General features: G+C 71.4%; 327 protein-coding genes, 7 tRNA genes, 2 rRNA genes, 1 other RNA gene, 1 pseudogene and 2 riboswitches (2 of these 340 only partly in view). Of the genes and pseudogenes, 162 read left to right on the forward strand and 176 right to left on the reverse strand.

The annotated features are described in order from the left end of the window. The 10 genes from ACZ4Z4_RS02905 to ACZ4Z4_RS02950 all read left to right on the forward strand — a co-directional run. Nucleotides 1-349 carry the 3' portion of an RRQRL motif-containing zinc-binding protein gene (locus ACZ4Z4_RS02905; RefSeq protein WP_468321237.1) on the forward strand. Its footprint begins 47 nt before the window's first position, so 349 of the gene's 396 nt are visible here — the last part of the coding sequence; its start codon lies beyond the left edge, outside the window; the stop codon is at nucleotides 347-349. Nucleotide 350: 1 nt separating this feature from the next. After that, a complete protein-coding gene (locus tag ACZ4Z4_RS02910) occupies nucleotides 351-677 on the forward strand; it encodes a hypothetical protein (protein ID WP_468321240.1) in 327 nt (108 codons plus the stop codon). Nucleotides 678-679: 2 nt separating this feature from the next. After that, nucleotides 680-850, forward strand: coding sequence for a pRL2-8 (locus tag ACZ4Z4_RS02915; RefSeq protein ID WP_468321243.1), 171 nt, complete (start codon nucleotides 680-682; stop codon nucleotides 848-850). A 143-nt stretch (nucleotides 851-993) separates the two neighbouring features. Next, complete coding sequence (locus tag ACZ4Z4_RS02920) at nucleotides 994-3,126, forward strand: ATP-binding protein (protein WP_468321246.1); 2,133 nt, start codon at nucleotides 994-996, stop codon at nucleotides 3,124-3,126. 203 nt (nucleotides 3,127-3,329) lie between these two features. Beyond that, complete coding sequence (locus tag ACZ4Z4_RS02925) at nucleotides 3,330-3,764, forward strand: hypothetical protein (RefSeq protein ID WP_468321247.1); 435 nt, start codon at nucleotides 3,330-3,332, stop codon at nucleotides 3,762-3,764. Between the two features lie 22 nt (nucleotides 3,765-3,786). Then, nucleotides 3,787-4,068 carry a hypothetical protein gene (locus ACZ4Z4_RS02930; RefSeq protein WP_468321250.1) on the forward strand — a complete coding sequence of 94 codons (282 nt, stop codon included), beginning with the start codon at nucleotides 3,787-3,789 and terminating at the stop codon, nucleotides 4,066-4,068. Nucleotides 4,069-4,152: 84 nt separating this feature from the next. After that, nucleotides 4,153-5,013 carry a bifunctional DNA primase/polymerase gene (locus tag ACZ4Z4_RS02935; RefSeq protein ID WP_468321253.1) on the forward strand — a complete coding sequence of 287 codons (861 nt, stop codon included), beginning with the start codon at nucleotides 4,153-4,155 and terminating at the stop codon, nucleotides 5,011-5,013. Between the two features lie 2 nt (nucleotides 5,014-5,015). Further along, entirely contained in the window at nucleotides 5,016-6,491 is a 1,476-nt protein-coding gene (locus ACZ4Z4_RS02940; RefSeq protein WP_468321255.1) for an ATP-binding protein, read from the forward strand. Between the two features lie 472 nt (nucleotides 6,492-6,963). Beyond that, on the forward strand, nucleotides 6,964-7,209 hold the full coding sequence (locus ACZ4Z4_RS02945; protein ID WP_468321258.1) for a helix-turn-helix transcriptional regulator: 246 nt from the start codon (nucleotides 6,964-6,966) through the stop codon (nucleotides 7,207-7,209). 95 nt (nucleotides 7,210-7,304) lie between these two features. Beyond that, complete coding sequence (locus ACZ4Z4_RS02950; protein ID WP_468321259.1) at nucleotides 7,305-8,561, forward strand: tyrosine-type recombinase/integrase; 1,257 nt, start codon at nucleotides 7,305-7,307, stop codon at nucleotides 8,559-8,561. Between the two features lie 206 nt (nucleotides 8,562-8,767). Here the strand turns inward: ACZ4Z4_RS02950 and ACZ4Z4_RS02955 are convergent, their stop codons facing one another. The 4 genes from ACZ4Z4_RS02955 to ACZ4Z4_RS02970 all read right to left on the reverse strand — a co-directional run bounded on the left by ACZ4Z4_RS02955 (nucleotide 8,768) and on the right by ACZ4Z4_RS02970 (nucleotide 14,771). After that, on the reverse strand, nucleotides 8,768-10,159 hold the full coding sequence (locus ACZ4Z4_RS02955) for a Cys-Gln thioester bond-forming surface protein (RefSeq protein ID WP_468321262.1): 1,392 nt from the start codon (nucleotides 10,157-10,159) through the stop codon (nucleotides 8,768-8,770). Between the two features lie 347 nt (nucleotides 10,160-10,506). Next, nucleotides 10,507-10,962 carry a single-stranded DNA-binding protein gene (locus ACZ4Z4_RS02960; protein ID WP_468321263.1) on the reverse strand — a complete coding sequence of 152 codons (456 nt, stop codon included), beginning with the start codon at nucleotides 10,960-10,962 and terminating at the stop codon, nucleotides 10,507-10,509. A 177-nt stretch (nucleotides 10,963-11,139) separates the two neighbouring features. Next, entirely contained in the window at nucleotides 11,140-13,083 is a 1,944-nt protein-coding gene (locus tag ACZ4Z4_RS02965; protein ID WP_468321265.1) for a YfjP family GTPase, read from the reverse strand. After that, nucleotides 13,080-14,771 (reverse strand): dynamin family protein, encoded by a 1,692-nt coding sequence (locus ACZ4Z4_RS02970; protein WP_468321268.1) that lies wholly within the window; start codon nucleotides 14,769-14,771, stop codon nucleotides 13,080-13,082. The genes ACZ4Z4_RS02965 and ACZ4Z4_RS02970 overlap by 4 nt, the downstream gene beginning before the upstream one ends. A 270-nt stretch (nucleotides 14,772-15,041) precedes the next feature. Here ACZ4Z4_RS02970 and ACZ4Z4_RS02975 point away from each other — a divergent pair. Continuing rightward, a tRNA-Arg gene (locus ACZ4Z4_RS02975) sits at nucleotides 15,042-15,114 on the forward strand. 163 nt (nucleotides 15,115-15,277) lie between these two features. Then, complete coding sequence (locus ACZ4Z4_RS02980; protein WP_468321270.1) at nucleotides 15,278-15,460, forward strand: hypothetical protein; 183 nt, start codon at nucleotides 15,278-15,280, stop codon at nucleotides 15,458-15,460. Nucleotides 15,461-15,638: 178 nt separating this feature from the next. Here the strand turns inward: ACZ4Z4_RS02980 and ACZ4Z4_RS02985 are convergent, their stop codons facing one another. After that, nucleotides 15,639-17,579 carry an AMP-dependent synthetase/ligase gene (locus ACZ4Z4_RS02985; protein ID WP_468321272.1) on the reverse strand — a complete coding sequence of 647 codons (1,941 nt, stop codon included), beginning with the start codon at nucleotides 17,577-17,579 and terminating at the stop codon, nucleotides 15,639-15,641. A gap of 171 nt (nucleotides 17,580-17,750) precedes the next feature. On the opposite strand from ACZ4Z4_RS02985, the gene ACZ4Z4_RS02990 reads away from it, so the two are divergent. Further along, nucleotides 17,751-19,565, forward strand: a complete 1,815-nt coding sequence (locus ACZ4Z4_RS02990) for an arabinofuranosyltransferase AftB family protein (RefSeq protein WP_468321274.1) — start codon at nucleotides 17,751-17,753, stop codon at nucleotides 19,563-19,565. A gap of 15 nt (nucleotides 19,566-19,580) precedes the next feature. Here the strand turns inward: ACZ4Z4_RS02990 and ACZ4Z4_RS02995 are convergent, their stop codons facing one another. The 3 genes from ACZ4Z4_RS02995 to ACZ4Z4_RS03005 all read right to left on the reverse strand — a co-directional run bounded on the left by ACZ4Z4_RS02995 (nucleotide 19,581) and on the right by ACZ4Z4_RS03005 (nucleotide 24,962). Then, nucleotides 19,581-21,290: a vWA domain-containing protein gene (locus ACZ4Z4_RS02995; RefSeq protein ID WP_468321277.1), complete on the reverse strand. Its 1,710-nt coding sequence runs from the start codon at nucleotides 21,288-21,290 to the stop codon at nucleotides 19,581-19,583. Between the two features lie 145 nt (nucleotides 21,291-21,435). Continuing rightward, complete coding sequence (locus ACZ4Z4_RS03000; protein WP_468321280.1) at nucleotides 21,436-22,302, reverse strand: ABC transporter permease; 867 nt, start codon at nucleotides 22,300-22,302, stop codon at nucleotides 21,436-21,438. Next, nucleotides 22,299-24,962, reverse strand: a complete 2,664-nt coding sequence (locus ACZ4Z4_RS03005; protein WP_468321283.1) for an alpha/beta fold hydrolase — start codon at nucleotides 24,960-24,962, stop codon at nucleotides 22,299-22,301. Before ACZ4Z4_RS03005 ends, ACZ4Z4_RS03000 begins: the two co-directional genes overlap by 4 nt. A gap of 189 nt (nucleotides 24,963-25,151) precedes the next feature. On the opposite strand from ACZ4Z4_RS03005, the gene ACZ4Z4_RS03010 reads away from it, so the two are divergent. After that, nucleotides 25,152-26,369, forward strand: a complete 1,218-nt coding sequence (locus ACZ4Z4_RS03010) for a threonine synthase (RefSeq protein ID WP_468321286.1) — start codon at nucleotides 25,152-25,154, stop codon at nucleotides 26,367-26,369. A gap of 110 nt (nucleotides 26,370-26,479) precedes the next feature. Here the strand turns inward: ACZ4Z4_RS03010 and ACZ4Z4_RS03015 are convergent, their stop codons facing one another. From ACZ4Z4_RS03015 to iolC, 7 genes are all read right to left on the reverse strand, one after another. Then, nucleotides 26,480-27,907, reverse strand: coding sequence for an APC family permease (locus ACZ4Z4_RS03015; RefSeq protein ID WP_468321289.1), 1,428 nt, complete (start codon nucleotides 27,905-27,907; stop codon nucleotides 26,480-26,482). A gap of 397 nt (nucleotides 27,908-28,304) precedes the next feature. Beyond that, nucleotides 28,305-28,649: a tautomerase family protein gene (locus ACZ4Z4_RS03020; RefSeq protein ID WP_468321292.1), complete on the reverse strand. Its 345-nt coding sequence runs from the start codon at nucleotides 28,647-28,649 to the stop codon at nucleotides 28,305-28,307. A 119-nt stretch (nucleotides 28,650-28,768) separates the two neighbouring features. Beyond that, nucleotides 28,769-30,271 (reverse strand): CoA-acylating methylmalonate-semialdehyde dehydrogenase, encoded by a 1,503-nt coding sequence (gene mmsA, locus ACZ4Z4_RS03025; protein ID WP_468321295.1) that lies wholly within the window; start codon nucleotides 30,269-30,271, stop codon nucleotides 28,769-28,771. A gap of 17 nt (nucleotides 30,272-30,288) precedes the next feature. After that, nucleotides 30,289-32,157, reverse strand: coding sequence for a 3D-(3,5/4)-trihydroxycyclohexane-1,2-dione acylhydrolase (decyclizing) (iolD, locus tag ACZ4Z4_RS03030; protein ID WP_468321298.1), 1,869 nt, complete (start codon nucleotides 32,155-32,157; stop codon nucleotides 30,289-30,291). Further along, nucleotides 32,154-32,966, reverse strand: coding sequence for a 5-deoxy-glucuronate isomerase (gene iolB, locus ACZ4Z4_RS03035; protein ID WP_468321301.1), 813 nt, complete (start codon nucleotides 32,964-32,966; stop codon nucleotides 32,154-32,156). The genes iolD and iolB overlap by 4 nt, the downstream gene beginning before the upstream one ends. Before the next feature lie 27 nt (nucleotides 32,967-32,993). Further along, nucleotides 32,994-33,875: a Cgl0159 family (beta/alpha)8-fold protein gene (locus ACZ4Z4_RS03040; RefSeq protein ID WP_468322095.1), complete on the reverse strand. Its 882-nt coding sequence runs from the start codon at nucleotides 33,873-33,875 to the stop codon at nucleotides 32,994-32,996. Between the two features lie 80 nt (nucleotides 33,876-33,955). After that, the gene (gene iolC / locus ACZ4Z4_RS03045) at nucleotides 33,956-34,912 is read right to left on the reverse strand and encodes a 5-dehydro-2-deoxygluconokinase (protein WP_468321304.1); all 957 of its coding nucleotides are present in this window, start codon (nucleotides 34,910-34,912) and stop codon (nucleotides 33,956-33,958) included. 137 nt (nucleotides 34,913-35,049) lie between these two features. Here iolC and ACZ4Z4_RS03050 point away from each other — a divergent pair, with 137 nt between their 5' ends. From ACZ4Z4_RS03050 to ACZ4Z4_RS03065, 4 genes are all read left to right on the forward strand, one after another. Beyond that, nucleotides 35,050-35,949 (forward strand): sugar phosphate isomerase/epimerase family protein, encoded by a 900-nt coding sequence (locus ACZ4Z4_RS03050; protein ID WP_468321306.1) that lies wholly within the window; start codon nucleotides 35,050-35,052, stop codon nucleotides 35,947-35,949. A gap of 217 nt (nucleotides 35,950-36,166) precedes the next feature. Next, on the forward strand, nucleotides 36,167-36,364 hold the full coding sequence (locus tag ACZ4Z4_RS03055) for a MerR family transcriptional regulator (RefSeq protein ID WP_055564500.1): 198 nt from the start codon (nucleotides 36,167-36,169) through the stop codon (nucleotides 36,362-36,364). A gap of 174 nt (nucleotides 36,365-36,538) precedes the next feature. Beyond that, nucleotides 36,539-36,859, forward strand: coding sequence for a heavy-metal-associated domain-containing protein (locus ACZ4Z4_RS03060; RefSeq protein WP_468321308.1), 321 nt, complete (start codon nucleotides 36,539-36,541; stop codon nucleotides 36,857-36,859). A gap of 118 nt (nucleotides 36,860-36,977) precedes the next feature. Next, nucleotides 36,978-39,242, forward strand: a complete 2,265-nt coding sequence (locus tag ACZ4Z4_RS03065; protein ID WP_468321311.1) for a heavy metal translocating P-type ATPase — start codon at nucleotides 36,978-36,980, stop codon at nucleotides 39,240-39,242. Nucleotides 39,243-39,654: 412 nt separating this feature from the next. Here ACZ4Z4_RS03065 and ACZ4Z4_RS03070 read toward each other — a convergent pair whose 3' ends face one another. The 5 genes from ACZ4Z4_RS03070 to ACZ4Z4_RS03090 form a co-directional block, all read right to left on the reverse strand. Further along, nucleotides 39,655-40,953 carry a citrate synthase gene (locus ACZ4Z4_RS03070; protein ID WP_190415400.1) on the reverse strand — a complete coding sequence of 433 codons (1,299 nt, stop codon included), beginning with the start codon at nucleotides 40,951-40,953 and terminating at the stop codon, nucleotides 39,655-39,657. A 197-nt stretch (nucleotides 40,954-41,150) separates the two neighbouring features. Continuing rightward, nucleotides 41,151-43,382 (reverse strand): SF1B family DNA helicase RecD2, encoded by a 2,232-nt coding sequence (gene recD2, locus ACZ4Z4_RS03075; RefSeq protein WP_468322097.1) that lies wholly within the window; start codon nucleotides 43,380-43,382, stop codon nucleotides 41,151-41,153. Between the two features lie 321 nt (nucleotides 43,383-43,703). Then, nucleotides 43,704-44,573, reverse strand: coding sequence for a sugar phosphate isomerase/epimerase family protein (locus ACZ4Z4_RS03080; RefSeq protein ID WP_468321314.1), 870 nt, complete (start codon nucleotides 44,571-44,573; stop codon nucleotides 43,704-43,706). Beyond that, entirely contained in the window at nucleotides 44,570-45,748 is a 1,179-nt protein-coding gene (locus ACZ4Z4_RS03085) for a dihydrodipicolinate synthase family protein (RefSeq protein WP_468321317.1), read from the reverse strand. Before ACZ4Z4_RS03085 ends, ACZ4Z4_RS03080 begins: the two co-directional genes overlap by 4 nt. After that, the gene (locus ACZ4Z4_RS03090) at nucleotides 45,745-46,902 is read right to left on the reverse strand and encodes a Gfo/Idh/MocA family protein (protein WP_468321319.1); all 1,158 of its coding nucleotides are present in this window, start codon (nucleotides 46,900-46,902) and stop codon (nucleotides 45,745-45,747) included. Before ACZ4Z4_RS03090 ends, ACZ4Z4_RS03085 begins: the two co-directional genes overlap by 4 nt. A 187-nt stretch (nucleotides 46,903-47,089) precedes the next feature. On the opposite strand from ACZ4Z4_RS03090, the gene ACZ4Z4_RS03095 reads away from it, so the two are divergent. Then, nucleotides 47,090-48,133, forward strand: coding sequence for a LacI family DNA-binding transcriptional regulator (locus tag ACZ4Z4_RS03095; RefSeq protein ID WP_468321321.1), 1,044 nt, complete (start codon nucleotides 47,090-47,092; stop codon nucleotides 48,131-48,133). Nucleotides 48,134-48,180: 47 nt separating this feature from the next. On the opposite strand, the gene pdxR is transcribed toward ACZ4Z4_RS03095, so the two are convergent. After that, on the reverse strand, nucleotides 48,181-49,785 hold the full coding sequence (gene pdxR / locus ACZ4Z4_RS03100) for a MocR-like pyridoxine biosynthesis transcription factor PdxR (RefSeq protein ID WP_468321324.1): 1,605 nt from the start codon (nucleotides 49,783-49,785) through the stop codon (nucleotides 48,181-48,183). A gap of 28 nt (nucleotides 49,786-49,813) precedes the next feature. Between pdxR and ACZ4Z4_RS03105 the strand changes: the two genes are divergently transcribed. From ACZ4Z4_RS03105 to ACZ4Z4_RS03115, 3 genes and pseudogenes are all read left to right on the forward strand, one after another. Beyond that, nucleotides 49,814-50,413, forward strand: a complete 600-nt coding sequence (locus ACZ4Z4_RS03105; protein WP_468321326.1) for a LysE family translocator — start codon at nucleotides 49,814-49,816, stop codon at nucleotides 50,411-50,413. A 152-nt stretch (nucleotides 50,414-50,565) separates the two neighbouring features. Next, nucleotides 50,566-51,498, forward strand: a complete 933-nt coding sequence (locus ACZ4Z4_RS03110) for a bifunctional helix-turn-helix transcriptional regulator/GNAT family N-acetyltransferase (RefSeq protein WP_468321329.1) — start codon at nucleotides 50,566-50,568, stop codon at nucleotides 51,496-51,498. 54 nt (nucleotides 51,499-51,552) lie between these two features. Further along, nucleotides 51,553-52,236, forward strand: a pseudogene (locus ACZ4Z4_RS03115) (sugar phosphate isomerase/epimerase family protein); the annotation flags it as partial. On the opposite strand, the gene ACZ4Z4_RS03120 reads toward ACZ4Z4_RS03115, so the two are convergent. Further along, a complete protein-coding gene (locus ACZ4Z4_RS03120) occupies nucleotides 52,220-53,239 on the reverse strand; it encodes an EamA family transporter (protein WP_468321331.1) in 1,020 nt (339 codons plus the stop codon). The pseudogene ACZ4Z4_RS03115 and the gene ACZ4Z4_RS03120 overlap by 17 nt on opposite strands. Before the next feature lie 114 nt (nucleotides 53,240-53,353). Between ACZ4Z4_RS03120 and ACZ4Z4_RS03125 the strand changes: the two genes are divergently transcribed. The 3 genes from ACZ4Z4_RS03125 (at nucleotide 53,354) to ACZ4Z4_RS03135 (ending at nucleotide 57,188) form a co-directional block, all read left to right on the forward strand. Then, nucleotides 53,354-54,250 (forward strand): LysR family transcriptional regulator, encoded by an 897-nt coding sequence (locus ACZ4Z4_RS03125; protein WP_468321333.1) that lies wholly within the window; start codon nucleotides 53,354-53,356, stop codon nucleotides 54,248-54,250. A gap of 385 nt (nucleotides 54,251-54,635) precedes the next feature. After that, nucleotides 54,636-56,429, forward strand: a complete 1,794-nt coding sequence (locus tag ACZ4Z4_RS03130) for a glycoside hydrolase family 3 protein (RefSeq protein ID WP_468322100.1) — start codon at nucleotides 54,636-54,638, stop codon at nucleotides 56,427-56,429. Between the two features lie 114 nt (nucleotides 56,430-56,543). Continuing rightward, a complete protein-coding gene (locus ACZ4Z4_RS03135) occupies nucleotides 56,544-57,188 on the forward strand; it encodes a hypothetical protein (RefSeq protein ID WP_468322102.1) in 645 nt (214 codons plus the stop codon). 50 nt (nucleotides 57,189-57,238) lie between these two features. Here the strand turns inward: ACZ4Z4_RS03135 and ACZ4Z4_RS03140 are convergent, their stop codons facing one another. The 7 genes from ACZ4Z4_RS03140 to ACZ4Z4_RS03170 form a co-directional block, all read right to left on the reverse strand. Beyond that, nucleotides 57,239-58,684, reverse strand: coding sequence for an aminopeptidase (locus tag ACZ4Z4_RS03140; RefSeq protein ID WP_468321336.1), 1,446 nt, complete (start codon nucleotides 58,682-58,684; stop codon nucleotides 57,239-57,241). Between the two features lie 89 nt (nucleotides 58,685-58,773). Beyond that, nucleotides 58,774-59,181, reverse strand: a complete 408-nt coding sequence (locus tag ACZ4Z4_RS03145; protein WP_468321338.1) for a hypothetical protein — start codon at nucleotides 59,179-59,181, stop codon at nucleotides 58,774-58,776. A gap of 115 nt (nucleotides 59,182-59,296) precedes the next feature. Beyond that, a complete protein-coding gene (locus ACZ4Z4_RS03150) occupies nucleotides 59,297-63,049 on the reverse strand; it encodes an ABC transporter ATP-binding protein (protein WP_468321341.1) in 3,753 nt (1,250 codons plus the stop codon). Nucleotides 63,050-63,188: 139 nt separating this feature from the next. After that, nucleotides 63,189-64,088: a serine hydrolase gene (locus ACZ4Z4_RS03155; protein WP_468322105.1), complete on the reverse strand. Its 900-nt coding sequence runs from the start codon at nucleotides 64,086-64,088 to the stop codon at nucleotides 63,189-63,191. Between the two features lie 197 nt (nucleotides 64,089-64,285). Further along, nucleotides 64,286-65,974, reverse strand: a complete 1,689-nt coding sequence (locus tag ACZ4Z4_RS03160) for a thiamine pyrophosphate-binding protein (RefSeq protein WP_468321344.1) — start codon at nucleotides 65,972-65,974, stop codon at nucleotides 64,286-64,288. Further along, nucleotides 65,971-66,963 (reverse strand): agmatinase, encoded by a 993-nt coding sequence (gene speB, locus ACZ4Z4_RS03165; RefSeq protein ID WP_468321347.1) that lies wholly within the window; start codon nucleotides 66,961-66,963, stop codon nucleotides 65,971-65,973. The genes ACZ4Z4_RS03160 and speB overlap by 4 nt, the downstream gene beginning before the upstream one ends. A gap of 56 nt (nucleotides 66,964-67,019) precedes the next feature. Continuing rightward, nucleotides 67,020-68,495, reverse strand: a complete 1,476-nt coding sequence (locus tag ACZ4Z4_RS03170) for a sodium:solute symporter family protein (protein WP_468321350.1) — start codon at nucleotides 68,493-68,495, stop codon at nucleotides 67,020-67,022. 178 nt (nucleotides 68,496-68,673) lie between these two features. Here ACZ4Z4_RS03170 and ACZ4Z4_RS03175 point away from each other — a divergent pair, with 178 nt between their 5' ends. Further along, nucleotides 68,674-70,131, forward strand: a complete 1,458-nt coding sequence (locus ACZ4Z4_RS03175; protein WP_468321353.1) for a PucR family transcriptional regulator — start codon at nucleotides 68,674-68,676, stop codon at nucleotides 70,129-70,131. A gap of 84 nt (nucleotides 70,132-70,215) precedes the next feature. Then, nucleotides 70,216-71,004: a phosphatase gene (locus ACZ4Z4_RS03180; protein ID WP_468321355.1), complete on the forward strand. Its 789-nt coding sequence runs from the start codon at nucleotides 70,216-70,218 to the stop codon at nucleotides 71,002-71,004. Here ACZ4Z4_RS03180 and ACZ4Z4_RS03185 read toward each other — a convergent pair. The 4 genes from ACZ4Z4_RS03185 to ACZ4Z4_RS03200 form a co-directional block, all read right to left on the reverse strand. After that, on the reverse strand, nucleotides 70,965-71,957 hold the full coding sequence (locus tag ACZ4Z4_RS03185) for a cation diffusion facilitator family transporter (protein WP_468321358.1): 993 nt from the start codon (nucleotides 71,955-71,957) through the stop codon (nucleotides 70,965-70,967). The genes ACZ4Z4_RS03180 and ACZ4Z4_RS03185 overlap by 40 nt on opposite strands. A gap of 20 nt (nucleotides 71,958-71,977) precedes the next feature. Beyond that, nucleotides 71,978-72,838 carry an acyl-CoA thioesterase gene (locus ACZ4Z4_RS03190; RefSeq protein WP_468321360.1) on the reverse strand — a complete coding sequence of 287 codons (861 nt, stop codon included), beginning with the start codon at nucleotides 72,836-72,838 and terminating at the stop codon, nucleotides 71,978-71,980. Nucleotides 72,839-72,870: 32 nt separating this feature from the next. Then, entirely contained in the window at nucleotides 72,871-74,028 is a 1,158-nt protein-coding gene (locus tag ACZ4Z4_RS03195) for an acyl-CoA dehydrogenase family protein (RefSeq protein WP_468321363.1), read from the reverse strand. Between the two features lie 93 nt (nucleotides 74,029-74,121). Next, the gene (locus ACZ4Z4_RS03200) at nucleotides 74,122-74,712 is read right to left on the reverse strand and encodes an SACE_7040 family transcriptional regulator (RefSeq protein ID WP_468321365.1); all 591 of its coding nucleotides are present in this window, start codon (nucleotides 74,710-74,712) and stop codon (nucleotides 74,122-74,124) included. A 120-nt stretch (nucleotides 74,713-74,832) separates the two neighbouring features. Between ACZ4Z4_RS03200 and ACZ4Z4_RS03205 the strand changes: the two genes are divergently transcribed. The 6 genes from ACZ4Z4_RS03205 (at nucleotide 74,833) to ACZ4Z4_RS03230 (ending at nucleotide 82,941) form a co-directional block, all read left to right on the forward strand. After that, on the forward strand, nucleotides 74,833-76,464 hold the full coding sequence (locus tag ACZ4Z4_RS03205; RefSeq protein WP_468321367.1) for a carboxyl transferase domain-containing protein: 1,632 nt from the start codon (nucleotides 74,833-74,835) through the stop codon (nucleotides 76,462-76,464). Between the two features lie 13 nt (nucleotides 76,465-76,477). Then, nucleotides 76,478-78,415, forward strand: coding sequence for an acetyl/propionyl/methylcrotonyl-CoA carboxylase subunit alpha (locus ACZ4Z4_RS03210; RefSeq protein ID WP_468322108.1), 1,938 nt, complete (start codon nucleotides 76,478-76,480; stop codon nucleotides 78,413-78,415). Continuing rightward, the gene (locus ACZ4Z4_RS03215) at nucleotides 78,412-79,434 is read left to right on the forward strand and encodes a hydroxymethylglutaryl-CoA lyase (RefSeq protein ID WP_468321369.1); all 1,023 of its coding nucleotides are present in this window, start codon (nucleotides 78,412-78,414) and stop codon (nucleotides 79,432-79,434) included. The genes ACZ4Z4_RS03210 and ACZ4Z4_RS03215 overlap by 4 nt, the downstream gene beginning before the upstream one ends. A 6-nt stretch (nucleotides 79,435-79,440) precedes the next feature. Further along, a complete protein-coding gene (locus ACZ4Z4_RS03220) occupies nucleotides 79,441-80,595 on the forward strand; it encodes an acyl-CoA dehydrogenase family protein (RefSeq protein WP_468321372.1) in 1,155 nt (384 codons plus the stop codon). A gap of 143 nt (nucleotides 80,596-80,738) precedes the next feature. Further along, nucleotides 80,739-81,785: an ABC transporter substrate-binding protein gene (locus ACZ4Z4_RS03225; protein WP_468321375.1), complete on the forward strand. Its 1,047-nt coding sequence runs from the start codon at nucleotides 80,739-80,741 to the stop codon at nucleotides 81,783-81,785. Between the two features lie 67 nt (nucleotides 81,786-81,852). Beyond that, complete coding sequence (locus ACZ4Z4_RS03230) at nucleotides 81,853-82,941, forward strand: pyridoxal phosphate-dependent decarboxylase family protein (RefSeq protein ID WP_468321377.1); 1,089 nt, start codon at nucleotides 81,853-81,855, stop codon at nucleotides 82,939-82,941. Nucleotides 82,942-82,959: 18 nt separating this feature from the next. On the opposite strand, the gene ACZ4Z4_RS03235 is transcribed toward ACZ4Z4_RS03230, so the two are convergent. Next, complete coding sequence (locus ACZ4Z4_RS03235) at nucleotides 82,960-84,585, reverse strand: beta-N-acetylhexosaminidase (RefSeq protein WP_468321378.1); 1,626 nt, start codon at nucleotides 84,583-84,585, stop codon at nucleotides 82,960-82,962. A gap of 128 nt (nucleotides 84,586-84,713) precedes the next feature. Here ACZ4Z4_RS03235 and ACZ4Z4_RS03240 point away from each other — a divergent pair, with 128 nt between their 5' ends. The 3 genes from ACZ4Z4_RS03240 to glmS all read left to right on the forward strand — a co-directional run bounded on the left by ACZ4Z4_RS03240 (nucleotide 84,714) and on the right by glmS (nucleotide 87,782). Then, entirely contained in the window at nucleotides 84,714-85,598 is an 885-nt protein-coding gene (locus ACZ4Z4_RS03240; RefSeq protein ID WP_468321381.1) for a DUF4429 domain-containing protein, read from the forward strand. A gap of 98 nt (nucleotides 85,599-85,696) precedes the next feature. Then, nucleotides 85,697-85,954 carry a hypothetical protein gene (locus ACZ4Z4_RS03245; protein WP_468321384.1) on the forward strand — a complete coding sequence of 86 codons (258 nt, stop codon included), beginning with the start codon at nucleotides 85,697-85,699 and terminating at the stop codon, nucleotides 85,952-85,954. A 10-nt stretch (nucleotides 85,955-85,964) separates the two neighbouring features. Beyond that, complete coding sequence (gene glmS, locus ACZ4Z4_RS03250) at nucleotides 85,965-87,782, forward strand: glutamine--fructose-6-phosphate transaminase (isomerizing) (protein ID WP_468321386.1); 1,818 nt, start codon at nucleotides 85,965-85,967, stop codon at nucleotides 87,780-87,782. Between the two features lie 251 nt (nucleotides 87,783-88,033). On the opposite strand, the gene ACZ4Z4_RS03255 is transcribed toward glmS, so the two are convergent. Further along, nucleotides 88,034-88,558: a universal stress protein gene (locus ACZ4Z4_RS03255; protein ID WP_398298007.1), complete on the reverse strand. Its 525-nt coding sequence runs from the start codon at nucleotides 88,556-88,558 to the stop codon at nucleotides 88,034-88,036. Nucleotides 88,559-88,972: 414 nt separating this feature from the next. Here ACZ4Z4_RS03255 and ACZ4Z4_RS03260 point away from each other — a divergent pair, with 414 nt between their 5' ends. The 4 genes from ACZ4Z4_RS03260 to ACZ4Z4_RS03275 all read left to right on the forward strand — a co-directional run bounded on the left by ACZ4Z4_RS03260 (nucleotide 88,973) and on the right by ACZ4Z4_RS03275 (nucleotide 91,842). Then, nucleotides 88,973-89,401 carry a hypothetical protein gene (locus tag ACZ4Z4_RS03260; protein ID WP_468321389.1) on the forward strand — a complete coding sequence of 143 codons (429 nt, stop codon included), beginning with the start codon at nucleotides 88,973-88,975 and terminating at the stop codon, nucleotides 89,399-89,401. Between the two features lie 414 nt (nucleotides 89,402-89,815). Next, a complete protein-coding gene (locus ACZ4Z4_RS03265; RefSeq protein WP_468321392.1) occupies nucleotides 89,816-91,045 on the forward strand; it encodes a helix-turn-helix domain-containing protein in 1,230 nt (409 codons plus the stop codon). 10 nt (nucleotides 91,046-91,055) lie between these two features. Then, a complete protein-coding gene (orn, locus tag ACZ4Z4_RS03270) occupies nucleotides 91,056-91,658 on the forward strand; it encodes an oligoribonuclease (RefSeq protein WP_468321393.1) in 603 nt (200 codons plus the stop codon). 111 nt (nucleotides 91,659-91,769) lie between these two features. After that, nucleotides 91,770-91,842: transfer RNA gene (locus ACZ4Z4_RS03275), tRNA-His, on the forward strand. Between the two features lie 76 nt (nucleotides 91,843-91,918). Here the strand turns inward: ACZ4Z4_RS03275 and ACZ4Z4_RS03280 are convergent. Beyond that, on the reverse strand, nucleotides 91,919-92,974 hold the full coding sequence (locus ACZ4Z4_RS03280; RefSeq protein ID WP_468321394.1) for a LacI family DNA-binding transcriptional regulator: 1,056 nt from the start codon (nucleotides 92,972-92,974) through the stop codon (nucleotides 91,919-91,921). Between the two features lie 300 nt (nucleotides 92,975-93,274). Between ACZ4Z4_RS03280 and ACZ4Z4_RS03285 the strand changes: the two genes are divergently transcribed. From ACZ4Z4_RS03285 to ACZ4Z4_RS03315, 7 genes are all read left to right on the forward strand, one after another. Further along, nucleotides 93,275-94,588: an ABC transporter substrate-binding protein gene (locus ACZ4Z4_RS03285; RefSeq protein WP_468321397.1), complete on the forward strand. Its 1,314-nt coding sequence runs from the start codon at nucleotides 93,275-93,277 to the stop codon at nucleotides 94,586-94,588. A gap of 5 nt (nucleotides 94,589-94,593) precedes the next feature. Then, nucleotides 94,594-95,598, forward strand: a complete 1,005-nt coding sequence (locus ACZ4Z4_RS03290) for a carbohydrate ABC transporter permease (protein WP_404750523.1) — start codon at nucleotides 94,594-94,596, stop codon at nucleotides 95,596-95,598. After that, a complete protein-coding gene (locus ACZ4Z4_RS03295) occupies nucleotides 95,595-96,455 on the forward strand; it encodes a carbohydrate ABC transporter permease (RefSeq protein WP_468321399.1) in 861 nt (286 codons plus the stop codon). Before ACZ4Z4_RS03290 ends, ACZ4Z4_RS03295 begins: the two co-directional genes overlap by 4 nt. 89 nt (nucleotides 96,456-96,544) lie before the next feature. Further along, a complete protein-coding gene (locus tag ACZ4Z4_RS03300; protein WP_468321402.1) occupies nucleotides 96,545-97,966 on the forward strand; it encodes a GH1 family beta-glucosidase in 1,422 nt (473 codons plus the stop codon). A gap of 213 nt (nucleotides 97,967-98,179) precedes the next feature. Further along, on the forward strand, nucleotides 98,180-99,223 hold the full coding sequence (locus ACZ4Z4_RS03305; protein WP_468321404.1) for a polyprenyl synthetase family protein: 1,044 nt from the start codon (nucleotides 98,180-98,182) through the stop codon (nucleotides 99,221-99,223). Nucleotides 99,224-99,385: 162 nt separating this feature from the next. Next, complete coding sequence (locus tag ACZ4Z4_RS03310) at nucleotides 99,386-100,309, forward strand: ABC transporter ATP-binding protein (protein WP_468321407.1); 924 nt, start codon at nucleotides 99,386-99,388, stop codon at nucleotides 100,307-100,309. After that, complete coding sequence (locus ACZ4Z4_RS03315) at nucleotides 100,306-101,067, forward strand: ABC transporter permease (protein ID WP_468321409.1); 762 nt, start codon at nucleotides 100,306-100,308, stop codon at nucleotides 101,065-101,067. Before ACZ4Z4_RS03310 ends, ACZ4Z4_RS03315 begins: the two co-directional genes overlap by 4 nt. A gap of 60 nt (nucleotides 101,068-101,127) precedes the next feature. Here ACZ4Z4_RS03315 and ACZ4Z4_RS03320 read toward each other — a convergent pair whose 3' ends face one another. After that, complete coding sequence (locus ACZ4Z4_RS03320) at nucleotides 101,128-101,409, reverse strand: hypothetical protein (protein WP_468321410.1); 282 nt, start codon at nucleotides 101,407-101,409, stop codon at nucleotides 101,128-101,130. 147 nt (nucleotides 101,410-101,556) lie between these two features. Here ACZ4Z4_RS03320 and ACZ4Z4_RS03325 point away from each other — a divergent pair, with 147 nt between their 5' ends. Next, the gene (locus tag ACZ4Z4_RS03325; protein WP_468321412.1) at nucleotides 101,557-102,027 is read left to right on the forward strand and encodes a CAP domain-containing protein; all 471 of its coding nucleotides are present in this window, start codon (nucleotides 101,557-101,559) and stop codon (nucleotides 102,025-102,027) included. A gap of 2 nt (nucleotides 102,028-102,029) precedes the next feature. Here ACZ4Z4_RS03325 and ACZ4Z4_RS03330 read toward each other — a convergent pair whose 3' ends face one another. Beyond that, on the reverse strand, nucleotides 102,030-103,103 hold the full coding sequence (locus tag ACZ4Z4_RS03330) for a terpene synthase family protein (RefSeq protein ID WP_468321415.1): 1,074 nt from the start codon (nucleotides 103,101-103,103) through the stop codon (nucleotides 102,030-102,032). A 173-nt stretch (nucleotides 103,104-103,276) separates the two neighbouring features. On the opposite strand from ACZ4Z4_RS03330, the gene ACZ4Z4_RS03335 reads away from it, so the two are divergent. Then, nucleotides 103,277-103,492 carry a hypothetical protein gene (locus tag ACZ4Z4_RS03335; protein WP_468321419.1) on the forward strand — a complete coding sequence of 72 codons (216 nt, stop codon included), beginning with the start codon at nucleotides 103,277-103,279 and terminating at the stop codon, nucleotides 103,490-103,492. Nucleotides 103,493-103,508: 16 nt separating this feature from the next. On the opposite strand, the gene ACZ4Z4_RS03340 is transcribed toward ACZ4Z4_RS03335, so the two are convergent. Further along, nucleotides 103,509-104,906 carry a sensor histidine kinase gene (locus ACZ4Z4_RS03340; protein WP_468321421.1) on the reverse strand — a complete coding sequence of 466 codons (1,398 nt, stop codon included), beginning with the start codon at nucleotides 104,904-104,906 and terminating at the stop codon, nucleotides 103,509-103,511. Further along, a complete protein-coding gene (locus ACZ4Z4_RS03345; protein ID WP_468321424.1) occupies nucleotides 104,903-105,607 on the reverse strand; it encodes a response regulator transcription factor in 705 nt (234 codons plus the stop codon). The genes ACZ4Z4_RS03340 and ACZ4Z4_RS03345 overlap by 4 nt, the downstream gene beginning before the upstream one ends. Before the next feature lie 99 nt (nucleotides 105,608-105,706). Between ACZ4Z4_RS03345 and ACZ4Z4_RS03350 the strand changes: the two genes are divergently transcribed. Continuing rightward, on the forward strand, nucleotides 105,707-106,276 hold the full coding sequence (locus ACZ4Z4_RS03350) for a hypothetical protein (RefSeq protein WP_468321426.1): 570 nt from the start codon (nucleotides 105,707-105,709) through the stop codon (nucleotides 106,274-106,276). A 21-nt stretch (nucleotides 106,277-106,297) separates the two neighbouring features. Here the strand turns inward: ACZ4Z4_RS03350 and ACZ4Z4_RS03355 are convergent, their stop codons facing one another. After that, nucleotides 106,298-107,158 (reverse strand): spermidine synthase, encoded by an 861-nt coding sequence (locus tag ACZ4Z4_RS03355; RefSeq protein WP_468321428.1) that lies wholly within the window; start codon nucleotides 107,156-107,158, stop codon nucleotides 106,298-106,300. Nucleotides 107,159-107,225: 67 nt separating this feature from the next. Continuing rightward, complete coding sequence (locus ACZ4Z4_RS03360; protein WP_468322111.1) at nucleotides 107,226-107,768, reverse strand: hypothetical protein; 543 nt, start codon at nucleotides 107,766-107,768, stop codon at nucleotides 107,226-107,228. 295 nt (nucleotides 107,769-108,063) lie between these two features. On the opposite strand from ACZ4Z4_RS03360, the gene ACZ4Z4_RS03365 reads away from it, so the two are divergent. Beyond that, nucleotides 108,064-109,488, forward strand: a complete 1,425-nt coding sequence (locus ACZ4Z4_RS03365; protein WP_468321431.1) for a tetratricopeptide repeat protein — start codon at nucleotides 108,064-108,066, stop codon at nucleotides 109,486-109,488. Between the two features lie 55 nt (nucleotides 109,489-109,543). On the opposite strand, the gene ACZ4Z4_RS03370 is transcribed toward ACZ4Z4_RS03365, so the two are convergent. Further along, nucleotides 109,544-110,137 (reverse strand): histidine phosphatase family protein, encoded by a 594-nt coding sequence (locus ACZ4Z4_RS03370; protein ID WP_468321434.1) that lies wholly within the window; start codon nucleotides 110,135-110,137, stop codon nucleotides 109,544-109,546. A gap of 254 nt (nucleotides 110,138-110,391) precedes the next feature. Between ACZ4Z4_RS03370 and ACZ4Z4_RS03375 the strand changes: the two genes are divergently transcribed. The 7 genes from ACZ4Z4_RS03375 to ACZ4Z4_RS03405 all read left to right on the forward strand — a co-directional run bounded on the left by ACZ4Z4_RS03375 (nucleotide 110,392) and on the right by ACZ4Z4_RS03405 (nucleotide 117,163). Beyond that, nucleotides 110,392-111,363 carry a phosphatase PAP2 family protein gene (locus ACZ4Z4_RS03375; protein WP_468321437.1) on the forward strand — a complete coding sequence of 324 codons (972 nt, stop codon included), beginning with the start codon at nucleotides 110,392-110,394 and terminating at the stop codon, nucleotides 111,361-111,363. Continuing rightward, nucleotides 111,296-112,471, forward strand: coding sequence for a hypothetical protein (locus ACZ4Z4_RS03380; protein ID WP_468321440.1), 1,176 nt, complete (start codon nucleotides 111,296-111,298; stop codon nucleotides 112,469-112,471). Before ACZ4Z4_RS03375 ends, ACZ4Z4_RS03380 begins: the two co-directional genes overlap by 68 nt. Nucleotides 112,472-112,598: 127 nt before the next feature. Further along, on the forward strand, nucleotides 112,599-114,200 hold the full coding sequence (locus tag ACZ4Z4_RS03385; RefSeq protein WP_468321442.1) for a hypothetical protein: 1,602 nt from the start codon (nucleotides 112,599-112,601) through the stop codon (nucleotides 114,198-114,200). Further along, a complete protein-coding gene (locus tag ACZ4Z4_RS03390) occupies nucleotides 114,200-115,564 on the forward strand; it encodes an AAA domain-containing protein (RefSeq protein ID WP_468321444.1) in 1,365 nt (454 codons plus the stop codon). Before ACZ4Z4_RS03385 ends, ACZ4Z4_RS03390 begins: the two co-directional genes overlap by 1 nt. A gap of 427 nt (nucleotides 115,565-115,991) precedes the next feature. Beyond that, nucleotides 115,992-116,354 carry a hypothetical protein gene (locus ACZ4Z4_RS03395; RefSeq protein ID WP_468321447.1) on the forward strand — a complete coding sequence of 121 codons (363 nt, stop codon included), beginning with the start codon at nucleotides 115,992-115,994 and terminating at the stop codon, nucleotides 116,352-116,354. Between the two features lie 157 nt (nucleotides 116,355-116,511). Beyond that, nucleotides 116,512-117,099, forward strand: a complete 588-nt coding sequence (locus ACZ4Z4_RS03400) for a bifunctional DNA primase/polymerase (protein WP_468321449.1) — start codon at nucleotides 116,512-116,514, stop codon at nucleotides 117,097-117,099. Next, nucleotides 117,090-117,163: transfer RNA gene (locus ACZ4Z4_RS03405), tRNA-Lys, on the forward strand. The genes ACZ4Z4_RS03400 and ACZ4Z4_RS03405 overlap by 10 nt, the downstream gene beginning before the upstream one ends. 77 nt (nucleotides 117,164-117,240) lie before the next feature. Here ACZ4Z4_RS03405 and ACZ4Z4_RS03410 read toward each other — a convergent pair. Further along, nucleotides 117,241-118,521: a M6 family metalloprotease domain-containing protein gene (locus tag ACZ4Z4_RS03410; RefSeq protein WP_468321452.1), complete on the reverse strand. Its 1,281-nt coding sequence runs from the start codon at nucleotides 118,519-118,521 to the stop codon at nucleotides 117,241-117,243. Nucleotides 118,522-118,849: 328 nt separating this feature from the next. On the opposite strand from ACZ4Z4_RS03410, the gene ACZ4Z4_RS03415 reads away from it, so the two are divergent. From ACZ4Z4_RS03415 to ACZ4Z4_RS03430, 4 genes are all read left to right on the forward strand, one after another. Beyond that, a complete protein-coding gene (locus tag ACZ4Z4_RS03415) occupies nucleotides 118,850-120,664 on the forward strand; it encodes a putative bifunctional diguanylate cyclase/phosphodiesterase (RefSeq protein WP_468321455.1) in 1,815 nt (604 codons plus the stop codon). A 173-nt stretch (nucleotides 120,665-120,837) separates the two neighbouring features. Beyond that, a complete protein-coding gene (locus ACZ4Z4_RS03420; protein ID WP_468321457.1) occupies nucleotides 120,838-122,304 on the forward strand; it encodes an aldehyde dehydrogenase family protein in 1,467 nt (488 codons plus the stop codon). A 38-nt stretch (nucleotides 122,305-122,342) separates the two neighbouring features. Next, nucleotides 122,343-123,911, forward strand: a complete 1,569-nt coding sequence (locus tag ACZ4Z4_RS03425; RefSeq protein ID WP_468321459.1) for a GMC family oxidoreductase — start codon at nucleotides 122,343-122,345, stop codon at nucleotides 123,909-123,911. After that, on the forward strand, nucleotides 123,908-125,359 hold the full coding sequence (locus ACZ4Z4_RS03430) for an APC family permease (protein WP_468321461.1): 1,452 nt from the start codon (nucleotides 123,908-123,910) through the stop codon (nucleotides 125,357-125,359). The genes ACZ4Z4_RS03425 and ACZ4Z4_RS03430 overlap by 4 nt, the downstream gene beginning before the upstream one ends. Nucleotides 125,360-125,393: 34 nt before the next feature. Here ACZ4Z4_RS03430 and ACZ4Z4_RS03435 read toward each other — a convergent pair whose 3' ends face one another. Further along, the gene (locus tag ACZ4Z4_RS03435) at nucleotides 125,394-126,509 is read right to left on the reverse strand and encodes an LLM class flavin-dependent oxidoreductase (protein ID WP_468321464.1); all 1,116 of its coding nucleotides are present in this window, start codon (nucleotides 126,507-126,509) and stop codon (nucleotides 125,394-125,396) included. A gap of 95 nt (nucleotides 126,510-126,604) precedes the next feature. Here ACZ4Z4_RS03435 and ACZ4Z4_RS03440 point away from each other — a divergent pair, with 95 nt between their 5' ends. Then, nucleotides 126,605-126,853, forward strand: a complete 249-nt coding sequence (locus tag ACZ4Z4_RS03440; protein WP_468321466.1) for a hypothetical protein — start codon at nucleotides 126,605-126,607, stop codon at nucleotides 126,851-126,853. Nucleotides 126,854-126,918: 65 nt separating this feature from the next. After that, nucleotides 126,919-127,110, forward strand: a complete 192-nt coding sequence (locus ACZ4Z4_RS03445; protein WP_362987714.1) for a hypothetical protein — start codon at nucleotides 126,919-126,921, stop codon at nucleotides 127,108-127,110. On the opposite strand, the gene ACZ4Z4_RS03450 is transcribed toward ACZ4Z4_RS03445, so the two are convergent. Both ACZ4Z4_RS03450 and ACZ4Z4_RS03455 read right to left on the reverse strand, forming a co-directional pair. Then, nucleotides 127,100-127,843: a maleate cis-trans isomerase family protein gene (locus ACZ4Z4_RS03450; protein WP_468321469.1), complete on the reverse strand. Its 744-nt coding sequence runs from the start codon at nucleotides 127,841-127,843 to the stop codon at nucleotides 127,100-127,102. The genes ACZ4Z4_RS03445 and ACZ4Z4_RS03450 overlap by 11 nt on opposite strands. Continuing rightward, the gene (locus ACZ4Z4_RS03455) at nucleotides 127,840-128,673 is read right to left on the reverse strand and encodes a maleate cis-trans isomerase family protein (protein ID WP_468321470.1); all 834 of its coding nucleotides are present in this window, start codon (nucleotides 128,671-128,673) and stop codon (nucleotides 127,840-127,842) included. The genes ACZ4Z4_RS03450 and ACZ4Z4_RS03455 overlap by 4 nt, the downstream gene beginning before the upstream one ends. Before the next feature lie 286 nt (nucleotides 128,674-128,959). On the opposite strand from ACZ4Z4_RS03455, the gene ACZ4Z4_RS03460 reads away from it, so the two are divergent. Then, nucleotides 128,960-129,937, forward strand: a complete 978-nt coding sequence (locus tag ACZ4Z4_RS03460; protein WP_468321472.1) for a D-2-hydroxyacid dehydrogenase — start codon at nucleotides 128,960-128,962, stop codon at nucleotides 129,935-129,937. Between the two features lie 63 nt (nucleotides 129,938-130,000). Further along, nucleotides 130,001-131,419 carry an amidase gene (locus ACZ4Z4_RS03465; protein ID WP_468321475.1) on the forward strand — a complete coding sequence of 473 codons (1,419 nt, stop codon included), beginning with the start codon at nucleotides 130,001-130,003 and terminating at the stop codon, nucleotides 131,417-131,419. On the opposite strand, the gene ACZ4Z4_RS03470 is transcribed toward ACZ4Z4_RS03465, so the two are convergent. After that, the gene (locus tag ACZ4Z4_RS03470; RefSeq protein WP_468321478.1) at nucleotides 131,406-131,906 is read right to left on the reverse strand and encodes a DUF3830 family protein; all 501 of its coding nucleotides are present in this window, start codon (nucleotides 131,904-131,906) and stop codon (nucleotides 131,406-131,408) included. The two genes, ACZ4Z4_RS03465 and ACZ4Z4_RS03470, sit on opposite strands and share 14 nt — an antisense overlap. A 109-nt stretch (nucleotides 131,907-132,015) precedes the next feature. Here ACZ4Z4_RS03470 and ehuB point away from each other — a divergent pair, with 109 nt between their 5' ends. The 9 genes from ehuB to ACZ4Z4_RS03515 all read left to right on the forward strand — a co-directional run bounded on the left by ehuB (nucleotide 132,016) and on the right by ACZ4Z4_RS03515 (nucleotide 138,861). Continuing rightward, nucleotides 132,016-132,948, forward strand: coding sequence for an ectoine/hydroxyectoine ABC transporter substrate-binding protein EhuB (gene ehuB, locus ACZ4Z4_RS03475; protein WP_468321480.1), 933 nt, complete (start codon nucleotides 132,016-132,018; stop codon nucleotides 132,946-132,948). Beyond that, a complete protein-coding gene (ehuC, locus tag ACZ4Z4_RS03480) occupies nucleotides 132,948-133,679 on the forward strand; it encodes an ectoine/hydroxyectoine ABC transporter permease subunit EhuC (RefSeq protein ID WP_468322114.1) in 732 nt (243 codons plus the stop codon). The genes ehuB and ehuC overlap by 1 nt, the downstream gene beginning before the upstream one ends. Then, nucleotides 133,676-134,323: an ectoine/hydroxyectoine ABC transporter permease subunit EhuD gene (gene ehuD / locus ACZ4Z4_RS03485; RefSeq protein ID WP_468321483.1), complete on the forward strand. Its 648-nt coding sequence runs from the start codon at nucleotides 133,676-133,678 to the stop codon at nucleotides 134,321-134,323. Before ehuC ends, ehuD begins: the two co-directional genes overlap by 4 nt. Beyond that, nucleotides 134,313-135,128 (forward strand): ectoine/hydroxyectoine ABC transporter ATP-binding protein EhuA, encoded by an 816-nt coding sequence (ehuA, locus tag ACZ4Z4_RS03490; protein WP_468321486.1) that lies wholly within the window; start codon nucleotides 134,313-134,315, stop codon nucleotides 135,126-135,128. The genes ehuD and ehuA overlap by 11 nt, the downstream gene beginning before the upstream one ends. A gap of 147 nt (nucleotides 135,129-135,275) precedes the next feature. Beyond that, nucleotides 135,276-136,043: an IclR family transcriptional regulator gene (locus ACZ4Z4_RS03495; RefSeq protein WP_468321488.1), complete on the forward strand. Its 768-nt coding sequence runs from the start codon at nucleotides 135,276-135,278 to the stop codon at nucleotides 136,041-136,043. 114 nt (nucleotides 136,044-136,157) lie between these two features. Beyond that, nucleotides 136,158-136,231, forward strand: a tRNA-Lys gene (locus tag ACZ4Z4_RS03500). 149 nt (nucleotides 136,232-136,380) lie between these two features. Continuing rightward, nucleotides 136,381-137,061: a DedA family protein gene (locus ACZ4Z4_RS03505; RefSeq protein ID WP_468321490.1), complete on the forward strand. Its 681-nt coding sequence runs from the start codon at nucleotides 136,381-136,383 to the stop codon at nucleotides 137,059-137,061. A 52-nt stretch (nucleotides 137,062-137,113) separates the two neighbouring features. Next, nucleotides 137,114-138,226 carry a sensor histidine kinase gene (locus ACZ4Z4_RS03510; protein ID WP_468322116.1) on the forward strand — a complete coding sequence of 371 codons (1,113 nt, stop codon included), beginning with the start codon at nucleotides 137,114-137,116 and terminating at the stop codon, nucleotides 138,224-138,226. Further along, a complete protein-coding gene (locus ACZ4Z4_RS03515; RefSeq protein ID WP_468321493.1) occupies nucleotides 138,217-138,861 on the forward strand; it encodes a response regulator transcription factor in 645 nt (214 codons plus the stop codon). Before ACZ4Z4_RS03510 ends, ACZ4Z4_RS03515 begins: the two co-directional genes overlap by 10 nt. Before the next feature lie 31 nt (nucleotides 138,862-138,892). Here ACZ4Z4_RS03515 and ACZ4Z4_RS03520 read toward each other — a convergent pair whose 3' ends face one another. The 8 genes from ACZ4Z4_RS03520 to ACZ4Z4_RS03555 form a co-directional block, all read right to left on the reverse strand. Beyond that, a complete protein-coding gene (locus ACZ4Z4_RS03520) occupies nucleotides 138,893-139,195 on the reverse strand; it encodes a hypothetical protein (protein WP_468321495.1) in 303 nt (100 codons plus the stop codon). 84 nt (nucleotides 139,196-139,279) lie between these two features. After that, the gene (locus ACZ4Z4_RS03525) at nucleotides 139,280-139,954 is read right to left on the reverse strand and encodes a response regulator transcription factor (RefSeq protein ID WP_468321498.1); all 675 of its coding nucleotides are present in this window, start codon (nucleotides 139,952-139,954) and stop codon (nucleotides 139,280-139,282) included. Further along, nucleotides 139,918-141,240 (reverse strand): sensor histidine kinase, encoded by a 1,323-nt coding sequence (locus ACZ4Z4_RS03530; RefSeq protein ID WP_468321501.1) that lies wholly within the window; start codon nucleotides 141,238-141,240, stop codon nucleotides 139,918-139,920. Before ACZ4Z4_RS03530 ends, ACZ4Z4_RS03525 begins: the two co-directional genes overlap by 37 nt. Nucleotides 141,241-141,244: 4 nt before the next feature. Next, a complete protein-coding gene (locus ACZ4Z4_RS03535) occupies nucleotides 141,245-142,915 on the reverse strand; it encodes an AMP-binding protein (protein ID WP_468321503.1) in 1,671 nt (556 codons plus the stop codon). 114 nt (nucleotides 142,916-143,029) lie between these two features. Next, nucleotides 143,030-143,632 (reverse strand): lytic polysaccharide monooxygenase auxiliary activity family 9 protein, encoded by a 603-nt coding sequence (locus ACZ4Z4_RS03540; protein ID WP_468321505.1) that lies wholly within the window; start codon nucleotides 143,630-143,632, stop codon nucleotides 143,030-143,032. A 78-nt stretch (nucleotides 143,633-143,710) separates the two neighbouring features. Beyond that, a complete protein-coding gene (locus tag ACZ4Z4_RS03545; protein ID WP_468321508.1) occupies nucleotides 143,711-144,355 on the reverse strand; it encodes an AAA family ATPase in 645 nt (214 codons plus the stop codon). Then, nucleotides 144,339-145,511 (reverse strand): SPFH domain-containing protein, encoded by a 1,173-nt coding sequence (locus ACZ4Z4_RS03550; RefSeq protein ID WP_468322119.1) that lies wholly within the window; start codon nucleotides 145,509-145,511, stop codon nucleotides 144,339-144,341. Before ACZ4Z4_RS03550 ends, ACZ4Z4_RS03545 begins: the two co-directional genes overlap by 17 nt. A gap of 89 nt (nucleotides 145,512-145,600) precedes the next feature. Then, nucleotides 145,601-146,683, reverse strand: coding sequence for a peptidoglycan-binding protein (locus tag ACZ4Z4_RS03555; protein WP_468321511.1), 1,083 nt, complete (start codon nucleotides 146,681-146,683; stop codon nucleotides 145,601-145,603). Between the two features lie 206 nt (nucleotides 146,684-146,889). On the opposite strand from ACZ4Z4_RS03555, the gene ACZ4Z4_RS03560 reads away from it, so the two are divergent. The 4 genes from ACZ4Z4_RS03560 to glxA all read left to right on the forward strand — a co-directional run bounded on the left by ACZ4Z4_RS03560 (nucleotide 146,890) and on the right by glxA (nucleotide 151,789). Then, a tRNA-Lys gene (locus ACZ4Z4_RS03560) sits at nucleotides 146,890-146,963 on the forward strand. 89 nt (nucleotides 146,964-147,052) lie between these two features. Further along, nucleotides 147,053-147,766, forward strand: a complete 714-nt coding sequence (locus tag ACZ4Z4_RS03565) for a FadR/GntR family transcriptional regulator (RefSeq protein WP_468321514.1) — start codon at nucleotides 147,053-147,055, stop codon at nucleotides 147,764-147,766. Between the two features lie 199 nt (nucleotides 147,767-147,965). Further along, on the forward strand, nucleotides 147,966-149,855 hold the full coding sequence (locus ACZ4Z4_RS03570) for a glycosyltransferase family 2 protein (RefSeq protein ID WP_468321516.1): 1,890 nt from the start codon (nucleotides 147,966-147,968) through the stop codon (nucleotides 149,853-149,855). After that, on the forward strand, nucleotides 149,852-151,789 hold the full coding sequence (glxA, locus tag ACZ4Z4_RS03575) for a radical copper oxidase GlxA (protein WP_468321519.1): 1,938 nt from the start codon (nucleotides 149,852-149,854) through the stop codon (nucleotides 151,787-151,789). Before ACZ4Z4_RS03570 ends, glxA begins: the two co-directional genes overlap by 4 nt. A gap of 137 nt (nucleotides 151,790-151,926) precedes the next feature. Here the strand turns inward: glxA and ACZ4Z4_RS03580 are convergent, their stop codons facing one another. Next, nucleotides 151,927-152,958, reverse strand: coding sequence for a glycoside hydrolase family 6 protein (locus ACZ4Z4_RS03580; RefSeq protein ID WP_468321522.1), 1,032 nt, complete (start codon nucleotides 152,956-152,958; stop codon nucleotides 151,927-151,929). Nucleotides 152,959-153,116: 158 nt separating this feature from the next. Between ACZ4Z4_RS03580 and ACZ4Z4_RS03585 the strand changes: the two genes are divergently transcribed. Beyond that, nucleotides 153,117-153,890 (forward strand): GAF and ANTAR domain-containing protein, encoded by a 774-nt coding sequence (locus ACZ4Z4_RS03585; RefSeq protein ID WP_468321524.1) that lies wholly within the window; start codon nucleotides 153,117-153,119, stop codon nucleotides 153,888-153,890. A 295-nt stretch (nucleotides 153,891-154,185) separates the two neighbouring features. Here ACZ4Z4_RS03585 and ACZ4Z4_RS03590 read toward each other — a convergent pair whose 3' ends face one another. From ACZ4Z4_RS03590 to ACZ4Z4_RS03645, 12 genes are all read right to left on the reverse strand, one after another. Continuing rightward, complete coding sequence (locus tag ACZ4Z4_RS03590) at nucleotides 154,186-154,851, reverse strand: class F sortase (RefSeq protein ID WP_468321527.1); 666 nt, start codon at nucleotides 154,849-154,851, stop codon at nucleotides 154,186-154,188. 15 nt (nucleotides 154,852-154,866) lie between these two features. After that, on the reverse strand, nucleotides 154,867-155,412 hold the full coding sequence (locus tag ACZ4Z4_RS03595; RefSeq protein ID WP_468321529.1) for a hypothetical protein: 546 nt from the start codon (nucleotides 155,410-155,412) through the stop codon (nucleotides 154,867-154,869). 86 nt (nucleotides 155,413-155,498) lie between these two features. Then, nucleotides 155,499-156,278, reverse strand: coding sequence for an HAD-IIA family hydrolase (locus tag ACZ4Z4_RS03600; protein ID WP_468321532.1), 780 nt, complete (start codon nucleotides 156,276-156,278; stop codon nucleotides 155,499-155,501). Between the two features lie 74 nt (nucleotides 156,279-156,352). After that, on the reverse strand, nucleotides 156,353-157,429 hold the full coding sequence (locus ACZ4Z4_RS03605) for a 2-aminoethylphosphonate ABC transporter substrate-binding protein (protein ID WP_468321534.1): 1,077 nt from the start codon (nucleotides 157,427-157,429) through the stop codon (nucleotides 156,353-156,355). A 33-nt stretch (nucleotides 157,430-157,462) separates the two neighbouring features. After that, entirely contained in the window at nucleotides 157,463-158,260 is a 798-nt protein-coding gene (locus tag ACZ4Z4_RS03610) for an ABC transporter permease (RefSeq protein ID WP_468321536.1), read from the reverse strand. Then, a complete protein-coding gene (locus ACZ4Z4_RS03615; protein WP_468321539.1) occupies nucleotides 158,247-159,110 on the reverse strand; it encodes a 2-aminoethylphosphonate ABC transporter permease subunit in 864 nt (287 codons plus the stop codon). The genes ACZ4Z4_RS03610 and ACZ4Z4_RS03615 overlap by 14 nt, the downstream gene beginning before the upstream one ends. A 43-nt stretch (nucleotides 159,111-159,153) precedes the next feature. Beyond that, the gene (locus tag ACZ4Z4_RS03620; RefSeq protein WP_468321542.1) at nucleotides 159,154-160,206 is read right to left on the reverse strand and encodes an ABC transporter ATP-binding protein; all 1,053 of its coding nucleotides are present in this window, start codon (nucleotides 160,204-160,206) and stop codon (nucleotides 159,154-159,156) included. Next, nucleotides 160,206-160,919, reverse strand: a complete 714-nt coding sequence (locus ACZ4Z4_RS03625) for an HAD family hydrolase (protein ID WP_468321543.1) — start codon at nucleotides 160,917-160,919, stop codon at nucleotides 160,206-160,208. The genes ACZ4Z4_RS03620 and ACZ4Z4_RS03625 overlap by 1 nt, the downstream gene beginning before the upstream one ends. A gap of 5 nt (nucleotides 160,920-160,924) precedes the next feature. Next, the gene (locus tag ACZ4Z4_RS03630) at nucleotides 160,925-162,049 is read right to left on the reverse strand and encodes a TIGR03364 family FAD-dependent oxidoreductase (protein WP_468321546.1); all 1,125 of its coding nucleotides are present in this window, start codon (nucleotides 162,047-162,049) and stop codon (nucleotides 160,925-160,927) included. Between the two features lie 134 nt (nucleotides 162,050-162,183). Then, on the reverse strand, nucleotides 162,184-162,981 hold the full coding sequence (locus tag ACZ4Z4_RS03635; RefSeq protein ID WP_468321549.1) for a GntR family transcriptional regulator: 798 nt from the start codon (nucleotides 162,979-162,981) through the stop codon (nucleotides 162,184-162,186). Nucleotides 162,982-163,043: 62 nt separating this feature from the next. Then, nucleotides 163,044-163,706, reverse strand: a complete 663-nt coding sequence (locus ACZ4Z4_RS03640) for a hypothetical protein (protein ID WP_468321551.1) — start codon at nucleotides 163,704-163,706, stop codon at nucleotides 163,044-163,046. A gap of 966 nt (nucleotides 163,707-164,672) precedes the next feature. After that, entirely contained in the window at nucleotides 164,673-165,959 is a 1,287-nt protein-coding gene (locus tag ACZ4Z4_RS03645; RefSeq protein ID WP_468321553.1) for an ROK family transcriptional regulator, read from the reverse strand. Between the two features lie 56 nt (nucleotides 165,960-166,015). Between ACZ4Z4_RS03645 and ACZ4Z4_RS03650 the strand changes: the two genes are divergently transcribed. The 4 genes from ACZ4Z4_RS03650 (at nucleotide 166,016) to ACZ4Z4_RS03665 (ending at nucleotide 169,143) form a co-directional block, all read left to right on the forward strand. Next, nucleotides 166,016-167,206 (forward strand): Gfo/Idh/MocA family protein, encoded by a 1,191-nt coding sequence (locus tag ACZ4Z4_RS03650; protein ID WP_468321555.1) that lies wholly within the window; start codon nucleotides 166,016-166,018, stop codon nucleotides 167,204-167,206. After that, nucleotides 167,203-167,682, forward strand: coding sequence for a heme-degrading domain-containing protein (locus ACZ4Z4_RS03655; protein ID WP_468321557.1), 480 nt, complete (start codon nucleotides 167,203-167,205; stop codon nucleotides 167,680-167,682). The genes ACZ4Z4_RS03650 and ACZ4Z4_RS03655 overlap by 4 nt, the downstream gene beginning before the upstream one ends. Nucleotides 167,683-167,831: 149 nt before the next feature. Next, nucleotides 167,832-168,722: a radical SAM protein gene (locus tag ACZ4Z4_RS03660; protein ID WP_468321559.1), complete on the forward strand. Its 891-nt coding sequence runs from the start codon at nucleotides 167,832-167,834 to the stop codon at nucleotides 168,720-168,722. A gap of 10 nt (nucleotides 168,723-168,732) precedes the next feature. Beyond that, nucleotides 168,733-169,143 carry a nucleotide triphosphate diphosphatase NUDT15 gene (locus ACZ4Z4_RS03665; RefSeq protein ID WP_468321562.1) on the forward strand — a complete coding sequence of 137 codons (411 nt, stop codon included), beginning with the start codon at nucleotides 168,733-168,735 and terminating at the stop codon, nucleotides 169,141-169,143. A 16-nt stretch (nucleotides 169,144-169,159) separates the two neighbouring features. On the opposite strand, the gene ACZ4Z4_RS03670 is transcribed toward ACZ4Z4_RS03665, so the two are convergent. The 7 genes from ACZ4Z4_RS03670 to ACZ4Z4_RS03700 all read right to left on the reverse strand — a co-directional run bounded on the left by ACZ4Z4_RS03670 (nucleotide 169,160) and on the right by ACZ4Z4_RS03700 (nucleotide 175,327). Further along, nucleotides 169,160-170,854, reverse strand: coding sequence for a hypothetical protein (locus tag ACZ4Z4_RS03670; protein WP_468321565.1), 1,695 nt, complete (start codon nucleotides 170,852-170,854; stop codon nucleotides 169,160-169,162). A 44-nt stretch (nucleotides 170,855-170,898) separates the two neighbouring features. Further along, nucleotides 170,899-171,729: a serine protease family protein gene (locus tag ACZ4Z4_RS03675; RefSeq protein ID WP_468321568.1), complete on the reverse strand. Its 831-nt coding sequence runs from the start codon at nucleotides 171,727-171,729 to the stop codon at nucleotides 170,899-170,901. A 97-nt stretch (nucleotides 171,730-171,826) separates the two neighbouring features. Next, nucleotides 171,827-172,411: a hypothetical protein gene (locus ACZ4Z4_RS03680; protein WP_468321571.1), complete on the reverse strand. Its 585-nt coding sequence runs from the start codon at nucleotides 172,409-172,411 to the stop codon at nucleotides 171,827-171,829. An 85-nt stretch (nucleotides 172,412-172,496) separates the two neighbouring features. Beyond that, entirely contained in the window at nucleotides 172,497-173,354 is an 858-nt protein-coding gene (locus tag ACZ4Z4_RS03685) for a fumarylacetoacetate hydrolase family protein (protein WP_468321574.1), read from the reverse strand. A gap of 115 nt (nucleotides 173,355-173,469) precedes the next feature. Further along, nucleotides 173,470-174,246, reverse strand: coding sequence for a YidC/Oxa1 family membrane protein insertase (locus tag ACZ4Z4_RS03690; protein ID WP_468322122.1), 777 nt, complete (start codon nucleotides 174,244-174,246; stop codon nucleotides 173,470-173,472). 141 nt (nucleotides 174,247-174,387) lie between these two features. Then, a complete protein-coding gene (locus ACZ4Z4_RS03695) occupies nucleotides 174,388-174,729 on the reverse strand; it encodes a DUF6412 domain-containing protein (RefSeq protein ID WP_468322124.1) in 342 nt (113 codons plus the stop codon). Between the two features lie 67 nt (nucleotides 174,730-174,796). Further along, a complete protein-coding gene (locus tag ACZ4Z4_RS03700) occupies nucleotides 174,797-175,327 on the reverse strand; it encodes a winged helix-turn-helix transcriptional regulator (protein WP_468321577.1) in 531 nt (176 codons plus the stop codon). 204 nt (nucleotides 175,328-175,531) lie between these two features. Between ACZ4Z4_RS03700 and ACZ4Z4_RS03705 the strand changes: the two genes are divergently transcribed. After that, nucleotides 175,532-176,929 (forward strand): MFS transporter, encoded by a 1,398-nt coding sequence (locus tag ACZ4Z4_RS03705; RefSeq protein WP_468322127.1) that lies wholly within the window; start codon nucleotides 175,532-175,534, stop codon nucleotides 176,927-176,929. Here the strand turns inward: ACZ4Z4_RS03705 and ACZ4Z4_RS03710 are convergent. From ACZ4Z4_RS03710 to ACZ4Z4_RS03720, 3 genes are read right to left on the reverse strand one after another with little or no spacing between them, the layout of a single operon-like run. Next, the gene (locus ACZ4Z4_RS03710; protein ID WP_468321580.1) at nucleotides 176,883-178,445 is read right to left on the reverse strand and encodes a sodium:solute symporter family protein; all 1,563 of its coding nucleotides are present in this window, start codon (nucleotides 178,443-178,445) and stop codon (nucleotides 176,883-176,885) included. The genes ACZ4Z4_RS03705 and ACZ4Z4_RS03710 overlap by 47 nt on opposite strands. After that, nucleotides 178,442-178,678: a DUF3311 domain-containing protein gene (locus ACZ4Z4_RS03715; protein WP_468321583.1), complete on the reverse strand. Its 237-nt coding sequence runs from the start codon at nucleotides 178,676-178,678 to the stop codon at nucleotides 178,442-178,444. The genes ACZ4Z4_RS03710 and ACZ4Z4_RS03715 overlap by 4 nt, the downstream gene beginning before the upstream one ends. 11 nt (nucleotides 178,679-178,689) lie before the next feature. After that, nucleotides 178,690-179,496, reverse strand: a complete 807-nt coding sequence (locus tag ACZ4Z4_RS03720) for a class E sortase (protein ID WP_468321586.1) — start codon at nucleotides 179,494-179,496, stop codon at nucleotides 178,690-178,692. A 212-nt stretch (nucleotides 179,497-179,708) separates the two neighbouring features. Between ACZ4Z4_RS03720 and ACZ4Z4_RS03725 the strand changes: the two genes are divergently transcribed. Then, on the forward strand, nucleotides 179,709-180,755 hold the full coding sequence (locus ACZ4Z4_RS03725) for an SEC-C metal-binding domain-containing protein (protein WP_468321589.1): 1,047 nt from the start codon (nucleotides 179,709-179,711) through the stop codon (nucleotides 180,753-180,755). Nucleotides 180,756-180,788: 33 nt separating this feature from the next. Here ACZ4Z4_RS03725 and ACZ4Z4_RS03730 read toward each other — a convergent pair whose 3' ends face one another. Beyond that, nucleotides 180,789-181,751 carry an SRA domain-containing endonuclease gene (locus ACZ4Z4_RS03730; protein WP_468321592.1) on the reverse strand — a complete coding sequence of 321 codons (963 nt, stop codon included), beginning with the start codon at nucleotides 181,749-181,751 and terminating at the stop codon, nucleotides 180,789-180,791. A 183-nt stretch (nucleotides 181,752-181,934) separates the two neighbouring features. Here ACZ4Z4_RS03730 and ACZ4Z4_RS03735 point away from each other — a divergent pair, with 183 nt between their 5' ends. Next, nucleotides 181,935-185,078, forward strand: a complete 3,144-nt coding sequence (locus ACZ4Z4_RS03735) for a DEAD/DEAH box helicase (RefSeq protein WP_468321595.1) — start codon at nucleotides 181,935-181,937, stop codon at nucleotides 185,076-185,078. A 41-nt stretch (nucleotides 185,079-185,119) separates the two neighbouring features. Here the strand turns inward: ACZ4Z4_RS03735 and ACZ4Z4_RS03740 are convergent, their stop codons facing one another. Continuing rightward, nucleotides 185,120-185,788, reverse strand: a complete 669-nt coding sequence (locus tag ACZ4Z4_RS03740; RefSeq protein WP_468322130.1) for an ATP-binding protein — start codon at nucleotides 185,786-185,788, stop codon at nucleotides 185,120-185,122. A gap of 235 nt (nucleotides 185,789-186,023) precedes the next feature. Between ACZ4Z4_RS03740 and ACZ4Z4_RS03745 the strand changes: the two genes are divergently transcribed. The 4 genes from ACZ4Z4_RS03745 (at nucleotide 186,024) to ACZ4Z4_RS03760 (ending at nucleotide 188,406) form a co-directional block, all read left to right on the forward strand. After that, nucleotides 186,024-186,872: a helix-turn-helix domain-containing protein gene (locus tag ACZ4Z4_RS03745; RefSeq protein ID WP_468321598.1), complete on the forward strand. Its 849-nt coding sequence runs from the start codon at nucleotides 186,024-186,026 to the stop codon at nucleotides 186,870-186,872. Next, on the forward strand, nucleotides 186,869-187,084 hold the full coding sequence (locus ACZ4Z4_RS03750; protein ID WP_468321600.1) for a DUF397 domain-containing protein: 216 nt from the start codon (nucleotides 186,869-186,871) through the stop codon (nucleotides 187,082-187,084). Before ACZ4Z4_RS03745 ends, ACZ4Z4_RS03750 begins: the two co-directional genes overlap by 4 nt. Before the next feature lie 424 nt (nucleotides 187,085-187,508). Then, nucleotides 187,509-188,021 carry a nucleoside deaminase gene (locus ACZ4Z4_RS03755; protein ID WP_468321603.1) on the forward strand — a complete coding sequence of 171 codons (513 nt, stop codon included), beginning with the start codon at nucleotides 187,509-187,511 and terminating at the stop codon, nucleotides 188,019-188,021. A gap of 82 nt (nucleotides 188,022-188,103) precedes the next feature. Then, nucleotides 188,104-188,406: a hypothetical protein gene (locus tag ACZ4Z4_RS03760; protein ID WP_468321606.1), complete on the forward strand. Its 303-nt coding sequence runs from the start codon at nucleotides 188,104-188,106 to the stop codon at nucleotides 188,404-188,406. Between the two features lie 69 nt (nucleotides 188,407-188,475). On the opposite strand, the gene ACZ4Z4_RS03765 is transcribed toward ACZ4Z4_RS03760, so the two are convergent. The 4 genes from ACZ4Z4_RS03765 to ACZ4Z4_RS03780 all read right to left on the reverse strand — a co-directional run bounded on the left by ACZ4Z4_RS03765 (nucleotide 188,476) and on the right by ACZ4Z4_RS03780 (nucleotide 192,911). Next, nucleotides 188,476-188,898, reverse strand: coding sequence for a hypothetical protein (locus tag ACZ4Z4_RS03765; RefSeq protein ID WP_468321609.1), 423 nt, complete (start codon nucleotides 188,896-188,898; stop codon nucleotides 188,476-188,478). Nucleotides 188,899-188,947: 49 nt separating this feature from the next. Further along, the gene (locus ACZ4Z4_RS03770; protein ID WP_468321612.1) at nucleotides 188,948-189,946 is read right to left on the reverse strand and encodes a GlxA family transcriptional regulator; all 999 of its coding nucleotides are present in this window, start codon (nucleotides 189,944-189,946) and stop codon (nucleotides 188,948-188,950) included. Between the two features lie 20 nt (nucleotides 189,947-189,966). Beyond that, nucleotides 189,967-191,466, reverse strand: coding sequence for an MFS transporter (locus ACZ4Z4_RS03775; protein WP_468321615.1), 1,500 nt, complete (start codon nucleotides 191,464-191,466; stop codon nucleotides 189,967-189,969). 173 nt (nucleotides 191,467-191,639) lie between these two features. After that, nucleotides 191,640-192,911 (reverse strand): DUF445 domain-containing protein, encoded by a 1,272-nt coding sequence (locus tag ACZ4Z4_RS03780; RefSeq protein WP_468321617.1) that lies wholly within the window; start codon nucleotides 192,909-192,911, stop codon nucleotides 191,640-191,642. Between the two features lie 377 nt (nucleotides 192,912-193,288). On the opposite strand from ACZ4Z4_RS03780, the gene ACZ4Z4_RS03785 reads away from it, so the two are divergent. Beyond that, nucleotides 193,289-194,611, forward strand: a complete 1,323-nt coding sequence (locus ACZ4Z4_RS03785) for an SGNH/GDSL hydrolase family protein (protein ID WP_468321619.1) — start codon at nucleotides 193,289-193,291, stop codon at nucleotides 194,609-194,611. A 155-nt stretch (nucleotides 194,612-194,766) separates the two neighbouring features. On the opposite strand, the gene ACZ4Z4_RS03790 is transcribed toward ACZ4Z4_RS03785, so the two are convergent. The 4 genes from ACZ4Z4_RS03790 to ACZ4Z4_RS03805 are packed head-to-tail and all read right to left on the reverse strand — an operon-like array spanning nucleotide 194,767 to nucleotide 198,150. Next, nucleotides 194,767-195,504, reverse strand: coding sequence for a DUF1707 SHOCT-like domain-containing protein (locus ACZ4Z4_RS03790; RefSeq protein ID WP_468321622.1), 738 nt, complete (start codon nucleotides 195,502-195,504; stop codon nucleotides 194,767-194,769). A gap of 11 nt (nucleotides 195,505-195,515) precedes the next feature. After that, nucleotides 195,516-196,487, reverse strand: a complete 972-nt coding sequence (locus ACZ4Z4_RS03795) for an ABC transporter ATP-binding protein (protein ID WP_468321624.1) — start codon at nucleotides 196,485-196,487, stop codon at nucleotides 195,516-195,518. Between the two features lie 6 nt (nucleotides 196,488-196,493). Then, on the reverse strand, nucleotides 196,494-197,336 hold the full coding sequence (locus ACZ4Z4_RS03800; RefSeq protein ID WP_468321626.1) for an ABC transporter permease: 843 nt from the start codon (nucleotides 197,334-197,336) through the stop codon (nucleotides 196,494-196,496). Continuing rightward, nucleotides 197,329-198,150: an ABC transporter permease gene (locus tag ACZ4Z4_RS03805; RefSeq protein ID WP_468321629.1), complete on the reverse strand. Its 822-nt coding sequence runs from the start codon at nucleotides 198,148-198,150 to the stop codon at nucleotides 197,329-197,331. The genes ACZ4Z4_RS03800 and ACZ4Z4_RS03805 overlap by 8 nt, the downstream gene beginning before the upstream one ends. 210 nt (nucleotides 198,151-198,360) lie before the next feature. Between ACZ4Z4_RS03805 and ACZ4Z4_RS03810 the strand changes: the two genes are divergently transcribed. Further along, on the forward strand, nucleotides 198,361-200,940 hold the full coding sequence (locus ACZ4Z4_RS03810; protein ID WP_468321631.1) for a transglycosylase domain-containing protein: 2,580 nt from the start codon (nucleotides 198,361-198,363) through the stop codon (nucleotides 200,938-200,940). A 45-nt stretch (nucleotides 200,941-200,985) separates the two neighbouring features. Here ACZ4Z4_RS03810 and ACZ4Z4_RS03815 read toward each other — a convergent pair whose 3' ends face one another. The 3 genes from ACZ4Z4_RS03815 to ACZ4Z4_RS03825 form a co-directional block, all read right to left on the reverse strand. After that, the gene (locus ACZ4Z4_RS03815; protein WP_361166116.1) at nucleotides 200,986-201,306 is read right to left on the reverse strand and encodes a DMT family transporter; all 321 of its coding nucleotides are present in this window, start codon (nucleotides 201,304-201,306) and stop codon (nucleotides 200,986-200,988) included. Nucleotides 201,307-201,353: 47 nt separating this feature from the next. After that, nucleotides 201,354-201,419: riboswitch (guanidine-III (ykkC-III) riboswitch) on the reverse strand. Between the two features lie 60 nt (nucleotides 201,420-201,479). After that, the gene (locus ACZ4Z4_RS03820) at nucleotides 201,480-201,782 is read right to left on the reverse strand and encodes a GroES family chaperonin (protein WP_055568690.1); all 303 of its coding nucleotides are present in this window, start codon (nucleotides 201,780-201,782) and stop codon (nucleotides 201,480-201,482) included. A 102-nt stretch (nucleotides 201,783-201,884) separates the two neighbouring features. Then, nucleotides 201,885-202,202: a DUF3618 domain-containing protein gene (locus ACZ4Z4_RS03825; protein WP_468321633.1), complete on the reverse strand. Its 318-nt coding sequence runs from the start codon at nucleotides 202,200-202,202 to the stop codon at nucleotides 201,885-201,887. 149 nt (nucleotides 202,203-202,351) lie between these two features. On the opposite strand from ACZ4Z4_RS03825, the gene bcp reads away from it, so the two are divergent. From bcp to ACZ4Z4_RS03840, 3 genes are all read left to right on the forward strand, one after another. Continuing rightward, the gene (gene bcp / locus ACZ4Z4_RS03830) at nucleotides 202,352-202,819 is read left to right on the forward strand and encodes a thioredoxin-dependent thiol peroxidase (protein ID WP_468321636.1); all 468 of its coding nucleotides are present in this window, start codon (nucleotides 202,352-202,354) and stop codon (nucleotides 202,817-202,819) included. A gap of 125 nt (nucleotides 202,820-202,944) precedes the next feature. After that, nucleotides 202,945-204,447, forward strand: a complete 1,503-nt coding sequence (gene proP / locus ACZ4Z4_RS03835; protein WP_468321638.1) for a glycine betaine/L-proline transporter ProP — start codon at nucleotides 202,945-202,947, stop codon at nucleotides 204,445-204,447. 56 nt (nucleotides 204,448-204,503) lie between these two features. Continuing rightward, nucleotides 204,504-204,587, forward strand: a tRNA-Leu gene (locus tag ACZ4Z4_RS03840). Between the two features lie 68 nt (nucleotides 204,588-204,655). Here the strand turns inward: ACZ4Z4_RS03840 and rdgB are convergent. The 4 genes from rdgB to ACZ4Z4_RS03860 all read right to left on the reverse strand — a co-directional run bounded on the left by rdgB (nucleotide 204,656) and on the right by ACZ4Z4_RS03860 (nucleotide 206,925). Beyond that, nucleotides 204,656-205,258: an RdgB/HAM1 family non-canonical purine NTP pyrophosphatase gene (gene rdgB, locus ACZ4Z4_RS03845; RefSeq protein ID WP_468321641.1), complete on the reverse strand. Its 603-nt coding sequence runs from the start codon at nucleotides 205,256-205,258 to the stop codon at nucleotides 204,656-204,658. Between the two features lie 49 nt (nucleotides 205,259-205,307). Beyond that, nucleotides 205,308-205,703 carry a hypothetical protein gene (locus ACZ4Z4_RS03850; RefSeq protein WP_468321644.1) on the reverse strand — a complete coding sequence of 132 codons (396 nt, stop codon included), beginning with the start codon at nucleotides 205,701-205,703 and terminating at the stop codon, nucleotides 205,308-205,310. 108 nt (nucleotides 205,704-205,811) lie between these two features. Next, nucleotides 205,812-206,543: a ribonuclease PH gene (gene rph, locus ACZ4Z4_RS03855; RefSeq protein ID WP_468321646.1), complete on the reverse strand. Its 732-nt coding sequence runs from the start codon at nucleotides 206,541-206,543 to the stop codon at nucleotides 205,812-205,814. An 82-nt stretch (nucleotides 206,544-206,625) separates the two neighbouring features. After that, nucleotides 206,626-206,925 (reverse strand): PTS sugar transporter subunit IIB, encoded by a 300-nt coding sequence (locus ACZ4Z4_RS03860; RefSeq protein ID WP_468321649.1) that lies wholly within the window; start codon nucleotides 206,923-206,925, stop codon nucleotides 206,626-206,628. 144 nt (nucleotides 206,926-207,069) lie between these two features. Between ACZ4Z4_RS03860 and ACZ4Z4_RS03865 the strand changes: the two genes are divergently transcribed. Next, entirely contained in the window at nucleotides 207,070-208,383 is a 1,314-nt protein-coding gene (locus ACZ4Z4_RS03865) for a PTS transporter subunit EIIC (RefSeq protein WP_468321652.1), read from the forward strand. Between the two features lie 210 nt (nucleotides 208,384-208,593). Continuing rightward, on the forward strand, nucleotides 208,594-209,859 hold the full coding sequence (locus ACZ4Z4_RS03870; protein WP_468321655.1) for a PTS transporter subunit EIIC: 1,266 nt from the start codon (nucleotides 208,594-208,596) through the stop codon (nucleotides 209,857-209,859). A 74-nt stretch (nucleotides 209,860-209,933) separates the two neighbouring features. On the opposite strand, the gene ACZ4Z4_RS03875 is transcribed toward ACZ4Z4_RS03870, so the two are convergent. After that, nucleotides 209,934-210,686 (reverse strand): MBL fold metallo-hydrolase, encoded by a 753-nt coding sequence (locus ACZ4Z4_RS03875; protein WP_468321658.1) that lies wholly within the window; start codon nucleotides 210,684-210,686, stop codon nucleotides 209,934-209,936. A 196-nt stretch (nucleotides 210,687-210,882) separates the two neighbouring features. On the opposite strand from ACZ4Z4_RS03875, the gene ACZ4Z4_RS03880 reads away from it, so the two are divergent. After that, complete coding sequence (locus tag ACZ4Z4_RS03880; RefSeq protein WP_468321660.1) at nucleotides 210,883-211,344, forward strand: type II toxin-antitoxin system PemK/MazF family toxin; 462 nt, start codon at nucleotides 210,883-210,885, stop codon at nucleotides 211,342-211,344. 96 nt (nucleotides 211,345-211,440) lie between these two features. On the opposite strand, the gene ACZ4Z4_RS03885 is transcribed toward ACZ4Z4_RS03880, so the two are convergent. From ACZ4Z4_RS03885 to clpS, 10 genes are all read right to left on the reverse strand, one after another. Next, nucleotides 211,441-212,394, reverse strand: a complete 954-nt coding sequence (locus tag ACZ4Z4_RS03885) for a PLP-dependent cysteine synthase family protein (RefSeq protein ID WP_468321663.1) — start codon at nucleotides 212,392-212,394, stop codon at nucleotides 211,441-211,443. 12 nt (nucleotides 212,395-212,406) lie between these two features. Continuing rightward, nucleotides 212,407-212,685, reverse strand: a complete 279-nt coding sequence (locus ACZ4Z4_RS03890; protein ID WP_365367026.1) for a MoaD/ThiS family protein — start codon at nucleotides 212,683-212,685, stop codon at nucleotides 212,407-212,409. Nucleotides 212,686-212,830: 145 nt separating this feature from the next. Further along, a complete protein-coding gene (locus ACZ4Z4_RS03895) occupies nucleotides 212,831-212,938 on the reverse strand; it encodes a putative leader peptide (protein WP_398298238.1) in 108 nt (35 codons plus the stop codon). 66 nt (nucleotides 212,939-213,004) lie between these two features. Next, nucleotides 213,005-213,784 (reverse strand): ABC transporter ATP-binding protein, encoded by a 780-nt coding sequence (locus ACZ4Z4_RS03900; RefSeq protein WP_468321667.1) that lies wholly within the window; start codon nucleotides 213,782-213,784, stop codon nucleotides 213,005-213,007. Continuing rightward, nucleotides 213,781-214,749, reverse strand: coding sequence for a FecCD family ABC transporter permease (locus ACZ4Z4_RS03905; RefSeq protein ID WP_468322133.1), 969 nt, complete (start codon nucleotides 214,747-214,749; stop codon nucleotides 213,781-213,783). Before ACZ4Z4_RS03905 ends, ACZ4Z4_RS03900 begins: the two co-directional genes overlap by 4 nt. A 143-nt stretch (nucleotides 214,750-214,892) precedes the next feature. Further along, nucleotides 214,893-215,876, reverse strand: coding sequence for an ABC transporter substrate-binding protein (locus tag ACZ4Z4_RS03910; protein WP_468321669.1), 984 nt, complete (start codon nucleotides 215,874-215,876; stop codon nucleotides 214,893-214,895). Between the two features lie 44 nt (nucleotides 215,877-215,920). Then, nucleotides 215,921-216,040: riboswitch (cobalamin riboswitch) on the reverse strand. 3 nt (nucleotides 216,041-216,043) lie between these two features. Continuing rightward, entirely contained in the window at nucleotides 216,044-216,466 is a 423-nt protein-coding gene (locus ACZ4Z4_RS03915) for a M67 family metallopeptidase (protein ID WP_468321672.1), read from the reverse strand. Nucleotides 216,467-216,565: 99 nt separating this feature from the next. Then, entirely contained in the window at nucleotides 216,566-218,059 is a 1,494-nt protein-coding gene (locus tag ACZ4Z4_RS03920; protein ID WP_468321675.1) for an amino acid permease, read from the reverse strand. A 380-nt stretch (nucleotides 218,060-218,439) separates the two neighbouring features. Further along, entirely contained in the window at nucleotides 218,440-219,042 is a 603-nt protein-coding gene (locus ACZ4Z4_RS03925) for a DUF2017 domain-containing protein (protein WP_468321677.1), read from the reverse strand. A gap of 44 nt (nucleotides 219,043-219,086) precedes the next feature. Then, on the reverse strand, nucleotides 219,087-219,401 hold the full coding sequence (gene clpS / locus ACZ4Z4_RS03930; protein ID WP_468321680.1) for an ATP-dependent Clp protease adapter ClpS: 315 nt from the start codon (nucleotides 219,399-219,401) through the stop codon (nucleotides 219,087-219,089). Nucleotides 219,402-219,492: 91 nt separating this feature from the next. On the opposite strand from clpS, the gene ACZ4Z4_RS03935 reads away from it, so the two are divergent. From ACZ4Z4_RS03935 to ACZ4Z4_RS03945, 3 genes are all read left to right on the forward strand, one after another. After that, nucleotides 219,493-220,821 carry a nicotinate phosphoribosyltransferase gene (locus tag ACZ4Z4_RS03935; RefSeq protein WP_468321682.1) on the forward strand — a complete coding sequence of 443 codons (1,329 nt, stop codon included), beginning with the start codon at nucleotides 219,493-219,495 and terminating at the stop codon, nucleotides 220,819-220,821. 132 nt (nucleotides 220,822-220,953) lie between these two features. Further along, nucleotides 220,954-221,538: an isochorismatase family protein gene (locus tag ACZ4Z4_RS03940; protein WP_468321685.1), complete on the forward strand. Its 585-nt coding sequence runs from the start codon at nucleotides 220,954-220,956 to the stop codon at nucleotides 221,536-221,538. 173 nt (nucleotides 221,539-221,711) lie between these two features. Beyond that, the gene (locus ACZ4Z4_RS03945) at nucleotides 221,712-222,749 is read left to right on the forward strand and encodes a YVTN family beta-propeller repeat protein (protein ID WP_468321688.1); all 1,038 of its coding nucleotides are present in this window, start codon (nucleotides 221,712-221,714) and stop codon (nucleotides 222,747-222,749) included. Between the two features lie 31 nt (nucleotides 222,750-222,780). Here the strand turns inward: ACZ4Z4_RS03945 and ACZ4Z4_RS03950 are convergent, their stop codons facing one another. Continuing rightward, the gene (locus ACZ4Z4_RS03950; protein ID WP_468321691.1) at nucleotides 222,781-223,095 is read right to left on the reverse strand and encodes a hypothetical protein; all 315 of its coding nucleotides are present in this window, start codon (nucleotides 223,093-223,095) and stop codon (nucleotides 222,781-222,783) included. A gap of 122 nt (nucleotides 223,096-223,217) precedes the next feature. After that, complete coding sequence (locus tag ACZ4Z4_RS03955; protein ID WP_468322136.1) at nucleotides 223,218-225,593, reverse strand: immune inhibitor A domain-containing protein; 2,376 nt, start codon at nucleotides 225,591-225,593, stop codon at nucleotides 223,218-223,220. A 540-nt stretch (nucleotides 225,594-226,133) separates the two neighbouring features. Between ACZ4Z4_RS03955 and ACZ4Z4_RS03960 the strand changes: the two genes are divergently transcribed. Beyond that, nucleotides 226,134-226,430: a hypothetical protein gene (locus tag ACZ4Z4_RS03960; protein ID WP_468321693.1), complete on the forward strand. Its 297-nt coding sequence runs from the start codon at nucleotides 226,134-226,136 to the stop codon at nucleotides 226,428-226,430. Here the strand turns inward: ACZ4Z4_RS03960 and ACZ4Z4_RS03965 are convergent. Both ACZ4Z4_RS03965 and ACZ4Z4_RS03970 read right to left on the reverse strand, forming a co-directional pair. Beyond that, nucleotides 226,420-227,073, reverse strand: coding sequence for an RDD family protein (locus ACZ4Z4_RS03965; protein ID WP_468321696.1), 654 nt, complete (start codon nucleotides 227,071-227,073; stop codon nucleotides 226,420-226,422). The two genes, ACZ4Z4_RS03960 and ACZ4Z4_RS03965, sit on opposite strands and share 11 nt — an antisense overlap. A gap of 104 nt (nucleotides 227,074-227,177) precedes the next feature. After that, nucleotides 227,178-228,923, reverse strand: coding sequence for an RDD family protein (locus tag ACZ4Z4_RS03970; protein WP_468321698.1), 1,746 nt, complete (start codon nucleotides 228,921-228,923; stop codon nucleotides 227,178-227,180). A gap of 268 nt (nucleotides 228,924-229,191) precedes the next feature. On the opposite strand from ACZ4Z4_RS03970, the gene ACZ4Z4_RS03975 reads away from it, so the two are divergent. Beyond that, nucleotides 229,192-229,677, forward strand: coding sequence for an SsgA family sporulation/cell division regulator (locus tag ACZ4Z4_RS03975; RefSeq protein WP_468321701.1), 486 nt, complete (start codon nucleotides 229,192-229,194; stop codon nucleotides 229,675-229,677). A 76-nt stretch (nucleotides 229,678-229,753) separates the two neighbouring features. Here ACZ4Z4_RS03975 and ACZ4Z4_RS03980 read toward each other — a convergent pair whose 3' ends face one another. Beyond that, a complete protein-coding gene (locus tag ACZ4Z4_RS03980) occupies nucleotides 229,754-231,124 on the reverse strand; it encodes an FAD-binding oxidoreductase (RefSeq protein ID WP_468321704.1) in 1,371 nt (456 codons plus the stop codon). A 108-nt stretch (nucleotides 231,125-231,232) separates the two neighbouring features. On the opposite strand from ACZ4Z4_RS03980, the gene ACZ4Z4_RS03985 reads away from it, so the two are divergent. Further along, nucleotides 231,233-232,690: a tetratricopeptide repeat protein gene (locus tag ACZ4Z4_RS03985; protein ID WP_468321707.1), complete on the forward strand. Its 1,458-nt coding sequence runs from the start codon at nucleotides 231,233-231,235 to the stop codon at nucleotides 232,688-232,690. Here ACZ4Z4_RS03985 and ACZ4Z4_RS03990 read toward each other — a convergent pair. Then, nucleotides 232,676-233,131: a MarR family winged helix-turn-helix transcriptional regulator gene (locus ACZ4Z4_RS03990; protein WP_468321709.1), complete on the reverse strand. Its 456-nt coding sequence runs from the start codon at nucleotides 233,129-233,131 to the stop codon at nucleotides 232,676-232,678. The two genes, ACZ4Z4_RS03985 and ACZ4Z4_RS03990, sit on opposite strands and share 15 nt — an antisense overlap. A gap of 51 nt (nucleotides 233,132-233,182) precedes the next feature. On the opposite strand from ACZ4Z4_RS03990, the gene ACZ4Z4_RS03995 reads away from it, so the two are divergent. Then, nucleotides 233,183-233,746, forward strand: coding sequence for a quercetin 2,3-dioxygenase (locus tag ACZ4Z4_RS03995; RefSeq protein ID WP_468321712.1), 564 nt, complete (start codon nucleotides 233,183-233,185; stop codon nucleotides 233,744-233,746). On the opposite strand, the gene hppD is transcribed toward ACZ4Z4_RS03995, so the two are convergent. Then, the gene (gene hppD, locus ACZ4Z4_RS04000) at nucleotides 233,743-234,891 is read right to left on the reverse strand and encodes a 4-hydroxyphenylpyruvate dioxygenase (protein ID WP_468321715.1); all 1,149 of its coding nucleotides are present in this window, start codon (nucleotides 234,889-234,891) and stop codon (nucleotides 233,743-233,745) included. The two genes, ACZ4Z4_RS03995 and hppD, sit on opposite strands and share 4 nt — an antisense overlap. A 121-nt stretch (nucleotides 234,892-235,012) precedes the next feature. On the opposite strand from hppD, the gene ACZ4Z4_RS04005 reads away from it, so the two are divergent. The 6 genes from ACZ4Z4_RS04005 (at nucleotide 235,013) to ACZ4Z4_RS04030 (ending at nucleotide 239,884) form a co-directional block, all read left to right on the forward strand. Further along, nucleotides 235,013-235,483 carry an Lrp/AsnC family transcriptional regulator gene (locus ACZ4Z4_RS04005; protein WP_468321718.1) on the forward strand — a complete coding sequence of 157 codons (471 nt, stop codon included), beginning with the start codon at nucleotides 235,013-235,015 and terminating at the stop codon, nucleotides 235,481-235,483. Nucleotides 235,484-235,528: 45 nt separating this feature from the next. After that, a complete protein-coding gene (locus ACZ4Z4_RS04010; protein ID WP_468322138.1) occupies nucleotides 235,529-236,176 on the forward strand; it encodes an ABC transporter permease in 648 nt (215 codons plus the stop codon). Further along, complete coding sequence (locus tag ACZ4Z4_RS04015; RefSeq protein ID WP_468321721.1) at nucleotides 236,169-237,410, forward strand: betaine/proline/choline family ABC transporter ATP-binding protein; 1,242 nt, start codon at nucleotides 236,169-236,171, stop codon at nucleotides 237,408-237,410. Before ACZ4Z4_RS04010 ends, ACZ4Z4_RS04015 begins: the two co-directional genes overlap by 8 nt. Then, complete coding sequence (locus tag ACZ4Z4_RS04020; RefSeq protein ID WP_468321724.1) at nucleotides 237,407-238,237, forward strand: ABC transporter permease; 831 nt, start codon at nucleotides 237,407-237,409, stop codon at nucleotides 238,235-238,237. Before ACZ4Z4_RS04015 ends, ACZ4Z4_RS04020 begins: the two co-directional genes overlap by 4 nt. After that, entirely contained in the window at nucleotides 238,234-239,202 is a 969-nt protein-coding gene (locus ACZ4Z4_RS04025; protein ID WP_468321727.1) for a glycine betaine ABC transporter substrate-binding protein, read from the forward strand. The genes ACZ4Z4_RS04020 and ACZ4Z4_RS04025 overlap by 4 nt, the downstream gene beginning before the upstream one ends. Before the next feature lie 76 nt (nucleotides 239,203-239,278). Further along, complete coding sequence (locus tag ACZ4Z4_RS04030; RefSeq protein WP_468321730.1) at nucleotides 239,279-239,884, forward strand: ArsR/SmtB family transcription factor; 606 nt, start codon at nucleotides 239,279-239,281, stop codon at nucleotides 239,882-239,884. A gap of 151 nt (nucleotides 239,885-240,035) precedes the next feature. On the opposite strand, the gene ACZ4Z4_RS04035 is transcribed toward ACZ4Z4_RS04030, so the two are convergent. The 6 genes from ACZ4Z4_RS04035 to ACZ4Z4_RS04060 all read right to left on the reverse strand — a co-directional run bounded on the left by ACZ4Z4_RS04035 (nucleotide 240,036) and on the right by ACZ4Z4_RS04060 (nucleotide 246,667). Further along, entirely contained in the window at nucleotides 240,036-240,842 is an 807-nt protein-coding gene (locus ACZ4Z4_RS04035; protein WP_468321732.1) for a S16 family serine protease, read from the reverse strand. A gap of 128 nt (nucleotides 240,843-240,970) precedes the next feature. Further along, a complete protein-coding gene (locus ACZ4Z4_RS04040; protein ID WP_362987159.1) occupies nucleotides 240,971-241,612 on the reverse strand; it encodes an IclR family transcriptional regulator in 642 nt (213 codons plus the stop codon). A gap of 331 nt (nucleotides 241,613-241,943) precedes the next feature. After that, nucleotides 241,944-243,743 carry a DEAD/DEAH box helicase gene (locus ACZ4Z4_RS04045; RefSeq protein ID WP_468321735.1) on the reverse strand — a complete coding sequence of 600 codons (1,800 nt, stop codon included), beginning with the start codon at nucleotides 243,741-243,743 and terminating at the stop codon, nucleotides 241,944-241,946. A gap of 184 nt (nucleotides 243,744-243,927) precedes the next feature. Next, nucleotides 243,928-245,463 carry an MFS transporter gene (locus tag ACZ4Z4_RS04050; protein ID WP_468321738.1) on the reverse strand — a complete coding sequence of 512 codons (1,536 nt, stop codon included), beginning with the start codon at nucleotides 245,461-245,463 and terminating at the stop codon, nucleotides 243,928-243,930. An 80-nt stretch (nucleotides 245,464-245,543) separates the two neighbouring features. Further along, a complete protein-coding gene (locus ACZ4Z4_RS04055) occupies nucleotides 245,544-245,816 on the reverse strand; it encodes a DUF397 domain-containing protein (protein ID WP_468321740.1) in 273 nt (90 codons plus the stop codon). Next, nucleotides 245,813-246,667, reverse strand: coding sequence for a helix-turn-helix domain-containing protein (locus tag ACZ4Z4_RS04060; protein ID WP_468321743.1), 855 nt, complete (start codon nucleotides 246,665-246,667; stop codon nucleotides 245,813-245,815). The genes ACZ4Z4_RS04055 and ACZ4Z4_RS04060 overlap by 4 nt, the downstream gene beginning before the upstream one ends. A 157-nt stretch (nucleotides 246,668-246,824) precedes the next feature. Here ACZ4Z4_RS04060 and ACZ4Z4_RS04065 point away from each other — a divergent pair, with 157 nt between their 5' ends. Then, entirely contained in the window at nucleotides 246,825-247,274 is a 450-nt protein-coding gene (locus ACZ4Z4_RS04065) for an ATP-binding protein (protein WP_468321746.1), read from the forward strand. A gap of 3 nt (nucleotides 247,275-247,277) precedes the next feature. Here the strand turns inward: ACZ4Z4_RS04065 and ACZ4Z4_RS04070 are convergent, their stop codons facing one another. Beyond that, entirely contained in the window at nucleotides 247,278-247,814 is a 537-nt protein-coding gene (locus ACZ4Z4_RS04070) for a DinB family protein (RefSeq protein ID WP_468321749.1), read from the reverse strand. A gap of 1,509 nt (nucleotides 247,815-249,323) precedes the next feature. Between ACZ4Z4_RS04070 and ACZ4Z4_RS04075 the strand changes: the two genes are divergently transcribed. Further along, nucleotides 249,324-249,395: transfer RNA gene (locus ACZ4Z4_RS04075), tRNA-Cys, on the forward strand. A gap of 31 nt (nucleotides 249,396-249,426) precedes the next feature. Here the strand turns inward: ACZ4Z4_RS04075 and ACZ4Z4_RS04080 are convergent. The 7 genes from ACZ4Z4_RS04080 to ACZ4Z4_RS04110 all read right to left on the reverse strand — a co-directional run bounded on the left by ACZ4Z4_RS04080 (nucleotide 249,427) and on the right by ACZ4Z4_RS04110 (nucleotide 258,933). Continuing rightward, nucleotides 249,427-249,972, reverse strand: coding sequence for an AAA family ATPase (locus ACZ4Z4_RS04080; protein ID WP_468321751.1), 546 nt, complete (start codon nucleotides 249,970-249,972; stop codon nucleotides 249,427-249,429). Continuing rightward, nucleotides 249,969-252,272 carry a xanthine dehydrogenase family protein molybdopterin-binding subunit gene (locus tag ACZ4Z4_RS04085; protein ID WP_468321754.1) on the reverse strand — a complete coding sequence of 768 codons (2,304 nt, stop codon included), beginning with the start codon at nucleotides 252,270-252,272 and terminating at the stop codon, nucleotides 249,969-249,971. The genes ACZ4Z4_RS04080 and ACZ4Z4_RS04085 overlap by 4 nt, the downstream gene beginning before the upstream one ends. Beyond that, nucleotides 252,269-254,308 (reverse strand): (2Fe-2S)-binding protein, encoded by a 2,040-nt coding sequence (locus ACZ4Z4_RS04090; protein WP_468321757.1) that lies wholly within the window; start codon nucleotides 254,306-254,308, stop codon nucleotides 252,269-252,271. Before ACZ4Z4_RS04090 ends, ACZ4Z4_RS04085 begins: the two co-directional genes overlap by 4 nt. Continuing rightward, complete coding sequence (locus ACZ4Z4_RS04095; RefSeq protein WP_468321758.1) at nucleotides 254,305-255,210, reverse strand: FAD binding domain-containing protein; 906 nt, start codon at nucleotides 255,208-255,210, stop codon at nucleotides 254,305-254,307. Before ACZ4Z4_RS04095 ends, ACZ4Z4_RS04090 begins: the two co-directional genes overlap by 4 nt. A gap of 285 nt (nucleotides 255,211-255,495) precedes the next feature. Next, a complete protein-coding gene (locus ACZ4Z4_RS04100) occupies nucleotides 255,496-257,121 on the reverse strand; it encodes a beta-N-acetylhexosaminidase (protein WP_468321761.1) in 1,626 nt (541 codons plus the stop codon). Nucleotides 257,122-257,223: 102 nt separating this feature from the next. Next, complete coding sequence (locus tag ACZ4Z4_RS04105) at nucleotides 257,224-257,523, reverse strand: DUF3039 domain-containing protein (RefSeq protein WP_079036916.1); 300 nt, start codon at nucleotides 257,521-257,523, stop codon at nucleotides 257,224-257,226. Nucleotides 257,524-257,712: 189 nt separating this feature from the next. Then, complete coding sequence (locus ACZ4Z4_RS04110; protein ID WP_468321764.1) at nucleotides 257,713-258,933, reverse strand: MFS transporter; 1,221 nt, start codon at nucleotides 258,931-258,933, stop codon at nucleotides 257,713-257,715. Nucleotides 258,934-259,051: 118 nt separating this feature from the next. On the opposite strand from ACZ4Z4_RS04110, the gene ACZ4Z4_RS04115 reads away from it, so the two are divergent. Then, entirely contained in the window at nucleotides 259,052-259,990 is a 939-nt protein-coding gene (locus tag ACZ4Z4_RS04115; RefSeq protein ID WP_468321767.1) for a LysR family transcriptional regulator, read from the forward strand. Here the strand turns inward: ACZ4Z4_RS04115 and ACZ4Z4_RS04120 are convergent. Beyond that, nucleotides 259,963-260,571 carry a YqgE/AlgH family protein gene (locus ACZ4Z4_RS04120; protein WP_468321770.1) on the reverse strand — a complete coding sequence of 203 codons (609 nt, stop codon included), beginning with the start codon at nucleotides 260,569-260,571 and terminating at the stop codon, nucleotides 259,963-259,965. The genes ACZ4Z4_RS04115 and ACZ4Z4_RS04120 overlap by 28 nt on opposite strands. A 244-nt stretch (nucleotides 260,572-260,815) precedes the next feature. On the opposite strand from ACZ4Z4_RS04120, the gene murA reads away from it, so the two are divergent. Then, nucleotides 260,816-262,159, forward strand: a complete 1,344-nt coding sequence (gene murA / locus ACZ4Z4_RS04125; protein WP_468321773.1) for a UDP-N-acetylglucosamine 1-carboxyvinyltransferase — start codon at nucleotides 260,816-260,818, stop codon at nucleotides 262,157-262,159. A gap of 65 nt (nucleotides 262,160-262,224) precedes the next feature. Here the strand turns inward: murA and ACZ4Z4_RS04130 are convergent, their stop codons facing one another. From ACZ4Z4_RS04130 to ACZ4Z4_RS04180, 11 genes are all read right to left on the reverse strand, one after another. Continuing rightward, nucleotides 262,225-262,506 carry an HU family DNA-binding protein gene (locus tag ACZ4Z4_RS04130; RefSeq protein WP_016645140.1) on the reverse strand — a complete coding sequence of 94 codons (282 nt, stop codon included), beginning with the start codon at nucleotides 262,504-262,506 and terminating at the stop codon, nucleotides 262,225-262,227. Nucleotides 262,507-262,808: 302 nt separating this feature from the next. Continuing rightward, nucleotides 262,809-264,239, reverse strand: a complete 1,431-nt coding sequence (locus ACZ4Z4_RS04135; RefSeq protein WP_468321776.1) for an NAD-dependent malic enzyme — start codon at nucleotides 264,237-264,239, stop codon at nucleotides 262,809-262,811. A 408-nt stretch (nucleotides 264,240-264,647) separates the two neighbouring features. Further along, a complete protein-coding gene (locus ACZ4Z4_RS04140) occupies nucleotides 264,648-267,026 on the reverse strand; it encodes a HelD family protein (RefSeq protein WP_468321779.1) in 2,379 nt (792 codons plus the stop codon). A 107-nt stretch (nucleotides 267,027-267,133) separates the two neighbouring features. Further along, nucleotides 267,134-267,931 carry a zf-HC2 domain-containing protein gene (locus tag ACZ4Z4_RS04145; RefSeq protein WP_468321782.1) on the reverse strand — a complete coding sequence of 266 codons (798 nt, stop codon included), beginning with the start codon at nucleotides 267,929-267,931 and terminating at the stop codon, nucleotides 267,134-267,136. Next, complete coding sequence (locus tag ACZ4Z4_RS04150; RefSeq protein ID WP_398298322.1) at nucleotides 267,928-268,503, reverse strand: sigma-70 family RNA polymerase sigma factor; 576 nt, start codon at nucleotides 268,501-268,503, stop codon at nucleotides 267,928-267,930. The genes ACZ4Z4_RS04145 and ACZ4Z4_RS04150 overlap by 4 nt, the downstream gene beginning before the upstream one ends. Nucleotides 268,504-268,699: 196 nt before the next feature. Next, on the reverse strand, nucleotides 268,700-269,302 hold the full coding sequence (locus tag ACZ4Z4_RS04155) for a CGNR zinc finger domain-containing protein (RefSeq protein WP_468321785.1): 603 nt from the start codon (nucleotides 269,300-269,302) through the stop codon (nucleotides 268,700-268,702). A gap of 146 nt (nucleotides 269,303-269,448) precedes the next feature. After that, nucleotides 269,449-270,762 (reverse strand): uroporphyrinogen-III synthase, encoded by a 1,314-nt coding sequence (locus ACZ4Z4_RS04160; protein WP_468321788.1) that lies wholly within the window; start codon nucleotides 270,760-270,762, stop codon nucleotides 269,449-269,451. Between the two features lie 142 nt (nucleotides 270,763-270,904). Further along, a complete protein-coding gene (locus ACZ4Z4_RS04165; RefSeq protein ID WP_468321791.1) occupies nucleotides 270,905-272,245 on the reverse strand; it encodes an MFS transporter in 1,341 nt (446 codons plus the stop codon). Between the two features lie 163 nt (nucleotides 272,246-272,408). Further along, nucleotides 272,409-273,455, reverse strand: a complete 1,047-nt coding sequence (locus ACZ4Z4_RS04170; RefSeq protein WP_468322140.1) for a hypothetical protein — start codon at nucleotides 273,453-273,455, stop codon at nucleotides 272,409-272,411. After that, nucleotides 273,443-274,069, reverse strand: a complete 627-nt coding sequence (locus ACZ4Z4_RS04175; protein ID WP_468321794.1) for a hypothetical protein — start codon at nucleotides 274,067-274,069, stop codon at nucleotides 273,443-273,445. The genes ACZ4Z4_RS04170 and ACZ4Z4_RS04175 overlap by 13 nt, the downstream gene beginning before the upstream one ends. A 120-nt stretch (nucleotides 274,070-274,189) precedes the next feature. Beyond that, on the reverse strand, nucleotides 274,190-274,720 hold the full coding sequence (locus ACZ4Z4_RS04180; protein ID WP_468321797.1) for a MarR family winged helix-turn-helix transcriptional regulator: 531 nt from the start codon (nucleotides 274,718-274,720) through the stop codon (nucleotides 274,190-274,192). Nucleotides 274,721-274,889: 169 nt separating this feature from the next. On the opposite strand from ACZ4Z4_RS04180, the gene ACZ4Z4_RS04185 reads away from it, so the two are divergent. Then, nucleotides 274,890-275,909 (forward strand): EamA family transporter, encoded by a 1,020-nt coding sequence (locus ACZ4Z4_RS04185; protein ID WP_468321800.1) that lies wholly within the window; start codon nucleotides 274,890-274,892, stop codon nucleotides 275,907-275,909. Between the two features lie 49 nt (nucleotides 275,910-275,958). Further along, nucleotides 275,959-276,606: an NAD(P)-dependent oxidoreductase gene (locus tag ACZ4Z4_RS04190; RefSeq protein ID WP_468321803.1), complete on the forward strand. Its 648-nt coding sequence runs from the start codon at nucleotides 275,959-275,961 to the stop codon at nucleotides 276,604-276,606. Between the two features lie 14 nt (nucleotides 276,607-276,620). On the opposite strand, the gene ACZ4Z4_RS04195 is transcribed toward ACZ4Z4_RS04190, so the two are convergent. The 3 genes from ACZ4Z4_RS04195 to ACZ4Z4_RS04205 all read right to left on the reverse strand — a co-directional run bounded on the left by ACZ4Z4_RS04195 (nucleotide 276,621) and on the right by ACZ4Z4_RS04205 (nucleotide 278,980). Further along, nucleotides 276,621-276,998: an Imm50 family immunity protein gene (locus ACZ4Z4_RS04195; RefSeq protein ID WP_468321806.1), complete on the reverse strand. Its 378-nt coding sequence runs from the start codon at nucleotides 276,996-276,998 to the stop codon at nucleotides 276,621-276,623. A gap of 55 nt (nucleotides 276,999-277,053) precedes the next feature. Further along, a complete protein-coding gene (locus tag ACZ4Z4_RS04200; RefSeq protein ID WP_468321809.1) occupies nucleotides 277,054-277,653 on the reverse strand; it encodes a hypothetical protein in 600 nt (199 codons plus the stop codon). Nucleotides 277,654-278,020: 367 nt separating this feature from the next. Then, nucleotides 278,021-278,980, reverse strand: a complete 960-nt coding sequence (locus tag ACZ4Z4_RS04205) for a LysR family transcriptional regulator (RefSeq protein WP_468321812.1) — start codon at nucleotides 278,978-278,980, stop codon at nucleotides 278,021-278,023. A gap of 215 nt (nucleotides 278,981-279,195) precedes the next feature. On the opposite strand from ACZ4Z4_RS04205, the gene ACZ4Z4_RS04210 reads away from it, so the two are divergent. After that, complete coding sequence (locus tag ACZ4Z4_RS04210; protein ID WP_468321815.1) at nucleotides 279,196-280,440, forward strand: MFS transporter; 1,245 nt, start codon at nucleotides 279,196-279,198, stop codon at nucleotides 280,438-280,440. Here the strand turns inward: ACZ4Z4_RS04210 and dacB are convergent. The 6 genes from dacB to ftsE form a co-directional block, all read right to left on the reverse strand. After that, nucleotides 280,361-281,956 carry a D-alanyl-D-alanine carboxypeptidase/D-alanyl-D-alanine endopeptidase gene (gene dacB / locus ACZ4Z4_RS04215; protein WP_468321818.1) on the reverse strand — a complete coding sequence of 532 codons (1,596 nt, stop codon included), beginning with the start codon at nucleotides 281,954-281,956 and terminating at the stop codon, nucleotides 280,361-280,363. The genes ACZ4Z4_RS04210 and dacB overlap by 80 nt on opposite strands. Before the next feature lie 81 nt (nucleotides 281,957-282,037). Then, nucleotides 282,038-282,407: a transfer-messenger RNA gene (ssrA, locus tag ACZ4Z4_RS04220) on the reverse strand. Nucleotides 282,408-282,551: 144 nt separating this feature from the next. Then, nucleotides 282,552-283,073, reverse strand: a complete 522-nt coding sequence (smpB, locus tag ACZ4Z4_RS04225; RefSeq protein WP_468321820.1) for an SsrA-binding protein SmpB — start codon at nucleotides 283,071-283,073, stop codon at nucleotides 282,552-282,554. An 18-nt stretch (nucleotides 283,074-283,091) separates the two neighbouring features. Then, on the reverse strand, nucleotides 283,092-284,306 hold the full coding sequence (locus ACZ4Z4_RS04230) for a S41 family peptidase (RefSeq protein WP_468321823.1): 1,215 nt from the start codon (nucleotides 284,304-284,306) through the stop codon (nucleotides 283,092-283,094). 78 nt (nucleotides 284,307-284,384) lie between these two features. Next, nucleotides 284,385-285,302: a permease-like cell division protein FtsX gene (ftsX, locus tag ACZ4Z4_RS04235; protein ID WP_362987091.1), complete on the reverse strand. Its 918-nt coding sequence runs from the start codon at nucleotides 285,300-285,302 to the stop codon at nucleotides 284,385-284,387. 52 nt (nucleotides 285,303-285,354) lie between these two features. After that, entirely contained in the window at nucleotides 285,355-286,044 is a 690-nt protein-coding gene (gene ftsE, locus ACZ4Z4_RS04240; RefSeq protein WP_055569411.1) for a cell division ATP-binding protein FtsE, read from the reverse strand. 228 nt (nucleotides 286,045-286,272) lie between these two features. Between ftsE and ACZ4Z4_RS04245 the strand changes: the two genes are divergently transcribed. Beyond that, nucleotides 286,273-286,464 (forward strand): hypothetical protein, encoded by a 192-nt coding sequence (locus ACZ4Z4_RS04245; RefSeq protein WP_468321827.1) that lies wholly within the window; start codon nucleotides 286,273-286,275, stop codon nucleotides 286,462-286,464. Nucleotides 286,465-286,604: 140 nt separating this feature from the next. On the opposite strand, the gene ACZ4Z4_RS04250 is transcribed toward ACZ4Z4_RS04245, so the two are convergent. The 4 genes from ACZ4Z4_RS04250 to ACZ4Z4_RS04265 form a co-directional block, all read right to left on the reverse strand. Next, nucleotides 286,605-287,267: an LPXTG cell wall anchor domain-containing protein gene (locus ACZ4Z4_RS04250; protein WP_468321830.1), complete on the reverse strand. Its 663-nt coding sequence runs from the start codon at nucleotides 287,265-287,267 to the stop codon at nucleotides 286,605-286,607. A gap of 300 nt (nucleotides 287,268-287,567) precedes the next feature. Beyond that, entirely contained in the window at nucleotides 287,568-288,674 is a 1,107-nt protein-coding gene (gene prfB, locus ACZ4Z4_RS04255; RefSeq protein WP_468321833.1) for a peptide chain release factor 2, read from the reverse strand. Nucleotides 288,675-289,127: 453 nt separating this feature from the next. Beyond that, the gene (locus ACZ4Z4_RS04260; RefSeq protein WP_468321835.1) at nucleotides 289,128-290,381 is read right to left on the reverse strand and encodes a serine/threonine-protein kinase; all 1,254 of its coding nucleotides are present in this window, start codon (nucleotides 290,379-290,381) and stop codon (nucleotides 289,128-289,130) included. A 120-nt stretch (nucleotides 290,382-290,501) separates the two neighbouring features. Further along, entirely contained in the window at nucleotides 290,502-292,214 is a 1,713-nt protein-coding gene (locus ACZ4Z4_RS04265; RefSeq protein ID WP_468321838.1) for a serine/threonine-protein kinase, read from the reverse strand. Nucleotides 292,215-292,651: 437 nt separating this feature from the next. Between ACZ4Z4_RS04265 and ACZ4Z4_RS04270 the strand changes: the two genes are divergently transcribed. The 6 genes from ACZ4Z4_RS04270 (at nucleotide 292,652) to ACZ4Z4_RS04295 (ending at nucleotide 304,190) form a co-directional block, all read left to right on the forward strand. Further along, the gene (locus tag ACZ4Z4_RS04270; RefSeq protein WP_468321840.1) at nucleotides 292,652-296,122 is read left to right on the forward strand and encodes an FHA domain-containing protein; all 3,471 of its coding nucleotides are present in this window, start codon (nucleotides 292,652-292,654) and stop codon (nucleotides 296,120-296,122) included. Between the two features lie 268 nt (nucleotides 296,123-296,390). Continuing rightward, the gene (locus ACZ4Z4_RS04275) at nucleotides 296,391-297,782 is read left to right on the forward strand and encodes an ABC transporter substrate-binding protein (protein ID WP_468321843.1); all 1,392 of its coding nucleotides are present in this window, start codon (nucleotides 296,391-296,393) and stop codon (nucleotides 297,780-297,782) included. A gap of 4 nt (nucleotides 297,783-297,786) precedes the next feature. Continuing rightward, nucleotides 297,787-299,133: a carbohydrate ABC transporter permease gene (locus ACZ4Z4_RS04280; RefSeq protein ID WP_468321845.1), complete on the forward strand. Its 1,347-nt coding sequence runs from the start codon at nucleotides 297,787-297,789 to the stop codon at nucleotides 299,131-299,133. Continuing rightward, a complete protein-coding gene (locus ACZ4Z4_RS04285; protein WP_468321848.1) occupies nucleotides 299,130-300,017 on the forward strand; it encodes a carbohydrate ABC transporter permease in 888 nt (295 codons plus the stop codon). The genes ACZ4Z4_RS04280 and ACZ4Z4_RS04285 overlap by 4 nt, the downstream gene beginning before the upstream one ends. 121 nt (nucleotides 300,018-300,138) lie before the next feature. Continuing rightward, nucleotides 300,139-301,377: a collagen-like triple helix repeat-containing protein gene (locus tag ACZ4Z4_RS04290; protein ID WP_468321851.1), complete on the forward strand. Its 1,239-nt coding sequence runs from the start codon at nucleotides 300,139-300,141 to the stop codon at nucleotides 301,375-301,377. Further along, on the forward strand, nucleotides 301,374-304,190 hold the full coding sequence (locus ACZ4Z4_RS04295) for a stealth conserved region 3 domain-containing protein (protein WP_468321852.1): 2,817 nt from the start codon (nucleotides 301,374-301,376) through the stop codon (nucleotides 304,188-304,190). The genes ACZ4Z4_RS04290 and ACZ4Z4_RS04295 overlap by 4 nt, the downstream gene beginning before the upstream one ends. Here ACZ4Z4_RS04295 and ACZ4Z4_RS04300 read toward each other — a convergent pair. After that, nucleotides 304,178-306,277, reverse strand: a complete 2,100-nt coding sequence (locus tag ACZ4Z4_RS04300; RefSeq protein WP_468321855.1) for a CDP-glycerol glycerophosphotransferase family protein — start codon at nucleotides 306,275-306,277, stop codon at nucleotides 304,178-304,180. The genes ACZ4Z4_RS04295 and ACZ4Z4_RS04300 overlap by 13 nt on opposite strands. A 149-nt stretch (nucleotides 306,278-306,426) precedes the next feature. Between ACZ4Z4_RS04300 and ACZ4Z4_RS04305 the strand changes: the two genes are divergently transcribed. The 4 genes from ACZ4Z4_RS04305 (at nucleotide 306,427) to galE (ending at nucleotide 314,299) form a co-directional block, all read left to right on the forward strand. Then, a complete protein-coding gene (locus ACZ4Z4_RS04305; protein ID WP_468321857.1) occupies nucleotides 306,427-309,927 on the forward strand; it encodes a bifunctional glycosyltransferase/CDP-glycerol:glycerophosphate glycerophosphotransferase in 3,501 nt (1,166 codons plus the stop codon). Further along, nucleotides 309,924-311,522 carry a hypothetical protein gene (locus ACZ4Z4_RS04310; protein ID WP_468321860.1) on the forward strand — a complete coding sequence of 533 codons (1,599 nt, stop codon included), beginning with the start codon at nucleotides 309,924-309,926 and terminating at the stop codon, nucleotides 311,520-311,522. The genes ACZ4Z4_RS04305 and ACZ4Z4_RS04310 overlap by 4 nt, the downstream gene beginning before the upstream one ends. A 114-nt stretch (nucleotides 311,523-311,636) precedes the next feature. Then, nucleotides 311,637-313,229 carry a glycosyltransferase family 2 protein gene (locus ACZ4Z4_RS04315; protein ID WP_468322142.1) on the forward strand — a complete coding sequence of 531 codons (1,593 nt, stop codon included), beginning with the start codon at nucleotides 311,637-311,639 and terminating at the stop codon, nucleotides 313,227-313,229. Between the two features lie 74 nt (nucleotides 313,230-313,303). Further along, the gene (galE, locus tag ACZ4Z4_RS04320; RefSeq protein WP_468321863.1) at nucleotides 313,304-314,299 is read left to right on the forward strand and encodes a UDP-glucose 4-epimerase GalE; all 996 of its coding nucleotides are present in this window, start codon (nucleotides 313,304-313,306) and stop codon (nucleotides 314,297-314,299) included. A 68-nt stretch (nucleotides 314,300-314,367) separates the two neighbouring features. Here galE and ACZ4Z4_RS04325 read toward each other — a convergent pair whose 3' ends face one another. Beyond that, nucleotides 314,368-314,988, reverse strand: coding sequence for a TetR/AcrR family transcriptional regulator (locus tag ACZ4Z4_RS04325; RefSeq protein WP_468321866.1), 621 nt, complete (start codon nucleotides 314,986-314,988; stop codon nucleotides 314,368-314,370). A gap of 199 nt (nucleotides 314,989-315,187) precedes the next feature. Here ACZ4Z4_RS04325 and ACZ4Z4_RS04330 point away from each other — a divergent pair, with 199 nt between their 5' ends. The 7 genes from ACZ4Z4_RS04330 (at nucleotide 315,188) to ACZ4Z4_RS04360 (ending at nucleotide 325,461) form a co-directional block, all read left to right on the forward strand. Beyond that, on the forward strand, nucleotides 315,188-316,102 hold the full coding sequence (locus ACZ4Z4_RS04330) for an ABC transporter permease (protein WP_468321870.1): 915 nt from the start codon (nucleotides 315,188-315,190) through the stop codon (nucleotides 316,100-316,102). Next, nucleotides 316,095-316,868 carry an ABC transporter ATP-binding protein gene (locus ACZ4Z4_RS04335; RefSeq protein WP_468321872.1) on the forward strand — a complete coding sequence of 258 codons (774 nt, stop codon included), beginning with the start codon at nucleotides 316,095-316,097 and terminating at the stop codon, nucleotides 316,866-316,868. Before ACZ4Z4_RS04330 ends, ACZ4Z4_RS04335 begins: the two co-directional genes overlap by 8 nt. Before the next feature lie 108 nt (nucleotides 316,869-316,976). Beyond that, complete coding sequence (locus ACZ4Z4_RS04340) at nucleotides 316,977-320,705, forward strand: bifunctional glycosyltransferase/CDP-glycerol:glycerophosphate glycerophosphotransferase (protein WP_468321874.1); 3,729 nt, start codon at nucleotides 316,977-316,979, stop codon at nucleotides 320,703-320,705. Further along, on the forward strand, nucleotides 320,702-322,969 hold the full coding sequence (locus ACZ4Z4_RS04345) for a CDP-glycerol glycerophosphotransferase family protein (RefSeq protein WP_468321877.1): 2,268 nt from the start codon (nucleotides 320,702-320,704) through the stop codon (nucleotides 322,967-322,969). Before ACZ4Z4_RS04340 ends, ACZ4Z4_RS04345 begins: the two co-directional genes overlap by 4 nt. Then, nucleotides 322,966-324,645, forward strand: coding sequence for a glycosyltransferase family 2 protein (locus tag ACZ4Z4_RS04350; protein ID WP_468321880.1), 1,680 nt, complete (start codon nucleotides 322,966-322,968; stop codon nucleotides 324,643-324,645). The genes ACZ4Z4_RS04345 and ACZ4Z4_RS04350 overlap by 4 nt, the downstream gene beginning before the upstream one ends. Before the next feature lie 45 nt (nucleotides 324,646-324,690). After that, nucleotides 324,691-325,116, forward strand: a complete 426-nt coding sequence (locus tag ACZ4Z4_RS04355) for a hypothetical protein (RefSeq protein WP_468321882.1) — start codon at nucleotides 324,691-324,693, stop codon at nucleotides 325,114-325,116. Between the two features lie 3 nt (nucleotides 325,117-325,119). Continuing rightward, nucleotides 325,120-325,461, forward strand: coding sequence for a transcriptional regulator (locus ACZ4Z4_RS04360; protein WP_468321884.1), 342 nt, complete (start codon nucleotides 325,120-325,122; stop codon nucleotides 325,459-325,461). A 193-nt stretch (nucleotides 325,462-325,654) separates the two neighbouring features. On the opposite strand, the gene ACZ4Z4_RS04365 is transcribed toward ACZ4Z4_RS04360, so the two are convergent. Further along, nucleotides 325,655-326,053 carry an ATP-binding protein gene (locus ACZ4Z4_RS04365; RefSeq protein ID WP_468321887.1) on the reverse strand — a complete coding sequence of 133 codons (399 nt, stop codon included), beginning with the start codon at nucleotides 326,051-326,053 and terminating at the stop codon, nucleotides 325,655-325,657. Between the two features lie 154 nt (nucleotides 326,054-326,207). Here ACZ4Z4_RS04365 and ACZ4Z4_RS04370 point away from each other — a divergent pair, with 154 nt between their 5' ends. Together ACZ4Z4_RS04370 and ACZ4Z4_RS04375 are read left to right on the forward strand one after the other, a co-directional pair. Further along, nucleotides 326,208-326,750, forward strand: a complete 543-nt coding sequence (locus ACZ4Z4_RS04370; protein ID WP_468321890.1) for a GntR family transcriptional regulator — start codon at nucleotides 326,208-326,210, stop codon at nucleotides 326,748-326,750. Next, a complete protein-coding gene (locus ACZ4Z4_RS04375; protein ID WP_468321894.1) occupies nucleotides 326,747-327,526 on the forward strand; it encodes a GntR family transcriptional regulator in 780 nt (259 codons plus the stop codon). Before ACZ4Z4_RS04370 ends, ACZ4Z4_RS04375 begins: the two co-directional genes overlap by 4 nt. Here ACZ4Z4_RS04375 and ACZ4Z4_RS04380 read toward each other — a convergent pair. The 4 genes from ACZ4Z4_RS04380 to ACZ4Z4_RS04395 form a co-directional block, all read right to left on the reverse strand. Continuing rightward, nucleotides 327,513-329,027, reverse strand: a complete 1,515-nt coding sequence (locus tag ACZ4Z4_RS04380; RefSeq protein WP_468321896.1) for a hypothetical protein — start codon at nucleotides 329,025-329,027, stop codon at nucleotides 327,513-327,515. The genes ACZ4Z4_RS04375 and ACZ4Z4_RS04380 overlap by 14 nt on opposite strands. Further along, on the reverse strand, nucleotides 329,011-329,478 hold the full coding sequence (locus ACZ4Z4_RS04385) for a GtrA family protein (RefSeq protein ID WP_468321898.1): 468 nt from the start codon (nucleotides 329,476-329,478) through the stop codon (nucleotides 329,011-329,013). Before ACZ4Z4_RS04385 ends, ACZ4Z4_RS04380 begins: the two co-directional genes overlap by 17 nt. A 116-nt stretch (nucleotides 329,479-329,594) precedes the next feature. Continuing rightward, on the reverse strand, nucleotides 329,595-330,422 hold the full coding sequence (locus tag ACZ4Z4_RS04390; RefSeq protein WP_468321901.1) for a polyprenol monophosphomannose synthase: 828 nt from the start codon (nucleotides 330,420-330,422) through the stop codon (nucleotides 329,595-329,597). A 240-nt stretch (nucleotides 330,423-330,662) separates the two neighbouring features. After that, on the reverse strand, nucleotides 330,663-335,609 hold the full coding sequence (locus ACZ4Z4_RS04395; RefSeq protein ID WP_468321904.1) for an NAD-glutamate dehydrogenase: 4,947 nt from the start codon (nucleotides 335,607-335,609) through the stop codon (nucleotides 330,663-330,665). 473 nt (nucleotides 335,610-336,082) lie between these two features. Between ACZ4Z4_RS04395 and ACZ4Z4_RS04400 the strand changes: the two genes are divergently transcribed. Further along, a complete protein-coding gene (locus ACZ4Z4_RS04400) occupies nucleotides 336,083-336,649 on the forward strand; it encodes a DJ-1/PfpI family protein (protein WP_468321907.1) in 567 nt (188 codons plus the stop codon). A gap of 282 nt (nucleotides 336,650-336,931) precedes the next feature. On the opposite strand, the gene ACZ4Z4_RS04405 is transcribed toward ACZ4Z4_RS04400, so the two are convergent. From ACZ4Z4_RS04405 to ACZ4Z4_RS04415, 3 genes are all read right to left on the reverse strand, one after another. Beyond that, nucleotides 336,932-339,220 carry a LuxR C-terminal-related transcriptional regulator gene (locus ACZ4Z4_RS04405; protein WP_468321910.1) on the reverse strand — a complete coding sequence of 763 codons (2,289 nt, stop codon included), beginning with the start codon at nucleotides 339,218-339,220 and terminating at the stop codon, nucleotides 336,932-336,934. 92 nt (nucleotides 339,221-339,312) lie between these two features. Next, nucleotides 339,313-339,984: an HAD family hydrolase gene (locus ACZ4Z4_RS04410; RefSeq protein ID WP_468321913.1), complete on the reverse strand. Its 672-nt coding sequence runs from the start codon at nucleotides 339,982-339,984 to the stop codon at nucleotides 339,313-339,315. A gap of 251 nt (nucleotides 339,985-340,235) precedes the next feature. Then, on the reverse strand, nucleotides 340,236-340,742 hold the full coding sequence (locus ACZ4Z4_RS04415; protein ID WP_468322145.1) for a DUF6912 family protein: 507 nt from the start codon (nucleotides 340,740-340,742) through the stop codon (nucleotides 340,236-340,238). Nucleotides 340,743-341,096: 354 nt separating this feature from the next. On the opposite strand from ACZ4Z4_RS04415, the gene ACZ4Z4_RS04420 reads away from it, so the two are divergent. Beyond that, on the forward strand, nucleotides 341,097-341,567 hold the full coding sequence (locus ACZ4Z4_RS04420; RefSeq protein ID WP_468321916.1) for an Rv3235 family protein: 471 nt from the start codon (nucleotides 341,097-341,099) through the stop codon (nucleotides 341,565-341,567). A 76-nt stretch (nucleotides 341,568-341,643) separates the two neighbouring features. On the opposite strand, the gene secA is transcribed toward ACZ4Z4_RS04420, so the two are convergent. Beyond that, nucleotides 341,644-344,481 carry a preprotein translocase subunit SecA gene (gene secA, locus ACZ4Z4_RS04425; protein WP_468321919.1) on the reverse strand — a complete coding sequence of 946 codons (2,838 nt, stop codon included), beginning with the start codon at nucleotides 344,479-344,481 and terminating at the stop codon, nucleotides 341,644-341,646. A 212-nt stretch (nucleotides 344,482-344,693) separates the two neighbouring features. Between secA and ACZ4Z4_RS04430 the strand changes: the two genes are divergently transcribed. Together ACZ4Z4_RS04430 and ACZ4Z4_RS04435 are read left to right on the forward strand one after the other, a co-directional pair. After that, nucleotides 344,694-345,266 (forward strand): GNAT family N-acetyltransferase, encoded by a 573-nt coding sequence (locus tag ACZ4Z4_RS04430; protein ID WP_468321923.1) that lies wholly within the window; start codon nucleotides 344,694-344,696, stop codon nucleotides 345,264-345,266. A 50-nt stretch (nucleotides 345,267-345,316) separates the two neighbouring features. Continuing rightward, complete coding sequence (locus tag ACZ4Z4_RS04435) at nucleotides 345,317-346,480, forward strand: winged helix-turn-helix domain-containing protein (RefSeq protein WP_468321926.1); 1,164 nt, start codon at nucleotides 345,317-345,319, stop codon at nucleotides 346,478-346,480. Between the two features lie 13 nt (nucleotides 346,481-346,493). On the opposite strand, the gene ACZ4Z4_RS04440 is transcribed toward ACZ4Z4_RS04435, so the two are convergent. The 7 genes from ACZ4Z4_RS04440 to ACZ4Z4_RS04470 all read right to left on the reverse strand — a co-directional run bounded on the left by ACZ4Z4_RS04440 (nucleotide 346,494) and on the right by ACZ4Z4_RS04470 (nucleotide 355,011). Then, a complete protein-coding gene (locus tag ACZ4Z4_RS04440) occupies nucleotides 346,494-347,237 on the reverse strand; it encodes a response regulator (protein ID WP_468321929.1) in 744 nt (247 codons plus the stop codon). Between the two features lie 194 nt (nucleotides 347,238-347,431). Further along, the gene (gene hpf / locus ACZ4Z4_RS04445; RefSeq protein WP_468321932.1) at nucleotides 347,432-348,124 is read right to left on the reverse strand and encodes a ribosome hibernation-promoting factor, HPF/YfiA family; all 693 of its coding nucleotides are present in this window, start codon (nucleotides 348,122-348,124) and stop codon (nucleotides 347,432-347,434) included. A 324-nt stretch (nucleotides 348,125-348,448) separates the two neighbouring features. After that, a complete protein-coding gene (locus ACZ4Z4_RS04450) occupies nucleotides 348,449-349,516 on the reverse strand; it encodes a ComF family protein (protein WP_468321935.1) in 1,068 nt (355 codons plus the stop codon). Between the two features lie 100 nt (nucleotides 349,517-349,616). Further along, nucleotides 349,617-351,479 carry an LpqB family beta-propeller domain-containing protein gene (locus ACZ4Z4_RS04455; protein ID WP_468321938.1) on the reverse strand — a complete coding sequence of 621 codons (1,863 nt, stop codon included), beginning with the start codon at nucleotides 351,477-351,479 and terminating at the stop codon, nucleotides 349,617-349,619. Next, on the reverse strand, nucleotides 351,469-353,595 hold the full coding sequence (mtrB, locus tag ACZ4Z4_RS04460) for an MtrAB system histidine kinase MtrB (protein ID WP_468321941.1): 2,127 nt from the start codon (nucleotides 353,593-353,595) through the stop codon (nucleotides 351,469-351,471). The genes ACZ4Z4_RS04455 and mtrB overlap by 11 nt, the downstream gene beginning before the upstream one ends. A gap of 1 nt (nucleotide 353,596) precedes the next feature. Continuing rightward, nucleotides 353,597-354,286, reverse strand: a complete 690-nt coding sequence (mtrA, locus tag ACZ4Z4_RS04465; RefSeq protein WP_189176211.1) for a two-component system response regulator MtrA — start codon at nucleotides 354,284-354,286, stop codon at nucleotides 353,597-353,599. A 587-nt stretch (nucleotides 354,287-354,873) separates the two neighbouring features. Continuing rightward, nucleotides 354,874-355,011, reverse strand: coding sequence for a hypothetical protein (locus ACZ4Z4_RS04470; RefSeq protein ID WP_468321944.1), 138 nt, complete (start codon nucleotides 355,009-355,011; stop codon nucleotides 354,874-354,876). A gap of 1,234 nt (nucleotides 355,012-356,245) precedes the next feature. Here ACZ4Z4_RS04470 and ACZ4Z4_RS04475 point away from each other — a divergent pair. Then, complete coding sequence (locus tag ACZ4Z4_RS04475; RefSeq protein WP_468321947.1) at nucleotides 356,246-356,806, forward strand: HD domain-containing protein; 561 nt, start codon at nucleotides 356,246-356,248, stop codon at nucleotides 356,804-356,806. On the opposite strand, the gene ACZ4Z4_RS04480 is transcribed toward ACZ4Z4_RS04475, so the two are convergent. After that, complete coding sequence (locus ACZ4Z4_RS04480; RefSeq protein WP_468321950.1) at nucleotides 356,794-357,264, reverse strand: NUDIX hydrolase; 471 nt, start codon at nucleotides 357,262-357,264, stop codon at nucleotides 356,794-356,796. The genes ACZ4Z4_RS04475 and ACZ4Z4_RS04480 overlap by 13 nt on opposite strands. Nucleotides 357,265-357,290: 26 nt before the next feature. Next, nucleotides 357,291-358,028: an XRE family transcriptional regulator gene (locus ACZ4Z4_RS04485; RefSeq protein WP_468321952.1), complete on the reverse strand. Its 738-nt coding sequence runs from the start codon at nucleotides 358,026-358,028 to the stop codon at nucleotides 357,291-357,293. A 160-nt stretch (nucleotides 358,029-358,188) separates the two neighbouring features. Here ACZ4Z4_RS04485 and ACZ4Z4_RS04490 point away from each other — a divergent pair, with 160 nt between their 5' ends. The 13 genes from ACZ4Z4_RS04490 to ACZ4Z4_RS04550 all read left to right on the forward strand — a co-directional run bounded on the left by ACZ4Z4_RS04490 (nucleotide 358,189) and on the right by ACZ4Z4_RS04550 (nucleotide 365,536). Next, nucleotides 358,189-358,542: an SCO3933 family regulatory protein gene (locus ACZ4Z4_RS04490; RefSeq protein WP_468321955.1), complete on the forward strand. Its 354-nt coding sequence runs from the start codon at nucleotides 358,189-358,191 to the stop codon at nucleotides 358,540-358,542. 2 nt (nucleotides 358,543-358,544) lie between these two features. Further along, nucleotides 358,545-359,882 (forward strand): FtsK/SpoIIIE domain-containing protein, encoded by a 1,338-nt coding sequence (locus ACZ4Z4_RS04495; protein ID WP_468321958.1) that lies wholly within the window; start codon nucleotides 358,545-358,547, stop codon nucleotides 359,880-359,882. Between the two features lie 86 nt (nucleotides 359,883-359,968). Continuing rightward, a complete protein-coding gene (locus ACZ4Z4_RS04500; RefSeq protein WP_468321961.1) occupies nucleotides 359,969-360,151 on the forward strand; it encodes a hypothetical protein in 183 nt (60 codons plus the stop codon). A gap of 75 nt (nucleotides 360,152-360,226) precedes the next feature. After that, nucleotides 360,227-360,895, forward strand: coding sequence for a DUF2637 domain-containing protein (locus tag ACZ4Z4_RS04505; protein ID WP_468321964.1), 669 nt, complete (start codon nucleotides 360,227-360,229; stop codon nucleotides 360,893-360,895). Between the two features lie 17 nt (nucleotides 360,896-360,912). Continuing rightward, entirely contained in the window at nucleotides 360,913-361,104 is a 192-nt protein-coding gene (locus ACZ4Z4_RS04510; RefSeq protein ID WP_468321967.1) for a mobile element transfer protein, read from the forward strand. Nucleotides 361,105-361,125: 21 nt separating this feature from the next. After that, nucleotides 361,126-361,287 carry a hypothetical protein gene (locus ACZ4Z4_RS04515; RefSeq protein ID WP_468321970.1) on the forward strand — a complete coding sequence of 54 codons (162 nt, stop codon included), beginning with the start codon at nucleotides 361,126-361,128 and terminating at the stop codon, nucleotides 361,285-361,287. Nucleotides 361,288-361,301: 14 nt separating this feature from the next. Beyond that, a complete protein-coding gene (locus tag ACZ4Z4_RS04520) occupies nucleotides 361,302-361,634 on the forward strand; it encodes a SpdD-like protein (RefSeq protein WP_468321973.1) in 333 nt (110 codons plus the stop codon). Between the two features lie 88 nt (nucleotides 361,635-361,722). Continuing rightward, on the forward strand, nucleotides 361,723-361,914 hold the full coding sequence (locus ACZ4Z4_RS04525) for a hypothetical protein (RefSeq protein WP_468321976.1): 192 nt from the start codon (nucleotides 361,723-361,725) through the stop codon (nucleotides 361,912-361,914). Beyond that, complete coding sequence (locus ACZ4Z4_RS04530; protein WP_468321979.1) at nucleotides 361,911-362,276, forward strand: hypothetical protein; 366 nt, start codon at nucleotides 361,911-361,913, stop codon at nucleotides 362,274-362,276. The genes ACZ4Z4_RS04525 and ACZ4Z4_RS04530 overlap by 4 nt, the downstream gene beginning before the upstream one ends. After that, entirely contained in the window at nucleotides 362,273-362,725 is a 453-nt protein-coding gene (locus ACZ4Z4_RS04535) for a Pycsar system effector family protein (RefSeq protein WP_468321982.1), read from the forward strand. Before ACZ4Z4_RS04530 ends, ACZ4Z4_RS04535 begins: the two co-directional genes overlap by 4 nt. Then, nucleotides 362,722-364,143, forward strand: coding sequence for a replication initiator protein RepSA (gene repSA / locus ACZ4Z4_RS04540; protein WP_468321984.1), 1,422 nt, complete (start codon nucleotides 362,722-362,724; stop codon nucleotides 364,141-364,143). Before ACZ4Z4_RS04535 ends, repSA begins: the two co-directional genes overlap by 4 nt. After that, nucleotides 364,140-364,328 carry a helix-turn-helix domain-containing protein gene (locus ACZ4Z4_RS04545; protein WP_468321987.1) on the forward strand — a complete coding sequence of 63 codons (189 nt, stop codon included), beginning with the start codon at nucleotides 364,140-364,142 and terminating at the stop codon, nucleotides 364,326-364,328. The genes repSA and ACZ4Z4_RS04545 overlap by 4 nt, the downstream gene beginning before the upstream one ends. Continuing rightward, entirely contained in the window at nucleotides 364,328-365,536 is a 1,209-nt protein-coding gene (locus ACZ4Z4_RS04550; protein WP_468321990.1) for a tyrosine-type recombinase/integrase, read from the forward strand. Before ACZ4Z4_RS04545 ends, ACZ4Z4_RS04550 begins: the two co-directional genes overlap by 1 nt. 87 nt (nucleotides 365,537-365,623) lie before the next feature. Here the strand turns inward: ACZ4Z4_RS04550 and mtnA are convergent, their stop codons facing one another. Beyond that, nucleotides 365,624-366,781 (reverse strand): S-methyl-5-thioribose-1-phosphate isomerase, encoded by a 1,158-nt coding sequence (gene mtnA, locus ACZ4Z4_RS04555; protein WP_468321992.1) that lies wholly within the window; start codon nucleotides 366,779-366,781, stop codon nucleotides 365,624-365,626. Nucleotides 366,782-366,921: 140 nt separating this feature from the next. Here mtnA and ACZ4Z4_RS04560 point away from each other — a divergent pair, with 140 nt between their 5' ends. Genes ACZ4Z4_RS04560 through ACZ4Z4_RS04580 form a run of 5 tightly spaced genes read left to right on the forward strand, consistent with a single transcriptional unit; the run spans nucleotide 366,922 to nucleotide 372,535 of the window. Then, nucleotides 366,922-368,220 (forward strand): DUF7847 domain-containing protein, encoded by a 1,299-nt coding sequence (locus ACZ4Z4_RS04560; protein WP_468321995.1) that lies wholly within the window; start codon nucleotides 366,922-366,924, stop codon nucleotides 368,218-368,220. 37 nt (nucleotides 368,221-368,257) lie between these two features. Continuing rightward, on the forward strand, nucleotides 368,258-368,956 hold the full coding sequence (locus ACZ4Z4_RS04565) for a DUF4129 domain-containing protein (protein WP_468322147.1): 699 nt from the start codon (nucleotides 368,258-368,260) through the stop codon (nucleotides 368,954-368,956). Beyond that, a complete protein-coding gene (locus ACZ4Z4_RS04570; protein ID WP_468321998.1) occupies nucleotides 368,953-370,221 on the forward strand; it encodes a DUF4350 domain-containing protein in 1,269 nt (422 codons plus the stop codon). Before ACZ4Z4_RS04565 ends, ACZ4Z4_RS04570 begins: the two co-directional genes overlap by 4 nt. After that, nucleotides 370,218-371,225, forward strand: a complete 1,008-nt coding sequence (locus ACZ4Z4_RS04575) for an AAA family ATPase (protein ID WP_468322000.1) — start codon at nucleotides 370,218-370,220, stop codon at nucleotides 371,223-371,225. The genes ACZ4Z4_RS04570 and ACZ4Z4_RS04575 overlap by 4 nt, the downstream gene beginning before the upstream one ends. Then, nucleotides 371,225-372,535: a DUF58 domain-containing protein gene (locus ACZ4Z4_RS04580; RefSeq protein ID WP_468322003.1), complete on the forward strand. Its 1,311-nt coding sequence runs from the start codon at nucleotides 371,225-371,227 to the stop codon at nucleotides 372,533-372,535. Before ACZ4Z4_RS04575 ends, ACZ4Z4_RS04580 begins: the two co-directional genes overlap by 1 nt. An 84-nt stretch (nucleotides 372,536-372,619) precedes the next feature. Here ACZ4Z4_RS04580 and rrf read toward each other — a convergent pair. Beyond that, nucleotides 372,620-372,736 (reverse strand): 5S ribosomal RNA (rrf, locus tag ACZ4Z4_RS04585). Between the two features lie 86 nt (nucleotides 372,737-372,822). Beyond that, a 23S ribosomal RNA gene (locus ACZ4Z4_RS04590) occupies nucleotides 372,823-373,997 on the reverse strand (it continues 1,644 nt past the right edge of the window).

Below are 373,997 nucleotides of genomic sequence, written 5' to 3' on the forward strand. Positions count from 1 at the left end.
CGGCCTGCCCACCTACCCGTGGAAGTTCGCCCCCGATGGTTTGGCCACGCGCCGACAGCTCCGGGCGCAGGGGCTACGTCCGGGCGGCCAGCCCATCGCCGCCCAGCTCATGCGCCGCTCGCGACGCCGCAAGTCCGGCGCCGCGATCGCCTACCTGTACCGCGTCGACCGCGCGCTTCCGGTACGGCCGATGACGTCGCGGCGGTGTGGGGCGCTCGCGCTGGCGATGCTCGCCCGGCGCACCTGCCCCGTCTGCGGCGTGATCTACAGCTACTGCCTGCCGACCTCACTCGGCATGTGCCTGCTCTGCGCCTACCCCGAACCCTCTCCCGTCGTGAGGAGTGCCTGACATGGGCAAGCCCGACACACGCCAGCTCGACCGCGACATTCAAAAGACGACCCGCGCACTCGAAGCCGTTCAGCAACGGCAGTTGTGGCCGACGAACGGACGCGAGCGACGCGCCATCCTCGCCGCCGCCACGAGCGGTTCGGTCAAGGTGGTGCGGCACAAGAGCACCACCCGCGCCGACAACAAGGCAGACACCGCCTGGCAGGCGGCCGAGACCCGGCTCACCGCGGAACTCGCCGCCCTCAAGACGGAACGGCAGAACGTCGTGAACCAGGCCGCCGCCGACAAGGCCGCCAAGCGGGCCAAGAAGTCCTCGGGATGGTGGTGACCATGGCCTCCAAACCGGTAGGCCCCGGCGAGTGCCCGCAGTGCTGGCAGCACGCCTACGACAAGAGCATCCACCGCCGCCTCAAGCCCGGCGAGGACTGCCCGCAGTGCGTGTCCCACATGGTCAGCGGCTGCCCCACCCGCACACCCAAGAAGCCGTCCCGCTGGTGGTGACCACGCCCGCCCGCGCCCTTCCCACCGCCTGACGCGCACTCGTACCTCTCGCTGCCCTGGGGTGGCCGTGCTCACCGACCGGCCCCCCCGGGGGCGCCCCTTGTCTTCCCGCCCCTGTGTGGGGCAGTCAGGAGCCCTTTCTCATGAGCGGCAACGTCGTTCCCCTGCACAAGAACCCCGACCCGCCCACCACCGCCGACCCCGGCCCGAACCTCACCGTCGTCCCCGAACCCCCCGCCGCACCGGCCGTGCCGCTGTGGGTGCGCTCCGGGCGCGCAGTGCGCCGGATCGCCACCGACGAGTGCACCCGTGAGGCGGGCAGGGTGGCGGTCCGTCACAGCATGTACGTGGTCGGCGGGACGCGCATCGTGGCCCGCCGCACCTGGGACGGGCGCACCGGCTCCCGCTACGAGCGCATGCTCCGCGCCGCCGAAGCGGCCGGCAACTACGAGGTGGCCCAGGAGTGGGAGGAGCGGTTGCAGCGCTTCCGCGAGGCGCGCCACCGCCGCCGCATGGACCTCCTGCACTCCCCCGTGGATGCCGCCAAGGGCGCCTTGGTGGGCACCGGTATGGGCATCGGCGCTCTGGTCGCGCTCGGCATCGTGATGGCCGTCAGCAACAGCGACGTCAAAGACGTCATCACCCCGCTCGCCGCCACGGTCGACTTCATCGCCCTGCTCATCCGCATCGTGCAAGTCGTGTGGGGTCCCGCGCTCACGGTCGGCCCGTTTCTGGCCCTTCTCGCGCTGTGGTCGGTTGGCCGCAAGCAGCAAGCCGCACCCAACTGGGCCCTGCCCGCCACCGTGCGTTCCGGCGAGGGCGAGCCCATCACACCCTCGATCGTGGTCAAGGCCCTGCGCGACCTCGGGGTGCCCGCCCTGCGCAACGCCATCAAGGAGATGGGCGACGCGGGGGCCGCGATGCTGGGCCCGATCCGGATCGCCGGATGCGGGGTGGAAGTCGATGTGATCCTGCCCTCTGGGGTGTCGACGAACGAAGTGCAGGCCAAGCGGCGCAAGCTTGCCGAGAACCTGACCCGGCACGAGCACGAAGTCTTCATCACCATCCCCGAAGCCGCCCGCACGGTGCGGCTGTGGATCGCCGACTCCGGCGCGCTGGATGAGCCGATCGGCCCGTCCCCGCTGGTCACCGACGACAGCATGACCGCCGACTACGCGAAGGGCCGCGCCCCCTGGGGGCAGGACTTGCGCGGCGACGCGGCCGCCCTGAGCCTCTACCAGCGCCACCTCCTCATCACCGGCCTGTCCAACCAGGGCAAGACCGCCGCGCTGCGCTCGCTGGCGCTGTGGGCGTCGCTGGACAGGCGGGTTGAGTTCCGGATCGCCGACCTCAAGGGCGCCGGTGACTGGGCCATGTTCGATGGTCTGGCCACGGTGCTGATCCAGGGGCCGACCGATGAGCACGTCATCGAGGCGACCGAGATGGTTGAGGGTCTGGTCGAGGAGATGAACCGCCGTATCGCGGAGCGTCAGGCTGACCCCACGGTGGTGTTCGACCCGCTGATCGGCATCGTGGACGAAGCGCAGGTGGCGTTCATGTGCCCGGCCATCGGCGACGACAAGCGGCCCTACGGTGGCTCGAAGGCCACCAGCCGCTACTTCATGGCCGTGCGCAAGGTCCACAACCAGGGCCGTGTGGTCGACGTGCTCATGTACGAGGGGACGCAGGACCCCACCGACCAGAACCTTCCCAAGCTCGTGCGGGAGGGTGCGCACACCCGTGCCGCGCTCGCGCTGGGCACCGAGGCGCAAGCCGTCATGGCTCTCGGTGAGAAGGCTGTCAACGGCGGGGCCGCCCCTCACCTGCTGCGCCAGGGCCTGGACAAGGGAACTCTGGTCGTCGCCTCCGACGGCATCGACATCCCCAAGGGCCAGTCGTCCATCACCGTGCGCACGCACTTCATCGACGACGACGCGGCCAAGGCCATCACCGACCGTGCCAAAGCCCTGCGCAACGGGGCCATCGCCACCCTGCACGCCATCGACCGGGGCGAGCAGCGCGATGCGCTCGCCGACATCGCCTCAGTGGTCGGTGACGCGGCGCGGATGCGCACCAATGAGGTGCTGAAGCGGCTGCACGCGCTGGACCCGCAGGTCTACGGCGAGCAGTGGACTAACGACCGGCTGAAGCAGGAGCTGGAGGAGCACGGCGAGGAGCCGAAGAAGTCCCACGGGGTCATGGTCGTCCACCGCGATCACGTCCTGCGGGCCCTCGCCAACCGCGACAGCAACGGTTCCGCTTCCACCGCCGGATAGCGGGGAGCGAACACTCTCCGGTCCGGGGAGGCGGGGAGAACTCCCCAAGCGCCTCCCCGGACCGCCTCCCCCGCTCTGATCAGCGAAAACACCACTTGGGGGAGGCGGGGAGGCGCGCAGGTCAGCGCCCCTGAAACCCCCTCTACAGCGCCCCGACAGGGGGTGCCCCTGGCTCCCCCACCACCGTCGTGAAGGGATTCCGCATGCACCCCGACACCACCCACCAGACCGCCGCCACGGGCGCTGGACTGAGCGAGGCGCAGGCCGAAACGGAGGCGCGGCGGATCATCGCTGACGCCTACCGCGACACCACCCCCGTCGCGCAACCCGGACGGCCCCCGATGAGTCAGGGCGCCACCGACGCCAGCGTGCTCATGCTCACCGGTGGCGCCACCACCGTCATGGTCGGCGGTACGGCGGGCGTGCTCATGTACGTCTCGCAGTTCGCCGACCCGCTCGTCTGCGGCCTCGTCTTCGGCGCCCCCACCGCCCTCCTGCTCGCCCTCGCCCGACTCGTCCGACGGGCGAAGCCCGACCCCGAGATCCACCACCACTACGAGGGCACCGTTCACCAGGATCAGCGCACCGTCCACAGCCGCACGAACGGCGTGTGGGCCAAGACCCACAACCAGCCGTGACCTGGAAGGAGACCCACCAGCCATGCTCCGCCTGCGCATTCAGCGCGCCACCTGGCCGCGACCGGCCCTGATCCTGACCGACACGCCTCGCCCCGACTGCCCGCAGTGTGGCGGGGACGGCGGCATCGAGGAGGACTACGGCGACCACGAGACCGGCGAGTACGCGGGCACCCACTGGTACCCGTGCACTTGCTGGAACGAGTCCCGCCGCTGGCCCTTGATGCCCCTGCCGCGCCGCCGCCTGTGGCCGCGCCACCCCGACACCGTCCGCGACCCGTGGGCCACCGACGAACCCCCGTTCTAGCTAGGCCAAGGGCGGCCCCCGTCTCGCCAAAGCCTGGGGCCGCCCTTGTCACCAGCACTCATCACAGAACTGGAGACACCCAGCATGACCCAACTGACTGACATTCGGACAGAGCACCTGCACACCGCTCTCTCCCTCGCACGCTCTGATGTGCCGGTGCTGCCGTTGCGCGCCGGGAAAGTCCCCTTCGGCAACTGCCGCCGCTGCACCAACAACGCCTGCGGCGGACGACCGAACATGAAGACCCCCGGCCCCTGCACCTGCCCCGCGCCCTGCCACGGCTGGGCCGCCGCCACCACCGACCCTGACATCATCAACTCCGGCATCTGGCGGCGTGCGTGGCTGCGGGCGAGTGCGGTCGCCTACCACCCCGGCGGGGCAGGCCTGACGGTCGTGGACCTGGATGACGCCGACGCGATCACGTGGGCCCGTAAGAACCTGCCGACCACGCAGACCGTGCCCACCAACCGTGGTGAGCACTGGCTCTACCTGGGGGCGATGCCGTCGGCCAACGCGGTGCGCCCCGGCGTCGACATCAAGTCGACCATGGCCTACGCCCGTTGGCTCGGACCCGGCACCGGCACCATGGCCGCGCTACCGGACGCCGTGCGGACGCTGGCCGTGAAGGAACCCGCCCCGGCCCGCCCCGTACCGCAAGCCCTCGCCGTGCCCGCTCCGGTCGAGGGCGGGGCGTGCCCGCACCGCACGCCCGCCTATCTGGCCCGCGGCCTGGCCATGGCTGAGCAGCGCATCGCCAAGGCCACCAGCGGCGTGCACGCCACCGTCTACCAAACGTTCCTGGCCGTGCTCTCCACCCACGGCCGCTGCGGCTGCCTCACCGACACCCACGTCGGACAGCTCTTCGCCGCCGCGCAGGCCAAGGGCGAAACCGCCCGGCACTGCACCGACGCGTGGGCCAACGCCCGTACCCGGTTGGGGCTGTGACCATGTCCGACGACGACAAGAACCCCGCCCGCGAAGTCATCACCGACTACGCGCAATCGCACTTCCGGTACTTCCGCACCACCGACGGCACCGTCTACGCGCAGAAGAACGGCCACCCCGTGGCCCGCCCGATCCGCTCCCAGGGCACCACCGGAAGCCACCGCCAAGAACTCATGGTCGGCCTCTACCGCGACGGGCGGGGCGTGTTCAACGGGACCGCGCTGAAGGAGGCGTTGGACTTGATCGAAGCCCTCGCGCTCACCGAGGACGTGCAGCCCGTGCATATCCGCGTCGCGCCCGGATATGACGGGGCGACGTGGCTGGACCTGGGCCGCGATGACGGGCAGTCCGTGCGCATCCACCCCACCGGCTGGGACATCACGGTGCCCGACCCGCGGGAAGTGTGCTGGCGGCGCACCCAGCTCACCGGGGAACTGCCCCTGCCGGCCAAAGACACCAACGGCAAAGGCATCGACCTGTTGATGCGGCTGTGCAACTTCGCCACCGCCGAAACCGAATGCCTGGCCATCGCCTGGCTGATCGGCTGCCTGGGCCCCCACGTGCCCGTGCCCGCACCGTTCCTCACCGGCCCGCAGGGCGCGGGCAAGTCCACCGGGGGCCGCATGCTCGTGCGGATCGTCGAGGGCATGAGCGGTGACCTGCGCCGCGCTCCGAAGGATGAGGAGAACCTGATCGCGGCGGTGGCGGCCGGATGGGTCACCGCCCTGGACAACCTCTCCCACATGACCCCGGACCTGTCCGACGCGATGTGCTGCATCGTCACCGGCGCCGAGAACGTCAAACGGGCCCTGTTCACCGACGGGGACGTCTTCCGCGTTGGCTACCGCCGCCCCCTGCTCCTCACCGGTATCGACGTCGGCGTCATCCGGCCCGACCTTGCTGAACGGCTCCTGCCCCTGCGGCTGGAGCGGCCCAGGGTGCGGCGCACCGAGGCGGAACTGTGGGCGGAGTACGCCGAAGTGCTGCCCGTCGTCCTCGGCTCGCTCCTCGACCTGACAGTCAAGGTCCGCGCGGCCGAGGCGGAGACGCCGACGGATCTGCGGATGGCGGACTTCGCGCACCTGTGCGCGCAGCTCGATGCGGCGACCGGTCTGGGGGCGCTTCCTGCCTACCGGGCCAGCCTGGACGACCTGAATGACGACGTCATCGAGGGTGACTTGCTCGCGCAGACCGTCCTGAAGCATGCCGACAGCCTCGAGCCGGGGGCGGCGCAGCGCATGACGTCCACGGAGTGGCTGCACTGCCTCAGTAGCCTCTACAGCGGCGAGGAGTTCCGTCCCCTGCCCAAAGGGTGGCCGACCACCGGCAAGGTGCTCTCCGACCGCCTCAAGCGCCTCCAGCCGACGCTGGCAGCCCGTGGCGTCCTCATCGACTCCGGGCGCACCAGCGAAGGCCGCTACCTCGAAATGACCCGCGCGGCCGCCCCACAGCCGCACGAGCAGAAGCGGGCGTTCTGACCCGCCACCGCGGCTCGCCTGGACAAGCAAGAAGAGCACCCGGCCCCCGAGGGGGTGCTCTTCTTGCTGTTCGGCGGCTTGCCGCCGCTGAAAGGTCGTGCCGCTATGCGGCTCCTTCTTCACGCTTGAAGCGGCACCGCACCACAAACAGCACCCCCTCTCTTTGTCCTAAGAGGGAAGACGCTGCGTCATCTGCGTCATACGGACGGAAAAACGGCCCCTGAGCTGCGGTTACGGCCATGACGCAGACGGCCGCGCCTGCGTCATCCTGCGTCATCTGCGTCATGGGCCGCGTCATGGATGACGCAGCCCATGACGCGCCGATGACGCACGCCCGCACCACTGCGTCACACAAAACCGCAGGTCAGACACCGCGGATGACGCTGATGACGCAATGACGCAGAAATCCGCACCTCGGACAGACACGGCTTCCCGAGACCCACAGCGACGTGACTCAACTCCCGAGGACCCCATGAGCCGAACCAGATCCGCTCGACCCGACCCCCGCGACGCTCTCCGTGGCGGCCTGCCCGACCGCTACCTCACCCCCGACGACATCGCCGAAATCTTCGAGGTACCCAAAGAGACCGTCTACCAGTGGCGCAAGAAGCGCACCGGCCCACCCGGCTTCCGCATCGGCAAGTACGTCCGCTACGACCCCGCCGCCGTAATGGCCTACGTCGCCGAACGCCAGCTTGCTGACGTCGGTGCCGCCTGACAGCAATCCGCAATCACAGAGCACCATGCCATTCCCAGGGAGGGCTGCGATGCAGCCCTCCCTCCTTCATGCCGAGAAGGGACCACCACCACCTCATGGCTGGTTACGTCCAAGACCGTTGGTACAAGGAAGAGCAGACCCCGGACGGCAAGACGGTCCGCGTCAGGACCGAGCGGTACGGCGTCGGTATGCGCTATCGGGCCCGGTACTTCGGGCCCGACGGCTCCGAGAAGTCCCAGAGCTTCCCGGACCGACAGAAAGGCCGGGCCGACAAGTGGTTGACCCGCATCGAGGGCGACATGGACACGGGCAACTACATCGACCCGAAAGCCGGGGAGATCACGTTCGGGGCCTACGCCGACAAGTATCTCGGGGGCCTGACAGGGGACCTGGTGAGCCAAGAGGTCGTGAAAAGGCGCATTCGTCTGCACGCAGTCCCCTACCTGCGGACGCGTCCGATGGGATCGTTCCAAGCCGAGCACGTGCGTGCCTGGCTGAACAAGCTTCAGTTGGCGGTGCCCAACGGGACGTATCGCCGGGCCATCTACGACTCGGTGTCGTCGCTCTTCAACGCCGCAGTGGACGACAAGGTCATCAGGTCGAACCCCTGCCATGCCCAGTCGGTCAAGGCACCAGTTCCCGAGGACCGGTTGATCGTGCCATGGTCCGAAGAGCGCGTGCTGGCCGTGCGCTCGGGGATGCCCGCCCGGTACGCCGCCACCGTCGACGCCGGCGGGGGCTGCGGGCTCCGCCAAGGCGAAGTGTTCGGCCTCGCCGTACCCAACTTGGACTTCGACACGGGCTGGGTGCACGTCCGCCAGCAGATCAAGCGCGTGCACGGCACACTCGTCTTCGCCCCGCCCAAGCGCGGCAAGCTCCGGGATGCACCGCTCAGCCCTGTGGTGGCGGCAGGCCTGCGCGAGCACATGGAACTTGTCCCGCCGACCAAGGTGACGTTGCCGTGGAAAACACCGGACGGCCCGTTGGTGACGCTGGAACTGATCTTCACCAGCGGCGCGGGCAAGGCCATCTGGCGAAGCTACTTCGACGACCACGTATGGAAGCCCGCACTTGCGCATGCGGGCGTCATTCCGCCCCGGGAACGAGGACAGAAGCGCTACGCGGCCGCCCCGGACGACGGGATGCATGCGCTGCGGCACTTCTACGCCTCGGTGGTCCTGGAAGCCGGGGGTAGCATCAAGGCTCTGAGCACCTACCTGGGGCACTCCGACCCCGGGTTCACGCTGAAGATCTACACCCACCTCCTGCCGAGCAGCGAGGAAAAGGCGCGGGCCGCAGTCTCGTCGGTGTTCCAGCGCATCCACCCGGTGGAGGTCGCAGCGGCGGCCTGACAGATCCGCTACCGGCCCACAACCGGCCCACGGCCCCTAAATGGCCCCTGCCTGACGGTTCCGCCGCGGGTCAGGGGTCATTTTGCACCTTGGGGCCGGGAGATACACCCCATCTTGCCTGACGGCTACCCCCCGGCGGAAACCGGATGGTTGTCCGCCGGGGCCGCGGAGGGGGCCGTCGGGCTCATGGGGGGGCTGTCGGCGCCTCACTCCTCCGGCGAGGTGGCGGCGTCCGTCGTCTGGGCCGGGTCGTCCTTCCTGCGCAGGAAGAAGACCGCGGAGCCGCCGACCACGACGAGCGTCACGGCGATGCCGAGGATCACCGGGGTGTTGCTGGAGGTGCCGGTCTCGGCCAGGTCGCCGCCGCCAAAGGTGCCTCCCGCCGTCGCGGGGCTCGGCTCGGAGACGGGCTGGGCCTTGCTGCCTGTCGTGTCGCCGGCCGTCCGGCAGTCGAGCACGCCCTTGAAGCGGCTCTCGACGCCGTTCGGCCCCTTGATCGTGAAGTCGTAAGGCTGGTCCTCCTGGAGCGGAATCGTCACGGTCTGTGAGGATTTCGCCTTGATCGTGTGCTTGAAGCCCATCAGGCGGAAGGTGAAGGGCTTGTCGCCCTTGTTGACCGCGGTGATGTCGATGCCGCTCTCGGCGCAGTTCTTCTCCGCCGAGAGTGCGGGCAGCGCCCCCTCGGCGGCCCAGTCCGCGGTCGCCGTCGCGGACACGGTCGACTCGCTGGAGCCCGCGAGTATCTGCGTCTGGCTCCTGGTCTCGGAGGCGAAGGCCCGGCCGACAGGGACGGTGGTCGACGCCTGCACGGAGAGCGCGGCCGAACCGTCCGGCGCGTCCTTCGGCACGTCGAAGTAGAGCCGGCTGCCATTACGGGCGGACTGCACGGCCTTGCCGTTCTCCGCGACGACCTTCACGCCGCTCGCCGCGGAGTCCGCGGGCTGCGTCACCGTCACCGACTCGGCGTCGGTCCGCACGGTGACCGGGCCGAGCCGCTCTCCCGCGCGGCCCGACACGGCGGGCGGCTCCAGCGTCAGCGACGCCTTGGGCTCCGCACTGCCGCGCGCGCTCTTGTACAGGTAGTCGGCGAGTTTCTCGGCCTTCGGATCGAGGGCGTCGACGTCGGCGCCGTCGGAGTACCGCCAGATCGCCACCTGGGTGCCGGCCGCGGCGGTCTGCTCGGTAAGGGAGCTCACGCCCGCCTTGCGGGCCAGCGCCGCGAGGTCGTTCACCTGCGGGTAGGAGTGCTGGAGGATCCAGCGGATCTTGCCCGCGTCACGGTTGCCGCTCAGCGAGGTGCCGCTCCAGGGGGTCTCCTGGTACTTGGCATCCTTCTGCGTGGGATTCAGGACGTCGACGCAGTACGTCTGGAGGGTGCCGCCGCCCTCCACGGACATCTCGAAGAGTCCGGCGGGCACCTGCTGCGAGCTGCCGTTGTCACGGACGACCGCCTGGTCGTACGTCTGTAGTCCGCCCAGCGTCGCGATCGCGCCGCCCCGGTGCTGCGGCACCTCTTCGGCCGCGGCCGGGGCCGCGAGGGCGACTCCGCCCGCCACGGCCAGGCCCGCCGACACGGTCACCGCGGCGAACCGAGCCACGCGTCGGCTACGTATGGACAACGCAGAAAACACTGAATTCCCCTCCGGGCGGGACCCGTTCACAACGTGGGGGGTGGTCCCGCCAGCAGACTGAAAGGGGCAGGAACGCCTGCCACCTGCGTGGCATCTCCTGCCGACTGCCCCGTGAGCTACGTCCGGCATCCTAAGGAAGCTGTGGATCACGAGCCCCACGCATCCCATCGGACAGCGGATCCGACTCGGAATCGTTATCCCCAACAGCCGCTGCGAGCTGGGCTTATCGACAAATCAACGGCTTTGATCCGCTGATGTGCCGCACTCCGGTCCACGGCCCGCGCTCATTCCCGCTCGGTTCGGCTGACGGGCCGTCACCCCGCATGCGCCGGCTCTTTCTCCCTCCCCCCGGCGGTTGACCCGACGGCGCTTTCCTCCCGCCCGGTCGCCGGCTCCGTCAGCGTCGGGTTGGCCCTGCCCACCCGGCGGAACGCGGCGGTGCCGCGCGACAGATCGTGTCCGACGGCCACCGCCTCGATGTCCGCCGACGTCCAGTGCTGCCCGCCCCGCTCCTCGTCGCGGACCTTCAACCGGCCCTGCACGATGACCGGTTCGCCCACGGACACCGAACCCTGCACGTTCGTCCCGAGGGCTCGCCAGGCCCAGACCGTGAAGAAATTGGTGTGTCCGTCGTTCCACGTGTTCTTCGCGGCGTCGAAGTACCGCGACGTCACCGCGAGCCGGAACCGCGCCACCGGTCCCGACGGCAGCTCCCGGTACACCGGAGTCGTCGCCACATTGCCCACTACCGTCACCAAGGTCTCGTTCATCGTCGAACCTCTCCCCCGCTCGTCCGTGTCCGCCGCCGCGCTCTCACGGCCGCGATCTCAGACTGCACCGGTCGCGCCGATCCCGCTGAGCCCTGTGGGTGACCACCAGGTTGTGGAAAACTCCGTCAGTCGATGGGGTGACGCACCCCCATCACCCCGTCGCGGAACACGTCCCCATCACCCCATCGCGGCACGCGCCCCCGTCACCCGCACGTACTGCTCCCTGACCTCGCGGTACCGCAGCAGCTCCGCCGCCACCGGGTCGAGGACCTTCGCCCGCCCGCACCCGGCGGCCGCGTCCCGCAGCCGCCGTTCCGCCTCGTAGCCGTACCGGCGCGCGGGCCCCCGCGCCGCCATCCGGCTCAGCCACTCCACGCACGGGCCGCCCACGATCCCCGCCAGCATCAGCAGCACCGGCACACCAAGGTTCGGCTCGGCGATCCCGATGATCTGACCCACCAGCCAGAGCCCGCCCACGATCTGAAGCAGCGTCATGGCCACCTGGGCGAGGACCGCGACCGGCCACCAGCCGGGCCGCGGCGGCCGCCCGGTCGGCACACCCGCCGTCACCGCCAGCTCGTCGAGCGCCTCCGGCAGCCCCACGGCACCGCGCACCGCCGCCTCCCGCACCGCCTGACCCCAGGGCGCGGGCAGCCCCGTCGCCGCCTGATCGGCGACCGTGCGCACGGCCTGCTCCACGCGCTGCCGCGCCGTCGCCTCCTCGTCGGTGGGCACGTAAGCGGTCGGCGTCGGGGCGCCCTGCGGGGAGCGCCGGGCCTCGTAGAGGCGCCACAGCCGCAGCCAGGGGTCGCCGCACGCCTTGCCCGCGTGCCTGCGCCAGGCGCGCTCCGCCGCGTCCCCGGCGACGGTCGCGCCGACCGCTTCCGCGAGCTGGTCGGTGAACTCCTCGCGCGCCTCCTCGCTGAGCCCGATCCGCCCGCGGTTGCGGCCGCCCCGCGCCTCCGAGACGTACACCGGACGCAGCCGTTCCGCGGCGGCGTCCAGGTCCGCGGCGATGCGGCGGGCCGCCGCGCCGCGCTCCTGCGTGAACTGGCCGAGCATCTCGCGCAGTTCACCCATGCCCGCGCCGGTCAACGCGGAGACCGCGAGCACCGTCGCGCCCGGTTCGCCGTGCTCGCCGAGCGCGACACCGTCCTCGTCGAGGAGCCGCCGCAGGTCGTCGAGGACCTGGTCGGCGGCGTCCCCGGGGAGCCGGTCGATCTGGTTGAGCACCACGAAGGTGACTTCGGCGTGCCCGGCCATGGGCCGCAGATAGCGCTCGTGGAGCATCGCGTCGGCGTACTTCTCGGGGTCGACGACCCAGATGACGGCGTCGACGAGGGCCAGGATGCGGTCGACCTGCTCGCGGTGCTCGCCGACCGCCGAGTCGTGGTCGGGCAGGTCGATGAGGACGAGGCCCTGGAGCTCGTCGGCGCCGGGCCCCTGGAGCGGCCTGCGGCGCAGCCGTCCGGGGATCCCGAGCCGGTCGAGGAGGCCTGCCGCACCGTCCGTCCAGCTGCACCCGATGGGTGCGGCCGTGGTGGGCCTGCGCACGCCGGTGTCGGAGATCATCACACCGGCGAGTGAGTTGAAGAGCGTGGACTTGCCGCTTCCGGTGGCGCCCGCGATGGCGACGACTGTGTGCCGGTCGGAGAGCCTGCGCCGGGCGGCCGCCTCGTCCAGGATCCGGCCGGCCTCGGCGAGCGTGCCGCTGTCGAGGCGGGTGCGGGAGAGCCCGACGAGTTCGCGGAGCGCGTCGAGGCGGGCGCGCAGGGGCCCTTCGTAAGAAGTGGGGCTGCCGGAGGGGGCGTACGAGCGGATTCCCGTGTCGGCGCGAGAGCCGGTGCTGGTGCTGGTGCCGGTGCGGGTGCCGGTGCTGGTACCGGCACCGACGCCCGTACTCGCCCCCGCCTTCGTACCCGCGCCCGTGCCCGCACGCGAACCCCGTGGGCCACCCGCGACGCGCCGTGCGATCAGCCCGTCGTCCCAGGCCCCCTCGCCCCCGCTGCTCCTGCCCGGGGGCTCCTCGCGCCTTTCGTGGTCGGTCCGGTCGCTGCCGTCGGGACGGTCGGGGTGATCGGCGCGATCGGCGTGATCAGTGACGGCGGTCACCGCGGTCACCTCTCCTTCTGGAGTACGGACAGGGCGGCAATGAGCTCGGCCTGGGGTTCGGGGTGCACTTCGAGGGCGTCGAGAGGGGCGAGACGCCGCTCCCGTTCGGCGGCGAGGACGTTCTCCAGGTACTCGGTCAGCAGGCGCCCGCCCCGGTCGAGGAGGCGGACCGCGCCCTGGGCACCGATCCGCTCGGCGAGCACCTCGCCGGCCGAACGCGCCCGGCGCCCGCCGAGCAGCGCCGTGGCGAGCAGCGCGGCGACGACCTCGGGGTCGGGAAGGGGGGTCTTGTCGACCCTTTCCACGCCGCGCACCTCGTCCTCGGCGTACTCCTCCAGGACGCGCCGCCATCTGCGGACGGCCATCCCGATGCGGTGCTCGGCGCTCTCCGCCCCCGGGTCGCGGTCGGCGAGGCCCGGGGCGCCCGCGGCGGGTTCGCGGCGCCAGGCCTCGTCGATGCGCTCGTCGGCGGCGGTGACGGCGCACAGCAGCAGCGCCTCCAGGCTCTCGGCGATGGCGTCGAGCAGTTCCCCGGCCCCGCAGTCGAGCGGGTAGCTGCGCCACCGCTTCAGGGCGCCGCCCGCGAGTACACCGCCCGCCTGCAAACGTCGGTGCACGCGCGCGTGCTCGTTCTCGTACGCGTCGTCGACGGCGGAGGTGAGCCGCAGCGCGGCGGCGTGCTGGGCGGCGACGGCGCTCGCCAGCTCCGGCAGCCGGGAGTCGAGGGACCGCAGGACGCCCCGCGCGGTGCGTGCGACGGCCTGGGCGCGGACCGCGGGCTCCTGAACGCGGTGGGTGAGCCAGGCGCGCAGGGGCGCGACGGCGGTGGCGGGGAGCAGCCCGCCACCGCCCGCCGACTCGGGCAGCTCGGGCACGGTGAAGCGCGGCACGTCACCGAGGCCCGCCTTGGTGAGCAGCGCCCCGTACTGCCGTGACACCTCGGTCACCACTTGGTGCGGCACGCGGTCGAGGACCGTGACGAGGGTGGCGTCGTGCTCCTTGGCGGTGCGCAGCAGATGCCAGGGCACGGCGTCGGCGTACCGCGAGGCGGTGGTGACCATGACCCACACGTCGGCCGCGGAGATCAGTTCGGCGGCCAGGAGGCGGTGGTCGGCGGCGAGCGCGTCGATGTCGGGGGCGTCGAGGAGGGCGAGTCCGCACGGCAGGCTGCGCGCGGTCTCGATCCGCAGGGCCCGCTCGTCCTCGCCGACGAGGGCCTGTACGTCCTCTTCGCCGTCGCCCTCGTCATCCGCCTCGCCCCCCTCTGCGGGGTCCTGCCGGGGCACCCACACGCGCGTGAGGTCGGGCAGGATTCTCATCCCCGAGAACCAGTGGTGATCGTCCGGGTGGCAGACGAGCACCGGCGTACGCGTGGTGGGCCGCAGCACACCCGCCTCGCTGACCTGCCGTCCCACCAGGGAGTTCACGAGGGTGGACTTGCCGGCGCCGGTGGATCCGCCGATGACGGCGAGCAGGGGCGCTTCGGGTGCCCTGAGCCGGGGCACCAGATAGTCGTCGAGCTGTGCCAGCAACTCGTCCCGGTTGGCACGCGCGCGTGGCGCCCCTGGCAGGGGGAGCGGAAAGCGTGCGGCGGCTACACGCTCGCGCAGGGCGGAGAGTGCGTCAAGCAATTGAGGCCGTACGTCCAAGGTCACCACATGCGAAGAATGCCCAATTTTGGCGGCTTTCTGAAGCATATGACCGTCCCTGCGCGCCGATCGGACACAGGGGATGGAAGGGGCGACTGGGGCGCAGGCATAACGAGTGCACAACACCCGGGGCGCGAGACGCCAAAAGCGATGCGCGATTCGCACCTGCCTGCGATTATCAGGATCGCTTCACCGAACCTCCACATCACGGCGCGGAGGCGAAGCACCAGGGACAGGGCGCCGGGAGCCCTATCCTTGTCCCCGGCAAGGTCACGGATCACCCCCACATCCGAGCCCCCTGCCACCCGGCCACACCCGGCCCCCGTAGCTCAGTGGATAGAGCAGGCGCCTTCTAAGCGCTTGGCCGCAGGTTCGAGTCCTGCCGGGGGCGCTTCTGTCCTTGCGGTGTTCCGCCCTTCCTCAGGGAGGGCGTTCTTGCTGTTCGAGGCTCGTGCATGGCGATGCCTGATCGCCGTGCGGCGGGGTACGCGGCAGCCACCGGTGCGGCCGCGGGGGTGGCCCGTGGCTCGCCGTTCATCGGCAGGAGGAGACAGATGCTGGCTCTCGCGGCGGCCGTGCTGTTCGTCATCGCCTTCGTCATCCACGCGGCCGAGACATCGACGGAGGCGGTTTTCAGCCCGACGAGTCTCATGCTGGTCGGGCTCGCGCTCCTCGCCGTGCACTCGGCCGGTGTGGGGAGCGGATGGTCCGGCCGCGGGGGCGGTCGCCGACGCTGAGGGAGGGCCGCGCGCTCAGGCCGCCGAGTGCGGAGGAGCGCCTTCAGGGCGTACAGGCGCCTCCCGTGCGGGAACTCCGGTCGACCGGCCGGGCGTTGCCCCTGTGAGGCCGGCGGCGCCGCCGGCCTCACCAACTCGCCGTGTGTCTCAGCGGCCGTAGAGCGCCTCGCCGTGTGTCTCAGCGCCCGTAAAGCGCCTCGATCTCTGCCGCGTACGCCGCCGTCACCGCGTGGCGTTTGATCTTCAGGGATGGGGTGAGCAGGCCGTTTTCCTCCGTGAAATCGCCCTCCACGATCGCGAACCTGCGGATTGATTCGGCGCGGGAGACCGCCGCGTTCGCGTGGTCCACCGCCTTCTGGATCTCCGCGAGCATCTGCGGGTCGTGGGCGAGCTCCGTGAGCGGTGTGCCCGTCGGGCGTTTGCGGACGGTGAGCCAGTGTCGCACCGCCTCGGGGTCGAGGGTGACGAGTGCGGCGACGTACGAGCGGTTGTCGCCGACGACGATGCACTGGCCGACCGGGGAACGGCTGCGCAGGCGGTCCTCCAGGACGGCGGGTGAGACGTTCTTGCCGCCGGAGGTGACGATGATGTCCTTCTTGCGGCCGGTGATCGTGAGGTAGCCGTGGTCGTCCAGCGCGCCGAGGTCTCCGGTGGCGAGCCACTCGTCCGCGAGGACGGCGTCCGTCGCGGCCGGGTTGTTCCAGTACGCGCCGAAGACGATGCCGCCCTTGATCAGCACCTCCCCGTCGTCCGCGATGCGCACCGCCGTGCCGGGGACGGGCAGTCCGACCGTGCCGGGGCGGGGCCTGAGCGGTGGGGTGATGGTGGCGGCGGCCGTGGTCTCCGTCAGGCCGTACCCCTCGTAGATGATGATTCCGGCGGCGTAGAAGAAGAGGTTGAGGTCGCGGTCCAGGGGTGAGCCGCCGCTGATCGCGTAGCGCAGCCGGCCGCCGACCTCTTTGCGGATGCGCCGGTAGACGAGGAGTTCGTACAGCGCCCAGGCGGCGTAGAGGGCCGGGGACGGGCCCTGGCCCTTCTTGTCCAGGGACAGGAACTTGTTCAGGTATGCCTCTCCGAAGCGCACCGCGACCCGCTCCGCGCGGTCGAAGGACGAGGCGCGGCCCATCTTCTCCGCGGTGGCCCGGCCGGTCTCGTGGATCTTCTCGAAGAGGTACGGGACGCCGACGATGAAGGTCGGCCTGAACGCCCGCAGCTCCGGGCGGAGTTCGTCCGGCTTGATGCTGGGGCAGTGGCCGAGCTCGATGCGGGCGAGCATGCAGGCGATCTGGATGCTGCGGCCGAGGATGTGCGCGAGCGGCAGGAAGAGGAGCGTGGCGGCGACCTGCCCCGTGATCTCCTTGAAGACGGGGTGGAGGAGGTCGACGGTGTTCGCCGCCTCCGCGTGCAGGTTGCCGTGCGTGAGGACGCAGCCCTTGGGGCGGCCCGTGGTGCCCGAGGTGTAGACGAGCGTCGCTATGGAGTCCGGAGTCAGCGCCGACCTGCGCTTGGCCACTTCTTCGTCAGGTAATTCCCTGCCCAGGGCTGTCAGTTCGGCCATCGCGCCGCCGTCGAGGTGGCGGATGCGTGGCGGGTCGGCGGCGTCGGTGGCGTCGGCGGCCAGTGCTTGCTCGGCCGTCGCCGCGTTCTCCGCCGTCTCGGCGATGAGGAAGCGGGCGCCCGAGTCCCGCATGATCCACTCGATCTGTTCCGTGGAGGACGTGGCGTAGATGGGAACGCTCTGGCCTCCCGCCGCCCAGATCGCGAAGTCGAGCACCGCCCACTCGTAACGGGTGCGGGACATCAGCGCCACGCGGCCGCCCGGTTCGAGGCCGTCCGCGATCAACCCCTTGGCCGCGTCGGTGACTTCGCGCGCGAAGGCCGCCGCCGTCACGGGGCGCCACTGGCCGCCCTCCTTGCGGCGCAGGACGACGGCGTCGGGGGCCTCGACGGCGTTGGTGAAGGGGATGTCGGCGGTGCTGCCCGTGGTGGCGGGCGCCACGAGCGGGGCGGTGCGGGCCTCCCGCACGGTGCCGTGTTCGTCCCTGACGAGTTCGACTTCGGCACGGTCCGCCAGGTCGCTGCGGCGCTGTGCCCTTCTCAGGTCCTTGCGTACGCCCATGACGGCTCCCCGGCTTCCGGTTCCAAGGGCTTACTCATCGGTCAACTAAGGACTTACTCAGCGGTCAACTTACTGACACGTAAGAAAAATTCAACGGGGTGGACGCGTTCCGCTTCAGCGGACGGGGGTGCGTGGCTCAAGCCCTCGCTGACCTGCGCCGATGTAGCGGGCATGACGACCTCTGCGTATTCGTCCGTCCGTGGGTCCGAAACCGTGGCCGGGCCGTCGCCCGGAGCGGCTCCCGGGGCGGCCCCCGAGCGGTGGCGGGGCCGCGTACGGCTCGCCGTCTGTCTGCTGCCGGCCCTCGCCATCGGCGTCGCCGGGTTCCAGCGGCGGTGGATGTCCGACGACGGGCACATCTACGTCCGTACGGTCCGGCAGGTGCTCGCGGGCAACGGGCCCGTCTTCAACCCCGGGGAGCGCGCCGAATCGTCCACCGGCACCCTGTGGCAGTGGCTGCTCGTCGCCGGTGGGGCGACGGGGGCCGACATCGCGACCGTGGCGATGTACGGGGGGCTGCTGCTCACCGTCGCCGGGTTCGCGCTGGCCTCGCTCGCGGTCCTCCGGCTCCGCGGGGCCCTGCCCCTCGGCAGCGGGAACGGCTTCCTGCTGCCTTGCGGCGCCCTCGTACTGCTCGCGCTGCCGCCCGTCTGGGACTTCGCCACCTCCGGCCTGGAGACCGGCCTCGCCACCTGCTGGATCGCGGGCTCCTGGCTCGCCCTCTGCGCGCGCCCGCGCTCGCTGGTGACCTGTGCGGTCCTGGGTCTCGGCCCCCTCGTACGCCCCGATCTCGCACTGGTGTCGGCCGTCTTCCTCGCCGCCCAGTGGCTGACCGCGCGGCCCACGTGGCGCGGGGTGCTCGCGGGGGCCGGGGCCGCGGGGGCGCTGCCCGTCGCGTACGAGATCTTCCGCATGGGCTACTACGGACATCTGATGCCGCTGCCCGGCGTCACCAAGGAGGCCTCGCGGAGTCTGTGGGGGCGGGGTTTCGACTACCTCTCGGACTTCGCCGGGCCGTACGTGCTGTGGGTGCCGCTGGTGGCCATCGGCGGGGGCGCCGTGTACGCCGCCGTGCTCGCCGGACGGCGCGGCAAGACACTCCTCCCTCCGGGCACTGTCGTTCCTCCGGGCACTGTCGTTCCTCCGGGCGCTGTCGTTCCTCCGGGCACTGTCGTTCTCGCCGCGCCTCTCGTCGCCGGGGCCCTCTGCTGGGCGTACGTCATCAGGGTGGGCGGCGACTTCATGCACGGGCGGATGTTCCTGCCGGGACTGCTGCTCATGCTGCTGCCCGTCTTCCTCGTGCCCGTCACGCGCGCGTGGAGCGTCGTCGCGGTGGTGGTCGGCGTGTGGGCCGCCGTGTGCGCGGGCGGCCTGCGGGTGCCCTACGAGGGATACATCGGGCGGAGCGGTATCGCGGACGAGCGCGGGGTGTACGTACGGCAGAACGCCGCGCCGCACCCCCTGCACCACGACTTCGCGGGGCACCCGGGCAACAAGTCGTACGGCGAACTCGTACGGGACCGGGCGCGGGCCGGCGCGCCCACGCTGCTCCTCGCCCAGACTCCGGTCACCGCCCGGCGGCCCGGTGTGACCGGCCTCTACAACACGCTCGGCTTCAGTGGTTCCGTCATCCCGCTGTCCGGCGCCGCCCTCGACCCGATCGGGCTCGCCTACCCGCTGGCCGCCCACTCCGAGGGCTTCGTCGGCCGCGTCGGCCACGACAAGCGGCTCCCCGACGAGTGGATCGTCGCCGAGCGCGGCGTCCGTGGCGACCTGCCCGCGGGGCTCGACCCCGCCCGCGTCGACGCCGCACGGCGCGCCCTGCGCTGCGCTCCTTTCGCGGAGCTGCGCGCGGCCACGCGCGCGCCGCTGACGGTGGGCCGGTTCTGGCGGAACCTGACGGGCGCCGCCGAGCTCACCTCCTTCCGCTTCCCGAACGACCCGGTACGGGCCGAGCGGGAGCTGTGCGGCGGCCGGGAGCGGTGAGGCGGTCCTGACCGGCTAACCGGGGCGGAGTTCGCCCGTGGTGGCGTCCCCGTCCCCGGCCGTTCCGTCGCCGTCCCCGGCCGTTCCGTCCCCGCCGCTGAGGCGCGCCGCCCGGTCGATGGCCTCCGTCAGGTCACGCACCTGCTTGTCGCGGCCGCGGGAGGGCAGCGCGTGGGCCCACTCGGAGAGTTCACGCAGGGAAGGGGCGGCGGGGAGGGCCGCCCCGCGCCGCGGACCGGAGTGACCGCCGACACCGCCGGCCGGGGACGCGGCGCGCAGGGCGTCCGCGAAGTAGGCGGCGGTGGCGGCGACCTGGAGCCCTTCGTCCGCCTCGCGCAGTGAGCCGTCGAGGTCGGCGGCCTCGATGCGGCCCGACTCCTCGTGCGGCGCCCGGCTGTCCGGGTCGAGCCAGCGCACGCTCGCCGTGGCGAGCTGCCCGTCCGCGCCCGGCTTGGCCCGCACCGCGTACAGCGCCGTCACCGTGTGGCCCGGCCCGATCTCGCCGCCGTCCACGGAGTCGTCGCGGAAGTCCTCGTCGGCGACCTCACGGTTCTCGTACCCGATGAGCCGGAACTGCTCGACGGTCTCCGGATCGAACGCGACCTGCGCCTTCGCCTCGCGGGCCCGCAGTTCGACGTGGGCGGGCAGCTGCTCGCAGAAGACCTCGCGGGCGTCCTCCTCGTCCGAGACGTACGAGGTGTGGCCGTCGCCCTTGTCGGCGAGCCGCTCCATGAGGGCGTCGCCGTAGTCGCTGCCGACACCGACGCCGAAGAGGGTGATGCCGTGCTCGCGGCGGGCCTCGGAGATCCGCTCCAGGATGCCGTCGGCGCTGGTGTCGCCCGTGTTGGCGAGGGCGTCGGAGAGCAGCACGACACGGTTGGTGGCGCCTGCCCGCCTGCCGCGCACGGCGGTGTCGTAGCCGGTGGTGACGCCCGCTTCGAGGTTGGTGGACTCGGTGGGCTCCAGACCGTCGATGGCGTCGTGCACGCGGTCGCGGCCGTCACCGCCGCCATCGCCGGTGCCGGTGCCGGTGCCGCCGAGGCGCGTCATCGGCAGGACGGTCTCCGCCGTGTCGCTGAAGGTGACGAGCGCGATCGAGTCGTCGGGGCGCAGCCGGTCGGTCATGATGCCGAGGGACTTCTTGGCGAGGTCGAGGCGGCCCGGCTCCGCCATGGAGCCCGACACGTCGATGACGAAGGTGAGGGCGGCGGGCGGCCGTTCGCTCCCGTCCGGCTCGCCACGGGTGGCGAGACCGACCCGCACCAGCGACCAGTCGCCGTCACCCGTGCGGGCCCCGTCCACGCTCACCGAGAAGCCGTCGCCGTCGGGCCGCGGATACTCCTGCCGGAAACTGTTGACGAACTCCTCGGGCCGGACGGTCGCCGGATCGGGCAGCCGCCCCTCGGCGAGAGTGCGTCGCGCGTAGCCGTACGAGGCGGTGTCGACGTCCAGGGCGAACGTGGAGAGGTGGTCGGGCGGGGGCGCGGCGTCCCGGTGGCTGCCCTCGTCCTCCCCGCCGGGCGCGGCGGGCGCGGCGGGCGCGGGCGCGGGGAACGACCCGGGGCCGTCGCCCCTGGCCCTGCCCTCCGCGGTGGCGCGATTGCCGCTGCTGCCGCCGGTACAGCCAGTGCAGCCGGTGAGCAGCAGCCCGCCCACGACGGCCGCGGCGAGCAGCCCCTCTCGCCTCTTCCGGGCCCGTGTCGCTCCCCGCTTCTCTCCCAGCATCGCTCCTCCTCGGGTCGTCGTCGGCTTTCCCGCCTGTGACGCGGAGGGAGCGTCGAACGATCGCCCCGGGATGTTGCGGAAGGGTTGCGATGCGGCCACGGAGCCCCAGGACAGCCCGGCGGCCGCCCGGCCGCCCCACCTCAGCTCAGCTCACCACGTCCTTCCGCGCGAACCCCCTGAACGCCAACGCGAACAGCACCAGCGCGTACGACACCGAGATCGCCGAGCCCTGGATCATGCCGCCCCACTCCAGGCGGGGCTGGATCGCGTCGGCCCAGGCGAACTGCCAGTGGGCGGGGAGGAAGTCGCGCCAGTCGCCGAGGGCGGTGACCGCGTCCAGGACGTTGCCCACGATCGTCAGGCCGACCGCGCCGCCCACCGCGCCGAGCGGGGCGTCGGTCTTCGTCGACAGCCAGAAGGCGAGGGCGGCGGTGACCAGTTGGGAGACGAAGACGTACGCGACGACGATGACGAGGCGTCGGATCGCCGTGCCGGCGGGGAGTGTGCCGCCCGTGGGGATCTCCAGGGGGCCCCAGCCGTACGCCACCGCGCCGACCGCCAGGGCGACGAGGGGCAGCAGCACCATCGCGGCGGCGCTCATGCCGAGGGCGACGGCCATCTTGGACCAGAGGAGGCGGGCGCGCGGCACGGGCGCGGCGAGCAGATAGCGCAGGGAGGACCAGCTCGCCTCGGAGGCGACCGTGTCGCCGCAGAACAGCGCGACGGGGATGACGAGCAGGAAGCCCGCCGACACGAACAGGCATGTCGCGGCGAAGTTCGTGGCGGACGCCGTCGCCGTGTCCATCAGTGTCACCTCGCCGCTGCGGGAGCCCGGTGAGCCGCCCGCGACGGCGAACGCGATGACCAGCACGACGGGGAGGAGCGCCATGATGCCGCCCATCACGAGCGTGCGGCGGCGCTTCAGCTGGCGGACCGCCTCGACCCGCAGGGGCAGGGTGCGGCCCGCGCGGTAGCCGGGCGCGGTCGGGCGCTCCGCGGTGGGGGCGCTCATGCGGTGCCTCCGATCAGGGTCAGGAACGCGTCTTCGAGGCGGCGGTGCGGGCCCATGGACTCCACGGGCACGTCCAGGCGCACCAGTTCGGGCAGGAGCCGGACGGCGCTGGCGTGCTCCGTGCCGTCGAGGCGCAGCAGGATGCCGTCGTCGGCACGGACCGCCGAGGCGACGCCGGGCAGCGCGGCGACCTTCTCGACGAGCGGGTCGGGGATGTCCGTCGCGAGGCCGACGAGGAGCGTGTCTTCGGAGCCCACGATGTCGGCGACCGGGCCCGCCTGGACGAGGCGGCCGCGGTCCATGACGACGAGGTGCGTGCAGGACTGCTCGACCTCGGCGAGGAGGTGGCTGGAGACGATGACGGTGCGGCCGCCGCGTGCGTACCGGATCATGACCTCGCGCATCTCGCGGATCTGCGGCGGGTCGAGGCCGTTGGTCGGTTCGTCGAGGATCAGCAGGTCCGGGAGGCCGAGCATGGCCTGCGCGATGGCGAGGCGCTGCCGCATGCCCTGGGAGTACGTCCGCACGGCGCGGGCGAGCGCGTCGCCGAGGCCGGCGATCTCCAGCGCCTCGGTGAGGTGGGCGTCCTCGGCGGGGCGGCCGGTGGCCTTCCAGTACAGCTCCAGGTTCTCCCGGCCGGAGAGGTGGGGCAGGAATCCGGCGCCCTCGACGAACGCGCCGACGCGGGAGAGGACGGGCGCCCCCGGCCTGATGGCGTGGCCGAAGACGCGGATCTCGCCCGCGTCGGGCTGGATGAGGCCCATGAGCATGCGCAGGGTGGTGGTCTTGCCCGCGCCGTTCGGCCCCAGGAGGCCGAGGACCTGGCCTTTCTCCACGGTGAAGGAGACGTCGCGGACCGCGTACCGGTCGGTGGACTTCGCGTACCGCTTGCTCAAGTCGGTGATCCGGAGGGGCACTTCGGCGAGCTCCGGGTCGGGGGCGGGGGCCGTGGCGCGCCTGCGCGCGGTGACGAGCAGGCCGAGGGCGAGGACGGCCGCGGCGGCGGGGAGCCACCACACCCAGGAGGGCAGCGGCGCGGCGGCGGTCTCCACGCCGGGCGCGGTCGGCACCTTCAGGTCGCCCTTGAGGGAGACGGTGTACTTGGCGGGCTCGACGGGTGACGCGTAGCCGAGGTCGGTCGAGGAGAGGGCGAGGCGGAGGCGGTGGCCCTTCTGCACCTCGTGGTCGACGGCGGGCAGGGTCAGCTCGACGTCCTTGCCGTCCTTCGCGCCCGTCACCCGGATGGGAGCGACGAGCTGGGAGGGCAGGACCTGCTGCTTGCCGTCGGGCCCCACGTCGTACACCTTCCCGAACAGCACCGCGTCGCCGCTGGAGGACCGCACGTGGGCGCGGACCGTCGGGGACCCGGTGATGCGGAGGTCGTGGCCGAGGGGCTTCGAGTCGAACTTGGCGAACTGGCCGGGGAAGTCCAGGGAGACGCCGACGCCCAGGGAGGAGAGCCGGGAGAGCGAGCCGCCGCCGGCCCCGGGGAGTCCGGAGATCGCGGGCGGGCTCGCGCCCGCGGGGTTGTCGAAGGTCTGCTCGCGCCCGCCGAGCGGGACCGCGCGCGGCCCGCTGCGGAGACCTGGATAGCGGTCGTCGCTCGCGCCCCGCTGCCGCGCGGCACCGTCGGTGGAATCCATCCCTCCGGTGCGGGTGACGCGGAACGCCGGGCCCGTGTCCACGCCCTTGTCGCCCTTGAGATAGCGGTCGAACCACGTGCCGACGCGCTGCTCGACGCGGTCGCGCTCGCGGTCGCGCTCGCCGCCGTCGTGGCCGCCGGCGATCCAGTCGACGGTCACGGGCGCGTGGTTGGCGCGGACGGCCTTGGCGATGGCGTCGCCCTGGCCGAGGGGGAAGAGGGAGTCGGTCTGTCCCTGGGCGAGGAACGTGGGCACCTTGATGCGGTCGCCGACGGCGGCCGGGCTGCGCTCGGCGAGCAGCTCGCGCGCCGCCGCGTCGGGCTTGCCGGCCACGGCGACCCTCTCGTACATCGCGCACAGCCGCTTCTCGAACTTCTCGCAGCCGCCGCCGGTGTTGACGAACATGCCGGCCCAGAGCTTCTTGAGGACGCCGTCGGGGAACAGGGCGTCCGCGAGGTTCCAGTACGTGATCTGGGGGGCGATCGCGTCCACCCGCTTGTCGTGTCCTGCGGCGAGCAGGGACACCGCCCCTCCGTACGACGAGCCGGTGACGCCCACGCGCGGGTCGCCGTCCTTGTCGAGCCGCACCTCGGGGCGGGTCGCGAGCCAGTCGATCAGCTTCGAGACGTCGGCGACCTCGCCCTTGGGGTCATTGAGCCCGATCTTGCCGGTGGACCGGCCGAAGCCGCGGGCGGACCACGTCAGGACCGCGTAACCGTCCTTGGCGAGGTCTTCCGCCTGCTCGCGCACGTCGCTCTTGCTGCCGCCGAAGCCGTGGCCGATGAGGACGGCGGGGCGCTTCTCGTCCGGGTCGCCCGCCGTGAAGTACGAGGTGTCGATCCGGGCGCCGCCGGTGTCGACCACGCGGTCCGCCCTGCGCACGGCGGGGCCGTCGTCCGAGGCGACCGCCGACCATGTGCCCACGCCTGCGAGGACCGCGACGGCGGCCGCGGCGGCGAGCAGCCTGCGCGGACCGCGCGGCACGGGGAACCTGGGCCTGGGCAGTCGTAGATCCATGCCGTCAAAGGTACGGGCGCCCACCGACAACGGCGGCAGCCACCGGTCTGAACCCCGCGGCCTCCCCGGGGAGTAGACTCCGCGCCCCGCATACCGCGGTGGTGGTAGGCACGGGCGACGACTCGGTACCGGTCAGGCCGGTCAGTACCGCTCAGCGCCGGTCGGCGCCGGTCAATAGAGTCTCCCCCCATGACGCCTCTCGGTTCCCTCGCCACCGGCCAGCGTTCGCTGGGCGATCCGTCCGTCCGCTTCCCGCTGTGGCCGCCGCTCACGGCCGGTTGTCCGGTCACCAGTACGGACACCGTGTCGTACCCGGTCGAGGTCGACTACGCCTACGACAAGGTGCCCGCCGGCCTCTTCACCACCGCGCCCGGCCACCCGCGGGGCCACGAGCACGGCCACGACCGGTGGGCCCCCCTCCTGCCGCCGCTGCACGCCCCCGGGCTCGGCGAGGGCGGCACGCCCCTCGTGCCCTTCGACGACGGCCTCTGGATCAAGGACGAGTCCCGCAATCCGACCTGGAGCCACAAGGACCGCATCAACCGCGTCACCGTCAGCGCGGCGGTCGGCGCGGGCGCGGAGGGCGTCGTCGTCGCCTCGTCCGGCAACCACGGGGCCTCGGCGGCGGCGTACGCGGCGCGGGCCGGGCTGCGCTGCGCCGTGCTCACGTCGGCGGACACGCCGCCCGCGGTCGACGCGTTCCTGCGGGCGTACGGCGCCGTGGTGCTGCCCGTGCCCGTGGACGCGCGGTGGCCGCTGCTGCGGCGGATCGTGGAGCGGTTCGGCTACCACCCCGTCAGCAATGTGACGCCGACGCACACCGGGCACGCGTTCGGGCCCGAGGGTTACAAGACCCTCGCGTACGAGATCCACGCCGAAGTCGGCGTGCCGGGCGCCGTCTTCCTGCCCACCGGGTACGGCGAGCTCCTCTTCGGCGTCTGGAAGGGCTTCGCGGAGCTGGTGCGGCTCGGCGTGACCGACCGGGTGCCGCGCCTGTACTCGTGCGAGCCCGCGGCCGGGGGGCCGCTCGCCGCGGCGCTGCGGGACGGGGTGGACGCGACGCAGGTGCCGGTCGGCGAGACGGCCGCGTACGCGATCGGCTCGTCGGTGGGCGGGTACCGCGGGGTCGTCGCCGTGCGGGAGAGCGGGGGCGCGGCGCTGCTCGTCACGGACGCGGAGATGGTGGCCGCGCGGGACGAGCTGGCGCGGGGCGGGCTGTGGCCGGAGCTGTCCGCCGCGGCGGGGCTCGCGGGGTACCGGCAGCTGGGCGCCGCCGCGGTGGAGGGGCCCGTGGTGTGCGTCTCCACGTCCAGCGGGTTCAAGGACCGTGACCTGCTCGGCGGTACGGGCTCCGTCGAGCTGGACCCGGAGGACTGGGCGGAGGTGGAGCGGCGGGTGGGAGGGTGAGCGGGTGAGCTCACCGCGGGCGCGTCAGCCCCGCCCGTCCTCCGGCGCGCTCGCCACGTCGGCGTGAGCCCCGCCCGTCCCCCGGCCCGCTCACCACGTCCGCGGGCGCGTCAGCCCTGCCCGTCCTCCGGCACGCTCACCAGCCACCGCGTGTCCCGGCGCGGCCGCAGGTACAGCGCCCAGTACAGGGTGGCGGCCACCACGATCCCGCCGGTCCAGGCGAGGTACGCCATCTCCTGCTGGCTCAGCACGTACGCGAGCACCGCGATCAGCACCACCGGCACCGCGGGCCACAGCGGCATCCGCCAGGCCGCCGCGTGGCCGTGCGAGCCGCGGCGGGCCAGCAGCGCGGCGACGGCCACCAGGAGGTACATGCCGGTCACGGAGACGCCGGTCACGCCGTACAGCGTGTCCAGGTTGACGAAGCAGAGGAGCGCGCCGGGGACGCCCACGAGCAGCGTGGCGATCCAGGGCGCGCCGGACGCGCCGAGCTTGGACAGGGCCTTGTTGACCGGCGAGGGCCACGCCTTGTCCCGGGCCGACGCGAACAGGACGCGGGAGTTCTGGATGACCATGACGATGCCCGCGTTGATGATCGCGAGGGCCACGCAGAGGCTGACGAACGTGCCGACGGCCGAGTTGGACCAGGCGGCCACCATGGCGCTGATGTCGCCCTCGGTCAGCGCGGTGAGGCTCTCCGCGCCCATGGTGATGGCGATGACCGGCACCAGGATGATCACGGCGGAGATGGCGAGGGTGGCGAGGACGGTGCGCGCGACGTTGCGGCGGGGGTTCTCCATCTCCTCGGAGAGGTAGACGGCGGTGGAGAAGCCCTGCGTGACGAAGAGGGCGATGGCGAGCCCGGAGACGATGAGCATGGCCGTGACGGTGTCGACGCCGCCGGAGCCGCCCGAGCCGGAGGCCACGGTCAGGTCGACCAGGCTGCCGGGGCCGCGCTCGGCGTGCGCGAAGCCGAGGACGGCGACGACGCCCGCCGCGACGACTTCGAGGACGAGGAAGATGCCGGTGATCCACGCGTTGGCGCGCAGGTCGAGCAGGCCGGCGAGGGTCGCGCAGATCATGACGCCCGCGCCCGCGTAGGACGGGTCGAGGTGGACGACCGGCGCCAGGTAGTCGGCCGTGCCCATGGCGATGACGGGCGGCACGATCATCACGACCAGCAGGGAGAGGACGAAGACCAGCCAGCCGGCGAGGCGGCCCGCCATCGTGGAGACCATCGCGTACTCGCCGCCCGCGCTGGGGATGAGGGTGCCCAGCTCGGAGTAGCAGAACGCGACGCCCACGCAGAGCAGTGAGCCGATCGCGATGGTGAGCGCGGTGGCGGTGCCGAGCGAGGAGAAGAGGTCGGGGACGACGACGAAGAGCGTGGAGGCGGGCGTCACGCACGACAGCGTGAGGAGGGTGCCGCCGACGACGCCGATGGAACGCTTGAGCTTCTGGGGATCGCCCGGGACGGCCACCGGCACCGGAGGGGCTTCGGTGGTGGCGGACTGGGGCGGGCGAAGCGTATCGGTCATGGAGCGCGGTTCCGATCGACTCGTACGGCAGGAGATGCGTGGGGTGCGGCGGGAGCGCTATCGCCTCCGAAGGCTGTTGAGCTGCGTGTTTCTGTGGCTCCCGGCGCGTCATCGAACCCCGGCGACAACCGGAACGTCAACGGTCACTTACCTACGGAATCCGCAGCACGGCCGCCTCCCAAGTCGCCTCGCATTCCCAAGAGTTTGCCGAGGCGGGCCTCAATGAACATGCCGCCACCGAAGATGACCTTCATATTGCAGGTGTATGAACACGAGGGCTTTAGCTGCCCGAATTGCACCCTGTGCACGGGAACCGCAAGGGGAGCGTCAAAAAAGAATCAGGGCCGTCCGGAATCCGGACGACCCTGCTCCACACTCGGTCACCGAGCGGCTCCGGTCAGTGCGTCGGGTGGAGCCGGTAGGACGGGTCGAGGTCACGGACCTCCGCCGAGTACGTCGCGCCCGCCACCCCCGACAGATGCTTGCCGAGCAGCGCGAGGACGTCGTCGGAGAGCCCCGCCTTCACGGCGGGCCCGCGCCCCGGCAGCAGGCCCACGGTGACGTGCACGAAGGGCGCCTCGGGCCTGCCGTCCACGAAGGCCGCCGAGGAGCGGCAGAACGTCTTGCCGACCCCGACCGAGTCCACCCGCTCCACGACCAGGGGATGCAGCTCCGCCACCAGGGACGGCAGATCCAGGACGCCGGACAGGGTGTCGGCGTAGTCGATGTCGATGTGCGGCATGGCTCACGGCCTTTCATGTAGTGCGCACACATCGTAGAACGGTGAACCAATGGCGAAGCCCCCGGCCAGGGGGAGTGGGCCGGGGGCTTCGGGAGCCGGGGGCGGCTCGGCGGGACGGCTCAGTGGTTGCGCGGGAAGCCCAGGTCCACCCCGGCCGGCGCGTCCGACGGGTCCGGCCAGCGCGTGGTGACGACCTTGCCGCGCGTGTAGAAGTGCGTGCCGTCGTTGCCGTAGATGTGGTGGTCGCCGAAGAGCGAGTCCTTCCAGCCGCCGAAGGAGTGGTAGCCCACCGGCACCGGGATCGGCACGTTGACGCCGACCATGCCCGCCTCGATCTCCAGCTGGAAGCGGCGGGCCGCGCCGCCGTCCCGGGTGAAGATCGCGGTGCCGTTGCCGAACGGCGAGGCGTTCATGAGGGCCACGCCCTCCTCGTACGTGTCGACGCGCAGCACGCACAGGACCGGGCCGAAGATCTCGTCCTGGTAGGCCTTGGCGGTCGTCGGCACGCGGTCGAGCAGCGAGAGCCCGATCCAGTGCCCGTTCTCGTGGCCCTCGACCGTGTAGCCGGTGCCGTCGAGAACGACCTCGCAGCCCTCGGCCGCCGCGCCCGTGACGTACGAGGCGACCTTGTCGCGGTGGGCGGCCGTGATGAGCGGGCCCATCTCCGAGGTCGGGTCGTTGCCCGGACCGATCTTGATCTTCTCGGCGCGCTCCTTGATCTTGCCGACCAGCTCGTCGGCGATCGAACCGACCGCGACGACCGCCGAGATGGCCATGCAGCGCTCGCCGGCCGAGCCGTAGGCCGCGGAGACGGCGGCGTCGGCGGCCGCGTCGAGGTCGGCGTCCGGCAGGACCAGCATGTGGTTCTTGGCGCCGCCGAGGGCCTGCACGCGCTTGCCGTTGGCGGAGGCGGCGGTGTGGATGTGGCGGGCGATCGGCGTGGAGCCGACGAAGGAGACGGCCGCGACGTCCGGGTGCTCCAGGAGACGGTCCACGGCAACCTTGTCGCCGTGCACGACGTTGAAGACGCCGTCCGGCAGACCGGCCTCGCTCAGCAGCTCCGCGATCTTCATCGACGCGGACGGGTCCTTCTCGCTCGGCTTGAGCACGAAGGTGTTGCCGCACGCGATGGCCAGCGGGAACATCCACATCGGGACCATGGCGGGGAAGTTGAAGGGCGTGATGCCCGCGACGACGCCCAGCGGCTGGCGGATCGACGAGACGTCCACGCGGGACGCCACCTCCGTCGACAGCTCGCCCTTCAGCTGCACCGTGATGCCGCAGGCCAGGTCGACGATCTCCAGGCCGCGGGCGACCTCGCCGAGCGCGTCCGAGTGCACCTTGCCGTGCTCGGCGACGATCAGCTCGGCGATCGCGTCGCGGTTGGCGTCGAGCAGCGCGCGGAACTTGAAGAGGATCGCGGTGCGCTTGGCGAGCGAGGAGGTGCCCCAGGTCGCGAAGGCCTCGCGGGCGGCGGCGACGGCCGCGTCCACCTCGTCCACGTCCGCGAACGCGACCTGCGTCGTGACGGCGCCGGTCGCCGGGTCGGTGACCGGGCCGTACGTACCGGACGCGCCCTCGACGGCCTTCCCACCGATCCAGTGGTTCACGGTCTTCGTCATGACAAGCATCCCTCTTCTCACAGGTGGCGGCGTCGGGCAGTGACGTGCCGGTCGTACTCTTCCCTGGCCTTGACCGCGGACACCCGGGTCGCCGTCTCGGCCACGGGCACATCCCACCACGCCTGTGCCGGGGGCGGCCCCGACACTGTGTCTGCCGTTTCCGTCTCCACATAGACACATGTGGGACGGTCTGCCCGGCGCGCCTCGCGCAGCGCCTCGCGCAGGTCACCGACGGTCCCGGCGCGCAGGACCCGCATGCCGAGCGAGGCCGCGTTGGCCGCCAGATCGACGGGCAGCGGGCCCTCGGTGTACGAGCCGTCCGGCGCCCGGAAGCGGTAGGCGGTGCCGAACCGCTCGCCGCCCACGGACTCCGAGAGCCCGCCGATGGAGGCGTAGCCGTGGTTCTGGAGGATGACGACCTTGATCGGCAGGTTCTCCTGGACGGCCGTGACGATCTCGGTCGGGTTCATCAGGTACGTGCCGTCGCCGACCAGCGCCCACACGGGCCGCTCCGGCGCGGCGAGCGCGACACCGATGGCCGCCGGGATCTCGTATCCCATGCAGGAGTAGCCGTACTCGACGTGGTACTGCCGCGGCGAGCGGGCCCGCCACAGCTTGTGCAGGTCGCCGGGGAGCGATCCGGCGGCGTTGATGACCACGTCCTCGTCCGTCACCAGGGCGTCGAGCAACCCGACGACCTGGGCCTGGGTCGGACGCACGTCCGGCTCGTCCGCCCGGAACGCGGCGTCGACGCGCCGCTCCCAGCGCTCCTTGCCGTCCGTGTACTCGGCGGCGTACGCGGGCTCGACGCGGTGGCCGTGCAGCGCCCCGGTGAGCGCTTCGAGCCCGGCGCGGGCGTCGGCGATCAGGGTGTCGCCGGCCATCTTGTGGCCGTCGAAGGGTGCGATGTTGAGGTTGAGGAAGCGCACGTCGGGCGCCTCGAAGAGCGTGCCGGACGCGGTGGTGAAGTCGCTGTAGCGGGTGCCGACGCCGATCACGAGGTCGGCGGTGCGGGCCAGTCCGTCGGCGGTGGCCGTGCCGGTGTGCCCGATGCCGCCGACGTCCGCCGGATGGTCGTGGCGCAGGGAGCCCTTGCCCGCCTGGGTGGAGGCGACGGGAATCCCGGTGGCGTCGGCGAACTCCCGCAGGGCGTCCTCGGCGGCGCTGTGGTGGACGCCGCCGCCCGCGACGACCAGGGGGCGGCGGGCCGTGCGCACCAGCGCGGCGGCGGTGGCCAGTTCGCGCGGATCGGGGGCCGGCCGCCGGACGGCCCAGATCCGCTCGGTGAAGAACTCGTCCGGCCAGTCGTACGCCTCGGCCTGCACGTCCTGCGGCAGGGCGAGCGTGACGGCGCCGGTCTCCGCGGGGTCGGTGAGCACCCGCATCGCGGCGAGCGCGGCGGGGATCAGCGCCTCGGGGCGGGTGACGCGGTCGAAGTACCTGGACACCGGGCGCAGGCAGTCGTTGACCGACACGTCTCCGGCGTACGGGACTTCGAGCTGCTGGAGGACGGGGTCGGCGGGCCGGGCCGCGAAGGTGTCGCCGGGCAGCAGGAGGACGGGCAGCCGGTTGACGGTGGCGAGGGCGGCGCCGGTGACGAGGTTGGTGGCGCCGGGGCCGATGGAGGTGGTGACGGCGTGGGTGGCGAGGCGGCCGCACTGCCGGGCGTAACCGACGGCGGCGTGCACCATGGCCTGTTCGTTGCGTCCCTGGTGGAAGGGCATCTCGTCGGCGTACTCCACGAGTGCCTGCCCGACCCCGGCGACATTGCCGTGTCCGAAGATGCCCCAGGTCGCTCCGATGAGCCGCTGCCGCGCGCCGTCCCGCTCGGTGTACTGCCGGGACAGGAAACGGACCAGGGCCTGGGCCGTGGTGAGCCGGATCATCGGTATCCCTCCGTGTGGTCGGGGTGGAAGCAGATCCGCCACTCCCGCTCCTGGCCGGGTCCCGCCATCACGTTCAGGTAGTACATCGCGTGCCCCGGCTGGGCGACGGACGGGCCGTGCCAGCCGTCCGGCACCAGCACGGCGTCCCCGGTGCGGACCTCGGCGAGGACGTCGGTGCCGCCCTGTCTGGACGGGAAGACGCGCTGGTAGCCGAAGCCCTCGCGGCCGTCGTGCGCCTCGATCTCGAAGTAGTAGATCTCCTCCAGCTCCGCCTCGACGCCGGGGCGGTGCTCGTCGTGCTTGTGCGGCGGGTACGAGGACCAGTTGCCGCCGGGCGTGATCACCTCGACGGCGATGAGCCGGTCGCAGTCGAAGGCGTCCGCCGAGGCGAAGTTGCGGACCTCGCGGGCGCAGCCGCCACTTCCCCGCTGCTCGACGGGTACCTCCGGCGCGGAGCCGTAGCGGGCGGGGAGTCGACGCTCGCACTTCGCTCCTGCCAGGGCGAAGCGGCCTCCCGCGCCGGAGGCGATCGTGATCCGGGCGTCGCGCGGCACGTAAGCGAAGTCGGAGACTCCGCTGAACACGCTGTCGCGGCCCAGCAGTTCGATGATCCCGTCTGCTGTCTGCACCGTACAGCCGCCGGTCAGCGGGAGCACGATCCATTCACTCTCGCCGGTGGCGAAGGAGTGCAGTCCGCCCGGTCCGAGCTCGACGACGCGCAGGTGGGAGTAGGTCCAACCGGCTCTTTTCGGATCGATGTCCAAGGTGTACGGGCCGTCGGCCGTACTGCCTTTCGGTACGTACGTCATATGGGCCTCCTCGACCTGTCCGCCCTGCTACAGCAGTCCTACAGCGGTGTCGACCGCCTGCGCCACGTCGCCGTCGGGCGGATAGAGCAGCGCCCTGCCGACGACGAGCCCCTGCACGGTGGGCAGTTGCAGGGCGCCGCGCCACTTCTCGTACGCCGCCTCCTGATCGCCTCCGGTGTCGCCGCCCAGCAGGACGGCGGGGAGCGTCGAGGTCTCCATGACGCGGGCCATGTCGTCGGGGTTCTCGGTGACGGGCACCTTCAGCCAGGTGTACGCGGAGGTGCCGCCGAGGCCGGAGGCGATGGCGATGGACCGCGTGACGGCCTCGGCGCTCAGGTCGTTGCGGGGCGGGCCGGTGCCGTCGCGCCCGGTGAGGAACGGCTCGACGAAGACGGGCAGCCGGCGCTCGGCCATGGCGTCGACGGCACGGGCGGCGGAGTGCAGGGTCCGCAGCGACCCCGGGTCGTCGTGGTCGACGCGCAGCAGCAGCTTGCCCGCGTCGAAGCCGAGCCGATCGATGTCCTCGGGCCGGTACCCGGTGAACCGGTCGTCCAGCTCGAAGGCGGCACCCGCGAGCCCGCCGCGGTTCATCGACCCCATGACGACCTTGCCGTCGAGGGCGCCGAGGAGCAGCAGGTCGTCGAGGACGTCGGCGCTGGCGAGCACGCCGTCGACGCCGGGCCGCGACAGGGCGAGACAGAGCCGTTCGAGGAGGTCGGCCCGGTTGGCCATGGCGAGCGGGTCCCGCCCCACGCCGAGGGACCCCCGGGCAGGGTGATCAGCGGCGACGATCATGAGCCGCCCACTCTCCCCGACCAACTCCCGCCGCACCCGCCGTGAGGCGGCTTCGGCGACGGCTTCGGGGTGCCGGGCGCGGGTGCGGACGAGTTCGCCGACGTCTACGGAGATGGGTTTCAGCCCCTCCGGCGTTTGAGGAGCGGGGTCCGGGGCGGAGCCCCGTGCGCGGCCACCCCGGGCGGCGCCCGGACTCATGTGACGGCCCCCGCATCCACCGCCGAGGCGACCTCGCCGGCAAACGGCATGGCGGACGAACACTCAAGGCGGGAGGCGACGATCGCCCCCGCCGCATTGGCGTACCGCATGATCCGTTCGAGGTCCCAGCCCGCGAGCAGCCCGTGGCACAGCGCCCCGCCGAACGCGTCCCCCGCGCCGAGTCCGTTGAGGACCTTCACCGGGAGCGGTGGCACCTGCGCCGCCTCGCCCGCGCGGTTCATCGCGAGCACTCCGGCGGGGCCCTGTTTGACGACGGCCAGTTGGACGCCGGCGTCGAGCAACGCCCCGGCGGCGGCGAGCGGTTCGCGCTCCCCCGTGGCGATCTCCACCTCGTCGAGGTTGCCGACGGCGACGGTGGCGTGGGCGAGGGCGGCGGCGTAGTGCGGCCGCGCTTCGGCCGGGTCGCTCCAGAACATGGGCCGCCAGTCGAGGTCGAACACGGTGATCCCCGCGCGCGCCCGGTGGGCGAGCGCCGCAAGCGTCGCCGACCGGCTCGGCTGCGCGCACAGTCCCGTCCCCGTCATCCAGAAGATCCGCGCCGCGGCGATCGCGTCGAGGTCGAGCTCGGCCTCGTGGATCTCCAGGTCGGGCGCCTTCGGCAGCCGGTAGAAGTACAGCGGGAAGTCGTCCGGCGGGAAGATCTCGCAGAACGTCACCGGCGTCGGCAGGTCCGCGACCGGGGTCACCCAGCGGTCGTCGACGCCGAACTCCCGCAGCGCGCCGTGCAGATAGTCGCCGAAGGGGTCCTCACCGGTGCGGGTGATGACGGCGGTGCGGCGGCCGAGGCGGGCCGCGGCCACCGCGACGTTGCTCGCCGAGCCGCCGAGGAACTTCCCGAACGCGGTCACCTCGGCGAGGGGCACCCCGCTCTGGAGGGGATACAGGTCCACCCCGATCCGGCCCATCGTGATGACGTCGTACGGATCACTCACCCTGTGCGTCCCTTCGACGGACCCGACGATCGTGTGCCCCCAGGTCTAATCCCGCCCCGGGAACCCTGTCAACATTTTGTCCTTACATTCGGACCACTGCTTGACACCCTTCCGGGACGGCCTGGAGTCTGACCGGCATGACGACGCTGTCCCGCATCCGGATCGGTTCGGCGCCCGACTCGTGGGGCGTCTGGTTTCCCGAGGACCCCCGGCAGGTCCCCTGGCGGCGCTTCCTCGACGAGGTCGCGGAGTCCGGGTACGAGTGGATCGAGCTCGGTCCGTACGGCTATCTGCCCACCGACCCGGCCGTCCTGACCGCCGAGACGGCCCGCCGCGGCCTCAAGGTGTCCGCGGGCACGGTCTTCACGGGGCTGCACCACGGGCCCGCCGTCTGGGAGAAGACCTGGGCCCACGTCGCGGACAACGCCGCGCTCGCGCAGGCCATGGGCGCCGAGCACCTCGTCGTCATCCCGTCCTTCTGGCGCGACGACAAGACCGGCGAGGTCCTGGAGGACCGCGTCCTCACGCCCGCACAATGGCGCGAACTGACCACCCAGACCGAGCGCCTGGCCCACGAGGTCCGCGAGCGGTACGGCCTGCGCGTCGTGGTCCACCCGCACGCCGACACCCACATCGACAGCGAGGAGAACGTCACCCGTTTCCTCGACGCCACCGACCCGGACCTCGTCTCGCTCTGCCTGGACACCGGGCACTACGCCTACTGCGGCGGCGACAGCGTCAAACTCATCGAGACGTACGGCGAACGCATCGGCTATCTGCACCTCAAGCAGGTCGACCCGGAGATCCTCGCGGAGGTGCGGGCCCAGGAGGTGCCGTTCGGGCCCGCGGTGGCGCGCGGCGTGATGTGCGAGCCGCCCGCCGGGGTGCCCGCACTCGGGCCCGTCCTCGACGCCGCCGGGAAGCTGGGCGTGGAGCTGTTCGCCATCGTGGAGCAGGACATGTACCCGTGCGACCCGGACAGGCCGCTGCCGGTCGCCCGCCGCACCCGCTCCTACCTGCGGTCGTGCGGCGCGTAGCAGCAGCCGCATTGCGTCTCTTCTGTCACAAACACTCCCGTCCTGTCACACATGTCTCGCGTACGCGGGGCTTGCGTCACAGGCGGTCGACAGTCAACCCCCGACGGTCACCCTGCGTCGTTGCACCGGGCACAGGCTGAGTGATCGCCAAGCGTCGCACCCAGTTCCCCCGTCGGCCTCTCCGGTCGCCCTGGGCGCGCGCAGGGAGGTGCCACCGATGACCGACCGCAGGCTCTGGTCGTACAAGGAGATCGCCGCGCACATTCGTGTGCAACCCGACACCGTCCGCTCCTACCGCAAGCACGGACTGCTGCCGGACCCCGACCACGTCGAGGGCGGCAAGCCCTACTGGTACGCGGACACCGTCCGGGCCTGGGTGGCCGCCCGGCCCGGCAACCGCGGCCGCAGAGACTGATCCCCCGACCGATCCCCCCGGGGCCGCGTCCGTCCGGCGCGGCCCCCCTCGTTGATTTCATACCCCCTAGGGGTATAGTCTCGGAGTGTGGAGGGAGGAGGTCACCGGGGCTCCCGGGACCGCCTCCAGCACGCTACGCCGCATTCGTACACATCCCTCCCCGAGGAGAACGACATGAGCGCCCAGACCGAGCTGCCGCAGGCCGGGTCCGAGACGACCGGGTCCTGCTGCTCCCCCAGCGGTTCCTGCCACTCCGACGCCGCCGAGGCGCCGCGGGGCGCCGTCACCACCGAGTACCAGGTGACGGGGATGACCTGCGGGCACTGCGAGGGCGCGGTGTCCGAGGAGATCTCGGCGATCCCGGGCGTCACCTCCGTCAAGGCCGTCGCCGCCACGGGCCGGGTCACCGTGGTCTCCGAAGCACCGCTCGACGAGGCCGCCGTGCGCGCCGCCGTCGACGAGGCGGGTTACGAGCTCGTCTCCACCGAGGCCTGAGCGGCCCGCCCGCGACGTCTGCCCGGCCCCGCGCCGGGTACCCCGGGCCCTGTGGTGTCGGCACCGACACCACAGGGCCCGCAGCCGTACCCCCACCCGGAAGCTGTACGAAAGAGTCATGACCGAAGTCGAACTCGCCGTCGGCGGGATGACCTGCGCCTCCTGCTCCTCGCGCATCGAGAAGAAGCTGAACCGCATGGAGGGCGTGACCGCCACGGTCAACCTCGCCACGGAGAAGGCGAAGGTCTCGTACGACGAGGGCGAAGGGGTCGCGGTCGACCAGCTGATCGCCCTGGTCGAGAAGCTGGGCTACACGGCCGAGGAGATCGTGCCGCCCCCGCCGGAGCCCGTCCCGCCCACCGGTGACGGTGCCCCGGCCCCCACCACCGCCGACATCACCGAGCCCGACACTCTGCGGCAGCGGCTGATCGTCTCCGCCGTCCTGTCCCTGCCCGTCGTCCTGCTCGCGATGGTGCCCGCCCTCCAGTTCGACCACTGGCAGTGGCTCTCGCTGACACTGGCGGCGCCCGTCGTCGTCTGGGGCGGCCTGCCCTTCCACCGGGCGGCGTTCACCAACCTGCGGCACGCGGCCGCGACCATGGACACCCTCGTCTCCGTCGGCACGCTCGCCGCCTTCGGCTGGTCGCTGTGGGCGCTGTTCGTCGGGGACGCCGGGATGCCAGGGATGCGGCACGGCTTCGACTTCACCGCCTCGCCCGGTGACGGCGCCTCCACGATCTACCTCGAAGTCGCCGCCGGGGTCGTCACGTTCATCCTGCTCGGCCGCTGGCTGGAGGCCCGCTCCAAGCGGAAGGCCGGCTCGGCGCTGCGGGCCCTGCTGGAGCTGGGCGCCAAGGACGTGGCGGTCCTTCGGGACGGCACGGAGGAGCGGGTGCCGGTCGGGCGCCTGGCCGTCGGTGACCACTTCGTCGTACGCCCCGGGGAGACCGTCGCCTCCGACGGCACCGTCGTCGAGGGCGCGTCCGCGATCGACGCCTCCCTGCTCACCGGCGAGTCGGTGCCGGTGGACGTGGGCGCGGGCGCCGCCGTGACCGGGGGCACCGTGAACGTCTCCGGGCGCCTCGTGGTGCGGGCGACGCGCGTCGGCTCGGACACCTCGCTCGCGCGGATGGCGCGGCTCGTCGAGGACGCGCAGACCGGCAAGGCCCGGGTGCAGCGGCTCGCCGACCGGATCGCCGGGATCTTCGTGCCGGCGGTGCTGCTCATCGCGATCGGCACGCTCGGCGGCTGGCTCGGCGCCACCGGCGACGTGACCGCCGCGTTCACCGCCGCCGTCGCCGTCCTGATCATCGCCTGCCCCTGCGCGCTCGGCCTCGCCACGCCGACGGCCCTGATGGTCGGCACCGGGCGCGGCGCCCAGCTCGGCATCCTCATCAAGGGCCCCGAGGTCCTGGAGTCCACCCGCCGCGTCGACACCGTGGTCCTCGACAAGACCGGCACGGTGACGACGGGCCGCATGGAGCTGACCGACGTGCACCTCGCCGGGGACACCCAGGAGCAGCTGCTGCTCCGGCTCGCGGGGGCTTTGGAGCACGCCTCGGAGCACCCGGTGGCCCGTGCCGTCGCGGCGGGCGCCGCCGACCGCCTGGGGGTCGCGGCCGGGGAGCTGCCGGCGCCGGAGCGGTTCGAGAACGTCGCCGGGTCCGGGGTGCGCGGCACGGTGGACGGGCACGAGGTGCTCGTCGGGCGGGAGCGGCTCCTCGCGGACGCGGGCGTGACGGGCCTGGAGGCGGTGGCCAAGCTGCGGGACGACGCGGAGGCCGCCGGGCGCACGGCGGTCCTGGTCGCCTGGGACGGGATGGCGCGCGGGGTCCTCGCGGTCGCGGACGCCCTGAAGGAGACCAGCCCGGAAGCGGTCCGCGAGCTGCGCGCGCTCGGTCTGAGGCCGGTGCTGCTGACCGGCGACAACAAGGCCGTCGCCGACACGGTCGCCCGCGCGGTGGGCATCGCGCCGGACGACGTCCACGCGGAGGTCCTGCCGCGGGAGAAGGTCGATGTCGTACGACGGCTACAGGGTGAGGGCAAGGTCGTGGCGATGGTCGGGGACGGCGTGAACGACGCGGCCGCGCTCGCCACCGCCGATCTGGGGCTCGCGATGGGCACCGGCACGGACGCGGCCATCGAGGCGAGCGACCTGACATTGGTGCGCGGGGACTTGCGGGTCGCGGCCGACGCCATCAGGCTCTCCCGAAAAACCCTCGCCACCATCAAGGGCAACCTCTTCTGGGCCTTCGGCTACAACGTGGCCGCGCTGCCGCTCGCGGCGGCCGGTCTGCTGAACCCGATGATCGCGGGCGCCGCGATGGCGTTCTCCTCGGTCTTCGTGGTCACCAACAGTCTCCGTCTGAGGACGTTCACATAACCCCTTCACAAGGTCGTTTCAGCATCCTCACGCCAGTCCCGAAATCCCCATATCTGGGTTCTTGCGCATGTACGGGACATATGCAAGAGACGCAGATCACAGTGATCCGAACGTAACCATTGAGGGGGGACGAGAGTCTAATGGGGCGATGCAGGAAGATGTCTTGGGGGACGTCTTCTGACATCAGGGGACATCTTGGGGGATGTTCCTGGATATTGCGTTGCCGGGGCACGTGCACCGGGGAGCTTTGAGCGGCCCTCCCGTACGTACGCGTCCCGGCAGACCGCAGGGCAGCCACAGACGCCCGGCCGGATCCCGTGGGGGGAATCCGCACCGGGAAAAAGGGAAGCGCCCCGACCGTCGACCCGTGGGGGGATCGGCGGCGGGGCGCTTTCCGCTTGTTCGCCCGGGGTCAGCGACCCTCGACCGGCACGAAGTCGCGCAGGACCTCGCCCGTGTAGATCTGGCGCGGGCGGCCGATGCGGGAACCCGGCTCCTTGATCATCTCGTGCCACTGGGCGATCCAGCCCGGCAGGCGGCCGAGGGCGAACAGGACCGTGAACATCTCGGTCGGGAAGCCCATCGCGCGGTAGATGAGGCCCGTGTAGAAGTCCACGTTCGGGTAGAGCTTGCGCTCGACGAAGTAGTCGTCGGCCAGCGCGTGCTCCTCCAGCTTCAGCGCGATGTCGAGCAGTTCGTCGGACTTGCCGAGCGCCGAGAGGACGTCGTGCGCCGCCGCCTTGATGATCTTCGCCCGGGGGTCGAAGTTCTTGTAGACGCGGTGCCCGAAGCCCATGAGCTTCACGCCGTCTTCCTTGTTCTTCACCTTGCGGATGAAGGTGTCGACGTCGCCGCCGGAGGCCTGGATGCCTTCCAGCATCTCCAGGACCGACTGGTTGGCGCCGCCGTGCAGCGGGCCCCACAGGGCCGAGATGCCGGCGGAGATCGAGGCGAACATGTTCGCCTGCGAGGAGCCGACCAGACGCACGGTGGACGTCGAACAGTTCTGCTCGTGGTCCGCGTGCAGGATCAGGAGCTTGTCGAGCGCGTTGACCACGACCGGGTCCAGCTCGTACTCGGCGGCGGGCACCGAGAAGGTCATGCGCAGGAAGTTCTCGACGTAGCCGAGGTCGTTGCGCGGGTAGACGACCGGGTGGCCCTGCGACTTCTTGTACGCGTAGGCCGCGATCGTCGGGAGCTTGGCGAGCAGGCGGATCGTCGAGAGGTGGCGCTGCTTCTCGTCGAAGGGGTTGTGGCTGTCCTGGTAGAACGTCGACAGCGCGCTGACCACGGACGACAGCATCGCCATCGGGTGGGCGTCGCGCGGGAAGCCGTCGTAGAACCGCTTGACGTCCTCGTGCAGCAGGGTGTGCTGCGTGATCTCGTTCTTGAAGGTGGCCAGCTCGTCGACCTTCGGCAGTTCGCCGTTGATCAGGAGGTACGCCACCTCGGTGAAGGTGGAGCGCTCGGCCAGCTGCTCGATCGGGTAGCCGCGGTACCGGAGGATGCCCTGTTCACCGTCGAGATAGGTGATGGCGGATTTATAGGCGGCGGTGTTGCCGTAGCCGCTGTCCAGGGTCACCAGACCGGTCTGGGCGCGGAGCTTCCCGATGTCGAAGCCCTTGTCGCCGACGGTCGACTCGATCACCGGGTAGGTGTATTCGTCGTCGCCGTACCGCAGTACTACACCGTTGTTAGCGTTCTCGCTCACGTCATCCCTCACCGACGTTGTGCCTCTTCTTCGAGGTGCCCTGACTGTCTCTACCATCCCCCATTTGGCCCTGGAGAGTGCACTCGGGGTCGACCATTGGGCCTATTGGCGGCACTCAGTGCCGCCAACCTGCTCATCCTGCCCCCTTCGCCCCGGTTCCGGAAGTGCTGTGTGAGGTTTCCTACTCGTTTGATCGATCAAAACTCTCCAGGGCCCGCTCCGCGACGGCCGGTGGGCCCCGAAAGCCTGAAATCCAGGGCCGTACAGCGCCTTCCCGCGGAGACCGTGCGCACTGCCTGTCCCAGAGCCTTGCGCGAACCGACGAGGACGACCAGCCTCTTGGCGCGTGTCACGGCGGTGTAGAGCAGATTCCGCTGAAGCATCATCCAGGCGCCGGTGGTGACCGGGATCACCACGGCCGGATACTCGCTGCCCTGGGAGCGGTGGATCGTCACGGCGTAGGCATGGGCGAGCTCGTCCAGTTCGTCGAAGTCGTACGGGACTTCCTCGTCCTCGTCGGTGCGGACGGTGAGCCGCTGCTCGTCGGTGTCGAGGGCGGTGACGACGCCCACCGTGCCGTTGAAGACGCCGTTCTGGCCCTTCTCGTAGTTGTTGCGGATCTGGGTGACCTTGTCGCCGACGCGGAAGACCCGGCCGCCGAACCGCTTCTCCGGCAGGTCGGGCCGGGCGGGGGTGATGGCCTGCTGGAGGAGGCCGTTCAGATTTCCCGCGCCGGCCGGGCCGCGGTGCATGGGGGCGAGCACCTGCACGTCGCGGCGCGGGTCCAGGCCGAACTTCTTCGGGATGCGGTGCGCGGCGACGTCCACCGTGACGCGGCCCGCGTCCTCGGTCTCCTCCTCGACGAAGAGGAAGAAGTCCTTCATGCCCTGGGTGATGGGCGGGACGCCGGAGTTGATCCGGTGGGCGTTGGTGACGACGCCCGACTCCTGGGCCTGCCGGAAGATGCGGGTGAGGCGGACGGCGGGGATCGGGCTCTCCGCACTGAGCATGTCCCGCAGCACCTCGCCCGCGCCGACGCTCGGCAACTGGTCCACGTCGCCCACGAAGAGCAGGTGGGCGCCGGGCGGCACGGCCTTCACCAGCTTGTTGGCGAGCAGCAGGTCGAGCATCGAGGCTTCGTCGACGACGACCAGATCGGCGTCGAGCGGCCGGTCCTTGTCGTACGCCGCGTCGCCGCCGGGCCGCAGTTCCAGCAGGCGGTGCACGGTGGACGCCTCGGCTCCGGTGAGCTCGGCGAGGCGCTTGGCGGCGCGGCCGGTGGGGGCGGCGAGGACGACCTTGGCCTTCTTGGCGCGGGCCAGCTCGACGACGGAGCGGACCGTGAAGGACTTGCCGCAGCCGGGGCCGCCGGTCAGGACGGCGACCTTATGGGTCAGCGCGAGCCGGACCGCCTCCTCCTGCTCGGGCGCGAGCTCGGCGCCGGTGCGGTCCGAGAGCCAGGCGAGGGCCTTGTCCCAGGCGACGTCCCGGAAGGCCGGCATGCGGTCGTCGGCGGTCTTCAGGAGCCGCAACAGCTGGCCTGCGAGGGAGAGTTCGGCACGGTGGAAGGGGACCAGGTAGACGGCGGCGATGTCGTCGCCCCCGTCCGGGTCGGGCAGGGACTCGCGGACGACGCCCTCCTCCTCCCCGGCCAGCTCGGCCAGGCAGTCGATGACGAGGCCCGTGTCGACCTGGAGCAGCTTCACCGCGTCCGCGATGAGGCGCTCCTCGGGCAGATAGCAGTTCCCCTGGTCGGTGGATTGCGAGAGCGCGTACTGAAGGCCGGCTTTGACGCGCTCCGGGCTGTCGTGCGGGATGCCGACGGACTGGGCGATGCGGTCGGCGGTGAGGAAACCGATGCCCCAGACGTCGGCGGCGAGGCGATAGGGCTCGTTCTTCACGACGGAGATCGACGCGTCGCCGTACTTCTTGTAGATGCGGACGGCGATGGAGGTGGAGACCCCGACGCCCTGGAGGAAGACCATGACCTCCTTGATGGCCTTCTGCTCCTCCCAGGCGGCGGCGATCATCTTCGTCCGCTTGGGTCCGAGCCCCGGCACCTCCACGAGCCGCTTCGGCTCCGACTCGATGATGTCGAGGGTGTCGACGCCGAAGTGGGTGGTGATCCGGTCGGCCATCACGGGTCCGATGCCCTTGATGAGGCCGGAGCCGAGATAGCGGCGGATGCCCTGGACGGTGGCGGGCAGCACCGTCGTGTAGTTCTCCACCGTGAACTGTTTTCCGTACTGCGGGTGGGAGCTCCAGCGGCCGTGCATCCGCAGCGACTCGCCGACCTGCGCGCCGAGCAGCGCGCCGACGACGGTGAGCAGGTCACCGGCGCCGCGGCCGGTGTCGACACGCGCGACCGTGTACCCGGTCTCCTCATTGGCGTACGTGATGCGCTCGAGGACCCCCTCGAGCACCGCCATCGCTGTAGCTGGACTCGACATGATCCGACGCTACCGCCCGGCACCGACAACGCGGCGCGCCTGTGGACAACTTCGAACCTGTGGACAACTTTGAAGGGGTCTGGCCCGAGGACCAGACCCCTTCGGTTTCCCCTCCCCTGTCAGAACCGTGCGATCCCCCCGGATCCCCCGGATCCCCCCAGATCCTGGAACCCCCCTCAGAGGTCCTGACTCCAAGTACGACACGCCTGGTGCCCGAAGGGTTGCACGGAGTGGCCCAGAAGTTTTTTTACGGGTTTCGTGCTGGGTTCCCAGGTGCTGCGGCAGGCCCTCGCTCACGGCTCACGCGTACGCGCGAAAGCGCTCCGCCGTCTCCCTCAGCACCTCGCTCCCGTCGCGCGCCCACAGTCCCTCGTTGAAGATCTCCACCTCGATCGGGCCGCGGTATCCGGCGGCGTCGACGAGGCCGCGGACGGCGCGGAAGTCGATGCTGCCGTCGCCCAGTTGCCCCCGGCCGAGCAGGACGCCCGCGGGCAACGGCGTGATCCAGTCCGCCAGCTGGAAGGCGTGCAGCCGGCCGCTCTCCCCCGCCCGCGCGATCTGCTCGGGCGCCCGGTCGTCCCACCACACGTGGTACGTGTCGACGACGACGCCCACCTGGTGCGCGGGGAAGCGTTCCGCGATGTCGAGTGCCTGGCCGAGGGTGGAGACCACGCAGCGGTCCGACGCGAACATCGGGTGCAGCGGCTCGATCGCGAGGCGCACGCCGCGCTCCTCGGCGTAGGGAGCGAGGACGGCGAGCGCGTCCGCGACCCGCTCGCGCGCGCCGGACAGGTCCTTGTCGCCGGGCGGCAGGCCGCCCGAGACCAGGACCAGCGTGTCCGTGCCGAGGGCCGCCGCCTCGTCGACGGCCGCGCGGTTGTCGTCGAGGGCACGCGCGCGTGCCACCTCTTCGACGTCCGTGAGGAAGCCGCCCCTGCACAGGCTCGTCACCGTCAGACCGGCGTCCCGCATGAGGCGGGCGGCGCGCTCGACCCCGTACTCCTGGACGGGCGCCCGCCACAGGCCGACCGCCCCGATGCCCTCTTTGCCGCAGCCCTCGGCGAGTTCGGGGAGCGACCACTGCTTGATGGTCTCCTGGTTCACGCTCAGCCGCGACAGCGGCACGGGGGCAGCGGCGGGGGCAGGGACAGGGGCGGGCTCGGGGGTCATTGTGGGACTCCGTGGACGGTGAGCAAGGAGCGCATGCGGGCGGCCGCGAGGGCCGGGTCGGGGAACAGGCCGAGGCCGTCGGCGAGTTCGTAGGCGCGGGCGAGGTGGGGCAGCGAGCGGGCCGACTGGAGGCCGCCGACCATGGTGAAGTGCGTCTGGTGTCCGGCCAGCCAGGCCAGCAGGACGACACCGGTCTTGTAGTAGCGGGTGGGGGCCTGGAAGAGGTGGCGGGACAGCTCGACGGTGGGGTCGAGGAGGGCGCGGAAGCGCTGCGCGTCGCCGGTGTCGAGGGCGCGCACGGCCTCCGCGGCGACCGGGCCCAGCGGGTCGAAGATGCCGAGCAGGGCGTGGCTGAAGCCGTGGTCGTCGCCCGCGATCAGCTCGGGGAAGTGGAAGTCGTCGCCGGTGTAGCAGCGGACGCCGTCGGGCAGGCGGCGGCGCAGGGCGATCTCGCGGTCGGCGTCCAGGAGGGAGACCTTGATGCCGTCGACCTTGCCGGGGTGGGCGGCGATCACCTCCAGGAAGGTGTCCGTGGCCGTGTCGAGGTCGGCCGATCCCCAGTAGCCCGCAAGAGCGGGGTCGAACATGGGGCCGAGCCAGTGCAGGATCACCGGCTCGCCGGCCTGGCGCAGGAGATGGCCGTACGTCTCCAGATAGTCGTCCGGTGACGTGGCCGCGGCGGCGAGGGCGCGGGACGCCATGAGGATCGGCTGGGCGCCGACCGACTCGACGAGGGCGAGCTGTTCCTCGTACGCGTCCCTGACCTGGGGAAGGCTTGCGAGGTGCGTGGGCAGGGCGAGTTGGTCGGTGCCCGCTCCGCACGCGATCCGCCCGCCGACCGCCTTGGCCTCGGCGGCCGAGCGGCGGATCAGCTCGGCCGCGCCCGCCCAGTCCAGGCCCATGCCGCGCTGGGCGGTGTCCATGGCCTCGGCGACGCCCAGGCCGTGCGCCCACAGGTGGCGGCGGAAGGCGAGGGTGGCGTCCCAGTCGACGGCGGCGGGGCCCTCGGGCGGCACGTCCGCCAAGGGGTCGGCGACCACGTGGGCGGCCGAGAAGACGGTGCGGGAGGTGAGCGGGGGCCCGCCGGTCGCCCAGCGCGGCGGCGCCTCGCGCGGGGTGTACGCGCGCGTGCCGCCTCCCGCGGCCGGCAGCAGCACCTGGAGGGGCCGGGTCACAGCGCGATCTCCGGGACGTCGACGCGGCGGCCCTCGGCGGCGGACTTCAGGCCCAGTTCGGCGAGTTGCACGCCGCGCGCGCCCGCGAGGAGGTCCCAGTGGTAGGGCGCGTCGGCGTAGACGTGCCTGAGGAAGAGCTCCCACTGCGCCTTGAAGCCGTTGTCGAACCCGTCGGGCTGGTTGTCCGGCACCTCCTGCCACTGGTCGCGGAAGGAGTGGGTGGCGGGCAGGTCCGGGTTCCAGACGGGCTTCGGCGTCGCACTGCGGTGCTGTACGCGGCAGTTGCGCAGCCCGGCGACCGCCGACCCCTCCGTCCCGTCGACCTGGAACTCGACGAGCTCGTCGCGGTTGACGCGCACCGCCCAGGAGGAGTTGATCTGCGCGACGGTGCCGCCGTCCAGCTCGAAGATGCCGTACGCGGCGTCGTCGGCGGTGGCGTCGTAGGGCTTGTCGCGCTCGTCCCAGCGCTGCGGGATGTGCGTGGCGGTGAGCGCCTGGACGGTGCGTACGCGGCCGAACAGCTCGTGCAGGACGTACTCCCAGTGCGGGAACATGTCGACGACGATGCCGCCGCCGTCCTCGGCGCGGTAGTTCCAGGAGGGGCGCTGGGCGGGCTGCCAGTCCCCTTCGAAGACCCAGTACCCGAACTCGCCCCGCACGGACAGGATCCGGCCGAAGAAGCCCCCGTCGACGAGCCGCTTCAGCTTCAGCAGACCCGGCAGAAAGAGCTTGTCCTGGACGACGCCGTGCTTGATGCCGGCGCCCTCGGCGAGCCGGGCGAGCCCGAGGGCGGCGTCGAGCCCGGTGGCGGTCGGCTTCTCGGTGTAGATGTGCTTGCCTGCGGCGATGGCCCGCTTGATGGCGTCCTCGCGCGCGGAGGTGACCTGCGCGTCGAAGTAGATGTCGACGGTCGGGTCGGCGAGGACGGCGTCCAGGTCGGTCGAGCAGTGCTCCAGGCCGTGCCGGTCGGCGAGGGCGCGCAGCGCGTGCTCCCTGCGGCCGACGAGGACGGGCTCGGGCCACAGCACGGTGCCGTCGCCCAGGTCGAGGCCGCCCTGTTCGCGGAGGGCGAGGATCGAACGGACCAGGTGCTGGCGGTGGCCCATGCGTCCGGTGACGCCGTTCATGGCGATGCGCACCGTCTTGCGTGTCACGGGAGTCCCTCCATGGGAGCGAGCGTAGCAAGCGCTTTCTATCCGGGGGCAAGCTAGCCTGCCGGACAAGCTTCGGACAAGGGGTCCGGTCGGGAGCAGCGACCGGGCGAGGACAAACGGGTGACCTGGGGCGGGTGCGGGCCGGGTGACCGGAGAGGTACGTGATGGGCAACCGGAGGAGTACGACGTGACCGTGACCCTGGCGGACGTGGCGGCCCGCGCGCAGGTGTCGCCCGCCACCGTCTCCCGCGTGCTGAACGGCAACTATCCCGTGGCGGCCGCCACCCGCGAACGCGTCCTGCGCGCCGTGGACGACCTCGACTACGTCCTGAACGGTCCCGCGAGCGCGCTCGCCGCGGCCACCTCCGACCTGGTCGGCATCCTCGTCAACGACATCGCCGACCCCTTCTTCGGGATCATGGCGAGCGCGGTGCAGTCCGAGATCGGCGGGCCCGGCGGCCGTGCGGGCGGGGAGCGCATGGCCGTCGTCTGCAACACCGGCGGCTCTCCGGAGCGCGAACTCACCTACCTCACACTCCTTCAGCGCCAGCGCGCCGCCGCGGTGATCCTCACGGGTGGGGCGATCGAGGACGCCGAGCACGCCGCCGCGACCGCCGGGAAGCTGCGGCGCCTCGCGGAGGCGGGCACGCGGGTGGTGCTGTGCGGCCGGCCGCCGTCGCCGGAGGCCGACGCGGTGGCGCTCACCTTCGACAACCGGGGCGGGGCCCAGCAGCTGACGGAGCATCTGCTGAGCCTCGGGCACCGCCGTATCGGGTACATCGCGGGTCCGGAGGAGCGCACGACCACCCGGCACCGCCTGGAGGGCCACCGCGCCGCCCTCGCCGCGCGCGGCATCGCGGACGACCCGGCGCTGACGGTCCACGGCCCGTACGACCGCCGCTCCGGCTACGACGCCACCGACGAACTCCTGCGCCGCGCCCCCGACCTGACGGCCGTCGTCGCCGCCAACGACACGGTGGCGCTCGGCGCGTGCGCGGCCCTGCGCGACAAGGGTCTGCGCATCCCGGACGACGTGTCGGTGGCGGGCTTCGACGACCTCCCCTTCAGCATCGACGCCGTCCCCGCCCTGACGACGGTCCGCCTCCCCCTCCACGAGGCGGGCGCCCGCGCCGGCCGCATCGCCATGAGCAAGGAGAAGCCCCCGCCGGGCGGGGTGGCGACGGTGCACGGGGAGCTGATGGTGCGGGGGTCCACGGCGGGGCCGCGGTAGGGGGCGGGGCGTGGCCTGGGAGCGACGGGGCGGTACGCCGGGGTCGCTCAGACCAGTCGTCCCAGCACCGCCACCCCCTCCGTGATCTCCGCGGTGCCTGTTGCCGCGTAGCCGAGGACCAGGCCGGGGGGCTGAGGGCGTTGGGTGTGCCAGGACAAGGGGTGGACCTTGACTCCGTGGGTGAGGGCCGCCGTGGCCAGCTCCGTGTCGGAGAGCTTGCCGTGGGGGCCGCCGCGCGCCTCCGCGCCGAACGTGATCATCAGGTGCAGGCCCGCCGCGGCGCCGTGCACCACCGCCCCCGGCAGGTGTTCCCGGATCGCCGCGATCATCGCGTCCCTGCGCCTGCGGTGGTGTCTGCGGATGAGGCGCAGGTGGCGTTCGAGGTCGCCGGAGTCCATGAGGTGGGCGAGAACCAGTTGGGGCAGTGCCGGGCTGCCGAGGTCGATGAGGCGTTTGGCGTCCACGAGCGCCTCCCGGTACGCGGACGGGGCCAGCAGCCAGCCCAGGCGCAGGGCGGGCGCGAGGAGCTTGGAGACGCTGCCCGCGTAGCAGACGTGCCCGGGGAGCAGGGCGCGCAGGGCGGGGACGGCGGGCCGGTCGTAGCGGTGCTCGGCGTCGTAGTCGTCCTCGATGACGAGGCCGCCGGCGCGGGCCCAGTCCATCAGCTCGCGCCGCCGTTCACCGCCGAGGACGACTCCGGTGGGGAACTGGTGGGCGGGCGTGAGCAGTACGGCAGGGGCCCCCGTGGCGCGCAGCGCGTCGACGCGGATGCCGTGGGCGTCGACCGGGACGGGCGGGGTGTCGAGCGGCCGCAGGTGCTGGCGTACGCCGAGTGAACCCGGCTCCTCCACGGCCACACCGGTGATCCCGTCGGCGCGCAGGACGTCGACGAGCAGCCGCAGCGCCTGGGCCGTGCCGTTGACGATCAGCACGTCGTCCGGGTCGGCGAGGATTCCGCGGTTGCGGGAGAACCAGTGCGCGACGGCGCCGCGCAGGGCGGGGGTGCCGCGCGGGTCGCCGCATCCGAAGTCCGCGGGCGAGAGCCCGGCGAGCACGCGGCGCTCGGCGCGCAGCCAGGCCGCGCGCGGGAAGGCGGCGAGGTCGGGGAGGCCGGGTGACAGGTCGATGCGGGCGGGCGCGGAGCGGATGGCGTCGAAGACGCCGAGGTCGGGCGGGGCCGTGAAGAGGGTCCCGGCCGGGTCGCCGACCGCTTTCCGCCCGGGAGCGGCCGGTCGTGCCGGTGCGGGCGATCGTCCCGGTGTGGGCGGTCGTCCCGGTGCGGGTGGTCGTCCCGGTGCGGGCGGTCGTCCGAGTGCGGGCGGTCGTCCGAGTGCCGTCCCCGACGGGTGCGGTACGGCGACGACCACCGTGCCGCCCCGGCCGCGCCCGGCGACGTGGCCGTCCTCGGTGAGGCGCCGGTAGGCCTCGGTGACGACGCCGCGGGACACGCGCAGGTCGGCGGCGAGGGTGCGGGTGGCGGGGAGCCTGCTGCCGACGGCGAGGCGGCCGTCGGCGATCGCGCTCCTGATCTGCCGCGCCAGCCAGTCGGAGAGCCCGCCCCTGGGGGCGTCGCCGGTGTCGAGCTGGAGGAAGTCGACGGCTCCGGTCGCACTTATGGACCTGTGAGAAGGAGATCCAATGGACCTGTTCATGGAGCCATTGTGGCGGGAGGGTCGGGGCATGGAATTTCTGCTCACCTCCCTGGTCGTCTGCGTGACGCCGGGCACCGGCGTCCTGTTCACCGTCGCGGCCGGTCTCTCGCGCGGCACCCGCGCCGCGGTGGTCGCGGCCGTCGGCTGCACGCTGGGGGTCGTCCCGCACATGGTGGCGGCGATCACCGGCCTCGCGGCGCTCATGAACACCAGCGCCGTCGCCTTCCAGACGCTCAAGTACCTCGGTGTGGCCTATCTGCTGTACATGGCGTGGAGCACGCTGCGGGACAAGAGCGAGCTCACCGCGGAGCGGGAGAGCGAGCCGCGCTCGGCGGGCCGCACGATCCTGACGGGCGTACTGATCAACATCCTCAACCCGAAGCTGACGCTGTTCTTCTTCGCGTTCCTGCCCCAGTTCGTGAGCACCGACGAGCCGCACGCCGCCCTGCGCATGACGGAGCTCAGCGCCTACTTCATGCTGATCACGTTCCTCGTCTTCGCGGCATACGGCCGCTTCGCCGCCGCCATGCGCAACCACGTCATCTCCCGCCCCCACGTGGTGACCTGGCTCCGCCGCACCTTCGCCGCGGCGTTCGCGGCGCTGGGGGCACGGTTGGCGTTCCTGTGAGGCGGCCCCACACATTCGGCCGAGCCGGGGTTCCCAGCCGCGGCACTCCGGCGTACCGTTGACTCAGTCAAAGGTGACCCGGAGTGATCCGTATGACGAAGCCTCCTCAAGTAGCCCCGGTGCGCGCGGTGGCGCGTGCTCCCATTCATGAGATGCGTGCCTTCAACCGGTTCTATACGAACCTCATCGGCGCGCTGGACTACAGCCGCCATCTGTACGTCCCGTACACCCTCACCGAGTCCCGTGTCCTGTACGAGCTGGCGCACGCGACGCGTACCGACGCGGCCGATCTGCGGGCCGAACTCTCCCTCGACGCCGGGTACTTGAGTCGGCTCCTGGCCAAGTTCGAGCGGGACGGTCTCGTCGAGCGGGCGCCCTCGGCGGCCGATCCGCGGCGGCAGCGCATCACGCTCACCGCCCGTGGGCGCGACGCCGCCGAGCTGCTCGACGAGCGGTCGCGGGAATCGGTCGGCTCGCTGCTCGCCGAGGTGCCCGCCGCGGACCGGGTCCGGCTCGCGGCGGCCATGCGCACGGTGCGGGAGATCCTCGGGGGCGGCCGCGGGCGGCCCCGCCGCCGCGGGCAGCGGGCGGACGTCGTACTCAGGCAGCCGGGGCCCGGCGACCTCGGGTGGATCGTGCAGCGCAACGCCACGGTGTACGCGGCGGAGTTCGGTTGGAACGCGGAGTACGAAGGCCTCGTCGCCCGCATCGTCGCCGACTTCGCCGAGGACCACGACCCCCACTTGGAGCGCGTGTGGATCGCCGAGCTCGACGGGCGGCCCGTGGGGTGCGTGATGTGCGTACGGGACGAGGCGCCGGGGACGGCCCGGCTGCGTCTCCTGCTCGTCGAGCCCGACGCGCGGGGCCTCGGCATCGGGGATCAACTCGTCGCGGCTTGCGTCGAGTTCGCGCGTGAGGCCGGGTATCGCGAGCTGACCCTGTGGACCAACGATGTGCTCGCGGCGGCCCGCGGGATCTATCAGCGCCACGGCTTCGTCCTCGTGTCCGAGAAGCCGCACCGCTCCTTCGGCGTCGACCTCGTGGGACAGGACTGGCGGCTTCCGCTGCACGGAGGGCCCGCGTGAGCGCCGCGCCGCGGCGGGGTTGACCACACCCGTACGCCGCCTACTGTCAGGACCATGAAATTCGCCTTCTCCACCCTCGGCGTCCCGGGCCTGCCCGTCCCCGACGTGCTGCGGCTCGCCACGGACCACGGCTACCAGGGCGTCGAGCTCCGCGCACACCCCGAGGAACCGGTGCACCCGGGGCTCGGCCTCGTCGAACGGGCCGACGTGGCCGCCGAGTTCAAGGCGGCCGGCGTCGAGATCCTCGGCATCGCCGGGTACGCGCGCGTGGCGGCGCCCGGCGAGGACGGCCCCGTCCTCGACGAGATACGGTCCCTCGTCGACCTCGCCCGCGACCTGGGCGCCCCCTTCATCCGCGTCTTCCCCGGCGGCGGCACCGAACAGAGCGCGGCGGAGGCCGACGCGACGGCCGCGCGGCGGCTCGGCACCGCCGCCCGGCACGCCGCCGACGCGGGCGTGCGCATCCTCATGGAGACCCACGACTCGCACCGCACCGGCGCCGACGCCACCCGTGTCCTCGGCACCGTCGGGCACCGCCAGGTCGGCGCCCTGTGGGACGTGATGCACACCTGGCTCGGCGGCGAGTCCGTCACCGACACCTTCGCCGCGCTCTCCCCCTACCTCGGCTACGTCCAGGTGAAGGACATCGCGTCCGCGGAGGACAAGACGCCACTGGCGCTCGGCGCCGGCACGCTGCCGATCGCCGAGTGCGTGGAGACGCTCACCGCGGAGAACTGGGAGGGGTGGCTGTGCTGGGAGTACGAGAAGCGCTGGTACGAAGCGGCGGCACCGCTGCCGCAGTTGCTCGGTCCGGGCCGTGAGCTCCTGTCACGGCTGGTGTCCCGGTCCGCCTGACCACACCGGCACCGGCACCGCCCCCGCCCCCGCCCGCCCCCGCGAACGAGGTGAGCGCGACCCCGCCCACCAGCAGCGCCGCCGCGCACCACCGCAGACCGCTCACCGACTCGCCCAGGACCAGGGCGGCCGACGACATCCCGAAGACCGGCACGAGCAGGGAGAACGGGGCGACCGTGGAGGCGGGGTGGCGCCGCAGCAGGTACCCCCAGGCGCCGAAGCCGAAGACCGTGGTGACCCAGGCGACGTAGACGATGATGCCCGCGCCCGACCAGTCGAGGGAACGCAGCGCGTCGAGGTCCCTGGACGGCCCCTCGAAGAGCAGGGAGAGCGCGAGCAGCGGCAGCACCGGAACCGTGCTCACCCACACCATGAAGTTCAGGGCGTCCGGCGGGGCCGCCCTGCGGGTGAGGATGTTGGAGACGCCCCAGCAGGCCGCGGCGCCCACCAGCAGCGCGAAGGCGGTGAGCGGACCGGTCCCGCCCTCGTCGACGCCCGCGACCGCGATCCCCGCGAGGGCGACGGCCATGCCCACCACCCGTACCCTGCCGGGCCGTTCGCCCAGCAGCACGAAGGCGAACAGGGCGGTGAACACGGCCTGGACCTGGAGCACCAGCGAGGAGAGACCGGCGGGCATCCCGGCGTCCATCCCGATGAAGAGCAGCCCGAACTTGGCCACGCCGAGCACGAGGCCCACCCCGATCACCTGCTTCCACGCCACCTTCGGCCACCCCACGAAGAAGACGGCGGGCAGCGCCGCCACGAGGAAGCGCAGGGCGGAGAAGAGCAGCGGCGGGAAGTGGCCGAGCCCCACCTCGATCACCACGAAGTTGACGCCCCAGACGGCGGCAACGAGGACAGCCAGACAGACATGTGCAGGTCGCATGCGTCGAGGATCACCGCTCCGACCGTGTAGGACCAGCGCGGATCTCTGCATGATTGGATGAAGCAACGCTTACGAATCGCCGCTTATGAATTGCCGCTGACGAATGGGGACCCCGTGCTCGATCTCGCCCGGCTCCGCGCGCTGCACGCCGTCTCCGTGCACGGCACGGTGGGTGCGGCCGCGACCGCGCTCGGCTATACGCCGTCCGCGGTCTCCCAGCAGATAGCCAAGCTGGAGCGGGAGACCCGCACGACGCTCCTGGAGCGCCGCGGCAGAGGCGTCGCCCTCACCGAGGAAGCGCTGCATCTCGCCGAGACGGCGCGCCAGTTGATGGCCATCGTCGAACGCGCCGAGACCGAGCTGGAGGAGCGGCGCGGGGTGCCCGCGGGGCGCCTCACCATCGCCGCGTTCGCCTCGGCGGCGCGGGGGCTCCTGCCGTCCGTCCTCGCCGACCTGGCGCGCAGGCACCCCGCCCTGGACGCCCGTATGACGGAGATCGACCCGCACCTGTCCGTCGACCTCGTCGCCAAGGGCGCCATCGACGTGGCCGTCGTCCACGACTGGGACATCGCGCCGCTGCCGACGCCGCCCGGTGTCGAACAGGCGGTCATCGGCGACGACTTCTGCGACCTCGTGGTCCCCGAGGGGCACCGGCTCGCGGGCCGCGCGTCCGTACGCCGCACGGAGCTGAAGGCGGAACGCTGGATCACGCAGCCTCCGGGGCTCGTCTGCCACGAGTGGCTGATCCGCACGCTCCGCGAGGCCGGGTGCGAGCCCGACATCGCCCACCAGGCCGAGGAGAACCCGACGCTGGTCGCGCTCGTCGCCGCGGGGCTCGGCATCGCGCTCATCCCGCGCCTCGGCCGCGGCCCCGTCCCGCCCGGCGCGGTCACGGTCTCCCTCGACCCGGTCCCCGTCCGCCGCCTCTACGCCCTGTGGCGCACGGGAGCCTCCCGCCGCCCCGCCATAGCCGAGACAGTCCAGGCCCTCCAGTCCCACTGGCCGTCCTGACCCGCCCCGCGCTCCCCTCCGGCCCCAACTTCCGTAATTACCACGCCGATTGGGAACCCTCCGCGTGTCCCGCCCGTCCAACCGGCACGCTGCCGGTGAGTCTCCGCGAGGCGGTGTCGGCATCGCTGCTGGCTGCGAACGCTGACCACCCTCTCCGCCGCCCGCGGCCGGCAGCTCGCCGTCACCGGTGCGCCCCCCTTCACAGCGCCGGTGACGGCCCCGTGCTCCTCCCGCGCTCCTCCCTTGACCGGCAGAAATCTTCGGGATATCCGTAGCTCCTGAAAGTTTCCTCCGAACCGCAGGAGCCCACGTGCAGCAGCCCGACGGCAGCGACAGCCACAGCGACGGCCACAGCGACCGCGGGCTCCGCGCACTCGTCGGCTCCATGTCCCTGGAGGACAAGGTCGGCCAGCTCTTCGTGATGCACGTGTACGGCCACAGCGCGACCGACCCCGACCGGGCCGACGTCGACACGAACCTCCGGGAGCTCGGCGTGCGCGACGCCGCCGAGCTGATCGCCCGCTACCGCCTCGGCGGCATCATCTACTTCGGCTGGGCCAACAACACCCGCGACCCCCACCAGATCGCCGAGCTCTCCCGGGGGATCCAGCGGGCCTCACCCGCCGTCCCCGTCCTCATCTCCGTCGACCAGGAGCACGGTGTCGTCGCCCGCGTCGGCGCCCCCGCCACCCTGCTCCCCGGCGCCATGGCCCTCGGCGCGTCCGGCTCCCACGAGCACGCCCGCGAGGCCGCCCGCATCGCCGGCGCCGAGCTGCGCGCCCTCGGCATCCGCCAGGACCACGCCCCGGACGCCGACGTGAACGTGAACCCCGCCAACCCGGTCATCGGCGTCCGCTCCTTCGGCGCCGACCCCGACGCCGTCGCCGGCTTCGTGACCGCGCAGATCGAGGGCTATCAGAGCGCCGGCATCGCCACCGCCGCCAAGCACTTCCCCGGGCACGGCGACACGACGGACGACAGCCACACCGAGCTCCCGCACATCCACCACACCCGCGAGGAGTGGGAACGCCACGACGCGCCGCCCTTCCGCGCCGCGATCGCCGCGGGCGTCGACTCCGTCATGACCGCGCACATCGTGGTGCCCGCCCTCGACCCGTCGGGCGACCCGGCGACGCTCTCCCACCCGATCCTGACCGGCGTCCTGCGTGAGGAGCTCGGCTTCGACGGCGTCATCGCCACGGACTCGCTCGCGATGCGCGGCGTCCGTACGAAGTACGGCGACGACCGCGTGGCCGTCCTCGCCCTCAAGGCGGGCGCCGACCAGCTCCTGAACCCGCCGCGCCCGGACGTCGCGTGGCACGCCGTCATCGACGCGGTCAGGAGCGGCGAGCTCACGGAGGACCGCATCGACGAATCGGTCCTGCGCGTCCTGCGCATGAAGGCGAAAGTGGGCCTCCTGAGCGACGAGGACCCCGCTCCCGCGCCCGTCACCGTCGCGCCCCCCGCCGTCGGCACCCCCGCCCACCTCGCCGCGGCCGACCGCATCGCCGAAGCCACCACGACCCTCCTGGTCAACACCGACGGGCTCCTCCCCCTGTCCCCCGCCACCCACCCCAACATCCTGGTGGTCGGCGCCGACCCCCGTTCCCCGTCCGGGACCACGGGCCCGCCGACCGCGGTCCTCGCGGACACCCTCGACGCCCTGGGCTTCCGGGCCACGGCCCTGCCCACCGGCACCGCCCCCGACGAGGCAACGATCGAGAAGGCCGTGGCGGCGGCGCAGGGAGGCCAGGACACCGTCCTCGTGACGACGTACAACATCACCACGCACGCCACCACGAGGGACAACACCCAGGCGGCGAACACCACCCTGAACACCACCCACGCCCAAGCCCAGGCCCAAGGCCAGCCCCAGGCTCACGTCCACCGGGCCACCGACCACCCCGACGACACGAGCCAGGCCACCCTCGTCGCGGCGCTCAAGGCCACCGGCCTCCCCGTCATCACCCTCGCGATCCGCAACCCGTACGACATCGCCCACCTGCCCCCCGTCGACGCCGCCCTCGCCTCGTACTCCTGGACCGACGTCGAACTGCGCGCCGCCGCACGCGTCATCGCGGGCCGGGTCGCGCCCCGGGGCCGGCTGCCCGTGCCGGTGCGGCGGGCGGACGACCCGGCGCAGGTGCTGTACCCGATCGGGTACGGCCTGACGTACTGAGCCGTACGCCGCTCCGCCCGCGCGCCACCCCCAAGCGGCCGAAAGCCGCCCGCGTGCCTGGTGTGCGCCCGCTCCGGCGGGCCACGCTGAGGTGCGCGCACCGGGGGGATGGCCATGGTTGCCTGCGTCCGCACACTGCTGCCCGCCGTCACGGCGGCGCTGACCGCGCTGGCCGTCCTGACCGCGCCGGCCGTCCTGACCGGCTGCCAGAAACCGGGCGGCTCCGCCCCGGACGCCACCACCTCCCGCCCCGCCGGCCCCACCCCCACCGACACCGTGTTCCTCGCCATGGACGAGTGCAGTTCACGGTCACGGGGCCGCGAGGCGTCCACGGAGGTCCCGTGCGGCAGTGAACGGGCGGTCGCGCGGGTCGTCGCGCGCTACGACGGCACGGTCCGGCAGGGCCCCGCGTGCCCGCCGCACACGGACTTCGTGCTGCACATCAGCGAGAGCAGGCCCGCCGTCGACGAGGACGGCGACGGCGAGATCCCGCAGGGCTACGCCTGCATGCGGAACCTGGAGCCACCGCATCCCGGCGACCCCGGTGGCGGCGGAGGACCGCGGACCGTCGTCGGGGACTGCGTGTACGGCGCGGGGCGCGGGGAGGTGCGCGAGACGGCCTGCGACGGCTCGGGCGAGCGGCACCCGGAGTACCGCGTGACGGCGGCGGTGAGGGACCGCGCCGCGTGCCCCGCCGCCACCCGGCTCTACGTGACCCTGGACGGGAAGCGGCCCGTGGGCTGCGCGGTACGGCTGTAGGGGCCGACGCACCGCGTCGGCCCCCGGAAAGCGCGAAAGCGCCGGCCGTCCTACGGCCGCAGCGTCCGCTCCTCCCGCACGTCGCGCCGGTCGAGCTTCTTGTCGTACGCGGCGAGCGGCTTGCCGGAGTCGGACGGCACCCCGGCCCACGTCTGGATCCGCTGCGTGGCCTTCGCCTTCTCGTCGGCGACCAGCTGCGCCACGGTCGCCCCGTGGTTGGCGCCGGGCGCCGTGAAGACGTGACTGTCGTGCTCGGCGCCGCGCGCGGGACGGAACTGCTCGGCGCCGTACGGGTCGTACTCGCCGTAGACGTACATCATCCGGTGCGCGTTGTGCCGCACCCAGCGGTCGATGTCCCGCATCGCGTGCGGCTTGAACTTCATCGGGATCTCGCGCGGCACGAAGTTCCGCGGCGGCTGGTAGCCGTACCGGCTCAGGTCGCCGAGCCAGGGCTGCTTGATGGTGGGGGCGCCGAGCTCGGTGCCCGCCTGGTAGTAGTACGGCGTGTAGGGGGCGAGGCCCTGGTCGGTGTAGGAGGACCAGCCGCCCACCGAGTCGACGTAGTCGAAGAGGGCCTGGTCGGTCATGGTGGCCGCGTCCGGGATCCTGCCGCAGGCGGTGGCGGCGGGCTGGTACTGCCAGAAGCCCCAGACGAGGTCCATGACGACGGCTTCGAAGGCCTTGTCCAGCGTGCCGACGGTCTTGAAGGTGTAGCCCTCCGCCCCGGCGTAGGCCGCGAGCTTCGCCGAGAGCGGTTCCCTGCGCACCAGCGCCTCGCGCTGCACGGCCTGGATCCGGTCGCGGCACTCCTTGGTGCCGACGCCCGCGAGGAACTCGTCGTAGGCCGAGTCCTCCTTGTCGACGACGTCATTGGGGGCCACGTAGGAGACGATGCCCGCCATGTCGCGCGGATAGAAGCGCTCGTAGTACGTGGCGGTCATGCCGCCCTTGGAGACGCCGGTGGCCAGCCACTTCTTGCCGTAGATCGGCTTGAGCGCCCGGTAGATGCGGTGCTGGTCGGTGGCGGCCTGCCAGATGTCGAGCTTGGACCAGTCGGCGGGGTCGGGGCGCGACGGCGTGAAGAATCGATACTCCATGGAGACCTGGTTGCCGTCGACGATCTGCGTCGGCTCGCGGCGGCCGGGGTTCGTGGAGACGCTGTAGCCGCTGGTGTAGTAGACCGTGGGGCGGCTGGTGTCCTTGTGCAGCACGGTGAGGCGCTGCTTGAAGGTGCCCTTGGAGGGGTGCCGGTGGTCGACCGGCTGGGTGTAGTTGAGGACGAAGAAGCGGTAGCCGGGATACGGCTTCTCCTCGATCAGGCTCATGCCGGGTATGGCGAGCAGCCTGTCCTTGATGTCCGTGGCATCTGTAGCGTCTGTGGTGTCGGTGGTGACCGTTTCCGCGGCTGTGGCCGCCCCGGTCGTCGTCGCTCCGGCCGCGCCCGCCGTGCCTATCAGCACCACGAGCGACAGCACCCATCTGAGCGTCTTGCGCATGCACCCTCCCCTGTCGACACAGCGATGCCCCGGAACCTAACGAAGCAACTGGGTCCACACCAGAGGGAGTTGCACTCCGTCCAAGGGGATCAGCAGAGAATCCAGCCCGAACTGACCCCGTGCCCGCCGATCTTCCCCTTCACCCACACGCAGCGGTGACCCGCGTGGACCGTCACCGGGCCCGCGTGGTGGGAGTAGCGGCCCTTGTCGCGGGCGGGCCTGCTGCCGCGGGCCTGGACGCTGACGGACATCGTCTTGCGGGCGCCCGTGTGCTTGGCGAAGGCCACGGCGCAGACGTAGCCGCGGGTCTTGAAGACGTCGACCCGGCCGGTGCTGAAGGGGAGCGTGCGCACCTTGCGTCCCGCGCAGAGACCGGTGACGGCCTGTGCGGAGGCGGTGCCGGGGCCCGCGAGGGCGAGCAGGACGGCGGCGGCGAGCACGGCGGTGCCGAGCGTCAGCCGCCGTCGTATCCGGCCACTGCTCCGCTCACTGCTCACGGTTGCCCCTCCCGCCACTCCTGCCTCAGCGTACTGGTGTACGGACGCACCCCGGGCCCCTCGCGGTTGCGGGGGAACCGCACCTTTTCCCGCGCTGCCGCGTGCGCCGCCCGTCTCAGGCCGCTTCGACCGGCTCCCCCACGAACGTCCGCCACAGCCGCGCGTACCGCCCGTCCAGCGCGAGGAGCTCCTCGTGCGTGCCGTCCTCCGCGACCCGGCCGTGGTCCATGACGACGACCCGGTCGGCGCGGGCCGCCGTGGTCAGCCGGTGGGCGACGACGAGTGTCGTGCGCCTTCCGGCGATGCGGTCCGTGGCCTGGTTGACCTGCGCCTCCGTGACGAGGTCGAGGGCGGCCGTCGCCTCGTCGAGGAGCAGGATGTCGGGGTCGACCAGTTCGGCGCGGGCCAGCGCGATGAGCTGGCGCTGCCCCGCGGAGAGGTTGCGGCCCCGCTCGTTCACCTCGTGCAGGTAGCCGCCCTCCAGGGTGGCGATCATGTCGTGCGCGCCGACCGCGCGGGCGGCCGCCTCGACCTCGGCGTCGGTGGCGTCCGGGCGGCCGTAGGCGATGGCGTCGCGGACCGTCCCGGCGAAGAGGTACGCCTCCTGCGGCACGACACCGAGGCGGTGGCGGTACGAGGTGAGGTCGAGGGAGCGCAGGTCCGTGCCGTCGACCGTGACGCGCCCGCCGGTGGGGTCGTAGAAGCGGGCGACGAGCTTCACGAGCGTCGACTTGCCCGCGCCGGTCTCGCCGACGAAGGCGACGGTCTGGCCCGCGGGGATGCGCAGGCGTACGCCGCTGAGCGCCTCCTCGGGGTCGCCGTCGCCGGTGGCCGCGTACGCGAAGTCGACGTCCTCGAAGGCGATCTCGCCGCGCAGCGACAGCACCTCCATCGGCTCCCGCGCGGCCTTCGTCGACGTCGGCTCCTGGAGCAGTTCCTGGATGCGGCCCAGCGAGACGGACGCCTGCTGGTAGCCGTCGAAGACCTGCGACAGCTGCTGCACGGGGGCGAAGAACAGGTCGATGTAGAGGAGGTACGCGACGAGCGCGCCGGTCGTGAGCGTGCCCGCCTCGACGCGGCCCGCGCCGACGATCAGGACGGCGACGACGGCGACGGACGACAGGAACTGCACGAAGGGGAAGTACACGGAGATCAGCCACTGGCCGCGGATGCGGGCCTTGCGGTAGCTGTCGCTGTTCTCCGCGAACCGCTCGGCGCCCGCGCGCTCGCGCCGGAAGGCCTGCACGATGCGCAGTCCGGCGACGGACTCCTGGAGGTCGGCGTTGACGACGGAGACGCGCTCGCGCGCCAGTTCGTACGCCTTCACGCTGGCCTTGCGGAAGAAGTACGTGCCGACGACCAGGAGCGGCAGTGTCGCGAAGACGACGAGGGCGAGCTCCACGTCGATGACGAGCAGCGCGGCCATGATGCCGAAGAAGGTGACGACGGAGACGAACGCGGTGACGAGTCCGGTCTGGAGGAACGTGGAGAGCGCGTCCACGTCGGTCGTCATCCGGGTCATGATGCGCCCGGTCAGCTCGCGTTCGTAGTAGTCGAGTCCGAGCCGCTGGAGCTGCGAGAAGATCTTCAGCCGGAGCGAGTAGAGGACCCGCTCGCCGGTCCTTCCGGTCATCCGCATCTCGCCGGTCTGCGCCACCCACTGCACGACGACGGCGGCGAGCGCGAGGCCGGCCGCGGCCCAGACGGCGCCGAGCGCGAGCTCGTTGACGCCCTCGTCGATGCCGTGCCGGATCAGGACGGGCAGCAGCAGCCCCATGCCCGCGTCGACGGCGACGAGCAGCAGGCTGAACAGGAGCGGCACCCCGAAGCCGGCGAGCAGTCTGCGCAGCCCGTACGACTCCTCGGGCGTGACGGCCCGCGCCTCGTCGATGCCGGGGGTGTCGGTGGCCGGGGGCAGCGCCTCGACCTGGGCGAGCAGTTCGGGGGTGGACGGCATCCCGGCGAGGGTGGTGTCCTTCGGCTCCCGGTCGCCGGTCCACAGGGCGGGCGTGATGCCGCGCTCCGCGTCGAACTCGGCGTCGAGCTCGTCGCGTACGGAGGTGTCCTCGGGCCGGTCGGCCGGGAGGGCGTGGCCGGGCGAGACGCCGCCGAGCTCGTCGGGGTCGGTGAGCAGCCGCCGGTAGAGGGCGGAGCGCTCCTCCAGCTCGTCGTGCGTGCCGAGGTCGGCGAGGCGTCCTTCGTCGAGGACGGCGATGCGGTCGGCGAGGCCGAGGGTGGAGCGCCGGTGGGCGATGAGCAGGGTGGTCCGCCCCGCCATCACACCCCGCAGGGCCTCGTGGATCTCGTGCTCCACGCGCGCGTCGACCGCCGATGTGGCGTCGTCGAGGACGAGGAGGCGGGGGTCGGTGAGGATGGCGCGGGCGAGCGCGATGCGCTGGCGCTGGCCGCCGGAGAGGGTGAGGCCCTGCTCGCCGACCTTGGTGTCGTACCCCTCGGGCAGGTCGGATATGAATCCGTGGGCCTGGGCGGCGCGGGCGGCGGTCTCGATCTCCTCGCGGGTGGCGTCCGGGTGGCCGTAGGCGATGTTGGCGCCCACGGTGTCGGAGAAGAGGAAGGAGTCCTCGGGGACGAGCCCGATGGCGGAGCGCAGGGAGTCGAGGGTCAGCTCGCGCACGTCGTGGCCGCCGATGAGGACGGCGCCGTGCGTCACGTCGTAGAAGCGCGGCAGGAGCAGCGAGACGGTGGACTTGCCGCTGCCGGAGGAGCCGACGACGGCGAGGGTCTCGCCGGGCCGGATCTCGAAGGAGAGGCCGCTGAGGACAGGGCGGTCGTCTTCGTATCCGAAGCCGACGTCGTCGAACTCGACGGTGGCGGGGGCGTCGGCGGGCAGCTCCTTCGTCCCGTCCTGCATGCTCGGCTCGGTGTCGATGAGTTCGAGGACGCGCTCGACGCCCGCGCGGGCCTGCTGTCCGACGGTGAGGACCATGGCGAGCATGCGCACGGGTCCGACGAGCTGGGCGAGGTAGGTGGAGAAGGCGACGAACGTGCCGAGGGTGATCTCCCCCTCGACCGCGAGCCAGCCGCCGACGGCGAGCATGGCGACCTGGCCGAGCATGGGGACGGCCTGGAGGGCGGGGGTGTAGCGGGCGTTGAGGCGGATGGTCCGCAGCCGCCCGGCGAAGAGCCTGCGCCCCACCTCGCGGAGCTTCCCGGTCTCCTGCTCCTCCTGCCCGAAGCCCTTCACCACGCGTACGCCGCTGACGGCGCCGTCGACCACTCCGGCGACGGCGGCGGCCTGGGCCTGCGCGTACCAGGTCGCGGGGTGCAGCCGGGAGCGGGAGCGGCGGGCGATGAACCAGAGGGCGGGGGCGACGGCGAGGGCGACGAGGGTGAGCGGCAGGGAGAGCCACGCCATGATCACGAGGGAGATCACGAAGAGCAGGATGTTGCCGATGGTCATCGGCAGCATGAAGAGCAGGCCCTGGATGAGCTGGAGGTCGCTGGTGGCGCGTCCGACGACCTGCCCGGTGGACAGCTCGTCCTGACGCCGCCCGTCGAGCCTCGTGATCGTCCCGTACATCTCGGTCCGCAGGTCGTGCTGGACGTCGAGGGCGAGGCGGCCGCCGTAGTAGCGGCGGATGTAGGTGAGGACGTAGACGACGAGGGCGGCGCCGATCAGGGCCCCTGCCCAGGGGCCCATGGACCGGTCGCCGCCCTGTCCGTCCTGGCCTATGACGTCGTCGATGATCACCTTGGTGATCAGCGGCACGAGGGCCATGACGGCCATGCCGCCGAGCGAGGAGCCGAGCGCGAGCACGACGTCCTTCGGATACCGCCACGCGTACCCGGTCAGCCGCTTGGCCCAGCCGGATTTCTCCCGCTCGGCCCCACCCCGTTGCTCCGCCACTCGGTGCCTCCTGGTCGTCTGCTCTGCCGGAAGGCACCAACACCGTGACGGGCGGATTTCATCCCACGGCAACAAACCGCGCCCCCTAAGGGGCGCGGGGAACTGCGCGACAAGCCACGACGAAGCCGCAGCGAAGCACTCAGCTGCTGGGCACCGCCACGAACGCCTCCTTCGGCGTGGTGGTCGGGGTGTACCTGCCCGCCGCCGAGGCCCTGGGCGCCAGGTCCTTGTGGATCGCCTTGGCGACCCCCTGGATCGTGGCGACGCCGTAGTTCATCGTGCTGTTCCCGTGCGTGAGCACGGAGATCGTGTAGTCGTGGCCGCCGCCCTTGAACGCGCCGATGCTGTGCACCCGCCAGCCGTGGGTCGACCGCTGGAGCCAGCCGTTCTTGACGTGGATCTTGACGCCGGAGGGGGCGCCCGCCGGGGTGCCCCAGCGCTGCGAGGAGACGACCTTGCCCATCAGCTTGAGGATGTAGGCGCGCGCGTTGTCGCTCAGGACGGAGTTCTTGGCGGTGATCAGCGCGAGCAGCTTCTGCTCGTCCGTCGCGTTGATCCTGGTCAGGCCCCAGTAGCCGTCGGCCCCGGGCGTGGTCTTCGTCATCTTCGCGGCCTTGAGGAAGCCCTTGATCTTCCCCGTGCCGAGCTGCCGCCAGAGCGTGCTGGTCGCCGCGTTGTCCGACTTGGTGATCATGGCGTACGCGAGGTCCGACTCGCGCTCGGTCAGCTTCCGGTCGGTCTTCTTCGCGTCCCACAGGAGCGCCGCGAGGACCGTCGTCTTGACGATGCTCGCCGAGTCGAACGAGGTGCCCGCGCGCAGGGTGCAGGTGGTGTCGGTGGTGCGGTCGTGGAGGCCGACCGCGACGGTGCCCTTGCGGTTCTTCAGGGCGGCGGTGATGTCCTTGGTGAGCTTGGCGGCCAGGCCGGCCTGTGCGGAGGTGCAGGTGACCGTGGGTGCCGGCGCCGCGGCGGCGGGCGTCGCGGTGGCTGCGGTGCCGAGCGGCACGAGCACTCCGGCGGCGAGTCCCGCCGAGAGCATGCGGGCGCGCCGGGATATCCCGGATACCGGGTGAGTCATGGAGTTCTTCCCATCCCCTTGGGTCCGTACAAGACCCAGGGGGCCCGTACAAGCGCGTCCCCCGACGCGCTCGCTTCACATGACTCACCGGCACCGGTGAAGGGTTGTATGACTTGTATGAGAAATCTCGGCCGGTCAGGCCGTCCAGGCCGGGCCGGTCAGCCCAGATGCGTCGGCGCGAACATCCTCAGCAGCGCCGGAAGCACCACCACCGAAGGACCCGGTTCGGCCAGCGCCTTCGCCAGGTCGTCCCGGAGCGTCTCCGGCGACGACAGCACGCCCGGCACCCCGAAGGACTCCGCGAGCCGCACGAAGTCGGGCCGCGCCAGTTCCGTCGCCGTCGCCTCGCCGAAGGCGTCGGACATGTACTCGCGCAGGATGCCGTAGCCGCCGTCGTCGACGATCAGCCAGGTCACCGGCAGGTCGTACTGCCGCGCCGTGGCCAGCTCCGCGATCGAGTACATCGCGCCGCCGTCGCCGGAGACGGCGAGCACCGGGTGGGAGGGGTCCGCGACGGCCGCGCCGAGCGCCGCGGGGAAGCCGTAGCCGAGGCCGCCCGCGCCCTGCGCCGAGTGCATGGTGTTCGGGCGCCGCGCGTCGAACGCCGACCACGCCCAGTACGCGAGGATCGTCATGTCCCAGAAGGACGGTGACGCGTCGGGGAGGGCGTCGCGGACGGCGGCGAGCACCTGCTGCTCCAGGGCGAGGTCCTGCGCGGCGATCCGCTCGCGGACCTTCCCCAGCACGGCGGCGACCCGCTCGGGCGCCGACGGGTCCTCGCGGGGCGCGTCGATGGTCTCCAGGAGCGCCGACAGGGCGATCCGCGCGTCCGCGTGGATGCCGAGCCCGGGGTGGTTGGACTCCAGCTTCCCGGCGTCCGCCTCGATCTGGATGACCCGGCCGCGGGGCTTGAACGTGTGGTAGTTCGAGGAGAGTTCGCCGAGCCCGGAGCCCACCACCAGCAGGACGTCGGCGTCCTCCAGGAAGTCCGTGGTGTGCCGGTCCTCCAGCCACGACTGGAGCGAGAGCGGGTGCTCCCAGGGGAAGGCGCCCTTGCCGCCGAAGGTCGTGACGACCGGGGCGTTCACCAGCTCGGCGAGCGCGCGGAGCTTGCCGGAGGCGTCCGCGCGCACGACACCGCCACCCGCGATGATCGCGGGCCGCTCGGCGCGCGACAGGAGGTCGGCGGCCACGGCGGTGAGCTCGGGGCGCGGCACGACCTCGTCCGGCGTCGCGTCCATCGCCGTCACGACCGGCAGCGTCGTCCCGGCGAGCAGCACGTCCTGCGGGATCTCCACCCAGACGGGGCCGTGCGGCGCGGTGAGCGCCGACTCCCAGGCCGCGGCGATCGCGGAGGGGATCTGCGAGGCCGTGCGGACCGTGTGCACGGACTTGACCACGTCGCGGAACGAGGCCTGCTGGTCGCGGAGCTCGTGCAGGTAGCCGTGGCGCCCGCCGCCGAGCCCCGCCACCGGCACCTGACTGCCGATCGCGAGGACCGGCGAGGAGCCCGCCGCCGCCTCCTGGAGCGCGGCGAGCGAGGTCAGCGCGCCGGGCCCGGTGGAGAGCAGCAGCGGGGCGACCTCGCCGGTGATCCGGCCGTACGCGTCCGCCGCGAACCCGGTGTTGTTCTCGACGCGGAGTCCGACGTACGAGAGCGAGGAGCGCCGCAGCGCGTCGAACATGCCGAGCGCGTGCTGGCCGGGCAGGCCGAAGACGGTGGTCGCGCCGAGCCCCGCGAGGGTCTCCATGACGAGGTCGCCGCCGTTGCGCCCGGCGGGCGGGTGCAGGGCGGCCTCGGTCTGCGCGGCGGTGGGCCGCAGGACGATGTCGTGGTCGTGGCTCACCGCTCGCTCACCGCCTGGCGGGGCAGGCGCGCCTCGGCGATCTGGCGGGACATGATCGTCGTCAGTTCGTACGCCGTGTGGGAGGCGGCGACGGCCGTGATCTCGGCGTGGTCGTACGCGGGGGCGACCTCCACGACGTCGGCGGAGACGAGGTTGCAGGAGGCGAGGCCCCGCAGGATTTCGAGCAGCTCACGCGAGGTCATGCCGCCGGCCTCCGGCGTGCCGGTGCCCGGGGCGTGGGCCGGGTCGAGGCAGTCGATGTCGATGGAGATGTAGAGGGGGCGGTCGCCGATGCGCTGGCGGAGCTGGTCGGCGACCTCGTCGGCGCCGCGGCGGTAGATGTCCGCGGAGGTGACGATGCCGAAGCCCATCTTCTCGTCGTCGGTGAGGTCCTTCTTGCCGTACAGCGGGCCGCGCGTGCCGACGTGGGAGAGCGCCTCGGTGTCGAGGATGCCCTCCTCGACGGCCCGGCGGAACGGCGTGCCGTGCGTGTACTCGGCGCCGAAGTAGGTGTCCCAGGTGTCCAGGTGCGCGTCGAAGTGGAGCAGCGCGACCGGGCCGTGCTTCTTGGCGACGGAGCGGAGCAGCGGCAGCGCGATGGTGTGGTCGCCGCCGAGGGTCATCATGCGGGCGCCGGAGCCGAGGAGGTCGTCGGCGGCGGCCTCGATGGTCTCCACGGCCTCGTTGATGTTGAACGGGTTGGCCGCTATGTCGCCCGCGTCGGCGACCTGCGCGAGCGCGAAGGGCGAGGCGTCCTGCGCCGGGTTGTAGGGGCGCAGGAGGCGGGAGGCCTCGCGGATCGCGTTGCCGCCGAAGCGGGCGCCGGGGCGGTACGAGACGCCGGAGTCGAAGGGCACGCCGACCACCGCGACGTCCGCCTTGCCGCCGACCTCGTCGAGGCGGGGCAGCCGGGCGTACGTCGCCGGGCCCGCGTACCGGGGGATGCGGGAGGAGTCGACGGGGCCGCGGGGCGTCTCGATGCTGCTCATGGTGGGGAGTGCCTTCCTTTTTACGCTTCGATGCGCTTTGTGGGCGCTTTCTGACTTTACTGAGGTACGGGGGTCGGTTCGGTCTCGGGCTCGGGCTCGGGGTCGGCGCCGCGCCCGGCGAGGCGCTCGCGCCAGGCGGCGAGGACCGCGGCGTCGGTGGGCTTCGTCGCGAAGGAGACCACCACGTAGACGACGAGTGAGGTCAGCAGGCCGTAGTAGACAGGTTCGTTGGCGAGGATCCCGTACCCCCACATGAGCCCGATGACCGAGAGGCCGCCGGCGGCGACCGCGGCGAGCGCGCCGGCCGCGGTGCCGCGGCGCCACAGCAGACCGCCGAGGATCGGCACGAGCAGGCCGCCGACGAGGAGGTTGTACGCGACGGTCAGGGCCTCGACGACGTCGTTGAGCGCGATGGCGATGCCGATCACGCCGACGCCCATGACGAGGATGAAGGCGCGGTTGCCCTTGACCTCGTCGTGCGGCTCGTCGCCGCCCTTGGCGACCACGCCCCGCAGCCGCGACCAGATGTCGTTGTTGGCGACGGTCGCGCAGGCGATGAGCGCCCCGGAGGACGTCGACATGACGGCGGCGAGCGCGGCGGCGAGGACCAGTCCTCGTACGCCCATGGGGAGTTCGTCCTTGACGATGGTCGCGAAGGCCGCGTCGGCGCTGGGCAGCTTCGGGTACATGACCTTGGCGGCGGTGCCGATGACGGCGCCCGCGATCGCGTAGACCAGGCAGTACGTGCCGGCGACGGTGCCTCCATAGCGGGCGACCTTGTCGCTGCGGGCGGTGAAGACGCGCTGCCAGATGTCCTGGCCGATGAGCATGCCGAACGTATAGATCAGCACGTACGTGAAGATCGTCTCGCCGCCGACGCCGAGCGGGTCGAAGTACTCGGTGGGCAGCTTGGCCTTCATCTCACTGAACCCGCCCGCCTTGACGACGGCGATGGGCAGCAGGAGCAGCAGCACGCCGACCGTCTTCACCACGAACTGCACCATGTCGGTGAGCGTGATGGACCACATGCCGCCAAGCGTGGAGTAGGCGACGACGATCGAGCCGCCGAGGACGATCGCCACGGTGCGGTTCAGGTCGAAGAGGACGTCGAAGATCGTGGCGTACGCGATGGTCGAGGTGACCGCGAGCATCAGCGTGTACGCCCACATGACCACTCCGGAGATGACGCCCGCGCGCCCTCCGTAGCGCAGGTCGAGCATCTCGGAGACGGTGTACACCTTCAGGCGCGCGATGCGGGCGGAGAAGAACACGCTCAGCGCGAGCAGCCCGAGGCCGATGGTGAAGACCATCCAGGCGCCGGAGAGCCCGTACTGGTAGCCGAGGCCGACACCGCCGATGGTGGAGGCACCGCCGAGGACGATCGCCGCCATGGTCCCGGAGTACATCCACGGCCCGAGGCGGCGCCCTGCGACCAGGAACTCGGCCTTGGACCTGGCGCGGCGCATGCCCCACCAGCCCATGGCCAGCATCCCGGCGAGATAGACGACGATCACTGTGTAGTCGACGGCCATATGGGGGCCTCCTTCGCGCACCTCGGTGGCGTGTCGTGCAGATGGGGTGAGGACCGGCCGCGGGGACATCCGCCCGTACCCGAGGCCTGCGGTCGGCACGACCCTAAGTGGCCGGAAAGCGGCGCTGAAGTGTACGTTTCCTCCACTCTCCGCGCCCCAGACGGATGGAACGTCCACCATGGCCGACCCCACGGCTCCCCCCACCCCGCCCGTCCCGCTCGCCGCGCTGCTCGCCCGCGAGGACCTCGGCCTGCGCCAGATCGCAGGACCCGACGCGCGGGCGGCCGGCACGGCCGTGCAGTGGGTGCACACCTCGGAGATGGCCGACCCGTACCCGTACCTGCTCGGCGGCGAGCTGCTCCTCACCGCGGGCGTGCACATCACGGACCCGGCGGGCTCGGCCGCGTACCTCGACGGCTACGTGGCCCGGATCCTCGCGGCGGGCGGCGCGGCCCTCGGCTTCGGCGTCGCGCCCCTGCACGACACGGTGCCGCGCGCCCTGGCCGAGGCCTGCGATCGGTACGGCCTGCCGCTCGTCGAGGTCCCGCCGCGGACCACCTTCAGCGGGGTCGCGCGCGCCGTGTGGCGGCTGATGGCCGAGGCGCGCCACGCGGAGCTGCGCCGGGTCACGCAGGCGCAGCAGGGCCTCGCCACGGCCGCGGCGCGGCCCGACCCGGTCCCCGCCGTGCTGCGTCAGCTGGCGGCCAGGCTCGGCGGCGCCGCGGTGCTGTACGGGCCGGACGGGACGGAGCTCCAGGCGGCGGGGCAGGCGCGGGACGCCGCACGCGCCGCGCTGCGGGAGCTGACCGGGGTCGTGCGCCGCCCCGCGCCCGCCGCCCCCGCCTCCGCCGCCGACACGGTGGACGCCACCCACCTGGCCGCCTACGCCCTGGGCGGCGGCCGCGGCTTCGTGCTCGGAATCGCCACGGAGCGCCGCGAACCGGGCGACCACACCATCGCCGGGGCGGCGGTCGTCCTGCTGTCGCTGCTCACCGGCGAACACCAGGGCGCCTCCGAGGCGGCCCGCTCGGCGGCGCTGGTACGGCTGCTCCTCGGGGCGCCCCCGGAGGAGATCGGCCCGCTCCTGGGGAGCGACCTGTGGACCGTGGTCCACGCGCGCGGGGAGCGCAACCCGCTGGCCGCGGCCGCCCTCGGCGCGGCGCTGGGCACCGGCCTCGTCGATCCCCAGGACGACGTCGTACGCCTCCTCGTCCCCGCGGGCCACGAGGTCACCGCGACGGACGGCTGGGCCCTCGGCGTCGCCGCCCCCGCCGCCCCCGGCGACCTGCCCGCGGCCGACCCCCGCGCGGCCCGCGCCCTGCGCCGCGCGGAGGCCACCCGACAGCCCCTCGTACGCCACCACGAGAACGGTCTCGCCGCCCTGCTCGCCCCCGAGGAGGCCGACGCCCACGCGCGCGTGCTGCTCGCCCCACTGGCCGGGAACGACGCACTGACCGCCACCCTGTGCACCTGGCTCTCCCTGCACGGCAGCTGGGACCGCACGGCGGTGGCGCTCGGGGTGCACCGCAACACGGTGCGCCAGCGGATCGCGCGGTGCGCGGCGCTGCTCGGCGCGGACCTGGACGACCCGGACGTACGCATGGAGCTGTGGTTCGCGCTGAGCCGCGCGTCCTGACCGGGGGCCGAAGGGGCACAGGTCACAGGTCCGGGGTTCGGGACGGCCCACCGCGGGACCGTCACCGACGGCAGAATGGGACGCATGCCGATACCCAGCCGTGCCGCGCTCGTCGACCATCTCGTCCGCACCCGCATCGCGGGTGACGTCGCCACGCCCCGCGACAACAACCTGAGCCACTACAGGAAGCTCGCGAACGGCGACCGCCACTACTGGCTCGGTCTGGAGCTCGGCGACCGGTGGACCGACGAGCAGGACGTCCTCGCGGTGATGGCGGAGCGCTGCGGCGTCATCGACGACCCGCAGTACCGGCACGGCCAGGACACCATCGACCCGGAGCTGACGGTCGACGCCCTGGAGCGGATGGCGGCGCGCCTGCGCAAGGCCGCGGCCGGCCGGGAGAGCGTGCTCTTCGCGACCGGCCACCCCGGAGGGCTGCTCGACGTGCACCGGGCGACGGCGGCGGCCCTGCGCGCGGCGGGCTGCGAGATCGTGGTGATCCCGGAGGGCCTGACGGCCGACGAGGGCATGGTCTTCCAATTCGCGGACGTGGCGGTCCTGGAGCGCGGCGCGACGCTGTGGCACACGCACTCCCCCGAGCCGATGAACGCCATCCTGGACGGCCTGGAGCGCGAGGGCCGCCCGCAGCCCGACCTCGTCGTCGCCGACCACGGCTGGGCGGGGCGCGCGGGCCAGCGCGGCCTGGACTCCGTGGGGTACGCGGACTGCAACGACCCGGCGCTGTTCATCGGCGAGGCCGAGGGCACCGTGCAGGTGACCGTGCCCCTCGACGACCACGTCACGAGCCCGCGCCACTACGACCCGCTGACCGCCTATCTGCTGGACGCGGCGGGGCTGACGCCCGCGTCCTGAGCCGGACCCGGCGTCGGATCCAGATAGACCCGCCGGACGGCGGGGAAGCGCTCCTGAAGGCGTCGCGCCATCCGGTCGCAGGCCCGCTCGATGTCCGCGGCCGTCGACACGTCACGGAAGTCGACCTTCGCGGCGACCAGGGCCTCCTCGGGCCCCTGGAGGAGCGTGGTCAGTTCCAGTACGTCCACGACGTACGGGTCGGCGAGCAGTTCGGCACGGACCGCGGCCCGCATCTCCGGCGGCAGCGGACGCCCGATGAGCAGCTCGGAGTTGGCGTGCCCGAGGACCCAGGCGACGTACACGAGCAGCACGCCGATGCAGAGCGAGGCGACGCCGTCCCACACGCCGGACCCGGTGAGCTGCCCGCCGAGCAGTCCGGCCGCGGCGAGCACGAGGCCCGCGAGCGCCGCCGAGTCCTCCATCACGACGGCCTTGACCGCGGTGTCGGGGGTGTGGCGCAGATAGCGCTTGAGGTGCACTCCGAAGCGGGCGGCCTCGCCGCGCGCCTGCTTCAGGCCGGTGCGCAGCGAGTAGCCCTCCAGGAGGAAGGCGATGGCGAGCACGATGTAGGAGATGAGCGGGTCGCCCGGCTCCTCCCCGTGGGTGAGGGTGTGGATGCCGTCGTAGACGGCGAAGACACCGCCGCCGACGAAGGTCGCGACGGAGGCGAGCAGCGCCCAGATGTAGCGGGCGCCTCCGTAGCCGAGCGGGTGCTCCTCGTCGGCGGGTCTGTCACTGGCCTTCAGGGAGACGAGGAGCATCAGCTCGGTGACGGTGTCGGCCACCGAGTGCGCCGCTTCGGAGAGCATGGCGCTGGAGCCGCTGATGACGCCCGCGACGGCCTTGGCCAGCGCGATCCCGAGGTTGGCGACGGCGGCCACGATGACGGTGAAGGTGCTCTCGCCACTCCCGTCACTCGCGCCGTTGTCCTGCTGTTCCACTTGCTCCGACATGTATCGGACGGTATGTCCGATCAGCGGGGAACGCGAACGACACCCTCCTGGATGACCGTGACCGCGAGCTGGCCGTCCTGCGTCCAGATGCGCGCCTGGCCGAGCCCGCGCCCGCCGGAGGACGACGGCGACTCCTGGTCGTACAGCAGCCATTCGTCGGCGCGGAAGGGCCGGTGGAACCACATGGCGTGGTCGAGGGAGGCGCCGACGACGTCGCCGACGGCCCAGCCGCCGCGCCCGTGCGCGAGCAGCACGGAGTCGAGCAGGGTCATGTCGGAGACGTACGTGGCGAGGCAGACGTGCAGCAGGGAGTCGTCCGCGAGCTTGCCGTCGGTGCGGAACCACACCTGGGAGCGGGGTCGGCGCGGCCGGCCGACGGTGGCCCAGGGCGGCTCGTCCGCGTAGCGCAGGTCGACGGCGGCGCGGGTCTCCAGGAGCCGGTCGGCGACCTGGGGCGGCAGGTGGCGCGGGAGGGTCTCGGCGGCGGTGGGCAGCGTCTCCGGATCGGGCGCGGGCGGCATCTGCGCCTGGTGCTCCAAACCCTCCTCGTACGTCTGGAAGGACGCGGAGAGGTGGAAGATCGGCTGCCCGTGCTGGACGGCGACGACGCGGCGCGTGGTGAAGGAGCGGCCGTCGCGGATCCGGTCGACCTGGTACACGATGGGGGCGCCGGGGTCACCGGGGCGCAGGAAGTACGCGTGCAGGGAGTGCGCGGGCCTGTCGTCCGGGACGGTGCGTCCGGCGGCGACGAGGGCCTGTGCGGCGACCTGGCCGCCGAAGACGCGGGGCACGAGCGCCGAGCGGCTCACGCCCCGGAAGATGTCCTCCTCGATCCGCTCCAGGTCGAGCAGATCGAGGAGGTCCTCAAGTGCCTGATTCATCGAGGTAGTTCTACAGGACGGCTCGGACGGCTCTACAGGCCCATGTCCTTCGCGATGATCATCTTCATGACCTCGCTGGTGCCGCCGTAGATGCGGTTGACCCGGTTGTCCGCGTACAGGCGGGCGATGGGGTACTCGTTCATGAAGCCGTAGCCGCCGTGCAGCTGGAGGCACTTGTCGATGACGCGGTGCGCGACCTCGGTGGCGAAGAGCTTCGCGGACGCGGCCTCCGCGGCGGTCAGCTCACCGGCGTCCAGGGCCTCCAGGGCGCGGTCGACGACGGCCTGCGCGGCGTCCACCTCGGCCTGGCAGGCGGCCAGCTCGAACTTGGTGTTCTGGAAGGAGGCGACCGGCTTGCCGAAGACCGTGCGGTCCTGGACGTACTGCTTGGCGAACCGGACGGCGGCCTTGGCCTGCGCGTACGCCCCGAAGGCGATGCCCCAGCGCTCGGAGGGGAGGTTGCTGCCGAGGTAGTAGAAGCCCTTGTTCTCCTCGCCGAGGAGGTCCTCGACGGGCACCTTGACGTCGACGAAGGCCAGCTCGGCGGTGTCGGAGGTGCGCAGACCGAGCTTGTCGAGCTTGCGGCCGACGGAGTAGCCCTCGGACTTGGTGTCGACGGCGAAGAGGGAGATGCCGAAGCGGCGGTCCTCCGCGGTGGGGGCGGCGGTGCGGGCGCAGACGATCACGCGGTCGGCGTGGACGCCGCCGGTGATGAAGGTCTTGGCGCCGTTGAGGACGTAGTGGGTGCCGTCCTCGGAGAGCTTGGCGGTGGTCTTCATGCCCGCGACGTCGGAGCCGGTGCCCGGCTCGGTCATCGCGAGGGCCCACATCTCCTCGGCGGAGACGAACTTCTCCAGGTAGCGCTTCTTCTGCTCGTCGGTGGCGAGCATCTTGATGTACGGCAGGGCGAGCAGCACGTGGACGCCGGAGCCGCCGAAGGAGACGCCGGCGCGGGCGGTCTCCTCGTACTGGATGGCCTCGAACTTGTGCGTGTCCAGGCCGGCGCCGCCGAACTCCTCGGGGACGTTGATGCCGAAGAGGCCGAGCTCGGCGAGCTTGTAGTAGAACTCGCGCGGCACCTGACCGGCGGCGAACCACTCGTCGTGGACGGGGACGACCTCGGCCTCGATGAAGGCGCGCAGGGTCTCCCGGAACGCCTCGTGGTCCTCATTGAAAACGGTACGGCGCACGGAGAACTCCCTCTGCCACAGCTGCCTGCATCGACTAAGCGCTTGCTCAGAGGCAGGTTACCCGGCGGTCACGAGAGCGTCCAGAGACGCGTGTCACTCCGCGGCGGCAGCGAAGGCCCCCCGGGCCAGGCGGTGCAGGAGCTCCGCCATGGCGCCCCGGCTGGGCAGCGCGTCGCGGCGGCTGAGGTGCGGCGTGGAGTTCAGCAGGCCGAAGACGGCGTGCACGGCCACGCGCGCCGCCTTCTCCGCGAGGTCCGGGTAGACCTTGCGGACGACGTCGACCCAGATCTCGACGTACTGCCGCTGGAGCTGGCGGACCAGCTTCCGGTCGCTGTCCCGGAGGCGGTCCAGCTCGCGGTCGTGCAGGGTGATCAGGGAGCGGTCGTCGAGCGCGAAGTCGATGTGCCCCTGGATCAGCGCGTCGAGGACCCGCTCGGGCGATCCGTCGACGTCGGCCACGCAGTGCCTGCCGCCGGTCAGGAGCTGTTCGCTGATGCCCACGAGCAGCTCGGCGAGCATCGCGTCCTTGCCCGCGAAGTGCCGGTAGAGACCGGGCCCGCTGATGCCGACGGCGGCTCCTATCTCATCCACGCCGACCCCGTGGAAGCCCCGCTCGGCGAAGAGCCGGGCGGCTTCCTTGAGGATCTGCTCGCGACGGGTGGGGGCGTCGGTTCTGGTGGCCATGGAATTGATTCTAGACAGCTCGGTTAGCGGTCGTTAACCTGATGGAAACGCGTTAACGCTCATTAACCGATCAGAGGTCGACCGGGCGAACCGGGTGGACCGAGCAAGGGGGCTCGACTGATGCGGCAGGCACCAGTGCTGACGAGCGCGGCTGACCCCGCGTCCGAGGCATGGCGGGCGAACGAGGCGGCGCACACCGCCCTCGTCGACGAGCTGCGGGCCAAGCTCGCGGCGGCCGCGCTCGGCGGCGGCGAGCGGGCACGGGACCGCCATGTGGCGCGCGGCAAGCTGCTGCCCCGCGACCGGGTGGACACGCTCCTCGACCCCGGCTCCCCCTTCCTGGAGCTGGCGCCCCTGGCGGCCGACGGGCTGTACGGGGGAGGCGCGCCGGCCGCCGGCGTCATCGCCGGCATCGGCCGCGTCTCGGGCCGCGAGTGCGTGATCGTCGCCAATGACGCCACCGTCAAGGGCGGCACGTACTACCCCATGACGGTGAAGAAGCACCTGCGCGCCCAGGAGGTGGCCCTGGAGAACCGCCTCCCGTGTCTCTACCTGGTCGACTCGGGCGGCGCCTTCCTGCCGATGCAGGACGAGGTCTTCCCCGACCGCGAGCACTTCGGGCGGATCTTCTACAACCAGGCGCGGATGTCCGGCGCCGGCATCCCGCAGATCGCCGCCGTCCTCGGCTCCTGCACGGCCGGCGGGGCGTACGTACCCGCGATGAGCGACGAGGCGGTGATCGTCCGCGAGCAGGGCACGATCTTCCTCGGCGGCCCGCCGCTGGTGAAGGCCGCCACCGGCGAGGTCGTCACCGCCGAGGAGCTCGGCGGCGGCGAGGTCCACTCGCGGACCTCCGGAGTCACCGACCACCTCGCCGAGGACGACGCCCACGCCCTGCGCATCGTGCGCACCATCGTCTCCACGCTCCCCGAGCGCGGCCCGCTGCCGTGGACCGTGCGGCCCGTCGAGGAGCCGAAGGCCGACCCCCTGGGGCTGTACGGCGCGGTGCCCACGGACTCCCGCACGCCCTACGACGTCCGCGAGGTCATCGCGCGCGTGGTCGACGGCTCCCGCTTCGCCGAGTTCAAGGCGGAGTACGGCACGACGCTGGTCACCGGCTTCGCCCACATCCACGGCCACCCGGTCGGCATCGTCGCGAACAACGGCATCCTGTTCTCCGAGTCCGCCCAGAAGGGCGCCCACTTCATCGAGCTCTGCGACCAGCGCGGCATCCCGCTGGTCTTCCTTCAGAACATCTCCGGCTTCATGGTCGGCCGGGACTACGAGGCGGGTGGCATCGCCAAGCACGGCGCGAAGATGGTGACGGCGGTGGCCTGCACCCGCGTGCCGAAGCTGACGGTCGTCGTCGGCGGTTCGTACGGCGCGGGCAATTACTCCATGTGCGGCCGGGCCTACAGCCCCCGCTTCCTGTGGATGTGGCCCAACGCCAAGATCTCCGTGATGGGCGGCGAGCAGGCCGCGTCCGTCCTCGCCACGGTCAAGCGCGACCAGCTGGAGGCGCGCGGCGAGCAGTGGACCGCCGAGGAGGAAGAGGCCTTCAAGGACCCGGTCCGCGCCCAGTACGAGGAACAGGGCAACGCGTACTACGCCACGGCCCGCCTCTGGGACGACGGCGTGATCGACCCCCTGGAGACCCGGCAGGTCCTCGGCCTGGCCCTGACGGCGTGTGCGAACGCCCCGCTTCCCGAAAAGGACCCCGCGGCGCCCGCTTTCGGCGTCTTCCGGATGTGAGGAACAAATGACGATGTTCGACACGGTCCTGGTCGCCAACCGGGGCGAGATCGCGGTCCGCGTCATCCGCACGCTGCGGGAGATGGGCGTCCGCTCGGTCGCCGTCTTCAGCGACGCGGACGCGGACGCCCGGCACGTGCGCGAGGCCGACACGGCGGTGCGGATCGGCCCGGCCCCCGCCACGGAGAGCTATCTGCGCGTGGACCGCATCCTGGAGGCGGCGGAGAAGTCCGGCGCCCAGGCGGTCCACCCGGGCTACGGCTTCCTCGCGGAGAACGCGGAGTTCGCCCAGGCCTGCGCCGACGCCGGACTCACCTTCATCGGCCCGCCCGCCGCCGCCATCTCCCTCATGGGCGACAAGATCCGCGCCAAGGAGACCGTCGAGGCCGCCGGCGTGCCCGTCGTCCCCGGCTCCTCCGGCAGCGGCCTGACCGACGCCCAGCTGGTCGACGCGGCGCGCGAGATCGGCACCCCCGTGCTGCTCAAGCCGAGCGCGGGCGGCGGCGGCAAGGGCATGCGCCTGGTGCGGGACGAGTCGCTTCTCGCCGACGAGATCGCGGCGGCCCGCCGTGAGGCCCGCGCCTCCTTCGGCGACGACACCCTGCTGGTGGAGCGCTGGGTTGACCGGCCCCGGCACATCGAGATCCAGGTCCTCGCCGACGGCCACGGGCACGTGGTGCACCTCGGCGAGCGCGAGTGCTCCCTCCAGCGCCGCCACCAGAAGATCATCGAGGAGGCGCCGAGCGTCCTCCTGGACGAGGCCACGCGCGCCGCGATGGGCGAGGCCGCGGTCCAGGCCGCCCGCTCCTGCGGGTACGCGGGCGCGGGCACGGTGGAGTTCATCGTGCCCGGCAAGGACCCCTCCTCGTACTACTTCATGGAGATGAACACCCGCCTCCAGGTGGAGCACCCGGTCACGGAGCTCGTCACCGGCCTCGACCTGGTGGAGTGGCAGCTGCGGGTGGCAGCGGGCGAGGAACTGCCCTTCACCCAGGACGACATCACCCTCACGGGGCACGCGGTGGAGGCCCGTGTCTGCGCGGAGGACCCCGCGCGCGGCTTCCTGCCCTCCGGCGGCACGGTCCTCGCCCTGCACGAGCCGCGGGGCGACGGCGTGCGCACCGACTCCGGCCTCAGCGAGGGCACCGAGGTCGGCAGTCTCTACGACCCGATGCTGTCGAAGGTCATCGCGTACGGCCCCGACCGCGCGACGGCCCTGCGCAAGCTGCGCGCCGCCCTCGCGGACACGGTCACCCTCGGCGTCCCGACGAACGCGGGCTTCCTGCGCAGGCTCCTCGCCCACCCCGCCGTGGTCGCGGGCGAGCTCGACACCGGACTCGTGGAGCGCGAGGCGGACGGACTCGTCCCGGACGGCGTGCCCGACGAGGTGTACGAGGCGGCGGCCGCGGTGCGCGAGGCCGCGCTCCAACCCGTGGCCGACGGCTGGACCGACCCCTTCTCCGTGCCGAGCGGCTGGCGGCTCGGGGGCACCCCGAAGCCGGTGACGCACTGGCTGAAGGCAGCGGGACTTGAACCCGTCACTCACCGCCTGCGCGGCACCGACCGCACGGTCACCCCCGACCACGTGCACGTCACCGTCGACGGCACCCGGCACACCTTCCGCCGCGCCGCCGACTGGCTCGGCCGCGACGGCGACGCCTGGCACATCCAGGACCACGACCCCGTCGCGGCCTCGCTCACCGGCGCCGCGCACGCCGGGGCGGACGCCCTCACCGCCCCCATGCCCGGCACCGTCACCGTCGTGAAGGTCTCCCCCGGCGACACGGTGGCCGCGGGCCAGAGCCTGCTCGTCGTCGAGGCGATGAAGATGGAGCACGTCATCTCCGCGCCGCACGCCGGCACCGTCACCGAGCTCGACGTCACCCCGGGCACGACCGTCGCCATGGACCAGGTCCTCGCCGTCGTCACCCCCGAGGAGGAGCAGGAATGACCAGTACCGACCCGGCCTGCGAGCCCGGCACACCGGCGCTGGGCGACGCGCCGCTCCCCATGGTCGTCCCGACCCGCGGCCTGCCCTCCCGCGTCCGCATCCACGAGGTCGGCGCCCGCGACGGCCTCCAGAACGAGAAGACGGCTCTCCCCACGGAGATCAAGGCGGAGTTCATCCACCGCCTCGCCGACGCGGGCCTGACGACCGTCGAGGCGACCAGCTTCGTGCACCCCAAGTGGGTGCCCCAACTGGCCGACGCCGAGCAGCTGTTCCCCCTCCTCGGCGACCTCCAGGGCGTGCACCTGCCGGTCCTCGTGCCGAACGAGCGGGGCCTGGACCGCGCCCTCGCCCTCGGCGCGCACCGCGTCGGGGTCTTCGCCAGCGCCACCGAGTCGTTCTCCCGGGCCAACCTCAACCGCTCGGTGGACGAGGCCCTCGCGATGTTCGCCCCGGTCGTCGCCCGCGCCCGCGAGCAGGGCGTGCACGTGCGCGGTTATCTCTCGATGTGCTTCGGCGACCCCTGGGAGGGCGCCGTGCCCATCTCCAAGGTCGTCCGCGTCGCCCGCGCCCTGCTCGACATGGGCTGCGACGAGCTGAGCCTCGGCGACACCATCGGCGTGGCCACGCCGGGCCACGTCTCCGCGATGCTCGCCGCGCTCAACGCGGTGCAGGTGCCGACCGAGCGCATCGGCGTCCACTTCCACGACACGTACGGCCAGGCGCTCACCAACACCCTCGCCGCCCTCCAGCACGGCGTGACGACGGTGGACGCCTCGGCGGGCGGCCTCGGCGGCTGTCCGTACGCGAAGAGCGCCACCGGGAACCTCGCCACCGAAGACCTCGTGTGGATGCTGCACGGCCTCGGCATCGACACCGGGGTCGACCTGGTCCGGCTCAGCGCCACCAGCGCCTGGATGGCCGACCAGCTGGGCCGCCCCAGCCCCTCCCGCACCGTCCGCGCCCTCACGGCCCGCTCCCACGACGAGCAGACCGCGACCGCCTCCCACCAGGAGCAGTGAAGAACGATGGACCACCGTCTGAGCCCCGAGCACGAGGAACTGCGCCGCACGGTCGAGGCGTTCGCGCACGACGTCGTCGCCCCCAAGATCGGCGACTTCTACGAGCGCCACGAGTTCCCCTACGAGATCGTCCACGAGATGGGCCGCATGGGCCTGTTCGGGCTGCCCTTCCCCGAGGAGTACGGCGGGATGGGCGGTGACTACTTCGCGCTGGGCATCGCCCTCGAAGAGCTCGCCCGCGTCGACTCGTCCGTGGCGATCACCCTGGAGGCGGGCGTCTCGCTCGGCGCGATGCCGCTGCACCTCTTCGGCACCGAGGAGCAGAAGCGCCAGTGGCTGCCGCGGCTGTGCGCGGGTGAGATCCTCGGCGCGTTCGGCCTGACCGAGCCGGACGGCGGCTCGGACGCGGGCGGCACGCGCACGACGGCGGTGCGGGACGGCGACGACTGGGTGATCAACGGCTCCAAGTGCTTCATCACCAACTCCGGCACGGACATCACCGGACTGGTCACGGTCACCGCGGTCACCGGCCGCAAGGACGACGGCCGCCCGCTGATCTCCTCGATCATCGTGCCGTCCGGGACGCCCGGCTTCACGGTGGCCGCGCCCTACTCGAAGGTGGGGTGGAACGCCTCGGACACCCGCGAGCTCTCCTTCACCGACGTCCGCGTCCCCGCCGCGAACCTGCTGGGCGAGGAGGGCCGGGGGTACGCCCAGTTCCTGCGCATCCTCGACGAGGGCCGGATCGCGATCTCCGCGCTCGCCACCGGGCTCGCGCAGGGCTGCGTGGACGAGTCCGTGAAGTACGCCAAGGAGCGGCACGCCTTCGGCAGGCCGATCGGCGCCAACCAGGCCATCCAGTTCAAGATCGCGGACATGGAGACGCGGGCGCACATGGCCCGCGTCGGCTGGTACGACGCGGCGTCACGGCTGGTCGCGGGCGAGCCCTTCAAGAAGGAGGCGGCCATCGCCAAGCTCTACTCCTCGACGGTCGCCGTGGACAACGCCCGCGAGGCCACCCAGATCCACGGCGGGTACGGCTTCATGAACGAGTATCCGGTCGCCCGCATGTGGCGGGACTCGAAGATCCTGGAGATCGGCGAGGGCACGAGCGAGGTGCAGCGCATGCTGATCGCCCGGGAGCTGGGCTTCGCGAGCTGAGCCGGGCGTGTCGTGACGTACGAGTGGCACGGGTGGCGCGGGTGACGTGAGGGGCCGCTGGCGCCGGAGTTAGCTTAGGTTAACCTAAGCTCTAATTCCGGCCAGCGGCCCCGCCGCCGTACGTCACGAAAGCAGAGACCCCCATGCCCCAGGCCCGCCTCCCCCAGCCTTCCCGCCGCGGCATCCTCGCCGCCGGCGGCGCCCTCGGCCTCACCGCCGTCCTGGCGGCCTGCGGCAGCGAGAAAAAGGATGGGTCCGGCGAGACCGGAGGCGCGGGCAAGTCCGGTCCGTGGAGCTTCAAGGACGACCGCGGCAAGACGGCCGAGAAGGGCGCCACGCCGAAGAACATCGTGGCGTTCACGGGCGTCGCCGCGGCCCTGTACGACTACGGCATCGAGGTCAAGGGCGTCTTCGGCCCGACGAAGACCAAGGACGGCAAGCCCGACGTCCAGGCCGGCGACATGGACATCAGCAAGCTGACGATCATCGGCAACGAATGGGGTCAGTTCAAGATCGAGAAGTACGCGAGCCTCGCCCCGGACGTGCTGATCTCCACGATGTTCGACGGCCAGGGCACCCTCTGGTACGTCCCCGAGGAGAGCAAGGACAAGATCCTCAAGCTGGCCCCGAGCGTCGGCATCAGCGTCTACGACCGCCAGCTCACGCACCCGTTGCAGCGCATCCTGGAACTGGCCGAGTCGCTGGGCGCGGACGTGAAGGCCGACAAGGTCGTCAAGGCGAAGAAGCGCTTCGAGGACGCGTCCGAGCGGCTGCGCAAGGTCGCCAAGGCACACAAGGACATCAAGGTCCTCGTCGGCTCCGCGAGCCAGGAGCTGTTCTACGTCTCGGGCTCGAACCTCTCGGTCGACCTGGAGTACTTCAAGGCGCTCGGCGTGAACATCATCGAGCCGCCGGAGGGGGCCAAAAAGGAGTCCGGCGGCTGGTTCGAGAACCTCAGCTGGGAGAACGTCGACAAGTACGACGCGGACCTCATCATGATGGACAACCGCACCTCCGCGATCCAGCCCGCCGACCTCGACAAGTCCAAGCCGACGTGGAAGAAGCTGCCCGCGGTCAAGGCCGGACAGGTCATCCCGCGCGTGACGGAGCCGATCTTCTCGTACGCCAAGTGCGCGCCGATCCTGGAGGACCTCGCCGACGCGATCGAGAAGGCGAAGAAGCTGAAGTAGCCACTGCCGTCGCCGGGCCGCCCTCTCCATTTCCAGAGCCGGGAGTTGACTTGGGTAAGGACAGTCCATGCGCTCCCCCCTGCTCGACGGCACCACCGCGGAGCGGTTCCCCGGCTCCTCGGCCGACGACGCCCCGCACCCCCTCATCGAGCGCCTCGTCATCGACTGGACCGCCGAGCGGATCGGCCTCGGCCCCGCCGCCGACGGCGTGTTCACCGGCAGCGGCGCCCGGTCCGACCTCCAGGCGCTGCTGCTCGCCCGCGAGGCGGCCGGAGACCGGGACCCGGCCTCCCTGCGGGTCCTCACCTCCGAGGCCGCCCTCACCGGCGTACGGGAGACGGCCCGCCGGCTCGGCCTCGGCGACGAGGCCGTCGTGGCGGTCCGCACCGACCGGAGCCGGCGCATGCAGCCCGTGGCCCTCGCCCGGGCGCTGGAGCGCTGCGCGCGCGACGACCTCTCCCCCATGGCGGTCGTCGCCACCGCGGGCACCGGTGACTTCGGCTCCATCGACCCGCTGCCCGGGGTCGCGGCGCTCTGCGCGCGGTACGGCACCTGGCTGCACGTGGACGCCACGTACGGCTCCGGGCTGCTCGCCTCCCGCAGGAACCGGCATCTCCTCGACGGCATCGAGCGCGCCGACTCCGTCACCGTGGACTACCACAAGTCCCTCTTCCAGCAAGCGGGTTCGTCAGTGGTCCTGGTGCGCGGCCGGGGCGGCGCGCCGCTCCGTTCCACGGGCCCGCGCTCCGACGTCCTGAAACTGTGGACGACGCTGCGCGTACTGGACACGGACGGTGCGGGCGACCTCTTCGACACGGTCTGCGACCTGGCCACCCGCGGCTGGCGGCTGCTCGTCGCCGACCCGCGCTTCGACGTGGTGGCCGAGCCGCAGCTGTCCACGCTCGTCTTCCGCTACATCCCCGCGGAGATCTGCGCCCCCTCCGTGATCGACCGCGCCAACCTGTACGCGCGAAAGGCCCTGTCCGCCTCCGGCGACGCGAGGGTGACGGGCGTCGAGGTGGGCGGCCGCCAGTTCCTGAAGTGCACGCTCCGCAACCCCGGAACGACCACCGCGGACCTCACGGCCGCCCTCGACCTGATCTCCGACCACGCCGAGCGGTACCTGGGCGAGCGCCTCGTCCGTGCCTGCCCCTGAACTCTGCCCTTGCGGCGCCTACTTGGCGGGCCAGGGCACCTGCGGCGACTTGTAGTAGCCGACGCCCAGCGCGTCCCAGCGCGGGGCCTGCGCGGCGAGCCGCACCTTGTACTTCTCCCAGTCGTGCGTGGCCGCGGGTGACCAGCCGAGCTCGGCGATGCCGGGCAGCCGCGGGAACGCCATGTAGTCGAGGTGCGCGGAGGTCGACAGCGTCTCCGTCCACAGCGGCGCCTCGACGCCGAGGACCGAATCCGCCGGCGCGCCCTGGAGGTACGTGGCCGGGTCCCAGTCGTAGGCGCGCCGCACCTCGACGTAGCCCGCCCAGGACAGACCGAGCGGCGTGTCCTTCGTGTATTTGTGGTCGATGTAGGCGCGGTCGGCCGGCGAGAGGACCAGCTTGGTGCCGTTCTTCGCGGCGTTCACGACCTGCTCGCGCTCGGCGGCGCCGGTCCTGTCGTAGCCCCAGTACTGCGCGACGGCGCCCTCGGCGGGCTTCGCTCCGGTCAGCTGGTGCCAGCCCAGCACCGTCTTGCCGTACTTGGCGACGATCGGCTGCACCTTGTCCATGAAGGCGACGAAGTCCTCGTGGCTGGTGGAGTGCGCCTCGTCGCCGCCGATGTGGATGTACTTGCCGGGCGTCAGCGCGGCGAGTTCGCGGATCACGTCGTCCACGAAGTCGTACGTCACGTCCTTCTTCACGCACAGCGAGCTGAAGCCGACCTCGATGCCGGTGTAGAGGGGCGGGGCGACGCCGTCGCAGTTCAGTTCGGCGTACGAGGCGAGCGCGGCGTTGGTGTGCCCCGGCATGTCTATCTCTGGGACGACCTCCACATACCGCGAGGCGGCGTAGTCGACGATCTCCTTGTACTGCGCCTTCGTGTAGTAGCCGCCCTTGCCGCCGCCGACCTGCGTGGAGCCGCCGTAGGTGGCGAGGCGCGGCCAGGAGTCGATGGCGATGCGCCAGCCCTGGTCGTCGCTGAGGTGCAGGTGCAGCTTGTTCATCTTGTAGAGGGCGGCCTGGTCGATGTAGCGCTTGACCTGGTCGACGGTGAAGAAGTGCCGGGACACGTCGAGCATGGTGGAGCGGTAGCCGTAGCGCGGCATGTCCTTGACGGTGCCGCCCGCGATCCGCCAGGGGCCGCGCTGCTTCGTCTTCTTCTCGACGGCGGCGGGCAGTTGCTGCCGCACGGTCTGTACGCCGTGGAAGAGGCCCGCGCCGCTCCAGGAGGTGATGGTGAGGGAGCCGCGCGTGGAGATGACGCGGTATCCCTCGTTGCCGAGGACCTTGTTCTCGGGTTCGGCGCTGATGCGCAGCCGGATGCCGTCGCGGCCCTCGCCGGTGGTGACGGGCAGCTTGAACCCGGTGGAGGGGCGCAGCACCTCGGCGAGGTACTCGCCGACGCGCCGCTCCTCGGAGTTGCCCTTGCCGACGCGGATGCGGGTCTTGGCGGTGATCTCGTAGCCGGCGCCGCCGGCCTCGGCGGCCAGGGGCGCGGGCACGATCTGGCCGAGCGGGGTGACGGCGGGGGCCCTCGCCTCGCCGGAGGCGGGTGCGTCGGGCGCGGCGGCGACCGAGGAGATTCCGACGGCCGCGACGAGCAGCAGCGAGCCGAGGATACGTGTCGTTCTGCTGTGCGATCTCACAAGCGGGTCCCTTCGACGGGCCGTGCGTCGCAAATCGAACGGTCTCCTTGGTAACCCGGGCCCCACAAGGGGTCAAGGGGTCAAGGGTGTAGACCTTTCACCCGACCGGGCGGTGCGAGAATCCCTGCATGGCGGAAATCATCCAGCGCGACGGGACCTGGACCTTCGACGGGGAGACGCTGCGCATCGTCCCCGGACGCGACAAGAGCGTGTCCCTGTTGCGCGCGACGCTGGGCGAACTGACCGTGCCGCTCGCGGCGTTGGCGGGCATCGCCTTCGAGCACGGCAAGAAGTCCGGGCGGCTGCGGCTGCGGCTGCGGGACGGCGCCGACCCGCTGCTCCAGGCGACGGGCGGGAAGCTGGCGGACTCCTCCGACCCGTATCAGCTGACGGTCGAGCCGGACCGGTACGGGGTCGCGGAGTACCTGGTCGACGAGGTCCGCAACGCGCATCTGATCGAACAGGTGCCGGCCACGCCCTGCGACGCCTTCCTGCTGCCCGGCCCGTCCGTGCCGCTCTCCGTCTCGGCGGGGGACGGCACGGCGAGCTTCGACGGGGAGCGCGTACGCCTGGAGTGGAACTGGAAGACGGAGGACGCGAAGACGGCGGCCGGCACCCGGTCGCTGGCGCTCGCCGACATCGCGGCGGTCGAGTGGCAGCCCGCGGTCGGCCTGGAGAACGGCTGTCTGCGGTTCACCGTGAAGAACGCGCCGACGAAGGCCCCGCCGAAGTACGACCCGAACTCCGTCGAGCTGTGGGGCTTCAAGAAGGACCCGCTGATGGCCCTGGTCGCCGCCGCCGTGCAGGCCCGCCTCCCGCACCCCTCGGCCCCGGCCCCGGCCCCGGCGGACGCGCCGTCCGCCGTCACCAAGAGCCTCACCCCGCCGCCCCCGGCCGACGACCACGACACGCTCCTGCGCCGCCTGCGCGAACTGGGCGAGCTGCACCAGGGCGGCATCCTCACGGACGAGGAGTTCGCGACGGCCAAACAGGCGGTCCTGCGCCGCATGTGACCACCGGTTCCACGCCACCGAGCACCGCCGCGACACGATCCTGCCCGATTCCGGGCAGGATTCTTGCGAAAGCCCATGCGATACCCCAGGATCAACGAATGCACGACGACCTGGTGGACCACCTCACCCGCAGCACCCCGCTCCAGCGGGGCGAAGCGCTGCGGGTCATCCAGGACGTGCTCGCCTACTTCGACGAGACGACCGAACAGTTCGTCCGTCGCCGCCACCGCGAGTTGCAGGGTCAGGGCCTGCTGAACGCGGCGATCTTCGAACAGATCTCGGCGGACCTCGCATACCGCGCGGTCGCACCCCCGGAGCTCTCGCTCCGGCAGCTGCGCCGCATCGTCTACGGCTAGGAATCCCTCTATGTGCGGAATCGTCGGATACATCGGCAAGCGTGATGTCGCCCCGCTCCTCCTCGAAGGCCTCCAGCGCCTGGAGTACCGCGGCTACGACTCCGCGGGCATCGCCGTCACCGGCCCCAAGGCCTCGGGCCTGAAGACGGTCAAGGCCAAGGGCCGCGTCCGTGACCTGGAGGCCAAGGTCCCCGCCCGCTTCAAGGGCACCACCGGCATCGCCCACACCCGCTGGGCCACCCACGGCGCCCCCTCCGACGAGAACGCCCACCCGCACCTCTCGCAGGACGAGAAGGTCGCCGTCGTCCACAACGGCATCATCGACAACGCCTCCGAGCTGCGCGCCAAGCTCACCGCCGACGGCGTCGAGTTCCTCTCCGAGACGGACACCGAGGTCCTCACCCACCTCATCGCCCGCTCCCAGGCGGACACCCTCGAAGAGAAGGTGCGCGAGGCCCTGCGCCACATCGAGGGCACGTACGGCATCGCCGTCCTGCACGCCGACTTCAACGACCGCATCGTCGTCGCCCGCAACGGCTCCCCGGTCGTCCTCGGCATCGGCGAGAAGGAGATGTTCGTCGCCTCGGACGTCGCCGCGCTGGTCTCGCACACCCGCCAGGTCGTCACCCTCGACGACGGCGAGATGGCCACCATCAAGGCCGACGACTACCGCACCTACACCACCGAGGGCTCGCGCACGACGGCGTCGCCGACCACCGTGGAGTGGGAGGCCGAGTCGTACGACATGGGCGGCCACGACACGTACATGCACAAGGAGATCTTCGAGCAGCCCGACGCGGTCGACCGCGTCCTGCGCGGCCGCATCGACGACCGTTTCTCCACCGTGCACCTCGGCGGCCTCAACCTCGACGCGCACGACGCCCGCAAGGTGCGCCGCGTCAAGATCCTCGGCTGCGGCACCTCGTACCACGCGGGCATGATCGGCGCCCAGATGATCGAGGAGCTGGCCCGCATCCCCGCCGACGCCGAGCCCGCGAGCGAGTTCCGCTACCGCAACCCGGTCGTGGACCCCGACACCCTCTACATCGCGGTCTCCCAGTCCGGCGAGACGTACGACGTGCTCGCCGCCGTCCAGGAGCTCAAGCGCAAGGGCGCCCGCGTCCTCGGCGTCGTCAACGTGGTCGGCTCCGCCATCGCGCGCGAGGCCGACGCGGGTGTGTACGTGCACGCGGGCCCGGAGGTCTGCGTCGTCTCCACCAAGTGCTTCACCAACACCACCGTCGCCTTCGGCCTGCTCGCCCTGCACCTGGGCCGCATCCGCGACCTGTCGGTCTCCGACGGCAAGCGGATCATCGAGGGCCTGCGCAAGCTGCCCGGCCAGATCTCGGAGATCCTCAAGCAGGAGGACGAGATCAAGAAGATCGCCAAGAGCTACGCGGACGCCCGTTCGATGCTCTTCATCGGGCGCGTACGCGGCTACCCCGTCGCCCGCGAGGCCTCCCTCAAGCTCAAGGAGGTCTCGTACATCCACGCCGAGGCCTACCCCGCCTCCGAGCTGAAGCACGGCCCGCTCGCCCTCATCGAGCCGGCCCTGCCGACGGTCGCGATCGTCCCGGACGACGACCTCCTGGAGAAGAACCGCGCCGCCCTGGAGGAGATCAAGGCCCGCAGCGGCAAGATCCTCGCGGTCGCGCACCAGGAGCAGGAGAAGGCCGACCAGACGATCATCGTCCCGAAGAACGAGAACGAGCTGGACCCGATCCTGATGGGCATCCCGCTCCAGCTCCTCGCCTACCACACGGCGCTGGCGCTCGGCCGGGACATCGACAAGCCGCGCAACCTCGCGAAGTCGGTCACCGTGGAGTAGCCGAAGGCCCCCGTCGAGCCGAGGCGTCGAGCCGCGACGTGAACGACCCCCTGTGCGTGCCACCAGCACACAGGGGGTCGTTCCTCAAGGGCCGGGGTCGCCCATTACCCCGACCCGCGCCGCCGACCGTTATGTACCCTTCACCAGTCCGCAAACCACCTCTACGCACGAGTAGATTTATCTGCTCATGAAACCGCCCGGACACGGGAGTTGAGGTCCGCCGGACGCAACTCACCGGCGCCCCGGGGGCGTTACGGAATGACGACGACGGGCCGCTGCGCGCGGCGCGCCAGCCGGCCCGCGACGGAGCCGAAGATGCGGCCGACGATGCCGTGCGTGGAGCCGACGACGATCGCGTCCGCGCTGTACTCGCGGCCGACCTCCTCCAGCTCGTGGCAGATGTCGCCGCCGCGCTCGACGAGGATCCACGGCACCTCCGCGAGGTAGTCCGCGCAGGCGAGCTCCAGGCCGAGCACTTCGGTGCGGTGGTCCGGCACGTCGACGAAGACCGGCGGCTCGCAGCCCGCCCACACCGTGGTGGGCAGCCGGTTGGCGACGTGCACGATGATCAGGCCCGAACCGGAGCGGTGGGCCATGCCGATCGCGTACGAGAGGGCCCGCTCGCTGGAGGTCGAGCCGTCGAAACCGACGACGACACCGTGCCTGAACGCGGGATCGCAGGAATGACGCGGTTCTTCCGCCGCTCGGGGGGTCGCCGTCGGATCGGCGACCTGCCGCTTGCGGTCCGCAGGTTCGAAGAATTCGTGACCGGCCATCGGTGTCTCGGCGAAGGAGTCCTCTGTGGGAGGGTCGGCTTTTTCTGGTGGTGCGAAGGTTCAGGACCTGGAAGGTCGTCCGAAGTTCAAGGACCTGGAAGGTCGTCCGGGAATCATCTTCCCAACCCCATACCCCCAAGGGTACGGCGAGACTCCTCTCCTGCCCAGAGCCTGCTCAAGCCTGCCCGGGACCTGCGAAGAGCCCCGCGCGCAGGCCGCCCCGGGCCTGCACAGGGCCGCCCGGCGTTCACCGGAGCATGCACGAGCGTCGCCCGGATGGCAATGGTTGCTGCCTCCTACAGGCGGTTTGCCCACCCGTCCGGCGCCACCCGGCGGCCTCCCCAGTGACCCGCCGGGTCGCCGGGCGTTGGACAGCGCTGGATCTCCGTACGCCACCGTCCCAGGGAGCACGCCGTGCCTGGACCCTCGCCCGCGTCCTCACCTTCCACCCTCTTCCCGCCTTCACCCGAGCAAGGCCGGCCCGGCCGGGACGGCGCGCACGAGCGGCACCCCGCCGCGGCCCCCGTGCCGCGCGTCCGCGGGCCGCGGGACACGCCCCCGGCGGACTCGGTGAGCGACGTGGTCCGCTGGGCCGCGTTCAGCTGCGTGCTGGTCCCCGTCGTGCTCGTCGGGTACGGCGGCTCACTGGCCGGCGCCGCCGGCGCGGCGCTCGGCCTCGTGGCCGTCACGGGGGTCTGCCGGGTGCTCCTGCGGCAGTCCGAACGGGGCGCCGCGCGACTGCTTGCAGAACAGAACAACGGGCACCGCGGACGGCACAGCAGAACGGGCACGGGGGCGCACAGGGGCACTCGTCACAGTGCCGACAGTGCGCCGGTGGACTGACCAATTCACACACACGCTCCCGTAGCTTTTCAGCCAACTTCCGGGGGCCGTCGATTCCTTGGCCGAACGCCCCCTCAACCCCCGTCCGACCAGGGCTGAAAGGCGCGCACGAGCCGCCCGCACCCTACGGGGACCGGCCATGGAGCCAAGGCGCACTTCCCAGCAAGCCGCCCGAGTGCAACGCTTCGTGATCGAATGCTTCACGCCAAGTTGCCATGTCGACAATCTGCCGAGTGATGAACTGGTCACCCCGGCAGCACGGGACGCAGTAGATTCGATCTTGACTGTATTACGGCGGGGGACTGGTGGAGGACCGAGGGGAAACGTGCAGCAGCGACAAGCGAGGCAAGCGCGTCAAGCACGTCAGGCACGTCAACAACAGGGAGCCGCGACGCCCGAGGGGGGTTTAGCACCATGAGCCACGACTCCACTGCCGCGCCGGAGGCCGCGGCTCGGAAACTCTCGGGGCGGCGCCGCCGGGAGATCGTAGCGGTGCTGCTCTTCAGCGGCGGTCCCATTTTCGAGAGTTCCATACCGCTCTCCGTGTTCGGCATCGACCGGCAGGACGCGGGGGTCCCCCGCTACCGGCTGCTGGTCTGCGCCGGCGAGGAGGGCCCGCTGCGGACCACCGGCGGACTCGAACTCACCGCGCCGCACGGCCTGGAGGCGATCGGCCGGGCCGGCACCGTCGTCGTACCGGCCTGGCGGTCGATCACCTCACCGCCGCCGCCGGAAGCGCTCGAGGCGCTGCGCCGCGCGCACGAGGAGGGCGCCCGCATCGTCGGGCTGTGCACGGGCGCGTTCGTCCTCGCCGCGGCGGGGCTGCTCGACGGGCGTCCCGCGACCACCCACTGGATGTACGCGCCGACGCTCGCGAAGCGCTATCCGTCCGTCCACGTGGATCCTCGCGAGCTCTTCGTCGACGACGGTGACGTCCTGACGAGCGCGGGCACCGCGGCCGGAATCGATCTCTGTCTGCACATCGTGCGCACGGACCACGGCAACGAAGCGGCGGGCGCCCTCGCCCGCAGGCTCGTGGTGCCGCCGCGCCGGGCCGGCGGCCAGGAGCGCTATCTCGACAGGTCTTTACCCGAGGAGATCGGCGCCGACCCGCTCGCCGAGGTCGTCGCCTGGGCGCTGGAGCACCTCCACGAGCAGTTCGACGTGGAGACGCTGGCCGCGCGCGCCTACATGAGCAGGCGGACCTTCGACCGCAGGTTCCGCTCGCTCACCGGCAGCGCGCCGCTCCAGTGGCTGATCACCCAGCGGGTGCTCCAGGCACAGCGGCTCCTGGAGACCTCCGACTACTCCGTCGACGAGGTCGCGGGCCGCTGCGGCTTCCGTTCGCCGGTGGCGCTGCGGGGTCACTTCCGGCGCCAGCTCGGTTCGTCGCCCGCCGCCTACCGCGCCGCGTACCGCGCGCGCAGGCCGCAGGGCGAGCGCGTGCTGGAGTCCGTGTCGGCGACGGCGCAGGCCGTGCCCACGCTGGTCGAGGCCGGCCCGGTGCCGACCCAGACCCGGCGCACGGCGGCCGCGAGCGCGCTCGGCCCCTCGACCTCGGTGCCGACCGATCCGGGCAAGCCGAACTCCGACGTGTATGCGCCAGGACGTGCTCCCCTGCCCGGCCAGAGGAGCGCGCCGTAGGGTTGGGGGCATGAACGATCGCATGGTGTGGATCGACTGCGAGATGACCGGGCTCTCGTTGACGGATGACGCACTTATCGAGGTGGCCGCACTGGTCACCGACTCGGAACTGAACGTGCTCGGCGAAGGTGTGGACATCGTGATCCGCCCGCCGGACGCGGCGCTGGAGACCATGCCCGAGGTGGTGCGCGCCATGCACACCGCCTCGGGTCTCCTCGACGAGCTGGCCGGCGGCACCACGATGGCCGACGCCGAGGAGCAGGTCCTGGCGTACGTACGGGAGCACGTCAAGGAGCCGCGGAAGGCCCCGCTGTGCGGAAACTCGGTCGGCACCGACCGCGGCTTCCTGCTGCGGGACATGCCGACCCTGGAGGAGTACCTCCACTACCGGATCGTCGACGTCTCCTCGGTCAAGGAGCTGGCCCGGCGCTGGTATCCGAGGGCGTACTTCAACAGCCCGGACAAGAACGGCAACCACCGCGCGCTCGCCGACATCCGCGAGTCCATCGCCGAGCTGCGCTACTACCGCGAGGCGATCTTCGTGCCGCAGCCCGGCCCCGACTCGGAGACCGCGAGGACGATCGCGGCCAAGCACGTCCTGCCTGCGGAGTAGCCTCCGCGAGCGCCCTGTGTACGGGGTCCGGAAAAGGTGTGCGCGAGCACCCCTTCGGACCCTGTACACTTTTTCTCGGCCGGTCGGAAGAACGACAAAAGACCGGACATGGTGGGTGTAGCTCAGTTGGTAGAGCACCTGGTTGTGGTCCAGGTGGCCGCGGGTTCAAGTCCCGTCACTCACCCTGAAGGAAGGGCCCCGGTTCGAGAGAACCGGGGCCCTTCCCGCGTTCACGCCCTTTCCGGGGCGGCCCGCCGGCCTCAGGAAGAGGCCCGCTCCACCAGTTCCGTGGGCAGTACCAGCTGGCGCCGCTCCAGGCGCCGGGCGGCCGCGGGGCGGCTGTCCGCGATCTCGGCGAGCAGCAGGTCGATCATGGCCCGCCCCATCTCCTCGATCGGCTGCCGCACGCTCGTCAGCGGCGGGTCCATGTGGCGGGCGATCGCCGAGTCGTCGAAGCCGACGAGCGCCACGTCGTCGGGTATACGGCGGCCCGCCTCGCGCAGCGCCTGCCGGGCGCCCGCCGCCATCACGTCGGAGCCCGCGAAGACCGCGTCCACCTCGGGACAGGCGGCGAGGAGCTCCCGCATCGCCCGCCGGCCGCCCTCCTCCGTGAAGTCGCCCGGCACGATCAGCCGCTCGTCCACCGCGCGGCCCGCGTCCCGCAGCGCGGCGCGGTAGCCGTCGAGGCGGCGCTGGGCGCCGTACACGTCGAGGCGGCCGGTGATGGTGGCTATGGAGGTGCGGCCGCGGGAGAGCAGGTGCTCCACGGCCGAGCACGCCCCGGCGTAGTTGTCGGAGTCGACGGAGGGCAGCGCTTCCTCGGCGGAGCGGCGGCCGCTGATCACCGCGGGGATCTCCAGCTGGGAGAGCAGGTCGGGGAGCGGGTCGTCGGCGTGCACCGAGACGAGGAGCACCCCGTCGACGCGGTGGGCGGCCAGGTACTGGGCCAGGCGCTGGCGCCGCTGGTCGCTGCCCGCGAAGATCAGCAGCAGCTGCATCTCGGTCTCGCTGAGCTCGGCGCCGACGCCGCGCAGGACGTCGGAGAAGTAGGGCTCGGCGAAGAAGCGGGTCTCGGGCTCGGGGACGACCAGGGCGATGGCGTCCGTGCGGTTGGCGGCGAGGGCGCGGGCCGCGGTGTTCGGGACGTACCCCAGCTCGGCGACGGCGGCCTCGACGGCCGTGCGGGTCGCCTCGCTCACCCGCGGCGAGCCGTTGATCACCCGGGAGACCGTCCCCCGGCCGACCCCCGCCCGCGCGGCGACCATTTCCAGAGTGGGCCGTCCGCCACTGCGGCCGCGCGCTGCGTGAGCTGCCATTGTCCGCCTCCCGTCACACTTCCCCCGGCGAGGAATGTAACAGCCCGATCTTCGCCGGGCCGATGGGCCGAACGCGGACGCCCCGTAACGGCCCGATAACCGAACACCTAACTCTCTGTCCGGTCCCTTGACACCCCCGGCCGCAGCCACGAGTCTTCAACTCATCACTTGTGGGAGCGCTCCCACACTACCTGACACGTACACAACCCGCACGTTCCCCGCCCGAGCCGCAGCGTGAACCAACGGGCCCAGCAGTGCAGTTGGCCGGGGGGTCGGCACGTCAGGCAACAGGAGGACGTCATGCGCACCAATTCCCGCCGGTCCCGCCGACTGGTGGCCTACGCGGCAGCGACCGCGCTGGCCGCGGGCCTGCTGACCGCATGTTCGAGCGACGACGACAGTGGCTCGGCAGGCGGCGACGGCAAGATCACGCTCAATGTCGGCACGTTCGGTGTACTGGGCCTGAAGCAGGCGGGCCTCTACGACGAGTACGAGAAGTCGCATCCGAACATCAAGATCAAAGAGAACGTCATCGAGCGGAACGACGCCTACTACCCGAAGCTCCTCACCCAGCTTCAGTCCGGCGCGGGTGTGAACGACGTGGCGGCCGTCGAAGTCAGCAACATCACCGAGGTCGTGCAGACCCAGGGCGCCAAGTTCGAGGACCTGGGCAAGGCCGAGGGCGTCGAGAAGTCGACGTACCTCGACTGGAAGTGGGAGCAGGCCACGACCGAGGACGGCAAGACGATCGGCCTCGGCGTCGACATCGGCCCGACGGCGCTCTGCTACCGCAAGGACCTCTTCGAGAAGGCGGGCCTGCCCACCGACCGCGAGCAGCTCGCGAAGGAGTGGGCCGGCGACTGGGACAAGTACGTCGCCATGGGCGAGAAGTACATGGAGAAGGCGCCCAAGGGCAGCAAGTTCGTCGACTCCGCCGCCAGTGTCTACAACGCCGTCTTCGCCGGTGCGAAGGAGCGCTACTACGACAAGGGCGGCAAGGAGATCTACGAGGACAGCCAGGGCCGCAAGGACGCCTGGAACGCGGCGATGAAGGTCGCGCAGGGCGACATGTCCGCCAAGCTCAAGCAGTTCGACCCGACGTGGGACCAGGGCTTCGCCAACGCCAGGTTCGCCACCGTGGCCTGCCCCGCCTGGATGGCCGGGTACATCCAGGAGAAGACGGGCCCCGGGGGCAAGGGCCAGTGGGACATGGCCAAGGCGCCCACGGACGGCAACTGGGGAGGAACGTTCCTCGGCGTGCCGAGCGCGGGCAAGCACAAGAAGGAGGCGACCGAGCTCGCCGTCTGGCTGACCCAGCCCGAACAGCTCGCGAAGGTCTTCGCCAAGCAGGCCAGCTTCCCGTCCACCCCGTCGGTCTACGACACGCTGAAGCCGTCGCCGGCCACGAAGGCGTACTTCAACGACGCGCCCATCACGGAGATCTACGCCGGGATCGCGAAGAACACCCCCTCGGCCGTCTACGGCCTGAAGGACGCCCAGATCGGCCAGTCCATCACGGACATCGGTGTGCTCCAGGTGGAGCAACAGGGCAAGTCCCCGGCTGAGGGCTGGAAGGCGGCGCAGGAAGAGATCAAGGACGTTCTGGGACAGTGACGCCCATGTCCGAGACCGCCGAGTACGCCGAGACCGCGTCCCCCGGTGAGGGGGGCGCGGCCCCGGCCGCGTCCGGGAGCCGCAAGGCCTCCCCCACGTCCTCGTGGCGCAGCCGTCTGTACCGCTGGGACATAAAGGCGTCGCCGTACGTCTTCGTCGCGCCCTTCTTCCTCTTCTTCGGCGCCTTCGGCCTCTTCCCGCTGCTCTACACCGGCTGGGCGTCGATGCACCGCCTGTCGCTGACCAACCTCGACGACAGCACCTGGATCGGCCTGGAGAACTACACCAACCTGTTGCAGAGCGACTACTTCTGGAACGCGCTCGGCAACACCTTCACGATCGGTGTCATCTCCACCGTCCCGCAGCTGGCCGTCGCCCTCGGCATCGCGCACCTGCTCAACTACAAGCTGCGCGGCTCCACGCTGTGGCGGGTGGCGATGCTCGCTCCGTACGCCACCTCGGTGGCGAGCGCCTCGCTGGTCTTCACGCTGCTGTTCGCGTGGGACGGCGGCATGGTCAACTGGATGATCGGGTCGGTGGGCATCGACCCCGTCAACTGGCGCGAGTCGTCGTGGGGTTCGCAGTTCGCGGTCTCCTCGATCGTCATCTGGCGGTGGACCGGGTACAACGCGCTGATCTATCTGGCGGCGATGCAGGCGGTGCCGCACGACCTGTACGAGTCGGCCTCGCTGGACGGCGCCTCGCGCTGGCAGCAGTTCCGGCACGTGACGATCCCGATGCTGCGGCCGACGATCCTGTTCACGGTCGTCGTCTCCACCATCGGGGCGACCCAGCTCTTCGGCGAGCCGCTGCTGTTCGGCGGCACGGCCGGGTCCAAGGGCGGCGCCGACCACCAGTTCCAGACGCTGGGGCTCTATCTGTACGACCAGGGCTGGATCAACGGCCACCTGGGCCGCGCGTCCGCCGTGGCCTGGCTGATGCTCGTGATCCTGCTGCTCATCGCCGCGGTCAATCTGCTGATCGCCCGACGACTGAGGAAGGACCGATGAAGTCCCGCACACACCGGCCGGGCAGCCCGAAGGCCGGCCGCACGATGCACGCGGGGCCCGTGACCTACCTCGTCCTCGCACTGTTCACGGCCGTCTCCCTCGCGCCGCTGATCTGGACGGCGGTCGCGGCCTCCCGGACGAGCGGGCGGCTCGCCCAGACCCCGCCGCCCCTCTGGTTCGGCGGCAACCTCTTCAAGAACCTCGAACGCGCCTGGACCGAGGCGAGCCTCGGCGACGCGATGCTCAACACCACGATCGTGGCGGGCAGCATCACCATCGGCACGGTCCTGTTCTCCACCATCGCCGGATTCGCCTTCGCCAAGCTGAAGTTCAGGTTCAGCGGCGCGCTGCTCCTGCTGACCATCGGCACGATGATGGTGCCGCCGCAGCTCAGCGTCGTACCGCTCTATCTGTGGGTCGCCGACCTTCAGTGGACGAACCAGCTCCAGGCGGTGATCCTGCCGACGTTCGTGAGCGCCTTCGGCGTGTTCTTCATGCGGCAGTACCTGCTCCAGGCGCTGCCGAGTGAGCTGATCGAGGCGGCGCGGATGGACGGCGCCAGCAGCCTGCGGATCATCTGGCACGTGGTGTTCCCCGCGGCGCGGCCCGCGATGGCCGTCCTCGGGCTGCTCACGTTCGTCATGGCGTGGAACGACTTCCTGTGGCCGATCATCGCGCTCAACCAGTCGAACCCGACCGTCCAGGTGGCGCTCAACTCGCTGGGTACGGGGTACATCCCCGACCGGGCGGTGATCATGGCGGGTGCGCTGCTCGGCACGCTGCCGCTGCTGCTCGCGTTCGTCCTGTTCGGCAAGCAGATCGTGAGCGGCATCATGCAGGGCGCGGTCAAGGGCTGACCTTCCTCCCGGGAGCCCTCGGGCTCCCGGGCTTCCCCCTCCCCCTCGTACCTCTTCCTCCTCTCCACCCTTCTCATGGGAGCGCTTCCATGCCTGAACCCCTGGCTTTTCCCGCAGACTTCCTCTGGGGGACCGCCACCTCCGCGTACCAGATCGAGGGCGCCGTGCGTGAGGACGGCCGCACGCCCTCCATCTGGGACACCTTCAGCCACACCCCGGGCCGGACGGCCGGCGGTGACACCGGTGACGTCGCCGTCGAGCACTACCACCGCTACCGCGACGACGTGGAGCTCATGGCGGACCTGGGCCTGAACGCGTACCGGTTCTCCGTCTCCTGGTCGCGCGTCCAGCCCACCGGCCGCGGCCCCGCCGTCCAGCGGGGCCTGGACTTCTACCGGCGCCTGGTCGACGAGCTGCTCGGCCGCGGCATCCGGCCCGCCCTGACCCTCTACCACTGGGACCTGCCGCAGGAGCTGGAGGACGCGGGCGGCTGGCCGGCGCGCGAGACCGCGTACCGGTTCGCCGAGTACGCGGGCATCGTCGGCGAGGCGCTCGGCGACCGCGTGGAGTCCTGGATCACCCTCAACGAACCCTGGTGCAGCGCCTTCCTGGGCTACGGCTCCGGCGTGCACGCCCCCGGCCGCACCGACCCGGCCGCCGCCCTGCACGCCGCCCACCACCTCAACCTCGCGCACGGCCTCGGCACCCAGGCGCTGCGCGCCGTCCTGCCGGCCCGCGCCGGTGTCGCGGTGAGCCTCAACTCCGCGGTGGTCAGGGCGGTCTCGGACGCGCCGGGGGACCAGGACGCCCGGCGGCGCATCGACAACCTCGCCAACGGCGTCTTCCACGGCCCGATGCTGCACGGCGCCTACCCGGCGGACCTGTTCGCGGACACGGCCGGGATCACCGACTGGTCCTGCGTACGGGACGGCGACCTGGCCGCCATTCACCAGCCGCTGGACGCGCTCGGCCTCAACTACTACACGCCCGCGCTGGTCTCGGCCGCGCCGGACGGCTCCGCGCACCGGCGCGCCGACGGGCACGGGGTGAGCGAGCACTCCCCGTGGCCCGGCTCCGACGACGTCGCCTTCCACCAGACGCCCGGCGAGCGCACCGAGATGGGCTGGACCATCGACCCGACGGGCCTGCACGAGCTGATCATGCGGTACTCGCGGGAGGCGCCCGGGCTCCCGCTGTACATCACCGAGAACGGCGCGGCCTACGACGACAAGCCCGACCCGGACGGCCGCGTCCACGACCCGGAGCGCATCGCCTACCTGCACGGCCACCTGAGCGCCGTCCGCCGCGCCATCGCCGACGGGGCGGACGTCCGGGGCTACTACCTGTGGTCGCTCCTCGACAACTTCGAGTGGTCGTACGGCTACGGCAAGCGGTTCGGTGCGGTCTACGTCGACTACGAGACGCAGGTCCGCACGCCGAAGTCCAGCGCCCACTGGTACGCGACGGTCGCGGGGGCGGGCGCGCTGCCGGCGCAGTCCGTCGTGGGCTGACGGGGGCGGGCGGACCGGCGCGCGGACCGGCGCGTGGACTGTGACTTTCGGCTGAGCGCACCGTATGAGGGCTGGGCCGCCCCGGTGATCATTTAGCCGGGCAGGGTGCCGCCGCTTCTTGCGCGCCGGGCGGCACCGGTTGACTGGGCGGGTCCGCGGCGCGGCCGTTCCCGCCGCCGCGCCGCCCCTTGTTCGCGGTCTGAGGAGCAGTGCATGTCGCAGATCACCGGTCCGGCCCCCGGCACGGCCTTCCCCCGTCTGGGGTGGGTGGACGAGCTGCTGCTGCCCGCTCTCCAGGCGGCCGTGGCGACCCTGCCCGCGGCGGAGCGCCGGGCGGCGGGCTACCACCGCGGCTGGTGCGAGGCCGACGGCACGCCTGCGGTGGCGGTGGCCGGCCGGGGCAAGACGGTCAGGCCCGCGCTGACGCTGCTCTCCGCGGTGGCGGTCGGCGGCACTCCGCACGACGCCCTGCGGGGCGCGGTGGCCGTGGAACTGGTCCACGACTTCACGCTGTTGCACGACGACGTGATGGACCACGACGCCCTGCGCCGCCACCGCCCGGCCGTCTGGTCGGCGTTCGGCACGGCGTCGGCCGTCCTGACCGGTGACGCCCTGCTGGCCGCGGCGATGCGGGAAGTCGCCCACGCCCCCGCGGAGTTCGCGGCCGTGGCGGTGCAGGAACTGGTCCGCGCCCTGCTCGACCTGGTCGAGGGGCAGAGCCTGGACCTGGCGTTCGAGAGGACCCCCGAGGTCTCCGTGGCGCAGTACCTGACCATGGCGGAGGGGAAGACGGGGTCCCTGATGGGCTGTGCCTGCGCCCTGGGCGGCGCCCTCTCCGGGGCCGACGGCGAGCGCGTGCGGGGACTGCGGGAGTTCGGCCGCCGCCTCGGCATCGCCTTCCAGTGCGCCGACGACCTGATGGGCATCTGGGGCCGCACGGCACGCAGCGGCAAGCCGGTCGGGGCCGATCTGGCGGCGCGCAAGAAGTCCTTCCCGGTCGTGGCGGCGCTCGCGGGCGACTGCTCCGCCGCCGAGCGGCTGCGGGCGCTGTACGCGTCGCCGCACCCGCTGGGTGCCGAGGAGGTCGACCTGGCGCGGGAGTTGGTGGAGAAGGCCGGCGGGCGGCAGGCCGCCGAGGAGGAGTCCGGGCGGCAGCTGTCGGCCGCGCTGCGGGCCCTGTCGTACGCCCGGCCGACGGCGGACGCGTACCGGCAGCTTCAGGAGATCGCCTCCACGATGGTCCGGCGGGATTCCTGACGGCGGCCGGTCCGCGGGATTCCTGACGGCGGCCGGCCCGCGGGGATTCCTGACAGCGGTCGGCCCGTGGGCGTGACTTCGTCTCCCGTGGGCCGTTGACCGTGCGGTGGACGCGCGACAAAACGCGCTGAACGTACCACCACCGCCCGAATGGGATTCCTCGTGACGAAACGCAGTGGAGTTGTACAGCAGGCCGACCCCGGCGCGCGGACCGCCCCCGGCGCGGGCCTGCCGGGCGACGTCCCGGCCGTGTCCGCCTATGGACTGCGGGTGGACCGCGGCAGCCACACGGTCCTGTCGAACGTCACCTTCACCGTCCCCCGCGGCTGCATCGTGGGCCTGCTCGGCCCGAGCGGCTGCGGCAAGACGACGCTGCTGCGGTCCGTCGTCGGCGTGCAGGAGGCCACCGCGGGCCATGTCCAGGTCCTCGGATACGGCGCGGGCGCCCACCAGTTGAAGACCCGGGTCGGGTACGTCACGCAGGCCCCGTCCGTCTACGCGGACCTCACCGTCCTGGAGAACCTGCGCTACTTCGCCGCCGCACTCGGCATGCGGGGCTGGCGCCGGGAGGACGCGGTGGTCCGCGTGGTCAAGGAGGTCGACCTCGCGGGCTACGCCGACAAGCTCGTCGCGAGCCTCTCCGGGGGCCAGTACTCCCGGGTCTCACTAGCCGTGGCCCTCCTGAACAAGCCGGACCTGCTGGTGATGGACGAACCGACCGTCGGCCTCGACCCGATGGTGCGCCGCGAGCTCTGGCTGGTCTTCCGGCGGCTCGCCACGGAGGGAGCCACCCTGATGATCTCCAGCCACGTCATGGACGAGGCCGACCGCTGCGACCGGCTCCTGCTGATGCGCACGGGCCGGCTCCTCGCCAGCGCCGACCGGGAGTCGCTGCTGGAGCACACGGACTGTGCGGATGTCGAGGAGGCGTTCATGCACCTGGTCGAGGCCGCGCGGGCCGCGGAGGCGCGGGCCCGCCAACGCGCCGCTTCCCAGAGCCTCTTCCCCGAGCTGTCCGGCCTGCTCGACCAGCCGTCCGCCCCCGATGCCGAGCGGTCCTTCTTCGCCACGGACGCCCGCTCATGAGCACTGCCCGCCTGACCGAACGGCTGCCCTTCTCCCCCACCATCACCGGCGCCACCGCCGTCCGGGTCCTGCAACAGGTCTCCCGCGACAAGGGCAGCACCGCCCTGCTGCTCGGCATCCCCTGCATGCTCATGGTGCTGCTCAAGCTGATGTTCCACGACTCCGACAGCACCCTCCAGCGGGTCGGGCCGCAGGTCTTCGGCGTCTTCCCGGTCATCGTGATGTACCTGGTGGCGTCCGTGTCGACGCTCCGCGAACGCACCACGGGCACCGCCGAACGGCTGCTCACCATGCCGGTGCGGCGGCTCGACATCGTGCTCGGCTACAGCCTCGCCTTCGCCTTCCTCGCGCTGTTGCAGGCGGTCCTGTCCACGCTCCTGTCGGTCGGCCCGCTGGGCCTCGACATCGAGGGACCGGCGTATCTGCTCATGGTCATCGCCATGCTGGGCGCTCTGCTCGGCCTCGCCCTCGGGCTGCTGGTGAGCGCCTTCGCGCGCAACGAGTTCCAGGCGGTGCAGTTCCTGCCCGCGGGGGTCCTGCCGCAGTTCCTGGTGTGCGGGCTCTTCGTGCCGCGGGACGAGATGCAGGGCGCGCTGGCGGCCGTGGCCAAGCTGATGCCGATGACGTACGCCGTCCAGGCCGCCGGCGAGGCCGCCAACCACCCGGGTGTCACCGGGATCTTCATCAGGGACGCCCTGCTGATCCTGGGGTGCGTGATCCTGGTCCTCGTCGCCAGCGCCGCCACGCTCAAGCGCTGAGAACGCGAGGAGGGTGGGAACCGTCCCGGGACGGTTCCCACCCTCGTCGTGCGGCTGACGTCAGTCCCGCAGGTCCCACCCGAAGCCACCGGAGACGTTGCCCTGCCGCGGGACGTCGAACGGACCCACGTGCACCGGGTGATCGTGGTCCCTGTGGTCCCGGTGGTCACTGTGGTACTCGTGGTCCCCGTGGCCCCCGTAGTACGTGCCCGAGACATCGGGCCCCGGGTAGCGCACGTTGTGGTCCGAGGGCGCCGAGGCGGCGGCCGCTGCCGCACCACCCACCATCACCGCGACGGCGGCAAATGACACGAAGGCCATACGGCTGAACCGCACTGACATGAAAATCCTCCTGCGAGAAAAGCATGGAAACGGGAAACGAGAATCGGCTGTTTCAGCCTAGCGGCCCGCAGGGGACATGAGGCGGGAAAAACGCCGCACACACGCAAGTGCGTCAAATAGAAGCAGCAAAAGGGAAACGTGACAGGAATGAGCAGAAGGACAATCGCCCGACCATTCGTATTCGTATTCTTCTTCCTCGCGGCGTTGCCGGTCTGCCCACCGCCCGCGTGGGCCGGGTCCGCGACGGCCGGTCTGCTCGACGAGGTCAATCAATACCGGGCCGACGCCGGCTGCCCCTCCGTGCGGCCACGGGACTCCCTCGGCAGGGCGGCCCAGCGGCACAGTGACGACATGTCCCACCACGAGCGCCTCGACCACGCCGGGAGCGACGGCAGCCGCCCGGTCGACCGGATGCGGGAGGCCGGTTACCGCCCCGGCCCGGCCGGCGAGGTCATCGCGGCCGGCTCCGCCACCCCGGACGGCACCGTCGCGCTGTGGCTGGACAGCCCCTCGCACCGGGCCGTCGTCCTCACCTGCCGGTACACCGACGCGGGCGTCGGCGTGGCGGACGGCCCCGGCGGCCCCTGGTGGACGCTGGACCTGGCCGCCGGGGCCTGAGCTCAGCCGAGGTCCGCGTGCCACCACCAGGCGATGCCGGGCGCGCCCTCCACCGGACCCGGCCGGGTGTCGGACGGCTCGTCGGCGTAGCTCAGCAGCGAGTCGTCCATCTCGTCGGGCCAGTGCCCCTGGCTGAGGTAGCGCGGCACCCGCATGCCCCACTCGTTGTTGCCGCGGATCGCGTACCGGAGGCCTTGCAGGTACGTCGCGAGATCCGGGCCCGCGGTCGGGGCGACCCGGTCGTACAGCCGCAGGAACCGCAGGAGCACGCGGTCGCGCAGCGCGCCGGCCTCGTGGACGGCGTCCTGGAGCGGGATGCCGCGCTCGGCCATCAGGACGGTGTAGATGTTCTGGTCCGTGTGCCCCCTGGCCAGCTCCTTGTGCAGCGAGTGCCGGTCGTTGTCGAGGGAGGCGACCATCGCCGCCATCTCGGTCAGCGCCCGGACCGCGGGGCGGTGCATGTCCCGGTCCGGGACCTCCGCTCCGGTGGCCAGTTCCAGCAGCGCGGTGGTGGGGAAGCCGCCCGCCGACAGCAGCCTCATCGTCAGGAAGTCGTCGAGGCCCGGCATGCGGCCCACGGCCTGGTTGCCGATCTGCCAGGCCACGCCCGACAGCCAGGCCCGGTGGGCGTGGACGAAGCGGCTGACCTGCGTCGGCGGCGCGAAGGAGCGGAAGCGGCGCATGATGTCCTGCAAGGCGCGGGCGTACCGGTCGTCGGGCCTCGCCGTACCGGTCTCGCAGGCCCGCTGGACCTGTCCCGCCAGGGCGTTGAACTGTGCGGGGCGGGTGCTGAGCGGCCCGGTGTCGCAGCGGGCGTCGTCGAAGGCGAAGCCCCAGTACACCCAGAGGGACGTCGCCAGCAGCCGCTCGTCGTCGGCCACCGGCGCCATCCGGCCGGTGAAGTCGGTGCTGTGCGTCGCCACGACCCACGCCTTCTCGCGGTCCGACGCGCACATGCCGCTGTCGCCGATCCACTGCACGGCCTGTTCGTCGACCTGCCGCACACGGGGGTGGAGGACGGATTCCAGCGGACAGAAAAGGGGCGGCAGTTCCACTTCGGACAGTCGGTTTTTCACGGCAGTACAAACCTTCCGGCGAATGGTCGGGGAAGTCCCCGATCATCTGGGACCTCGTCCGATGACGCGACAAGGCAGGCCCGGGGAGAAAGAGCATCCTTCGAAGGAATGGCGGGAAATGTCCCGTTGACCGCGCGGCGTGACCGGCTCGAATTCGCGTCGTTGTAGCGGGCATGCGATCCCGTACGTATCACCGTGCCGCCGTCCTTCTCGTCTCCCTGCTCGCCCTTCAGGGCGGTGCGACCGCCGTCGCCGACGGCCGGCAGCCGCCCGCCCCGCCCGCACAGGCCGGCCCGCTCGCGCCGTTCGAGCAGGGAGCCTCCGCCTTCGCGTCCGTGGCGGCGCCGTTCGTCGACGCGGCCAGTCGGACGATGTTCCCGAGGAAGTAGCGGTCCCCGGCCTGCGTCACGCCGGCCGGCTCGCCCCCGGGGCCCGCTTGCGGCCGCGCACCGCGGTCCCCCGGTGCCCCCGGCGTCCCTCCGCCGGGCGGCGGGCGTCCCGCTGGATCCAGACGCGGACCTCGGTGCCGCCGAGGACCGAGCTGCCGATGCGGACGTCGCCGCCCGTCGACTCGGCGAGGCGGCGCACGATGTCGAGGCCGAGCCCCGTGGAGCCGGCCTCGCCGGAGCCCGCGCCCCGGGCGAGCGCGGCCGCCGGGTCGGCGATGCCGGGGCCCGCGTCGGAGACGAGCACGATCACGGCGTCCTCGCCGCTGTGCACGTCCACCGAGAAGGCGGTGCCCTCGGCCGTGTGCCGGAAGACGTTGCCGAGCAACGCGTCGAGGGCGGCGACCAGTTCGGCGCGGGCCACCGGGATGCGGACCGGCTCCTCCACACCGGCCACCCGCGCTTCGCGCCCCTCGTCCTCGGCGAGCGCCGACCAGAACGCCATCCGCTCCCGGATCACCTCGGCGGCGTCGCAGCCCGCGCCGGACCCGGCCCTCGCGGTCTGCGGCTTCGCGTCGCGCGCGGTGCGGATGATGGTGTCGACCTCGCGCTCCAGCGTCTCGACCGCCGTGCGGGTCTGCTCGGCGGCGGGTCCTTCGCCGAGCGAGGCCGCGTTCAGCCGGAGCACGGTCAACGGCGTACGCAGGCGGTGCGACAGGTCGGCCGCCAACTCCCGCTCATGGGCGAGGAGTCTGACCACCTGGTCCGCCATCGAGTTGAACGCCACCGCGGCCAGGCGCAGCTCCGTCGGCCCCTCCTCCGGCACCCGCGCCCCCAGCTTGCCCTCACCGAGGTCGTGGGCGGCGCCCACCAGACGCCTGGCGGGCCGGACCATGCGGACGCCGAGCCGGTCCGCGACCGCCACCGAGCCGATGACGAGCGCGATGCCCACGCCGGCGAGCACCAGCCATGCCGTGGTCACGCCATTGCTGACCTCGGCCTCGGGGACGTAGATCTCCACGACCGCCGTGCCCGAGCTGAGCGCGGTCGGTTGCAGGACCACGAAGCCGCCGGGCACCCCGGTGGTCCTGGCCCGGCCCTCCTCGCGGGTCGCCGCCACGGCCCGCGCCCCGGCCCTCGGCTCGCCGACCTCGAAGGCCTCGGCGCCGTCGACGGCCGGTACGTACACGGCCATCCGGCCGTCGCCGCCCGCCTCGGACGAGGCGACGGCCCGGGTGAGCTCCTCGCGGTCGGTGGTGATGGAGAGCGTGGGGCCCATGCCCGCGCCGTGCCGTTCCGCGTTCGAGACGGCGCGGTCCCTCGCCATCTCCTTGACGACGAGGCCCAGCGGCACCGCGAAGGCCACCACGACCATCGTCGTGACGGCCAGGCAGACCTTGACCAGGGCCCATCTCACAGCTGGGGCTCCGGCAGCGGAGGCTCCAGCTTCACGCCGACACCGCGCAGGGTGTGCAGATACCGCGGCCGGGCCGCCGTCTCGCCCAACTTCCGCCGCAGCCACGACAGGTGTACGTCGATGGTCTGGTCGTCGCCGTAACTCTGCTGCCAGACCTCGGCGAGCAGTTCCTTGCGCGGCACGACGACGCCGGGCCGCCCGGCCAGGAAGGCGAGCAGGTCGAACTCGCGCCGGGTCAGGTCGAGCCGCGCGCCGTCCAGCTCGGCCTGGCGCCGCAGCGGGTCGATGGCGAGCCCGCCGACGCGGAGCACACTGCTCGGCGGTGCCTCACCGGCCGCCGTCCGGGCGCGGCGCAGCACGGCCGCCATGCGCGCCGACAGGTGCTCGACGGAGAACGGCTTGGTGAGGTAGTCGTCGGCGCCGTCGTTCAGGAGCCGCACGATCTCCGTCTCGTCGTCCCGCGCGGTCGCGATGATCACGGGGACGTCCGTGATGCCGCGGAGCATCTTCAGCGCCTCCGACCCGTCGAGGTCGGGCAGGCCGAGATCCAGGATCACCACGTCGAAGCGGAAATGGGCGACCTCGCGCAGCGCCTCCAGGGCCGTGCCGACGCTGCGCACGGTGTGCGCCGCCTCGGTCAGGTGCCGGATGAGGGCGGAGCGGACGAACTGGTCGTCCTCGACGACGAGCACACTTGCCATGGGCGGCACCGTACGCCATACGGAGGAACGCGGTCCCGCCCCCGGGTGCCCGTGCCCGCGGGGGACAGGGGCGCGTCGCGTGGTGCAGTATGGCCCGCGATGCGCAGCGGACTCGTACACACGATCGCCTGGTCGCTCGCCACGGGCGCGGCGGTCACGCTGTCCTGGTGGGGCGTCCACACGGTGCTCGCGGGCACCGCATACGACCCGCCGCGCGCCCTGCCGCTCGCGGGTGACGACGGCGGCGCGGACCGCGCGGAACCGCTGTCCTCCTCCACGCACCGCCCCGAGCCGCCATCGACAGAGAAGCCCGAGAAGTCCCGGAAGCCCGCGAACGCGTCGGAGGCGCCGAAGACCCCGAAGCCCCCGGATTCCGCCGGCCCCTCCGGATCCTTCGGGACGGACTCCGACGAGCCTTCGGCCCCGCCGCCCACGAAGCCCGGCACCGGCACCGTGAAGAACTACACCACCGACGGCGGCCGGGTCGTCTTCGACCTCGGCAGTCACTCCTCGACGCTGGTCTCGGCGACACCTGCGGCGGGCTGGTCGGTGCAGACGTGGAAGCAGGACAAGTGGATCCGGGTGGAGTTCACCGGGGGCGCGGCCCGCGTCTCGGTCTTCTGCACCTGGCACGACACGGCGCCGCGAGTGGAGATCGACAAGTCCTGACCGCTCGGCCCGCCCGCTCGTTCAGCGGAAGACGGACGGCGGCGGCGCCGGTGAGGCGACCGCGCCGGCGTCGGTGACGGCCGCCGCTCCCCCGCCGAAGTCCCGCAGCGCGCGCCCGTGTTCGACCCGGCCGGGGTGCGGGTCGCCCGCGCACCGCCGGGTCAGCTCGGCGACGGGGAGCTCCCGGTCACAGGCGAGCAGCACGGCGTTGCCGAAGCGTTTGCCGCGGAGCACGGCGGGGTCGGCGGCGAGGGCGAGTTCGGGGAAGAGCACGGCGGCGGTGGCGAGCTGGCCGCGCAGGTGTGCGAGCGGCGGGCCGTCGGCGAGGTTGGCGGTGTAGTACCCGCCGGGTTTCAGGACCCTGCGTATGTCGGTGAGGAATTCCGTGCTGGTGAGGTGGGCGGGGGTGCGTGCCCCGCTGAAGACGTCGGCGATGACGAGGTCCGCCCAGCCGTCAGGGATCTTGGCGAGGCCTTCGCGGGCGTCGGTGCCGCGCACCCGTATGCGGCTCTGCGGGTCCAGTGGCAGTTCGCGGCGGACCAGTTGGACGAGGGCGGTGTCGCGCTCGACCACCTGCTGGGTGGAGCGGGGGCGGGTCGCGGCTATGTAGCGGGCGAGGGTGAAGGCGCCGCCGCCGAGGTGCACGGCGTGGACGGGCTTGCCGGGCGGGGCGACGAGGTCGGCGATGTGACCGATCCTGCGCTGGTACTCGAAGTCGAGGTACGCGGGGTCGTCGAGGTCGACGTGGGACTGCGGGGCGCCGTCCACGAGCAGCGTCCAGGCGCGCGGCCTGTCGCGGTCGGGCATGAGTTCGGCGAGTCCGCCGTCCACCTTCTCGACGACGGCCTCCCGCGCTTCCCGGGCCCGCTTCTTCCTTGCCATCCGGCCATTATCGGCGTACGCGAACGGCACGGCCCGCCGGCGGTGTGCCGGGGTGCGGCGGGCGGGCTCAGCGGCAGTTGTCGGCGGCCTCGATGGTGCGGGCGGCCTGGCCGAGCGCGGCCCGCAGGACGGCCGGGTCGGTGACGGGGTCGGTCTCGCCGCCCGGCGGGAGCAGCCAGCCGGTGCCCGCGACCGGCGGGTCGGGGACGACGGGCTCGGCGAGCCCGTCCTGTCCCTCCTGGTCCGGCTCTCCGGCGCCCGGGTGCGCGTACACACTCATGCCGCGGCCGTAGGTCTGGGTGCAGGCGCTGCCCGGCAGGTCCCAGCCGTCGGCGGTGCCCGGCGGCACGAGGAAGCCGAGGGTGGCGCAGCCGCCGTCGTGCAGGACGGGGCCGATGGTGTCGCCCGCGCCGCGGCGCAGGATGTCGACCGCCTCCAGGCCCTGCCTGGCCGGGACCGTGACCAGGTCGCAGCACTCGTCGTCGCAGGGCAGCGGGCCGGGGGGCGGGGCGCTGCGGTCCTGGGTGGGCCGGTGTCGCGCCGTGGTCAGGGACGCCGGGGACATGCCGTCCCCCGTACGGGAGTCGCCGTTCTCCGTGCCGATCTCCAACAAGGAAACCCCTCCTCGCCAGTGCGGCAGCCGCCCGGCTACCGCTCCTCGTGGTTCAACGCGCGAGTGCGTCAACAGGCACTGCGGCGCGCCGCCGCAAAGGATGGCACTTCATGGCGGATCCCGGGTGAGATATCCGGTTTGTAGCTAAACACCGCGTGGCGGACCCGTCACAGCCGGTACGTTCGTGCTCCGCCGGAACGGGGCAGGCCCGCGAGACCCATGGCGCGGGCGCGGCATGCCAGTGCGCGAGTGTGTGCGCCGTCCGGCACGATCCGCACGAGAGGGTCCGGCCATGGCGTCGTCACCGATGACATCGTCAACTCAGTCCCCACGACCGAACCTCGCATTCCGGCAACTCCGCGGCCGGCGCTCGCCCGGCGAGTTCGCCGCGGCCGTCCGGCGGTCCGCCCGCGAGATCGGTGAGCGCGTCAGCTGCGACGCCCGCTACATCGGACGCGTGGAGGCGGGCGAGATCCGCTGTCCCAACTACGCCTACGAGCGCGTGTTCCTGCACATGTTCCCCGGCCGGTCCCTGACCGATCTGGGCTTCGCCCCCCGCGCCCTGGTGCGCGGCAGGGGGGCGCGCGCCGAACAACCGACCCCGATCCAGTCGTACGAGTCCCCTCCGTCCGGGTCCGACTCCCGCGCCTGCGATGCGTACGCGGTCCAGACCCACGAGGAGAGCGACGTGCAGCGTCGCGCGTTCATGACCGGTTCCACGGCCACCGTGGCCGCCGCCCTGGGGCCCATCGGCCTCTCCCTGGGCGGCCCGGCGGAGGCGGCCGCCCTGCGCGGCCGCAGGGTCGGCGATGCCGAGGCCCGCGCGGTCGAGGAGGCCGTGCGCAAGATCAGGCTGCTCGACGACCGGCACGGCGCCGACGGCCTCTACCGGCGCGCGGCCGCCCCCCTGCGCACCGCCTACACCCTGCTCGACGCGGGGACCACCACCCGGCAGGCCACCTCGGACCGGCTGCACGCGGGCGCCGGTGAGCTGGCGATCTCCGTCGGCTGGCTGGCACACGACTCGGGCCGCTTCGACGACGCCCGCTCGCACTACGCCGAGGCCCTGGCGACGGCCCGGGTCTCCGGGGACGACGGCCTGGAGGCGCACGCCTTCTGCAACACGGCCTTCCTCGCGCGGGACGCGGGGCGGCCGCGGGAGGCGGTGCGGGCGGCCCAGGCGGCCACGCGCGCCGCCCGCCACCTCGGCTCGCACCGGCTGCTCTCGCTCGTCACGCTGCGGGAGGCCGGGGGCTGGGCGGGTCTCGGCGACCGCTCGGGCTGCGAACAGGCGCTGGCCCGCGCCCACGGCCTCTTCGACCGCGGGGAACGCGCGGAGGACCCGGAGTGGATGAGCTTCTACGGTCCGGCCGAGTTCGCGGCCCTGGAGGCGCAGTGCTGGTCGGCCCTCGGCGAGTGGGCGCGGGCCACCGGGCACGCCCGGCTTGCGGTGGCCACCGCCTCCTCGCACACCCCGCAGTTCACCAGGAACATCGCGCTCTACACCGCCGAGCTCGCCGACGACCTGGCCCGCGCGGGGCGCCCCGACGAGGCCGCGGCGGCGGGCCTCGAAGTCCTCGCGCTGCTGGGAGAGGTGCAGTCCTCGCGCATTCAGTCGATGCTCGCCACGACGGCGCGGGTGCTCCTGCCGCACCGCAGCACCTCGGGGGTGAGCGACTTCCTGGAGAGGCACGCCGCCCTGCCGCGGGCGGTCTAGCCGTCGGGTGGGGTGGGACCGTCGGGCGGGTGTGGCTACAGGCACCGGGCCGGTGTCAGGCCAGGTGGCCCGTCTCGTTCCACGACTCGATGGCGGGCTCTCCGTAGGCCCAGCCGAGGACCGACAGGGACGTCGGGTTGAGGCGGATGCGGGCGGCGAACTCGATGCCGAGGCCCAGCCAGCGCGCGCCGATGACCCGCAGGATGTGGCCGTGCGCGAAGACCAGCACGTCGCGGTCGGCGCTCCTCGCCCACTCCACGACCTCGTCCGCGCGCGCGGCGACCTGCTCCAGCGTCTCCCCTTCGGGGACCCCGTCGCGCCAGATGAGCCAGCCGGGCCGGATCGCCTGGATGTCGGCGGGGGTCATGCCGTCGTACGCGCCGTAGTCGAACTCCATGAGCGCGTCCCAGGTGGTGGCGCGGTCCCCGAAGCCGGCGAGCTCGCAGGTCTCCCGCGCGCGGGAGAGCGGGCTGGTGCGCACCTCGACGTCCGGGAGGCCGTCGAAGGGCGCGCGGTGCAGCCGCTCGCCGAGGAGCTTGGCGCCGCTGCGGCCCTCCTCCAGGAGGGGGATGTCGGTCCTGCCGGTGTGTTTCCCGGACAGGGACCATTCCGTCTGTCCGTGCCGGGCCAGCAGGATGCGGGGGGCCATGGGATCTCTCCAAGTCGTACACATGTCGAATCCGGCCACGTGGCGCCGACGACACTTTTGGTGCTTTTCACGGACAGGGCGCGCCTGCCCCTCCATCATCACCCACCTGTGATCGAGCACCCGACGGGGTGGGCAACCCGGCCGTCGATCTCTGCGTCTTAGTCGGCCGGGGGATGCCTCGCCCGCTTGCGCGTACGCCGTAAAGTGAGGCGGCGGCAGACGCCGCGTGAACAGAGACATGGGGGACCTATCGGATGCCGAAGACCGACGTGCCGGGCATCACCGGCATATCCGGGCCCCGGCTGCGCTGGTGGACGGAGCTGCCGCTGATCGTCCTGGTGTACGCCGCGTACTCGGCGGGCCGGCTGGTCGTCCGGGGCGATGTCTCCAGCGCGATCGACCACGGCGTGGGCATCCTGAAGGCCGAGCAATTCCTCCGCATCGACGCGGAGAGCCCGCTGAACCGTCTCTTCACCGCCAACGCCTGGATCGGCGTCCCCGCCGACTTCTGGTACGCCTCACTGCACTACCTCGTCACGCCCGCCGTCCTGGTCTGGCTGTTCCGCAGCCGTGCCGTGCACTACCGGGCGGCACGCGCGTGGCTGATGATCTCCACCATGATCGGCCTGATCGGCTTCACGCTGCTGCCGACCTGCCCGCCCCGGCTGCTGAGCAAGGGGTACGGGTTCGTCGACACCATGGCGCAGTACAGCAGCTACGGCTGGTGGGGCGGCGAGGCGAGCGCGCCGCGCGGGCTCGGCGGGATGACGAACCAGTACGCGGCGATGCCCAGCCTGCACGTGGGGTGGGCGCTGTGGTGCGGCGTGATGCTGTGGCGGTGCGGGCGTACGCCGCTGACGAGGGTGGCCGCCGTCGCCTACCCCCTCATCACCACGATCGTGGTGATGGGCACCGCCAACCACTACCTCCTGGACGCGCTCGCGGGCGCCGCGGTGATGGGCGTCGGGCTGCTGCTCGTACGGCCCGTGCAGCGGCTCACGGAGCCCGTGATGGACCGGTTGCGGGCCCGCTTCCTGCGGTCCTCGGTGTCCACATCCGCCACAGAGCCCTCGATTGTCAGTGCCGGATGCCAGACTTCGACAGGTGAGCGAATTCCCCGACAGCGCAAGCAGAGTGTCGCCGCCGGCACCGAGTCGAGTGCCCGCCCCGCAGACGTCGGCCGACCCGCCGACGCGGGGGAAGGCGCTGCGGCACCGGCTCGCTGAGCTGCGCGGCGTGGACCTGCCCGCGCGGCCGCTGGACGCCCGGGCGCTGGCCGCGCTCGCGGCCAACCCGGGGTGCGGGCGGCGTGCGCTGCTGGACGGCGCGGGGGTGGACAAGACGGCGCTCGCGGCCTCCCTCGGCTCCCCGTCGGGCTTCGGCCAGTCGCAGTTCGCGTTCATGCGGGGCAATGCCTTCGAGGCACGGGTCAAGGCCGACGGCGGCGCGGAGCTGCTGCGCCTGACGCACGCGCGCGTGGGCGGCGGGCCCGAGCCGGTGCCGGGCGAGTCGGCCGTCCCCGACCTGTCGGCGGCGGGCCCCGAGGGCCGCTCCGCACGGACCGCGCTCGCACTGCGGGAGGCCACCGGGGCGGGCGGCTGGACGCTCCTCGACCATCCCATGCTGGCCCTGGACGTCGCGGGGACGCCCGCCTTCCTGGAGCCGGACGCAGTGGTGGTCCATCCGGACGGCAGTTGGACGGTCGTCGAGATCAAGTCCTTCCCGATGATCGACGGTGCGGCGGACGCGGCGAAGGTGGGCGCGGCCGCACGCCAGTCCGCGGTGTACGCGCTGGCGCTGGAGCGGGTGGCGCAGCGCATGGACCCGGCGCCCCGCGTCCGGCACCACGTCGTCCTCGTCTGCCCCAAGGACTTCTCGAACCTGCCGACGGCGTCCGCGATCGACGTCCGCAAGCAGCTGTCGGTGACCCGCCGCCAGCTGACCAGGCTGACCCGCGTCGAGGACATCGCGACGGAGCTTCCGGAGGGCACGACCTTCGACGTGCGGCGCCCCGCGGACGAGCTGGCTGCGGCGGTCGAGGCGGTCCCCGCGACGTACGCGCCGGAGTGCCTCTCCACCTGCGAGCTGGCCTTCCACTGCCGGGACCGGGCCCGTGAGTACGGCGAGGTGACCTCCCTCGGCCGCGCGATCCGCGGTGAGCTCGGCGGCCTGACGACCATCGGCGAGGTCCTGGCGGCCGCCGCGGGCTCGACGGGCGACCCGGCCGACCCGACGGTGGCGGCGCTGCGGAGGGCGGCGGGGTTGCGGCGCGAGGCGCTGTCTGGCGTGGGCGTGATTTCTGGCGTGGGCGCCTCGGACGGTGCCCAATGCTGACCCTCGTCCCGTCGCCCCAAACCCACCTCCCCACCCACCCGCCCTTCACCCCGTCTCGGGCCGTCGGCTTGCGGCTGGGTGGTGCTGGGGGCGGTAGCCGTCGTGCGGAGGCGGGAAGGGAGTTTCCGTGTCGTTGATCGATGGGCTTGCCCGGTTGGAGGCGGTCAGTTCGGGGCGGGCGCAGCCGAGGGCCACGGTTCGGCATCGGCATGTGGCGCGGCGGCCGCTCGTGTTCGTGCCGCTCATCACCGCCGGTGAGGCGGGCGCGCCGCTCGGTGCGCTCGTCGGGACGGAGCGCACCTCGCCGCGCCTCCTCGTCGTGCCGCAGCCCCGCGACCGCGACCTCCGCTTCGCGTTCCTCGCGCAGCTCGCGGAGGTCGTGCTGCCGTACGTGGACGCGTTCGCGCAGGACGTCGAGGCCGCCGAGCGCAACGAAACCGACCCCGAGACCGGCAAGCGCGTCAAGGTCGAGGTGGAGCTCTGCACGGACGCCCCGCAGCTGATCGTGCCGAGCCGCGCGGGCATCGAGTTCGTGCGGCTCCTCGGCCGGTCCATGCGCTTTCGCCGCACCGCCGAGCAGGACCCCGACGCGCCCTACCCCGCCCCGCCCCGCGTCCCCCTCCTCGGCCGCTGGCTGACGCACTTCGGGGAGCGGGCCCGCGTGCCCGGGTCGTCCCTGCTCGTCGCCATGACCGAGCTGCTGTCCCGGCACTGGGCGACGGGCCAGTCCAGCCTTGAGGACCAGCACCTGGGCGCCCTGCTCGCCTGGATCGAGGCCCCGGAGGGCACCTCCGGCGCCGAGGCCGCGCTCCGCGCCGAGCTGGCCCGCGACGAGAAGGGACAGTTGCTGTGTCCGCCCGCGGGTCCGGCCACCGATCCGGCGTTCGACAACGACCTGCTGGCCCCGGCCATCGAGCGGTACGACCGCGCGCGCACCGCCCTGGCCGCCGCCGAGGACGGTGTCGAGGCGGACGAGCGGCTGGCGCTCCTGACCGCCGCCGAGCGGGAGATCCACGCCCTGATCGAGAGCAGGACGCGGCCCACCTGGGACGCCGTGTGGCGCGGCCTCGACGCCCTGTGCACGCTCCCCGAGGCGGCGCACGTCGCCGACCGGTGGACCCGCGACCGCTGGTCGTTCACCGGCCACCGCGACCGGGTGGCGGCGGGCGAGCCGCCGCAGCCGCGCGTCGACGACGCGGTCACCGCGGCGAACAAACTGGCGACGCGCGAGCGCGAACAGGCCCGCCTGGACGCCCAGGAGGCCCTCGACGATCCGCTGGTGATGGCGGGCCGCCGCCTCGCGGGTGAGGCCTTCGTCGGGGAGGTGACGGAGGTCGTCATGGCGTACAGCGAGGGGAAGAGCCCCCGGCCGCGCCCCCTGATCACCGTCCGCACGGACGACCGCCCGCACCTCGGCGAGCGCACGAAGGTGTACCGCGCGCTCGGGGGCAAGCCGCAGACCGCGGAGTTCGTGGCGTACGAGGGCGAGGGCGGGAGCGGCAAGGACGCCGTCGTGCTGCGCATCACCGACAAGATGGGGCGCGGCAAGGAGCCCGAGCCCGGTTCCGTCCCCGAGAAGGGCGACCGGATCTGCTGGACGCTCTTCGAGCACGAGCAGCGCGGCGGCCCCAAGCTCCCCGACCCGGAAGCCACCCCGTGGACCCACGGCGGCCCGCCGTCGGGCGCCGCGGAGAGTCCCGACCCCGTGACCGCGGAGGACACCCTGTGATGCAGCTCGCCCCGCCCGCGGGCGGCACGTTCGACCCGGGCGCCGAGGCCGCGCGCGCCACGGAGGCGATCCTCCACGACACGCTGCACGGCACGCACCGCGGCGTCGTGGTCGACTCCCCGCCGGGCGCCGGAAAGTCGACACTCGTGGTCCGCGCGGCCCGCGAACTGGCCGCGGCGGGCCGCCCCCTGATGGTGATCGCGCAGACGAACGCACAGGTGGACGACCTGGTCCTGCGCCTCGCCGAGAAGGACCCTGAGCTGCCGGTGGGCCGGCTGCACAGCAGCGATCCCGATCCGTACGACAAGGCGCTCGACGACCTGGCGAACGTCCGCAAGTCGACGAAGGCGGGGGACCTGGCGGGCCTCGACGTCGTCATCTCGACGGCCGCGAAGTGGGCGCACGTCAAGGCCGACCAGCTCGACGCGCCGTGGGGCCACGCCATCGTCGACGAGGCGTACCAGATGCGCTCGGACGCGCTGCTCGCCGTGGCGGGGCTCTTCGAGCGGGCGCTGTTCGTGGGCGACCCGGGGCAGTTGGACCCGTTCTCCATCGTCGGCGCCGAGCAGTGGGCCGGCCTTTCGTACGATCCGTCGGCGTCCGCCGTGTCGACGCTGCTCGCCCACAATCCCGAGCTGCCGCAGCACCGGCTGCCGGTGTCCTGGCGGCTGCCCGCCTCGGCGGCGCCCCTCGTCTCGGACGCGTTCTATCCGTACACGCCGTTCCGCAGCGGCACGGGGCACGGGGACCGTGCGCTCACCTTCGGGGTGCCGTCGGACGGTTCGGCCCCCGACCGGGTGATCGACGAGGCGGCGGAGTCGGGCTGGGGCCTGCTGGAGCTGCCCGCGCGGAACACGCCTCGGACGGATCCGGAGGCCGTCCGCGCGCTGGCCCAGGTCGTCCGCCGCCTCCTGGACCGGGGCGGCGCGGCGACCTCCGAGCGCGGTCCCGGTCCCGCCCCGCTCACCGCCGACCGGATCGCCGTCGGCACCGCCCACCGCGACCAGGCGGCGGCGGTGCGCGCCGCCCTCGCGGAGCTCGGTGTCCCGGACGTCACGGTGGACACGGCCAATCGTCTCCAGGGCCGGGAGTACGACGTGACGGTGGTGCTGCATCCGCTCTCCGGGCGGCCGGACGCCACGGCCTTCCACCTGGAGACGGGCCGCCTCTGCGTCCTGACGTCGCGACACCGGCACGCCTGCATCGTCGTCTGCCGGGCGGGCGTCGGCGAGCTGCTCGACGACCACCCGTCGACGGAGCCGGTGCAGCTGGGCGTCACGGTGAAGTTTCCGGATGGGTGGGAGGCGAACCATGCGGTGCTGGCTCGGCTCGCCGAGCACAAGGTCTCCTGGCGGTCCCGATAAGGCTCGGGGAGCCCCGTCGAGGGCGCGGGGAACTGCGCGAGCAGCCACGGAACCGCCGCGGACGCGTCTGCCGGGGACCCCGCAGACGCGACTGCGGCCCGGCGGGGGCTGAGCGCGCAGTTCCCCGCGCCCCTGCACAGCACCCCGCGAGCCCCGCAGGGGTGTGGGGAACTGCGCGAGCAACCACGGAACCGTCGCGGACGCGTCTGCCGGGATCCCCGCAGACGCGACTGCGGCCCGGCGGGGGCTGAGCGCGCAGTTCCCCGCGCCCCTGCACAGCACCCCGCGCGTTCCCGTCCAGCACCCCGCGCCCCTGAACAGCACCCCCCACGCGCATCGCACCCCGTGGCCTACTTGCGCGGCAAGGGAGAATGGGAGTCGGCCGGCACCGGACGGACGGCGCGCACCGTATGAGGAGGAAACAACCATGGCGGAGCCCGAGCGGCCCCGGACCGAACAGCGCGCCGAACAGCGCATGCGTCCCGCGCCCCTGCTCTTCGAGCCGGCGGAGGCCACGGCCGATCCCGAGCACTTCTTCGACCTGGAGTCGATCGAGGACCCGCGCGAGCTCCTCGACCGCGCCACCGAGCTGACGCACGCGTTCCGCGCCGCGACGGACCGGTCCATCGAGTTTCAGGCCATGGCGGCCGCCCAGCTCGCCGACCCGCGCCGTTTCGACCGGCTGACGCCCGCGCTGATCGCGGAGCGCGCGGAGTGGACCGAGGATTACGCGAAGAAGATGGTGGAGTACGGAAGGGATCTGATGCGGGGTGGGGCGGACAAGCACTGAGCGCCCCCCGGGCCCCCGGGCCCCCTGGCCCCCGGGCCCCCGCCGGGTGATTTTCTGGCATATGCTGAGCGGGGCAAGGTACTCCTCCGCGCCCGCCGCCGTCCCCTTTTCCGGCAACTCCCCGAAAGGCGCGGTTCACTTTCGGTAGATGTACGGCATGAGCAGCCCCTCGCCCAGCCACGACGTCTGCGACGTCACCGTGGAGGGAGCCGCCTGGCTCGCCTCGGCCGAGACGTATCCGCGCAGCGCTCTCGCCCTCTGGCGGAGCCGGCCCGCCGCCCCCGCCGTGCTGCCCTGCGGGTCCGCGTTCGACGTGGTGAGCGTCCCCGCGGTCTTCGGGCGCCGGATGCTCGACCGCCTGTGGGAGGAGGGACCGGGCTCGGGCCCGGTCGCCGCGCACCGCGGCCGGGTCCTGCTCTTCGCCTCCCCCGGCACCGCGCAGCGCCTGCCCGCGCTCATGGAGTGGGAGGAGTGGGGCCCCGCGGTCCCGTCCGTGCTCTGTCATGGCACGGGCGACGCGGTCACCGTGCCGCCGCTCGTGGCGGACGGCGAGTCCGGCGGGCGCCTCGGGTCGCGCTGGCTGGTGGCTCCCGGCACCCGCCACCCGTGGCTCCCGGGGCCCGACGTCTTCCTCTGGGCCTGTGTGCGGGCGGCCAGGTCGGCGGCGTCCCCCGCCGTCCGCTTATCGATTTTTCCTCGCGGCGATCAGGGTGCTAAGGTCTACGACGTCAGCAGGCGCCGCTAGCTCAGTTGGTTAGAGCAGCTGACTCTTAATCAGCGGGTCCGGGGTTCGAGTCCCTGGCGGCGCACAGACGGTGAGAAGCCCCTCGCGGAAGCGAGGGGCTTCTCGCGTGTGCGGCACACGAGCGCTTGTCCGGCCCGGGTCTCAGCCCGTCGTGACCTCCACCGTCCACGCCCCGGAAGCCGTCCGCCCCGCCACCGACACGCGCACGTCGTGGCCGGGCACCGAGAAGCTCTCGCCCGCCCGTACCGGCGCGTCCGCCAGCTGCGGGTACACCGAGTCGCCCCAGCAGGACTCGGACTCGGGGTGGGCGTCGACGACCTCGACGGGGCCGCTGCCCGACGCCTTCCCGCTCCGCACCTCGTAGAGGAGCACGCCCTCCGTGCACGCGGCGTGGTCGTTGCCGAGGGAGCCGCGCGCCTCCAGGGCGAGCACCGCGTCCCGGCCGGTGCGGACGACCGCGAGCCTGGTGCCGCCGAGGGCGCCGGGCGCCCGGTCCGCCGACAGCGGGTCAAGCGTCAGCCGCTCGGTCCCCGCGCCCAGGCACCGCACCTGCCGCGGCTCCAGCCAGCCCAGCTTCCACTTGTGCCAGCCGAAGAGGTCGGGGGCGAGTCCGAACTGGCTGCCCATGACGTCCCAGTCGCCGACGTGGGTGTCCCAGTCGCCCTTGCCGTCGGTGGGCCGGTGGTACAGGTCGGGCAGGTCGAAGACGTGGCCCGTCTCGTGGGCCAGGACGTTGCGGTCGGGCGGATGCCGCTCGAAGACGGTGACGATGCGCCGGATGTCCGTGCCGTCGGCCCGCATCGGCCGGTCGAAGTTCACCACCTTCGTGGCGTCCGAGTCGACGCCGGGCGCGTCCGGGTCGGCGACGAAGTACACGATGTCGTACCGCGAGAAGTCCACGTGCGGATCGGCGGCGGCCACCGCGTCCCGCAGATAGGCGGCGCGGCGCTTGGGGTTCCAGTCGCGCCGTATGGCGTACGAGAGGGAGTCGTCCGGCATCTCGACCCACTGCCGCTGCGGGTGCGGGGCCAGCGTGAACTTGCCGTAGGAGGCGCGCTCGAAGAACCGGCTGGTGGCCGGGAAGTGGTCGGCGGCCAGCTCGTCGGGCGTGGTCAGCGGCGGGGAGTCCGGGAAGGACAGGAACACCATCGCCGCGTTCAGGGTCCTCGACGGGCGCGGATATGCGGTGTTCCAGGTGTCGAGGCCCTCCGAGTGGTGCGCGGCGGTGCGGCGCAGGGCGCAGGGTCCCGCGGTGGACTCGGCGGTCGCGGGGCCCGTGACCAGTGAGGTGGCGGCCAGAGCGGTGAGCGAGGTGAGGAAGGCGGCGGTGCTGCGCAGGCGGGATTTCTCCCCTCCACGGGTGAGTCCCCTGGGGGCGAGCTGACGCGGCACGTCGACCTCCGGGTGCGGAATGCGGGACACCCCACCCACCTTGTGACGTTTTATTGGCCTTCGCCCTGTTTCTCTGGCCCTTCCGAGTGAGTACGCGGTAAGGGGGCGACACCCCGACCGCTCACGGAACGTCACAAGCGATCGGGTCGCAACGGAAGCCGTCCAGGGCCGAGCAGAAACGATCTGCCGACCGGGGTGGCGCCCACCCGGCCCGGCGATACGGCTGGAACGGCCGTCCGGCCAACCTCTATGATCGGCACACTTTCCTGCGCGGGCCCGGCCCCCACACCGCCGTCCGCCACCTGCACGCCGCCCGACGAGACCTGTTCGAGAACAAACTGCACTGCGGGAGCAAGCGGTGAACGGAACGTCCGAAGGGCCCACCCCCATGGCCACAGCACCCGGCCGGACCCGCCCCGATGTCACGGAGCGTCGCCGAACGGAGCGGTCCGACTACCGCGCCGCCTTCGCGGCCGCCCCGCTGCCCCTCGCGGTCGTCGACGGCGAGGGCCTCGTCATCAGCGCCAACGACGCGCTGGCCGGCCTCTTCGGGGAGGCCCCCGGCGCGCTCGCCGGCCGGGTCGCCGCCGACCTGGTCGACCTGACGTCCGACGCCCGCACCTGGCACACGTATCTGGAGGTGCTCCGCGGCCGGCAGGCCCGGCTGCGCTGCACCCGGCGCCTGAAGCACCCCGACGGGCACTCCCTGTGGGTGCAGGTCACGGTGGAGCCCATGCCGGGGGCCGCCGGCCGGGACGACGGCGGCGCCGTGCTGCTCTCCGCCGCCGACATCAGCGCGCGCCGCGAGCTCCAGGCCCGGCTGCGCCATGTGCAGATGCACGACCCGGTGACCCGGCTGCCCAACCGCAACCTCTTCTTCGAGCGCCTCGCCTCCGCGCTCGAAGCGGGGACGTACGACGACACGAGCACCGGCCGGATCGGGCTCTGCTACCTCGACCTCGACGGGTTCAAGGCGGTCAACGACACCCTCGGCCACCGGGTCGGGGACCGGCTGCTCGCCGCCGTCGCGGAGCGGCTCACGCGCTGCGCCGACCGGGCCGGGTACGGCAGGGCGACGGCACCGCTGGTCGCGCGGCTCGGCGGCGACGAGTTCGCGCTGCTCGTCGAGGAGTCGACCGGCACGGACGAGCTGGCGGAGCTCGCCGAGACGACGTTGCAGGCCCTTCAGGAGCCCTTCGACCTCTCCGGGCAGCGGCTCTCCGTCTCCGCCTCCATCGGCGTCGTGGAGCGGCGCGCCGCGGGCACCACCACGACGGGGCTCATGCAGGCCGCCGACACCACGCTGTACTGGGCGAAGACGGACGGCAAGGCGCGCTGGACGCTCTTCGACCCCGAGCGCAACGCCCACCGCATGACCCGGCAGGCGCTCTCCAGCTCGCTGCGGCCCGCCGTCGAGCGCGACGAGTTCGTCCTGGAGTACCAGCCGCTGGTGGGCCTCGACGACGAGGGGCTGCACGGGGTCGAGGCGCTGGTGCGGTGGCAGCATCCGCAGTTCGGTCTCCTCACGCCGAATCGGTTCATCGGATTGGCCGAAGAGGACGGGTCGATCGTGCAGCTCGGCCGCTGGGTGCTGCGCAGCGCCTGCCGGCAGGCCCGGCGCTGGCAGCTGGACCACCCCGAGCGCAAACCGGTGTTCGTCAGCGTCAACGTGGCGGTGCGGCAGGTGTGGGACTCGGATCTCGTCGCGGACGTCGCGGAGATCCTCGCCGAGACCGGCCTCTCCGCCCATCTGTTGCAGCTGGAGCTCACCGAGTCCGCCGTCATGGGGTCGGCGGGCCGGCCGTTGCAGGCGCTCCAGGCGCTCAGCGACATGGGGGTGCGGATCGCCATCGACGACTTCGGGACGGGGTACTCGAACCTCGCGTACCTGAGCCGGCTGCCGGTGTCCGTCCTGAAGCTGGACGGGTCCTTCGTGCGCGGCTTCCAGTACGAGGAGGGCGAGCAGCACACCAACCCCGCCGACGAGGTCATCGTCGAGGCGATGGTGCAGCTCGCGCACCGGCTGGGGCTCACCGTGACCGCGGAGTGCGTGGAGACCGCGGCGCAGGCGGCGCGGCTGCGGCGGATCGGGTGCGACACGGGGCAGGGGTGGCTCTACTCCAGGCCGGTTCCGGCGGATCGTATCTCCGTACTGCTGGGCGGCGCCGCCTAGCCCAGCAGTACCGGCTCTCTCCCTAGCCCAACCAGGTCACATCTGCGCCCAACCCTCCCCCGGCCGGTGCGTCCCCGTGGCCGGTGCGTGCCCATCGGACGATGTTGGTGCCCGGTGTGCGTGCCGGTGGGTGACCTCGGCACCTGACGAGGACGAGAGCTAGGGAGCCCACGATGCCGGAACTGTTCGTCGACGGCGAGTGGACCGGGGCCGTCCAAGGCGGGCGGCGGGAGGTGGTCAATCCGTTCGACGCGTCCGTCATCCAGCAGGTCGACGACGCCGACGAGGCGGACGTCGACCTCGCCGTCCGGGCCGCCCGGCGCGCCTTCGACCGCGGCGACTGGTCGGGCTCGCCCACCAGGGACCGCGCCGACGTGCTGCTCCGGGTGGCGGGGTTCCTGCTGCGGGACCAGGAGGAGATCGCGCACGTCGAGTCGCTCGACACCGGCAAGACGCTCGCCGAGGCGCGGATCGACGTCGAGGACGTGTCGAACGCGTTCCGCTACTTCGCCGAGATCGCCGACAAGGACGGCGGCCGGGTCGTGGACGTCGGCCCGGACGTGCTGAGCCGCGTCACGTACCACCCCATCGGGGTCTGCGCGCTGATCGCGCCGTGGAACTACCCGCTGCTCCAGGCCTCCTGGAAGGTCGCCCCCGCGCTCGCCGCGGGCAACACGTTCGTGCTGAAGCCCAGCGAGACGACGCCGCTCTCCACGATCCACATGATGCGGCTGATCGCGGAGGCGGGTGCTCCGGCCGGGGTCGCGAACCTCGTGCTCGGGCCGGGCGCCACCGTCGGCGCCGCCATGTCGGCCCACCCCGAGGTGGACCTGGTCTCCTTCACCGGTGGTCTCGCCACCGGGCGCCGGATCATGGAGGCGTGCGCGCCGGGCGTGAAGAACCTCGCGCTGGAGCTCGGCGGGAAGAACCCGAACGTGGTCTTCGCGGACTGCGACTTCGAGGCCGCCGTCGACCACGCCCTGGAGGCGTCGTTCCTGCACTCGGGGCAGGTCTGCTCGGCCGGGTCGCGGCTCCTCGTCGAGGACTCCCTGCACGACCGGTTCGTGGAGCGGCTCGCCGAGCGGGCGCGCGCCATCCGGCTCGGCAACGGCATGGACCCGCGGACCGAGAGCGGGCCGCTCAGCTCGGCGGAGCACCGGGAGAAGGTCGAGGGCTATCTGGAGATCGCCCGCGACGAGGGCGCCCGCCTCGTCTGCGGCGGCCGCCGCCCGGACGACCCCGAGCTGTCGCGCGGCTTCTTCCTGCTGCCGACGGTCTACGCCGACTGCGACCGTTCGATGCGGATCGTGCAGGAGGAGGTCTTCGGCCCGGTGGTCACGGTGGAGCGGTTCCGCTCCGAGGACGAGGCCGTGGAGCTGGCCAACGACACGCGGTACGGCCTGGCGGGCGGCGTCTGGACGAGCGACGCCAGCCGCGCCCAGCGGGTCGCCGCGCGGCTGCGGCACGGCACGGTCTGGATCAACGACTTCCACCCGTACGTACCGCAGGCGGAGTGGGGCGGCTTCGGCCGTTCCGGTTTCGGCCGGGAGCTCGGGCCCACCGGCCTGCGCGAGTACCAGGAGGCCAAGCACATCTACCAGAACCTGCGGCCGGGCCCCTCCGGCTGGTTCAAGGGCTGAGCGGACAGCGCGAGGCGGGCGAGAGAGAGGGCGACGGCATGAGCGACGAGACGACGGTCTACGACTACGTGGTCATCGGCGGCGGTACGGCGGGCTGCGTGCTGGCCGCGCGACTGAGCGAGGACCCGGCCTCCCGGGTGTGCGTGGTGGAGGGCGGGCCCAGCGACGTCGGCGACGACCGCATCCTGAAGCTCCGCAACTGGATCAACCTGCTCGGCGGCGAGTTCGACTACGGCTACACCACCGAGGAACAGCCGCGCGGCAACTCCCACATCCTGCACTCGCGGGCCCGAGTGCTCGGCGGCTGCTCCTCGCACAACACCCTGATCAGCTTCCTGCCGTTCCCGCAGGACCTCGACGAGTGGGTGGCGAGCGGCTGCGAGGGGTGGGGCCCGGAGACGATCCTGCCGTACCGGTCGCGGTTGCAGAACACCATCGTGCCCGTCGGCGCCGCCGACCGTAACGCCATCGCCCAGGACTTCGTCACGGCGGCGGCCACCCGGCTCGGGGTGCCCGTCGTCGACGACTTCAACGCCCGGCCCTTCACCGACGGCGCCGGTTTCTTCTCGCTCGCGTACGACCCGGAGACCAACACCCGCTCCTCCGCCTCGGTCGCGTATCTGCACCCGATCATGGACCGGCCGAACCTGACGCTCCGCCTGGAGACGTGGGCGTACCGGCTGTTGCGGGACGAGGAGGGGCGCTTCACGCGGGTGCAGGTGCGCAACCCCGACGGCTCGGTGTCGACGCTGGAGGCCGAGGCCGAGGTGCTGCTCTGCGCCGGGGCGATCGACACGCCGCGGCTGCTCATGCTCTCCGGCATCGGCCCCGCCGACCAGCTGCGCGACCTGGGCATCGAGGTCCGCGCCGACCTGCCGGGGATCGGGGAGAACCTGCTCGACCACCCCGAGTCGGTGATGGTGTGGGAGACCCGCGGCCCCCTGCCGCCCAATTCGGCGATGGACTCCGACGCCGGTCTCTTCCTGCGCAGGGACGCGCGGGGCGGCCCGCGGCCCGACCTGATGTTCCACTTCTACCAGGTGCCGTTCACCGTCAATGCGGAACGTCTCGGCCACCCCGTCCCCGAGCACGGCGTCTGCATGACGCCGAACGTGCCGCGCGCCCGTTCCATCGGCCGCATGTGGCTGCGCAGCGCGGACCCCACCGTCAAACCCGCCCTGGACTTCCGCTACTTCACGGACCCGGAGGGGCACGACGAGCGCACGATCGTCGACGGGCTGCGGATCGCCCGCGAGGTGGCGGCCACCGCGCCGCTCAGCGACTGGCTGCTGCGCGAGGTGGCGCCGGGTCCTGACGTCACCTCGGACGAGGAGCTGTCGGAGTACGGGCGCCGGGCCGCGCACACCGTCTACCACCCGGCGGGCACCTGCCGGATGGGCGCCGAGGACGACCCCATGGCGGTGGTCGATCCGCAGCTGCGGCTGCGCGGACACGACGGGCTGCGGATCGTGGACGCGTCGATCTTCCCGACCATGCCGTCCATCAACCCGATGGTCACCGTGCTGCTCGCCGCCGAACGCGCCGCGGACCTCATCATGGCGCGGCCCGCCCCGGGGCCGGTGGCCGCGGAAGGATCCGTCCGGTGACCGCTCCAGGATCCCCGGACGCCGTCGCGCCGGGCGAGGAGAAGTCGGAGTTCCGCAAGGACATGGGACCGTGGGCGAACTTCGCCCTCGGCTTCACCTACCTCTCGCCCGTGGTCAGCACGTACACCCTCTTCGGCACGGCTCTCGCCGATGGCGGACCACCCATGATCTGGGCGTTCGTCATGGCGGGCTGCGGGCAGTTCCTCGTCGCCCTCGTCTTCGGCGAGGTCGTCGCGCAGTACCCGGTCGCGGGCGGCGTCTACCCGTGGGCGCGGCGGCTGTGGGGCGTGCGCTGGGCGTGGATGACCGGCTGGGTCTACATGTGGGCGCTGCTCGTCACCATCACCAGCGTCGCGTACGGCGCCGGGCCCTACATCGCGATCCTGCTCGGCTTCGATCCGACCGTGCACACCACCGTGCTGTGCACGATCGCCCTGATCGTGATCTCCGTGCTCATCAACTACGCGGGCACGAAGGCCCTTTCGTGGGCGGCGCTGATCGGTTTCAGCGCGGAGCTGCTCGGCGCGCTCGTCGTCGGCGTCATCCTCCTGACCACGCACCGCTTCCACGGCCTCGGGGTCCTCTTCGACGACTTCGGCGCGGCCGGTGACGGCTCCTACCTGCCGGTCTTCCTGGGAGCGGCGATCATCGGCTTCTACCAGTACTACGGCTTCGAGGCCTGCGGGGACGTCGCCGAGGAGGTCAAGCACCCCGGCAAGGTGATCCCCAAGGCGATGCGCCGCACCATCTACGTCGGCGGGGCGGCGGCGACGTTCACCTGTCTGACGCTGCTCCTCGCCGTCGTCGACTACCGGGCGGTGATCTCCGGCCAGGACGCCGACCCGGTGGTCAGGGTGCTCTTCGACGCGCTCGGCGAGGCGGGCGCGCGGACGGTGATGGCCGTCGTCCTCATCTCGTTCCTGTCCTGCACCATCAGCCTCCAGGCCGCGGCCGGGCGGCTGATCTACTCCTACGCCCGCGACGAGATGATCATCGGGCACCGGCTGCTGCGGAAGTTCTCGGAGGCGCGGGCGGTCCCCCCGTACGCGCTGCTGGTCGCGGCGGTCGTGCCCGCGCTGATCGCCGTCGGCTCGCTGATCTCGGAGAACGCCCTGACCAAGATCGTGTCCTTCGCGATCCTCGGCATCTACGCGTCCTTCCAGATGGTCGTCCTGGCGGCGCTGCGGGCCCGCCTCAAGGGCTGGAAGCCGAGCGGCGAGTACCGGCTCGGCCGCTGGGGCATGGCCGTCAACTTCGGGGCGCTCGCCTACGGGATCTTCGCCATCGTCAACATCGCCTGGCCCCGCACCCCCGAAGCCGCCTGGTACGACAACTGGATCGTGCTGCTCAGCGGCGGCATCGTGGTGCTCGCGGGGCTGGTGTACATGTTCACGACGCACCACTACGGCCGCAGCGACGCCCCGTCGGACAACGCGGTGCCCGACTAGGCGACGCCCGGCCGCGGGGGGGGGGCAGTGCCGGTCAGGGCTTCGGCAGGCCGTACGCGTCCGCGATCAGTTCGTAGGAGCGCAGGCGGATGTCGCCGCTGTGCGCGTTGCCCGTGATCATCAGCTCGTCGGCGCCGGTGCGCTTGGCGAGGTCGTCCAGGCCGGTGCGGACCTGGTCGGCGGTGCCGTGGATGACGTTGGCGTTCCAGCCGGCGATGAAGTCCCGCTCCATCTCGTTGAACGGGTACGCCTCCGCCTCCTCGGGGGTGGGCACGAGGCCGGGGCGGCCGGTGCGCAGGCGGACCATGTTCAGCGCGGCGGCCATGACCTGGCGGCGGGCCTCCTTCTCGTCGTCGGTCGCGAGGGCCGAGACGCCGATGAGGGCGTACGGGGCGTCGAGGACGGCGGAGGGCCGGAACGTCTCGCGGTAGAGGTCGAGGGCCGGGATCGTGTTCTGCGCGGAGAAGTGGTGCGCGAAGGCGAACGGCAGGCCGAGGGTGCCGGCGAGGCGGGCGCTGAAGCCGGAGGAGCCGAGCAGCCAGAGCGGGGGCCGGTGCGGGGACTGGACGCCGCCGGGCGAGGTCGCCTGGACGGGGCCCGGGACGGCGTGGATGCGGCGGTAGGGGTGCCCGTCGGGGAAGTCGTCGTCGAGGAAGCGGGTGAGCTCGGCGAGCTGCTGGGGGAAGTCGTCGGCGCCCTCGTTGAGCCGGTCCGTGCGGCGCAGCGCCGCGGCGGTCGCGCCGTCCGTGCCGGGCGCGCGGCCGAGGCCGAGGTCGACGCGGCCCGGGGCCATCGCCTCCAGGGTGCCGAACTGCTCGGCGATGACGAGGGGGGCGTGGTTGGGCAGCATGACGCCGCCCGAGCCGAGCCGGATGCGGTCGGTGTGGGCGGCGAGGTGGGCGAGGATCACCGCCGGGGAGGAGGAGGCGACGCCCGGCATGGAGTGGTGCTCGGCGACCCAGTAGCGGTGGTAGCCGCGGGCCTCGGTGAGCTTGGCGATCTCGACACTGGTGCGCAGCGCGTCGGTGGCGGTGCGGCCGGCGCCGACGGTGACGAGGTCGAGGACGGACAGCGGCACGGGCGCGGAGCCGTGCCGCTCGCCCCGGATGCCGTCTTCGCGGGTGCCTTCGCCGGTCGGGTCCACTGTCACTGGGGGTGCCTCCTGCACTGCGTACATACGTCACGTGGGTACGAACCCGACAACAGGAGGCTCACTCCGTTTTATTCCCCGCTACGGTGCTGGACATGGCTGATCCCCTGAAGACTCTCGTCGACGGAGTCGAGGTCGAAGTGCCCAACACCATCCCGGACATCCGCGCCGCCCTGCCCGAGGAGCGGCGCGCGGAGTTCGACCGGGCCATCAACACCGCCGGGGTCGACGAGATCCACGCGGTGATGCGGCACTGGATGCTGGAGGCCGTGCCCGACCCCGCCGCCGAGGCCCGGCTCGTCCGGCTGGCGTCCGACGAGGCCGAGAGGCGGGGCACGTCGTGAGCCCTCGCCACCGCAAGGGCTACCGCGTCACCTACGCGCCGCCCGCCGACGACACCCTCACCAAGATGGGCGACGCCGACGCCTTCCGCGCCACCCTCGCGCGCACCGTGGGCCGGGACCCGTACGGGCACGGCTCCACACCGGTGCGGGACGACCCCGACCGCAGGGAGGCCACGGTCGACGGCGCCATAGTCCTGTACTACGTCTCCGGGTCGGTCCAGACGTTAACGGTGGTGAGACTGATCCTCAGCCCGTGACCGGCGCCTGGACCAGCGGCTCCTTCGTGAACAGGGCGCCGAGCGCCGGTGCGTTCACCCTGCGCTCGGCCAGCCGCAGCGCCTCCCAGACGGTGACCTGGTTCGCCGTCAGGACCGGCTTGCCGACCTCCGCCTCCAGGTCGCGGACGTACGCCGCCGTGTGCAGCGCCGTGTCCGGCAGGAGCAGCGCCTCGGCGTCCGGGTGGTCGCCCGCGCGGGCCAGCGCGAAGACCTCGTCGCGGCCCCACGAGCCGACCTCCGCCGCCGTGACGATGCCGCTCCCCCTGGCCGCCACGACCTCCGCGCCCGCGGCCTTCAGGAACGCCGCGAAGTGTCCGGTCACGTCCTCCGGATACGTCGCCGCGACCGCGACGCGGGCCGCCCCCACTTCGCGGACGGCGTGGGCGAAGGCGAACGACGTGGAGGATGCGGGCAGCCCCGCCGCCACGGCCAGCTTGCGGACCTGCTCGTGCGCGCCCTCCCAGCCGAGGACGAAGCTGCCGCTGGTGCACGCCCACACCACCGCCTCGGCACCGGAGAGCCGCAGCTCCTCGACGCCGGCGGCGAGCCGCGCGGCCGAGCCCATCTCCAGGAGCGCGTCGACCCGGTGGGCGTCCTCGCCGATGTCCGTGTGGACGACCTGCAACCGGACGTCGCTGCCGAGCATCTGCTCCATGCGGGGATAGTCGTCCTCGGCCGAGTGCCCCGGGTAGAGAAATCCGAGTGCCGTCACGTCCAGCCTCCTCCTTCTGCGGGTGGTCCTTCGGGCAGGCCCTGCGGCGGTGCCGGCGGGTTCAGCGGGCTGCTCGCGCCCGGTCTCGCCGTCGGGTCGATCAGCGCCTGGTAGGGCCCTACCGCCCGGGTACCCAGCCGGCGCAGCGCGGACCACATCGTCACCTGGTTCGCGGAGATCACCGGCATGCGCAGCTCCGCTTCCAGCTGCGGGATGACGTCGTACGTCGGCAGGTTCGTACAGCTGATGAAGAGGAGGTCGACGCCGCCGTCGCTGCCGAGGACCGCGCGGCGCGCCATGTCGGCCACGTCCCGGTAGGGGACCTTCCAGATGTGCCGGGTGAGGCCGAGGTAGGCGCGGCCGGTGACGGCGACGCCCGCCGCCGCCAGGTACTCCTCCAGGGCCTGGGTGACCGACCAGGTGTAGGGCGTGACGAGCGCGACGCGCCGCGCGGCCAGTTCCTCGATGGCTTCGAGGAGCGCGCCCGACGTGGTCACCGAGGCGACGGCGCCCTCGCGCGTCATCGCCTCGCACATCGCGCGCTCGCCCGCGGTGCCGCCGACGAAACTGCCCGACGTACAGGCGTACGCGACGACTTCGGGCTCGGCGGCGGTCAGGGCGCGGACCGCCTCGGCGAGCGTCTCGTGCTCGCTGACGAGGCGTGCCAGGTCGAGGCTGACCTCGACCGGCACGTACGGCGTGCGGGTCAGATGGAGGGAGACCTCGTCGGGGATCCAGCGCCACAGTTCGCGGTCGAGGACGAAGTCGAAGGGGGCGACGACGCCCACACCGCGCTGAGGGTGAGGTCCGCCGAGAAAAGAGACGTCCATGAGCAGTCCCCAAGTTCGTGCGTGTATTCAGGGACCGGCCGGGGGCCGGGGACGAGCGATGCCGGCGACGCGCCGGGACGTCGGGACGGGGAGAGCCGCGCGGGCGTACCACGCGGAGTGCGAGCGGCTGCACGGAGAGTACTGGTTCCCGCACTGCCGGTACAGCAGTGCCTCTGTTGACGAAGGTAGGTTCGGGTGCGAGCGTGGTCAATCCGCACATCTCAGACGGCTGAGTCGTGTTTGGACACGGCTCGGCCGTACCTCCGGACAGGGAAGCGGAATCTCATTGCGAAACGGTGTCCCGGCGGTTTCCGAACCGACCCTCCTCGTCCTCGACGCGGCACCCCCGGCGCCGCCGCCGCGCCTCGGCAGGCTGGCCGGGCGGGCCCGTATCGTGCACGCCGACGAGACCGGGCTGGCCGCCCGACTGCCCTCCGCCGACGTGCTGTTGGTGTGGGACTTCACCTCCGAGGCGGTGCGCCGTGCCTGGCCGGGCGAGGGGCCGCGGCCCCGCTGGGTGCACACCGCGAGCGCGGGCGTCGACCATCTGATGTGCCCCGAACTCGCGGCGTCCGACACGGTGGTGACGAACGCCAGGGGTGTCTTCGACCGGCCCATCGCCGAGTACGTGGCCGCGCTGGTGCTCGCCATGGCGAAGGACCTGCCGCGCACGCTGGAGCTCCAGCGGGAGCGGGCCTGGCGCCACCGCGAGACCCAGCGGATCGCGGGCACGCGCGCGTGCGTGGTCGGTTCCGGGCCCATCGGGCGGACCATCGTGCGGACGTTGCGGGGGCTCGGCATGATCACGGCGTTGGTGGGCCGCACGGCGCGGGACGGGGTGCACGGCGCGGAGGAGCTCGACCGGCTGATGGCGCGGGCCGACTGGGTGGTGTGCGCGGCGCCGCTCACGGACGAGACGCGCGGCATGTTCGACGCGCGGCGCTTCGGCGTCATGCAGCCGTCGGCGCGGTTCATCAACATCGGGCGCGGGCCCCTCGTCGTCGAGGACGACCTGGTCGCCGCCCTGACGAAGCGGTGGATCGCGGGCGCCGCCCTCGACGTGTTCGAGCGGGAGCCGCTGCCCGCGGACAGTCCGCTGTGGACGGCGCCCGGCCTGCTCGTCTCGCCGCACATGAGCGGTGACACGGTGGGCTGGCGTGACGAGCTGGGTGCGCAGTTCGTCGAGCTGTACGAGGCGTGGGCGGCGGGCCGGCCGCTGACGAACGTGGTGGACAAGGAGCGTGGGTATGTCCGAGGCCACTGAGCACCCCGCCCCTCTCCCCCGCCCCTCTCCCCCGGTCCCCCGCCCATCTGCTGAGGAGCCTGCATGACCGAGCTCACGGATCTCACCGCGGTACAACTCGTCGACGGCTATCGCAAGGGCGAATTCAGTCCGGTCGACGCGGCCCGCGCCGTGCTGCGGCGGGCCGAGGAGACACAGCCGGTGGTGAACGCGTTCGTGCGGATCGAGGCCGAGCCGGCGCTGGCGCAGGCGGAGGCCAGCGCGGAACGGTGGCGGCGGGGTGAGCCGCTGGGCCTGGTGGACGGCGTGCCGGTGTCCGTGAAGGACCTGCTCCTGCTGCGCGGCGGGCCGACGCTGCGCGGCTCCCTGACGGTGTCCCCGGAGGGGAAGTGGGACGAGGACGCGCCCTCGGTGGCGCGGCTGCGCGAGCACGGCGCGGTGTTCGTCGGCCGCACGACGACCCCGGAGTTCGGCTGGAAGGGCGTGACGGACAGTCCGCAGAGCGGCATCACCCGCAATCCGTACGATCCGGCGCGCACCTCCGGTGGTTCCAGCGGGGGCGGCGCGGTCGCCGTGTCGCTCGGCGCGGGCCCGCTGTCGCTCGGCACGGACGGCGGCGGCTCGGTGCGCATCCCGGCGGCGTTCTGCGGGATCTTCGCGCTGAAGCCGACGTACGGCCGGGTGCCGCTGTATCCGGCGAGCCCCTTCGGGACGCTCTCCCACGTGGGGCCGATGACGCGGGACGCGGCGGACGCGGCGCTGATGATGGACGTGATCACGGGCCCGGACGCCCGCGACTGGTCCCAGCTGGACGCCGTGCCGGGCAGTTTCCGGGCCCATCTCGGCGACGGGGTGCGCGGCCTGCGCGTCGCCTACTCGCCGTCGCTCGGCGGGCAGGTCGCGGTGCGGCCCGCCGTCGCGGCGGCGGTGCGGCGGGCGGTGGAGTCGCTGGCGGCGCAGGGCGCGTACGTCGAGGAGGCGGACCCCGACTTCTCGGAGCCGGTGGAGGCCTTCCACACCCTGTGGTTCAGCGGGGCGGCGCGTGTCGTGCACCATCTGCCGGCCGAGCGGCGGGAGTTGCTCGACCCGGGGCTGCGGGAGATCTGCGGGCAGGGCGCGCGGTACAGCGCGCTGGACTACCTGGAGGCCGTCGACGTCCGCACGGACCTCGGGCGCCGCATGGGCCGCTTCCACGGGACGTACGACCTGCTGGTCACGCCGACGCTGCCGATCACCGCGTTCGAGGCGGGCGCCGAGGTGCCGAAGGGGTCGGGGCACCGGCGGTGGACGGGCTGGACCCCGTTCACGTACCCCTTCAACCTGACCCAGCAGCCCGCCGCGACGGTGCCCTGCGGGGTGGACGAGGACGGGCTGCCCGTCGGCGTGCAGCTCGTCGCCGCGCGCCACGCGGACGCGCTGGTGCTGCGGGCGGCGCAGGCGCTGTACGAGGCGGGGGCCGGGGGCGTCGCCCCGCCCCCGCGGCCGGGGGCTACAGCCTCCTGAAGTTCAGCGTCTCGCCCTGGGCGCCCGTGCGCCACAGGTCGTTGCAGGCCTCGGCCATCCGGTCGAGGCCGTCGACGATCCGGCCCCAGACGATGCCGGGGACCCAGCCGACGTCGCCGTTCAGGAGCAGATTGTTCCGTTCGTAGAAGAGGGCGAGGTCGACGACGGTGGTGCCCGCCCGCACGCCCGCCTCCGCCTCGTATCCGTAGGCCTGGGTGCCCAGTTCCGTACCGGAGAAGGAGAAATAGCAGAGATCTCCCGGGATGGGGGTGACCGTCGGGTTCTCCAGCGGCGGCTCGCGGTCCGCGAACGCCGGGAAGAGGGCGTAGATCTCGTTGCGCGCGTACTTCGCGTGGTAGACGTCCGAGCCGAGCGGCAGCGCCTCCCACACCGCCGCGCAGGTCACCGGGGCCCGGTCGTCGAGCAGTTCCGCCGTGCACTGGACTCCCCGCTTCGCGAGGGAGACTTCGATGAATCGCTCCGCCATGTGCCCCATGCTCCTCCCTGGTTCACTCCCCGGGTCAAGAGCACAACGATTGCATCAGGGGCCGGAATTCGTCGGCATATCTCGCTTCGGGTCGGGTAGCCGCGCGCCCATGGCTCCACCACTTGGGAACAACCAGGGATTCACTGGCAGAGCGGTCCGCCGCCGCGCCCTGCTCACCGGAGCGGGCGGGGCGGCTTTTGGCGCGTTCGGGCTCTCGGCATGCAGCCGGGTGCCCGAGGAGGGGAAGGTTGAGGGGGGCGATCTGCTGGACCGCCTGCGCGACAGCGGCACGGTCAGGATCGGTGTCGCGGGCGAGGTCCCGTTCGGATACATCGACGAGGACGGCGAGGTCACCGGCGAGGCACCGGCCATCGCCAAGGTCATCTTCCCCCGCCTCGGCGTGCCCGAGGTCAAGGCGGTGCCCACCAAGTTCGGCGCGCTGATCCCGGGGCTCACGCAGGCACGCCAGTTCGACGTGGTGTCGGCGGGCATGTACATCAACCCGACCCGGTGCGAGCAGGTCCTCTTCGCGGACCCCGACTACCTCATGCTCGACTCGTTCATCGTGAAGAAGGGCAACCCGCACGGCATCAAGGACTACGACGACATCGCCAAGAAGGGCCTGCGCCTTGCGAGCGGCACCGCCTACGCGGAGATCGACTACGCCAAGGCCGCAGGCGTGAAGTCCGTCCTCGTCCTGCCCGACCAGGTGGCGGGGCTCGACGCCGTGGCCCAGGGCCGGGTCGACGCCTTCGCCGGCACCAACGTCACCGTCCGCACGGTGATCAAGAAGAACGCGCGGGTCGAGGCGACGGAGCCGTTCCAGCCCGTGGTCGACGGCAAGCCTGCCTACGGCGCGGGCGGTTTCGCCTTCCGGCTCTCCGAGAAGAACCTGCGGGACGCCTTCAACGAGGAGCTGCACAAGCTCAAGAAGAGCGGCGAACTCCTGCGGATCGTCAAGCCGTTCGGATTCACGGAGGCGGAGATGACGGAGCTGACCGTGGAGAAGCTGTGTCCCCCGGCGAAGGGCCTCTCCTCATGATGTCGTCGGAGTTCTTCGGGAACTGGTTCCTGCCCGGCATCTGGATCACCGTCCAGGTCACTCTCTACAGCGCGGCCCTCGCCTTCGTGATCGCCTTCCCGATCGGTGTGCTGCGCACGAACCGGCTGTGGATCGTACGGTTCCTCGCCGGGGCCTACTTCGAGATCTTCCGCAGCACGTCGTCGCTGGTCTTCATGTTCTGGATCGCGTTCACCGTGCCGCCGGTCTTCAACATCAGTTTCCAGCCGATGTTCGCGGGCGTGCTCGCCCTCGGCATCACCTACGGCGCGTACGCCTCGGAGATCGTGCGCGGCGCGCTCGCCGCGGTGCCGCCCGCGCAGCGCGAGGCGGGCATCGCCCTGAACTTCACGCCGCTCCAGCGGCTGCGCCGCATCGAACTGCCGCAGGCCTGGCCGGAGATGATCCCGCCGTTCAACAACCTGCTGATCGAGCTGCTCAAGGGCACGTCGCTGGTCTCCCTCATCGCGGTGGCCGACATGACCTTCGCCGGTGACCTGCTGCGGCTCGTCACCAACGAGAGCGCGCCGATCTACACGCTGCTGCTCGCCCTGTACTTCGTCTTCGCCTTCGTCCTCACGCGCGGCATGCGGCTCCTGGAGCGGCACGCCAAGAAACGGGTCGGGCAGGCGCCGGAGAAGACGGGGCTGTTCAGCGGGATGCGCGCCAAGTCGTCGATCGACGTCGTCGCCGGCACGGGGGGTGCCAAGTGAACTGGAACTGGTCGCACGTCGACGACTTCATGCCGCTCTTCTGGGACGGCGTGGAGCTCACCCTCAAGGCGCTGCTCTTCGGCACCCTGATCGCCTTCTCGCTCGGCCTGGTGTGGGCGGTCGCGCAGCGTTCGGAGAAGAAGTGGATCCGGTGGCCGGTCACGGCGGTCACCGAGTTCATCCGCAACACCCCGCTTCTGGTGCAGCTGTTCTTCCTGTTCTACGTGGTGCCGGAGTGGGGCCCCTCGATGTCCCCGCTCACCACGGGCATCGTCGGTCTCGGGCTGCACTACTCGACGTACACCTCGGAGGTCTACCGGGCGGGCATCGAGGGCGTGCCGGCCGGCCAGTGGGAGGCGGCGACCGCGCTCAGCCTCTCCAAGCGCCGCACCTGGACGTCCGTGATCCTGCCGCAGGCGGTGCGCCGGGTGATCCCCGCCCTCGGCAACTACGTGATCGTCATGCTGAAGGAGTCGCCGCAGATGGCCGCGATCGGCGCGCTCGACATGCTCGGCCAGGCGCAGGGCTACAGCCAGGCGACCTTCACCTACGAGGCGATCAGCGTGGTCGGCGTCGCCTTCATCCTCATCGCCTACCCGGCCTCTCTTCTTCTGCGAGTCTTGGAGCGTCGCCTTGTCCGCTGACAGCAGCACTTCCCAGGAAATCCCCAACCCGGCCGTCGACGGCAGCGAGCTGATCCGCTTCGACAAGGTCGTCAAGCGGTACGGCTCCAACGTCGTCCTCGACGAGCTGGACTTCTCCGTCGCCTCCGGCAAGCACGTGACGCTGATCGGCCCCTCCGGCTCCGGCAAGACCACGATCCTGCGGCTCCTGATGACGCTGGTGAAGCCGGAGCAGGGCACCATCAAGGTGGGCGGCAGATACCTCACCCACGAGGAGAAGAACGGCAAGCTCGTCCCCGCGGGCGAGAAGCACGTCCGCGAGGTCCGCAAGAACATCGGGATGGTGTTCCAGCAGTTCAACCTCTTCCCGAACATGAAGGTGCTGCGGAACATCACCGAGGCGCCGGTCTCCGTCCTCGGCCTCTCCAAGGACGAGGCCGAGGCGCGCGCCCGCGAGCTGCTCGACCTGGTGGGGCTCGGCGACCGCTGCGACGCGTATCCGACGCAGCTCTCCGGCGGCCAGCAGCAGCGGGTCGCCATCGCGCGGGCCCTGGCGATGCGCCCGCAGGTGCTGCTGCTCGACGAGGTGACGTCGGCGCTCGACCCCGAGCTGGTGGCGGGCGTCCTCGACGTGCTCCGCGACATCGCGCACACCACCGACATCACGATGCTGTGCGTGACGCACGAGATGAACTTCGCCCGGGACATCTCCGACCAGGTCCTCATGTTCGACGCGGGCCGGGTCATCGAGGCCGGCACACCGGAGAAGATCTTCACCGAGCCCGAGCACGAGCGGACCCGGGAGTTCCTCAGCGCCGTGCTGTGACGTGGGCATATGCCGAAGTGGCGCGTTCCCGCGCACCCGCGCGGGGCGTGCCACTCATCTCGTCAACAGAAGCTCCAAATATGCCACTTGGCCGCTATCTTGGTACGAGGCCCAGCTGTCCGGAACCGTTCCACGCAGGGGGAAGCCGTGGCGTTGCAGCACGAGGCGATCACGCCGCACCGCTCCGTCCAGGACGCCCTGCGGGTCCTGGAGACCGTCGCCCGGCACGGCACCGGAGTCACCGCCGCCCGCATCGCCCGCGACACCGGACTGCCCGCCGTCCGGCTGGCACCCCTGCTGCGCATGCTGACCAGTGAGGGGTACGTCGAACAGCTCACCGGCGAGGCGACCGGTGCGTACGTCACCGGGGAGACCCTGGAGCGTCTCGGCTCGGCCGAGAACCACGCCGAGGCCCTCCGCGAGAAGCTCCGCCGCACCCTGGACGGGCTCCGCGACTCCCTCGGCGCCGCCGTCTACATCAGCCGGTACGTGGACGGCGAGATCCGCGTCACCGACTGCGCGGCCGGCCCCCGCACCCCCGCGGTCAACGAATGGGTCGACTTCCGCTCCTCCGCCCACGCCAGCGCGATCGGCAAGAGCCTGCTCACCCAGCTCGACGTGGACGGCCGCCGCGATCACCTCTCCCGGCACAGGATGGCCCGCCTCACCTCGCGCACCATCACCAACGAACGGGTCCTGCTGAACCGCCTCGCCGCCCAGCCCGCCACGGTCCCGGTCCTCGACCTCCAGGAGTACGCGGTGGGCACGGTGTGTGCCGCCGTGCCGATCACGGCGGGCTCCACCCTCGGGTGTCTTGCCCTGTCCCTGCCGGTGGAGCACGCGCACCGGCTGCGGGAGGCGGCGGACACACTCAATCGGCGGGCGGCGCCGGTGTTGCTGTCCCTGGCGATCTGATTTTCGGCCGCGGCCCCGCTGTGGCTGGTCGCGCAGTTCCCCGCGCCCTGAGGGGCCCGGCCCGGCGTGGTCGGGAGCACCCTTCCGGAGCAGGTATTATTTTCTCGTCAGCAGGCGCCGCTAGCTCAGTTGGTTAGAGCAGCTGACTCTTAATCAGCGGGTCCGGGGTTCGAGTCCCTGGCGGCGCACTTGCGAATGCCGAAAGGGCGTTCCCGGTCTCCGGGGACGCCCTTTCGCGTACCCCTCACCGCTTCCGTAACAGGGTGCGGTTTTCCGCACCCCCATCCGACGGCAACCCCCATACCGTCGCTGACCTGCGATTTCTAGCGTGGCCTCCATGGACCTCATGACTTCCGCCCTCCCCCAGGAACCCGCCGGCGGCATCGCCGGATGGGCCGCCGACCTCGTGGACACCCTGGGCGGCCCCGGCGCGGGGCTCGCCATCGCCCTGGAGAACCTCTTCCCGCCGCTGCCCAGCGAGGTGATCCTGCCGCTCACCGGCTTCGCCGCGGGGCAGGGAGTCATCAGCCTGGCCTCCGCCCTGTTCTGGACCACGCTCGGCTCGGTGGTCGGCGCGGCCGCCCTCTACGGGATCGGCGTCTGGTTCGGGCGTGAGCGCATGCACGCCCTGTGGGCGAAGCTGCCGCTGGTCAAGATCTCCGACCTGGAGCGCACCGAGGCGTGGTTCGCCAAGCACGGCACCAAGGCCGTGCTCCTCGGCCGGATGGTGCCGATCTTCCGCAGCCTCATCTCCGTGCCGGCCGGCGTGGAACGCATGCGGCTGCCCGTCTTCCTCGCCCTCACCACGCTCGGCAGCCTGGTCTGGAACTCCGTGCTGGTCATGGCCGGATACTGGCTCGGCGACCAGTGGGACGCCGTCGAGACGTACGTGGGGCTCCTCTCCAAGGCCGTCCTCGTCCTGGTCGTCGGCGCCGTCGCCGTGTACGTGGCGGTGCGCGTGCGGTCCCGCAGGCGGCCCGGGGCCGGGTCCGAGGCCCGCCACCGCCGCACCCACTAGGGCTCGGCTAATGTCGGGCGATGTGAGGGAACCCGTCGCCGCGCCGCTGCTCATGCGGGTCGCCGGGGTGCTCGTCGGATGCCTGACCGCGCTCCTCGGGCTGCTGTACTTCGTGGTCGCCGGGGTGGCGCTCGGCGCCTTCCTGCTCTGGCCGCGCACGCGCCGCCGCGCGCACGCCCTGCTCGCCGCGGGCGCCCGCAGGCTCACCGCCGTGGAGCGGCGCCGCCGCTCCCTCTTCTTCCGCGACGCGTTCCCCGAGCACCGCGCCTCCGACCAGCAGATCCTGCGCTACCTCGCGGCCCGCACGTACTCCGGGCTGCTGTGCGCCGTCGTCGTCGGCCTCGTCGACTTCGGGGCCGTCCTCGCGGGGATCTTCGCGGTGTCGCTCGCCCGGTCGTCGATGGCCTGGGTGGACGTGCTGAGTCAGGTCGTCCTCGGCGGCACCCTGCTCTTCCTCGCCGTCCAGGGGCTGCGCGCGCTGACCGAGCAGGACGCCCGGCTCGCCCGCGAGTGCTTCGGCCCCTCCGAGCGCGAGCTCCTCCAGCGCCGCATCGACGAGCTGGCCACCAGCCGGGCCGCGGTGGTCCGCGCGGTCGACGTGGAGCGGCGCCGCGTCGAGCGAGACCTGCACGACGGCGTCCAGCAGCGGCTCGTCGCCCTCGCCATGCTGCTCGGCAGGGCCCGCCGCGGCCGCACCCCGGAACAGGCCGACGCCCTGCTGGAACAGGCCCACAAGGAAGCCAGGGAAGTCCTCACCGAACTGCGGGAAGTGGCGTGGCGCGTCTACCCCACCGCCCTCGACAGCCTGGGCCTGCGCGAGGCGCTCGGCGGGGTGTCGGAGCGGTGCGCGATCCCCGTGCGCATGGAGTACGACGTACCGGACCCGCTGCCCTCCACCGTCGAGACGGCCGCCTACTTCGTCGTATCGGAGGCCGTGAACAACGCCGCCAAGCACTCGGCGGCCGAGGAGGTCTTCGTCGGCATCCGGCAGCGGGGCGGACAGGTGTCCGTCGTCGTCCGCGACACCGGGACCGGCGGCGCCGACCCCACGGGCAGCGGACTCACCGGGCTGCTCAGCCGGGTCGCCGCGCTCGACGGCACACTGCATGTCGACAGCCCTCCCGGGGGCCCCACCACGATCACCGCGGAGCTGCCGTGCGCGTAATCCTCGCCGAGGACTCGACCCTGCTGCGGGAGGGCCTGGTCAGGCTCCTCGCCGAGGAGGGCCATGAGGTGCTGGCCGCCGTGGGCGACGCCGAGGCGCTGCTGCGGGAGGTCGCGGCGCACGAGCCGGACGTCGTCGTCACCGACATCCGGATGCCGCCGGACCACACCGACGAGGGCCTGCGGGCCGCGGTCCGCATCCGCGAGCTGCGCCCGGAGATCGGGGTCGTGGTCCTCTCCCAGTACGTGGAGCGCAACTACGCCGCCCAGCTGCTCACGTCGAGCGCCGAACGGGTCGGCTACCTCCTCAAGGACCGGGTCGCGCAGGTCGAGGAGTTCCTCGACGCGCTGGAGCGGGTGCATGCCGGGGGCGCCGCCATCGACCCCGAGGTCGTCCGGCAGCTGCTCATCCGCACCACCCACGCCGACCCGCTGACCCGGCTCACCCCGAGGGAGCGCACCGTCCTCGAAGCGCTGGCCGAGGGCCACACCAACGCGGCCATCGGGCAGAAGCTGCACATCTCGCTGAGCGCGGTCGAGAAGAACCTCGCCGCGATCTTCGACAAGCTGGGGCTCTCCCAGACGACGGGGTACAGCAGGCGGGTGCTCGCGGTGCTGCGCTATCTGGAGTCGTGAACTCCTGGGGCTGCGACGGAACCTCCAGGGGCTACGACAGAACGAAACCGTCCATGAACAGCGCCGCCGCGAGCCCCGCGGCGAGCAGCCAGGTGCCGAGCCTGGTCCGGCCGCGGCGGCTCAGCTCGATCACTCCGCCGCAGAGGATGAGCAGCAGTCCGTAGACCCCGACGACGAGGACGGAGGACCGGCTCGCCAGCCGCAGCGCGAGCACCACCGCCGCCGCGGCCATCAGCAACGAGGCCGCGGCGATGCGGGCGCGCCGGGCGCGGGCGGCGGGGGTCGGGGCGGGGTTGTCGTCGTGGGCCGGCGTGGTCTGGTCTGGCGCGCTCATGTACGTGGATCGTAATCGTTCATGCGAGCGGATTTACCGAGTCGTGCTCCTTCGCCTCCCTTCACCCTCCTGCACACGGGTTTCTCACGCCCGCAGGTACGCGAGGACCGCGAGCACCCTGCGGTGTGTGCCGTCCGCGGGCGGCAGGTTCAGCTTCCCGAGGATGTTGCCGATGTGTTTGCCCACCGCCGCCTCGGAGACGACGAGTTCGGCGGCGATCGCCGCGTTCGACCTGCCCTCGGCGACGAGGGCGAGGACTTCGCGCTCGCGTGGGGTCAGCTGCGCCAGCGGGTCGCGGCGGCGGCGCAGCAACTGCCGTACGACCTCCGGGTCCACGACCGTGCCGCCCTGCGCGACCGTCGTGAGCCCGTCGACGAACTGCTCGACCTGGCCCACACGGTCCTTGAGGAGATAGCCGACGCCCGTGCCGTCACCGGTGTCCAGGAGCTCGGCCGCGTAGGACCGTTGCACGTACTGGCTCAGCACGAGCACCGGCAGCGCCGGCCGCGCCGCCCGGAGCGCGACGGCCGCCCGCAGCCCCTCGTCCTGGAACCCGGGCGGCATCCGCACGTCGGTCACGACGATGTCCGGTTCGTACGCCGACACGGCGTCCCGCAGCGCGTCCGCGTCGCCGACCGCGGCGACCGTCTCGTGCCCGAAGCGCTCCAGCACGCCGACGAGCCCTTCGCGCAGCAGGACGCTGTCCTCGGCGATGACGACTCTCAGGCTTCGGCTGCCGGTCGGTCTGCTGCTTGGCACGGGATCTCCACGGACAGGGTGGTCGGGCCGCCCGGTGGGCCGGCGACCGTCAGTGTGCCATCGAGGACGGCGAGTCGGTCCGCGAGGCCGGTGAGTCCCGTGCCGCGGGCCGGGTCGACGCCGCCGTGGCCGTCGTCGCGCACGTCGATGCGGAGTACACCGTGTACACCGCCCGTGTGGGCGGCGGTGACGCGGGCCCGGGTGGCGCCGCTGTGCTTGCCGATGTTGGTGAGGGCCTCGCGGACCGCGAAGTAGGCGGCGGACTCGACGGCTTCGGGCAGCCGCGGCAGCGGATCGCCGACCGTCTCCACGGGGACGGCGGAGCGGTCCGCGGCGTCCTCGATGGCCGCGGTGAGGCCGTAGTCGGCGAGGACCTGGGGGTGGATGCCGCGGATCAGTTCGCGCAGCTCGGTGAGGACGCGGCCCGCCTCGTCGTGCGCGGTGGCGAGCCGCTCGGCGAGCGGGCCGCCCGGGGGCGCGTCGAGCCGGGCGAGCCCGAGGGTCATGGTGAGCGCGACGAGGCGCTGCTGCGCCCCGTCGTGCAAGTCCCGTTCGATGCGGCGGCGTTCGGCCTCGAAGGCGGCGACGAGGCGGGCGCGCGACCGGGTGACCTCGGCGAGGGCGTCGGCGGCCTCCGCCTCGCGCGGGGCGAGCAGGAGGCGGGTGAACGCGGCGCGGGCGGCGGCGTACGCGCCCAGCGGGTACGCGAGGGCGAGGAGCAGGACGAGCCCCAGCAGCGCGGTGGCCCACGCCGCCGGATACGACTCCACGAGCCACAGCTTGCCGGGGCGGACGCCGCCGCCCTCGGGGCCGCCGGTCAGGGCGAGCTGGGCGGGGGCGGCGACGAGCAGGCCGGGCGCGGCCGTGGTGCAGGCGAGCACGAGGAGGTCGAGCGGCCACAGGACGAGGGCGAACACGACGGTGTACGCGAGTTCGCGCCAGGTCGCCTGCTCCGTCAGCCGGAGCCGGAACCAGGCGGGGATGCCGGGGGTGGCGGGGGTGCGGTGGGGCGTGGGCGCGGGGGTGGGGTCGACGAGGAGCACGCGGCGGCGTTCCAGGGCGGCGACCGGGACTCCGGCGAAGGCGAGGGCGCCGAGGAGGGGGATGCCGATGAGCACGAGGCTGAGGAGGGCCCCGACGGCGGTGAGGACGAGCCCCAGGACGAGGATCAGGGCACCGAGGAGGGCCCCTCCCAGCAGATACGCGACGCCGCGCCAGGGCGCGACACCTCCCGGACGGCGGGCCGTCGTGCCCCGCGCCACCTGCCAGAGACTCCCCCGAACCATGCCCCTACGGTAATCGGGCGCACAGGAGGGAGTCCCTGGCGTGGGCGCGGTACGTCGCGAGGAGGGACGACACGTCGGAGGGGGTCAGGGGGCGGTAGGCCGGGGTGCCCGGGGGCCGCCACCAGACGGGGTCCTCGCAGAGGAAGGCCTCGCGGCGCAGCAGGCTCCGGGCCACCTTGTTCGTCGCCGTCGTCGGCATCCGCCGGACCACCCGGACGTAGGCCGGGGCCATCTTCGTGCCCAAGTCCGTCTGTGCGAGGAGGAATGCGGTGAAGGCGAGAGGGTCGAAGGGAGTGTCGGCGGCAGGCGCGAGGGCCGCCATGACCTGGTCACCCGCCACCGGGTCGGGCACCGCGTACACCGCCACCGCCGCCGCCCCCTCGTACCGCGCGAGGATGTTCTCGATCACCGCCGCCGCCAGGTTCTCGCTGTCCACCCGCAGCCGGTCGTCCGTGCGGCCCGCGAAGTAGAGGAACCCCTCGGCGTCGCGGTAGAAGAGGTCGCCCGTCCAGTACCAGCCGTCGCGGCGGCGCTCCGCCTGGGCCTCGTCGTTGCGCCAGTACCCCTCGAAGGGGTTCGGGCCGCGGTTGACCAGTTCCCCTATGGCGGCCGTCCCGTTCAGGAGGCGGCCGTCCGCGGCGAGGCGGGCCGGCTCGCACTCCCGCCGTGTCTCCGGGTCCACCACCGCGAGGTCGTCCCCGGGTGCCGCGCGGCCGATCGCCCCGGCCGGCGTGCCGGGGGTGCGCTGGATGGCGGCGCCGCCCTCGGAGGAGCCGTAGCCCTCGACGAGCCGCACGCCGAAGCGTTCCTCGAAGCGGGCCGCGTCCACCGCCCCCGCCTCGGTCCCGAAGCCGAGGCGCAGCGGGTTGTCCCGGTCGTCGGGCCGTTCGGGCGTGGCCAGGACGTACTGGACCGCCCGGCCCACGTAGGTGAAGTACGTCGCGCCGAACTCCCGTACGTCGGGGAGGAATCCGGAGGCGGAGAAGCGGGCGCGGAGCGCCACCGCCGCCCCCGCGGCAAGGGCCGGGGCCCAGTCCGCGATCACCGCGTTGCCGTGGAACATGGGCATGCAGATGTAGTGGGTGTCCGAGGCCCGGATCCCGAAGTGCTGGACCAGGGAGCGGCCCGCCGCCGCCAGCCTGCCCTGGCTGCATATCGCCGCCTTGGGCGCGCCCGTCGAGCCGGAGGTGAAGTAGAGCAGCATCCGGCTGCCGGGGCGCACGGTCCCGGCGATCTCCGGCTTCGCGTCGGCGTAGGGGGCCAGCAGGTCGGCGTAGGCGTCGGTGTCGGTCACGAGGACGCGTACGCCGGGGAGTTGGATGCCGTCGAGCAGGGGCAGGTGCGCCCGTTCCGTCACGAGGACCGTGCAGTCGGTGTGCAGGATGTCGCGGGCGAGCTCCGCGCCGCGCCGTGTGGGGTTGATGCCCGCGACCGCCGCCCCGGCGAGCGCGGCCGCGCTCAACCACAGGGGGAATTCGGGGGTGTTGTCGAGCAGGAGGCCGATGTGGGGCTCCCCGCGCCGGGGCAGCAGGTCGGCGAGGAGCGCGGCCCGGGCCGCCGCCCCCGCCGTCACCTGGTGGTGGGTCAGCCGCCCGCCCGCGTGGCGCAGGCCGGTGCGGTGGTCGCCCCAGCGCGCCTGTACGAGGTCCGCGACCGTGCTTCCGGTGCTCTCCATGGCCGGGCACGGTAATTGATGGAGCGTCAGATAGGGAGTGCGATGCGGGGCCCAGTACGGCCCCGCGCACGCCGTGTGGCCGGCACGGCGTGCGCGGGGCCTACGGGGAACACGTCAGAACTGGACGTCCGAGCAGGCGTAGAACGCGTTCGACGTGTCCGCGACCGTCCAGACGGCGACGATCACGTGGTGGCCGCTGCGGCCGCCGGGGATGGTGCCGCTGTGCGACAGGGTCGCGGGCGGCTGCTGGCTGTTGTAGGGAACGCTGAGGAACGGCGTGGTGTCCAGGGCGGACCTGGTCACCGCCTTGCTGTCGTCCCAGCCCTGCTTGGTGATGTAGTACTTGAAATCGGTGGTGCGGTGGCGCGCGGTGAACTGCCAGCGGAAGGTGTAGTTCTGGCCGCCGCTCACCTTCGTCGTCGGCCAGGCCGAACCGTTCGGCGCCTTGGGCGAGTTGAGCTGATTGAAGCCCGCGATGCCCGCCGAGCAGATCTTGCCGTCGGCCGGGCCCCCGGCGGGGAAGCCCTTCGGGCCCTCGACGCTCTGTGGTTCGTACTGGATGGAACCGCAGTTGGCCACCACGCCCTTGGCGCAGTTGATCTGCCGGCTGGCCGGCAGGTCCGTATAGCCGTGGCTGCTGGCACCACCGGAGGAGAGCGCGAACGCGCCGACCGTGCCGATGCCGACCAGGGCCGCGTACATCTTCTTGTTTCGCATGTGCCGCTCCTGCCGAACGTGGGGAGTTCCGTGGGACGTGCGCGCACTGCGGTCTAGACCAAGTTCAGATTATTGCCGTTAGTTGAACATGTCCATACCAATCTCGGAGAGGATCCGTCCGCATCTCCCCCGCGAGGTCTCCACAAGTTCACCGTTGGGCCCGTCGTTCGTCTCGACCCAGGTCACGGCCTCTTCCGGCGTCCTGCCGCCCGCCAATTGCCGCTCGATCAGCCGCCGTTGACGTACCTCCGCAGGTGAGTCGAGGTACCAGCACTCCGCCATGAGGCCGTACGCGGTGCGCCAGCCCGGCAGGTCGCAGGCGAGGTAGTTCCCCTCGGTGATCACGAGACGGGCGGCGGGCGGGACGAGGTGCCGGGCCGCGATCGGTTCGTGCAGCGTCCGGTCGTAGTCGGGTACGTAGATGTCGTGCGCCGGGTCGTCGAGCACCCGGCGCAGCAGCGCGACATATCCCGCCACGTCGAAGCTCGGCTCCGAACCCTTGCGCCCGGTGAGGCCGAGCCGCGCCAGCTGCTCGTTGGACAGGTGGAAGCCGTCCAACGGCAGATACGCGGCGCCCTCGCCGATCCGCTCGACCAGGGCCCGCGCGAGCGTCGACTTGCCGGTGCCGGGCGGTCCCGCGATCCCGAGGACAGCGCGCGGGACGCCGGCCGTCAGCTCGAGGGCGTCGGCAGTGAGGCGGGCGAGATCATCGGTGTTCTCCATGGCCCGTATAGAACGCCACCGTCAGGTCCTTCACCAAGGCCTTGCGCTCGTAGTCGTCAAGATCCACCAGGCCCCGCGTGGTCAGCCGCGTCACCGTGTCCTCGACCGAGTCGACCACCGAGGTCAGGACGGTGTCGCGGTGGAGCGCGTCCAGGGCGGCGACCCGGCGGCGCCGCATCGCGTCGGCGACCTCGGGGGCGTACTCGACACGGGTCGGCTGCGCCGAGAAGATCTCCACGCCGACCGCCTCCGCGTCCGCGGCGAGCGTCCGGGTCAGCGCGGCGCCGACGGCCTCGGCGTCGCGCAGGGTGGGGGCCTCGTCGTGGAAGGCGTCGGCGGGCAGCCGCGCGAGGACCCGGGCCGTGGCCGCCTCCACGCACTCCCGCAGATACTCCTGGTGGTCCTCGACCGCGAGCGTCGCCCGCGCGGGGTCCTTCACCCGCCACACCACGAGCAGCACGACGCGCAGGGCGACGCCGCCGCGGTCCACCGCCGGCATCGGCTCGCTCCGCCAGTGCCGCAGCCGTACGTCGACACGGCGGCGCAGCAGGAGCGGGTTCACCCACATCAGGCCGGTGCGCCGGACGGTGCCCCGGTAGCGGCCGAAGAGGCTCAGCACCCAGGCCCTGCCGACCCGGCCGCGGGCAAGACCGCCGAACCCGAAGAGCCCGAGCGCCCCCGACCCGGCGAGCGACGCCCACTGCGCGGGGCCGAGCCGGACACCGTCGGACGCGGGCAGCCCCGTCACGAGCAGCGCGGGCTCCGGCAGCACGCCCGCCCACCACAGCGACAGCGCGCACCCCGCGACGCCCGCGCAGCCGCCGAGCACCCCGGCGAAGCCGGGCAGAACGCGGGCCCGCCGCTCCACGAGGGCCGGGTCGACGTCGGGCACGGGCCGGGCGACGGGCGCGGTGAGGGGCGTCGGCGCGGGGCGGCGCGGCGTCCTCGGCTGCTCCCCCGTGCCCCGCCTGCGCCGCACCACGGCGGGCGGGAGCGCGACGCCCGTCACGTCGTCCGGATCGTCGCGGAAGAGCAGGTGGACGGGGATCTCGGTGGTGGCCTCGCTCCTGATCACCCGTGACAGCCGCGCCGCGCCCGCCTGTGGCCCTGCGTCGGCCGGCGGCACCGCCGACTCCGAAGCTGCCGTCGCACTCATCCGTTCCTCCGCCTCGACCTCGTCCGGCCCCCGCACCCCCGCGCGCTCCGGCAGCGCCCGTCCGCCCACCGTCCCGCCCACCACCGCGCTCACCGGAACAACCGCCGCCACGTCTCCGGCCCCGGGAAGCCGTCCGCCGCCGCGCCCCGCCACCCCATCGAGCGCTGGAACGCCTCCACGTTGCGCCGGTCGCTCTCGTCCCAGGAGCGGCCGGGGCCCCGCGCGTAGTGCCGGCCGAAGCCCTTGCGCACCAGTTGCCTGCCGAGCCGTTCGATCGCCGGGTGCGGCCGGCCCGGACGGAAGACGCCGCGGCCCGGGTACGCGGGCGCACCCGCACCGCCGTGCTTGTTGCTCACCGGCGCGGCGGTCGCAGGCTCCGGGGCGGTAGTCGCAGGCTCCGGGGCGGCCGGGGGGCCGCTGCCGACGCCCTTGTACCGATAGGGCACATAGCGGTCCCCGAAGGTCCAGTAGCCATAGGGAGTGGACCGTTTCAGGGTGTGCGGGCGGGCCTGTTCGTACGCGAGGTAATGCGTGCGCGTGGCGTCCGTCCAGCCCCCGAAAATAGTCACGTGCGATCCATTCGTGGGGTTCGCCGGATTGTGGAAGAGAAGAATGTCGCCGGGTTGCAGCTGGTCCTTGGAGATACGCGTCGCATAGGTGTCGAGGCTGCCCGTCCATTCGTTGCCGCCGAGGTTCCAGGCCATGGAGACAAAGCCGGAGCAGTCCTGTCGATAGCCGTCGTCCCGGTACTTCTCCATGCTGTAGGGGACCTTCGCCTCGACCCACACCTTGGCCCGGTTGATGATCTCCGCCCGGGTGACCGCCCGGACCGCCGGCGCCCCGGGCGCGCCCGGCGGGGCCGCGCCCGGACGGCCGTGCAGCGGGCTCGCGGCGCCCTGCGGGGTGCCGGGACCGTCGTCCGCCGGGCCCGCGTCCCGTCCCGCCGGAACGCCTCCCACCTCGGCCGATGCCACCGCGGGCAGCGCCTGGCCGCCGAGCACCGAGCCGGCCGCGGCGACGAGGACGAGGGCGCGACGCGCGCCGTGCGCCGCGGGGTGGCCGCCGAGCCGCCGGGGCAGCGCGCGGGCCGTCGTGCGGCGCCCGTGAATACAGCCGGGACAGTCGCAGTCGCTCTCGGGGATGAATTCCTCGAACAGCGGAGCGGCCTCCATGCGATTCCCCTCACACCCCGGAAAAGAATGTTCGCGCATCTGCACGTCCGTCAGTTTCGCAACTGTCCCGGGATACCGCATGTTGACGGTCCGAATGATGGATCGGGCCGCCACCGGGACCCGCCCGCGCGCCCCCGCGCCCCGCCGGGCGGCCCGGGTGGTCGGGAGCACCCCTCGACGTCCGGTAGAGTTATCCAGGTCAGCAGGCGCCGCTAGCTCAGTTGGTTAGAGCAGCTGACTCTTAATCAGCGGGTCCGGGGTTCGAGTCCCTGGCGGCGCACAGACAGCGAAGGCCCTCCGTTCACGCGGGGGGCCTTCGTCGTGTCCACGCGGGGCCGGTCCCCGCATCCGTACCGCTAACGTGTCGCCATGGCGCGCGACATCCAGGAGCGGATCAAGAAGCTCATCATCGATTCCAGGCTGCCCTCCGGCGCCTCCCTGCCGACGGAGCCCGAGCTGATGGAGCGCCTGGGGGTCAGCAGGAACTCCGTGCGGGAGGCCCTGAAGGCGCTCCAGGCGATGGGGATCGTGGAGATCCGGCACGGTTTCGGGACGTATGTCGGCCCGATGTCCGTCGCGCCGATGATCGAGGGCCTGGCCTTCCGCACGGTCGCGGGCCACTACCGCGGCGAGGACAGCCTGCTCCAGCTCCTGGAGCTGCGCGAGGCCGTGGAGACCGGGCTCATCGCGCGCCTCGCGGGCCGCGTTCCCGAGGCCGACCTGGCCGAACTCGACGCCTTGGTGGCACGGATGGAGGCCGAGGCGGCGTCCCCGGAGGGCGCCGTGCACGCCGAGACCGACCGGGCATTTCACGCCACGCTCTACCGCGGCCTGGGAAACCTCCTGCTCGGCGAGGTTCTGGAGGCGTTCTGGGACGCTTTCCACAAGGTTCGCACGGACCTGGTGGACGTCCCGCTGGATCCCCGCGTCACCTGCCGCCAGCACCGGGAGATCCTCGCCGCGGTGCGCTCGGGCGACGTACTCCGCGCTGAGCAGGCCATACGCGAGCACTTCGGCAACATCCGTACCCGTCTGAGCTCACCCGTCCCAGCAGATGTCCCCCATCGCTCGTATGACCGGTAAACCCCTTGATTCGCTCTTGCGATCATGCCGTAGGGCGTAGAACCCTTGCCTGGAGCCATCGGCTCGCACAAGGCGGTCGGGACAGGGCGGTTGGGGGCCTGCCACGCCCGCGGCGTAACAGGGGACGGGCGTCCCGTTCGTGAAGCGGACGGCACGGCCGACGGCCACGCGGGGGACCGCGTGCGGGGGATGGTGACTCATGGCGTCGACGCCGACGGGTGCCCGGCAGAACGATCCGTCAGAGACGACCCGGCTCCGGGCGCTGTCGCACAGCACCGGCGGGTTCCGCAGGATCAAGAAGTCCCTGCCCCGGTACGACTACGAGCACTACAGCCGGCTCGCCGGGCCCCTGACGAAGCCCGACCCCAGCAAGCCCTACAGGGTGAGGTACCGCTCACTGCTCTCGCAGGAGCCGCACAGGATACGGGCCGCGCTGATGCTGGGCGCGGCCCCGCTGCTCTCCCTCGTCCTGCTCGGCTGGCTGCTCCAGCCCGAACACTGGACCGAGCGGGAGTACGTCGCGAACGACTGGCTGCCGGTCCTCGACGTGGTCATGCTCATATCGATCGCTCTGATCGAGTTCTTCCGCTGCATGAACGTGCTGTCGAACGCGCACGCCACGCTCGTCGCCCGTGACCCGATACCCGTGGTGCCCGAGACGGGCACCAGAGTCGCCTTCCTCACCTCGTTCGTGCCCGGCAAGGAGCCGATCGAGATGGTGACGAAGACGTTGGAGGCCGCGGTCAAGATCCGTCACCGCGGTCTGATGCATGTCTGGCTCCTCGACGAGGGTGACGACCCCGAGGTCAAGGAGGTCTGCCGGCGGCTCGGCGTCCATCACTTCTCCCGCAAGGGCGTCGCGAAGTGGAACACGGCGAAGGGCCCGCACCGCGCCAGGACCAAGCACGGCAACTACAACGCCTGGCTCGACGCGCACGGCGACGAGTACGACTACTTCGCGTCGGTCGACACCGACCACGTCCCGATGCCGAACTACCTGGAGCGGATGCTCGGCTTCTTCCGCGACGAGAACGTCGGCTTCGTCATCGGCCCGCAGGTCTACGGCAACTACGACAACTTCGTCACCAAGGCCGCCGAGTCGCAGCAGTTCCTCTTCCACGCGCTGATCCAGCGCGCCGGCAACGCCTACGGCGCCCCCATGTTCGTCGGCACGTCCAACGCGGTGCGCATCAAGGCCCTCAAGCAGATCGGCGGCCTGTACGACTCGATCACCGAGGACATGGCGACCGGCTTCGAGATCCACCGCGCCACGAACCCGGCGACCGGCAAGAAGTGGAAGTCCGTCTACACGCCGGACGTGCTCGCGGTCGGCGAGGGCCCGAACGCCTGGACGGACTTCTTCACGCAGCAGCTGCGCTGGTCCCGCGGCACGTACGAGACGATCCTCAAGCAGTTCTGGAAGGCGCCCTTCTCGCTGCCACCGGGCCGCCTCTTCAACTACACGATGATGGTCATCTTCTACCCGATGTCCGCCCTGAACTGGATCCTGGCCGCGCTGAGCTGCGCGCTCTTCCTCGGTCTCGGCGCCTCCGGCGTGAACATCGACCCGACCATCTGGCTGATGCTGTACGGCAACGCCTCCGCGCTCCAGATCGGCCTCTACATCTGGAACCGCCGGCACAACGTCTCCCCGCACGAGCCCGAGGGCTCCGGCGGGGTGGCGGGCATGGTGATGTCGGCGCTCTCCGCGCCGGTCTACGCGCGCTCGCTCCTCGACGCGGCGCTGCGCCGCAAGAGCAGGTTCGTGGTGACCCCCAAGGGCGACTCGGCCAGCCCGGACACACTGTTCGGGACCTTCCGGATCCACCTGTTCTTCATCCTGGTCTTCGCCGGTTCGATGGCCGCCTCCTTCGTGTACGGGCACTCCCACCCCGCGATGCTCGTCTGGGCCTCGTTCGCCGTCCTGATCACGGCCGCGCCGGTCCTCGCGTGGCGCTGGGGCATGCGGCAGGACAGGAAGAGGCCCGGACCGCCCGCGCCCGACGTGCTCGTGCCGCGGCAGAAGCCCAGCTGGGCCGCCGCGCCCGACCAGACCACGCGGATCTCCCTCGGGGGGCGTGAGAAATGAAGGACCGTGCAGGCCACCGCCGCGCCCGCCGCATCGCGATAGGCGCGGCCGTCGTCCTCGCGCTGGCGGGGCTGAACGGCCCGTGGCTGTGGCGCGTGGGCTCCGAGAAGTACCACGAGTACAAGATCAACAGGCCGGAGTACAAGGCGGACAACGGCCACTGGGACGTCCTCGACTTCCCCGAGGAGTACCGCCAGAACACCATCCACGCGGCGCTGCTGCACACGGGCAAGGTGCTGCTGGTCGCCGGGTCCGGCAACAACCAGAAGAACTTCGACAGGAAGAAGTTCGACACCCGGCTGTGGGACCCGGTCAAGAACACCGTCAAGAAGATCCCGACGCCCACCGACCTGTTCTGCACCGGCCACACCCAGCTGGGCGACGGCAAGCTGCTGATCGCGGGCGGCACCCAGCGCTACGAGAAGCTGAAGGGCGACGTCACCAAGGCCGGCGGCCTGATGATCGTCCACAACGAGGACCCGGACGAGCCGAAGACGGTCCCCGCGGGCACCAAGTTCACGGGGAAGAAGAACGGCAAGACGTTCGTCTCCCAGGACGGCGTCCTGGTCGAGAAGGCGAAGAAGATCTTCGACAAGCGGACCGGCCGGTTCCTGCGCACCGAGCCGGGCCTCGGCCGGGTCTATGTGGAGGCGGCCAGGAGCGGCGCCAAGTACGAGACGGGCACCCAGGACAACTACCGCATCCAGGGCCTGAAGGGCTCCGACACCCGCAACGTCTACGGCATGGCGCAGAAGCTCGCCCTGGACAAGAAGGACTTCCAGGGGATCAAGGACGCCTTCGAGTTCGACCCGGTCGCCGAGCGGTACATCAAGGTGGACCCGATGAACGAGGCCCGCTGGTACCCCACGCTGACCACGCTCACCGACGGCAGGATCCTCTCCACCTCGGGCCTCGACGAGATCGGCCAGCTGGTGCCGGGCAAGAACGAGGTGTACGACCCCAGGACGAAGAAGTGGACGTACACGAAGGGGACCCGCCAGTTCCCCACGTACCCCGCGATCTACCAGCTGCCCGACGGCAAGCTCTTCTACTCCGGTTCCAACGCGGGCTACGGCCCCGACGACGTCGGCCGCAAGCCCGGCATCTGGGACCTGGAGACCAACAAGTGGCGGGGCATCCCCGGCCTCAGCGACCAGAAGCTCCTGGAGACGTCCGGCACCGTCGAGCTGCCGCCCGCGCAGGACCAGAAGTACATGGTCGTCGGCGGCGGTGGCGTCGGCGAGTCCAAGGAGTCCAGCGAGAAGACCCGCGTCGTCGACCTGAAGGCGGACGAGCCGCGCTTCGTCGACGGGCCCTCGCTGGAGAAGGGCACGCGCTATCCGCAGATCTCGACGCTGCCCGACGACACCGTGCTGATCTCGGGCGGCTCCGAGGACTACCGGGGGCGCAGCGACTCCAACATCCACCAGGCGCGGATCTACGACGCGAAGACCGGGAAGATGCGGCGGGTGGCCGACCCCGAGGTCGGCCGCAACTACCACGCCGGTTCGGTCCTGCTGCCCGACGGCCGCGTGATGTTCTTCGGCTCCGACTCGCTCTACGCCGACGAGGCCAACACCAAGCCCGGCGTCTTCGAGCAGCGCATCGAGATCTACACGCCGCCGTACCTCTACCGCGGGTCGCGGCCGGCGCTGGGCGCGGGGCCGAAGACGATCGGGCGGGGCGGATCGGGAACGTTCCCCACGAAGCACGCCTCGTCCGTCAGGACGGCCCGCCTCATCAGGCCGAGTGCGTCGACGCATGTGACCGACATCGACCAGACGTCGATCGCGCTCGGCCTGAAGAAGTCCGCGGGCGAGGTCACGGTGACGGTCCCGAAGAACCGCAGCCTGGTCGAGTCCGGCTGGTACATGCTCTTCGTGACGGACGACCGGGGCACACCCAGCAAGGCACGCTGGGTCCACGTGCCGTAGGGACGCCCCGCAGGGGCGTTTCAGGGGCGCGGGGAACTGCGCGCTCAGCCCGCGAAGAGCCGCAGTCGCGTCTGCCGAGTACCGAGCAGACGCGACTGCGGCTTTGTTGTGGTTGCTCGCGCAGTTCCCCGCGCCCCTTAACCGGCCCTCGCGAGGCCCAACGCGTATTCGGGCCACCATTCGCCGGCCTTGGGGCCTCCCCGACAGGTCCCGTCGGACTCGCCGGGGCGCTTGATCCAGAGGTACGCGTCGACGAGCGGGTCGGCCGTCCTGGTGGTGGGGGTCTCGCCCAGGGCCCGCCCGGGCGGGTTGCACCAAGGGTCCTTGCCCTTGGTGTAGGGCCCGTTGCCGTTGCGGCCCGTGTCGATGACGAACGGCTTGTCACCGATCTTCGCCGAGAGGTTCTTGCCGAACTCCGTACTGGCCGCGGTGGTCTGGAAGTTGGAGACGTTGACCGCGAAGCCGTCGGCCCGCTCGACGCCGGAGCGCTTCAGCGGCTCCCAGAGGGCGTCGGGGTTCTGCCAGCCCGCGTTGCCCGCGTCGAGGTACACCTTCGTGTTCCGCAGGGACTTGAGCTTCTCGACGGCGCCCTTGAGGAGGGCGTACCGCTCCTCGTGGAACTCCTTCGGCGTGCAGTTGTCGACCAGGTGGAGGACCGCGTCGGGTTCCAGGATCACCGTGGCGTGCCGGTCGCCGATGCCCTTGGCGACCTGGTCGACGAAGGCGCGGTACGCGTTGCCGTCGGCCGCGCCGCCGCCCGAGTACTGGCCGCAGTCGCGGTGCGGGATGTTGTAGACGACGAGGAGGGCGTCCCGGTCGGCCTTCTCGGCGGCCTGGGTGAAGCCGCGCGCCTGGTCCTCCGCGTTCTCCGGGACGATCCACTCGGCGACCGGCTGCTCGGCGATCTTCCGGATCAGCTCGGCGTCGTCCTTCCTGCCTTCTTTGACGTACGAGGCGACCTGCCTGGCCGCGTTGCCGTCCGGGTTGACCCAGTACGGGTCCTCCCCCTTCGGCTGCTGCTTCACCGGCCGGCCCGGCCTGTCGTCCTCCGAGCCGCCGCCGTCGGAGGAGCACCCGGCGAGGAGCAGCGCGGCCCCCGCGAGAGCCGCTCCGGCCCTCACCCTCCGGGCCGCGGAGCCGCCTCCGCGGCCGGCGTGTTTGCGGTACATCCAATCCCCCTTGGGTGCACTGGCATGGTCTCAATCGTGGCATACCTCCCCTCGGCCCACGAGGCCCGCTCATCATGGTGGAGGGAGCTGCACGAGAGCTGTTACAGCCCGCTCCGGCGGGGTAGGCGCATTCAGCGGGGAGTGGAGGTGCATGGGGCATGCGAGACCGCGACAGCGAACTGCGGCTTGCTGAAGTCCTGGTGGAGACCGCGGACACCCTGACCGACGACTTCGACCTCGGCCGCTATCTGAGGCGGCTCGCCGGCCACTGCGTGGAGCTGCTCGGCGCCCGGGGTGCCGGAGTGATGTACACCGCCGGCGCCGACGACGTGCTCCTCGCCGCCCACGGACAGCAACGGGCGGAGATCCACGACCTGTTGGAGGTCCAGCACCTCGGCGGCCCGTGTGTGGAGAGCATCGGCACCGGCGAGCCCGTGGCGCCGGTGCGGATCGACTCCGCCGACGCGGGGGCCCGCTGGCCGGCGTTTGCCGCGCGGGCCGGCAAGTACGGCATCGCACAGACGTACGCGGTGCCGATCAGGCGGAACGGCACGGTGCTCGGCGCGCTCAACTTCTTCCTGGCGGCGCAGCGCGTGGCGGACCACGGGAGCGGAGCGGCGTCCGACCGAGAGGTGCGGATCGCTCAGGCCCTCGCCAATGCCGCGGCGACCGGCCTGCACAACCACCGCGCCCACTTCGCGTGCCGGCGCCTTTCCGAGCAGCTCCAACAGGCGCTGAACAGCCGCATCCGTGTCGAACAGGCCAAAGGCATACTCGCCGAGCGCTGGCAGACGGGCATGGACGAGGCGTTCGAGGCGCTGCGGAGCTACGCGCGCAGGGAACGGCAGGTCGTCGACCTGGTCGCCACCCAGGTGATCAGGGGGCTGATCGACGCCGAAGACCTCCGGCGGCGCAGGCCCGGACCTCCCTGACAGCCCGCCCCCACCTGCGTCGATCACGCAGGGAGAGGGATCCGCGACGTGGCGTCATTCTGCCTCGATCGCCCTCTAGGCCCACGCGCTCATTCGTTCTACAGTTTCTTGCACGGCCCAAGCCCCCGGCCTGTCGACCGTTCCGCGCTCCGGAATGGTCTTCCGTACCTCCCGCGCCGGCGCCGGGTTTCTCCCGCAGCCCGTGCGCGCGCGGTCGAGGACCAGCCCGGTCGGCGGCTCCGGGGGGAGCGGGCCGTCGACCGGGCCAGGTAGGGAAACGGCACGACGGCGCAGGCTACGACCGCACGCCCGTGAGGTAGGCCGAGACGATCACGTTGGCCGAGTAGGTGCGGGCGGTCCTGTCGAAGACGCCGCCGCAGGTGATGAGCCGCAGTTCGGCGCGGCCCCGCTGGTGCGGGCCGTACGCCTTCTCCGCGTCGAAGCGCGCCCGGGTGACGACCCGCACGTCGTCCACCGTGAACTCCGCCACCGTGCCGTCGTCGCGGGCCACCCTGATCTGCTCGCCGGCGTGCAGCGCGCTCAGGTCGTAGAAGACGGCGGGTTCGGTCTCCGTGTCGACGTGGCCGACGAGGAGGGCCGCGCCGGGCTCTCCGGGCCGGGCGCCGCCCGCGTACCAGCCGACGGTGTCGGCCTCGGCGAAGGACGGCGGGTCTATCGCGCCCTCGGCGTCCAGGCCGCGGGCCGTCACCGGGGCCCGCACCTCCAGTGCGGGCACGTCGACGCGTTGCGGACGTGCGGGCGCCAACGGTTCGTGTGCGGGCGGGAGTTGGACGCCGAGGGGGCGGCCGACCGCGGCCACGTCGCCCGTGGCGGGCGCGGAGAGCCCGCCGCGCAGGCCGGAGATGTCACTGCCCCAGAGCCAGAGGCCGACCAGGAGGACCGCCCAGGCGACGCCGGTCAGCAGGCGTCCCGAGCCGGTCGCGCGTCCACCGCTGGACACGGTTCTGCCCGCCCGTCACTCGGAGCGTCGTCGTCGGCGGACGCTGCGGAACGCGACGGCCACGGCGGCGACCCCGGCGAGAACCAGGCCGATCACGGCGTGCCGGGTGCCGGGCCCCGCCTCCCGCGCCTCGTCCGATCCCGCGGTGGTCAGCTGCGCTCCGCCGCCGCCTGCCCGCACCGGGGAGACCGGGGCCTGCTCGGGCCGGCCGACCTGGACCGTGCCGACGCCCTGGTGCGGGTGGCCGTCGCAGGTGACCGTGATGTCGAACGTCCCGGTCAGACCGCGCCTGATCCGGGTGGTGCCGTTGAGCGCGTACTTGCCGCCGTCGCGTCCGGTGAGCTCGGCGTCGCCCTCGAAGGCTCCCGAACCCGCCGTACCGGTGGTGCCCCCGCAGCCCGAGACGCTCACCTCCACGGTGGCGCCGGGCGCGGCATCGGCGGGGATGACGGTGGCCCGCACCGAGTCCTTGTCGTGGGCCTGGGCCGCACCCGCGGGCAGGGCGGCCATCAGGACGACGGCCACCCCGGCCCGACGGAGAGCTAGGGAACGTATACGCATCGTGAACCTCCACCTACGAGGTTCACCCGCCCCGGGCGACTCCGCATCTCGACGGGCGTCCGGCACGGGCCCGGGGCCCTGTCGGCCTAGACGCGGTCGACGAGGTCGGCGATGGAGTCGACGATGTTCGACGGCCGGAAGGGGTGGCGGTCGATGTCGGCCCGGGTGGTCAGACCGGTGAGCACCAGGAACGTCTCCATCCCGGCTTCGAGGCCGGCGAGGACGTCCGTGTCCATGCGGTCGCCGATCATCGCGCTGGTCTCCGAGTGGGCGCCGATCGCGTTCAGGCCGGTCCGCATCATCAGCGGGTTCGGCTTGCCCGCGAAGTACGGGTTCTTGCCGGTCGCCTTGGTGATCAGCGCGGCGACGGCGCCGGTGGCGGGCAGCGGGCCCTCGGTGGAGGGGCCGGTCTCGTCGGGGTTGGTGCAGATGAAGCGGGCCCCGCCGTTGATGAGGCGGACGGCCTTGGTCATGGCCTCGAAGGAATACGTGCGGGTCTCGCCGAGGACCACGTAGTCCGGGTCGTGGTCGGTGAGGACGTATCCGATGTCGTGCAGGGCGGTGGTCAGGCCGGCCTCGCCGATGACGTAGGCGGTGCCGCCGGGGCGCTGGTCGTCGAGGAACTTGGCGGTGGCGAGCGCGGACGTCCAGATGTTCTCGACGGGCACGTCGAGGCCCATGCGGTTCAGCCGGGCCTGGAGGTCGCGCGCGGTGTAGATGGAGTTGTTCGTCAGGACGAGGAAGGGCTTGCCGGACTCGCGCAGCTTCTTGATGAAGGCGTCGGCGCCCGGGATCGGCACTCCCTCGTGGATGAGCACGCCGTCCATGTCGGTGAGCCACGATTCGATGGGCTTGCGCTCTGCCATGAGGTGCACTCCTGCGGTGTACGAGGTGGCTGGGGCGCCGGGACAGCGCTGTGCCGACACCCCACAGCCTAATCTCAGCTGCCCGTGGCCGATTTCCAGTCCTCCACGTACGACTGGAGGTTCTCGGAGATGTCCTGCCAGTCCGGTTCGAAGACCTCCACCCCGTCGATGATCCTGTCGAGGGCGATGGCGTTGGCGTCGGTGGCCTTGATGTCCTCGCGGGCGGGGAAGCCGCCGCCGATCTCGCTGACCTGCCGCTGGGCCCGCTCCCCGAGGAGGTGGTCGAGGAGCTTCTTCGCGTTGGCGGCGTGCGGGGCCTTGCTGACCAGGCCGGCCGCGTAGGGCAGCGCGAACGTGGTGGGCCGGTCCGGGTTCTTCTCGGTGGCGGGGAACCAGATGCGCAGGTTCGGCATGTCCTTGGACTGCGCGTAGTTCATCTGGACGTCGCCGTTGGCGGCCAGGAGTTCGCCCTTGTCGACCTTGGGCGCGAGCTTGCCGGTGGAAGCGGACGGGCCGACGTTGTTGGTCTGAAGCTTCTTCAGGTACGCCATCGCCGGCTTCTTGCCGCCGAAGTCGTGCATCGCCTTGATGAGCACGGCGGTGCCGTCGCCCGCGACGCCCGGCGTGGAGTACTGCACCTTGTTCTTGTACGCGGGGTCGGTGAGGTCCTCCCACGTCCTGGGCGCCTTGCCGCCCGCCAGTTCCTTCTTGTTGTGGATGAACCCGAAGTAGTTCTTCACCACCGCGGTCCACTTGCCGTCGGCGGCCTTGTCGGCGCCGTCGACCCGCTCCGAACCCTTGGGCTCGTACGCCTGCAACAGGCCCTTCTCGTCGGCCTGCTGGATGAACGGCGGCAGGGTGATGATGACGTCGGCCTGCGTGTTGGACTTCTCGCGGACGGCGCGCTGCACCATCTCGCCGGAGCCGCCCTCGACGTAGTTCACCTTGATGCCGGTCTTCTTCTCGAAGTCCTTGAAGACCCGGTCGTACCAGCCGTCGCCGTTCTCGCCCTTGAGGCCGTCGGCGCTGTAGACGGTGACGACCTTGGCGTCGGACGCGGCCGAGCCGCCGCCGCACGCGGTGAGGGAGCCGGCGAGGACGAGGCTGCCGGTGACGGCGGCGAGCGTTCTGATGCGGGTGGTGCGCGACATGACGTTTCGTACTCCTTGGGGCGATCGGCGGGGTCAGCGGTAGGAGGCGCGGGTGCGGATGCGGGAGACGGCGAGCAGCACGAGGAGCGTGGCGGCCATCAGGACCACCGCGAGGGCGGCGCCGGTGAAGGTGGACCCGCGGTCGGTGGCCGCGTAGATCCGCACGGGGAGCGGTGTCCAGTCCGGCGGGTAGAGCATCATCGTGGCGCTCAGCTCGCCCATGGAGAGGGCGAAGCAGAGCCCGGCGGCCGCGTTCAGGGACGGCAGCAGGAGCGGCAGCTTCACCTTCCACAGGACGTACGAGGGACGGGCGCCCAGCGACGCGGCGGCCTGTTCGTACGCCGGGTCGAGCCGCGCGATCGCGGCCGTGACGGACTGGTGGGCGAACGCCGTGACCAGCAGGGCGTGCGCGAGGATCACGATCCACCGCGTTCCGTTGAGGATCATCGGCGGCTTGGAGAAGGCGACGAGGACCGCGAGGCCCACCACCACGGACGGCACGGCGACGGGCAGCACGAACAGGGCGTCGAGGGCCCTCTTGCCGCCCTTCTTCAGCGAGGCGGCGGCGAGCGCGGCCCAGGAGCCGACGGTCAGCGCGAGCAGGCTGGCGCCGACGGCGGTGACCAGGCTGGTGGTGAGGGCGCGCAGCGACTCGCCGCGGGTGGCCGACGCGTAGTGCTCGCCGGTGAGCCCGGACGGGAAGGCCCCCGACCAGTGCTCGGAGAACGACGCCGTGAGGATCACGAGGAGCGGCAGCGCGAAGAGGGGGACGAAGAGGACGAGGAAGAGGGCCCAGGTGGCCCACTTCCCTGTGCGGCTATGCACCAACACGACGGCTCACCACCCGGTAGAGGCCGTAGAGGCCCACGGAGATCGCGATGTTGACGACGGCGACGACGCACGCCGCCGGATAGTCGGCTTCGAGCATCGCCTTGCCGTGCACGAGCATCGGCAGGGTCGTGACGCCCTTCGCCCCCGTGAAGAGGACGATGCCGAACTCGTTCAGGCACATGACGAGGACGAGGCTGCCGCCGGCGGCGAGCGCGGGCAGCGCCTCGGGCAGGATGACGCGCCGCACGATGCGGGCGGGCCGCGCGCCGAGGCTGGACGCGACCTCGATCTGCGCGGTGTCGAGCTGCGAGAACGCGGCGAGCAGCGGCCGCATCACGAAGGGCGTGAAGTACGTGATCTCGGCGAGCAGCACGCCCCACGGGGTGGTCAGGAACTGGAACGGGCCCTCGGCGGCACCGGTGGCGTCCGTCCAGACCCCGTTGGCCATGCCTTTCGTGCCGTAGATGAACAGCAGGGCGAGGGTGATCAGAAAGGACGGGAAGGAGAGGAAGACGTCGATGAACTTCGCGACGGCCTTCCCGCCGGGGAACGGCACGAACGCGATGATCAGCGCGAGCGCGAACCCGAGCACGAGACATCCCACGGTCGCCCCGACCGCGAGCCACACGGTGTTCCCGAGCGCCTCCCGGAACGCCTCGGAGGCGAACACGTCGGCATACGGCTGAAGGGAGGTCCCGCCGGTGTCCGGCCGCACGGACTGCTGGACGACGAGGAAGAGGGGGTAGAGGAAGAAGAGCCCGAGGAGGACGAGGGGCGGCAGCACCCACACGAACGCGGGCAGCCGCTTCTGCTGTGGGCAGGCGTTCCGCACGGCGGAACGGGTGGGCACAGCCCCCGGTGCCGGGTCACTGGAAAGGAGGCGCTCAGCAGGACTACCCACCGGTCACCCCTCCGGCCAGGAGCACCGCGTCCTCGGGCGCAAAGTGCAGGGTGACCACGTCACCGATGGCGGGCGGATCCCGGAGCTCCCGGACATCCGCCTTCACCCGCTCCCCGGACACCTCGACGTACAACCGGTGCGTGGCACCCCGCCACTGCACCTCGGCGACCCGCCCGGTGAGGGCATTGGGCCCGTCGCCGAGCCCGACCAGATGCGGCCGCACGCAGAGGGTGGCGGCGGCCCCCGGGGCGGCGGCTCCCGTGTCCACCTTCAGCGGCGCCCCGCCGAAGGAGACGGTCCCCGCCCCCACCGTCACCGCGAGGAGGTTCGCGTTGCCGACGAACGACGCCGTGAACTCCGTGCGCGGCGCCCGGTAGAGCTCCTGGGGCGTCCCGCAGTCCCGCAGCCGTGCCCGGTCCATGACGGCGATCCGGTCGGCCAGGGTCAGCGCCTCGACCTGGTCGTGGGTGACGTACAGGATCGACACGTCGGGCAGTTCGCGGTGGAGCCGGGCGAGTTCGGCCAGCATGCCGGAGCGCAGCTGCGCGTCGAGCGCGGAGAGCGGTTCGTCGAGGAGCAGCACGCCGGGCCGGATGGCGAGCGCCCGCGCGATGGCGACTCGCTGCTGCTGCCCGCCGGAGAGCTCGCGCGGGTACCGCCGCGCGTACGCGGCCATGCCCGTCATCTCCAGGGCCTCGGTGACCCGCCCGCCGATCTCCGCCTTCGGTGTCTTCTGCGCCTTCAGGCCGAAGGCGACGTTGTCCGCGACCCGCATGTGCGGGAAGAGGGCGTACTGCTGGACGACCATGCCGATGCCCCGCTGGTGCGGCGGCAGCGCGGTGACGTCGCGCCCGCCGATGAGGACCCGCCCGGACACGGGCCGCACGAACCCGGCGACGGCCCGCAGCGCGGTGGTCTTGCCGGAGCCCGAGGGTCCGAGCAGGGCCATGACCTCGCCGGGCTCGACGGTCAGGTCGAGGGAGTCGAGGACGGTGTTCCCGTCGTACGCGACGGAGACTCCGTCGAAGCGGATGCCGCTGCCCATCAGCCGACGCCCCGGAGCAGCGCGGGCAGTTCGGTGACGGAGCCGAGCACGTGGGTGGCCCCGGCCTCGCGGAGCGCGGCGTCGCCGTGGGCGCCGGTGAGCACCCCCACGACGACCGAGGCTCCGGCGCGTACGCCGCTGAGCATGTCGTACGCCGTGTCGCCCGCGACGGCGACGTCCCGGACGCCGGCCACGGCGCCGGTCCGCAGGAAGGCGGCGAGCACCATGTCCGGGTAGGGGCGCCCCCGGCCGCCCGCGTCGGCGGGGCACAGGGTCAGTCCGACCAGGTTCCGCCACCCCAGCGCGTCGAGGATGGCGTCCTGGGTGACCCGGGCGAAGCCGGTGGTCAGGACGACGGTACGGCCGTCGTCCGCGAGCTCCTCGATGGCTTCGCGCGCCCCTGGGACCGGTGCGATGCGACCGCCGTCGACGAGCGCCCCGTAAGCCTTCTCGAACGCGATGTTCGCCTGCTGGGCGAGCTTCTCCTCGCCGAACAGGTGCCGGAAGACGGAGATCTTGGACTCGCCCATGGTGGCGCGGACGTACTCCAGTTTCGCGGCGTGGTCGGCGGAGTCGGGCTCGACCCCGAGCTCGCGCGCGGCGGCGGCGAAGGCCTGCTCGACGAGGCCGCCGTCGGCGACGGTGGTGCCGGCCATGTCGAGGACGACGAGCCCGATGCGGCTGCCGTGCGTGGTGTCCGTGGACGCGGTCAATTCCCTCACCATCCCAGTTCGTCGGCGGTCCGCTCGGCGATGGCAGGCGAGCAGGTCATGCCGCGCCCGCCGGGCCCGGTGACGAGCCACACGCCGTCGCGCACCCGCTGCCGGTGCACGACACGGCTCGGGTCGACGCACTGCGCGTACACCCCGGCCCAGCGCCGCCTGATCTTCGGCAGCGGGCGGCCGAGGAAGCCCTCGACGACCTCGGTGAGGTGGTCGTAGGGCTCCTCGACGGTGTCGAAGGCGAAGGGGTGCTCGTACTCGTGGGTGTCGCCGATGGTCAGGCCGCCGTCGGCGCGCTGCACCATGAGCAGCTGCATCTTGTGCGCGGCGGCGGTCGGCGTCTGTGCCTGTCCGGCGTTGAGCGCGTCGAGGGCGTCCGACTTGTACGCCGGGTAGTAGCGGAAGCTGTCGGCGTCGGCGACGGAGGTGGTGAGCGGTTCGCCGAGGGGTTCGGTCTGCATCATCTGGAGGCGTACGCGGCGCACGGGCAGGTCGGGTCCCGCGAGCTCGCGGACGAGGCCGCCGAGCCAGGCGCCGGTGGCGAGGACGACGGCGTCGCCGGTGTGCACGTCGCCGTGGTCGTCGCGGACGGCGCTCTCGCCGACGACCTCGCGGACCTCGCGTCCGGGCAGGAAGGTGTAGCGCGGGGAGGCCAGCAGGGCTTCCCGCAGCCGGAGTTGAGCGGTGCGCGGCTCCACGGCCGCGTCGCGCTCGCACCACAGGGCGGCGCTGAACTCGCCGCGCAGGGCCGGGTTGAGGGCGCGCGCCTCGTCGGTGCTCAGCAGCTTGTAGCCGCGGGCGGCCGCGTCGGGGCGGGCGAGCGCGGCCTCGGCGACGGCGCGCTCGCGGGCGTTGCGCACGAGGGTGAGGGAGCCGTTGGCGCGGAAGCCGAGGCCCGGCACGCGGGCGCCGATCTCCTCCCACAGCTCGCGGGCGCGCAGGGCGGTGTCGAGCTCCTCGCCGCCCGCCCGGCCGCTCACCCATATCTGCCCGAAGTTGCGCAGGGACGCCCCGCGGGCCTCGCTCTCGCGCTCGATCTGTACGACCTCGTGGCCGCGTTCCACTGCGTGCCAGGCGTGCATGGTTCCCACCACGCCGGCTCCTACGACGATGACTCTCACGGCGGCAACGCTCCTGGGGGCCGGTGTCCCGCGCGGGGCCGGATGGCAACGGGACGGTGAACGGCCACCCAAGCTTGGCCTAGACCCGTTATCTTTCCGTTACTTCACTGGCTGGCCGAGGACTTGCCGCTCCTTCAGCCGAGATGCGTGGTGAACGAGAACCGGTCGCCCCGGTAGAGGGTGCGCACCCGCTCCAGCGGGCGGCCGGACGTGTCCCGCGACAGCCGGTGGATCAGCAGCATGGGCAGCGCGGGCGGCGTCCCGATGAGCAGGGCCTCGCGCGGGGTGGCGAGGACCGTCTCGATCCGCTCGTCCGCGTCCCCGAAGGAGATGCCGAGACTGTCGCGCAGATAGGCGTAGAAGGATGAGTCGGGCTCGAAGTCCACGTCGAGCCGCGGCACCCGGGCCACGGAGACATAGGTGCTCTCCAGGCCGACCCGCTCGTCGTCGGCGAGCAGCACACGCTCCATGTGCCAGACGGGCTCGCCCACCTCGGCGCCGATCTCGCGGGCGAGCGCGGGCGGGCACGGGAACCGGTCGAGGGAGATGAGGTTACGTCCCGGGGTACGCCCCTGCCGGCGCACGCCCTCGGTGTAACTCGCGAGCGACAACGGCTGCTCCAGCTTCGGCCCCGCCGCGACGGTGCCGCGCCCCTGCCTGCGCAGCCGCCCTTCCAGGAGCAGTTCGCGCAGCGCCTGCCGCACGGTCTCGCGCGCCACCTCGTACCGCTCGGCGAGGTCCCGCTCGGTCGGCAGCGGCTGCCCGTCCCCCAACTCCTCGACGAGCCCGGCGATCCGCGCCTTCACGGCGTAGTACTTCGGGATGCGGCCGTGCTCGGGGATGCCGGAGCGGATGGGGGCGCCCGGTGCCTGGTCGAGCAGGTGGGCGGGCGGGTCGGCGGGGTGGTGGTGCGCGGTGTTCGGATTGTCCACGCGGGGATGTTCGCAGACGTACGTGAACGGGGCTGGCCGGGTCCGCGGCTCGTGCCCACGCCTCAGCGCCACCGGGCCCGCAGGCGGCGGGCGCACCACAGGAGGAGGACACCGCTCCCGACGAGGACGACGGCTCCGGCGGCGGCGATGCGCGTGGCGAGCGGGGTGTCCGAGCCGGTCGCGGCGAGCCCCGGGGGCAGTTCGGCGCCCGGCTCCTCCGCCTTCTCCGCGGCGCTGGGCGTCAGCTCGAAGGGATAGTCGTTGGAAGCCCCGACCCAGTCGCCGTCGCCGTCCCTGCGCTGTACGACAGCGGCGGAGGCCACGACGTGGTTGGGCCCGGCGTCGGCGGTGAAGGCGAGCCGGACCTTGACGGAGACGGTACGTCCCGGCGCGACGGTGAAACCCGCGAAGCCGTCGTCGAAGACACCGACGTGCTCGCCCTGCCCGGTCCGCTCGAACGGCACGGGCCGCCACCGCGTCCCGTCGTCGAACCGCATCCGCACCTGCCGGGGCGTCAACGTCCGCTTCTCGTCGACGAGGACGAGGATCGGATGGATGTTGCCGCAGGGCTCGTCGGTGGCGTTGGTGAGGTCGACGGTCCACTCCTGGTGCCCGCCGCCGGGCCGGTAGGTGGTGGGCCCGCGCTTGATCCGGCTGTCAATGGGAAAGTCGACGCGCTCGGCTCCCGCACACCTCCCCCACGCCTCTCCACCCCCTCGAGCCACCCGAAGCCCGCTCTCCCCCGGCGCGACGCAGCCCTCCCGCCCCACACACCCCGCCCCGCCACCCCGGGCGGCCCCTTCCCCGGCCACGGAGGGCACGACGGGCAGGAGGGCAACAACCGCGGCGACCACGGCGACACGACCGAAGACGAGAGAACTGCGGAAGCCCATGGGTGACCTTTGCGGCGAATGGGGTGGGGTGAGTTGAGGTTGGGGTTGGGGGGAGGGCGGGCCAGTGGCAGGGGGAGGTTGGGGAGGCGTACGGCCAACGGGCGGCGGGCCACGAACGGACGAAGCCCAGCAGGGGCGGGTATCGGGCGGAGGACGCGGACGGACAGGACGCCAGACCGCACGGCCAACAGGCGGCACGACACGAACGGACGAAGCCACACGCACACGCCCGACGGACGAGGGACGCGGACGGACAGGACGCAGGGGCAAGGGCGTACGGGCGAGGGACGCGGACGGACAGGAGGCCAGACCGCACGGCCAACGAGCGGCACGACACGAACGGACGAAGCCACACGCACACGCCCGACGGACGAGGGACGCGGACGGACAGGAGGCAGGGACAAGGGCGTACGGGCGAAGGAAGCGGACGGACGGGACGCCAGGCCGCACGGCCAACGGGCGGCACGACACGAACGGGCGAAGACCACACGCGCATGACCAACGGGCGGGGGACGCGGACGGATAGGGGACGGGACGGGTGCGGGGGACGCGGACGGGCAGGGGCGGAGGTTGTGGGCGGCGGAGCCGAGCGGACGTCGTGCCGGCCCGGCGCCGACCCCGCCTCCGACCCTGCCACGCGTGCGCGACGCGGCCACCCGGCCACCGCCGGACAGGCCCGACCGGCCCACCCAAGCCCCCCGTTCAGGCGAGATCCCCGGCCCCGCGCATAACGCCCACCACCGTCAGGCCACCCCCAACGCACCGGAACGCATAACGCCCACCCCTGCCAACCCGCCCTCAACGCACCGGAAAAGCGACCTCCGCGCGTCCGAAGAGCGGTGCGAGGACGAGCTGCGCCGCCCCCTCCGCCACCCCGCGCTCCCCTCCCGGCGCGAGACTTACCGGCACCCTGGCCTCCCCGCCTCCAGCCTCTCCGCCTCCGGCCGGCCCACCCCCGCGCCGGGCGCGCGCGGCGACGACGGAACCCACCCCTCGTACGAAAAGCTCCCCCGCGGCGAAGACGGTCCGTCCGCCGAGCAGGACGCGGTCGATGTCGAGGAGGCCGACGAGGTTGCCGGCGGCCGTGCCGAGCACCCGCGCCGCCTCGTCGAGGTCGCCCCGGGCGACGGCCGCGAGGCAGAGCGCCTCCACGCAGCCCCGGTCCCCGCACTCGCAGGGCGGACCGTCCAGCTGGAGCACCTGGTGGCCGAACTCCCCCGCGCCGGTACGGGCCCCGCGGTGCAGCGCGCCACCGAGCACGAGCCCGGCGCCGAGCCCCGTGCCCAGATGGAGGTACGCGAAGGAGTCGGCGGCGCCCGCGAGAGCGACGCCGAGAGCCGCGGCGTTGGTGTCCTTGTCGACCACGACGGGCAGCCCGAGCCGCTCCGAGAGCACGTCCCGCAGCGCGAACCCGTCCCACTCGGGGAACCCGGTGACGCGGTGCAGCACGCCCGCCGCGTGATCGAGCGGCCCGGGCAGCGCGACCCCGACCCCGGAGACGGTCCCCCCGCCGACACCCCCGCCACTGGCACTCACCCTGGCGCCCTCGCCGGCACCAGCGGTGGCGGCGGCGCCGGCAGTGCTGCCGACCTCGGCGGCCATGCCGGCACCGGCGCGGGCACCGGCATCGGCGGCCTCGGCGCCCGTCCCGCCCTCGGCGAGCAACCCCCGCACCTCCCCCACCGCCACATCCACCACCACCTCCGCACCCGCGCCGAAGGCGAGCGGGGCGCGGCGTTCGGCGACCACCGTGCCGGTCAGGTCGACGAGGACCGCCGTCAGCTCGTCGCGGTCCAGGTGGAGGCCGACGGCGTGGCCCGCACCGGGGACGAGGCGCAGCACGGTGCGGGGCTTGCCGCCCGTCGAGGCGCGGCGGCCCGCCTCCGCGGCCAGGCCCTCGGCCCGCAGCCTCGCGGTGATCTTGCTGACGGCCTGCGGAGTGAGCCCGGTGCGCTCGGCGAGCTCCAGGCGGCTGATGCCCGCCTCGCCCGCCTCGCGCAGCAGATCGAGCACGAGCGCGGCGTTGTGCCCGCGCACGGCGGGCAGGTTCACTCCGGGGTTCACCCTGTTCACGTACGACTTCACCTGCCCATTGTCCCGCCCGCTTGCACTTTGGCAACACCGTTGCTTAAGTGGGATGCATGACTGGCAAAGGTACTGGCACGGATGCGAGCACAGCCGCAGGCACGAGCGCAGGCACAGGCACGGACACAGGCACGAACGCAGACGCAGGCACGAACGCAGACACAAGCACAGGCACGCGCTCACCCCTCCGCGTAGGCCTCATCGGATACGGGCTCGCGGGTTCCGTCTTCCACGCCCCGCTGATCGCCGCCACCGACGGCCTCGTCCTCGACACGGTCGTGACGTCGAACCCCGAGCGGCAGGCGCAGGCCCGCGCCGAGTTCGGCGACGGCCTGCGCTGCGCGGCCTCGGCCGACGAGCTGTGGGAGCGGGCGGACGAGCTCGACCTGATCGTCATCGCGTCGCCGAACAAGACGCACGTGGCGCTCGCCACCGCCGCCCTCAAGGCGGGCCTGCCGGCCGTCGTGGACAAGCCGGTCGCGGGCACGGCCGCCGAGGCGCGCGGGCTCGCGGCCCTCGCCGACGAGCGCGGACTGCTCCTCTCCGTTTTCCAGAACCGCCGCTGGGACAACGACTTCCGCACCCTGCGCCAGCTGATCGCCGACGGCGGGCTCGGCGACGTATGGCGCTTCGAGTCCCGTTTCGAGCGGTGGCGGCCGAAGCCGAAGGGCGGCTGGCGCGAGTCGGGGAACCCGGAGGAGATCGGCGGGCTCCTCTACGACCTGGGCAGCCACGTCGTCGACCAGGCCCTGGTGCTCTTCGGCCCGGTCGTGAGCGTGTACGCGGAGTCGGACGTCCGGCGCCCGGGCGCGGAGGCCGACGACGACACGTTCCTCGCGCTCACCCACGCGAACGGCGTCCGCTCGCACCTCTACGTCAGCGCCACCACCGCCCAGCTCGGCCCCCGCTTCCGGGTCCTCGGCTCGCAGGCGGGCTATGTGAAGTACGGCCTGGACCCGCAGGAGGCGGCCCTGCGCGACGGCAAGCGCCCGGTGGCCGACGCCCCGTGGGGCGTGGAGCCGGAGTCGATGTGGGGGACGGTCGGGGCCGGCGAGTCCCCGCTGACCGGCGGCGGCCGCCCGCTGCCGACCCTGCCGGGCGACTACCCCGCGTACTACGCGGCGGTGGCGGACGCCCTGCGCGGCACCGGCGAGAACCCGGTCACCGCGCACGAGGCCGCCGCCGCCCTGGACGTCCTGGAGGCGGCCCGCCGCTCGGCCCGCGACGGCGTGGCGGTGACGCTGTGACCGCGCCCGAGGTGACCCCGCCGACCATCGACGAGCTGGAGGCCCAGGAGCGCCGCCTGGTGCTCCCCCACTTCACGTACGACGACGCGTGGGCGCTCGGCACGCTCCTGGTGGAGCTGGCCCGCGAGCGCCGCGCACCCGTGGCGATCGACATCCGCCGCGGCGGCCAGCAGCTCTTCCACGCGGCGCTGCCCGGCTCCACCCCGGACAACGACGCCTGGATCGACCGCAAGCGCCGCGTCGTGGAGCGCTACGGCTGCTCCTCCTACCTGGTCGGCGCCCGCTTCCGCGCCAAGGGCACGACCTTCGAGGACTCCTCCCGCCTCGACCCCGATGTGTACGCGGCCCACGGCGGCGCGTTCCCGATCGCGGTCGAGGGCGCGGGGGTGATCGGCACGGTGGTGGTGTCGGGACTGCCGCAGGTGGAGGACCATGCGTTGGTGGTGGAGGCGCTGGAGCGGTTCGCCGTGGCCTGAACGGTTCGTCACAGCCGGGACGGCTCCTCGCAGCCGGGACGCTTCCTCGCAGCCCGAACCGGGATTGTTCAGCGCAACGAGTGAAAACCACTCGCTTGAATGAGGGGAAGCGATACTCCGGGGCCCCACGGACCCCATAGTGTCCGTCCATGCAACTGCCCGCGTTTGTAGACCTGCGTCCCATCGGGCGTTGCAACCTCAGCTGTCCCTTCTGCTTCGGCCCCCGCCACGAGGTCCCCTCGATGCCCCGGGACACGGCTCTGCGGATCGCTTCCGTCCTGCGGGACTCCGGCGTGCGAGGCGTCGTCATCTCCGGTGGAGAACCGACTCTGCTGCCCTACCTCCCCGAGCTGACCGAGGAGTTGAGCCGGCCGCTGCCGTCCGGGCCGCCGCCGCGTGTCGTCCTCAGCACCAACGGCCTGGCCCCCCTGAAGTCCATGCAGCGCCTCCTCCCCCACCTCTCGTGGCTCGCCCTGCCGCTGGAGTCCAAGGACGCGGCGGAGCACGGGCTGCTGCGCACCGGCGGTCCGGCGCCGCACCGCGAGAGGGTGCTCGGCCTGCTGAAGGAAGTGCGCAAGAACCACGGGCACGTCCGGGTGAAGCTGGGCACGGTCGTCACGCGCCTCAACGTGCGGGGCGCGCCGCACGTCCTGGACCTGATCGAGGACGAGGCCTCCCTGCCCGACGTGTGGAAGGTCTACCAGATGTCCGAGACCAACTACGGCGCGGACAACCGCGACTGGCTCTCCATCGGCGACGCGGAGTTCGAGGACGTCGTGGCGGAGTGCGAGGAGGCCGCACGGCGGCACGGCGTGGCCTTGCGGGTGTACCGCAACTCGACCCGCGCCGGCAGCTACTTCTTCATCGATCCGGACTGCGAGATCGTCGTCGTCGACGAGGGTGAGGAACGGAGGATGGGGAATCTCTTCGAGAAGCTCGCGGACCGTACGCTCCGGCCGGCCGAGCTGATCACCCCTGCCAGGAACGTCGAGAACTTCGCCGGCACCTATCCGGACCCGGACGGCCCCCCGGCCCTGTGAGGAGCTCCCGATGACAGCGCACGTACGCGTAGGTGTCCAGGCGATCGTCCGCCTCGGCGGTGACGTCCTGCTCGGCCTGCGGGCCAACTGTTTCGGCGCGGGCACCTGGGGCCTGCCCGGCGGTCACCTGGAGGTCGGCGAGTCCCTGACGGAGGCCGCCCGCAGGGAGCTCGCGGAGGAGACCGGCATCCACGCCCTGGACCTGCGGGTCGCCTGCGTGACCGACCCGGACCCGGCGGCCAACCACCACATGCAGGTCGGCGTCGAGGTCGTCGACTACACCGGCGACATCCTCGTACGCGAACCGGACCGCTGTCTGCGCTGGCAGTTCTGGCCCCTGGACGCGCTGCCCGAAGCGCTCTTCGTGGGCTCGGCGGGTGTCCTGAGAAGCATCAGGGACGGCGCAGTGCACTGCCCCTGACCTGCCGGGGGCATCCCTATTCCTGGCTCTTGCTCCAGCGGTCGTCGGACTGCGTCGTCATCAGCGCCCGCAGCCTCTCCTTGTGCCTCTCCTCGTGCATGCCGAACTGCTCCCACGTGCTGGTCAGTTCCCACTGCGTGCGGAACGCCGCCAGGCTGTCCTCGTAATACTTGCTGTCCTTCAGGAACTGGTGCTCGAAGACGCTCAGGCCCCTGCGGGTGCGCTGAAGTGGATTCATCGTGATGTACGGCTCGAAGAATCCCGCCTCCGACGTGAGCAGCGTCGACCCGGATATGTCGGTGGGCGTCAGCTTCAGTTCGATGTGGTCGGGGAATCGCTCGCGCAGATCCTGATAAGAGGCGATGACCGGCAGGAACGTCTCCTGGTAATACGTGCTCGCCCGCACCCGGTCCACGATGTTCTGATGGCTCACCGGCTCCGAGTCCGCGCCGTGCTGCATGAAGATCGCGAGATTGTTCCAAGGACTGCTCAGAATCACGTGGAAATAGGTGCCGCGCTCCAGGGCGCGGTGGATCTGCCAGTAGAAGATGTCCAGGTCGGCGAGGAAATAGGACGCGCCCGCGTGCGCGGTCAGCCGGATCACGTTCCGCTCCGCGTCGATCGCTTTCTGCTTCGCGGTGTTGCGTACGTCGTTCTCCTGCGGTGTGTACGTGCGGTCGATCCGGTACGGCAGATCGTCCGCCTGCACCGTCGCCGCCCGCAGGTGCGCGAGCGCCTCCCGTATCGCGAGGGTCTGCGCGTGCTCCCGGCCCATCGCCTCCACGGCCATCTCCTCGGCGCTCTCCAGGAGCACCACGGCCCGCCGCCGGCGCAGCAGGCTCCCCGAGCCGCCGCTCGCCGCCTCGAACTCCGCGACGGCCAGCGCCGCCTGGGCCACGATGGTCTCGCGGTGGGTCGCCCCCAGGAACGCCGAGGCGTTCAGCTTCACGATCTCCAGCTCGCTCAGCTGCCGCTCGCTGAGCCGCACGTCGTGTCCGGCCGCGGCCGCCTCGAACGTCGCCGTGGCGAGGGCGCGCCGGGCGGCGATCGCGGCGGGGTGGTCGCCGCCCTTGAGGGCGATGGAGTGCTCCGCGGACCTGTCGAACTTCTCCAGGGTGTCGTTGATCCGGTCGATGTCCTTGTCCGCCCTGGCGACTTCGAGCCGCACCAGATCCGCGGTGAGCCGCGCGTCGGGGTCGTCGCCCGGCCGCGTGTCCATCTCCTCCAGCGCCTTGCCGGCCCAGAAGTCGGCGTCCCCGAGGTCGCCCCTGCGCAGGCTGACGGCGCCCAGGTTGGCGAGGATGCGGCCCCGCTCGGGCACCCGGCTGCCCCGCTCGGCCCTGCTCAGGGCGCGGCCCAGGACGAGCCGCGCCCTCTCCAGTTCGCCGTGCTCGGCGAGCAGCGAGCCCAGCTCGTTCCAGACGGACGCCGCGTACACCTCGCGGTCCGCCTCCACGATCTCCATGTGCCGCAGCGTCATGTCGGCCACGGACAGGGAGAGGGTCTTCATGCCGAGGGCGCTCAGCAGCTTCGCCAGGTGGATGAGCTGTCCCGCCCGTAACCGCTGGGACTTGTCGGCGGGGTCGGGCCTGCGGACGTGCTTCACGTAGGCGGCCAGGCGGCCCTTGTCCTGTCGGCGCGGCCCGGCGGGCGCCAGGAGCATCTCTTCGGCGACGGCTATGGCGTCGTCGAGGTACCGCGTGGTCGTCATGGTCCCTCCCGGGATGTCGCCGGCCCACGTGCCGGTGTGCTGGGTCAGCGGCGTATCCAGTGCACGGCCACCACGGAGTCGTGGCCCGCCTTCTTGAGTGCCTCGGCCACGGCGGCACTGACCCGGAGCTTCCGCTCCGTCTCGGTCGCCTCCACCGAGTAGAGCCGGACGGCCAGGGGCCACTGGTCCCTCGCCAGGTCCTCGATGCGGAACCGGAAGCGGTCGAACTGCCGGACGGCTTCGCGGATCGTGCCTGCGTAGACCGTGTCGCCCGCCGTGCCGGCCGCCGCGCGCCGCTCGACGATGAGGCCGAGGACCGCCGTCGGCCGGTAGGGGTCGCCGCGCTCCACCGGGCTGCCCGCGTACAAGCCGTAGTCGTCGAGGCTGACGTGGCAGTTGAGCCGCAGGGCGCAGATCTTCACGCCCTTCTGGGGCTCGCCGTACTCGTAGGAGGCGTCGGCCACGGTGCCGGTCAGCACGTCCTCGGTCTCCGGTGGCTGGTGGGTCGCCTTCCACGGTTCGTCGCGGCGGGCGTCGTCGAAGCAAACCCCCGGCAGCTGGACGTCCTCGCCCTCGGCGAAGCTGAGGTTGAGCAGGGCGAGGTCGGAGCGCCGGTCGTAGTCGAGCACCCCGCCCGTGACCTGCTTGCCGTCGGAGAGCCTGAGCATGACGGGGTCGAGGCCCTTGAGCTCGCGGGCCTTGAGGCAGTGCGCGGCGGTGAGGGCGAACTCGCGGGTGAGCCGCACGCCCGAGCCCCGGCGGCAGCTCTCGTCCTGCCCGAGCCCTTCGTCCCGCCGGCAGTCGTCCCCCCGCCGGCATTCGCCGCCCTGCCGGCAGCCGCTCCGGAAGATCTCGATGAAGTGCTCGTCGTACACCGCGGACCAGCCCCCCGTCCGGACCCCTGAGCGAACCCCCGCTTTCGCCTGGAAGACGTCATGGTAGCCAGAATCGGTTGCCGCGGCAGGAGTTCGGTCAGGGGTCGATCGCACGTCTCCTCAATGGCCTCGGCAGCCTGAAACGCCGCAGCCGCATCAGCACCTTCCGCCTCATGGAGATTTTTTCGGGATGGACCTCCGCGCGCAGCAGCGAAAGCACCCTGCGGTCGGCTTTCCTCGACTTCTTCACGGCCTTCTTGAACTCGACCCAGAATTCGTCGTTGTCGCTGATCCGGGGATTGTTCTCGCGCTGGGTGTGCCATTTTCCCCAGGCGAGTTTCCATCGTCTGCGGGCGGCGAAGGCGTGCTTGCAGGCGGCGAGCAGCTCGTCGCTGCCGTAGATCTCCAGGCGGGCGAGGAGCGGGGACATGTCGTCGGCGGGGGTCGTCTCGCCGGCCCGCCGTTCGGGGAAGGTGCCGGTCCGGCGGACGGCCTCCCTGAGGTCCGCCATCCGCCGGACGACGATCATCACTTCGTCGTAGACGGCCATCCGCCGGTCCCATACGCGGTTCTCGCGTTCGCGTCTGCTCGTGGCCCGCTGAATGAGCCACGCGCTGGAGAACGTGGCGAGGGCACCGAACGCCGTGCCGGTGAGCGCCGCTTCGGCCGGAGTCAGTCCCATGGCGTCATCATGGCGCGCCGGCGCCCCCGGCGAACCGGGAACGCCGGCCCTGCGTGCGGGCGGGGGGCTGCGCGTTCCGGACGGGCTACGCGTCCTTCAACTCCTGCCGCTGCCGCCCAAGCCCCTCGATCTCCAGCTCCACCACATCACCGGCCCGCAGGTACGGCTTCGGCTCGGGCTGCCCCATCGCGACCCCGGCGGGCGTACCCGTGTTGATGACGTCGCCCGGGTACAGCGTCATGAACTGGCTCACGTACCGCACCACTTCGGCGACCGGGAAGATCTGGTCGGCGGTCGTGCCGTCCTGCTTCAGTTCGCCGTTGACCCACAGCTTCAGGGAGAGGGCCTGCGGGTCCGGTACTTCGTCGGCGGTGACCAGCCAGGGGCCCAGCGGGTTGAACGTCTCGCAGTTCTTGCCCTTGTCCCAGGTGCCGCCGCGCTCGATCTGGAACTCCCGCTCCGAGACGTCGTGCGCCACCGCGTATCCCGCGACGTGCGCCAGTGCCTCCTCGTGCGACTCCAGATAGCGCGCCGTACGCCCGATGACCACGGCGAGCTCGACCTCCCAGTCCGTCTTGACCGAGCGGCGCGGCACCAGGACGGTGTCGTCCGGGCCGACGACCGTGTCGGCCGCCTTGAAGAAGACGACGGGCTCGGCCGGCGGCTCGGCGCCGGTCTCGCGGGCGTGGTCGTGGTAGTTGAGGCCGATGCACACGACCTTGCCGATCCGCGCCACGGGCGGCCCGACGCGCAGCCCCTCGGCCGCGAGCACGGGCAGGTCGCCCGCGTCGGCGGCGGCCCTGATCCGGTCGAGCGCCGCCGCGTCGGCGAGCACGGTGCCGTCGAGGTCGGCGACTACCCCCGACAGGTCCCGGAGGGTCCCGTCGGCGTCCAGCAGCGCGGGGCGCTCCGCCCCCGCCGTACCGACTCGCAGCAGTTTCATGGTCAGTCTCCCTTGGTCGAGCGTGGCCCGGCCGATGGGGTGCGGCCATCGGAGGATTGGTCGATCGTCCAAGGTCCCTGTGCCGTATGCAATACCCGGTTCACGTACTGGACCGTTACCCGGCGGTAGCCAACGCCCCCGCCCCGCCCGGCATGTCCCGGTACAGCACCGCCCGCTCGACCGCGCTCCACGTCGTACTGGTCACCACATACAGCGCGGCGGCCAGCGGCACCACGGCCACCGTGAACAGAGTCATGAACGACATCAGCGGCATCGCCTTGCTGACCGCCCCCATCGCCCCCATGCCGGGCACCTGCTGCTCCCCGGCCCGGCCCTGCGGCAGCGGGTTGGCCGCCAGCTGCGCCTTGGCGCGCCGGTAGTTGAAGGTGGCGACGGCGGCGACGACCGCGAACAGCGCCACGTAGACCAGACCCCGCGCCCCGAAGGCCCCGCCGTCGGCGAGCGCGTCCGTCCACCGGCCGCCGAGCGGCGCGGCGGCGAGGGTGTGGCCGAGCAGCGCGTTCGCCTCGCCGCCGATGCTGGAACTGGAGAAGAGGTGGTAGAGGAGGAAGAAGGCCGGCAGCTGGAAGAGGCTCGGCAGGCAGCCGGAGAGTGGCGACACCTGCTCCTTCCGGTGGAGCTCCAGGACGGCCTTCTGAAGCTTCTCGGGGTTCTTGGCGTGCTTCTTGCGCAACTCCGCGATCTGCGGCGACAGCTTGGCGCGCGCCTTCTGCCCGCGGGCCGCGGCGCGCGACAGGGGGTGGACGAGAAGTCGTACGCAGGCGGTGAACAGGACGATCGCGGCAGCGGTCGCCGAGCCGTGGAAGAACGGGTCGAGCAGGTCGGCGATGCGCTCGACCGACTCGGCGAACAGGGACATGAACGCGGACAGGGGATCGGACAGGAGATCGGACATGGAGGAGCCCTCCGTGGGTCTCGTCGTGCCGGAAGAGAGGACGACGGTCAGCGAGGGCTGCCGTCGCGTCGGCATGACGACCCGCGAGGGGACGCTCCGAAGGTCGAGTGTGGTCCCCTACGCGGCCGTCAGGACGGGACGGCCGGGTGCTCGGGGGCGCCTGCGGCCCCTGGCGTCGGGGTCGCGTTGCGGCAGGAAGGCGGTGCGCAGCTCGCGGTCGCGGATGGCCGTGCGCACTCTGGTGCGGGGCACGGCGGGCGCGCAGCGCGCGGCGATCACGGAGCAGACGGCGAGCGCGGAGCCCGCGGCGGCGGTCGCGGCGAGCGCGACGGCGGAGGCGAGGCTTCCGGTGTCGACGAGGACGACTTCGACGAGGAGGAAGAGGAGGAGCAGGGCGGGGCGGGCGGCGGTCTTGCAGGCGCGCCAGCAGTTCTTCCGACCGCGGATCACGTCACGCATCGCCATCCCCCTCTCCGTACTCGCACTCTGCACTCTCGCACTCTTGTCGTACTACTGACTACTGCCGTTATACAGGATCGACTTCGACCGGCTGGAGGAGCCGGCGGGGCCGGGCCAGCGCGCGGCTGACCGGATCCTTCGGGTCCGGATCGAGTCCGGGGCCGGGCAGCATCTCGACGTCGGCGGGCGGCACGAGCCCCCCACAGGCCGGGCAGTCGCCGACGGCCCCCAGCTCCGTACCGCACGCGGCATGGCGGAAGATGCGGTGCGGGGCGCTTTCGGTGAAGTTGTCGCGCCCCCAGGCGCCGAGCACGCAGAGGGTCGACCAGAGCTGGAGGCCCCGGTCGGTGATGACGTACTCCTGCCGCGAGGGAGCGTTCGCGCAGGCCCGCTTCTCCAGGACACCCGCGCCGACGAGCGTCTGGAGGCGCTGGGCGAGCACCGCGCGCGGGATGCCGAGGTGGACGAGGAAGTCGTTGTAGCGCCGCACTCCGTAGATCGCGTCGCGGACGACGAGCAGGGTCCAGCGCTCCCCGACGATCTCCAGCGCGCGAGCGACCGAGCACTGCTGGGAGACGTAGTCCTTGCCGAGAGCCATGGGTTCAGCGTAGCCGGTTCCCGCCACACAGGTTCAATGACTGAACTCGTGCTGCTACGGTGCCGTTCGACCGGCCAGGTTCATTCACTGAACCTGGGAGACGGGACGCCAGGAGGAGCCCGAGAAGTGCGTGAAGTACGTGAAGTACGTGAAGTACGTGAGATACGCGAGGTACACGAAGTATGCGACGCGGACCAAACGGGCCTGGCGGGCCAACCGCCGGCAACGAGCCGGCCGGGCGACGCAGGCGGCACGCACCGCCCCACCGCCACCCTCGCCGTCACCAGCTCCGCCACAGCCGTCGCCCTGATGACCTACACCGCCCCCGCGGTGATCCTCCCCGACACCGCGGCCTCGCTCGGCACCTCGCTCTCCGCCCAGGCCTGGCTGCTCAACGGCACCCCGCTCGGGCTCGCCGCGTTCCTCCTGGTCGCCGGGAGCCTCGCCGACGACCACGGCCGCCGGCGGATCTTCCTCGGCGGCACGGTCGCGCTCGGCATCACCACGGCCCTCGGCGCCCTCGCCACCTCCACCTGGCTGTTCACGCTGGCCCGCGTCGCGCAGGGCGCCGCGAGCGCGGCGATCCTCGCGACCAGCCTCGGCCTGCTCGTCCAGGCCTTCCCGCCGGGCGCGGGCCGGGTGCGGGCGACCGGCGTCTGGGGCGCGTGCGTCAGCGCGGGCATCGCCGTCGGCCCGCTCGTCGCGGGCGGCATCGCGACGTTCGACTGGCGATGGGCGTACGCCGTCATGGGCCTGGCAGCCCTCGTCGTGGCCGCCTTCGTCCCGCGTACGTTGACGGAGTCCCGCGCACCGCGCGCGGGCCGCCCCGACCTGGCGGGCGCGCTCACCCTCGGCCTCGCGCTGGTCGCGCTGGTCGCCGCGCTCACCCTCGGCCGCGACGGCTGGCTGCGGCTGCCGGTCGGCGCGCTGCTCGCCGCGGCCGTGGTCCTCACGGCGGCGTTCGTCGTGGTGGAGCGGCGCACCGCGGCGCCGATGCTCGACCTTGGGCTGCTGCGCCGCCCGCCGTTCCTCGCGGCCACGTCGGGCGCGCTGTTCACCGGGTTCTCCGTGATCGCGCTGCTCAGCTGCCTGCCGACGCTGCTCCAGCACACGCTCGGCACGTCCGCGATGAACGCCGCCTGGCTGATCTTCCTCTGGTCCGGCGTCTCGTTCCTCGTGGCCCTCCAGGCCAGGCGCCTGGTCGGCCGGGTCTCGGCCCGCCACCAACTGGTCGTCGGCTTCGCCCTGCACGCCGTCGCCGCCCTGACGATGCTGGGCGCGGTCTCCGCGGGCTCCTGGCCCCGGCTCCTGCCCGGCCTCGTCCTCTCCGGCGCGGGCAGCGGCCTGCTGAACGCGGCGCTGCCCCTGCTCGCGGTCGAGTCCGTGCCCGCGGAGCGCGCCGCGATGGGCTCGGGCGCCAACAACACGGCGCGCTACATCGGTTCGGCGGCGGGCGTCGCGCTGATGATCGCGGTGTCCACGTCGTCGGGCGACCTGGGGCGCGGCACGGATGTGGCGATGGCGGTGTCGGCGGGGTTCGCGCTGCTGGCGGCGGTCAGCGTTCTCCTGCTGAAGGAGCGCGGAGGCCGGGACGGGTCCTGACCTCGTCCTCCAGATCCTCCAGACCCTCCAGGTCCTCCAGCGGATCACTCGCGAGGACGTCTTCGTCCGGCCGCCCGTCCTCCCGATCGGCAGGACCGACGTACGACACCACGAGCGCGACGACGAGATTCACGGCGAGCGCGACGATCCCGGCGTTGACCCCGAAGACGGGATCGTGCTCGGTGAAGACAAGGGCGCACACGATCGCGACGCCCACCGCGAGCCCGCTCAACGCACCCGCCAGGCTCAACTTCCGCCACACGAGCCCCAGGAGCAACATCGGCACCAGTTGCGCCATCCCCTCGTAAGAGATGAGAGACAGCCGTACGAGGGTGTTGGGCGCCCCATAGGTCAGGGCGAGGGCGAGCGCGCCGGCCACGACGACCACGCCCTGCGAGGCGAGCTTCTGCCGCTGCGGGGTACGCCAACGGGGCAGCAGCGACAGCACGCTGCTGCCCCACATCGTCCCGATGACCAGCATGAACACGGCCATGGGCACGATGGAGGAGAGCGCGGCGGCGACCCCGATGACGCCGACGGCCCACGCGGGCAGCGAGTCGACGACGAGCCTGAAGAGCGCGAGGTTGGACTCGGCGCCGACGAGCCCCGGCACGACGAAGAGCGCGGCCATGCCGAGCAGCATGGGCACGAAGAGCAGGACGTTGTAGGCGGGCAGCCAGATGGCGTTGCGCCGCAGCCCGTCCGCGCTGCGGGCACCCAGATACCCGGCGACGGTGGTGGGGAAGATGACGACGGTGAGCGCGTTGAGGAGCGAGGTCGTCGCGAACCACGCTTCCCCGTACCGGCTCCCCCCGCTCCCCGGCAGCGTGAGCCAGGCGCTCTTCTCCTCGACGATCCGGTCGAGGAACGCCCCGTACCCGTCGAAGTAATGCTGGGGCACATAGACGGCGAGGAAGGCGAGCGTCCCGACGACCAGCACGTCCTTGAGGACGGACACCCACGCGCTGCCGCGCAGACCGCTCACGACGACGAACCCGGTCGTGACGGCGAAGCCGATGAAGTACGCCCAGTTGAGGCTGATGGCACCGTACGAGATCGTCGACACGACGACGCCCATGCCGGTGATCTGCAACTGGATGTAGGGCAGCAGGAAGACGGTGACGAGCAGCGCGACACCGGCACCGAGCCAGGGCCGCCCGTACCGGTGGGCGACCATGTCGGAGATGCCGACGAGCCCGTGCCGGCGGGCGTAGGCCCAGAGCATGGGCCCGACGACGTATCCGACGGCGTACCCGCAGGACATGTAGGCGACGACGTACAGCACGGGGGCGCCGTAGTTGTACCCCCACCCGGCGGCCCCCAGATAGCTGAAGCTGGTGTACCCCTCCCCCGCCATCAGCACCCAGATGAAGACGGCCCCGAGACTGCGCCCGCCCACGGACCACTCGGCGATCCCGCCCTGCTTGCCGCGCCCGCGGACGGCGGCGAGGCCGAGGGCGACGGTGCCGGCCATGAAGACGGCGAAGACGGTGGTGGCGACGGCTCCGTCACTCATGCCCGACCGCCCCTCCGCTTCCGGTCCCCGCGGTGGGCCAGCCACACGCAGAGGGGCGTGAGCACGGTCGCGCACAGCAGCCAGAAGAAGAGAAAAGGCAGCCCGAGGACGACGGGCCGCACGCGGTTGGCGAGCGGCAGCACGCCGAGATACAGCACGAAGGGGCCGAGGAGCCAGAGGAGGTGGGGGCGAGCCAGGTGGGGGCGAGCCAGGTGGGGGCGGCGAGCGATCACGGGAGTCGACCCTATCTGGGCCGCATGGACCGCAGCTTGCCCCACACGACGAGCCGGTACTTGGAGGTGTACTCGGGGGTGCAGGTGGTGAGCGTGATGTAGTACCCGGCATCGAGATAGCCGTACCCCTCGCGCACATCACTGCGAGGCACGTCCCGGATCACGCCACTGTCGCGGGCGGAGGTCTGCGGCAGGGTCTTGTCGACGACGTACGTGTAGAGGGCGTCCGCGGTGGCGACCTGGATCTCGTCCCCGCGCCGCAGCCGGTTGATGTACCGGAACGGCTCACCGTGGGTGTTGCGGTGCCCGGCGAGGGCGAAGTTGCCGCCCTGGCCGGGCTGGGCGGTACGGGGATAGTGCCCGACGTACCCCTTGTCGAGCACGCCCCTCTTGCTCACGCCCTCGCCGACGGGGACGCGGATGCCGATGCGGGGGATGCGGAGGACGGCGTAGGCCTGGTCCCAGCGGGGTCGGGGCGCGCCCGGCACCCCGGCGTCCCCCGTGGGTGGGCGCCCGTCGCGCGGCGACCGCTCACCGCGGCCCGAAGAGCCCCGGGGAGGGTCCCCGGAAGGCCACTCGTACGCACCCGGACCGGCCTCCCCACCCGCAGACTCGCCCCACTCCCTGTCCCACTCCCTCTCCAGGGCCTCGACCTTCCGCTCGGCGGCGGCGCGGGCCTGCCGGTTGGTCCACCAGAGCTGATGGGCGACGAGAAGCAGCAGAACGAGCCCGAGGGTGACGGCGACCTCGGCACCGTTCCACAGCAGGCGTACGCCGAGGGGGCGGCGCGGGCGGCGCCCCTGCTGAACGACGGGCACGCGACCCCGCACAACGCCTCCTCCACCCGACGAGCCTCCGGCGGCCCGGAGGATAGGCGCTGCACCGACAACAATCCATGCCCGAACGACAGCACCCCCGCACCCACCCCGTACCGACCCGAACGGGACAGCCCTCGCACCCACCCCCCACCGCACACCGACGCCGCCCCGGCCCTCCTGCGGAAGGCGCACTCGGCAGTACGGTGTCCCGTATGCGCCCCGAGAAGCCTGCTGCCGCCGACCACGTCGACGTCGACCACATCGCCGAAGCCGCGCGCCTGGAACGCACGGCCGACCTCTACCCGGAGGACGCCGAACAGCTCCTCCTCCAGGCCGCGGCCCACCTCGAACTGGCCGGCGCCCGCGACCGCGCGACGACGCTCTACGACCGCCTGCTGTCACCGTCCGCGCCGCACCCCCCGTCGGCGCCGCTCCTGATCCGCGCGCTGAAGGCCTCGAACCTCTGGGAGTACGGCCACGAGGCCGAGGCGCGCGCGATCATCGACGGAGTCCGCGCGGCGTCGCCCCGGGACCCCGCACCCTGGGTGATCGTGGCGGAATCACTCGAAGCACACGACGAACTGGAACAGGCGCAGGCGACCTTCACAGAGGCGGCGTCCCTCCTGATCCCCGCCACCACGACGGACCCCCCGTACGCGACGCACCCCCTCCTCTTCGGCCGCCACCGCGTACGCCGCCTCCTGGGAGCGGACCACGACGACTGGGACGCCCTGGCGGATCGGGTCTCCTCCTCTCCGATCCCGCTGGACGAACTGCACGACCCGAAGCGGGTGTGGTCGCTCGGCTCGGAGAACCCGGCGGAACTGCGGGCGGAGATCGCCCGCATCCAGGCGGAGTTGGGCTCGTACCGGGAGGCGCTGTCCCGCCCGTTCCCGGTGGCGATCCTGCACTGGCCGGCCGACGAACTGACAGAACTCCTGACGGCGTACCCGTCCCTGACCTCGGAGTACCCGTCCCACGAGGCCCACCTGTCGACCATAGAGTCCTCCCTCCGCGAACTCTCCTCCTCGGGCACCCCCAACCTGGGCATCGTCACGGGCACGGTCCCGTCCTACGAGGCCTTCGCCGCATCGGAAGCCTCCTCCCCGGAGGACTCATCACTCCTCCCCCAGTACGCGACGACACTGGCGGCCCGGGGGCGGGCGGTGTCTTGGCCACCGGAGCGGGATGGGGATTGTTGGTGTGGGTCGGGGCAGACCTACTCGTCATGCCACGGGGACACGGCGGGCATGGCCTAATGACGCCCGCGTGCCCGGGGACTTGACTCAGGCCTAGAACATCTCGCGAATGAACTGGTCATCTTCCCGATAAGCCAGCGAGATCTGCACTGAGGCAAGGAGATCCCTGAGGTCGCTACTAGGGGCCTCAGGGAGCAGAACAGCAAGCTTCGCGTCGCTCTCCTCTATGTGTCGGCGATAGTCGAGCAGCTGACCAATTGCTTCTCTTATTGCCTTGCGTGTCGACGACCCCTTGGCCTCATACAGGACGTTTTCAGTGCTGTCGTAGAGATCTGTCCAAAAGGTCGCGGAGTACCCCTTAATGCGTATTCGATGCCGAAAAACGCGGTGGTTCTGAGCGACGAGGAACGACTCATATGCCGTGCGTAGGTCGGATTCCCGACGCACAGCCACTCCGGCCGGGGAGGCCGCGCGGTCACCCTCCGTGCTCTCATGCTTCTCCGTCGCCGCGAGGGAACTCTCCGTTTGTGAGGCGACGAAGCGTTCCACGTCCGTCTTGGGCGACGGACCTATGCGGTCCTCGTTCCGCTGCTCGTACTCTCCGATCGGGCGCAGCCTGAAGACAACCACCTCCCTCATCACGCCCTTCGCATCCTTCGCCCTGCGAAAGGTGAAGGGCTCGACCTCATCGAGGGCGAACTCTCCTACGTACCGCTGCCACACGGCGCCACTACCCGCCCTCTTTCCATCGGCAACAAAGAGATGCAACCTCTTACCTTTGCCAACGTGATTGGCCACGGTGCCGTTGTTGCCGGCGAGAGTCTGGTTTCCCAGTCGCCCTTGACCCGTGTACTCGAAGATCACTCCCCGCTCGTCTTCTTCTGCTAGCCATCCATCCCGGTAGCCGTTCGCGGCCGCCTTGCTGTCGTCAGAGAACAAGCGGACGTGCTCATTGCCCAGAGAGGAGAGGATTCCTCCCTGGATGCCCCCGCCGTACCTCGCCTTAAGGTCAGCACGGGTCACAACATCACCAGGATTGATCGTCCATTCGGTCATGTTCGGACGATACAAGTCACCACTGACAACGGGCCGTCTCACTCTTGCCAGCCAGCGTCACCGACCACCTCTCCTCATGGGACCAGCCAGAAGGCACGACCCACCCGCCTCCGTGAACTCGGCGGACCCTGTTATGACTTGTGCTGAGCGCACCGTTTGCCGTCTAAGACCAGAGGAGTCGTCGTGGCGGAGCCGCAACGCACTGAGCAACCAGCAGGGGTGTACGAGAAGGTCGTGACTCTAGGCCTTCGGAGCGACCTCGATCGTCTAGAAGCCGCAGGCTGGAAGGCCATCGACGCCGAAGTCAGCGAAGAGTCCTCGCCCCATGTGCTCGCTCGCCATCTCAGTGCGGCCATCGAGCACCGACTCAGCCAACTCCCGCACGACAAGCGAGTTGCCGCGGCCAATCAGCTCATGAAGACCCTGGAGTCGGTTGCACCAGATGTCGACCCCACCTCGGCGATGGGCCTCATCACCGATGGCCCCCGCCAACTCCTCGCCCTCGCCGAGCAGGAATCCGCAGGCGTCTACAGCATTCGCCCGCTGACTCCGCTCTCCGAGACGGCACTCATCACCAACTCGCCTGAAGACCCCAGTCTCGGAGCAGAACTTCGAGCTGAGCTGGCAACCGCTGATCGCATTGACCTGCTCTGCGCCTTCGTGAAGTGGTACGGCATCCGCGTCCTAGAGGACTCCTTGCGGGCCGCGGCCGAGCGCGGCGTTCCAATCCGCGTGATCACCACGACGTACATCGGTGCCACCGACCGCACTGCGCTCGACCGTCTCGTCCGGGACTTCGGCGCCGAAGTGAAGGTCAATTATGAGATCCGCTCGACACGTCTCCACGCTAAGGCCTGGCTCTTCCGACGCAACACTGGCTTCGACACGGCGTACGTAGGCAGCTCAAACCTCTCCAAGGCCGCGCTACTAGACGGGCTCGAGTGGAATGTCCGTCTATCAGCGATCGCTACGCCGGCCGTCCTGAACAAGTTCGAGGCGACCTTCGATGCGTACTGGAACGACATCGCCTTCGAAACCTACGTTCCCGACCGCGACGGCGCGCGACTCGATATCGCCCTGCGTCAGGCAGGTGGAACCGGACGCGGCGAGGACATGCAGATCAACCTGTCTGGTCTTGAAGTGCGCCCGTATCCACACCAGCAGGACATGCTTGAACGCCTGGAAATCGAGAGGGAGTTGAGAGGCAGACACGAAAATCTATTGGTCGCTGCCACCGGCACTGGCAAGACCGTCATGGCCGCCATCGACTACCGAAATCTACGCAACAAGTCGGACGCCAGGCTTCCTCGCCTCCTGTTCCTCGCACACCGCCAAGAGATCCTGCGACAGTCACTGCGCACATATCGCGAGGTACTGGACGATGCTTCCTTCGGTGAACTCCTCTTCAGCGGCGAGCAGCCCAGCGACTGGAAGCACGTCTTCGCTAGCGTTCAGTCCCTCAAGGCCGAACGTCTGGAGCAGCTCGATCCTAAGCAGTTCGACGTAATCGTCATCGACGAGTTCCACCATGCGGCCGCTAACACATATGAACGAATCATCAAGCACTTCAAGCCGAACCAGCTCCTCGGCCTTACCGCGACGCCCGAGAGGGCGGACGGGCGCAATGTGCAAGATCTATATTTTGATGGGCGTATTGCCGCTGAGATGCGCCTCTGGGAAGCACTTGAGAATGATCTCCTATGCCCCTTCCACTACTTCGGAGTACCCGATGGCACCGACCTAACCCAGCTCAACTGGTCGTCTGGCACCTACGACGTAAACCAACTCGGAAATCTCTATACCGGAGATAATTCCCGGGCCCGCATCGTCATCAAGCAGGTGCAAGACAAGGTATCCGACCCCTCCTCCATGCGAGCCCTCGGCTTCTGCGTCAACAGGAAGCACGCGCATTTCATGGCGCGAACCTTCCGCGAGGCAGGGTTCCGGGCTGTAGCCCTCGATAGCGAGTCAGACACCGAGGAACGCAAGGCTGCGCTTAACCAGCTCCGCAAGGGAGAGATTCAAGTAATCTTCTCAGTGGACCTATTCAACGAGGGACTAGACATCCCCGATGTTGATACGCTGCTCCTGTTGCGCCCTACAAATAGCGCCACAGTGTTCCTCCAACAGCTGGGGCGTGGACTGCGCCGCACGGAAACGAAGCCGGTTCTAACCGTTCTCGATTTCATTGGCCAGCACCGCAAGGAGTTCCAGTTCGAGGAGCAGTTCCGCGCCCTAACTAACCTTTCCCGCAACCGCCTTCTGGAGCACGCGGAACACGACTTCCCTCAGCTTCCTTCTGGCTGCCAAATCATTCTGGAGGGTAAGTCGAAGGACCTTGTGATCGAGAATATTCGCACTCAGATCAAGGCGAATATCCAGATCCTCGCTAGAGAGGCCAGGGACTATGCAGCACCGGAGTTGAAGAAATATCTGAAGGAGAGTCGCCGCGAGATCAAGGAACTGTATAAGAATAGCAATTCGTGGTCGACCGTCCTCCGCCGTGCTGGCCTCCTCGATGAAGCCCCGCAGCCCGGAGAGGAAGATCTACTCAAGCGTGTCCACTCCTTCCTACACGTGGACGATCCGGAGCGTGCACAGGCGTACCTGCGACTGCTCGCCGACAATGCCCCTCACTACGCTGATCTGAGCCCGCGCGAACAGAGCTATGCAAGGATGTTGTTCTTCAACCTGTGGGACAAGGCTGGCGGCTTCTCCAGCTACAGTGAAGGGCTTGATTCCCTGCGAAGCCAGAGAGTTTTCCGTAGCGAGCTTAGCCAGGTCATTAAGTACGTCATCGGCACGGCCGACCATCTTCCGATCAGCCCAGAAGGTCCGCACGCAGATCTGCCGTTGAAGATCCACAGTGCCTACAATCGCTCCGAGGTGCTTGCAGCCCTCGGCATTGCGAAGTTCGGCGGGCAGATGCCCGGTGCCTTCGCTCAGGGAGTGGTCTGGGCACCTGAGTGCCAGTCGGACACGCTGCTGATCACGCTGGAGAAGAACGAGAAGGACTTCTCCCCAACGGTCCGCTATAAGGACTATGCGCTCAGCCCGAAGATCTTCCATTGGGAGTCACAGAGCACTACGTCTGAGCACTCACCCACCGGGATTCGTTACCAGCAACATGTAGAGCGTGGCAGCCACGTCCTTCTGTTCATGCGTCGTTACAAGGACACCGACATCGGAAAGTCACAGCCCTGGATGTTCTTGGGTCCTGCGAAGTACCGCACCCACAAGGGCAGTAAACCGATGGCCATCGAGTGGGAGCTCCAGTACGAGCTCCCAGCCGATGTCTTTACCTACTCCAAGGTCGCGCCCTCGTAAGGCTTACTGCAGCCAAGGGCCGCCTCCGCTCTCACCACCAGTCAAGCAACCTCGATTTCGGTCTCAAAGCGGGTCTGTGCGCAGTCGAGAGCATCATCCGGGTCATGCCCGTGGGCGTGCAGCCAATGGAGGATGTCGGCGATCACTTCGATCGCCGGCATTCGGCCCGCCACCGCCGACACCGACAGCGGGTTTGTCTCTTCGACTCGTTCGGGATGCTTCTTCGCCGCCGTCCATCCATACAAACCGAGGATGGTTTCGGCGCGCGTCACGCGCGGTCCACCAGTGTGTCCGTACGGCGAGCTCAGGTTCGCTCCTAGTTCACACCAGGTCACTTTTCCGTCCGCCCGCAGTTGGACACCCCATCGATCCGCCACCGCATCTACCAAGGCCAACCCGCGTCCAGCCTCCGCCTCTCCGAGCTGTGGCATCTTCTGCGTACCCGAAAGAAGGGTTGGCAGGGCCTTAGTATCCCGATCATGGACCTCGATGCGCAGATATGCATCTCTCATGGCAACTGCCAGACGAGTCGGTGTACCGATGCCCACGTGCGTGACCACGTTGGTTACCAACTCGGTCACACACAGCTGTGCTGCGTCCACCAGCGCGTGTAGGCCCCAAACTCCCAGATGCAGGCGGAGCAGCCGACGCAACGCCGCCACCTCCTCCGGTTCCGCGAGGAAGGCGATCTCCCACGGCTTGCGCTGCATGCAACTTTCCCTGATCACATACATCTCCTCTCCATCGAGGATCACGCGCTCACAGCGTCGCAACTGCCCTTGCCACCAGGCCGTTTGCGCAATCAGTGGCGCATCTGTGTGCCTCACAGAGTGGCTTGCACACATCCCAAGATGCAATGTGCACGGCGAGAATCACGCGAAGGAGTGATTGGCAAGCGCACCTCTCGCCATGAAGACTGTGGCGAGTTATCGAGGAGGTGCCGGAATGGCAGGGTCCCCTACAGCGCGGCGTCGCCGTCTATCCATCGAGTTGAAGAAGCTGCGGGAGTCAAGCGAGCTGACATGTGCGCAAGTTGGGGCCGCCCTCGACTGGAGCGGGTCCAAGGTGAACCGCATGGAGACCGGGCACGGCCGCGTTCAGACCTCCGATGTGGACGCCCTGTGCCGGTTCTACCAAACGACCGACGAGATAAGGGAGTTCCTCAAGTCGCTCGCCAAGGAGGCACGCACGAAGGGCTGGTGGCAGCAGCACGCCGGAGGTATCCCCGAGTGGTTCAACATCTACATCGGCCTCGAACAGGAAGCCTCCTCCTTCCGCCAGTACCAGGTTGAAATGATCCCGGGTCTTCTGCAGATCCCTGAGTACATCCGCGAGATGTACGCCTGCAGCCACGGGATTTCGGAGGAGAACGTCGAGCGTGCAATCCAGGTACGCCTGGAGCGCCAGAGCCTCCTGAGAAGTGCAGACGCGCCCGACGCCTGGTTCGTCATCCATGAGGCAGCGCTTCGGAACGTCATTGGCGAACGTTCTTTGATGCGCATGCAGTTGGATCACCTAGTGGACGACATGAGGTTGCCCTCGGTCACCGTGCAGGTCCTACCCTTCGGCTCCGGCGTCTACCCGATGACCGGCCCCTTCACCATGCTGGGCTTCCCAGACCCAGAGGATCCCGACATCGTGTACCGCGATGGCATCACGGATGCGGTTTACCTGGAGGGGGAGCATCATGTGCGCCAGTACACCCGCGCCTTCGACGATCTGCGCGCGGTCGCATTGAGCCCCCTACAGTCGTCCCAGATGGTCCAATCGATCCTGAAGGAATACACGCGATGAGCACCGGCGACACCACTCCGCACCTCCCAGTCGACCTCGCCTGGTTCACGTCCTCATACAGCAATAACGCGGGCGGTGAATGCGTCGAGTGCGCCCGCGCCCTTGAGACCATCTACGTCCGAGACTCCAAGCGAGGGTTCGATGGCCCTACCCTCGCCGTGAGCCGCGACGCCTGGTCCCGCTTCGTAGCGTCCGGTATCAGTCGTAGGTGACACTGCTGGCCGCCCGCCGTGAAGTGCCGTAAGGCCACTCGCTTCTTAGCCAGAGTCGCGCCTCCACGCCTTGAGTAAAGGGCGCTCCGCTACGCTGCGCGTCGGCTGCGCCGATTCCGCTTCGCTCCACCCTTGACTCAAGGCGTTCCGGCGCGTGGGAGAAGCGAGCGAGCGGCCGAAGGGGTGGGGGCCTTGCCCTCGCCTGTCGCAGGTGTCGGGTTGAGTCGGCGACTATCGCTCGTGGTTGGGCGCATTCCGCCTCCTTGGGCACGCCGGGTTTCGTCAAGCGGCTGCAGACCGCTGCAAGCCCTGGGCAGAGGGCGCCAGCGTAATCTCGGCTACGGATCCAAAGGCACAGCTGCCGATGAACCATCGCCTCTCCCCATGGGCGGCATGCCGTGACGCCGTATGAAGGAGGAGACCGTTGCCTTACGCCCCCGAGCAGGACCACGACCGCGCGTTCCTCGAGCAAGCCATCGCCCAGTCCCGTCGCTCCCTCGCCCCCGGTACCAAGAAACCCTTCGGGGCCGTGGTCGTCGTGGGCGGGGAAGTCGTGGGGGTGGGGAGTAATCGGGTCGTCGAGGCGTGTGATCCGACTGCTCATGCCGAGGTCATGGCGCTGCGGGACGCGGGGCGGCGGCTCGGGAGCTTTCTTGTTGAGGGCGGCACGCTGTACTCCAGCTGCGAGCCCTGTCCCATGTGTCTCACCGCCTGCTACTGGGCGGGGATCGGTCGGCTCGTCTACGCCGCCGACCGGCACGACGCCGCCCGCAACGGGCACCCGGACCTTCAGTTCTACCGGGAGCTCGCGTTGCCCAACGGGGAGCGGCGGTTGTTGGACGAGGTGCCCGTCGAGGGGGAGGTCCGGTCCGCCGCGGTCGGCGTGCTCGCCGAGTGGGCCGCCCGGCAGCCCCAGCCGGTCGAACCGAAGCTCTGAGGGTGCCGGTCGGTGGCTCGTTGCTCCGCGTTAGCCTCGCCCCATAGACAACTTGGACGTATCACCGAGAGGCGGAGCAATCATGGCGAGGATTCCCGGAGCAGTCGTGGCCGCGAGTGGGCTGGTCGGGGGGTACGCCATCGCGCGAGCCACCAAGAAGCGGCCCCTCGGTGGGGTCGTGCTCGCCGCCGCCGGGACCGTTGCCGCCCGGCAGTGGCGGGAGGCGGCCGGCGGAAAGACCGCCGCCGCGCTCACCGCTGCCTACGTCGCCGGATTCGCCGGGTCGCATCCGCTCGCCAAGAAGGTGGGCGCCTGGCCCGCCGTGTTCAGCGTCGCGGGTGGTGTCGGGGTCGCGTCCTGGGTCCTCGCCGATCGCCGTAGCTGAGGCGAGAGGGGGGTGAGAGGGGGGTGAGAGGGGGCCAGAAGGGGTGGGGGCGGCTTCCCCCGCCTGAGGTCACGTCTCCCGCCCCCTCACCCTCCTCGCCACCCCCGCCGTCACCAACGCCCCCACCCCCATCACCAGCGTGCAGAACGCCCACACCACCGGCCACGCCTGTGCGTCCTGCGTGGGGTGTGAGTCGAAGGAGAGGAACAGCAGCGTCGATGGTGGGGCCGCCACCACGAGCAGGGTCCACGCCAAGCGGTCCCGGATGCCGAAGTAGGCGGCGAGGGCGAGGAGCGACACGGCCAGGAGCGTCACACCCGGCGTCGTCACCGGTGTCGTTTCGTTGAGCGCGCCCGGGGTCTCCGCGCGGTTGCGCAGGTCCCAGGGGAGGCACGCCACGTACGCCGTGGCCGCGAGCGCCGCGCCCAGGAGGCGGGTCGCGTACCTGGGGAGCGGTGCGGTCTGCCGGAGCGGTATCAGCATCGCGTTCATGTGTACGACAGTGCCGCTCGGCTACGAGGGTGCGACAGAGTACGCGTACTCATTCCCGGGGCGGCGGGCCCGAGCCGCGGAACGTCGAGCGGTACGTCGCCGGCGCCACCCCCACCCCCGCCACAAAGTGCGCCCTCAGCGACGCCGCCGTGCCGAAGCCCGCCTCCGTCGCCACCCTGTCCACCGTGTGGTCCGTGGATTCGAGGAGTTCTCGTGCCCGGGCCACCCTCCGCTGTGTCAGCCACCGCATCGGCGTCAGGCCCGTCTCCTCGCGGAAGCGGCGGCTGAACGTGCGGACGCTCATGGATGCGTGGGCGGCCAGTTCGCCGAGCGTCAGGGGGGCGGCCAAGCGCTCCTCCGCCCACGCTCGCGCCGCGCTCGTCGACGACGTCGAAGTCCCGACCGGGACCGGGCGTTGGATGTACTGCGCCTGGCCGCCCTCCCTGTGCGGCGGCACCACCGTGCGGCGTGCCACGTCCGCCGCCACCGCCGCGCCGTGGTCCTCGCGGATCATGTGCAGGCACAGGTCCACGCCCGCCGCCTCCCCCGCCGATGTGAGGATGCGGCCCTCGTCCACGTAGAGGACGTCCGGGTCGACCGTCACGGAGGGGAAAGTGCGGGCGAACAGGTCCGTCGACAGCCAGTGCGTCGTCGCTCTGCGGCCGTCGAGCAGGCCCGCCGCCGCCAGGACGAACGCCCCCGTGCAGATGGACGCCAGCCTCGCCCCGGCCGCCGCCTCCAGTGCCCCTGCCAGTTGTGGCGGCAGGGCGCCCGGAGTCAGCGACTCGTCCTCCTCGTGCGAGGCCGGGACGATCACCGTGTCCGCCCACGCCAGCGCCGCGACGCCGTGCGGCGCGCCGATCGGGAAGTCCGCGTCGGTGCGGATCATGCCGGGGCCCGTCACCGCGCATGTCCGCACCTCGTACAGCCGCTCCCCCGCCGGGCCCCGCGCGCCGCCGAACAGCTGGTGCACCAGGCCCAGTTCCATCGGCAGTACGCCGTCCCGTACGAGTACCGCCACCCGGTGCGTCCCGGAACTCATGGCCATGAGCAGAACCTAGCGGTCCCTCACTTCCCCGTCGTCGCCGCCGGAGCCGTCGCCGACAGCGGCGTCGCGATGTCCTCCAGTGACCTCCGCTCCGCCTTCACCGCCAGCGCCGCCGCGACCAGGCCCGCCGCGCACATCAGGCCCGCGCCGATCTGGAAGGCCAGGACCGTGTCGCCGACGACGCCCGACTCGGTCAGCTTCGCGAAGATCAGGGGGCCGCTGATGCCGCCGGCCGCCGTGCCCACCGCGTAGAAGAAGGCGATGGCCATGGCGCGTGTCTCCATCGGGAAGATCTCCGAGACCGTGAGGTACGCGCTGCTCGCGCCCGCCGACGCGAAGAACAGGACCACGCACCAGCAGGCCGTGAGCGTCACGGCGGTGAGCGAGCCGCGGTCGAAGAGCCAGGCCGTGACGAAGAGCAGAACACCCGACACGATGTACGTCGAGGAGATCATGATCCGGCGGCCGACCGTGTCGAAGAGCTTGCCGAGGAAGAGCGGGCCGAGGAAGTTGCCCGCCGCGATGACGGCGAAGTAGTAGCCGGTGCTGCCGGATGGGACGTCGTAGAACTTGGTGAGGATCGCGCCGAAGCCGAACGTGATCGCGTTGTACAGGAACGCCTGGCCGATGAAGAGGGACAGACCGAGGGTCGCGCGCTTCGGGTAGTCGCGGAAGACCGTCTTGGCGATGAGGCCGAAGCCGATGCTCTTGCGCTGGTGGATCGTGATCTCGCGGTCGGGGGGTGGGAGGCGTTCGCCTTTCTCTGCCTCGATCTCGCGTTCCACCGAGGAGACCAGGCGTTCCGCCTCCTCGCCGTGGCCGTGGATGAACTGCCAGCGCGGGCTCTCCGGTACATGGCGGCGTACGAGCAGGATGGCCAGGCCGAGTACGACGCCGAGGGCGAAGGTGAGCCGCCAGCCCAGGTCCTTCGGGAAGATGCTCGTGTTGAGCATGACGACCGAGAGCAGCGAGCCGCCGATCGCGCCCAGCCAGTAGCTGCCGTTGATGATCAGGTCGACGCGGCCCCGGTACTTGGACGGGATCAGCTCGTCGATCGCCGAGTTGATCGCCGCGTACTCACCGCCGATGCCGAAGCCCGTCAGGAAGCGGAAGAGGAAGAACCACCACGCGTCGAAGGAGAGCGACGTGAGGGCCGTGGCGCCGAGGTACACCGCGAGGGTGACCATGAAGAGCTTCTTGCGGCCGTACTTGTCGGTGAGGCGCCCGAAGAACAGCGCCCCGGCGCAGGCACCCGCCACGTAGAGGGCCGCCGCGAGGCCGGTGACCTGGGCCGAGCTGATCGCCAGGCCGCTGCCCTCCTCGGAGAGGCGGCTCGCGATGTTGCCGACGGTGGTGACTTCCAGGCCGTCCAGGATCCAGACCGTGCCGAGACCGATCACGATCATCCAGTGCCAGCGGGACCAGGGCAGCCGGTCCAGGCGGGCGGGGACCGCCGTGGTGACCGTGTTCCCCGCGCCCGGCGCGGGCGGCGGCTGGGGAGGCGTGGACGACGCGGTCATGGCAGGCGACTCCTTCCGCTGCACCCACGTCGCCGGATGCGGTGCGTGTACGTGGGCTACGGCCCCCGCACCACCACCGGACGACGGCCACCTCGACGCCGAGGGGCCCCTCCAGAGTGCCCAGCGAACCCGCGTTCACGCGCGCTGAACTGCGCCTACGCCCCGAGCCGCCGCTACGCCCCCAGCAGCCGCGACACCGTGTAGATCGCGAGGCCTGCCAGGGAGCCGACCACCGTGCCGTTGATCCGGATGAATTGCAGGTCACGGCCGATGTGCGCCTCGATCTTCTTCGAGGTGTGCTCGGCGTCCCAGCCGGCGACGGTGTCGCTGATGAGCGAGGTGATCTCGTCGCGGTACGTCGTCACCACGTACACCGCGGCGCCCTCGACCCAGCCGTCGACCTTCCGCTGGAGCCGGCCGTCCTTCGCCATCCGCGCGCCGAGCGAAAGGAGCGAGGCCCGCACGCGCAGCCGCAGCTCGCTCCGCTCGTCCTCCGCCGCTGCCACGATCATGGCGCGCACGGCCGACCAGGCGGAGGCGATGAGGTCCTGCACCTCGCCGCGGCCGAGCACCTCGCGCTTGAGCCGCTCCACGCGCTCCCGCGTGTCCGAGTCGGACTGAAGGTCGGCGGCGAAGTCCGCGAGGAAACGGTCGACGGCGCCCCGCGCGGGGTGGCCCGGCATGTCCCGCATCTCGGTGACGAAGCGGAGCAGTTCCTTGTAGACCCGCTCGCCGACCCGCTTGTCGACGAACTTCGGGGTCCAGCCGGGCGCTCCGCCCTGCACCGCGTCCATCACCGAGTCGCCGTGCTCGACGAGCCAGTCGTGCGCGCGTACGCAGACGAGGTCCACGACCCGCTTGTGGCCGCCGTCCGCGACGACCTTCTCCAGCATCTTGCCGATGCCCGGGGCGATCTCCTGGGCGTCGGCCCGCCGCGTGATGGCTTCGCCGACGACGGCCTGCACGTCCGAGTCGCGCAGCACCGTCAGGGCGCCGCGCAGGGCCGTGGCGAGCTCGGCCGTCACCCGGTCGGCGTGTTCGGGCTCCGCCAGCCAGGCGCCGAGGCGGCTGCCGATGCCCACGGCGCGCAGACGGCCCCGTACGACATCGGCGGAGAGGAAGTTCTCCCCCACGAAGTCGCCCAGGGAGGCGCCCAGCTGGTCCTTCTTGTTCGGGATGATCGCCGTGTGCGGGATGGGCAGGCCGAGCGGGTGACGGAAGAGCGCCGTGACCGCGAACCAGTCGGCGAGCGCGCCGACCATGCCCGCCTCGGCCGCCGCGGCGACATACCCCGCCCAGGCGCCCGCCCCGGAGTGCTGCGCCCACTTCGCGAGTACGTAGACGACGGCGACCAGGACGAGCAGCCCCGTCGCCGTGATCTTCATACGGCGGACGCCCCGGCGCTTCTCCTCGTCGGCGGGGCTGTAGACGAGGCCGCCCTTCATGGGCCCCGCGGGTGCCCGCGCCGGTTCCCGTATGGGCTCCTTTGCGCCATTCGGGGGGCCTTCGGTGCCGGAAGTGCCGCCCGTCTCAGTCGGATCCTCCGCGTTTGCGCGTTCCACTCACTCCACCCGTCCCGTGCCGCTGTGCCGATGCCACTGTTCCCGTGCCACTGTTCCGGTGCCCCGCGTCCCGTGTCCTGATTGTCCCCATGCCCTGTGTTCTACGTCCCTCCTGACCTACTCCTGGAACGAACGACAAGTTCCCGGCGTCTGATAAGAGCGGAGGGGGGCAGTGTCGGCCGTCTCCCGGCCCATGCCGCATCATGGGGTGATCACACCGGAGCCTCGGGGCTCCCCCTGCCCGAGGAGAAAGAGCCCGCATGACCAAGCGACACGGTTATGCCCTTCTCGCCGCGGTCCTCGCGGTCATAGTGGTGATTTCAGGCGCCATATACATCGGTGTCTCCGGCAGCGACGACGGCTCGCAGGACACCATCAGCGCCGGTGGCCGCAACCCCCGCAACTCCGCCGCGCCCGCCTCCTCCGGCATCTGGGTCGGCTCCTGGTCCGCCTCCCCCGCGGGGTTCGAACCGGGCACGGAGCGGAAGGGGTTCGCGGGCCGCTCGGTCCGTAACGTCGTGCACACCAGCGTCGGCGGCACCAGCGCCCGCATCACCCTTTCGAACCTGTACGGGACGACACCGCTCAGCGTCACGCACGCCTCGATCGCCCTCGCCTCCGCGTCGAACAGCCCCGCCGCGGCGGCCGGCACGCTGCGCAGGCTCACCTTCAACGGCAACACGTCGGTGGTGATCCCGCCGGGCGCCCAGGTGATGAGCGACGCGGCGCGGCTGCGCGTGCCGCACGACGCGGACCTGCTCGTCACGACGTACTCGCCGACCCCGTCCGGCCCCGTCACCTACCACCCGCACGCGCGCCAGATCAGCTACGTCGCGGAGGGCGACCGCACCGAGGACCAGCTGGGCGACGCGTACACGGAGCAGAGCCCGTACTGGCGTTACCTCACCGCGGTGGACGTCCTCAGCAACGAGACCGACGGCACCGTCGTCGTCTTCGGCGACTCCATCACCGACGGCATCTCGTCCACGATGGGCGCCAACCGGCGCTGGACCGACGTCCTCGCCGACCGGCTGCGCACCGAGTCGGGCGCGCCCCGTTACGGCGTCGCCAACCAGGGCATCAGCGGCAACCGCATCCTCTCCGACGGGAACGGCAGCCCCGCCGTCAACCCGAGCGGGCTCTCCCGGTTCGACCGGGACGTCCTCGACCGGACCGGGGTCAAGGCCGTGGTCATCGCGCTCGGCGTCAACGACATCCTGCGCAACCCGCACCAGAACGATCCCGACCGCATCGTCGAGGGGCTGCGCGAGCTGACCCGGCAGGCGCACACGCGCGGGCTGCGGGTCGTCGGGGCGACGCTGATGCCCTTCGGGGGGCATCGGGGGTACGAGCCCGCCCTGGAGGACGTGCGGCAGGCCGTCAACGCGGAGATCCGCTCGGGGAGGGTCTTCGACGAGGTCGTCGACTTCGACCGGGCGTTGCGGGATCCGTACGATCCGCGGAGGCTGCGGAAGCTGTACGACTCCGGGGATCATCTGCATCCGTCCGATGCGGGGTATCGCCGGATGGCGGAGACTTTTAATCTCTCTCACCTGAAGGGGTCGGCGGCGGCTGAGCTCTGACCGCCGCCCCGTGGTCCCCTGCGGGTCGCCGGGGCTGGGGTTTTGCGCAGTTCCCCGCGCCCCTGGGGTACCCGTCGCGGCCCGCGCCTCAGCCTGCGGGTAGCCCGTGGCTGGGGTTTTGCGCAGTTCCCCGCGCCCCTGGGGTACCCGTCGCCCTATGCTCGGTTCTCCTTGCGGGATTCCTTGCGTTGGAGTTTTTCTCTGCGGCGTTCTTCCTTCAGGCGGAGTTTCTCGATCTTGCGGATCTTGCGGTCGACGCCTACGCCGCCCATGAGGGCGAAGCCCTTGACGACGACCCGGGGTGAGCCGGGGGTGCCCTCGCCGGTCGCCTTGTCGTCGAAGCCGCCCATGATGCCGAAGCCCTTGACGACGACGGTCATCTCGGGCGGCACGGTGACCTGAAGGCCGCCCATGATCGTGAAGCAGCGGATCTCCACGTCGCGCTCCGTGAACCGTGCCTCGCGCAGGTCGATGTCGCCGCCGCCCCACAGCGCGAAGCCGGTGAACTGCCGGCCGACCACCCAGCCGCCCTTGCGGCTGAACCCGCCCCAGACGGCGATCCCGGCGGTCGACGACGGTTCGCCGGTCGTCATCCGCTCGTCCCAGTCGATGGCGGTGGGGTGGTCGTCGCCCGCCCGCTTCACCATGGACACCTTGGCGCCGTGCGCGGGCAGGTCGCGGGTGAGGGGCTCCAGCTCCCCGTACGTACGGGCCTTGTACGTCGCGTCCAGGCGCTCCTCGAACTCCGTCATGTCGAGGCGGCCCTCCGCCATCGCGTCCCGGAGCTGTTCGGCCACCCGCTCACGGTCGGCGTCCGACGCCCGCAGGTCGGGCAGGTCGGGACGGGCGGGAACGTCGGGGAGATCGGCGCGATCGAGGCGGTCGTCACTCATAAGCACGAAGCCTACGAGGTCGGCTTCTCGGCGTACATCTTCGCGATGACCGCCTCGATGTCCGGCTCCCTGACCGAGAGGTCGGCCAGCGGGTAGCGCGCCGCGATCCGCGCGACAAGCGGAGCCGCCGACTCCGCCGCGGGGAAGGCGAGCCACTGCCGCGGCCCCTCCACCTTCACCACCCGTGCCGACTCCGACTCCACCTCGATCGGCGGGAGTTCCCGGTCGAAGTCGACCACCAGCGTGCGCTCGCTCTCGCCCACCTCGTGCAGGCCCTCCAACGGACCGTCGTACATCAGACGCCCGTGGTCGATCACCATGACCCGCTTGCAGAGCTGCTCGATGTCGGTGAGGTCGTGGGTGGTGAGGAGGACCGTCGTGCCCGCCTGCTGGTTCAAGTCCCGCAGGAACGCACGGACCTTGGCCTTGCTGATGACGTCCAGGCCGATCGTCGGCTCGTCCAGGTACAGCACCTCGGGGTCGTGCAGCAGCGCCGCCGCGATGTCGCCCCGCATCCGCTGCCCCAGGGACAGTTGGCGCACCGGGACGTCCAACAGGGTTGCGAGCTCCAGGAGTTCTACGCAGCGGTCCAGGTTCTCGGCGTAACGGGCGTCCGGGATGCGGTACATGCGGTGCATCAGGCGGTACGAGTCGATCAGCGGCAGGTCCCACCAGAGCGTCGTGCGCTGGCCGAAGACCACGCCGATGCGGCGGGCGAGCTTCGCGCGCTCCCGTGACGGGTCGATGCCCGCCACCCGCAGGCGGCCGCCGCTCGGGGTGAGGATGCCCGTCAGCATCTTGATCGTCGTCGACTTGCCCGCGCCGTTCGGGCCGATGTAGCCGACCATCTCGCCGCGCGGCACGGTGAAGGAGAGGTGGTCGACGGCCCGCACCTCGTGCCGCTCCCGCCGCAGGAAGCCCGTCTTCCTGCGGACGTCGAAGACCTTCTCGACGCCGTCCAGCTCGATGAGGGGTTCCGCCATGTCGGTTCAGCTCCCTGTGCTGCGGTACGAACGGAGACCCGCGCGCCAGGCGAGCCCGGCGAGCGCGAGACAGCCCGCGGCCACCAGTGGCGGCATGAACGCCACCCACGTCGGCAGGTCCAGCGGATAGGGCCGCCCGAGGACGTACAGCGCGGGCAGCCAGTTGACGAAGGCGAGCGGCAGGACGAAGGTGACGCCGCGCACCAGGTCCTTGGCGAAGACGGTCGGCGGATACTGGAGCAGTGTCGTACCGCCGTACGTGAAGGCGTTCTGCACCTCGGCCGCGTCCTGCGCCAGGAACTGGAAGGCCCCGCCCGCCACGAACACGGCCCCGAAGATGCCCGCCCCGCTCAGCAGCATCAGCGGCACCATCAGGACCTTCAGCGGCGTCCAGTCGATGTCCAGGACCACGAGCGCGTACGTGAGGACCAGCGCGCCCTGCGTGAAGCGGCCGATCCTGTGCAGCCCGAAGCGGTCGGCCGCGACCTGCGCGATGACCGGGGCGGGCCGCACCAGGAGCGTGTCGAGCGTGCCGTCCCGCACCCGTCTGCCGAGCCGGTTCATGGACCCGAGGGCCAGGTCGGTGAGGCCGAAGGCGGTGCACGAGGCGCCGTACAGGAACGCGATCTCGGCGAGCGAGTACCCACCGAGCCGGTCCACCTGGGAGAACATCAGCAGGATCGCGACGAAGTCGAACGCGGTCACCGCGAAGTTGCCGAGCGCCGTCATCGCGAACGACACGCGGTACGCCATGAGGGAGCGGATCCACATGGCGGAGATCAGCCGGTAGGCGCGCAGCCCGTCCCGCACCTGGACGAGCCTCTCGCGGACCTGTCGCAGGTCAGCCACCCTGGACCACCACCCGTCGCGTGGCCACGCCCTGGAGCAGCCGTCCGGCCGTGAGCAGCGCCGCCGCCCAGCCGAGCTGGAAGGCGTACATCCGCAGCAGTCCGGCGCCCGAGTACTCGCCGAGGAATACGTCGGCGGGCACCTGGAGCAGCGCCGACCAGGGCAGCGCGCGGGCGAACTCGCCGAGCGCGCCGGGGAAGACGTTCAGCGGGAGCAGCATCCCGGAGAAGAAGGTGCCCGCGAGCATCGCCACCTGGGTGGTGCCGGCGCCGTCCATCAGCCAGAAGGCGGAGAGCGCCACCAGGAACCGGAGCGCGAAGCTGACCACCGTGCCGAGCAGGACGGCGAGCAGGAACGCCAGCCAGCGCAGCGCGTCCGGGGGCAGCGTCAGGTCGAAGACGAACGAGCCGAAGATCATCGGCAGGATCCCGCGTCCGATCAGCTGGAACGCGGCCCGGCCGAGGTCGGTGGCGAACCACCAGGCCTGGAGGTCGGCGGGCCGGTAGAGGTCGACGGCGATGTCCCCGGTGCGGATCCGCTCGATCAGCTCGTTCTCGAAGCCGCCGCCCATCAGCGCCATCGCGGTGAGCAGGCCCTGGCCGAGCCAGACATAGGTGAGCGCCTGCGACTGGTCGTAGCCGCCGAGGCCGGGCCGCTCGTCCCAGAGCGCCACGTAGGTGTAGGCGAGAATGAGGCCGAAGACCGTATTGGTGAACACCCCGGCAGCCGTCGCCACCCGGTACGTGGCGTATCTGCGGAAGCTCCCTCCGGTGACGGCCGCGTACAAACGGAACCGTCCTGCACGCACGAGCATCCCTTTCACCGTGGGCTTCGTCCCGAACCGGGCCAAAGCGCTGGAGCCTAGTGCGATCGGGGTCGCTCGTGCCAGGCATTTTCGGCGTGCGGGCGCGTGCCTGGTCACGAACGCGTGTGAGCAGGGTGTGCAATGGGGTGGCGATGGGGTTGCCATGGGGGTTTACGAGGCGTGCTGGACGTACGACGCTAACCGGGAGTTCCGCAAGACATGAGTGACGAGCCGCAGCAGCAAGGTCCTGCCGGGCAGCAGGGTCCTGCCGGGTGCCAGGGCGGGAAGCCCAAGGAGCCGCAGGACACGCCCGAGGACGCGGCGACCGACGACGACACGACTCCCACCGAGGCGACCCCCGCGACTCCCGCGGCTCCCCCGGCCCCCGCCGGAGCCGCGGCTTCCGTGGTCCCGTCGGGCTCCGTCGACGGCGAGAAGGCCGAGGCCGGCAAGGAGAAGAAGGCCAAGAAGGCCAAGCGTCCCAAGCGCAAGGGCTGGCGGCGGATCTTCCCGACCTGGCGCATGGTCCTCGGCGGCTTCATCCTGCTCGTCCTGCTGTGCGTCGGCGGCTTCGTGGCGGGCTACATGCTGGTCGACATCCCGCCGGCGAACGCCGCGGCCACCAAGCAGAGCAACGTCTACCTGTACTCCGACGGCACCCAGATCGCCCGCGACGGCGAGGTCAACCGCGAGAAGGTGCCCCTCAAGCAGGTCCCGCTCACCGTCCAGCACGCGGTGCTCGCCGCCGAGGACCGCGACTTCTACGGCGAGTCCGCGGTCGACCCGAAGGCGATGATCCGCGCGGCCTGGAACACGGTCACCGGCAAGGGCAAGCAGTCCGGCTCCACGATCACCCAGCAGTACGTGAAGAACTACTACCTGGGCCAGGAGCAGACGGTCACCCGCAAGGTGAAGGAGTTCTTCATCTCGATCAAGCTGGACCGGGAGGTGAGCAAGAACGACATCCTGGAGGGCTACCTCAACACCAGCTACTTCGGCCGCAACGCGTACGGCGTGCAGGCCGCCGCCCAGGCGTACTACGGCAAGAACGTCCAGGACCTGACGGTCGGCCAGGGCGCCTACCTCGCCACCCTCCTCAACTCCCCCAACGCCTACGACGTCGCCACGCACCCCGAGAACAAGCAGCGCGCCGCGGGCCGCTGGAACTACGTCCTGGACGGCATGGTCAAGGAGGGCTGGCTCAGCCGCTCCGACCGGGCGAAGACGAAGTTCCCGATGCCGGACGAGGCGAAGGGCGCGGCGGGGCTGTCGGGTCAGCGCGGCTATGTCGTGAAGGCCGTGGAGGACTATCTGACGGCCAACAAGATCATCGATGAGGACACTCTCGCCAAGGGCGGCTACCGCATCACCACGACCCTCCAGAAGGACCGCCAGGACGCCTTCAAGAAGGCCGTCGACGAGGAGGTCATGTCGAAGGTCGACAAGGACGCCCGCAAGGTCGACCGCAACGTCCGCGCGGGTGGCGCCTCGATCGACCCGGCCACCGGCAAGGTCGTCGCCATGTACGGGGGCATCGACTACACCAAGCAGTACGTCAACAACGCGACCCGCCGCGACTACCAGGTCGGATCCACGTTCAAGCCGTTCGTCTTCACCTCCGCGGTGGAGAACGGCTCGGTCACCCAGGACGGCCGGCCGATCACCCCGAACACCGTCTACGACGGCACCAACAAGCGTCCCGTCCAGGGCTGGAGCGGCGGTTCGTACGCCCCGGAGAACGAGGACCACGTCAACTACGGCGACATCACCGTCCGCACCGCCACCGACAAGTCCGTGAACTCGGTGTACGCGCAGATGGCCGTCGACGTCGGCTCCGACAAGGTCAAGGACACCGCCGTCGCCCTCGGCGTACCCCGGACCACCCCCGACCTGACCGCGTCCCCGTCGATCGCGCTCGGCCCGTCCACCGCGAGCGTCCTCGACATGACCGAGGCGTACGCGACGCTGGCGAACCACGGCAAGCACGGCACGTACACGCTCGTCGAGAAGATCACCAAGGACGGCGACGAGATCGCGCTGCCGGAGCCGAAGACCCGGCAGGCCGTGAGCCGCGAGGCCGCCGACACCACCACCTCGATCCTTCAGAGCGTCGTCCAGGGCGGCACCGGTACGGCGGCGCAGGGCGCGGGCCGGCCGGCCGCGGGCAAGACCGGCACCGCGGAGAACGACACGGCGGCCTGGTTCGCGGGCTACACCCCGGACCTCGCCACGGTCGTCGCGGTGATGGGCCAGGACCCCGAGACGGGCGCCCACACCCCGCTGTACGGCGCGCTCGGCGAGGCCCGCATCAACGGCGGTGGCTATCCGGCGCGCGTCTGGGCCGAGTTCACCAAGGACGCCCTGGAGGGCAAGCCCGTCAAGGACTTCGACCTGGAGCTGGAGCAGGGCGCGGACGTGCCCGAGGTGCCCGACCCGACGACGGGCGGCACCGACGAGCCCGGCACGGGCGGCACCACGGACGGCGGCGCCACCACCGGCGGCGAGCAGGACACCGGCGGCACCACGGGCGGCCCGGACACCGGTGGCGGCGCCACCACGGGCGGGCAGGACGGCGGCGGCCAGACCGGCGGTCAGACAGGTGGGCAGGACGGCGGCCAGACGGGTGACCCGACCGGCGGCCAGGACCCCGGCGGGGCCGCCGACGGAGGCGCCGCCGACGGCGGACCGACGGACGGCGGGGCCCAGGGCGGGCCGACGGGCGGCGGCACCGACACGGGCGGAGGGGCGGTCGACGGCGGCACGGACGACGGGGGCGCGATCGGCTTCCCGGAGGGCTAGGGCCTGCCCGGGGGCCGCGGCGCGCCCCCGGGTCCCCAGCGCCTCCTAGTGGCCCGAGGTCGCCTTCAGGCCGACCACGGCCACCAGCAGCAGACAGACAAAGAAGATCCGGGCGGCGGTGACCGGCTCACCCAGGATGACCATGCCGAGCACCGCCGCCCCGGCCGCGCCGATGCCGACCCAGACTCCGTAGGCCGTACCGATCGGCAGCGTCTTCGCGGCCTGCGACAACAGCATCATGCTGGCGACGATGCCCACGCCCGTGAACAGGCTGGGCCACAGCCGCGTGAAGCCGTCCGTGTACTTCATCCCGATCGACCAGCCCACTTCGAGCAGTCCGGCGACGATCAGCAGAACCCAGGCCATGACGGCACCTCCGACGAGTAGAAACGCTCAGCGCGTTACCTGATGGGGGTGCGTCGTCTTTGCGATAACCCGGTACGGCGCGTCTCGTCGGGGTCCTTCCACGGTAGCAAAGCCCATGGAGAAGGGCTGGTGACGATGGTCACCAGCCCTCTGGGCGAAAGTCCGCGGGGCCCCTACAGATACAGGCCCGTCGAGTCCTCCGACCCCTCGAACCGGTCGGCGGCCACGGCGTGCAGATCGCGCTCGCGCATGAGGACGTAGGCCACGCCCCGCACCTCGACTTCGGCGCGGTCCTCCGGGTCGTACAGGACCCGGTCGCCCGGCTCGACCGTCCGGACGTTCTGCCCGACCGCGACCACCTCGGCCCAGGCGAGCCGCTTGCCCACGGCGGCGGTCGCGGGGATCAGGATGCCGCCGCCGGAGCGCCGCTCGCCCTCGCTGGTGTCCTGCCGCACGAGCACGCGGTCGTGCAGCATGCGGATGGGCAGCTTGTCGTCGTGGGGGGTCTGGGAGGTCTTCTCGCTCACGACCCCGAACCTACCTGGCCGGGCGGGCTCCGTGGATCCCCGGGTCACCACTCACTTGCGCCGGCGCGAGCTCATCACGAGGAGCCCGACGAGACCCACCGCCACCAGGGCGACCGGCACGATCCGCTCGATGCGCGGCGAGCCGTCCGCCGAGACCAGCTGGCCCCGCACGTCCGAGACGATGCGGTTCGCCCCGACGTACGCCCGGCCGAGGGAGTTGTCCACGCTGGAGACGACCTTCGCCTTGGCGTCACCGACGATCGTCTTCGGGTGGACGCGCACCCCGATCTCGTCGAGGGTCTCGGCCAGCTGGTCGCGCCGGCGCTTGATGTCCGCCTCGATCTGCGCAGGGGTCCTGGCATCCGACACCGCGCTGCCTCCGTGGTCGTATCGATGATGTGGACGTGAACTGTGACCACAGTCTGTCAGCTTCGCGCGCGCCGCACCCCACGGCACCCCTATTACGCTCGACTCCGTCACCCGACCCTTCGCGCAGCACCCGTACGAGGAGAGCGACCATGAGCGAGCGACTACAGCCCGGCGACACCGCCCCCGCCTTCACCCTGCCCGACGCCGACGGCAAGGACGTCTCGCTGGCCGACCACAAGGGCCGCAAGGTCATCGTCTACTTCTACCCGGCCGCCCTCACCCCCGGCTGCACCAAGCAGGCCTGCGACTTCACGGACAACCTCGACGTGCTCGCCGCCGCCGGTTACGACGTGATCGGCGTGTCGCCGGACAAGCCGGAGAAGCTCGCCAAGTTCCGCGAGCAGGAGAACCTCAAGGTCACGCTGGTCGGCGACCCGTCCAAGGAGACGCTGGCCGCGTACGGCGCCTTCGGCGAGAAGAAGCTGTACGGCAAGACGGTGACGGGCGTGATCCGCTCGACCGTGGTGGTCGACGAGCAGGGCAAGGTCGAGCACGCGTTCTACAACGTGAAGGCGACGGGCCACGTGGCGAAGATCATCAAGGATCTCGGCGTCTGAGCCGTGCCGGTCTCCTGCGCCGTGCTGTGACGAAGCCCCCCTTCGCGGGGGCTTCCGTTTGCAACGGCCATCTTCGAGCAAGTGATCTCACGGGGACTTGTACGAAGAACGAAAGGAACCACTCCATGGCGGCCCACGAAGAGCTCGACGCCGAGGCCGACCCCGAGGCGATGAGACGCCACCGGACCCTGTTCCGGGCCGTGAAGCGCCGCAGGAACCCTCCTCTGCGCCGCACGGACATCACCGTCACGGACGAGGCAGCGGTCAAGCGGGCCGTCAAGGCGGCCTCGCTCGGCAACGCCATGGAATGGTTCGACTTCGGCATCTACAGCTATCTGGCCGTCACCATCGGCCATGTGTTCTTTCCGTCCGGGAACGACACGGCACAGCTGATCTCCTCCTTCGCCACCTTCGCGGTCTCCTTCCTGGTCCGCCCCATCGGCGGCATGGTCTTCGGCCCGATGGGCGACAAGATCGGCCGCAAGAAGGTCCTCGCCCTTACGATGATCATGATGGCGATCGGCACGCTCGCCATCGGCCTGATCCCGTCCTACGCGACGATCGGCTTCTGGGCGCCGGTCCTGCTGATCTTCTTCCGCCTGGTGCAGGGCTTCTCGACGGGCGGTGAGTACGGCGGCGCCTCGACCTTCATCGCCGAGTACGCCCCCGACAAGCGCCGCGGCTACTTCGGCAGCTTCCTGGAGCTCGGCACGCTCGCCGGCTACACGGGCGCGGCCGGACTCGTCCTCATCCTCAACACCGCCCTCGGCTCGGACGCCATGGAGTCGTGGGGCTGGCGCGTGCCGTTCCTCGTCGCGGGCCCGCTCGGCCTCGTCGGCCTCTATCTCCGGCTGAAGCTGGACGAGACCCCGGCCTTCCAGAAGATGGAGGACGCGACCTTCCACTCGGCGACCGAGGGCGCCTCCACGGTGGAGACCACGGCCAAGGGCGACCTGGCGAAGATCTTCCGCGACTACTGGCCGACGCTGATCCTATGCATCGCGCTGGTCGGCGCGTACAACGTCACGGACTACATGCTCCTGTCGTACATGCCGACGTACCTCTCGGACGAGCTCGGGTACGACGACTCGCACGGGCTGCTCATCCTCATCGGCACGATGATCGTCCTGATGCTGATCATGAACCAGGTCGGCAAGCTGTCGGACCGCTTCGGCCGCAAGCCGCTCCTGATGACGGGCATGCTGGGCTTCCTCGTCCTCTCCGTCCCCGCCTTCCTGCTGATCAAGCAGGGCAGCCTGCCGGCGGTCTCCGGGGGCATGCTCCTGCTCGGTCTCTCCCTCGTCTGCCTCCTCGGCACGATGTCGGCGACCCTGCCCGCCCTCTTCCCCACGTCGGTCCGCTACGGCTCGCTCTCCGTCGGCTACAACCTCTCCGCCTCCCTCTTCGGCGGCACGGCCCCCCTGGTGATCACCTCGCTGATCAGCGTGACAGGCACGGACATGGTCCCGGCGTACTACTCGATGGCGGCGGCCCTGGTCGGCGTCATCGCGGTGGCCTGCATGAAGGAGACGGCCCAGAAGCCACTGTCGGGCTCGCCGCCCTCGGTGGAGACGAAGGAGGAGGCGGCGGAGATGGTCGAGGCCCAGGCGACGGCGCCGCGGTTCTGACGGGGAATCCCGCGATCAGCCGCAGGCCGCCTGCCCGGTACGATGGCAGGCGGCTGGCGGCGGTGGCGCAACGGCGACGCAGCAGACTTAGGATCTGTGGCCCTTGATCGGGCTTGAGGGTTCGAATCCCTTCCGCCGCACGTGAATGGCCTGCGAATCGACGAGACGATCCGCAGGCCATTTCTGTGCGCCGCTCAGCCCGGCAGCTTCAGCCGAGGAGCTCCCGCACCACCGGCGCCAGCGCCCGGAACGCCTCGCCCCGGTGGCTGATCGCGTTCTTCTCCTCCGCCGTCAGCTCCGCGCAGGTGCGCGTCTCGCCGTCCGGCTGGAGGATCGGGTCGTAGCCGAAGCCGCCGGAGCCCGCGGGGGCGGTGCGCAGGGTGCCGCGCAGCCGGCCCTCCACCACGCGTTCCGTGCCGTCGGGCAGGGCCAGGGCCGCCGCGCAGGCGAAGTGGGCGGCGCGGTGGGGTGCGGAGATGTCGGAGAGCTGGGCCAGGAGCAGGTTCAGGTTCGCGGTGTCGTCGCCGTGGCGGCCGGCCCAGCGGGCGGAGAAGATGCCGGGGGCGCCGCCGAGGACGTCGACGCAGAGGCCCGAGTCGTCGGCGACGGCGGGCAGGCCCGTGGCCCGGGCGAGGGCGTGGGCCTTGAGGAGGGCGTTCTCGGCGAAGGTGACGCCGGTTTCCTTGACGTCGGGGATCTCGGGGTAGGCGTCCGCGCCGACGAGCTCGTGCGTGAGGCCTGCGTCCGCGAGGATCGCCCTCAGTTCCGTGATCTTGCCGGTGTTGCGGGTGGCGAGGATGAGGCGGGTCATGCCTCTCAGTATCGCCGCCCCCCACACGTCCCCCGGGCCGGGCGCTCCCCTACGGCGTGCAGACCTTCGTCAGTTCGCCGGCCGCGTCGGTGACCCCCGAGACGTCGGGGGTGGCGTCGCCCTTGTCGACGGCTTCGCGGACGTTGTCGACGGCCTTGTCGAGGTCGTCGACGGCCTTGTTGACGTCGGCGTTGTCCGTCTTGTCGCCGATCTTGTCGAGGTTCTTGCCGATGTCGTCGAGTGCCCTGTCCGCCTCGGCCGGGTTGTCACCGGCGTTCTCGACGGCCGTCTGAAGGTCGGTGACGCTGTCGGCGATCGTGTCGGCGGTCTGGACGCAGTCGAGCGCCTTCTCGACGGCGTCGCAGCCGACGAGGCCGGCGCCGGCCGGAATGACGATCAGGGCTGTGGCGACGGCGGTGGCGATACGTCGGTGGCGCGCGGCCATGGTTCGGTCCCTCCCCGGGGTGTGGCCGGGCGCGCGGCTTTTCCCGCGCGCCCGTACTCGTAACAACGCCCGGCAGGGGGTTGTTGGTTGCCTGCGTGACCTACGTCGCTAGCGCGTCGCCTCCAGCGCCTCGCGCTGGAACGCGGCGAGGTCCTCGCAGCCGCCGACCGCGAGGTCGAGGAGCGCGTTGAGCTCCTTGCGGGCGAAGGGCTCGGCCTCGGCGGTGCCCTGGACCTCGACGAAGCGGCCGTCGCCGGTGCAGACGACGTTCATGTCGGTGTCGGCCTTCACGTCCTCCTCGTAGCAGAGGTCGAGGAGCGGTACGCCGCCGACGATGCCGACGGAGACGGCGCTGACGGTGTCGGTGAGGGGCTTGCGGCCGGCCTTGACGATCTTCTTGCCCTGGGCCCAGGCGACGGCGTCGGCCAGTGCCACGTACGCGCCGGTGATGGCGGCGGTGCGGGTGCCGCCGTCGGCCTGGAGGACGTCGCAGTCGAGGACGATGGTGTTCTCGCCGAGGGCCTTGTAGTCGATGACGGCGCGCAGCGAGCGGCCGATGAGGCGGGAGATCTCGTGGGTGCGGCCGCCGATCTTGCCGCGGACGGACTCGCGGTCGCCGCGGGTGTTGGTGGAGCGGGGAAGCATGGAGTACTCGGCGGTGACCCAGCCCTCGCCGCTGCCCTTGCGCCAGCGCGGGACGCCTTCGGTGACGGAGGCGGTGCAGAAGACCTTGGTGTCGCCGAAGGAGATGAGGACGGAGCCCTCGGCGTGCTTGCTCCAGCCGCGCTCGATGGTGATGGGGCGGAGCTGTTCGGGGGTGCGGCCGTCGATTCGAGACATGGGAGGAGCCTAGCCGCAGGGCGGCATGCGCGAGGGCCCCGTCCGGCTGTCCGGACGGGGCCCTCGCGGTGGGTTCAGGAACTCACATCATGTCTTCGATGTCCGCGGCGATCGGGTCCGCGTCGGTGCCGATGACGACCTGGATCGCGGTGCCCATCTTGACGACGCCGTGGGCGCCGGCGGCCTTCAGGGCGGCGTCGTCCACCAGGTCGGGGTCCTTGACCTCGGTGCGCAGACGCGTGATGCAGCCCTCGACCTCTTCGATGTTGTCGATGCCGCCGAGCCCGGCAACGATCTTCTCAGCCTTGCTGGCCATGTGTTTCTCCCTGTGTTTCTCGCGGCCGGGGGACCGCTTTGTCACGGTAACGCACGGTTGGACCATCTTCGCGGGCGGTGGGGTCAGTCGTGCCCAATGATGACGATCAAGGTGCCGGCCCTGGCCGGGCGGCGCTCCCGCACGTTCCGCAACTGGTCTACACCAGTTTCCAACGACCGCCAAACCTGGCTTGTTCCGGGAGGGACGCCGATGAGTTCCCCAGCCGCGACGGTGCCGCAGAAGAAGTGGTGGAACGGCCTGTTCCAAGGCCTTCAGAAGATGGGCCGCAGTCTCCAGCTGCCCATCGCGGTGCTGCCCGCCGCCGGCATCCTGAACCGCCTCGGACAGCCCGACGTGTTCGGCGACGACGGCCTCGGCTGGACCAACGTCGCCAAGGTCTTCGCGGCGGCGGGCGGTTCGCTGCTCGACTCCACGCTCGGCCTGCCGCTGCTCTTCTGCATCGGCGTCGCCATCGGCATGGCGAAGAAGGCGGACGGCTCCACGGCCCTCGCGGCGGTCGCGGGGTTCCTCGTCTACTACGGGGTGCTGCGCGCCTTCCCCGACGACTGCCCGCAGGACACCGTGTTCGGCGGCGCGGGCATGTGGAGCGGGGTGTGCGTGGCGGAGGACGGGACGGTCGCGCAGGCCGCGTACCAGAATCCGGGGGTGTTCGGCGGCATCGTGATGGGCCTGCTCGCCGCCTGGTTCTGGCAGCGCTACCACCGCGTGAAGCTGGTCGACTGGCTCGGCTTCTTCAACGGCCGCCGCCTCGTGCCGATCATCATGGCCTTCGTCGGCCTGATCTTCGCCGGCCTCTGCGTCTGGATCTGGCCGCCCATCGGCGACGCCCTGACCAGCTTCTCCAAGTGGCTCGTCGACCTCGGCTGGCTGGGCTCGGGCATCTTCGGCGTCGCCAACCGCGCGCTGCTCACGGTGGGGCTGCACCAGTTCCTCAACACGTTCGTCTGGTTCCAGTTCGGCGACTACACGAAGCCGGACGGCACGATGGTGCACGGCGACATCAACCGCTTCCTGGCGGGCGACCCGACGGCGGGCCAGTTCACCTCGGGCTTCTTCCCGATCATGATGTTCGCGCTGCCCGCGGCGGCTCTCGCGATCACGCACTGCGCGCGCCCCGAGCGGCGCAAGGTGGTCGGCGGCCTGATGCTCTCGGTCGGCCTGACCTCGTTCGTCACGGGCATCACCGAGCCGATCGAGTACTCGTTCCTCTTCATCGCGCCGGTGCTGTACGCGATCCACGCGGTGCTCACCGGCGTCTCGATGGCGGTGACGTGGGGGCTCGGGGTCAAGGACGGCTTCAGCTTCTCGGCGGGCCTGATCGACTACGTCATCAACTGGAGCCTGGCGACGAAGCCCTGGCTGATCATTCCGATCGGCCTCTGCTTCGCCGTCGTGTACTACGCGCTGTTCCGCTTCGTCATCACGAAGTTCGATCTGCATACGCCCGGACGCGAACCGGAGGAAGAGGCGGAGGCCCAGGACCGGGAGCAGACCAAGGCGTAACTCCCCGCCGGGCGCCTTTCGTCGGGCGATATCCGGATATGGCCCAGCTAACAGGAATCGCAGGTTCCTTACGCCACCTTCACCGTGCTACAACAGGTCTACACCACTAATGGTGTAGACCACGCGGCCGTATCTCGCCGCGTCCCCCGGAGACGCCGCCGTCCCCCACTTCCATGTCCCCAGGCGGCGCCTTGCCCACTGGAGGAAGTTGTGTCCACGGCCAGTTCCGCTCCCGCGGCCGAGAAGAAGAAGGGCGCCGGCGTGATGGCTGTCATGCAGCGCATCGGCCGCAGCCTCATGCTGCCGGTCGCCGTGCTGCCCGCAGGCGCCCTGCTCGTCCGCCTCGGCAACACCGACATGCTGGGCCGGGACTCCTTCCCGACCTTCATCACCAAGATCGCCTCCTTCATGGCCGCGGGCGGCAACGCGATCCTCGACAACATGGCGCTGCTCTTCGCCGTCGGCATCGCGATCGGCTTCGCCAAGAAGTCCGACGGCTCGACGGCGCTGGCCGCCGTCACCGGCTACCTGGTCTTCAAGAACGTGCTCGCCACGTTCACCGACCCGAACCTCGACAAGATCGCCAAGGTCGTCGACGGCAAGATCGTCATGACCGAGGCACCCGTGGACGCCAAGGTCCTCGGCGGTGTCGTCATGGGCATCGTGGTGGCCCTGCTCTACCAGAAGTTCTACCGGACCAAGCTGCCCGACTGGGCGGGCTTCTTCGGCGGCCGCCGCCTCGTCCCGATCCTCTCCGCCTTCGCGGGCCTGGTCCTCGGCATCGTCTTCGGCTACATCTGGCCGGTCCTCGGCACGGGCCTGCACAACTTCGGTGAGTGGCTGGTCGGTTCGGGCGCCGTCGGCGCGGGCATCTTCGGTGTCGCCAACCGTGCGCTGATCCCGGTCGGCATGCACCACCTGCTGAACTCCTTCCCGTGGTTCCAGGCGGGCTCGTACGAGGGCAAGAGCGGCGACATCAACCGCTTCCTCGCCGGTGACCCGACCGCCGGACAGTTCATGACCGGCTTCTTCCCGATCATGATGTTCGCCCTCCCGGCGGCCTGCCTCGCGATCGTCCACTGCGCCCGCCCCGAGCGCCGCAAGGTCGTCGGCGGCATGATGTTCTCGCTCGCGCTCACCGCCTTCGTGACCGGTGTGACCGAGCCGATCGAGTTCACCTTCATGTTCATCGCCCCGGTCCTGTACGCGATCCACGCGGTCCTCACCGGTGTCTCCATGGCGCTGACCTGGTCGCTCGGCATGAAGGACGGCTTCGGCTTCTCGGCCGGCGCGGTCGACTTCTTCCTGAACCTCGGCATCGCGAAGAACCCGTGGGGCCTGGCCCTGGTCGGCCTCTGCTTCGCGGCGGTCTACTACGTCGTCTTCCGCTTCGCGATCACCAAGTTCAACCTGCCGACGCCGGGCCGCGAGTCCGACGAGGAGCTCGCCGAGCTCCAGAAGGCCGAGGCGAAGTAGCCTCCGCCGCACCGGCCCGCACGACAGAGCCCCGCACCCGTCCTCGCGACGGGTGCGGGGCTCTTCCGCTGTCGTCAGATCTCGTACGTCGCGCCGGGCGCCGCAAGGGCGGTGGGACCCTCGTACACCGCGCGCGCGTCGGCGAGGTTGACCTGCGGGTCCGTCCACGGCGGGATGTGGGTGAGCAGCAACCTTCCTGCACCGGCGCGTCGCGCGGACTCGCCCGCCTCGCGGCCGTTCAGGTGGAGGTCGGGGATGTCCTCCTTGCCGTGCGTGAAGGCCGCCTCGCACAGGAACAGGTCGGTGCCCGTGGCGAGTTCGTCCAGGGACTCGCAGGGCCCGGTGTCCCCGGAGTACGTGAGGGACTTCCCGGCGTGCTCGACCCGGATGGCGTACGCCTCGACCGGATGGCACATCTTCTCGGTGCGCACCGAGAACGGGCCGATCTCGAACGAGGCCGGCTTGACCGTGTGGAAGTCGAAGACCTCGCTCATCGAGGAGGCGGAGGGCGTGTCGGCGTACGCGGTGGTCAGGCGCTGTTCGGTGCCTTCGGGGCCGAAGACCGGGATGGGGGCGCAGCGGCCGCCCTCGTGCCGGTAGTAGCGGGCCACGAAGTACGCGCACATGTCGATGCAGTGATCGGCGTGCAGATGGCTGAGGAAGACCGCGTCCAGGTCGTACAGACCGATGTGGCGTTGCAGCTCGCCGAGGGCGCCGTTGCCCATGTCGAGCAGCAACCGGAAGCCGTCGGCCTCGACGAGGTAGCTCGAGCAGGCCGACTCCGCGGACGGAAACGACCCCGAGCAGCCGACGACGGTGAGCTTCATGAAGCTGGAACCTCCGCGCTGGCAGGAGAGCTGGGGAGTGTGCGGTGGATCGAGCGTAAGGCGCAAAAGCCCTGGTCGCTCCTCCGTCGCGGGCCGTTGTGGGGGAACTCACCTGCGCTGTCACCGGTTCGGGGGGCTTGTGGGGCCGGGGTGAAGCGGCGGGCGGTGCGGGATCGCCACCGGTACCGTCGTGCGTATGGACACGTCGTGGTGGCTCGCGCTGGCAGCCGTGGTGGTGCTCGCGTTCGTCGTCACGCTGGTGGACGGCTGGGGTCGCGGACCGCGCAAGCGGAGCAGCCGCCCGGCGGGGCGGACGCGGCCGCCGCGGGGGCCCCGGCAGCGGCTGCCCGCGCCGCGCCCCGCGGAGATCTGGTGGGCTCGGGTGCCGTACGAGGACGGGCCTGGCGGCAAGGACCGGCCGTGCCTGGTGCTGTCCGTGCGCGGGCGGCGCGCCCGGGTCGCGAAGATCACCAGCAAGTACCACGAGGAGCGGGCGGGCGTGATCCCGCTGCCGCCGGGGTCGGTGGGCGATGCCCACGGGCGGCCCAGTTTCCTGGAGACCGATGAGCTGCGGGACGTGCCGCTCGCGGAGTTCCGGCGGCGGGCCGGGGTGGTGGACCCGGTGTTGTGGGACCAGGTCCGATATCTGGCGGGATAGCGCGAACGCCGGACGGGCTGGGATTCCAGCCCGTCCGGCGTTTGAGGACGAACTCGGCGAAGCCGGTGATGAACGGTTCCCGGGGCGGTCAGAGCCCTACGCCCAGAGCTGGCCCTGAAGCGTCTCGATCGCCGCCTCCGTGGTCGGGGCGGTGTAGACGCCCGTCGACAGGTACTTCCAGCCGCCGTCGGCGACGACGAAGACGATGTCGGCGGGCTCGCCCGCCGCCACCGCCTTCTTGCCGACGCCGATCGCCGCGTGCAGCGCGGCGCCGGTGGAGACGCCCGCGAAGATGCCCTCCTGCTGGAGGAGCTCCCGGGTGCGGGTCACCGCGTCGGCCGAGCCGACGGAGAAGCGGGTGGTGAGGACGGAGGCGTCGTACAGCTCGGGGACGAAGCCCTCGTCGAGGTTGCGCAGGCCGTAGACCAGGTCGTCGTAGCGCGGCTCGGCGGCGACGATCTTGATGCCGGGCTTCTGCTCCCGCAGGTACCGGCCGACGCCCATGAGGGTGCCGGTGGTGCCGAGGCCCGCCACGAAGTGCGTGACGGAGGGCAGGTCGGTGAGGATCTCCGGGCCCGTCGTCGCGTAGTGGGCGCCGGCGTTGTCGGGGTTGCCGTACTGGTAGAGCATGACCCAGTCCGGGTTCTTCGCCGCGAGCTCCTTGGCGACCCGGACCGCCGTGTTGGAGCCTCCGGCCGCCGGGGACGAGCGGATCTCGGCGCCCCACATGGTGAGCAGGTCGCGCCGCTCCTGCGAGGTGTTCTCCGGCATGACGCACACGATGCGGTAGCCCTTGAGCTTGGCCGCCATGGCGAGCGAGATGCCGGTGTTGCCGGAGGTCGGCTCCAGGATCGTGCAGCCGGGCGTCAACCGGCCGTCCTTCTCGGCCTGTTCGACCATGTGCAGCGCGGGCCGGTCCTTGATGGAGCCGGTCGGGTTGCGGTCCTCCAGCTTGGCCCAGATACGGACGTCGTCCGAGGGGCTGAGCCGCGGCAGGCGGACGAGCGGCGTGTTGCCGACCGCGGCGAGCGGGGAGTCGTAGCGAGGCATCCGGGATCGGGCCTAGACCATGCCGCCGGCGACGGCCGGCAGGATCGTGACGTTGTCGCCGTCGGAGAGCTTCGTGGAGATGCCGTCGAGGAAGCGGACGTCCTCGTCGTTCAGGTACACGTTCACGAAGCGGCGCAGCTTGCCGTCGTCGACGATGCGGTCGGCGATGCCCGCGTGGCGCGAGTCGAGGTCGCTGAAGAGCTCGGCGAGGGTGTCCCCGCTGCCCTGCACGGCCTTCTCGCCGTCGGTGTAGGTGCGGAGGATGGTCGGGATGCGGACCTCGATGGCCATGGCTGTGGGCTCCTGTCGGGGGTCGAGAAAGTGCGGGTGGCGGGCGCGCGGCGGCGCTGTGCTTGCGGGGTGGTGCGTGGCGTACGCGGGGTGCGCCCGGGTACGGGGTGCGGCGCCGCGGCCCACGGCCGGGCGGCGGATCGGTTCAGCGGGAACAGATCGCGCTGGCGAGGCGGCACAGGTCGACGTGCAGCCGCGCCACGAGCAGCAGGGGTGCGCTCGGCGTCTCTTCGCTCACGTCATGGGGAACCATGCGGTCATCGTATCGATTCCCGGTCCGGATCCCGGAATGTGATCTCACCTGCTGGACGGAATCCGTTCAGGATGCGGGCGGCGGCAGATAGACGACGCTCGGGGCGCCGGTCAGCGGATGCGTGCTGACCTCGGCCGTCACGCCGTACACGGTGGCGAGCAGCTCGGCGGTGAGGACCTCCTTGGGCGCCCCGGAGGCGACGAGGCGGCCGCCGTCGAGGACGTAGAGGCGGTCGCAGTAGTACGCGGCGAGGTTCAGGTCGTGCAGGGCCAGCAGGTTCGTCGTGCCCAAGTTCCGCACGAAGGAGAGGATTTCGAGCTGGTAGCGGATGTCGAGGTGGTTGGTGGGCTCGTCGAGGACGACGAGGGTGGGCTGCTGCACCAGGGCGCGGGCCACCAGGGCGCGCTGGCGCTCGCCGCCGGAGAGGGAGGGGAACGCGCGGTCGGCCAGCTCCTCGACGCCGACACGGGCCAGCGCCTCGGTGACGAGGGCCTCGTCGGCCGCCGTGTCCGCCTCCCAGAACCGTTTGTGCGGGGAGCGGCCCATCGCGACCACCTGCCGGACGGTCAGCTCGAAGGCCGCCTGCCCGTCCTGCGGCACGGTGGCCAGGCGCCGGGCGCGGGCCTTCGGGGTCATCGTGTGCAGGTCGTCGCCGTCGAGGAGGGCGTGGCCCGCGGTGGGGCGCAGCGTGCCGTACACGCAGCGGAGCAGCGTCGTCTTGCCGCTGCCGTTGGGGCCGACGACGCCGACGGTCTCGCCGGGGGCGGCGGTGAGGTCGACGGCGTCGACGAGGAGCCTGCCGTCGGTCTCGTACGACAGGGCCCGGGTGCGCAGCTCGCCGGTCATGCCGGGACTCCTTCGGTACGCCGCCGCAGCAGCCACAGGAAGAACGGGCCGCCGGTGAGAGCGGTGAGCACGCCGACGGGGATGTCCTGCGGCGCGGCGACGGTGCGGGCGGCGAGGTCGGCGGCGACCAGGAACACCGCGCCCATCAGCGCGACCACGGGGAGCAGCGCGCGGTGGGCGGCGCCGACCAGCATGCGGGCGGCGTGCGGCACCATGAGGCCGACGAAGCCGATGGCCCCGCTGTACGCGACGAGGACGCCGGTCAGGAGCGAGGCGAGGACGAAGACGCCGGCGCGGAAGCGGGCGGCGTGCAGGCCGAGGACGGTGGCGCCCTCCTCCCCGGCGAGGAGCAGGTCGAGGGGCCGGGCCATGGAGACCAGGAGGGCCGTGCCGACGGCGAGGGTGGCGCAGGGCAGGGCGAGCATGTCCCAGCGGGCGCTGCCGAGGCCGCCCAGCGTCCAGTAGAGGACTTCCTTGAGGTGGTCCGCGCTGTCGGCGGTGACGAGGATGAGGCTGGTCAGCGCGGTGAGGATGTAGGAGACGGCGACGCCCGCGAGGATCAGGCGCCCGGTGGCGAAGCTGCCGCCGCCGCGGGCCAGGGCGTAGACGAGGACGAGGGAGAGCAGCGCGCCCGCGAAGGAGGCGGCCGGGATCGTGACGGTGGTCGACAGGCTCGCGCCGAGGCCGAAGACGCCGCCGAGCACGATCGCGCAGACCGCGCCGACGGAGGCGCCGGAGGAGACGCCGAGCAGGAAGGGGTCGGCGAGGGGGTTGCGGACGAGGGCTTGCAGGACGGTGCCGATGACGGCGAGCCCGGCTCCCACGGTCGCCCCCAGGATGACCCTGGGGAGTCTCACGTCCAGCACGATCGTTCGGAACGGTGAGGGTTCCGCTCTGCCCATCAGGATGTCCACGACCTGGGCCGGTGGGATGTGGACGGAGCCCAGGGCGAGCCCGGCGATGATCGCTACCGCGAGGGCTGCGGTGAGGACCGCGCAGACCGCCGAGCGCCGCCCCCGTGAGTTCCGTCGATCGCCCTTCGGGCTCGTCCTCAAACGCCGGACGGGCTGGGACACCCGCCCGTCGGGCTGAATCTGCTGCTGCGCGCTCACAGCTGGGCCGCCAGCTTCCTCACCGCCTCGGGTGCTCGTACTCCGGTGACCATGTCGGAGAGCCGCAGGACCGCGAAGCGCTTGTTCTTGACGGCCGGGACGTCCTTGAGGACCGGGTCGTCCAGGAGGCGCTTCTTCTTCTGGGCGACGGTGGTGGCGCCGTAGTCGAGGATCAGGATGGCCTCGGGCCTGCGCTCGACGACCGACTCCCAGGAGGCGTCGCTGAAGGACTTGTCGACGTGGGCGAAGATGTTGCGGCCGCCGGCCCGCTCGATGATGTCGTTGCCGATGCCGCGGCCGCCCGCGGTGAACGCGGTCTTGTCGCCGCTGTCGTAGACGAAGACGGAGAGCGGCTTCCCGTCCTTGGCCTCGGTCCTGGTCTTGTTCTTCTCGGCGGTGGCGGCCAGTTCGCGCTGGGCGCTCTTCACCCACCGGTCGGCGCGGGCCCGCACGCCGAAGGTGGCGCCGACCTCGCGGACCTCGCGGTAGACGTCGTCCATGGAGACGGGCTTCTTGGCGCAGCCCTCTACGTTGAGGCGGCTCTTGATGCCGGACTTGGCCAGTGCCGAGCGGCTGCGGCCGTCGCCCGCGAGGAAGGCGCTGGCGTAACCGCCGTAGACGAAGTCGGGGTTGGCGGAGAGCAGCTTCTCGTAGGAGGGGTACTCCTTGGCGAGCACCGGGAGAGAGTTGTACGCCTTCTCATACTTCGGGAGGACCTTGTCGTCGAGGTAGGCGGTGCCGGCGATGTGGTCCTTCAGGCCGAGTTCCAGCATCACTTCGGTGGTGTGCTGGTTCATGGTGACGGCGCGCTTCGGCGGTGCGTCGTACGTGGTCTTCACGCCGCAGTTGGTGACGGTGTACGGGAATCCGGCGGCCTTGGCGGCGGGCTTGCCCGAGTCGTCGCCATCGGATGCGGCGGAGCATGCGGCGAGCGGGGCCAGCAGGGCCGCGGCGGTGAGCACGCGAAGGGCGCGGGACATGGCTGAACTGCCTCCTCCAGGGGATTTCCGCGTCCCCTGCGTCGTGTGGAGGAGGGCGGCAGGTCAGTTCCTGACTCCCCCGCCCCGGTGCGGGGTGGGGTCACAGTGGCGGGACCGTGCCGGGTTCGCACCGGCTTCCTGGGTCCTGCCGCCCTCGTGAGTAAAGCTCAGTATGCCTGTACGACCTTTACCTCTTCCTCGGTGACCTCGCCGTCCACGATCCGGTACGAGCGGAACTGGAAGGGGCCCGCGTCGTCGGTGTCCGCCGTGGAGACCAGGACGTAGTGGGCGCCGGGCTCGTTGGCGTACGTGATGTCGGTGCGCGAGGGGTAGGCCTCGGTCGCCGTGTGCGAGTGGTAGATGATCACCGGCTCCTCGTCGCGGTCGTCCAGCTCGCGGTAGAGCTTGAGCAGGTCGCCCGAGTCGAACTCGTAGAACGTGGGCGAGCGCGCGGCGTTGAGCATCGGGATGAACCGCTCGGGGCGGCCGGTGCCCGCCGGGCCCGCGACCATGCCGCACGCCTCGTCGGGGTGGTCCTGGCGCGCGTGCGCGACGATCTGGTCGTGGAGGGCCTGGGTGATGGTCAGCATGGCGCCAGGATAAGCAGAGGGGCCCACGCGTACCGAAGTGTGGTACGCGTGGGCCCGAATGCTGGACAGCGGCCTTGGGGAGCCGGTCAGTCCCGGCGGTCAGTCCTTGGAGAGGCGGTCGCCGGCCGGCTCCTCGGAGAGGCCGATCTTCCGCTTGTTGAAGGCCGCGGCCTGCGGGTTGCGGCTCTTGAGGACCAGGTAGGAGACGCCGAGGATGGCGGCCCAGACCGGAGCGGCGTACAGCGAGATCCGCGCGTCCTTGTCGACGCCCATCATCACGATGACCATGCCGATGAAGAGCAGGGCGAACCAGCTGGTGTACGGGGCGCCGGGGGCCCGGAAGGTGGACTGCGGCAGCTCGCCGCGGTCGGCCTTGCGGCGGTAGCGGATCTGGCAGGCCAGGATCATGATCCAGGCCCACATGCCGGAGATGGTGGCGAAGGAGACGACGTAGTTGAACGCCTCGCCCGGCCACTGGTAGTTGATCCAGACGCCGACCAGCATGAAGGCGGCGGAGGCCGTGGTGCCGACCAGCGGCAGGCCGTTCTTCGTGAGCTTGGTGAAGAACTTCGGGCCCTGGCCGTTGAGCGCGAGGTCGCGCAGCATGCGGCCGGTGGAGTACATGCCGGAGTTGCAGGAGGAGAGCGCGGCGGTGAGCACCACGAAGTTCACGATCGCGGCGCCGACGCCGAGGCCCATCTTCTCGAAGGCGGCGACGAACGGCGAGACGCCGGGCTGGAAGTGCGTCCACGGCACGACCGACAGGATCATGATGAGCGCGCCGACGTAGAAGACGGCGATGCGCCACGGCACGGTGTTGATGGCCTTGGGCAGGACGGTCTTCGGGTCCTTGGACTCGCCCGCGGTGACGCCGACGAGCTCGACGGCGAGGAAGGCGAACATCACGATCTGGAGCGTCATCAGCGTGGAGCCGATGCCGTTGGGGAAGAAGCCGCCCTGGTTCCACAGGTGGGCCACGGTCGCGGTGTCACCGGCGTCGGAGAAGCCGATGGTGAGGATGCCGATGCAGATCAGGATCATGCCGATGATGGCGGTGACCTTGACCATCGAGAACCAGAACTCCAGCTCGCCGAAGAGCTTCACGGAGATGAGGTTCGCGCCGTACAGGATGACCGTGAAGATGAGCGCGTACGCCCATTGCGGAACGGATCCATGGGTCCAGTACTGCATGTACTGGGCGGCCGCCGTCACTTCCGTGATGCCGGTGACGACCCAGAAGAGCCAGTACGTCCAGCCGGTCACGAATCCGAAGAACGGGCCCATGAACTCACGGGCGTACTCCGAGAAGGAGCCCGACACGGGGCGGTACATGAGGAGCTCGCCGAGCGCCCGCATGATGAAGAAGATGACGAGGCCCGCGATGGCGTACGCCAGGATGAGGCTGGGGCCGGCCTTGTGAATGGCCTTGCCCGCGCCGAGGAACAGGCCGGTGCCGATGGCACCGCCGATCGCGATCATCTGGATCTGCCGGGCTCCGAGCCCGCGCTGGTAGCCCTCGCCGGACGAGCCGTCCTGCGCGACACCGTTGCCGCCGTGCTCGTCGTGGTGCTCTTCGACCTGCACTGAGGTCATGGTGACGCCTTTCTCCATGCTGATCCGCGCCCGCACATCTGCGTTGTGGCTGCGGATCAGGTCCTGATCCCCCCGGATACGAATGGAGTGCTACCGGCGGTCTGCCGGCTGAAGCGCCCCCGGCGACATGGGTGGCGTCACCGAGTGGTCGTGAAGATTTATCACGGTGGCAACAGTGAGGGAATGCGACAGAATCAGCCAACTGTGGCGCAGGCCACAAGAAGAAGCGGACAAAACGCCCTCTGCGCCACAAAGGTGGGCAATGAAGTGACGCGATCGTTATCCGGATTTGAGCATCCGCTGAGCGAACGACCGCGCGGTGAACACAACCTGTCCACTACAACAAAATTCGCTGCCCTCTGCAACGACTACCGCCGGATTCAGTCCAGCAACGTCCCGACCAGCGTTTCCTGCAATCCGCCGAGCCAGAGATAGGCCATCACCATCGGCTTGCGGGGGTCCGAGTCCGGCAGCCGGTAGAGCAGGTCCGCGTCGTCCTCGTCGCTGACCTCCAGGCGCGTGCCGATCGCGAGGCGGAGGTCGTTGAGGGCGCCCAGCCAGTGCCGGGACTCCTCGACCGACAGTTTCAGGACAGCTCCGCCCTCGCCGGAGGCCGTCGTGGAGTCGAGCGAACGGATCACGACCAGGGCGTCGTCGCGCTTCTTGGCCCGCAGGTCGTTCTCCGTGAAACGGCGGAATTCCGCCGAGTACGCCCGCAGTTCGTCCGCGTCGCCCGCGCTGTCCTCACTGCCGGGGCCGCCGTACGCGTCGGGCAGCAGACGCCGCATCACCGGGTCGGCGGGCGGCTCGCTCGGCCCCTCGGCGAAGAGCTCCGCGAGCGGGTCGTCGGAGACCTCGCCGCCCGGCCCCGGACCGATCAGCTCCAGGAGCTGCACGGCGAGGGAGCGGATGATCGAGATCTCGACCTCGTCGAGCGCGACGGCGGCGCCGCCCCCTGGAATCGCTTCGAATTGTCCTGGCATCAGATGCGTCGCCACTTCCGGACCGCCGCTCGCGGTCCTGTCCGCTACTTCCGGTCCTGCTGAAGAGTGGCCCACAGCCCGTACCCGTGCATGGCCTGGACGTCGCGCTCCATCTCCTCGCGGGTGCCGGTGGAGACGACCGCGCGGCCCTTCTGGTGCACGTCCATCATCAGCTTCGTGGCCTTCTCCTTCGAGTACCCGAAGTACGTCTGGAACACGTACGTCACGTAGCTCATCAGGTTGACCGGGTCGTTGTGGACGAGCGTGATCCAGGGGACGTCCGGTTCGGGGACGACGAGCGCCTCTTCGTCCGATTCCGGACGGGTGATCTCTGCGGGAGCCGTACTCACATGGCCCATGCTGCCACCCCGGGAGGGCGCTCGCACAAATGGCCTCCAGTCCGGGCGTCGAAATCGTCAGAGTGACGAGATTGGGGGTAGCATCCGTCATATGAACACAGCGGACCTTGGGCTGCCGGTGGATGTTCCGTCGACGGCGCTCTTCACGGACCAGTACGAGCTGACGATGTTGCAGGCCGCGCTGCGGGCCGGTACCGGCGACCGGCGTTCGGTCTTCGAGGTCTTCACCCGCAGACTGCCCGAGGGACGGCGCTACGGCGTGGTGGCCGGCACCGGCCGCGTCCTGGACGCCGTCGAGAACTTCCGCTTCGACGCCGGCGTCCTCGGCTTCCTCCGCGAGCGGAACATCGTCGACGAGGCGACCCTCGAATGGCTCTCCGAGTACCGCTTCAGCGGCGACATCTGGGGCTACCCCGAGGGCGAGGTCTACTTCCCCGGCTCGCCGATCCTGCGGGTCGAGGGCTCCTTCGCGGAGTGCGTGCTCCTGGAGACGGTGATCCTCTCCATCCTCAACCACGACTCGGCCATCGCGGCCGCCGCCTCCCGCATGTCCTCGGCCGCGGGCGAGCGCCCGCTGATCGAGATGGGCGCCCGCCGCACCCACGAGCTGGCCGCCGTGGCCGCCGCCCGCGCCGCGTACGTCGGCGGCTTCGCGACCACCTCGGACCTGGCCGCAGGATTCCGCTACGGCATCCCGACCGTCGGCACCAGCGCCCACGCCTTCACCCTGCTGCACGACAACGAACGCGACGCCTTCCGCGCCCAGGTCGACTCCCTCGGCCGCGGCACGACCCTGCTCGTGGACACCTACGACGTGACCGAGGCCGTCAGAATGGCCGTCGAGGTCGCCGGGCCCGAGCTCGGCGCCGTCCGCATCGACTCCGGCGACCTGCTGCTCGTCGCGCACCGGGTGCGCCAGCAGCTGGACGAGCTCGGCGCGACGGACACGAAGATCGTCGTGACCTCCGACCTCGACGAGTACGCCATCGCCTCCCTCGCCGCGGCGCCCGTCGACGCGTACGGCGTGGGCACCCAGCTCGTCACCGGCTCCGGGCACCCCACCGCCTCGATGGTCTACAAACTGGTGGCCCGCGCGCACTCGGCGGACCCGAAGGCCCCCCTGGAGCCCGTGGCGAAGAAGTCGCTCGGCGCCAAGTCCTCCGTCGGCGGCCGCAAGTGGGCCGCGCGCCGGACCGACGAGCACGGCGTCGCCGAGGCCGAGGTCGTCGGCACCGGTGCGGTGCCGCCCGAGCTCGTCGACCGGCAGCTCCTGGTCGAGCTGGTCAAGGGCGGCCAGGTCGTGGCCCGCGAGCCGCTGGACGCGGTCCGCGACCGGCACGCCACCGCGCGCGCCGGGCTCCCCCTGTCGGCGACGCAGCTGTCCCGGGGCGAAGCGGTCATCCCGACCGAGTACGTGTGACCCGCGCGGCCGGGCCCGGGTGACCGGCACGGCCGGGCACGTGCGGTCCCGGCCCGGGTGCTTCGACCGCCCTCTCCCGCAACGCACCCGAAGTCTCTACGCTCGTAGTCTCCCAGCAGAAGGACACCCGCCATGCGCCGCGCACTGATCGTCGTAGACGTGCAGAACGACTTCTGCGAAGGCGGCAGCCTCGCGGTCGCCGGCGGGGCGGACGTGGCCGCCGGCATCACCGAGCTGATCGGCCAGGCCCCCGCGGGCTACCGCCACGTGGTGGCCACCCGTGACCACCACATCGATCCCGGCGCCCACTTCTCCGACCGTCCGGACTACGTCGACTCCTGGCCGCCGCACTGCGTGGCCGGCACGGAGGGCATCGGCTTCCACCCGAACTTCGCGCCCGCGGTCGCCTCCGGCGGCATCGACGCCGTCTTCGACAAGGGCGCCCACTCCGCGGCGTACAGCGGCTTCGAGGGCGTCGACGAGAACGGGCTGCCGCTGGCCGACTGGCTGCGGGAGCGGGGCATCACCGAGGTCGACGTGGTGGGCATCGCCACGGACCACTGCGTGCGGGCCACGGCGCTCGACGCGGTGCGCGCGGGCTTCCGCACGCACGTCCTGCTCGACCTCACGGCCGGGGTCGCCGAGGCCACGACGGAGCGGGCCCTCCAGGAGCTGCGGGACGCGGGCGTGGAGCTCACCGGCAAGCCGGTGCTTTGACCCCTGCCACGACAGCCCCTGCCACGGTGCGAAATGGGGTCATAGCGGAATTGGCCCACTGGCGCAGGCGAAAGGGCGAATTTCCCCCCTTCCCGTGCACTGTTCACCTTTCGGGCGTTTGAACGGGCGTGTCGTCGACGCATCCCGAACACGAGCCCCAAGAGGTGGGAATCATGCTGCGCCCTTCCGTGACCGGCCGTATCCGTTTCCGTGCCCGGCTGACGCTCGGTGCCGTGCTCACGGCCGTGGCGTGCACCTCGGCCGCGGCGGCTCCCGGGCCGCCCGTGTCTCCGGCGGGGTCCGGGGACGGACCCGGCGGCGACTTCCCGATGCGCATCGTCGCCTACGTGGCGAGCAGCGGTTCCGGGTCCGCCCCCTCGTACGACGTACGGCTCGAACGGCGCGTCACCAGCACACAGGTGGGCAACGGGCCGACCGGCGTGGGCGCGGCCCCGGACGGCTCCACCGTGTACGTGGCGAACGGCCTGTCCAGCACGGTCTCCTTCATCGAGACCACGCAGCACAAGGTGGTGGCGACCGTTCCGGTCGGTCCGTATCCGTTCTCGGCCGTACCGAGCCGTGACGGGAGGCGGGTCCTCACCGCGAACTGGGGCGGCGACACCGTGTCGGTCATCGACACCGCGACCCGCAGAGTCGTCGCGACCGTCCCCGTGGGGGAGCTCCCGCACAGCGTCACCACCCTGCCCGGCGGGGTCTCCTACGTCAGCAACAGCGGCTCCAACGACGTCACCGTGCTGTCCAGGGAGGATCGCGCGGTGGCCCGCATTCCGGTGGGTGACTTCCCCAGCGGCATCACCAGCACCGGCAAGGGGGACCGGGTCTACGTCGCCAACACGGGCGCGGGCTCCATCTCGGTCATCGACACCGCCACCCGCAAGGTGACCGCCACCTGGGCGGTCGGCAAGGGCCCGCTGGGCCTGGGGCTGAGCCCCGACGGGCTGCGCCTGTACGCCGCCGACTCCGCGGCCGACAGGCTCCTGGTCGTCGACACCTCGACCGGCCGGGTCCTGCATCAGGTGCCCGTCGGCAGGACGCCGCAGGGTCTCGCGGTCAGCCCGGGCGGCAACCGGGTCTGGGTCACCAACGAGGGCTCGGACTCCGTCTCGGTGGTCAGTCCGGCGACGTGGAAGGTGCGGGCGACCCTGCCGACCGGGGACCAGCCCGAGGGCATCGCCATCACTCCCAGGTGAGCGGGCGCCGCCTGCCGGCCCGGGGCGGGTCCTACGCGGCGGCGTGCCGCCCGAACAGGGCCCGTATCGGGTGCCACAGCTCGTTCACCGCGTCGGGCGCCGTGCGCCATATGAGGCCGTCCGGATGGTGCAGGACCGCCGTGACCTCGTCCGGGGTGGGCGGCTCGGCGTTGCCCCGGAGGTAGACCGCGCGCAGGCCGAGGTTCCGCAGCCGGGTCAGGGCCCTGGCGCGGTTCACGGCGTGCACGATCATGCGCACCGTGCCGCCGCCCGGCGCCGGGCTCGGCAGCGTCAGCGCCACCACCACGCTGCCGTTCGGCAGCTTGCAGAAACCTCCTGCGGACATGCTTGTCACACCCCCGTGAAACATCGCGTCAATAAGAGAACCACAGCACGCACCTAAACACGATCGGCCGCCGCCCGCTAGGGGGCGACGGCCGATCATGGCTTGACCTGCGAAGACGCTATTTACTTCGTCGAGGGGCCCACCTGGACCGTGATCGTCGAGCCGTCCTTGGGCTGCTTGACGATCTTGATCTGGGTGTTGGTGTCAGTGACCTTGACACTGCCGGTGGGGTTCGACGCGTACCAGTAGGTGCCCTTGCGGTCGTCGAAGACCGGGACGCCCTTCTGGGACTTGATCTTCAGCGCGACGTCCGCGTTGTGGAGCGTGAACTTGTCGGTCGCGTACTTGCTGAAGGGCGCGTCGAACGGCTGGATCTTGTTGCGCAGGAGCGAGCCGTCCTTCCACTTCAGCGGCTTGGCGTGGGCGTCGACCGGAAGGATCAGGCCCTGGCCGGGGTGCTGGCTGGTGTTGTTGTCCTTCTGCGAGGTGTCCCACTGCCAGACCATCAGGCCGGTCTGGTACGGGTAGTGCTCGACCCAGTCGGGACGGGACTGCGAGAAGCCGAAGTTGTACGGGCCGACCTTCAGGGTCTTGTCGTACGACACGTACTGGCGGTTCTCGGCGAGGTAGTACTGGTCGTACTTCTTCGTGAAGGACTCACCGATGCGGGAGAAGCCCTTCGCCGTCCAGCCGTTGTCGTCGCCCTCGGCGCCGTCCTCGAACAGCTTGGCGCCGTCCGCGGTGATGGTGAGCGCGTCGGCCGTGAAGCCCTTGCCGCCCGCGCCGCCGTCCGTGGCGTAGCGGAAGCGGACGTCGATCTTCTTGCCGGCGTAGGCGTCGAGCGGGAAGACCAGCTTCTTGTACGCGCCGGAGACGCCGGTCAGCGCGGGCTTGTCGCCGGCGTCACGGGTGATCGGCTTGCCGTCGGCGGTGCCGTCCACCGGCGTGTAGTTGGCGCCGCCGTCCGTGGAGACCTCGGTGTAGAGGTAGTCGTAGTTGGCCTCGATGTCCCACCAGCCGCTCAGCGACAGCTCGGCCTTGGACTTGCCGGTCAGGTCGACGGAGCGCGTGAGGGTGTTCTTGAGGTCGTCGCCCTGGTCGCTCCACCACTGCTTGGCGCCCTCGGCGGGCTTCACGACGGTGGTCTTGACGGCCTTCTTCGGCAGGTCGACGACGAGCGCCTGGCGGTGGCGGGTGTTGTACTCCGCGACGCCCAGCTTGTGCTCGGACGTCGTGGCCGCCTTGGCCTTGGCGTAGTCGAGCCAGCCCAGCTGGAACTTGTCCCAGGCGGTCATGTCGCCCGGCAGGTCGCCGATGGCGTCCTTGCCGGTGCCGAGCCAGGAGCCGGCCGACATCAGCGACCAGAAGCCGACCGAGTTCTCGCCCTTGCCCGTGGTGTCGTACAGGTCGGGCAGACCGAGGTCGTGGCCGTACTCGTGGGCGAAGACGCCGAGGCCGCCGTTCTCCGGCTGCATCGTGTAGTCGCCGACCCAGATGCCCGAGTCGCCGATCTGGGTGCCGCCGGCCTTGTTGTTGCCGGGGCCCGTGCGGCCCGCGTCGTTGCCGTACGCGTACCAGCGGTGCGCCCACAGGGCGTTCTCGCCCTCGGCGCCGCCGCCGGCCGACTCGTCCTCGCCCGCGTGGACGATCTGGAAGTGGTCGATGTAGCCGTCGGGCTCGTTGAAGTCGCCGTCGTTGTCGAAGTCGTAGCGGTCCCAGAGGTCGTACTTGGCCAGGTCCGCCTTGATCTGCGCGTCCGTGCGGCCCGCGGCCTTCTGGGCCTTCGTCCAGGCGGTCACGCCGTCCTTGACCGCGTCCCAGACGTTGGCGCAGTTGGTGTCGCCGCAGTAGTTCGAGCCGTAACGGGCCTCGTTGTAGTCGACCTTGACCCAGTCGGAGACCTCGCCGTCGACCGAGTAGCGGCCGGAGGAGGTCTTCTCGTAGTAGGTCTTCAGCGAGTGCTTGGTCTTGCCCTTGCTGTCCTTGCCCTCACCGAAGTAGAGGTCCTGGAAGTGCTTGCGGTTGTAGTCCTTCTGCCAGGCCGTGCTGTTGTCCTTCGCACGGTCCGGCTTGGCTATCTTGTTGTGCAGCGGGCCGGGCTTGCCGCCGTACTTCTTGACGGGCTGCTGAGGGCCCTCGGGGCCGTCCGGGTCGTACATGGTCGTGTCGTCGACCTTGTCCCCGAACTCCACCAGGATCGTGAAGATCTTGTCGGTCTTCTCCCGGCCCAGCTCGACGTACTTCTTGTCGTCGAGCTTGACGACCTTGGAGGCGCCGCGCTTCTGCACCTTGGCGTCGCCCTCGACGACCTGCTGCAAAGCGGCCTTGCGCTGCTGCGCCTGCTGCTTGCTGAACGGTCCGTCCAGGTCGTGGTCGACGTGCGCCTTGGGGTGCGCCGGGTCCTGCCGGTCGATGGCCGGCGCCCCGCCCGGGGCGCCGTCCTCGGCCGAGGCCGTCGCGGCCGTCGCCGCCGAGAACGTCGCGGCGGCCGCGGCCATCGCCACGGCCACCGCGGTGGCTCTGAACGTCCGTGTCCTGACTGTCACTTGATGTTGTCCTCCCCCGCGCCCGCGCGAAAATGGCGGACCGAAATTCCCGGTCGGAGGGGGTCCGCGCGCGATGTACGCGTCACAAGTGACGACATTCGACCGGAAGTGCGGGAGAAAAGACAGACCTTGACTTGGACAGGCCAAGTGCACTATGCAGACGCCGGGCTCCGGAATGCGGACGCGGGGCACTGTTCCACGGGAAAGGTCAACGGGCGCGCCGCACCGTCCACTTGATGGACGCCATGAACCCGTGCGCCCCCTGTGCTGCGGCACCGTGGGTTAGGTCACGCTTACTGCCCGTTCCCGTCGGGCATGGAGCGTCATAGAGTCAATCGACGGTGCGCCACCGCGCGAGGCGGCACATCCCAAGTCGCCACCGTCGGGCCCCCTTTGATTCGTAAACAGTCGTTCACACATCCGCATCCGCCCCCGCGGCCAAAAGCCGTGGGGGGATCACTGCCGAGGACGGATCACGTCATGCCTCGTCCCATGCCACGTCCGACCACCGCACAGATCACCTACGGTTCGGTGACCGTCGTCTTCTCGACCCTCGCGATGCTGCTGCTCTCCCGGACCGCCTCGGGAGTCGGCATCGCGGTGATAGCCCTGGCCGCGCTCGGCCTCGGCTTACTGGTCGCCATGACGGTTCCGCTGCCGAGGCGCCCCGAGAAACCCGCGGCGCCCCTCGCACGCACCTTGCCGGCGACCGAGCCCGCCGCCGCTCCCGCTCCCGCCTCCGCCGACGCGCGCGTGCCGGCGCGGCAGGCCGCGGTGCCTAGGCGCTGACCACCACCGTCTTGGCGGCCTTGTCGTGCAGGCCCTGCTTGTAGGGCCGGTCGAAGAAGCTCCAGCCGCCGCAGATCACCGTCCACACACAGGCGCAGCAGAACGCGAACGGCAGCCAGAGGACGGCCGCGCGGGCCAGCGCGGTCTGCACGGTCGGCGTGGCGCCGTCGTTGAGGTTGGCGACCCGCATCCCCAGCCATTTCTTGCCGAGCGTCTGCCCGGTTCTGGAGATCATGAAGGTGTCGTAGGCGATGTAGAGCACGGCGGCCAGCAGGGACTGGCCGAACGACTTGCCCGTGTTCACCTCGTCCGGGTCGATGTCGTACTCCGCCGTGCCGAACAGCCACGTCAGCAGGCCGACGACGATGCCCACCAGAATCATGTCGATGATGCGGGCGAGCACCCGCTTGCCGCTGTCGGCGAGCGGAGGCATTCCGGCGAGGGGGTCCTGACCGCCGTAGCCACCGGGTCCGCCGCCGTAGGGGTCGCCGTCGTACGGCGGGGGCGGGGGCGCCGAACCGGGGGGCGGGGTGTCGTACGGGGACCCGCCGCCGCTGCCACTGCCCGGCGGGGGCTGGTGCGGCGGCCGCTTCTTGAACGGGTCGTCGTCCGGTGACGGGTATTGCGGCGGTTCGGTGCTCATGGCCCGAGTCGACCGCGGGGGCCCCGGCCTCGCATCCGGCGAGCGGCCGACCGGGTTACGCGACGGTCGCCCCTCTCACGCCCCGCTGATCACTCCCCGCTCGCTCACCCCGCGACGAAGGTGTTCGCCGCCTTGTCGTGCCAGCACTGGCGCCACGGCCGATCGAAGAGGCACCAGAGCACGCCGACGACACCGATCACGAGCACGCCCGGCACGCTGTACACCAGCCAGCGCTTGAGCGCCGCCCCGAACGTCGGCGTCTCGTGCTCCTCGATGTCCCGCACCTCGACGCCGCACACCTTCTTGCCCAGGGTGCGGCCCCACTTGGCGGTGGGCAGCGCCTCGTACACGACGCCGAAGAGCAGCAGGACGGCGAGGATGATGCCGAGGTAGCCCGCCGTGGTGCCGTCGAGCAGCCAGACCGTGGTCTTCTCGCCGGAGAGCTTCGCCGCGTCGATCTTGCTGTCGATGTGGTCGGCGGCCTTCGTGCCGAGGGGCAGCGCGGCGGCGCCGGTGACGACGGCGAGGACGACGGTGTCGAGGAGCCGTGCGGCGAGCCGCCTCCCCAGCCCCGCGGGGCGGGCCGCGGCCTGCGCCTGCGCGGCGGCGAGGAACGGGTCGGCGGCGACGGGCTTCCACGGCACGACGGGCTCTCCCTCGCCCTGCCGGGCGGGGGCGCCCACTTCGGCCGGGGCCTGCGCGAGCTGATGCACCTGCTGAGCCCAGGACTGCGCACCGCCTCCGGGGCCGGAGGTGACGGGGGCGGGGGCACCACCTTGCTGCGGAACGGAGGGTTGCGCCTGCGGGGCAGCCTGCGAGGGTGCGGCCGCCTGCGGGCCCTGCGGGGACGCTCCGCCCTGCTGGGGTACGGAGGACTGCGCCTGCCCGGCCTGCGGGGCTGCGGCCGCCTGCGGGGGCGTGGCCGCCTGCGAGGGCTGCGGGGCAGCTCCACTCTGTTGCGGCACGGAGGGCTGCGCCTGCGGGGCGCCCTGCGAGGGTGCGGCCGCCTGCGAGGGCGTGGCCGCCTGCGGGCCCTGCGGGGATGCTCCACCCTGCTGCGGCACGGAGCGCTGCGCCGACTTGGGCCGGATCGCGCGGATCGACATGGTGCCGTCCGTGCCGGCCGACGGGACGGGCCGACGGAACGTCACTGTGCCCTCGCCGGCGGTCGGCTTGGCGGCGCCCGGCTTCACGGCGCGGATGGTGACCGTGCCGGGGTTGCTCTCGTCGTGCGCCGGCTCGGGGCTCTCGGCGGCCTCCGCGCGGGGCGCCGCGTCGTTGGGCACCCGCGGGTCGTTCCGGTCCTGCCCTCCGCCCCAGGCGACCCGGCGCTCCTGCTCGGCACCGAGCCCGGCCTGCCGCCCGGCATCGGCCGGCCACACAGCCGCGGGCTCAGCCCGCCCACCGCGCTGCCCCGCCCCGGCAGCGCCTTGCCCGTGCCCGGGCTGCCCCTGTCCGTCCTGGCCCTGCTGCCCGGCCGGGGGGAATTGACCCTGCGCGGGCGAACCCGTCCCGGGTGCCCCCGCTCCAAGTGCCCCCTCCCCGATCGCGCCCGTCGCGATCGGGCCCGTGTCAGGTGGGCCCGTCTGGAACTGGCCCGTCCCCGGGTGGTGTTCGTCGAAGAAGACCGGCCCCGTCTCCTCCGGTGAGGTGGAGGCGGAGGCGGGGGCAGGGGCGGGCGTCGCGCCGGGTGGGGGCGGGAGGGGTTCGCCGTCGGACGGGGCGGGACGGCTCGTGCCGGGAACCCAGGCGGCACCGTTCCAGTACCGGACATATCCGGGAATGGACGGGTCGGGGTAGTAGCCCTCGCGGGGCTGTTCGTCGCCTGGGGCCGGAGTTGGGGCGCTCATGTCCGTCGTCCCGTATCTGCTCGGGGGTCTTCTGGGTGCTCCACATCTATCAGACCTCCGTGTGCCACCGGGCAGCTCCCGCCCCACCGAACCACTTTCCGGGCACGCTCCCCACACTTCCCCCGCGTCCCCCGCACCCCGCCCCGAAGTCGTACGAAGAAATTTTCCGCGGCCAATTTCCCGAAGCCGCGTAATGCTCCGGCGATCCCGCCCTCTCCACTCGTACGGGTCCGTTCCCAGGGCCTCCGCAGAGCAGAAGGGCATCGACATGCACTCCGTGGTGGAACGCGAGCTGGAGCTCAAACTGGTCCTCTCGCCGGAGCGGGCCATCCCCGTCCCGGCCCGCCTCACCTACCGCACCGACGACCCCTACGCCGTCCACATCGCCTTCCACACCGGCTCCGAGCACCCGGTGCACTGGACGTTCGCCCGCGAGCTCCTGGTGGAGGGGGTGTTCAGGGCGTGCGGCCACGGCGACGTACGGGTGTGGCCGACGAAGGTGGAGGGCCGCAACGTCGTCCTGATGGCCCTCACTTCACCGGACGGCGACGCGCTCCTGGAGGCGCCGGCCGCCGCCGTGTCCGCCTGGCTGGAGCGGACGCTGCGGGTGGTCCCGCCGGGCTCGGAGGGTGAGCAGCTCGGCATCGACGACGGCCTCGCCGAGCTGCTCGCGCCCGCCTCCGGCCGAGGCCGCGTGGACGAGCTGTGGCTGCGCGACCCGTGGCCGTCGGACGAGTCGAAGGACGGTGAGTGAGCCCCGCCGCCACGGGGGCGACCACGGAGCGGACACAGTCACAGAGCCAAGCACAGGCACAAGCACAGGCACACGGTCAGAACAGCTTGCCCGGGTTGAGGAGTGCGTGCGGGTCGAAGGCCGCCTTGATGGCCCGCTGCATCTCCACCCCCACCGGGCCGATCTCGCGCGCCAGCCACTCCTTCTTCAGGATGCCGACGCCGTGCTCGCCGGTGATCGTGCCGCCGAGCTCCAGGCCGAGCGCCATGATCTCGTCGAAGGACTCGCGGGCGCGCCGGCCCTCGTCGGGGTCCGCCGCGTCGAAGCAGACGGTGGGGTGGGTGTTGCCGTCGCCGGCGTGTGCGCAGACCCCTATGGTCAGGTCGTACTTCTCGCCGATGCGCTCGACGCCGTCGAGCATCTCCGCGAGCCGGGAGCGCGGCACGCACACGTCGTCGATCATCGTGGTGCCCTTGACGGCTTCGAGCGCGGTGAGGGACAACCGCCGCGCCTGGAGGAGGAGTTCGGACTCGGCGGCGTCCTCGGCCGGGACGACCTGCGTGGCGCCCGCGGCCTCGCAGAGCGCGCCGACCGCGGCGAGGTCGGCCGCCGGGTCGGGGGTGTCGAAGGCGGCGAGGAGCAGCGCCTCGGTGGTCTCGGGCAGACCCATGTGGGCGAGCGCGTTGACGGCCTTGACCGTCGTACGGTCCATGAGTTCGAGGAGCGAGGGGACGTGGCCGCCCGCCATGATCGCGCAGATGGCGTCGCAGGCGGCCTTGGTCGACGCGAACTCCGCGGCGAGGACGAGCTGTTGCGGCGGTTCGGGCCGCAGCGCGAGGACGGCGCGGACGACGATGCCGAGGCTGCCCTCGGAGCCGACGAAGAGCCGCGTCAGGTCGTATCCGGCGACGCCCTTGGCGGTGCGGCGGCCGGTGCTCATGAGGCGCCCGTCGGCGAGGACGACGTCGAGCCCGAGGACGTACTCCGCGGTGACGCCGTACTTCACGCAGCACAGGCCGCCGGAGGCGGTGCCGATGTTCCCGCCGATGGTGCACATCTCCCAGCTGGAGGGGTCCGGCGGGTAGTACAGGCCGTGCTCGCCGACGGCGCGGGAGAGCGTCGCGTTGACGACGCCCGGTTCGACGACGGCGATCCGGTCGACGGGGCTGATCTCCAGGATGCGGTCCATCTTGACGAGGGACAGGACGATGCAGCCCTCGCTGGCGTTGGCGGCGCCGGACAGGCCGGTGCGGGCGCCCTGCGGGACGACGGGGACGCGCAGCTCGGTGGCGGTGCGCATCACGTGCTGGACCTGCTCGACGGTGCGCGGCAGGACGACGACGGCCGGGGTGCCCGCGGCGCAGAAGCTCGCCATGTCGTGGGAGTACGAGGAGGTCACGTCCGGGTCGGTGAGGACCGCCTCGGCCGGGAGGCCCTCCTGAAGGAGGTCGATGAGGGTGCGGCTCATGATCACAGCGTCGCACTCGGGGCCATCGGTGTGAACCCGTGTGCGACGCCGTTCCGCGGGCCGGGGATGTGCTCTTCGTATGGACGGCAGTGGCGCACAGTGAGCGGCATGAAGCCTTCGGTGAAGCGTGTGCTGATCGGCTCCGTCGCGGGGAGCGTGTTGGCCGGCGGCGCGTATGTGCTGCTGCCGCCGGGCGGTAAGGCGGCGCGGCCCGCGCTGGGCCCGGCGGGGCGGGCGATGGTGGCCGTGGGGGCGGGGATGCCCGCGGCGCTGCCGGATCTGACGGCGCTGATCGGGGAGCGCGAGGCGCATCTGCGGGCGCACCCCGGCGACGAGCAGTCGTGGGCGGTGCTCGGCTCGGCGTATGTGGCGAAGGGCGTGCGGACCGCGGACTTCACGAACTATGCGAAGGCGGAGAGCGCCCTGCGCACGTCGCTCAGGACGCGGCCCGAGGGAAATCCGGAGGCGCTGACGGGTCTTGCCGCGCTGGCCAACGCCCGGCACGACTTCCGGGCGGCCCGTAAGTGGGGCGAGCTCGCGGTGCGGCAGGCGCCGAAGCGGTGGACGGGGCACTCCGTGCTGATCGACGCGTACAGCGGGCTCGGGGACGTGAAGGCGGCGAGCAAGGCCCTGGAGTCCCTTCAGAAGCTGGGCCCGGGCGCCGCGGTCCTGACGCGGAAGGGGCAGGTCTACCGCAACCGCGGCTGGCGCGAGGACGCGAACGCGGCGCTGACCGACGCGGCGGCCCTCGCCCAGGCCCCGGCGGAGAAGGCGGCGGCGCTGCACCGGGTGGGGGAGCTCGCGTGGGAGCGGGGCGAGCCGACGGAGGCGCTGCGCTACTACGACGTGGCGCTCGCCACGGAGGCCGACCACCATCCGTCGCTGGCGGGCCGGGGCCGCGCCCTCGCCGCCCTCGGCCGCACGTCGGAGGCGTTGCAGGCCTACCGGTCGGCGCTGACCAGGCATCCGCTGCCCGAGTACGCGCTGGAGCTGGGCGAGTTGTACGAGTCGTTGAGGCTTGGTCCCGCGGCGCGGGCGCAGTACGACGTGGTGCGGGCCCGGGTGCGGGAGGGGGGTGCGGGCGGCGTCAACAACCAGCGGATCCTCGGCCTCTTCGAGGCGGACCACGGTGACGCGGACGCGGCGGTGGAGCGGCTCACCGCGGAGTACAAGCGGCACGGCAGTCCGGAGACGGCGGACGCGCTCGGCTGGGCGCTGTACAGGTCCGGGGAGGGCGAGGCGGGTCTGAAGCTGGTCACGAAGGCGATGGACAAGGGGCCGCGCAGCGCCCTGTTCGCCTTCCACCGCGGGCAGATCGAGCGGGAGCTCGGCTGGTACGGCGCCGCGCGCCGCCACCTGCGGGAGGCGCTGCGCGTCAACCCGTACTTCTCGCCGCTCGGCGTGCCCGCGGCGAAGAGGGCCCTGCGGGCGCTGGGCGAGCCGCCGGAGGGCGGCCCCGAGCAGGTGTACGCGCCTCCCGGGGAGGAGCCGCCGCCGCTGCCCAAACCCCGGCCGGCGGCACCGCGCAAGCCGTCGCCGGCACCCCAGCCGTCAGCCGACGACTGAGTCCGGCCCCGGCACGGGGCCCCAGGGCGCTTCGAGTGCGGCCCGCAGGGCGTCGGCCGGTGCCGGGCCGATGCGGGTGGCGAGCAGGTGCTCCAGACGGGTGAGGACGGCGGTCGCCTCGTCGTGGGCGCGCTCGCCCCGGGGGGTGCGGCGGATGAGCCGCTGCCGGGCGGAGGCGGGGTCGGGGACCTGTTCGAGGAGTCCGGCGCCGACGAGGCCGTGCACGGCCTGGTGGGCGGTCTGGCGGGTGACGCCCATGCGGCGGGCCAGCTCGGAGACGGTGGTGCCGTCGTCGTCGAGGACGGCGAAGAGCTGCACCTGGGTCAGGGACACGGGCGGGGTGCCCGCGCTCTCCATGGCGGCGAGGAGGCCCTCCTCGAACCAGCGGCGGGCTTCGCCGAGGAGCTGGGGCAGGTTGCGTCGAGCGGGTTCCTTCGTCATTAATGTCAGGGTACCTGACATTACCGTGCGAGCCACTGGGAGCGTCCGCCCATGACCATCGAGTACGCCACCCGCTACCGCGAGGCGTCCCGGATCCCCCCGGAACCGGGCAAGCCCTACTTCATCGAGAAGGGCGAGGGCGACCGCGCCCACCTGTTCGGGGACCTGATCACCGTCTACGCGGGCGGCGAGCAGACCGAGAACACCTTCAACTTCTTCACCGTCGAGGGCCCCAAGGGCGACCTCATACCGGCCCACGTGCACGCCGAAACGCACGAGGTCTTCTACGTCACCCAGGGCGCGGTCCGCCTCTTCGTCGAAGACACCGAGGGTGAGCAGCTGGAGAAGCTGCTCACCCCCGGCGACTTCGGTTTCGTACCCAAGAACTGCCTGCACGCGTACCGCATGGAGCGCCACCACAGCCAGGTCGTGGGCGTCGCGGCGGGCCCCGGCGGCACGTTCGAGCGGTTCTTCGAGAACCTCGGCGCGCCCACGCTCGAACACGGCCTGCCGCCGCGGCCCCTGATCCCCGAACCGGGCAGGTTCGCCGGCGTCCCGGCCCGGTACGACGTGGCTTTCGCGCCCGGCCACGAGTGGCGGACGCGGTCTTCCTAGAGGTTGCCGCGCTTCTCCTGCTCGCGCTCGATCGCCTCGAAGAGCGCCTTGAAGTTGCCCTTGCCGAAGCCCATCGAGCCGTGCCGCTCGATCATCTCGAAGAAGACGGTCGGGCGGTCCTGGACCGGCTTGGTGAAGATCTGGAGCAGGTAGCCGTCCTCGTCGCGGTCGACGAGGATCTTCAGCTCGCGCAGGGTCTCGACGGGGACGCGGGTCTCACCGGCCCACTCACCGAGCGTGTCGTAGTACGAGTCGGGGGTGTCGAGGAACTGCACACCCGCCGCGCGCATGGTGCGCACGGTCTCGACGATGTCGTTCGTGGCGAGCGCGATGTGCTGGACGCCGGCGCCGCCGTAGAACTCCAGGTACTCGTCGATCTGCGACTTCTTCTTGGCGATGGCGGGCTCGTTGATCGGGAACTTCACCTTGAGGGTGCCGTCCGCGACCACCTTCGACATCAGCGCGCTGTACTCGGTCGCGATGTCGTCGCCGACGAACTCCTTCATGTTCGTGAAGCCCATGACCTTGTTGTAGAACTCGACCCACTCGTTCATCCGGCCGAGCTCGACGTTGCCGACGCAGTGGTCGATCGCCTGGAAGGTGCGCTTGGCCGGCGGCTCGACGATCGGGTTCGCGGGCACGAAACCGGGCAGGTACGGGCCGTCGTAGTCGGTGCGCTCCACCAGGGTGTGGCGGGTCTTGCCGTAGGTGGCGATGGCGGCGAGGACGACCGTGCCGTTCTCGTCCTTCTCCTCGTACGGCTCGGTGATGCCGCGCGCGCCGTGCTCGACGGCGTAGGCGTACGCGGCGCGGGCGTCCGGCACCTCGATGGCGAGGTCGACGACGCCGTCGCCGTGCTCGGCCACGTGGGAGGAGAGGAAGTGACCCCAGTCCGTGGAGGGCTTGATGACGGAGGTGAAGACGAAGCGCGCACCGCCGTTGGTGAGGACGTAACTCGCGGTCTCGCGGCTGCCGTTCTCCGGTCCGGAGTAGGCGACCAGCTTCATGCCGAACGCCGTGGAGTAGTAGTGCGCGGCCTGCTTGGCGTTGCCCACGGCGAAGACGACCGCGTCCATTCCCTTCACCGGGAAGGGGTCGGCCTCGCGCACGGTGTCAGGGGTGGTGTGGGTGGTGGTCTCAGTCATGTCCTGAGGCTGCCGCCGAACCGCAAGGTGCGCAATAGTTCGCGTTTTCAGTGGTCAATCTGCTCAGTGGGTGGCCAGGATGGGCAGGCTATCTGTACATCATGACCACCTTGGGGGCGGCATGGCGATCGATCATCTGGACGGCAGACTCATCGTGCTCCTGGCGCGGGAGCCGCGTATCGGGGTTCTTGAGGCGTCCCGCAGGCTCGGCGTCGCACGCGGCACGGTGCAGGCGCGCATGGACCGGCTTCAGTCCAATGGAGTCATCCGGGGCTTCGGCCCCGAGGTCGACCCGGCGGCGCTCGGCTACCCCGTCACGGCCTTCGCGACGCTGGAGATCAAACAGGGCCAGGGCGCGGATGTGCGGGCCCATTTGCAGAGCGTCGCCGAGGTGCTCGAACTGCACACCATCACCGGCCACGGCGATATGCTCTGCCGCCTCGTGGCCCGGTCGAACGCGGATCTCCAGCGAGTGATCGACCGGGTCGTGGGCTTTGATGGCATCGTCCGGGCCTCCACGGCGATCGTCATGGAAAACCCCGTTCCGCTGCGGATCATCCCGCTGGTGGAGCAGGCATCCGAAGATTCCTGAGTCATAGGCACTGACCGCCTTCGGAAAGGCGAGGTGAGCACTTCAGTGAATTTCTGGGACTACCTCGGCACCCGCCACCAGCAACTGCTGACGGACGCGTATCAACACGCGAGCGCCGTCTTCCAGTGCATGGTCGTCGCCACCGTCATCGGCGTACTGATCGGCGTCCTCACGTACCGCAGCGAATGGGCGGGCGACCTCGCCACGACCGTCACGTCCACCATCCTCACCGTGCCCTCCCTCGCCATGATCGGCCTGCTGATCCCGGTCGTGGGGCTCGGGGTCGCGCCGACCGTCGTCGCGCTGACCCTGTACGGGCTGCTGCCGATCGTGCGCAACGCCATCGTCGGGCTGCGCGGCGTCGACCCGTCGCTGGTCGACGCCGCCAAGGGCATCGGGATGTCCCGTGCCGCCCGGCTCTTCCGCGTGGAGCTGCCGATCGCCTGGCCGCCCATCCTCACCGGCATCCGGGTCTCCACGCAGATGCTGATGGGCATCGCGGCCATCGCGGCGTACGCGTCGGGCCCCGGGCTCGGCAACGAGATCTTCCGCGGCATCGGCTCGCTCGGCAGCAAGAACGCGCTCAACCAGGTGCTCGCGGGCACGCTCGGGATCATCGTCCTCGCGCTGCTCTTCGACGCCGCGTACGTCGTGCTCGGCAGGCTGACCATTTCGAGGGGGATCCGTGCCTGAGACCACCGCCACGTCCGGGGCGACGATCGAGCTGGAGAACCTCACCAAGCGCTATCCGGGCAACGGCGAACCGGCCGTGGACAGCGTCACCATGCAGATCGGGGCGGGCGAGACCGTCATCCTCGTGGGCCCTTCCGGCTGCGGCAAGTCGACCACCCTGAAGATGATCAACCGACTGATCGAGCCGACCGGCGGGCGCATCCGCATCGACGGCGAGGACGTCACCGGCATCGACCCGGTGAAGCTGCGCCGCAAGGTCGGTTACGCGATCCAGTCCTCGGGCCTCTTCCCGCACATGACGGTCGCGCAGAACATCGCGCTCGTGCTGAAGATGGTCGGCTGGGGCAAGGCGAGGATCAAGTCCCGGGTGGAGGAGATGCTGGACCTGGTGGGCCTCGACCCGGGTGAGTTCCACCACCGCTACCCGCGCCAGCTCTCCGGCGGCCAGCAGCAACGCGTCGGCGTGGCACGGGCGTTGGCGGCGGACCCGCCCGTCCTCCTCATGGACGAGCCGTTCGGCGCCGTCGACCCGATCACCCGCGTCCACCTCCAGGACGAGCTGATCCGCCTCCAGCACGAGCTGCGCAAGACGATCGTCTTCGTCACGCACGACTTCGACGAGGCCATCAAGCTGGGCGACCGCATCGCCGTGCTGCGGGAGCGGTCGCACATCGCGCAGTTCGACACCCCGGAAGCGATCCTCACCAACCCGGCCGACGACTTCGTCTCGGGCTTCGTGGGCGCGGGCGCGGCGCTCAAGCGCCTGAACCTCACGCGCGTACGGGACGTGGAGATCGCCGACATCCCCACGGTGACCGTCGACGACCCGCTCCAGGACATCTTCGACAGGCTGCGCGGCAGCACCACCAGCGAACTGCTCCTGCTGGACAAGCGCGGCCGCCCCTACAAGTGGCTGCGGCGCGGCGACCTGATGCGCGCCAAGGGTTCGCTGGCCCGCGCGGGCACCCTCGTCCAGGACACGGTGACCCGCGACGCCACCCTGCGCGACGCGCTCGAAGCCGTCCTCACGGACAGCGCGGGCCGGGTCGCGGTGACCGGGCGGCGCGGCGAGTACACGGGCGTCGTCGACATGGAGACGCTGATGAACTCCGTCCACGAGATGCTGGAGGCCGACCGCCTCGAAGCCGTCGAGCACCAGCACCAGTTGGAGGAGCGGCGCGCCCGGCTGACCCACTTCGAGCAGGAGGGTCACGGCGGGGAGGCGAAGGCATGACGGACACCTCCGGCGGCCCGACCGGGGTCTCCGGCCGGGCCGAGAGTGAGCCACAGGCCCCGCCGGCCGTGCTCGCCGCGCGGCAGCCGCGCAGGGTCACCTGGCAGAAGCTGACGTTCCTGCCCGCCGTACTCACGGTGGTCCTGCTGGCGACCTGGGTCTGGTTCCAGCAGGCCGACCTCGACTCGATCTCGGAGAACGCGCTGGCCGACGGCAACGTCTGGCTCAGGCTGCGCCAGCACATCGAGCTCACGGCGGTCTCGACGTTCTTCGTCCTGATCATCGCCATCCCGCTCGGCGTCCTGCTGACCCGCAAGAGGCTGCGCAAGGGCGCGCCGGTCGCGATGGCCCTGGCCAACATCGGCCAGGCGACCCCGGCGATCGGTCTCCTCGCGCTCCTGGTGATCTGGCTCGGCATCGGCGAGAAGACCGCGCTGATCGGCATCGTCATCTACGCCGTCCTGCCGGTCCTCTCCAACACGATCACGGGCCTGAAGGCGAACGACCCGACGCTCCTCGAAGCGGCGCGCGGCATCGGGATGTCCCCGCTGGGCGTCCTGGCGAAGGTCGAACTCCCCCTCGCCGTCCCGCTGATCCTCGCGGGCGTCCGCACGGCGCTCGTGCTCAACGTCGGCACGGCGACCCTCGCCACGTTCGGCGGCGGTGGCGGTCTCGGCGACCTCATCACGACCGGCATGACCAACCAGCGGATGCCGGTGCTCATGCTCGGCTCGATCCTGACGATCGCGCTGGCGCTCCTGGTGGACTGGCTGGCCTCGCTGGCGGAACTGGTGCTGCGCCCGCGCGGTCTGGAGGTGGACGCATGAGGATCATGCCGCGTACGACCGTCGCCGCCGTCCTGGGCGGTGCGCTGCTCGCCGGCTGCGGACTGACCAGCGGCAGCCCGATGGTCGACGACGTCGAGCCCGGCTCCATCGGCAAGGGGCTGCCCCTGAAGGGCGCCGATCTCACCGTCACGTCCAAGGAGTTCACCGAACAGCTGATCCTCGGCGCCATCATGGGCATCGCGTTCCAGGCGGCCGGCGCGGACGTCCTCGACCGCACGGGCATCCAGGGCTCGATCGGCGCGCGCGAGGCCGTCAAGAGCGGCGACGCGGACGGCATGTACGAGTACACGGGCACGGCCTGGATCACGTACCAGGGCAACACCGAGCCGATCACCGACCCGCGGAAGCAGTGGCAGGCGGTGCGCGACGCGGACCTGGAGAACGGCGTCACCTGGCTCCCCCCGGCCAGGCTCAACAACACCTACGCGCTGGCGATGAACCAGCGGAACGCGGCGAAGCACAGGACGAAGACGCTCTCGGACGTGGCGAAGCTGTCGAAGTCGGACCCGAAGGCCGTATCGCTCTGCGTGGAGAGCGAGTTCGCGTCGCGGGAGGACGGGCTGCCCGGCATGCGGAAGAAGTACGGGATGCGCGTCCCGGCCTCCAGCATCACCAAGATGGACACCGGGATCATCTACACCCAGGCAGCCAAGGGCACGTGCACGTACGGCGAGGTCTTCACGACGGACGGCCGCATCAAGGCGATGAACCTGACGACGATGGAGGACGACAAGCACTTCTTCCCCAACTACAACGCGGCCCCCGAGATCAACAGCGAGACCCTGAAGAAGCACCCGGAAATCGCGGAGGTCCTCGCCCCCATCACCGCGAGGCTGACCAACACGGTGGCGCGGGAGCTCAACTCCAAGGTGGACGTGGAGGGTCAGGACCCGCACGAGGTGGCGAAGGACTGGCTCATCGAGGAGGGATTCGTCAAGGAATAGGTCCGGCCAAACTTACAAAGACTCCGTTGCAAAGAAAGCATTGCAACGGAGTCTTTGCGCGCCTACGCTGCCGGACATGACGGAAGAGCCGCAGCAGCCGCCCCGCAAGGTCCACCACCTCGACGCCCGCACGCTGCGCGGCCTCGCGCACCCGCTGCGCATGCGGCTCCTCAGCTCCCTGCGGCTCGACGGCCCGGCGACCGCGTCCCAACTCGCCGCCCGCCTGGGCGAGTCGAGCGGCGCGACCAGCTACCACCTGCGGCAGCTCGCGGAGTACGGCTTCGTCGAGGACGACCCGGAGCGGGGCAAGGGGAGGGAGCGGTGGTGGCGGTCGGCGCATCAGGGCACGCGTACCGACGAGACACTCATCCGCGACCGGGACCCGGCGGTGCAGGGAGCGCTCAGCACGCTCCTGTTCGAGTACGCGGCACAGCGCGCGCAGGAAGTGACCACCTGGATCGCCACACGGCACGAGTGGTCGCAGGAGTGGGACGAATCGGCGGACACGAGCGACTACACGCTGGACCTGACGCCCGAGCTCGCCGCCGAGCTGAGCCACAAGGTCCACGAGCTCATCGAGAGCTACCGGGGGGCGGCGCCGAAGGAAGGCGCCCAGGACGTCGCCAAGGTGCGCGTCCACTCCCACATCTTCCCGACCCGGCCGGTCGGCGACAGCGACTGAGAGGACGAAGCAGTGCACCCCGACGTACACCTGATCGTGCACCACACCCGCGCCGTCGAATTACGCCGAGCGGCCCCCGCACGCCGCCACCGCCGCCCCCGATTCCAGGCTCAACTGGGCTGGACCCTGGTCGAATTGGGCCTGCGCCTCGTCAGCAGCTCGGAACCTTCCCGCCCTTTTCCAGGGCGCGCAGCGCGTCGACCGTTCCCGTCAGCGTCGTGACGGGGACGAGCCGCAGCCCCTTCGGCAGCTCCGCCTGAGCGTCCGAGCACTCGTCCTCCGGCACGAGGAAGACGGTCGCGCCGTCGCGCGCCGCGGCCTGCGTCTTCAGGGCGACACCGCCGACCGGACCGACCTTGCCACCGGCCGTGATCGTGCCGGTGCCCGCGATCTTGCGGCCGCCCGTGAGGTCGCCGCCGCTGCCGTCGCCGTCCACCTTGTCGATGATGCCGAGCGTGAGGAACAGTCCGGCGCTCGGCCCACCGATCTTGCCGAGGTCGGCCTTGACCTTCACCTTGTCGGTGCCGTCGACGCCGTTCGCCTTCAGATACCGCAGCGCGGCGTCGGTCGCGGCGTCCTGCGACTTCTTCATGTCGCCGAGATTGTGCTTCTCGACTTCCTTCACGTCGTCCCCGACGGGATAGACGGAGTCCTTGGGCATCACGGCCCGGTCGCTCCGAAAATACCCGTCGATCACGTCGTCCAGATAGATGTCCATCTGGGGCCCGGTGGCGACGATCGTCGTCATCCGGAGCTCCCCCTCGGGCTCCCGCGTGGGCACGCCGGAAACCGTCAGGACGGGCTTGCCCTCGTGCTCTCCCAGCACATTGGCCGTCCCCCCCGGCTGAGCCACGGCGAACGGCAACGGCGCGAGCCCCGCGACGGCGAGCAGAGCCACGACGGGCAGGGCACAGACGGCGAGGGCCTGGGGGCGCGTGAGACGAGAGAACGAGAACACGGGATCAATCTAACGTGAGGGACCTGTCGGCCCGAGCGCAGGCGTATCAAGCCCGTCCGGCGCTTGAGGACGAGCTCGGCGCAGCCGGCGACAGACCGAGCCCCGTGACCCCGCCCGCCCGCGCGGCCTCAGCGCAACGCATCGGACACCTCCCGCGCCGCGTCCACCACCCGGGGCCCCACCCTCTCCGGCACCGAGTCCGCCAGCATGACCACACCCACGCTGCCCTCCAGGCCGGTCACGCCCACCAGCGGGGCGGCCGCACCGCTCGCGCCCGCCTCCAGCTCGCCGTGCGTGAGGGCGTACCCGGGGTCGGTCACCAGGCCCTGCCTCGCCGCGAGGATCGCGCGGCCCGCCGCGCCCCGGTCCAGCGGGTGCCGGAACCCCGTGCGGTACGCGACGTGGTAGTCGGTCCACGTGGGCTCGACCACCGCGACGGCGAGGGCCTCCGAGCCGTCGACCAGGGTCAGGTGCGCCGTCGCCCCTATGTCCTCCGCGAGGGAGCGCAGCGCGGGCAGCGCCGCCTCCCGCACCAGCGGATGCACCTGGCGGCCGAGGCGGAGCACGCCGAGGCCCACGCGGGCCCGACCGCCCAGATCCCGTCGTACCAGCGCATGCTGTTCGAGCGTGGCGAGCAGGCGGTACACCACGGTCCGGTTCACCCCGAGCTTGTTCGAGAGCTCGGTGACCGTGAGGCCATGGTCGGTGTCGGCCAGCAGCTTGAGGACCCGCAGTCCTCTGTCGAGCGTCTGGGAAGTCTCCGCGGTCACGACGCCCACTCCTTAGGTGAGGGTCGGCGGCCCCCTTACGCGGCGGTTGCGCCGCCGGTCCCGTGGGCGACGCGCGTCAGAGGCCGCCGGTCGGAACACCGGCTGCGCTCCGCGGCGGCGCTGCCACGGGGCGTGTGCGTTGCGGGGACAGTAGCGAGGCCGTCCCGCTCAGCGGAAGACTTCGTCCAGAATCCGGGCACAGGGGCGCCCCTAGCGCCCGCATCTGCCCCGTTACGCGGGGCGCCCCCAGGAAGACGCGCACGCGACATTCACACACGCCCTCCGCACTCGGAACGCCCCACTCCTGGCCAGGCGGCTCCTTACCCGAACGTCACTTCATGCGGGTGGCCCACTCCTGGACCTTCTCGATCCGCTGCCGCAGCTGCCCCGCCGTCGCCTCGGCGCTCGGCGGCCCACCACACGTGCGCCGCAGCTCGGTGTGGATCACCCCGTGCGGCTTCCCGCTCTGATGGACGTACGCGCCGACCATCGTGTTGAGCTGCTTGCGCAGCCCGAGCAGCTCCTTGTGCGAGACCACGGGCCGCCGCTCGGCGGGCAGTTCGAGCAGGTCGGCCTCCTCGTCCGGCTTCTTCCTGCTGTGGGCGATCTGCCGGGCCTGCCGCTTCTGGAGCAGCATCTGCACCTGGTCGGGTTCGAGGAGCCCGGGAATGCCCAGGTAGTCCTGCTCCTCCTCACTCCCCGGGTGCGCCTGCATGCCGAACTCGGCACCGTCGAAGAGGACCCGGTCGAAGACGGCCTCGGACTCCAGCGCCTCGAAGGAGAACTGCTCCTGCTCCCCGGTGTCCTCGTCCTCCTGCTTGTTCGCCTCGTCCATCTCCTTCTCGGACTCGGCGTAGGGGTCCTCCTCCCCCTCCTTCTTCGGCTTGTCGAGGGCGTGGTCGCGCTCGACCTCCATCTCGTTGGCGAAGGTGAGCAGGTCGGGGACGGTGGGCAGGAAGACCGACGCGGTCTCGCCGCGCCGCCGGGACCGCACGAAACGGCCGACGGCCTGCGCGAAGAAGAGCGGCGTCGAGATCGTCGTCGCGTACACGCCCACCGCGAGACGCGGCACGTCGACGCCTTCGGACACCATGCGGACGGCGACCATCCACCGGTCGGTACTGGCACTGAAGTCGTCGATCCGCTGCGAGGCCCCGGTGTCGTCGGAGAGGACGACGGTCGCCTTCGTGCCCGTGATCTCCCTGATCAGCTTGGCGTAGGCGCGCGCGGAGTCCTGGTCGGTGGCGATCACGAGGCCGCCCGCGTCCGGGATGGCCTTCCTGACCTCGGTGAGCCGCTTGTCGGCGGCCTTGAGGACGTTCGGCATCCACTCGCCGCGCGGGTCGAGGGCGGTCCGCCACGCCTGCGACACGGCGTCCTTGGTCATGGGCTCGCCGAGCCGCGCCGCGATCTCGTCGCCCGCCTTGGTGCGCCAGCGCATGTTGCCGGAGTACGAGAGGAAGATGACGGGCCGCACGACGCCGTCGCCGAGCGCGCTGCCGTAGCCGTACGTGTAGTCGGCGGCGGAGCGCCGGATGCCGTCGTTCCCTTCCTCGTACGTGACGAAGGGGATCGGGTTCGTGTCGGACCGGAACGGCGTACCGGTGAGCGCGAGCCGACGCGTCGCGGGCTCGAACGCCTCCAAACAAGCCTCACCCCACGACTTGCTGTCCCCCGCGTGGTGAATCTCATCGAGAATCACCAGCGTCTTGCGCTGCTCGGAGCGGTTGCGGTGCAGCATCGGCCGCACGCCGACGCCCGCGTACGTCACGGCGACGCCGTGGTACTCCTTGCTCAGCGGTCCGGCGCTGTACTCGGGGTCCAGCTTGATGCCGATCCGGGCGGCGGCCTCCGCCCACTGCTTCTTCAGGTGCTCGGTGGGCGCGACCACCGTGACCTGCTGCACGACATGGTGGTGCAGCAGCCAGGACGCGAGCGTGAGCGCGAACGTCGTCTTGCCGGCGCCGGGGGTGGCGACGGCCAGGAAGTCTCGCGGCTGCTCCTGGATGTACTTCTCCATCGCGCCCTGCTGCCAGGCACGCAGCTTGTTGGCGGTGCCCCAGGGGGCACGGCCGGGAAAGGCGGGAGAGAGGTGGTGGGAGGAGTTGGCGGCGGCGCTGGTGGTAGTCACGGTCTCCGGGTTCGCAAGGTCGGCGGCACGTATGACAACCGGGCCACCTTACCGGTGATGCGGGGACGTTCCACTGGGGGCGAGGCGGTGCCGGGTCCGGGTGGGACGGGTCTCACACGGGCGCGCGGGTGCCGGTACGCGCATCCCCCGGCACGTCCGCGTGCAGTCCTCCGGGCCTTGGGCCCTAACCATCCGCGCGTACGTCCGTCGCCGCCTCCGACGACAGGACGTCCATGCGTACGTCCGTCACCACGTCGGTGACCACGACCCCCGTCCCGTCCGCCACCGGAACCGCCACCGGACTCTCCTCCGGCACCTTCGGCCCGTGCAGCCGCGTCCCCACCCACGCCCCGACCAGGGCGACCGCCGCCATCGGCAGGAAGACGGCGACGAAGGCCCCCGGATGGGACCCGCCGGCCGCGGCCCCGTGCGCCTCACCCACCGCACCCCCGCCGAGCGCGGCGAACGCGGCGCCGCCCGCGGCGAGGAGTATGACGTTCGAGAGGCCGTCGGAGATCTGCAACGCGGCCGAGTTCGACCCGGCGTCCGCCGGCGGCGAGAGCCGCAGCAGCAGGACACTGGTCGAGGCGATGACCATGCCCATGCCGAAGCACCCGAAGCCCCACGCCACCCCCACGATCCACACGGGCACGGACTCCACGAGGACGGTCGGCACGGCCAGAATGGCCGCCGCCACCAGCACCATGCCCGCGGCCACGAGCCGCGACCGGTACGGCTCCATGGCGGGCCGCGACTGCACGAACGACCCGAGCGCCCACGTCGCACCGCCCACGGCCAGCGAAAGTCCCGCCATCGTGGGACTCAGCCCGCGCTGAGTGACGAGCATCAACGGCACGAAGGACTCCGCGGCCACGAACGACCCGGCCGCGACGCCCCGCAGCAGCACGACGGAGGGCAGCCCGCGGGCCGCCCGGTACGTCCCCTTGGGCAGCAGCCCCAGCACCGCCGGCACGAGGGCCGCCGCGCCGAGCGCGGCGGGCACCAGCGAGAGCCAGCGCAGGTCCTGCCCCGCGTACTGGAGGAGCCCCGCACCCAGCGAGATCCCGAGCGCCAGCCGGATGCGGCGCCGGTCGACCCGGGCGGCGGGCGCGTCCGGGTCGACCGGACCGGACGCGGTCCGCCGTATCGCGGGCAGCGCGAGGGCGAGCGGCGCGACGACGAGGACGGGGATGCCCACGAAGACCCACCGCCACCCGAGGTGCTCGGTGACCGTGCCCGAGATCAGCGGGCCCACCACCGACGGCACGACCCAGCTCGCCGCGAACCCCGCCATGATCGACGGCCGCAGGTGCTCCGGGTAGGCCCGGCTCACGACGACGTACAGCGCGACGATGACGAGTCCCCCGCCGAGACCCTGCACGGCCCGCCCCACGATGAACAGCCACATCGTCCCTGCGGTTCCGCTCAGCAGCAGCCCCGCGGCGAACAGGGCGATGCCTGTCGCCAGCGGACCGAGCGGTCCCCGGCGGTCCGCCCACTGGCCGCTCAGCACCATGCCGAAGAGGCTCGTCGTGAAGTACCCCGAGAACGCGAAGGCGTACAGGGACACGCCGTCGAGCTCCCGCGCCGCGACGGGCATCGCCGTCCCGACGGCGGTCGCCTCGAAGGCGATCAGCAGCACGACGGAGACGATGCCGATGCTCAGTGCGCGGTAGGGGGCGCGCAGGACTCCACCCGTGTCGGGGACGATGTTGGTCATGCCCGTCAGGGTAAGAGGCGTTGCGCTGTTATGCCCCTGTCCGAGGGTGGGGAGTTACTCGGCCCTTGGTCGTACGCCCCTCAGCCCCGGGAGGCGTACGCGAGGAAGTCGGACCAGGCGGTGGGGGTGACGTCGAGGTGGGGGCCGTCGGTGACCTTTGAGTCGCGGATGTGGATGGTTTGGGGGGTGGCGGCTATCTCGACGCAGCTATCGCCCTCGCAGCCGCTGCTGTAGCTGCTCTTGTGCCACTCCAGGGCGACCTCGACGCAGTCGCCGGATTCGTTGCTGTCGCTGTAGCTGCTCTTGAACCACTTCAGCCCGGCGTTGATACCGGCTGAGGTCTCGCGAATCATGTTTCTCCCAGCACTCGCTCGATGAAGGCCAGCGACTCGTCTGGCGTCAGCGCCTGGGCCCGGATGATGCCATAGCGCAGTTCGAGGATCCGCAGCTGCTTCGGCTCGGAGACCGGGCGCCCGCTGAACGCACCATCGGAGCGCCCAACCGCCTTGCCGTCGGCGAACTTCAACATCTGGATGAGGCCGCCCATTCCAGCATGATCCGTGCGGTTCGTCGGCATCACCTGGATCTCGACGTTGCGCAACTTACCCACTTCCAACAGGCGTTCGAGCTGGCGGCGTAGAACCATTGTGCCTCCGATCGGGCGCCTCAGCGTCACCTCTTCCTGGACGAAGCTGAGAGCGGGCGCAGGGGACCGATCGAAGATCGCTTGCCGTGCCATACGAGCGGCCACATCCCGCTCGATCTGATCCTGCGAGTACGCGGGACGCCTCATCTCGAACAGTCCCTGCGCGTACTCCTCGGTCTGCAACAGGCCGTGCAGGTTGTGGTTGCCGTAAGAAGAAAGCTCGACCGCCTGCGATTCCAACTTCGCCAAGTCCCGCACCCGCTTCGGGTACCTTGCCTCCCGCATCTCCTTCTTCATCGCGGCGACGAGGCCCCGCGCGTCGACCACCTCCTCCACCTTGTCCAGATACTCGGGGCGGGGAATACGCGCCCCGCGCTCGATCTTGCGGATCAAGTCCTCCCCGTACCCGATCGCCTCCCCGAACTCCGCGACCCGGAGGCCCGCCGCCTCACGCCACCGTTTGAGCTGATGGCCGACCATCTCGACCACCGCACTGATCTCGTCCTCGGGGTCGACGTCCCAGCCGGGTTCGTCCACACCGTCGTTGCGTTCTTCCACCGCGCCCACCTCCCACGTACCGTCCAAGCCCAACGCGCACACGTACCCGGACGTCACCCGGGACAGGCGGGACAAGCCGGGACAACGACCGGACAGACTCCGTACGCACAGCGCGCCCCGCTGTCCACGTTACGCACGGACGGCCACGCTAAGTGACGTGAACCAAGAAACCACCTGGGCCCAAACCCCCACCCCACTGCACCAGTTCACGATCCTGCTCTCCGCGACGCGCAGAGGCGCACGACTGGCCCGGCTCCTGACGAGGGAGCAACTGCACAGTTGGGAACGGCCGTCCGAGGACGCGGAGCAGATCGTCGCCGAGCTGGCGAACAACGCCGTGCTGCACGGCCACGTGCCCGGCCGGAGCTTCCGCCTCGGGCTGACGATCACCGCGTCGAACACACTCCGTATCGAAGTGACGGACGCGCGGGTGGACCGCAGCCCGCCCCTGCACCCCCGCCGCCCCTCTCCCGAGGCGGAGTCGGGGAGGGGCCTGCTCCTGGTCGAGACGCTGGCGGACCGCTGGGGCACGGAGCTGGCGACGCCCGCGTTCGGCGCGTGCAAGACGATCTGGGCGGAACTGGCCGCCCCGGCGCCGCGCCGGTGAACCTCAGCCCATGCTGAGGGCACCGTCCAAGGACTCACGGATGATGTCGGCGTGTCCCGCGTGCTGAGCGGTCTCACCGATGATGTGCAAGAGCACCCGGCGGGCCGTCCACCGCCCGCCGGGCTCCCACCACGGGGCCTCCGGGAGCGGGTGGGACACGTCGAGGTCACTAAGCCCCCGAACCAACTCATCCGTCTGCCGGGCGACTTCGGCGTACCGATCCAGTACTCCGGCGAGCGTGTCACCGGGCAGCATCCGGAACTCGTCCGCGCGCTGGGCCCAGTCGTCGTCGCTCATGTCGGTCACGTCACCCAGGGCCGCGAGGCCGTCCACGATGAACGCGGCCCACACGCGCTCGACCGAGGTGACGTGCTTGATGATGCCGCCCAGACACAGTTCGCTGACGGTGGTGCGCCGCCCGGCCTCCTCATCGGTGAGGCCACGGACGGTGTGGCGCAACATGGTCCGGTGCTGGTTCAGCGCCTCCAGCAGATCGGCACGCTCGCCGGTGATCGTCGACTCGTCGATGGTGCTGGACATGATGGTGACCGCCTCCCCATTGGTACCGCTCCGTCGGACAAGCCCACGCTAGAAGGCAAGTAGGCCAGCTCTTGTCCTAGTGGGCGCCCCGCCCTCTGCGACTTCGGTGGGCCGGTGTCTTCGATCGGCACCGGGGCCGCCCGGTTTTTGCGGAGTGTGGCGCCTCCGGGCCGGCAGTAAAGGGCGCTCCTGCGTCGCGTCGGCTCCGCCGATTCCGCTCCGCTCCACCCTTGACTGCCGCCCCTCCACCGCACGTAGACCTTGACCCGGACGGCCAGGGGTGGGGGCTGCGGATTCCCTGGAGGTGCCATCCCCTTTCATCGCCGAGTGCGGCCCGGCCCAACGTGAGCCGACGTCACCGTCGTGGTGGCCGCCCCCGGCTTCGCCGCTCGGGCCATCACCTCTCGCTGCCGGGTGCGGCCCGGCCCAACGTGGGCGCGGGTCACGGTCAAGACCCGGTCAGTCACCGGCCGCTGCCTGTCGGGGACCTACTTTGGAAAAGTTGTGAATGGGCAAGCCGCGCGCCCCCCTGTCACGCCGAACGCGCCCTCCCGCCGGCTCTACCCCGGGGCGGGTTGCAGCGGTTCTGTGGTGCGTGAAGCGCTCGCATTCGGGGGCGTATTGCCCGCGCTGGGGGGCGTGCGACGGACGCATTCACAACTTTCCCAAAGTAGGTCCCGGAGGGGCAGCCCCAGCCCCCCGGCCCGACGGCGCATTGGGTGTGCTGGGGGGGCGCGCGGCACCTCGATTCACAACTTCGCGAAAGTAGGTCCCGGAGGGACGGCCGCGACCTCCCGGCCGGACGGCGCATTCCGCGTGCCGGGGGGCACGCGGCACCTCGCTTCACAACTTCGCGAAAGTAGGTCCCGGAGGGACGGCCGCATCCTCCCGGCCGGGCGGCGCATTGCGCGTGCGAGGGGGGCGCGCGGCATGTCCCTTCACAACTTTCCCAAAGTAGGTGCCCGGCGAGGGCGGGCAGGCAGTGCACGCCCGGACTGTGGCCCGCGCCCCGACCGTGGCCCGTGCCCCGACCGTGGCCCGCGCCGCCCCCGACGGTGACCCGCGCCCACGTTGGGCCGGTCCGCACCCGGCAGCGAGAGGTGATGGCCCGAGCGGCGAAGCCGGGGGCAGCCACCACGACGGTGACGTCGGCTCACGTTGGACCGGTCCGCACTCGGCGATGAAAGGGGATGACCCATCCCCCGGTCCCCGTAGACCCCACCCCTGGCCGGCCGGGGCAAAGTCAACGTGCGGTGTAGGGGCGGCAGTCAAGGGTGGAGCGGAGCGGAATCGGCGAAGCCGACGCGACCGCAGGGAGCGCCCTTTACTGCCGGCCCGGAACCGCCACACTCCGCAAAAACCGGGCGGCCCCGGCGCCAATCGAAGACACCGCCCCAGCCCCTCCGCCCCTCCGCCCTTCATGAACGGCACATGGCAGTCCCATTGCAGCCCCCCAAGACCGCTTGAGCCGCCCGCAGGGCCCCGCTAGCTTCAAGGAGTCAACACCTCGGCCGTGTGCCCGAATGGCTCAGGGGCTGGACTGCAAATCCAGTAACGCGGGTTCGATTCCCGCCACGGCCTCCGAACGGGGCCCGAGGCCCGGGTGGAGCTCTCAGCTCACCCGGGCCTCGTCCAACCGCTCCAAGATCCCGTCCACGGTCTCCTCGACCGTCAACTCCGAGCTGTCCAACCAGAGTCCGACGCGATCCGTCCGCCCCCGCAGAACCGCGTCCAGGTCCTCGACCGTCCAAGCGCCGTAGCCCGTCTTGCCACGAGCGGCCTCACGAGCGGCGACCGCGTCGGGTCGCGGGGCGAGGACGACGACGTACAGAGGGCGGGTGCGTACCAACCCCACGTACGCCTTCAGCTCCTCGCCCAGGATGACGTCCTGCACCACGGCCGTGAAGCCGGCACCGGCATACGCGTCGGCCGCCGACGCCGACAGGCGGTACCGCAGGCGGAGTTGAGCCTCACCCTCTCCCCCCGCCTCACCCTCGTAATCCACCCCGCCCGAGACGATCATGCGGCGGAAGGAGTCACCGCGCACGTGCGCGGCCCGCGGCAGGCGCTCGGCCAGCGCCTGCGCCACCGTGGACTTGCCGGACGCCATGATGCCGGTGATGACTACGACCGCGCCGCCAGACGCGGCGAGCGTCACGTCGCCACCGCCGCCTGCGGGCGGATGGGAAGGCGGTTGACGGGGCGGCCGGTCGCCGCGCGGACGGCGGAGGCGATGGCGGCGGGGGACGTCACGACCGGGACCGCGCTGGCGGCCTTCGCGCCGAAGGGAGCCACGACGTCCCGCTCCTCCACCAGTTTCACGATGCGGATGTCGGGCGTGTCCAGGGCGGTCGGAAGGGCGTAGCCCGTCAGGTCCGGGTGGCGGACGATGCCGCGCGGAGTGCGGAGATTCTCCGTGAGCGCCGCACCCACGCCCTGGGTGACGCCCGCCTCGATACGGGCCTTCAGCTGGGCGGGGTTGAGGATGCGGCCCACGTCCTGGGCGACCGCCAGCTCCACCACCCGTACCGCGCCGATCTCGATGTCCACGTCCACCACCGCGCGGATCGCGCAGAACGCCATGCCCACGAAGGCGTCGCCCTGCCCGGCCTCGTCCAGCGGCTCGGTCGGGTGGGGGCGGCACTGGGCGGTGGCCCAGAGCTCCTTGCCCTCCAAGGCCTCGGTGACGGTCGTGGAGAGCACGCCGTCATACGAGGTGATCTTGCCGTCGGTGATCTGGAGCAGCTCGGTGGACATGCCGAACTTGTGTGCGAGGGGCTGGAGGAGCTGCGTGCGGACCATCTTCGCCGCGCGCTCCACCGCGCCGCCCGACACCCACGTGTGCCGGCCCCGGCAGCTCGGCCCGGCGGGCGGCTGGTCCGTGTCGACGGGGGCCACGCGGACCTCCTCGATGCCCAGCGTCTCCTGGACGATCTGGCGGGCCAGCGTCGTGAAGCCCTGTCCGGTCTCGACGGCCGCGCAGATCACCGTCGCCATGCCGTCGTGGACCTTCACGGTGGCCGTGGAGACCTCGTCCGTGCCCTCGGCGCCGAGGAGCTGGACCATGCCGAGGCCGTAGCCCACGCCCCGGCGTACCGCGGCCGGTTCGCCCGCGCCCTCGGGGCCGCCGGGCAGCAGCCACTCGTCCTCGGGGGTGTCCTTGGGCAGCTCGGGCAGGGGGTGGTCGCGTACGGCGGCGAGGAGTTCGGCCACGGGGGCCGGGCACGTCACGGTCTGGCCGGTGGGCAGGATGTCGCCGGTCGCCATGGCGTTGCGCATCCGCACCTCGGCCGGGTCGACGCCCAGCTTCTTGGCGATCTTGTCCATCTGGGCTTCGTAGGCGGCGCACACCTGGAGCGCGCCCTCGCCGCGTACGTGCCCGGAGGGCGGGTTGTTCGTACGGACCGCCCAGCCCTCGATGAAGGCGTTCGGCACCACGTACGGACCGCAGGCGAAGGAGACCGCGGCGGCCAGCGCCTCCGACGACGTGTCCGCGTACGCGCCCGCGTCCAGCAGGATCTGCGCCTCCACCTTGACCAGCCGGCCCTCGGCGTCCGCGTGGTGGCGGTAGCGCAGGAGCGTGGGGTGGCGGTGGGCGTGGCTGAGGAAGGACTCCTCACGGGTCGCGGTGAGCTTGACCGGGCAGCCGGTGCGCAGTGCCAGGAGCCCGAGCGGGAGCTGGAAGCCGGCGTCCTCGCGGTCTGCGGTCGCGCCCGGCACGCCGGTGACGACCACCTTCACGTGGTCCGGGGCAAGGCCGTAGCAGGCGGCGGCCCGGTCGCGGTCGGCGTGCGGGTCGGTGGAGGCGACGTACAGCTCCACTCCCCCGTCGGGGCGCGGCACCGCGAGCCCCGCCTCCGCGCCGATCGGCGCCGGGTCCTGGCGGCCGATGCGGTACAGGCCCTCGACGACGAGTTCGCCCGCCGCCTCCGGGTCGCCGTGCCGCAGCGGGATGTGGCGGATGAGGTTGCCGTCGGGGTGGAGCGGTTCGGCCTCGAAGGCCTTCTCCGGGTCGGTGACCGGTTCGAGCACGTCGTACTCGACGATGACGGCGGCGGCCGCCATCCGTGCGGTGTCGGGGTGGTCGGCGGCCACGGCGGCGATGGGCTCGCCGTGGTGGCGTACGACGTCGGAGGCGAAGACCGGGCGGTCCGCGGTCCGGCGGCCGTGCAGCGGCTCGCCCGGCACGTCCTCGTGGGTGACGACGGCGTGCACGCCCGGCATCTCCAGGGCGTGGCTGGTGTCGATGGAGACGATGCGGGCGTGCGCGTGCGGGGACCGCAGCACCGCCGCCCACAGCAGGCCCTCGGCCCACAGGTCGGCGGCGTAGGGGAAGGTGCCCTCCGTCTTCACGCGGGACTCCGCGGACGGCAGCGACGCGCCGATGCCGTGCGGCGGCTGCCCGGGGCCGTCGGGGGCGGCGGTGGGCGTGGGCGCGGTGCCGGCTTCGGTGGTCACGCGTGGCCTCCGTCCTGGCCGTAGGGGCCCTGCGGTTCTTCGTACGCACTCTGGTGGACGCCGCCGGCGCCCGGGCCCGCCTGGTGCGGGATGCGCGCGGCGTCCGGGTGCTCGTGCCCGCCCTGGTGCTGGTGGTGTTCTTGCTGCTCGTGCCCGTCCTGCGCCGAGGACTCGGCGGCGGCCGCGGAGGTCGCCTGGCGCTCGGCCACCACCTCGCGCACGGCGTCGAGCACGCCGCGGTAGCCGGAGCAGCGGCAGAGGTTGCCGCAGAGCGCGCGGCGGGCCTCCAGGTCGGTGGGGGCGGGGTTGCCCTCCAGGAGGTCGTGCACGGTCATCGCCATGCCGGGCACACAGAAGCCGCACTGCACGGCTCCGCACGCGGCGAGCGCGCGCTGCACGTCGGAGGGCTGCCCGTCGGTGGCCAGGCCCTCGACGGTACGGACCTCGCTGCCCGCGGTCGTCGCGGCGGGGACCAGGCAGGAGGCGACGAGGCGCCCGTCCACCTGGACGTTGCAGGCCCCGCACTCGCCCTGCGAACAGCCGTCCTTGGCCCCGGCGAGACCGAGCCGCTCACGCAGGACGTAGAGCAGCGACTCGCCGATCCAGGCGTCGGTGACGGGACGGTCGGTGCCGTTCACGCTGAGGACGTAGGAGACGAGGGGGTGGTCGTCGTGGAGCGGGTTGGGCGCGATGACGGGGCCATCGTCGGAGGTTTCCGCCTCCGCCACGTCCGCCGTCTCCGCCGCCTCGGCCGTCGTCGCCGCCGCCTCTGCCGTCTCCTGTGGCTCGTGCGGCTCGTGCGGCTCGTGCGCTTCCTGTGGCTCGTGCGGCTCGTCCGCCTCAGCGGTCGCTTCCGCCTCGCCGGTCACGTCGTCGGCCGCGGGCTCCGCGGCGGCTTCGGGGTGCTCCTCTTCGGGGGCGGGCTCGGGGGCGGTCTCCGGCACCGCTTCGAGGTGGGTCTCCGGGGTGGCTTCGGGGGCGAACTCCGGAGCGGCTTCCGGGATGAATTCCGGGGCTGCCTCGGGGGCCGCGTGGGCCGCGCCGACATGCTCGGCGGCGGCCTCGAACTCGCCCGCCGGCGCAGACGGCTCCGACGGCGCGGACGGCTCCGACGGCTCCAGGACGTCCGCGATCTCCGCGGCCTCCACGGCTTCCCGCGCGGCCTCGACGGCCTCCGCCGCCTCCACGGCGTGGGCGGCCTCCTCCGCGAGGGCGGCCTCCGCGGCCTGCGCCGCCTCCGCGCCGGACCGTCCGGCGGGCGGCATGCTGACCGCCCGCAGCAGCGTCGTCTGCTCGAACCGGCTCTCCTGCGATGCCTGCGGCGCCTGCGGCGCCTCCTGACGCTGCTCGGCGGGAGCCTCCTGCGGCTGCGCACCCCAGGGCGCACCGGCCCCCGCCCCCGTCGCCCACGGCGCGGGCGCGCCGCCGGGCAGGGTCGCGGGGGGCGTGCCGCCCCACTGGGCCGTCAGCGACGACGCCGTGTACTCACCGGACTCGTCCGGCAGGTCCCCGTCGGCGACGGGGATGGACCACTGCCCGGTGACGTCGGAGTGAGCGGGAGCAGCGGGCGCCTGCCCGTACTGGTGGTGGGCGTAGTCCTGCTCGTACCCCTGGTCGTACGTCTGCTGCTGCCCGTAAGCCTGCTGCTGCCCCGCCGCCCCGGCGCCGGCCCCGGCCCCGGCCTCGGCCTCGCCGAAGCTCCACTGGCCGGTCGCCCGCGGGTCGTACGCGTGCCCCTCCGGCTGCTGCTCCTGCACCGTGCTCGCGTCGGGCCAGCTCACCGCGAGTCCGCCGCCGGCCGCCCCCGTCACCTCGGGGGGCATGACCCAGGCGCCCGTGGCGGCCGGGTCGGTGGCGTCGGCGGTGGTGGGGGTGACCGTTATCTGCGGCGGTACGTAGCCGTGTCCCGGGGCGGCGAGCGGGGCGTCCAGCATGCCTTCGGGGAGCTGCACGAACGCCGTGGCGTCGGAGTCGTACTCGCCCTGCGGGTGCGGCTGCCAGCCGCCGCCGTTGTGGGTGTTCTGGTCGTCGCTCACGACAGCGCCCTCCCCAGTGCTCGTCGGGCCAGCGCGGCGACGGTGCGCCGCAGATGCAGTACGGCGGGCGCCAGCGGCTGTTCGGTGCCGTCGGCCGCCGGGGGGTGGTCCGGGATGCAGGCGGACGCCACGTACTCCCCGAAGGCGGTGACCGCCTCCGGGACGAGGCTGCCGCGCTCGCCGTCCCAGTCGATCAGTGAGGCCACCCACTCCTCGGCCTCCAGCGGCCGCAGCGGCATCGGCGCGATGGCGCCGACCGCGCACCGCACCCCGCGCCGCGCGGGGTCGAGGACCAGCGCGACGGAGGCCGTGGCGCGGCCGGGTCCGGTGCGGCCGGTCGCCTTGAGGAAGACCTGGGGGGCGTGCAGGAGCGGTACGCGGACGAAGCCGATGAGTTCGCCGGGGCGGAGCATCTCCATGCCGGCGAGGAGGTGCGAGACGGGGATCTCGCGGCGGGCGCCGCCGGGTCCCGCGATGATCAGCACGGCTTCGAGCGCGGCGAGGACGGGCAGCGCGTCACCGGTCGGCGCGGCCGAGGCGATGTTGCCGCCGAGGGTGCCCGCGTTGCGGATCTGGGGCGGTCCCGCGGCGCGCGCGGCGGCGGCCAGGGCGGGGATGAGCGCGGCGAAGTCGGGGCGGCCCATGCGGGCGTGGGTGAGGCCGGCGCCGAGCAGGGCGTGGCCGTCCTGGTACTGCCAGCCGCGGATCTCGCTGATGCGGCCGAGGCCGACGAGGGCGGCGGGCCGCAATTGTCCCGAGTTGACCGATGCCATGAGGTCCGTGCCGCCGGCGACGGGCACGGCGGCGGGCATGGCGGCGAGCGCCGCCACGGCCTCGTCCAGCGTGGCGGGCAGCTTCACCGATTGCGGTGTCCGTGCCGCCTGCGGTGCGTGCGTGCTCAAAACCGGCTGCCCCTTCCCGATGTCCGGCCGCGTGCTTCACGTACATCCATCGCGTATGTGAAGTGCTCGCCGTTTCGCGACGTGTCACCGTTACGCCTGTTCCGCCGTACGGTACGTGCTCACAACCCGGACGTGGCAACTCTGGCACATCTTCCCCGGGCCCCGACGCGGGGGTCCGCTAGGAGGCATTCGTCCGCAGACCAGGGGGATATGCCGTTTTCGCACGGCTTCCGGTGGCCCATGCTCCCGGCACGGGCCACCGGGAGCACGCGCCCCGGCGCTTCCTCACACGTTCGGGGGCGACCCCTCGATCGGGCGTCCGAGCACGCCGGGTCGCTGCTGTCGCGGCAGCGGGCCGCTCGGCGGGCGGTAGTCGACGCCGAGGGCGTCAAGTCGGGCGTAGTGCTCGGTCATTCGGCGTTCGAAGTCGGCGAAGTCGCGTTCGGCGGGGGCGGGCAGCTGCCGCCACGCCACCTCGCAGAAGGCGGCGAGGCGCGGGAACACCTGGTAGTCGACGCGCTGCTGGTGCTCCATCACCTCGGTCCAGACGTTGGCCTGGGTGCCGAGGACGCGGGCCGCCTCCTCCTCGGTGAGCTCGGCGGGGACGGGCTCGAAGCGGTAGACGTCTTCGAGGGTGCGGATGAAACCGATCGGCATCGGCTCGTCGGGGCCGCCGTGCTGCCGGTGGTCCAAGTACACGTGCTGCTCGGGGCACATGATGACGTCGTGGCCGGATTTGGCCGCGGCGATGCCGCCCCGGTAGCCGCGCCAGGAGGAGACGGTGGCGCCCTCGGCGAGGCCGCCCTCCAGGATCTCGTCCCAGCCGATGAGGCGCCGCCCGCGGGCCGTGAGCCACCGGTCGAAGTGGCGGATGAACCAGCTCTGCAACCCGTCCTCGCCGTCCACGCCCAGCTCCTTGATGCGGGCCTGCGCGGCGGGCGACTCCTTCCACTGGTCCTTCGGGCACTCGTCGCCGCCGACGTGGATGAAGGTGGACGGGAAGAGGTCGAGGATCTCCTCGAAGACCCCTTCGTAGAACCGGAGTACGTCCTCGGTCGGGGCGAGGACGTTCTTGCTGACGCCCCAGGTGTCCCAGACGGTGAGCGCCTCGGTGTCGACCACGTCGGCGTTGCCGAGGTGCGGGTACGCGCTGATGGCGGCCTGCGAGTGGCCCGGGAGGTCGATCTCCGGGACGACGGTGATGTGCAGGGAGTCCGCGTACGCGACGATCTCGCGGATGTCGTCCTGCGTGTAGTGGCCGCCGTGCGGGCGCTCCTCCCAGAGCGGCGACATGCGGTGCCCCCACTTGGAGCGGGCCCGCCAGGAAGCGACCTCCGTCAGCTTCGGGTGGCGCTTGATCTCCACACGCCACCCCTGGTCGTCGGTGAGGTGGAAGTGGAAGACGTTGAGCTTGTGGGCGGCGAGCAGGTCCAGGTAGCGCAGGACCCCGTCCTTCGGCATGAAGTGCCGCGACACGTCGAGCATCATGCCGCGCCAGCCGAAGCGCGGGGCGTCCTCGACGACGCCGGCCGGGACGGCGTACTCGGCGCCGGGCCGCAGCGGCGCGCGGCGGAAGGCGTCGGGGCCGAGGAGCTGGCGCAGCGTCTGGGCACCCCAGAAGACGCCGGGGGCCGCGCCGCCGCGGATCTCGACGCGGTCGCCGTCGATGGTGAGCCTGTACGCCTCCGGCTCCAGGGAGTCGTCGACGTACAGGGAGAGGGAGTTGGCCGCGCCCTCGGTGCCGTCGCGGAGCGGCAGGCCGAGCGCGGGGCCGAGCGCGGCGCGCAGCCACCGCTCGGTGGACCCGGTGCCGGGGCCGGCCCAGACGGTGGTGGACGCGTCGATGACGAAGGAAGAGCTCTGCGTGGCCTCGGCGCGTGCGGGCGCCGGGATGAGTTGCCCAAAGGTCATGGCGCACAAGGCTGTCACGCGATTGCGCCACGCAAAAGGGGCGTTGCGGCAGGCGCAACGCCCCTCGGGCGAAAAGATCTCACACGAACGCGAAAGGGACGACTACTTCTTGCCGCCCTTGCCGCCGTCCTTGTCCTTGTCGCCGCCGGCGCCCATGGACTCGTAGATCTCCTTGCACATGGGACAGACGGGGTACTTCTTCGGATCGCGGCCGGGGACCCACACCTTGCCGCAGAGCGCCACGACGGGAGTGCCGTCCAGCGCACTCGCCATGATCTTGTCCTTCTGGACGTAGTGCGCATAGCGCTCGTGGTCACCGTCACCGTGCGACACCTGTGGCGTCGGCTCTACGAGGGTCCCCGTACCTGCCCCGCGCTCGGGCTCGGGCTCAAGAGTGCTCATAAGGGCCAAGGGTACTCACGCGCGCGCCGTCCCGGCAGCGCGCGTGCTCCCCGTGGCGCCTGCCGCCGCCGTGCCTGCCGGGTGCCTGTTCGTACCGTGCGGGCCGGTGGGGGCTTGGCGCGCAGTTCCCCGCGCCCCTGGGGTAGCCCGTGGTGCGGCCACGTTCGGCCTGGGCGCAGGGGGTCTTACTCAGGGGCGCGGGGAACTGCGCGACCAGCCCCCACCGGCCCGCAGCCCAAGGGAGCCCCGGCCCCGCGCAGCGGACAGGTGCAGAACGAGTGCCGTCAGAGAAATCGCGGCCGCCGCCCACGGCAACGCCCTCGGCGCGAGCCCCGCCGCGAGGGCAAGCCCGGCGACACCGGAGCCCACCGCGCTGCCCAAGTAGAGGGCGGAATTGTTGAGGGCAAGAGCAACCGCACCCCGCTCCGCACGCAACGCGAGCAGCCGGTCCTGCTGCGGCACCTGGAAGGCCCACCCCGCCGCGCCCCAGACGAGAAGCGCCGGATACGCGCCGGCACCGAGCAGCGGCAGGACGGCGATCGCGACGGTCAGGGTCGAGACGATCCCCGTCACCAGGACGCCCACCCGACTCGTACGGTCGACCCCCGCCCCCGCACGGGGCGCCCCCGTACGGTCCACCAGCGGCCCGGCGACCAGACTGCCCAGCACACCCCCGATCCCCCACGCCCACAGGTACGGCGCCACCGCCCCCTCGCCCACGCCACCCGACGAGGCGAGCACCGGCGCGAGATACGTGTAGAGGCCGAGGCTCGCCACCGCACCCAGGAAGGAGACGCCCACGATCGGCAGCACCTTCCGGTCGGCGAGCGCCCCGAGCCGCGCCCGCACCGGCACCGGCGGCTCGGCGGGCACCTCGGGCAGCCCCACCGCGAGCCCCAGGAGCGCCACCGCGCCGAGCCCCGTCACCAGCCACATCGTGGCCCGCCAGGAGGTGTGGTCGGCGAGCAGCACCCCCAGCGGGACACCGAGCACCGTGCCCGAGCTCATCCCGCCCATCACCAGCGCCAGCGCCCGCCCGCGCCGCTCCTGCCCCGCCAGTGAGGCGGCGGCCGCCGTGGAGAGCGCCGAGTAGACCCCGGCGCCCACCCCCGCCACGGCACGGGCGGCGAGCAGCACGGCGAGGCCGGGGGCGAGCGCGGTGAGTCCGTTGCCGAGGGTGAAGACGGCGAGCGCGGCGACGATCAGTACGCGCGGCCGTACGCCGGACAGCAGCCCGGCGACGAGCGGCGCGCTCACCGCGTACGCGAGGGTGAAGACGGTGACCATCTGCCCGGCGAGCGACACGGTCGTCCCCAGGTCGTCGGCGACGACCGGCAGCAGCCCCGCCATCACATAGGCGTCGAGCCCCAGCGTGAACGACCCCAGCATCAACAGCCACACCTTGCGCACGGCTCCCACTCCCTCTTCCCTCGCGACACCGGCGGTTCCGGCGATTCCGGGAGGGAAACGTAGGCAGCCTCCGCATCCGGCGGGAAATGCCCGCGGCGCCCATTTATGCTCGGGCGGCATGGATCAAGGACTGACCGGGGTCGAGCTGCGCCACCTGCGAGGGTTCCTCGCCGTCGCGGACGAGCTGAGCTTCACGGACGCCGCCGCCGTGCTGCACGTCGGACAGCCCGCGCTCACCCGGAGCGTGCGGGCCCTGGAGGACGCCCTCGGCACCCGCCTCCTGGAGCGGACGACGCGGCGCGTGGAGCTCACCGAGGCCGGGTGCCGCCTGCGCGACGAGCTCGCGCCGCTGCTGTCCCGGCTCGACACTGTGCTGCGGGGCGCGGGCAGCGAGCCGCCGGTCCTGCGGCTCGGCTTCACCTCGCTCCTGCCCGAGGCCTGCGCCGAGCTCGCCCACGCCTTCAAGGCGGCGACCGGCGCGGGCGTGCGGCTGGTGCGGCGCGACGAGCCGCTCGCCGGGCTCACGTCGGGCGCTTGCGACGTCGCGGTCGTGCGGGGCGACGTCCCGTCCGGCGCGCAGGTCCGCACCCGTGTGCTGCTGCACGAGCCGCGCGTCGCCGTCGTCGCGCGCGGCGCCGCGGAGCTCGCGGGCCGCCGCGTCGTCGACTGGGCGGAGCTCGCGGACCTGCCGCTGGTCGTGAACACCGTCACCGGCACGACCAGCCCCGACCTGTGGCCGCCGTCCCGCCGCCCGCGCCTCGCCTGCACCGCCGACAACTTCGACGAGTGGCTGGAAGCGGTCGCGGCGGGCCACGGGGTGGGGGTGGCGCCGGAGCCGGTGGCCCGCAGGCACTCCCACCCGTCCCTGCGTTACGTACGTCTGAAGAACGCCCCGCCCGTCGCCGTACATCTGGCGGTCCCGGCGAGGGACGCGCACCCGCTGGCCGAGCGGTACCTGCGCCGCGCCGGAGAGCTCGCGGACCGACGGGCCGACCGACGGACCGAGCAGCGGGCCGACCGGTGCGCCGGTCAGTTCAGCGACGCGTCGTCCGGATAGGTCGCCACCATCGCGAGCTCGCTGCGCTGGCGCCGCAGCACCGCGCGCCACAGCCGCTCCGGATCGGGCGAGGACACGTCGCCGGGCTCGGACTCGACCACGTACCAGGCGCCGTCCGCCAGCTCCGTCTCCAGCTGACCCGGGCCCCACCCCGAGTAACCGGCGAAGATGCGGAGCGAGCCGAGAGCCGAGGCGAGGAGCTCCGGCGGGGCCTCCAGGTCGACGAGGCCGATCGCGCCGTGCACGCGTCGGAAGCCGACCGGGTCCTGTCTGCCGGCCCGCGCCCCGGCGCCCGCCGGGGTCTCCTCGTCGCCGGGGATCACCGCGACGCCGAGCGCCGAGTCCAGCGAGACGGGGCCGCCCTGGAAGACGACGCCCGGTGTGCCGGTGAGCTCCCCCCAGCCCTCCAGGATGTCGGCGACGTCCACCGGCGTCGGACGGTTCAGGACCACGCCGAGCGAGCCCTCCTCGTCGTGGTCGAGGAGCAGCACCACCGCGCGGTCGAAGTTCGGGTCCGCCAGGGCCGGTGTGGCCACGAGCAGCCGCCCTGTGAGCGAGGACACCTCGGTCATGGACCACATGATCCCGCATATTCGCCCTGCGCGGGGAGGCAATGCGCATACCGGAGTGCCCCCAGCTCAGGGCCGGGTGCGGCCGCTGGAGCGCAGGTGACGGGTGGTGACCCGGAGTGTCCGGTTCCGTACGGTTCGTGTTGTCACGAACTCATGACGTGTTTTGCACGCCCTTGGCCTTACGGAAGGGGGGTACGCGGCCATTACGCTTGCCCTTTGATCCCCCCGTCCATCCAATCGGAACGCGAGATTCATGACCGTCACCGACGATGTACTGCTTGTCCACGGCGGAACCCCGCTGGAGGGCGAGATCCGTGTCCGCGGCGCGAAGAACCTTGTGCCCAAGGCCATGGTCGCCGCGCTGCTCGGCAGCGCCCCGAGCCGGCTGCGCAATGTCCCCGACATCCGCGACGTGCGCGTCGTGCGCGGCCTGCTCCAGCTGCACGGCGTGACGGTCCGGCCCGGCGAGGAGCCGGGCGAGCTCATCATGGACCCGTCGCACGTGGAGAGCGCGAATGTCGCCGACATCGACGCCCACGCGGGCTCGTCGCGCATTCCGATCCTGTTCTGCGGCCCGCTCCTGCACCGCCTCGGGCACGCCTTCATCCCCGGCCTCGGCGGCTGCGACATCGGCGGCCGGCCGATCGACTTCCACTTCGAGGTGCTCCGCCAGTTCGGCGCGACCATCGAGAAGCGGGAGGGCGGCCAGTACCTGGAGGCCCCGCAGCGCCTGCGCGGCACCAAGATCCGTCTGCCGTACCCGTCCGTGGGCGCCACCGAGCAGGTCCTGCTCACCGCCGTCCTCGCGGAGGGCGTCACCGAGCTCTCGAACGCCGCGGTGGAGCCGGAGATCGAGGACCTGATCTGCGTCCTTCAGAAAATGGGCGCGATCATCGCCATGGACACCGACCGGACCATACGGATCACCGGTGTCGACAGCCTCGGCGGCTACAACCACCACGCCCTCTCGGACCGCCTTGAGGCCGCCTCCTGGGCCTCCGCGGCCCTGGCGACCGAAGGCAACATCTACGTCCGCGGCGCCCAGCAGCGCTCGATGATGACGTTCCTGAACACCTACCGGAAGGTGGGCGGTGCCTTCGAGATCGACGACGAGGGCATCCGCTTCTGGCACCCGGGCGGCTCGCTCGACGCGATCGCCCTGGAGACGGACGTCCACCCCGGCTTCCAGACCGACTGGCAGCAGCCGCTCGTGGTGGCGCTGACGCAGGCCGCGGGCCTCTCCATCGTCCACGAGACGGTCTACGAGTCCCGCCTCGGCTTCACCTCGGCGCTCAACCAGATGGGCGCGCACATCCAGCTCTACCGCGAGTGCCTGGGCGGCTCCGACTGCCGCTTCGGCCAGCGGAACTTCCTGCACTCGGCGGTCGTGAGCGGCCCCACGAAGCTCCAGGGCGCCGATCTGGTCATCCCCGACCTGCGCGGCGGCTTCTCGTACCTGATCGCGGCCCTCGCGGCGCAGGGCACGTCCCGCGTCCACGGCATCGACCTGATCAACCGCGGCTACGAGAACTTCATGGAGAAGCTCCAGGAACTGGGCGCGAAGGTCGAGCTCCCTAACAGGGCTCCGCTCGGCTAGCTTTCCGTACGCATACGAAAGGGGCGGTCACCCACCGGGTGACCGCCCCTTTCAGCTGCTCCGGGCTACTTGCCCTTGGCCGCTTCCTTCAGCTTGGAACCAGCCGAAACCTTGACGCTGTAACCGGCCGGGATGTTGATCGGCTCACCGGTCTGCGGGTTGCGGGCGGTGCGAGCGGCACGGTGGGTGCGCTCGAAGGTCAGGAAGCCGGGGATGGTGACCTTCTCGTCGCCCTTGGCAACGATCTCGCCGACGGTCTCGGCGAACGCGGCCAGCACGGCGTCGGCGTCCTTGCGGGTCACCTCTGCGCGGTCGGCCAGCGCGGCCACCAGCTCACTGCGGTTCATGTTTGTACTCCCGTGTTCTTTTGCCGTTGAGGCGTGCCACGCGGCAGGGCCGCATGATGGGCACAGCGAAGACGATGCTGCCAGGGTCCTCGGACAGTCCCCGGACCCGGGTCTGACGTCCAGACCCTCGCGCCCGATTACGCATCCTGCCCCCACCTGCGGCGGGAAAGCCAATCCGGCGCCCTTGGGGGTCACACGAAAAGCGTCCGCCACCCCGTGAAACGCGGGCGCAGGGGAGGGCTTGCTGCCAAGCCACCCTAGAGGGGGCCCGTGGGGCCCGGGTTCCGCGACGCGCCGTGCGGCTAGGCCGTGGCGCCTGTCACAGCGGCCCCCGCGGCCTTCGCGGCGGTGCGCACGGCACCGGCCACGGCGCCCGCGACCTTGTCGTTGAAGACGCTGGGGATGATGTAGTTCGGGTTCAGCTCGTCCTCGGCGACGACGTCCGCGAGGGCGCCCGCGGCGGCCAGCATCATCTCCGTGTTGACGGTGCGCGACTGGGCGTCGAGGAGGCCGCGGAAGACGCCGGGGAAGACCAGGACGTTGTTGATCTGGTTCGGGAAGTCGGAGCGTCCCGTGGCCACAACTGCGGCCGTCTGACGGGCGATTGCCGGGTCGACCTCGGGGTCCGGGTTCGCGAGCGCGAACACGATGGCGCCGTCGGCCATGGCGGCGACGTCGTCGCCGTTCAGCACGTTCGGAGCGGAGACGCCGATGAACACGTCGGCGTCGACGACGGCCTCCTTGAGCGTGCCCGTGAGACCCTCGGGGTTGGTGTTGTCGGCGATCCACCGCAGCGGCGAGTCCACGTCGTGGGAGACCAGGTCCTCGCGGTCGGCGTGCACGACGCCGTGGATGTCGGCCACGACGGCGTTCTTCACACCGGCGGCGAGCAGCAGCTTGAGGATGGCCGTGCCGGCCGCGCCGGCGCCCGACATGACCACGCGCACGTCGCCGATGCCCTTGCCCACCACGCGCAGGGCGTTGGTGAGGGCGGCGAGGACGACGATGGCGGTGCCGTGCTGGTCGTCGTGGAAGACGGGGATGTCGAGGGCCTCGCGCAGCCGGGCCTCGATCTCGAAGCAGCGGGGCGCGGAGATGTCCTCCAGGTTGATGCCCGCGAAGCCGGGGGCGATGGCCTTGACGATCTCGACGATGGCGTCGGTGTCCTGGGTGTCCAGGCAGAGCGGCCAGGCGTCGATGCCGGCGAAGCGCTTGAAGAGGGCCGCCTTGCCCTCCATGACGGGCAGCGCGGCCTTCGGGCCGATGTTGCCGAGGCCGAGGACGGCCGAGCCGTCCGTTACGACCGCAACGGAGTTCCGCTTGATGGTGAGGCGGCGGGCGTCCTCGGGGTTCTCGGCGATCGCCATGCAGACCCGGGCGACACCCGGGGTGTAGATCATGGAGAGGTCGTCACGGTTGCGGATGGGGTGCTTGGACGCCATCTCGATCTTGCCGCCGAGGTGCATCAGGAACGTACGGTCGGAGACCTTGCCGAGGGTGACGCCCTCGATGGTCCGCAGCTGCTCGACGATCTCGTCGGCGTGCGTGGTGGAGGACGCCGCGATCGTCACGTCGATCCGCAGCATCTCGTGGCCGGACGCCGTGACGTCGAGGCCGGTGACCGAGCCTCCGGAGGACTCCACGGCCGTGGTCAGCTGGGAGACCGCTGTACCGCTGGCGGGCACCTCCAGTCGGACCGTCATCGAGTAGGAGACGCTGGGCGCCGTTGCCATGGCGGACTTCCTCTGCTTTCACCTTGTAGCTCTTGCCGTCCGATGGTCGCACCTACCGCCGAGTACGTGGTAGCCGCCCCGGATTGCGAACGTTTTGTTCACCGGCCAGTGCGCTGAAATTTCGGAAACTTGTTTCCACCATACGAGAAGTTGCTTGGTAGGGAAAGAGGGGCCCGAACAGAAAGAGGCCCACGTCACTGGGTGACGTGGGCCTCTTCTCACGCTGGTGACACCGACCCGCCATGCTCGCCTCGCGGCAAGTGGTCGCTCGTAGCGACGATGGTTGGGCCCGGGGGCTTGGATCGAGCCGGTGCCACATCCACGGTAACAAACGAATCCCGTAAGGCAATTCCCGTCCCGAGAAGCCGCTCGGGTCAATCCCGCGGGAGGGTCCTCCGCCGGGCGGGATCAGTCCCTGAGCAGGTCCGGGACCCCCGCCTCGTCCGGCTCGTCGCGCTCCCCCGACAGGACGGTGAGCTGCTGCGTCGCGCGCGTCAGCGCCACGTACAGGACGCGCAGGCCCGCCGGGGACTCGTCCGCGATCTCCGCGGGCGAGACGACCAGCGTCGCGTCGTACTCGAGGCCCTTGGCCTCCAGGCTGCCCAGCGCCACCACCCGGTCGCCGAGCCCGGCCAGCCAGCGCGCCGCCTGCTCGCGGCGGTTCATCGCCACGACGACACCGACCGTGCCGTCGACCCGCTCCAGGAGCCGCGCCGCCTCCTCGCGCACGGACGAGGCGAGGTCCTTCCCCCGTACGACCGCGAAGCGGGGCTCCACGCCGGTGGAGCGGACCGCCGACGGGGACTCGGCCCCCGGCATCGCGAGGGCGAGCACCCGGGCGGCCAGGTCGGCGATCTCGGCGGGGTTGCGGTAGTTGACGGTGAGCGTGAAACGGCGGCGCGGGCGGGTGCCGAGCGCCTCGTCGCGCGCCTCGCCCGCCTCGTCGGGGTCGGACCAGGAGGACTGGGCCGGGTCGCCGACGACGGTCCACGTGGCGTGGCGGCCGCGGCGGCCGACCATGCGCCACTGCATGGGCGTCAGGTCCTGCGCCTCGTCCACGATGACGTGCGCGTACTCGGTGCGCTCCGCCGCCAGGCGCTCGGCGCGCTCGCGCTGGGACTCCTCGCGCTGCGGCATCAGCTCCTCAAGGCCGGTGAGCAGGTCCAGGGGGTCGAGTTCACGCTTCTTCTTCGGGCGGTGCGGCGTGCCGAGGATCGCCTGGAGCTCGTCGAGCATCGCCACGTCGTGCACGGACAGGGCGTCGCGCCGCAGCGAGCGGGCGACCTTGCGGACCTCGCCGGGGTTGAGGATCCGGCGCGCCCAGCGGCCGAGGCGCCGCTCGTCGCTCATCGCGGCCAGCACCGCGCGCGGGGTGAGCTCCGGCCACCAGGCGTCGAGGAAGCGGATGAAGTCGTCCTCGGAGGTGATGTCGTCGTCGAAGGAGGAGCGGAGCTCGGCGGCGAGCTCGGGGTCCGTGTGGCGGCCCGCCGCGCCGGACTGGGACCACAGGGCGTCCAGGAGGAGCTTGCGGGCGCGCGGGCGCAGCAGGTTGACGGGGGCGGTGCCGCCGAGCGCGTTGCGGCGGATGCGGTCCAGCTGGCCGGCGTCCAGTTCGAGCCGGCGGCCGAAGGCGACGACGCGGAGGCGGGTGGGGGCGCCGGCGGGCTGCGGCTCCTGGTCCTCGTCGCCATCGCCGAAGGACAGCTGCCCGTCCTGGTCACCGAAGGACAGCTGCCCGTCCCGCGGGGCGGCGGGAGCGGAGGGTGCGGCGGGGGTCTCCAGTGCCCCCCGCGCCGCCTTCCTCAGCACCTTCAGCATGCGCGAGGAGCCCTTGACCCGGGCCACCGCCGGGCTGTCGTACTCCGTCGCCTCCACGCCGTCCACCAGCGAGCCGACCGCGCGGATCGCGACCTGTCCCTCCTCACCCAGGGACGGCAGCACGCCCTCCGTGTAGGCGACCAGGAGCGGGGTCGGGGAGACGATGAGGATGCCGCCCGCGTACCGGCGCCGGTCCTGGTAGAGGAGGTACGCGGCCCGGTGCAGGGCCACCGCGGTCTTGCCGGTGCCGGGGCCGCCCTCCACGTACGTCACCGACGCGGCGGGCGCGCGGATCACCATGTCCTGCTCGGCCTGGATGGACGCCACGATGTCCCGCATCGAGTGGCTGCGGGCCTGGCCGAGCGCGGCCATCAGGGCGCCGTCGCCGACCACGGGGAGCTCCTCGCCGTCGAGGCGTGCGGTGAGCTCGGGGCGCATCAGGTCGTCCTCGACGCCGAGGACCTTGCGGCCCTTGGAGCGGATGACGCGGCGGCGCACCACCCGGCCCGGGTCGACCGGCGTCGAGCGGTAGAAGGGCGCGGCGGCGGGCGCTCGCCAGTCGATGACCAGCGGGGAGTAGTCGGCGTCCAGGACGCCGATGCGGCCGATGTGCAGGGTCTCCGCGATGTCGGCGTACTTGCCGTCCGCGTCCTCGCGCACCGCGCCCTCCGCCGGTTCGACCGCCGTGTACGCGCCGTCGGGCCCCTTCTTGCCGTCCTTGCCCCGGAGCAGGTCGATCCGGCCGAAGAGGAAGTCCTCGAACTCGTTGTTGAGACGGTTGAGGTGGACGCCGGCGCGGAAGACCTGCGCGTCACGCTCGGCGAGCGCGCCCGGCGTACCGACCTGGGAGCGCTGGGCAGCGTCGTTCATCAGGAACTCGGCCTCGTGGATCTTCTCCTCGAGACGTCGGTAGACCTGGTCGAGATGGACTTGTTCGACGCTGATCTCGCGGTCGCGTACGTCGGCCACCGAGGCCCCTTTCACACCGTGCTGCTGCCCGTATTGAGCAGCCGTCCACCCTATGCGAAAGGGGCCCGTCCTGTGCACTTGTCTCACGCCGGGCGTGCGCCACAGCGCTACACGTCGACCTTGACCAGCCGCTCGCCGTCGAACGTGGTCACCTCGAAGTGATCGATGTCGTTCCGGTCCATCGCCGCGCCCCCGTGCACGTACAGCGGGCTGCGCGCCCATTTGTTCGGGCTGTCCTTGATGCCGTACCCCCACTCGGGCACCGACCAGCTGCTGACGGTCTCCTTCTCGCCGTCCTTGCCGACCGCGACCAGGGAGCACTTCAGCGGGCCCTTGACGTTCTTCAGCTCCAGGACGGTGTGCGTGCCCCAGGCCTTCTTCTCCGTGCCGACCGTGGCGCTGACCTTGGTCGTCGGGTCGGTGGCGCGCGCCTTCTCGTCCATGTGGTGGAAGAAGGCGTCCTCGGCGGGGCTCGACGGGTGCGGGTCGGCCACCACGCCCTTCGAGCCGCCGTCGTCACCGGCCACCGCGAGGACGACGAGCGGCCCCCCGACGATCAGCGCGACCGCCGCCGCGACCAGGTACAGGCCGCGCCTGCGCCCGCGCTCCCGCTCGACGGAGACCTCCGCGACGAGGCGCTCGGCGAGCCGGGGGCTCGGCCGGGCGGCGAGCTGGTCGCCGATCGCGGGCACGCCGCGCGGGCCGGGAAAGTCCGCGAGCGCGGCCAGCATCGGCTCCATGCCGGAGAGCTCGTCCAGCTGCCGCCGGCAGGACTCGCACCCGGCGAGGTGCTCCTCGAAGCGCGTGGCGTCCGCGTCGTCCAGGATCCCGAGGGCGTAGGCGCCGACGGTCTCGTGGAGCTCGTCGTCCTGCCGCGTGCCGTGGTGGCCGTGGAAATCGGTCATGCCGTCACCCCCCGCTCCTCGAGCGCCAGCTTCATCGAGCGAAGCGCGTAGAAGACCCGTGAACGGACCGTCCCGCTGGGTATGCCCAGCGTCTCGGCCGCCTCATTGACCGTACGCCCTTTGAAGTACGTCTCGACAAGTACTTCCCGGTGTGCGGGAGTCAGATCCTCCAGCGCGTCCGAGAGCGTCATCAGCCACAGTGCCCTGTCGATCTCGTCCTCCGCGGGGATGACCTCCAGCGGCGACGGGTCGACCTCCTGCGGCCGGGCCTGCCGGCTGCGGTGGCCGTCGATGACGATGCGCCGAGCGACCGTCACCAGCCAGGGGCGTACCGAACCGGTCGCTCTGTTGAGCTGACCGGCGTTCTTCCAGGCACGGATGAGCGTCTCCTGTACGACGTCCTCGGCACGCTGCCGGTCGCCCGCCACCAGCCGGAGCACGTAGGCGAGAAGTGCTCCCGCGTGCTCGCGGTAGAGGGCGCGCATCAACTCCTCGTCCGGGCCCGGGGGCCGTCCGAGGCGATGGCGGTGCGGCTGCGGGCGCTCATCGGCCACGGCGGAATCCTTGCGCACGCGTACCTCCGGTGTCCGCCCTTTCGACGGGTCGGGCGGGTCTCACGACGGAGGTACGGATGCGGGGTGGCGGGTGTTCAACGGGGTGGGGAGTTCTTGTGGTTGGGGGCCGGGTGGGGGCTTCTTGTGGTTGGGGGCGGGGGTGGGAGTTTCTTGCGGTTGGTGCTTGAGGGGTGCCCGGGAAGGGGTGGCCGCCTCACTCCCGTCCGACCGCCGCCGCCCTCCGGCGGTGCCGTGCCACCCGCTCGCGGTTGCCGCACACCTCGCTGGAGCACCAGCGGCGGCGCCGTCCGCGGGACGTGTCGAGGTACACGATCGGGCAGTTGTCGCCCTCGCACTGGCGCAGGAGGGCGCGGGCCGCGGGGTCGGTGAGCAGGTCGACGGTGTCCCGGGCGACGGCGGCGACGAGCGCCGCGCACCCCGGGTCGCCGCGCAGGACACGGACCAGCGTGCCGTCGGCGGCGCGGACCGCGCACGGGGCCGGGGGCGCGGCGGCCGCCAGGGCGTTGACGCGGTCGAGTGCGGCGGTGGCGGCCGCGGTGAAGGGGTGCCCGTCGATCTCGCCGAGCACCAATTGCCCTATGGCGGTACGCAGTTCACGGAAGTCGGTGAGCCACTGCGGGCCGGCGCCGGGCAGTGGCGCACCCGCCGGTACGAGTCCGGTGCCCGCGAGCCAGGCGCGCAGCCGCCCCACGGAGTCGAGCCGTTCCACGGGGTGGTTCGTCGCCACGAGGTCCAGGCAGCTCCGCCCGGAGTCGAATCGCAGCTCGTACGGGGCCGGGGCCGTGCCCAACGCCATGCGCCTGTCACCGCCTTGGTGGGGGTCACCGGGGAGTGAATGCCGTTGCGTACCCCTACAGTGCACTCCCCCGGGCGGCTCCGGAACCCGGCGTACCAGGTTGCCCGGAGAAGCCCTCTTGCAGCGCGGCGGCGGCCGCGCCCGGCTCACCCCACGTACTTCGAGCCCGACGCCGGGTCGATCGCGAGCCGGTACCCCCGCTTGACCACCGTCTGGATCAGCTTCGGCGTGCCGAGGGCCGTGCGCAGGCGGGCCATCGCGGACTCCACCGCGTGCTCGTCGCGGCCCGCGCCGGGGAGCACCCGCAGCAGCTCGGCACGGGCCACGACCCAGCCGGGCCTGCGCGCGAGGGCGGTCAGCAGGGCCATGCCCGCGGGCGGTACGGCGCACAGCTCGTCGTCGACCAGGACGGCGTGGCCGCGGATCTCGACGCGGTGGCCCGCGATGCGCAACACCCTTGCGCGGCCGGGGAGTTCCTGGCAGAGGAGCTGGACGAGCGGCCCGAGCCTGAACCGCTCGGGCTGCACCGTGTCGACGCCGAGGGACTGAAGCGGCAGCGCGGTGACGGGCCCCACGCAGGCGGAGAGCACGTCGTGGTGGAGGGCGGCGAGGAGCTCGGCCGTCATGCCCCGCTCCTCGGCGCGGGCGAGGAGCGAGGCCGCGGCGGGCGCGCTGGTGAACGTCAGCGCGTCGACGCCCCGCCCGACGGCCGCGTCGAGGAGCCGGTCCACGGGGCCGAGGTCCTCGGGCGGCAGCCACCGGTAGACGGGCACCATGACGACCTGCGCTCCCCCGGCCCGCAGCGCCTCGACGAAGCCGGGCAGCGGCTCCCCGTGCAGCTGGAGGGCGACGCGCCGCCCGGCGACGCCCTCGCCGAGGAGCCGGTCGAGGACCTCCGCCATGGACTCGGACGAGGGCGACCACTCCTCGGTGAGCCCCGCGGCGCGCACCGCCCCCTTCACCTTCGGCCCGCGGGCGAGCAGTTCGACCCCGCGCAGACAGCGGACCAGCGCCTCTCCGTACCCCCAGCCGTCCGCGGCCTCGATCCACCCGCGGAATCCGATGGCGGTGGTGGCGACCACGACGTCGGGCGCGTGGTCGATCAACTCCTTCGTCGCCGCGAGGAGTTCACTGTCGTCGGCGAGCGGCACGATGCGCAGCGCGGGCGCGTGCAGCACGGTGGCGCCGCGCCGCTTGAGGAGCGCCCCGAGCTCGTCGGCGCGCCGGGCGGCGGTCACACCGACGGTGAAGCCGGCGAGGGGGCCGTGCGCGGCGGGTCCGCCGGTGGCCGGGGCGCCCCTGGGGGTGGGGCGGGCGCCGGGGCTCGGGCTGACGCCGGGGTTGTCACCGGGGTTGTCACCGGGCTCGGGGCCGGCGTTGGGCCTGGTGCCGTCGCTCGGGCCGGGGCTGGGCCTGGGGCTGTCGCTCGGGCCGGGGCTGGGCCTGGGGCTGTCGTGCATAGGCTCGTCTCGTCTCGTCCCGCTCGTCTCATTCACGGCTCGTGGGCGGTAGGTGGAGGGCGGTTGGCGGTGGGCGGCGGACGTCCGAGCCTGTCAACGGCGCGTGACGGGCCCGGTTCACGCCGATGTCCGCCGTGTTACGTCACACCTCGGCGTAGCTGAGCTGCGGCTTCTCCTCGGTGTCGGCCGCCGGGACCGTACGGGCGACGGGCCGGCGAAGGTATACGGCCCAGGTGACGGCCGCACACACACCGTAGAAGGCGAGGAAGGCGATGTACGCGCCGGTGCCGGAGCCCACCGTCTGGAAGGACTGCCGCAGCGCGAGGTTGATGCCGAGTCCGCCGAGCCCGCCGACGGCCCCGATGAGCCCCATGGCCGCCCCGGAGAGCCGCCGCCCCTGGGCCGCGGCGGCCTCCCCCACGAGACCCTGGGCCTCGGCCTTCGCCTGGAAGATCCCGGGGATCATCTTGTACGTCGATCCGTTGCCGAGCCCGGTGAGCACGAACAGCGCGACGAACGCGCCGACGAACAGCGGCAGCGACTCACGCACGGACGCGACGACGACCACACCGGTGGCGGCGCCCATCCCGAGAAAGTTCCACAGGGTGATGCGCGCCCCGCCGAACCGGTCGGCGAGCCGCCCGCCGACGGGCCGGACGAGCGAGCCGAGCAGGGGCCCGACGAAGGTGAGCTGCGCGGCTTCGAGCGGCGTACGCCCGAACTGCGTCTGGAGGACGAGCCCGAAGGCGAAGCCGTACCCGATGAACGACCCGAACGTCCCCACGTACAGGAACGACATGATCCACGTGTGCGCGTCCCGAGTGGCGGCCTTCACGGCACCGCTGTCATTACGGACGGACGAAATGCTGTCCATGTACAGAAACGCACAGACAGCAGAGACAACAACAAGCGGAATATAAATCCCCAGCACCACGCGCGGCCCGCCGCTCGCCCCGATGACGGCGAGCCCCACGAGCTGCACCACGGGCACACCGATGTTGCCGCCGCCGGCGTTGAGCCCGAGGGCCCACCCCTTCTCCCGCAGCGGGAAGAAGGAGTTGATGTTGGTCATGCTGGATGCGAAGTTTCCGCCGCCCACGCCGGTGAGCAGGGCACACAGCATGAAGGTGGAGTAGGACGTCCCCGGCTCCATGACGACGAACGCGGCGACGGTCGGCAGGAGCAGCAGGGTGGCCGCGATGACGGTCCAGTTACGCCCGCCGAAGCGCGCGACGGCGAAGGTGTACGGCACGCGGACCACGGCCCCCACGAGGGTCGCCATCGACACGAGGAAGAACTTTCCTGCCGCGTCGATCCCGTACTCCGGCCCCATGAACAGCACCATCACCGACCACAGGCTCCACACGGAGAACCCGATGTGCTCGGACAACACGGAGAACGCGAGATTCCGCCGGGCGACCTTCTCCCCGCCCTCCTCCTTCCAGAACCTCTCGTCCTCCGGCTCCCACCGCTCGATCCACATCACACGCCTCCAGGAGTAGTCCACGCACACCGGCCGACCCTCCCGAACGTAAGGAGCCCGCATTTCAACTTTGTGCCGCGCGATGACCACCGGGGAACGTTGCTCTCACGGGGGGGTGGGGTGGGGCGGTGAGGGGCGCGAACCTGCACACCCCTCTGACCGCTCACCGGTTGACGGACTGCACCTCTTCGACCTCGATCTGCTGGTCCGCGCCGAACTGGCCGTCGGGGAGGGCGCCGCCCTGGCCGGTCGTGCTGGTCCAGGTGATCTTCCAGGTGACGGTGGCCCGGATGTCGTACGAGCCGTCGCCGGAGGAGCGCAGGTACCTCACGCCGCAGGGCGGGTCCGTGTCCGCGGGGGTGCCCTTGGCGCGGGGTGCGCCGATCTTTCCGTTCTCGATGGGGCATTCGCCGGAAGCGGGATACGTCTCGGCGTCCTCGGTCCCCGGGTCGATCGACAGGGAGACGGGCTCGGCGGTCGTGGTCGCGGAGAGGCCCGACCCCGGGATGCTCGCGGTGACGGAGACCTTCTTGAACTTCGCCTTGTCCAACCAGACCCAGGTGGGGAGGTTGACCTTCGTCGTCCCCTCGGGCGCCATCTTGATGGTGGTACTGGGGACGGGGAGCTCGTCGTAGGCGTACTCGGCGAGGATTTCCGGAGTCACGGCCAGGGGCTCCTTCGGCGTCTGTCCCTCATCGACCCAGAAAGGCTGCTTGTCGCAGGCGCTGGCCTCCGGGTCGTCCTTGCGGTTCGGATTGACCGCCGCGGCCCAGAACATCCCCTTGCCCTGCTTGTCGAGGTTGTAGTTCTTGTACGGCTTGCCCTTCTTGTAGCGGGTGTCGAGGTAGTCGCCGACGAACTCCCCGACGCTGTCGAAGAGCGGAACGCCGTCACCGAAACCGCGCCACGCCTTGACCGTCTTCTCGATCTCCTTCGGCGAGAAGGCGGGCTCGTACCAGCAGGCGGGCGGAGTCCAATTGCTGTCCGCCGACGAGAGATTGCCGGTCCTGGCCGAGCTCGTATTGCCGTTGACCGATGTCTGGACCTTTGTCTGGACGGTGATGGTGCGGCCGTTCTTTCCGCCCTTCGCCTCCTTGCTGGAACCGCTGCTGTTCGTCAGATCGGCCGATGCCTCCGGCGCGGCCAACGCGGTGATCAGCACAGCAGCAAGTGCGGAGAGGCCAACAGTCCTGCGCGTCACGGCTGGCAGACCTCGCTCCCACGCTCCGAGGAGCTCTTGGTGAGCTGCCAGACGCCCTTGGAATTCTTCCGCAGACGGTCGTTGTAGTAGACGTACGAGTTCTTCGATGCCTTGGTGACGTTCGTCTTCTGTGTCTTGCGATCCTTGGTGTAGGCCTTGGATTCATCGGCGCAGTAGGTGAGACCGGCCGAGCCGTCCTTGCTGAAGGTAACCTTGCGGTTGGTGTAGCGCACCGTCCCGGTCACCGTCGTACCGTCCTTGATGAACCCGCTGACCCATTCGATCGTCCCCAGCAGAGCTGAGTCCTTGCTGTAGAAGACGATGGCGTCGGACTTGGGTTCCTGCTTGTCGATCGCCTCATCGATGGCACGCTGATACTCCGCGCTGTCGCGCAGCACCGCATCGGTCTTCGCGTCGCCCGTCTTCTCCGGGGTGAAAACGAGCCGAACGCCCTTCGGCAGAGTGACCTTGGGGCGGTCGATTCCGTCCGCCGAGGCCGACGCCGACGGGGACGACTTCTTCGCCGCGTCGCCCGAGTCGGCGCCCGCGATCTTGTCGCTGTCCTTGGAGTCGCCGCTGCCCCCGCCGCAGGCGGAGAGCGAGAAGACTGCCGCAGCTGTCATGGTGGCCGCTGTGAGCAGGGCGGGTCGGCGGTTCACTGTGAGCTCCTGGTGGGGCGAGAGTTCTCTGGAGTGCACCAAGCTATCCATGCGGGAGAGGCGAGGGCACGTCGAGGTCGGTCTTCAGCCCAGATGTGTGTCCCCCAGCGACAACAGCAGCCGGCGCAGCGCTCCGTCGAGGGCGGTGCGGTCCTCCGGGGTCAGGGCGGCGAGCATGCGCTCCTCGTTCGCGACGTGGTCGACCACCGCGCGGTCGACCAGGTCACGGCCCGCCTCGGTGAGGCGGACGCGGATGGCGCGGCGGTCGTTCGGGTCCGGGCGGCGCTCGATCAGCCCCTTGCGCTCCAGCTTGTCGAGGCGGTTGGTGATGGCGCCGGAGGTCACCATGGCGGTCTTGAGGAGGCCGCCCGCGGTCAGTTCGTGCGGGGCGCCGACCCGGCGCAGGGTGGCGAGGACGTCGAACTCCGCGAATTCCAGGCCGTACTCGACGAACACCCGCTTCATGCCCTTGCTCAGCAGATGGTCGGCCCTCTTGATGCGTCCCACCAGGGCCATCGCGTCCAGGTGCGCGAGGTCCAGGTCGGGGCGCTCGCGGCGCCATTGGGCACGCAGCTCGTCGATGGCGTCGTGGTCGGCCGTGTCCTGCTCGTTCATGTCGTCGTCTCCGCTCTTGCCCGCCCGCACGCACGCGTCGGCGCCGGATCGTTCCCCGGACCCAAGTCTCTCAACGTTCAGATACTTGACGCTCACAGATCTGGGGTCCATATTTATCTCAACGTTGAGAATAACAGCGTTGAGGAGACCGACGAGGGGAAGCGGCACCATGAACATCCGCAGCACTAGCACCGGCCCTGACACCGGCACCGGCAGCACCGGCGCCAACACCACCACCTGCCCCTCCGCCAAAGCCGCCGCCGGCATCGCCGCACTCGCCGCCATCGGCCCCGCCACCTGGGGCACCACCTACGTCACGACCACCGAACTCCTCCCCCCGGACCGCCCCTTGCTCGCCGCCGCCCTGCGCGCGCTGCCCGCCGGGCTGATCCTGCTCGCACTCACCCGGCGCCTCCCGAGCGGCGACTGGTGGTGGAAGGCGGCCGTACTCGGCGTCCTCAACTTCGGCGCGTTCTTCCCGCTCCTCTTCTTCGGCGCGTACCGGCTGCCCGGCGGTGTCGCCTCGACGATCAGCGCCGTCATGCCGCTGCTCGTCGCCGGGTTCGGGATCGGGGTGCTGAAGGTGCGGCCGACCGGTCGCACGCTGGCCGCCGGACTCGTCGGTGTCGCGGGCGTCGCACTGCTCGTTCTGCGCGGCACCGCCGCGGTCGACCTCGCGGGCATCGTCGCCATGCTGACGGCCACCACGCTGATGGCGCTCGCCGTGGTGCTCAGCAAGCGGTGGGGCCGCCCGGCGGGCGTCTCCCTGCTCGCCCTCACCGGCTGGCAGTTGACCGCGGGCGGGCTGGTCCTCGCGCCCATCGCCCTCACCGCCGAGGGCCTGCCGGACCACTTCACCGGCGCGAACCTCGCCGGGTACGCCTACCTCGGCATCATCGGCACGGCGCTCGCGTACGCCCTGTGGTTCCGCGGCATCGAGCGCCTGCCCGCCTCATCGGTCTCGTTCCTCGGCCTGACAAACCCGGTCGTCGCCACGCTCGCGGGGCTGCTGCTCCTGGGGCAGACCCTCACCGTCTGGCAGCTGGGCGGCCTGGCCCTCGTCCTGGCGAGCGTGCTGCTCGGCCAGAGCCGGAGCGGCGGTGGCGGCAGCAACAGCCGCAACAGCAGCAGCAAGAACAGCGGAAACCGCCCCAGCGCCACCCACCGCCACCAGACACAAACCGCATAACGACCGCCCCCCACCACTCCCGCCTCAACACCCCCAAGGAGCCAACCCCATGCGCATCACCATCTTCGGCGCAGCCGGCAACGCAGGCAGCCGCATCGTCGCCGAGGCCCTCACCCGCGGCCACGAAGTCACCGCCGTCGTCCGCGACCCCGCCCGCTTCGGCGAGCTCCACCCGGCCGCCGCCCACCGCACCGGCAACGCCGAGGACCCGGACGACGTGGCCGAGTTGAGCGCCGGCCAGGACCTCGTGGTCAACGCGACCAGACCCGCCCCCGGCCACGAACACGAGCACCCGGCCGTCATCAAGGCCCTCCTGGCGGGCCTCGCCCGCGCCGACGGCGTACGGCTCATCGTCGTCGGCGGCGCGGGCAGCCTGACGGTTCCCGGTACGCGGGGAGTCCTCGCCATCGACGACCCGAGGTACGTCCCCGAGGCCTGGCGCCACATAGCCGAGGCGTCGAACGCCCAGTACGACGCACTCCGCACCGCGAACACGCACGTCCCCTGGACCTACATCAGCCCCTCGGCCCTCTTCGAACCCGGCACCCGCACAGGCACGTTCCGCCTCGCCGAGGACGAGCTACTCGTCGACGCGGAGGGCAACTCGTCCATCTCCATGGAGGACTTCGCGATAGCCCTCCTGTACGAGGCGGAACACCCGACCCATCACCAAACCCGCTTCACAGTCGGCTACTGAGCCCCGGCTCCCGCCTAAGCACGGGAGCCGTCCGCGTACGCGGAGAGATCCGAGATGTACGCGGTCTCCGCCGACGCGCGAACCCGTACATCCGCCGAGACAATCTCGATCTCCACCTTCTCGCCACCGGTCAGCCGGATGTCTCCGACCGGATCGACCGAGAAACCCCGCAGATCCACCTCATCCAGACCCCCGAACGCCAACTCGACCTGCACAGTGTCGAACCGCTGCACGGTCCACTTCTTGGGCGCCCGTTCCGGGAATACGGGAAGGTCGAACCGCACCCGCAGCCGCGGGCCCTCCCTGTCGAGAACCACAGCGTGGATACGCACGCCAGTCAACGCCGGCACGGCACCTCCGTACACCGAGATGATGCCCTCGGGGTTCTGCACCAGGGAAGTCCACGACATGTCTAGCGCCCGCTCCTGAGCGGCGCCCAGCCGTCCGTCACTTACCGGCGAACTTCCAGCTCACCTGGTCGCCGTCCTCCTTCGCGGACCAGCGGACCTCGATGGACTTCGAGCCCTTCGGGATCAGGTACGTCTCGCACAGGACGTGGGTCTCGCCCTTCTTCCAGCCTTCGAGGTCCAGCTCGTCCTCGCAGCCCGGCGCGTCCTCGGCGGCGCCGATGAGCAGGCCGCCGCGGGTGCCGTCCGCGTAGATCTCCGTGGTGTCCTGGACGTCGGGGGTGTCCGTGAGCGGCGCGCCGCCCTTGTGCGTGATCTTCATGTGGGCGGTCGCCGTGACCAGGCCCTTCGCCCTCTTCGGGTCCGAGACCAGCTTCTTGGTCTCGGCCTCCGTGCCGATGTCGACCTTCTCGGCGGTGACGTCGTACGTGACGAAGGCCTCGTCCTCCTTCACCTTGCCCGTGGTGCTCTTGCCGGCCGCCAGCGCCGACTCCTCCTTGGGCTTGTTCTGGGAGGTGGAGGCGCCGGCCTTCGGCTTGTCCTCCGACTTCTTGTCGTCGCCGCCACCGCAGGCGGTCAGCGCGAGGGCGAGCACGGCGACGGGGGCGGCGGCGCGCAGCGCCGTCTTCCTGTAAAGCAAAGCAATCTCCTGGCAGAGGTGGGGGGCCCGCCGCACGGCGGTCGTCCGGCGTGAGCAGCGGGAAGAGCCGTCAGCTTAGGAGTCGGCTACAGGGCGCGTCGAGATCGTTACGGTCCTTCAGCGCCCAACTATTGGCAGTTGCAATGCTTTACACAGTTCCGCGTCGGATCCCTGCGTGCGCAGCGACCCCGCACGGGGCCGTTGTTCGCTTACGCGAATCCCGGTGCCACGCGAGGCCCCTGCGCACCCCGCGCCCCTCCCTCCGAACGCCCCCATTTACAGCGGCATTTCAAGTCATTGCGGGCACCCCGTTGCACGTAACAGTCGCGCAACGCATTGGCCCGGACAGTCGGGCAACAGTGCCGCCTCAGCCCCCGTCCCGCCCCGTCATGACGAGCTCGTCCCCGGCAGGAATCCACCCACCCACCGGCCTCTCCAGCCAGCCCCCCTCCACCGCCAGCGCCGCAGCCGCCGACCGCAGAGCGGTGACCCCCGGGTGCACCAGGCCCTTTCGCCACACCAGGGACACGGGCGACAGCGGTACGGGGTCGACGAGCGGACGCAGTTCGGCTCCCGGCATGGGCGGGAAGTCGACCACGGCGAGTACCGGATTGCGGCTCCTCGCCATGACCCGCCCGAATTCCTCGGGGCCGACGGCGAGCGGCGCCGGCGGTGCGATCCCGATGCCGCGCCCCTCGAAGAGCAGCCGCGCGAGGGCCGTCCACTCCAGCGTCTTTGCGTTGCCCGCCCCCGCGTACACGGTCTCCCCCGCGAGTGCGTCCAGCGGCACCTCCTCCAGCTCCGCCAGCGGGTGCCCGGTCGGCAGCAGCACCGCCATCGGCTCGTACCGCACCGGCTGCTGGTCGAGCCCGGCCCGCAGCGCCGGGTCGAGTCCGGCGAAACGGCCGAAGGAGACGTCGAGCCGTCCGGCGGCGATCTCGGCGGCCGAGCCGGTGAGGCCGCTCTCGAAACGGGCCATCAGCTCGCAGTCGGGGGCGAGTTCGCGGGCCCGCTCCAGGATGCGTCCGAAGACCAGGCCGGGGCTGTTCACGTCGACGAGCAGGGGCCGTGCCGCCCCCTCGGCGGCGGCGACCAGGGCGTCCTGGGCCTCCAGGACGCGTCGCGCGTACGGCAGCAGCCGCTCGCCGTCGGCGGTCAGCGTCACCTGCCGCGTCGTGCGGGCGAAGAGCTCGGCCCGCAACTCCCGCTCCAAACGCCGCACATCACGGCTCAGCGCCTGTTGCGCGACATAGAGGCGGTGAGCCGCCCGGGTGAAGTGCAGTTCCTCCGCGACGGCGACGAAGGCGCGCAACAGCCTCGGGTCCACATCACGGCGTACGACTGCTTCCGCCGACCGCGTACGGCGTACGGCTGATTCCGCCGGGCCAACAGCACGGCTTACGGCTGATTCCGCCGGGTCGGCATCACGGCGTACGACTCCCACCCCGTCCTCGGTCACCGCAGCAACCTACAACGCAGACGCGTCAATCCGCACCCAACAGGTGTTGGACCCCACCCGCCGCCCCCGGCGAGGGTGACCGCATGCCCCACAACCCCTACGCCCGTCTCTTCGCGATACCCGGCGCCACCGCCTTCACCATCGGCAACCTCATCGCCCGCCTCCCCATGGGCATGTTCAGCGTCAGCGCCGTCATCATGATCTCCGGAGCCCGCGGTTCGTACGCCCTGGCCGGCGCCGTCACCGCGACCGGCCTCGCGGCGACCGCCGTCGTGGCGCCCTGGACGGCGCGGCTGGTCGACCGGTACGGCCAGGCGCGCGTCGCCGTGCCCGCCACCCTCGTCGCCGCGCTCGGCTCGCTCTCGCTGCTGCTGTGCGTGCGCTACGGAGCGCCCGACTGGACGCTGTTCGCGTCGTACGCCGCCACGGCGACGACACCCAACACGGGCGGCATGTCCCGGGCCCGCTGGGCGCACCTCCTCAAGGGCGACGCGCGGGCCGTGCACACCGCCAACTCCTTCGAGCAGGCCGCCGACGAGCTGTGCTTCATGCTGGGTCCGGTTCTCGCCGCCTTCCTGTGCGGCGCGCTCTTCCCGCAGGCGGGCACCCTCGTGGGTGTGGTGCTGCTGGTGACCGGGGTGCTCGTCTTCGCCGCCCAGCGGGCCACGGAACCCCCGCCCCAGGGGCGTACGGACTCATCCTCCGGGACGACGTCGCTGCTCCGCGCGCGCGGGGTGCCCACCCTGCTGACCGGCTTCCTCGCCACCGGCGCCGTCTTCGGCTCCCTCGAAGTCGTCACCATCGCCTACGCGGACACGCAGGGGCACAAGGCCGCCGCGGGGGTGGTCCTCGCCCTCCAGGCCGCGGGCTCCTGCGCGGCGGGCCTCGTCTACGGGGCCGTGAAACCGCGCGGCTCCCTCGGCCGCCGCCATGTGCTGTGCGCGGCCGCGATGGCGGCCCTGATGACGCTGCCCCTGCTCTCCGTAGTGGCCACCGGGTCGCTGATCGCCCTCTCCGGAGCGCTGCTCGTCGCCGGGATGGCGACGGCGCCGACGATGGTCACCGCCATGACGCTCGTGCAGGAGCGCACCCCCGAGGGGCGGTTGAACGAGGGCATGACCCTCGCCGTGACCGGTCTCCTCGGGGGCATCGCCTGCGGTGCGGCGGGCGGCGGCTGGGCGGTGGAGCACCTGGGCACCGCCGCGGGCTATGGGGTGCCGGTCGCCGCCGCGTGCTGCGCCCTGCTGGTCAGCAGCGCGCAGGCTTGCGCCACGAGCACTCCAGCCCGGCGTCGTCCCGCTCGGCCGCGCGCGTCGAACGCGGCGTGACCGGGACGGCCCTGTCCTCGGTCGAGGAGGCGAGGGTCACCATGATCGCGTCCTCGACGGGCTTCACCGAGGAGGCCAGGTGGTTGTTGAGGATGACGCTGAAGACCAGCTCGCGCCCGTCCTTGTCCTTGACGTAGCCGGAGAGGGCGGACGCTCCGGTCAGCGTCCCTGTCTTGGCGCGGACGTTGAGGGCCGCCGGGGTGCCGCACATCCGCGAGCGCAACGTGCCGCCGACGGACTTGCCGGGACCGCAGGCCGCGGGGAGGGAGGCGTGCCAGTCCGCGAACCACGGCTCGGCCTTCACCGAGCGCAGCAGCTTGACGTACTGCTCCGCCGCGGCGTTGTCCTTGCGCGAGAGACCGGAGCCGTCGACCTGGCGCAGCTTGCCCGGGTCGACTCCGGCGGTCTTCAGATAGCCGTTGATCGCCGCGATGCCGTCGCTCCAATTTCCGGGCCTGCCGGTCGTCTTGTGGCCCATGGCCTTGGTGAGGCTCTCGGCGTGCATGTTGTTGGAGAGCTTCATGAACGGGACCATGAGCTCCTTGAGCGGCATGGATTTGTGCGAGGCGAGCTGCCGGGCGCCCCTCGGCGTGGCGGTCCCGGTCTTGGTCGGGCCGCTCACCCGTACGCCGTGCGCGGCGAGCGCGTCACGGAAGACGGCGGCCGCGTACCCGGTGGGCTCCCAGACGGTGGCCCACTCCTTGGTGGTGTCCCCGCCCACCGGGACGGTGCCGCTGACGGTGATGGTGTTCTTGCCGTGCTGCCGCTCCACCGCGACGGTGTCGGCGCCGCCCGCCGCGACGGTGGTGGCGCGCAGATCGATGTTCACGTAGTCGGTCTTCGGTGTCACGCTGACGCGCGGCTTGTCCCCGGCGCGCGCCCCGGGCGCGACCTCGACGATCACCGTGCCGGTGTCGTAGTCGGTGTCGGGGGCGACGCTCAGTGCGCTGATCTGCGCGGCGTAGTACGCGGACTCGTCGTCACCGCTCCACCCGTCGCCGATGCGGCTGCTGTCGAAGCGGGTGTCGTCGGCGACCAGCCGCCCCGTGACCTGTCGGATGCCCGAGCCGGCGATCTTCGCGGCGAGCCGGTCGTAGTCCTTGGCGAGCGTCGTCGGGTCTCCTGTGCCGCGCAGGTACAGGTCTCCTTGGAGCACGGAGCCGCGTCGCGGTGCGGTGGCGAGGACGTCGGTGGTGAACCGGTGGCCGGGGCCGAGGAGTTCCATCGCCGCGGCCGAGGTGAGCAGCTTGGTGTTGGAGGCGGGCATCAGGCGCCCGCTGGAGCGGTGCTGGTACAGGACGTCGCCGGTCGCGGAGTCGGCGACGACGACGCTCGCCACCCCGCCCTCCATGCGCGGGTCGGCCAGGATGGTGTCGATGGCCTCGGGGAGTCCCGAGCGGTCGGAGTCCGCCCCGGCCGGTGCGCCGACGGCGAGTCCGGCCGCCGCGACGGCGAGCACGGCGGGCCAGATCCAGTGGCGCATACGGATGGTGACGCGTCTCACGGGTCTACTCATGACCCCGGAGCATGACAGCCCCCGGGGCATGACAGAAGCCCCCTGGCCGGGGGGCCGGAGGGCTTCTGTCTCACATGGGAATTGTGGAGATGGCGGGAATCGAACCCGCGTCCAACGGTGCAGAATCAGGGCTTCTCCGTGTGCAGTTCGCTGCGATTTTCTCGGCCCCGGCGATCACGCGAACAAGTCGCCGACGGGCCCAGTCACTGTTTGATTTCCTCCTAGGTCCCGTGACCGGGCCTAGAAGTTTAGTTCCCTAGCTGATGCCAGGATCCGGGTCGGGAACAGCCCCGGGCTGACACTTCGCAAGTCGCTACTTAGGCAGCGAGGGCGAAGGAATCGCGCTTGGTGTTGGCGATTATTTGTTGCGACATATGGTTTACGAGATCATTGCCGCTTCCTCGACACGCTTCCCCTGCTTCGACATCCGCTGTCGAAACCGATCATCCCCATGTTGATTTTTCAAACGGACCTTCCGCACCACTTCGCAGTGGCTCTCCGGCCCGGCCTGCCCCGTCACCAGCGGAGCAAGACCCATCGTACGTGACCAACGCACGACGGTGCCAGCCTATTCCGCGGACCCCGCGGGAGGCGGCTAGCCGATCCCCTGGCGCCGCCGCGCCGCCGAGATCGCGCGGTTCGTCTCGCGCGTGTCCTGCTTCTCGCGGAGCGTCTGCCGCTTGTCGTACTCCTTCTTGCCCTTGGCAAGGGCGATCTCGACCTTGACCCGGCTGTCCTTGAAGTACAGGGAGAGGGGCACGATCGTGTGACCCGTCTCCTTGGACTTGGACTCCAGCTTGTCGATCTCGGCCCGGTGCAGCAGGAGCTTCCGCTTCCGCGTGGCGGAGTGGTTGGTCCAGGTGCCCTGCACGTACTCCGGGACGTGGATGTTGTGCAGCCAGGCCTCGCCGTGGTCGATGTGCACGAAGCCGTCCACCAGGGAGGCCCGGCCCAGACGCAGCGACTTGACCTCGGTGCCCATCAGCACCAGGCCGCACTCGTAGGTGTCCAGGATGTGGTAGTCGTGCCGCGCCTTCTTGTTCTGCGCGACCATCTTCCGGGCGGGGGCCTTCTCATTGGCCTTCGCGGCCTTGCGCTTTACCTTTTCCTTCGCCATAGTCCGGCCATTTTCGCACTACGAGGGGGGTCCGAGGCCAGTCAATACTGTCTCGGCCCGCTCCTCGGCCCGCTCGCCGGCCTCCAGGTCCGGGGTGATGCCCCGGCCGTCGACGGCCCGTCCCGAAGGGGTGCGGTAGTGGCCGACGGTCAGCTCGGCGACGGAGCCGTCGGGCAGGCGGCTCGGCATCTGGACCGCGCCCTTGCCGAAAGTCCTCGAACCCACGACGACCGCGCGGCCGCGGTCCTGGAGCGCACCCGTCAGGAGCTCGGCCGCGCTCATCGTGCCGCCGTCGACGAGCGCGACCACCGGCCTGTCCGTGTCGCCGCCCCGCTCGGCGTGAAGCGCCTTCTCCTCACCCCGTATGTCATACGTCGCGACGAGACCGCCGTCGACCAGCGCGGAGGCGGCCGTGACCGCCTCCGAGACGAGGCCTCCGGAGTTCCCCCGCAGGTCGAGCATGATCCCGGCGCCCTCGGGGGCCTCGCGCACGGCGGTCCGCACGGCCTCTCCGGAGTCCTTGGTGAACGCCGCGACCTTGATCAGGACGGCGCCGCCGGGCAGCCGGCTGACCGTGACCGGGTCCGTGGTGACATGCGCCCTGCGCACGGTCTCGCGCCACGCGCGCGTGCCGCGCTCCACGCCCAGGGTCACCGGGGTGCCCGCGCGGTCGCCGCGCAGCAGGGCGAGGACCTCCGTGACGGGCCGGCCGGTGACGCGCTTGCCGTCGACGGTGCGCAGCCGGTCGCCCTCGCGGAGCCCGGCCCGCCCCGCGGGCCCGTCCCGCTGGACCCGGGAGACCTCGATGCGCCCGTCGGCCGCGCGCCGTGCCCACAGTCCGACGCCGGTGTACCCGCCGCCGAGGGCCTTCTCGAACTCCTGGTACTCCCCCGGCGAGTACACCGACCCCCAGCGGTCCCCGCTGCGGCTGACGGCTTCCTCGGCGGCCTTCTCGGCGGACTTGCCGTCGGCCATGGCCTTCGCGGCGGCGTCGGCGGCCTCCGCCGCGGTGTCGTCGGGGTCCTCGGGGTCGTCTGCACCCTCCGAAGAGCCCGCCATGTCCGAACGTAACGAAGGAGGAGGGGGATTTCGGCCGTCGTCGGCGGCGTCGCTCCAGGAGCCGGTGGCGGCGCCCGTGACGAGGACGCTCGCGAAGACCAATGTCAGGGTCGCCCCGCGGCGGATGCGGCGGGGCCGGGACAACCGGTCGGCGAACCGGACGAGGCCTGACATGCCGGTGAGTCTAGGACAACGAAGGGCGCCGTACGGTTGGTTGAACCGTACGACGCCCTGCCGCGCAGGCGGCTCTTGTCACACCTTCAGGTACTTGCGCAACGCGAAGAACGCGGCAAGCGCGGGCATGAGAAGGCCGATGGCGAGCACCAGCGGCAGCTTGGCCAGGACCGCGTCCCAGCCGATGAAGTTGATGAGGTTGATCTTCTCGGACAGTTCCAGACCGTGGTCGATCATGAAGTACCGCCCGACCAACAGCATTCCGCAGGCGACCGCTCCGCCGATGAGGCCGGCGACGGCGGCCTCCATGATGAACGGCATCTGGATGTAGAAGCTGGACGCGCCGACCAGCCGCATGATGCCGGTCTCGCGTCTGCGGCTGAAAGCCGAGACGCGCACGGTGTTGACGATCAGCATCAGCGCGACGACGAGCATCAGCGCCATCACCGCCACGGCCGCCCAGTTCATGCCGTTCAACAGCCCGAAGAGGTTGTCGAGATAGCCCTTCTGGTCCTGCACGGACTGCACGCCGTCACGCCCGGAGAAGGCGGTCGCGACCACCTGGTACTTCTCCGGGTCCTTCAGCTTGATGCGGTACGACTCCTGCATCTGGTCCGGCGTCAGGGAGCTGGACAGCGGCGAGTCGCCGAACTGCTCCTTGTAGTGCTTGTACGCCTCGTCCGCCGACTCGTGCGTGACCTTGTCCACGACGGGCATCTTCTTCAGATCGCCGAGGATCTGGTCCTTCTGCTCGTTCGTGACGGCGCCCTTGGCGCACTTGGGGTCCTGCTCGGCGTCGGCCTTGTTGCAGAGGAAGATCGAGACGTTGACCTTGTCGTACCAGTAGCCCTTCATCGTGCTCACCTGGTCACGCATGAGCAGCGAACCGCCGAAGAGGGCGAGCGAAAGCGCTACGGAGACGATGACCGCGAAGGTCATCGTGAGATTCCGGCGGAGACCGACGCCGATCTCCGACAGGACGAACTGGGCGCGCATGGCGGCCTTTCAGTGGATCAGGTGGAACAGACAGCGGTCGGGCGGGACGGCGTCAGTGCTGGTAGCCGTAGACACCGCGCGACTGGTCGCGGACGAGGCGGCCCTTCTCCAGCTCGATGACCCGCTTGCGCATCTGGTCCACGATCTGCTGGTCGTGGGTGGCCATCACGACGGTGGTGCCGGTCCGGTTGATCCGGTCGAGCAGCTTCATGATGCCGACGGACGTCTGCGGGTCGAGGTTGCCGGTCGGCTCGTCGGCGATGAGGAGCTTGGGGCGGTTGACGAACGCGCGCGCGATCGCCACGCGTTGCTGCTCACCACCGGAGAGCTCGCCCGGCATCCGGTCCTCCTTGCCGCCGAGTCCCACGAGATCGAGGACCTGGGGCACCGACTTGCGGATCTCGCCGCGGGACTTGCCGATGACCTCCTGCGCGAAGGCGACGTTCTCGCCGACGGTCTTGTTGGGCAGGAGCCGGAAGTCCTGGAAGACGGTGCCCAGCTGGCGCCGCATGTGCGGCACCTTCCAGTTGGACAGGCGCGCGAGATCCTTGCCGAGGACGTGCACCTGGCCGTGGCTGGTGCGCTCCTCGCGCAGGACGAGCCGCAGGAAAGTGGACTTTCCGGAGCCGGAGGATCCCACCAGGAAGACGAACTCGCCCTTCTCGATCTCGAGGGAGACGTCCCTGAGCGCGGGGCGGGTCTGCTTCGGATAGGCCTTGGAGACGTTGTCGAATCGGATCACGGATGCACCACGGTTTGCCGGGGGTAGGTGAGCGTGACCATACGCGAAGCAGGTACGCGCGCGCAGTCGGCGTCCTGAGTTGCGCGGATTGTCGCGGAAGTACGGGGCGGAGACCGTGGCGAACGGGCGGGCCGCGCCGAAATCCGCGGAAGCTGGCACAGTGGTAGGGGGAACGATTGAGTTCCCCGTAGCGTTGGGCAGGCTGAGACTGTGCGGGAGGAGAAGCGCATGACCCTGGATCGGTTGGTATGCGCGAACTGCGCAGCGCCCGTGAGTGAAGGCCGCTGCCCCGTGTGCCGGGCCAATCGCGAGCGTATGCAGCAGGAAGGGCCCTTCGCCGGGCTCAATCCCGCGGCACTGATAGCGCTGCTCGTCGTGTTGATCGCGGCGGTCGTGCTGCTGGCGCAGCAGACCGCGTAGAGCGCCGGCCCTGCGGGGCGGTGTGGATTTCAGTACGGAGAGTCACGGCACGTACACGCGAAGAAGGGCCCGGAGCTCCGTGAAGCTCCGGGCCCTTCTTTCACGCGTACGTGTCGTACGGCTGGGCCTCGATCAGGCGATCAGGCGGCCGCGCCGCGGTTGCCGACGAGGCGCGGCAGCACGCGGAAGCCGATGCCGCCGGCGATCATCGTCGCGGCGCCGATCAGCAGGAAGGTGGTCTCGGCGGCGCCGGTCTCGGCCAGCTCGCCCTTGTCGGCGGCCGGCTGGGCGTTGTTGCCGCCCTGCTCGACCGGCTGGGAGCCGGTGTCGGACAGGCTGTCCTTGCCCTTGCCCTGCTCGACGGGGACGGAGCCGCCGCCGTCGGGGTCGGCGTCGTTGCCGCCGTTGTCGCCGCCGCCGTTGCCGTGACCGTTGTTGCCGCCGTTGCCGTTGCCCTCACCCGGGTCGGTGGTGGGGTCCTCGGTCGGGATCTCGGGGTCCGTGGGCTCCTCGGTCGGAATCTCCGGGTCCGTCGGCTCCTCGCTCGGCTCCGTGGGCTCCTCGGAGGGCTCCGGCGGGTCCGAGGGGTCCTCGGGGTCGCCCGGGGCCGGGTCGTCGGCCGGGTCCAGGTCCACGTCCACGCCCACGCCGCTCTCGTCGGCGTGGGCGCCGGCGCCCACCCCGCCGAGCTCGACGCCGACGTCGAGGGCCGAGGCGGCACCCGCGGCGGTCAGCGAGGCACCGGCGGCGATCACCGCGCCGGCGGCTATTCGCGCGACACGGATCCGCGTCTTCTTCGTCATCTGGTTGCTACCCCCAGTAGCTGAATCGTCAGTGAGGCAGCGTCCGGGGCTGCGTTCGCCGGGGGCGTTCGATCAGCCATCACCATCGGCCTCCGGCCCCCACGGATCCCACGCGCCCCAGAAATACGCACGCCGCGCGCTAGCCTTTCCACTTTTCACAGCAGCGTCAAGGTCGTTGCGGGCGCGATGTCCGAAATTGGGGGAGTTGACCGTCGTACGGACATCTGACTGTGACGCAAAAGGCAACTGCCGCCTCTTGGGCAGCAGTTGCCTTGTCGATAAAGCCGTTTCCGGCGGCTTTTACTTCTCCTGCTGCTTGCGCCAGCGAATTCCGGCTTCCAGGAAACCGTCGATCTCGCCGTTGAAAACGGACTCGGGGTTGCCGACCTCGAACTCCGTCCGCAGGTCCTTCACCATCTGGTAGGGGTGCAGGACGTACGAACGCATCTGGTTGCCCCAGGAGTTGCCGCCGTCGCCCTTGAGGGCGTTCATCTTCGCCTGCTCCTCCTGGCGGCGGCGCTCCAGGAGCTTCGCCTGGAGGACGTTCATCGCGGTCGCCTTGTTCTGGATCTGCGAGCGCTCGTTCTGGCAGGAGACGACGATGCCGGTCGGCAGGTGGGTCAGGCGGACCGCGGAGTCGGTGGTGTTGACGCCCTGGCCGCCGGGGCCCGAGGAGCGGTACACGTCGACGCGCAGCTCGCTCTCGTCGATCTCGATGTGGTCGGTCTGCTCGACGACCGGGAGGATCTCGACGCCCGCGAAGGAGGTCTGGCGGCGGCCCTGGTTGTCGAAGGGCGAGATGCGGACGAGGCGGTGGGTGCCCTGCTCGACGGAGAGCGTGCCGTACGCGTACGGGACGTTGACGGCGAAGGTGGTCGACTTGATGCCGGCCTCTTCCGCGTACGACGTCTCGTAGAGCTCCGTCTTGTAGCCGTGGCGCTCGGCCCAGCGCAGGTACATGCGCTGGAGCTTCTCGGCGAAGTCGGAGGCGTCGACGCCGCCGGCCTCCGCGCGGATGGTGACGACGGCCTCACGCGCGTCGTACTCCCCGGAGAGGAGGGTCCTGACCTCCATCTCGTCCAGCGCCTTCTTGACGGACTCCAGCTCGGACTCCGCCTCGGCGCGGGTGTCCGAGTCGTCCTCCTCCTCGGCCATCTCGAACAGCACGCTGAGGTCGTCGATGCGCCCGCGGAGCGCCTCGGCCTTCCGCACCTCCGCCTGGAGGTGGCTCAGCTTGCTGGTGATCTTCTGCGCCGCGTCGGGGTCGTCCCACAGGGACGGCGCGGCCGCCTGCTCCTCGAGCACGGCGATATCGGCCCTCATGCTGTCGAGGTCCAGGACGGCCTCGATCGACTCCATGGTCGAGGAGAGGGACTTGAGCTCTTCGGAAACATCGACGACTGCCACGAGTCCAGCGTAACGGTTGCGGCAAGTGGCCCGGTCCGGGGCGGGGTCCCTGCGGGGCTTGGGCGGGGCTCCTCTGTTCGGCTTACCGCCGGTGGGGCGTGCCCTGTCCCGCCGCTCCGCGGCGGATACCTCCCACCCACCCACCCGTGCGCCCCGCGCCGAATGGTGCCGTAGGAGCCACAAGCGGGGGCGGTGGGCCGCCCCACCGTCCCGTGCGCCCCGCGCCGAGTGGTGCCGTAGGGGGCCACAGCGGGGACGGTGGGGCGCCCCGCCCGTCCAGGCACAGCCTCCCGCCTTCGGCGCCGAAGGTCGGCCGCCCCGCCTGCCCCTCGCCGTAGACCCCACCCACCCCAGCGCCGCTGGCGCAGCCCCCGCCCTGGCAGGACGGCGGGGCGCCCCGCCCACCCGTCTGGTGGGCCGTCCTCTTTGGCGGAGGCGGAAGGTGGAAGGGCGCTAGGGGGACGGCGGGGCCGAGTTTTTGGTGTCTGAGGGGGGCGGGGCGGGGTCGTCGTTGGTTGTGGCTGTCCAGGTGGCGATGCCGGCCGCGGCTGCCAGGACCGTTCCTGCCACGGCCAGGGTGATCCTGCGGCGGCGGGCCGAGGAGCGGTGTTTGGCGGAGCCGGGGCGGGCCGTGCCCGCGGCGCGGGGGGCGCGGGCCGTGCCGCGGGCGCCGCCGGCCAGCTCGTCGGGGCCCGGGACCCGCATGGACGTGTGGGTGTCGCGGTTGGAGTCGGCGGAGGCCGAGCCGGGGACGAGGGGGACGGCGCCCCGCCGGGGAGCCGCCTCCCGGGGTTCGGAGGAGGTGGGGGTGGAGGGGGCGTTCTCGTAGGGCTCCGCCTGGTCGGACTCCGTGTCCGGTTCGTCGACGTCCAGCGGCGGCATCCCCGCGACCAGCGGAAGCAGCTCCCGCAGGCGCGTCGCCAGCTCGGAGGCGCGCAGCCGGGACGCGGGCGCCTTGGCCAGGCACTGGACGAGGAGCTGCCACAGTTCCTCGGGGATGCCGGGGAGGGGCACCACCGTCTCGGTGACGTGGCGGCGCAGGACCGCGCCGGGGTGGCCGCCGCCGAAGGGGGTGAAGCCGGCGAGGAGCTCGTACAGGACCGTGGCGAGGGCGTAGATGTCGACGGCCGCGCGCGGGGGCAGGCCTTCGACGATCTCGGGGGCGAGGTAGTCCGGCGTCCCGATGATCTTCGTCGCGCGGGTCCGGCGCGGGGAGTCGATCAGCTTGGCGACGCCGAAGTCCGTGAGGAGGGCGGGGTGGGCGCCGCCGGGGCCGAGGGGGCCCTGCATGTCCAGGAGCACGTTCTCGGGCTTGACGTCGCGGTGGACGATGCCCGCGGCGTGCGCGGCGGCGAGGCCGTCGGCGACGTCCGCGACGATGGCGACGGCGGCCTCGGGCGCCATGCGCCGCTCGCGCTCCAGGCGGGTGCGCAGGTCCGTGCCGCGGACGAGGTCCATGACGAGGGCGAGGTCGTTGCCGTCGACGACCAGGTCGTGGACGCCCACCACGCGCGCGTGGTCGAGGCTGAGCAGCGCCGTGCGCTCCTGGACGAAGCGGCCGACGAGTTCCTGGTCGGACGCCAGGTCCTCGCGCAGCAGCTTGATGGCGACGGGGCCCTCGGGGCCCTCGCCCAGCCACACCGTGCCGGCGCTGCCACGGCCCAGGATCTGGTGGGCGGTGTACCGGCTGCCGATCTTGCGCGTCAAGACTGCTCCTACGGATGCGTGTTGGCGACAAAACTACGCGGCCTTGCCGCCAACCTTCACTCCGGGAGCGGATTTCACTCTGCAGATGTCGACAAATCCCCAGGGCAGCCCGGGTGGGGGCTACTTGCCGCCGACCTTGCCGATCCAGTCGCCGACCGTGTTGTACCAGTCCGTCAGCTGCTCCCAGTACCCCTTCGTCGTACCGATCCAGTCCTGGAGAGGGCTGAACTCCCAGACCAGCCAGCTCGCCACGAAGAGGATGACGATGGTGAACAGGCAGCCCTTGAGGCAGCCGAGACCCGGGATCTTCATCGGGTTGGCGCTGCGCTGCCTCGGCTGACGCGGCTCGCGCGGCTCCCGCGCGGGACGCGGGGCGGGCTGCTGGGGCGGCGGCGCCTGCGGGGGCGCGGCGTACTGCTGGGGCTGGTGCTGGGGCTGGTGCTGCTGCGGCGCGGGCGCGTACGGCTGGGGGCGCTGCTGTCGCTGCTGCTGGCGCTGTCCGCGCGGCTGCTGCGGCGCGTACTGCTGGGGGTGCTGCTGCTGCGGCTGCTGCTGGGGCCGGGCGACCTGGCGCTGGGGGCGGCGGCGCAGCGGGTCCTGCTCGGGGTCCAGATAGGCCTGGTACTGGGTCTGGTCGTTGCGGTCACGGGCCGCGGCCATCTGGCTCTGCCAGGGGTGCGGGTCGTTCGGGTCCGGCCCCGGGGCGTTCGGCGGGACGGGCGGCATGACCGCGGTCGGGTCGGCGTTGCCGCCGCGGTTGTTCGGCAGGACGGAGGTCGCGTCGGCGTCCGGGGAGCCGGGGGTGTGGCCGCCGGTGCTCTGCATGACACTGGTCGCGGCGTTCGGGTCGTACGAGCCCGCGGTGCTCGGCAGCACCTGCGTGGGGTCGGCCGCGCCCGGGGTCCCCGGCACGGGGGCCGGCGACGGGTCCGGCATGAGGAGCGCGCCCACGCCCTCCGCGGCGGCGATCTGCGCCGGGGTGGAGTGCACGCCGACGCCCTCGGCGACGGCGCGCAGGCCGCGGGCGAGGTTCTCGGCGCTGGGGCGGCGGTCCGGGTTCTTGTCGAGGCAGCGCTCGATGACCGTCCACAGCGGGTCGGGCACGGTCGAGGGGCGGCGCGGCTCGGCGCTGAGGTGCTGGTGCAGGACTTCGAGGGCGGAGCCGCCGGAGAACGGCGGGCGGCCGGTGACGAGCTCGTACAGCAGGATGCCCGCGCCGTAGATGTCCACGGCACTGGTCTGCGGGCGGCCCTCGGCGGACTCCGGCGCGACGTACGCGGGCGTGCCGACGAATTCGTGGGTGCGGGTCAGGCCGGGCGAGTCCGCGAGGCGTGCGATGCCGAAGTCGGTGAGCATCGGGTGCATGCCCTGGGCGTCCTGCTTGAGCAGGACGTTCGCCGGCTTCAGGTCGCGGTGCACCACGCCGTCGGCGTGGCTCGCGGCGAGCGCGTCGGCGATCTGGGCGGTCAGCAGGGCCGCCGCGACCGGCGTGAACGGGCCGTTCTCGCGGAGATAGCGGTGCAGGTCGGGGCCGTCCACGAGGTCCATGACCAGGGCGAGGAGGTCGCCCTCGACGACGAGGTCACGCGTACGGACGATGTTCTCGTGCGTGAGCCTGAGCAGGACGGACCGCTCTCTGAGGAAGCGCATCACGACGTCCGCGTCGTTGGCGAGCTCTTCCTTGAGGACCTTGATCGCGACGGTCTCGCCGGGCTGGCCGGGAACGGCCGCCTCGGCGCCCGCGGTCTCCCGCTGGCGGGCTCGCCAGACGGTGCCCGTGGCGCCGCGCCCGAGCGGCTCCTCGAGCAGGTACTTGCTGCCTACCGGCCGCACGTCATGCGCTCCCTGCTGGTCTGGCTGGTCCCGTCCGGACGCTGGTCCTGTCCGGGGGTCTGTCCGATGGTGTTCCGACCCACTGTAGTGCCGCCGAACAGGGCACCGGCCGGTCGGATTCCTCTCGGCCATTTCTTTCCGGGGCTTTCCGGATCGCTGTTCGGTGGGAAGACGCCGGCCCGTGGCCATTGGTTGCCGAGTGGTCCCGAATCGACCTTCTTCGAGGAACCTTCCCCCTTATACGCAACGGTCCAAGCAGGCACTTTTCCGAGCAGAGCCGACCAATCAAGATCACTTACGGGTGGCCGCCGGGCGTGTTGTCAGTGGCAGGTGCGAGGATGCCTCCAGTACTGGCCGACGTGCCCGTGTGCGGTGGGGGGAATCACAGCGCGTGTCCCCGTGCCGGGCGCCCAGCGCAGAAGGGACCGCTGACGGCGATGCAGATCCGGCTGACCGTCCTCGGGCCGCGCAGCGGCCAGCCCGAGCAGCAAGGCCGCCCCACGGCGGCGACCGGGCCGCAGGGCGCCTGTGACGTCCTGGTCACCGCCCCCGCGGGGACCGCGCTCGCCGCGGTGGTCTCCGGTCTCGCCACGGCCGTGGCGGGCGGCGAGGCCCCCCTCGTGCTGTTCGCGGGCCAGGACCGCCTGGACGCCCAGCGCTGCACGCTCGGCGAGCCCCCCTTGATCGACGGCGCGGTGCTCTCGCTGGGCGCCCCCGCCGAGCCGGGTCCCGAACTGTCCGGCGCCGCCGCCCAGTTGCACGTGGTGGCGGGTCCGGACGCGGGCGGCGTCCATCTGCTGCACGGCGGCCAGATCCGGGTCGGCCGCTCCGCGGAGGCGGACGTGCCGCTGGACGACCCGGACGTCTCCCGGCTGCACTGCGCGGTCACGCTCGACCCGGACGGCCGCGTCACGGTCGCGGACCTCCGCTCGACGAACGGCACGGCGGTGGACGGCAGGGAGATCACCGACCAGCCGGTCCGGCTCTCCCCCGGCTCCCTGCTGCGCATCGGCGAGTCCGCGCTCCGCCTGACGGACGGCAGGGGCGGCCCGGTGCCCGGCGCGGGCGCCACGCTCCCGACGGCCCCGGACGGCGAGGGCCACGTGCGCGTGCGCCCCGCCGCAGCGCCGCCGCCCACCCTCGGAGAGGCTGCCCCTACCCACCATGCGTACGGCTCGGCGGGCTGGGGCGCCGCGGGCGGCACGGGGGCGTTCGGCGCGCAGGGGGCGACGTTCGAGGGCGCGCCGCCGCACGAACACCGGCCGATGTCCGGGTACGGCGGGCAGGGGACGCACGGCGGGCTCCCGGGTTCTGTGGGCCCCGCCGGGCCCACGGGCCCCACCGGCTCCACGGCCCTGCACGGGACGCCCGGCGGCTCCTCCGGTCCTGCGGGCCCCACCGGCCCCACGGCCCCCGGCACACCCGTCGTGCCGCAGCAGGGCGGCGTGCCGCACGCCGAGCGAGCCTTCACCGGGACCACCGGCGCCCCCGGCGCCACCGGCACACCCGCGCGCGGCACGACCGTGCCGCGCGGCCTGCGCAAGCGCGGCGGCCTCTCCGCCTGGGCCCGCCGGCTGACCGGCGGCCGGACCCCCGAGGGATACGACGAGTACGACGTGTACGACGGCCCGGACGGCCCCGAGGCGTACGAGGGGCACGAGGGGCATGACGCGTACGCCGACGGCGGCCACGGCGGCACCGGTGGCGGGCCGCTGGAGCCCTCCCCCGAAGACCTCGCCATAACCGCCGCCGCCCGTACGCCGGAGTCGTGGCCGGATCCCGCCACCCTGCTGCTCACCGCGCTCGGCCCCGGACCCCGCCTCTGGGAGCGCGGACCGGGCCACCCCGAGGCTCTCGCGGTGCGGCTCGGCACGGTCGACCGGACCCTGCCGGGCGCCGACGGGTACGATGAGCTGCTACCCGCCGTGCCCGTCACGGTCGGCCTGCGCGAGGCGGGCTCGCTGGGCCTCGCCGGGCCCAGGGACCGGCTGGCCGGCCTGGCCAGGGCGGTCGTCGCCCAGCTCGCCGCGCTGCACTCGCCCGACTCCCTGGAGCTCGTGCTGATCAGCACGGACCGGGCGCGCCCCACGGCCGAGCGCACCGCCGAGTGGGCCTGGCTCGGCTGGCTGCCCCACCTGCGGCCCACCCACGGCCAGGACTGCCGCCTCCTCCTCGCCTACGACCGCGACCAGGCGGCGGCCCGCACCGACGAGCTGGTCCGGCGCCTCGACGACCGCATCGCCGACGGCGGCGTGTACGGCGCGGACGGCACGGAGACCGGTGCCCGCACGGTCGTCGTCGTCGACGGCGACCCCGGGTCCGCCGCGCTGCGCGAGGCCACCGCCCGGCTCGCCGACGAGGGGGCCCGCGCCGGGATCCACGTGGTGTGCCTCGCCGAGACGGTGGCGGCCTCACCCGCGTCCCCGGTCCTCGACACGTACGAAGCCGCCTGCGCGGTGTCGCCGGCCTTCCGCGCGTGCGGTGCCGTCGCGCTGCTCAGCGGTGACGTGGCGACCGCGCTGCGGCTGATGCGGACGGCGGGCGGACGTCCCGCGGGGCACGGCACCGTCGCCGCCGTGGACGCCGTGTCGGCGGCCTGGGCCGAGCGGTTCGCGCGGGCGCTCGCCCCGCTGCGGACGGACGGCACGGCCGGCGCGGGGCACGCGCGCGTGTCCGCGCCGCTGCCCCAGGCGGCCCGGCTCCTCGACGAGCTGGGGCTCGCCAGGGCCACGCCCGCATCCCTGATGGCGCGGTGGGCGGCGGCCGCCGACGACCCGGAGGCGCTCGGCGGGCGCGCCGTGGCGGTACTCGGCGCGGGACCGCGCGGGCCCGTCGTCGCGGACCTCGCCGCCGACGGGCCGCATCTGCTCGTGGAGGGCCCCACGGGCAGCGGGCGTACGGAGCTGCTGCGCTCCGTCGCCGCCTCGCTGGCCGCCGCCGAGCGCCCCGACCGGCTCGGCATCGTGCTCGTGGACGGGCGGGACGGCGTCGGCGCGGGCGGCGCCGCGGGGCGGCAGGGAGCGGGGCTCGGGGTCTGTACGGACCTGCCGCACGTCACCACGCACCTGGTGGCCAACGACCCGGTGCGCATGCGGGAGTTCGCCCAGTCCCTGGCCGCCGAGCTGAAGCGCAGGGCCGAGCTGCTCGGCAGGCTCGGGTTCACCGAGTGGCACACGCAGCGCGAGGTGTCGGGGCGGATGGTCGCGCAGCGCTCGCAGTCGTCCACGACCGCGGCCGCGACGGCCTCGTCCGTGAGCTCCACCGCCGCTTCCCCCGCTTCCTCCGTGGGGGCTTCCGGAGTGGCGCAGGGGCTCGACGGCGACCTCGATCCGCCGCCCAGTGCCACGATGCGGCTGCGGCCCGCCGCGGCGCGGCAGCGGGTGGAGCCGGGGCCGCCGCTGCCCCGGCTCGTGGTCCTCGTCGACGACTTCGACGCGCTGCTCTCCCCCGCCCTCGGCTCCCCCGGGCGGCCCGCCGCCGGTTCGGTCGTCCGGGCGCTGGAGGCCGTGGCGCGGGACGGGGAGCGGCTCGGGGTGCATCTCGTGGCGACCACGGGGCGCAGTGAGCGGATGCCGGAGACGGAGCTGGGGCAGCGGGCGTCGCTGCGGGTGGTCCTCGACGCGGTCGCCTCGGGGCCGGAGGAGCCCGCGCCGGGGCGGGGCGAGCTCCGCTCCCCGGACGGGCGGGCCACCGCCTTCCAGGCGGGCCGGGTGACGGGCCGCATTCCGCGTACGGCGACGTTGCGGCCCACGGTGGTCCCTCTGGAGTGGGAGCGGATGGGCGACCCGCCGGCCCGTCGGCCCGTGCGGGAGCTGGGCAACGGCCCGACGGACCTGGCCCTGCTGGCCAGCGCGCTGGAGCGAGCCGCGCGATCCGTCTCGGCGGACCAGGTGCCGTCCCTGCTGTGACGGCACCTGATCCGGGGGATCCGGGGCGTGCGGAAAGCGCGCTCCGGCCGGGAGGGACACCGGCTCCGGGACTGGGGGGAAACATGCTCCGGGGCCGGGGCGGAACGTGGGCCCGGTTGTGTGGGAAACGCGTTCCTAAACCTCGTGACGCCACGTCACAAGGCCATTACGATCAATGAGTTGACAGCGCAGGCCATCTTGCCGCCCCTCCCCGCGCGGGCGTAGACCAGATCGCACGGGACTCGCCAGGGGAGAGAACGGGGCAGTGATGCGCAGCACTCTTCGTACACGCAGGGCACCGCTACAGCGGCGTACCACAGCCAGGATCGCCTCGGCCGTCGTCGCGGGCGCGCTCGCTCTCACCGTCACCGCGTGCGGCGGTGACGACAGCGACGACGGCGACAAGGGCTCCGGCGGCGACAAGGAGACCGGGACCGCGCTCCGGCTGCCGAAGCTGGACGGGGAGAACGTCTCCGTGGCCGCCGTGTGGGGCGGCGCGGAGCGCAAGGTGTTCCTGAAGGTCCTGGACGAATTCGAGAAGCGGACCGGCGCCAAGGTCTCCTTCGTGCCCGCGCAGGACCCCATCATCAGCTTCCTGGAGTCGAAGGTGGCGGGCGGGGCGCCACCGGACGTCGCGATGCTGCCGCAGGTCGGTGCGATCGAGCAGGCCGTGGCGAACAAGTGGGCCAAGCCGGTCGGCGCCGAGGCCCAGAAGCAGCTCGACAAGAACTACGCCAAGGGCTGGCAGGATCTGGGAGCCGTCGACGGCAAGCAGTACGGCGTGTACTTCAAGGCGGCCAACAAGTCGCTGATCTGGTACAACACGCTCGTCTTCGAGAACGCCGGCGTCAAAGCCCCGAAGACCTGGGACGAGTTCATGGAGGTCTCCCAGACAGTCTACGACTCCGGTGTGGCGCCGGTATCGGTGGCGGGTGCCGAGGCGTGGACGCTCACCGACTGGTTCGAGAACATCTACCTCTCGCAGGCGGGCCCGGAGAAGTACGACCAGCTCGCCCAGCACAAGATCAAGTGGACGGACCCGTCCGTCAAGAACGCGCTGACCACGCTCGGTGAGCTGTTCGGGAAGAAGGGCTTCGTGGCGGGCGGCGCGGACGGCGCGCTGCAAACGGAGTTCCCCGCGTCCGTGAAGCAGACCTTCCGGGGCGGCGACCAGCCGAAGGCGGGCATGGTCTTCGAGGGCGACATGGTCTCCCTCGCCATTTCGGAGACGAAGGCGAAGGTGGGGACGGACGCCAAGGTGTTCCCCTTCCCGGCGGTCGGTGACGAGTCCCCCGCCGTGGTCGGCGGCGACGCCGCGGTCGCGCTGAAGGACAGCAAGGGCGCGCAGGCGCTGCTGACGTTCCTGGGCTCGCCGGACGCGGCGGAGATCTGGGCGGAGGCGGGCGGCTTCATCTCGCCGAACAAGAGCCTGGACATGTCGGCGTACCCGAACGACGTGCAGCGCAATATCGCCAAGGCGCTGATCGAGGCCGGTGACGACATCCGCTTCGACATGTCCGACCAGGCCCCGCAGTCCTTCGGCGGCACGCCGGGCAAGGGCGAGTGGAAGGCCCTCCAGGACTTCCTGAAGGACCCGAAGGACGTCGCCGGTACGCAGCGGGTCCTGGAGACGGCCGCCGCCAAGGCCTACAAGGACTGACGCGGTGGCGTCCGCGAACGCCGAGGGCACCCCGCGGGTGGTGCCCCCGGCCCCGACCTCGCGCAAGAGCGTGACCGGCACCCGCAAGGCCGTGGCGGTGCTGTTCCTGCTGCCCGCCCTGGTGCTGCTCGGCGCGCTCGTCCTCTACCCCATCGGGTACTCGCTGTTCCGCAGTTTCTTCGACAAGTCGGGCGACTTCACCGCGTTCGGCAACTACGAGACGCTGTTCACCGACGACAGCATCGTGACCGCCATCAAGAACAACGCGATCTGGCTGGTGGTGGCGCCGACCGTGGCGACCGCGCTCGGCCTGATCTTCGCGGTGTTGACGGAACGGGTGCGCTGGGGCACGGCGTTCAAGCTCGTCATCTTCATGCCGATGGCGATCTCCATGCTGGCCGCGGGCATCATCTTCCGGCTCGTGTACGAGTCCGATCCCGACCGGGGCGTGGCCAACGCGGTGGCGGTGAGCGTGCACGACACGTTCGCGGAGGCGTCGGCGTTCCCGCAGGCGCATCCGAGCATGAACTCGCCCCTCAAGCCGGCGGGCGGCGGCGCCTTCATCACGAAGGAGCCGGTCGAGGCGGGCAAGCCGGTGGTCCTGCCGCTGACGGGTGTGCCGCCGAACGAGATGCCGGACGACGCGAAGGCCGCGGAGCCGGCGCGGGCCGACCCGGACCGGGTCACCGGCACGGCCTGGCAGGACTTCACGCGCGGCAAGGGCAGGGGCGAGCCGAACGCCCCCGACTCCTCGGAGTTCGGCTACGCGGGCATCAAGATCGAGGCCGTCAAGGACGGCGAGGTCGTGGCGTCCACGGAGGCGGCGGCGGACGGCACCTTCGCGCTCCCCAAGGAGGCCGACGGAGCCCAACTCCGCTATCCGGCGTCGAACTTCCGGGAGGCGTACAACGGCGTGGACTGGCTCGGCCCGAGCCTGATCACGCCCGCGATCATCGGCTCCTACCTGTGGATGTGGGCGGGCTTCGCGATGGTCCTGATCGCGGCGGGCCTGGCGAGTGTGCCGCGTGAGCTCCTGGAGGCGGCGCGCGTGGACGGCGCCAACGAGTGGCAGGTGTTCCGGCGGGTGACGGTGCCGCTGCTCGCCCCGGTCCTCGCGGTGGTGCTGGTCACGCTGATGATCAACGTACTGAAGATCTTCGACCTGGTCTTCGTGATCCCGCCGGGCTCGTCGAAGGACGAGGCGAACGTGCTGGCGGTCCAGCTGTACAACTCGGCGTTCGGCGACCGGGACGCAGGCGTGGCGAGCGCGATCGCCGTCCTGCTCTTCCTGCTGGTGATTCCGGTGATGCTCTTCAACATTCGGCGGATGAGGCGGGAGGCGCAGCGGTGACGACGCAGACCGAGACCGTGACCGTCAAGGGCAAGCAGTCCCTGGGTGCGCGTATCGCCTCGGCGCTGGGCGGCACCGCGCTGCGCGTGTTCCTCGTGCTGGTCGGCCTGTTCTGGCTGGTGCCGGCGGTCGGGCTGCTGATCGGCTCGCTGCGGACGCCCGCCGACATGAGCGAGAGCGGCTGGTGGAAGGTCTTCGGCGCGCCCTCGCAGCTGACGCTGGACAACTACTCGAACCTGCTGGAAGACGACACGATCACCGACTCGATCCTGGCCAGCGTCATGATCACCGTGCCGGCGACGCTGCTCGTCGTGGTGATCGGGGCGCTCGCCGGGTACGCCTTCGCGTGGATGGATTTCCCGGGGCGCGACTGGTGGTTCATCGGCGTGGTGGGGCTGCTCGTCGTGCCGGTGCAGGTGGCGCTCCTGCCGGTCTCCAAGCTGTTCGGCGAGATCGGCATCTTCGAGACGACGATCGGCGTGATCCTCTTCCATGTGGCGTTCGGCCTGCCGTTCGCGATCTTCCTGTTGCGGAACTTCTTCGCGGAGATCCCGCGTGAACTCCTGGAGGCGGCCCGGCTCGACGGCGCGGGCGAGATGCGGCTGTTCCTGCGGGTCGTGATGCCGCTGGGGGCGCCCGCGATCGCCTCGCTCGGCATCTTCCAGTTCCTCTGGGTCTGGAACGACATGCTGATCGCGTTGATCTTCGCGGACTCGCAGAACCCGCCGATCACGGTCGCGCTCCAGCAGCAGGTGCGGTTCTTCGGCGACAACGTGCAGATCCTGGCGCCGGGCGCGTTCATCTCGATGGTGATTCCGCTGGCCGTGTTCTTCGCGTTCCAGCGGCAGTTCGTCTCCGGGGTGATGGCGGGAGCGGTGAAGTAGGGGACAGGGGGACAAGTGGAGGGACAGGAGCCGGACGGGGCGTGGACATGACCCGTCCGGCCTCCGCGAGAATGGCGTAGCTGCGCGAGAGCTCTGGGACATATGCGGTCAGAGTGGACAGATGTACCACTTGAGTCTGCCGCCCCGCCGCGGTCCCGGACCGCTGCCTCCTCTCGTACGACGTCTGCGCGCCAGCGCACGGACCGCACGTTTCCGCTTGGAGCGGGCCGCGGCGGGGCGACAGCGGGGGCCCGGCGTGGACGCGGGCCCACGCCGTGGGACCGGGGCGCCGCTGTTGGTGCCCGTGCACTTCTCGCTGCGGGACAGCCGGACCCTCAACCTCGCGCTCCGCGCGGAAGGCGTACTCGGCGGGCCGGGCGGCGCGCGCCTCGTGCTGGCGCGGGGGCCGCGCAGGGTCGTCGTGCCGCTCACCCGGGAGGCGCGGCTCGGCGGCGTGCCGCTGCTGACGGCCACGGTGACGCTGCGCGGCATGGGGGACGGCGTGTGGCGGGTCGTCGTCGAGGCGCGGGGGGCCGACGGGGGCGTACGCCGGTACGGGCTCGCACCCGTCGACACGGGTACTCCCACCACACCGCAGGCCCCACCACCCGCGTCCCCCACCACCCCCCACGCCCCCGACCCCCTGACCGGCACGCTCGTGCGGATTGTCCGGGCGCGGAGTGGGCGGGCCGTGTTGCAGGCGACGCGGTCGCGGGTGCGGGCGGAGCTGGGGCGGTTCGTGCCGGCGGGTGACGGGATCACGGTGTACGGGCGGCTCGTCGCGGGGAACCGGGGGCTGCCGGGGAAGCCCGGTGCCGAGGTCGGGGCCGAGGCCGTGCGGCGGCGGGACGGCGTCGTCGTACCGGCGGACGTGTCCTGGCACGGGGACGCCTTCACGCTGCGGGTGCCGCTCGGCGCGATGGCGAAGGCGGGGGGCGGGCAGTGGGTGTGGGACTTCCGGGTGGGTCCGCTGCCCCTCGGCCGGTGGCTGACCGACGTACGCGACCCGTCCACCGCCTTTCCCACCCCCTTCCGCGTCTACGCGCTGCCGGACGGCGCCCTCGTCCGGGCGCACGCCCACTTCACCCGGACCGGCGCCTTCGCGGTGACGTGCTGGGACATCACCACTGAGGCCACCCGGAGGCCCGGCACGACAGGGCAGCCCGGCAGGGCAGGCCAACCCGGCGCGGCACGAGAGCCCGCCGCAGCAGGAGAGCCCGGCGAGGCGGGAGAGCCCGGCACAGCAGAAGAGCCCGGCACGGCACGAGAACCCGCCACAGCGCAGGAGCCCGGCGCCGTGACGGAGTCCGGCGGGCCCGAGCCCGACGTCACGCGCGCGTTCGCGGAGGAGACCTCATGAAGATCACGTACCTGCTGGGCTGGGGCGACGAGATGGGCGGTACCGAGCTCGCCACGTACACCCAGGCGCGGCACCTCGCGGAGCGGCCGGGTATCGAGGTCGAGGTCGTCTCCGTCTTCCGGACCCGCGCCGAACCGTTCTTCGCCGAGGCGCGCGGGCTGCCCGTGCGCCACCTGGTGGACCGCACCGTGACGCCCGAACGCCCGGTGCGCGAGAGCGAGTTGGACGACGCCGCGTGCCGTACGCTCGCCGCGCTGCCCAGCGAGCTGATCAGGCCCGCCTGGGAGGACGCCTTCGACCGCCTCTCGGACATCGAGATGACCGCCGCGCTCGGCGCGATCGACACCGACGTGCTGGTCACCACGACGCCCGCGCTCCTCGCCGCCGCCGTGGCGCTCGCGCCCGCGCGGGTGGTCACCGTGCACCAGGAGCACCGCCCCACCCAGCGCCGCGGCCCGTCCGGCGAGCCGCTGCTGCTGCACGCGCCGCGCCTGGACGCGCTGGTCACGCTCACCGACCGCACCCGCGACTGGCTCGCGGAGTCGCTGGGCGCCACCGCCCCCGAGCTCGCCGTCATCCCGAACGCCGTGCCCGACGGCTTCCGGCCGCGCGCGGACGGCGAGGGCAAGGTCATCGTGATGGCGGCGCGGCTGACCGGCGAGAAGCGCGTCGACCACGCCGTCCGGGCGTTCGCGCAGGTCGCCGACGCGCATCCGGAGTGGACGCTGCGGATCTTCGGCGGGGGCCACCGCGAGCGGCAGCTGCGCCGCCTGGTCGACGGGTTCGGGCTTCAGGACCGGGTGGAGCTCCTCGGACCCTGCCGGGACATGGCCGCCGAGTGGGCCAAGGCCGGGCTGAGCCTGATGACGGCGGGGCACAACGAGGCGTTCCCGCTCGTGCTCCTCGAAGCGCTGGCCGCCGGGGTGCCCGTGGTCGCGTACGACGTGCTGACGGGGCCCGCCGAGATCGTGCGGCATCGTGTCGACGGGTTGCTGGTGCCGCCGGGAGAGGTCGATGAACTCGCGGTGGCGATGGGCGAGTTGATGGGGGACGACCGGACTCGGCGCACGTACGCCGAAGCCGCGCGCGAAGGCGTCTACGCCCGCTTCTCCTCCGCGGACGTCACCGCGCGCTGGGAGGAGCTGTACACGCGGCTCGTCGCGGGGCGCGACCGGCCCGAGCGGCTGCGCGGGCGCGCGGACCGGGTAGCGCTCGGCGTGGCGTCCGGCGGCAGCGGCTTCCGGCCCACCGCCCCGCACACCTTCGACGCCGCGGCCGCCGTCGACGAGCACGCACGCGAGGAGGAGATCCGCGCCGCCGACGGCACGGGCCGCGTCATCCGCTCGGTGGGCCGCCTCGCCGAGCGGCGCGACGACGTGCTCGCGCCCCGCATGGCCGACTGGAACCTGGAGCTCGCCGCGGACGCCCTGGCGGCGCAGGACGTCCCCTACGTCCTCGTCCGCACCACCAACGGCACCGCCCACACCCTGGCCGTGGCCGAGGACGACCGGGGCCGCGCGCTGAAGGCGCTCGCCGGGGCGCTGCGCGGGCAGCCCGTCTACGCCGAGCTGGTCAACCCGCGCGACGCGGCGCCCGGCACCGTGCTCGCCGAACGCCTCGACACCATCGGCGAGTTGGCGGGCGTCAAGCTGTTCAAGCCGGTCACCACGACCACGCTGTCGCTGCGGCACGGCGCGGGGCTCGCCTGCACGGTGGGCTTCTGGACGCGGACGCCCGACGGGTGCTTCCGTGCCCCGTTCGGCGCGACGCTGGCGGGCGCCGAGCTGCCCTCGCTCACCCCCACGGCGACGCTGCGCGTGGCCGACCGGGCGTATCCGACCCTGGACGTGTTCACCGAACTCCTCATCAAGGACGTCGACTTCCCCATCGACGCGGTCTACACCTGGGTCGACGACTCCGACCCCGAGTGGCGTGCCCTGCGCGACGCGACGCTCGGCGGCGGCGCCGCGTCGGCCGACAACGGCGCGGTGCGCTTCCGCAACCGCGACGAGCTCCGCTTCAGCCTGCGCTCCCTCGCGATGTACGCGCCGTGGATCCGGCACGTGTACCTCGTCACGGCCGGGCAGATCCCGCCGTGGCTCGACCGGGACCACCCGGGCCTGACGGTCGTCGACCACCGCGATCTGTTCGCCGACCCCGAGGCGTGCCTGCCGACCTTCAACTCGCACTCCATCGAGTCCCAGCTGCACCGCATCGAGGGCCTGTCGGAGCACTTCCTCTACTTCAACGACGACATGTTCCTGGGCCGCCCCACCACCCCGGACACCTTCTTCCTCAGCAACGGCCTCGCCCGCTTCTTCTGGTCGTCGGCGTCGGTGCCCGCGCTCCCGGTCACGGACGCCGACGAGGGCTACCTGGCCGCGGCGAAGAACAACCGGGAGCTGCTGCGCCGCGCGTTCGGCAGGACGACCACGCACACCTTCTTCCACGTGCCGTACGCGCTGCGCCGCAGCGTGCTGCGGGAGATCATCGAGCGCTTCCCCTCGCAGCTGGCGGCGACGGCCCGCAGCCGGTTCCGCTGCCGCGACGACTTCTCGCTCGTCTCGTCGCTGCACCACCACTACGCCTACCTGACCGGGCGCGCGGTGCCCGCCGGCATCTCGTACGACTTCGTGGACATCGGGGACCGTGCCGACCACGCGCGTCTCGGGCGGCTGCTCCAGAACCGCGACAGGACCGCGTTCTGCATCGGGGAGTCCCCCGACGGCGGGGTGACGGACGAGGAGATGGCGCTCGCCATCCGGTCGTTCCTGACGGCGTACTTTCCGGTGCGCTCGCCCTACGAGCTCTGAGAAGCGGAGAGGAAGAGCCGGCGGACGACGCGTTCGGCGGCCTTTCCGTCGTCGTAGGGGCAGAAGCGTTCCCGGAACGCCGTCCGCAGCGCCGTCGTCTCCGCCGTGTCCCAGCCGCCGTACCGGAACAGCCCGGCCAGCTCGTCCTCGGTGGTGGCGACGGCGCCCGGGGTCTCGCCGGGGCGTCCGGAGAGCAGGTCGAAGTAGGTGCCGCGGGCGAGGCGGTAGGCCTGCCAGTCGGGGGCGTAGGTGACGATGGGGCGGTCCAGGCAGGCGTAGTCGAACATCAGTGACGAGTAGTCGGTGACGAGGGCGTCGGCGGCCAGGCACAGCTCCTCGATGTGCGGGTGCCCGGTGACGTCCACGAGCTGGGGGTGGCTCTCCAGGCCCGCGTCGGCGCCGTAGAAGTAGTGGGCGCGCACGAGCACGACGTACGACGGGCCGAGCGTCTCGGCGAAGCGGCGCAGGTCGAGGCGGGGCAGGAAGCCCTTCTGGTAGTCGCGGTGGGTGGGCGCGTAGAGCAGCACGGTCCGTCCGTCGTCGACGCCCAGCTGTGCCCGGACGCGGTCCGCTTCCTCTTTCCCCGCGGTGAAGTAGACGTCGTTGCGCGGGTAGCCCGCCTCCAGGGGCTGGTAGGCGACGGACGGGTAGACGCGCTCCCAGACCTCCGTGGAGTGCGGGTTCGAGGAGAGGCTGAAGTCCCACTGGTCGGTGTGGTCGAGGACCTTCTGGAAGCTGATGCCGTGCGTGCCCGCCGGGTAGCGGCGCTGGTCGAGGCCCATCGTCTTCAGCGGGGTGCCGTGGTGGGTCTGGAGGTAGAGCTGGCCGGGGCGTTTGGTGAAGCCGCCGGGGAAGCTGGAGTTGTTGACGAGGTACGTCGCCGTGGCCATCGTCTGCCAGTAGCGCCGGGAGCCCTCGATGACGTACTCGACGCCCGGGGGCACCCGGTGCTTGTTGCGGCTGGAGACCACCCAGACGCCACGGATGTGCGGGGCGAGTTCGCGGGCCTTGGCGTGGATCGCGGCCGGGTTGCAGGAGACGCCGCGGTTCCAGTAGGCGCCGTAGACCGCGAGGTGCGGGTCGAGGGGGCGGCGCAGGTCGGCGCCGTACGCGGCGCGCATGGCGCGGGCCCGCAGCTTCTTCTTCTGCCGCGTCAGCCTGCGGGTGACGCGCAGCCGCCGGGTCTCGGCCTTGCGCGGGCCTTCGTAGGCGGTGAAGGAGCCGGTGGTGAGGGCCTTGCCCTCGGGGGTCCTGGGTGCGGTGCCCGCGGGGGCGTACGCCCGGTGGACGCGGGAGGCCTCGCGGAAGAAGTCGCGCCGGTCGGCCTGCCGGATGCGGCCGGGGTCGTCGAGGACGGCGAGCAGGTGTGCGGCGGCGTGCGGCAGGAGCCGGGCGCGCTCCTCGGGTCCGGCGGCCGCGAGCAGCTGCTCGTACCGTCCGACGACGGCGAAGTGCGCGCGGCCCGGCGTCTTGGTGAAGCTGCCCGCGCGCCGCTCGCGCCAGCGCACGCAGGGCCGGTCGAGTACGGCGACGCGGTCGCCGGCGCGGAGGGTCGCGGTGTGGACCGGCACCACGTCCTCGTAGGCGCCCGCGGAGAACGCGAGGTTCTGCTCCCGCCAGAAGTCGCGCCGGAAGACGCGGTTCCAGGCGGCGGGGGTGACGGCGAGGGGGTCGCCCGTGAGGTCGTCGCCGCCGGGGCGGACGTGCTCCCACCAGTCGACGCGGTCGTGGGCGCAGAGCAGGACGTCGGGGCCGTCCGCCGCGGTGAGGGCGGCGTCGACGGCCGCGAGGGCGCCGGGGAGCAGCAGGTCGTCGCCGTCGAGGAAGAGGAAGTGGTCGCCGGTGGCGCGGTCGGCACCGGTGTTGCGGGCGGGTCCTGTGCCCGTCCGGTCGGGGACGCGGACGAGTTGCGTGCGCGGGTCGCGCTCCGCATACTCCGCGGCGATCGCGGCCGAGGCGTCGGGGGACGCGTCGTCGACGACGATCAGTTCGAGGTCGCCGAAGGACTGGGTGAGCACCGACTCCAGGCACGCGCGCAGGTAGCCCTGGACGCGGTGGACGGGGACGACTACCGAGAAGCGCGTCATGGGCACTGACCGTAGTCAGCCGGACACCGCCTGTCGAAGACCGCGCGTCACTCGTTGGGGTGGTCGAGTGCAGAGAACTTGACCGTCGTGCGACGCGATCGGGCAAAGGGGGCGAATATGCCGTTATCCCCACCGAAAGGCCGGTTCTCGTGCAGCCCCGTCTCAGCGTCGTCGTACCCATCTACAACGTCGAGGAGTTTCTGGAGGAGTGCCTGGAGTCGATCGCCGGGCAGACCATGGACGGACCGGGCCTGCTGGGCGGTCCCGAGGCGCGCGGCGGCCTGGAGTGCATCCTCGTCGACGACGGTTCGACGGACGGCAGCCCCCGCATCGCCCGCGAGTTCGCCGCCAGGGACCCCCGCTTCGTCTACGTCCGCCAGCGCAACGCCGGACTGAGCGCCGCCCGCAACACCGGGGTGCGCAAGGCCTCCCCCACGGCCGAGTTCCTCACCTTCGTCGACAGCGACGACGTCGTGCCGCACGACGCGTACGGACGGATGATCGCGAGCCTCGACGCCACCGGCTCCGACTTCGTGAGCGGCAACGTCTGGCGGCTCACCGAGCGCGGGCGCTCGCAGGCCTGGCAGTACAAGTGGCTGACCGAGGCGCGCGCCAGCACCCACATCTCCGAGGACCTGGACCTGCTCGCCGACCGCGTGGCCTGGAACAAGGTGTTCCGCCGCGCCTTCTGGGACCGGCACCGCTTCACCTTCCCCGAGGGCAAGCTCTACGAGGACACCCCCGTGATGATCCCGGCGCACTTCCTCGCCGGATCCGTGGACGTGCTCAGCGACCACGTCTACTACTGGCGGGTCCGCGAGGGCTCCATCACCCGCCGCCGCACCGACGTCAAGGGCGTCCGCGACCGGATCGCCGCGTGCGCGCACGTCAGCGGGTTCCTCGCCCGGCACGCGCCGGAGATGAAGAAGACGTACGACGCGTCGTGCCTGCGCGACGACTTCGTGTACTTCCTGGAGGGGCTGCCGATGGGCGGCCCCGAGTACCGTTCGGCGTTCCTCACGGACACGGCCGCGTTCCTGCGCCGCGCCGACCCGGAGGTGCTCGCCGGGCTCCCCGTCGACCTGCGCGTCAAGTGGCAGCTCGTCCGCGAGTCACGCACCGCCGAGCTGATCGAACTGCTCGCCTTCGAGCGGGCCAACGGCACGGCCTTCCAGGTGCGCGGGAAGGTGCGGCGCAGCGCCGTCCTCCCCGGGGTCGGGCCGCTGCCCGACAAGGTGGCGCGCCTCGGCCGGGGCGAACTCCCCGTCGTGGCCCGGGTGAGCGAGGCGCGGTGGGACGCCGAGGGGAAGCTGCGGATCAGCGGCTACGCGTACGTGCGCAACCTGGAGGCGACCCGCCCCGGGCACACCCTGAAGGCGGGCCTGCTCAAGTCCGCGCACAGCAGACGCCAGATCCGCCGCGTGCCGACGCGGACCGTCACCGCGCCGGAGGCCACCGAGAGGTCCCGGCAGCGGCTGCACTGCTACGACCTGTCCGGCTTCGAGATGACCGTCGACCCCGAGCAGCTGAGGACCGGTGGCCGCTGGCGGCCGGGGAACTGGCTGTTCGGCGTGGTCGTCGCGGGCCACGGCACGGTGCGGCGGGCGGCCGTCCGGTCCTCCGACGGGGCGTCCGCGCAGTCCCTCGTACGGGAGCTCGGCGACGGGCTGCGGCTCGTCCTCGGCTTCAGCAAGGGCCGGCTCGTGCTGCGGATCCAGGAGTACGCGGCGCGCGTGGAGGCCCACCGGCGCGACGGGGACGACGTGGTCCTCACCGGCACCCTGCCCGGCGGCGCCCGGCCCACCTCGCTCCGCCTGACCCACGCGCCGACGCAGACGGAGTTCGACTGCCCGCTGCGCGTCACCGGCGACCGCTTCGAAGTCCGCGTCCGGCTCGCGGACCTGGACGGCGTGCCGCCCACCCCGCACCTGGCGCCCAAGGAGGTCGAGCCGCCGCACGGCGAGCGGTGGCGGGCCAACCTCGTCCTGCCCGACGACACCCTGAAGCCCCTGGCCGCCGCCCTCGGCCTGCCCCCCGGCCGGTACACCTGCCCCACGGGCCGCGAGCTGTGCGCCACCGCCAACGACCAGGGCCGCCTCGTCGTCGAACTGACCCGCCGGCCGATCGCCGACCGCGTCACCTGGGGCCCGGACGACACGCTGACCGTGGAGGGCTCGCTGTCCGGGACCGCCTGGCACGAGCCGGAGCTGGTCCTGCGGCACAGCGGCCGCGACGAGGAGCTGACGGTACCGGCCGAGCAGGACGGCGACCGCTTCCGTGCGGTGGTCGCGCCGGGCGGCGGGGTGCTGCGCGAGGGCCGGTGGTACGCGTTCCTGCGCGACGGCACAAGGACCGGCGACGGCACCGGGAGGGCCGCCGAGGACGGAATGCCCGTGCGGCTGCTGGCATCCGCCGCCGGCACGCTGCCCCTCCACCGCACCGCACAGGGGCGGGAGTTCACCGTCGACCGGCGGTTCGGCGACCGGCTGCTCGTCGAGGCGGGCTCGGTCCTCTCCCGGTCCGAGCGCGGCGCGTACCGGCGGCACAGGCTCCGCACCGTCCACTACCCGAGCCGCCGCCGGCTGCCGCTCACCGACGCCGTCCTGTACTTCGACGGGGACTCGCCGCGCGCCGTCCACGAGGAGCTGGTGCGGCGCGGCGCCGACGTGGAACACCTGTGGGTCACGCACGACCAGCAGACCCGCGTCCCGGCCGGCGCCAAGGCCGTCGAGGAGCACAGCGCCGACTGGTACGAGGCGCTGGCCCGCTGCCGCCGCATCGTCACCGCGGGCCACCTGCCGGACTTCTTCGAGCGGCGCCAAGGTCAGCTCGTCCTCCAGACCTGGAACGGCGCCCCCCTCAAACGCATCGGCACCGACCTGACCGACACCCTCTACGCCGACCACGGCCACCTCGACGCCCTGCCGAAGCTGTCCCGCCAGTGGGACGTGCTCGTCTCGCCGAACCGGTTCTCCACCCCGCACCTGGGCCGCGCCCTCGCCTACGACGGCGAGATCCTGGAGGCCGGCTCGCCCCGCAACGACGTGCTGTTCGACGACGACCGGCAGAAGGTCGCCGAGCGGGTCCGCCGCGAGCTCGGCATCGCCCCGGACAAGCGGGTCGTGCTGTACGCGCCGACGTACCGCGACCACCTCGCGTACTCCCCCGGCCGGTTCCGCTACGAACCCGCGCTGGACTTCCGCGCGGCCGAGTCCGTGCTCGGCGACGACCACGTGCTGCTCGTCCGCAAGCACCCGCTGACGGCGGGCCGGCTGCCTGGGGCCCGTGCCCCCTTCGTGCGCGACGTCTCCGCGCACCCGCGGGCCGCCGAACTGCTGCTGCTCGCCGACGTGCTGGTGACGGACTACTCGTCGCTGATGTTCGACTTCGCGCACACCGGGCGCCCGATGCTGTTCCACGCGTACGACCTGGAGCACTACCGCGACACGGTGCGCGGCTTCTACCTCGACTTCGAGACCAGCGCCCCCGGCCCGCTGCTCGCCTCCACCGGTGAGGTCGTCGAGGCGCTGCGCGACCTGGACGCGATCTCGGCGCGGCACGCGGACGCGTACGCGGCGTTCCGCGAGGCCTACTGCGACCTGGACGACGGGCGGGCCGCGGCCCGTGTCGCGGAGAGGCTCATGCGGTGAGCGGGGCGCTGCTGACCCGCAGGGCCTGCCACGGCGCGACGGCGCTGGGTGGCGGCCGGCGCAGGCGTCCGAGCCCCTACCTCGTCGTCGGCGGGCTGTTCTGGCTGGTGATGTCGCTGGCGTTCTGGCGGGTCCCGATGTGCTGCGACTTCGGCCAGCACGCGGCCGTCGTCGAGCGCCTGAAGGACAACCTCCTGCACCCGGCGCACCCGATGGCGGACCTGCCGGGCGACGGCAGCGCCTACTACTCGCCGTACGCCGTCGCGCAGGGCGCGTTCGCGTGGGCCACGGGGCTGGCGGGCTGGGAGGTCGTCAAGCTCGCGGGTCCGCTGAACCTCCTGGTCCTGCTCACCGGCATCGGCCGCTTCGTCCGCGCCCTGACGCCCCGCCCGTGGGCGCCGGCCCTCGCGCTGTTCGCGATGGTGCTGCTGTGGGGCACGCGGATGGCGTGGTGGAGCGGCTATCTGGGCCTGATGTCGATGACTGGGAACCTCGGCTACCCGTCGACGTTCGCGATCGGCCTGGCGTTCTGGGCGTGGGCCTGGGCGGGCACGCTCGTCCACCGCGCGGGGCGCTCCTGGTGGCCGTATGCCGGGCTCGGTGTCCTGTGCGGGCTGATCCTGCTCATCCACCCCATCTCGTCGGTGGCGGCGGTGATCGGCGTCGTCGCGTTCGCCGCGTCGGACCGCACGGCGGGGCGCCGGGTGTGGCGCTGGGCTGCGACCGCGATGACCGCGGCGGCCGTCGCGGCGCTCTGGCCGTACTACAGCGTCTTCTCCCTCGTCGGCGACGCGTCCGTCGACTGGATCCACCGGCAGCTGTACACGGAGATGCCGCAGCGCTTCTGGCTGGCGCTGCTCGGCCTGCCCGCGCTGTGGCTCCGCTTCCGCAGGGACCGCAGGGACCCGCTGGTTTTGATGTTCGCCCTGGAGTGCGCGGTCGTCGCGTACGGCTGGGTCAGCGGCCACTACACGTACGGCCGCATCCTCGGCCTGACCCTGGTGCCCCTCCAGTTCGCCCTGGCCATCGAGCTCGTGGCGCCCCGCCCCTGGGGGTGGCGGCGCGGCGCGCTCGTCGGGGCCGCGGCCCTCGGCGCCTGCGTCGGCTTCTTCCAGATCCAGGCGGGTGCCGTCGTGCCGCGCTCCCTCGACCCGGTCGGCTTCGACCAGCCGCCGCGCTGGCCCGGGTACGGGTGGGCGGTCGGCCATCTGCGCAAGGGCGACGTCGTCCTGACCGACGGCTACCGCCCCACCCGTTCCGTGCCCGGCTACGGAGCCAACCTCGTCGCCCCCGCCTGGCCGGACGCCTCGCTCGACGAGGACGTGCGCAACCGCCGCCTGGCGGCCGTGCGCGCCTACCTCTCCCCGGAGTCCACGCGCGCCGAGCGCACGGCGATCGTCCGCCGCTATCAGGTGCGGTGGCTGCTGCTCTCGCCCGGCCAACGCGTCCCGCCCGAGGCGGTGGTGGTCAGCTGGAGCCGGCGCACGGGTGAGGTGCTCGCGCGGGTCGGTGGCGCGCAGCCCGCGGACCGGGACGGTGCGAAACCCCCGTACCGGAAGGGCGCGGCCCCCACCAATAGCCCCCTAATCGGATAATTACGAGAAACGCCTAACATTTCCCCTGTGGACCGCATCCTGCCTCACCCGACTGCCCAGAACACTCCTGCCACTAACCCGTCCGCCCCTCTCGCCTCCCTCGTCTCCGTCGTCGTGATCGGCTACAACGACGCGGCCCACGTCGCGGACGCGGTGCGCTCCGCGCTGGCCCAGGGCCCCGTCGTCCGTGAGGTGATCGCGGTCGACGACTGCTCGACGGACGGCAGCGGCGAGATCCTGGCCGCGCTCGCCACCACGGACGGGCGCGTGCGGATCCTTCGCCGCGAGACCAACAGCGGCGGCTGCGGCACCCCCCGCAACGACGGGATCGACGCCGCCGCCGCGCCCTACGTGATGTTCCTCGACAGCGACGACGTGCTGCCGCCCGGCGCGGCCGACGCGCTGCTCGCCGCCTCGCTGCGGCACGACGCGGAGGTCGCCTCCGGGCTGTGCGTGCGCCGCGAGCTGCCCGCCGGGCGCGAAGTGCCCTGGCAGCCCGAGCTCTACACCCGGGCCCGGCTCGTCGCCCGCCCCGAGCTGCGCACCCGCCTGGTCCACGACACGCTCTGCGTCAACAAGCTCTACCGCACGGCGTTCCTGCGCGAGCACGGCATCCGCTTCCCCGAAGGCCGCTTCATCTACGAGGACTTCGTCTTCATCGCCCGGGTCCTCGCCGCCGCGCCGCGCATCGCGCTCGTCCCCGACACGGTCTACGTCTGGCACGTGCGGCGCGCCGCCGCCAAGCTGTCGATCTCCCTGGACCGCTCCGGGATCGCCAACTGGCAGGCCCGCATGGAGGCGCACCGCCAGTCCGTGGAGATCCTGCGGGACGCGCGCGGCACCGGCGGCAAGCGGCTCGCACGGGCGGCCCGCGCCAAGTTCGTCGACCACGGCCTGCGCATGTACACGCGTGAACTCACCGCGCGCGGCGAGGAGTACCGGCGCGAGTGGTGGGCCCTCACGCGCGCCTACCTGGCGACGTTCGACGCCGCCGACCTGGAGGCGGCGCCCGCGCCGGGCCGGGTCATCGCCCGCGTGATCCTCGCCTCCGAGCGGCCGCGCGACCTGGCCCGCCTGAAGCAGGTGGCGGCGCGCCCGGCCCGGCTCGCGCCGCCGTATCCGAGGGCGGCCGACGCCACGCCGGTCTGGGCCGACGACCTGCCCCGGGTCACCCTGGAACACCTGCTCGTACGCCCCATGCGGCTGCTGCCCGTCGCGGTCGACGGAGAACTGCGCCCGCGCGCGGCCGGGTCGCGGCTGACGCTGCGGCTGCACGAGCTGTACGGGCGCGTGGCGGACGCGGGTCCGGCCACGGTCGACGTCGAGCTGGTCCACCGGCACGACGGGCGGCCCGGACTGCGCCGGACGGCGGCGTTCGGCCCCGGGCGGCCCGACGGGACGTGGACCGCCACCGTGCTGCTCGACCTCGGCTCGCTCGCCGACGGCGTGTGGGACGTACGGCTGCGGCTCCACTTCGACGACGGGACGGCGCGCGACACGACCGCGCACGCCGTCGCCGGGCCCGGGCTGCTGCGCCGCACGGCGGTGCCGAGCCGGCGGCGCGGGGTGCTGCTCGTCCAGCCGTACGCCACACAGGCGGGGAACCTCTCGGTGCGGCTCGCGCCCGGGGTGCGGGGCGTGGCGGGGGTCGCCAAGCGGCGGCTGGCCCGGCTGCTGCGCTCGGTCCGCAGCGCCGTGGGCCACTGACACGTCCCCGACACGGCCTCTGCGACACTGCACGTCCACGGATCACACTCGCGACAAGACAGGACAAGACGACCATGACCTGGCTGATCACCGGCGGCGCCGGATACATCGGGGCGCACGTCGTCCGCGCCATGACGGAGGCGGGCGAGCGGGCCGTGGTCTACGACGACCTGTCCACCGGCATCGCCGAGCGCGTCCCCGACGGGGTGCCGCTGGTGGTCGGCTCGGTCCTCGACGGCGAGCGGCTCACCCGCGCCTTCGCGGAGCACAAGGTCACCGGCATCGTGCACCTGGCGGGCAAGAAGCAGGTCGGCGAGTCCGTCGAGCGCCCGCTGCACTACTACCGCGAGAACGTGGAGGGCCTGCGCGTCCTCCTGGACGCGGCGGTCGCGTCGGGCGTCGCCCACTTCGTCTTCTCCTCCTCCGCCTCGGTGTACGGCATGCCCGACGTCGACCTCGTCACCGAGGAGACGCCGTGCCTGCCGATGAGTCCGTACGGCGAGACGAAGCTGGCCGGCGAGTGGCTGGTCCGCGCGGTGGGCCGCGCGCACGGCCTGGCGACGGCGTCCCTGCGCTACTTCAACGTGGCGGGCGCGGCGGCCCCCGAGCTCGCCGACACCGGCGTCACCAACCTCGTCCCGATGGTCTTCGAGAAGCTCACCGCGGGCGAGGCCCCGCGCATCTTCGGCGCGGACTACGCGACGCCGGACGGTACATGCGTCCGGGACTACATCCACGTCGCCGACATCGCCGAGGCCCACGTGGCGGCGGCCCGCGCACTCGCCTCCGCCGCGCCCGGCACGGACCTCACCCTCAACATCGGGCGCGGCGAGGGGGTTTCGGTCCGCGAGATGACGGACCTCATCAACGAGGTCACGGGGTACGACACCCCCGCCGAGGTCATCGCCCGCCGCCCCGGCGACCCGGCCCGCGTGGTCGCGTCCGCCCAGCGCATCGCCACGGAACTCGGCTGGTCCGCGAAGCGCGACGTCCGCGAGATGGTCGCGTCGGCGTGGGCGGGCTGGCTCCACCAGCACCAGCACCAGCACCCGGACGCGGCGCGAAGCTAGGTCCTAGTCTCCGGTGGCCCGGTGACGTTGATGGTCACCGGGCCACCGAAGCCCCCGCCCCCGTCACCTCACAGCGCCCGCAACCCCGCCGCCGTAGCCTCCGCGAGTCTGCCCAGGTAGCCCTTGGGCAGGTCGGCCCGGACCACGACAGAGCGCCAGTAGAGCGGGCCCGAGACCAGGTCCAGGGCCAGGTCCTCGTCGGCGCCGGACCGGATCTCACCCCGCTCCACCGCCGCCCGCACGATGCCGCTCGCCACACCGTGCTGGCCTTCGCGCAGCGCCTTCTGGAGCGCCTCCGCGATCTCGGGGTTGCGGGCCGCCTCGGCCTGGAGGTCGGGGATGATCTGGGACGCGACGGGGTGGCGGAGTGCGCGCGAGGTGACCTCGTACAACAGGCGCAGGTCTCCCTCCAGGGAACCCGTGTCCGGGGCCGGGAGCCCCTGCACCGCTATGGCCGACACCAGGTCGAGGACGAGGTGCAGCTTGGACCGCCAACGGCGGTAGACCGCCGTCTTGCCGACCCCCGCGCGGCGCGCGATGCCCTCGATGGACATGCGCGCGTAGCCGACGGAGGCCAGTTCCTCGAAGACCGCGGCACGGATCGCCTCGGTCACGTCCTCGCGGAGCACTGCCGCTCCGGCGGGCGCCCTGCGGCGCGGCTGTTCACCCTGTGGCCTGCTCGTGGTCATACGGCAAGCATAGAGCGTTACGACGATACGGTTGCGTTGCGACGTCGCGGCGTCCTACCCTCGGCGTTGCGACGATACGGGCCCGTCCCGACGTGCAGGCCGTACGCACGTACACCCCGTACACCCCGTACGCCACGTGCACGCCGTACGTCACGGGCCCGACGCGCTCCTCAGCCTCCCCCGAGCGAAAGCGACGGACGTGAGTCAGGTCCTCGACGCACCCCCGCCGGCCACCACGGCGGCCCCTCTCTCCCCCGCCGAACTGGCCGCCCTGCACGGCCTGAGCGTCAGCGGCGCCCGGCCCTCCCTGCCCGCCTACGTCCGGCAGCTGTGGCAGCGCCGGCACTTCATCACCGCCTTCGCGACCGCCAAGCTGACGGCCCAGTACAGCCAGGCCAAGCTCGGCCAGCTCTGGCAGGTGATGACCCCGCTCCTGAACGCGGCGGTCTACTACTTCATCTTCGGCGTGCTGATGAACACCAAGCGCGACGTCGAGGACTACGTCCCCTTCCTCGTCACCGGCGTCTTCGTCTTCACCTTCACGCAGCAGTCCGTGATGGCCGGGACACGCGCGATCTCCGGCAGCCTCGGCCTGGTCCGCGCCCTGCACTTCCCGCGCGCCTCGCTGCCCATCTCGTACTGCCTGCAACAGCTCCAGCAGCTGCTGTTCTCCATGGGCGCGCTGCTCGTGATCCTGCTCTGCTTCGGCGTCCCGCCCACCGCGTCCTGGCTGCTCGTGGCGCCGGTCCTGGCGCTGCAATTCACGTTCAACACCGGCCTGGCGCTCGTCATGGCGCGGCTCGGCAGCAGGACACCGGACATCGCGCAGCTGATGCCGTTCGTGCTGCGCACCTGGATGTACGCGTCCGGGGTGATGTGGAGCATCGACGCCGTCCTGAAGGACCGGCACCTGCCGGGCGTCGTACAGACCGTCCTGGAGGCCAACCCGGCCGCCGTCTACATCGACCTGATGCGGTTCGCGCTCATCGACACCTTCCACGCGGACCAGCTCCCGCACCACGTCTGGGCGTGGGCCCTGGGGTGGGCGCTGCTCGCCGGCGTCGGCGGGTTCATCTACTTCTGGAAGGCGGAGGAGACGTACGGCCGTGGCTGAGAACGGGAACGAGAACGCGCCCACCGTGATCGTCGACGCCGTCGACATCGTCTACCGCGTGCACGGCGCGGGCGCCACGGCGGGGCGCGGCGCCGCGACCGCCGCACTCGGCCGGATCCTGAAGCGGGGCGGCGCCGGCGGCGTACGCACGGTGCACGCCGTCAAGAACGTGTCCTTCACGGCGCGCGAGGGCGAGGCCATCGGCCTCATCGGCACCAACGGCTCGGGCAAGTCCACGCTGCTCAAGGCCGTCGCGGGGCTGCTGCCCGTCGAGCGCGGCCGCATCTTCACCGACGGCCAGCCCTCGCTGCTCGGCGTCAACGCGGCCCTGATGAACGACCTGACCGGCGAGCGCAACGTCCACCTCGGCGGCCTCGCCATGGGCATGTCCCGTGAGCAGGTCAAGGAGCGCTATCAGGAGATCGTCGACTTCTCCGGGATCAACGAGAAGGGCGACTTCATCACGCTGCCCATGCGGACGTATTCATCGGGCATGGCGGCCCGCCTGCGGTTCTCCATCGGCTCCGCAAAGGACCACGACGTACTCCTCATCGACGAGGCCCTGGCCACCGGCGACCGCTCCTTCCAGAAGCGCTCCGAGGCCCGCATCCGCGAGCTGCGCGAGCGCGCGGGCACGGTCTTCCTGGTCAGCCACAACAACAAGTCGATCCGCGACACCTGCGACCGCGTGCTGTGGCTGGAGCGCGGGGAGCTGCGGATGGACGGCCCCACGGAGGAGGTGCTTGAGGCGTACGAGCGAGGGTGACCCGGGGAGGGCCCGCGTGGCCGCCGAGCCCCGAGGTCGTATCCCTTTTGTCGCATCAATACGCCCATCCTTACACTTAGGGAGCGTTTAGCAACAGAAGGAGTGCGCGTGCAGCCACGGCTGAGTGTTGTCGTCCCCGTCTACAACGTCGAGCTCTACCTCGACGAGTGCCTGGAGTCCCTGGCGGCACAGACGTTCACGGACTTCGAAGTGATCATGGTGGACGACGGGTCGACCGACGGCAGCGCGGCGATCGCGAAGACCTTCGCGGCGGCCGACCCGCGGTTCCGGCTGATATCCCAGGAGAACAAGGGCCTGGGCGCGGCGCGCAACACGGGTGTGCGGGAGATGTCGCCCGACAGCGAGTACCTCGCGTTCGTGGACAGTGACGACACCCTGCCGGCCACGGCGTACGCACTGATGATCGAGACGCTCGACGAGACCGGCTCGGACTTCGCCGCGGGCAACGTGACGCGCTTCCGCTCCGCCGGACACGTCCAGTCGCCCGTGCACCGCGTGCCCTTCGCGGCGACCCGGCTCCGCACCCACGTGTCGAAGTTCCGCCCGCTGCTCACCGACCGCACCGCGTGGAACAAGGTGTACCGCCGCTCGTTCTGGGAGCGGCACAGCCTCGCGTACCCGGAGGCCATGCTCTACGAGGACGCGCCCGTCAGCGTCCCCGCGCACTACCTCGCCGAATCCGTCGACGTGCTCAGCGAGCCGATCTACAACTGGCGCGAGCGCGAGATCGGCGAGCGCTCCATCACGCAGAACCGCACCAACCCGCAGGGCCTCATCGACCGTGTGAAGTCGATCCGCATGGTCCGCGAGTTCATGCTCGCGCGCGTCGGCGACGACCCGATGTACGCCGAGCACCTGCGGGTCTACGACAACAACGCGCTCGCCGAGGAGATCCCCCTCTTCTGGCGGGTCCTGCCCGGCTCGGACGCCGCCTACCAGGAGGCGTTCCTGGAGCACGTGGGCCGCCTGGTCCGCGAGATCGGCCAGGACGCGGTGCGCGCCCTGCACGTCCCGCACAAGCTGAAGCTGTACCTGACCGTGCACCGGCGCCTCGACGAGCTGATCGCGCAGCTGGAGTTCGAGAAGGAGCACCCCGGCTCGATCCCCGTCACCGGGACGCTGCACCCGAAGGCCGACTACCCCTTCCTCGACCCGGCCGCCCCCGTCCCGGACTCCGTCCTCCGTCTCGACCCCGAGCTGCGGCTGCGCAGCCGCCTCGACGAGGCCGCCTGGCACGACGGCAAGCTGTGGCTGTCCGGCTGGGCGTTCCCGCGCCAGCTCGGCGCCGAGTCGCGGAGCAAGGCGCTCAAGTCACTCATCCTGAAGGAGAAGGGCAGCCGCCGCACGGTGCTCGTGCCCGCGCGCAGCCACCTCGACCCGGAGGCGACGGTGGCGTCCGGCGCCGAGTTCCGGCACGCCGACTGGGCGGGCTTCGGCGCCGTCGTGAACCCCGCGCGGCTGCGGCACCGCGGCAAGTGGGTCGACGGGGTGTGGTACGTGCGGGTCGCCGTGGCCGGCACGGGCTCCACGCCGCGGCGCGGCCCGCTGTACGGCGCGGGCACGGGGTCCGGCCAGACGCCGCCCGCGCACTGGGTCACCGAGGACGTCCGCGTCGCCCCGCAGATCCAGGACGGCGAGCTCGCCATCCGCGTGGAGACGGCGCACGCGCGCGCCCTCGAAGTCCGCGCCGAGGGCGCCGGCCTCGTCGTCCGCGGCGTGCTGCGCACCGCCCCCGACGGCGAGCCCCGGCTGCGCATGCGCCACCGCGAGTCCGGCACGATCCTGACGGCCCCGCTGGAACTCGGCGTCCCGCACGAGGGCCGCGTCCCGTTCACGGCCCGCATCGACACGGCGTCCCTGACCGACATCCGCGAAAACCACGAACGCCTCCGCCCCACCCAGGCAGAACGCTCGATCGCCCGCTGGGACATGTCGGTGGAGATCACCCCGGCTGCCCCTGCTGTGGCCAGCGAGGCCGCTGCTCCTGCTGTGGGCAGGCGTCCCGCACGGCGATGGGGGTCCCCCCTGCTCGAGCGCAGCCGAGAGCTTGGGGGAGGGTGGGCACAGCCCACGGTGCCGGGTGCGGAGACCGAGGCTCCGGTCAAGACGACCCGTCTTGCCCTGATCCTCGACGACAGGGAGGGTTTCTCGGGGGCCCAGTTCGCGCAGGGGGACAGCTCCCGCACCGTCTACGCCCGGCGCAGCCCGGGAGGCTACCTCCAGCTCTGCGACCAGCCCGCCCAACCCCTCGTGGACCACGTCTCCGTGGGTGAGAACGGCACCGTCACCCTCACCGGCAGCTACCCCGCCCAGGGCACCCACGACCTCACCCTCGTCCTCCGCCAGACCTGGTCGGGCCACGAGTACACATTCCCGGCGAAGGCGACGGACGGCCGGTTCGAAACCCGCTTCGTCCCCGCCCCCACCCACCGCTACGCAGGAGAGACCCCGCTCCGAGCGGGCTTCTGGTGGCCCTCCGTGCAGAAGCCGGACGGCTCCCGCACCGCCGTCCAGCTCGCCCCGCCCGTCCACGCGAGCCTCCCCCTGGAGGTGCACGCGCACGGCAAGCGCGTCGAGCTCCAGGCCCGCCAGTACGACCAGCTCGCCCTGATGGCCCACTCCGAGCTGCGTCCCGACGAGCGCAGCCGCCACCGCCAGACCCGCCTGCGCACGGAGGCCTACCCCGCCGCCCGCCACGAGCCGCTGCGCGAGGCCGTCCTGTACGACGTGTTCGGCGGCCGCATGTACGGCGACTCACCGCGCGCCATCCACGAGGAGATGGTCCGCCGCGGCCTGCCCGTCGAGCACCTGTGGGTCGTCAAGGACGGCCAGTGCGAGGTCCCGGCCACCGCGAAGGCGGTCCGCGTGTACAGCCCCGAGTACTACGAGGCGATGGCCCGCTCCCGCTACATCGTCGGCAACACGCACTTCCCGCGCTGGCTGGAGCGGCGCGAGGGCCAGCAGATCGTCCAGACCTGGCACGGCACCCCGCTGAAGCGGATCGGCTTCGACTTCGACAACGACCACTTCGCGAGCACCCAGTACCTCCAGGACCTGGACCGCGAGCGCCACCAGTGGACGATGCTGCTCTCCCCCAACCGGTTCAGCACGCCGATCATGCGCAGCGCCTTCCGGTTCGGCGGCGACGTCGACGGCGAGCTCCTGGAGGCGGGCTACCCGCGCAACGACGTGCTGCTCGCCCCCGACCGCGCCGACCGCGCCGAGCGGGTACGCCGCGCACTCGGCCTGCCCGAGGGCAAGAAGGTGGTCCTGTACGCACCGACGTGGCGTGAGGACAAGCAGCGCCACCGCGGCGGCTTCCTCCTCGACCTGCGCGTCGACCTGGAGAAGGCACGGCGCGAGCTGGGCGACGACCACGTCCTGCTCGTCCGGCCGCACGCGCACATCGTGGAGCCGGTGCCGGGCGCGGGCGACGGCTTCGTGTGGGACGTCGCGAGCTACCCGGACATCATGGACCTGCTCCTGATCGCCGACGTCCTCGTCACCGACTACTCCTCGGTGATGTTCGACTTCGCCGTGACGGGCCGTCCGATGCTGTTCTTCACGTACGACCTGGAGCATTACCGCGACCGCCTGCGCGGCTTCTACTTCGACTTCGAGAAGCGCGCGCCGGGACCGCTGCTGCCCACCTCGGACGAGCTGATCGCCGCGCTGAAGGACATCGACGCGACGAGTGCGCCGTACGCGGAGGCGTACGACGCGTTCCGCGCCGAGTTCTGCGACCTGGACGACGGCGGGGCCGCGCGCCGCGTCGTCGACCGGATGCTCGCCCACCGAGGGGCGGCCACCGCATGAGCACCCACGAGGGGGAGACCGCGATGCCGAACCAGCCGCAGCTGAGCGTCATCGTCCACGGCCGCAACGTACAGGGCCACCTCGGCGCCTGCCTCGACGGCCTGACCGCGCAGGTGGCGCCCGGCGTCGAGGTGATCGTCGCCGCGGTGGGCGCCTCCGCGCAGGCCGCCGCGGCGGGCAGGACCGGCGTCACCGTCGTACCGCTGCCCGAGGGCACGGGCGACGGCGCGGCCCGCACCGCGGGCGCCGAGCGGGCGGCGGGCCGGTGGCTGCACTTCGTGCACAGCAAGGACAGCGTGCCGACGGGCGCCCCGCGCGCCGTCGCCGACCGCACGGCCGACCTGCCGGACGGCGTGGACGGCGTGGACGGCATGAACCGCGTGGACGTCATCGTCGTCGACCACGTCCGCTCGACGTGGCGGCACCAGGGCATGCCGAGCCCCGACGGAAAGCACCTCGCCAAGCTGGGCCGCCGCGACCTGCCGCTCCGCGACTGCCCGAACCTCCTCAAGGTCACGCCGCTGCTCGGCACCCGCGTCCTGCGGGCGGAGTTCTGGCAGGCGCACCGCGAGCACCTGGCCGTCGACGACGAGACGTTCGCCGCGTACGCCGCGCTGCTCCTCGCCGACCGCGCGGCGACACTCGACCAAGTCGCCCTGAACGTACGGGAACTGCGCACGGAGAGCCTGCCCACGGGCCGGCCCGAGGAGCGCTACGGCGTCATCGACCGCTACGAGTCGCTGCTGCGGCTCGCCGCCGGCCTCGGCCTGCCCGCCGCGCCCCGCGCCGCGCTCTACGACGTGATGGTCGGCGACTGCCTGCGGATCATCGCCCGCGAGAACCTGCCCGACCCGGTGCGCAGGGAGTTCTTCCACCGCGCGGCGCGGGCCGCGGTCGCCCTGCGGCCCGCCGGCCACCAGCACCCGGGCGGCCTGGAGGGGGTGCGGCGCCGCCTCCTCGAAGAGGACGCGTACACCAAGTACCGCACCTTCCAGACCGCCAACCAGCAGCGGCGCAAGCTCCGCTCCGCGGTCGTCTCGCGCAAGCACAAGGTGGGCCTCAAGGTCCGCGACCTGCGCTACCGCAGGGCCCTGGACCGCCCCGTCGACCCGGACCTCGCGGTCTTCACCGCCTACTGGGACCGCGGCGTGGCCTGCAACCCCGCGGCGATCGCGGTGAAGCTCGGCGAACTCGCCCCGCACATCCACCCGGTGTGGGTCGTCTCGGCGGCCAACGTGCCGCTGCTGCCGCCCGGCACCGACCACATCGTGCCCGGCACGCCCCGCTACTGGGAGGTGATGGCGCGCGCCAAGTACCTGGTGAACAACGTCAACTTCCCCAACGCGATCGTGAAGCGCCCCGACGCGATCCACCTCCAGACCCACCACGGCACGCCCCTCAAGCGCATGGGCCTCGACCAGCTCGACTACCCGGCGGCGGCCAAGGGCCTCAACTTCCACAGCCTGCTCGCCCGCGTCGACAAGTGGGACTACAGCGTCTCGGCGAACGGCCACTCCACCGAGATGTGGGAGCGCGCCTATCCCTCCAACTACACGTCGCTCGACTACGGTTACCCGCGCAACGACGTCTTCTACAGCGCGACGGCCGCCGACATCCGGGCCGTCCGCGACAGGCTCGGCATCGCGCCCGGCAAGCGGGCGATCCTCTACGCGCCCACCCACCGCGACTACGAGGCGGCCTGGACCCCCCGCCTGGACCTCGCGACACTCGCCGACCGCCTCGGCGAGGACACGGTTCTCCTGGTCCGCGGCCACTACTTCTACGGCGGCGCTGCCTCGCCGCTGGCGGGCCTGCGCAAGAGCGGCCGGGTCGTCGACGTCTCCTCGTACGACCCGGTGGAGGAGCTGGCGCTCGCCGCGGACGCGCTGATCACGGACTACTCGTCCATCATGTTCGACTACGCCAACCTCGACCGCCCCGTCGTCATCTACGCCGACGACTGGGAGACGTACGCGACGACGCGCGGCGTCTACTTCGACCTGATGGCGGAGGCACCCGGCAAGGTGGCGCGCACCCAGGAGGAGCTGACGGAGCTCCTCACCTCCGACGCCTGGCGCGACGAGGAGGCGGGCAAGGCGCGCAGGGCGTTCCGTGAGCGCTTCTGCGAGTACGACGACGGGCGCGCGGCCGAACGTGTCGTACGCCGCGTCTTCCTCGGCGAGAGCGAGGACACCCTGCCGCCCGTCACCCCGGTCGACGAGCGCACCCCGGCACCGACGCCCGAGGAGGCGACGCAGCGATGACGCACACTCCCGATGTGACGGTCACGGTGATCGTCTACAACGACGCGGAACGCCTCCCGCGCGCGGTCGCCTCGCTGCGCCGCCAGACGCACGCGAACATCGAGATCGTCATCAGCGACGACCACTCGACGGACGACACGCCGTCCGTCGCACGGCGCCTCGCGGCGGAGGACGACCGCATCACGTACCTCCGCCTGCCCGAGAACAGCGGCGGATGCAGCGCGCCCCGCAACCGCGCCCTGGAGATCGCGCGCGCCCCGTTCCTGATGTTCCTGGACAGCGACGACGAACTCCCCGAGCGCGCGGTCGAGTTGCTGCTCGCAGCGCACCGCGAACGGGAGGTGGACTTCGTCATGGGTGCGGTGGAGCGGGTCCGGGTGGACACGGGCCGCACGTCCACGTGGATGGCACATTTGGTGGCGGAGCGCCGCACGGTGGAGGGCATCGAGGCGGAACCGGCCCTGTTCTTCGAGCACTTGTCGACGAGCAAGATGTACCGCCGTGAGTTCCTCGACCGGAACGGGCTGCGCTTCCCGGAGGGCATCCACTACGAGGACCAGCTGTTCTCGGCGCAGGCGTACTGCCTCGCGAAGTCCTTCACGGTCATCCCTGACCCCGTCTACCGCTGGTACATAGCGCCCTACGAGGCGGCGGAATCGGCGTCGATATCCAACCAGCGCCACAAGCTGACGAACGTCCGGGACCGCGTCCACGTCCAGCGTCTGATCGACGACTTCATGGAGACGAGCGGCCACACGGGCGCACTCCGCGAGGCGAAGGACTACAAGTTCCTCAAGCACGACTTCCGGATGTACGCGGGTGACCTGCCGTTCCGCGACGAGGAGTGGCTGACGGGCTTCGCCGACATCGTGAACCCGTACCTGGCGGACCTCGCCCCCGGCGCGTACGCCCGCCTCCCCCGCGCCGAACGCGTCGTACTCCGACTGGTGCGCGACAACCGCCTCGCGGAGGCGCAGCTCGCGGCGCGCGGCCTCGGCCACGGGGTGGCGCCGCGCGAGACGTCGGCGGACGCCTCCGGCCGCGTCTACTGGGGCCCGTACGTCCCCGAGTCGGAGAGCTCCCGCTCAGAACTCGACCTCACCGACCAGGGCCTGGACTCCCGGCCCTTCCCGAGCGCGCAGTTCCGCCACGAGATCACACGGGTGGAGCGCGGCCCCGGTGCCTCCGTCGACCTCACCGTCCGCACCTACGACCCCGGCCTGCGCCTCCCCGTCGGCCCCCAGGTGGCCACACTCCTCCTGGCCCCCGGCCGCCGCCGCATGAAGACACCCTTCCGCCTGGACCCCGTCCGCCCCGGCGTCTTCGAGGGCACGGTCCGTCTCGACCTGGCGGCGGCCCCGCTCCCCCTCAACGGCTTCGAGGGCACACGCCACCCGGTCCTGCAACTCACCTCCGGCCAACTCCGCAATACCTCGCTCCTCCTGGCCCCTCTCACCTTCCCCACGCTCAGGGCCCGGGTGGAGTACCGGAGCGGCACGCTCCCCCACGAGGTCACGGTAGAACCGGAGGGCCGCGCCTCGGGCCGCCTCCAACTCCGCTGGACCCCGGTGGGCGTCACATCGAAGGTCATACGCCCCCTGGCCCGCAAGGCAGGCGCGAAGGCGGGTTCCCGGGTCCGCCGGGCGGCGCGGCTGGCGGCGAGTCTGGCGCGCTGACGCCGCTAGTTGCACTTTGTGCAAGTAGATAGAAAAGTTGCAGGCATGATGCACGACGAGCCCCGCACCGACCCCGCCGACCAACTGGCGGTGATCGACTCCGCCCCCGACCTCTCGCGCTCGGCCTCCGTCGGCGAACGCGTCGTCGGCGTCATCACACTCGTGGCGCTGTACGCGGGGCTCTTCATCGCCCTGGAGAGCGATCTGCCGCCGGTGGCGGGGGCCGCCGTGTTCGTCGCCGCCACGCTGCTCCTGCTCGGCTGGAACGGGCACCACGACGGGGCGGCCCGGCGGCGCCCCCACACCAAGGTGGAGATGGCGGTCCGGTTCTGCGGCGTCGTCTTCCTCTGCATGCCGGGCGCGGAGCTGATCTTCGGCGAGGGTCCCGGCTCGGTCGCCGGCCACCTCGTGTCGGCCGCGCTGCCCACCGCCGCGGCCGCCGTCTACTTCGTGCTGCGCTGGAGGCGGTGAGAGGTGGCCGACGACACGGCGGCGAGACCGCCGCGGGAGGCCCTGGCCAATCTCATCCACTCCCCGAACCGCCTGGCCATCATCGCCGTCCTCAACCGGGTCCAGCACGTCGCCTTCGCCGAACTGCGCGACAGCCTGCACCTGACGACGCCCGAACTGTCCCGGCAAATCGCGATCCTGGAGAAGGAAGGGATGGTGGAGGTGGCCAAACTGCGGATCAAGCGGGTGCCCGTCACCCACGTCCGCCTCTCCGACTCCGGGCGCGAGCGGTTCACGGCCTACCTGGCCGACCTGCGCGCCATCGTGGAGGGCAGGGGCGAGAAGGGACGCGGGGGCGAGGACTGACGGTCCACCCGCCAATCCCCGGCCCCCGCTGCCCCGTTCAGCTCATCGCGGTCAGGCGGCCGGCGCGAAGGACGCGGCGTCGCGGCCCGCGAAGGAGAGCGGTGAGCGTCAACTGCCCGCTGTCGCAACGCGGCCGCCCCCTCCCCGCCCACCCGTACCGAGCGCACCCGAGGCGATGCCCCTGCCTCACCCCTCACACTGCAGGGTCGGCCTTGAAGACCAGCCACACGGTTTTGCCTGGAACATGCGCCGTGACACCGAAGTCGTCACTCAGAGCCACCGCGAGAAGAAGCCCTCGCCCACCCTCCTCGTCCGCGTCAACAGCGACGCACGGCACCTTCAGCTGCCCACACCCGCTGTCACGAACCTCGATTCGAATGACCGTCTCGTCGGCGATGATCGACAGGCAGAACTCCTGCCCGATTGGGACACCGTGCAGGACAGCGTTCGTGGCGAGTTCGGAGACGCAGAGCCGGATGTCGTTCTGCCGTGCCGTTATGCCCCACTCGACGAGGGTTTCGACAGCGAAGGCGCGTGCGGCACCCACAGATCTGTCATCTCGGGGAAATCGTCGTTGCCGTGACAGGGGCACGGTGAACCACCGCCTAGTTCCTGGGCTGTACGATCGCGGGGAACCTATCGCTATTCGCGAAAAGCAGCAAGGATGGGCCAAGGCGACCACGCCCTGTGATTCGCTTAACGTGTAAAGCGGCAAGGTCGCCCGCCACCACTCTCAGGAGGACACCGTGAGCGACAGCACGTGGGTCAGCACCTCAATGCCGTACCTGAAGCCCCGCGCGGAGGGACAGTCCGACGCCTGGGGCGAGGAGGCCGCTGCCCGCGGAGGCAAGGGCACTCAGCGCATCGCACACGCCGGCGAGGTCCCGGCACCGGACGACGTCGCAGCCCTGCTCGACCTCGCCCCCGGAGACCCGGTCGTCGTCCGCCGGCGCATCATCGAACTCGACGGCGAGCCCTGCGAATTGACGGACACCTACTACCCCGCCACCATCGCCGGCGGCACGCCTCTCGCCGAGACGGGCAAAATCCGTGGCGGAGCCGTGACTCTCCTCGCCGGCCTCGGCCACGTCGGCGTACGCGTCCGCGAAGACGTGACCGCCCGCATGCCCGACGCCGACGAACGCGAAGCCCTGCGCCTGGGCCCGGACATGCCGGTTCTCCGGCTGAGCAGAGTGACGCTGGACGGCGATGACCACCCGATCCAGGCCGACATGATGCTCATGCCCGCACACCGCCAGCAGCTGCGTTACGAGATCAGGATCGGATGACAGTGCCCCACACCGACGACAGCGCCGCCGACCGGCGTTCGCTGCACGAGCGCATCGCCGCGGACCTCCGAGACGAGATCATGAGCGGCGACCTGGCTCCAGGCGCCCATGTGCCGTCGACCGCTCAGCTCAAGATCCGTTTCGACGCCTCCAATGCGACCATCCAGAAGGCGCTCCAGGTACTCAAGGACGAACACCTTGTCATCGGGCGGGCAGGGGCTGCCGTCACCGTTCGCGACCACCGCCAGCGGACCATGCGGCCCGCCTCGTACATGGCCCCGGCCCCGTCTGGGGAGCCCTACCGCTGGCTCACCGAGGTGACGAAGCACAGCACGACGGCCCGCAGCGACCTGCTGGATGTCGCAGAGGTCCAGCCTCCCGCCGATGTCTCAGCCGCCCTGAACATCTCCGAAGGCGGAACAGCGGTCCTCCGCCACCAACTCCTCACCATCAATGACGAGCCGGCCGAACTGGTCAAGTCCTACTACCCGTTGGAGATCGCCGAAGGCACCGCCATCACGGGTAGAAGGAAGATCAGGGGCGGCACCCCGGCCCTGCTCGCCGAACTCGGTTTCCCTCCCCGGCTGAGCGTGGACCGCGTGTCGGCCAGAGTGCCCACCCAGGAGCAGTACCAAGCCCTGCGCCTCCCCAGCAACCTGCCCGTCCTCCGCACCCTGCGCGTCGTCTACAGCGATGCCGACCGCCCCATCGAAGCCACCGTGATGGTGAAGGCAGGGCACCTCTACGAGTTGCAGTACGAGTTCACCCCCGGCTGACCCGAGAGGCCCCCCACCCTGCCCGCACCTCGTACAACACCTGCCCCTTGGGCCCCGTAGCAGCCCGCCGCAGCGCAGGATCACCGTCCCTCAGCCCTCCGTCCCCCGGGTACTCCACAATCCACCGCACCCCGTACCGCCGCAGCACGTCCAGCCGCTCCGCACGGGGCGTGCCCGGCGCGAAGTAGTTCCGTACCGCTTCCACCCGCTCCTCCTGGTCCGGCAGGAAGAAGTCCGGGTAGCCGGGGGCGACCGTGTAGGGGCCGTACGCGGGGATCTGGCGGGCGGGAAAGGTCTTGGCGAGGACCACGTCGCCGTACTTGACCTGCGGTGCCAGCCAGTCGTAACCGGTCCACGGCTCCTTGTACTTGGCGGCCACCGGGCCGGGCAGGGCCCCCTTCGGAAGCACGTACCCCAGCGTCCCCGCCTGCGTCCACGCCCCGGCGAGCAGCGCCGCGCCGAGCACCGCCGCGAAGGCGCGCCGCACGCCCGCCCGGCCCGCCTCGAAGACCTCCAGCGCCGCCGCCACCTGCGCCGGGATCAGGGCCGCCGGCAGCACCCTGCCCCAGGAGTAGTGGCCGGTCAGGCCGCCCACCGTGAACATCGCGGCGCCGAGGAGGAAGAACAGGACCAAGGGGTCCCTGCGGTCCCTGCGCAGGCGCATCGCCAGCGCGGCCACGCCCGGAAGGGCCAGACCGAAGTGCGCCGCCAGGTCCCGGTAGAGCGAGCGGTGGATGCCCTCCAGATCGCTCACTCCGAAAAGGTCGAAGAAGGAGTAGTAGGGCCAGGCGAGGAGGATGAGAACACCCGCGGCCAGGCCGGCCGCCAGCCGCCTCAGCGCCGCCCGCGTCGGCCACGGCCGCGCGCCCAGCACCATCGCCAGCGCCCCGAACGACGCGACCACACCCGTGAACTGATGACTCAGCAGCGTCACCGCCCACAGCGCCCCGAGCCCCAGGAAGGCGAGCCACCCCGCGCCCTCCGCCGCCAGGGCCTTCCGCAGCAGCGCCCACAAGTGGAAGGAGAGGCCCAGCGCGAGCGTACTCGGGTAAGAGACCGTCAGGGCCAGGGAGTTGAGGCCGGTGAAGCCGCTCCAGTTGAAGAGCCCCGGGCCCCAGAGCAGGAGCAGACAGAGCAGGGCCAGCGGCGGCGCGCCGCGCCGGGTGCTCAGCGTGCGTACGAAGTGCCAGGCCCCCGTGACCAGCAGCCCCAGCCCCACCAGCGCGGCCACCCGCAGCACGACGAACGTGCCGAGTCCCGTCGCCTTGGCCAGGCAGCCGAGCAGCAGCATCCAGGGCGAGTAGTACGGGCTCGGGGTGTCGGCGTCGACCAGGGGGTTGCCCGGGTCGGTCAGGTCGTGGCGCAGGCGTTCGACGGTCGCCGCGTGGATGCCGAGGTCGCCCGCCCAGGGCAGGCGCACGATGACGAGGAGGAGCAGGACCAGGAGAACCAGGAGGAGGAACCCCGGGATCCGTATGAGCCCTTTAGTGGCGACGCGCATCGTGCTGGAAGACCCACGTCCGGTAGACCAGGAAGCGGAACGCCGAGGCGAGGACGATCGAGAGGGCCTTGGCGATGTTCGAGCCGAGCGGCCCGCTCATGTCCGCCCCGTGGTACGCCGCGTAGAACAGGACGCTCTCCATCGCCACGCCGATCCCGCTGAACGCGAAGAAGAGCGCGATCTGCCGCTTGGTGCGCGAGGCGCGGTCGCGGTAGGCGAAGAAGCGGAACCCGAGGTAGTTCGTGCCCATGGCGACGCAGCTGGCCAGCACCGTCGCCGCCATCGGGCCCGCGGCGGCGAAGCCGTGCAGCAGCAGGTTGAAGACGACCAGGTTCACGGCGACACCACTGCCGCCGACCAGGCCGAACTTCACGACCTCCAGGAACAGCCGTCGCAGGCGGGCGAGGGAGAACCGGGGAGCGGGAGTAGGGGCAGGGGTGGGAGCGGGCATCGGGGCGGGGACGGCGGGATTCCGCGCGGCCGCCTCAGCTGCGGCCGCAGACGCACCCGCAGCCACCCCCGCACCCGCGCCCGCACCCGCCGACACCTCATGCAAAGTAGGCACACTCATCCCCGTACCCCCGAGCCCCGCGCCCCCGAGCCCCCCGCTCTCCCGTCCAGCCGCAGCCGCCACGGCATGACGACCGACTCCAGCTGCACCATCAGGTTCATCTTCGACTCGCCGACCGTGCGGTCCTCGAAGTGGATCGGGACCTCCATGACGCCGAAGCCGCGGCGCAGCGCCCGGTACTTCATCTCGACCTGGAAGCTGTAGCCCGCGCTGTTCACGGAGGCGAGGTCGATAGCGCGCAGGGCGTCGGCGCGCCACAGGTTGAAGCCGCCGGTGATGTCGCGGAGGCGGGTGCCGAGGATGGTGCCCGCGTAGGCGTTGGCCCAGCGGGAGAGCAGTCTGCGGTGGGCCCCCCACGCGTCGGAGAGCGTGCCTCCCTGGATGTACCGGCTGCCGACGACGACGCCCGCGTCCGTGGCGAGGGCGACGCCGAGCAGTTCGGCGGCCTTCTCCACGGGGTGGCTGCCGTCGGCGTCCATCTGGAGGACGTAGTGCGCGCCCTCGGCGACGGCCCGCGCCATGCCCGCCGCGTAGGCGCGGCCGAGGCCGTCCTTCTCGGTGCGGTGCAGGACGCTCATGCGGGCGCTGCCGTACCGCTCGGCGAAGCGTTCGGCGATGTCGCCGGTGCCGTCCGGGCTGGAGTCGTCGACGACGAGGAGGCGCAGGCCCGGCAGCGGGAGCGCCATCAGGGCCTCCGCCATGCCGGGCAGGCTGCCCGCTTCGTTGTACGTCGGCATGACGACGGTCAGCGGCGTCGCGGCCCACGCCTCGGGCAGCCGGGCGGCGAGGCTCTCCGACATGTCCTGAGGGAGGTTCACAGTCATGGCTCAAGCCCTTCAATGGTCGGAGATACCGTCGGACGACCAACGGACGGCCATCAGACAATCTCACCCACCTTAGACCGAATGTCTGAATTGATGGGGTATGGCGAGGTATGGCGAATGTCATCACCCATTCCGCTCCGCGGAGGCAACCATTCCGCTCGCGCCGCACTCCGCTACGCGCAAGGGGGCGCCCCGGGCCGAGAACGGCCGGGGCGCCCCCTCTCCGTCACCTACCAGACATCACGAATGCGTGCGCAGCAACGTCCGCATCGTCCGCATCGCCACCGACAGGTTCGCCAGGTCGAACGCGTCCGAGCTCTGGATCTCCTCCAGCGTCGTCCGCGCCCGGCTCAGGATCGGGGCGTTCTTCTCCTCCCACGCCTTGAAGCGCTGCTCCGGCGTGGAGGTGCCGTTGCCGACGGCGAGGACGTCCGCGGTCAGCGCGGCGTGCGCCGCGTACAGGTCCTCGCGGATGGAGGCGCGCGCCATGGACTGCCAGCGGTCGGCCCGCGGCAGCTCGATGATGCGGTCCATGAGCTGGGTGATGCGGAGCCGGTCGGCGAGGTCGTAGTACACCTCGGCGACGGCCATCGGCTCCTTGCCCGTCCGCTCGGCGACGGCGACGATGTCGAGCGCCGGGAAGGCGGACGAGAACCCGGCGACACGGCGGGCCAGCTCCTCGGGCACACCCGCCGCGGTCAGCTCGTCGCGGATGCCCTGGTACCACTCCAGGTCGGAGCCGCGCAGCAGCTGCGGCAGCTCGGCCCAGACCTCGGCGACGCCCTTGCTGAAGAAGTCGATCGTCTCGGCGAGCTGGAGCGGCTGCGGCCGGTTGTTGAGCAGCCAGCGCGAGCCGCGCTCGACGAGGCGCCGCGAGTGCAGCCTGACCCGGGTCTGGACGTCGGCGGCCACGACGTTGTCGAGCGCCTCGACCGCGTCCCACACCTCGCTCAGGCCGAAGATCTCGCGGGCGGCGAGCTGCGCCCGCACGATCTCCTCCAGCGAGGCGCCCGTCTCCTCCCGCAGCCGGTGCAGGAAGGTCGAACCGCCGGTGTTCACCGTGTCGTTGACGAGGACGGTCGTGATGATCTCGCGGCGCAGCGCGTGCCCGTCGACCTGCTCGGGGAACTTCTCGTGCAGGGCCTTCGGGAAGTACGCGTGGAGCAGCCGCCGCAGGTACGCGTCGTCGGGCAGCGTCGTCTGGATCAGCTCGTCCGCGGCCGTGATCTTCGTGTAGGCGAGGAGCACGGCGAGCTCGGGCTGGGAGAGGCCGCGGCCGGAGTTGAGCAGCTCGCGGATCTGCCGGTCGTTCGGCAGGAACTCAAGGCCCCGGTCGAGGTGGCCCTGCTTGCCGAGCCTGCGCATGAACCGCTGGTGGGCGTGGAGCAGGGACGACGACTGGGCGACGGCGTTGGCGAGCGCGGTGTTCTGCGCGTAGTTGTTGCGGAGCACCAGCCGGCCGACCTCGTCGGTCATCTCGGCGAGCAGCTTGTTGCGCTGCTTGACCGTCATGTCGCCGTTGGCCACGACCGCGTTGAGCAGGATCTTGATGTTCACCTCGTGGTCGGAGGTGTCCACGCCCGCGCTGTTGTCGATGGCGTCGGTGTTGATGCGGCCGCCGGCGCGCGCGAACTCGATGCGGCCCAGCTGGGTGAGCCCGAGGTTGCCGCCCTCGCCGACGACCTTGACGCGCAGCTCCTGGCCGTCCACGCGGATCGCGTCGTTGGCCTTGTCGCCGACGTCGGCGTTGGACTCGGCCGACGACTTCACGTACGTACCGATGCCGCCGTTCCACAGCAGGTCGACGGGGGCCTGGAGGATGGCCTTCATCAGGTCGGCCGGGGTCATCTTGGCGATCTTGCCCTCGATGCCGAGGGCCTCGCGGATCTGGGCGTTGAGCTGGATCGCCTTGGCGCTGCGCGGGAAGATCCCGCCGCCCGCGGAGAGCAGCTCCTTGTTGTAGTCGGCCCAGGAGGAGCGGGGCAGCTCGAAGAGGCGGCGGCGCTCGGCGTACGAGGTCGCGGCGTCCGGCTTCGGGTCGATGAAGATGTGCCGGTGGTCGAAGGCGGCGACGAGCCTGATGTGCTCGGAGAGCAGCATGCCGTTGCCGAACACGTCACCGGACATGTCGCCGACGCCGACGACCGTGAAGTCCTCGGACTGGGTGTCGCAGCCCAGCTCCCGGAAGTGCCGCTTCACGGACTCCCAGGCGCCGCGGGCGGTGATGCCCATGCCCTTGTGGTCGTAGCCCGCCGAACCGCCGGAGGCGAAGGCGTCGCCCAGCCAGAAGTCGTACGACTCGGCGACCTGGTTGGCGATGTCGGAGAACGTCGCGGTGCCCTTGTCGGCCGCGACCACCAGGTAGGTGTCGTCCTCGTCGTGCCGGACGACGTCCGCCGGGGGCACGACCTCGCCGGCCACCAGGTTGTCGGTGATGTCGAGCAGCGCGGAGATGAAGGTCTTGTAGCAGGCGACGCCCTCCGCCAGCCACGCGTCGCGGTCCACGGACGGGTCGGGCAGCTGCTTGGCGACGAAGCCGCCCTTGGCGCCGACGGGCACGATGACGGTGTTCTTCACCATCTGTGCCTTCACGAGGCCCAGGATCTCGGTCCGGAAGTCTTCCCTCCGGTCGGACCAGCGCAGGCCGCCGCGCGCCACCTTGCCGAACCGCAGGTGGACGCCCTCGACGCGGGGCGAGTACACCCAGATCTCGTACGCGGGACGGGGCGCCGGCAGGTCGGGGATGGCCTGCGGGTCGAACTTCATGGAGACGTAGTTGTGCGGCTCGCCGCCCTCCGCCGTCTGGAAGAAGTTCGTCCGCAGCGTCGCCTTGATGACGGTGAGGAAGGACCGCAGGATCCGGTCCTCGTCCAGGGAGGCCACCTGGTCGAGCGCGCCGTCCAGCTCCTCCAGGAGCCCGTCGGTCAGCTCGGTGCCCGCGCGCTGGCGGTCCGGCGACATCCGCGCCTCGAAGAGGGAGACGAGCAGCCGCGTCGTGTGGACGTTGTTGCGGAGGGTGTCCTCCATGTAGTCCTGGCTGAACGTCGAACCGGCCTGGCGCAGGTACTTCGCGTAGGCACGGAGGACCATGGCCTGCCGCCAGTTGAGCCCGGCGCGCAGCACCAGCGAGTTGAACCCGTCGACCTCGGCGGCGCCGGTCCAGGCGGCGGCGAAGGCCTCCTGGAAGCGCTCGCGGCCGTCGTCGCCGAGATAGTCGCCGTTGCCGTTCGGGGACTTGGGCATGCGCAGGCCGAAGTCGTAGATCCACGCGTGCTTGCGGTCCGCGCAGCGCAGCTCGTACGGACGCTCGTCGGTGACCTCGACGCCGAGGCGCTGAAGCACGGGCAGCACCGCGGAGAGGGAGACCTGCTCACCGGTGCGGTAGATCTTGAAACGGCGCTCGCCGGGGGCGGCGCCCACCGGCTCGTACAGGGAGAGGGCGAAGTCCTTGTCGTCGTGGCCGAGCTGCTCCAGGTGCTGGAGGTCGGCGACGGCGGCGCGCGGCGTGTGGTCGGCCTTGTAGCCCTCGGGGAAGGCGCTCCCGTACCGGCGCAGGAGCTCGGCGGCGCGCTCCTCGCCGCACTCGGCGGTCAGCGCCTCGGCGAAGCCGTCGGCCCAGGAGCGGGCGGCGTCGACGAGCCGCGCCTCGATGCGCTCGACGTCGGCGTCGGAGAGGTCGGGGACCTCGCCGCCCTTGGGCACGCGCACCACGAAGTGGATGCGGGAGAGGATCGACTCGGTGTTCCAGGCGGTGAAGTCGACGCTGGCGCCGTTCAGCTCCTCCTTGAGGATGTCGATGATCCGCAGCCGGACGCCGGTGGTGTAGCGGTCGCGCGGCAGGTAGACCAGCGCGGAGTAGTACCGCCCGTACTCGTCCTTGCGCAGGTAGAGCCGGAGCCGGCGCCGCTCCTGGAGGTAGAGGACGCTGGTGACGATGGCTCGCAGCTCGTCGGCGGGCGTCTGGAAGAGCTCGTCGCGCGGGTACGTCTCCAGGATCTGGAGCAGGTCGCGCCCGTCGTGGCTGTTGGCCGAGAACCCGGCGCCCTTCAGCACCTCCGCGACCTTGCGGCGGATGACGGGCACGCGGCGCACGGACTCCGTGTACGCGGCGGACGAGAAGAGCCCGAGGAAGCGCCGCTCGCCGATGACGTTGCCCTCGGCGTCGAACTTCTTCACGCCGACGTAGTCGAGGTAGCTGGGCCGGTGGACCGTCGCCCGGCTGTTGGCCTTCGTCAGCACCAGGAGACGGTGCTCGCGGGCCTTGGCGCGCGCGTCGGCGGGCAGCCGGTTGAAGGACGGGCTCACCGGGTGGTGGTCGTCGCTGTCGTGCTTCGGGTCGGCGCGCAGGATGCCGAGGCCGGTGCCGGGGACGGCGGCGAGGGAGTCGTCGTCCGTGAGGTCGTACTCACGGAAGCCGAGGAACGTGAAGTGGTTGTCGGCGAGCCAGCGCAGCAGCTCGCGGGCCTCCTCGACCTCCTGGTCGGGCAGGTCCCCCGCGGTCGGCTCGGTGGGCAGCTCGTCGGCGATGCGCAGCGCGGCGTCGCGCATCTTCTCCCAGTCCTCGACGGTCTCGCGCACATCGCTGAGGATCCGCAGCAGGTCGGCGGTGATCTGCTTCAGGTCGGCGCGGTCCGTCTCGCGGTCCATCTCGACGTGGATCCACGACTCGACGAGCGCGTCGTGCGGCCGCTCGCCGCCGGCTCCCTCGGTCGGCACCTCCAGGAGCTTTCCGGTCACGTCACGCCGCACGATGACCTGCGGGTGGATCACGACGTGGATGCCGCGGCCCTGCCGGGACAGCTCATTGGTGACGGAGTCGACGAGGAAGGGCATGTCGTCGGTGACCACCTCGACGACGGAGTGGCTGCACGTCCAGCCGTTCTCCTCGACCGTCGGGGTGTGGACCCGCACGTTGGCCGTCCCCTGGGGGCGGTTCTCGGCGAGCCGGTAGTGGGAGAAGGCGGCACCGAAGACGTCGACCGGGTCGCGGTCGGCCAGGTCCTCGGGGGCGGTGTGCAGGTAGTAGCGCTGGAGGAACGCGAGAGCCGTGTCCTGGTCCGGCGTGGCCTCGCTCGTCGTCCCGGTCGGTGCACCGCTCGGCAGGCGCCCTCCGACCGGGCTGTTCTCAGCGACCCGGGCGGCCCTCGCGAGCAGCTCGGCCTTGGCTTCGTCCAGCTTGGTCTGCATTGTCCTCTGACTCCTGTCGCGCGCCATTGCGTGACGTAGAAGGAAGTGATGTGCCGTGACGCCGCGGACCGGGGTCTCCGGCCGGAATCGACGTTATGCCGCGGTGCGGGAAGAGCGGTCGGCTTTCCGCCATTCTCAGCGGTTCCGCTGACGGATGGCAGGCCCGGCCGGTCCGGCCGCACCGCGAAGAAGCGTCAGCGAGGCCCCGGGCACGGTTGTCCACCGTGTTCCCCGGGCGCAGGGCGGGGGCGTCCATGCCCCCGCGGGATATCGCGCTGATCACGGGTCAAGGCTATCGCTCCCCACCCGGAAGCCGTCATGAGCCGTATGTGTACAAAAGCGGGGGCAGAACTTTGACACTCTGCACAGTGACCCCGGCCGCCACCCCCTCTTGGCAAACGGCCCCCGCGCGGGCACGTTGGCGGGAGGTGCGGCCGACCACGGCCGCACCCGTCCGAGGGGAGCGCGGCACGATGGCAGCGAAGATCCTGATAGTGACCGGCGACGCGGCGGAGTCGCTCGAAGTCCTCTACCCCTACCAGCGGCTGCGCGAGGAGGGCTACGACGTCCACATGGCCGCCCCCGCCCGCAAGAAACTGCGCTTCGTGATCCACGACTTCGAGCCCGGCTTCGACACGTACACGGAGCAGCCGGGGTACACCTGGCCCGCGGACCTCGCCTTCTCCGAGGTGGATCCCGGCCAGTACGCCGGTCTGGTGATCCCGGGCGGCCGGGCCCCGGAGTACCTGCGCAACGACCCGGAGCTCCGCAAGATCCTCAAGTCCTTCTTCGACGCGGACAAGCCGGTGGCCCAGATCTGCCACGGGCCGCTCCTCACCGCCGCGATCGACGGCCTGAGCGGCCGCAGGGTCACCGCCTATCCGGCGCTGGAGCTGGACATGCAGGCGGCGGGGGCGACCTACCAGGACGCGGAGGTCGTGGTGGACGGCACGCTGGTCTCGTCCCGCGCGTGGCCGGACCACTCGGGCTGGATGCGGGAGTTCCTCACGGTCCTGCGGGCGAAGGCGCCGGTCGGCTGAGGCGGAGCGACACCCTCCGCCAGGTATACGGACAGGGATACGGAGCTCCACACATCGGTATGCGGATCCTCGGACATACCGATGCCGGGACGCACCCGCACCCAACAGACTCACTTCTGCGCCGCTCACGGGGCCGCGCGGGCGGGGACGCCGACCGTGCCCGGTCAACTCCCCCACGGCTGTCGTGGCAAGGCGTCACCCGCCCCACCACACCCCGTGCCCGGCCGCTGGGACGTCTGCCCTTGTCGGCGAGGGCAGACGTCCCACCCAGGGCACCCCGGGCTACCCGACTTCGACGGCCCCCGCGATCTCCGTACGGGACCCCACCCCGAGCTTCGCCAGAATGTGCTCGACGTGCGCGTCGGCGGTCCGCTTCGAGATGACCAGCCGCTCGGCGATCTCCCGGTTCGACAGCCCCTGGGCGACCAGCGCGGCGACCTCCCGCTCCCGCCGCGTCAGCACATCACCCGCCACCCGCCGCCCCGGTCCCCGCTGAGCCGGCGGCCGCCCCGGCACGTCCGCGTCGCCCCGCACCGCCTCAAGCACCTGCCGCCCGGACAGCCGCGCCCCCACCGCGTGCCACCGGTCGAACTGCTTGCCGCCCAACGCCTCCCGCACGGACTTCCGCGCGGCCTCCTGCCGCTCGATCAGCGAGGGCAGCATGCCGATCGGATCGCCCCCGAGCCGCCGCGCGTTCTCCGCGTACCCGAAGAGCCAGGCGGCCCGCACCTGCCGCCCCTCCCGCGCCGCCGCCCACGCGAGGCCGTGACAGCACATCGCGGCGACGAGGACCTCGTCGACCTCGCCCGCCGCCTCCATGCCCCGGCACATCGAGGAGACGCCCGCCTCCCACTCCCCGGCGAGCCACCGCACCAGCCCCTGCACCATCAGCGTGGAGCCGTAGACCTGCCGCTCACCGACCCCGTCCAACAGCTCAAGGCCCTGCGCGCACAGCTCCAGGGCCCCCTTGGTGTCGCCGAGGACGGCCCGCAGCAGCCCGGCCTCGTAACTCATCACCACGAGCCCCAGCCGGTTGTCGCTCTCGGACATCCGCCGCCGCACGTCCGCGAGCCTCACCAGACCCGACTCGTCCCCGCACAGCGCGGCGAGCCCATGCGCGTACGCCTCGGCGAACTGCGCGACCTCCTCGTCGCCCGCCCGCTCCGCGCACTCCCGCGCGAGCGCCATGCGCTCGACGGCCGTCGCCAGGTCGGCGGTCCACACGCCGAAGGCACCGGTCGCCAGCAGCCCCCACGCCCGCGCCGAGCAGTCCTCCGGGACGCGCTCCAGCCCCTTCTCGATCCAGTACGCGCCTTCGGAGAGCGTCCCGGAGGCCCGCCAGTGCGGCCACAGCCGCGCCGCGAGACGGAGCCCCTCCCTCTCCCGCCCCGCCGTCCCGTACGCGTACTCCAGGGCGGCCCGCAGCCCGGCCGACTCGGCGCGGACGGCACGGTGCAGCTCCGGCTGCGCGGCGGTCAGGAACCCCTCCTCGAAGCGCCGCCCCAGATCCCGGTAGTACGCGAAGTGCCGCGCCCGCAGCGCCGCGCCACCGTCGGCCTCCAGCGCGCCGAGCCGCTCGGCCCCGTACTCCCGGAGGGTGTCGAGCAGCCGGTAGCGGTTCCCGTCCTCCCCGAGGCGCTGCACCACCGACTTGTCGACGAGCCCGATCAGCTGCCCGAGAACCGCCCCGACGGGCAGCGCCTCGTCCCCGCACACCTGCTCGGCCGCCGCCAGCTCGAAGGACCCGGCGAAGACAGAGAGCCGCGCCCACAGCAACCGCTCCTCGGACGTGCACAGCTCGTGGGACCAGTCGATGGCGGTACGCAACGTCTGGTGCCGCGACAGCGCGGTGCGCCGCCCCCCGGTGAGCACGTGGAACCGGTCGTCGAGCCGCGCCGCCAGCTCCTCGACCGAAACGGCCCGCAACCGCACGGCGGCGAGCTCCAGGGCGAGCGGCATGCAGTCGAGCCGCCGCACCAGGGCCACCAGCCGCTCCCGGTTGGCGTCGCTCACCCGGAACCCGGGCACCACCCCGGCGGCCCGCTGCGCGAACAGCTCCACCGCGTCGTCCGGCGCGAGCGGCGCCACCGGACAGCAGTGCTCCCCCGGCACGTCCAGCGGCTGCCGGCTGGTCGCGAGGACGCACACGTCCGCGGCCTCGCGCAGCAGGATGTCGGAGAGCATCGCGCACGCGTCGACGAGGTGCTCGCAGGTGTCGAGGACGATGAGCAGCCGCCGCCCCTGCACATGCGCCACGACCGCGTCGAGCGGCTCCATCCCCGACTGTTCCGGCAGTTCGAGGACCGCCGCCAACGTCGCGGGGATCAACTCCGGGTCCCGCAGGGCGGAGAGCTCGGCCAGCCACACCCCGTCCGGGAACCGCTCCCCGAGCCCGGCGGCGGCCCGCAGCGCGGTGCGGCTCTTGCCGACGCCCCCCGGCCCGACCAGCGTGACGAGTCGCGCGTACGCGAACGCCCCCTGCACCCGCGCCAGTTCGTCCGCCCGCCCGACGAACGAGGTCAGTTCGGCGGGCAGTTGCCCGCCCCGCCGCTGCCCGAAGCCGAAACCCATCGCGCTACCGCCCCCGCCACGCCGTCCCGAGGATCCGGACCTCAGCGTACGCAGCTCGACGCGGAGCGTGAACGGAATCCCCGCAACCGCCCTCAGGCGACGAGCCGCTCCGCCTCCTCGACGGCCTCCGCCAGAGTGTCGACGACGGGCACCCCGGCGAGCTCCAGGCTCGCCCTGCTGTGCGAGCCACCGGTATAGAGCACGGCCCGCGCCCCCACATGCGCCGCGGCGACGGCATCGTCGACGGCGTCCCCGATGACCACCACACGCCCGGCATCGAGACGCTCCTCGAGAGCGTCGAGATGCCGCACCATCCGCTCGGCCTTGCCGGCGTGCGACTCGTCGGTCCGCCCGTCGATCCGCACGAAGTACTCGTGGATCCCGTGCCGGCGCACGAAGGGGAGCAGCCGATCGTGCGGGGCGAGCGACAACAACGACTGCGTACGCCCCTCGTCCCGCCGCGCGGCGAGCAGCTCGGCGGCCCCCTCGGCCAGCCCGCAGCCCTCCGCCCGCGCCCAGTAGTGCTTGTGGAAGACGGCGTCCATGACCTGCCACTCGGCGTCGGTGGGGAGCCGCCCCATCAGCCGCTCGTAGAACCGTGGGACCGGCACGCAGTACAGGTCGCGATACCGCTCCAACGTGATCGCTTCGAGCCCGAGCTCCGCGAAGGACGCGTTCGTCGCCTCGATCACCGCATGGATGTCATGCAGCAACGTCCCGTTCCAGTCCCACACGATATGCGCCCCGCGCACCGACTTCCCCATGCGAAGAACCTACCCTCGCCGACAACCTCCCAGGCACCGGGCCGAGCCGCCACCGGCCGATGGCCGCGAACGAGACGCGAGGGGACGTGGGGGTATGTGCGAACGGAGCACCGAGGAAACATCGGCGTCTTTGTCCGTGTGCCGCGGCGCAGGGATGGCGAGTACGCACATACCCCCGCGGCCCCGCCCCACGACGCACCCGAGGCGCCCCGCGCCACAGCCCGCGGGGGCCCGGAGCACCGCCACAGAGGTCAACCGATCAACCCGGGAATCTCCTGCGTGGCGAACCACAGCAGCTCATGATCCTCGACCCCGTCCACCACGAACCGCGCGTCGTCGTCACCGTGATCCGCCGCCCCCAGCGCCTCGACCGCGGCCCGCACGTCGTCCTCCGCGTCCCCCGCGTCGACGTGCACGGCCGCCACCTTCGCCAACGGCAGCGCCCCACCGATCCGCACCTCGCCGAGCGCCCCCTGGTCGAGCCCCCGGTCGGGATCGGCGACGGCGGTCCCGTCCGGCACGTCCGCCGCGAGGACGACCCGGCGCCGCGCGGCCCCGGCGTCCCCCGCGATCATCCGCAGGGACGCCATCGCCGCCCGGTTCAGCGCCGCGTACTCCAGCTCTTCGATGTCGTCCGAGACGTACCACTCCCGCAGGGCGGGCGTGACGGCGTAGGCGACGAGCGGCCCGGGCCCCAGCTCCCCCGCCTGGTACGCCTCGGCGAGCCGGGGCAGGGTCACAGGAACGTAGACGCGCATGGGGCTGACCGCTTTCATCCGTGTCCGCGGCACGCGGACTCCGTGCTCGTGGAGTGACCTTCAGGATACGTGCGGGAGTCCCCCATCGAGCTCCCCCCACGACCCCCGCAGCGGTCAACCCACGTCCACCGCGTCACCCACCACACCCCTACCGCCCCACGGCTTCCGGGTCCTCGCACCCCCCGGATAGGTGAACCCGAGAGCGCCCTCCCGCACCCCCGCGACCCTCTTGCCTCGCCCGCCGCCGCCCCCGTACAAGATCCCCACCAGGAAGTTACTCCCCGGTACTCAGCACCCGAGCACCCCTGCCCCCGACCCCACCCCCACCCACCGATGAAGCAAGAGAGGCACCCCATGCACAAGGTGATGACGAGGCCCCGCCCCCGCCCGGCAGCCACCCGCCCACCCGCGAGCCGCCCGCCCACGGGCCGCCCCCCGACCCGCAGGGACCCCCGCCGCCCCTCGAACCGCGAACGCCCACCCGGCACGATCCCCGCCCAACCACCCCCGCACCCCACCGAGGTCTTCGCGGAACGCCTGGTCCTGGTCCTGAGCGGCCAGCGCCCGATGCACTGGGTGGCCCGGCACATCGCCAACACGGCCTTCGACGACCTGGCCCGGCTGGCGGAGCTCAGGCCGCTCTGCGCGGACGGCCACCGCCCCACGATCCACCGGATCGGCCACTACCAGCCGCACCCCGAGACGTACGAGGTCTTCGCCCGCGTCGCGACGGGCCCGAGGCTGCGCGCGCTGGCGTTCCGCCTGACGCTGGGAGCGGACCGCAGGTGGCGCTGCACGGCAGTGGAAACAGACCCCCGCTCCTGACTTCCGGCACGCCGAAGGGGCCGGACAAAAGCCCGGCCCCTCACGACACACTCAAGGCGGCAGCAGCCGCCGCGGCCTACTTCTTGCGGCGCCGCCCGCCCTTCTGGGCCTTGCGCCGCTCCGCCCGGGTCATCCCGTCCGCCTCGGACCGGACCTCGGAGCCGTCCGTGGTGAAGTCGCCCTCGTCGACCCCGCCCTCGGCGTTCGGCGCCTGGAAGTGCAGCCGGTCGGGCCGCTGCGGGGCTTCGAGGCCCTTGGCGTGGATCTCCGGGCGCGAGGCCCCGGCGCCCGCGGGCACCGCGTCCTGCACGCCGTCCTTCGTCAGCGAAGGCGCGGCGTCCGAGACGGGGACTTCCTCGACCTGCTGCTCGACCTGGACCTCCAGGTTGAACAGGTAGCCGACGGACTCCTCCTTGATGCCGTCCATCATGGCGTTGAACATGTCGAAGCCCTCGCGCTGGTACTCGACCAGCGGGTCCTTCTGCGCCATGGCGCGCAGGCCGATGCCCTCCTGGAGGTAGTCCATCTCGTAGAGGTGCTCGCGCCACTTGCGGTCCAGGACCGACAGGACGACACGCCGCTCCAGCTCACGCATGATGTCGGAGCCGAGCTGCGCCTCACGGGCCGCGTACTGCTCGTGGATGTCTTCCTTGATGGCCTCGGAGATGAACTCGGCGGTGAGGCCGGCGCGGTCGCCCGCGTCCTCCTCCAGCTCCTCGACGGTGACCTTGACGGGGTAGAGCTGCTTGAAGGCGCCCCACAGCCGGTCCAGGTCCCACTCCTCGGCGAAGCCCTCGGCGGTCTCGGCGGCGATGTACGCGTCGATCGTGTCGTCCATGAAGTGCGCGATCTGCTCGTGCAGATCCTCGCCCTCCAGGACGCGGCGCCGCTCTCCGTAGATGACCTCGCGCTGCCGGTTGAGGACCTCGTCGTACTTGAGGACGTTCTTCCGGGTCTCGAAGTTCTGCTGCTCGACCTGCGACTGCGCGGAGGCGATCGCGCGGGTGACCATCTTGTTCTCGATCGGGACGTCGTCCGGCACATTGGCCATGGACATCACGCGCTCGACCATCTGCGCCTTGAAGAGACGCATCAGGTCGTCACCGAGCGACAGGTAGAAGCGGGACTCGCCCGGGTCGCCCTGACGGCCGGAGCGGCCGCGCAGCTGGTTGTCGATACGGCGCGACTCGTGCCGCTCCGTGCCGAGCACGTACAGCCCGCCGAGCTCCTTGACCTCTTCGAACTCGGCCTTGACGGAGCGCTCGGCCTTCTCCATGGCGGCGGGCAGCGCCGCGGCCCACTCCTCGGCGTGCTCGACGGGGTCGAGGCCGCGCTGGCGCAGCTCCGCCTCGGCGAGGTCGTCGGGGTTGCCGCCGAGCTTGATGTCCGTACCACGGCCGGCCATGTTCGTGGCGACCGTCACGGCGCCCTTGCGGCCGGCCTGGGCGACGATGGTCGCCTCACGGTCGTGCTGCTTGGCGTTGAGCACCTCGTGCTGGATGCCGCGCTTGGACAGCTGCTGGGAGAGGTACTCCGACTTCTCGACGGAGGTCGTGCCGACCAGGATCGGCTGGCCCTTCTCGTGCTTCTCGGCGATGTCGTCGACGACGGCGGCGAACTTCGCGACCTCGGTGCGGTAGATCAGGTCGGACTGGTCGACGCGGACCATCGGCCGGTTCGTCGGGATCGGCACGACGCCCAGCTTGTAGATCTGGTGGAACTCGGCGGCCTCGGTCATGGCCGTACCGGTCATGCCGGAGAGGCCGCTGTCGTAGCCGTCGCGCTTGTAGAGGCGGAAGAAGTTCTGGAGGGTGATGGTGGCGAGGGTCTGGTTCTCGTCCTTGATGTCCACCCCTTCCTTCGCCTCGATCGCCTGGTGCATGCCCTCGTTGTAGCGGCGGCCGGCGAGGATACGGCCGGTGTGCTCGTCGACGATCATGACTTCGCCGTCGATGACGACGTAGTCCTTGTCCTTCTTGAAGAGTTCCTTGGCCTTGATGGCGTTGTTCAGATAACCCACCAGCGGCGTGTTCACCGACTCGTAGAGGTTGTCGATGCCGAGCCAGTCCTCGACCTTGGCGACGCCGGACTCGTGGATGGCGACGGTGCGCTTCTTCTCGTCGACCTCGTAGTCCCCGGTCTCCTCGATGCCCTTGAGCTGGTTGCCGGGCTCACCCTTGGTGAGGCGCGTGACCAGCTTGGCGAAGTCGCCGTACCACTTGGTGGCCTGGTCGGCGGGGCCGGAGATGATCAGCGGCGTACGGGCCTCGTCGACGAGGATGGAGTCGACCTCGTCGACGATCGCGAAGTTGTGGCCGCGCTGCACCAACTCGTCCTTCGACCACGCCATGTTGTCGCGCAGGTAGTCGAAGCCGAATTCGTTGTTCGTGCCGTAGGTGATGTCGCAGTTGTACTGCTCGCGGCGCTGGGCCGGCGTCATGTTGGCCAGGATGCAGCCGACGGTCAGGCCCAGGAACTTGTGGACGCGGCCCATCATCTCGGAGTCGCGCTCGGCCAGGTAGTCGTTGACCGTGATGAGGTGGACGCCCTTGCCGGAGAGGGCGTTCAGATAAGCGGGCAGGGTGCCGACGAGGGTCTTGCCCTCACCGGTCTTCATCTCCGCGACGTAACCCATGTGCAGCGCGGCGCCGCCCATCATCTGGACGTCGTAGTGGCGCTGGCCCAGGACGCGCTTGGCGGCCTCGCGGACCGTCGCGAAGGCCTCGGGAAGGAGGTCGTCGAGGCTCTCGCCGTCGGCGTACCGCTCCTTGTACTCCTGGGTCAGGGCGCGCAGCTCGGCGTCGGAGAGGCTGACGAAGTCCTCTTCGATGGAGTTGACCTGGTCCGCGATGCGGTGCAGCTTGCGCAGGATCTTGCCTTCGCCTGCACGCATGATCTTCGAGAGGACGGACACGGGGGTTGGTCTCCTTGCCGGTCGGGCCTGGCATGGTCGGTTTTACTCGTCGGGCACCGGCCATCGTATGCGAGGACCGGGGCGCGCCGGGAGGTGTGCCATGAGGTCAACGGACGAGGGGCGCCGAAGGTGCCGGGCCGGTCATCGGAACGGTGATCGCGAAAGCCGGTAAAACGCTGGATCCCCGTGCTCCGTCCCAGCAGAATCGTTTGATGGAGCCCGTCACCCTCACCACCGAACGTCTGTTCCTGCGCGTCTTCATCCCCGAGGACGTCGACGAGACCTACGCGGCCTGCCAGGACCCGGACATCCAGCGCTGGACGACCATGCCGTCGCCGTACGCGCGCGTGGACGCCGAGAACTTCGTGCGCACGATGGTGCCCGAGGGCTGGCGCACCGACGTCGAGTACACCTTCGCCGTACGTCCCCTGGAGGGCGGTCCCCTGCTCGCCGCCGCCAGCCTGCACCACCCGCGCTCGGGCACCTGGGAGATCGGCTACTGGACCGCCAAGGAGCACCGGGGCCGCGGCTATATGCGCGAGGTCGTGCTGGCCCTCGCCCGCTGGGCCTTCACGGAGCTGGGCTGCACCCGCCTGGAGTGGCGCGCGGAGGTCGGCAACACCGGCTCGCGGGCGGTCGTGGAGAAGGCCGGTTTCACCGTGGAGGGCGTCCACCGCGCGGGCCTGCTCAACAAGGGAACGCTCCGTGATTGCTGGGTCGGCGCGCTGCTCCCCTCGGACCTCGGCATGCCGTCGCCGTACCCGTACCTGCCCGCGAAGGCCTGAGCCGGGCAGCGCCCGCCGCATTGTCAGTGCCGCCCCCTATCGTTCGGACCATGACGAGCCTGCCGAGCCCCGCCATCGACCTCTCCGCCGACGAGGCGCGCCGCATCGTCCTGCGCGCCCAGGGCTTCCTGGGAGCCCCCGACCGCAGGGCCGGGGTGCGGGGCGTGCTCCGCCACCTCGGCGCGGTGCAGCTCGACACGATCTCGGTCCTGGCCCGCTCGCACGAGCTCATTCCGTACGCACGGCTGGGCGCCGTCGGCCGCGACACGGTGGAGGCGGCGTACTGGACGGAGACCCACGCCTTCGAGTACTGGTCGCACGCCGCCTGCATCCTCCCCATCGAGGAGTGGCCGCACTTCGCCTTCCGCCGCCGCGCCTACCGCACCCGCCCGCAGTGGCACCACGACCTGCCCGCCGGGGCGTACGACCAGGTCATCAAGCAGCTCCGCACCGAAGGCCCGCTCACCGCGACGGAGTTGGGCGGCGCGAAGAACAAGGGCGAGTGGTGGGACTGGTCCGAGTCGAAGATCGCCGTCGAGCGCGCACTGATGTACGGCGAGGTGGTGTGCACGGAGCGCCGCTCCTGGAAGCGGGTGTACGACCTGGCGGAGCGCGCCGTCCCGGACACACTGCTCCACGACGACCTGGACGACAGGGAGTGCCTGCGCCGCCTCGTCCGGCAGGCCGGTGAGGCGCTGGGCGTCGGCACGCGCGCGGACATCGCCGACTACCACCGGCTCAAGGGCGAGCAGTTCGACGCGGTCGTCGCGGACTCCGGACTCGTGCCGGTGACGGTCGAGGGCTGGGCCAAGCCGGCCTGGGCGGACCCGAAGGCTCTGGAGACGACGCCCCGCGGCCGCCACCGCACGACGCTCCTGTCCCCCTTCGACTCACTGATCTGGGAGCGGGCGCGCACCGAGCGCGTCTTCGGGTTCACGCACCGCCTGGAGGCGTATGTGCCCAAGCCGAAGCGGATCCACGGCTATTTCGCGATGCCGCTGCTCGCGGGCGGCCGGCTCCTCGGCCGGGTCGACCCGGCGCGCGAGGGCAGCACCCTGGTCGCCAGGCAGGTCACGCTCGACACCCCGAAGGCGGTGGCCCCGATGGCTCAGGCGCTGCGGGAGGCGGCGTCCTGGGTCGGCTGCGACACGGTGCGGGTGGAGCGGGTGGACCGTCCGGAGCTCACCGCGGAGCTGGTCCGGGCCCTCACCTGATTTCCGGGGGCTTTCACCTGATCTCGAGGATCTTCTCCCGCATCGCGTAGACCACGGCCTCCATCCTGGAGTGCAGTTGCAGCTTCTCCAGGATGTTGCGCACGTGGTTCTTCACGGTGTTCTCCGAGATGAACAACTCCTTGGCGATGTCACGGTTGTTCATCCCGGTGGCGACGAGCTTGAGCACTTCGAGCTCCCGGTCGGTCAGCCGGGGCGCGGGCACGAGCCGCCGCTCGTCGGTGCGCTGGATCATCGACTTGAACTCGGTGAGCAGCTTGGACGCCATCGACGGGCTGATCTGCGACTGGCCGTCCGCCACCGCGCGGATCGCCGTCGCCACCTCGTCCGTGGAGATCTCCTTGAGGAGATAGCCGGTGGCGCCCGCCTTGATGGCGTCGTAGAGGTCGGCTTCCTCGTCGCTGATCGTCAGCATGATGATCTTGGCGCTGGGCGCCACCTCCTTGATGGAGGTGCACGCCTCGATGCCGCCCCGTTTCGGCATGCGTACGTCCATGAGCACGATGTCGGGCAGCAGATCGGCGGCCTTGTCCACCGCCTCCGCGCCGTCGCCCGCCTCTCCGACGACCTGGATGTCCTCCTCGGCGGCGAGGACGATCTCCAGGCCGCGGCGGAAGAGGGCGTGGTCGTCCACCACAAGGACCCTGATGGGCTCCTTGCGTGAGGCGCTCGCGTCCGTGCCGATGCCGATGCCGTCGCCGGCACCCTGGTGACGCATCGGTCCGAAGCTGTCCGCCATCGTTCCTCCCCCATGAAGGCCGCGGCCTGTTGTGCCTCTGCTGCGCCAACCCCAGGCAACAGCACACCGGTTGACCGGCTCGCCCATGATTTCATGCCCGGCGCCGGTACGGTGCGCGCACTGGGCGCACGGTGGTGCCCCTGGGGGCGCACAGGCGCTCCAGGGGCACCACCTCGGCTGTCACGGGGCGGTCGTCAGCCGCCGAGGGCTCCGCCTCCGCCGCCCGTCTCCGCCTTGGCGACCATGGGGTCGGTGTTCAGGCGGATGACGCCGTAGTCGTAGGCGTGCCGTCGGTAGACGACGCTGGGTTCCTTGCTCTCGGAGTCGACGAACAGGTAGAAGTCGTGTCCGACCAGCTCCATCTCGTAGAGCGCCTGGTCGAGTGACATGGGTGCCGCGACGTGCGTCTTCTCGCGGACCACGAGGGGACCTTCGCCCTGGATCTCCAGGGAGCCGATCTTCTTGACCGGTACGCCGTCCGGCTCTTCGTCGCGTGCGATGGTGCCGTCCCCGTTGAAGTGCGCCGCCTCCGGGACCCGCTCGGCGACCTCGGCGGCGGAGAGCCTGCCGGTGCCCCGCCGGTTGTGGCGCTTCTCGTGCTGCTTGCGCAGGCGCGCGTCGAGCTTGGCGGTGGCCAGGTCGAGCGCCGCGTAGGGGTCGGCGGCCGAGGCCTCGGCGCGGATCACGGGTCCGCGCCCGCGGAGCGTGATCTCCACACGGTCGGAACGGTCGGCCTGACGCGGGTTGGTTTCCTTGGACACCTCGACGTCGAGGCTGATCACCTTGCCGTCGAGCTTCTGGATCTTGTCCAGCTTCAGCTTCTCGGCCACGTGCTTGCGGAACCGCTCGGGCACCTCGGTCTTGCGGCCCTTGACGACGATGTCCACGCAGAACTCCGTTCCCGGATCGCTCCGCTTCGATTGCGGAGCATCTCCCTTTTGCACCAGACCCCGGTGACTCCCGGGGCCTCGGACTCGGTGACTTCCACCTCCTCCTCCCCCGTGGGCAAGATCTCCACCCCACCGGCCCGGGTGATTGCGAAAACGCAGCCAGCGCGGACCGGCATTCATTCCGATATGCGAGGGACGGCGTCCGCCATTCCTCACAACCGAACATATCTCGCCCGGACGGATGTCGTCACCCTCTACTGCGGCGTACCTCCATTCAGGTGTAACGACCCTCTCATCACCTGCAACGATGCAAGTTCCCGGTCAGTTCCGGTTTATTTCGAAAGAATCCGGCGACGCGGCGACAACGGCAGCGCCGACCGTGTTCTCGCAGCCCAATACCGGCCTTCGTACAACCCCCGTTCCCGCTTCTCGTACGGCCTCCGCTCCCGCGTTCCCTTCCATGCGTACGGCACACAATGCGCGGGCGGCCTCCGCCAAAGAGGCGCCGGTCGTCATCAGGTCGTCGACGACCACGAGCCGGCCACCGCCCGCCAGCAGCCGACCGCCTCCAGCGGTCACCGTGAGGGCGCCCGCCAGATTGGCCTGCCGCTGCCGGGAGTCGAGCCCCGACTGGTCGGCCACCGCACGCCGCTGCCGCAGCACCGCGAGCACCCGCGCCGGGATTCCCGCCCGCCGCAGCTCACCCGCCGCGGCGAGGGCGATCCGCCGCACCGGGTCGTGCCCGCGGGCCCGCACGGCGGCCCGCGCCGAGGGCACAGGAACGAGCGACAACGGCATCACACGCCCCTGTGATCCATCCTGTGTGCCGTCTACCCAGGCGAGCGCCCCGCTATCACCCCCACCCCCGGATTCGCCCCCCGGACCGCCCCACACGGCTCCGCCCCCGGATCCATCCAGCGGCCCCGCACACACGGCTCCGGTCCCGGGCATGCCCCGCGGCCCCGCACACACGGCTCCGGTCCCGGGCATGCCCCGCGGCCCCGCACACGCAGCTTCGCCCTCGGGCCCACCGCGCAGCCCCGCCCACACGGCTCCGGCCCCGGGCGCGCCCCGCACGTCTCCACCCCCGCACCCACCCCGCAGCCCCGCCCACACGGCTCCGGCGAGCGCCGCGCCCAGTGGGGCGGCGAGTCCCAGGGCGCCCCGCTCCTTGTGCGCGAGCAGCGCGGCCCGCACGGCGTCCTCGTACGGCGCGGCGGCGTGCACCACCGGCAGCCCGGGCGGCTCCGGGTCAGGCCGCACCCGGCGCGGCACGGAACCGCACAGAGCGGCGCGGCACTCGTCGCAGAGTGCCACCCGGGGCTCCCCGCAGCCTCCGCACTCGGCCGGCAGCACCAGGTCGGTGAGGTCCTGCCACCACCCCCGCATGCCCCCACTCTGCCAAGCCGCCCACCACCCGGCCACCCCTGTGGATAACTACCTGTGGACAACTGCCCGCCGCTGACGCCGCGTTGCCCGAAGACTCAGGTCAGCCCGGGTAGACCGGCGCCAGCCCTTCCTTCACGACCGTCTGCCACTGCGAACCCGTCGGCAGCCGCACGATCCCGTCGTCCGAGTGGGCCACCAGCGGCTGCCGCTCGTCCTCGGACGCCGCGATCTCCTTGACGCCGGTCAGGCCGGGCAGCGCGGTGCCCGGCAGCACCGAGCCGTCGCACTGGACGTACCGGATCTGCTGCACGCCACCGGTCTCCCTGCCGACCACCACGAGACGGCTTCCGCCCGCCCACGACATGGCCGTGACCTCTTCCATGCGCGGCGCCGCCGGAGTGGGGTCGAGGACCGAGATCTCGGGCCGCTCCCCCTTGCCGACGCCCCGCTCGGCCCGGCCGATCCACAGGGACTGCTTGCCGTCCTTCTCCACGAGGAAGGCGATGCGCACACCGTCGGCCGACACCCGCACCTCCTGGACGCGCCCGTCCAGCGCGGGCACCTCGACCTCGACCGGCTCACCCGCGCCCTGCTCGAGCCAGAGCAGCCGCGGCCGCTTCGGGTCACGGTCGGCCACCCACAGATTGCCCCTGCCGTCCCAGCTGGGCGTGGAGAGGCGGTCCTCCTCCGACTTCGCCCTGCTGCGCAGCTGCGCCTTGCCGAGCACGTCGTCCGAGAGCAGCGACCCCGTGTACAGCGACTTGCCGTCGAGGGACACCCCGGCCGCGCGCTGCTCGTCGCGCGAGACGGCCGCCGAGCGCAACGGCTGGTCACCGGTGCCGAGGACCCCCGTCACCGGCTCCGGATCCGCCGCGCTCCCGGAGTTGGCGGACATCCGGACCAGCCGGTGCTCCTGGTCGACGAAGTACTGGTAGTCGGGCCGGTCCGCGCTGCGGTGCGCCGCGACGGTCTCGGCACGCTCCTGACTCAGCACACACAGCATCGAGCCGTTGGAACGCTGAAGCGTCACCTGCTCGACCCCCGAAGGCGTCAAGTCCTGCAAGGTGAAGAGCAGTTGCGCCGCCATCTCCTTGCACCTGGTCTGCCCGGCGCCGTCCGACCGGCTATTGAGCTGCACGGTCAGCCGGTTCTGGTCGTCCAGCGTCAGCGACTTCTCGGGGTCCTTGAGCTCCGTACCGCTGGGGAAGCTCGAAAGCACCACCGGACTCAGCCAGTTGGTCGGCCCCTTGAGCAGCGTCTTCACCGTCTGCGTCAGCGGATCGATCCGCTGGCGGATGTAGACGGGGTCCGCGACGAGCCCCGTCCGGCCGCTGACGCCCGCTCCGGTGGGCCCGGCGAAGTAGTACTTGTTGACGGGCCGGTAGATCCGCTGGAAGTCCGATTCACCGAGCACCACACCCGGCGGCGGCTGGTCGATGCGCCACTCGTTCCCGCCCGGTCCGCCGCTCTGGCTGAGGTGCAGGGACTGGCTGTACGCCCCGTCCTCGGGACGGTACGCGTGCTGCTCGTCCACCCGCGCGACCTGATGACCGGTCAGGGAGTAGCGGCGGCTGCCCTCGCCCTCGTTGCCCGCGTTGCCCGCGTCGGTGTTGGGGCCGTCGGCGAGCACCGTCGTGGACTCCTCCGGGTTCCACTCCCGCGACGCCTTCTTGGTCAGGTACTTGCGCGCCATCGCGAACTTCGGATCGTCACTGGTCAGCGCCTCCAGGAAGCCCTGCACGATCTCGATGGGCCGGGCGCCCTCGCGCGGCGGCATCGCGTAGACACGGACCTGCGACTGCGAGTCCGGACGCTGCGAGGCGTCGACGGACTTCAGATTCCCGCTGTCCGGCATCGAGGCGCATCCGGCGAGGAGCGCGCCGCAGCCACCCAGGAGCAGTCCGGTGCGCAGCGGACGCCTGCGGCCCGCGCGGCGTCCGTGCCCGTCGGGATCAGCGCCCACGAGTGTTCTCCTCTTCCCTGTCCGACTGCCCGACACCGTCACCACTCGGACGCCCGGACTCACTCGCACCACTGGACTCACCCGCGCCACTCGGGCCACCGGGACCCGCCGGGCGCTCACCCGGCGGCGGCTCGTCGTCCGGCTGCCGGCGCGCCACGACGCGCGCCCCGCTGCCGGGCAACGCCGCCGGGTCCACGGGCCCGGTCTGCACCAGCCGCGGCGCTATGGGCCCCTTCGCCGGCACGGGCGGCGGAACCCGCTCGGAGGCCGCCAGGGACGACTGCGCGGGGACCGTCGCCAGCTTGCTCCCGCCCCCGAGGGGCAGCCCCGCGTCGTTCAGCCCGCGGTGGCGCCGCGAATCGTCGGGCTCCAGCGGTATCGGCGAACCCCGCAACGGCTCGTCCGCCGTCCTCGGCAACGTAAGCCTGAACTGCGAACCCCCGCCCGGCTCGCCCCACGCCTGCAACCAGCCGCCGTGCAGCCGCGCGTCCTCCAGGGCGATGGAGAGGCCGAGGCCCGTACCACCGGTCGTACGCGCGCGCGCCGGGTCCGCCCGCCAGAAACGGCTGAACACCCGGGTCGCCTCGCCCGGCTTGAGACCCACTCCGTAGTCCCGCACCGCGACGGCGACCGCGCCGCCCGCGGCGGCGAGCCGCACCACGACGTCCTTGCCCTCACCGTGCTCCACGGCGTTGACCACGAGATTGCGCAGTACGCGCTCCACCCGCCGCGCGTCGGCCTCGGCGACCACCGGCTGCTGGTCGCCCACGATCCGTATGTGCGTGCCCTTGCGCTCGGCGAGCGGCTCCGCGCCGCCGACGACCCGGCGGACGACCTCACGCAGATCTATCGCCTCGGCCTCCAGCGCGGCCGCCCCCGCGTCGAACCTGCTGATCTCCAGCAGATCCGCGAGCAGCGACTCGAACCGGTCCAGCTGGTCGGCGAGCAACTCCGCCGACCGCGCGGTCACCGGATCGAAGTCCACCCGCGCCTCGTGAATCACATCGGCGGCCATCCGTACCGTCGTCAATGGCGTACGCAGCTCGTGCGACACGTCCGACACGAACCGCCGCTGCATCCGCGACAACTCCTCCAGCTGCTGGATCTTCAGCTGAAGGTTCTGCGCCATCTTGTTGAAGGCCTCACCGAGCCGCGCGATGTCGTCCTCTCCGGTGACCTTCATACGCTCCTGAAGGCGCCCGGCGGACAGCCGCTCGGCGATGCCCGCCGCCATGCGAACGGGCGTGACGACCTGGCGCACCACCAGCCAGGCGATGGCGCCCAGCAGCACCACGACGAAGAGCCCGGCGGTCGCGAGAGTCGTCCGGACCAGGTTGAGCGACTCCTCCTCCTGCGTCAGAGGGAAGAGGTAGTACAGCTGGTACGGATCGCCGTTGAGGTCGTTCAGCCGCTTGCCGATCACCAGCGCGGACTGCGGCTCACGGCCGTCGTCGTACACGACCCGCGTATTGGCCTGGTAGACGCCGGTGCCGTCGTCAACCTGACGGCGCAGCTCTTCGGGCACGCTCAGTATCGGCTCCACGCCGCCCGAGGCACGCGACCCGCGCACGCTTCCGGAGTCGCCCGCGGAGGTGGGGCTCAGCGTCACCACGGCGAAGGCGTTCTGCCCGCCGCTGGAGAGCTGCTCGACGAGGTCGGACATCCACACGGCGGCGTTACGCCCGTCAACCGTGCTGCCGTCCTGTCCCTGGCCCTGCCCGGTGCTCTGCCGCGCCGCGTTGACGCTGTCCTGCGCGGCCCGGAAACCACCGTCGGCCTGGCTCTGCGACGCCTTCACCTTGGCCTTGAGCAGGCCGTTGTTCACGGAACTCATGACGGCGAAGCCGAGCATGAGCACCACGCCGAGCGACATCAGCAGGGTCGTGACGACGACCTTCAGCTGGATGTTGCGCCGCCACAGCCGCACCGCGGGCAGCAGCGGGCGGCGCACCCAGCGCACGAAGAGCCGGAGCACAGGGCTGCCCTGCACCCCGCCCTGGAGCAGCAGCCCGCCGTCGACGAGCCGCCCGAACCGGGACGCGCGACGCGCCGGGCCAGTCCGCCCCGAGCGAGCCCCCGGACCCCCGGGCGCCGAGGTGGAACTGTCCCGGGACACGTCAGCTCGGTCCGGCCTTGTAACCGACACCACGGACGGTCACCACGATCTCCGGCCGCTCGGGATCCCGCTCGACCTTGGACCGCAGCCGCTGGACGTGCACGTTCACCAGGCGGGTGTCCGCCGCGTGCCGGTAGCCCCAGACCTGCTCGAGGAGCACCTCACGCGTGAACACCTGCCACGGCTTGCGCGCCAGCGCGACCAGCAGGTCGAACTCCAGCGGCGTCAGCGCGATCGACTGCCCGTCCCGCTTCACGGAGTGCCCGGCCACGTCGATGACCAGGTCACCGATGGCCAGCTGCTCCGGCGCGGGCTCCTCCGACCTCCGCAGCCGCGCCCGGATCCGGGCCACGAGCTCCTTCGGCTTGAACGGCTTGACGATGTAGTCGTCGGCCCCGGACTCCAGGCCGACCACCACGTCCACCGTGTCGCTCTTGGCCGTGAGCATGACGATCGGCACCCCGGACTCCGCCCTGATCAGGCGGCACACCTCGATGCCGTCACGCCCCGGCAACATCAAATCGAGCAGTACAAGATCCGGCTTTGCCTCCCTGAAAGCGGCCAGCGCCTTGTCGCCATCAGCTACGAACGACGGCTCAAAACCTTCACCACGCAGCACAATCCCGAGCATCTCGGCCAGTGCGGTGTCGTCGTCGACGACAAGGACTCGTCCCTTCATGCCTGACATCATCCCATTCTCATAACGGCAGCGAACGCAGTGGTGAGATAGGTCACTGACCAGTGGCGTTAGCTCTCCGCGACCCTGGGTGTCTGCCCGTGTGCGTAGCCGTTGATGTCAGTAGCGGATGTCAGATGTGGATCAAGGTCCGACTCTTCCGGCCATGTGACGCAGACCTCATAGTGCAGAGGTGAAACTTACGATCAGCATTCTGACGCTCGCGGGTGGCCTCCTGCCAGGGGTTGGGGTCTGGTTGCTCTGGAAGCGAGTCAGCAGACGCCGGACCACACTTCGGAGCAAGTTCCAGAGGTACAGAGAGATCATGGACGATCCGGCCTTGTCCGATGAAGAGCGGAGCCGGCGGGTACGGGACGAGGTCCCGACCGAGAGCACCTGGAACGACGTAATCCACATTCGCGAGCGCATAGAACTGGTCGGCCTTGAGCAAGCCCCAGACGTCACTGCCCCCGCAGTTCTCGCGGCCTTGGGCCTTGTGTGTGCGACTGCCGCGGGTCTGCTCTCAACTTGGTACGCCTGACCACCACCTCACCGGCGGCGGAGCGGCGTTGGGCCCCGACCTGAGCCGGGGCCCGTGGTGCTTAGCCTTCGCAGTAGTCGAGGAAGTCGCGGGGGTCGTAGCCGGGGTTCTCGTCGGGGCAGAGGGTGACGTCCTCGGGGTCTTCGGCGTACGGGTTGGGGACGATGCCGTCGTTGCACTGGGGGTTGGTGCAGGCCATGGTGTGCTCCCTAGGTCGGTGCCGTTGTCCTGATGGGCTTCGTCCAGCACGGTTCTGGGAGGGCGCACAAGGTGGAGCACCCCACTGTCTGAACGACCTTGGGCGCCCTCCCAGGTTCGTGCTGCCCTTGGGCATCAGGACAGCGGTGCCGACCGGCAGACACCCCCACCGAGCCAACCCACGACCACGGGCGAACGCCCGCACACCGCCCCCGCCTCGGCACGCCGGCGCGGCAGCCCCACGGCTCGCAGTCAGGCAGCGCGGTCGGTGGAGCGGCTTTGGGCGGGAGCTGCTTTGGGGCGAGTGATCATGGCCCCTTAAGCTCATCGCGATTCGGGCAGTCAGTGGACCTGCCCGCAAGGTCCGAATCGGGGCCATGATCTTAGAGGCTCGCCCCAAAGTGGCTGCCTAAAGCCGTGGAGCCGACCGCCCCAGCCCCCACCTTCCCCACCCCCACCCCACCTCATCCTTCCCCGCCTCTTGCCCACCGCGGCGCGTGGTGGCCCACGGCCGGCAGGGCGTCCGGCATCGGCACGCTGGGAACTCCCGCGGGGCTCGGCTGGCGGTGCGGTCCTGCCCGGGTGCGGAGCCTGGGTGGTCTTCCTGCTTCCTTCGAGGCATGCGGCAGGGGGCCGGCCACTGCCTTGGTGGGTCGACCATCCCGGCTTGGGGCCGTGGCCACGGGTAGTGGGTTAGCCCGCCGTGTGCCGCCGCCGCGATCCGGCCTATTCGGTAACCCAAAGCTTCTGTGACCTGCTGTGCGGCTATCCCCTGTGCCCTATGGCGCGGTGCTGGGTTTTGGCCGCTTGTGGGTGGTGACGGGCGGACGCCGCCGCGCAGCCGGTGGCGGAGACATGGAGGCAGCGGGGCGGCGGCCGACCGGCGCCGCCCCGCTGATATGTGGCCCTCGGTCCTTGGATTGATCCCCTTCGGGGACAGCTCGGGTCTGTGGTCTTGATGGGGGTGTTGTGCGTCCGTGCGTACGCTTGAGGTTCTACGGCTTCTTGAGGTCTTCCCCCTCCAAGGCCGGATCGCGGCGGCGGTGCGCGGTGGGCTCACCCACAAAACCAGGGGCCGAAGCCCTGGCCAAGGGGTGGTTGGCGCTCGCGGCTGGCCATGGACGGCCGCGAGCGCAGCGAGCCTTGATGAAGTAGGGAAAGTTCTACCGCGTCGGCCGCAGGATGCCGGGGCACGGGCTGTCGGCTGACTGCCCGACTCGGCTACGGTGCGATTCATGCGTTCTGCACTGGACACCCCCGAGGGAGCCGCCGAACTGGCTGAGTCGCTGCTTCCGCCGCTCGGGAACCGCTGGTTGCACACCCAAGCAGTGGCACAACGTGCTCGTGAGGCCACCCCCGCCGTTCAGAAATCTGATCGAGACCTCCTCATCGCCGCTGCCTGGCTTCACGATCTGGGCTACGCCCCGGAGCTACGGGAAACCGGATTCCACCCCTTGGACGGGGCCCGCCATCTAGAGTCGCTGGGGGCGCCCGATCGACTCGTACGGCTGGTAGCGCACCACTCCGGGGCCGTATATGAGGCTGAACAGCGTGGGTTGTCTGTCGAACTCGCCGCTTATGACCGTGAAGACTCGCCGGTACTCGATGCGTTGATCTACGCCGATATGACGACTGGGCCGGCTGGGCAGTCCTTCGACTTCGATCAGCGGATGGACGAAATCTTGGTTCGATACGAGCCTGGCTCCGAAGTCCACACCGCGATCAGCAAGGCGCGTCCGTACCTGGGTGCGGCTGTCGAGCGGACCCTTGCGCGTCTGCATGATCAACCGATGTAGGGCTCGTTCCGGTCGGCAAGGCCGTGGTCAATCCGCATGCGCATGGACGGGTGAATGTTCAACTCGCCCAGCCTGCTCGGGGGAACGAACGCAACTTCCTTGCTCTCGCTGCTCGTACGGAGCTGCCCACCGACGATGGTTGCCGTGAAGCAGATCGAGAACTGTTGGCGCACTTCACCGTCGTCGTATGCCATGACGTGCGCGGGATTCGTGTAGAGGCCGACCAAACCCGTGACTTCGATGTCGAAGCCAGTCTCTTCCTTGGTCTCCCGTACCGCGGCATCTGCGGCAGATTCGCCGACGTCGATACCTCCGCCGGGCAAGGCCCATAGGTTGTTGTCGGTCTTGTGGATGAGCAGGATGTCACCGACCTCGTTCAGCGCGACGGCAGTCACCGATGGGACGATGCTGTTCGCCTTCGGGGCCTGGGGATCATTGAAATAGTCGACGCGAGCCATGTGCCCAGCCTCGCATGCCCGGAAAGTTAGGGACGGTCGGTGCGTCCTCGTTCCCAGGCGTAGTCAAAGCTCCGCATGTAGTGCCGGAAGGTTCGCGCTCCGGGCAGGTAGCGGAAGTGAAGAACTGGGTTCTGCCCTGCTGGTGCACCAAGCACGTGAGGGTTTACCAACACGTCGTCATCGAACCGGTAGATCGAGTTGTAGAGGATCGTGTCGTGTAGACGGATCTCTACACCGGGCGTGGTGGTTGCCGGCTGGAGGTACCGCCGTGTGATGCGTGCCCGTGCGGCCAAGTCATCGCCGATTCCCTCTTCTTCGCCTCGCTGACGGATCATCTCGGAGTCGGGGTCTCCGAGCAGGATGCGAACTTGTGCTCCGGCCTTCGCCTTGTCGGCCAGTTGGTCGGGAAGGTCCGGGTGCCCGTCGAAGAGGAATAACCCCGCGTATACGAGGATCTCCACCTGACTCGTCGCCTGCTCGATCAGAGACGACCACAGGGACGCCGGAACGGCACCTCGGTGTGGGTAGTACGTGATCAGCTCAGACGTACTGGCGCTCTCGGCTTGCTTCTCGACTGCCGGCCATAGGTAGACCTCGTCGACACCCAGGAAGCTAGCTGCCTTCCATCGGTGCGTTCGATGCGGCGTGCGGTCCTTGGAAATCCAACGTTCAACGCTCTTCGGGTCGATGCCCACGTGATCGGCGATGGCCTGGATTGTCTCGCCCTTTGCGGAAATAGCAGCTCGTAAGCGTTCGTTCGCCATGCCGTCTCCCGGGGACTCCTGGGACGCTGGGACGTTTTGACGTTAGCGCGAACGTCCCCAAGCGTCCAGAGGGTGGGTGATAGGTCCTCCCCTCTTCGCGGTTTCCTGATCTCACCGGCCGCTGACCGGTCAACTCGCTACTAGATCAGGAGAACAGACGATGCGTCAGATTCCCGTCGACACCTCCGCTGCCACCGTGATGGTGGCCAAGGCTCCGCAGCCCAAGGTCAAGGACCGCAGTACCGGCGAGATCGCCACGGACGCCAACGGCGTCACTCAGATGATCGTGGAGGTCATGTTCTCCGCCAACGACGACGTGGAAATCCTCAAGGTCACGGTCCCGCAGCCGGGCATCACGGGAGAACTCACCATGGGCACGCCGGTCGCTTTGACGGGTCTGGTGGCCTCGGCGTGGGAGAACGACTTCGGCAACGGCAAGCGGCACGGCATCGCCTTCCGCGCGGTCGCGGTCACGTCCCTGTCGGCCGGCGCCTCGAAGCCGAAGGCTGCCTGATCATGTGGTGGTTACTCGCCTTCGTGCTGGTGGTGGTCGCTGCCGCGGGTCTGCTGCGGTGGCGGCGCCCCGCCTGGTACTGGATGAGCTTCGGGATCGTCTTCACGGTGCTGCGTATCCGGCTGCGCTACGCGGATGTGATGGATGCCTGCCACCTGACCATGCCGGCCTCTCGGTTCCGGCTGGCCATGGCGCGCATGTTCAAGCGGGAGACGCCCCGCCAGCGCGTACCGCGGCTGCTGTGGCTGCGCCCCACTCGCACGGGGGTGAAGCTGCGGATCAGGATGTGGCCGGGGCAGGACGCGTTCGAGTTCTCCGCCGCTGGTGACCGCTTGCGGCACTCCTTCGCGGTCCATCAGGTCATCTCGCGGGAGATCAAGCCGGGCGTCATCGAGTTGACGCTGACCGGCTTCGATGTCCTCAAGCACGTGGTCATGCCGCTGAAGACGGACCGGGGGCTGTTGAAGATCCCGGTGGCGCTGGTGGAAGACGGCTCGGTGCACTACCGCGACTACCGCGAGACCCCGCACTCGGTGACGGCCGGTGCCACGCAGTCGGGCAAGTCCGTCTTCCAGCGCACCGTGATCAAAGAACTCGCCTCGCAGCCGGTGGCGCTGGTCGGCATCGACTGCAAGAAGATCGAATTGGGTCCGTTCGCGCGTCGCTTCTCCGCCCTGGCGGACAACCCCGACGACGCCGCCGATCTTCTGGAAGCGCTCGTGGCGCGGATGGAGAACATCTACGAACTGATCCGCTGCGAACAGCGGATCAGCGCCGACACCCCCGACGCGGAGATCGCCGCGAACATCTGGGACCTCCCCGAATCGCTACGCCCGGTCCCCGTCGTGATCACCATTGACGAGATCGCGGAACTCGCGATGAGTACCAAGCGCAACGACCCGCGACGGGACCGGATCATCACCGCGCTGGTCCGTCTGGCCCAGCTCGGCCGCGCCGCGGGCATGTTCCTCGACATCTACGGGCAGCGCTTCGGCTCCGAACTCGGGGACGGCATCACCATGCTCCGCGCCCAGCTCACCGGCCGGATCGTGCACCGGGTCAACGACGAGTCGACCGCCAAGATGACCTTCGGCGACATCTCCCCGCACGCGGTGTTCGCCGCCACGCAGATCCCCAACAGCCGCCGGGGCATGGCCATCGTCGGCTACTCCACGGGCGAGTGGAACCGGATCCGCACCCCGCACACCTCGATGCGGCAAGCCGTGTCCGCCTGCAACAAGCACGCGCACCTCACCCCGGACATCCCGGAACTGGACCGCTTCCGACCGCTGGTCGACGCCGAACCCCAGGCGCCCGCAGCCGTCGTCGAAGCCGCCTGACCCCTCCCGCTTCACCGGTCGGCGTGACCGCCTCGCGCCGTGTCCCTACCCCCTCCATGCCTGATCCCAGAAGAGGAGCCCCGCTCATGGCCGCACGCGCCCGCAAGCCGGCCGCCACGCCCCGGGCGAAGAAGTGCCCGGACTGCAAGGGCAAGGGCGAGATCGCCGAAACCGTCCGTGTCGGCGCGCGCAAGGGCCGCGCCACCACCGACGAACAGGCCGCCCTGTGCCTCACCTGCTGGGGCAGCGGCGAAGCCCCCACCAACTGATCACCGCCGGGGCCGGGCGGCCGGACACGACGCCCCGCCCCGTCCCGGCTCCAACCCCGTAAAGGAGGTGAAGACATGCCCCGCTCGATCCGCCTGGACGCCGTATTGATCCAAGCCGTGATTGCCGGTGCGCTGTCCTTCGCCCACCTGCACGACCTTGCCGCCGCGGCCGGGCAGACCGGCTGGAAGGCATGGGCCTACCCCGTCTCCGTCGACCTGCTCTTGGTGGCTGCCTGGCGCCGGCTGCGCAACGGCGGCTCAACCCGCCTCGCCTGGTGCTGGTTCCTGATCGCCCTGATCGCCTCACTCGGCGCCAACGTCGCCACCGCCGGCTTCCTCGACCTGGCGCACCCGCCGGCCTGGCTGCGCTTCGGCGTCGCCGGCTGGCCCGCGCTCGCCTTCCTCGGCGGCACGCTCCTCGCCCACGCACCCGCACCCGCACCCGCTGAGCCGGTTGCCCCGTCGCCGGTATCCGAGCCGGAAGCAGTCGCGCAGTCCAGTCCGGTCGCTGTCGAAGAGGCGCCCCCGGCCCTGTCCACCCCCGCTACTGCGCCCGATCCGGTGCTTCCTGCCGCTGATCCGGCGCCGGCGCCCGCGGTCCCGGTTGCGCTGGTCGAGCACGCCCGGAAGGTCGCCGACGACCACCAGTCCCGCACCGGCACCCCGATCGACACGGACACCCTGCGCGCCCGCCTCGGCGTCCCGGCTCCCATGGCCGACGCCATCGCCGCCCAACTCGCCTGACGAAAGGAACACCACTCATGGGCATCTACCGGATCTTCCGTGAACTGCGCCGCGTCGGCAACGTCACCGTCGGCACCTCGCACGGCAAGCGCGGCCACATCGCCTACGTCGCCGCCTGCGCCGCTGAGGACTGCGGCTGGTCGGCCGAATACGAAGAGCCGTCCGCGGCCATGGTCGCCGCCCAGGGCCACCGCTGCCGCGTCCGCTGAACCCCGAAGGGAGCACACCTCATGTCTGTTCCGCTGTGGTTCTTCATCGCCTGCCTGGGCCTGGTCGGCATCAAGCTCGTCCGCCCGCCCTGGTGGCTCGTGATCGTCCTGCTGCTGGGCGGCTACCTCCTGGCCGACAGCATCCTTGCCCCCGCCATCGACGCCGCCACCACCCCCAAGTGAAGGGAGATCAGCCCATGTTCGAGCCCCGCATCCCGGTCAACCCCACCCCGACCGGCGAGATCATCCCGGTCATCACCACCGCGGCCCTGCCCGGTCACCCGCACGCCCCCACCGACTGCTTCTGCCACAACCAGCACCCCGCCCCGGCTACGGCGCCTGTCCGCCCGTCCGTGCAGATCACCCCCGGCAGCGTGCTCGCCCTCGTCGGCGCCGGCACGGCCGTCGTCCTGGTCGTCGGCGTGGTGCTGGTCTCCATGCTCCTGGCGGTCGCCATCACCGCCGCCTCGCTCGCCGTGTGCGCGCTGGTGATCCGCTCCCTGCTCGCCTCCGACCGCAAAAGCCGTTGACCGACCCCGGGCGGCCTCGATACCGCCAAGCATCCGCCGCCCGGGAGCCGTTCCCTACCCGATCTCGACAACCGGAAGGACTTCCATCATGACCCAGCGCACCCGCCCCGCGTCGCGGATCTGCCCGGACTGTGACGGCTTCGCCTCTGTCAAGGTCTCCATCGGCGGACGCAACCACCGCGGCCACCTGCACACGGTCACCGCCCACTGCGGGACGTGCAACGGCACCGGCACGCGCCCCGCCCGCACGGCCCGTTCCTTCTGGCAGGTGGCGGCATGAGCGACATCGTCACCTTCGCCGACAGGCCGCCGATCGTCGTGCTGTGTGGCTCAACCGAGTTCATGGATGAGTTCACTGAGACCAACCTTCGGCAGACCGCCATGGGCCGCATCGTCCTGTCAGTTGGATGCAACATGAAACAGCCGCACCCACTGTGGGCCGATCCCACTGACGCCGAACTGTTGAAGGCAAGGCTCGACCGGCTCCATCGGGCGAAGATCCGTCTCGCTGACCGAGTCATCGTGGTCGGCGCTCGTATCGGTACCTCCACCCGGGCTGAGATCGCCTACGCCCGCGCATTGGGCAAGCCCATTGACTACCTCCACCCGGAAGTCATGGGCTTGCGGGAGGTCGTGGCATGAGCACCCCGGAGAACCTGACCGCCGCGCTGGCCGAAGTGAAAGCCGAGATAGCCCGCACCGACAACAAGGCCTCCTTGCTGCTCGCCTTCGTCGGCGCCGTGTTCGCCGGCGGCTGGACGGTTGCCAAAGACGTACCCCTGAGCCCCACGGCTATGCTGGTGGCCGGTCTCGGTACGGGCCTGCTCATCGCGGCGGCCGGACTGCTGCTGGGCTCGGTCCGCCCCAACCTGGGCAGCTCCCACCGCCGCGGCTTCCCGCTGTGGGCCACCCTGACAGCCGAGCAGATCGACGCAGAGCTGTCCACCTACCGCAGCGCGCAGTACATCGCAGAACTGTCCCGTATCGCGGTCGCCAAGTTCACCCGCCTGGAACGAGCCGTCGACCTCACCCGCCTCGGCGGCCTCCTGCTGATCACCGCAGCCCTGATCAGCATCGGGGGCACCGCATGACCGGCCCCACCGCCCCGGCGAGCCTGGACCGGATCACCCTGAGCGACCTGCTGCGGGTGGCCTCGGCCGACGACTTCGACCGCTGGCAGGACCAAATCCGCCGCACCGGCGGCTGCTCCGACCCGATCCATCTCACCGGCTGGTCCCTCACCAAGGACAAGACGACCGGCGAGACCCTGCACCACTACTCCACCGAGAGTGAGCCTGGCGGCCGGCTGCGTCTGGCCTGCGGCAACCGCCGTGCCTCCCGCTGCCCCTCCTGCGCCTTCACCTACGCCGGGGACACCTACCACCTGATCCGTGCCGGATTGGCCGGCGACGACCGCCGCGACATCCCCGCCACCGTCCGCGACCACCCCCGCGTCTTCGCCACCTTCACCGCCCCGTCCTTCGGCCCGGTCCACAACCGTATTGAAAATCGTGGTCAGCTGTCTTTCGCGCAAAAGGGACACCGTTGCCGCTGTGGCCACAGCCACTCAGCCGATGACCATGTGTTGGGTACTGCCCTTGATCCGGCCACGTACGACTACGCGGGCGCGGTCCTCTTCAACAACCACGCCGGCGACCTGTGGCAGCGCTTCACCACCCGCCTACGTCGCGAGATCGCCGCACGCGCCGGCCTCACCCAACGCGAACTCAAAGAAACCGCCCGCCTCTCCTTCGGCAAGGTCGCCGAATTCCAGAAGCGCGGCGCCATCCACTTCCATGCCGTCATCCGCCTCGACGGACCCGACGGACCGGACACGGTGCCCCCGTCCTGGGCCAGCGTCGCCCTGCTCACCGACGCCATCCACGCCGCGGCCAGACACTCATACACCTCGGTCTCGATCCCGGCCGCCGAAGACCAGCCGGCCCGCACCTTTCGCTGGGGACGACAGCTCGACGTACGCCCGGTCAAAGCCTTCGGCGACGGCTCCGACATCACCGAGCAGGCAGTGGCCTCCTACGTCGCCAAATACGCCACCAAGGCAGCCGAGAACACCGGCACCCTGGACCGCCTCATCGGTGAACTCGCCGAACTCGACCGCCACGGCGTCCCCGACCACGCCCGCCGACTGATCGAAGCATGCAAGCTGCTCGACCCGCTCTACCCGGACCGCCGCCTCTGGCCCTGGGCGCACATGCTCGGCTTCCGCGGCCACTTCAGCTCCAAGTCGCGCCGCTACTCCACCACCCTCAGCCAGCTTCGGCAGGCACGCGCCGACTTCCGCGCCGCACAAGAACGCCAAGCCCTCGGCCTCGACAACCGTGAGCCGGACACCGTCCTGGTCCTGGCCGACTGGCAGTACGCCGGCCACGGCCACACCCCCGGGGAATCCGCCCTCGCCGCCACCATCGCCCGTGACCTCCAGCACAACCGTGACACCGCACGCGAAGCACTGCACGACCAACGCGCCTCGGAAGGAGCCACACCATGACTACCGCCTCCACTGAGCTACTGACCGTGCCGCAAGTCATGGCAAGGCTCAAGTACGGTCGCTCCAAGGTCTACGACTTGATCCGTTCGAAGCGTCTTGTCTCCATCACCGAGGGGCGTGCCCGTCGGATTCCTGAGACTGCTCTTCGGGACTACATCCGTGATCGGCTTGAGGCTGCTGCCTGATGGCCGGTCAGCGAAAGCGCAACCCCAACGGGACCGGTACGGTCACCCGACGCTCTGACGGGCGGTACCAAGCAGCGGTGTACGTCCCCCAGCCGGACGGCACGACCAAGCGGAAGTACGCCTACGGGAAGACCTTCGACGAGTGCGACCGCAAGCGGCGTGAACTCCTCGACCGTGCCGGGGGTGGCATCCCGACACCGACTCGGGACATGACCTTGGGACAGTGGTTCGACTACTGGTTGGAGGTCATCGTCAAACCGGAGCTCTCTGCGGGGAGCTACCGGGCCTACGAGCAGACGGTCCGTAACCACCTGCGGCCGCGTCTGGGTTCCAAGGTCATGGTCAAGCTGGGCGTTAAGGAGCTACGCGGGGCCGTGAAGCTCCTGGCGGAGGAGAAGACGGCCAAGACCGCCCGTCATGCGGTCCGGGTCCTCTCTGCGGCTCTCACGGCCGCGATGGTTGAGGACATCGGTTTGACGCGAAACGTGGCCAAGCTCGTGCATGTACGGGCCCCTACCGACAGCGGAAAGAGCTGGGACGCCGTGACGGTGCTCCGCTTCCTGGCTGCTGCTCGGCGTCTGACGGTGTACTACCCCGCGTTCTTGCTGCTCTGCCTGCTGGGCCTGCGGCGAGCGGAGGTGTGCGGCCTGCGGTGGCCGGACATCGACCTGGAGAACCGCATCGTTTGGATCGAGCAACAGCGGCAGCGAACGAGCGCCGGCACGGTTGATGTGGATCTCAAGTCCGCGACGTCGAAGGCTCCGTTGCCGTTGCCCGCTCAGTGCATTGCACCCCTTCGGTGGACCCGGATGCGCACGGCGTGGCTGCGGGAGCGGGCGATCAGTAGGAACCTTGCCTGGTTCGACGACCCGGAGGATCATGTGTTCGTCACACGGACTGGCCGGCCTCTCCTCCCGGAGAATCTCTACCTGACCTTGCAACGGGTCATCGAAGCAGAGGGACTCGGCCGGATGAACCTCAAGGGGCTCCGCAAGTCCTGCGGCACGCTCCTGGTGCACCTCAAGGCGCATCCTCGGGTCATTAAGGCGATTTTGCGGCACAGCCGGATCGCGACCACGCTGGACATCTACGCTGAAGCCCTGGACCCCGACGTGATCGAGGCAGTGGCGCAGCTCGATCGGCTGTTGAGGCAGCCGGCGCGCATCCGGCAGTTGGAGGCTGCCCACGCCGCCCCCGACGTCGACTGATGTACGACTTGGATGTCACGGCCCCTCTCCCTGTGAATCACCGCAGGAAGAGGGGCCGTTTTCGTCGATCAGGCCGACAACATCCCATTAGCTAATCGTTACCTGGCGTGACCTGGCACACAGCTCGGCAAGGCCCTCTGCTGTCACAGGTGACAGAACGCCCTCTTCCGTGACGATCGCCGTCACCAATTCCGGCGGCGTCACGTCGAACGCGGGGTTGTACGCCTGCGTCCCCAGCGGTGCCACCGGAATCCCGCCTCCCGCTTCCATCCCGACCACCGGCACATGCGGCGCGGTGACCTCCGTCACTTCATGCCCCGCCCGCTGCTCCACCTCGATGGTCGCCCCGTCCGGAGTCTCCGGATCCACGGTCGTCACCGGCGCCACCACGATGAACGGCACATGGTGGTATCGAGCCAGCACGGCGAGCGGATAGCTCCCCACCTTGTTCGCCACCGAACCGTCGGCCGCGATCCGATCGGCGCCGATCAGCACGGCATCCACCTCACCCGCCGCGAACAGCGAACCCGCGGCACTGTCCGTGAGCAGCGTGTACGCCATGCCGTTCCGCGCCGCCTCGTACGCGGTGAGCCTGGCCCCCTGCAACAGCGGCCGCGTCTCGTCCACCCACAGCCTGCGCAGCCTCCCCTCCCGGTGCGCCTTGAGCGCCACCGCGAACGCCGTGCCCTCCCCTCCGGAGACCAGCGCCCCCGTGTTGCAGTGCGTCAGGATCCGGTGCCCGCCGCCGGGCAGCAGCTCGTCGAGCAGCGCCAGGCCGTGCGCCGCCATCCTGGAGCTCGCCTCGGCGTCCTCGGCGTGCAACGCCCGCGCCGCGTCGAGCGCGGCCCCCGCGGCCTGCCGGGCATCGGCCCCGCCCGCGACCGCGGAACGGTACGCGGCCTGGGCACGGCGCACTCCGTACGCGAGGTTCACCGCGGTGGGCCGCGCCCCCGCGAGCGACCCCGCCGCCTCGTCCACGTCGAAGCCCCGGGCCGCGGCCAGCGCGACGCCGTACGCCCCCGCGATGCCCAGCAAAGGCGCCCCTCGTACCGCGAGCGTCCTGATCGCCTCCACCAGGGCGGGTGCGTCGGTGCACACCAGCTCGCTCTCCTCGCCCGGCAGCCGGGTCTGGTCGAGGACGACCAGCACGGGGCCTTCGGGTGGCTCGTCCCAGCGGATCGCGGGAACCCTGGAGATCTCGGTCGGCCGTATGTCCTCGCCGGATTGCGCGTACTGATCAGCCATCCGCCCAGTCTGCCCCGTACCCGACGGACAATTGAAGGTGTACAGCCTCTACGGCGCCCGGTCACCTGGCGCCCGCACCGTGGCACGATGGCTGGCAACCTGCCGCCGCACCCGCGGACGGGCACCTTGAAGGAGCGACGATGAACGACACTCCGGGCTGGGCCTCGCCCGGATCTGCCCCCTCCGACGGACAGGACTCCGGCAAGCCGGACGCCGCCGAGCCCGCCGACGACAGCGGCCGGGGCGCCCCGTCCAAGTGGTCCAAGGAGCAGCCGCCGCCCGCCCAGTGGTCCCCGCCCAGCACCCCGGGCGCGGGCCACACGCCGCCTCCACCGCCCCCGCCGCCCGGCCAGGGCGGCGGCTGGGGCTGGGGCGGACCGCCCGGTGGCCCCGGCGCTCCCGGCGGCCCGGGCGGCTACCGCGGCTGGGGCGCCTGGCAGGGCCCCCCGCCCGCCGCCAAGCCCGGCGTCATCCCGCTCCGCCCGCTCGGCGTCGGCGAGATCCTCGACGGCGCGGTGTCGACCATGCGCGCCCACTGGCGCACGGTCCTCGGCATCTCCCTGACCGTGGCCGTGCTCACGGAGATCGTCGTCGTCCTCCTCCAAGGACTCGTCCTGAACGAGTCCGTCGACACCGAAGCCCTCGACGACCCCAGCGCCACCGTCGGCGAACTGACCCGCGCCATGGGCGACACGATGCTGAGCTCCGGCGTGGTCCTCGCGATCACCCTGCTCGGCACGATCGTCGCGACCGCCCTGCTCACCATGGTCACCAGCCGCGCGGTGCTCGGTAAGCCGGTCACCGCCAAGGAGGCCTGGCAGGACTCCCGCCCCCAGCTCCTCAAGCTGTTCGGCCTGACCCTGCTCATCCCGCTCATCGGTGTCGCCATCGTCGCCGTCGGCATCCTGCCGGGGCTGCTGATCGCACTGGCCGGCCCGGCCGACGCCGGCGCGGCCCTCGCCGTGCTCGGTGGCCTCGGCGCGGGCGTCGTCGCCATCTGGATCGTCGTCCGCCTCTCCCTCGCCTCCCCCGCGCTCATGCTGGAGAAGCAGGGCATCAAGAAGTCCCTGATCCGCTCCACCAAACTGGTCCGCGGCTCCTGGTGGCGCGTCTTCGGCATCCAACTGCTCGCCGCCCTCATCGCGAACGTCGTGGCGTCGATCATCGTCATCCCGTTCACGTTCATCGCCGGGGCGGTCAGTGGCGAAGGCGTCACCGGCTTCCTCGACAGCACCGGCGAGCTGGGCTGGACGTTCCTGATCGTCAGCGGCGTCGGCTCGGTCATCGGCTCCATGCTGACGTTCCCCATCACGGCCGGGGTCACCGTCCTCCTCTACATCGACCAGCGGATCCGCCGCGAGGCCCTCGACCTGGAACTCGCCCGCGCGGCCGGCCTCCCCGGCCACGGCCCAGCCCCGTCCGGCACAGCGGGGAGCTGATGCGGTGACCGCGGCGGGGGCAACACTCGGGAAGACCGTGCTCAAAGAGCTCACGCTCGCAGAGCCCGTACTCGACGACCCACCGGTGACGGTCCCCCGCGGCCCAGCCCGGGAGGCAGCCGAACGCGAGCTGTCCAAGCCGATGTACCACGAGAACGACCCGAGCCTCTTCCAGCGCGCCCTGAACCGCTTCTGGGGCTGGGTCGAGGACCTGTTCTCCGCCGCCTCGGGGGCCACCCCGGGCGGCGGGCTCGGGCTCCTGGTCATCGTGCTGGCAGTCATCCTCCTGGCCGCCGCCCTGTGGTGGCGCCTCGGCACCCCGCACCGCGCCGCGACCTCCGCTCCGGCCCTCTTCGACGACCGCCCCCGCAGCGCCGCCGAACACCGCGCGGCCTCCGAGGCACACGCCGCCCGGGCCGCCTGGAACCAGGCCGTCCAGGAACGCATGCGCGCCGTCGTCCGCTCCCTGGAGGAACGCGCCCTCCTCGACCCGCGCCCCGGCCGCACCGCCGACGAAGCCGCGGCGGAAGCGGGCCGCACCCTCCCTGCCCACTCCGGCCGGCTCCGCTCCGCCGCCCACGAGTTCGACGACGTGACATACGGCGGCCGTACCGCCGACGAAGCCGCGTACCTCCGCCTGGCCGAGCTCGACCGCGACCTGGGAGCCACCAAACCGGTCCTGACCAGCACCGCCCACACCACACCGAGCAACAGCCGCCAGGGGGCCGCCGAATGACCGGCCCCGCCCACTCCACCGAACCGGCCGCCCAGCCCGCGCCCACCAGCGCCCCGGAACAGCGGCCACCCGCCACACCGCCCTCCGCGGCCCCCACCTCGATCTCCCCCACACCCCGCCGACTCTGGACCCGCTCCCGAGGCATCGTCCTCGCCCTGGTCGTCCTCCTCGCGGCGGCCGTCGTCATCGCCGTGGTCCGCTCCGGCGCCCAGCACGGCCGCCTCGACCCGCGCTCCGCCGACCCCCACGGAAGTCGGGCCGTCGCCGAACTCCTCGCCGACCGAGGCGTCTCCACCCGCGTGGTCACCAGCACCGAAGAGGCCCGGTCCGCGGCCGGCCCCGACACGACCCTCCTCGTCGCCAACCCCGACGTACTCACCGACAGCCAGCGATTCCGCCTGCACGCGGCCACCGAGGACTCCGGCGGCCGCACCGTCCTCGTCACCCCGGGCACCCCGTCGATCGACACCCTCGCCCCCGGGGTCACCGCGGACGCCACGACCAGCACCGACTCGACGCTCTCCCCCGGCTGCTCCCTCCCGGAGGCCCGCCGCGCCGGCACCGCCGACATGGGCGGCATCCGCTACGACACTCTCGCTCCTGACGCCGAGGCCTGCTACCTCAGCGACGGCCTGCCCAGCCTTCTCCATCTCCCCGCCCCCCGCGGAAAGGGCGACACCGTCGTCCTCGGCGCCCCCGACATCCTCTACAACGACCGTCTCGACGAGCAGGGCAACGCCTCACTCGCCCTCCAACTCCTCGGCTCCCGCCCCCACTTGGTCTGGTACCTCCCCTCCCTCTCCGACGACCGGGCGGCCACCGACTCCGAGCGCCGCGGCTTCCTCGATCTGATCCCCTCCGGCTGGCTCTGGGGCACCCTTCAGCTCACCATCGCCGCCGCGCTCGCCGCCCTGTGGCGGGCCCGCCGCCTCGGCCCCCTCGTCGCCGAACGCCTCCCCGTCGCCATCCGTGCCTCCGAAGCCGTCGAAGGCCGCGCACGCCTCTACCGCAAGGCGAACGCCCGCGACCGCGCGGCCGCAGCCCTACGCGCGGCCGCCCGTACCCGCCTCGCCCCTCTCGTCGGCGTATCCCCCGCCCAGGCCCACGCGCCCGAGACCCTGATCCCCGCGCTGACCGCCCGAATTCACACCCCCGGCCACGACCCGCACCCCCTTCTCTTCGGACCACCCCCCGGCGACGACGCAGCACTCATCGCCCTCGCCGACCAACTCGACGCCCTCGAAAGTGAGGTACGCCACTCATGATGGACCCGACCACTGACAACGGGCCCTCGGCGGACACCCGGCCCGCCGGAGACCCCGGCGACGCCCGCGCTTCCCTCGAAGCCCTGCGCGCCGAGATCTCCAAGGCCGTGGTCGGCCAGGACTCCGCCGTCACCGGCCTCGTCGTCGCCCTGCTCTGCCGGGGCCACGTCCTGCTGGAAGGAGTCCCCGGAGTGGCCAAGACACTGCTCGTCCGCGCCCTCGCATCGAGCCTCGAACTCGACACGAAGCGGGTGCAGTTCACCCCCGACCTGATGCCGAGCGACATCACGGGCTCTCTCGTCTACGACGCCCGCACCACCGAGTTCTCCTTCCAGCCCGGCCCGGTCTTCACCAACCTCCTGCTGGCCGACGAGATCAACCGGACCCCGCCCAAGACCCAGTCCTCGCTCCTCGAAGCGATGGAGGAACGCCAGGTCACGGTCGACGGCACCCCGCGCCCGCTCCCCGAGCCCTTCCTCGTCGCGGCCACCCAGAACCCTGTCGAGTACGAAGGCACGTACCCGCTCCCCGAGGCCCAACTGGACCGCTTCCTCCTCAAACTGACGGTCCCTCTCCCCTCCCGCCAAGACGAGATCGACGTCCTCACCCGGCACGCGGACGGCTTCAACCCCCGCGACCTGCGCGCCGCCGGCGTACGTCCCGTGGCGGGCGCCGCCGACCTGGAAGCCGCCCGGGCCGCCGTCGCCAAGACCACCGTCTCCCCCGAGATCACCGCGTACGTCGTGGACGTCTGCCGCGCCACCCGCGAATCGCCGTCCCTCACCCTCGGCGTCTCTCCGCGAGGCGCCACGGCGCTGCTCTCCACCGCCCGCGCCTGGGCCTGGCTCACCGGCCGCGACTACGTCATCCCCGACGACGTGAAGGCCCTGGCACTCCCCACCCTCCGCCACCGGATCCAGCTCCGCCCGGAAGCCGAGATGGAGGGCGTCACCGCCGACTCCGTCATCAACGCGATCCTCGCCCACGTCCCGGTTCCCCGCTGATGGCCCTCACCGGACGCACCGCCCTCCTGGCGGCCCTCGGCACGCTCCCCGTGGGCCTGTGGGACCCCAGCTGGACGGGCATCCTCGCCGTCAACACCCCGCTGGCACTGGCCTGCGCCTGCGACTTCGCCCTGGCCGCGCCCGTACGCCGACTCGGCCTGACCCGCTCCGGCGCCACCTCCGTACGTCTCGGCGAATCCGCCGACGTCGAGCTCACCGTCACGAACCCCTCCGGCCGCCCCCTGCGCGCCGAGCTCCGCGACGCCTGGCCCCCGAGCAGCCACCAGCCCGGCACGGAAGCCACCGCGTCCCGTCACCGGCTCTCCGTCCCGGCCGGCGAACGCCGTCGCCTCACGACCCGCCTGAGCCCCATGCGCCGCGGCGACCACCGAGCCGACCGCGTGACGATCCGCTCGTACGGACCCCTCGGCCTCTTCACCCGCCAGGGCAGCCACAAGGTCCCCTGGACCTTGCGCGTCCTGCCCCCTTTCACCAGCCGCAAGCACCTCCCCGCCAAGCAGGCCCGACTGCGGGAGCTCGACGGCCGCACCAGCGTGCTCACGCGCGGCCAGGGCACAGAGTTCGACAGCCTCCGCGATTACGTTCCCGGGGACGACACCCGCTCCATCGACTGGCGCGCCACCGCCCGCCAGTCCGCCGTCGCGGTCCGCACCTGGCGCCCCGAACGCGACCGCCACATCCTTCTGGTCCTCGACACCGGCCGCACCTCGGCCGGCCGAGTGGGCGACGCCCCCCGCCTCGACGCCGCCATGGACGCGGCGCTGCTCCTCGCCGCCCTCGCCTCCCGCGCCGGCGACCGCGTGGACCTTCTCGCCTACGACCGTCGCGTACGTGCCCTGGTCCAAGGACGCTCAGCAGGAGACGTCCTCCCGTCCCTCGTCAACGCCCTGGCCACACTGGAGCCCGAGCTCGTCGAAACCGACGCCCGAACCCTCACCTCGACAGCTCTCCGTACGGCCCCTCGCAGTGCCCTGATCGTGCTCCTCACCAGCCTCGACACCGCCCCCATCGAAGAAGGCCTGCTCCCCGTACTCCCCCGCCTCACCCAGCGCCACAAGGTCCTGGTGGCGGCGGTGGCCGACCCGCACATCCAAAAGATGGCCACTTCCCGCGGAACAACAGAGGCGGTTTACGACGCCGCAGCAGCAGCCCAAGCCCAGTCGGAACGCCACCGGACAGCGGAACAACTCAGACGCCGCGGCGTCACGGTCGTGGACGCCACCCCTCATGCCCTGGCACCGGCCCTGGCAGACGCATACCTCTCCCTCAAGGCAGCCGGCCGCCTGTAAACAATTCGAGAACGGCTGAGGAAAAGGGCCATAAACGCAGAAAACCCCCGCACCAAAAGGTGCGGGGGTTTCCCATCAAAAGGAGTTCGGCGGCGTCCTACTCTCCCACAGGGTCCCCCCTGCAGTACCATCGGCGCTATGAGGCTTAGCTTCCGGGTTCGGAATGTAACCGGGCGTTTCCCTCACGCTATGACCACCGAAACACTATGAAACTGACAACCGCACCGCTGTGTGGCACAACGGGGTTGTTCGTGGTTTCAGAACCAACACAGTGGACGCGAGCAACTGAGGACAAGCCCTCGGCCTATTAGTACCAGTCACCTCCACCCGTTACCGGGCTTCCAGATCTGGCCTATCAACCCAGTCGTCTACTGGGAGCCTTAACCCCTCAAAGGGGGTGGGAATACTCATCTCGAAGCAGGCTTCCCGCTTAGATGCTTTCAGCGGTTATCCTTTCCGAACGTAGCCAACCAGCCATGCCCTTGGCAGGACAACTGGCACACCAGAGGTTCGTCCGTCCCGGTCCTCTCGTACTAGGGACAGCCCTTCTCAATATTCCTACGCGCACAGAGGATAGGGACCGAACTGTCTCACGACGTTCTAAACCCAGCTCGCGTACCGCTTTAATGGGCGAACAGCCCAACCCTTGGGACCGACTCCAGCCCCAGGATGCGACGAGCCGACATCGAGGTGCCAAACCATCCCGTCGATATGGACTCTTGGGGAAGATCAGCCTGTTATCCCCGGGGTACCTTTTATCCGTTGAGCGACGGCGCTTCCACAAGCCACCGCCGGATCACTAGTCCCGACTTTCGTCCCTGCTCGACCCGTCGGTCTCACAGTCAAGCTCCCTTGTGCACTTACACTCAACACCTGATTACCAACCAGGCTGAGGGAACCTTTGGGCGCCTCCGTTACCCTTTGGGAGGCAACCGCCCCAGTTAAACTACCCATCAGACACTGTCCCTGATCCGGATCACGGACCGAGGTTAGACATCCAGCACGACCAGAGTGGTATTTCAACGGCGACTCCACGAACACTGGCGTGCCCGCTTCAAAGTCTCCCACCTATCCTACACAAGCCGAACCGAACACCAATATCAAACTGTAGTAAAGGTCCCGGGGTCTTTCCGTCCTTCTGCGCGAAACGAGCATCTTTACTCGTAGTGCAATTTCACCGGGCCTATGGTTGAGACAGTCGAGAAGTCGTTACGCCATTCGTGCAGGTCGGAACTTACCCGACAAGGAATTTCGCTACCTTAGGATGGTTATAGTTACCACCGCCGTTTACTGGCGCTTAAGTTCTCAGCTTCGCACACCCGAAAGTGCACTAACCGGTCCCCTTAACGTTCCAGCACCGGGCAGGCGTCAGTCCGTATACATCGCCTTACGGCTTCGCACGGACCTGTGTTTTTAGTAAACAGTCGCTTCTCGCTGGTCTCTGCGGCCACCCCCAGCTCAG

This window comes from Streptomyces sp. NPDC030245, from assembly GCF_055572995.1.

Excerpts from the sequence above, each read along its gene's own strand:
- ACZ4Z4_RS02910 (WP_468321240.1), top strand. The coding sequence starts at position 351 with ATGGGCAAGCCCGACACACGCCAGCTCGACCGCGACATTCAAAAGACG.
- ACZ4Z4_RS02915 (WP_468321243.1), top strand. The coding sequence starts at position 680 with ATGGCCTCCAAACCGGTAGGCCCCGGCGAGTGCCCGCAGTGCTGGCAG.
- ACZ4Z4_RS02920 (WP_468321246.1), top strand. The coding sequence starts at position 994 with ATGAGCGGCAACGTCGTTCCCCTGCACAAGAACCCCGACCCGCCCACC.
- ACZ4Z4_RS02925 (WP_468321247.1), top strand. The coding sequence starts at position 3,330 with ATGCACCCCGACACCACCCACCAGACCGCCGCCACGGGCGCTGGACTG.
- ACZ4Z4_RS02930 (WP_468321250.1), top strand. The coding sequence starts at position 3,787 with ATGCTCCGCCTGCGCATTCAGCGCGCCACCTGGCCGCGACCGGCCCTG.
- ACZ4Z4_RS02935 (WP_468321253.1), top strand. The coding sequence starts at position 4,153 with ATGACCCAACTGACTGACATTCGGACAGAGCACCTGCACACCGCTCTC.
- ACZ4Z4_RS02940 (WP_468321255.1), top strand. The coding sequence starts at position 5,016 with ATGTCCGACGACGACAAGAACCCCGCCCGCGAAGTCATCACCGACTAC.
- ACZ4Z4_RS02945 (WP_468321258.1), top strand. The coding sequence starts at position 6,964 with ATGAGCCGAACCAGATCCGCTCGACCCGACCCCCGCGACGCTCTCCGT.
- ACZ4Z4_RS02950 (WP_468321259.1), top strand. The coding sequence starts at position 7,305 with ATGGCTGGTTACGTCCAAGACCGTTGGTACAAGGAAGAGCAGACCCCG.
- ACZ4Z4_RS02960 (WP_468321263.1), bottom strand. The coding sequence starts at position 10,962 with ATGAACGAGACCTTGGTGACGGTAGTGGGCAATGTGGCGACGACTCCG.
- ACZ4Z4_RS02970 (WP_468321268.1), bottom strand. The coding sequence starts at position 14,771 with ATGCTTCAGAAAGCCGCCAAAATTGGGCATTCTTCGCATGTGGTGACC.
- ACZ4Z4_RS02980 (WP_468321270.1), top strand. The coding sequence starts at position 15,278 with ATGCTGGCTCTCGCGGCGGCCGTGCTGTTCGTCATCGCCTTCGTCATC.
- ACZ4Z4_RS02985 (WP_468321272.1), bottom strand. The coding sequence starts at position 17,579 with ATGGGCGTACGCAAGGACCTGAGAAGGGCACAGCGCCGCAGCGACCTG.
- ACZ4Z4_RS02990 (WP_468321274.1), top strand. The coding sequence starts at position 17,751 with ATGACGACCTCTGCGTATTCGTCCGTCCGTGGGTCCGAAACCGTGGCC.
- ACZ4Z4_RS02995 (WP_468321277.1), bottom strand. The coding sequence starts at position 21,290 with ATGCTGGGAGAGAAGCGGGGAGCGACACGGGCCCGGAAGAGGCGAGAG.
- ACZ4Z4_RS03000 (WP_468321280.1), bottom strand. The coding sequence starts at position 22,302 with ATGAGCGCCCCCACCGCGGAGCGCCCGACCGCGCCCGGCTACCGCGCG.
- ACZ4Z4_RS03005 (WP_468321283.1), bottom strand. The coding sequence starts at position 24,962 with ATGGATCTACGACTGCCCAGGCCCAGGTTCCCCGTGCCGCGCGGTCCG.
- ACZ4Z4_RS03010 (WP_468321286.1), top strand. The coding sequence starts at position 25,152 with ATGACGCCTCTCGGTTCCCTCGCCACCGGCCAGCGTTCGCTGGGCGAT.
- ACZ4Z4_RS03015 (WP_468321289.1), bottom strand. The coding sequence starts at position 27,907 with ATGACCGATACGCTTCGCCCGCCCCAGTCCGCCACCACCGAAGCCCCT.
- ACZ4Z4_RS03020 (WP_468321292.1), bottom strand. The coding sequence starts at position 28,649 with ATGCCGCACATCGACATCGACTACGCCGACACCCTGTCCGGCGTCCTG.
- mmsA (WP_468321295.1), bottom strand. The coding sequence starts at position 30,271 with ATGACGAAGACCGTGAACCACTGGATCGGTGGGAAGGCCGTCGAGGGC.
- iolD (WP_468321298.1), bottom strand. The coding sequence starts at position 32,157 with ATGATCCGGCTCACCACGGCCCAGGCCCTGGTCCGTTTCCTGTCCCGG.
- iolB (WP_468321301.1), bottom strand. The coding sequence starts at position 32,966 with ATGACGTACGTACCGAAAGGCAGTACGGCCGACGGCCCGTACACCTTG.
- ACZ4Z4_RS03050 (WP_468321306.1), top strand. The coding sequence starts at position 35,050 with ATGACGACGCTGTCCCGCATCCGGATCGGTTCGGCGCCCGACTCGTGG.
- ACZ4Z4_RS03055 (WP_055564500.1), top strand. The coding sequence starts at position 36,167 with ATGACCGACCGCAGGCTCTGGTCGTACAAGGAGATCGCCGCGCACATT.
- ACZ4Z4_RS03060 (WP_468321308.1), top strand. The coding sequence starts at position 36,539 with ATGAGCGCCCAGACCGAGCTGCCGCAGGCCGGGTCCGAGACGACCGGG.
- ACZ4Z4_RS03065 (WP_468321311.1), top strand. The coding sequence starts at position 36,978 with ATGACCGAAGTCGAACTCGCCGTCGGCGGGATGACCTGCGCCTCCTGC.
- recD2 (WP_468322097.1), bottom strand. The coding sequence starts at position 43,382 with ATGGCGGTGCTCGAGGGGGTCCTCGAGCGCATCACGTACGCCAATGAG.
- ACZ4Z4_RS03080 (WP_468321314.1), bottom strand. The coding sequence starts at position 44,573 with ATGACCCCCGAGCCCGCCCCTGTCCCTGCCCCCGCCGCTGCCCCCGTG.
- pdxR (WP_468321324.1), bottom strand. The coding sequence starts at position 49,785 with ATGAACAGGTCCATTGGATCTCCTTCTCACAGGTCCATAAGTGCGACC.
- ACZ4Z4_RS03105 (WP_468321326.1), top strand. The coding sequence starts at position 49,814 with ATGGAATTTCTGCTCACCTCCCTGGTCGTCTGCGTGACGCCGGGCACC.
- ACZ4Z4_RS03110 (WP_468321329.1), top strand. The coding sequence starts at position 50,566 with ATGCGTGCCTTCAACCGGTTCTATACGAACCTCATCGGCGCGCTGGAC.
- ACZ4Z4_RS03120 (WP_468321331.1), bottom strand. The coding sequence starts at position 53,239 with ATGCGACCTGCACATGTCTGTCTGGCTGTCCTCGTTGCCGCCGTCTGG.
- ACZ4Z4_RS03130 (WP_468322100.1), top strand. The coding sequence starts at position 54,636 with ATGTCCCTGGAGGACAAGGTCGGCCAGCTCTTCGTGATGCACGTGTAC.
- ACZ4Z4_RS03135 (WP_468322102.1), top strand. The coding sequence starts at position 56,544 with ATGGTTGCCTGCGTCCGCACACTGCTGCCCGCCGTCACGGCGGCGCTG.
- ACZ4Z4_RS03140 (WP_468321336.1), bottom strand. The coding sequence starts at position 58,684 with ATGCGCAAGACGCTCAGATGGGTGCTGTCGCTCGTGGTGCTGATAGGC.
- ACZ4Z4_RS03155 (WP_468322105.1), bottom strand. The coding sequence starts at position 64,088 with ATGCTCTCGGCGGGACTCGCCGCCGGAGTGCTCGTGCCGCTCGGCACC.
- speB (WP_468321347.1), bottom strand. The coding sequence starts at position 66,963 with ATGAGCAGCATCGAGACGCCCCGCGGCCCCGTCGACTCCTCCCGCATC.
- ACZ4Z4_RS03170 (WP_468321350.1), bottom strand. The coding sequence starts at position 68,495 with ATGGCCGTCGACTACACAGTGATCGTCGTCTATCTCGCCGGGATGCTG.
- ACZ4Z4_RS03175 (WP_468321353.1), top strand. The coding sequence starts at position 68,674 with ATGGCCGACCCCACGGCTCCCCCCACCCCGCCCGTCCCGCTCGCCGCG.
- ACZ4Z4_RS03180 (WP_468321355.1), top strand. The coding sequence starts at position 70,216 with ATGCCGATACCCAGCCGTGCCGCGCTCGTCGACCATCTCGTCCGCACC.
- ACZ4Z4_RS03185 (WP_468321358.1), bottom strand. The coding sequence starts at position 71,957 with ATGTCGGAGCAAGTGGAACAGCAGGACAACGGCGCGAGTGACGGGAGT.
- ACZ4Z4_RS03190 (WP_468321360.1), bottom strand. The coding sequence starts at position 72,838 with ATGAATCAGGCACTTGAGGACCTCCTCGATCTGCTCGACCTGGAGCGG.
- ACZ4Z4_RS03200 (WP_468321365.1), bottom strand. The coding sequence starts at position 74,712 with ATGGCCACCAGAACCGACGCCCCCACCCGTCGCGAGCAGATCCTCAAG.
- ACZ4Z4_RS03205 (WP_468321367.1), top strand. The coding sequence starts at position 74,833 with ATGCGGCAGGCACCAGTGCTGACGAGCGCGGCTGACCCCGCGTCCGAG.
- ACZ4Z4_RS03210 (WP_468322108.1), top strand. The coding sequence starts at position 76,478 with ATGTTCGACACGGTCCTGGTCGCCAACCGGGGCGAGATCGCGGTCCGC.
- ACZ4Z4_RS03215 (WP_468321369.1), top strand. The coding sequence starts at position 78,412 with ATGACCAGTACCGACCCGGCCTGCGAGCCCGGCACACCGGCGCTGGGC.
- ACZ4Z4_RS03220 (WP_468321372.1), top strand. The coding sequence starts at position 79,441 with ATGGACCACCGTCTGAGCCCCGAGCACGAGGAACTGCGCCGCACGGTC.
- ACZ4Z4_RS03225 (WP_468321375.1), top strand. The coding sequence starts at position 80,739 with ATGCCCCAGGCCCGCCTCCCCCAGCCTTCCCGCCGCGGCATCCTCGCC.
- ACZ4Z4_RS03230 (WP_468321377.1), top strand. The coding sequence starts at position 81,853 with ATGCGCTCCCCCCTGCTCGACGGCACCACCGCGGAGCGGTTCCCCGGC.
- ACZ4Z4_RS03240 (WP_468321381.1), top strand. The coding sequence starts at position 84,714 with ATGGCGGAAATCATCCAGCGCGACGGGACCTGGACCTTCGACGGGGAG.
- ACZ4Z4_RS03245 (WP_468321384.1), top strand. The coding sequence starts at position 85,697 with ATGCACGACGACCTGGTGGACCACCTCACCCGCAGCACCCCGCTCCAG.
- glmS (WP_468321386.1), top strand. The coding sequence starts at position 85,965 with ATGTGCGGAATCGTCGGATACATCGGCAAGCGTGATGTCGCCCCGCTC.
- ACZ4Z4_RS03255 (WP_398298007.1), bottom strand. The coding sequence starts at position 88,558 with ATGGCCGGTCACGAATTCTTCGAACCTGCGGACCGCAAGCGGCAGGTC.
- ACZ4Z4_RS03265 (WP_468321392.1), top strand. The coding sequence starts at position 89,816 with ATGAGCCACGACTCCACTGCCGCGCCGGAGGCCGCGGCTCGGAAACTC.
- orn (WP_468321393.1), top strand. The coding sequence starts at position 91,056 with ATGAACGATCGCATGGTGTGGATCGACTGCGAGATGACCGGGCTCTCG.
- ACZ4Z4_RS03280 (WP_468321394.1), bottom strand. The coding sequence starts at position 92,974 with ATGGCAGCTCACGCAGCGCGCGGCCGCAGTGGCGGACGGCCCACTCTG.
- ACZ4Z4_RS03285 (WP_468321397.1), top strand. The coding sequence starts at position 93,275 with ATGCGCACCAATTCCCGCCGGTCCCGCCGACTGGTGGCCTACGCGGCA.
- ACZ4Z4_RS03290 (WP_404750523.1), top strand. The coding sequence starts at position 94,594 with ATGTCCGAGACCGCCGAGTACGCCGAGACCGCGTCCCCCGGTGAGGGG.
- ACZ4Z4_RS03295 (WP_468321399.1), top strand. The coding sequence starts at position 95,595 with ATGAAGTCCCGCACACACCGGCCGGGCAGCCCGAAGGCCGGCCGCACG.
- ACZ4Z4_RS03300 (WP_468321402.1), top strand. The coding sequence starts at position 96,545 with ATGCCTGAACCCCTGGCTTTTCCCGCAGACTTCCTCTGGGGGACCGCC.
- ACZ4Z4_RS03305 (WP_468321404.1), top strand. The coding sequence starts at position 98,180 with ATGTCGCAGATCACCGGTCCGGCCCCCGGCACGGCCTTCCCCCGTCTG.
- ACZ4Z4_RS03315 (WP_468321409.1), top strand. The coding sequence starts at position 100,306 with ATGAGCACTGCCCGCCTGACCGAACGGCTGCCCTTCTCCCCCACCATC.
- ACZ4Z4_RS03320 (WP_468321410.1), bottom strand. The coding sequence starts at position 101,409 with ATGTCAGTGCGGTTCAGCCGTATGGCCTTCGTGTCATTTGCCGCCGTC.
- ACZ4Z4_RS03325 (WP_468321412.1), top strand. The coding sequence starts at position 101,557 with ATGAGCAGAAGGACAATCGCCCGACCATTCGTATTCGTATTCTTCTTC.
- ACZ4Z4_RS03335 (WP_468321419.1), top strand. The coding sequence starts at position 103,277 with ATGCGATCCCGTACGTATCACCGTGCCGCCGTCCTTCTCGTCTCCCTG.
- ACZ4Z4_RS03345 (WP_468321424.1), bottom strand. The coding sequence starts at position 105,607 with ATGGCAAGTGTGCTCGTCGTCGAGGACGACCAGTTCGTCCGCTCCGCC.
- ACZ4Z4_RS03350 (WP_468321426.1), top strand. The coding sequence starts at position 105,707 with ATGCGCAGCGGACTCGTACACACGATCGCCTGGTCGCTCGCCACGGGC.
- ACZ4Z4_RS03355 (WP_468321428.1), bottom strand. The coding sequence starts at position 107,158 with ATGGCAAGGAAGAAGCGGGCCCGGGAAGCGCGGGAGGCCGTCGTCGAG.
- ACZ4Z4_RS03365 (WP_468321431.1), top strand. The coding sequence starts at position 108,064 with ATGGCGTCGTCACCGATGACATCGTCAACTCAGTCCCCACGACCGAAC.
- ACZ4Z4_RS03370 (WP_468321434.1), bottom strand. The coding sequence starts at position 110,137 with ATGGCCCCCCGCATCCTGCTGGCCCGGCACGGACAGACGGAATGGTCC.
- ACZ4Z4_RS03375 (WP_468321437.1), top strand. The coding sequence starts at position 110,392 with ATGCCGAAGACCGACGTGCCGGGCATCACCGGCATATCCGGGCCCCGG.
- ACZ4Z4_RS03390 (WP_468321444.1), top strand. The coding sequence starts at position 114,200 with ATGCAGCTCGCCCCGCCCGCGGGCGGCACGTTCGACCCGGGCGCCGAG.
- ACZ4Z4_RS03395 (WP_468321447.1), top strand. The coding sequence starts at position 115,992 with ATGGCGGAGCCCGAGCGGCCCCGGACCGAACAGCGCGCCGAACAGCGC.
- ACZ4Z4_RS03400 (WP_468321449.1), top strand. The coding sequence starts at position 116,512 with ATGAGCAGCCCCTCGCCCAGCCACGACGTCTGCGACGTCACCGTGGAG.
- ACZ4Z4_RS03420 (WP_468321457.1), top strand. The coding sequence starts at position 120,838 with ATGCCGGAACTGTTCGTCGACGGCGAGTGGACCGGGGCCGTCCAAGGC.
- ACZ4Z4_RS03425 (WP_468321459.1), top strand. The coding sequence starts at position 122,343 with ATGAGCGACGAGACGACGGTCTACGACTACGTGGTCATCGGCGGCGGT.
- ACZ4Z4_RS03440 (WP_468321466.1), top strand. The coding sequence starts at position 126,605 with ATGGCTGATCCCCTGAAGACTCTCGTCGACGGAGTCGAGGTCGAAGTG.
- ACZ4Z4_RS03445 (WP_362987714.1), top strand. The coding sequence starts at position 126,919 with ATGGGCGACGCCGACGCCTTCCGCGCCACCCTCGCGCGCACCGTGGGC.
- ACZ4Z4_RS03455 (WP_468321470.1), bottom strand. The coding sequence starts at position 128,673 with ATGGACGTCTCTTTTCTCGGCGGACCTCACCCTCAGCGCGGTGTGGGC.
- ACZ4Z4_RS03465 (WP_468321475.1), top strand. The coding sequence starts at position 130,001 with ATGACCGAGCTCACGGATCTCACCGCGGTACAACTCGTCGACGGCTAT.
- ACZ4Z4_RS03470 (WP_468321478.1), bottom strand. The coding sequence starts at position 131,906 with ATGGCGGAGCGATTCATCGAAGTCTCCCTCGCGAAGCGGGGAGTCCAG.
- ehuB (WP_468321480.1), top strand. The coding sequence starts at position 132,016 with ATGGCTCCACCACTTGGGAACAACCAGGGATTCACTGGCAGAGCGGTC.
- ehuC (WP_468322114.1), top strand. The coding sequence starts at position 132,948 with ATGTCGTCGGAGTTCTTCGGGAACTGGTTCCTGCCCGGCATCTGGATC.
- ACZ4Z4_RS03505 (WP_468321490.1), top strand. The coding sequence starts at position 136,381 with ATGGACCTCATGACTTCCGCCCTCCCCCAGGAACCCGCCGGCGGCATC.
- ACZ4Z4_RS03510 (WP_468322116.1), top strand. The coding sequence starts at position 137,114 with ATGCGGGTCGCCGGGGTGCTCGTCGGATGCCTGACCGCGCTCCTCGGG.
- ACZ4Z4_RS03520 (WP_468321495.1), bottom strand. The coding sequence starts at position 139,195 with ATGAGCGCGCCAGACCAGACCACGCCGGCCCACGACGACAACCCCGCC.
- ACZ4Z4_RS03530 (WP_468321501.1), bottom strand. The coding sequence starts at position 141,240 with ATGGTTCGGGGGAGTCTCTGGCAGGTGGCGCGGGGCACGACGGCCCGC.
- ACZ4Z4_RS03535 (WP_468321503.1), bottom strand. The coding sequence starts at position 142,915 with ATGGAGAGCACCGGAAGCACGGTCGCGGACCTCGTACAGGCGCGCTGG.
- ACZ4Z4_RS03540 (WP_468321505.1), bottom strand. The coding sequence starts at position 143,632 with ATGCGAAACAAGAAGATGTACGCGGCCCTGGTCGGCATCGGCACGGTC.
- ACZ4Z4_RS03545 (WP_468321508.1), bottom strand. The coding sequence starts at position 144,355 with ATGGAGAACACCGATGATCTCGCCCGCCTCACTGCCGACGCCCTCGAG.
- ACZ4Z4_RS03550 (WP_468322119.1), bottom strand. The coding sequence starts at position 145,511 with ATGAGTGCGACGGCAGCTTCGGAGTCGGCGGTGCCGCCGGCCGACGCA.
- ACZ4Z4_RS03555 (WP_468321511.1), bottom strand. The coding sequence starts at position 146,683 with ATGGAGGCCGCTCCGCTGTTCGAGGAATTCATCCCCGAGAGCGACTGC.
- ACZ4Z4_RS03565 (WP_468321514.1), top strand. The coding sequence starts at position 147,053 with ATGGCGCGCGACATCCAGGAGCGGATCAAGAAGCTCATCATCGATTCC.
- ACZ4Z4_RS03570 (WP_468321516.1), top strand. The coding sequence starts at position 147,966 with ATGGCGTCGACGCCGACGGGTGCCCGGCAGAACGATCCGTCAGAGACG.
- glxA (WP_468321519.1), top strand. The coding sequence starts at position 149,852 with ATGAAGGACCGTGCAGGCCACCGCCGCGCCCGCCGCATCGCGATAGGC.
- ACZ4Z4_RS03580 (WP_468321522.1), bottom strand. The coding sequence starts at position 152,958 with ATGTACCGCAAACACGCCGGCCGCGGAGGCGGCTCCGCGGCCCGGAGG.
- ACZ4Z4_RS03585 (WP_468321524.1), top strand. The coding sequence starts at position 153,117 with ATGCGAGACCGCGACAGCGAACTGCGGCTTGCTGAAGTCCTGGTGGAG.
- ACZ4Z4_RS03595 (WP_468321529.1), bottom strand. The coding sequence starts at position 155,412 with ATGCGTATACGTTCCCTAGCTCTCCGTCGGGCCGGGGTGGCCGTCGTC.
- ACZ4Z4_RS03600 (WP_468321532.1), bottom strand. The coding sequence starts at position 156,278 with ATGGCAGAGCGCAAGCCCATCGAATCGTGGCTCACCGACATGGACGGC.
- ACZ4Z4_RS03605 (WP_468321534.1), bottom strand. The coding sequence starts at position 157,429 with ATGTCGCGCACCACCCGCATCAGAACGCTCGCCGCCGTCACCGGCAGC.
- ACZ4Z4_RS03620 (WP_468321542.1), bottom strand. The coding sequence starts at position 160,206 with ATGGGCAGCGGCATCCGCTTCGACGGAGTCTCCGTCGCGTACGACGGG.
- ACZ4Z4_RS03650 (WP_468321555.1), top strand. The coding sequence starts at position 166,016 with ATGACTGGCAAAGGTACTGGCACGGATGCGAGCACAGCCGCAGGCACG.
- ACZ4Z4_RS03660 (WP_468321559.1), top strand. The coding sequence starts at position 167,832 with ATGCAACTGCCCGCGTTTGTAGACCTGCGTCCCATCGGGCGTTGCAAC.
- ACZ4Z4_RS03665 (WP_468321562.1), top strand. The coding sequence starts at position 168,733 with ATGACAGCGCACGTACGCGTAGGTGTCCAGGCGATCGTCCGCCTCGGC.
- ACZ4Z4_RS03670 (WP_468321565.1), bottom strand. The coding sequence starts at position 170,854 with ATGACGACCACGCGGTACCTCGACGACGCCATAGCCGTCGCCGAAGAG.
- ACZ4Z4_RS03680 (WP_468321571.1), bottom strand. The coding sequence starts at position 172,411 with ATGGGACTGACTCCGGCCGAAGCGGCGCTCACCGGCACGGCGTTCGGT.
- ACZ4Z4_RS03685 (WP_468321574.1), bottom strand. The coding sequence starts at position 173,354 with ATGAAACTGCTGCGAGTCGGTACGGCGGGGGCGGAGCGCCCCGCGCTG.
- ACZ4Z4_RS03695 (WP_468322124.1), bottom strand. The coding sequence starts at position 174,729 with ATGCGTGACGTGATCCGCGGTCGGAAGAACTGCTGGCGCGCCTGCAAG.
- ACZ4Z4_RS03700 (WP_468321577.1), bottom strand. The coding sequence starts at position 175,327 with ATGGCTCTCGGCAAGGACTACGTCTCCCAGCAGTGCTCGGTCGCTCGC.
- ACZ4Z4_RS03710 (WP_468321580.1), bottom strand. The coding sequence starts at position 178,445 with ATGAGTGACGGAGCCGTCGCCACCACCGTCTTCGCCGTCTTCATGGCC.
- ACZ4Z4_RS03725 (WP_468321589.1), top strand. The coding sequence starts at position 179,709 with ATGCGCCCCGAGAAGCCTGCTGCCGCCGACCACGTCGACGTCGACCAC.
- ACZ4Z4_RS03730 (WP_468321592.1), bottom strand. The coding sequence starts at position 181,751 with ATGACCGAATGGACGATCAATCCTGGTGATGTTGTGACCCGTGCTGAC.
- ACZ4Z4_RS03740 (WP_468322130.1), bottom strand. The coding sequence starts at position 185,788 with ATGCAGCGCAAGCCGTGGGAGATCGCCTTCCTCGCGGAACCGGAGGAG.
- ACZ4Z4_RS03745 (WP_468321598.1), top strand. The coding sequence starts at position 186,024 with ATGGCAGGGTCCCCTACAGCGCGGCGTCGCCGTCTATCCATCGAGTTG.
- ACZ4Z4_RS03750 (WP_468321600.1), top strand. The coding sequence starts at position 186,869 with ATGAGCACCGGCGACACCACTCCGCACCTCCCAGTCGACCTCGCCTGG.
- ACZ4Z4_RS03760 (WP_468321606.1), top strand. The coding sequence starts at position 188,104 with ATGGCGAGGATTCCCGGAGCAGTCGTGGCCGCGAGTGGGCTGGTCGGG.
- ACZ4Z4_RS03765 (WP_468321609.1), bottom strand. The coding sequence starts at position 188,898 with ATGAACGCGATGCTGATACCGCTCCGGCAGACCGCACCGCTCCCCAGG.
- ACZ4Z4_RS03770 (WP_468321612.1), bottom strand. The coding sequence starts at position 189,946 with ATGGCCATGAGTTCCGGGACGCACCGGGTGGCGGTACTCGTACGGGAC.
- ACZ4Z4_RS03775 (WP_468321615.1), bottom strand. The coding sequence starts at position 191,466 with ATGACCGCGTCGTCCACGCCTCCCCAGCCGCCGCCCGCGCCGGGCGCG.
- ACZ4Z4_RS03780 (WP_468321617.1), bottom strand. The coding sequence starts at position 192,911 with ATGAAGGGCGGCCTCGTCTACAGCCCCGCCGACGAGGAGAAGCGCCGG.
- ACZ4Z4_RS03785 (WP_468321619.1), top strand. The coding sequence starts at position 193,289 with ATGACCAAGCGACACGGTTATGCCCTTCTCGCCGCGGTCCTCGCGGTC.
- ACZ4Z4_RS03790 (WP_468321622.1), bottom strand. The coding sequence starts at position 195,504 with ATGAGTGACGACCGCCTCGATCGCGCCGATCTCCCCGACGTTCCCGCC.
- ACZ4Z4_RS03795 (WP_468321624.1), bottom strand. The coding sequence starts at position 196,487 with ATGGCGGAACCCCTCATCGAGCTGGACGGCGTCGAGAAGGTCTTCGAC.
- ACZ4Z4_RS03805 (WP_468321629.1), bottom strand. The coding sequence starts at position 198,150 with ATGCTCGTGCGTGCAGGACGGTTCCGTTTGTACGCGGCCGTCACCGGA.
- ACZ4Z4_RS03810 (WP_468321631.1), top strand. The coding sequence starts at position 198,361 with ATGAGTGACGAGCCGCAGCAGCAAGGTCCTGCCGGGCAGCAGGGTCCT.
- ACZ4Z4_RS03815 (WP_361166116.1), bottom strand. The coding sequence starts at position 201,306 with ATGGCCTGGGTTCTGCTGATCGTCGCCGGACTGCTCGAAGTGGGCTGG.
- ACZ4Z4_RS03820 (WP_055568690.1), bottom strand. The coding sequence starts at position 201,782 with ATGCTGCACGACCGCGTGCTCGTGCGGCAGGACACCAGCGAGGGCGAG.
- bcp (WP_468321636.1), top strand. The coding sequence starts at position 202,352 with ATGAGCGAGCGACTACAGCCCGGCGACACCGCCCCCGCCTTCACCCTG.
- proP (WP_468321638.1), top strand. The coding sequence starts at position 202,945 with ATGGCGGCCCACGAAGAGCTCGACGCCGAGGCCGACCCCGAGGCGATG.
- rdgB (WP_468321641.1), bottom strand. The coding sequence starts at position 205,258 with ATGACCCGCCTCATCCTCGCCACCCGCAACACCGGCAAGATCACGGAA.
- ACZ4Z4_RS03850 (WP_468321644.1), bottom strand. The coding sequence starts at position 205,703 with ATGGCCGCGCGCCACCGACGTATCGCCACCGCCGTCGCCACAGCCCTG.
- rph (WP_468321646.1), bottom strand. The coding sequence starts at position 206,543 with ATGTCTCGAATCGACGGCCGCACCCCCGAACAGCTCCGCCCCATCACC.
- ACZ4Z4_RS03860 (WP_468321649.1), bottom strand. The coding sequence starts at position 206,925 with ATGGTCCAACCGTGCGTTACCGTGACAAAGCGGTCCCCCGGCCGCGAG.
- ACZ4Z4_RS03865 (WP_468321652.1), top strand. The coding sequence starts at position 207,070 with ATGAGTTCCCCAGCCGCGACGGTGCCGCAGAAGAAGTGGTGGAACGGC.
- ACZ4Z4_RS03875 (WP_468321658.1), bottom strand. The coding sequence starts at position 210,686 with ATGAAGCTCACCGTCGTCGGCTGCTCGGGGTCGTTTCCGTCCGCGGAG.
- ACZ4Z4_RS03880 (WP_468321660.1), top strand. The coding sequence starts at position 210,883 with ATGGACACGTCGTGGTGGCTCGCGCTGGCAGCCGTGGTGGTGCTCGCG.
- ACZ4Z4_RS03885 (WP_468321663.1), bottom strand. The coding sequence starts at position 212,394 with ATGCCTCGCTACGACTCCCCGCTCGCCGCGGTCGGCAACACGCCGCTC.
- ACZ4Z4_RS03890 (WP_365367026.1), bottom strand. The coding sequence starts at position 212,685 with ATGGCCATCGAGGTCCGCATCCCGACCATCCTCCGCACCTACACCGAC.
- ACZ4Z4_RS03895 (WP_398298238.1), bottom strand. The coding sequence starts at position 212,938 with ATGGTTCCCCATGACGTGAGCGAAGAGACGCCGAGCGCACCCCTGCTG.
- ACZ4Z4_RS03900 (WP_468321667.1), bottom strand. The coding sequence starts at position 213,784 with ATGACCGGCGAGCTGCGCACCCGGGCCCTGTCGTACGAGACCGACGGC.
- ACZ4Z4_RS03910 (WP_468321669.1), bottom strand. The coding sequence starts at position 215,876 with ATGTCCCGCGCCCTTCGCGTGCTCACCGCCGCGGCCCTGCTGGCCCCG.
- ACZ4Z4_RS03915 (WP_468321672.1), bottom strand. The coding sequence starts at position 216,466 with ATGCTGACCATCACCCAGGCCCTCCACGACCAGATCGTCGCGCACGCG.
- ACZ4Z4_RS03920 (WP_468321675.1), bottom strand. The coding sequence starts at position 218,059 with ATGACCTCAGTGCAGGTCGAAGAGCACCACGACGAGCACGGCGGCAAC.
- ACZ4Z4_RS03925 (WP_468321677.1), bottom strand. The coding sequence starts at position 219,042 with ATGCCAGGACAATTCGAAGCGATTCCAGGGGGCGGCGCCGCCGTCGCG.
- clpS (WP_468321680.1), bottom strand. The coding sequence starts at position 219,401 with ATGGGCCATGTGAGTACGGCTCCCGCAGAGATCACCCGTCCGGAATCG.
- ACZ4Z4_RS03935 (WP_468321682.1), top strand. The coding sequence starts at position 219,493 with ATGAACACAGCGGACCTTGGGCTGCCGGTGGATGTTCCGTCGACGGCG.
- ACZ4Z4_RS03940 (WP_468321685.1), top strand. The coding sequence starts at position 220,954 with ATGCGCCGCGCACTGATCGTCGTAGACGTGCAGAACGACTTCTGCGAA.
- ACZ4Z4_RS03945 (WP_468321688.1), top strand. The coding sequence starts at position 221,712 with ATGCTGCGCCCTTCCGTGACCGGCCGTATCCGTTTCCGTGCCCGGCTG.
- ACZ4Z4_RS03950 (WP_468321691.1), bottom strand. The coding sequence starts at position 223,095 with ATGTCCGCAGGAGGTTTCTGCAAGCTGCCGAACGGCAGCGTGGTGGTG.
- ACZ4Z4_RS03955 (WP_468322136.1), bottom strand. The coding sequence starts at position 225,593 with ATGGCCGCGGCCGCCGCGACGTTCTCGGCGGCGACGGCCGCGACGGCC.
- ACZ4Z4_RS03960 (WP_468321693.1), top strand. The coding sequence starts at position 226,134 with ATGCCACGTCCGACCACCGCACAGATCACCTACGGTTCGGTGACCGTC.
- ACZ4Z4_RS03965 (WP_468321696.1), bottom strand. The coding sequence starts at position 227,073 with ATGAGCACCGAACCGCCGCAATACCCGTCACCGGACGACGACCCGTTC.
- ACZ4Z4_RS03970 (WP_468321698.1), bottom strand. The coding sequence starts at position 228,923 with ATGAGCGCCCCAACTCCGGCCCCAGGCGACGAACAGCCCCGCGAGGGC.
- ACZ4Z4_RS03975 (WP_468321701.1), top strand. The coding sequence starts at position 229,192 with ATGCACTCCGTGGTGGAACGCGAGCTGGAGCTCAAACTGGTCCTCTCG.
- ACZ4Z4_RS03980 (WP_468321704.1), bottom strand. The coding sequence starts at position 231,124 with ATGAGCCGCACCCTCATCGACCTCCTTCAGGAGGGCCTCCCGGCCGAG.
- ACZ4Z4_RS03985 (WP_468321707.1), top strand. The coding sequence starts at position 231,233 with ATGAAGCCTTCGGTGAAGCGTGTGCTGATCGGCTCCGTCGCGGGGAGC.
- ACZ4Z4_RS03990 (WP_468321709.1), bottom strand. The coding sequence starts at position 233,131 with ATGACGAAGGAACCCGCTCGACGCAACCTGCCCCAGCTCCTCGGCGAA.
- ACZ4Z4_RS03995 (WP_468321712.1), top strand. The coding sequence starts at position 233,183 with ATGACCATCGAGTACGCCACCCGCTACCGCGAGGCGTCCCGGATCCCC.
- hppD (WP_468321715.1), bottom strand. The coding sequence starts at position 234,891 with ATGACTGAGACCACCACCCACACCACCCCTGACACCGTGCGCGAGGCC.
- ACZ4Z4_RS04005 (WP_468321718.1), top strand. The coding sequence starts at position 235,013 with ATGGCGATCGATCATCTGGACGGCAGACTCATCGTGCTCCTGGCGCGG.
- ACZ4Z4_RS04020 (WP_468321724.1), top strand. The coding sequence starts at position 237,407 with ATGACGGACACCTCCGGCGGCCCGACCGGGGTCTCCGGCCGGGCCGAG.
- ACZ4Z4_RS04025 (WP_468321727.1), top strand. The coding sequence starts at position 238,234 with ATGAGGATCATGCCGCGTACGACCGTCGCCGCCGTCCTGGGCGGTGCG.
- ACZ4Z4_RS04030 (WP_468321730.1), top strand. The coding sequence starts at position 239,279 with ATGACGGAAGAGCCGCAGCAGCCGCCCCGCAAGGTCCACCACCTCGAC.
- ACZ4Z4_RS04050 (WP_468321738.1), bottom strand. The coding sequence starts at position 245,463 with ATGACCAACATCGTCCCCGACACGGGTGGAGTCCTGCGCGCCCCCTAC.
- ACZ4Z4_RS04055 (WP_468321740.1), bottom strand. The coding sequence starts at position 245,816 with ATGATTCGCGAGACCTCAGCCGGTATCAACGCCGGGCTGAAGTGGTTC.
- ACZ4Z4_RS04070 (WP_468321749.1), bottom strand. The coding sequence starts at position 247,814 with ATGTCCAGCACCATCGACGAGTCGACGATCACCGGCGAGCGTGCCGAT.
- ACZ4Z4_RS04100 (WP_468321761.1), bottom strand. The coding sequence starts at position 257,121 with ATGACCTTTGGGCAACTCATCCCGGCGCCCGCACGCGCCGAGGCCACG.
- ACZ4Z4_RS04105 (WP_079036916.1), bottom strand. The coding sequence starts at position 257,523 with ATGAGCACTCTTGAGCCCGAGCCCGAGCGCGGGGCAGGTACGGGGACC.
- ACZ4Z4_RS04115 (WP_468321767.1), top strand. The coding sequence starts at position 259,052 with ATGGATCAAGGACTGACCGGGGTCGAGCTGCGCCACCTGCGAGGGTTC.
- ACZ4Z4_RS04120 (WP_468321770.1), bottom strand. The coding sequence starts at position 260,571 with ATGTGGTCCATGACCGAGGTGTCCTCGCTCACAGGGCGGCTGCTCGTG.
- murA (WP_468321773.1), top strand. The coding sequence starts at position 260,816 with ATGACCGTCACCGACGATGTACTGCTTGTCCACGGCGGAACCCCGCTG.
- ACZ4Z4_RS04130 (WP_016645140.1), bottom strand. The coding sequence starts at position 262,506 with ATGAACCGCAGTGAGCTGGTGGCCGCGCTGGCCGACCGCGCAGAGGTG.
- ACZ4Z4_RS04135 (WP_468321776.1), bottom strand. The coding sequence starts at position 264,239 with ATGGCAACGGCGCCCAGCGTCTCCTACTCGATGACGGTCCGACTGGAG.
- ACZ4Z4_RS04145 (WP_468321782.1), bottom strand. The coding sequence starts at position 267,931 with ATGACCGATTTCCACGGCCACCACGGCACGCGGCAGGACGACGAGCTC.
- ACZ4Z4_RS04155 (WP_468321785.1), bottom strand. The coding sequence starts at position 269,302 with ATGGCGTTGGGCACGGCCCCGGCCCCGTACGAGCTGCGATTCGACTCC.
- ACZ4Z4_RS04160 (WP_468321788.1), bottom strand. The coding sequence starts at position 270,762 with ATGCACGACAGCCCCAGGCCCAGCCCCGGCCCGAGCGACAGCCCCAGG.
- ACZ4Z4_RS04165 (WP_468321791.1), bottom strand. The coding sequence starts at position 272,245 with ATGTGGATCGAGCGGTGGGAGCCGGAGGACGAGAGGTTCTGGAAGGAG.
- ACZ4Z4_RS04175 (WP_468321794.1), bottom strand. The coding sequence starts at position 274,069 with ATGACAGCTGCGGCAGTCTTCTCGCTCTCCGCCTGCGGCGGGGGCAGC.
- ACZ4Z4_RS04180 (WP_468321797.1), bottom strand. The coding sequence starts at position 274,720 with ATGAACGAGCAGGACACGGCCGACCACGACGCCATCGACGAGCTGCGT.
- ACZ4Z4_RS04185 (WP_468321800.1), top strand. The coding sequence starts at position 274,890 with ATGAACATCCGCAGCACTAGCACCGGCCCTGACACCGGCACCGGCAGC.
- ACZ4Z4_RS04190 (WP_468321803.1), top strand. The coding sequence starts at position 275,959 with ATGCGCATCACCATCTTCGGCGCAGCCGGCAACGCAGGCAGCCGCATC.
- ACZ4Z4_RS04210 (WP_468321815.1), top strand. The coding sequence starts at position 279,196 with ATGCCCCACAACCCCTACGCCCGTCTCTTCGCGATACCCGGCGCCACC.
- dacB (WP_468321818.1), bottom strand. The coding sequence starts at position 281,956 with ATGAGTAGACCCGTGAGACGCGTCACCATCCGTATGCGCCACTGGATC.
- smpB (WP_468321820.1), bottom strand. The coding sequence starts at position 283,073 with ATGGCGAAGGAAAAGGTAAAGCGCAAGGCCGCGAAGGCCAATGAGAAG.
- ACZ4Z4_RS04230 (WP_468321823.1), bottom strand. The coding sequence starts at position 284,306 with ATGTCAGGCCTCGTCCGGTTCGCCGACCGGTTGTCCCGGCCCCGCCGC.
- ftsX (WP_362987091.1), bottom strand. The coding sequence starts at position 285,302 with ATGCGCGCCCAGTTCGTCCTGTCGGAGATCGGCGTCGGTCTCCGCCGG.
- ACZ4Z4_RS04245 (WP_468321827.1), top strand. The coding sequence starts at position 286,273 with ATGACCCTGGATCGGTTGGTATGCGCGAACTGCGCAGCGCCCGTGAGT.
- ACZ4Z4_RS04250 (WP_468321830.1), bottom strand. The coding sequence starts at position 287,267 with ATGACGAAGAAGACGCGGATCCGTGTCGCGCGAATAGCCGCCGGCGCG.
- ACZ4Z4_RS04270 (WP_468321840.1), top strand. The coding sequence starts at position 292,652 with ATGCAGATCCGGCTGACCGTCCTCGGGCCGCGCAGCGGCCAGCCCGAG.
- ACZ4Z4_RS04275 (WP_468321843.1), top strand. The coding sequence starts at position 296,391 with ATGCGCAGCACTCTTCGTACACGCAGGGCACCGCTACAGCGGCGTACC.
- ACZ4Z4_RS04290 (WP_468321851.1), top strand. The coding sequence starts at position 300,139 with ATGTACCACTTGAGTCTGCCGCCCCGCCGCGGTCCCGGACCGCTGCCT.
- ACZ4Z4_RS04295 (WP_468321852.1), top strand. The coding sequence starts at position 301,374 with ATGAAGATCACGTACCTGCTGGGCTGGGGCGACGAGATGGGCGGTACC.
- ACZ4Z4_RS04300 (WP_468321855.1), bottom strand. The coding sequence starts at position 306,277 with ATGACGCGCTTCTCGGTAGTCGTCCCCGTCCACCGCGTCCAGGGCTAC.
- galE (WP_468321863.1), top strand. The coding sequence starts at position 313,304 with ATGACCTGGCTGATCACCGGCGGCGCCGGATACATCGGGGCGCACGTC.
- ACZ4Z4_RS04325 (WP_468321866.1), bottom strand. The coding sequence starts at position 314,988 with ATGACCACGAGCAGGCCACAGGGTGAACAGCCGCGCCGCAGGGCGCCC.
- ACZ4Z4_RS04345 (WP_468321877.1), top strand. The coding sequence starts at position 320,702 with ATGAGCACCCACGAGGGGGAGACCGCGATGCCGAACCAGCCGCAGCTG.
- ACZ4Z4_RS04350 (WP_468321880.1), top strand. The coding sequence starts at position 322,966 with ATGACGCACACTCCCGATGTGACGGTCACGGTGATCGTCTACAACGAC.
- ACZ4Z4_RS04355 (WP_468321882.1), top strand. The coding sequence starts at position 324,691 with ATGATGCACGACGAGCCCCGCACCGACCCCGCCGACCAACTGGCGGTG.
- ACZ4Z4_RS04375 (WP_468321894.1), top strand. The coding sequence starts at position 326,747 with ATGACAGTGCCCCACACCGACGACAGCGCCGCCGACCGGCGTTCGCTG.
- ACZ4Z4_RS04380 (WP_468321896.1), bottom strand. The coding sequence starts at position 329,027 with ATGCGCGTCGCCACTAAAGGGCTCATACGGATCCCGGGGTTCCTCCTC.
- ACZ4Z4_RS04385 (WP_468321898.1), bottom strand. The coding sequence starts at position 329,478 with ATGCCCGCTCCCACCCCTGCCCCTACTCCCGCTCCCCGGTTCTCCCTC.
- ACZ4Z4_RS04390 (WP_468321901.1), bottom strand. The coding sequence starts at position 330,422 with ATGACTGTGAACCTCCCTCAGGACATGTCGGAGAGCCTCGCCGCCCGG.
- ACZ4Z4_RS04395 (WP_468321904.1), bottom strand. The coding sequence starts at position 335,609 with ATGCAGACCAAGCTGGACGAAGCCAAGGCCGAGCTGCTCGCGAGGGCC.
- ACZ4Z4_RS04400 (WP_468321907.1), top strand. The coding sequence starts at position 336,083 with ATGGCAGCGAAGATCCTGATAGTGACCGGCGACGCGGCGGAGTCGCTC.
- ACZ4Z4_RS04405 (WP_468321910.1), bottom strand. The coding sequence starts at position 339,220 with ATGGGTTTCGGCTTCGGGCAGCGGCGGGGCGGGCAACTGCCCGCCGAA.
- ACZ4Z4_RS04410 (WP_468321913.1), bottom strand. The coding sequence starts at position 339,984 with ATGGGGAAGTCGGTGCGCGGGGCGCATATCGTGTGGGACTGGAACGGG.
- ACZ4Z4_RS04415 (WP_468322145.1), bottom strand. The coding sequence starts at position 340,742 with ATGCGCGTCTACGTTCCTGTGACCCTGCCCCGGCTCGCCGAGGCGTAC.
- ACZ4Z4_RS04420 (WP_468321916.1), top strand. The coding sequence starts at position 341,097 with ATGCACAAGGTGATGACGAGGCCCCGCCCCCGCCCGGCAGCCACCCGC.
- ACZ4Z4_RS04430 (WP_468321923.1), top strand. The coding sequence starts at position 344,694 with ATGGAGCCCGTCACCCTCACCACCGAACGTCTGTTCCTGCGCGTCTTC.
- ACZ4Z4_RS04435 (WP_468321926.1), top strand. The coding sequence starts at position 345,317 with ATGACGAGCCTGCCGAGCCCCGCCATCGACCTCTCCGCCGACGAGGCG.
- ACZ4Z4_RS04440 (WP_468321929.1), bottom strand. The coding sequence starts at position 347,237 with ATGGCGGACAGCTTCGGACCGATGCGTCACCAGGGTGCCGGCGACGGC.
- ACZ4Z4_RS04450 (WP_468321935.1), bottom strand. The coding sequence starts at position 349,516 with ATGCGGGGGTGGTGGCAGGACCTCACCGACCTGGTGCTGCCGGCCGAG.
- mtrA (WP_189176211.1), bottom strand. The coding sequence starts at position 354,286 with ATGATGTCAGGCATGAAGGGACGAGTCCTTGTCGTCGACGACGACACC.
- ACZ4Z4_RS04470 (WP_468321944.1), bottom strand. The coding sequence starts at position 355,011 with ATGGCCTGCACCAACCCCCAGTGCAACGACGGCATCGTCCCCAACCCG.
- ACZ4Z4_RS04475 (WP_468321947.1), top strand. The coding sequence starts at position 356,246 with ATGCGTTCTGCACTGGACACCCCCGAGGGAGCCGCCGAACTGGCTGAG.
- ACZ4Z4_RS04480 (WP_468321950.1), bottom strand. The coding sequence starts at position 357,264 with ATGGCTCGCGTCGACTATTTCAATGATCCCCAGGCCCCGAAGGCGAAC.
- ACZ4Z4_RS04485 (WP_468321952.1), bottom strand. The coding sequence starts at position 358,028 with ATGGCGAACGAACGCTTACGAGCTGCTATTTCCGCAAAGGGCGAGACA.
- ACZ4Z4_RS04490 (WP_468321955.1), top strand. The coding sequence starts at position 358,189 with ATGCGTCAGATTCCCGTCGACACCTCCGCTGCCACCGTGATGGTGGCC.
- ACZ4Z4_RS04495 (WP_468321958.1), top strand. The coding sequence starts at position 358,545 with ATGTGGTGGTTACTCGCCTTCGTGCTGGTGGTGGTCGCTGCCGCGGGT.
- ACZ4Z4_RS04500 (WP_468321961.1), top strand. The coding sequence starts at position 359,969 with ATGGCCGCACGCGCCCGCAAGCCGGCCGCCACGCCCCGGGCGAAGAAG.
- ACZ4Z4_RS04505 (WP_468321964.1), top strand. The coding sequence starts at position 360,227 with ATGCCCCGCTCGATCCGCCTGGACGCCGTATTGATCCAAGCCGTGATT.
- ACZ4Z4_RS04510 (WP_468321967.1), top strand. The coding sequence starts at position 360,913 with ATGGGCATCTACCGGATCTTCCGTGAACTGCGCCGCGTCGGCAACGTC.
- ACZ4Z4_RS04515 (WP_468321970.1), top strand. The coding sequence starts at position 361,126 with ATGTCTGTTCCGCTGTGGTTCTTCATCGCCTGCCTGGGCCTGGTCGGC.
- ACZ4Z4_RS04520 (WP_468321973.1), top strand. The coding sequence starts at position 361,302 with ATGTTCGAGCCCCGCATCCCGGTCAACCCCACCCCGACCGGCGAGATC.
- ACZ4Z4_RS04525 (WP_468321976.1), top strand. The coding sequence starts at position 361,723 with ATGACCCAGCGCACCCGCCCCGCGTCGCGGATCTGCCCGGACTGTGAC.
- ACZ4Z4_RS04530 (WP_468321979.1), top strand. The coding sequence starts at position 361,911 with ATGAGCGACATCGTCACCTTCGCCGACAGGCCGCCGATCGTCGTGCTG.
- ACZ4Z4_RS04535 (WP_468321982.1), top strand. The coding sequence starts at position 362,273 with ATGAGCACCCCGGAGAACCTGACCGCCGCGCTGGCCGAAGTGAAAGCC.
- repSA (WP_468321984.1), top strand. The coding sequence starts at position 362,722 with ATGACCGGCCCCACCGCCCCGGCGAGCCTGGACCGGATCACCCTGAGC.
- ACZ4Z4_RS04545 (WP_468321987.1), top strand. The coding sequence starts at position 364,140 with ATGACTACCGCCTCCACTGAGCTACTGACCGTGCCGCAAGTCATGGCA.
- ACZ4Z4_RS04550 (WP_468321990.1), top strand. The coding sequence starts at position 364,328 with ATGGCCGGTCAGCGAAAGCGCAACCCCAACGGGACCGGTACGGTCACC.
- mtnA (WP_468321992.1), bottom strand. The coding sequence starts at position 366,781 with ATGGCTGATCAGTACGCGCAATCCGGCGAGGACATACGGCCGACCGAG.
- ACZ4Z4_RS04560 (WP_468321995.1), top strand. The coding sequence starts at position 366,922 with ATGAACGACACTCCGGGCTGGGCCTCGCCCGGATCTGCCCCCTCCGAC.
- ACZ4Z4_RS04570 (WP_468321998.1), top strand. The coding sequence starts at position 368,953 with ATGACCGGCCCCGCCCACTCCACCGAACCGGCCGCCCAGCCCGCGCCC.
- ACZ4Z4_RS04575 (WP_468322000.1), top strand. The coding sequence starts at position 370,218 with ATGATGGACCCGACCACTGACAACGGGCCCTCGGCGGACACCCGGCCC.
- ACZ4Z4_RS04580 (WP_468322003.1), top strand. The coding sequence starts at position 371,225 with ATGGCCCTCACCGGACGCACCGCCCTCCTGGCGGCCCTCGGCACGCTC.